Source organism: Arthrobacter sp. E1SS-5, assembly GCF_057073715.1.
This window is the reverse complement of record NZ_CP172703.1, coordinates 1757396-2213385: the sequence shown is the minus strand read 5'-3', so window position 1 is coordinate 2213385 and position 455990 is coordinate 1757396. Positions and strand designations below refer to the sequence as shown.

The window sequence follows — 455990 nt, the reverse complement described above, 5'->3', positions numbered from 1 at the left end:
GTCGGTGTAGTCCCAGCGGGTTTCGGCTCCACCTGCAGCGCGTTGCCGGGTGACCTGGGCGTAGGCCTGCACCACCCTGGCGCTCATCATGGTGGCGTTGGCGGAAGGTGCGGAAGGAGCGTGTATTCCGTATTCGGTTTCCGCTCCCATGACGCGCATGGCCCCGCCGGCGGGGAGGCCCTCCCCGCCGACGGTTCCCTGTGCACCCGTCATAGATACTGTCCTGTGGTCGGCATGGTCTCGATGGACTTGCCCGGCTCCTGGCCGGCCTTGCCCTGGACGATGGTGCGGATGTAGGTGATCCGTTCGCCCTTCTTCCCGGAGATCCGTGCCCAGTCATCCGGATTGGTGGTGTTGGGCATGTCCTCGTGTTCGCGGAACTCGTCCACCACCGCGCGCAGCAGGTGCTCGATCCGGAGGCCCTTCTGGTGCGTGGTCAGCAGGTCCTTGATGGCGTACTTCTTGGCCCGGTCCACCACGTTCTGCACCACCGCGCCGGAGTTGAAGTCCTTGAAGTACAGCATCTCGGTGTCACCGTTGGCGTAGGTGACCTCCAGGAATTCGTTGGACTTGTCTGTGGAGTACATCGCTTCCACCGTGCGCTGGACCATGGCGTCAACGGTGGCCTGGATGTCCCCGTTGTGTTCGGCCAGGTCCGACTCGTGGAACGGCAGATCCGGTGTGATGTATTTGTTGAAGATGTCTGCAGCAGCTTCTGCATCGGGCCGCTGGATCTTGACCTTGACGTCCAACCGGCCGGGCCGGAGGATGGCGGGGTCGATCATATCTTCGCGGTTGGACGCGCCGATGACGATGACGTTGTCGAGGCGCTCCACGCCGTCGATCTCGCTGAGGAGCTGCGGCACGATGGTGGTCTCGACGTCGGACGAGATGCCGGTGCCGCGGGTGCGGAACAGTGAGTCCATCTCGTCGAAGAACACCACGACGGGGCTGCCGTCAGAGGCCTTTTCCCGGGCGCGGGAGAAGATCAGGCGGATGTGCCGCTCTGTTTCACCCACGTACTTGTCCAGGAGCTCAGGCCCCTTGATGTTGAGGAAGTAGCTCTTCAAGTCAACATTTCCGGACCGTTCCGCGGCGCGGGCGGCGAGCGAGTTGGCAACGGCCTTGGCGATCAGGGTCTTGCCGCAGCCGGGAGGACCGTACAGGAGGATGCCCTTGGGAGCCTTCAGACCGTGTTCCCGGTAGAGGTCCGGGTGCAGGAACGGCAGTTCTACGGCGTCGCGGATCTGTTCGATCTGCGGGCCAAGGCCGCCGATGTCCTCGTAGGTAATGTCCGGAACTTCCTCCAGGACCAGGTTCTCCACCTCGGAGCGCGGCACCTTTTCCAGGGCGTAGCCGGTCCGCGAGTCGACGGAGAGGGCATCGCCGACCCGGAGTTTCTCGGAGAGGAGGGCGCCGGAAAGCCGGACCACGCGTTCTTCATCCGCACGGCCAACCACCAGGGCCCGGTCGCGTCCCAGCATTTCCTTCAGGGTGGCAAGCTCACCGGCGCGCTCGTAGCCCAGTCCCGCCACGATCAGGAGAGCCTCGTTCAGGAGCACTTCCTGCCCCACTGCAAGCTGGTTGATGTTCACCAGCGGGCTGATGCCTACCCGCATCTTCCGCCCGGCGTTGAAGATATCCACCGATTCTTCAGTGGCGGCCTGGCCGCTGTTGCCCGGAGCGGGTTGCCGCCTCGGGTTGATCTGAAGGATGGTGCCGAAGCTGTAGGGCGGCTGCCCTTCCTGGTCCAGGGCGTTTTTCAGCCGGAGGATCTCCGCCTTCGCGGTCTCAAGCATGCTGACCAGCTTGGAGTTGTTCTGCGTGGCTGCTGCCAGCTGGCGGTCGATATGCCTGAGCTTGTCCCGAAGTATGTTGACCTGGCGGTCAGCAACCGAGAGGTCGTTGGCGGCAGACTGCTCTGCCGGTGTACGTCCGGAGTCCGTGTTTGGTGTCTCCATGATGTATCAGCCCCTTCCTGCGCTTCTCTTAAGACATTAGTCCCAAGATGGCGGGTAGGGATGGAGACTCCCGAAATGTGGACTAGTTCGTGACCTCGGGCGTGTCCACCACATTCGTCCCTGCGATGGCGTCACGGGCGGCCCGGCGGAGCTTCTTGTCCGATACGGCCCGCTCCCCCACGGCACCCGGGGTCCAGGCGTTGACGTCCTCTTCGTTGAACTCGGTCTTGGACGGGCGGCGCTTGACCGAAATGCCGGTGACGCCGTCTGCCAGCCGCCGTGTAACCAGCAGGAACCCGGTGTGGGCCACCATGCGGTGGTCGGGACGGACGGCGAGACCTTCAAGGTGCCAGCCGCGGACCATTGACTCCCAGGCGTCGGGTTCGGTGAAGCGGCCGTCCGCGCGGATGGCTTCCGCCGTGCGGGAGAGCTGGGTAACGGTGGCAACATAGTTGATCCACACGCCGCCGGGGGCAAGGACGGTAGCGACGGCATCGAGGCATTCCCAGGGGGCCAGCATGTCCAGGACCACGCGGTCCACGGAACCGGGTTCCTCGGCTTTGACCACTTCCTCCTGGAAATCACCAAGGGAGATCTGCCAGGCGGGGTGCGGGCCGCCGAAGATGGTCTCTACGTTTCCGCGGGCGATGTCCGCGAATTCCTGGCGCCGCTCGAAGGAGTGCAGGTAGCCGTTGTCGCCTACGGCGCGGAGCAGGGAAATGGAGAGGGCGCCGGAGCCGACGCCGGCTTCCACCACGCGTGCCCCCGGGAAGATGTCCGCCATGGTGACGATCTGGCCGGCGTCCTTGGGATAGACGACGGCGGCGCCACGCGGCATGGAGAGGACGAAGTCGGAGAGCAAGGGGCGGAGGGTCTGGTACTGCTGGCCCACGTTGTTCACCACTACGGACCCGTCAACCTTGCCAATAATTTCGTCATGGTTCAGGAACCCGCGGTGGGTGTGGAATGCGCCGCCGCGTTCCAGCGTGATGGTGTTCATGCGGCCCCGCTCATCAGTGAGCTGGACGCGTTCGCCTTCGCGGAAGGGCCCGCGGCGACGGGCAGCTCCCACCGGCTGCGAGCCGCTGGCGGCAGCACCGGGTTGCGCTGCTCCGTCGGCTTCGTTGACGGCAGTTTCGCTGCTCATGTTTTTCCTCGCTCCTGTAAACCTGTGGTGCCGTCGCCGGACAGTCCCCTTGGGACGTTGTGGTTCCAGCGGCGGCAATGCACGACCGGCAGGTAACTCTACCGGTTCTGGCCCTGCGGGTGCCTATCGTTGCGCGGGCGCTTGCCGGTGATGGCAGCAAGGACCGCCTCCTGGGTCATCAGCCCCGTGACCGTGCCGTTGTGGTCCACCACTGCATAGTGGCGTCCCTCAACCTGTGAAAGGAACTGGATCAGCTCCTGCCCTTTGGACCATTCGGGGACGTAGGCGCCGGCAGCCAGTGGAAATGAAACCGCCGTGATGGGGGTGGTATCGGCGGCAGCAGTCGGCACTGCTGCCAGTGCGTCCGGGTCCACTACGCCCTGGGGCCTGCCATCGGGCCCACAGACCACTACGAATTTTGTTCCTGCCGCCCCCAGGCGAAGGGCATCCCGCACGGTGCCGGTGGCAGGCATTCCGGTGGCAGGCGTCGACAGCGCCGCGGCACTGACCAGCGGGAGCCGGCCGCGCATCGTGCCTTGCTGGATGGACGCCGACGCCCCCATCCAGAGGAACCCGCCTACAAGGATGGTGATCATGAGGAGGCTGAAGTCCGGATTCTCTCCAGCGAGGAACGGACGAAGGAGGAACCAGTAGGCAATGGCCAGGACGATGATGCGCCCGCCCCATCCCGCCGCCACGGTTCCTTTCGCCTGGCTGCCGGTTGCCTTCCAGACAATGGACTCGACCAGCCGGCCGCCGTCGAGCGGCAGGCCCGGCAGGACATTGAAGACGCCGATCAGGAAGTTCGCCCACATGAAAATGTTGGTCAGGATTTCCGCGACACTTCCCATGCTGGCGGTGTTGAGGAGCACCCATGCTCCGCCCGCCAGTACGAAGTTGGCCGCGGGACCGGCCAGCGCCACAAGCACTGAGCGGCCAGGTGAGGATTTAAAGCTTTCGAACTGCGTGTGGCCGCCCCACAGGTTAAGGACGATCCTTTGCGTGGGCCAGCCGTAGATTTTCGCTGTGAGGGCATGCGCGAGTTCGTGGACGAGCACTGAGATCAGGAGCAGGACGGCGTACGCGAAGGCCACCACGTATGCGCTCATGCCCAGCATGGGGTTGTTCCTGGCCAACACGGGACCATAGACGATCACGGTGAACGCCGCGATCACGAACCACGAGTAGGCAAGGACAATAGGGACGCCGGCGATGCGTCCCAGCGGGATACCTTCGCGGCGTCCCGGGTTGGCGTCTTGGCCACCGCCCGGGTCAGCCACGTGCATCACCTGCTGAGGCCGCGGCCGCTCCGGTTGCGTCGGCCTGCAGCAGGAGGGCTTCCAGTTCGGCCAGGCTGCGGCCGGCGAGGGTGTCCCAGAGGACGTAGCTGCCGTCATCCGGCAGCGGCACAATGTGGGGCACGGCCACGGTGGCGACGCCGGAGGCCACGGCCGCGGCCACGCCCGGCACGGAGTCCTCGAGGGCGACGCAGTGGTGGATGCCGAGATGGGGGTCGTTCTCCTGCAACAGTTCCACGGCGGTCAGGTATGCCTCCGGGTGCGGCTTGCCCTGGCTCACGGTATCGCCGGTGACCAGCACTTCGAAGTAGGGCCGGGGAAGGCTGGCCACCACTTCGCGGGCCAGCGGGCCCTCGGACATGGTGACCAGGGCGCAGCGGACGCCGGCCAGGTGCAGTTCCTCAAGGAGCTCACGGGCACCCGGACGCCAGGGCACCTGCTGCTGGACGCTCCTGACCACCTGCGCGGTGAGGGTGTCGATGATTTCGCGGATTTCGAGCTCGACGCCGGCCTCCTGGAGCAGGCCCGCGGAAAAGGTCAGGGACTGGCCAACCAGCTGCATTGCCTGGTCGTGGCTCCATGTTCCGCCGTGGGCTTCCACCAGCGCATGTTCTGCGGCAATCCAGTATGGCTCGGTGTCCACAATGGTGCCGTCCATGTCCCAGAGGACGGCTTTGAGCGGTGAACCGGCGGCAGGAAATCGCATGAGGCCAGTCTACGGGGCGTGGCTGGACGGCGGCTGTGGGCTACGCCCTTGGCGAATATGAGGGAGGGCCGGTCCTGTTTGTACTGGTTCCCGTGGATTTGCGGCGCTTCATTCCATGCGCGACCCTGCACCTTGGACGTAGGGTGAAGAAATGAATAGCTTCGAGGGAGACACCGCCGAACAGGGTGCCGGACCCGAGCGGGAACGGTTCCTGCAGCCAGTGGCTGACGGACAGCGCGTAACGGTGATGCTTGCCGCCTTTGAAGGGTGGAATGATGCCGGTGAAGCGGCCAGCGATTCGCTGCGCTACCTGAACAAGTTGTGGGGCGGCAAGAAGGTGGCATCCATCGATGCCGACGAGTATTACGACTTTCAGTTCACGCGCCCCACGGTCCGCAGGAACGCGGCCGGCGAACGCAAGATTAAGTGGCCTTCCACCCGGATCTATAAAGCCACCGCGCCCAACTCCAACGTGGACGTCATCTTCGTGCAGGGCACGGAACCGTCCTATAAATGGCGCGCCTATACGGCAGAGCTGCTGGCCCATGCGGAGGCGCTGAATGTGGATTACGTCGTGCTGGTGGGCGCACTGCTGGCCGACGTCCCGCACAGCCGCCCCATTCCAGTGAGCACGTCCTCCGACGACGCCCCGCTCAGGGAGCGCATGAACCTGGAGGCCTCGCAGTATGAAGGCCCGGTTGGCATTGTGGGCGTCCTCTCCGAGGTGGCGCTCCTGGCGGGTATCCCCGCGGTGTCGTTGTGGGCTGCCGTGCCGCACTATGTGGCACAGGCTCCCTCCCCCAAGGCGCAGCTCGCCCTCCTGCACCGCATCGAGGAGTTGCTGCAGGTGCCCCTCGACACCCATGAACTGGCCGAGGAGGCCGACGCCTGGGAACGCGGCGTGGACGAGCTGGCTACCGAGGACCCGGAGATTGCCGCCTACGTCCGGCAGTTGGAGGAAGCGAAGGACACCGCTGACCTCCCGGAGGCCAGCGGCGAATCCATCGCCCGGGAATTCGAGCGATACCTGAAGCGGCGGGGCCAGGACCGGCCCTGATCGGAAATCAGAGAGGGGCTTGGGCGAGAGAATTCCCGCCCAAGCCCCTCTCTTTTGTGGTCCTCGGAATTGGAAGCGTCAGAGCCGGATGCCCAGGAGGGCCTCCACCGCGTCCTTGACCAGGGCGCTGTCAGCTGCGCTGGCGGCAGCACCGCCGTCGTTCGCTGACCGTGCCCAGCGTGAGATTGCGGCAACCGCAGCAGGCGCATTGAGGTCTGCTGCCAGCGCTGCACGCATTTCGGCCAGGAGTGGCCCGCCGGATTCTGCGGGAGCGTGGTCCAGGGCGGTCCGCCACGCCGCCAGGTCAGCCTTGGCGGCCGCGAAGCCTTCGTCCGTCCACGACCAGTCGGAGCGGTAGTGGTGCGCCAGGATGGCCAGGCGGATTGCAGCCGGGTCCTCTCCGGCAGCGCGGAGCTTGGAGACGAGCACCAGGTTGCCCTTGGACTTGCTCATCTTTTCGCCGTCGAGACCCACCATGCCTGCGTGGGCGTAGTGCCGGGCGAGGGGCACGCCGGCAAGCGAGTACGCGTGGCCGGCGCCCATCTCGTGGTGCGGGAAGATCAGGTCCGAGCCACCGCCCTGCACGGTGAAAGGCGACGGCAGGTACTTTTGGGCGATGACGGTACATTCGATGTGCCAGCCCGGCCTTCCGGCGCCCAGGCTTCCACCGGGCCAGCTGGGTTCGCCCGGCCGAGCCATGCGCCAGAGCAGCGGATCAAGGGCCTGCCGCTTGCCGGAGCGGCCCGGATCCCCGCCGCGCTCGGCAAACAGCTCCAGCATGGCGCTCTCGCCAAGGTGGGAAATGCAGCCCAGTACCCAGGCGTCAGGCGCGGTTGACTGCTTTCCGGCCGCTTCGACGTCGTAATACACATCCCCGTCGGGTTCACCGTTGCTGCCTGCCACCTGGTAGGCCAGCCCCATGCTGACCAGCCGTTCCACCTCGGGGACGATCAGGCCGATGGATTCCACCGCGCCAATGTAGTGGTCCGGCGCCAAGACGTTCAGCGCTTCCATGTCGGTCTGGAAGAGTTCCACCTGCTCCGCGGCGAGGTCGCGCCAGTCGACGCCGGTGGCGGTGGCGCGTTCCAGCAGGGGATCGTCCACGTCCGTCACGTTCTGGACGTAGGAAACCTCGCTGCCGGCATCGCGCCAGGCGCGGTTGAGCAGGTCAAAAGCGACGTAGCTGGCCGCATGTCCCATGTGGGTTGCGTCGTAGGGCGTGATGCCGCAGACATACATGGAGGGCCTGGCCTCCTGCTCAAGCGCCATTTCGCGGCCTGCCGCGGTGTCGAACAGCCGGATGGCGGGCATGTTTCCGGGCAGGGCAGGAACGGGGCGGGAAGTCCAGGATTTCACAAGCCCAAGCCTAGCCCTAGGCGCTGATGACGCCGAAACCGAGCAGGAGGTAGAGCGCCAGGCCCAGGAAGATCCGGTACCAGACGAAAAGGCGGTAGCTGCGGGTTGATACGAACTTCAGGAACCAGCCGATGATGACGTACCCCACCACCAGGGCGATCACGGTGGCAAGGGCGGTTTCCGGAAGGCCGAACGGGCCGGAAATGCCTTCCTTGGTGACCACCTTGTACAGCTGGTACAGCCCGCTGCCGAACACTGCGGGGATGGCCAGCAGGAATGAATACCGTGCCGCGGCTTCCCGCGTGTAGCCCATGAGCAGGCCTGCGGTAATGGTGCCGCCGGAGCGGGAGACACCGGGAATCAGTGCCAGGGCCTGGGCCAGGCCGTAGAGGATGCCGTGCTTGTACGTCAGGTGGGTCAGGTCCCGCTTCTGGGCGCCGGTGGCGTCGGCCACGGCAAGGAAAAGGCCGAAGACGATCAGCATGGTGGCCACGATCCACATGCTGCGGAGCACGGATTCGATCTGGTCCTGGAACAGCAGGCCCAGCACGATGATGGGCAGACTGCCCAGGATCACCAGCCAGCCCATCCGGGCGTCAGGATCCTGCCGCGGCACTTTGCCGGTGAGGGACCCGGCCCATGCCTTGACGATCCGGACGATGTCGCGCCAGAAAAAGATCAGTACGGCGGTCTCCGTACCGAGCTGGGTGATGGCCGTGAAGGCGGCCCCCGGGTCCTGCGCGTTGGGGAGGAACTCCCCCACGATCCGCAGGTGTGCGCTCGATGAAATCGGTAGAAATTCGGTCAGTCCCTGCACAAGGCCCAGCAGGGCCGCTTCAAACCAGTTCACGCTAAGACCCTACGGCATGGCACCGGTGCTTCTGCCCGTAAGCTTGCTGCTATGCAGCAGCGTTACGTCGGCAACAGTGGTTTGCGAGTTTCAGCCCTCTCCCTGGGCACCCGGTCCTGGGGCGGGGAAACTGACGACCAGGACGCTTCAGAGCTGCTGCGCACCTTCCTCGACGCCGGTGGCCGGCACGTGGACACCGCGGCTTCATATGCGGGCGGCGCCTCAGAGGCAGTCCTTGGTTCCCTGTTGGGTGACGTGGTGTCGCGCACCGAGGTTTCCATCTCCACCAAAGCAGGAATGACGACGCCGGATGGCCGGCGCGCGGTGGACACGTCGCGCACTGCGATGCTCACCGGATTGGACGCCAGCCTGGCCAGGCTGGGCACCGACTATGTGGACCTCTGGTTCGCCGAGGCGTGGGACGGCAACGTTCCCCTCGACGAGACGCTGGGGGCACTCGACTTCGCGGTCCGTTCCGGGCGGGCCAGGTATGCGGGGATCTCCAACTTCAAAGGCTGGCAGGCCGCGAAGGCCGCTGCCGTCAGCAGTGTCCCGCTGGTGGCGGTCCAGGCCGAGTACTCGTTCCTTAACCGGTCGGCAGAGGCTGAGCTGATGCCGGCCGCTGAGGACGCAGGGCTTGGCCTCATGGCTTGGGGGCCGCTGGGCCGTGGCGTCCTCACCGGGAAATACCGGGGCACCATCCCGGCCGGTTCCCGCGGCGCTTCGGTGAGCGAAGCCGCGTACGTGGAGCCGTACCTGGCGGAGAAGCCGTCACGGATCGTCGATGCGGTGTGCATGGCCGCCAACGGGCTGGGCCGGGCGCCCCAGGACGTGGCGCTGTCGTGGCTGCTGTCCCAGCATGGAGTCGCCACGGCCATCGTCGGCGCCCGCACGCCCGTGCAGTTGAAGGAAATCCTCGACGCCCAGCTGTCGCCGCTGCCCCCGCAGATCGCGCGGGCCCTCGAGGACGTTTCGGCAGCGTCCTAGCGCTGCTGGTATTCCGCCGGCGGCGCTATTCCTCGACGATCTCCAGGTCTTCGTCGTCGTCCACGTCGGCTTCCTCGTCCTCGTCATCCTCGTCGTCGAAGACCTGAAGCGGGGTCACTTCGTTGTAGGCCTCGTAGAGCGCGTCCTCGTAAACTTCGAAGGCATCGGCAACTGCGAAAAATGCTGCCTCGACTGAGGGGTCGCCGTCCCCGCGCCGGTTCGATGCTGCTATAAGGTGTTCTTCCAAAGCGGTGGTCAGGGACGAAAGCGCGACACGCGGATCGATGCTCATGACTTCACGTTAGCGGGAAAAGGACGAAAATGGAGAGCAAATGAAGGAACAATTTCTCACCAGCTCGGTCCAGCGGGAACGGGATTATTTGCGGCAGTACGAGTACCTCGTACTGACCGTCAGCCCTGATGATTCCCTGCCCGAGGCGCGGCGCCGGCTGGTTGAGCACTCCGAATACGGCAAGTGGGAACTGGAACGCAGCAAGCTCTACGTGGGCGGCGGCAGGCGCTTTTGGCTGCGGCGCCGGGTGATGCAGGTCCAGCGGACCGTCTAGCCGATGCGGGCCCAGCGGACCGTCTACTCTTCCAGGGGGCCCAGCCAGGCGTTGGCCACCGTATTGTGTGCCGATTCGTCATCGGAGGGGTGGAACATCCCGGCCAGGACGTCGCGGTAGAGCCGCTCCAGTTCCGAGCCCCTGAAGTAGCTTGAACCCCCGCTGACGCGGATGGCCAGGTCCACAACACGGCGCGCTGTCTCTGTGGCGTTGACTTTCAGGCCCACCAGTTTGGGGAACCATTGGGCCCCGTGGTCGGCCAAAGCGTCGACGTCGGCCGTCACGGACCGAAGCTGCGGGTACAGGTTGTCCATGGCCATGGCGGCGTCCGCCACCTTCCAGCGGATGTCCGGGTCCTGGGCGTAGCTGCGTCCACCATTCTTGAAGGACGTCCGGCGTTTCACTGTCTTCACGCCCACGGCCAGGGCACGTTCGCCCAGCCCCGTGTAGACAGCCGCCAGGAGGCTCTCAAAACAGGCGAAGATGGCGAAAATCAAGGGGTCGGCGTTGGGGCCGACGGGAAGTTTCCGGAAGATCCGGTCCGCTGGGACGGACACACCGTCCAGGACAGTGGTGGCGGACTGGCTGGCCCGCATGCCCAAAGTGTCCCAGTCGTCCAGGATCCGGTAGCCGGGGGTCTCGCGGCTGATGAAGCCGTGGACGAGTTCGCCCGCGCCGTTCCGGGCATCCGGGTCCTTTCCAAAGATGCCCAGGCGGGTCCAGGCAGGTGAGAGGCTGGTGAAGATCTTTGTCCCTGTGAACGAGTAGCCGCCGTCCTGTTCCGGCGTGGCGGTGGTCCGGGAGTCGAAGAGGACCGAGTCGTTGCCGGCCTCCGAGTTGCCGAACGCGAACACCTCCCCCTGGGCGGCTTCTTCCAGGACGAAGTCCAGCGAGTGGTCGCCCCGGGTGGCCAGGACGTGGGCGACGCCGGTCCAGACCAGGTGCATGTTGACGGCCAGCGCGGTGGCCGGAGCAGCCGTTGCCAGCCTGCGCTGGCACTGCGCCGCCGCTTCAAGCCCGAGCCCCTTGCCGCCGTCGGGCGCTGGCACGAAGAGCTTCAGGTACCCGGCCGCCGCCAGCTCCTGAAGGTCCTCGTGGAAGAAGGCGTTGTCGCGGTCATATGCGGCGGCGCGGCCGCGGATGCGCTCGAGGAGCTCATCCGGCAGCAGTTCCTCCGGGGTCATGGCTGGTTCCTCTCAGTAGTTGGTCAGCAAGGTGTTCAGCACGCGGGCACCGAACTTGAGGGAATCGGCCGGGACGCGCTCGTCCACACCGTGGAACATGCCGGTGAAGTCCAGCTCATCCGGAAGCATGAGGGGCGCGAAGCCGTAGCCGGTGATTCCCAGGCGGCTCAGTGACTTGTTGTCGGTGCCGCCGGAGAGCGTGTAGGGCAGCACCTTGGCGCCGGGATCCTCCTTGTGGAGCGCGTCGATCATGGAGTCCACCAGGTTGCCGGCGAAGGGGACCTCGAGCGAGACGTCGTTGTGGACGTAGCTGACGTCCACGCCGTTGCCGGCGAGTTCACGCACGATCTCGAGGACCTGCTGTTCCTGGCCGGGCAGCGTGCGGCAGTCGACCAATGCTTCGGCGGACTCGGGGATGACGTTGTGCTTGTAGCCGCCCTTGAGGAGGGTGGGGTTGGTGGTGTTCTGCAAGGTGGCGCCGACGAACCTGGCCACCGTACCGAGCTGGTTGAGCAGGAGGTCCGGATTGTCGGCGTCGAACTCCACGCCTGTAAGTTCGGTCACCCCGTCAAGGAACTGGCGTGTGGTGGGGGTGAGCTCGATGGGCCACTTGTATTCGCCGATCCGGGTGACGGCAGCGGCCAGGCGGGTGACCGCGTTGTCCGTGTTGATCTGGGAACCGTGGCCGGCCCTTCCGTGGGCAACCAGACGGAGCCAGGAGATGCCCTTCTCGGCTGTCTGCAGCAGGTACGTCCGCTGGCCACCGATAGTGGCTGAGAACCCGCCGACCTCGGAGATGGCCTCGGTGGCCCCCTCAAACAGTTCGGGGCGGTTGTCCACGGCATACCGGGCCCCGTACACGCCTCCGGCTTCCTCGTCGGCAAAGAACGCGAAGATGATGTCCCGCTTGGGCTTCCTGCCCTCCCTGGCGAAGCTCCGGAGGACCGAAAGGATCATGGCATCCATGTCCTTCATGTCGACGGCGCCGCGGCCCCAGATGAGCCCGTCCTTCAGTTCTGCGCCAAACGGGTCAACCGACCACTGGTCACGGAGTGCGGGGACAACATCCAGGTGGCCGTGGACCACCAGGGCGCTGGCCGACGGGTCCTCCCCTGCCAGCCTGGTCACAACGTTTGCCCTGCCGGGCGCGGACTCGAAGATCTCTGCGCTCAGGCCCACCTCCTCGATAAGCCCCGCGGCATACTCTGCTGCCGCCCGCTCCCCCGGCCCCGACCCGTCCCCGTAGTTGGAGGTGTCGATCCGGATGAGTTCCTGGCAGATCCGGACAACTTCATCCTCGGGCAGGACATCAGGCATTGAAGGCTCCTTGGTAGGGAATGACTGGGCGGCGTTGGGCTTGAATCGCTGTCCTCAGCCTACCCACTTGGCCCGATTCGTTGTTCTCCGAAAAGTCGTGTTAGAGTTTTTCTCGCTGCTTCGGAGAGGCGCGAAACGCTGAAAGGCGGGACGGCTTCTGCGAATTACCACCTGCGCGGGTGGCGGAATGGCAGACGCGCTAGCTTGAGGTGCTAGTCCTCGAAAGGGGGTGGGGGTTCAAGTCCCCCTCCGCGCACAAATGGGAAGCCCCGGAAGATCCTTGATTTTCCGGGGCTTCTTTCGTTTCCACAGCTGCACGGGCACTTTACCGACCTTCCCGGTACGCCGAACGATTGTGACTCCCTGCCGTCCGCGAACCGCGGCCAAGGACAAGGACCGCCACCGCCATGCCGACGACTGCACCGATCAGGGTTTCCAAGCCCCGCTCCGCAATCAGAATCCCTGGCTCGGTGGGATGGGCCAGCTCGGTCATGATCAGGATCAATGGCGTGAAAAACACCAATGCCAAGCCGTAGTGCCGGGTCATGAACAATTCCGTGGGGAACTGCAAAGCGGCAATCAGGACCACCAGCAGCACCGCACCAGGTTGCTGGGACAGGATCAGCGCGGTGACGCCGAGGCCGACGAAGGTTCCCAAAATGCGGTGGAGCCCGCGCCGTATACGGCCGGCAAAGTCGGCTCCGGCAAGCGGTACTGCCGCGGCAGCCATCGCCCAGTAGGCATGGCCGTCACCGGTGAGCTGGCCTGCTGCTCCCGCGCTGCCGACGGCGAGGACGTACGCCAGGGCATGGATTATGGCTACCCGCAGCCGCGCGCCTGTCAGCGATGGGGCTACCCTGCGTACGCCTGCCTCCCATGACGTCCGGCGCCAGACCCCGCCAGCCACGCCGACCGCTACCGAAAAGCCTGCAGAGGCGGCGGCGACAGCGACGACGACCGGAACCGGGGCAACGGGTGGAACGGACGCGCAGGCGCCCAGTGCGAAGATGCCGAAGAACGGCCCAACAGGTTTCAGGTTTGCCCGGTCTGCCGCCAATGAGCCGACGCCCGCTGCGAGTGATTCCACCAGGATCAGCACCCAGGATCCGGCTTGGGCTGCCGAGAGAACAGCACCGGCCGTGACCCCGGCGATCAGCAGTGCTGCGGCCGTCAGCTGGTGGTAGAGCCGCAGCTGGTGGCGCTCGTCCCGGCCGTACATTCCCGTGAAGGCGCCGAACACTGCGTAGATGGACAGGTCGGGGCGGCCGAGGACAAGCAGGGCCGCCAGGGGAACCGCAACGCTGACACCCACCCTGACGGCGGCAAGGTGGTCGTTAGTTGCCGGACGGACGGAGAGAAAGCCGATGGCCAGTTTGCCCCTACAGCCAGGAGATGTAGTAACCGCCCGGACTCCAGTGGATGACACCGCCTTGGTAGTTCTGGGCGACACTTCCATCATTGCCGGTTGAATATTCGTCGCTTGTCGGGTAGCCAAGGCGTCCGGATTCAAACCCTGTTGAGGCCCAGATGGATCGGGTGGCCCCAAAAGACGCGTGCGCTCCGGTTGCCGGTGACCAGATGATGGCCCCGCGTTGGTAGTTCTGGTAGACGCCGCCGTCGCGGAGCCCTGTTACTTCGTCTGTTACGGGATACCCCAGGACGCCGTTCTCGAAACCGGTCGCCGCCCATTCGCCGCGGATTGCTCCCACGGAGAGGTGTACTCCCGTTGCCGGTGACCAGATGATGGCCCCGCCCTGGTAGTTCTGGTAGACGCCGCCGTCACGGAGCCCGGAGACCTCATCCGTCAGCGGGTATCCCAGGCGGCCGTTCTCAAAGCCAGTGGCCGCCCAGAGTCCCCGGATCGCGCCCACCGAGATGTGTACTCCCGTTGCCGGGGACCAGATAATGGCCCCGCCCTGGTAGTTCTGGTAGACGCCGCCGTCACGGAGCCCGGAGACCTCATCCGTCACCGGGTATCCCAGGCGGCCGTTCTCAAAGCCCGTGGCCGCCCAGAGTCCCCGGATGGCGCCCTTGGAGACATGTGCTCCGGATGCAGGCGAGTAGAGGATGCATCCTTGCTCGAAACACTGGTATCCCCCGTTGTCCTTAAGGCCGTAAACCTCACCCGTGGTGGCCGCTCCGAGTGCGCCGTTCAGGGACGCTGCCTTGGCAGCTATCGGGGTCTGCGGGGCTGGAACGGCGACGGCGGCCGAAGCGTCGATGAGGCCGGCACCGCATCCTCCGGAGCAGGTTCCCGGGAGGGGACGGGCGGTGGCCTTGAGCTTTGCTTCGATTTGGGATGGCACCAGTGAGGGATCGGCGGCTTTCATTAGGGCGCCAACAGATGCCGCCATGGGCGTGGCCATTGACGTTCCCATCATGTACCCGTAGGTCTCGGCGCCCGGGCTGGTTGTTCCGGCATTCAGCGTGGAGAGAATCCCCGCATCGGTGTCGCCTCCCGGGGCCATGACGTCGACCGCGGGACCGAAGTTCGAGTACGACGCCTTGGAGCCGGACTTGTTGGTGGCGCCGATGGCGATGACGTTGTTGCAGTTCGCCGGCGCGTCGTTCGACGCTGCCTGGTTCTCGTTGCCTGCAGCCACGAAAACCGTGGAGCCCCGGTTCACGGCGCCATCAATGGCAGCCTGCATCGTGGCAGGGCATGCGGCAGTTCCGCCCACACTGAGGTTAATGGTTTTCGCCGGATTGGGGTTGTCGGGTACGCCGGTGACAGTTCCCCCGGAGGCCCAGGTAATGCCGTCGGAGACATCAGAGAGGTAACCGCCACAGGAACCGAGTGCGCGGACCGGCTCGATCTTCACGCCGGGAGCTGCGCCGCTGACTCCCTCGGCGTTATTGGCGACGGCGGCGATAATCCCGGCCACGTGAGTTCCGTGCCAGGATGAGTTGGCGGAGGAGCCGGAACCGCAGGCGCCTGCGGTCCGGAAGTCGCCCGGGTCGGAGGGATCAGGGTCCCTGCCGTCGCCGTCCCCTGAAGAAGCTGGATCCGCGATCATGTCGTAGCCCGCAATGACGTTGGCCTTGAGGTCGCTGTGCGCCGTGATGCCGGTGTCGACCACGGCGACGATCTGTCCCGTACCCGTGGTTTTATCCCAGACCGAGGGGACCCGGATGCCGACATTGGGATCGGACAGGGCCCACTGCTGGGCGTAGTAGGGGTCGTTGGGTGTGGCCGACGGGTACATGAGGATGTCAGGCTCCACTGAAGCGACATTCGCCCCCGCGGCAATGCTCTCCAGCATCCGCTGGGACTCGGCAGCGTTGAGCCGGCGGCTTGCTTTCACTACTTTTGCGTCCCCGGCCGTGGTCTTGACCTCCCGGACGTCGATGGAGGTATCACCGGCAGCCTTCGCATAGGTCTTGCCTCGTTCTACGGCGCTGCCCGCTGCTGAGGGCTTGAATTTGACGATGAACTGATCAGTGGGCAGCGCCGCGCCCGCAGAACTCCCCGGTGCGGAAGGACCAGGGGGCACCGCTGGGTTGTTTGCGGCGTTGGCAGTTGCTGCCGTGGCAGAGGCAACAATCGTGGTGGCGATCAACAGACCCATGGCGGTGTTGCCGATGCGGGCTTTTGTCATTCCAGTCTTCTTCGTGCGCATATCCACTCCTCTGGGCCTCCCAGTTCCACCAGCGAGCCTACTAACATCGCCCCGCCCGCGGGACCCCCTCATCATCCCCCAATGCATGTCGGTCAAACCCCCCAATGCACCCGGGTAGGGGTCAGGCCAGCCGGGCCCGTACGATCTCGCTGACGGCCTTGCCGTCGAAGCGTCCGCCGATCTTCGGGGTAACGGATTTCATGATGGACCCCATGGACCGCATCGTCAGCTCGGCGCCGTCCGCTTCCAGGCTGCCGATGACCTCGTCGACGATGGCTTCGGCTTCCTCACGGGTCAGTGCCTTTGGCAGGTAGGTCTCTATCACCTCAGCCTCGGCGATCTCCGCCTCCGCCCGGTCGGCGTGGCCCGCCGCGGAATAGGTGGCAGCGGTGTCCCTGCGCTTGGCAGCCTCCTTTTGCAGCAGCGCGGTGACCTGGAGGTCATCGAGGTCGATGGGTGTCTTTCCGGACTTTTCCCGCGTTTCGATCTCGCCCAGGACGTTCCGGACCGTGGTCAGGGCCACCTTGTTGCCGGCTTTCATATGGACGACGACGTCGCCCTTCAGCTTTTCCTTTAGTGACATGGTGATGTGCCTCATCTTCGTTAGCGGGGGAAATGGCTATGGCCAAGCCTATTCCGCCGCTCCATCGGCCGCTGCTGCTGGGCTTGCGGCCGCACCTTCCGCGGACAGCGGTTGCTCAGGTCCGTAGGCTAGTTTGGGAACCCAGTCGCCCGGTCCCCCGGGCCCGAAGGGAGCACCGAGTGGACAGCACGGTTGGCAAGTGGTTTCTGAACTGGGTCGAGCGTGGCAACCCCGCGTCTGATATCCAGGCGGGTGGCGCAGGAACTCCGGCATGGTCAGAAGGCAACCTGGTCCGCCCCCTGGTGCATGGAGCGGCCTACTTCTCCAGGCTGCAGGATGAGTTGCGAGGCCTCCAAGCGGGTGACAGGGTGTGGTTCACAGACTGGCGCGGCGACGCCGACGAGCAGATCGCAGCGGACGGGACCACGATTGGTGGGTTGCTGGCCGGACTGGCCAGGTCCGGAGTGGAAGTACGCGGCCTCGTCTGGAGATCCCACGGCGAGCGCATCTCTGCGCCCATCAGCGGCCGCTCCAACGAACTTCTCAGCCGGCAGATCAACGACGCCGGCGGGGAGGCCCTGTTGGATCAGCGGGTGCGGCTGTTCGGCTCGCACCACCAGAAACTGGTGGTCATCCGCCATCGCGACGACCCCTCCCGGGACGTCGCCTTCGTGGGGGGAATCGACCTTTCACACAGCCGCCGGGACGACGCCGGCCATGCCGGGGATCCGCAGGCGGTGAAGATGGATTCGAAGTACGGCCAGAGGCCCCCGTGGCATGACGCCGCCCTCGAACTGCGGGGCCCTGTAGTTGCCGATGTGCTGGCCGTGTTTGCTGAACGGTGGAACGACCCCCACCCGCTTGACCGGCACACGCCGTACCGGATGCTGTTGCAGCGCCTGGCCCGGATGCCGCGGCACCCCAAGCCACTTCCGGAGGCCGCTCCTCCCCCGCCCCCGGCCGGTCCGCATGCCGTACAGCTGCTGCGCACCTACGGCCTGAAGCACCCGCCCTTCCCGTTCGCCCCGGATGGCGAGCGCAGCATCGCGCGGGGCTATGCAAAGGCGTTCGGCCAGGCCCGCTCCCTCATCTACATCGAGGACCAGTATCTGTGGTCCCCCGAGGTGGCAAGCGGAATAGCAGCGGCTTTGGAGCGCAACCAGGAACTGAATGTGATCATCGTGGTGCCCAGGTACCCTGACTCCGACGGCTTCCTGGGCGGCCCGCCCCGGCGCTTGGGGCAATTGCGCGCCATCAGCATGCTCCGGAGGGCCGCACCGGACCGGGTGGGGGTGTTTGACCTGGAGAACTCCGAGGGGACGCCGATCTACGTCCATGCCAAGATCTGCATTATCGATGACACCTGGTTCACCTGCGGATCGGACAATTTCAACCGCCGGTCCTGGACCACCGACAGCGAGCTTACCTGCGCCGTGATGGACGCCTCTGCCGAAGGCCGGCAGGACGCCGGAGCACGCAGCCCAAAGCCCCGGCCTCTCGCCGCGGAGCTGCGGCGGCAGCTGTGGGCCGAACACCTCGCCCTGGACGAAGACGACCACCAACTCCAAATGGGTGGGGCGTTGCAGGTATGGAACCGCGCGGCCGATGCCCTGGACCGCTGGCACAGCACAGGCCGCCATGCGCCGCGGCCCCCTGGGCAGGTGCGCCGGCACGTCCCCGAACCCGTCCCGGCCCTCCACCGGCTTTGGGCCGAGCCGGTCTACCAGTTCATTGTTGACCCGGACGGCCGTCCCCGCGGACTACGCGGCACCACCCGTTTCTAATCCGGAAACTCCTAAGGACTTGAAAAATAGATCCTAAGCATGCTTATGATGTTGTCAGCCGATGCGAACGGCTGCCAACCACAGGAGGTAACACCATGGGACTGGGCGACAAAATTGAGAACGCTGCCGAAAAGGCCGGTGGCAAGGGCAAGGAAGCTGCGGGTAACGCCACTGGCGATGAGAGCCTGCGGGCCGAAGGCCAGGCGGACCAGGCAAAGGGCGGCCTGAAGCAGGCCGGCGAGAAGGTCAAGGACGCTTTCAAGGACTAACAAGCGACTCTTCAAAAGGGCGTACCCAGCGAACGGGGTGCGCCCTTTTGTCATGCCCCCGGGCCGGCACCGCAGCCACCCCTGCCTGCTGCCAGCGGGTCCCTAACCCCGGCTGGATTCCCCCAAGCTTGCCCGCGGGTGTTCCCGTGCCCTTGACACCGGAACCGCGTGGATCTTGGATCATTCTTAAGTCGTGCAGTGGGCGGTTCACTTATTGCATCCCCTGGTTCGGGATGGTTTTCAGGGAGCACACATGGATGCCGGGACCATACTCGGGTTCATTGCAGGGTACCTTGCAACCCTGGCAGGCGTATTTCTCCTCTATCTCCCGGTCATCGCACTGTTCGTAGCCCTGTTGGTTGCGGCCGGTGTCCTTCAACTGCTGTTGTTGCCCCTAATCATCCTGGTCCGCAGAATGCGGCACCGGACTTCTGACCAGGCCACGGACGGTTCCTGGATTCTGGGCCGCTAGACGCGAGACGCCAGGCAGCAGTGGGCGCGCCGCCAAACCGGGGACGTTAGCTGCTCAGCCTCTTCCCGCCCGCGCCTGTCCCGCCGTCGTCTCCTTCTGATTTCAGGTGCCCGGATGGGTGGGACCGGCTCCAGCGGGTACTTACCCAGTAGCAGTGCAGGCGATCCGGCAGTGGAGAGGCACATGAGCGAAGAACGACGGCGGGAACTCGGGGAGTCCGACGCCCCACTTGAGCATGACCTTCAGGAGTCGTTCGAACGGACGGTGGGCCAGGGGGCTGAGCGGCTGCATCGCACCATGCGGAACATCCTTGTCACCGGCGTGTTCGGTGGCTTTGAAGTGGGCCTCGGCATCATGGCATACCTGGCGGTGCTCCATGAAACGGGAAACCATCTGCTCGCGGGCCTGGCTTTCAGCATGGGGCTCATCGCCCTCCTGCTGGCACACAGTGAGCTGTTCACGGAGAACTTCCTGATGCCTGTTGCGGCCGTCGCTGCAAAGGAAGCGAGCTACACCCAACTGGCAAAACTGTGGGGAGGAACTCTCATATCAAACCTGCTGGGCGGTTGGATCTTCGTCTGGATCGTCATGGTGGCATTTCCCGAATGGTCAATGGTGGTCAGCGAGAGCGCCCACCATTTCGTTGATGCACCGTTCTCACTGCAGTCCATCGCCTTGGCAGTCCTGGGCGGAAGCACCATCACCCTCATGAGCAGGATGCAGCAAGGCACGGACAACGACGTGGCGCGCATTGTGGCCACCGTTATCGGCGGGTTCCTGCTGGCTGCGCTGCCGCTCTTCCATTCAATCCTCGACTCCCTGCTGATCTTCGCTGCGATCCACTCCGGCGCTGACATCAACTACGCGCAGTGGCTGGGCTGGTTCGGCTACACGCTGCTGTTCAACGTGCTCGGCGGCATCATCCTGGTAACCCTCCTGCGCCTGGTGCGGACAAAGGAACTTATCCAGAAACGCCGCGCGGAGGCACCTGCCGACCCCGATGCCGCCCGTAAACCCTGACCAGCAGCGGTAGCTTGGAACCCGTAGGAATTTTGCAACCGGACGTGGGAGAAGATGTGAAAGCAATCGTGTACGACGCAACGGGTCCGTCATCTGTCCTGAAGCTGCAGGACAAACCGTTAGCTGATCCAGGTGCGGGCGAAGTACGGGTCCGTCTGGTGGTGTCCGGGGTGAATCCCACCGACTGGAAGTCACGGTCCGGCAGCGGAAGCAACAAGCTGGCCGCCCCCAAGGTTCCCAACCAGGACGGAGCCGGCGTTGTCGACCAACTGGGGTCCGGGGTAGCCGGTTTCAACGTGGGGGACCGTGTGTGGCTCTGGGATGTCGCATGGGCCGGGAATGAAGGTACGGCGCAGGAATACGTCGTTGTGCCAGCTCATAAGGTGGTGGCATTACCAGACGCCGAATCCTTCGATACCGGTGCCTCGCTGGGAATCCCTGCGCTGACAGCACACCGCGCCCTGACCTCGAACGAAGACGGACCGGACAGGCTCTCCCCCGGAGCCCTGGCGGGCCGCAGCGTATTGGTCACCGGAGGTGCAGGGGCAGTGGGGCACGCGGCTATCCAACTGGCACGCTGGGCCGGGGCTGCCGTCATCACCACCGTCAGCGGAGACCATAAGGCTGAACTTGCCCGGCGTGCCGGCGCTGAAACGGTCGTTAACTACCGGACGGAGGACGTGGTCCAGGCCGTCAAGGCAGCGGCACCGGACGGTGTGGAGATCATCGTGGACGTCAACGCACCGGCCAACATCGAAACAGACCTGCAGGTCCTCAAACGTGGCGGCACCGTCTCCATATACGCAGCCAATCCCGGGGAATCGCTCAACGTACCCATCCGCGAAAGCATGACTAAGAACGTCCGCTACCAGTTCATCCTCACCTACACGGTGACGGACCGACAGAAAGAGCATGCTGTAGCGGCCGTCGCCGAGGCCCTGGCGGCGGGCGCCCTGCGGGTCGGCGACGACCACGGGCTGCCCCTGACGCGCTTCAGCCTGGAGCAGACGGCCGCAGCGCATGATGCTGTGGAACAGGGAGCCAACGGGAAGGTGCTCATCGACGTCGCACCTGCACCCTAATCCGCTTCGCCGGTTTCAGCGCGAGAGGCGGTCCCGGGCGGCGTGTTCAACCAGGACAGGTATGAACGCGCGGACCCTGCCGGTGTCCAAAAGGCTGTGCTCCTGCTGGACCACGTCCTCGATGTGTTCCCTGGGCAGGGCGGGAAACTTCACCGCAAGCCTGTCCACCACGTCGCCCAGCGCCCGCAACTCTTCGCTTACTCCCATCGGGAAAGTGTCAGCGTTTCAGGGAAGGCCGTCAAGACTTGACGCGCAAGGCTGCGGCAGGCAAGGGAAGCGACAAACAGTGTCCGTCGCACGTTCAGCAGCCCAACAGAGCAAAGCGTCCGACGGCGGGCGCCTGACCGGGCGCGGCCGGGCTACCGCGGGTGCTCCACGCCGATGCACCCGCGGTAGTACGCCGTCCTCAGTGCGGGTGCAGCCTGCGGCTCCGGGGGTGCCGGTTGCGCCCCTGGGGGTGGGAACCGGCAGCGACCGGCCGGTACTCAATCCGCCGCTTCTCCGTCCGAATGTCGCGCCGTTCCTGCCGCCGCGCTTTCCTTTCGGGGCGGTCAATGGCGGACAGGATCGTCAGCGTCACGGTAATCCACAAGAACGCCGTTCCCAACACCAAGGCGATTTCCAGCTCAGTGCTCATGCACCAATTTTAGGCCGCAGGGGCAGCACTCCAACCCTGCGGACCCACATCAACGGCCAGTAATTCCACAGCGTTTACAGAAGCCCCAGCCCCCTTACGGCAGCCATGACATCGGGCACCTGGACCGCCAGCAGGGCAGGATCGGGTTGGGCCGCGAACGTGTCCCCGCGCCGGAGTTCCGCGCGGGTGAGGACCACATGCGGCCCCGGAGGGGGGCCCCAGATTTCAGGCGGGGCCGGACCGAACAGCACCACCGAGGGTGTCCCGTACGCGGATGCCAGATGTGCGGCCCCGGTGTCGGCCGAGACCACCAGGCGTGCGGAGGCGATCGTGGCGGCGAACTCGCCAAGGCTCAACACCCCGGCAAGGACGGCGGTGCCCGGAAGACCTGCGAGACGGCACACTTCCTCCGCCCGTTCCCGTTCCGATGTCCCGCCGGTGAACACCACCTGGTGTCCCGCTCCTGCGAGCGCCGCGGCCACCGCCGCAAAGCGCTCCGCCGGCCACAGCCTGCTGCCGTAGGCAGCCCCCACGTGCAGGACGGTGGCGCCCGGGACCGGGCTGGGCATGTGCGGTGTGTTCAACTGCACGTCCAGCGGATCGGCTTCGATGCCATGCCACTCCACGAGCCTTACCCAGCGTTCGCGCTCGTGCAGCTCAGGCCGCCAAGGAGGGCCGTCCCGGTGCCCACTTCGGTGGCCAACGGTCTGCCGTGCCTTCAACGCCTCGATCCGCCCCTGGCTCTCCGGACCGCTGCCGTGCAGATTGACGGCCACGTCCACCACACCCGGTTCCATCGCCAGCGGCTCATCCAGGCCGTGCGTCGGGAGCAGCTCATAGCCGCCCACCAACCCCAGGGCTTCGGACAACCAGCCCTGGGCCGCATAGCGCAGCCGGTGTTCGGGGAAAGCGCGCCGGATTCCCTTCAAGGCCGGCACCGCGACCAGCAGGTCGCCCAGCTTCAAGGCCCGCAGGACCAGGAGCTCCGGCTTCCCATCGGCAGGAATCGTGTCGCTGGACTGCCGGGCCGTTTCGGCGCCGGTCATGCGTCCTGCCTGGCGAACTTGGTGGCGGTAAGGCTAAGGACGTCCCCGTACACTTCAGGCACCCCGATGCCGGCCACCACTGAGTCGTCGTGTTCACAGCGTGGTGCCGTCCAGCCGACCTGGGTGACATCAACGCCGCAGGTGGGGCAGGTGGTCACCCAGGAGGCGTGCACGCGGTGGAGGCTCCTGCCCAGGGCGCCGGCGTTGATCACGTTGCCCGCCCAGAAAATTCCCACCGTGGGCACGCCCAGCGCCTGCGCAAGGTGGCGGGGACCGCTGTCGTTCGCCACGACAGCATCAGCTTGGGCCAGCAGCGCCACCAGTCCCGCCATGTCGAGTGCCCCGGCTACGGAGCGCACGCCGGCTGACGCCGCCTGCACGGCAATTCCCTCCGCCAGGTCCTGCTCGCTGCTGTCCCCAACGATGACCACGCGGAACCCGTCAGCCGCGCAGGCGGCCGCCAGTTCGGCGAACTTCTCCGCCGGCCAACGACGGCGGGGGTCGGTGGCGCCGGGATGGATCACCACCAGCGGCTGGCCGGGCTCGCCGTCGGCAGCCTCCGGGGCTGCTCCCCCTACGATGGGTGCCAACCGGGCCTCAAGGTCAATGGGGAAGGCGCCGGCGAAGCCGGCCACCTCCAGGGCGCGCAGCGGTTCGTGCTGGTAATAGAGGTAGGGGATGGTGCGTTCCAGGCTGGCGGCATCTGCTGTCCTGGTGCCCACTGTGTGGCGCGCCCCCAAGCGCAGCAGGAATGGATTCGAATACCGTCCGCCGCCATGGACCTGGACGGCGAGGTCGAAGTTCCGGCTGTGCATCTGCGCAAAGAACCGCTCCAGCTCTTCCGGATCCTCTTCGCCGGGCCGGACTCCCTCGGCGAAGGGCAGGACCACCACTTCATCGACGGGGCTATCCAGTGCCGCGAGCAGCGCCTTGTGGATCGGCGTTCCCAGCAAGGTGATGGTCGCTGCCGGGTAGGCCGTCTTCAACGCCGCCATGGCCGGGATCGCGAAAATCAGGTCCCCGAGGCCGCCCCCACGCAGGACCACGATCCTGGACACTGCGTCGAACTTCTCCAGCACGGGACCGACACCCACGCCGACTTGTCCGGCACCGCCGAACTCTGCGGTGAGTTGCTCCAAAATCTGCCCCTTTCGTCACACGGAGGGAACAGCAACCGGCCGTCCCTCCATTGCCCATGCCACCGCGATACGGTTCCAAACCCGCGGCCGCTCCTATGAACCTTTACCCAATCGGCGTCGGATCTACGCTTCCTGTTGGGGAATACCGGCTCCATGCTGTACGTTTCATACCCGACAGCCCATCAAAGAAAAGAGAAGCACCCAAAGTGGCAACCGATTACGATGAACTGCGTTCCGACGTCAAGGAATCGCAGGACAACTCACTCGAGCAGCTCCAGTCAGCGAATGCTCCCGACGCCCGTAGCGTCGTGCAGGAGTTGGACGAAGCTGACGGGCTGGACGGCGCCGGGGTCCCTGGCGGCGAATTCGTCGCTGAGGAACTCGTAGTCCAGGTCATCCCGCAGGCTGAGGACGAGTTCACCTGCTACTCCTGCTTCCTGGTCCGCCACCGGTCCCAGATCGCCCGGCAGAAAGACGGCCACAGCTACTGCACCGAGTGCGAAGGCTAGGGTCAAAACCTTCCACCAGTGGCAAAACCACTACTTTTGCCCGAAAGGCACGCCGCACCAGGCGTGCCTTTCGGTTTTAAGCATTCACCCAGCCCGGCTTCGTAAAGTTGGGCACAAGACGTACGACGCCGGCACTCCCCCGCTTCGGCCCGGCAGCCAGGAGGCAACGGTGGACAGTCCCGCCAACATATGGAACGCGTTCATCGCGGCCTTCACCCAAACAGCGGCGCCTGCCGTCACATGGGTTGAGATGCTCCTGTCCCTGGCAGCCGCCGTTGCCCTGTCCATTCCGCGCCGCAGCTGGCGCTACTTCGGGCTCCTCGCCACCGCCACACACGAACTGGGCCACGCGTTTGCCGCCGTCACCTCCGGCCAGCGACTAACAGGAATCCGGCTCCGGCTTGATCATTCGGGGACCACCACCACGTACAGCCGGAGCAGGCTGGCGGCCGCGTGGTCGTGTTTCTGGGGCTACCCTGTGCCAGCCATGGTGGGTGCAGCTTTCGTATGGTGTGGGCTCAACGGTTGGGGCCCGGCAGCCATGGCCACCAGCGCGCTGGTCCTGGCCGCGTCACTGGTCTTCCTGCGCAACCTGGCAGGATTCGCCATCACCGCGGCAGCCATTGCCGGCGCCGCCGCCCTGGGGTTCCTTGCGCCTGTTTCCGTCGTTGGTCACGTGGCCGTCGTCCTCGGCCTGGCACTGCTGGTGGCCGGCGTCCGCGACCTGCTGAAACTTACCAACGTGCACCTCCGCCGCCGGGACCGGCTGTCCAGCTCCGATGCCTACCTCCTGTACCGCGCCACCTCGATCCCGTCCGGGATCTGGATAACCCTGTTCACGCTGATCGTTACCGGGGCATGGCTGGTGGCCTGGCAGCCAATTTCGATGATCCTGCTGAAAGGCGCCTAGATTCCCAAAGCGGCGCCTAGGCTGGTGGCATGAGCCAGGAAACGGAAAGCACCCACACAGCGGCCGGCGGCATCAACGGGCACAGCACCCGCGGAGCCTATGTGACCGGCGGAGCGGAATTCACCCGCGACACCAATTACATCGAAGACCGCATCACCAGGAACGCCGCTCCCGGCAGCAACGGCGAGCCGGGCTGGCCGGTAGAAGCCGGGCGATACCGCCTCATCGCCGCCAGGGCCTGCCCCTGGGCAAACCGCACGGTCATTGTGCGCAGGCTGCTGGGGCTGGAAGAGGCAATTTCACTGGGCCAGCCCGGCCCCACCCACGACGCCCGGTCCTGGACCTTCGACCTTGATCCCGGCGGCGTGGACCCGGTCCTTGGGATCGAACGCCTGCAGGAGGCATACTTCAAGCGTTTTCCCGGCTACCCCCGGGGCATCACCGTGCCCGCCGTCGTGGATGTAAACAGCGGCGAAGTTGTGACCAACAACTTCCCCCAAATCACCCTTGACTTCTCCACCGAGTGGACGGAGTTCCACCGGCCCGGCGCCCCGCAGCTCTACCCCGAGCACCTCCGCGACGAGATCGACCAGGTGAACAAGCGGGTCTTCACGGAGGTCAACAACGGCGTCTACCGCTGCGGGTTCGCCGGCTCGCAGGAGGCTTACGATTCAGCGTACGAGCGCCTGTGGACTGCGATGGACTGGCTTGAGGACCGCCTCTCGCGGCAGCGCTACCTGGTGGGCGACACTATCACCGAGGCGGATGTTCGGCTGTTCACCACGCTCGCCAGGTTCGATCCCGTGTACCACGGACACTTCAAGTGCAACCGGCAGAAGCTGAGCGAAATGCCCAACCTGTGGGGTTACGCGCGGGACCTGTTCCAAACGCCGGGTTTTGGGGACACGATCGACTTTGTGCAGATCAAGCGTCATTACTACATCGTGCATGAGGACATAAACCCCACCGGCATTGTTCCCGCGGGCCCTGACCTCGGCGGATGGCTGCACGACCATGGCCGCGAATCCCTGGGCGGGCGCCCCTTCGGTGACGGCACCCCTCCCGGGCCTGTCCGGCAGGGTGAGGAAGTGGCACCAGGACACGGCGCCGCCAAAGAGCGCTAGTCCCGCAAAGGAAACCGCTTTCCCTCTACACTGTCAGGCATGCAGACTTCTCTGGGTTTTGTGGCGCCGGGATACGAAAACGTCCTGGCCCTGTTCGAGTCCCTGCTCGCCGAGGATTCCCGTTACAGCGCGCAACTGGCTGCCTATCACCAGGGTGTGCCGGTAGTGCGCCTGACCGGCGGGCCCGACATGACCGCCGACACGCTGACCGGCGCGTATTCGTGTTCGAAAGGCGTTGCCGCCATGGTTATCGCCCTCCTTGTGCAGGATGGCGTTCTGGACCTGGACAAGACAGTGGCCCACTACTGGCCCGAGTTCGCGACCCATGGAAAGGACAGGCTGCTGGTCAGGGAGGCTCTGTCCCACCAGGCCGGGCTTCTGGGCGTTGACGGCGGCTTTGCCATCGAAGAGTTCACAACAGCCCGGGCCGCCGGCCGGCTCGCCGCCGCCGCTCCCGCTTGGGAGCCTGGCCGGCAGTTCGGCTACCACGCGCTCACCATTGGGATCCTGATGGAGGAGTTGTGCCGCCGGACCACAGGCGAGGCGCTGCAGGATGTTTATGAGCGGAGGATCCGCAAACCCCAGGAAGTGGATTTCTTCCTCGGCCTTCCCGAGGACCTGGACTCACGGTACCGGGACGTCCTCTACGAGGAGGAGCCTGGCCAACCGTGGGTGGACCCCCTCAGCCTTGAGGGCCTAAACAGCAACGCCCCGGTGAGCGGCATCATGGAACTGCCAAACATCCGGTCTGTGCGCGCCGCGGGCATGTCTGCCGCCGGCGGCGTGGGCTCTGCTGACGGACTGGCCCGGTTGTACGCCGCCGCTACGACCGGCGTCCAGGGCATTGAGCCGTTCCTCACAGCGGACACCATCACGGCAATGACGCGAGAGCAGGTGTGGGGACTGGACCGGTCCTCGGGGCTGGACAATGCCTTCGCCGTCGTCTTCATGAAACCGCATCCCTCGCGGAACTTTGGCAGCCACCGCGCCTTCGGCCACGAGGGCGCCAACGCGGCCCTCGGGTTCGCCGACCCGTCCTATGGCCTGAGCTTCGGGTATATCCCCCGGCGCGCGGAAGAGGGTCGTACTCCGGGCCGGGCCCACCGCCTGGCAGCTGAGGTAAGGCGCTCAACAGCAGGTTTGTCCTGACGCACCCCCGGCCCTACTGTTGTCCGGATGGGCAATACTCAGGCACGGCCGGATGCACGGTGGGCTCGGGGGACCCAATTTCTTAGACAATCGGTGGCGGGACTTTCTGCTGCCTTCGCGGCACAGCGACTGCAACTGGCGGGGAAGGCGGCCATAGCGGCGGGGCTTGCCTTCGCCATTGCGCCGCTCATGCCGGGCGCGGCATCGCACTACGCGTACTACGCGCCGCTGGGTGCACTGGTGGCGATGTACCACAACGTCGCCGGTTCGGTGAAGCAGGGGGCCCAGGCCTTGGCCGGGCTTGCGATGGGTATTGGCCTCGCTTTCGTCCTGGTGAGCATCAGCGAACCCTCACCACTGACGGTCGCCCTGTTCATGGGGGTGGGCGTGTTGCTGGGCGGGTTGCCGGGCATCGGGTCAGGCAGCGATTGGATTCCGACGGCGGCCCTGCTGGTTCTGCTGGTCGGCGGCAGTAATGCGGAAGATTTCTCGTACGGCTACCTGGTGCAGATGGCGGCAGGAGTGGCGGTAGGCATTGCAGTGAATTTCCTGATCTTCCCTCCGTTGCACCTCAACGCGGCTGCCTCAAGCCTGGCTGACCTGCGGCTCGCATTGGGCCGGCAGCTGACGGACATGGGCGCCGCCCTCAAGGAGAAATGGCCGCCGGAGCACGAGGACTGGTCGCGCAGGTCGGACGAACTGGCGGAAGCGGCACGCTCAGTGCGGCATCTGGTCAAGGAAGCGGACGCCAGCCGCCGCGCCAATCCACGCCGGAAACTGCACCCGCGCGACATCGACCGGGATTACCAGGACCTGAGAAACCTGGAACGGGTCACCTTCCATATCCAGGACATGACGGACGTGCTTTCCGACGTGATCTGGGAAGATGACGTGCCCTACGCCATCCCTTTGCAGGACAACGAACCTCTCGCAGACGCCATCACGGCCACCGGGGAACTGGTGTCCACGGACACCGAGGGTGACGCCCAGGAATGGAAGGACCGCTACGACGCTGCCGTTGCGGCGGTGGAGGCCTGCATGGCCGCCACCGCCGCCAGGCCCGCTTCGCAGGGAACGGTCCCTGCGTCAGAATCGGTCCTGCTCAGCCTTCACCGGATCCTGCGTGCGGTGCGGCCGAAGGACTAATGCCGGATGTCCCGCGCCACTGTCTACAGGGCAGCAACAGTGCCGGTGAAATGGCGCCGCCCGGAGCGCGGACTCCACGCCACAAAGTTGGAGTGTTTCCACGCGCCGGAGGCACTTTGTTCGCTGTCGATCTCCAGGGCCACCCGGGACGGCAGGAAGACTGGTGCTTCGAATTCAACGTCCCAGCTGAAGGAATCGCCCCGGGCCGGGCCCACATCTGCAAGGGCCCGCGACGCCAGGTACATGCCATGCGCGATCGAACGCCGCATTCCCAGTGCCTTGGCCGAGAGTACGCTCAGGTGGATGGGGTTGAAGTCCCCCGATACGGAGGCATAGGCGCGGCCGGCATCCACACCCAGGTGCCACAGGGCGGTTGGGTCCGGTGCCGTGAAGTCGGCCCTTGCCGGGACGGCAGTGGGTTTGTCGATCCCCGGCAGGAACACCCCCTTGGCCAGATAAGTGGACACCCCGCGCCAGTGCACCTCGGCAGAGCCGGCAGGCCGGACCTCCGCCACAACGTCCACCTGGGTGCCCGCGCGGTGTCCGCGCAGGTTTTCCACCCTGGCGGTCATGTCCAGAACGTCGGTGAAAACCAAAGGTGTCCTCTGCTCCACGCTGTTACGCAAATGGATCATGCCCAGCAGGGGAAGTGGAAAGTCGTCCCGGTTCATGACGCTCATGGCCAGGGGAAATGCGATGGCATGGATAAAACCGGCCGGCAGGACGTCGCTGGCCGTCTCACCGATCAGGTGCTGGTAGGCGGTGAGCTTTTCGACGTCTACAGCGACGCCCCTGACCTCGTGGCTTTCCGTCGGAAGGACCGAGGTGTCATGGTTTCCCAGGAGCCTGCGCCGTGCAGCCGTCGCGGCGGCGTTGACGTAGAGCTTGGACAGGGACGGCATCTCGGCCAGGACCACTGGTTGCTGGAGTGTCATGCCCCCACCAGGTTCTGCCCGCACACCCGCAGCACCTCCCCGTTGATGCCGCCTGCGGCGTCGCTGGCCAGGAATGCGATGGTTTCCGCAACGTCGGCGGGAAGGCCGCCCTGCTGGAGCGAGTTGAGCCGCCGTGCCACCTCTCGCACGGCGAACGGGATGCGGGCCGTCATCTCGGTTTCGATGAAGCCCGGGGCCACGGCATTGATGGTGCCGCCGCGCGACGCGAACAGCGGGGCGCTGGCCCGAACCATTCCCATCACTCCCCCCTTGGATGCGGCGTAGTTGGTCTGTCCCCTGTTCCCGGCGATGCCGCTGGTGGAGGCAACTGAAACGATACGCGGCGCAGGTCCGAGATGCGCGGATTGCAGCAGTGCCTCATTGATCCGGAGCTGGGCGGCGATGTTGATGTTGATGACGCTGTTCCACCGCGCGGGGTCCATGTTGGCCAGCAGCTTGTCCCGCGTGACACCCGCGTTATGCACCACGATGTCCAGGCGCCCGTGCCGCTGGACGGAATGGTCGAGGATCCGTTGCCCCGCTTCCGCGCCGGTGATGTCCAGCTGCAGGGCGGTGCCCCGCACCTCGTTGGCTACGGACGCCAACTGGTCCCCGGCAGCCGGGATGTCCACCAGGATAAGCGTGGCTCCGTCCCGGTGCATGGTCCGGGCAATCTGGGCTCCGATGCCGCGCGCGGCCCCGGTGACGACGGCAACTTTTCCTCCCAGCGGCCGTTCGGGGTCAGCGGGAAGCACGCCGTCCTCCGTTGAAACCGTGAGGAACTGGCCGTCCACGAATGCGGAGCGGGCGGAGAGGAAGAACCTGATCGCGCCAAGGGCGCTTGGGCTGGTGGACGTGGTGCCGTCTGCGAGGAGGATCCCATTTCCCGTTGCCCCGGCCCGCAGTTCCTTGGCAAGGGAGCGCAGGAAGCCATCCACCCCCTGCCGTGCCGCTGCCGCTTGGGGCGAGGACGCCTCCGCCGCGGGACGCGACAAGGTGATGATCCGGCCGCCGGCCCGCAGGTCGCGGAGCGAACCGGCCGCGGCCAGGACGGGCTTTTCCAGGTCGGCCGGGTGCTCCACCCCGTCCAGGACAAGGATGATGGCGCCCAGCTTTTCGGCTGGGACCGCGTGCCGCCTGACGTCAAGGTCCCAGGAAAGCAGTTCCGCGGCAAGCTTGTCCGCCCCTGCGGTATCCCCCACGACGACGACGGGGCCCGCCACCAGCGGCTGGCCCGGCTCATAGCGGCGCAGGACAGCGGGTTGCGGGAGGCCCAGCTTTTTTGCAAGGTTGCGGCCCGGGCCGCTGTTGACCAGTTGTGTGTATGTATCTGCCACGCCGCCCTCCTACAGGGATTCCAGGATCGCGACGACGCCCTGGCCGCCGGCTGCGCAGACGGACACCAGGCCGCGGGCGGGTCGGCCCGTGGAGGCCGCCTTGTCGTGCAGCATCTTGGCCAGGGTGCCGACGATGCGGCCGCCGGTTGCGGCGAACGGGTGGCCTGCCGCCAGTGAAGAGCCGTTGACGTTCAGGCGCGACCGGTCGATGCTCCCGAAGGCACCTTCCAGGCCCAGGCGGGTCCGGCCGAATTCCTCGTCCTCCCATGCCGCCAGGGTGCTGAGGACAGTGGCGGCAAAGGCTTCGTGGATTTCGAAGTAGTCAAAGTCCGCAAACGTCAGGTTTTGCCGGGCCAGCAGCCGCGGGACAGCGAACACGGGCGCCATCAGCAACCCGTCCTTGCCGTGCACAAAATCAACCGCAGCAGCCTCGGCGTCAATCACGGCTGCCAGCTTGGGCAGGTCACGGGCGTCTGCCCACTCGTCGGACGCCAATAGCACAGTGGAGGCGCCGTCCGTCAGCGGCGTGGAGTTGCCAGCCGTCATGGTGGCATCTGCACCGAGGTTGCGGCCAAATACCGGCTTCAGGCCAGCGAGCTTCTCCATCGAAGTGTCCGCGCGAAGGTTTGCGTCACGCGTCAGTCCGCGGTACGGGGTCATCAGGTCATCAAAGAACCCCGACTCGTATGCGGCGGCAAGGTTGTGGTGGCTGTTCAGGGCCAGCTCGTCCTGGGCTTCCCGGGAGATCTTCCACTGCGCGGTGGTAAGGGCCTGGTGCTCGCCCATGGTCAGCCCGGTCCTGGGCTCTGCCGTGCCCGGGGCCAGCGGCGCCAGATCCTTTGGCCGCAGCCGGCTCAGGATCTGCAGCCGCTGCGGAAGCGTCTTGGCCCGGTGGAGGTCCAGGATCACCTCGCGAAGCCCTTCGCTCACAACCACCGGTGCATCGGACGCCGAATCAACGCCGCCGGCGATGGCGGAATCGATCTGCCCCAGCTTGATCTTGTTCGCCAGTCCCACCACCGTTTCAAGGCCTGTGGCACAAGCCTGCTGGAGGTCGTACACGGGAGTCTCGGCGGAGAGTGCCGAACCCAGTACGGCTTCCCTGGTGAGGTTGAAGTCCTTGGAATGCTTGAGCACCGCGCCCGCTGCCACCTGGCCGATCCGCTCGTCCTGAAGTCCGAAGCGTGCAATCAGGCCGTCCAGGGCAGCGGTCAGCATGTCCTGGTTGGAAGACTTTGCATAGGCGCCGCCCGCACGGGCGAAGGGAATTCTGTTTCCGCCGACAATCACCGCCCTCCGGGTTGCAGGGACGGCGGCTGAAACTGATTTATCAGGCGCGGGGGTGGACTGTCCGTCTATGGACATGGAAGGCTCCTTGGGTCACATGCGGTTACCGATACCCAGCGTACCTGATACGCTGGGTATCGTGAACTTCCAGGACACAGCCCGCACTCCTGCCGCCGGGCTTGAGCAGACCGCAAACTCCGACGGGCGTTCCTCGCGTTGGCAAAGCCACCGGGAAGAACGCCGCAGGGAACTGATCAAGCAGGCCCGCCGTGCAGTGCATGCACTTGGCAGCGACGCTTCCATGGAGGACATCGCCACCGCCGCCGGAACCTCCAAGTCGGTCTTTTACCGTTACTTCGGGGATAAGGCGGGGCTGCAGCAGGCCGTGGGCGAAGTGGTCCTGAGCCAGATGCAGCACCGCATCCAGGAGGCTGCGCAAAGCGCCGTCACGCCCCGGGAAGGGCTGCTGGCGATGGTCTCGGCCTACCTGCAAATGGCGGACACCAGCCCCAACGTCTACGCGTTCGTCACCAGCTACGCTCCCGCCGACCAGGCCGGCCCTGCCCATCCTGCAGCCGCCGGCGGCCCGCTGGGGCACTTCTTCGACGCCATCGCGGACATGATCGCCAAGCCGATGCGCTCGCACCTCGGCGACGTCGGAGAAGCGGTCATCGGGTACTGGCCCAAAGCGGCCATCGGCCTGGTGCGCAACGCCGGCGAACAGTGGCTCAGCACCCCCGACTCCCCTGCCAAGCCCACCCAGGAGACCATGGCCCGCCAAATCACGGCGTGGCTGTGCGTTGGCATCGCCCCTGAACTCACCCCCGCTTCACCGACCACCAAGTTATCCGCCAAAGAAGGACTGTGACATGACTGATGTAGTGGAACGCCAAGCCCGCAGGGGCCTGCGCCCCGCGGCAAGCTCTGCAGCCACTCCGGACAAAAGCTCCACGCCCGCCGTCGACGTCGAGGCACTGGGCCGGCAGCTCCTGGGAAAGTGGGCCGACGTCCGCCTCCAGGCAAGGGACCTGGCCGCCAGGCCGGAGCTGCACAAAGTGGAGGGCCTGACCCACACGGACCACCGTGCGCGCGTCTTCGGCCAGCTCAAATACCTCGTGGACAACGAAGCCGTGCACCGCGCCTTCCCGTCTGACCTGGGCGGCTCCGACGACCACGGTGGAAACATCGCAGGGTTTGAGGAACTGGTGGTGGCCGACCCGTCGCTCCAGATCAAGGCCGGTGTCCAGTGGGGACTCTTCGGTTCGGCAGTGATGCATTTGGGAACGGCAGAACACCACGCCAAGTGGCTGCCGGGAATCATGAACCTTGAAATCCCTGGCTGCTTCGCCATGACGGAAACAGGGCACGGCTCGGATGTGGCCAGCATTGCCACCACCGCAACGTACGATCCCGACACCGAAGAGTTCGTCATCCATACCCCCTTCCGGGCAGCGTGGAAGGACTACATCGGCAACGCCGCCACTGACGGCGTGGGCGCAGTGGTCTTCGCCCAGCTGGTCACCCACGGCGTGAACCACGGCGTCCACGCCTTCTACGTGGACCTGCGGGACCCGCAGACCAAGGAGTTCCTGCCCGGCATCGGCGGCGAGGACGACGGCATCAAGGGCGGCCTGAACGGCATCGACAACGGCCGCCTGCACTTCACCAATGTCCGCATCCCCAGGTCCAACCTCCTGAACCGGTACGGCAACGTCGACGCGGACGGAACCTACACATCACCCATCGCCAGCCCCGGCCGGCGCTTCTTCACCATGCTGGGCACCCTGGTCCAGGGCCGGGTATCCCTGGACGGCGCCGCCGTCGCCGCCTCCAAGGTGGCCTTGAAGGCGGCCATCCAGTACGCCACCGAGCGCCGCCAGTTCAACGCTTCCTCCCACACGGAAGAGGAGGTCCTGCTCGACTACCAGCGGCACCAGCGGCGCCTGTTCACCCGTTTGGCCACCACCTACGCGGCCGCCTTTGCGCACGAACAGCTCCTGGAGAAGTTCGACGACGTCTTCTCCGGCGCCCACGACACCGACGCAGACCGCCAGGACCTGGAGACCCTGGCGGCAGCGCTGAAGCCGTTGAGCACCTGGCACGCGCTGGACACCCTGCAGGAATGCCGTGAGGCCTGCGGCGGCGCAGGGTTCCTGATCGAGAACCGCTTCGCCTCACTGCGCGCGGACCTGGACGTGTACGCCACGTTCGAGGGCGACAACACGGTCCTGCTCCAGCTGGTGGCCAAGCGCCTGCTGGCCGACTACGCCAAGGAATTCCGCAACGTGGACTTCGGCGTCCTGGCCCGCTACGTGGTGAACCAGGCAGCCGGCGTCGCAGTCCACCGCACCGGCCTGCGCCAGGTGGCCCAGTTCGTGGCGGACTCCGGATCGGTCCAGAAGGCCGCCAACGCACTGCGGGACGAGGAAAGCCAGCGCGCACTCCTCACGGATCGGGTGCAGACCATGGTGGCCGAGGCAGGAGCCGCCCTCAAGGGCAGCAAGCGCCTCCCGCAGGAGAAGGGCGCCGCCCTGTTCAACCGGCACCAGAACGAACTCATCGATGCCGCCCAGGCCCACGCGGAGCTGCTGCAGTGGGAGGCCTTCACGGAAGGCCTGCACCAGGTTGCGGACCCGGGAACCAGGACGGTACTGACCTGGCTGCGCGACCTGTTCGGCCTGTCGCTGATCGAGAAGAACCTGTCCTGGTACCTCATGAACGGCCGCCTCTCCATGCAGCGGGCCCGCACGGTGGGCGGATACATCAACCGGCTGCTGGAGAAGATCCGCCCGCATGCGCTGGACCTGGTGGACGCCTTTGGATACGGCGAGGACCACGTCCGTGCAGCCATCGCCACCGGTGCCGAAAAGATGCGCCAGGACGAAGCCCGTACGCATTTCCGGAATGAACGTGCCAGTGGACAGGCCCCGGTGGATGAGAAGGTGCTGATCGCCAGGACCGCCGCGGCGGGCCGCAAGGGCTAACCAGCCAAACTGCGGCGCCGTCGTACGTTGTGCTTGCGGGACGATCAGCCGGCGGCCGGCAGCACGGAGCGGTACACCTCAAGGGTGGTCTCGGTGATGGACTCCCAGGAGAAGTGCTTTTCTGCCCGCTCCCGGCCGGCCTGTCCCATCGCACGGGCGCGGTCGGGATCGGACACTACTTCGGTCAGTGCGTCGGCAAACTCGCTGACGAACTTTTCCGGATCCAGGGGTGTCCCCGTGCCATCCGTGACCTGCTCCAGGTCCACCAGCAGGCCGGTGCGACCATGCTCCACGACCTCGGGGATTCCGCCGGTGGCGCTGGCCACCACTGCCGCGCCACAGGCCATGGCTTCGAGGTTGACGATGCCCAGCGGCTCGTAGATGGACGGGCAGGCAAACGCAGTGGCGTGGCTGAGCACCTGGATGAGCTCATGGCGCGGCAGCATCCGCTCGATCAGCACCACGCCCGTGCGCTGCTTCTGCAGGTCCTCGATCAGGGCCGCTGTCTCCGCTGCGAGTTCCGGGGTGTCCGCCGCGCCGAGGCAGAGGACAAGCTGGACGTCCGCCGGCAGCTTCGCCGCCGCCCGCAGGAGGTAGGGGACGCCCTTCTGGCGTGTGTTTCTTCCCACAAAGACGACACTCGGCTTGGCGGGGTCGATGCCCAGGGCGCGGACGGCGTCGTCGTTTTCGTCACGCCTCCACAGCTCCACATCGATGCCGTTGTGGACCACGCGGACCTTTGCAGGGTCAACGTTGGGGTAGCTGCGCAGGATGTCCTGGCGCATGCCCTCGGACACCGCGATGATCGCGGCCGCAGCTTCGTACGCAGTCTTCTCCACCCATGAGGAAAGGGCGTAACCGCCGCCGAGCTGTTCAGCCTTCCAAGGCCGGAGCGGCTCCAGGCTGTGGGCGCTGAGAACGTGCGGAATTCCGTGTAGAAGGGAGGCCAGATGGCCTGCCATGTTGGCGTACCAGGTGTGCGAATGGACCAGGTCCGCGCCTTGCACGTCCGGCACAATGCGCAGGTCCACACCGAGGGTCTGGACCGCCGCGTTCGCTCCGCCAAGGTCCTCCGGGACCTGGTAGGACGTTACCGTCGCGCCATGGTAATCGGCATCACGGGGAGCGCCGAAAGCACGAACCTGCAGGTCAACGTGCTTACTAAGCACCCTGCTCAATTCGGCTACGTGTACCCCGGCGCCGCCGTAGATCTCCGGCGGGAACTCTTTAGTCACAATGTCTATTCGCACAAGACCCAAGGTAGTCGTTCACGGATAACTGTTCTAGTGTGAAGGAGTCCGGGCATACCGGACTGTCTTGGGAGTTACGAAGGCGTACAGGAGCGACCATCATGCCGTTAACAAAAAAAGTCCTGGCCATTGTCCTCGCAGGCGGCGAGGGAAACAGGCTTATGCCACTGACGGCAGACCGGGCCAAGCCCGCCGTGCCTTTCGCCGGCAGCTACCGCCTCATCGACTTCGCGCTGTCAAACCTGGTGAATTCCCGCTACCTGCAGATCGTGGTGCTGACCCAGTACAAGTCGCATAGCCTTGACCGGCACATCTCCGAGACCTGGCGGATGTCCACCCAGCTCGGCAACTACATCGCTTCCGTCCCGGCGCAGCAGCGCGTGGGCAAGAGCTGGTTCCTGGGCAGCGCCAATGCCATCTACCAGTCCCTGAACCTCATTCACGACGCCAACCCGGACATCGTGGTGGTGGTGGGTGCGGACCACGTCTACCGGATGGACTTCGCCCAGATGGTTGCCCAGCACGTAAACAGCGGCGCCAAGGCCACGGTGGCCGCGGTCCGGCAGCCGCTGCACATGGCCAACCAGTTCGGCGTCATCGAAACGGACCAGAACGATCCCCAGAAGATCGCAGCGTTCGTGGAAAAACCCGCGAGCACCCCCGGTCTTGCCGCGGACCCCTCCCAGTTCCTGGCCTCCATGGGCAACTACGTCTTTGACGCCGACGCCTTGGTGGCCGCGCTGCACGTGGACGCTGAGCGACTGGACACCAAGCACGACATGGGCGGTGACATCATCCCCTACTTCGTCAACCGCGGCGAGGCCGGCGTTTACGACTTCACGCTCAACGAGATCCCCGGCTCCACTGAGCGCGACCGCACCTACTGGCGCGACGTAGGCACCATCGACTCCTTCTACGACGCCCACATGGACCTCATCTCCCCGCTGCCGGTCTTCAACCTCTACAACTCCGAGTGGCCCATTTACACCCGGCAAACCACTTCGCCGCCGGCCAAGTTCGTCCGCGGCAAGAACAACACCGTGGGAACCGCTCTGGACTCCATCGTGGCCAACGGTGTGGTGATTTCCGGCGGCGTGGTGGAAGGCTCGGTGCTGTCCAACGACGTCTACGTGGCCACCAGCGGCCGCGTGATCGATTCGGTCCTGATGGACAAGGTGCAGGTGGGTGAAGGGGCAGTGATCAACCGCGCCATCCTGGACAAGAACGTCAAGGTGCCCGCAGGTGCTGCCATCGGGCTTGACCCGGACCTGGACCGGGCGCGGGGGTTCAAGGTCACCGAATCCGGCATCACGGTCCTGTCCAAGGGCCAGGAGGTCCCGGAGCCCGGCGAGGAAGAACGGAAGCTTGCCGCGCAGCATGTCAGCGTCCTGCCCAGCGCCATCCGGGCCGCTGCGGAGCAGTATCCGGACATGCGCGAGGCCGCGGACAAGGTTGCCGGCACGCATGCTGCCGCGGCCGCGGAGGCCGCACCGGCCGGCAGGCTTTCCTGACGCCCGCATCGCCGCCGCTTTCCCCGCAGCAAGCCAGCAGGCCGGGGCACCACTGATGGTGCCCCGGCCTGCTGCGCACGCGGTAAAATTGACCCAATGAGCTCCCCCGACCTGACCCCTGAGGACATCCAGGCCTGCCTCAAGGTCCTGAACACCATTCACGCCTACGACGAGGAGCACCCGGACTATCTCGCGGTACGCCGTGCGACGGGAAAGATGTTCAAAGCGGTCAAGCGCCACCGCAGGGTCACCAAGCGCGATTTGATTGCCGAGGCTGACAGGGCAGTCATCGCCCAGACCGCCACCGCAGCGCCGGACCGGATCGACGACGAGACCCGCGGCAACAAGCTGGAACCGTCCGCCACCGGCAAGATCGCGGGCCACCTCATCAGGTCCCGCCCCTGCTACATCTGCAAACAGCACTACACCCAGGTGGACGCGTTCTACCACCAGCTGTGCCCGGAGTGCGCCGCCTTCAGCCACAGCAAGCGTGACGCCCGGACCGACCTCACCGGGCGTCGGGCCCTGCTCACCGGAGGCCGGGCCAAGATCGGGATGTACATAGCCCTGCGCCTGCTGCGCGATGGGGCGCACACCACCATCACCACCCGGTTCCCCAAGGACGCGGCCCGCCGCTTCGCCGCCATGGAGGACAGCGGCGAGTGGCTCCACCGGCTCCGGATCGTGGGCATCGACCTGCGCGATCCTGCCCAGGTCATGGCCCTCACCGATTCCCTCAACGAAGCCGGCCCGCTGGACATCATCATCAACAACGCCGCCCAGACCGTGCGCCGGTCCGGCAATGCCTACAAGCCCCTGGTCGATGCCGAGGACGAGCCACTCCCGGCGGCGCTGGAGCACGCCAACGGCGGCCCTGAGCTGCTGACCTTCGGCCACGCCCATGACAAGCACCCGCTGGCGATTGCCGGCAGCGTCACGGAACATCCCGTCCTGGCCGGCGACGCCGTCACTTCACTGGCGCTGTCCACCGGGTCCGCGTCGCTGGAACGGATCGCCTCGGGGACAGCCATCGACGCCGGCGGTCTGGTTCCCGACCTGGCCACCATCAACAGCTGGACGCAGGTGGTGGACGAGGTGGATCCGCTCGAAATGCTCGAGGTGCAGCTCTGCAACGTCACCGCGCCGTTCCTCTTGGTCAGCCGCCTCCGCGACGCCATGAGGCGCTCCACCGCGCGGCGGAAGTACATCGTGAACGTCTCTGCCATGGAAGGCCAGTTTTCCAGGGCCTACAAGGGGCCGGGGCATCCGCACACCAACATGGCCAAGGCTGCCCTGAACATGATGACCCGCACCAGCGCGCAGGAAATGCTGGACACGGACGGCATCCTGATGACGGCCGTAGACACGGGGTGGATCACCGACGAACGTCCGCACTTCACCAAGGTCCGGCTGATGGAGGAAGGCTTCCATGCTCCCCTGGACCTGGTGGACGGCGCGGCCCGCGTCTACGATCCCATCGTCATGGGTGAAAAGGGCGAGGACCAGTACGGCGTCTTCCTGAAGGATTACAAGCCCAGCCCCTGGTGATGGGCGTATGCTCACGGCATGAGCAACGAGTCATCTACCCAAGTGCAGAACCTCGAACACCACGAATGCTGGGCCATGCTGCGGACGGTGTCCGTGGGAAGGCTGGCCGTGCTGGCGGACGGGCGTCCGGATATCTTCCCGGTGAACTACACAGTGGACGGCGGCACACTGGTCTTCCGCACCGCCCAGGGAACCAAGCTGGCCGCAGCCACCGGCGGTGAGGCCGCCGTTGCCGTCGAGGCGGACGGGGTGGATCCCGACACGGGCCTGGCGTGGAGCGTGGTGGTCAAGGGCACCGCTGCGCTGGTCAAAAGCACTGAGGAAGTGCTGGAAACTTCCCGCCTGTACCTCTTTCCCTGGCAGGCCGGCCGGAAGGATGCCTTTGTGCGCATCACCCCGGACTCGGTCACGGGCCGCCGCTTCAAGGTCACTGATCCGATGACCTGGTGGACCCAGATCAACGGCTCCGCAAAGGCGTCGCAGGAATAGACCGACAGCGGCCAACAAGAAATGTACGACGACGGGTTCCCCGGCCGGGAAGGCCGGGGAACCGGCCGTGTCAGGCCAGTTGGGTGATTTCGACGCTCACCTTGAGGGCGGACCCGCCTCCCCCTGACAGGATGCCCTTCAGCGGGGGCACGTCCCGGTAGTCGCGGCCCCTGGCCACCGTGACGTGGAAGTCGCCGGCGGGTTTGTGGTTGGTGGGGTCCCAGCTGCGCCAGTCCCCGTCCCACCATTCAAGCCAGGCGTGCGACTGCCCGGCAACGGTCTCCCCGATCCCGGCGCTGGAGCGCGGGTGCAGGTAGCCGGAGACGTAGCGCGCGGGAATTCCGCAGCTGCGCAGGGCACCGATGGCCAGGTGGGCGAGGTCCTGGCACACGCCCTTGCGCTGGCCCCAGGCTTCCTCGGCGTTGGTGGTGACGGCGGTGGAGCCGGACATGTAGGTCATCTCGCCGCGCATCCAGGTAAAGACGGCCATGGCTGCTTCGTGCGGATTCTTCCCGGCCACCACATCGGGGATGATGCCCAGCACTTCGTCGCCGGGGCCGCTCAGCCGGGACTGCGGCAGCCAGTCGCTGAAGGCGTCGAGCGTCTCCGGAGACTTGAGGTCCTCCCAGCCCACGATGTCGGCTTCGGCCGGGATCTTCTCCGCCCGGTGCACCTCGACGGTGATGTTGGAGACCACCTCGAGGCTTTCGTGCGGCATCTGCATGTCGAAGGCTGTGACCCTGGTCCCCCAGTAGTCCCGGTACGTGCTGACCGCCGCCTGCGACGGAGCCACCTTCACTACCGATTCCAGGACCACCTGCTGCGAGTCGGTCAGCGGTGTCATGCGGGCCTCGTTGTAGGACAGCGTCACCCGCTTGTTGTACTTGTAGGCCGTCCTGTGGACGATGCTCAACCGGGTCATGACACTTCTCCCACCCAGGCAAGTTCATCCGCCTGATTGAAGTACTTACGGGAAATGGCGTCCGAGGCCTGGGACACTGCCTTCTGGACCCGCTCCATGTGTTCGGGCAGCTCGGACATGAGGTCGTCCGTCCGGTGGAACTCCAGGAAGGTCCGGGCCTGCCCCACGATGCGGCGGGCGTCGTTGATGAAACCCACGCGCTGCGCGGACGGGTCAAGCTTGGCCAGGCACTCGTCGGCGTCCCGCAGCGCATAGACGATGGACCGCGGAAACAGCCGGTCCAGGAGCAGGAATTCGGCGGCGTGCTGGTCGCCGAATGCCGCACGGCGGGTGCGGAGGAAGGATTCGTAGGCGCCGGCGCAGCGGAGCATGTTGACCCAAGACATGCCGGCAGAGAGCACGTCGCGGGTGGAGAGCATCCGCGCCGTCATGTCCGCGCGTTCCAGGGAGCGGCCCAGGACCAGGAAGAGCCAGCTTTCGTCATGGCTCACCGTGGTATCGGCAAGGCCGCTGACCATGGCGGTCCGCTCCAGGGTCCAGTTGCAGAACCGGTACGTGCCCACCACGTCCTTGCGGTGCTGGCTCAGCCCGTAGTAGGTGGTGTTCAGGCTCTCCCACAGCGCAGAGGACACGGTCTCCCGGGCCCGGCGCGCGTTTTCGCGGGCAGCACCAAGGGAGCCGGCGATGGAGGTGGCACTGGTCTTGTCGTAGGCCAGGGCGTGGAGCAGTTCCGGCAGGCCGAAATCCTCGCTCTGCGGCCGGGCTCCCATGACGGCCAGGAGTTCCTGCGCAACGCTCTTCCGCTCCTCCATGGGAAGGTGGTTCAGGCGTTCCAGGTGGACGTCAAGGATGCGGGCGGTACCATCCGCCCGCTCCACGTAGCGGCCGATCCAAAAAAGGGACTCGGCAATTCGGCTAAGCATTCGCGGCTACCTCCTGCGCGCCCGGAACGTTGAAAAAGAAGTGCCCGACGGCGGGAATGTGGTCAGGTGCCCCGCTCACTGCTGCTGCTCCGACTGGCGGTCGCGCCAGTTGCTCTCCACCGGCCAGACGGAGACCCGCTCGCGGACGGTGACGGACTGCCGGGGCACGGTTTCCACCGGCATCTGGGGTGAGTCGGCAAGGACCCACGTGTCCTTGGATCCGCCGCCCTGGCTGGAGTTCACGATCAGGGAGCCCTCCTTCAGGGCCACGCGGGTGAGGCCGCCCGGGAGCACCCAGACGTTGTCGCCGTCGTTCACGGCGAAGGGCCGCAGGTCCACGTGCCGGGGGCCGAACTTGTCTCCGCCCAGGGTGGGAACCGTGGAGAGTTGCAGGACCGGCTGGGCGATCCAGCCGCGGGGGTCGGCGATGATCCGCTGGCGAAGGGCGTCCAGTTCGTCGTTGGAGGCGTCGGGGCCGATGACCAGGCCCTTGCCGCCGGAGCCGTCCACGGGCTTGACCACCAGTTCCGCGAGGTTGTCCAAGGTGTACTCCCGGGCTTCCTTCTCCTCAAGGCGGTAGGTGTCCACGTTGGCGATGATGGGCTCCTCGCTCAGGTAGTAGCGGATCAGGTCAGGCACGTAACTGTAAACCAGTTTGTCGTCGGCAACGCCATTGCCCACGGCATTGGCGATGGTGACGCCGCCGGCACGGGCGGCATTGACCAGTCCGGGGCAGCCGAGCATGGAGTCCGAGCGGAACTGCAGCGGATCCAGGAAGTCGTCGTCGATCCGCTTGTAGATCACGTCCACCCGCTGCTCGCCGGCGGTGGTCCGCATGTACACGCGGTTTCCCCGGCAGATGAGGTCACGGCCCTCCACGAGCTCCACGCCCATAAGGCCAGCCAGGAGGGTGTGCTCAAAGTAGGCGCTGTTGAATACGCCGGGGGTCAGGACGACGACGGTGGGATCGTCAACACCGGCCGGTGCGGTTTTGCGCAGGGCTGAGAGCAGCCGGCGGGGGTATTCCTCCACGGGCCGGATAAGCTGCTGGCCAAAGGCTTCCGGCAGGCCCTTCGCCATGGCGCGCCGGTTCTCCAGCACGTAGCTGACGCCGGAGGGCACCCGGACGTTGTCCTCAAGGACCCGGAAGGTGCCGGCAGCGTCGCGTACAACGTCGATGCCGGAGATATGCACCCGGACCCCGCCCGCCGGCTCGAAACCGTGGACCTGCCGGTGGAAGTGCGCGCTGGTGGTCACCAACTGGCGCGGGATCACGCCGTCGGACACCACCGTCATCTTGTCGTAGACATCGTTCAGGAAGGCTTCCAGGGCGCGCACCCGCTGCGCGACGCCGCGTTCCAGGACATCCCACTCGGCGGCCGGGATGACCCGCGGCACGATATCGAGCGGAAAGGGGCGTTCCTCACCCGCGTAGTCGAAGGTGACACCGCGGTCCAGGAAGGTGCGGGCCATGGAGTCCGCGCGTGCGCTGACGTCCGCCAGGGACAGCTTCCGGAGTGCCTCCGCCACCTGCCCGTACGAGTCCCTGGCCTGTTGTCCGGGGGCGAACATCTCGTCGTAGGCTCCGGTGCGGCCAGCGGCCTCGGAGTAATCCTGGAATAGGTCTGACATGTCCAATAGCCAACCATCTTTTTGTTTCGAATTCATTTACAGCCATCCATTGTGGCGTGTTGACACCAACGGCCCGGTTCGTACTTTACTGGCCTCTTCGGGCACAGTAGGTAAATGCCAGTCAGCAGAAGCCTTCCCGAGCCGGGCCATGGCCGGTTCCGGCCTGTCCTTGCGCCGCTGGCGCCCGGCCTGCTGACCGCGGCAGCCGCCGTCGCCGCGGCGTTCCTGGTGCATGGACTGCTGCCTGCACTCCCCGCGATGACCCTGGCCGTGGTGTTGGGGGTGCTCGCCGCCAATCTTCCCGGCGCCGCCGGATGGACCGAAGGGCGCGCACGTGCCGGGCTGGACTTCGCGGGCAAGCACTTGATGCGTGCCGGCATCGTCCTCCTGGGCCTGAAGGTCAGCGTCATGGACGTCCTGGGCTTGGGGTGGCTGTCGCTGCTTCTGATCGTGGCGGTGGTGGCGGCCAGTTTCGCCGGGACGTACGCCATCTCGCGCCTCTTCCGCCTCCCGAAGGTGACCTCGCTCCTGGTGGCCACCGGGTTCTCCATCTGCGGAGCCTCCGCCATTGGCGCCATGGCCGCAGTCCGCCGCATCCGGCACCCCGAAACCGTCCTGCCCGTGGCACTGGTGACCCTCTGCGGAACGCTCGCCATCGGTGTCCTGCCCCTCGTCGCCCATCCGTTGGGACTGACGGCAGCCGTGTTCGGCGCGTGGACCGGCGCGTCCGTGCACGACGTGGGCCAGGTGGTGGCCACGGCGCAAACCGCCGGGACTGCGGCGCTGGCGATCGCCGTCGTCGTCAAACTCACGCGGGTGCTGCTGCTGGCGCCTGTTGCTGCCATGGCGGGTGCGCACCATCGGAGGGGCGCCCGGTCCGTTGGCGCCGCTGACGGCAGCATGGCGAAGATGCCGCCGGTGGTGCCGCTGTTCGTGCTGGGTTTCGTGGCCATGGTGGCGCTGCGCTCCACCGGCTGGCTGCCCCAAGGCTGGCTCGAGGCCGGGGCCACGCTGCAGGACATCGTGCTGGGAGCGGCCCTGTTCGGACTGGGCTCGGCAGTGCGGATCCGCAGCCTCCTGCACACCGGCGGCCGGGCCCTTCTGGCCGCACTGGCATCGTGGTTCCTGATTGCCGCGCTGGGTCTGGGGGCGGCGTTCCTCATCGCCGGCTGAGCTTGCCCGGACACCGTGATTAGATAGCCGGGTGTCAAATGAGAATCTGCAGCGCAGCGAAGCCGCCGAACGTTCAGCCTTGATCAGCACCACCAGCTACGACGTCTCCCTTGATGTGCGGCAGGCAGCTGATCCGGCAGTCGCCGGCTACACCAGCCGCAGCGTCATCACTTTCACTGCAGAGGCCGGCTCCAGCACGTTCCTGGACTTCATCGGCAGCAGCGTGCACAGCGTGTTGCTTAACGGCAGAAGCCTGCAGGTGGAGGACGTGGTGGACGGCGCACGGATCCGGCTGGAGAACCTGCGGGCCGAGAACCAGGTGACGGTCACCGGGACAGCCCTGTACAGCCGCTCGGGCGAGGGCATGCACCGGTTTGTGGACCCCGCCGATGGCCAGTGCTACCTGTACACCCAGTACGAGCCCGCCGACGCCCGCCGGGTGTTCGCAAACTTTGAACAGCCCGACCTTAAAGCCACCTACACGTTCCACGTCATGGCCCCGGCGGATTGGCAGGTGGCTTCCAACGGTGCCGAGGTGAACCGCACCCTGCTCACCAGCGATCCGGCCAACGCCTGCTGGGACTTCGCCACCACCCTGCCGATGTCCACCTACATCACCACCGTCCTGGCCGGCCCGTATTTCAAGGCCGAGGACCGCTGGCAGGCAACGCTCGACGACGGCACACGCCTGGACGTCCCGCTGGCCCTTTACTGCCGCGCGTCCATGGCCGAATCCTTCGACACGGACAACCTCTTCGACCTCACGAAGAAGGGGCTGGACTTCTTCAACCGGCTCTTCGACTACCCGTACCCCTGGGGCAAGTACGACCAGGCCTTCGTCCCCGAATACAACCTCGGCGCCATGGAGAACCCCGGCCTGGTCACCTTCACCGAGAGCTACGTCTTCACCTCCCGCGCCACCGACGCCCAGTACCAGGGACGGGCCAACACCCTGCTGCACGAGATGGCCCACATGTGGTTCGGGGACCTGGTGACCATGCAATGGTGGGACGATCTGTGGCTCAAGGAATCGTTCGCGGACTACATGGGGACGCTGGGCGTTGACCGGGCCACCGACTGGGAAACCGCGTGGGTGAACTTCGCCAACAAACGCAAGGCCTGGGCCTACGTGCAGGACCAGCTGCCCACCACCCACCCCATCGTGGCGGACATCCCGGACCTCGAAGCGGCCAAGCAAAACTTCGACGGCATCACCTACGCCAAGGGCGCCTCGGTCCTCAAGCAACTGGTGGCCTATGTGGGTTTTGACGCCTTCATCGCCGGCTCCCGGGAGTACTTCCGGAAGCACGCCTACGGAAACACCTCGCTGGCAGACCTGCTGGCCGCACTGGATGCCGCCTCCGGGCGCGAGCTGTCCGGCTGGGCCCGGCAGTGGCTGCAGACCTCGGGGATTTCCACGCTGTCTTTGGACTTCAGTTCGGAAGGTGCGGCAGAAGGCACAACAACGGACGACGACGGCCTGCTGGGCGCGGTAACGATCGTCCAGGAAGCAACGGACCCGGTCACGGGACGGGAGGAGTTGCGGCCGCACCGCCTACGTGTGGGTTCCTACGACTTCGACGCCGAGGGCGCCCTGGTGCGGACCGGCAGCATCGAAACGGATGTGGCCGGCGCCCGAACAGACCTCCCCCAGCTCGCCGGCCAGCCGAGGCCTGCGCTCCTCCTGCTCAACGATGACGACCTCACCTATGCCAAGGTGCGGCTGGACCGGGCCTCCGAGGCAACGGTCCGCGCATCGCTGGACAGGATTTCCGATCCCATGACCCGCGCCCTTTGCTGGACGTCGCTCTGGAACTCCGCCAGGGACGGCGAAAGCCCCGCATCGCTGTACGTGGAGGCCGTGGCCGCCTTCGGCCCGGCCGAAACCGGCATCGGAGTCCTGCTGAACGTCCTCGACAACGCGATCACCGCCGTCGAACGTTACACGCCTCTGGACAGCAGGGATGAGGTGCGTTCCGCCTTCCTGGCAGCGGCCGCTGCCGAACTGGACCGGGCCATGCCGGGCTCGGACCAGCAGCTGGCCTGGGCCCGCACCCTTGCCACCCTGAGCCGGCATGACGCGAGCCTGCTCCCCCGCCTCCGCGGCCTGCTCGACGGCAGTGCTCCCGTGGAAGGCCTGGCGGTGGACGCCGAGCTCCGCTGGCATCTGTGGCACGCCCTCGCCGCCAATGGGCAGGCCGGCGCGGAGGAACTGGACGCCGAACTGGCCCGCGACACCACGGCGTCGGGCCGGGCAGGACATGCCACCGCCATGGCATCCCGGCCGGACCCTGCTGTTAAAGCAGCGGCCTGGGGTGCGGCAGTCGAAGGCACCGGGCTCTCAAACCAGCTCCTCACGGCAACCATCAACGGCTTCACCACCGCCCCGGCGGCGCTGCTGGAGCCTTACGTAGAGCCCTACTTCGATTGCCTGAGCACCGTATGGGACAAACGCAGCATCGAGATCGCCAGCCGGATCGTCCGCGGCCTTTACCCCGCGGCGCAGGACCTGGCAGCGGGTACCCGTCCCAAAGAGCATTCAGTGGTACGGCGGACCGACGAATGGCTGGCCGCCAACCCGGACGCCCCGCATGCCCTGCGCCGGATCATCGTGGAGCAGCGCAGCCACCTGCTGCGCGCACTCACCGCGCAGGCCGCCGTCGTGGCCCACCACCCATCGATTGCTCCGTAGCTGCCGTTTTCGGGCGCCAAAACGGCAGCTACCCAGCAATGGATAGAGCTAGGGGACGCGGTGGAGCCATTCCTGCGTGCCGAACTTTGCTGCCACCCGTTCCTCTGCGGCTGCCAGTTCGTGTCCCGCCAGCTGTGACGGTGTTGCTCCGTACCGCTCGCTGAACACCTGGGTCATGGCTTCAATGATGGCCGTGCGGGCCAGGCCGGTCTGGCGCCGTAGCGGGTCCACGCGCTTCTTGGCGCTGCGCGTGCCCTTGTCGGAGAGCTTCTCCTTGCCGATGCGCAGGACTTCCACCATTTTGTTGGCGTCGATGTCATAGCTCATGGTGACGTGGTGCAGCATGCCCCCATTGGCCAACCGCTTCTGCGCGGCGCCGCCGATCTTGCCCTGGTCCGTGGCGATGTCATTCAACGGAATGTAGAAGGCGTTGATGCCGAGCTTCTCCAGTGCGGCCATGACCCAGGCGTCAAGGAACGGGTAGGAGTCGGCGAAGCTCAGCCCGTCCACCAGGGTTTGGGGCAGGTAGAGCGAATAGGTGATGCAGTTGCCGGCCTCCATGAACATGGCGCCACCGCCGCTGATCCGCCGGACCACGTTGATGCCATGTTTGGCGACGCCCTCGGGGTCCACCTCGTTCTGCACTGACTGGAAGCTGCCGATCACCACCGACGGCTCCTGCCAGTCCCAGAACCGGAGGGTGGGGGTGCGCTCCCCCGCGCCAACGGCCTCCGTGAGCACCTCGTCCAGGGCCACGTTGATTTCGGTGGGAAGTACCGTGGGTGCGATGATGTTCCAGTCGTGGTCTCCCCACGAAGTGGCCTTGGCCAGGGCGCGGCGCACGGTCACGGCCACTGCATCGGCAGAGAAGCCGAAGAGGACAGCTCCAACCGGTAGTGCGGCGGTGACGGCGGCCGCGAGGTCCTTGGCAGGCGTGGTGTCCGGGAGCCCGGTCAGCGCGCGGTTGATGTCGTCAAGGGCCTCGTCGGGTTCCAGGAAAAAGTCGCCGCTGACGGAGACGTCCGCCAGGGCCCCATCCACCACCGCCAGGTCCACCACCACCAGCTTGCCGCCGGGGACCTTGTACTCCCCGTGCAGGCGCTGGTTGCTGGCGGCATCATGGGCGGGGAAACGTGACTCGGTCATGCTTCCCATCCTGCCCCAGAAAACAGGCGCACGGTTAACGCAGGAGGCCCGCACCGTGTCCGGTGCGGGCCTCCTGTGCAAGCTTGGGCGAAGGAATTACTTCTTGCCGCCGAAGCCCTTGAAGCGAGCGTTGAAGCGCTCGACGCGGCCTGCAGAGTCCATGATGCGCTGCTTGCCCGTGTAGAACGGGTGGGACTCGGAAGAGATTTCGACGTCGATGACCGGGTAGGTGTTCCCGTCTTCCCACTCGATGGTCTTGGAGGAAGACACGGTGGAGCGGGTCAGGAACTTGGTGCCGGAGGCCAGGTCGTTGAAGACAACAGCTTCGTACTTCGGGTGGGTATCAGACTTCATAATTGGACCTTTGTTCGCGCAGCTGGATTTTGCCAGCTGCCAGGTATGAATGGGATGGCTGGGCTCTGTTGCATCAGCCGAAGCCGAAAAAGCAGGACAACCAGCTATCAATCATAGCCGATGCCGGTGGGGCTGACGAACCACGCCCCAGACGCTAGGCCCGTGGGCGAAGCTCCCAGAAGGCCACGGCGGAGGCGGCAGCAACATTGAGGGAATCCACGCCGTTGCGCATGGGGATCTTGACGGCAAGGTCGACGGTGGCAAGCGTCTCCGGGCTCATGCCTGCCCCTTCCGTGCCAAGCACCAGCGCGAGCTTGTCCAGGTTGCGGGATGCGACGGCGTCGACGTCCTCCGCGTCCGGCGTCAGCTCCAGTGCCGCGACGGCGAAGCCGTGGTCCTTGAGCACCTGCAGGTCCCCTGGCCAGTTGTGCAGGCGTGCCCAGGGAACCTGGAACACGGTGCCCATGCTGACCCTGACGCTGCGGCGGTAGAGCGGGTCGCCGCACCGCGGGGAAACGAGCACGGCGTCGATATCCAGGGCAGCCGCTGAGCGGAAGATCGCTCCCACGTTGGTGTGGTCCACGATGTCCTCCAGCACCGCCACCCGGCGTGCCCCGGCCAGAAGCTCCGGCAGCGGCACCGGGGCGGGGCGCTGCATCGCCGCCATGGCTCCGCGGTGGAGGTGGAAGCCGGTGATTTCCTCGAGCAGGGCAGCCGAGCCGATGAACGCCGGAACGTCGGGGTACGCCGTGAAGATGTCGTCGAGGTCCGCCATCCACTTTTCGGCGAGGAAGAACGATCTTGGCTGGTGCCCGGCGGCCAGCGCCCGGCGCAGCACCCGGGACGATTCGGCGATGTACATGCCCTCGGCCGGTTCGCGGAGCTTCCGCAGGTGCACGTCGGTCAGGGTGGTGTAGTCGCTGACCCGGGGGTCGTCGGCGGATGCGAGGTAGTGGAAAGTCACCGGGTGATTATTGCAGCAGGTTGGCGATCATGACGGTCAGGGCCACGATGCCCAGGCTGAAGATCACGGCACGCAGGACGCGGGGCGACAGCTTGCGGCCCACTTTTGCGCCCGTGAGGCCGCCGATGGTGGAACTGACAGCGATGAGCAGCACCACCAGCCAGTTGACCCGGTCGAAGGCGAACAGCAGGTAGGAGATGGCGGCCACCATGTTCACGCCGAGGACCAGGAAGTTCTTCATGGCGTTGGCGTTCTGGATGGTGCCCTTGAGGAACACGCCCAGGATGCCCACCAGCAGGATCCCCTGCGCTGCCACGAAGTAGCCGCCGTACACACCGGCCAGGTACACCAGCACCACCAGGAGGATCCCGTGGCGTTTATCCTTGGCGGCCTGCTCCGGATCGGCCTCGCGCCTGCGGACCCAGTCCTGCAGCCGCGGCTGGAACACGACCATCAGCATGGCCAGGACCAGCAGGACCGGGGCCACGTAGTGGAAGACCTTTTCGGGCAGGTGAAGCAGCAGATATGCCCCCGTGATGCCGCCCAGCACAGACGCCGGCAGCAGGCGCATGACCTGCCGTCCGCGGCCGGCCAGTTCCCGCCGGTACCCGAAGGCCCCGGCGCCCGTGCCGAAGACCAAACCCATCGCGTTGCTCATGGAGGCAGTCACCGGGGCCACGCCCAGGGCGATGAGCACCGGGAAGGTGACCAGGGTGCCGGAGCCCACCACCGCGTTGATGGTGCCGGCCCAGAGCCCGGCGATGAACACAATGATGCTGCTGAAGAATTCCAAGGTAGCTGCGCAGGCCTGTTCTAGCGGCGTGCTGTAGCGGTGTAGCGTCCCGCGTTCTCGGTCACCGCAAGCGGGAGCCCGAAGGTGGTGCTGAGGTGTTCTTCGGTCAGGACCTCGGTGATGGGTCCGGCAGCCACCACTCCCCCGTCGCGCAGCAGCATGGCGTGGGTGAATCCCGGCGGGACTTCCTCGAGGTGGTGCGTTACCAGGACCATGGCCGGAGCGGTCTCGTCCCGGGCCAGCTCGGCGAGTTTGTGGACCAGCTCTTCGCGGCCGCCCAGGTCCAGTCCGGCGCCCGGTTCGTCAAGGAGGAGCAGTTCCGGGTCGGTCATAAGGGCGCGGGCGATCTGGACGCGCTTGCGTTCGCCTTCGGACAGGGTGGCGAAGGTCCTGTTCAGCAGCGGGCCCATGCCCCAGTCGTTCAGCAGCCGGAAGGCGCGCCGTTCGTCGTCGCGCTCGTAGCCCTCCCGCCAGCGGCCGGTGACGCCGTAGGCGGCGGTGACCACCACGTTCAGGACGTTTTCGTGTTCGGGAATCTGGGTGGCGAGGGCTGCGGAGGAGAGCCCGATGCGCGGCCGGAGTTCGAAGACGTCGACGCGGCCCAGGATTTCGTCGAGGATGCCGGCCGTGCCGCTGCTCGGGTGGAGCCGGGCCGCCGCGATCTGGAGGAGGGTGGTCTTGCCGGCGCCGTTGGGGCCAAGGATGACCCACCGTTCGCCCTCGTTGACCTGCCAGTCAACCTTGTCCAGAAGGGTCTTCTTACCTCGGACAACGCTGACGGAGTCCAGTTCCAGAACATCACTCATAGGAGTAGACACTAGGACAAAACGGAAGATGACTGATAACCGGTGTGAAGGGTGCCTAACGGCCCTGCGGCAGCGGCCCGCAATGAATTCAAGCCACCCGTTCGCCGCTGGCTAAGATTGCAGGCATGACTCCGAACGTGACTGCGGTCAGCTATGGCCTGAATATAACCTCCGCCGGGCTGGAGCAGCTGCGTTCCATCCTTGCCTCCCAGGGCGCCGAGGTGCTCGCCGAAACGGCGTCCGGCGACGACCGCTATCAGGTCCAGGTCCTTGAGCTGGCCCTTCCCGACGCGACCGCTGCGGGGCTTTCTGCCCTGCGCGGAGCCGTGGCCGAGGCGGCAACGAAGGGTTTTGACACTGCCATCGTGCCAGCCGCCCTCCGCACCGCTGCGCGCAAGCTGCTGATCATGGACGTGGACTCCACCCTGATCCAGCAGGAGGTCATCGAGCTCCTGGCCGCCTACGCAGGCAAGCGGGAAGAGGTTGCAGCCGTAACCGAAGCTGCGATGCGGGGTGAACTGGACTTCGCCCAAAGCCTCCACGCCCGCGTGGCCGTCCTCGCGGGGCTGCCGGCCGACGTCGTCCATTCCGTCCGCCATGAAGTGAAGCTCAGCGAAGGCGCCGACCAGCTGGTGGCCGCATTCAAGGCCGCGGGCCACACCGTTGCCGTGGTGTCCGGCGGATTCAACCAGATCCTGGAACCGATCGCCGCCGACCTGGGCCTGGACTACTGGCAGGCTAACGAACTGGAAATCGTGGACGGCGCGCTGACCGGCAAGGTGCTCGGCGCGGTGGTGGACAGGGCCGCCAAGGAAAAGTACCTGCGGGAGTGGGCTGCCGCCGAAGGCATTGCTCTTGAGCACACTGTGGCCGTGGGCGACGGCGCGAACGACCTGGACATGCTCGGCGCCGCCGGGATCGGGGTGGCCTTCAACGCCAAGCCTGCCGTCCGCGCCGTGGCTGACGCCGCCCTAAACATGCCATACCTGGACGCCGTCCGCCACGTCGCCGGGGTTTGAGTCCCCTCTTACCAGCGGGAAGGCCCCGCCCACCGGATTAACCAGTGGCCGGGGCCTTCTGCAAACTGCTGCTAGCTGGAAGTTTCCGCGCTCTTGCCGAAGTAATCCGCTCCGCCGGCGTATTCGGTGTGGCCGGACTCGACGTCGGCCGTTGCCATCCCCGCCACAACCTGGGCGAACTCTTCCACGGAGTACAGCTTGCCAGCTTCCGCGCGGCGGGCCTCGATGGCGCCCGGCGTGGAGCGGTCCAGGAGCGTGGCGGTGACCGTGCCTTCGATCATGTCGCCGGACACCACCACCAGTGAGATGCCCTTCTCCGCCAGGTTCGGAATCAGTTCACGCAGGGCGTCCTCGCCGGCGCGCTTGCTGCGGGCCACCGGCTCGTAGGCCGGCATGGTGGGGACGGTGTTGATGAAGTGGGCCTGGTGGCTGGTCACGAAGACCACCCGCGAGCCTTCCTTCATCAGGGGCACTGCGGCGTTGAGCATGTTGATCTGTGCGTCGCGGTTCAGCTTGAGCGCATAGTCCTCGCCCATTCCGGTTTCCATGCCGCCGGAGGCGTTCAGGACCAGGATGTCCAGGGACCCGAAGTTCTCCATGGCGGCGCTGGCGAGGGCCTGCACGCCTTCCTGGGTGGTGAGGTCCGCGCCCACGGCGACGGCGCGGCCACCCGCGGCTTCGATCCCCTGCACCACTTTGTTGGCGCGGGGCGCCTTCTGGCGGTAATTGACCACGACGGCGGCGCCCTCCGAGGCGAGGATCCTGGCTACGTCAGCGCCAATGCCGCGCGATGATCCGGTGACGATCGCGGTCTTGTTGTCCAGCAGTCCCATACAAGCTTCCTTTGTTCGAAACATCTAAATCGTTGTGGCCTGCAGTCCATCATGCCAGCGGCGGTGGCCGGCATCCCTTGTCCAACTTCGACAAAGAAGGACCCGCAGGCTAGTTCCTGCGGCGCCTACCCTGCCGTGACGGAGACCGGCAGGGTCAGTGGCCCATGCCCAGGCCGCCGTCAACCGGAATAACAGCGCCGGAGATGTAGGCGGCTTCGTCGCTGGCGATCCAGCGGACAACGTTGGCCACCTCTGCGGCCTCGGCGAAGCGGCCGGCCGGGATGCTGGCCAGGTAGTCCTTCTGGGTGGCCTCAGGCAGTTCGGCGGTCATGTCGGTGTTGATGAAGCCGGGCGCCACCACGTTGGCGGTGATGCCGCGGGAGCCGAGTTCGCGGGTAAGGGACCGGGCGATGCCTACCAAGCCGGCTTTGGAGGCGGAGTAGTTGATCTGGCCCGGCGCGCCGTAGAGGCCGGAAACCGAGGAGATCAGGACCACACGGCCCTTCCGGAGCCGGATCATGCCCTTGGAGGCGCGCTTGATCACCCGGAAGGCTCCGGTCAGGTTGGTGTCGATGACAGACGTGAAGTCGTCCTCGCTCATGCGCAGGAGCAGGGTGTCCTTGGTGATGCCGGCGTTGGCCACCAGGACTTCCACGGGACCGTGAGCCGCTTCCACTTCCTTGAAGGCAGCATCCACCGAGGCCTCGTCGGTGACGTCCGCCTTGACGCCGAGGATTCCCTCCGGAAGCTGCGTTTCACTGCGGTAGGTCACGGCAACTTTGTCGCCGTTGGCCAGGAACGCCTGCGCGATGGCCAGGCCGATACCGCGGTTGCCGCCGGTCACCAGGACGCTGCGGGGTGCGGACGCTGTTTCTGTCATAGGGGTGCTCCGGAATTCTGCGGCAGGCTGCGCCGCGGTTGCGGGGTGTGGTTTGGGCTGCCTCCGATCTTAGCGGCAGGGCCGCGGCGGGTTTGGGCAGCACTGCCGATGGTGCGAGAATTAAGGGAAGCCTTTGGAGCGTGATCATCCACCGTGACCCTTGAAAACCATGCGGGACGTTTCGCGCCCGGAGAACCGGACCGGTTCTCCGGCGACGCCGAGGTCCACAGCATTACGGACGCCGCGGCCGCACATTCGGAAGATATGCGCCAGCGGATGATCAAGTACGCCCTGGCCATGGGAATCCGCATGGTCTGCCTAATCCTGATTTTCGTGGTGGACGGGTGGTTAAAAATCATTGCCGTGGCGGGAGCAGTTTTCCTGCCTTGGATTGCGGTGGTCATCGCCAATGGCAGCGACAAGGCTGAGACGCCCAGCGACCTGTTGCTGGACTCGGCCCCGTTGGCCGAGCTTGAAAGCCCGCCTCCCCCGGCCGCCGAAGACCAACCGGAAAGCGCCGTGCTCCAGGGCGAGCTGGTGAAGGACGATGACCAGGAACGCGGAGAGCAGGGGCAAGCCAAATGAGCATTTTCGATTTTGCAGCAGGATCGGACGTCGCGTCTGAGACCGCCATGTGTTCCCGGAAAGCGTGCAGGGCGCAGGCGTCCTGGCAGCTTCTCTGGAACAACCCCAAAATCCATACACCCGAGCGGCGCAAGACCTGGTTGGCCTGCGCCGACCACCGGGAATGGCTCGAGGACTACCTGCAGACGCGCGGGCTCTGGAAGGAAACCCTCCCCCTTGCCGGGGACGGCGGATCGCTGGAGCAGGACATCTAGATGTACCGTTTCCTCTTTTCCAGCAAGTGGCTGGGCTATCTCCTGCTGGCCGCCATCTTTGCCACCGCCTGTGTTTTCCTGGGCCGCTGGCAGATGGACCGGCGCGCGGAGACCCTCGCCGAAATCAACCGTGTGGTCAGCAATTACTCGGCCACGCCCATCCCCTTCGCCCAGGCACGGGACCAGTTCAACCAGCTGGACCCGGCCAAGGAGTGGACCCAGGTTGAGTTGAAGGGTACCTACGACGCCGCCGGGCAGCGGATTGTGCGCAACCGGCCCCTCAACGGCCAGCCCGGCTACGAGGTAGTGGTCCCCTTCCGCCTCACCACTGGTGAGACAGTTGTCATCGACCGGGGTTGGTTGCCCATCGGCAACAAGAATCCGGGCAGCCCCGATGCGGTGCCTGCCCCTCCCCCAGGTGAGGTGACCGCCGTCGTGCGTTTGAAGCATGGTGAGCCGGAGCTTCAGCGCGGCGCCCCCGAAGGCCAGCTCGCTTCCATTGACCTCCCCACCTATGCCGCGCAGTTGGGCTCCCCACTGCTCACCGGCGCCTACGGCCAGCTCGCCTCGGAAACGCCGCCGGCAGCCGAGATGCCCGTTGCCTTCCCCAAGCCGTCCACGGACGAGGGCACCCACCTGTCGTACTCCCTGCAGTGGTTCGCCTTCGGTGTCCTGATGTTTGTGGGCTTCGGCTACGCGGCGCGGCAGCAGGCGCGGAACGCCGCGATCGATGCCGAGGACGAGGAGTTGCGTGACAATGAGGCCGTGCACGCAGCGGTGACCCCCCGCCGTCGGCCGGCTCCTCCGCGCAAGCGCAAGAAGGCCACCGCCGAGGAAGAAGAAGACGCCCTCCTGGACGCGCAAGGCTACTGAGGCATGGAGTACGACGGCGGCCCGGTCGCCTTGGTGCGTTCCGCTTTGGTGGCGGCGGGGCTCGGCGACACTGTGCGATCCTTTTCAGCCGGCGTCCCCACTGCAGCCGCGGCAGCTGCGGCCCTGGAATGTGACGTTGCCGCGATCACCAACAGCCTGATCTTCGAGCTCAGCGGTGAACCGCTGCTGATCCTGGCCAGCGGGGCCGCCCGCGTGGATACAGCGCTCGTCGCGGCGCAACTCGGGACGGGCAAGATCCGCCGCGCCTCTCCGTCCTTCGTGCTGGAACACACGGGCCAGGAGGTAGGCGGGGTTGCGCCCGTGGGCCACCCGAAGAAGATCAGGACCCTCCTGGACGAATCCCTGCAGGCCTATGCGGTGCTGTGGGCAGGAGCAGGGGACCACAACTCCATGTTCAGCATCACGTACACCCAGCTCCGGAGCATTACCGGGGCGCTGGAGCTGCAGGTCCGCTAAGCCAGCGTGATCAGGTCCAGGTAGTCCTCGTTCCAGAGGTCCTCAACCCCGTCGGGAAGCATGACAACCCGTTCCGGGTTAAGGGCCTCGACCGCGCCTTCGTCGTGGCTGACCAGAACGACGGCGCCGGTGTAGTTGCGCAGCGCGCCCAGGATTTCGGCGCGGCTGGCTGGGTCGAGGTTGTTGGTGGGTTCGTCGAGGAGCAGGACGTTGGCGCTGGAGGCAACGATGGTGGCCAAGGCCAGGCGGGTCTTCTCGCCACCTGACAGCACGCCGGCAGGCTTGTCCACATCGTCACCGGAGAACAGGAAGGAGCCCAGGATGCCGCGGACCTCGGCGTCCTTCATGTCCGGTGCGGCGGAACGCATGTTCTCCAGGACGGTCCGGTGATGGTCCAGGGTCTCGTGTTCCTGGGCGTAGTAGCCCACCTTGAGCCCGTGGCCGGGGATGACTTCGCCGGTATCGGGGGCGTCCACTCCGGCGAGCATGCGCAGCAGGGTGGTCTTGCCGGCACCGTTGAGCCCCAGGATGACAACCTTGGAACCGCGGTCGATGGCCAGGTCCACGTCGGTGAAGATCTCCAGGGACCCGTAGGACTTGCTGAGGCCGTCCGCGGTAAGCGGGGTCTTGCCGCAGGGTGCGGGGTCCGGGAACCGGAGGGCTGCCACCCGGTCCTGCTCGCGGACCGCTTCGAGTCCGCTCAGCAGGCGCTCGGCGCGCTTGGCCATATTCTGGGCGGCCACTGCTTTGGTGGCCTTGGCCCGCATCTTGTTCGCCTGGTCCATGAGGACCTGCGCCTTCTTCTCGGCGTTGGCCCGTTCCCGCTTCCGGGCCCGCTCGTCGGTCTCCCGCTGCAGGAGGTAGCGCTTCCAGTCCATGTTGTAGAAGTCGATCTGGGCGCGGTTGGCGTCCAGCAGGAACACCTTGTTGACGGTGGCTTCGAGCAGGTCGGTGTCGTGGCTGATGACGATCAGGCCGCCCTGGTGGTTTTTGAGGAAGTCACGCAGCCACGCGATGGAGTCGGCATCGAGGTGGTTGGTGGGTTCGTCGAGGAGCATGGTCTCGGCGTCCGAGTAGAGGATGCGTGCCAGTTCGACGCGGCGCCGCTGGCCACCTGACAGGGTTTTGAGCGGCTGGTTCAGCAGCCGGTCCGGGAGCGCCAGGTTGGAACAGATTGATGCAGCCTCGGCTTCGGCTGCGTACCCACCGGCTGCGAGGAATTCGGATTCCAGCCGGTCGTACCGTCCCATGGCCTTCCGCTGCACCTCGGCGTCCTCGCTGGCCATTTCGTCGTGCGCCTTCCGAAGCTTGCCGACCACGACGTCCAGGCCACGGGCGGACAGGATGCGGTCCCGTGCCAGCTGCTCCATGTCCGGGGTACGGGGGTCCTGGGGCAGGTAGCCAATCTCGCCGCTGCGGGTCACCTTGCCTGCGGCAGGCAGGCCTTCGCCTGCGAGGACGCGGGTCAGCGTGGTCTTGCCGGCTCCGTTGCGGCCCACCAGGCCGATCTTGTCACCCTTGTCGATACGGAAGCTCACCTGGTCCATCAGGAGCCGGGCACCGGCACGCAGTTCAAGATCCTGGACAGTAATCACAGCAGGTAAGGCCTTTCACAACAGGGAACGCCACGGTCCGCACACGGAGTGCCAGGGGACGCTGGGGCAGAGCGGCCGTCAGAACGGCACAGTCCAGTCTACCGTCCGGGAGGCGGCGCACTTTCCATGCTGCACGTGCGGGGGTCGGGACGGATGCCGTGGGCTTAACTGGCCACGGCAACCAGGCCCTTCAAGGAGAATGAAAACATGGACTCCGACCGGCTGCTGCAAATCCGCCGTATCTATGCGCAGCCTGCCGCCCTGGAACTGCCGCGCGGCCGGGAGATCGTGGCACGATGGCCCGAAGCCGACGTCGTGCCGGTGGAAAACCATTGGAACATTCCAGGCCTTCACGGTGACGAAACCAACGTGCCGCGCTGGTCACGGATCAAAACGGAGGCGCTGGTCCTTGGGGTCAAGAAGTCCCTGACCGTCAAGCCGAACGGCAGGTCGGCGGACTTCATTGCCCCGTCCACGGCCAACGGGTGCGCCATGGCCTGCGCCTACTGCTATGTTCCGCGGCACAAGGGCTACAGCAACCCGGTCACGGTGTTCGCCAACATCGACCAGATCGCCGCGGCGCTGGAACGGCACGCCACACGCCAGGGACTCAAGCTCGAACCCAACCAGTGCGACCCCGAGCTGTGGGTCTACGACATCGGCGAAAACAGCGACTGTTCGGTGGATGCCATGATCAGCGACAACGTGGAGGACCTTGTCACGCTCTTTCGCGAACTGCCCAATGCCAAGCTGTCCTTCGCCACCAAGTTCGTCAACCGGCAAATGCTTAGCTGGAACCATGGTGGCCACACCCGGATCCGCTTCTCGCTGATGCCGGCGGACCTGGCGAAGTCGGTGGATGTCCGGACATCACCGGTGGCGGAACGGCTGGCTGCGATCAACGAGTTCGTCGACGCCGGGTACGAGGTGCACGTGAACTTCTCCCCCGTCATCATCACCGACACCTGGCTGGCCGATTGGGAGCAGCTGCTCCGCCAGCTCGACGCGACGCTGACCCCGGCAGCCAAGGCGCAGCTGGCGGCCGAGGTCATTTTCCTCACCCATAACGAGCAACTGCACGAAGTGAACCTGGGCTGGCACCCGCAGGCCGAGAACGTCCTGTGGCGTCCCGACCTCCAGGAAGCCAAGGTCTCGTCGAACGGTTTCAGCAATGTCCGGTACCGGGCGCGCACCAAGGCAGGCTACGTCCAGCAGCTGACAGCGCTGATCGACAGGATCGCACCGTACTGCCGGATCCGCTACGCGTTTTAGGCATTGTGCTCGTGTAGGCGGCGCCGGCCCGCAGGGTCAGCCCTTGTGGTCTTGCGGGTGGTGTCCGTCATTTGCAGCCGGAGCGTTGGCCTCGCTGTGGCCGTCCTTTGCCTTGCCAAAAGGCAGGACTTTCAGGAGCGGGCCGATCACCGCCAGGACCACCAGGCCCCAGATGAGTCCGAGGACTGCTGAACACAGGGTGTTGACGAGCCAGGCCAAGAGACCGCCGACAACCGCAACGCCGGCCACCGGGTGCTCGAGGGCGTGGACCAGGTCATACGGTGCATGCCAGCCCAGGTCGTGGGCGCCCTGCAGCATGATGTGGCCGCCCACCCAGAGCATGGCTATGGTTCCAACGAACGTAATCGCACCGAGCACGGCCGGCATTCCCCGTACCAGCAGCTCACCAAAACGCTTGGCACGGGCGGAATCCTTGCCGGTCAGGTGGATTCCAATGTCGTCCATCTTCACGATCAGCCCGACGGCGCCGTACACGAGCACGGTAATGGCGAATGCCACCAGGACCAGGATGAACGCCCGGATCCAGATGGACTCCGCTGCCACCTCATTCATGGAGATGACCATGATCTCGCAGGACAGGATGAAGTCGGTGGTGATGGCACCCTTGACCACCTTTGCCTCGGCTTCCGGCCCCCGTTCTACGGCCGGCGCTTCCCCGGCCTCATGGTGGCCGCCGCGGAGCTTGTGCCAGACCTTCTCCGCGCCCTCGTAGCAGAGGTAGGTGCCGCCCAGCATGAGGATGAAGGGGATTACTCCCGGGGTGAAGGCGCTGATCAGCAGCAGCGCCGGGAGAATGATCAGGAGTTTGTTCCGGATGGAGCCCCAGAAGATCTTCTTGATCATTGGCAGCTCGCGGGACGGGTCGGCCCCGGAGACGTACTGGGGGGTGACGGCGGCGTCGTCAATTACGACGCCGGCGGCCTTGGTCCCGGCCTTGGCGGCACCGGCTGCCACGTCGTCCACCGAGGCTGCCGCGATGCGGGCCAGGGCGGCGACGTCATCCAGCAGGGCGACGAGCCCGCCGCTCACAGGTTGCCCCCGACTGGGTGCGGGACGGACGGTTGGGGATGGGTGGGTGGGTGCGTGATGGGCATGTTCGGAGTATATGGCAGCACGGCGCGGGCCCCCTTACCCGTTGTGCGCCGGGGTGATTAGTCTCTGGTGGACTTGTTGAGTTCCTGGGCGAGCATCACAATAATGCCGCTCGGGCCACGGACGTACGTCAGCTTGTACACGTCTCCGTAAGTGGCAACGCCGCGCAGCGGGTGGCATCCATGCTTTGCGGCGATCTCGAGGGCGGCATCGATGTCATCGACCGAAAAGGCAACGCGGTGCATCCCGATCTCGTTCGGCAGCGTAGGGCCTGTCTCGATGGCACCTGGATGAATGTACTCGAAGAACTCCAGCTGACCCTTGCCGTCCGGGGTCTGGAGCACGGCAATTTTGGCGTGGTTGCCGTCGAGGCCTACAGCTGTGTCCGCCCATTCCCCACTGACCGTGTCACGACCCAGTACCGTCAGCCCGAGGTCGGTGAAAAACGCAATGGCCTCTTCCAGGTCGCGAACGGCGATGCCTACGTTCTCGAGTTTGATCGGCATGTGCCCCACGTTACCAATACAGGAACGCCGGGTCACTGGAGGAAGTAGTTCCGGAGAACGGCGCGCCCAGGAAAAGATCGGGAACGGGTCACCCGTTCCGGTGCAGCGTGAAGTGTTGTGCTGAGAGTGAAAGCCGGTGCGTTGGGACGTGATGGCTGGGAGGCTCCCAGCATGAGAATTCTTGTGCTTGGGGGAACGGCGTGGCTTGGATACACGGTGGCTAAGACTGCCGTGGAGTCTGGGCACGAGGTCACATGTCTGGCTCGGGGTGAAGGGGTCCCGGACGGAGTCACCTCTGTTCGCGCTGATCGTGACGATGACAATGCTTTGGCCGCCGTTTCAGTGGATCCGTGGGATGCCGTCATCGATGTCGCGCGGCAACCGTTCCACGTTCGTCGTGCGGTTCGGGACCTTCGTGATGTCGCAGAGCGGTACATCTTTGTCTCCTCGGTCAACGTCTACGCCTCGCAGGAAGATACGGGCGCCGATGAGGACGCAACGCGTTTGCCTCCACTCGAGGCCGGCCGGATGAGTGCCCCGGATGACTACGGATCGGCGAAAGTGGCCTGCGAAAATGCTGTCCTTGAGGCTTTCGGCCCCGAGCGAAGCGTCGTAGCCCGTGTTGGACTCATCGGTGGTCCCGGAGACCCTTCGGGACGAACCACCTACTGGGTTCGCCGGTTCGCGGAGCCTTCTAATGATGCCGGTGAAGTCCTCGTGCAGAATACCCCGGAGCTTTCGACCGCACTGATCGATGTTCGGGATCTCGCGGCCTGGCTCGTGCACCTCGCTGAAAAGAAGGCCAGTGGGATCTTCAACGCCGGTGGCGACCCCGTCCCGTTGCAGGAGCACATCGAAACTGCCCGGTTGGTGGCACACCATGCAGGCCCTGTAGTCCAGGCACCTGAACAATGGCTGCTGGAACAAGGTATAAACCAGTGGTCGGGTGAACGGTCCCTGCCGTTGTGGTTGGCAGACCGTGAGTGGTATGGCCTGAATGCCCGCTCGAACAGGCGAGCCGTCGAAGCTGGCCTCGCGCTGCGTCCTCTTCACGACACGCTCGCCGATATCCTCACAAGCGAGCTTCCACTGTCCTCAGCAGACAAGCTCGGTTCCGGCCTCACGGACGCAGAAGAGCTTTATCTGCTCGACAAGCTCAGCCGCCAGACCGCTACCAACAACTCAAACCTCTTGTAGCCGTCCGCACGAACCCCACAACAGCATCTGTTGGTCGTTCCCTCAGGGCTGCAATCGTCGGGCGAGTCGGGGCGCGCCGGAGCCAGGCGTGAGCATAAGCGGGTTGGTTCTCACCACATGACCCAGACTGGAACGGAAGAATGACGAACAGCTTGGGGGCGAAGATAACGTGACGGCCATCGGTATCCACCAACAAAGAACCAGCGACTGGGCCGGGGTGGCCCAGGCATATTCGCAGAGTTTTTCGCACCTGTGCGCGGGGGCGCTCGTGCCGTTGCTCGATGCAGCAGAAGCCAGTCTGGGCGGGTTGGCGGGTCGCCGTCTTGCCGATGTCGGCTGCGGAACCGGAAATCTCACGGCCCTTGCCATAAGCCGCGGTGCAAACGTGACGGGCATCGATCCGGACGCTGAGATGCTTGCCCTGGCCGGTGCAGCGGCACCTGGGGCAGAGCTTCTCTTGGGCGGAATACCGGACCTGCCCTTAATGCCGGACACATTTGATGCAGTCCTGGCCAATTTTGTCGTCAATCACGTGGGCGCTCCCCGGGCGGCCGTGGCTGACCTCAAGCGGATCTGTCGACCCCAGGGAGTCGTCGCTGTGACGATCTGGCCCTCTGAACTCTCTGCCATCAATAAGCTCTGGTTAGACGTCGTGGAAGCCAGCGGCGCTACCGCACCCGGCCGGCAACGACTCCCGGCCGATAAAGACTTCGACCGCACGGAGCAGGGATTGAATGACCTGCTGGTCGGCACCGGTCTGGACGCCGTGCACACGACCACTCTTGCCTGGGACTTCACCATCGATCCTGATGATCTATGGGCCGGCCCGGCAGGCGGCGTAGGAGGGATCGGCAAAATCGTCACCAGCCAAACACCGTCGATGCAGTCCGCGATGAAGCATGAATACCTACGCCTCGTCTCGCCCATGATCAAAGATGGAAAAGCAGTGCTTCCAGCCGTTGCTCTGCTCGGAACTGGGTTGGCTCCATAACCGCGGGCAACCAGGACCTCAGCGATGCAAGCACCGGGTGCTCGTGGGGCACGAGGCTAACTCATTGGATTCCATGTAGCCGGCAGCCGCGGCGGACCTCCTTCGGCTGCCACTTGGAACTGTCTCTACCCATGGTCCCGGCGAGGCGCCGGTCCTTCCATCACGACCCTGTCACATTGCTGCGCATGTCGGAGCTGCGGACCTTGTCCCGGCGTCTCCTCCTCAGCCCGGTGGCGATGATGATGAGACCAAGCGTTGTGAAGATCGCAGTCAGGATCAGGCCCACCCCGCCGAGGAACTCGCTTTCGCTTTCGTAGCCGAGCACGATTACTTGGTTTGGGTCTTGTTCGCGGTATGCGACGGTGACCTGCTCGCCCACGGATGGGTGCTGCTCATGATCCACCGCTGCATCGGCGTATCGGGTCACTCCGTCGGCCGCCACGTACTCCACCGTGATGTCCCGGTTCGATGCCTTCCTGGCGTCACTAAAGTAGGTGATGGTTCCGGAGACTTGGACGCCGGTGCGGGCAAGCTCTTCGTCGGCGTCCACCTGCTGATAGCTGGTCACCATCAGGGCAGGCCCCACCAGCATCAGCACGGCGGCGAGCAACACATTCCCCACGCGTTGTAGGAGCGACTTGGGCTTTTTGTTCATGGTTCCGGGACTTGTCACGGCGCCCATTCTTCCCGACAGCGGCCGAATCCTCGTTGCGGCTCCCCGGAAACGACTACAGCGACGGCACCGCGCCGGTTTTTAGCCGTAAAATCACCCGGAGATCAACATATTGGGGGACGCGTGCTCTTGACCAGCGAGCAGTCATGCCGAAAACAGGGCAGCCGGGATTGCTGCTGGCGACCCGGGCTTGCGCTCGCTGAGGCTCTGGCATGAATTACGACCAGCAGCAGTTTCCACCTCAACCGCACCGGGCTACGCTGGCTCATCCTGGCAAGGCCCAGCACCAGCAACATCCCTACTACGGGCCCCCGCAGCCAGGGTGGCAGGGACCACCGCCACAGAAAAGGAAGACTAAAACAGCCTGGATCGTGGGCGGTATCGCTGTGGTGGTGGTCCTGGCGTGCCTTCTTGGATTCACGGCATGTACAGCACTCGTTCAGAGCATCAACGGCGGTGGCGGCTCCCAGGCCGAGAAAGCCGCCGCGATGATGGCCCGGGCAGACAAGGTCCCGCAGAAAGACTGGGTCGAGGTCTATCGCGAGAACCCTAAGGTTGATCCGGGCTGTCTCTCCATCGACACCTCCTGCCTGCGGCTGAGCGCCGCGTGGACCGTGAACCACAAGGTCAGTCTTGACGAAGTAGCAAGCAGGTTCGGCATGAAATCCAAAGAGGCCGGCCCGGTATCGGGGCGGTACATGGGCTGCGTCAAGAGGGAGTTCGACGGCACCGGCGAAGAATCGCTCTGCATCGATGAGACTGAGGATGGCCTGGACACCTACCAAGTCACCATCCAGATGCGACGCGACTAGGCCCTGCACACAGGTCAGCCACGCCGTCCAGTATTTCAGTGGGCCACTCCCATTAGGCCGGCTCAACACGGTATGCCGGCTGCACAGGATGTAGACCCTGGCGACCGTGTCCGCAGCGCTTCTAGACGCGGCTGCCTTGGAGTCGCTTGATGGCTGCCCGCTCGACCATTGCGGGGATCATCGTCCGCACCGGACCCGAGTTGAAGGCTGAATACTCTTCGCAGACTGCGTCCTCAATATCAGCCCTGGAGCGTCCCGGGAATTTACAGGCAAGGGTGTTGATTACCGACACCACAGCGTGCTGTTCTTCATTGCACTCCATCGTTCACCTCATCATCGAGCCTCTGCCGCAGCTTGAATGATAAGCATGCTTGTTATTGTTGCTTGGAGTCAAGCAAAGAGTTCTGCCTGCCCTCCCGGTCCAAGACCTGGAACGGGAAGAACTGCAGCAGCACTAAAGGTCCGCGGCTCAGTACTTGTAGAAGCCCTCCCCCGAGGCGACGCCCAGCTTGCCCTGGTCGATGTAGTGCTCCTTCAGGTGCCGGGCGAACGCCTGCGAACCGGCATCCGGCGAGGCCGAAGCGATGTTGTACGCCGTGGTGAGGCCGACGACGTCGTAGATCTGGAACGGTCCGCTCGGCGCCCCCGTCGCGATGCGCCAGGTCTTGTCAATGGTGTGCGGGTCGGCGACGCCCTGCAGCAGCAGGCCGGCGGCCGCGTTCAGCAGCGGAACCAGCAGCGAGTTCAGGACGTAGCCGGCCTTCTCCTTCCTGATTTCGATCGGTTCCAGTCCGCTGTTCCGGGCAAAGCCGACGACAGCGGCATACACCGCCGGATCGGTTTCGGCGGTGCCCATGACCTCGGCGATGTTCTGCGCCCAGATGTTGTTGGCGTAATGGAGCGCAAGGAAGCGGTCCGGGCGTCCGGTGAAGTCTTTGAGGTCACTGGGCAGCAGGGTGGAGGAGTTGGTGGCGAAGATGGTTTTGGCGGGCGCCCGCTCCGCGAGCTCGCGGTAGACGTCGCGTTTGAGTTCCAGCAGTTCGGGAACGGCTTCGATCACAAGGTCCGCGTCGACGACGGCGTCCCCGAGGTCTGCGGTGAGGCGGAGGTTTGCCAGGGCTGCTTCGGTCTTGCCCTCGGAGGCGCCGGCTACCTGTGCCCGGTAGATGCCGGCGAGGCGGGTGAAACGGTCCCGCGCCTTGGCAAGGGCGTCCTCGTCGACGTCGTAGGCGGTGACCACGAAACCGTGGAATGCGGCCTGGAAGGCGATCTGGGAGCCGAGCACTCCGGTGCCGAGCACCGTGAGCGTCTTGATGGAGGGCATAAGAGTTTCCTTTCGGCGCGGGCCTAGCGGCCGCCGGGGTTGTCGGACCCGTAAATACTGCGGATCCAGATGGTTGACAGGACGTCCAGGGCTCCGGACTCCGCGATGGCGGGACTTTCCCGGTTGAGTACAGCAGTAATGACCCGTTCGTTCATCAGGTTCAGGCTCACCGCAAGATCGTGCGCGTCGATGCCGCCCGGCGCCGCCCCGCGGGCCTGCTCGGCACGAATGACGTCGCTTGAGAAGTCGACCCAGGACTGCATCGATCTGGACCACAGCCCGCGGACCTCGTCATTGCGGGCGCGCGCTGCGATAGCCGCGGTCGACACGCCGCGGTGGGAGACGAACACCTCAACAAACATTCCGATGGAACGGGTCCAGGCGCCCGCCGGGTCGCTCTCGAAATCGCGCGAAAGGTGGCCTACCCGGTGCTCGACCTCGGTGATGACCCTGTCCAGCAGAGCCAGCAGCACGGCATCTTTCGAGGGGAAATAGAAGTAGAACGTGGGACGCGAAATGCCGGCACCCCGGGCCAGGTCCTCGATGGAGACGTCATCGAAGGCACGGCTGGCCAGGAGGGTCTCCGCGGTTACCAGGATCGCGTCCTGCCGCTCATCGCCGGAAACCCTCGCGCTGCGTCTTCCTCTTTGATCCATGCGCCCATCCTAGCCCCGGTTCTCAACACAGTGTTGACTACCTCAACATTAAGTCGATAACTTGGCGGCATGAGCGAACACGTAGATGTGTTGATTGTCGGCGCTGGGCTGAGCGGCGTGGGTTTCGCCAGCCGGCTGAAGCGCGAGGTACCCGGAAAAACCTTCGCTGTCCTGGAGTCGCGGAACGCCGTCGGGGGGACCTGGGACCTGTTCCGGTACCCCGGGATCCGGTCCGACAGCGACATGTACACGCTCGGCTACTCCTTCCGGCCCTGGGCCGGCGCCAAGGCGATCGCGGACGGCGAGTCAATCCGCGAGTACATCAAGGCAACGGTCGCCGACGAGGGCCTGGAGCCGCGGATCCGGCTGAACACCCGGGTCATTTCCGCCGCATGGTCAAGCGAAACCGCCCTGTGGACCGTGACGGCGGTCCACACCTCCGGCGGCGAGTTCCGGTCCAGCGTCACCGCCTCCTCCCCCGAACCGGTCACCTTCACCTGCTCGTTCCTGTCCGTCTGTTCCGGCTACTACCGCTATGACGAGGGCTTCACCCCGGCCATTGACGGGGCCGACACCTTTGCCGGAACGATCGTCCACCCGCAGCACTGGCCGGCCGACCTCGACTACGACGGGAAGCAGGTGGTGGTCATCGGCAGCGGCGCCACGGCCGTGACGCTGGTGCCGTCCATGGCAAAGTCGGCGGCCAAGGTAACGATGCTGCAGCGCTCCCCCACCTACATCGCTCCCGTGCCCGCGCGGGACCACCTGGCCGACCGCCTCCGGGGCAAGCTGCCCGCGCAACTGGCATACGACGTCGTACGCTTCAAGAACATCCTCTTCTCCATGTTCACCTACCAGCTCAGCCGGCGGCGGCCCGAGACGATGAAGGCGATCCTGCGGAAGTCGGCAGTAGCCAAACTGCCGGCGGGCTTCCCGGTGGACACGCACCTGGCCCCGACCTACCAGCCATGGGACCAGCGGGTCTGCGCGATCCCCAACGGGGACCTGTACCGGGCCATCAGCGCCGGCACTGCCGAGATCGTGACCGACACGATCTCCCGGATCACCCCGGACGGGATTGACTTGGCCTCCGGCACGTCGCTGCCCGCCGACGTCATTGTCACGGCCACGGGATTGAATTTGCTGGTGATCGGCGGCATGAAGCTTTCCGTCGACGGCGAGCCCGTGGACGTCGGCAGAACCCTCACCTACAAGGGCATGATGCTGGAGGGGGTCCCGAACTTCGCCCTTACCATCGGCTACACCAACGCGTCCTGGACCTTGAAGGCGGACCTGGTCGCCGGCTACATCTGCAGGCTGATCAAGCAGCTCGACCGGCGGAACCTCCAGTGGGTGGTACCCGTGGCGCCCGCCGACGTCGTCAACGGCACGCTGTCTTCGCTGATCGACCTGAAGGCCGGCTACATTTTCCGCGGCGCCGATCAGTTGCCCCGGCAGGGCACAGGCTCGCCGTGGCGGCTGCACCAGAACTACTTCCGCGACTTCGCCCTGCTCCGGGCCGGCAGGCTGACCGACCACGTCCGGTTCGGCCGGCGCGGGCAACCGGTGCGGGAAACCGTCCGGCAAACCGCAGCCCCGGCACGGGATCCCCTCGCCCTGCCGGGAACGGGCCATGTCACCGATGCGGGGACGCGCCTGCGCTACCGGAAGACCGGCAGCGGGGAACCGGTCCTGTTGCTGCACGGCATTGGCCAGAGCCTCGAGGACTGGAACGAACAGCACGAGCGGCTCTCGGACCGCCACACGGTCTACAGCGTCGACCTTCCCGGCTTCGCGTACTCCGAACGGCTCCCCGGCACGACTACGCTCGCAAAGCTGGCCGGAATCCTGCCGGCCTTCCTTGACGCCGTCGGGGTTTCCGGGCCGCTGCCCGTGATGGGCAACTCGCTCGGCGGTGCCGTGGCCATGAAGCTGGCTGCCGACCATCCGGACCGCGTCTCCGCACTCGTGCTGGCCAACAGCGCCGGATTCGGCAAGGAAGTGGCACTGGTCCTTCGCCTCCTTGCGGTCCGCCCGCTCGCGGCTCTGCTCCTGCGGCCCGACGAGAAAGCATCACGCCGGACCGTCCAGTCGCTCTTCTATGACAAAACGCTGGTCACGGACGACCGCATCGGCCACGCGCTCGCCCTGTCGCAGCGGGAGGCGCACCGCCGGACGCTGGTCGACGTCGCCCGCGACCTGGGAACGATCTCCGGTGTCCGGGCCGAGTGGCGCACCGCTCTGATCGGGGCGCTCGCCAAGTCCGCCGTTCCGACGCTGGTGGTGTGGGGCGACCACGACCACGTCCTGCCGTTCACCCACCTTGAGGCGGCCGCCGAGGCGCTGCCCCGCGCCGAGTCGCACGTCTTCGCCAAGACCGGGCACATGCCGCAGATCGAACGGCCCGACGAGTTCGCGGCCGTAGTCGAGGACTTCCTCACGAGGGTCTCCGCAGACCGTCAGGCGGCAAGCATCTAAGGGCGATTCTCGACGTCGGCAAGGACAGTCAGCCCCGCGCCGCAGACATTAGGGGTTCCATTATGAGTTCCCACCGCCCTACTGGACTACATGGAGATGGGCGAGGGCCCTGCCCGCAATCTCGCAAAGATCAATGAAGTAGGCGGCATCGTCTAGATCGCAGGCCTCCCGCTGCCGTCTCCAATCCTCGGTGGTTACGCTATGACAAATGACATTCCGGCTGCCCTTGATTCTTTTCAAGCGTTTGAAGAACCGAGAGACGGAGTGGGAGACAATCCCTTCAAATTGGGTTGCTCTCCCACGGTCCCCGCAGCGCTCAATGAGATTGAAAAGTCATGGAGGGGGCGCGTGCCGTTGGAGCTGCGCCAGTTGCGGCTGCACCATCCCTGGCGGACTTCCCTGGTCGGGTACCGCGTAGCTCTTGGGAACAAGTACTGAGGATCGTCGAGCGAGGCGGACTGTAGCAACCCTGAATGAGTCCTGGACTCCTCGTCTTTACTAAATCCATTCGATAGCAATAGAGGTTCCTCTGGGTTAGCTTGGATAAGTGCCCCGTATCCTGCGTGCGCCAGAACTGTCGCTCCTCGTCCTCGCCGCATCTTCTCTGACCGCCTGCTACACGCCGTCGTGTGCCACTCTATTGGAACCGAACGTCCTTACGATTGACTTCTCCGCGGTAGGGCGCCCCGCTGTCGACCTGGAATTCGAATTTGACTGTCCAGGTGAGAGAGCGAGTGCTTTGAGAACTCTGCAGGGGCTCGTCTCGACGCTGCTACCCAAAATGCAGTCGAGGTGTGGCCTGGGATCAGTAATGTCCATGTGGTTGTGTATGAAAAGGGCGGGCAGTCCCCAATTTTTGAGAAGAACCTTGAGCCGGTCCCGTGGGATCCCCCCACCAAGCCCAACAGTTGCCCGGTACCGGGCAAAGCGGTGCTGAAGCTTTAGGGCGTCCGGCTGATGATTCCCTGGCGAGCGGGGAAGCGGCATAAACGCGTTCTTCCAGCTCTACGTACCCCGCCCGGAAATGGATTCATTCCTGCGATCGGTGGTCGAGCACCTTCCAGCGTCCCTCTGAGACGACCTCGACTGTGGCGCCGTTCACCGTGATGGCACTCTGATCGTCGAGGGCGTAGGCCGGTCCGCCGATACCGGCCAACCAGTGCTCGGCCTCGGCAAGGGTGTTCTCGGGGAAGACGTCCAAGTGAGGGAAGATCGAGAAGTCCACCAACCCGAGGGTGCGGTCGTCCGGTGCAGACGGCCACCCCACGAACGCGGAGCCGATTCGCGGGGTCATCACCATGCTGCCCCCACTGACCCCCACCCAGACGGTGTCGACCAGCGAAGGGAGAAGGTCGACCAAGCCTGACTCCCGCATCCAGTGGTATAGGTATGTGGCCTCGCCACCGGCGACCAGCAGCACGTCGGCCTCCTGGACCCAAGGCACCCAGCGCTCCGCGCCGATCGTGGAGAGCGCAGTCAACTCGAGAACGCCGAGCGACTTCCACCCCAGGGAGGTCATGCCGCCCCATGCGCGCCCGTGCAGGAAGTCAGGTACCTGGACCGGCCACTGCCGGGGGTAGCCCCACTGCGCCGTCGGGACGCAGAGCGCAACGGCGTCGTCGATCGGCTTCCCCAGCAATTCGACCAGCGCATGGCTGATGCTCGGGTTGGTGATGCCTCCGGAAGTGAGAAGAAGCTTCACGATATGCCGGCCCTCAGCGCGTCCACTCTCAGAAGCTGTGTCATTCAGCAAGTATGGCCTTAGTGTGCGCTGAGGCAAAGGAGAAGAGCGCCCGCAAGACAGTCCCCACCCGCCGCAGTCCAGACTCCTTGGTGGCGAATAAAGACCGCAACGTGCCGAAGCTCTTGCAGCGGCTGGGGTGGATCCCGCGGGACATCGCGGACGAGCTCACGCGCAAAGGGGTTGCCCTCGACCTTGGTGGCAGCGTCTATAACCCCAACGATCCGGTGGGGAAGCTGGTGCTCAATGTCCTGGGCATGATTGCCGAGTTCGAATCCGACCTGATCCGCGCCAGGACGCGTGAGGGAATGGCGGTGGCAAAAGCCCGGGGCCGGCTGCGGGGGAAACCTCCAAAGCTTTCAAAAGCCCAAGAAGCACACGTTGTCAGTGTCTACCAAGGCGGGGCGCACACCACCGCTGAGATTGCCGAGCTATTCGGCGTTGCCCGCTCAACGGTGTAGAACATTCAGCCGCTTCCCACCCGAGTTGTGCCCACCCCCAAAGCAGCAACCCTCCGCGTTAGTGGAACCCCTACAAAATGGACCCCGCCCAAGATCTGTAGCGTCGGCTGTACATTAGATTCCGCTTGTACAACCCCGACAGGACCGCCATGAGCAGCATCACCACCAAGACCACTCCTCCGACGGACCGTCGCCGTTGGAACGGCACAGACCTGGGACTCATCGCCGTTTTCGCTGCCTTGGTCGCCGCCGCAGCCTTGGTGCCGGGCCTGGCCCTGAACGGCTTCGGCGTCCCCATCACCTTCCAGACCCTGGCGGTGATGCTCACCGGACTGGTGCTTGGCCCCACCCGCGGGTTTGCCGCCGTCGGGCTCTACACGCTTCTGGGCCTGGCCGGCCTGCCCATCTTCAGCCAGGGGCGCAGCGGCCTGGCCATCCTCGCCGGCCCCTCCGCCGGGTACATCATCGCGTTCCCCATCGCCGCCTTCGTCGTGGGATGGCTGGCCACCCTGGTGATCCGGCGCACCACCAAGTCGCGCGCCCTGTGGTTCTTCCTCGCCGCGACAGCCACGAGCATCGTCTTCGTGCACACGCTGGGCTTCATCGGCATCGCGATGAACTCCAAGGCCACACTGGAGCAGGCCTTCCTGAGCGACCTCGTCTTCTACCCCGGCGACATCATCAAGAACGTCCTGGCGGCCGCCATCGCCGTCGCCCTTCATCGGGCCTTCCCGGACGTCCTGGTGCGCCGCGTGCGGCGCCGTACCCAGCCCGCCGAGAGCGCCTAGGCCCCTATGCCCGCTGTGACATTCGCCCAGGTGTCCGTCGCCGTCGAACGGGAGGACTCCCCGCACCCTAAGGTGCTCCTTCACCCGGTGAACCTCCGGCTGGTGGAAGCGCGCATAGGCATCATCGGTGCCAACGGCTCCGGCAAATCCACTTTGCTGCGCCTGGTCAACGGGCTCATCCAGCCCACCACAGGCACAGTAGCGGTCGACGGCGACGATACAGTCCGTGCCGTCCGGAAAGTCCGGCGCAACGTGGGGTTCGTGTTCACCGATCCACTGTCCCAGCTGGTCATGCCCACGGGCAGGGAGGACGTGGAGCTGTCCCTGCGCCGGTCCATCCGGAACGCGGCCGAACGCCGCAGCCAGGCAGAAGCCGCACTGCAAAGACTGGGCCTGCTGCACCTGGCTGACCAAAGCATCTACGAACTGTCCGGCGGCGAACGCCAGCTCATGGCGCTCGCCGCCGTGCTCGCCGTCGACCCTAAAGTGCTGGTCCTCGACGAGCCCTCCACCCTCCTGGACCTGCGCAACCGCGAACTGCTGCGCAGGACGCTGGCGGGCCTGGACCAGCAGATCATCCTGTCCACGCACGACCTCGAACTGGCCCTGGACATGGACCGGGTCCTGGTGATCGAGGACGGACGCGTGGCCTTCGACGGCGCCCCTGCAGATGCAGTGACTGCCTACCGTTCCTGGTGCATGCAGGGGCTCAACACGGGGCGGGACGTCCAGTGAGGGGACACGGCTTCCTCCTGGCCAACTATGTGCCCGGCGATTCCCTCCTGCACCGGGCGCCGCTGGCATTGAAGTTCCTCCTGGTCGCGGCCTGCGGCCTGGTTTCCTTCGTCATCGTTGACTGGCGCATCTCCGCAGCCGTACTCGCCGCGCTTTGCGCCCTCTTCCTGCTTTCCGACGCCGGAGTGAAAAGGCTCTGGAAGGCCATCCGGCCGCTTGCCCCCGTGCTGTTGGTGATTGCGCTCTTCCAGTGGTGGCAACTCGGTGGCGCCACGGCGGCGAGGATCGTGCTGAACATCCTGCTCTGCGTGGTGGCCGCGTCTCTGCTCACCGCCACCACCCCCATTCAGCGGCTCCTTGACGGCGTGGTCCGGGCTGCACGTCCCTTCACGAGGTTCGGCGCGGATCCGGAGCGCTTTGCCCTGACAATCGGCATCATGCTCCGCAGCATCCCGTTCATTGCCGGCACCTTCGCCGATGTCCGTGACTCCGCCAAGGCCCGCGGCCTGGAGCGCAATCCGCGTGCTTTGGTCCTGCCGGTCTTCATCACCTCAGTGGCTTATGCGCGGCAAACGGGTGAAGCACTCGCCGCCCGAGGCCTGGGCGAGGCCGAGGACTGAAGCCGGCATCTAGAGGCGCCGATATTCCAGCAGCGCGGCAGTGCCCATGCCACCCGCCATGCTGATCATGGCCAGCGCCAGGGCTCGCGGTGTTCCTGCCCGCCGGGCCTGTGCCAGCAGCCGGGTCACCAGCACAGCCCCCGAAGCACCATAGGCGTGCCCCAGCGCCAGCGCCCCGCCATCCAGGTTGGCCCGGTCCGGGTCGATCCCCAGCTCGTCCAGGCACGCGAGGGTCTGCGATGCAAAGGCCTCGTTGAACTCCACGAGGCCTACCTCATCAGCCGCTACACCGGCCTCCGCAAGCAGTCCACGGGCAGCCGGCGCAGCACCGATGCCCAGCAGTTGCGGGTGGACGCCTGCGGTTGCGGAACCCCGGACCAGCAGCGCGTCGCGTACCCCTAGTAGGCGTGCGCGCTCCAGGGAAGTGATGACGACGGCGGAGGCAGCGTCGGCGTCAAAGCAGGAGTTCCCGGCGGTGACAGTTCCTCCGGGCACGAAGGCGGCCGGAAACCGTCCCATGATGACGGGGGTAAGGCCCCGGCGTGGCCCACCATCGCCCGAAACTGTGCCTCCTGCCGTGGCCAGCGGCACTATCTCGTCGGCAAAGCGGCCCTCTTGGATTGCCGCCAGGGCTTTCCGGTGGCTGGCCAGCGCGAAGGCGTCCTGCCGCCCCCGGCCAATGCCGAATTCCTGCGCTACCGTTTCCGCCGCCACGCCCATGTCCGGATCGCCAAAGCTCTCCGGCACAAACTGGGCGCGCCGGTAAAACTCCTCGCCGCCGTCGTCCGTCCTGTGGGCGCGCAGGGGTGCGGTGCTGGTGCTTTCCACTCCCCCAGCGAGATAGACCGGGCTGCCGCCCGCTGCCACCATCCGACCGGCGAGGACAATGGCGTCCAGGCCCGAACCGCATTGCCGGTCGACTGTAATCCCGGGAACACCAACCGGTAGTCCTGCCTCCAGAAGGGCCAGCCGGGCCACATTGCCGCCACCGCCCACGGCGTTTCCGATGACAACGTCGGTGACGGAGGCGGGATCGAGTGCAACCTCCAAGACCAGTTCCCTTAGGACCGGCGCCAGGAGCTCATGGGCGCGCAGGCTCCGCAACGCACCGTTCACCGGGCACACCGGCGTCCGGCGGGCGGCGATGATGACGGGTTGGCGCTCCGGCGGCAGCAGGTCAGCCGGCAAGGGGACGCGCCCTTGGGTCCCGGGAATTGATCCACTCCAGCAGCAGGCTCCTGCTGACCTTGCCCCTGTCCATGGTGGGAAGTTCCGGCAGGACGTAGTACTGCAGGGGACGCTTATGCCGGGACAGGAGGTCCTCCAGGCCGGCCCTGAGCTGGGTAGCGGTGATCCCGCCGTGGGACGGAACCACGCCGGCCACCACCCGCTGGCCGCGCAGATCGTCCTGCATACCGGCGGCAAGGGCTGCCGCCACACCAGGGACTGCGGCCAGGGCGAGTTCCACTTCGTGGGGGTACACGTTCCGGCCGGCGGTGAGGATCATGTCCGCGCGGCGGCCCAGGATGTGCAGTTCCCCGTCCTCGAGATACCCCTGGTCCCCCACGGTGTACCAGCTTCCGAAGGACCGCAACGCCTGGCCGTCGTCGCCCCACAGGTAGCCGTTGCTGACCATGCCGCTGCGGACGCAGATGTTGCCGTACCCGCCGTCCGGGACCTGACTACCGCCGTCATCGAGGATCCGGACCTCGACGCCGGGAAAGGGCCGGCCAATACCGGTGCCGCCGTGGTCGGCAGCCTGGCCGGCAGCCAGGCCGAGGCCGGATACGAAGCTCAGCTCGGAGGCGCCGTAGTACTCGTAGATCGTCGCATTCGGGGCCCAGCGCCGGGCAGCTTCGAGGGTGCGTGCGTCGAGTTTGGAGCCGGCGCAAATGATGGTCCGGATTCCCGAAGCGTCAACGCATCCCGTCATGCCTCGTTCACTGAGCATCCGCAGCATGGTGGGGACCAGGACAAGCCGGGTGACGCGGTCGTGCGTGATGGCGGCGTGGACGTCGCCGACGTCGAACGCTACCAGCGTCTGGAACTCGGAACCGGCGTAGAGGCACTCAGCCAGGGCATACAGGTTGAGGCTGGCCGCCAGCGGCCCCGGTGCAAGGGTGACATCACCCTGGCGAAGGCCGAAGAACTCGATCGAGGCATCGAAGGACTGCTGCCAGGACTGCCGGGATCGGGTGAAGGCCTTGGGCACGGACGTGGTCCCGGACGTGAGGCCGATCAGGAAGGCGGACTCCGGCGGACCATCCACGAGCCTGTCGTCGGGGGACACCGGGGCTGCGACACTGTGTGCCTCCACATGCCGGGCAATGTCCTCCTGCAGGAGCGCGGGCCAGTCCGGGTCAAGGACGGCGCACTGCCGGCTGCCGGCTACAGCAGCGGCGAATTTGGCCGCGAAATCCACGGAGTTCGGTTCACAGAGGGTGGTCACCGACTTCGCCTCCGAAACCAGCCCGGCGGCCGCATCCCGGAGCCCGGCCCAGTCGAGTCGCCGCCCGGCGACAACGACGGCGGTGTCGTGCGGCCGTTGCTCTGCCCAGCGCTGGATCTTGTTCAGGAATGGCACGGACCAACTTTACCGGCCGGCACGGATTGAGGACCGGGCCCGCGGGTATTGTGACGATATGAGTTTCAATGACAACGCGCAGCTTGATCCCAGCCAGGTCCAGGACCGAAGGGGCATGGGCACGGGTGTGAAGGTCGGCGGCGGAATCGGCGGCGGCCTGGTCCTGCTTGTTGCGCTCCTCCTGGGCATCAACCCGAACATGCTCGGCGGCCTGACTGACGGCGGCACCGCCGGGCAGTCCCAGGGCACGGCGCCGGCCTGCAAAACCGGAGCGGACGCGGATGCGCGGCTGGACTGCCGGATCACCGGCACCGTGAACAGCCTGAACGCGTTCTGGCCCGGCTACCTCAAGCAGTACAAGGTGCAGTACCCGCAGCCCGAGGCAGTGATCTTCAGCGGCAGCACCAACACCGGCTGCGGGCCCGCCACCTCAGAGGTGGGTCCCTTCTACTGCCCCACGGACACCACCGCCTACTTCGATCCCGGATTCTTCCAGGAACTCGTGGACCGGTTCGGTTCCTCCGGCGGCCCCCTGGCCCAGGAGTACGTGGTGGCCCACGAGTTCGGCCACCACGTTCAGAACCTGCTCGGTGACCTGAAGCGGGCGCAGCAGGATCCGCAGGGGCCGGAGTCCGGCTCGGTCCGCACCGAACTGCAGGCCGACTGCTACGCAGGCCTCTGGGCCAAGTACGCCTCCACCACCAAGGACCCCGCCACCGGCCAGCCCTACCTGGAACCCCTCACCCAGCAGGACGTGAACGACGCCTTGTCCGCGGCCGCATCGGTGGGCGATGACCGGATCCAGAAGGCAGCCACCGGCCGCGTCTCCCCCGAAGGCTGGACCCACGGCTCCAGCGAGGAACGCCAGCGCTGGTTCACGCGCGGCTACCAGTCCGGCGACATCCAGCAATGCGACACGTTCTCCGCCGCCACCCTCTAACCCCGTAGACTGCTCCGTAACGGCCCTTTTGAAGGGTCAAAACGGCAGTTACATGGGCCCACGCCCGCAGGGTTCCCTGGCCGAGCGAAGCGAGGTTAGGGCGCGGGTGGGGAGCAATCGATGAAGCAACGACGACGGCCGGCCACCTTCGCGGAGAAGGTGACCGGCCGTCGTCGTACTTATTCAGATGTTAAAGCCGAGGGCCCGCATCTGGTCCTTGCCGTCGTCGGTGATCCGTTCGGGACCCCATGGCGGCATCCATACCCAGTTCAGGCGCCAGTCGTCAACGACGCCGTCCAGGGCCTGGCCCACCTGCTCCTCGAGCACATCGGTGAGCGGGCAGGCGGCGGTGGTCAGCGTCATGTCGATCAGGAGCGCACCGTCGTCGTCGGAGTACTTCAGGCCGTACAGTAGGCCCAGGTCCACGACGTTGACGCCAAGCTCGGGGTCGATGACGTCCTTGAGCGCCTCTTCGACGTCCTCCAGGGCCGTGCGGCCCGGCGTGATTTCGGTCATGACAATGAGTCCTTACTAGGCCTGTACTGCGGCCTCAGCCGCGATGGTGGCTGAGCCGGCGCCCTTGGCGTAGCGGTCGTAGCCTTCTTCCTCAAGGCGGTCGGCCAGTTCAGGGCCGCCCTCCTCGACAACCTGGCCGTCCACGAACACGTGCACGAATTCAGGCTTGATGTAGCGCAGGATGCGCGTGTAGTGGGTGATGAGCAGCGTGCCCATGTTGCCCTCAGCGTGGGCGCGGTTGACGCCCTCGGACACGATCTTCAGCGCATCGACGTCCAGGCCGGAGTCGGTCTCGTCCAGGACGGCGAACTTGGGCTTGAAGAGTTCCAGCTGGAGGATCTCCACGCGCTTCTTTTCACCGCCGGAGAAGCCTTCGTTGACGTTGCGCTGGGCGAAGTCGGCGTCGATGCGCAGCTTCTCCATGGCATCCTTGACGTCCTTGGTCCAGGTACGCAGCTTGGGCGCTTCGCCGTCGATGGCGGTCTTGGCGGTGCGCAGGAAGTTGGTCATGGTGACGCCGGGAACCTCAACGGGGTACTGCATGGCGAGGAAGACGCCGGCGCGGGCGCGCTCGTCAACGCTCATGGCCAGCACGTCTTCGCCGTCCAGCGTGATGCTGCCGCTGGTCACGGTGTAGCGGGGGTGGCCCGCGATGGTGGAGGCCAGGGTGGACTTGCCGGAGCCGTTCGGGCCCATGATGGCGTGGGTTTCGCCGGTCCTGATGGTCAGGCTGACGCCCTTCAGGATCTCCTTGGTGCCCTGTTCCGTCTCAATGCTGACGTGCAGGTCCTTGATCTCAAGAGTTGACATGCTCTTCTTTCTTTTTCGCTCGTAAGTCTGGTGCTGCGGGCGCCCAGTTAGTTGTTTACTGCTGCGCCGTTCAAAACGTTGGTGACGTCCACGTAGACATCGTCCCCGTCGAGTTCGACGGCGAACACCGGGACAGGATCGTAGGCGGGGAGCTGCAGCGGCTGGCCGCTGCGCAGGTCGAACTGGGAGCCGTGGCCCCAGCACTCGATGGCGCACCCTTCCACGTCGCCCTCGGACAGGGAAATGTCCGCATGCGAGCAGGTGTCGCCGATGGCGTGGATCTCCCCCATCGAGTCCCGCACCACGGCCACGGGATAGCCGTCGATCAGGATCCGCAGTGCCTGCTTGACCTGGATGTCATTGGCGTTGCAGACCAGTTCGCCCTTGGGTGTGCCGCTCATACGTTCCTGCCCGTTCCTAGTTGTCGGTTGCCGCGAGTTCGCGCTCAACAGCCTCGGTCAGGCGCTCTTCGAGGGCCGGGACCTTGATCTGCTGGATGATCTCGTTGAGGAAGCCGCGGACCACCAGGCGGCGGGCAACATCCTCGGGAATGCCGCGGGCCATCAGGTAGAACAGGTGCTCGTCATCGAACCGGCCGGTGGCGCTGGCGTGGCCGGCACCCTCGATCAGGCCGGTCTCGATCTCGAGGTTGGGCACGGAGTCCGCGCGGCAGCCGTCGGTGAGGACCAGGTTCTGGTTCTTCTCATAGGAGTCGGTGCCTTCGGCCTGCTTCTGGATCAGCACGTCACCCACCCAGACCGTGTGCGCACCCTTGCCCTGCAGCGCGCCCTTGTACAGGACGTTGGACTTGCAGTTGGCCACGTTGTGGTCCACGAAGGAACGGTGCTCCAGGTGCTGGCCGGCGTCGGCGAAGTAGAGGCCCAGGAGCTCGGCCTCGGCGCCTTCACCGGCGAAGCGGACGTTGGAGTTCAGGCGGACGATCTTGCCGCCCAGGGTTACGGCGATGTGCTTGTAAACGGCGTCCTTGGCAACCTCGGCGTCGTGCTGGGCCAGGTGCTTGGCGTCGTCTTCCCACAGCTGCACGGAAACCACGGTCAGCTGGGCACCCTCGCGGACCAGGACCTCAACGTTGCCGTTGTGGTCGGCGATGCCGCCGTGCTCAAGGATCACCACGCCGCGGCTGTTGGCCCCGGCCTCGATCACCACGTGGGAGTTGCTGCGGCGGCCCGCGCCGTTGCCGGTCAGGAGAACGCGTACGGGAGCGTCCAGCTCGGCATTGGCCGGGATGGAAATCAGCTGGGCGCCGCCCGCATTGGCGGAAGCGACGACGGCGGCACGGTCGGCGGGGACCAGGGTGGCACCACGGGGGGACTCGCCTGCGCCAAGGGTACGCTGCACGACGTCGGCGGGTGCCTCGACGGAAACGTCCAGGACGCCGTCTTCCGACGGAGCGTCGGAGAGCAGGTTGGCCAGTTCACGCACCGGCGTGAAGCGCCACTCCTCTTCCCGGCCGTTCGGCACGGCGAAGTCGGCCACGTCGTGGCTGGTGAGTCGCTCGGCACGGGAGGCCATGACCTGGGTGCCGTGGCTGTGGTGGCGGTCAACCTTGGAGGCGACGAGGTGTTCGCCTTCCTCGGTGAAACCTGCGATCGACGGTGCGCCGATGCGCGCCTTTTCGGTAGTTGCTTCGGCAGTCATTAACCGACGGATCCTTCCATCTGGAGTTCGATGAGGCGGTTCAGCTCAAGGGCGTATTCCATGGGCAGTTCGCGGGCGATCGGCTCGATGAAGCCGCGCACGATCATGGCCATGGCCTCGTCCTCGGGCATGCCGCGGGACATGAGGTAGAAGAGCTGCTCCTCGCTGACGCGGGAAACGGTGGCCTCGTGTCCCAGCTGCACATCGTCCTCGCGGATGTCGATGTACGGGTAGGTGTCCGAACGGGAGATGGTGTCCACCAGGAGGGCATCACAGCGCACCGTGTTGGCCGAGTGCTTGGCGCCTTCGCGGACCTGGACCAGGCCGCGGTAGGCGGCACGGCCGCCGCCGCGGGCAACGGACTTGGAGATGATGGAGCTCTTGGTGTTCGGCGCGATGTGCACCATCTTGGAGCCGGTGTCCTGGTGCTGTCCCTCGCCGGCGAAGGCGATGGACAGGGTCTCGCCCTTGGCGTGCTCACCCACCAGGTAGACGGCCGGGTACTTCATGGTGACCTTGGAACCGATGTTGCCGTCAACCCATTCCATGGTGCCGCCGGCTTCGCAGACAGCGCGCTTGGTCACCAGGTTGTACACGTTGTTGGACCAGTTCTGGATGGTGGTGTAGCGGACGCGGGCGCCCTTCTTCACGATGATCTCCACGACGGCGGAGTGCAGCGAGTCCGAGGTGTAGATCGGAGCCGTGCAGCCTTCGATGTAGTGGACGTAGGAGTCCTCGTCGGCGATGATCAGGGTGCGCTCGAACTGGCCCATGTTTTCCGTGTTGATGCGGAAGTAGGCCTGCAGCGGGATGTCCACGTGGACGCCCTTTGGCACGTACACGAAGGATCCGCCGGACCACACCGCGGTGTTCAGCGACGCGAACTTGTTGTCGCCCACCGGAATCACGGTGCCGAAGTACTCCTGGAAGATCTCCGGGTGTTCCTTCAGGGCAGTGTCGGTATCCAGGAAGATGACGCCCTGGGCCTCGAGATCCTCGCGGATCTGGTGGTAAACCACCTCGGACTCATACTGGGCGGCAACGCCGGAAACCAGGCGGCTGCGCTCGGCTTCCGGGATGCCCAGCTTCTCGTAGGTGTTGCGGATGTCTTCCGGGAGGTCTTCCCAGCTGGCAGCCTGCTTCTCGGTGGAACGGACAAAGTACTTGATGTTGTCGAAGTCGATGCCGGAGAGGTCTGCACCCCAGGTGGGCATGGGCTTGCGGTCGAAGTACTTCAGGCCCTTGAGGCGGAGGTCCAGCATCCATTCCGGCTCGCTCTTCTTGGCCGAAATGTCCCGGACTACCTCTTCATCGAGACCACGCCGTGCATTGGCGCCAACGTCGTTCTTGTCGGCCCAGCCGTACTCGTAGTTGCCGATGCCGTGGAGCTCGGGATTCTTTTCCAGAATCTCCGAGATCACAGTGTTTTCGGCTACTGCTTTCTCTGATAGTTGGTCCGTCATCACGGCCTTTCTTGCTGATGGTTGATTACTTCGTCCAGGCCGGCGGGGGCTGCCGCCGGCGCGGGGGCCGGTTTGGCAGACAGCCTGCCTGTAGGTATATGGGTGGTGCAGACGTGGCCGCCCCGCGCCAAGGTGGAAAGCCGGCGTACGTCCACTCCCACCAGCCTTGAGAAGACTTCGGTTTCGACGTCGCAGAATACCGGGAACCGGGCCGCGAGCTGCTGGATGGGGCAATGGCCCTGGCAGAGCTGCACGCTGGACAACGCCGCGGGCAGCGGCGCCTTGGCCTCGATGGTCGCGGCGGAAGCCACGAAGTTGTCCCGGCTCAGTGCGGTTGAAAGCGCGGTGGCACGGTCGCGGATGTCCGGCCCGGCCTGTTCGATTTCGGGCGCGTACCGGCGCTCCATGTCCGCAAACCGTTCCTCGGCGAAGGCCCGCACCGCATCCGGACCGGCAACCTTCTGCAACTCGTGAAGCGCCAGCGCGGCGATGTCCAGGTAGTCGTTGCCCAGGCTTGACTGGCCCTGGGAACTGAGGACGTAGCGGCGCGCGGGGCGCCCGGCACCTGCACCGGGCTTGGCAACCCGCTTGACTTCAATGACGCCGGCCCGCGAGAGGTGGTCAAGATGGCGCCGGACTGCCGCCGGGGTGAAGCCCAGCATGTCTCCCAGTTCGGCGGCGCTGACCGGTCCGTGTTCCAGGACGGCAGCGAGGACCCGATCCCGGGTGCGCTCGTCCGCATCAGCCACAGGACTGGATGCGGCACGACCGGGCCCGGCTACGGGCACAGCGGTGGTGTTGGTCATGGAATACACAACACAATCATGTCGTAATTTAGTCCCGGGCTCCAGTAAGGGCAGGCTGACCTGGGGGTTTTGAACCGATTATGACTGGGCAAGAATTTCCCGCACCCCTGCCCGGCCCCCGCGCCCGGTTGGCGGGACAGCGCTAAATACTACATCCCGTAGAATACTGTGGTGCGATCCCCCCAGTCCCCCGTCCTGTCCATCCATGGGCTCATCAAGGACGTCGGCCCCTTGTCCAGTTTGGACGGCAAGATGCTTCGGGTTGTCAGCGGCGTTTCCCTCGTTGCGGAGCGCGGACAGGTAACTGCCCTGCTCGGCGCCAACGGTGCCGGGAAGACAACAACCCTCGAATGCGCCCAGGGCCTGCAGAAGCGTACCGGCGGCAGCATCTCGCTGCTGGGCCAGGACCCTGCGACGGCCGGCGCTGAGCTTCGCTCCCGCGTAGGTGTGATGCTCCAGGACGGCGGCCTCCCGCCGTCGGCCCGGCCCCTGCCGCTCTTGCGGCATATCGCCGGGCTGTACGCCCACCCCTGGCCGCTGGAGGACCTGGTGGGCCGGCTGGGCATCGATACCTTCAGCCGCACCAGCGTCCGCAGGTTGTCCGGGGGCCAGAAGCAGCGGCTGGCGCTTGCCGCCGCCCTGATTGGACGGCCCGAAGTCCTGTTCCTTGACGAGCCCAGCGCAGGCCTGGACCCGCAGTCCCGGCAGCTCGTGTTTGACCTGATCGCGGAACTGCGTGACGGCGGGATGGGAATCATCCTGACCACACACCTCATGGATGACGCCCAGCGCCTGGCGGACTACGTCTACATCATCGACGGCGGACGGAACGTTGCCGAAGGGACCGTCCAGGAACTGCTGCAGCGCAGCCCGGTCACGGAACACGGCGCAGACCACGTCCGGACGCTCGCGTTCGAAGCCCCGGCCGGACTGGACCTGGCCGCTGTGCTCCCGGATGACGTGGAATTCTCCGAAGCGCGGGCCGGCAGCTACACGGTGACCGGCGCGCTCACGCCGCGCCACCTGTCTGCGCTGGCGCAGTGGTGGGAAGCGAAGGGCATCATGCCGGCATCACTGAGCCTTGAGGCGCGTAGCCTTGAAGACGTCTTTTTGGATATATCGGGAAAGGACATCCGATGAGCGGGGCAGCATTGCAGGAGACGCAGCAGCCGGCGTCCCTGGCGCGCCGCGTCCTGCTGCAGGGTAAGTACGAGGCACTGACCATGCTGCGGAACGGCGAACAGCTGATCCTGGCGATCGTGCTCCCGCTGCTGGCACTCGTCGGCCTGACCGTGACACCCTTCCTGGACGGCATGGGCTCCAGCCGCATCAACGTGGCCGTCCCGGGGATTCTGGCTTTGTGCGCCATGTCCACCGCCTTCACCGGGCAGGGCATCGCCACCGGTTTCGACCGCCGCTACGGCGTGCTCCGCTTCCTGTCCACCACGCCGCTGGGCCGGGGCGGCCTGATTGCCGGCAAGGTCCTTTCGGTCCTGGCCGTCCTGTGCATCCAGGTAGTGGTGGTCGGCCTTGTCGCGCTGGCCCTGGGGTGGCAGCCGACGGCGGCCGGCTGGCTTCCGGGACTGGCCCTGCTGGCGCTGGGCGCGGCGGCGTTCACCGCCCTGGGGCTGCTGGTGGCCGGGACCGTCCGTCCTGAGGCAACGCTGGCCATCACCAACCTGCTGTGGATCCTGCTGGGAGCCATGGGCGGCATCGTGATCCCTGCCGAGAGGCTGCCTGCCGCGGCGCAGGCAGTGGTGCATTTCCTGCCGTCCGGCGCTTTGGGCGAATCGATGCGCGCCGCCTTCCTGGGCGGGGCCGTGAACGGCGGCGCCGCCCTCATCCTGCTGCTCTGGACGGTTCTCGCCGGGGCTGCAGCCATCCGTTGGTTCAAGTGGAATTGAGATAATCGTGACCACGGCTTCACGCCTTCCCCAGTTCGCCGGCCGCCTGGCCTCGCGGCTCCCCCGCACCGTGGACGTCCGTATCCGCCGGCTCGCCGTAGCGTCCCTGATCGGCCAGACGCTCCTGGTGGTCACCGGCGGCGCAGTCCGGTTGACCGCATCGGGCCTGGGCTGCCCCACGTGGCCGCGCTGTACCTCGGACTCGATCGTGAACACCCCCGAGATGGGCATCCACGGCTTCATCGAGTTCGGCAACCGACTGCTGACGTTCGTGCTGGCCGCCGTGGCCGCCCTCATGCTGGTGTACCTGTGGAACCTGCGGAAGGAACGCAAGGACCTCTTCCTGCTGGCCCTCGGGCTGCTCGCCAGCATCCCCGCTCAAGCGGTGATTGGCGGCGTCACGGTCCTCACCAACCTCAACCCGTGGGTGGTGGGCCTGCACTTCCTGGTGTCGATGGCCCTGGTGGTGTTCGCCACCCTGTTAGTGAACCGCGCCTTCGGCCGTACCGGCCGCTTCCTTGCCGCCCGGCCCGCCGCACTGCCTTCCGTGCTGCGTCCGGTGACAGCCGCCGTCGCCCTTTTTTCCGCCGTCGCCGTGATGCTCGGCGTGGTGGTCACGGGGGCCGGGCCGCACGCCGGTGACGCCAACGCTCCCCGCAACGACCTGGACTGGGACCTGTTCTCGCACATCCACGCCGTACCGGCCTACCTGGTCACCGCAGGTACCGTCGTGGCCCTGGTGCTGGTCTCCAGGCGCCGCATCACCGGCAAGTTCCGCACCGCTGTCCTGATGCTCCTGGGCGTCACCATCCTCCAGGCCATCATCGGCTTCACGCAGTACTACAACGGCATCCCGGCGCTGCTGGTTGCCGCCCACATGCTGGGCGCGGCACTGCTGATGGCCGCATCCACCAACGCCTGGGACATCGCCCACTCCAGCGCGGTGGAAACGCGTACCGCGGTGAAATAAGGGGCCTCTATCCTGCCAGGCGCCCCGGCCCCGTTGGGACCGGGGCGCCTGCCCTTTAACCGTGCTGCGCGTGCTACCGGTCGGCCAAAGCCCTCCCCTGCAGCCCGGCGCCAAACCCGGCTTCCAGGTCCTCGATGCCGTCGGCACTGATGCGCAGGACCTTCGCCGTGGCAATGTCGTAGAACAGGCCCAGGGCCTGCACCTTTCCGGCCGCCAGCGCCGGTCCGGCCACGGGATGGTGTTCGAGTTTGGCCAGCTGCACAGCCACGTTGACCATGGCCAGCTGGTCCACGGTGCTGTAGCCGTCGGCCGCAGCCTGCCTGCCCACCGGATGCCCGGCAAGGAGTTCCGCGTAGCTGGGGCGGGCGTGGTCCAGCCAGCCAGCGAATTCCGGGCCGAGCGAGCTGTTGTCGCCGCCCTCAGCCTCTGCCATTACTGCCTTCATGGCACCGCAGTTGGAATGCCCGCAAATGACCAGGGACTGCACGCCAAGGCCGTTGACGGCGAAGGACAGGGTGGCGTCGATCGAGGCTTCCTGGCCCGCGCTGCTGCACATCACGTTGCCGACGTTCCGCAGGGTGAGCAGGTCCCCCGGACCGCTGCTGGTGATCAGGTTTGGGTTGACGCGGGAATCCACGCAGGCCACGAACAAGCTGTCCGGGTTTTGCGCGTCCGTCAGGTCATGAACCAGCGGACGCACCTGATGGGCGAAGCGGCGGTGGTATTTGTTGATGCCCAGCAGCAGCGGCACCGTGCGCGGCGGCAGGGGCAGTTCGGTGGCTTCCTCGCGCCGTGGAGCCCGGCTGGAAGCATCCCGGAACACGGTGTTCCCATGCTCTTCAAGGATCACCGTGGCGCCCGTGGCCTGGTGCTGGCGCTGCCAGGCCAGCAGGGCCTCACGGAACGAATGGTCCACATAGTCGGCATTCAGCTCCACCACCACATCAGCGCCGGCGGGAACGGACTGGAGTACCCCGCTAAGCTTCGGCAGCGCGAAGAAGCTGCACGAGCCGCCGACGGTCACACGCCAGGGCGACGGCGGGGCCGATGGTCGGTGGGCGCGGATGGGGGCGCGCAGTACACGCCACAGGACATTGGCGGCCGCGAGGGCCAGGCCGATCATCACTCCTTCGAGCAGGTTCAGGAACACCACGCACACCAGGGTCACGGCGTAAATGGCCAGGTCCCCGGTCCGGTGGCTGGTGCGGATGTCGGCCAGCTTGATGAGCCGGGCGCCGATCACCACCAGCAAACCGGCCAGGACCGCCAGGGGGATCAGCTGGATCAGCCCGGCAAAGAGGGCCGAAAACGCGAGGACCCAGACGCCATGCAGGATTGCGGACATGCGGGTGGTGGCGCCCGCCTCCACGTTGGTGGCGCTGCGGACAATAACGCCTGTTACGGGCAGTCCGCCGAGGGAGCCCGAGACGATGTTCGCGGCGCCCTGGCCGATGAGCTCCCGGTTGAGGTTGGTCCGGGGGCCGGTCTGCATTTTGTCCACGGCCACGGCGGACAGGAGGGATTCGATGCTGGCGATCAGGGCCATGGTGAGGATGGCAAAGGCAAAGGCGCGCCAGTTCCCGTCAGGAAGCTGCGGAAGCGCGATGGCATCGAGAATGGATCCGTCCAGGGAGATCCGCTCAACGCCTGGGGCAAACGCCACGGCCAGTGCGGTGCCCGCCGCGACCGCGGCGAGGGGGCCGGGCACCCGCTGCACAGCGGGCGGCAGGAACTTCCAGCACAGGAGGATTGCCACAACGGCCAAACCCAGCAGGGCAGCATGCAGTTCAAGGTTGGTGATGGCTGCGGGCAGGGCTGCGAGGTTTTCCAGTGCAGATCCGGCGGCCCGGGACCCGAGCAGCACGTGAAGCTGCTGCAGGATGATGGTGACGCCGATGCCTGCGAGCATGGCCTTGACCACTACCGGCGAGACGGCAAGGGCGGCGCGTCCCACGCGGCTGATTCCCAGGAGGAGCTGCACGACGCCGGCCGCGGCCGTGATGGCGCAGGTCACCTGCCAGCCGAATTCCTGGACCAGGCCGGCCACGACGACGGTCAGTCCCGCTGCGGGTCCGCTTACCTGCAGCGGTGAACCGCCAAGGCTTCCGGCGACGATTCCGCCAACGGCGGCGGCGATGAGTCCGGCCATGATGGGCGCTCCCGACGCGGCCGCAATGCCGAGGGAGAGCGGGAGGGCCACCAGGAACACCACCAGGGATGCCGGCACGTCGGCCCCAAGGTGGCGAAAGACCAGGGGTTGGCGGAAGGAGAACCGACCGCGGTTTTCCCTCCCTGCTGGCGGGCTGTGGCTGGGGGCGGGCACGGCGGACGGACGGGCTTCCATGGAGTTTCCTTTGCTTCAGGGGAAGGGTCCGCTCCACCGTAAGCAGGAACTTGGTTTTAATGACAGAAAAGGTGATCGATATGACAAATATGTCATGTCGTTGACCGGGGCAACAAATTTGCCGCCCGGACGCCCGGTCCGGGCAGGGACGCTCAACCGCCGGAGCGGAGGGAAGTGGGGCCGGCCATCTTCAGGGGCGGCGGCAGGTGTGGCCCGCCCGCTTAAACGAAACAGCGACCTCCGCGTGAAGCGGAAGCCGCTGCCCTTTCGGCCCAAATGGCGAACCCGGACTAGCCGATGATGGCATGCCCGATGAAGGGGTCCACCGCCAGGGCGATGAACAGCAGGGTCAGGTAGCTGATGGAGCCGTGGAAAACCTTCATGGCGCGCTTGTCCGGGATATCCTCGCGCTGCGCACGGCCGTACAGGGCGTGGGACTCATAGAGGAACCAGGCTCCTGCCAGGACGGCGGTAAGGGTGTAGACCCACCCGGCGCCGCCCGCCGGGATCATCAGCAGCGAGCAGGCCACCATGGCCCAGGCGTACAGGACCACCTGGACGGACACCACCTTGGCGCCGGCGATGGCGCCGAGCATGGGGACGTTGGCGTTCCGGTAGTCCTCGCCGTAGCGCATGGACAGGGGCCAGTAGTGCGGCGGGGTCCACAGGAAGATCACCATGAACAGGATGATGGCGGGCCACTCCACGGAATTGGTGACGGCGGCCCAGGCAATCAGCACGGGAAAGCAGCCCGCGGCGCCGCCCCACACAATATTCTGCGCGGTGCGGCGCTTAAGGATCATGGTGTAGATGACCACGTAGAAGAAGATGGCCCCCAGCCCCAGCCACGCCGACAGTGGGTTGGCGCCGAACCAGAGGATGGCGATGGCGGCTGCGCCAAGCAGCCATGAGAACACCAGCGCCTCACGCGGGGTGACCTCACCGGTGACCAGCGGCCGGTTTTCCGTGCGGTGCATCAGTTTGTCAATGTCACGGTCGATGTAGCAGTTGAAGGCTCCGGCACTGCCGGCCGCAAAAGCTCCGCCCACCAGGGTGGCGAGGATCAGCCCGATGGACGGAAAGCCGCGCTCCGCGTAGATCATGGTGGGCAGCGTGCTGACCAGGAGCAGCTCGATCACCCGCGGCTTGGTGAGGGCGAGATACGCCTTGGCCTTACGGGCAAACCCGGTGCCCGAGGCCCGGGATGCTTTCAGCGGCGTATCTGTTGTGCTCACGGTGGCAGTCACCCGTTCTGTGTGGCAGTTTGAGGCTGGCAGTGCAGCTCCGGTCGTGCGGCCCGGGCCCGGGCACGGCACTAAGGAAGGAAATGCATCAGGTGCGTGCAACAGCCGGGGAACCCCGGACGGCGATAGAGATGCGCGCCCGGCGTTGGCCTCCGAATATCATACCGCGCCGAGGGCCGTGTCCCCGCCCCGCGATATGCACATTTGATCGCTCACGCGCCCATTCGAGCAGATTAACTCACGGCGTCGTGACGGTGATTCACAAAAGGGGAAATTGCGTCCACAACGTGAGATTTGGCCCGCCCGGAGTATGGATAAGAGCTAAGCTGTCACAAGATCAGCACGCAGCAAGAAAGCGGTGGAATACGCATTCCCGCTGCTGTCCGTGACTGAATGCAAGGATCAACGTTTCGATGGCGGACGGCTGGTACACACCGCAGCGGGCGCCACACAAGCGCCCTCAACCGGATCCGGTGTACGGCCGCCGCCAGCACAGAGAGGGGCCCGGTTTTCGTGCCACATTTGGAAGAGCAAGAACTGTCATGGACCAGCTTGGACCAGAAGGCGGTGGACACCATCCGCGTCCTGGCCGCCGACGCCGTGGAGAAGGTGGGCAACGGACACCCGGGAACCGCCATGAGCCTGGCTCCAGCCGCCTACCTTCTCTTCCAGAAGCTGATGCGCCATGATCCGCGCGATCCGCAGTGGCTGGGCCGCGACCGGTTCGTCCTGTCCCCCGGCCACACGTCGCTGACCCTTTACATCCAGCTGTTCCTCTCCGGCTACGGGCTGGAACTGAAGGACCTGGAGGCACTGCGCACGTGGGGCTCACTGACCCCCGGCCACCCGGAGTACAAGCACACAGCCGGCGTTGAGATCACCACCGGCCCGCTGGGCCAGGGCCTGGCATCCTCGGTCGGCTTTGCGTACTCCCAGCGCCGCCAGCGCGGCCTGTTCGACGCCGACGCTCCCGCCGGCCAGTCGCCGTTCGACCACACCATCTGGGTCATCGCCTCCGACGGCGACCTGCAGGAAGGCGTCACCGCCGAAGCCTCGTCGCTGGCCGGACACCAGGAACTCGGCAACCTCGTGGTCATCTACGACGAGAACCACATCTCCATCGAAGACAACACCGACATCGCCTTCACCGAGGATGTGCTCAAGCGTTACGAAGCCTACGGCTGGCACACCCAGCGCGTGGACTGGACCCGCACGGGCGAATACAAGGAAGACGTCCAGGAGCTTTACAGCGCCCTGCTGGCGGCCAAGGCCGAAACTTCAAAGCCGTCCATCATCTCGCTGCGCACCATCATCGGCTACCCGGCACCCAAGAAGCAGAACACCGGAAAGATCCACGGCTCCGCCCTCGGCGGCGACGAGGTTGCCGCGCTGAAGGAAGTCCTCGGCTTCGACCCCGCCAAGTCCTTCCAGGTGGACCAGGAAGTCCTGGACCACGCCCGCCAGGTGGTGGAACGCGGCGCCGCAGAGCGCAAGGAATGGGAAGAGTCCTTCACCGCATGGCAGGAAGCCAACCCGGAAGGCGCCGGCCTCCTGCAGCGCCTCGAGGCCCAGGAACTGCCCGCCGGCGTCGACGCAGCCCTCCCGGTCTTCCCGGCCGGCAAGGACGTGTCCACCCGCGCGGCATCGGGCAAGGTCCTGAACGCACTCGGCCCGGTCCTGCCCGAACTGTGGGGCGGTTCGGCCGACCTTGCGGAGTCCAACAACACCACCATCGAGGACTCGCCGTCCTTCGTCCCTGCCTCCAAGCAGACGGATGCATGGTCCGGCAACCCTTACGGCCGCGTCCTGCACTTCGGCATCCGTGAGCACGCTGCCGCCTCGATCGTGAACGGCATCACCCTGGCCGGCAACACCCGCGCGTTCTCCGGCACCTTCCTGATCTTCTCCGATTACCAGCGGCCCGCCATCCGCCTCGGCGCCCTGATGGGTGTACCGTCCCTGTACGTCTGGACCCACGACTCCATTGGCCTGGGCGAGGACGGCCCCACCCACCAGCCGGTTGAGCAGCTCGCCTCACTGCGCGCCATCGTGGGCCTGGACGTTGTCCGCCCCGGCGACGCCAACGAGGTGGCGGCAGCATGGAAGACCATGCTGGAAAACCACGCCAACCCGGCAGGCATCGTCCTGACCCGCCAGAACATTCCCACCTGGGAACGCGGCGAGGGCGACGCCGACGGCGACACCTTCGCGTCAACGGCGGGCGTGGCAAAGGGCGGCTACGTCCTGGCTGAGTCATCCAAGGACGGCGCCACCGTACCGGCCGACGTCATCCTGATTGCCACCGGTTCCGAGGTCCAGCTGGCCGTCCAGGCCCGCGAAGCACTGCAGGCCGAAGGCATCGCAGCGCGGGTCGTGTCCATGCCGTGTGTTGAATGGTTCAAGAAGCAGGACGCCGCCTACCGCGAATCCGTCCTGCCGGCCGCCGTCAAGGCACGTGTTTCGGTTGAAGCAGGACTGGCCCTGGGCTGGCGCGAATTCGTCGGCGACGCCGGCCGTTCCGTCAGCCTTGAGCACTACGGCGCTTCCGCCGACTACAAGCGGCTGTTCCAGGAGTTCGGCATCACGGCAGAAGCAGTTGCCGCCGCCGCCAAGGACTCCCTCGCCGCCACCCAGGCCTAAACCCAAATTTCAGGAGATACAGCAATGACTACTCCCACCCAGCAGCTCTCCGACGCCGGAGTTTCCATCTGGCTCGACGACCTTTCCCGCGGACGCCTGGAAACGGGCACCCTCCGCAAGCTCATCGAGGAGAAGAACGTGGTTGGTGTGACCACCAACCCGTCGATCTTCCACGCCGCCATCACGTCCGGCACTGACTACGACCAGATCATTGCCGGCAAGGCGGCAGAAGGTGCCAGCGTGGAGGACACGATCTTCGAGATCACCACCACCGATGTCGCCGATGCCTGCGACCTGTTCGCCCCCGTTGCGGCCGCCACCAAGGGCGTGGACGGGCGCGTTTCCATCGAAGTGGACCCGCGCCTCGCCTGGGACACCGCAGGGACCATCGCCGAGGCCAAGCACCTCTCCCAGCGCGTCAACAAGGACAACGTCCACATCAAGATCCCGGCAACCATCGAGGGCCTCGAAGCCATCACGGCAACCCTGGCCGAGGGCATCAGCGTCAACGTGACCCTGATCTTCTCCCTGGAGCGCTACCGTGCGGTCATCAACGCCTTCCAGTCCGGACTGGAGCAGGCCAAGGAAAAGGGCCACGACCTGTCCAGGATCCACTCCGTCGCCTCGTTCTTTGTCTCCCGCGTGGACACCGAAATCGACAAGCGCCTGGACAAGATCGGCACCGACGAAGCCAAGGCCCTGAAGGGCAAGGCCGGCCTGGCAAACGCCCGCCTGGCCTACCAGGTCTATGAGGAGCTGTTCGCCACCGAGCGCTGGGCCCTGCTGGCCGATGCCGGTGCACTCCCCCAGCGCCCGCTGTGGGCTTCCACCGGTGTCAAGGACCCGGCCTACCCGGACACCCTGTACGTCACCGAACTGGTGGCGCCCGGCGTCGTCAACACCATGCCGGAGAAGACCCTGGACGCCACCTACGACCACGGCGTGGTCACCGGCGATACCGTCAAGGGCACCTACGATGACGCCAACGCCACGCTCGACGCCCTGGAAAAGCTTGGCGTGTCCTACAACGAGGTCGTCGCACTCCTCGAAACCGAGGGCCTGGACAAGTTCGTGGCCAGCTGGAAAGAACTGCTGGCCGACGTCGAAGGCGCCCTCGCCTCTGCACGGAAGGCTTCCTAACACCCATGAGCACTCTCAGCTACGACGCCACCGGCGCTGCCCAGCAGGCGCTTGAGCAGCACATTCCCGCCCTGGTCGAGGAGCGGATTGCCACCCGGATTTTTGCCAAGGACCACACCCTGTGGGGTCCCGACGCGGAGTCCGAGTCGGCAATCCGCCTCGGATGGGTGGAGGCAGCCACAGTCTCCCAGCCCCTGGTCAAGGACATCCTGGAACTCCGTGATGCCCTGCGTGCCGAAGGAGTCAACCGGATCGTGCTTTGCGGCATGGGCGGATCCTCCCTGGCCCCTGAGGTGATCGCGGGCACAGCCGGCGTCGAGCTGACAGTGCTGGACAGCACTGACCCGGACCAGGTCAGGGCCGCCCTCGCGGACCGGCTGGCCCAGACCGCCATCGTGGTCTCGTCCAAGTCCGGTTCAACCCTGGAGACCGATTCCCAGCGGCGCATCTTCGAGCAGGCCTTCACCGAGGCCGGCGTGGACGCCAAGAGCCGGATCATCATCGTCACGGATCCTGGCTCCCCGCTGGACAAGGCCTCCCGGGAGGCTGGCTACCGGGCCGTCTTCAACGCAGACCCCAACGTTGGCGGCCGCTACTCCGCCCTGACCGCTTTCGGCCTGGTCCCCTCCGGCCTGGCCGGCGTGGACATCCAGGCCTTCCTGGACGAGGCCGAGGAAGCTTGCGAAATCCTCAACGATGACGCACCCGAGAACATCGGGCTGGCCTTGGGCACCGCCCTGGGCGGAACCAATCCGCTGCGGAACAAGATCGTCATCGCCGAAGACGGCTCCGGAATCGTTGGCTTCGCCGACTGGGCCGAACAGCTCATCGCCGAATCAACCGGCAAACTGGGCACTGGCATCCTTCCGGTGGTTGCAGGTCCGCAGGCCCCCGAGGTCACGTCCGGCGCGTCCGACGTCCTGGTGGTCCGGCTGGTAGCAGCGGACGCCGACGTCGAACTCGGCGAAAACCAGGTGGCCATCGCCGGCGGCCTCGCCACCCAGATGATGGTGTGGGAGTTCGCCACCGCCGTGGCCGGCCGCCTGCTCGGCATCAACCCCTTCGACCAGCCCGACGTCGAGGCCGCCAAGGTGGCTGCGCGCGGACTGCTGGACGCCCAGCCGGAACCCACTCCGGCCGCGTTTGTTGACGGCGCCATCGAGGTGCGGGGCGGTGACTGGCTAGGCGACGCGGCGACGGCAGAAGGTGCCGTCAAGGCTCTGCTGGGCACGCTCGCCTCCGACAGCTACCTGAGCGTCCAGGCCTACTTTGACAGGCTGGCGTTCGCGGGGCTCGAGGGCATCCGTGACGAACTGGCGGCCGTCACCGGCCGCCCGGTGACCTTCGGCTGGGGCCCGCGGTTCCTGCACTCCACCGGCCAGTTCCACAAGGGTGGTCCGGCCATCGGCGTCTTCCTCCAGGTCACCGCCGCTCCCACCGAGGATTTGGGGATCCCGGACCGCCCGTTCACCTTCGGCGAGCTGATCGCCGCACAGGCCGCAGGCGACGCCCAGGTCCTGGGTGAACACGGCCGTCCCGTGCTGCGCCTCCACCTCACTGACCGTGCCGCCGGCGTGGCCCAGCTGCAGGACGTCGTCGCTGCACTGTCCACCCGCGCATCCGCAACCGAAAGCTAAGGCGCAAAAGCAACATGCCAGAAACTGAATACGGCCGGAAGGGCGCGGGCCGCGCGCGTAATCCGTTGCGTGATCCGCGTGACCGTCGTTTGAACCGGATCGCCGGTCCGTCGTCGCTTGTGTTGTTTGGGGTGACCGGGGACCTTGCGCGGAAGAAATTGATGCCGGCTGTGTATGACTTGGCCAACCGAGGGTTGTTGCCGCCGAGTTTCGCGTTGGTGGGTTTCGCCCGCCGGGAGTGGGACAAGGAGGATTTCGCCGCTGAGGTGAAAGCCTCCGTACAGGCCCATGCCCGGACGCCGTTTGATGAGGCGGTCTGGAACCAGTTGTCCGAGGGCATCCGGTTTGTCCAGGGCGAGTTCGACGACGACGCAGCGTTTGAGCGGCTTGGCGAGACCATCAAGGAACTCGACGATGTCCGCGGCACCCGCGGGAATCACGCGTTCTATCTGTCGATCCCGCCCAAGGCGTTCGAACAGGTCTGCCGGCAGCTGTCCAAGCACGGCCTGGCGCAGGCCGAAGGGGATAAATGGCGGCGCGTGGTGATCGAGAAGCCGTTCGGACACGACCTGGAATCGGCGCGGAAGCTGAACGACATTGTCGAATCGGTGTTTCCGCCGGATGCGGTGTTCCGGATTGACCACTACCTGGGCAAGGAAACGGTTCAGAACATCCTGGCGCTGCGTTTCGCGAACCAGCTGTTCGAGCCGCTCTGGAACGCCAACTACGTGGACCATGTCCAGATCACCATGGCCGAGGACATCGGCACCGGCGGCCGGGCAGGGTACTACGACGGCGTCGGCGCGGCCCGGGACGTGATCCAGAACCACCTGCTGCAGCTGCTGGCGCTGACGGCGATGGAAGAACCGATCTCGTTCAACGCCGATGACCTGCGCGCGGAAAAGGAAAAGGTCCTCGCCGCGGTCAAACTCCCCGAAGACCTCTCCACCCATTCGGCCCGTGGGCAATTCAGCGGTGGCTGGCAGGGCGGCGAGCAAGTCCTGGGCTACCTGGAGGAGGAAGGCATCCCCGCGGACTCCACCACGGAAACCTACGCGGCGGTCCGGGTGGACATCCACACCCGCCGCTGGTCCGGGGTGCCGTTCTACCTGCGCGCGGGCAAGCGTTTGGGCCGGCGGGTGACGGAGATCGCGGTGGTGTTCAAACGCGCCCCCAACCTGCTCTTCCGGGACCACGGCGAGGATGACTTTGGGCAGAACGCGGTGGTGATCCGGGTCCAGCCTGACGAAGGTGTGACTATCCGGTTCGGCTCCAAGGTCCCCGGCACCCAGATGGAAGTCCGCGACGTGACCATGGACTTCGGCTACGGGCACTCGTTCACCGAATCCAGTCCTGAGGCCTACGAACGCTTGATCCTGGATGTGTTGCTGGGTGAGCCGCCGTTGTTCCCGCGGCATGAGGAAGTGGAGCTGTCCTGGAAGATCCTTGACCCGTTCGAGGAATACTGGGCGTCGCTGGACGAACAGCCCGAACCCTACGCCCCCGGTTCCTGGGGCCCCGCCAGCGCTGATGAGCTGCTGGCCCGTGACGGACGAACCTGGAGAAGGCCATGATCGTAAACCTGCCCGATACCACCACGTCCAAGGTCTCCAAGAAACTCATGGCCCTGCGTGAGCAGGGCGGCGTGATCGCCCTGGGGCGGGTCCTGACCCTCGTGGTGGTCACCAAGTCCGGGCTGGAGGAAGAAGCGATCGAGGCCGCGAACGACGCCTCCCGCGAACATCCCTGCCGGATCATCGTGCTCGCCGACGCCGGGAAGGACGCCAGGGACCGGCTGGACGCGCAGATCCGCGTCGGCGGGGACGCCGGGGCCTCGGAAGTGATCGTGCTGCGCGGCTACGGTCAGCTCGCGCACGAATCCGAGTCCCTGGTCGCCGCGCTGCTGCTTCCGGACGCCCCGATCGTGGCCTGGTGGCCGCACGGCGCGCCCGAGAACGCCTGCGAAACCTCCATCGGTGCCATCGCGCACCGAAGGATCACCGACTCCGCGAACGAACCCGACCCCCAGGCCGCGCTCGAACGCATCCACCGCACCTATAAGGCCGGCGACACCGACCTCGCCTGGACGCGCCTCACCAACTGGCGCATCCAACTCGCTGCAGCCCTTGATGAAGTGGATTCCTCCCCGGTGACGGCCGTCGCCGTCGAGGGCGCCTCGGACTCACCCTCCACGATCCTGCTGGCGGCCTGGCTCACCCTGACCCTGGATGCCCCCGTGACCATTGTGGCGGACCCGGCCGGAACCGGGATCCGGCGCGTCCGGCTCACCCGACCGGGCGGCGATGTCCAGCTCTTCCGGCCGGGACTGTCCGTGGCGGAACTGACCCAGCCGGGCCAGCCGGCCCAGCGGATCTCGCTCCCGCGACGCAGCCTCCGTGACTGCCTTGCCGAAGAACTCCGCCGCCTGGACCCGGATGAAGTGTTTGGTGAAGTGATTACTATTGGACTGCCACGTACCAATCTAAGGAGCGTCCGACCCAGTGAGCGTTGACCCACGAGTAAGCATCCATCCTGATTCGTCCGTCCTTATGGCCGCCATCGCTGCACGCCTGATTACCAAGCTCGTCGATGTGCAGGACAAGTACGGCGAAGCCACCGTGGTGCTCACCGGGGGAACCGTGGGGATCGGCACGCTGAAGGCCGTTGCGGACTCACCGGCGGCGCCCGCCGTCGACTGGTCCAAGGTCAACTTCTGGTGGGGTGACGAGCGCTTTGTTGGCTCTGCAGATCCGGACCGCAACACCAAGCAGGCGTTCGATGCGTTGCTCTCCCACATTCCGGTAGACCCGGAGCGCATCCATTCGCCCGGCTCCGCTGACGATTTCGACACTCCCGAGGAGGCCGCGGATGATTACGCCCGGCAACTGAGGGAAGCGGCAGCGGCCGAGCATGCGGCGGACATGTCCGACGACCGGCCGGAGGAACCGTCATCGCTCCCCCGGCTTGACGTGGTGCTGCTTGGTGTAGGCCCCGATGCCCATATCGCATCGCTGTTTCCGGAGCAGGCCGGGATCCGGGAAAAGGACCGCACGGTGGTGGGCGTCCGGAACTCCCCCAAGCCGCCGCCGCTGCGGATCTCCCTGACCCTTCCCGCCATCAATACGGCGGCCGAGGTGTGGATGGTGGTAGCCGGCGAAGACAAGGCAGGGGCAGTAGGTCTTGCCTTGGCCGGAGCCAACCCTGTGCAGGTGCCGGCCTCAGGCCCCCGCGGCACCTCCCGCACCCTGTGGCTGATTGACGAGAACGCAGCCTCACGTGTCCCGCAGCAGCTGGTCCGGAAGGACGCCGCGGGCGCGTAGCTTTTCCAGTGCTCCGGCCAGGACATCTTCGGCGTCCTGGCCGGAGCGCCGCTCTTTAACGTATTCCAAGTGGGTCTTGTAGCCGTCGTCGAAGGGGTCGTCCGGCGCCGGTGCCTGGCTGTTACGGGTGGCCGTGCCGCCGCAGCGCCTGCAGTCCCACGTCACGGGAATCTGATCCTCAGGCATCTTCAGGAACACGGGCTGGGTTTCGTGGCCCTTGGCGCACCAGTAGGACACCCTGATGCGCGGCAAAGGCTGGGACGACGTGTCATCATTCGATTGCAGCGTCGAGCCGGAACCTGCTATCACACCGGCGCGGGTGCCCCGGAAGCCTGATGCTGGGTGGACCATTGCAACTCCTGCCTCATGTCCGCGTTCAGCGACAAAAAAACTGTGGCTGACGGATTTCGTCAGCCACAGTCTAGTTGGCAGTCCCGGCGGCCGGCAGGGCCGAAAGGACCTTGTGTCGTTGCTCAGCGCCTAGGAGTCGCCGCCGCTGAACCGCATGATCAGGCCAAGTGCGATGATCACTACGCCCCAGGTGACGCCCAGGATGATAGTGAAGCGGTTCAGGTTCCGTTCTGCCACACCTGAAGAGCTGAGTCCCGAGCTCATGCCGCCGCCGAACATATCGGACAAGCCGCCGCCGCGTCCCTTGTGCAGGAGGATCAGCAGCGTCAGCAGGAGGCTGGTGATGCCCAGGAGGATCTGCAGAATGACATGAAGAACGTCCACGACGGCCTTTCAGAAGTTGGATTTGCGGGAGTGTGCGCTGGCTGCGGGTTAGTCCGCGACCAGGTGGCTCTCGAACCTGACAATATTAGCAAACTCCGCCGGGTCAAGGCTGGCGCCGCCCACCAGGAGGCCGTCCACGTCGCGCTCCTGCAGTATGGCAGCGGCGTTGTTGGCCTTGACCGAGCCGCCGTAGAGGAGGCGGGTCTTGGCGGCCACGTCGGCACCGAAGAGGCTTTCGAGTTCCGCCCGGATGGCGGCACACATTTCCTGCGCGTCCTCCGGCCCGGCCACCTCGCCCGTGCCGATGGCCCAGACCGGCTCGTACGCTACCACCAGTTCGGCGGCCTGTTCGTTGGTCAGTCCGGCCACTCCGGCCCGAAGCTGCTGCAGGGTGTGGTCAACGTGGGTTCCCGCCTGGCGGATCTCCAGGCCTTCACCGACGCAGAGAACGGGGATGACACCGTGCTTGAAGGCCGCCTTGACCTTGGCATTGAGGACGTCGTCGGATTCGTTGTGGATGGTGCGGCGTTCGCTGTGGCCCACCAGGACGTACGTGCAGCCGAGCTTGTTCAGGAACTGGCCCGAAATGTCGCCGGTGTAGGCACCGGAATCGAACTGCGAGAGGTCCTGGCCGCCATAGGCGACCTGCAGGTCGTCGCCCTGGACCAGGGTCTGCACGCCGCGGAGGTCGGTGAACGGCGGGAAGACTGCCACCTCAACGCGGCTGTAGTCGTGCTTGGCGTCAGAGAGGGTCCATGCCAGCTTCTGCAGGAGGGTGATGCCCTGCACGTGGTCCATGTTCATTTTCCAGTTGCCCGCGATGAAGGGCTTGCGGTCGAAAGCGCCGTTCGTTGACGAAGTCACGTGATCTCCAAAAGGTTCTTGATATGTATGCGGCCGGCAGGCTGCCGCGGGCAACCTGCCGGCCGGAGGACTGCGGGGCCGTACTACCGGTCCAGCACGCTGAGGCCCGGGAGCTCCTTGCCTTCAAGGTATTCCAGGCTGGCGCCGCCGCCGGTGGAAATGTGCCCGAACTGGTCGTCTGCGAACCCCAGGGTGCGTACTGCTGCAGCGGAGTCGCCGCCGCCCACCACGGTGAAGCCCCCGGTCTCGGTCAGGGCCTGGGCAATGGCGCGCGTGCCCGCCGAGAATGCCTCGAACTCGAAGACGCCCATGGGGCCGTTCCAGAAGACAGTGCGCGCGCCCTTGATCTGCTCAGCAAAGGCGGCTGCGGTATCAGGTCCGATGTCCAGGCCGATGCCCTGGGCACCGAAGCTGCTGCCTTCTATGGCGTCGGCGGCCACCGTTTCGTGGGCGGCATCGGCGGCAAACTTCTCCGCCACGACGACGTCCGTGGGAACCACGAACACGGTCCCCGCGTCCGCAGCCCGCTTCAGGTAGTCCTGGACCACCGGAATCTGGTCCTCCTCGAGCAGGCTCGAGGCGACCTTGTGGCCTTGGGCTGCCAGGAAGGTGAACAGCATGCCGCCGCCCACCAGGATGGTGTCAGCCTTGCCAATCAGGTTGGCGATGACCGCGAGCTTGTCCGAGACCTTCGAGCCGCCGAGCACCACGACGTAAGGGCGCTGGGTGTCGGTGGTCAGCTTCCGGAGGACCTCCACCTCGGTGTGCACCAGGTCGCCCTGGTACGACGGCAGCCGGGTGGCGACGTCGTAGACGCTGGCGTGCTTGCGGTGGACGGCGCCGAAGGCATCATCCACGTAAGCGCCGTTGCTGCCGGTCAGGGCCACCAGCTCGTCGGCGAAGGCGCCGCGTTCGGCGTCGTCCTTGCTGGTTTCGCGGGCGTCGAAGCGGACGTTCTCGAGGACCAGTACTTCGCCGTCCTGCAGGGACGCCGCAGCCGCCTTGGCGGCATCGCCGACGGTGTCGGCTGCAAGGGTCACCTTGAAGCCGGCCAGTTCGGCGAGCCGGTCCACTGCGGGCCGCAGGGAGTACTTGTCCTCAGGAGCGCCCTTGGGGCGTCCGAGGTGGGCTGTTACCAGCACGCGGGCACCGGCGTCCGTGAGCTTTGCCAGCACTGGCAGTGAGGCCTTGATGCGGCCGTCGTCAGTGACTGTAGAGCCGTCGAGCGGCACATTCAGGTCACTTCGAACCAGAATGTACCGCCCGCGGACACCTTCAGCGATCAGTTCGTTGAGGGTGTGAGATGTCATGTGTCTAACCCTAGCCCAGCTTGGATGCCACAAGCTCCGTGAGGTCGACGAGGCGGTTGGAGTAGCCCCATTCGTTGTCATACCAGGAAACAACCTTGACCTGGTTGCCGATGACCTTGGTCAGGCCGGAGTCGAAGATGGAGGATGCGGGGTCGCCCACGATGTCGGAGGAGACGATGGGCTCGTCCGTGTAGGTCAGGAAGCCCTGGAGCTCTTCGGACTCGGCGGCGCGCTTGAGGGCGGCGTTGACTTCCTCAACGGTGGTCTCGCGGGACACGGTGACGGTGAGGTCGGTGGCGGAGCCGGTGGGCACGGGGACGCGGATGGCGTAGCCGTCAAGCTTGCCCTTGAGCTCCGGCAGCACCAGGCCGATGGCCTTGGCGGCACCGGTGGAGGTGGGAACCATGTTGATGGCGGCAGCGCGGGCCCGGCGCAGGTCCTTGTGCGGTCCGTCCTGGAGGTTCTGGTCGGCGGTGTAGGCGTGGACGGTGGTCATGAGGCCACGCTCGATGCCGAATTCGTCGTTGACCACCTTGGCCAGCGGACCCAGGCAGTTGGTGGTGCACGATGCGTTGGAAATGATGTTGTGCTTGGCGTTGTCGTAGAGGTTGTGGTTGACACCCATCACGATGGTGATGTCCTCGTCCGAGGCCGGAGCGGAGATCAGGACCTTCTTGGCGCCGGCGGCGATGTGCTTCTGCGCGTCGGCTGCCTTGGTGAAGAAGCCGGTGGATTCGATGACGATGTCCACGCCCAGTTCGCCCCAGGGGAGGTTGGCGGGGTCGCGCTCGGCCAGGACCTTGACCACATTGCCGTTGACGACGATGTTGCCGTCCTTGACCTCGATGGTTTCCTTCAGGCGGCCGCCCACCGAGTCGTACTTGAACAGGTGCGCCAGGGCTTCGGGGCTGGTGAGGTCGTTGACTGCAACGATCTCCAGGTCCGCGCCTTGGGCAAGCGCTGCGCGGAAGTAGTTGCGGCCGATACGGCCAAAGCCGTTGATACCAATACGGGTCGTCACTTTTACAGTCTCCTTGGTGCTTTGAGAAGCACTACTAGTTGAGCGGGCGTTGAAGCCAACTAACAGATCCCGCACGCCATTGGGCAGAGATGATTTACACGGAGGGCGACCAGCCTCATTGCTGAAGGCTAACCGCCTTCCGTGACCCATCTTACGTTTAACTGGGTCCGCCCCCGCAAGTGCGGGGGCGGACAGTGCACATCCCGGCCGCTTTAAGTCAGAATGTGAAGTTTGTTACAGCGATGTATAACGCGCGTCACTACGGGAGGGTGATGAGTCCCGTGGCGTTGGCGCGTGCTGCCTCGAAGCGCTGGGCAACATCTGCCCAGTTCACGATGTTCCAGAACGCCTTGACGTAGTCGGCCTTGACGTTGACGTAGTCCAGGTAGAAGGCGTGCTCCCACATGTCCAGCATCAGCAGCGGGATGGTTCCCAGTGCGGTGTTGCCCTGCTGGTCGTAGAGCTGCTCGATGACCAGGTTTCCGCCGATGGGCTCGTACGCCAGGAAGCCCCAGCCCGATCCCTGCAGGCCAAGGGCGGCGGCGGAGAACTGGGCGCGGAAGGCATCAAAGGAGCCGAACGCGTCATCGATTGCGGCAGCCAGCTCACCTTCGGGCTTGTCGCCGCCGTCCGGGGACAGGTTCTTCCAGAACACCGAGTGGTTGATGTGGCCGCCGGTGTGGAACGCGAGGTCCTTGGAGAGCCGGTTGATGTTGGCGAAGTCGCCCTTTTCACGTGCCTCGGCCAACTGGGCCAGGGCGTTGTTGGCGCCTGCCACGTAGGTGGCGTGGTGCTTGCTGTGGTGCAGCTCCATGATCCGCGCGGAGATGTGCGGTTCAAGGGCGGCGTAGTCGTAGCTGAGTTCCGGCAATACGTACTCGGTCACAAAATCCTCCAATATCGTGGACCCGAAGGTCCGGTTTGGTAACGCTCGGATTGTGCATCCGGGCAGCTGGTGCCCGGAATTCTCTTTGATTCTATGGGGCGCTTACTCGTCCAGCATTTCGGGCGTCACATTGGCGTCCGTCCCGGGAACGCCCAGGTCGAGCGCACGTTTGTCCGCCATGGCCAGCAGGCGGCGGATCCTTCCGGCGATGGCGTCCTTGGTCATGACGGGGTCGGCCAGCCGGCCCAGCTCGTCAAGGCTTGCCTGCTTGTGGGCCACCCGCAGTTCGCCCGCGTATTTCAGGTGGTCCGGGACGTCGTCGCCCAGGATTTCCAGCGCCCGTTCCACGCGTGCGCCGGCGGCCACGGCGGCCTGGGCGGAGCGTCTCAGGTTGGCGTCATCGAAGTTCGCAAGCCGGTTGGCGGTGGCCCTAACCTCCTTGCGCATGCGGCGTTCCTCCCACACCATCAGCGCGTCATGCGCGCCCATGCGCGTCAGGAGCGCGGCGATGGTGTCCCCGTCCCGGATGACTACGCGGTCCACTCCCCTGACCTCCCGCGCTTTGGCCTGGATGTCCAGCCGACGGGCGGCGCCCACCAGGGCAAGGGCGGATTCGGGTCCCGGGCAGGTGACCTCCAGCGACGACGAGCGGCCCGGTTCGGTGAGCGAGCCGTGGGCCAGGAAGGCGCCGCGCCACACGGCCTCGGCGTCCGCCGCTGAACCATTGACGACGGCGGATGGCAGCCCGCGCACGGGTCGGCCGCGTCCGTCCAGGAGGCCGGTTTGCCGGGCCAGCGCCTCGCCGTCGCGCACCACGCGGACCACGTAGCGGCTGGCGCGGCGGAGTCCGCCGGCGGAGACCACGATGATCTCGCTCTGGTGTCCGTAGACTTCCGCGATGGCGGCACGGAGCCGGCGGGCAGTGGATGCCAGGTCCACTTCCGCCTCGATGACGATCCTGCCGGAGATGATGTGCAGTCCCCCGGCGAACCGGAGCATTGCGGAGACTTCAGCCTTGCGCACTGATGACTTCTTGATGTCCAGACGGGACAGTTCTTCCTTGACTGATGCTGTCAGTGCCATGGCACCTTCCTAACTGTTCCCAAAAATGTCCTGGTACGCCGTGGCCAGCCGAAGCGGCTCGTGGACGGGCCGGCGTCCCGACGCCCCTACTTTACCCAAGACAACTTCCGCTCCGAGCATGCCGGCAGCCTTCTCGAACTCCTGCCGGTCCGGCACCGACGCCGGATCGGCCAGGACCACGTCCACGCTGAACTCCGGGGCGTAGCGCCGGAGGACGTGGAGGTGGTCGGCCGCGGTCATACCGCTGGTTTCCTTGGTGTCCGTGGCGAGGTTCATGGTCAGGCAGCGTTTGGCGGGGGTGCTGCACAATGCCTGCCGCATCTCCGGCAGGAGCAGGTGCGGCAGGACCGACGTGTACCAGGAGCCGGGGCCCAGGACCACCCAGTCCGCCAGTTCGATGGCCGTCAGGGCGTCAGTGCACGCCGGGGCTGCCTTGGGCAGGAGCCGCACTTCCTCCAGCGAGCCGGCCACGGCACAACGCGCCTGGCCGCGGATGGTCTGGAGGGTGGTGCCACCGTCCGGGGCGGCCACGCGCACATCGCCTTCGATGGTGAGCGGAACGGTTGACATGGGCAGGACCTGCCCACGGGCGCCGAGCAGGGCCCCGGCCCACTTGAGTCCTGCCACGGCGTCTCCCAGCAGTTCCCAGAGCGTCACGATCAGCAGGTTGCCCATGGCGTGCTCGTCCAGGGAGCCGCCGGGGCCTTTCCCGGCGCGGAACCGGTGCTGCATGACATCGCGCCAGGTCCGTCCCCAGTCTGTGTCGTCGCAGAGCGCGGACAGTGCCATGCGGAGGTCTCCCGGCGGAAGGACGCCGTACTCCTCGCGCAGACGCCCGGAAGAACCGCCGTCGTCCGCTACCGTGACTACCGCGGTGAGCTCGGAGGTGAGCAGCCGCAGTGCCGAGAGCGAGGCCGCCAGGCCGTGGCCGCCGCCCAGGGCCACCACGTTGGGACCCTTGTCCTGCTGGCCCGAGCCCTTACCAGCGGCCGGCGGCACCAGGGGCAGGGCTCCGGTGAACAGGGCCATTACTCGCGGCCCAGATCCCGGTGCGCGGTGGTCACCGTGACCCGCGGGTACTGCGCGAGTTTCTTGGAAAGTTCCACGGCTACTGCAACCGAGCGGTGCTTGCCGCCGGTGCAGCCCACCGCGATGGTGGCGTAGTGCTTGTTTTCCCTGCGGTACCCCTCCAGGACGGGTTCCAGGGCCAGGACATAGCGGTCCACGAAGTTCTTGACGCCTTCGGCCTCCAGCACGTAGTCGCTGACGTCCTTGTCCAGGCCTGTCTGCGGGCGGAGCTGGGGCACCCAGTGCGGGTTGGGGATGAACCGGACGTCGGCCACGTAGTTGGCGTCCACCGGCAGGCCGTACTTGAAGCCGAAGCTCATGACGTTGAGCCGCAGGGCCACGGGGCCGGTTTCGCTGAAAAGCTCCGTAATGGCGGTGGCCAGGCCGTGGACGTTGTAGTTGGAAGTATCAAGGACGACGTCGGAGCTGTCGCGCAGTTCCTGCAGCAGCTCACGTTCGGCAGCAATACCGTCAAGGATGCGCCCGCCGCCCTGCAGCGGGTGCGGACGGCGCCCCTGTTCAAACCGCCGGACCAGGACGTTGTCGCTTGCGTCAAGGAACAGGACCCGGAAGGTGACCCCGCTGGCCGCAAGTGCGTGCAGGGCCGAACGGATATCGGCGAAGAGGCCTTTGCTGCGGACGTCGATGACCACTGCCAGCCGGGGAATGGACTGCGGTGCGTGCGAGACGAGTTCCGCGAGCGTTCCCAGCATCTGCGGCGGCAGGTTTTCCACGACATACCAGCCGTGGTCCTCCAGGGCGTCGGCGGCCGTGCTTCGTCCGGCGCCGGACATTCCGGTGACCACCAGCAGCTCCGCTTCGACCGGTTTGACGGGTTCCATACCGTCGTGCCCGGCCCCGGATTCCGCCGTCGTGTCTGCCATGAAGCCTGCCCCGTTTCCTCGTTGTCCCCATGGGCGGCAATGGCGCTGCCCCGTCCTTTACCCTAGCTAAGATTCAATGATTTCGCCGGTGGTCATGTTGACCGCCGGCACTGTGACCGCTTCGGGCCCGTCGGCAGCGAAGTGGTTCACGATGGCATTGGCCAGTGCGGGGCCAATGCCTTTTGCCTGGGCGAGCTCTTCCGCGGTGGCAGCCTTCACGCCCTTGACCGAGCCGAAGTGCGCCAGCAGGGCCTTGCGCTTGGAGGCGCCCAGCCCGGGAACGGCGTCCAGCGCCGAAACGGTCATGGCCTTGCCGCGCTTTTGGCGGTGGAACGTGATGGCGAACCGGTGCGCCTCGTCACGGATCCGCTGCAGCAGGTAAAGCCCCTGGGACGTGCGGGGCAGGATGACCGGGAAGTCGCTGTCCGGCAGCCATACTTCCTCCAGGCGCTTGGCCAGGCCAACGACGTACACATCATCGATACCCAGGTCCTTCAGGGCGCGGGACGCGGCGTTCACCTGGGGCTGGCCGCCGTCCACAACCACCAGGTTGGGCGGGTAGGCGAACTTGGCCTTGGGCGCCGGGGTGGTGGTGTCCAGGGCGGCTGCTTCGGTTTCGGTTGCCTGGCCATCCTCGAGCCGGCCGTCCGCTGCCACTACGTCCGGTTCCAGAGCGTCCGCCGCCAGGACAGACTCATCCACCTCCGCGGACTTGTCCTGCAGGTAGTGGCGGAAACGGCGGGTCAGGACATCGTGCATGGCCGCGGTGTCATCAGACGCCGCGGGACCCGTAATGGAGAACTTGCGGTAGTCGGACTTCTTGGGGAGTCCGTCCTCCACCACCACCATGGAGGCCACCACGTTGGTGCCCTGTACGTGGGAAACGTCGAAGCACTCGATCCGCAGCAGTGGAACGGGCAGGTCCAGCGCTTCCTGGAGTTCCTGGAGGGCCTGCGACCTGACGGTGATGTCCCCCGCGCGCCGGGTCTTGTGGAGCCTCAGCGCGTGCTCGGCGTTCTCGCGCACCGTGGACATCAGCGCCGCCTTGTCCCCGCGCTGGGGTACCCGGATGTCTACCTTGGCGCCGCGGATGCCGGCCAGCCACTTCGCCAGGTCCTCAGTATTGCTGGGCGCCACGGGCACCAGGACTTCGCGCGGAAGCCGGCCGTGGGTATCGCCGTCCTCGCCGTAAACCTGCTGGAGCAGGTGCTCCACCAAATCAGGGGTGCTGAAGTCCTCCACCTTCTCCACCACCCAGCCGCGCTGGCCACGGATCCTGCCACCGCGGACGTGGAACACCTGGACGGCGGCTTCGAGTTCGTCTTCGTGCAGGGCGAAGACGTCGGCGTCGGTGTCCTCTGACAGGACCACCGCGTTCCGTTCGAAGACCTTGCGCAGCGCGGTGATGTCGTCCCGCAGCCTGGCGGCGTGCTCATAGTCGAGCTTCGCCACGGCGTCGCCCATTTGCTTCTCAAGCTTGTTGATGAACCTGGTGGCCTCACCGCCCATGAAGGCGCAGAAGTCGTCGGCCAGTGCCCGGTGGTCCTGTGGCGAGATCCGGCCCACGCAGGGTGCTGAGCACTTGTCGATGTATCCCAGCAGGCACGGCCGCCCGCTGGCCTCGGCCCGCTTGAAGACGCCGGCGCTGCAGCTCCGGACGGGGAAGACGCGGAGCAGGGTGTCCATGGTTTCCCGGATGGCCCCGGCTGTGTAGGGTCCGAAGTAGCGGGTCCCCTTCCGTTTGTCTCCGCGCATCACCTGCACCCGGGGGTACTTCTCGCTCATGGTTACGGCGAGGTAGGGATAGGTCTTGTCATCCCGGAACACCACATTGAACCGTGGCTTGAATTCCTTGATCCAGGTGTATTCCAGCTGCAGCGACTCCAGCTCGCTGCCCACTACGGTCCACTCGACACTGCTGGCCGCATGGACCATCGCGTAGGTTTTGGGCAGCAGCCCGGCCGGGTTGGCGAAATAGGAGTTCAGCCGGGACCGGAGGCTCTTGGCTTTGCCCACATAAATGACCCGGCCGTGCGGATCACGGAACCGGTAGACGCCCGGGTTGGTGGGGATTTCACCGGTTTTGGGGCGGTAACTTGCTGGATTTGCCACCTATCAAGTCTACTGAGTCGCGCCGGGTCTCCTTGCCAGCCGGGCTATTCGGTGGACTTGCTCTGGTTGTAGCTGGCAGAGCGTTCCTGGCCGCTGAGTTCGGCGATGGCGTCCATGATCCGGTCCGTAACCTCACGGCGGGCGGGAAGGGAGTGGTCCGGTCCCGTCTTGTCGAAGTACAGCGGCTCCCCCACCTTCATGGTGAAGTGCTGGGGCCGGACGCCTTTTTCGCCGGCGCGCTGAAGCTGCTCGGTTCCGATGAGGCCCACGGGAATCACGGGCGCCCCCGTGGTGAGCGCCAGCCAGCCCACCCCGGTGCGCCCCCGGTAGAGGATGCCGTCACGGGAGCGGGTGCCTTCCGGGTAGATGCCGATGCCGCGCCCTGCTTCCAGGATGTCCAACAGGGTCTTGAGGGCCTGCACGCTGGCTGCCTGTTCCCCGCGCTCCACCGGGATGGACCCCACGGATTCGAAGAAGGCCTTCATGACCCTGCCCTTGATGCCGCCGGTGGTGAAGTATTCGGCCTTGGCGAAGAAGGCGACGGGACGGGGCATCAGCGCCTGTACGATCACGCTGTCGAAAAAGGACAGGTGGTTGGGTGCCACGATGAAGGGACCGTCGGAAGGGACGTTTTCGAGTCCGACGACGGTGGGCCGGCAGGTGCCGGCGATCAGGTTGCGGGTGGTCCAGCGGACGGCATCAAACATTTCCATCGTTGCTCACCCCGCTCATGGCTGCAGTGTGGATTGACTGGAGCCGCTCAATGACGGCAACGAGTTCGTCGCCGGTGTTGACGACCGCCACGGAGCCGGCTTCCTCCAGCTCGCCATCCGGCGCGAAGCCCCAGACAACCCCGATGCAGTCAAGTCCATTGGCGATCGCTCCGGAGACGTCCTGGGCACGGTCCCCCACCATTATGGCGTGCCGGGTGTCCAGGTCACGCAGGGCGGCCGCGATGATCTGCGTCTTGCCCAGCGGGACGCCTTCCACCAACGTTTCGTCGTCCGCGGAGCCGTGGATGCCGTGGAAGAATCCGTCGATGCCGTGGTGCGCCAGGACCTTGTGGGCAAGCCGCTGCGGTTTCTGGGTGGCGACGGCCACGGGGCGTCCGGCCTCTGCGAATGATTCGAGGATTTCGCGGATGCCCGGGTACAGCCGGCTCTGGGCGATGCCCGTGGCGACGTAGTACTCCCGGTAGCGGCGGACCACCTCTTCCAGGCGGTCCGCCGGAACCTTTGCCACGTTGAGCAGTGAATCGCTCAGCTTGGGGCCGATCATCGAGTCAAGCAGGTCCTGGCCGGGAACGGGGAGCCCCAGCCCGCGGAGGGCCGACGCAATCCCCCCGGTTATTCCACCGGCCGGGTCGACAAGAGTGCCGTCCAGGTCAAAGATCACGGGCACTGTTGTTGAAGTCACCGGGTTAGTTTCTCACGACAGCAGGAGTGCCTGAAACTCGCATTCCCGGCGAGGAATACTTCTGTTGTAATTCCTTCGCTCAGCCCAGAATTTCGGCCAGGAACTTCCCGGTGTGGCTGGCGCTGGACTTCGCCACCTGTTCCGGCGTTCCAGCGGCAACAATCTGTCCGCCGCCCGAACCGCCGTCAGGCCCGAGGTCAACCAGCCAGTCCGCGCTCTTGATGACATCAAGGTTGTGCTCGATGGTGATCACGGTATTGCCCTTGTCCACCAGGCCCTGCAGGACCATGAGGAGCTTGCGGATGTCTTCGAAGTGCAGGCCGGTGGTGGGCTCGTCCAGGACATAGATGCTGCGTCCGTTGGAGCGCTTTTGCAGTTCCGCCGCGAGCTTGACCCTTTGCGCTTCGCCGCCGGAAAGGGTGGTGGCGGGCTGGCCCAGCCGCACGTAGCCCAGTCCTACGTCCACCAGGGTGTTCAGGTGCCGCGCGATGGGTGAGAACGCCGCAAAGAATTCGGCGGCCTCTTCGATGGGCATGTTGAGCACATCCGCGATGGTTTTGCCCTTGTAGTGCACTTCCAGGGTCTCCCGGTTGTAGCGGGCCCCATGGCACACCTCGCAGGGGACGTAGACGTCAGGCAGGAAGTTCATCTCGATCTTCAGGGTGCCGTCACCCGAGCACGCCTCGCAGCGGCCGCCCTTGACGTTGAAGGAGAAGCGGCCGGGAAGGTAGCCGCGCACCTTGGCTTCGGTGGTTTCCGCGAAAAGCTTGCGGATGTTGTCGAAGACGCCGGTGTACGTGGCCGGGTTGGACCGCGGGGTCCGGCCGATGGGGCTCTGGTCGACGTGCACCACCTTGTCCAGGTGCTCCAGGCCCTGGACCGTCTTGTGCCGTCCGGCTACCTGCTTGGCGCCGTTGAGCTTGTTGGCCAGGACTTTGTAGAGGATCTCATTCACGAGGGTCGACTTGCCCGAACCGCTCACGCCGGTGACCGCGGTGAAGAGGCCCAGGGGGAAGGCGGCATCGACGTTCACCAGGTTGTTCTCGCGCGCGCCCACGACCTTGATCTCGCGTTTCTTGTCATACTTGCGGCGCTTCTTGGGTACCTCGATGGCCTTGCGGCCGGACAGGTAGTCACCGGTCAGCGATTCCCTGTTGTCCAGCAGTTCCTTGTAGGTGCCGGAGTGGACCACCTGGCCGCCGTGCTCACCCGCTCCCGGTCCGATGTCCACGATCCAGTCGGCCACGTGGATGGTGTCTTCGTCGTGCTCCACGACGATCAGGGTGTTCCCCATGTCGCGGAGCCGGGTGAGGGTTTCGATCAGTCGGCGGTTGTCGCGCTGGTGCAGGCCGATGGAGGGTTCGTCGAGGACATAGAGGACCCCCACCAGGCCGGACCCGATCTGGGTTGCCAGCCGGATGCGCTGGGCTTCGCCGCCGGAAAGGGTGGCCGAGGGCCGCTCCAGGTTGAGGTACTCCAGCCCGACGTCCAGGAGGAAGGTCAACCGGGCCTGGATTTCCTTGAGGACCTGGTGGGCGATCTGGGCTTCGCGTCCGGTCAGCACAAGGTTGTTCAGGAAATCTGCGCATTCCCGCATGGGGAGGGCCGCAACCTCGGCGATGGACTTGCCGTTGATGAGGACGGACAGTGATGCCGGGTTGAGGCGGGCACCGTTGCACGCAGGGCAGGGAACCTGCCGCATGTACTCTTCGTAGCGGTCGCGCGCCCAGTCGGAGTCGGTCTCGCCGTGCTTGCGGTGGACGTACTGGATGGCACCTTCGAACCCGGTGCTGTACTTGCGTTCACGGCCAAAGCGGTTGCGGTACTGCACCACTACCTTGTGGTCCTTGCCGTGCAGGACGATCTGGCGCACGTCCTTGCCCAGCTTTTCCCATGGCGTGGTCATGGAGAAGCCGACTTCCTTGGCCAGGCCCTCCAGGAGCCGGTTCCAGTACTCCGTGGTAGCAGTTCCCATGGACCAAGGTGCGATGGCGCCCTCGGACAGGGACAGTTCCGGGTTGGGAACGATGAGTTCCTCATCCACCTCCAGCCGCGTGCCGATGCCACTGCAGGCCGCGCAGGCGCCGAAGGGATTGTTGAAGGAGAAGGAGCGGGGCTCAATCTCGTCGATGGCGAGCGGGTGCTCGTTGGGGCAGGCGAGGTTTTCCGAGAACGCCCGGATCCGCTCCGGAGCATCCGCATCAACGTCAACGAACTCCGCCAGCACGCGGCCCTCCGCCAGTCCCAGGGCGGTCTCGATGGAATCAGTCAGCCGCTGGCTGATCCCTTCCTTGACCACCAGGCGGTCCACCACCACCTCGATGGTGTGCTTGAACTGCTTGCCGAGCTTGGGCGGATCGCTCAGCTGGACGAGGTTGCCGTCCACGCGTGCCCGCGAGTAGCCCTTGGCGCTGAGGTCCTTGAAGAGGTCAACGAACTCACCCTTGCGTCCGCGCACCACGGGGGCCAGAACCTGGAACCGCGTGCCGTCGTCGAGTTCAAGGAGCTGGTCGACAATCTGCTGCGGGGTCTGCTTGGATACGGGTTCGCCACAAACCGGGCAGTGCGGCCGGCCGACGCGCGCCCAGAGCAGGCGCATGTAGTCGTAGATCTCGGTGATGGTGCCCACCGTGGAGCGCGGGTTCTTGCTGGTGGACTTCTGGTCGATGGAAACCGCCGGGGAGAGTCCCTCGATGAAATCGACGTCGGGCTTGTCCACCTGGCCCAGGAACTGGCGTGCGTAAGCGGAGAGCGATTCGACGTAGCGCCGCTGGCCCTCGGCAAAGATGGTGTCGAACGCCAGGGATGACTTGCCGGACCCGGAGAGTCCGGTGAAGACGATCATGGCATCGCGCGGCAGGTCAAGGTCCACGTTGCGGAGGTTGTGCTCCCGCGCACCCTTCACCACAAGGCGGGAGAGGTCCGGGCGTTCCAGGGCGGCCGCCGAGGGTGCGGCGAGGGAAGCGGAGGGGGCAGGGGTTTCTTCAGCTAAGGCTTTAGGCACCCCATAATGCTAATCGAAAACTTTTTCGAACACTGACCGTTCCGCCCTCAGGGAACATCGTAGGCCGCGGCCAGCAGCTTCACCGCTTCGGCGAAGCTGGCACCCTGGGATTTTGCGACGGCGGCATACGCGGCCGCGGCGTCGGAGAGTCCTCCCAGCCGCTCATCCCGGGCACAAACCACGGTGCCGTTGCGCCCACGGGTGGCGACCACGCCGGCCGCCTCCAGCTCCTTGTAGGCCCTGGCCACGGTATGCGGGGCGACGTCCAGTTGTTCCGCGAGGGCCCGCACCGCGGGGAGCCTGGTGCCGGGCGCCAGTGCACCGCTGTCCGCCAGGTGGATGACCTGCAGCCGAAGCTGCTCGAAGAGCGCTACGCTGCTGGCCTGGTTGGGCCGCCATGACCCCGGGAAGTCGGCAGCAGCCTTCACAGGCCACCCTCCAGGACGCCGGCCTTGCCGTCGCGTTCTGCAAACTGGGCGTAGTACAGCCTGGCGTAGTAGCTGTTGGCGGCAAGGAGGCTTCCATGCGTTCCCTGCTCGACGATGCGTCCGTGGTCCATGACGAGAATTAGATCAGCGTTACGGATGGTGGACAAACGGTGGGCGATCACGAAGCTTGTCCGCCCGTGGCGCAGCCGCTGCATCGCCTGGCGGATGAGCAGCTCAGTCCTGGAGTCCACCGAACTGGTTGCTTCGTCCAGGACGAGTACGGAGCGTTCGGCAAGCTGCGCCCTGGCGATGGTCAGGAGCTGCCGCTGGCCCTGGCTGAGCGGATCCCCTCCGTTTTCCAGGACGGTGTCGTAGCCGTGCGGCAGGGACCTGATGAAGCGGTCGGCGTGGGTGGCTTCCGCGGCAGCGACAATGGCCGCATCCGGGGCGTCGGGCCGGCCGTAGGCAATGTTGTCGCGGATGGTGCCGGCGAAGAGCCAGGAGTCCTGCAGCACCACGCCAAACCGGGCACGGAGGTGGTCCCGGGGGATGTCCGCGATGTTTATTTGGCCCATGGTGATCCGGCCGGAGGTGGGCTCCAGGAACCGCATCAGCAGGTTCACCACCGTGCTCTTGCCCGCACCGGTGTGTCCGACGATTGCCACCGACTGCCCCGGTTCCACCGTGAAGGTGAGGTTGCGGACCGCGGGGACGGAGCCAGGGTAGCCGAACGTGACGTCCTGGAAAGCGATGGGGCCTCCCGCCGGGGCCACGGAAGGCCGCCCATCCTGCTCCTGCAGGTGTGGCTCCTGCGGATCCTCACGCGCATCCAAAAGCACGAAAACCCTGCCCGCGGACGCCGCGCAGGACTGCATGACGTTGAGGAGCCCCCCGATCTGGCCTACCGGCTGGGTGAACAACCGGCTGAACTGGATGAAGGCCTGGATGCCCCCAATGGTCATGGCTCCCGCAATGACCTGCAGGGCTCCCACGACTGCAACCGCTACGTAATTGAGGTTGGACATCAGCACCATCAGCGGCTGGACCACCCCCGCCGAGTACTGGGCCTTGGCAGCTGCCCGTGCCAGCCGCCCGTTGCTGCGGCTGAAAATTTCCACCGCATGTCCCTGCCGGCCGAAAGCTTTAATGACCTCGTGCCCGCTGACGAATTCCTCCACGTGGGCGTTGAGTTCGCCGGTCTCCTTCCACTGCACGGCGAAATGCTCCTGGGACCTCCTGGCCACCAGGAATGTAATCCAGGTGGAGATGGGAACGGTGGCAATGGCAATGGCTGCGAGCAACGGCGAGATCCACAGCATCATGGCCAGCGAACCGAACAGCATCAGCACCGACACGATCAGCTGGGTCAGGACCTGGTTGAGGGCCTGCGCGATGTTGTCGATGTCGTTGGTGGCCCGGCTCAGGACATCACCCCGTGAGCGTTCCCGGAAGTAGGTGGAGGGAAGACGGTGAAGTTTGTCCTCGACCGAGGCGCGCAGGCCGTACATGAGCCCTTGCACGGCGCGGGCTGTCAGTGCGCCCTGCACCCAATTAAAGAGGGAGGCGAAGACGTACATAGTGGCCACAGCGGCCAACAGGATTCCCAGGCGCTGGTCCAGGGTGCCTTGGAAGATGCCCTCCACCACCACGTCGGTGGCATCACCCAGGTACTTTGGGGCGGCAACGTTGAGGCCGGCGAACGCGCAGGTAGCCGCCACCGCCCCCAGCATGTGCAGCCGGAAGGGGCGCAGCAGGCCGAGGAGCCTGCCGGCGGTCGGCCAGAACCCCTGCTTCGCTTCCCCGCCTTCCTCCGCAGCCGTCACAGCGTGCCGTCCAACGCGAGCTGGGACTCGGCAATTTCGCGGTAGGTGGCTGAGGTTTCCAGCAGCTCCTGGTGCGTCCCCTGCGCAACGAGCCCACCGTCGTCGAGCACCAATATGAGCTCCGCGTCCTCCACGGCGGAAATCCGCTCTGCAACCAGGATGGTTGTTGCCGCGGCGAGCTGCTGGTCCAGGGCATGCCGCAGCCTGGTGTCCGTGTCGTAGTCCAGCGCCGAAAAGCTGTCATCAAAGAGATAGAGGGGCGCTTTGCGCAGCAGGGCCCTGGCAATGCACAGCCTTTGCCGCTGCCCGCCCGACAGGCTGGCGCCGCCCTGGCCAACAGGGGTGGCAAGCCCCAGCGGGAGGTCACGCATGAAACGCATGGTCTGTGCCGCCTCCAGGGTGGCCCAGAGTTCTTCGTCCGTTGCGTCCGGGGCGCCCATCCGCAGGTTGTCGGCAATGGTCCCCGTGAACAGGTGGGAGTGCTGGGGCACGATCGCCATGGCGGCGCGGAGCTGGTCAAGGGGCAGGTTCCGAATGTCCTGGCCGGCCAGCATGATCCGCCCCTCCGTGGGGTCAAGGAACCGCGGAACCAGGTTCAGCAGGGTGGTCTTGCCGCTGCCCGTGGAGCCGACGATTGCGGTGGTGGTACCGGGGGCGGCGGTAAAACTGATGCCGGCAAGAACAGGGGCTTCTGCACCCGGATAGGAAAAGCCAACGCTCTGGAACGTCAGCGCCGCCGGCCGGTCCGGGTCCAAATGGGGGTGCTTCAAAGGGGCGTGGTCCAGGCGGGCGTGCGGCTGCGCTGCACTGCTGACGGACGGCTCGGTGCCGAGGACCGCCTGGATCCGTTCGGCGCAGACGGCGGCGCGGGGTGCCGTCATGAGGACGTACATCGACATCATGATCGCGAGCAGGATCTGCATGATGTAGGCGATGAACGCCGTAAGCGCCCCGAGGTTCATCAGTCCGGCCTGGATGCGGTGGCCGCCGAACCAAACAACCGCGACCGAACTGATGTTGACCACCAGCATGATCATCGGCAGCATCCCGGCCACCAGGAGCGCCGACTGCAGGTTGTTGGCCGTCAGGCCCGCGTTGGTCGCCGCGAACCGCCGCACTTCGTGGCCCTGCCGGACAAAGGCGCGGATGACATCAACGCCAATGATCTGCTCGCGGAGAATGCCGCCGGACCGGTCCAGCAGGTCCTGGCCCTCCCGGTAGAGCGGGATCAGCCGGCGGACGATCAGGTACATGATCAGCAGGAGCAGGGGCACGATGACGATCACCACCGCCGAGAGCGCCACGTCCTGCTGCACGGCAAGTACGATCCCTCCGATGCCCATGGCCGGGCCGGCAAAAAGCATGGTGAAGACCAGCACGGCAAATGCCTGGACCTGCTGGACATCGTTCGTTGCGCGGGTGGTCAGGCTTTGGGTTCCGAACAGGGCCACATCCTGCGAGGACAGCGACTGGATCCTGGTGAACATCTGCGCCCGCAGGCGGTGCCCGATCTTCATGGCCACCACGGCGCCGAGGTAGCCCGCGGCGATGGCCGAGGCGGCCTGCACCACGGCGATAACGGCCATGAGCACCCCGAGCCGCGAGATTACCTCAGGCCTTCCGGCGACGATGCCGTCGTCGATGATGGCCGCGTTCACCGTGGGCAGCAGCAGGTTCGCCGCCGCCTGGACCAGCTGGAGGAAGACGATGGCTCCGACCTGACCGTATTGGCCCACAAGCTGCCGCTTCATGAGTCCGACCAGCAAAATACCCCCTGTAGGTGCGTTTGGCCGAAGAGGGGGCCAGCGGCTTGACCCCTAAACCACAGACGCCATTGTAAGCCACATCACTTTTCACCGCTGTCACGCCATGTGACGGTTTTGAAAACTATCAGCCGGCATCCTTGCGGCCCACTGCGAAGATCCGGCGGAACGGGAAGACCGTGCCGTGGACGCCCTGGGGATAGGCGTCCCGCAGCGCGGCGCCGTACTCGGATTCGAAGCGCTTGGCGTCATCCTCGTTAAGGGCGGCCATCACTGGCCGGAGCGCCGTTCCCCTGACCCACTCCAGCACCGCGTCCTGGCCATGCAGCACCTGCTGGTAGCTGGTTTCCCACGCGTCCGCCGCGAAGCCGGCGTCGAGCAGGATGCCCAGGTAGTCTCCGGGCTCCCCCACCGTTTCCCCGCCCCGCAGCACCCCGTCCAGCTTGGACGCCCACCGGTCCGATGCCGCGAGTTCCCGCATCAGGGCGTGCGACGGGGCGTTGAAGTTCCCCGGGACCTGCATGGCAAACCAGGCGCCGGGCCGGAGGGCATCGAGCCACTTCCGCATCAGGTCCTGGTGGCCCGGGACCCACTGCAGGGCGGCGTTGCTCACCACGACGTCCGTCCCGTGAGCGGGCATCCAGTCGGCAATGTCCGTCTGCTCGAATGCCAAGGCGGGAATCTTCGCCGCCAGCGGGGCAGCCTTTGCCAGCATCTCCGCGGACGAATCCAGGCCGACCACCCGGGCGCCCGGCCAGCGTTCCGCGAGTGTTGCCGTGAGGTTCCCGGGCCCGCAGCCAAGGTCCACCACCTGCGCCGGGCCCTCCGCATGGATCCGCGCCGTAAGGTCGAAGAACGGCCTGTTGCGATAGTCGCCAAACTCGACGTACTTTGCGGGATCCCATTTCATGAATATCTCCAGGTTCTGACGCGCACACGGGCAAGCCGTAGCCTAACCCGGCAGCACCGCCCTGCCGGTATGCCACGTGGCACTAAGGTTGAACTCGATGAAACTCGTTGACCAGCTGAGCGATCTGTCCACCCCAGACCAAGCCGCCGCCGTCGACCCCGACGCCCTTTACACCCGGTTTGTGGAGTGGACGGAAAGCCGCGGGCTGTCCCTGTACCCGGCGCAGGACGAGGCCATCATGGAGCTCGCAACCGGCGCCAACGTCATCCTGGCGACGCCCACCGGGTCCGGGAAGTCGCTGGTGGCCATCGCGGCGCACTTCCAGGCGATGGCCCACGGCCGGCGCAGCTACTACACGGCGCCCATCAAGGCCCTGGTATCGGAGAAGTTTTTTGCACTGTGCGACATTTTCGGCGCAGAGAACGTAGGCATGATCACCGGCGACTCCGGGGTCAACCAGGAGGCGCCCATCATCTGCTGCACGGCGGAGATCCTGGCCAACATCGCGCTGCGGGAAGGCCCGGCGGCGGAACTGGGCGCAGTGATCATGGATGAGTTCCACTTCTACTCCGACCCGCAGCGCGGCTGGGCCTGGCAGGTCCCCCTCCTGGAGCTTCCGCAGGCGCAGTTCCTGCTTATGTCCGCAACCCTGGGCGACGTCACCCGGTTCGAGGAGGGGCTGACCGCGTTGACCGGGCGTTCCACCACCACGGTGAGCTCGGCGGAGCGGCCCATCCCGCTTCACTACTACTACCACCAGACTCCCGTCCACGAGACCCTGGAGGAGCTGCTGTCCACCAGGCAGGTGCCTGTCTACGTGGTGCACTTCAGCCAGCTCGAAGCGATTGACCGCGCCCAGAACCTGATGAGCATCAACGTGTGCACCAGGGAGGAAAAGGACAAGATTGCGGAGCTGATCGCCAACTTCCGGTTTGCGGCAGGGTTCGGGAAGACGCTCAACAGGCTGGTGCGCCACGGGATCGGCGTGCACCACGCCGGCATGCTGCCAAAGTACCGCCGGTTGGTGGAGCAGCTGGCACAGGCGGGACTGCTGAAGGTGATTTGCGGTACGGACACGCTGGGCGTGGGCATCAACGTGCCCATCCGGACGGTGCTGCTCACGGCCTTGAGCAAGTACGACGGCGTCCGAACCCGGCTGCTTAACTCACGCGAGTTCCACCAGATTGCGGGGCGGGCCGGCCGCGCTGGCTACGACACCGCCGGGACGGTGGTGGTGCAGGCGCCCGAGCACGTGATCGAGAACGTCAAGGCGATGGCCAAGGCCACCGCCAAGTTCGGCGACGACCAGAAGAAGCTCCGCCAGGTGGTGAAGAAGAAACCGCCGGAGGGTTTCGTGTCCTGGGGCGAACCGACCTTCAACCGGCTGGTCGAGTCTGTCCCGGACCCGTTGACATCGAGTTTCACGGTGACGCACGCCATGCTGATGAACCTGATGGAGCGGCCCGGCGACCCGTTCGCGGCGGCCCGGCGGCTGCTCACCGAGAACCACGAGCCGCGCCCCAACCAGCTGCGGCTGATGAAGAAGGCGCTGGGCATTTACCGGGAACTGCTGGCCGCCGAGGTCATCGAGCGGATTCCGCCGGAGGAACAGGGCCCCGACGGCCGGACTGTCCGGCTGACCGTCCACCTGCAGCCCAACTTCGCCCTGAACCAGCCGCTCTCCCCCTTCGCACTTGCCGCACTTGACCTGCTCGACCCGGAGTCGCCGTCGTACGCCCTGGACGTGGTGTCCGTGATCGAGGCGACCCTGGAGAAACCGCGCCAGATCCTGTCGGCGCAGCAGAAGAAGGCCCGCGGTGAAGCGGTGGCGGCCATGAAGGCGGACGGGATCGACTACGACCAGCGGATGGCCATGCTGGACGAGGTGACCTACCCGCAGCCGCTGGCAGACATCCTGGCCGAGGCTTTCGAGGTGTACCGGAAGGCCGCCCCATGGGTGGGCGACTTCGAACTCGCGCCCAAGTCCGTGGTCCGGGACATGTACGAGCGCGCCATGAACTTCGGCGAATTCGTCCAGTTTTACGGGCTGGCGAGGTCCGAAGGCATCGTGCTGCGGTACCTCGCCGACGCCTTCAAGGCACTGCGCCAGACCGTCCCGCAGGACGCCCTCCGGGAGGACCTGGCGGACCTCATCGCCTGGCTCGGCGAACTGGTCCGGCAGGTGGACTCCAGCCTCTTGGACGAGTGGGAGGAACTCACGTCCGGGAAGGCCCCGACGCCGCACGATGCTCCCCCGCCCCCGCCGCCGTCGCTTACCTCCAACATCCGCGCTTTCCGGGTCATGGTGCGCAACGAAATGTTCCGCCGGGTTGAACTGTTCGCCGACGAGGACTCCACGGCATTGGGAGAGCTCGACGGCGGCTCCGGCTGGGGTGCCGAACGCTGGGAAGATGCGCTGGACGACTACTTCGACGAACACGACGACATCGGGACGGGTCCCGATGCCCGCGGCCCCGGCCTACTGATCATCACCGAGGAACCGGGGACCTGGAAGGTTCGCCAGATCTTCGACGATCCGGCGGGCAACCACGACTGGGGGATCTCGGCGGAGGTGGACCTGGCGGAGTCCGATGCGACCGGAACGGCCATGGTCAGGGTGACGGAGGTAAACCGCCTCTGACGCGGGCCGTCTGCGCTCTTTCGGGCTGTCCACGGTCCTGCGGTGGCCGTGCCGGTGCCGGCGGTAAGCTCGAACCATGAGTGTAATCCGCCCCGCAACCCAGCATGACGTCCCCGCCATTCTCCGCATGATCCACGAACTGGCTCATTACGAAAAGGAACCCGACGCCGTCCGGAACACGCCCGAATTGCTGGACCAGGCGCTCTTTGGCGACAACCCGCGCGTGTTCGCGGCCATGGCCGAAGATGATGCGGGGGACGTTCAGGGCTTCGCACTGTGGTTCCTGAACTACTCCACCTGGGAGGGCGTGCACGGGATTTACCTGGAGGACCTTTACGTTCGCCCGGAAGCCCGCGGGGAAGGTCACGGAAAGGCCCTGCTGCAGCACCTCGCCGCGATCGCCGTCGAGAACGGCTACGCCCGGGTGGAATGGAGCGTGCTGGACTGGAATGAGCCCTCCATCAACTTCTACCGCCGCCTCGGGGCCCGCCCGATGGACGGCTGGTCCACCTTCCGGCTCACCGGCGACGCGCTGGATTCGTTCGGCCACGCAGCCTCCCTTCCTGCTCCTGCCCGTGGTTGACGTGCAGCGCGGCCCTGCCGCAGCGGTCCGTCACGAGGTAAGGGCCAGGCACGAGTTCCGCGGCATGCGCACGGTGGAGCACTGCTTCACGGTCCCGCTGGACCACTCGGAGCCGTTGGGCGAGTCCATCACGGTTTTTGCCCGCGAGTATGTTTCCGCGGCACACAGCGAAGAGGCGGCCAGCGCGCTGCCGTGGCTTCTGTTCCTGCAGGGCGGACCCGGCGGACGCGGGAACAGGTGGGGTTCGCTGGGTGGCTGGAGCAAGGCCGCGGCGCAGGACTTCCGCATCCTGATGTTGGACCAGCGCGGCACCGGACTCTCCACTCCCCTTGACCGCACCACCCTGCCCGGACGCGGCTCCGCTGCCGCGCAGGCCGCGTACCTGGAACATTTCAGGGCAGACTCGATCGTGGCAGACGCGGAGCTGATCCGTGCGGCCCTTGGCTCCGGCCCCTGGACCATCTACGGCCAAAGCTACGGGGGCTTTTGCGCCCTGACGTACCTGTCCTTTGCGCCGGAGGGGCTGCGTGAAGTGCTCATCACCGGCGGCCTTGCACCGCTCACCGGCGGCGCGGACGACGTGTACCGCGCCACCTACCAGCGCGTGGCGGCACGGAACGAGGAATACTTCGGCTGGTATCCGGAGGACCGGGAGACGGTGGAGCGGATTGCCCGCCACCTGCGCTCAACAACCGAGTTTATGCCCGACGGAGTGCCCCTTACCGTGGAACGGTTCCAGATGGCGGGGGCATTCCTGGGCGGGAACACCCGGGTGGACAGCCTCCACTACCTGCTGGAGGACGCCTTCGTGCAGACGACGGGCGGGCCAAGGATTTCGGACGCCTTCCTGGAGCAGCTCCAGGGCGTCGTTTCCCGCCGTTCCAACCCGCTGTATGCCCTGATGCACGAGTCCATTTACGGCCAGGGGCAAGCCACTAATTGGTCCGCCTGGCGGATGCTCGCCGAGAACCCCTGGTTCAGGCCGGATGCCGAGCCTCTGCTGCTGACCGGCGAAATGGTGTACCCGTGGTACTTCGAGCAGGATCCGGCCCTAGCGCCCTTGCAGGAGGTCGCGGAGCTGCTGGCCTGCAAGCAGGATTGGCCACCGCTCTACGATTCCCGGGTGCTTGCCGCCAACACCGTACCCGTGGCGGCTGCGGTGTACTCGGACGACATCTACGTGGACCGGGACCTCTCCTTGCGCACCGCGGCAGCAGTGCAGGGCCTGCAGGTCTGGGAGACCGCCGACTTCCATCATGACGGGATTGCCGACGACGGTGAGAGGATCTTCGCCCGCCTTTTGGGAATGGCCCGCTCAGGCGGGCGCTGACTGCCGGTGCGACGTCCGGGTGACCACCGCGGCGGCCAGGACAGCTGCACCGATGGTTCCGCCCAGGAGATTCAGGCCCAGGTAGCCGGCGTAGCCCAGGACCAGTCCTGACAACGCGCCGCCCAGCGCCCCCGCGGCGCCCATCAGCATGTCGGAGACGCCCTGCACCGCCACCTTGGCGTCCCGCCCGACGCTGTCAGCCAGCAGCGTGGACCCCGAGATGGTGGCCGCAGACCAGCCCACGCCCAGCAGGACCAGTCCGACGGCTACGGCAGTGGTTGAGGACTGCCCGAATCCGGCAATCGCGACGGCGGCCACCAGCACCGTGAAGCCGATCATGATGGTCTCGATCCGGCCCGCCCTGTCCGTCAGCCAGCCCATGACCGGGGAAAGCGCGAACATCCCGGCAATATGCAGCGAAACGGTGAAGCCGATGATGACCAGCACGTCCCCTTCGGCATGTCCGGTATGCGGACCGGGCCCTTCCACGAGGTGCTGAAGGTGCAGCGGAGTCATGGACATTACGCCCACCATCACGGCATGCGCGGCGACGATCCCGGTCACGGCCAGCAGCGCCGTCCGCGAACTGCGGATGGCCCGCAGCCCACGGCCAAGGGAGCCTCCGACGGCCGGTGGCCCGGCGGGGACGCCCTGCCCGGAGACATCGGACCCAGGGCCGCCGATGCCCGGGACGTCCAGCACCGGGGCCGGCGGTTCCTTGGTCAGCGAGGGGTCCGTGACAACGTTGTTGTTGGCGGCGGCAAGTTCGCGTGCCAACAGCAGCGGGTCGGGTCGGAGGCCGGCGAACACGAGCACGGTGGCAGTCAGGAGCCCGGCCGCAGAGATCACGAAGGGTCCTGCGATGGGCGGCAGGCCCAGTGCGGTGCCCACGGCCGTACCGGGCTGGATGAGATTGGGCCCGGCAACGGCGCCGACGGTGACCGCCCAGACCACCGTGGACAGCGCCCGGCCGCGGTGCTCGGCGGCAGCGAGATCGACGGCGGCGAACCTGGCCTGCAGGCTCGCGGCAGTTCCCACTCCGATGCCTGCCGCGCCCAGGACCAGCAGGATGAAGGAACCGGATATCACTGCCAGGACCATAAGCACCGCGCCTGCCAGGGCGGCGGAGAGTCCCGCCACCTGCCCAGCGCGGCGGCCGCGCCGTTCGGCCACGGACGCCAGGGGCAGCGCCGCAGCTGCGGCCCCGAGGGTCATTACGGTGGCAACGGATCCAGCCCAAGCGCTGGACCCCGAGAGTTCCACGGCCAGGATGGAACCGATGGACACGGTTGATCCCGTCCCGAGTCCACCGAACACCTGGGCCGCGCTCAAGAGCACAACGGTGCGCCGCTGCACCTGGCGCACGCCCTGATCCTTCACGAGTGTGCGGGCCATATTCCGAGCATAGACCTGTGGCGGAGTGCCCTACAGGGGGTTCGGGTCGCTGTTCCCACCAAGGTTTAAAACGGGTAGTCCCGGCCGCGCAGGCGGCCGGGACTACCGTGATTTCATCGTGCGGCGCGGCCTATTCGGCGTCGCTGTGGCTCTTCCGGACGTCTTCTTCAAGCCGGGGATCAACTTCGGCAACCTGCGCTTTGGAGCTGAGCAGGCTCGCGGCCACGGCAATAATGATGGTGCCGACAATGACGGCAAGCGATACGAAGGTGGGGATCTCCGGCGCCCACTCGATGTGGTGCCCACCGTTGATGAACGGCAGTTCGTTGACGTGCATGGCGTGCAGGACCAGCTTCACGCCGATGAATGCGAGGATGACGGACAACGCGTGCTTGAGGTAGATCAGCCGGTTCATCAGGCCGCCCAGCAGGAAGTACAGCTGCCGCAGTCCCATCAACGCAAAGAGGTTGGCGGTAAAGACGATGAAGGGGCTCTGGGTCAGGCCGAAGATTGCCGGGATGGAGTCCACGGCGAAAAGCAGGTCCGTCAGGCCGATCGTGATGAAGACGATCACCATGGGGGTGAAGACCTTCTTTCCGTTGACGACCGTCCGCAACTTGCCGCCGTCGAACTTCTCCGACATGGGGATGACCTTGCGGATCTTGGCAATCAGCGGGTTCTCGCGGTCTTCTTCCTCTTCACCCTCGTCCTGGGCCTGCTTCCACGCCGTCCAGAGCAGGAAGGCACCGAAGATGTAGAACACCCAGCTGAACTGGTTGATGACCACGGCGCCCAGCAGAATGAAGATGCCGCGCAGGATGAGCGCAATGATGATGCCCACCATCAACACTTCCTGCTGGTATTTCCGGGGGACGGAGAACCTGGCCATGATGATGATGAAGACGAACAGGTTGTCGATGCTGAGGCTGTACTCCGTGACCCAGCCGGCGACGAACTGGCTGCCGAATTCAGGGCCGGTGAAAGCGAACATGGCGCCGGCAAAGGCCAAGGCCAGCGTGACGTAGAAGGCCACCCACAGTCCGGCCTCCTTCATGGAGGGTTCGTGCGGCCGCCGCACCACCAGGAGGAGATCGATCAGGAGAATCAGGCCGAGGACGGCAAATGAGCCAACCTCGAACCATACGGGCAAGTCGAGCACAGGGAAGCCTTTCGCAGGGTACACAAAATGGTGTAAGTCTCTCCGGCCTGCCTGTGCACTTGGTGCTGATGCGGCGGCCCGCTACGCCCGGCAGGGCAACTGTGCCCTGCGTGTTGACGATCGTAGCGCTTGGGATACTCCCCTACGTGCCTTTAACTGTACCCCAGCGCGTATCCACCCAATGTCCCGGGCAAGCCCCCCCATGGCCTCGGATAACGGTTTCCAAAAAACTATTGACCCGCCCTGCGGCGCTTGTAATAATCGTCCGCAGTGAGAAAGCGTTTTCTCACTTCGACCTAGTATTCGTCCACAAAGTCAAGGTTGGTCAATGAAGACTCCGCTTCGCACTGGCATGGCGGCCAAGGCCCTCGCCACCGCCGCCGCCGTGGCCCTGCTGGCTACCGGCTGCTCCTCCGCCTCCTCATCCAGCGACAGCGGCGGCAACGTCACCGTCCGATTCACGTGGTGGGGCAACGACCTGCGGAACAAAGAGACGCAGCAGGTTATCGACGCTTTCCAGGCCTCGCATCCCAACATCAAGATCCAGGCCGAGCCCGGCGTCTGGAGCAGCTATTGGGACAAACTCGCCACCACCACTGCCGCCAATGATTCCCCCGACGTAATCCAGATGGACCAGGCCTACATCGCTGAATACGGTGGCCGCGGAGCACTGCTGGACCTGTCGAAGCAGGGCAACATCGACACCTCTAAGATTGACCAGGATGCCTTGAAGTCCGGCCAGGTGGATGGCAAGCAGTACGGCCTAAGCACGGGCCAGAACGCCAAGGCCGTGATGATCAACACCAAGATGTTCCAGGACTACGGGGTGCCCATCCCGGACGACAAGACCTGGACCTGGGACGACTACACCAAAACCGCCGCCCAGATCGCTGCCGCGGCATCCAAGGCCGGCCAGACCAACTACGGCAGTTCCTACTCACTGACCGACTCCGACCTCAATACCTGGGCCATGCAGCACGGCGAGTCGCTGTACTCTGCGGACGGCGGTCTCGGCTTCAAGGAAGGCACCGCCACGTCCTTCTTCGAAAACGTGCTGAACCTGCGCAACAAGGGAGCAGCTGCTCCTGCCAACATCGCCACGGAGGACATCAGCGCCCCGGTTGAACAAACCCTTTTTGCCACCGGCAAGACCGCCATGTCGTGGTGGTGGACCAACCAGGTCAATGCGCTCCAGTCCGCACTAAAGAGCGAGGTGAAGATCCTGCGGGCGCCCAGCTCCACCGGCAGCGCCAAGGACAACGGCATGTCCTACAAGCCGTCCATGTTCTGGTCCGTTTCCTCGCGCAGCAAGCATCCGAAGGAAGCCTCGGAGGTAGTCAACTACCTGCTCAACAACCTGGACGCGGCCAAGACCATCCTGACGGAGCGCGGCTTCCCCACCAACTCCGAGGTCCAGACAGCGATCGACCCGCAGTTGACGCCCGCAGACAAGGCAGCCGCGGCGTTCCTCAAGGACATCAAGCCGGATCTGAAGGATGTTCCTCCCGTACCTCCCACCGGGTCTTCCGGGGTGCAGGCACTGATCCAGCGATACAGCAGCGATGTCCTGTTCGACCGCAGGTCACCTTCGGACGCGGCCAAGGGCCTCATGCAGGAAGCAAAGGACATGATCGACTCGGCCAGGAAGAAGTAGGGCCCCGGGCTCAAACAGCGGGAACGGCGGGCATCCCCTGGTGGGGTGCCCGCCGTTCCCGGTGCAGCAGTAGCCAGGAAACCGCGCCGCTGCTGTAAGTCAACTCCGGGCCTAGGCGTGGCCTGCGGCCTGCATCTGGCGCAGCTCCTTCTTCAGTTCGCTGACCTCGTCGCGGATCCGGGCGGCCACCTCAAACTGCAGGTCGGCAGCGGCTCCGTGCATTTGTTCGGTCATCTGCGCGATCAGACCCACCAGGTCCTCGGCCGGAGCGGCGGCCAGGCCGTCCGCCCGGACGATGGCCGCACCCTTCTTTGCCCCCTTGGCATCAGGCTTGGTTGCGCCGGTGATCCCGCGCTTGCCCTTGCCGTAGTTGAAGCTGTTCAACAGCGCATCGGTGTCGGCGTCTTCCTTGGCCAGTTGGTCGGTGATGTCGGCAATCTTCTTCCGCAGCGGCTGCGGGTCCACGCCGTGTTCCTTGTTGTAGGCCACCTGTATGGCCCGCCGCCGGTTGGTCTCATCGATGGCGTTGGCCATGGAATCGGTGATGCGGTCCGCGTACATGTGCACCTCGCCGGAGACGTTACGGGCGGCACGCCCGATGGTCTGGATGAGCGACGTGGATGACCGCAGGAAGCCTTCCTTGTCCGCATCCAGGATGCTGACCAGGGATACCTCGGGAAGGTCGAGTCCCTCACGGAGCAGGTTGATGCCCACCAGGACGTCAAAGGACCCCATTCGAAGTTCACGCAGAAGCTCCACGCGCCGCAAGGTATCCACGTCCGAGTGCAGGTATTCGACCTTGACGCCGTGGCCCAGCAGGTAGTCCGTGAGGTCCTCCGCCATGCGTTTGGTCAGGGTGGTCACCAGGACCCGCTCATCCTTTTCCACCCGCGTCTTGATTTCACCGAGCAGGTCATCGATCTGGCCCTTGGTGGGCTTGACCACCACCTCCGGATCGACGAGGCCGGTGGGCCGGATGATCTGTTGGACGAACCCGTCCGCCTTGCCCAACTCGTATTTGCCGGGTGTGGCCGAAAGGTAGACTGTCTGGCCCACCCGTTCCAGGAACTCGTCCCACTTCAGCGGCCGGTTGTCCATGGCCGACGGCAGCCGGAACCCGAAGTCCACCAGGTTCCGCTTCCGCGACATGTCGCCTTCGTACATGGCCCCGATCTGGGGAATGGTCACGTGGGACTCATCCACCACCAGCAGGAAGTCGTCCGGGAAGTAATCGAGCAGGCAGTGGGGGGCGGTGCCTGGCCCGCGCCCGTCAATATGGGACGAATAGTTCTCGATGCCGTTGCAGAAGCCCATCTGCTGCATCATTTCAAGATCGTACGTGGTGCGCATGCGCAGGCGCTGTGCTTCCACGAGCTTGTTCTGGCTTTCCAGCACCTTCAGCCGGTCGGCCAGTTCATCCTCGATCCGCTTGGTGGCGCGCGCCATCCGCTCCGGCCCGGCCACGTAGTGCGACGCCGGGAACACGTACATCTCCTCTTCGTCGCGGATAACCTCGCCCGTGAGCGGGTGGAGGGTGTGGATGTTCTCGATCTCGTCGCCAAAGAACTCGATCCGGATGGCCAGTTCCTCATACATGGGAATGATTTCCACGGTGTCGCCGCGGACCCGGAACGTTCCCCTGTGGAAGTCCATGTCGTTGCGGGAGTACTGCATGGAGACGAACTTGCGGAGGAGGTCGTCCCGGTTCATTTCGGCGCCCTTGCGCAGGGTGACCATTCCGGCGATGTATTCCTCCGGGGTACCCAGGCCGTAAATGCAGGAAACCGTGGCCACCACAACCACATCCCGGCGGGTCAGCAGCGCATTGGTGGCCGAGTGCCGCAGCCGTTCGACTTCCTCGTTGATGGACGAGTCCTTCTCGATGAAGGTGTCCGTCTGGGCCACGTAGGCCTCGGGCTGGTAGTAGTCATAGTAGGAGACGAAGTATTCCACCGCGTTGTTGGGCAGGAGTTCGCGGAACTCGTTGGCCAGCTGCGCGGCAAGTGTTTTGTTCTGCACCATCACCAGGGTGGGGCGCTGCACCTGTTCGATCAGCCATGCAGTGGTGGCGCTCTTACCGGTACCCGTGGCGCCCAGCAGCACCACGTCCTTCTCGCCGTTGTTGATGCGCTCCGTCAGCTCCGCGATGGCGGCCGGCTGATCGCCCGCAGGCTGGAATTCGCTGATGACTTCGAAGGGCGCTACAACACGGTTGACTTCCTGCGCAAGGCTCATGGATCTAATTTACAACCGGGCACTGACACTGGACCGCCACGTCCGTTACCGGCGAACAACCTCCCGTGTGCGGCCCGGCGTCAGGACACGTACGACGGCGGTTCCCACCCGGTTGCCTCAGCCCACGCCGACATCCGCGGCCAGGCTTCGTCCGTGAACCAGGGTTCCTTGGCGTCGGCGTATGCCCTGGTGGTGGGCGAACCGGCGTGCCGTTCTGCAAGGTCCGCCTTGTGGCCGGCGTAGAGCTTCAGCGCGGCGGGGTCGTTCCGCAACCAGTCCCGGAACATCAGGGCATAACGCCAGCCTGCCGAACCGGCCGCACGGACATGCACATTGACGGCACGGCATGGGTCAGCGTTGGCGTGGAACCGCTTCAACCATGCCGACCGGTCAGGATCGCCGGGCTTCGGTGTATCGGCCTCCACTCCCCGGACGGCCGGGAAGCCGGCCGCGGCAAGGAGCGGGGCAAGTCTTTCCGCCGCTTCGAGGTCCGGCACCGCCACCTGCAGGTCGATGACGTCCTTGGCGGCCAGGCCGGGCACAGAGGTGGATCCGATGTGGTCCACCGCCAGGATGACGTCCGGCGCGGCCGCAGCAATCCTCGCTGCAATCCTGCCTGCCTCCTGCGCCCACTCCGCGCGGTGTGGCTCCAAAACCGCTCCCCCGCGCCGCGGCGCGCGTTGCCCTTGTGCAAGGTTCTGGGCGAACGGCAGCAGGCGCCCGTCCCACAACCGGTCCACCTGGTCCAGCAATTGCTGCACTGTCCCCGAGTTGTCCAGGACGACGTCGGCGGCAGCCAGGCGATCCTGTCGCGTGGCCTGCGCAGCCATGCGGGACAGCGCCGCCTCCGCGGTCATCCCCCGCAACTCCTGCATGCGGTGCAGCCGCACATCGTCGGGGGCGTCCACCACTACCACCAGGTGGAAGGCGGCGCCCTGCCCGGTCTCCACCAGCAGGGGGATGTCCTGGACCACCACCGCGTCAGCGGCGGCGGCCGCCGTGATGGCCGCCGCACGGGCACGCACCAGGGGATGGACGATGCCGTTCAGCGTTGCCAGCCGTTCCGGGTTGCCGAACACCGCCTCGCCGAGCCGGGGCCGGTTGAGCCGTCCCTCGCCGTCGAGCATCCCTGCGCCAAATTCTGCGACGATGCGCTCCAGCCCCTCGGTCCCGGGCTCTACCACCTCACGGGCCAGGGCATCCGCGTCCACCAACACTGCGCCGCGTTCCAACAGCCGCGCAGCCACCACCGATTTCCCAGAGGCAATTCCGCCTGTCAATCCGATCTTCAGCACCCTCCCACCCTAGAGCACGCTTTCCGGACCGCCGAGGGGCCCGCCTGCCCCGCTGTCACGTAAGTCTCCCCGCGCGGGTTATGATCCCCTGGAGCATCAGGAAGCGCTGCCATGGGCCGTTAGCCCCAATGTGCTTCTCTACTAGACTGAAGCGGTGTTGAACCCGGCGGACCCACCACAGGAGACGGACAGCCGGGCCACGACCTACACCACCCTGGCAGCGGGGCAGGACTACCGGCACGAGCTCGAGGTCAAGCGTTCCAGATTCATCACCGTGCTCCGCCGGGCAGGCACCGAGGACGAAGCCCGCGACCTGGTGGCAGGCCTGCGCCGCGAGTTCCATGATGCCCGCCACCACTGCTCTGCGTTTGTCATTGGCCCCGACCGGACTGTCCAGCGGTCCAGCGACGACGGCGAACCCGCGGGTACCGCCGGCATCCCCATGCTCGAAGCCCTCCTGAAGAGGGAAACCGCTCCCGGGGTGACTGACCTCAGCGACGTCAGCGCCGTAGTCGTACGCTACTTTGGCGGGGTCCTGCTCGGGGCAGGAGGGCTGGTGCGGGCGTACTCTGAATCAGTATCGGCGTCCCTGGACCTTGCACCGCTGGTCAGGCGCAGCCGGCGGCGCATCTGTTCCACCGCCGTGCCGCACGCCGCAGCAGGGCGGCTCGAAAATGACCTGCGGGCCGCCGGCATGGTCATGGCGGACACCACCTACCAGGACCGGCACACCGTACTGCGAATTGCCGTCTCCGATGACGCTGACGCCATCGCCGCCGCCTCCGACCGCATCCTGCAGCTCACGGCAGGGTCCGCCACGCTGACTCCCGACGGAACGGAATGGGTGGATGAACCCCTCGACTGACGTGACCCTCGTGGACGTTGACCGGGCAGTGGCGGACCAACTGCTCGAGCTGGCCAAGCGTGACGCCTCCCCCGATGAGGTGGCGCCACCGCTGGGCGGTCCCGGCTGGAACCTGGAACGGACCGCCTGGTTCTTCAGCTACCACCATGCTGCGGCCGCCGGCCTGGACGGCCCTGCGGCGGAAAAGTCCTGGGCCGTCTTCAGCGGCGGCCACGTTGCCGGTTCCGTGCGCCTCAAGCGCGACCCTGACGCCGGCATCCCGTCGGCGGAATCCGGCATCTGGCTTGGCCGCAGCTTCCGGTCCCGGGGTGTCGGCAGCGCCGCCCTGGACCTGGTGCTGGCGGAGGCCCGCCGGGCGGGCCTGAAACGCGTCACTGCGCGCACCCTCTTGGGGAACCAGGGCGCCCAGCGGCTGCTGGCGGCCGCCGGGGCGGAACTGACGCATGATGACGGTACTGTCCTGGCCGTCGTCGAGCTCTAGCGCCGGCAGGCCGGAAGGACCGGCAATACCTTGCGGGGTAACTGGCGCAGGTCCGGCAACCGCGCAGCACCTTAAAGCAACAGACCCCCTGCCTTGTGGGCAGGGGGTCTGTTGCTGTCAGCCCGGAGTACGGGCCGGCGGCAATTAGTTGCCGGTCAGCTTCTCACGCAGGGCAGCAAGTGCCTCGTCCGAAGCCAGGGTGCCGGCACCGGAATCGGTGGCAGCAGGCTCGGAGGAGTAGCTGGTGGCGCCGGAATCGCTGTCACCGGACGTTGCAGCTGCAGCGTCGTCGGCAGCGTGCTGGGCAACCTGCTTCTTGTGTGCTTCCCAACGGGCCTGGGCGTCAGCGTACTGCTGTTCCCAAGCTGCGCGCTGGTTCTCGTAGCCCTCGAGCCATTCGTTGGACTCGGGGTCGAAGCCCTCGGGGTACTTGTAGTTGCCCTCTTCGTCGTACTCTGCGGCCATGCCGTACAGGGCGGGATCGAATTCGGTGCTGTCGGCGTCGACGCCCTCGTTGGCCTGCTTGAGGGACAGCGAGATGCGGCGGCGTTCCAGGTCGATGTCGATGACCTTGACGAACAGTTCGTCGCCAACGGAGACAACCTGCTCGGCCAGTTCGACGTGGCGCACGGCGAGCTCGGAGATGTGGACCAGGCCTTCGATGCCGTCTTCGACGCGTACGAACGCACCGAACGGAACCAGCTTGGTGACCTTACCCGGAACAACCTGGCCCAGGGCGTGGGTGCGGGCGAAGGTCTGCCACGGATCTTCCTGCGTAGCCTTGAGCGACAGGGAGACACGCTCGCGGTCCAGGTCGACCTCGAGGACCTCGACGGTGACTTCCTGGCCAACTTCGACAACCTCGGACGGGTGGTCGATGTGCTTCCAGGACAGCTCGGAAACGTGGACCAGGCCGTCTACGCCGCCCAGGTCCACGAAGGCACCGAAGTTGACGATGGAGGAAACGACGCCGGGACGGACCTGGCCCTTTTCCAGCTTGTTGAGGAAGGTGGAGCGGACCTCGGACTGGGTCTGCTCGAGCCATGCACGGCGGGACAGGACCACGTTGTTGCGGTTCTTGTCCAGTTCGATGATCTTGGCTTCGATCTGCTGGCCGATGTACGGAGCCAGGTCGCGCACGCGGCGCATCTCGACCAGGGATGCGGGCAGGAAGCCGCGCAGGCCGATGTCGAGGATAAGACCACCCTTGACAACCTCGATGACGGTACCGGTGACGACACCGTCTTCTTCCTTGACCTTCTCGATGTCGCCCCAAGCACGCTCGTACTGAGCACGCTTCTTGGAGAGGATCAGACGGCCTTCTTTGTCTTCCTTGGTGAGCACCAGGGCTTCGACCTGATCGCCGACGGAGACAACGTCCCCGGGGTCAACGTCGTGCTTGATGGACAGCTCGCGGGAGGGGATGACACCTTCGGTCTTGTAACCGATGTCGAGCAGGACTTCATCGCGGTCGACCTTGACGACGGTACCTTCGACGAGATCTCCGTCGTTGAAGTACTTGATGGTGGCGTCGACAGCTGCGAGGAAGTCCTCAGCGGTACCGATGTCGTTGATGGCGACCTGCGGGGTACCGGGCTTCTCGGTGGAGGTGATGGTCATGTAGTAGGGGCTCCGTTGTGGATAGTTAGTCGGTCAGGCAAAACCGGCGCGCCCGCGTCATGGAACGCAGGCGCGATTCGCGGTGAATCCGAACGGATCCTCCGGGTCATCCTGATTTGTGGATTGCTTTTCAATGCCGCCCCTGGGGAGCAGCAAGTGCGTGCACGTGGTACACGCCCGTTTATTCTAGTCGCTGCCGGCAACGCGGGTCAAAGCGGGAGCGGGGCAGTGTGCGGCCGCTTAGAAGTGTGTCAGGCAGTGCGTGGGCCGCTCCACCGCGAACATCTGTTGCGCTTTGAAGGCTGCCCCCGGTGTCGCCTCGCTCACCGCACCTGCCGCCCTCAGCGTGACGGGGCTGATCCCGCCGAGGTAGATGGAGGACAGCGCCGAGACGTCCAGCGCCAGGTCGACTTTCCCCGCTGATACGCGTTCGACGGCGGCCTGGCCGCCTTGGACGTCGAGGGCAAAGGTTCCAGCGGTGAGGCCCAGCGGGTCCGTCACTTCAAGGACCAGACGTCCGTCCGCAGGATAGTGCCGGGCGGCCAGCGCCTGCGGTACGTCGAGGATGCGGAGCCAGAGCATGTCGCGGCTGTCCGACGCGTCAATGCAGCGCGGGTCCGCCAGCGCCCAGGCCAGGGGATCATCCACCGGAGCCTCGTTCCAGGACACCCGTTCCACGAGGTCGATGGCGGCAAGGTATTGCCACAGCTCCAGGTAGGCGTGGTCCGTTGCGGCAACAAGGTCCACCACCTCCACCGTGGCGGGCGTGGTGTCCCAGCCGGCGAACTTGTAGGAGACGTAGCCGTCAATGCCGCCGTCCGCAGCGTAGTGCAGCGCCGCCTTGATCGCCGGGTCCTCCTTGCCATCACGGCCCAGCGTCCCCGATGCCAGGAGCCGGTACCACTCCTGGCGCCCGAGTGAGCCGGGGGTGTGCCGATGCACGCGGTCGAAGACTGTGGGGGCAACGTCGAGCAGGACTTTGGGATCCGCAACCTCCACGCTCCCGGTGGCCCGGTGCCGCAGGTTGAACCGTGCCGTGGTGTCCACTTTGACAGTCCGCTCCAGGCTGGCCACGCCATACCCGAACCGCCCATAGATGCTTCCCTCGGAGGCGGTAAGGGCGGCCACCGCAATCCCGTCATCCTTGGCTGCCTGCAGGTCCCCGGTCATCATGCGGCGCAGCAGGCCGCGCCGGCGGTGCGAGGTCCGCACGGTGACCGCCGTGACCATCTGGGCTTCGAGCATCCTGCCAAAACCGATGTTGAGGGTTTTCCGCAACGTCCCGAAAGTGGCCACGGGCACCTCGGCCGGGAGCGAGTGCTGCGCCGGCGTTCCGGTCTGGTAGGCACCGGTAAAAATCCTGCCATCGGCCTCGTAGGTGGCCATTGACTGCGCCACGTGCTCGGGGGTGCGGGTGGCATCGTGGAAGCCGAAACCTACCGCCCTCCCCCAGGTCTCAGCTTCGGCGTACCCGTCCTTGCCTTTGGATACAGCAGGAAAGCGCCGGATTTCATAGTTTCCGCTCAGATCACCCATTTAGCCGAGCCTAGCCAATGAATCCGGCGCCTGACCAGCAAAAACGCTGAGGCATATCCGCAGCGCCCGCGGCGGACCTAGTGGCCGGCGTCGTACCAGCTGGGTCCCACGCCGATCTGGACCTCCAGGGGGACGCTGAGGTCTGCCGCAGCAGCCATCTGCTCGGTCACCAGCTTCTCCACGGCAGCCCGCTCCCCCGCAGCCACCTCAAGGACCAGCTCGTCGTGGACCTGGAGCAGCATGCGGGACTTCAGGCCCTGGGCCTGCAGTTCGGCGTGGACTCCCAGCATGGCGCGTTTGATGATGTCTGCGGCGGAGCCCTGGATGGGGCTGTTCAGTGCGATGCGTTCAGCGTTCTCACGCAATTGCCGGTCGGTGCTGGTGAGGTCCGGCAGGTAGCGGCGGCGCCCCTCGATGGTGGCCGTGTACCCATCCACCCTGGCCTGGTCCACCACGCCGCGAAGGTAGTCGCGGACGGCGCCGAAGCGGTCGAAGTAGTCCTTCATGAGGGTACGGGCCTCATCAACGGAAATTTCGAGCTGCTTGGACAGGCCGAAGGAGGTCAACCCGTAGGCAAGGCCATACGACATGGCCTTGACCTTGGAGCGCATGGCGCTGGTGACCTGGTCCGTGGGGACGTGGAAGATGTTGGAGCCGACGAACCGGTGCAGGTCCTCGCCGTCCTTGTACGCCTGGATCAGCCCCGCGTCTCCGGAGAGGTGGGCCATGATGCGCATCTCGATCTGGGAGTAGTCGGCGGAAAGGAGGCATTCATAGCCGTCGCTGACGACGAAGATGCCGCGGACCCGCCGGCCTTCCTCACTGCGGATGGGGATGTTCTGCAGGTTGGGGTTGTTGGATGAGATCCGGCCCGTGGCGGCAACGTTTTGCGCATAGGTGGTGTGGATGCGGCCGTCCTCCGCGACGGACTTCTTCAGCGACTCGATCATCTGCCGCAGCTTGGCGGCCTCGCGGTGCGCCATGAGCTGGACCAGGAACTCGTGCCCGGTTTTTTCCAGGAGGTTCTTGAGCGAGGCGGCGTCCGTGGTGTAGCCGGACTTGATCTTCTTGGTCTTGGGCAGCTGCAGCTCTTCGAACAGCACGGTCTGCAACTGCTTGGGCGAGCCGAGGTTGACCTCGTGGCCGATGGCTGCGAACGCCTGTTCCTGGGCCTGGTCGATCACCCTGGCGAGGTCGGCAAGCTGGTCGTCCATCTTGTCCATGTCGATGGCGATGCCCGCGAGCTCCATGTCCGCAAGCACCCGGCTGACCGGCAGCTCAAGGGTGGACAGCAGTTCCTCTGCCTTGCGGCTCTTGAGTTCGTCCTCGAAGTAGCGGCTCAGGGCCAGCACGACGGCGCCGGCCTGGACCAGGGAGTCGGCGGCGGCGTTGTCGTCGCCGTCGAAGGACAGCTCCAGCTGCCCGGCCTTGGCAGTGGCCGCGGGAATCCCCACATTGAGGTGGTGCTGGGCGAGCTCGGCGAGCTCGTAGGTGCGGCGGTCGGGCTGGATGAGGTAGCCGGAAATGGCGGTGTCGTCCACCACGCCCTCCAACTCCAGGCCGCGGGCCGTCAACGCCTTGAGCGCGGCCTTGAAACCGTGCATGACCTTGGGCGCTTCAGGATCGCGCAGCCAGGCGGCCAGTACGTTCTCGGTCTCCGCGTCCAGGCTGGAGAGGTCCACGTAAGCTGCGGCGTCGCCGCCGACGATGGCCACCGCAGCGGCGTCTTCACCGATCCGGCCCGGGACGAGGTCGACGGCGAGTGCGGACCGCTGGCCCGTGCCGGCAGCCAGGAAGGCGCCCAGTTCAGCGGCACCGGCGGGGACGGTGTAGTCCGGGGTGTCGATGCTTTCGCGTTCGGCGGCGGGGGTGTCGGCGTCGCCGTAAAGGGCGAACAGGCGGCCGCGGATGGCCTTGAACTCGAGCTGGTCGAAGAGGTCCTCGATGGCTGCCTGGTCCGGGCGCGGCTCGTGGAGGTCCTCCAGCGTGACGGGGAGGTTGAGATCGGTATGCAGCTGGTTCAGGCGGCGGTTGCGTTTGACGTTTTCGACGTTCTCCCGGAGCGAGTCCCCGACTTTTCCGCCGATGGAGTCGAGGTGTTCCAGGACGCCTTCCAGGCCGCCGTACTGGTTGATCCATTTGGCCGCTGTCTTCGGCCCGACGCCAGGGACGCCCGGGAGGTTGTCCGCGGTCTCCCCCACCAGGGCGGCGAGGTCGGAGTAGCGGGACGGGGGAACGAAATACTTTGCTTCGATGGCTGCGGCGTCCATCCTGGGGATGTCGCTGACACCCTTCTTGGGGTACAGCACAAAAACGTTGTCCGTGACGAGCTGGAAGGCATCCCGGTCGCCCGAAACGAGCAGCACCTCAAAGCCGGCTTTTTCACCCATGGTGGCGAGCGTGGCCAGGATGTCGTCCGCCTCGTAGCCGGGCATCTTGATGGTCTTGATGCCCCAGGCCTCCATGACCTGGGCGATGAGGTCGATCTGGCCGCTCATTTCGCGGGGGGTTTCGTTCCGTCCGCCCTTGTACTCGCTGTACTCGGTCTTCCGGTGGGTCGATTCGTCGGAGACGTCGAAGGCCACCGCGATGTGGGTGGGCTGCTGCTCCTTGATGAGGTTGATCAGCATGGACGTGAAGCCGTGGATGGCGTTGGTGTGCTGGCCGTTGGAGGTGGAGAACTTGTCCGCCGGCAGGGCGAAGAACGCACGGAACGCCATGGAATGGCCGTCCAGCACCAGCAGGCGCGGCTGGTCCGTAATGGGAATGACAGGAGCTTCCGTAGCTGAAACAGACCCTCCGGCGGCGGGTGCGGCGCTCTTTACGGCAGCCTTTGGGGCGGCGGAGCGGGGCTGCGCGGCAGCCCCCTCATCGATGGCCTGGGACGGAAAAGGAGCCGGTTTGGTTGTTTCACTCACAGGTGCCAGCCTAGTTGCCATGACAGACAATTTCACGCCGGGCGCATTCGCCGAAGAGCTGGCAGCTGCCGGAATTCCCGACCACATGCACGGCTGGCTGGGCAGGTTCGGCGTCGGCGCCCTGGTGGTGAAGATGGGGATCCATTTCCTGGAAATGAGCCCGGAACGCACTGTTGCCACCATGCCCGTGGAAGGCAACACCCAGGTGGCCGGGATCCTGCACGGCGGGGCCCACGTGGTGCTCGCGGAAACCCTGGGCTCCTTCGCAGCGGGCATGCATGCCGGTCTGGACCGCCACGCGGTGGGCATCGAAGTCAGCGCCACGCATCACCGGTCCATCGCCGGTGGCCTGGTGACCGGCACCTGCAGCGCCATCCATCTGGGGCGCACCCTGACCACGCACGAGGTGGTCATGACCGACGCCCAGGGACGCCGCCTTTCAACGGCCCGGATCACGAACATGCTCCGGGACAACGCCGGCTGAGCCAGGCCAGCCCCAGGGCTTGGCTCAGGCCTGCGGGCGGGATGCCGCGGGAAGCAGGTAGCGCAGCTCGACGATCCCCCTGCCCAAGGTGCGGGAAGCAGCCAACTCAAGTGCCGGCGTCGGGCCCTGCATCGGCAGCAGCCGCTTCCCTGCACCCAGGACCACTGGAATGACGGAGAGGATGATCTCATCCAGCAGTCCGGCGTCGGAAAACTGGGCCGCGAGGTTGCCGCCACCCACCACCCAAATGTTCCTGTCCCCGGCGTCGCGCCGGAAGTCCGCGATGAATTCCTGGACGTCCCCGCGGACAAAAGTGATGTCTGCCCCGTCCGGGGCACGGTATTCGTGGTGGGTGAACACGTAGGTGGGCGTGCCGGTGTAGGGCCACTTGCCCGGCTCGTGCGCCATCAACCACGCGAACGTTTCCCCGCCCATGACAATGCAGCCCACCCCGGACATGAAGTCGTTGTAGCTGTCCGCTCCGCCTTCGAAACCGTCGAACTGCAACAGCCAGCCCAGGTCGTCGGTGGTGGTGGCGATGAAGCCGTCAAGGGAGGCTGCAACAAAGTACTGGATGCGTGGCATGGGCCCAGCCTAGCGAGCCGTGGCAGACCCGCCAATCAGCAGGCCCAACCAACCGTCCAGCAGGGCTGCGTGAAGAGGGGCGCTACTTCGTGAAGTACGGGATGATCAGGTACAGCCCGAAGAGGACTGCCACGCCGCACAACCCGAAGCATACGTAGGCGACGGAGCGCTTGACGCCGGGAGACGCCTGCTGGGCGTCAGCGGCAATGGCCGTAAACCGGACCCCAAGCGAGTAGAGGGTCACCACAATGGCCGCGGACACGAGGGTGGCGCCGGCAACGGTCAGGAGTTCCAACCACTTCATCGTTAGGTCTCCTTGCGGTTGTTTGCTGTTGCTCTTGCTTCTGCCTTGGCCTTTGCGTCCGCCTTGGCTTTCGCCTTGGCTTCGGCCCGCGCCTTCTTCTTTGCAAAGCGGACGGCCTGGCCGGCTTCCTCCACCTCGACGGCGTTCTGGTGGCTCACGGAGGACTTGCGTGAGTAGAAGAACATGAACAGGACGGCCGCGCTGCCTGCCACGGCGGCGATGAGGACGCCCACGGCGCCGGTCTTCACCAGGAGGGCGGTCAGGGCGCCGACGACGCCCGCGGCCGGGAGGGTGAACAGCCATCCCAGCGCGATCTTGCCCACCATGTTCCAGCGGACCGTGGTCCCGCGGCGGCCCATTCCGGAACCGATCACTGACCCTGAGGCCACTTGCGTGGTGGAAAGGGCGAAGCCGAGGTGCGAGGATGCCAGGATCGCCGACGCGGTGCTGGTCTCGGCGGCGAAACCCTGGGCTGGCTTGACCTCCGTCAGGCCCGAACCCATGGTGCGGATGATGCGCCAGCCGCCGGCGTAGGTGCCGATGGCGATGGCCATGGCGCAAGCTGCGATCACCCAGAGCTGGGGGCCGGAGCCGGGGGCCTGGGTTCCGGCGGCGATCAGGACCAGGGTGATGATGCCCATGGTCTTCTGGGCGTCATTGGTGCCGTGGGCCAGGGCCACCAGGCTGGAGGTAAAGACCTGCCCGGTGCGGAAGCCGCCGCGCTTCTGGGTGAGCTTGGTGCCCGTCTCGGGGTCGTGGCGGGAAGTCAGCGCGTAGGCCAGGCGCGTGCAGACATAGGCGGCAAGGCCGGCAATGACCGGGGCGAAAACAGCCGGAAGGATGACCTTCTGGAGCAGGGTTTCAAGGTTGACGGAGCTGAATCCCGCCCCGACGACCGCTGCGCCGATAAGGCCGCCGAACAGCGCGTGGGACGAGCTGGACGGCAGGCCTTTGAGCCAGGTGATCATGTTCCACAGGACGGCTCCCATCAGCCCGGCGAAGATGATGTCCGGGGTGATCTGGACGCCGCCGGATCCCTCCCTGATGATGCCGCCGGAGATCGTCTTGGCGACCTCGGTGGAAAGGAATGCGCCCACGAGGTTCAGCACCGCTGCCAGGGCTACGGCTGTCTTGGGCTTGATGGCACCTGTCGCGATGGGCGTTGCCATGGCGTTGGCGGTGTCGTGGAAGCCGTTCGTGAAGTCGAAAAATAGTGCCAGTGCGATGACCAGCGCCACCATGAAGGTGATATCCACCTGTTGCCCAATCTGCAGAGACGACGTTCAGCAGTTTCACTTACCAGGCTGCCTTGCACAGCATAGTTCACCAGCTGTTTGCATGGAATGACTTGCGGCGCTGGCACAACCGGCGGGAAACCCTATCGATCGTACGCGTCCCGGGCATGAGGTCAAAACACGGGTTGGGGCCGGAAAGACCGGAGCCGCTCCAGTTCCGGAGGCGTTATTCCGCGCCGGCGATGAGGCGGGACGTGCACCCGGAGGGACTCAGCCCTGGTGGAACTGGGGCGGCCGCGGCCCGGCATCCAGCTCCGGCGCGATTTTCTCTTCGAGGGCCGCCACGGTGGCGTCGGGCAGGACGATGAGGCCGTCCAGCTCACGACGCGCCCGCTTGTACGCGGCCTGCCGTTCGGCTGGAGTGGCAGCGTCGTTCTCGGCGATCATCAGCAGTTTCCGTGCGGTGGCCAGCCGTTCGCGTTCCGGACCACTGAACTTGCTGTCCCTGACGCGCCGGGCCTCGCGCTCGGCCACGTCAAGCGCCACCGCGAAGTTGTTGACCGCCTGCCGGTACGCATCAAGGGCGGCCGCGGACCGAGGGTCTTCGGCGGAGGCGGGCCGTTGGCCGTCCGCTTCCCGCTTGGCGCGAAGGAAGGCAACGGTGAGGGGTTCGCGGACGTCGGTCATCATGGGGAAATCGATAAGCTTGCCCACGTCCAGCTCGTAGTCGAGCCACCGCCGGTTGGTGGCGTCATGGGTATCCATCAGCGCCTGCACCTCGGCCACGGACGCTTTTTCAGCCTCCAGCGCCTGGTTCCTGAGCCTGTACAGTTCAACCCGGCGCCGGTGCCGGCGCTCGCCTGCCTGCCGCCAGCCGCTGGCCCAGCGGCCGGCGAACGCCATCAGTGGAAACACCATCCACCATTTGTCGGACAAGAACTCCATGACGGGCCTCACCCCTTAATCCTCGCAGTCCGGGGGCGCGGCCTCAAGAAGCATGGCAGGATCGGGCAGCCGGCCGGAAAGCGCACCGAGGTCAGGGGGCCGGAGTTACCTGGGCGGCATTGACGTTGACCAGCCAGGAGACCCCGAACCGGTCGGTGCACATGCCAAAGACATCGCCCCACGGAGCCCTTTCCATGGGAACAGTAACTGTTCCTCCGTCGCCGCAGAGCTTCTGGTAGTAGCCGCGAAGCTCAACCTCGTCGTCTCCGCTGAGCGAAATGGATATGGAGGAGCCAGGGTGGTACTGCATGCTGTTGGGAGTATCGGCGCCCATGAGCACCAGGCCCTGGGTGGTGACCAGCATGGCGTGCATGATTTTCTGCGCTTCCGCGGGATCGTCGCTGGCCTGGAAGTCGCCAAAGGTGCTGAGCGACAGTTCGCCGCCGAACACGGACTGGTAGAAGTTCATCGCCTCGCGGGCGTTGTCGCGGAAGCTCAGGTAGGGGTTAAGGACTGTCGGCATGGCAGGGTCTCCTTCTCAGGGGCCGGAACCGCATCGGCCGGAACTGGGGCAGACAACATCCTGCCCCATCCGGTGCCCCGCGAAGGAATGCTTCCCTGGTGATACCTGGGTTCACGGTACGAAGCGGTAGCCCGCGCCGGCTTCGGTCAGCAGGTGGCGGGGGTTTCCGGGATCGTCCTCCAGCTTCCTTCTCAACTGGGCCATGTACACGCGGAGGTAGTTGGCTTCCTTGCCGTAGGACGGGCCCCAGACATCGGCCAGCAACTGCTGCTGCGAGATGAGCCGGGACGGGTTGCGGACAAGGATCTCCAGGATGTTCCACTCCGTGGGGGTAAGCCTCACCGGCTGCCCGGAACGCAGGACCTGCCTTGCCAGGAGATCAACGGTAAAGCCGGCAGAGCTGACCAAAGGGTGTGTTTCTGCCTGGGGCACCCTCCGCAGCAGGGCACGCAGCCGCGCCAGCAGCTCATCCAGGCCGAAGGGCTTGGTGATGTAGTCGTCGGCGCCGGCATCCAGGGCGCCCACCTTGTCCGGTGAGCCATGGCGGGCGGACAGGACCAGGACGGGCGCAGCGCTCCACCGGCGCAGGTTCCGCAGGACCTCAGTCCCGTCCATGTCGGGCAGGCCCAGATCCAGGACCAGCAGGTCCGGCGCCAGCCGGGAGGCCGCCGCGAGGGCGGAAGCGCCGTCCCCGGCCGTCTCCACGGCGTAGCCGTGCGCGGCAAGCGTGATCCGGAGTGCCTTCAACAGGTGCGGATCGTCGTCAATGACCAGCACCCTCGCCTTGGCCTGGCCACTGCCGGGAGTGCCGGCGTCGTTCGCCCTCATGGCCGCACCCCGGCGCCTGCGTGGGCAGCGTCGGTGCTGCCACCGGCGGGGACGCCTGCCGGTACGCCGGTTGAGAGAGGCAGGCGGATCACCATGGTCAGACCGCCGCCCGGGGTTTCCCTGGCGGTGAGCGTTCCCCGCATCGACTGGACGAAGCCCTGCGCCACCGAAAGTCCCAGCCCAATCCCCGTGGATGGGGAGGTGTCGTCGAGCCGCTGGAACGGACGGAACATCTCCACCACCTTCCGGGCCGGAACGCCGGGACCGTGGTCAATGATCTGCAACTCCCCGCAGGGATGGCCGTCCAGGACACTGCCGCCGGCACCGCCCGTCACCACCACAGCCGTCCCGGCGGCATACTTCAGCGCGTTCTCCAGGATGTTGGCCACCGCCCTCTCCAGCAGGCCGGGATCGGCATCCACCGGGGGCATATTGGCGGGCAATGCGACCCGCACCGCTCCTTGGGGCAGGCCCCGCAGCGCGGCCTCAACAGCCCCGGACCAGCGCACCGGGGCCAGCAGGGGTTCCACCGATTGCGCGGTGATCCGCGACATGTCCAGGAGGTTGGCCACCAGCAGGTCCAGCCGGTCCGTGCAGGCATCGATGGTCTCCAGCAGGTCATGCTGCTCCGCCGGGGTGTAGGAGACGCCGTTCTGCAGGAGCCCGCCGGCAGCCACCTTGATACCGGCCAGGGGCGTGCGGAGGTCGTGCGACACTGCCCGGAGGATGGCCGTGCGCATGGCGTTCCCCTCGGCGAGGCGCAGCATTTCGGTCCGGGTGGCTGCCAGCTGGCTGCGCTCGAGCTGGGCTTTGACGTGCACCGCGAACGCGGCCAGCAGCCTGCGCCCGGACGGCGGAACTTCCCGGCCCAGCAGCACCAGCGTGGTCTCCTCATCCACCTGCTCAACGGTGGTTCCAGGAGCCCCCGTGCCAAGGGGCCCGTCAAGCGCCCCTCCCAGCTGGCCCACTGCATTCCCGGCCGCGGCAAGAACCTGCCAGCCGCCCCGCCCCAGGTCCGCTCCGGCGTCGTGCTTCATCGCGGTCTCCACCGCATCACCGCTTCCTGCGGACCCGTCGCCTGCACCGGGCCGGGCCAGGACAGCGGCGCCCGTAACGCCGAAAACGCTCACCGCCTCCGCCAAAAGCACCGTCAGGTTGTCCTCGTCGCGGGATGCCGCAAGGGCCAGGTCGGCCAGGGTGGCGGCCTCAGCCCGCGCCGTGGCAGCCTCCTTTGACCGCCGGGCAGAGCGGTCCACCACCCCTGCCACCGCGACGGCCACGCCGGCGAACACGGCCAGCGACAGGATGTCCTGCGGATCGTGGATGGCAAGGTCCCGCAGCGGCGGCGTGGAAAAGTAATTGACCAGCACGCTGCTCCAGAATGCTCCCGCCACGGCCGGCCAGAGGCCCCCCACCAGGGCGATGGCCACCGCGCCTGCCAACTGGAGCAGTGCCGCCGTGGCCACACTGTGGTCAAAGACTCCCAGGAGCAGTTGCAGCCCGGCCGGAAGCGCGGCGGCGAGCGCAAACCCAATCATCACCCTGCGCCGCCCCAGTGCGGTCCGCTGCCCGGCGCCTCTGGACAGGGTCGGCCTGGACACCGCCGGCCGCGACACCACCTGGACATCGATGTCCCCGGCGCCGCGCACCACCTGGGCTTCAACGCTCCCGCCGGATAGCACTGCAAACCGGTGACGGCTCTGTCCCACCAGGATGTGCGTGGCATTGTGAGCGCGGGCGTACTCGAGCAGGGCTGCGGCGACGTCGCCGGATGAAAGTGCGTGATAGCTGCCGCCCATCCCGGCCACAAGCCGCCGCTGGGACTCCAGCGCGTGCGGCGATTCACCCTGCGCGCGGGACGGTGTCCGGACGTGGACTGCAAGGATGTCACCACCGCCTGCCCGCTCGAGGAGCTTGGCGGCGCGGTGCACCAGGAGGTCTCCGTCGCCGCTGCCGTTGAGGCCTATGACGATGCGTTCCCTAGCCATGACGCACATTCTCCCACCATTGGGTGCCGCGGATGCGTGCCGCCGCCGCGCCCGCCGCCGGCGGAGGATGGGTGCGCACCGGCCCGCGGGAACGTAGGCTCGGGGCATGGCCCGTTTCTTTGATGTCCACCCCCACGACCCCCAGCCCCGCGCCATTGCGCAGGCAGTGAAGATTATCCGCGACGGCGGCCTGATCGCCTACCCCACCGACTCCTGCTACGCCCTGGGCGCGCAGATGGGCAACCGGGAGGCCCTGGACCGGATCAGGAGCATCCGGCACCTGGACGACAAGCACCACTTCACGCTGGTCTGCCGGGACTTCGCCCAGCTGGGGCAGTTCGTGAACATCAGCAATGACGTGTTCCGCAGCATCAAGGCCGTCACGCCCGGCAGCTACACGTTCATCCTGCCTGCCACCAAGGAGGTCCCCAAGCGGCTGCTGCACCCAAAGAAGAAGACGGTGGGGGTGCGCATCCCGGACAACAGGGTGGTGCAGGCGCTGCTGGCCGAACTGGGCGAGCCGCTGCTCTCCAGCACGTTGCTGCTGCCCGATGAGGAGGAACCGCTGACCGTGGGCTGGGAGATCAAGGAGCGGCTGGACCACCAGGTGGATGCCGTGATTGATGCCGGGGACTGCGGCGCCGAGCCCACCACCGTGGTGGACTTCTCCAGCGGGGTGGCCGAGGTTGTCCGGCGCGGCATGGGAGATCCGTCCCGGTTCGAATAACCGGCCCGGGAGTGCCGCAGGGAACCGTCGACGGGCGCTTTGCCGGCGGCCGCCGTCGTGAAGTACGACGGCGGCCGCCGTGTTTGTGCGCAAGGGCCCCGTTACGTGGTGTGCGGCCTAGTCCTGCTTACGTGCCCGGCTGGGCTGGACCCGCGGCGGTTCGCCCGGCATCTTGGGGTAGTCCGGCGGGAACGGCATCTCGCCCAGGCCGGCCTTGCAGTCGCGGTCCCACCATTCCAGCAGGGTGTCGATGGTGCCGGGGCTGGCACTGAAGTCCGCCCAGGGATCCCCCACCGTCTTCAGCCGGCCGGGCACGGTGAGGATGGTGAAGTTCTTTGGATCGGCGCTCTCCAGTTCGTCCCAGGTGATGGGGCAGGACACCGGGGCGTGCGGAAGCGCCCGCGGGCTGTAGGCGCCGGCGATGGTGCGGTCGCGGTTGGCCTGGTTGAAGTCCAGGAACACGCGCCGGCCCCGCTCTTCCTTCCACCAGGCGGTGGTCACTTTGTCCGGGATGCGCCGCTCAACTTCCCGGGCAGCGGCGATGACCGCGTGCCGGACGTCCAGGAACTCGCGGGTCGGTTCAATGGGGGCGTAGACGTGGAGTCCGCGGTTGCCGGAGGTTTTGATGAAGCAGGTGAGCCCGGCCTCGGCCAGCACCTTCTTCAGCACCAGGGCGGCGGGGACGGCGTCGTCGAAGTCGGTGCCGGGCTGCGGGTCGAGGTCGATGCGCAGCTGGTCCGGGTTGTCCGTGTTTTCGGCGCGCGAAGGCCACGGGTGGAACACCACGGTGTTCATCTGGACGGCCCAGACTGCGGCCGCAGGCTCGTCCAACACCAGCTGGGGGTGGGACCGGGCACTGGGGTAGACGACTTTGACGGAGCGGATGAAGTCCGGCGTGCCCTTGGGCGGGTTCTTGGAGAAGAACATCTCGCCGTCGATGTTGCCCGAATACCGCTGGAGTGAGATGGGCCGGTCCCCGTTGGCGGCGATGAACGCCTCCCCCACATCGCAGATGTAGTTCACCAGATCCAGCTTGGTGAGGCCCAGGTCCGGCCAGAGGACCCGGCTGGGGCTGGAAATCCGCATCCCGCGCTCGCCGTTGGGACCTGGGACAGTGATGGTGGTCTGTTCACTCGCCATGGGGACAACGTACACCCCGCAACCGCCCGGGACCGGCACATCCGGCAGGCCTCCGGCATGATTGACCCATGCCAGCAACCGATCAGCAGTTCGCCCTTGCCGCAGGTGAAGCCCCCTTTTCCGCCGTCTATGCCCGGCCCGACAACCCAACCGCCACCGTCGTGGTGGCGCACGGGGCAGGCGCGGGCATGGAACACCCGTTCCTCCGCGGCTTCAGCGATGCCCTGAACACCCTGGGTCTGGCCACCTTGCGCTTCAACTTCCCCTACCGGGAGGCTGGGCGGAAGTTTCCCGACCGTGCTCCGTTGGCTATCGCCGCCTGGCGTGCCGCCATGGCTGCCGCCCGCGCCCAAAGCGACGCCCATGGTGACGGCGGCCCGCTGTGGGCGGCGGGCAAGTCGTTCGGGGGAAGGATGGCCTCCATGGCCGTTGCCGAAGGCATGGAAGCTGCAGGCCTGGTGTACTTGGGCTACCCGCTGCATGCTCCCGGCAAGCCGGAGAAACTCCGGGACGAACACCTGTACGGGCTGGCTCTGCCCATGCTGTTCCTGCAGGGCACACGGGACACCTTTGCCACACCGGACATCCTGGCCGACGTCGTGTCCCGGATCGGGCCCAATGCCGTCCTGCAGTGGGTGGAAGGCGGCGACCATTCGTTCGCGGTGGCAGGCAAGAAGCGCCCTGCCGACGAGGTGGGGGCATCCCTGGCCGCCCCCGTCGCCGACTTCATTGCCAGGCACTCCTGAGCGTCCCTGGCTTGCAGCTATCTAGGCTGTTTGGTTCGGGCGGTAGCGGGCGCCGACCAGGGGTCCTCCGGCCAGGGGTGCTTAGGGTAGCGGCCGCGCATTTCCGCCCGCACCTGGCTGTACGGTCCCGACCAGAATGAAGTGAGGTCATCGGTGACGGCGAGCGGCCGGCGGGCCGGCGACAGCAGGTGGAACAGCACAGGGACGCGGCCTCCCAGCAGCCTCGGGGACTCTGTCAGGCCAAAGCACTCCTGCAGTTTCACCGCCACCACGGGCGCAGCAGCGCCATCACCGGGCTCCGGGTAGTCAATCCGGATCCTGGAGCCGCTCGGCACCTCAAGGGCTTCCGGCGCAAGCTCGTCCAGCCGGGCGGCTTCGGGCCACGGCAGCAGGCGGCGCAGTGGCTGGGCCAGGTCAAGGGAACTGACCGGCTTGCCGGCAGCGAGCTCTTCCAGCTCCGGCCCCAGCCAGTCTTCCAGCCGCGCCAGCAGCGCAGCGTCCGAGGCATCCGGCCAAGGTTCTCCCAACCCCCGGTGCAGAAAGGCGAGCCGGCGCCGGAAGGCGGACGCCGCCGTCGACCATTCCAGCGCCGTGAGCCCCCGGGACTGCAGCGCCGCCGCCACGGCCTTCCTGCCCTGCTCGGCCGTCGGCCGGACGGGCGTGGCGGACAGCACGATGGCGCCCAGCCGCCTGGTCCTGCGTGCGCTCACCCGGCCGCCGGAGAATTCCGCATCCACGGTGTCGGCCAACAGCTGCGAAGCTGCCCATTCGGCCACCTGGGCCGGGAGCGGTGCAGCGGCGCGGATTACGGCGCCGGTGCCGGCAGTGTCCCGGCCTTCCGCCCGCGACACTTCCGCAACGGCCAGCCATTCCTGCCCCGACAGGCTGCTGCCAACGGGCAGGCCTGCCCGGGTGCCGGAGGTCAGCAAGTACTGCCCGGCACAACCGCTGCCGGGCACGCGCCGGGCCACCCGGTCCGGATAGGCGAGGGCGACGACGGCGCCCACAGCTTCCCCGCCGGTGGCAGGTATGGCGGGGCCCGCCACGGCAGCGGTCTTTTGCCGCCGGGCCAGCCCGGCCAGGCGTTTGGCCTCCTCTGCCCAGCGGCGACCGGCCGGGCCCGGGTCGGCACGGAGCTGGGACACGAGGCGGGGCAGGTCTGCGCCCGGGGCACGGTGGTCCCCGGAGAGCGCGGCCACCACCTCCGCGGCGAGCTGCGGGCCACGGGAGGCACCGCCGTCGAGCAATGCCCGGGCCAGCCGGGGATCGGCGGGTATGCCGGCAAGCGCGCGTCCGGCCTTCGTCACATGGCCGTCGTCGGACACGGCGCCCAGCTCGCGGAGCACCTCGATGGCGTCCTCCATCGCGAGCCGTGGCGGCGCGTCCGGCAGGGCGAGCCCCTTTCCGCCCGGCGCTCCCCAGCAGGCGAGGGTGAGGGCGGCGCCGGTCAGGTCTGCCACATTGATTTCCGGCGTCACGTGGGCGGGGGCCGCCCCGTACGCCTGCTGCGAGTAGCAGCGGACCACGGTTCCCGGCCCTTGCCGGGCGGCACGGCCGGCACGTTGGTCGGCGGATGCGCGGGAGCAGGAAACCGTCACCAGTCCGCTCATGCCCCGGCCCGAATCGCGCCGCGGTTCACGCGCCAGCCCGGAGTCGATGACCAGCCGGACGCCGGGCACCGTAAGGGAGGACTCAGCAAGATCGGTGGAGACGATGATGCGCGGCGGATCCCCGGGACCCCGCCCCGACACCGCCCTGTCCTGCTCCGCTGCGCCCACCTGGCCGTGGAGTTCGAGGACCTCCACGGTGCGGCCAGTCCGGGTACGGAGCAGTTCAGCGACGCGCGAGACTTCCCTGGCACCAGGAAGGAACACAAGGGCGTCAATTGACTGGCCAGCGGCAAGGGCGCGGGTGTGGGCGTCCGCCGCTGCCCCGGCCACATGGTCCAGGAAGGAACGGCTCACTCCCCTGGCGTCCAGCCGCGCGGCCGGCGCCGGGAGCCACTGGACCTCCAAGGGATGGTTCACGGATGGACAGTCGACGACGGGTGCCGGCCCGGCGCCGTCGGGATCCCCCAGCAGGGCGGCGAACCTTGGCGCGTCCAGCGTTGCGGACATGGCGACGACGGCCAGGTCGCCCCGCAGCGCCCGGACCTCCGCGAGCATGCCCACCAGGAGGTCCGTCTCCAGCCCGCGTTCGTGAACCTCGTCCAGGACGACGGCGGCGGTCCCGTCAAGCGCGGGATCGGCCAGCAGGCGGTGAAGCAGGATGCCCGGGGTGACAAATTCGACCCGGGTGCCGGGGCCCGCGTTGCGTTCCCCGCGGACGGTGTAGCCCACGCGGCTGTCCTTCCCGCAGGCGTCCGGTCCCCTTCCGTCCAGCACCGTGAGGCGGCGGGCAGCGGCCCGGGCGGCAACGCGCCTCGGCTGGGTGACGACGATGCGCCCGTGGCGGCCGTACAGATTCGCCAGCAGCGGCGGGACGAGCGTGGTCTTGCCTGTTCCGGGCGGCGCCTGAACTACGGCGGCGCCCGGCGAACCGGCGCTTTGCAATGCGCTTCGCAACGCGGGAAGGGAACCTTCGAAGGCGAGCCCGGCGCCGATGGCCGCAAGGTCGAAAACGTCGGCGGACGGGGAGCCCTCAGGTGGAGTCATCCGTCCATTCTGCCCTGACGGCGTGGGCCCCGCCGTTGTGGTCAGGGCTTCCCCTGCGCCTTGCCTTTGTTTCTGTCCTTGGCTTCCTTGGCGGTGTCCGAACGCTGGTCACCGGGGACGGCCGCCGGGGCAGGGGCAGGGGCCACGGCAGGCACCCGGTCTACGGGAGCGGGGACGGATTCGCTTTGGGCGGTGTCGGCGAGTTGGTTGGTGCCGGGACGGGCAGGAGCCGCTGTGCCGGGTTCCGGCGCGGCAGGTGCTGCGGCGGCGGCTACTTTTGTGGCAATGTCCGACTTCACGGCCGAGAGTGCGGTCTCGATGCCGCGGTACCGTGCAGCGGAGAGGCGGCCTGCTGCCGCCGCATCGCCCAGGTCCTTCTCGAGTGCCTGAAGGGCGGCCAGTGCCCCGTCCATCCTGTTCTCTGCCGCCGCCTGGCTGATGCTCAAGACGCGGATCTGGAAACCCCGCAGGACGGTCTCGTCGGCGTCTGCGGAGCGGATGCCCGCCGCTCCAACCACCAGCGCGGCGCCAACCAGGGTGCAGCACAGGACGATCAGGGCATGGGTCCTCCGACGGCGCAGGGGTACGCGACGCGCCGCGGCTGCCTCAGCGGCTTGTCCAGATGCGGCGGCCGGTTCCGCCTTAGGCTGCATGCCTGCCCCGCATCGGCATGGGAGCGGTGGACCGGATGGGCAGCACGGTGACGGTTGCCGGGTCAGCTTCGGGGGGCAGCGCGACGATCTTATCCGCGCGGGAAGCGGCCCGGGCCAGGAGAATCCGGGAACCCGCCCGCAGCATGGTGGTGATCAACAGGCCGATGCCCACTCCGAGGAGCACATGTCCGGCAAGATAGTGCTGGGCGGCTCCGGGGCCACCCTCCGCGGCGACCGCCGCACCGCCAACGGTCAGCATCAGTGACAGGGCCGTACCGAAAATTGCGCCCATGGCTCCTGCTCCCATCCCATTTAATCAGCAAGCTTACTAGTAATGCTCAGTAAGCTTACTACTGGATGGGCCTGAAGCAAGAGTGCAGACCGCCGGCGTTCCCGGGTGCGGGATGGAAGCCCTTCCGCCAATGGGGTGGCAGGACCCCTCAGCGCCCCGCTTCGAGCAATCCCTCCGCCGGTGCAAGCCCGGAGTACCGGCCCCTGAAGAACAGCAGTGGTTCCGCGTCGTGCCGCGCGTGAAGATGGCGCACCGCAGCCACCACGATGGTGTGGTCACCGCCGTCGTACTCCGCGTGAAGCTCGCAGTCGATCCAGGCGAGCGCATCATCGAGCACGGGATTTCCCAGCGGCGACGACGTGTGGCTGACTCCTGCGAACCTGTCTGCTCCCGGGCGGGCGAACTGCCCGGCGAGGTGCTGGTGCTCCGCCGGAAGGATATTCACGGTGAAGGAACCGGCCTTCCGCAGCACGGGCCACGTGGTTGAGGTGCGCGCCGGGCTGAACGTGACCAGGGCCGGATCCAGCGACAGGGACGCAAAGGACTGGCAGGTGAAACCGGCGGGTCCGTCCGGGGTGGAACCGGTGATTACAGTCAGGCCGCTGGCGAAGGTTCCGAAAATATCGCGAAGCCGGCGCGGAGCAAGATTTGAAGTGACTGTCATGGAAGAGGCCTCTCGTCAGGGTCGTAACCTCACCCAACCATCCCCAAAAAGACCCGTTCAAGCCGCCTGACATGAACGGACACGGGCCGAAACCCGGCGTCACCCCTGCACATCCGGCGTCATCCGTTAAGTATCCCGGGGCGCCCGCCGCGTCCTTAAATGACGCACCACAGCGCGGCTTTCACCGCCATTAGCGTCAGCTAACCGCGCTGGTCCAAAGCCGTCAGCAGCCGGCGGACCGATCCGCCCAGGTTCCAGTCCGTTGCCAGCTGCTCGAGTTCAGCGCGCCGCCCACCGGTCACCGGTTGCAGCAGGGCGCCGGCCTCATCCAGGGTGGGCAGCTCCAGGTTGCGCACCAGGCGGACGACGGCGGGGGCTGCTTCCAGGTACGCGGCGGCGGCTGTGAGCTTGGCCTGGACAGGTGCGGACACCCCGCCGTCGGGCTCTTCCGCCGCTGCCAACAGCCGTTCCAAGGTGCCGTGCTTCAGCAGCAGGGAGGCCGCCGTCTTCTCACCGATTCCCGCCACACCGGGCAGGCCGTCGGAAGCGTCCCCGCGCAAGGTGGCATAGTCGGCGTACTGCTGGGGCAGGACCTTGTACTTGGCCACCACACTTTCCTCGGTGATGACTTCGAGGTTCTTCATGCCGCGGGCGGTGTAGATGACCCGGACTCCGCGCTCGTCGTCACAGACCTGGAAGAGGTCCCGGTCGCCCGTAACGACGTCTACGGGAAAGGCAGCCTGGCTCGCGTAGGTGCCCACGACGTCGTCGGCCTCATGCTGTGCCGCGCCCACGATGGCAATGCCGGCAAGCTCCAGCACCCGGCGGATCATGGGCAGCTGCGCTTCGAGACCCTCCGGTACCACCTCGACGTCGGTGCCGTCCGGTACGGCCCGGGCCACGCGGTGGGCCTTGTAGGTGGGAAGCAGGTCCACCCGCCACTGGGGCCGCCAATCATCGTCCCAGCAGGCCACCAGATGGGTAGCGTGGTAGTCGGTGGTGAGGCGGGCAATCATGTCCAGCAGTCCACGAACGGCGTTGACCGGCGTTCCGTCCGGATGGCGGATGGTGTCCGGCAGGCCGTAGAAGGCACGGAAGTACAGGGAGGCAGTGTCGAGCAGCATGAGGCGCTGGGGCATACCTTGATCCTGACACGGAATGGCTCCGTACGGCAGCAGGCGGACCGGCGGCCGGAGCGGCTGTCGATTCGATATCAGCGGGGCAGTTGCGTTGACCCCGGAAGAGGTATGGGCAAGGATAACGGAATACGCTTTCCCGCCGATAACAGGAGTGCCATGTCCCCGGACCCGATCACAATCAATGACAACGGCGCATGGTGCTGGTTCCAGGACGAGCGGGCCGTGGTCGACACGAAAGCCAACACCCTGCTGGTGGGCTCGGTGGCTGCCCCGGAAGGCTCCGGCGGCGAAAGCCGGGGCGGCAACATCGAAATTGCAGTCCTGGACCTGGCCACAGGCCAGAGCACGGTACATGTCCTGCACCGGAAGCTGGAGCCTGACGACCATGACGCCCCTGCTTTGCTGATCAGGCCGGACGGCCGCTACCTGGCCATGTACGCCAAGCACAAGACAGACAACTTTTCCCGCTGGCGGATCTCCACGCGGCCCCACGACGCCTCCGAATGGGGGCCTGAACAGTGCTTCGACTGGACGGAACTGGCCGACGGGCGCGGGGCCACCTACTCCAACCTGCACCGCCTGGACTCCGAGTCCCGCGTGTACAACTTTGTCCGGGCCATCAACGATGACCCCACCCTGATGGTGTCCGAGGACGACGGCACCACTTGGCGTTTCGGCGGAAAGCTCTTTACCCGGCCGAAGGTGGGCTATGTCAACGGCTACACCCGCTACTTCGGCAACGGCACCGACCGCATCGACCTCATCACCACGGACCACCACCCCCGCGACTTCAACAACAGCATCTATCACGGCTACGTCCGGGACAACGCGCTGCACGACTCCCAGGGACGGGTGGTTTCCAAACCCCTGATCGGGTCGGCCGGCATCAACCAGAGCTCCCTCACCACGGTCTTCCAGGCAGGCGCCGAACTCGACGGGGACATCCTCACCCACGGCTGGACTGTCGACCTCCGCGGCGAGGGTCCGCAGCTGGCCGCGATCATCAGCTGCCGGGCGAACGACGTCAACGGTGCCCTGGAGCGGGAACAGGTGCTCGACGTCGACGATCACCGCCTGCTCTACGCGCGCTTCGATGGGACGCGCTGGCAGCTGCACCATCTCGCGGCCGCCGGCCCGGCCCTGCTCCCCCACGAACAGGACTACACCGGGCTGGGTGCGGTGGACCCTTACGACCTGGACCGGGTGTACATCTCCGCTCCGGTCGATCCCCGGACCGGTGACACCACCGCCCACTACGAGATCTACGCCGGCCGGACCCGGGACGGCGGCGGTACGTGGGAGTGGGAGGCAGTGACAGCCAACTCCCGGGTGGACAACCTTCGTCCAATAGTGCCGCCCGGAGACGCTGCGGTGCATGCGGTGTGCTGGTTCCGCGGGACCATGCGCTCCTCGCAGGCCTACGAAACTGAAATCGTGGTGCTTTCCCGCTGACCTGCGCCAAGGGCGCTACGCCTGTCCCCTCCATTGCGGCACGTCGATCACGCGCGGGATGTACTCGAGCAGCTGGAGGCGTCCGTCAAAGGTCCTGCTGTCCACCATCTCCAGGGCAACGTCAGGGTAACCGTCATAGATCCGTTCGCTTCCGGTCCGGCCGGTGATCAGGGGGAAGACCACCAGGCGGAAGCGGTCCACCAGGCCGGCTGCCACCAGGGACCGGCAAAGGCTGAGGCTGCCCAGGGTACTCAAGGGCCCCGTATGGGCCTGCTTCATCCGCCTGACGGCCTCAACGGCGTCACCGGCCACCAGTTCGGAGTTCGGCCACTGAAGAGGCGCCGTTAGGCTGGCGGAAAAGACCACCTTGGGAACGGCAGCGAGGCCCGTCAGCGAAGCGCTCTCGTCCTCGGAGTAGCCTGTACCCCCGGCCGCTGCATCCTCCGACATCCCGGACATGAGGCGGTAGGTGTTGGCTCCCATCAGGTAGGTGCGCTCCGTACGTGCCTCCTGCTGGAGCCAGGCCAGGTATTCCGGACCCTCCAGGCCCCACCAGCCCGGCCAGCCCTCGCCGGAGGCACAGCCGTCCAGCGTGATAATCAGGTCCACCATCAGCTCGCCCATGGCTGATCAGAACCAGTCGCCGTCGGCGTAGGCGCTGCGGACGTGGGCGCGGAGGTACTCGCCCACTACTGCGGCGCCCAGATCGCCCACCTCGGGCGCCACCACGCGGCCCTCCACGCGCCGCGCCATGCGCTGGATGAACCGTTCCAGGCCGGGGTCGTTTCCCAGGCGGAAAAAGGTGGTCTGAGCCCCCATGCGGCCCAGCCGGTCCAGTTCCCCGATGGTGGCGCGGATGGTCTCGGCATCCGGCGGCCAGTTGAACCAGGAGTCCCCGTCGGGCAGGAGGTGCGCTGTGGGTTCGCCGTCCGTGACCACCAGCAGGACGGGCTGCATGGACGGGTGCTGGCGGAAGAAGCGGCCCGCCAGCAGCAGGCCGTGGTGCAGGTTGGTTCCCTGTTCGCGCAGGGCCGGCAGGGCCGTCAGTTCCCCGATGTCCATGGACTGCGCGTAGCGGCCGAACGTGATCAGCTGCAGCCGGTCACCGCGGAAGCGGGTGGACACCAGGTGGTGCAGCGCGAGCGCCGTCCGCTTCATGGGAACCCACCGCCCCTCGGCTGCCATGGAGAAGGACACGTCCACCAGCAGGGCAACGGCGGCCTGGGTCCGGGCCTCCGTCTCCGCTACTTCGATGTCGTCCACCGCGAGCCGCAGTCCACGGGCCGGGTCGCCGCCGTCGGCCATGGTCCGTCGGATGGCGTTGGTCATGGTGCGGGTGACGTCCCAGGGCTCGGCGTCGCCGAACTCCCACTGCCGGCTGGAACCGGTCAGTTCACCCGCGGCCCCTGCCATCCTGGTGTCCCGGCTGCCCTGCCGCCCGGACAGCTGCCTGGCAGCGTCGCGCAGCAGCGACTTGCCCAGCCGGCGCATGGCCTGCGGGGACAGCCGAAGGTCACCGTCCGCTCCGCGCCGCAGGTAGCCGCCGTCCTGCATCGCCCGCTCAATCTCCGCCAGGGTACGTGCGCTCACAGCGGCGTTTTCCCCCAGCTGCCGGGCGAGGGCGTCCAGGTCCAGGTCATCGAGCCGGGAGCCGTTATAGCTCTGGGACAGCTGCTCCGACAGTTCGTCCAGTTCCGCGATGTCCTGGAGCACCCCCGTGCCGTCGCCCAGTCCCAGGCCTTCCTGCCCTTCGAAGCGTTCCGATCCCGTCCAGTCCTCGCCCGGGCGCAGTGCCTGCAGGGTGGCGTCGAGTTCGCTGAGCTGGGCCATGAGTTCGGGTGAGCCGAAGGCCTGGGCGGAGAGCCGCATCAGCTCATCACGCTGGTCCGGGGACATGGACTGCAGGAGCCGCTGGGCAGCGGCGGCGCGCTGTGCGAGGGCATCCACCAGTTCCTCCACCGACTGCGGGTTCTCCGGGAAGTACTGGCCGTGTTTGGCCATGAACTCCTGGAAGTCTGCGTCCGTGTCCTCGCCGCGCCGGTGCTTGTCCAGCAGCTCGTTGAGGTCCCGGAGCATGGCGCTCACGGCCTGGCGGTCTTCATCGGTGGCGCTCTCCAGCGCCTGTTTCATCCCGGCGAACCGCTGTTCAAGGACTTCCCGGCCCAGCAGGTCCTTGATTTGTTCGTAAGCCTCACGTGCTGCACCGGATTGCCAATCGTAGGAGGCCAGCTCGTTGACGGCGGCAGCCGTGGAGGGCGGCAGGTTCTGCAGCTGCATCTCCCGGAAGGCACGGTCGGTGTTGTCCATCATGGCGTCCCGGGCCAGCTGCTTGCGTTCTTCCAGCACGGCAGTATCCAGGAGTTTCTTCACTTCGTCCAGGGTGCCGTCCAGCCGGTGCCGGCTGAGCAGGTCGCGCCGCCGCTGCTGGACGCGCCGGGCAAGGTCGTCCAGCCCGTCGCGGTTCCGGCCGCCCCGGCGCAGGAACTCCTGCAGGGCGTGGCGCGGCGAGTAGCCTGCCATGACGTCCTCGGCGACGGCGTCGAGGGCCTCGGCCAGGTCCACCGGCGGGGCGAGCGGGTCCGGGCCGCCGGTGTACCGGCCGTACTTGGCGTGCCGTTTGTGGATGGCCATGGTGCCTCCTGGGCTTAGCCGTAGATGGTTTCCTCGTCGTCGGACTCCTTGGAGATCCGCCGGCCCAGGTACAGGCCTTCCAAGGCGAGTTCGACGGCGGCGGCCCGCTGGCCGTCGTTCACCGCACCGAGGCGCCGGCCAATTTCCTCGTAGAGGCCGGAGCCGTTCAGCGACGGGAGGTTGCCAAGGAACTCCCGGGCTGTGACTTGCTCGCCAGTGCTGACAGTCCGGTGGCCATCGAGGGCGGCCACGAGCGGGCCCATGTCCAAGCCCTGGAAGTGGGCCCTGACTGCTTCGGCGGTGGCGGTGCGCAGCAGGTGGTCAAGGACGCCCTGTTCGCGCCCTTCCTCACCCGATTCGAACTCGATCTTGCCGGTCAGAACCTCCACGGCGGGTTCCAGGTCGATGATCCGGGCCACGGCCTGGTCCTCACCCCGGAGGCTGGCCCGCCGCAGGGCCGCGGCCGCGATGGTTTCCGCCCCGGCAATGGCGAACCGGGCGGAAACCCCGGATGTCTGGTTGATCGCCGGCGACTGCCGCAGCGCCCTGGTGTAGCGGGCCAGGATCTCCAGGATGAATGGCGGGACATCCGCCACTAGCCGGCCCTCCTGCCTAATGACAGAGACCTCGTCTTCCAGTTCGATCGGGTAGTGCGTCCGAATTTCCGCGCCAAAGCGGTCCTTCAGCGGCGTGATGATCCGGCCGCGGTTGGTGTAGTCCTCCGGGTTGGCGGATGCGACCACCAGCACGTCCAGCGGCAGGCGCAGCACATAGCCGCGGATCTGGATGTCCCGCTCCTCCATGACGTTGAGCATGGCCACCTGGATGCGTTCGGCAAGGTCCGGCAGTTCGTTGATGGCGATGATGCCGCGGTTGGAGCGCGGGATGAGGCCGTAGTGGATGGTTTCGGGGTCGCCCAGGCGCCGGCCTTCGGCCACGCGCATGGGGTCCACATCGCCGATGAGGTCTGCCACCGATGTGTCCGGCGTTGCCAGTTTCTCGACGTAGCGCTCCGAACGGTGCCGCCAGGCAACCCGCAGCCGGTCCCCTTCGGTGACGGCACGGGTACGGGACTGTTCGGTAATCGGTTCGAACGGATGCTCGTTGAGCTCCGAATCCTCAATCACGGGGGACCATTCATCCAGCAGCCCGGCCAGGGTCCGGAGCAGGCGGGTCTTGCCCTGGCCGCGCTCGCCCAGCAGGACAATGTCATGGCCTGCAATCAGCGCCCGCTCAAGCTGCGGAATAACCGTCCTGCTGAAGCCGTACAGGCCCGGCCACGGGTCACGCCCCTCCGCCAGGGCGGCGAGGAGATTGTCGCGGATCTCGTGGCGAAGGTCCTTGAGGACGTAGCCTGCCGCACGGAGTTCACCAACAGTGTAGATATCGGGGCGATCAGTCACCTCTCTACCGTAAGCCCGGCCCTGCGGCTAATCGAGAGATTCCTCCAGATTCCCCGGGGCCGGCCGTAACGCTTGCCGCTCCCCGCGCCTCGCAAGCTCGGCACGGGGTCCCCTCGCGGCTACGCTTAGACGCAATGACACAGAGCACCTTGATCCTTTTAGTCCGCCACGGCCAGACGCCCACCACTGGTACGGTCCTGCCCGGCCGCGCCCCGGGGCTGCACCTTTCCGAGCGCGGCCGCGCGCAGGCCGACGCCGTGGCTGAACGCCTTTCCGGCCTGCCCGTGCACGCCATCTATTCCTCGCCGCTGGAACGGGCACGGGAGACGGCCGAGCCGTCAGCTGCCCGTGCCGGGCTCACCGTCAGCGAAGATGCCGGGCTCCTGGAGTGCGACTTTGGCGACTGGACCGGTGCGGCGCTCGCCGGCCTGACCGGCCTGCCGGAGTGGCAAACCGTCCAGCACAACCCGTCCGCTTTCCGCTTTCCCAACGGCGAGGGATTTTCCGGAATGCAGGCCCGGATCGTCGGCACGCTGGATGCCCTCCGGGCTGCCCACCCGGGTGCCGTCGTCGTCTGTTTCTCCCACGCCGACCCCATCAAGGCTGCCGTGGCCCACGCGCTGGGCACCCATCTGGACCTCTTCCAGCGGATCATGATCAGCCCGGCGTCGGTCTCGGCAATCTCCTACACCGACGGCCAGGCACCCGCCGTACTCACGGTGAATTCGACGTCGGAGCCCCTTAGCGGACTGAGGGCGCCGTGACGAAGCGTGCATCCGCATGGAGCCCGTGGTGCCTGAACGTGAACTGACCCTCCTCACGGAGGGCCGCGTGGAACTGCTCGGCCGCATCATGAGCGGCAGCAACGCCACCTTCCTCGCGGAGCTTTCGTGCGGGGATGACTCCGCCTGGGCAGTCTACAAACCAGTTGCCGGCGAGCGTCCGCTCGCGGATTTCGAGGCCGGCCTGCACCGCCGGGAACGCGCCGCGTACCTGCTCAGCGAAGCACTGGGGTGGGGAATCGTCCCACCCACAGTGGTCCGGACGGACGCACCGCTGGGGGTGGGATCGTTGCAGTGGTTCATCGACGGCGACCTCGGGGAGCACTACTTCACCCTGTACGAAGACTCCCCCGAAACGCACGGCGCACTGGCGAGGATCGCCCTGTTCGACTACGTGGCGAACAATACGGACCGGAAAAGCGGGCATGTGCTGCGCGGCGCCGACGGCCATATCTGGGGCATCGACCATGGCCTGTGCTTCTCGGCCGCGTTCAAACTCCGGACGGTGATCTGGGACTTCGCCGGCGACCCCATTCCCGAGGCCCTGCTCGATGACATCAGCCCCCTGGCCACCGCGGTGCCGGCGGATTTGGCCGAGCTGCTCAACGACGCCGAGGTGGCCGCTCTCCAGCGCCGGGTCCAGCGCATGCTGCAGGAAGGAGTCCTCCCCGTGGACCGCACGGGCATGCGCTACCCCTGGCCTTTGGTCTAGGTGGGCAGTCCAGGCACTTTTGTCCCGGGCCTTTTGGTCCTGTCCGTGGGCCTAGGCTGCAGGCTTGCGCGGGTCCTGGCGCCCTTCCAGTGCCGCTGCAGCCGCCGGGGCTGCCTGCTCAAGGTAGGCGCCGATGTGGTCCAGCAGGTAGTGCTGCCCCTGAACGGTCGGATGGTCGCCGTCCGGGCCAATGAGATCGTCAAAATCGTCGCTGATCCACCCTTCGGCGATGGGGTCCACGAACTCCCCGCCGGCCTGCAGGGCAGCGGACTTGAGCTGGTCGCTGATGTCCACCAGCCCGGGATCCGGGGTTGTGGTGTACGACGGCGGGCCCACCACGATGATCCTGGCCTCTGGGGCCAGGGTCTCCGCCCGGTCCATGGCGGCCAGGGCGGCGCTGCCTAAATCGGCCGGGGGGTAGCCAAGGTCATTCTCAGATCCGAAGAAGACCACGATCCCCGTGTCCGGGGTGACGAAATCTTCAACCTGGCTGCCGAAGGTTCCGTTGTAGTCGCCCAGGCTGAGATAGCCGCTTCCGTCCTCGGCGGCGTTGACGACTTCCAGGCCGGCCACCTCCGGATCCTTCCGCATCAGCGCAGGCCAGGCCTGCTGCGGAGAGGTACCGTGGCCGGTGCTCAGCGAGTCCCCCACCACCACCACGCGGACCGGAGGCACCGCCGTGGCGGATGGCTGGGTCTGGGCGGCGCTTCCGGATGTGATGGCCAGGAGAAGGGCAAGACCACCCGCTGCCAGAAGGCGCCCGGGATGCGCGTTGTGGTGCATGGGTTCTGCCTCCTCCCTCGAAATGCGTAGCGGCAGCTGACTCGCTGCCGCTGATCTGTTGATTGTCCGTGTCCCATCGTAGGCAATTGTGGGTTCACTGTAGGGCGAAGGTGACCAGAATCAACAGGATGCACAGCGACTGCACAGGAAGCCTTAGGGCATTAGGTACCCCGCCGGCCTCCGTTGGGGGCAGGCGTGCACAAGGCCGTCCCGCGCTTGAGCAGCTACCCTTGACCCGTGCAGCAGCAAACTACCTCGAACCCCGCAGCCGGCCTGTCCGTGCAGGCGCCCGGCGTCTACTTCGCTGAAGGGCCGGCTGCCAACTGGATCGTGGTCCGGGACGGGACGGGATTCATCCTGATCGACAGCGGTTACCCCGCTGACCGCCACCACGTACTCGCCTCACTGCGCCACCTGGGCCTGGACCCTGCCGACGCCCTTGCGTTGCTGGTCACGCACGGCCACGTGGACCACACCGGCTCGGCCGCGTACTTCGCCGAGGAGTTTGGAACCCCCGTGCTGTGCGCCCCCGGGGAACTGGCCCATGTGCGCGGAACGGAAAAGCACCAGGTCAGCCTTGCCCAGGTACTGCGCCGTGCATGGCGGCCCCGCGTCCTGCGCTGGATGCTGCACGCCATCAAGGCCGGGGCGCTGGCGGCCAAGCCTGTTTCCGGGGCACAGGCATGGGACGCGGCCTCTCTTCGGGCCCTGCCCGGCAGGCCCGAAGCCGTCGACCTGCCCGGCCATACCCCAGGCAACGCGGCACTCCTCCTTCCAGCGGCCGGCGTCATCGCCGTCGGTGATTCGTTTGTCACTGGCCACCCGATCAGCCGGAGCGGCGGGCCGCAGATGCTGCACAGGATGTATCACTCAGACCCTGCAGAGGCACTGGCCGTCCTGCGGAAACTGGAGGGAGTGGACGCGTCGGTAATCCTCCCCGGCCACGGGCCTGCAGTGCGCCTCCCGTTGGGCGCGGCCCTGGCCGCCGTACGCGGCCGGACGCCTGGGGCCCCGTAATCCTGGCTGGACCGGAAAGGCTCGGTCTAGAACCGTCCGTAGCGTGCCCGTGCCATGGAATACACGCCGTAGCAGATGAGTCCGGCGGCGATGGCGGCGAGAAGGAACACACCGTAAGGCTGTGAGCCGAGGGCCTTCAGGCCGCCGTCGAGGCCCGAGGATTTGGACGGGTCGGCTGTGGCTGCCGCCACGACAATCAGGACACCGACGGCGGCAAGCACCACCCCCTTGGCCGCATAGCCCACTGTTCCAAGCCACTCAACAGCCGTGCGGGCGCTTCCCGGATCCTGAAGGTCCTTCATGAACTTCCGGGAAACACCCCGATAGGCATAAAAGACGCCGGCCCCGACGATCGCCAGCCCCACGACGATGACAAACACCACCCCGGCGGGCGCTCCCATCAGCTTTGCTGTGAAGTCGCTGGCCGACTGGCTGGAGTTTTTGCTGCCACCGGCGGCGAAGACGGCAAAGGTGAAGGCCAGGAAACCAAACACCACGGCCTTGCCCACGGCGGTGGCCGCCTCTTTCACCTTCTTCTTGGACTCAGTCTCGCTGCGGGCACCATAAAAGGCTTCGCTGAGCATCCACAAGGCAAGTGCGCCGCAGGCCACGGCGCCGGCCCACAGCAGGATGCCGCCACCGGGCTTGGATGCCAAGGTTCCAATCGCCCCCGACTGGTCGGCCTCGCCGCCCCGGCCCTGGACCAGCTGCAGGGCAATGACGCCTATCAGGATATGGACCAGGCCAATGAAGACAAATCCTGCCCGGGCCAACATGCGGACCGCCGGGCTGCGGCTCGCGGATGCGGCCTCCGATACTGCCCTGTTAGCTCCCTGCGACGCGTTGCCCATGGCCGGCCTTTCCCAAATATGTAGTTAATCTCTTCTTCCCCGGCCAGCTTCCCCCGGCCTGCCAGCGTCGCGGAATGCTTCAGTGTAAATCCGTCCGCGCCGGCCCAACAGGTCCTGAAATTCCGGCCATCTCCGGATCGGCACTACAGTCGAAGCGGTGTACGCCAAACAGAACTCCGACGAACTGACCCTACCCTCCATTGCGGCCGGCCACGCCGAAGACGGGTTTGTCCGGGTTCGTGGCGCCCGGGAAAACAACCTGCGGAACGTCAGCGTGGACGTGCCGCGGGATGCGATCGTGGCGTTCACCGGCGTATCCGGCTCCGGCAAGTCGTCCCTCGCGTTCGGCACCATCTACGCCGAAGCGCAGCGCCGGTTCTTCGAATCAGTGGCGCCCTACGCCCGCCGGCTCATCCAGCAGGGGCACAACCCCAAGGTGGAACAGGTCACCGGGCTGCCGCCCGCCGTCGCGCTCCAGCAGCGCCGCGGCACTGCCACCTCCCGGTCCACCGTTGGAACCGTCACCACCCTGTCCAATTCGCTGCGTATGCTCTTCTCCCGCGCAGGCGCCTACCCTGACGGGGCCCCTTCGCTGGACTCGGACGCCTTCTCCCCCAACACCGCGGCCGGCGCATGCCCGGAGTGCCACGGACTGGGTACTGCCCACACCGTCAGTGAAGCCTCACTGGTTCCAGACCCGTCCCTCAGCATCCGCGACGGCGCCATCGCGGCCTGGCCCGGCGCCTGGCAGGGCAAGAACCTCCGCGACATCCTGACCCACCTGGGCTACGACGTGGACACACCCTGGCACCAGCTGCCCCGGAAGCAGCGCGACTGGATCCTGTTCACCGAAGAACAACCCGTGGTGGAAGTGACGCCGCAGCGGGACCGCGTGGCCAAGCCCTACAAAGGCAGGTTCTGGAGCGCCAAGAGCTACGTCATGCACACCCTGCTGGATTCCAAGAGCCCTGCCATGCGGGAGAAGGTGCTGCGGTTCATGGTGACGGGACCCTGCCCCCGCTGCGGCGGGACGGGCCTCCGGCCAGAAGCCCTGGCGGTGACCTTTGCCGGCCACACCATTTCCGGGCTCAATGCCGTGCCCATGGCCGAACTGGCGGAGCTTATCCGCCCCACAACGGAGCTGGCTGCCGCGCGGACCGCGTCCCGAAAGCAGGCATCCGAGTCCAACGAAGTGGCAGTGGCCATCACCCGCGACCTCCTGCAGCGCATCAACGTGCTGCTGGAGCTTGGCCTGGGCTACCTGGCATTGGGCCGGTCCACGCCAACGCTTTCGCCAGGCGAAATGCAGCGACTCCGGATTGCCACGCAGCTGCGCTCCGGGCTCTTCGGCGTGATCTACGTGCTGGACGAACCGTCCGCAGGCCTGCATCCCGCGGACGCCGAACCCCTCCTGGCCGTGCTGGACCAGCTCAAATCATCCGGGAACTCGGTGTTCGTGGTGGAGCACAACATGGACCTGGTCCGCCACGCGGACTGGCTGGTGGATGTGGGGCCCCGTGCGGGCGAAGACGGCGGGAAGGTGCTGTACAGCGGCCCGGTGCAGGGCCTGGAAGCGGTGCCGGAGTCCGTGACGCGGCCCTTCCTCTTCCAGGAGGGACGGGTCAACAAGGCCCGGCAAGCGGCAACGGCCGACGGCGGCGCTGACGCCGGCAAGGGTGGGCCCCGGGAGGCCGCGGGCTGGCTTGAGCTGCGCGGTGTGAACCGCCACAACCTGCGCAACCTGGATGCGGCTTTTCCCCTCGGCGTGCTGACGGCGGTCACCGGTGTCTCCGGCTCCGGGAAGTCCACCCTGGTCAGCCAGGTCCTGGCGGGCGTGGCCGGCGCAGCACTGCGGACCGTGTCCGGGACCGGGCCCGCAGCCGATGAGCAGGAACCGGATCCGGGCGAAGACAACGGATCCGTGACCGTGGGCACCGTGACCGGCCTGGAGCGGATCGACCGCCTGGTCAAGGTGGACCAAAAACCCATCGGCCGCACCCCGCGCTCCAACCTGGCCACCTATACCGGACTGTTTGACGCCGTGCGCAAGGAGTTCGCTGCCACCGATGCTGCCAGGAGCCGGGGGTTCGGGGCCGGGCGTTTTTCGTTCAACGTGCCCGGCGGGCGCTGCGAAACCTGCCAGGGCGAAGGGTTCGTGGCCGTGGAACTGCTCTTCCTGCCCGGCAGCTACGGTCCGTGCCCGGACTGCCATGGCTCGCGCTACAACCCGGAAACCCTGGAGGTCACCTACCAGGGCAGGAACATCGCAGAGGTGCTGGGCATGACGGTGGATGCCGCCGCCGGCTTCCTGGCGGGCGTTCCCGCCGCCGCCCGTTCCCTGCAGACGCTGCAGGACGTGGGGCTGGGCTACCTCCGGCTGGGCCAGCCCGCCACCGAACTATCCGGCGGCGAGGCGCAACGGATCAAGCTGGCCACGGAACTGCAGCGCGCCCGGCGCGGGCACACGCTGTACCTGCTGGATGAGCCAACCACGGGACTGCACCCAGCGGATGTCCAACTCCTGATGGCCCAACTCAACCAGCTGGTGGACACCGGCAACACCGTGATCCTGGTGGAACATGAGATGGATGTGGTGGCCGCCGCCGACTGGGTAATGGACCTGGGGCCCGCCGGTGGCGACGCCGGCGGGCAGATCGTCGCCGCCGGCCGCCCTGCCGCCGTCGCGCGTTCTGCCACCAGCCGCACCGCACCCTACCTGGCCGCCGCACTCCAGGCCCGCTCCGCAGGCCAGAACCGCTAGCCGCCGGCAGCCCTTGCCCTCCTCCCCGCCGGCGCGTATCACTGAGGGATGCGTTTACAACGCGGCGCCCTTGCCAGAGACGTGCTTCGAGGCCGCGTGGCGGTAGTGACCGGCGCATCCCGCGGCCTCGGCTTTGCCATGGCGCGCGCACTGGGCCTGCACGGCGCAACGGTGGTGCTGGCGTCCAGGTCGGCCGACGGCGTTGCTGCCGCCGTCGGACGCCTGCAGGCCGAAGGCATCGCGGCGTCGGGGAGGCGCTGCGACACCGGAGAACCAGGGGACGTCGAGGCGCTGCGGGACGAGGCCCTTAACCGGGGAACGCTGGACATCTGGATCAACAATGCAGGCGTGTCCGGCGTGTTCGGGCCGACGGCCTCCACGCCCGTGGCCGACTTCACGCACGTGGTGCGAACGAACATCCTGGGGACCTTTCATGGGGCCCGCGTGGCCTTGCCGGTGTTCCTTGCCCAAGGCCACGGCGACCTGGTCAACCTGTACGGTCAGGGCGACCGCGGCCCCGTCGCCCTGCAGAACGCGTACGCGTCGAGCAAGCGGTGGGTCCGCCAGTTCACGGAGACGCTGCGGCTGGAAACCAAAGGCACCGGCGTCCGGGTGCACGGCATGAACCCAGGGCTGGTGCGGACCGACCTCCTGGGCCGGGTGACTTCCCAGCCCGGGTACCAGCATCGCCTGGGCGCCCTGCCGTTGGTCGTCGGGCTGTGGGGCCAGAGCGCCGACGAAGCTGCATGGCCCATCGTGGACCTGGTGACCTCCGACAGGGCGGAATTCCGGTTCCTGACCCGGCGGAGGCTGGTGACGCACGGACTGCACAACGTCCTGCGCGGCAGCCTGCGCCGGACGCACCAGATGCCCCTTGAGGTCACCGTCCTGGAAGCGCCGCAGCGGCCGCTTCCAATGGTGCGCCCCTCACACCGGGACAAGCCCTGACCAGCGTTGTCTACAGGTTTTTTCGCTGAGGGGACAGAAAGCCCTTGACCCGGCCCTGGAACTCGGTGGGATCCACTGCGGGCCCCGGTGCTGCCCGGCGGCCGGCGTCCGTCAGCAGGCCCAGACCCGCATTCACCGCTGCCTTTGAGGCCCGCAGGGAAGCCGCTGAAACTTCCTTCCAGTTGTCGAGGATCGCCTCCAGCGCCGCATCCGCGTCCTGGTCAGGGGCCACGGTGGTGACCAGGCCCGTGGACCAGGCCTGGTCAGCGGTCAGCATACGGCCGCCATAAAGAAGGTCCTTGGTTCGTGAGGGGCCTATCCGCAGCGCCATGCGGTTGGCAAAGGTGGCCGGTACCAGCAGGCCCAGGCGTGCCACAGGCATGCCAATGCGGGCTGACGGGGTGAGCAGCTGCAGGTCGCAGGCAAGGGCGAGCTGGCAGCCACCGCCGGCAGCCACTCCTTCCACAACAGCCACGGTGGGAACAGGCAAGTCCTCGAGCGCCTGCAGGGCGGCCTCAATCACGTCGAACGTCCGGCTGATCTCCGCGTCCGTCCGCCCCTCCCATTCGCGCACGTCAAAGCCGGCACAGAACACTCCTCCCCTGCCCCGCACCACCACGGCGCGCAGGGACGGCATGGCTGCCAGCCGGTGGACTGCGTTCCCCAGCTCCTGCCACTCGGCGCGCCCAAGGGCATTGAGCCGTTGCCCGCTGCCGAAGGAGAGCGTGGCGACAGATTCCACTTCTTCAACACCTATGGTGGCGGCCATACGTCGGCTTTCCTCCCCGCTGCACTTAATCCGGGCGCCGCGGGGTGCGCGGCGTGAAGCGGCCGGGCCACTGGGATGCCCGGATCCGCGGAAGGTCCTGGATGGGCCCCAGGGTGGCCCACTCATCACCGCCAAGCCTTGAGAGCGGATCAAGCCCGGTGACATCGGGGTGGCCGCTTCGGAGCACCCCGGTTGAGACCGATCCGTGCACCACCAGCCCGAACACCAGGACGCAGTCGCCCATCCGCAGCGTCTGGTGCAGGGAGCACTCCAGGACCGCCGGGGACTCCTTGACCCGGGGCGGCCGGACCACTGCGCTGGGCTCGCGGGTGAGCCCCGCGGCATCAAACTCACTTACGTCGGAACTGAAGTTCGTCCCGGTGGCATTGACCTCCTGGATCAGCGCCGCCGGAGCAAGGTTCACCACGAACTCCCCCGTCGCCTCGATGTTCCGCAGCGAGTCCTTTTCACCGACCGAGGTGAACTGGATGATCGGAGGGTCCACCGAGGCAACGGTGAAGAAGGAGTGGGGTGCCAGGTTGTCCACCCCCGCCGGGGACGTGCTCGAAACCCAGGCAATGGGACGTGGAACTACCACCGACGTCAGGAACTCGTAGAACTCCCGCGGACCCAGCTGTCCGGGGTCGAAGTCAGACCGCATCCGGCCTAGAGGTTCCTGGGCGCCGCGGCGGCAGCGGCGTCCTTGGCCAGCGCCCCCTTGGCCCTGGGCAGGAAGATCAGGGCCAGCATGGCGATGACGCAGCAGAGGATGATGTAGAGCGAGATCGACGTCGAGTTGCCGTAGTTCGCCAGCAGTGCCGCCGCGATCAGGGGCGCGGGGCCACCTGCGATCACGCTGGCCAGCTGGTATCCCAGCCCGGCGCCGGTGTAACGGATGTCGGTGTCGAAGCTTTCAGCAATCAGGGCAGCCTGCGGGCCGTACTGGATGTCGTGCAGGATCAGGCTGACCACGACGGCGACGCCCACCCACAGGGCGTCCCGGGTGTTCAACAGTCCAAAGTAGGGAAAGGCAAACAGCGCCGTGAGGACGATGCCGGTTCCGTAGACGCGGCGCCGGCCGAAACGGTCTGAAAGCCGCCCGAACAGTGGCACGCTGATCAGGCCCAGCGCCGCCGCAATCAGCGTGTCATCGAGGATGGAGTTGCTGTCCAGCTTCAGCTGCTTGGTGGCGTACGTGATAACGAAGGTGATGAACAGGTAGAACGGTGCCTGTTCCGACGTGCGCACCAGGGCGGAGAGGAGGATTTCCTTGGGCTGCCTCCGGATCACCTCGATGATCGGGGCCCTGACCACCTTGTTGGACTGCCGGACGGCATCGAACTCGGGGCTTTCAATGACGCGCAGGCGAACGAACAGGCCCACACCAATCAGGATGATGCTCAGAATGAAGGGGATCCGCCAGCCGTAGGCCACAAATCCCTCGGTGCCGGTGGCGGCAGTTGTCAGCCGGACAACGCCGGTGGACAGGACCAGCCCCAGCGGCACCCCGATCTGCGGCCAGGAGGCGGACAGGCCGCGGCGGGCCTGGTCGCCCCATTCCATGCTCAACAGCACCGAACCGCCCCACTCGCCGCCCACGCCGATGCCTTGGATGATGCGCAGCAGTACCAGCAGGACCGGCGCGGCAACGCCGATGCTTTCGTACGTCGGGAGCAGGCCAATCAGCACGGTTCCAAAGGCCATGAGGAAAAGCGTGGCCATGAGCGTCGTCTTGCGTCCAATCCGGTCACCGAAGTGGCCGAAGATGGCCGCGCCGATGGGCCTGGCCACGAAGCCGACAAACTGCGTGCCGAAAGCGGCGAGCACACCGGCAAAGGCTACTTGGCCCGGAAAGAACAGCTGGGGAAACACCAGCGCGGCGGCAGTCCCATAAAGGAAAAAGTCGTACCACTCGATGGTTGTACCCACCACACTCGCCACGGTGGCGCGCCGTACGGCCTGCTCCCGGGTCACTCCTTGAATACTCATCATCACTCCATTGGTCAGATGTAGCAGGGCGCCGGCCTGGCTTCGAATATCGGATAAATCGGCTTCCGAAATTAGGCCGCTGGACCCGCAATGCGGTTCTCCAACCCATAGTGCGGGTCCTTGTTGCCTATGTCAACGATTATCTTGCCAGTGTGCGGCGCCATAGAATGACGACGCACACCCGGCAAAATCGAGTCGAGGCAAGGGATAAAGACGTTGGCGTCAGAGCGAAGCAGCGGATCCGCGCAGCCCCTCCTGGTGCTGCGCAAAGTCAGCGAGATTCTGAACTGCTTTTCCATTGAATTCCCGGAACCGACTCTCCAACAGATCGTCCGGGAGACGGGACTGCCGCCAAGTACATGCCAGCGGCTGGTGCAGAACATGGTGCGCGAAGGGTTCCTTGACCGCGACGGGGACCGCTACCGGATCGGACTGCGCCTGGTCCAGTGGGCCACCCCCGGAACCTTCGGCCTCGATGTGGTCCGGCTGGTCCATCCCTTCCTGCAGGAACTGCGTGACCGGACCGGAGAGACGGCTTGCCTGTACATGCGGGACGGCGCCTTCCGCACTGTGGTTGCAGTGGCCGAAACCCGTCACGTGGTGATGCGGCCCTTCCTCGTGGGGCAAGTCATGCCCATGCATGCCGGGGCTCCGGGAAAGATCTTCCTCGCCTTCGATCCCGAAGCCCGCCGTGCCCTCGAGGACACGGAGCTGACCAGCTATACCGCGGCGACGCCGGATACGTGGGAGAAACTCGACAGCCAGGTCAGCAACGCGAAAGCCGTGGGCTACTATGCGGCCTTTGGCGAGCGGAACTCGGACGTGGGCTCCATCAGCGCTCCAGTCTTCAACCACTCCGGGCGCCTCGCTGCGGTCCTGGGCGTCGGGTTTCCCACCCAGCGCGTTGGACCGGACGACGTCGGGCGGCTGGGTCCGGCGGTGGCGGACGCGGCCAGGGCGGCCAGCGAAGCCCTTGGCTACCTGGAGAAAAGCCTCCCCTCTTGACGTGGTCCGCCCCGGCGGCCCAGACCTGGCGACGGTAGCCGGGTGCCTCCGTCGTAAGCCTTTTTCCGTTGCCGCAGGCAAATATCAGCCCATCTCTGGACTCTTGGGCGGGGCCCAACCAGACTGTCTACAACAGCTGGCCTTGAACGTCGGAATTGAGGGCACTTCAACGCTGCGGTAAATGGACGGCTGCATTTGTTGGGGCTTTTCCCTGATGACACTTCAGGGCATTGAAAGGATCTGGTTATGCCGGACTTTGCGCCGTTCTTCCCGCTCATTTCCATTATTTTGGGGGTACTTTTTGCCATTGCCTTTATCTGGGTGGCCACAAAGCTGATGTGGAAAGTAGCCGAACCCAATGAGGCCCTCATAATCTCCGGGTTGACCCGCGGAACCCTGGAAACCCGGGAAGGAATGGACTTCAAGATTGTCACCGGCAAAGGTGCCCTGGTCCTGCCCGGCCTCCAGACAGTGCGGCCGCTGTCGCTGACATTGAATGAAACCGAGCTCAAGGTTTCCTGCGTTACTTCCCAGGGCATCCAGGTCGTTGTGGAGGGCGTGGTCATTTACAAGATTGGTGATGCCCCACCGTTTATCGCTAACGCGGCCCGTCGTTTCCTGGGCCAGCAGCCAAAAATGGAAAGCCAGGTATATAACGTCTTCGAGGGCCATCTGCGCTCCATCATCGGCAGCATGACCGTGGAAGAGATTATCCGCGAGCGGGACAAGCTCGCTTCCCAGGTGCGCAGCGCCAGTGGGGTGGAAATGGAAAAGCTGGGCCTGGTGGTGGACTCCCTGCAGATCAAGGACCTCCAGGACCCAACGGGCTACATCCAGAACATCGCCAAGCCGCATATCGCCCAGGTGAAGATGGAGGCCCGGATCGCGGAGGCCACCCGGAACCGGGAAGCGGCGGAGAAGGAGGCGGAGGCGGCAGCGTTGATTGCTGACGCGCAGAGCGCTTCCGCGATCAGGCAGTCCGTGGCGCAGGCCAACGCTGAGCGCGCCAGGGCGAACGCCTCCCAGGCCGGGCCGCTGGCCGAAGCGACGGCAAGGCAGCAGGTGGTGGTCCAGGAAACGGAGGTGGCCAAACTCGAGGCAGACCGGGAGGAACAGAAGCTCCAAACCATTGTCAGGAAGCCGGCCGATGCCAAGGCCTACGCCACTCGGACCGAAGCGGAGGGCAAGAAGGCCGCGGACATCAGCGCCGCGGAGGCACTGGCCCGCCGGACCGAGCTGGAAGCCCAGGCCAACGCCCGGCGGACGGAGCTGCTGGCCCAGGCGAACGCCACCGCAGCCGCCGCCACGGCGGGGGCCACCAAGGTCACCGGCGAAGCCGAAGCCTCCGCCACGAGGGCAAAGGGTGATGCCGCGGCCTCCGCGATCAAGGCCAAGGCACTCGCCGAGGCGGACGGCATCAAGGCGCGCGCCGAAGCGTTGGGCACGAACCAGGACGCAGTCATATCCCAGCAGCTTGCCGAGAACATGCCGGCCATCATTGCCGCGGCGGCCGAGCCTTTCTCCCACGTGGGCAACATGACCGTCCTGAACGGCGGAGAGGGCGTCAACCAGATGCTGGGCGGAATCCTGGCCCAGGCAGGGGACTACCTCCCCGCCCTCGCGTCCGCGCTGCGTAAGGGTGAAGACGCCAAGCGCCCGGCCAGGGCACAGGGCTCCTAGCGGGTTTGAGGATCACTGGATGCGCAAGAACGTTGACCGCAGCCTGACCGGAAAGATCGGCCGGGTGACCGGGCGGATCGGCCCTGGCACCATCGGCGAGGTCATGCTGCCCTACCTTGGCGGCATCATGGCCTTCCACGCCCACCCGTTCGACAAGGCCAGTGACTTCCCGGTGGGCGCTGAAGTGCTGGTGATCTACTTCGACCCGCCACAAACGGTGTATGTGGACGAACTGCCGGACGTGCTCAGGCATACAGAGTAAGCCCAAGCACTCCCCCGGCCTGTCCCGGGGGTGCTACCGGCCGCCCTCCATCTTGCGGCTGCGCTGCTCCTGGGCCATGGGCCCGTAGGGATAGACGCCGGTTGCAGGCTGGCTGGCCTGCGTAAGACGGGAGATTTCGTCTGCAGTGAGTTCCAGTCCGGCGGCGGCCAGGTTGTCGGCCAACTGCTCAGTGGTGCGGGCTCCCAGGATCACGGAGGTCACGGCAGGCCGGTCCGCCAGCCAAGCGAGCGCCACCTGCGAATGGCTGACGCCATGGGCTGAGGCAATGTCCGCAACGGCGTCCAGAACTGCCCAGGTACGCGGGTTCTCGTTGCGCGCCTTCCAGGCCTCCATCCCGCGTTCCGGGTTTTCGCCGAGCCGGGTTGCACCGGACGGGCGCTGGTCCCGCTTGTACTTGCCGGACAGCCAGCCCCCGCCCAGCGGCGACCAAGGCAGCAGGCCAACTCCGGCGTCGAGCGCGGCCGGAACAATTTCGAACTCGATGTCCCGGACCAGCAGGCTGTACTGCGGCTGCAGGCTCACGGGCGGGTTCCAGCCCTCGCTGCGGGACATGTGGACGGCCTTGGTGAGCTGCCAGCCCAGGAAGTTGGAAAAACCGTAGTAGGCAATCTTGCCGCTACCCACTGCGTCGTCCAGGAAACGGAGGGTCTCCTCCAGCGGGGTGATCGGGTCCCATGCGTGCATCTGGTAAAGGTCGATCTGTTCCACGCCCAGGCGGCGGAGGGAATTGTCCAAGGCGCGCGTCAGGCGCCGGCGGGACGTCCCGACGTCGTTCGGTGCCGTCCCCATGGGGAAGCGCCCCTTGGTGCCGACCACAGCGCTGTCCCTGGCTTCGGGCCGCTTGGCCAGCCACCGGCCAATAATTTCTTCCGACACTCCCGCGCTGTATACGTCCGCGGTGTCGATGAAGTTGCCGCCGGCCTCGAAGTAGCTGTCCAGGATGGCATGGGAGGTTTCCTCCGTCGCCTCTGCGCCAAAGGTCATGGTGCCCAGGGCGTAGTTGGTGACGATGGTGCCGCTGTTTCCTAAAGTCCGGTACTGCATGGGAGTCCTCGCGATCAGTTGGGGTTGGGCGGAAAGGTGCGGGCGGCCGCGTCCGTGGTGGTGGTGCGGATCCGGTACAGGCTGGTGGTTGCCGTGAGGTAGAGGTCCTGCCCGTCCGGACCGCCGAAGCACAGGTTGGACACCGTTTCCGGCACGGCGATGGTGTCCAGGAGTTCAAAGGACGGTGAATAGACGCGGACCGAGGGGCCGGCCGAGGTCCAGATCCTGCCTTCGACGTCCACCCTCAAGCCGTCTGCCGGATGGCCGTCCTCCAGCTCCAAAGTGCCGGTCCGGTCGCAACACTGGCCCTGGCCCACACTGTAGGTAGCGATTCGCAGGGGTACCCCATAACTGGAACCGGCGGTGTCCGCAACGTAAAGGACAGACTCGTCAGGCGAGAAAGCCAGTCCGTTGGGGTGCACCAGGTCCGTGATGACGGCAGTGAGCGTTCCGGTGGACGGCTCGAAGCGGAAGACGTTGCAGCCGCCGTACTCCTGCTCGCCCTCGTGGCCTTCCCTTGTTCCCGGCAGAATGCCGTACGGCGGGTCCGTAAACCAGATGCTGGAGTCGCCGGCCACCACCACGTCGTTGGGTGAGTTCAGCCGCCGGCCCTCGAAGGAATCCACCAGGGCTGTTACGGTCCCTTCGGTGTCCCGCTCCACCCGGCGCCGGCCGTGGCTGCACTGCACCACGCTGCCATCGGCGTCGAGGGTGCGGCCGTTGGTGTATTCAACGCCAACGGCATAATCCCGGGTGCCCCCGGTGGCGGGATCGAACTCAAGAATGCGGTCATTCGGAATGTCGCTCCACCGCACGGTCTGCGACGAGGGCACCCAGAGCGGTCCCTCGGCCCACACCGTGCCCGTGAAGAGGCACTCCAGCCCGCCGATGGTCAGTTCGCCAGCCAATGGAGCTCCTTTGCATTCGGATGCCTGCCGCCGCCGGAAAGCGGCGGCGCGGGCGGCGTCCCGGATCGGGAAGCCCACGAATCCTATAGGAAGGAACTTACCCTAGGCCTGGCCCTGGGTCTGCGGGACGCGCAGGCTGCCGTACCTTTCCATCCGGTGCCACCGCAGGTGGACTCCGGCCACGGCCGTGACTACTGCTTGGATGACCACGAGGTACATCAGCTGCCGGTAGACGAACTGCTGCAAAGGAAGCGTCCAAAGCGGTCCGAGCCGTTCCCGGTCCAGCCGGAACGCGTACGCCGCCATCAGGAATTGAACCACCAGGAAGACCAGCCACAAAGCCGCGATCCGCAGGGGGTCGAGGAAAACCAGGCCGTACAGGGCAAAGACGTCCACGATGGGCGCGAACAGCGGAAGCAGCACCTGGAGGACCAGCAGGTAGCCAAGCCCGCGGCGGCCCAGCTTTCCGGCTGCCCCGCCCTGCACGACGGCGCCCCGATGCTTCCACATCGCCTGCAAGGTGCCGTAGCACCAGCGGTACCGCTGCTTCCAGAGGGCGCCAAGCGTTGCGGGCGCCTCCGTCCAGGCCCTGGCGTCCTCCTGGTAGACCACGCGCCAGCCGTCGCGGCACAGTGCCATAGTCAGGTCGGTGTCCTCGGCCAGGGTATCGTCGCTGACGCCCCCCACGTTGCGGAGGGCTTCGAGGCGGAAGGCACCAATGGCGCCGGGGACAGTGGGCATGCACTCGGCGACGTCGAACAGCCTGCGGTCCAGGTTGAAGCCCACCACGTACTCGATGTGCTGCCAGGCACCCAGGATGCCACCCCGGTTGGCCACCTTGGTGTTGCCGGAGATGGCCCCCACGCGGGGATCGGCGAAGGGCTGGATCAGGGCACGCACCGTGTCCGGCTCGAAGACGGTGTCCCCGTCCACCATCACCACCAGATCGTGGCTGGCCGCCTGTATGCCGGCGTTCAGGGCGGACGGTTTGCCGCCGTTCTCCTTGCGGATGACGGTCACGCCGGGGAGGCCGAGGGCCTGAACGATGTCCGCGGTTCCATCGGTGGAACCGTCATCCACCACGATGACCTCAACCGGATGGGTGGAAGCAAGGATGGACCGGACGGCGGCTTCGATACCGGCGGCTTCGTTGTAGGCGGGGACAATCACTGTTGCCGGTTCGGTGACCGCCGGGCCCACCATCACGTCCACCCGTCGGCGGCCGCGGCCGGCTGAAGGTAGGCGGCGTGCGGCACGGCTGTGGCGCGCCGCGAAAAACATGACCAGGACGGCCCGGAGCAAGGTCACCACGCCGGCGGCAACGAGCCCCAGGGAGATGGCCCAGACTACGAAGTCGCTGAGGCGGATGCCCCATACCAGTGCAGATCCGCGCAGCTGTTCGATGCTTGAGGCGGGTCGCATGGTGTCAACGCCTACGGCGTCCCCTACCGTGGTGACGCGGTAGCCCTGTTCGGCGAAACGGGACAGTGTGGAGTCCAGCGCGGCGACGGTCTGTTCCCTGTCGCCGCCGCCATCGTGCATGAGGACCACCTGCCCCTGCGGGCCCGGCGGTGTCAGGTTGGCTTCGATCGCTTTGGTGCCCGGGGTTTGCCAGTCCTCGCTGTCCAGGCTGCTCAGCACGGTGAGGTAGCCTTCATCCGCCAGTCCATGCATCGCCGACCACATGCCGTTCGTTATGGCGCCGTTGCCGGCCGTGTAAGGCGGACGCAGCAGGGAGGCCGCCTGGCCCGTGACCCCCACAATCGCATCCTGTCCGCCCTGCACCTCCAGTTCGCGGCGCCACTCCGGGGCTGAGCCGAGGTCTGTATGGGTCAGCGTGTGGACACCCACTTCATGGCCTTCGGCCACAATGCGGCGCAGAAGGTCCGGATTGTCCACGGCGGCGGAGCCAACGACGAAGAAGGTGGCATGGACGTGGTGTTCCCGAAGGACGTCGAGGATTCGGGGGGTCCACACCGGGTCCGGCCCGTCGTCGAACGTCAGGGCAATGGTCCGGTCCGGCGGGCTCACGGTGGTGACGGCACCGCCTCCCGAATCCACCACGGGGCCGCCGTGCGCGAGCGTTGTGGGGACGGAGCCTGCTGCTTTGTCCGCCGGCAGGGAATCCCCCGGCGCTCCGCCCAGGTGATGGATGTATCCCTGCACTACGAGGGCGAGGCCCAGGGCCATCAGGGTGGCGAGAAGGACAAACCAATGCGCCTTGACATTGGCGGGGACGTTGCTCTTGGCGGGCCGGGAACCCTTATTCAGGCGGATCATCCTACTGGTGTGCAGGGGCTGTGGGCCGTGTGCTCTGGCCCGGGGCCGAGCCGCTCGCACCGGGGGCGGTGGTGCTGGCACCCGGCGCCGTTCCGCTAGAGCCCGGCGCCGTTCCAGGGGAGCCCGGGGTTGTTCCGCTGGAAGCCGGGGCAGTTGCACCGGAACCGGCGGCGGTCCCGGCCGCTGCCGGTGGGGCCGGAACCGGAGCAGCGGCGGGGGCAGGAGCGGCTGGCGCAGGGGGCACGACGGCGGGACCCGCTACCCGAGATACGGCAGTAACAGCAGAAGCAGGCAGCGGGACGTCCGCCGGGGACTGCTCAAAAACCGGAGTAGCCGGCCCGGTCAAGCCGGCCCGTGGATCCACAGGCGGCGGGCTTGCTGGAGTTTCGCGCGGCCCGGCAGCGGCCGGCAGCGGAAGGAAAGGCGCGGAAACCCCTGAACCGCCAAGAAATGCGGCCAGCACCAGGATGACGTAAGCCGCCACCAGCCCAACCACCCCCAGTCCGAGCAATTGGATCTGCCGCAGGCGCCGGCCCGAGGGATCAACAAAAACGGGTCCGCGGGCAGATTCGGGGCGCGGCTGATCGGAAGTCTTCTCAGGGGCTCTCATCGATCATCAACCTTAGGGGGCCCAAAATGCCTACCACAAAACCTACCCATCCGAGCCCGGTCCTGCAGGACGTGGTCTTCGGATAAACAGGACGTGGTCTTCGGATAAAATCGGCTGTCGGCGAGCCTCACTCGCCTTGAATCCCCCTTCAGGGCGGAGGTTGACAGCGTTGTTATAGAGGGGGAGCAATGAGGCACGCCGCGGTTAGGGGCCGCCGGGCGCAGGCCCGGAGCAGCCATGGGCCCAGACCGGACATCCAGGGCCTTCGCGCGCTGGCCGTGGGGATCGTGGTGATCTACCATCTGCGGCCGGAAGCCCTGCCGGGCGGCTTCGTAGGAGTCGACGTGTTCTTCGTCGTCTCGGGTTTCCTCATCATTGGCTCACTTGCAAGGGAAGCCGCGAAGAAGGCGTCCATCTCCGTCCTCGACTTCTACGCGCGGCGCATCCGAAGGCTGTTCCCGGCGTCGGCAGTTGTTTTGGCCGCAGTCCTGGCCGGCACTGTCCTGCTGCTTGCACCAAGCCGCTGGCAGAACATCTCCTTTGATGTCCTGTTCTCCCTGCTCCAGGTACAAAACTGGCACCAGGCACTTTCCGCCGTGTCCTATGCGGGGGCGACGCAGGAAGTCTCTCCCCTGCAGCATTTTTGGTCCCTCGCCGTCGAGGAGCAGTTCTACCTCGTCATCCCGTTCTTCTTCCTTGGCCTGATCGCCGCGGCCCAGGCTGCAGGGCAAAAAGCGGGCCGGTTCATCGTCCCGGCCCTGTCCATAACTGCCCTGGCGTCGTTCGCTTACAGCATTTACTTGAGCAACCAAGAGCACACCATGGCGTACTTTGCCACCACCACCAGAATCTGGGAACTCGCCGTCGGCGGCCTCGCGGCCCTTCTCCCGACCATGTTGAAGGGCTCCGCCCGCTTTTCAGCGCTCAGCGGGTGGCTGGGCGTCTCCGCCGTCGTCCTGCCTGCCTTCCTCTTCAGCACCGACATGGCGTTCCCTGGCAGCATCGCCGCCATTCCAGTGCTCGGCACCGCCATCCTGCTGCGTACGGGCACCCTGTCAACGGCCGTTCCCTGGTCCGCTTCAAGGGTCCTTGGCATCCGGCCCATGACGTTCGTCGGAGACGTGTCGTATTCCCTGTACCTGTGGCACTGGCCCGTCATCGTTTTCGCTGTGGCGCTGTTGGGCCGCACACCGCGCATCAGAGAGGCACTGATCCTTGCCGTCGTGAGCCTTGCCCTCGCCGCCGCCTCCTACCACCTTGTGGAGCAGCGCTTCCGGCACCACTCGGGGCCTGCCGGCTGGCGCGCGCACCGACAGGTCTATGCGGTGGCGCTTTGCGTGGCGATGGTGGTGTCTGTGGCAGCGTGGGCGTCCTGGCAGGTGATCGAATTCAAGCGCGCGCAGTTGTCCACCGAGCTGTCCGACCGCGATTACCCCGGCGCGCAGGCGTGGTCTGCCCGGCCCGCGCCGGTCCCTGCCGGCCTGCCCGTCCGCCCTGATCCCTCCGTTGCCATGCAGGACGTGCCTGCCACAAGCGCCGGGGCCTGCGGGGTGTACGACCCCGCCCTGGTGCCCGACACGGATTGCTGGTTCGGGTCAACTGCACAGCAAGGTGCCCCGGTTGTGGTGGTTGTCGGGGATTCCCATGCCGGCCAGTTTGTGGACCCGCTCATCGCCGTCTCACGGAAGATCCCGCTCAGGATCCACGCCATGGTGCGCAACGGCTGCCCGTTTGCGCTGACGCCGCCGCGGTCTGCCGCCACCGTGTACACCAACTGCTCCACCCAAAACGCTGTAACGGCGGAAAAGATCGCGGCAGCAAAGCCGGACCTTGTGCTGGTTGCGGGGATGGGCGAGACGGGGTATCGCAAGGCGCTTGGCTGGTCCTGGGGGCCCGATGGCCCGCTGCTGGATGGTTATGTCCAGTCACTGTCCCGCCTGCGCGCTGCCGGGCTGCGCGTCGCCGTCGTCGCGGACCTGCCATATCCCCAGGGCAACCCCGTGGAATGCGTTCAAAAGCACGCCGGCGGCGGCGCCTGTGACACGCCGGCTTCCGAGGCCCTTGCGGACGGTGGGGACGCGCTTGTGTCCGCAGCCGGGCGCATTGACGGGGTCCAAGTCGTGGACCTGTCGAAACTGTTTTGCCGGGACGGCACTTGCCCTGCCGTCATCGGCAATGTTTTGGTCTACCGGGACAACCACATGACGAATACTTTCGCGAAGTCACTGGGGCCGGAGCTGGCCGTCGCCCTGGGCCTGGGCTAGGGGCGCAAGGGAAGCGCGCCGCAGGGGGTTGGCCGCTGACCCCGGCGGTGGCTTGGCGCGGTGCGGAAGCAGTGTTCAAGCCCGGCTGGGTCCTTCGCCCCTATAGGCCGGGCTTGCCGAACGAAAGACTGGATGCATGCAGTCCGCCGTTACTTGGAGGTGGGTGTCATGTCGGAAACGAAGCTGGGTGGAACCGCCCGGACTTTGCCGCGGATTGCCTGGCCCGTGTTCCTTGTCGGCGCAATACTGCTGCTGTCCCTCGGGAACCCCGCAGTTTACGGTGTCGGCGTTCCCGTTGCCGCCCTGGTTTTGGCCCTCATTGTGCCCACCTCCCGGCCCCGCTGGGCCGGTCATCCTGACTGGCCTGACGTCGGCGCCGTAGCCGCGCTCTACGTGGGCGTCGTGGCCCTCTTTTGGCTGGCGTTCAGGGTCTTCACCCAGGGAAACACCCTGGGGCTGTTCCTGTCGTTCGCTGCCGGCATGCTCCTCGGTGTCCTCGGTCCCATCGCATACAACTCGTGGATCCGGCGGAGGTCCCTGGCCTCGTTGGGAATCAGCCGCAGAAACCTGGGCCAGGCGTTTGCCTTGGGACTCGTCCTCGCAGCGGTGCAGTTCGTCATCACCCTTTGGGGGTACCGGCTTCCGCGCCCCGTCGACTGGGTGCCCCTGGCGGCCCTCGCCATCACCGTCGGGTTCTTCGAGGCAGTTTTCTTCAGGGGCTTCGTCCAGGCGCGCCTGGAGGCCAGCTTCGGCCCGATCCCGGGTGTGGCCGGCGCCGCCGCTTTGTACGCCGCTTACCACGTCGGCTATGGCATGGCCTGGTCGGAGATGCTCTTCCTTTTCGGCCTGGGAGTGGTCTACGCTGTGGCGTTCAGTGTCGCCCGGAACCTCATCGTCCTCTGGCCCCTGCTGGTCCCCCTCGGCTCCTTTTACAACAACCTGCGGGGAGGGTCCATCCAAATGCCGTGGGAGGCCATCCTGGGGTTCGTGGACGTCCTGGGCCTGATGGTGGCCGCCGTATGGTTCGCCGCGAGGCATGAGCGGCGGCTCGGCCTGGGTGGAGTACGGGAGTCCAGGGCCTCCAAGGTGAAGCGCCATGGCGTACGACGGCGGGACTAATGACCCGGGGGCAGGCTTTGGTTAGGATCGAGGTTCTACGGTCAGTCAGGGAGGCCACCATGGACACCACCCAGTCCACGCAATACCCGCTGGACCCCTTTCCCCACTACGAACGCATGCGGGCGGCCGCCCCGGTTTTCCATGATGAGCAATCCGGGAGCTGGCACGTGTTCCGGTACGACGATGTCCAGCGGGTGTTGTCCGAGCATGCAACGTTTTCCTCACGGATGGGCGGCGGCGCGCCATCAGGTTCCGGCCAATTGTTCGCATCAAGCCTGATCACGGCTGATCCCCCGCGGCACCGGCAGCTGCGGTCCCTGGTCACCCAGGCTTTCACGCCCAAAGCAGTCGATGCCCTGGCCCCACGCATCTCCGCCCTCACGAACGAACTGGTGGATGGAATCATGGCGCGCGGCGGCAGCGCAGACCTGATCCAGGACTTGGCCTACCCGTTGCCGGTCATCGTGATCTCCGAATTGATGGGCATTCCGGCGCAGGACCGTGAGCGCTTCAAGCACTGGTCGGACACCATTGTCAGCCAAACACGCACCGGTCCGGGCAGCGGCAGCCAGGACACCACCACATCCGAGATGGTCGAGTACTTCCTGGACCTGATCGACCAGCGCAGGAGCCAGCCGGGTGAGGACCTGATCAGCAGCCTGCTGTCCGCCGAGATTGAAGGCCAGAAACTCTCGGTGCCTGAACTGCTGGGTTTCTGCGCTTTGCTGCTGGTCGCGGGCAACGAGACCACTACCAACCTGATCGGCAACGCCGTGCTGTGCCTTTCCGAATCGCCCGGCACCCTTGACCGTCTCCTGAAGGAGCCGGCCTTGTTGCCTCCCACCCTCGAAGAGGTTTTGCGCTTCCGCTCCCCTGTCCAGTCGATGTACCGGGTGAGCGTAGCGGAGACCGAGGTGGGCGGCGAACGCATCCCGGCCGGGGCACCGATCGTGGCGTGGATCGGCTCGGCCAACCGCGACGAGCGGCAGTTTGAGCGGGCGGCCGAGTTCGACGTCGACCGCAGCCCGAACCGGCATGTGGCGTTCGGCCACGGCATCCATTTTTGCCTGGGCGCACCACTGGCCCGGCTTGAGGCGAGGATCGCGCTGGAGGCGCTGCTCGCCCGCCTGCCCGGGCTGTCCGTGGCTTCCGGGGCCCACCTGGAGCGCATGGAAAGCACTATCGTCTACGGGCTGAAGGCACTCCCCATCACCTGGCAGGCCTGACCGCAGGGAGGCACTGGCAGTTATCGACTGCCAGTCGTGGATTATTCTGCGGTACCCGTTTTCGTGGCGTAGGCAGTGGCCTGCGCACCCACCTTGCGGATATAGGCGTCGGACTGGTTGTAGGCGTAGATGGCCTCCCGCCACCCCTGCGAGGTCGTTAGGTCCCGGCCGTGGCCGCATAGATACGTGGCCGCGCTGAGGGCTGCATCGTCGATATTGAACGGGTCCGCTGTTCCGTCCCCGTTCCCGTCCATTCCTGCAAGTCGCCAGGTGGAGGGAATGAATTGCATGGGACCCACCGCGTGGTCCCAGTTGGCGTCACCGTCCAGGGCACCGGCGTCGGTGTCGGGGATGGCGGCGAAACCTGACCCGTTGAGGCTCGGGCCCACGATCGGCCCGCTGGCCTGGCCCGACGCGTCCAGGCTGCCGCCACCATAGGTTCCGTGGCCTGATTCAACGAAGCCGATGGCGGCCAGCGTATTCCAGCCGATTCCGCAGCGCGGCGTGGAGTCATTGGCCGTGATGGCAGCAGCAACATAGGCCCGCAGGGCACGGGCAGGGATTCCGGTGCCCGTGGAAGCCGCGCGAAGCCATTCGGCGTCGGGACTGCGAGTCACGTTCACCGCGGTGCTCATGCCGCGAGCCCCGCTTCCAAGGGTCACTGCGGCCTGCGGCGGCGCTGAAAACGCCACCCGGCCTTCCGCCCCGGGCTGTCCCATGGCCCAAAACGAGAAAACCGCGCTGGCGCAAACCACGAACAGGCTGAAAACTATGAAGCGTCTTACACGGAGCACTGACTAATCAAACCACCCAATCCACGGGCCGAAAGCGTCACCGCGTGGGATCAATCATCGTCATGCCGGCGACATTCGCCGTGTCGAAACTTGGGAGCATCCCGGCGGCTTCCTGCAACCCGATGATGCGCTCGATGAGTTTCTGTGGTTCCAGCGCCCCCGTTGCGATGAGGGCGAGCATGCCGGGGTAATCCGCCGCTGCCATGCCGTGGCTGCCGAAGACATCCAGTTCCCAGGCGATGACACGGGCCATGGGCACGCGGGGATGGCCCTCCACCGGCGGGAGGAGCCCGATTTGGACATGCCGGCCGCGGCGGCGAAGGCTGAGGAGCGCGTCAGCACAGGTTTGCTCACTGCCCACGGCGTCGATGGAGACGTGGCTTCCACCAGTGATGGCCTGCACTTGGGAGGGGATGTCCGAACCGTCGGCCACCAGGATGTGATCGGCTCCGAGGGATGCCGCCACATCAAGGGCACCCGGGTTCCGGTCCACGGCAACCACCTTGCCGCCGAGCGCCTTCGCAATCATGACGGCGCTAAGGCCCACCCCGCCGGTTCCAACGATGGTGACCCACTCGCCGCGGGCAAGGCCTGCCCTGCCAGTGAGTGCACGGTATGCCGTGGCAAAACGGCAGCCCAGGCTTGCCGCCGCCTCGAAACTGACTCCCGCCGGAATTGCGACGAGGTTCGTGTCCGCAGCGTGAATGACCACTTGCTCGGCGAAGGAGCCCCAGTGGGTGAAACCCGGTTGCTGCTGTTCGGGGCAAACCTGCGCGTTACCCCCACGGCACCACTCGCAAGCTCCGCAGCCCTCGACGAAGGGCGCTGTCACCCTGTCGCCGACCACCCACCCGGTCACCCCTGCGCCCACGGCGGCAACGACGCCCGCGAACTCATGGCCCGGGACATGCGGCAGCACGATGTCGTCGTGGCCGGCCCAGGCGTGCCAGTCGCTGCGGCAGAGGCCGGTGGCGGCAACGGTCACCAGGACGCCGCCTGCCGGCACCTCGGGTACGGCTACCTGTTGGACAGCCAGAGGACCGGCGATCCTGTCCATGACGATTGCACGCATAAAACCCAGCCTAGAGGACGTTGACTGCAACAATGATGCCGATGATGATGGCCGCTACGAGCCCCAGCATCATGTAGAGCCCGGCCTTCATCGTGCTCGTCTGGACCGGCGCCCCCGTCTGTGGAAGGACGGCCTGCCAGGCCTTGATGGTTTCGAGCCCCTCGTAGTAGGAGAACATCATCAAGGCACTCCCCGCGATGCCGGCCACCCCGCCCACTCCCCCTGCGCCGCTCATGGCAGCCCCCGCGGTACCGGCACGGTTGAGGGCTGTGCGGTCCTTGAAGTCGTCGGAGGCCGCCTTCATCTCCGCCTTCTGCTCCGCCGAAGGGTCCGGCGACATTGACGCCCCGACGCCCAGCAGGTCATACGTGCGCCCCTGCACTGTGACCACCATCGTTCCCATGCTGGTGAACCGGAATGACGCCTGCTGCACAGGCAAAGAGAGCACACTCACGCCCGCGGCATCCACCATGCGGAACATCCCTGAAGAATCCATACTGACAATTACGGGCACCGTCTTGGCTCCATTGATCTTGCTCTTCCGCCAGTACAGCAGGGATTTCATCGGTGTAGCGGAAACGTGTGGTGGCATTGTCATGACCACAGCTTAGGCAGCCCCCGGCCCAACTGCCCGAAAGGGACACGGGGAGAACTCCCCCTGGCCATGATCGGTACCATCAGGCATGGGCAGGAAGAACTACCTGATCGAAGGCGGCTCTGGCACCGGCAAGACTGCAGTCTGCAATGAACTGCGGTGGCGGGGCTATCAGGCCATCAACGGCGACCGCGAACTCGCCTATCAAGGTGACCCGGAAACCGGCGAGCCGGTCGGGGGCATCACCGGAGTCGCCGTTCACCGGCACCACCTCTGGAGAGTGGACCAGGTCAGGGCGTTGGCCGCAGACCAGCGGGAAGCGGTGACCTTCTTCTGCGGCGGCTCGCGGAATCTCGCCAGGTTCATCGAACTCTTCGATGCTGTCTTCGTCCTCGAGGTGGACCCGGAAACGTTGAAGCGACGGCTTGACCAGCGCCCGGAGGACGAATGGGGAGGACGAAAAGAGGAGCGGGACCTGATTGAGCACCTGTACCAAACCCGGGAAGAAATCCCAGGTGGCGGCATCGCGATCGACGCCACCGCGCCGCTCGCACGCGTGGTGGACGACATCCTGCGGCGCGTCCAGTCAACCGGGCCGGCCTAGTCGTCTTTCCAGACCTGCTGCCTGACAGCCCGGTCAGCGCACCACTGTGCGGTGACCGGCATCAATCCGTTTGGTCCAGCCGCGCGAATCGAGGTGCTCCAGCAGTGGAACCGCAACCCGGCGTGTGGTGTCCAGCGCCTGTCGTGCCTGGCTGGTGGTGAAGGGCTGGGCCAGGCCGGCAAGCGTGCGCATCGCGAGTGCCGGCGCCGTGGGAAGCAGCACCACCCCATCGCGAAGCCGCAGCAACCGCCCAGTGCGTTCTGCGGCAGCCAGTTCCCGTGCGCCAAGGCCCAGGGCAGCCAGCTCGTCGGCTTCCGGCGCGTGGAACGCCGCCGCGCTGAGCCTGCGCTCCAACTGGACGATGGCCGGCTCGATGGGACCAAGATTGTCCTGGCTGCCCGGCAACCGGATGTGGCCACCCTCCTGCTCCAGCTCCGCCCCGCGGATCACGTGGGAAAGCAGCCTCTCCCCAGGCAACCGGAGCAGGTCCCGCGCCGCACCCATGGAAAGGCCCGGGGCCAGGGGGTCCTTCTCCTGCAGCGCCTCGACCGCAGCGCGCAGCCGGTGCTGCCAAGCCTCCAGGACCGGGGCATGCACCCACCAGTCACCGAAAACCCGCACACCCTGTGGGGCGTCCGTGTCGAGCCCGGGCAGCAGCCCAAGCTTGCGCAGATGATCCACCTGGACGGCTCCGCGGGCAGCCACTTCCCCCAGAATGTCTCCTGCGGGGTCCATGCCCGAAAGCCGTTCAGCCCAGTTTGCACCGTCACCGCGCCGCCGCAGCTCCGGTGGGTCGGCGTCGAGAATACGCGCCCCACCCAGGACCGAGCGGCTGCCGGGGTCGCGGAGCACCAGCCGGTCCCCGAGAACCAGGGGCAGGGGCCTGTCGAGGACCAGCCGGGCGTGGTCGGCCCCGAAGGGACGCAACCGCGCAGGCACGGACGCCGTACCAACATGCACCATGACCTGCTCTGGCACCTCGGTATAGGCCACCCCGGTAGTGCGGTGGATGCCTACGACGCCGGTGGTGGGCCAGGCGCCAGGGGTCACCAGTGCATCCCCGCGCCTGATGTCCGTTGCGGCAACGTCGCGCAGGTTCAACGCCACCCGGCTGACCGGCTCCACCGACGGGTATGAGGTGTCGCGGCTCTGCAGGCCGCGGACCGCCACCGGCCGGGACCCTGAGTGGCCGAGCAGTTCCAGCCTGTCACCCTGGGCGAGGGTGCCCGCTGCCAGTGTTCCGGTCACCACCGTTCCGGAACCGGTGATGGTGAACGACCGGTCCACCCACAACCGGACCCGGCCAGTGGTGGTGGGGGCAGGCACCTGGGCCAGGACGCCGTCGAGCGCTGCCCGCAACTCAGCCAGGCCGGTGCCGTCGATGGCCGACACAGCGATGGCTGGAGCATCCCGCAGCCCGGTCCCTGCCAGCTCCGTGCGGGTCCGCGACAGCACATCGGCCGCCCGCTGCCCGGATGCCCGGTCCGCGCGGCTGAGCACTACAACGCCGTGTTCAATTCCAAGCGCGGCGACCGCATCGCGATGATCGCTCGACTGGGCCTGCCAGCCCTCGTCCGCGGCCACGACGAAGCAGACCACCGGCGCCGGTCCAATGCCCGCAAGCATGTTGCCAAGGAAACGTTCATGGCCGGGGACATCAACGAAGGCAACGTCCTGGCCCGACGGCAACGTTGTCCACGCATAGCCGAGGTCGATCGTCAGCCCTCGGCGCCGCTCTTCCTCCCAGCGGTCCGGTTCCATGCCGGTGAGGGCGCGGACCAGGGTGCTTTTCCCGGAATCGACATGTCCGGCGGTGGCAACGACGTGCACGGTTCAGCCCGCCCTGCCTGCGTCTGCCACATCGAGGGTTGCCAATGCCTGGCGTACGGCGTCAAGAATCCGGTCGTCGTCGGCGGGCGGCACACAGCGCAGGTCGATCAGGCAGGCGCCGTCGTGGACGCGCGGCAGCACGGCAGGGTGGCCGGTACGGAGGCGTCCCGCAATTCCCTCGGGCAGCCGGAGCGCCCACCCCGGCAGCGGAAAGCCGGGGGCGCCCCCGCCGCCCACCCGGCCGTCATGGGCCTCCACAGGTACCCCGAGAGCTTCGGCCAGCCTGTCAGTACGGCGCCGCAATTCTTCGACGTCGGCGTGCAGCGCCTCGACCACCGGGGGCGGTCCACCGGCGACCGTCGCCTCCAGGGCAGCCAGGGCAAGCTTGTCCGCCCGGACCGCACGGGCCAGCGGGTGGCGGGCCAGCCTGCTGATGATCTCCTTGCGGCCCAGCAGCAAGCCCGCCTGGGGGCCGCCCAGCAGTTTGTCACCGCTGGCAATGACGACGTCGGCCCCGCCCGCCAGGGCGGAGGCAACATCCGGTTCATCCGGCAGGTAGGGGTCGGGAGCAAGCAGCCCACTGCCCAGGTCAGCCACGAGTGGTATTCCATGTGCCGCAGTCACCCGGCTCAGTTCGTCAATCGGGACTGCGGACGTGAAGCCTTCCACCCGGAAGTTGCTCGGGTGCACCTTGAGGACGCAGCCCGTGTCCGGTCCGAGGGCGCCCGCGTAGTCATGCAGGTGCGTCCGGTTGGTTGTGCCCACCTCGTGAAGCACTGCGCCCGTCGACTCCATCAAATCGGTCAGCCGAAAGCCTGCGCCGATCTCCACGAGTTCCCCCCGGCTCACCACCACCTCCCGGCCGGCTGCCAGGGCTGTGGTGGCCAGCACCAATGCTGCAGCGCCGTTGTTGACCACCAGGGCGTCCTCGGCGGCGGGGCAGGCGGCGAGCAGGGCAGCCCGGGCACCGGCACCGCGGCGGGAGCGGCTGCCGTCTGCCAGGTCCAGTTCCACGTCAACGTAGCCGCTGGCGGCGACAAGGGCTTCCACCGCGGCTGCGGAAAGGGGGGCACGGCCGAGGTTCGTGTGCACGATGACGCCGGTTGCGTTCAGCACCGGGCGGAGGGTTGTTGCTTTGTGTGAAGCAAGGGCGGCCAGCAGGGCAGGTTCCACCTGGCCGGGAGGCAGCTCACCGCGGCGGGCCTGCTCCTGGACCTTCCGGACGAGATCGCGGACGACGCGCTCATTCAGCCGCGTCCGGACCTCGCGGACGGCCGGCAGCGCCAGCAGGTCGTTCGTGCGGGGAATCAGCCGCCGGGGATCGACCTGGTCCACAGCCCTCCTCTTTTCGCGGCAGTCACGCCGGTAGTTTGGCGGTGGCGGACGGGAATCGAACCCGCCAGGCCGAGATGCTCAGCCTCACCGGTTTTGAAGACCGGGGGGCCCACCAGGACCCGGACGCCACCGCGCCTCAATATAGCAGGGTTAGCTGGAGGGGTACGCTTGGCGGGTGAATGAGGCCCAGACATCAGTCCAGCAAGTTGATGATGGTGTTGCCGGTGCGCTCCGGCTCACCGACTATGCCCACGGCGGGGGCTGCGCCTGCAAAATTCCGCCCGGTGAACTTGAGGACGCGGTCCGTGGCCTGATCGGCCAGCCGGGCGCGGAGGTGCTGGTCGGCCTGGACAGCGGCGACGACGCCGCGGCGGTCCTGGTCCGCGATGACCTGGCCGTCCTTACCACCGCTGACTTTTTTACTCCCGTGGTCAACGATGCTTTCGACTGGGGCAGGATTGCGGCCGCCAATGCCCTCTCGGACATCTACGCGATGGGCGGCAAGCCGGTCACGGCGATCAACCTCGTCGGATGGCCCCGCGGTGTCCTGCCGATGGAATTGATGACCGAAGTCCTTCGCGGGGGGCTGAGCGTGGCGTCCCAGGCGGGCTGCCCGGTGCTCGGCGGCCACTCAATTGACGATCCTGAGCCGAAGTACGGCATGGCCGTTACTGGCGTCGCCCACCCCGACCGACTGCTCCGCAACGACGCCGCCCAGCCCGGGCTGCCGATCACGCTCACCAAGCCGCTCGGCGTCGGACTTCTCAACAACCGGCACAAGCAGACCGGTGAGGTGTTCGCCGAGGCGGTGGAGACGATGGCGGCCCTCAACCGGGACGCAGCCGACGCCGCGGTTGCCGCCGGCATCCGGGCGGCCACCGACGTGACCGGTTTTGGCCTGCTGGGGCACCTTCACAAGATGGTCCGCGCTTCGGAAGTGGGCGCCGTGATCGATCTTAAGGCCGTCCCGCTGATCGAGGGCGCGCGGGCGGCCCTCCGCGACGGTTACGTCTCCGGCGGGACCCGGCGCAACCTCGATTGGGTGCGGCCCCACCTGGGCGCAGCCGCAGGTGTCACCGAAGACGACTTGCTGCTTCTGGCCGACGCCCAGACCTCAGGCGGCCTGCTGGTGATCGGAGAGCTGCCGGGTTACCCCGTGATCGGGCACACCACCGCTGGGCGGGGCATCGAGGTCCGTTGACCCCGACTGCCCGCTCAGCTGGCGGTGGTGATCGCGTCCCCGGTCACCCCGGCAGCACGGCGGGCAGCGAGCCGGTTCTTCTGCGGTTCGATGGTGTACCGCGGATCCCTGGCAGAGGCGAGTCCCGCTTCGAACACACCAAAGCGGGTCAAGGCGGAAGCGCCGAGCAACGCCAGTCCCGAAACTGCAGCCACCACACGGTTACGTCCGGCGAGCAATGTTCCCAGGCCGCCGGCCAACGCCAACCGCTCGCTCCACTTCAGCATGGTGCCCGCCTTGCCCTGGTGCAGGGGCTCCGCCGCCACCGGGTCCATCCGGCGCTCCATCACCTTCATGGCAGCGACGTCGCCCAGGACACCCAGCACGGCGAGTTTCCTGGCGGGGCCCGTCTCGTGGGTGGGTGTGGTGACCATGGCGAGGCCGGCAGAAGCGAGGCAGGCCGAGCTGACGAAGACGAATGGCAGTTCCTCGTGTGCAGCGTTCCACGTCGGAGTTGCGGTGTCGCCAAGCAGGACGGCCGTGTACGCCGCCAATGGCCCGGCAAAGACCGCTGCTTCGACGCCGGCCGTGCCTTCCACTGCGTACATGACTTTCCGCAACGGACCCAGCGGAAGCCGGCTTCCGGTCATCCGGTCAATTTCCGCCACCGCCGTCACTGCCGTGCCCGCGCTGAAGGCGCTGAGGATCCACGACCCGACACTCATCGGCGAGGTCACCTTGAAGGTCCGCAGCATGTGCAGGAAACGTTCCGGCCGGCCCAGGTCCTTCACTAGGGCAACGGCACCGGCGCTTACTGCCGTCAAGGCACCCAGCCGGGCGTTGCGGCGAAGGATTGGCCGGCCGGTCAGTTGCCCGCCAAGACCGAGGAGGGCCGATCCGCCCGCCACGCCACCCAAAAAGAGGTAGATGGCCACGTCGTCGCCCCATGGAGCCGGCTTGACCACCGGACGGCCGTAGTACGAGGTGAACTCGGGCTCCGGCACCATGGGCATTTCCCGTGAGCCGTCCCCATTGTCCCGGCGGCGGCCGGTGCCGCGCTTGCCGCCCTCCCGACGGCGGCGGGCAGGCTCTGATGGACGGAAGCTGTCGAACTCTGAGAGGGTCACGCCCGTCCTCCCAGGAAGGCCAGTGCAGCGGCCGCGGCCATACCCGCCACGGCCATGCCGGCCCGGCGGTACATCTTCGGCAAGTCTGCGGTGGGAACACGGGGGTCCGGCGGAAGCCCGTACACTTCGGGTTCGTCGAGCAGCAGGAAGACCGATCCGGTTCCACCCACGCCGTCGTTTTCGTTCGCACCGTAAAGCCTTGCTTCGGTCATGCCCTGCGCATGCAGGGTGGCCACCCGTTCCCGGGCTGTGTCCACCATGTCATCGTGGTCGCCGAACTTGATGGACGTCGTCGGGCATGCCTTGGCGCATGCCGGTGTCTGGTCATCAACCAGCCGGTCGTAGCACAGCGTGCACTTCTGGGCGATGCCCTCGTTGGGGACGGCGGGATGCTTGGCGTGCTGTTCTTCCCTGCTGCTGGCGACCTTGACCGTACCGTTGCTGCGCCGCTCGATCACGCCGAATGGGCACCCAGCCACGCAGGTTCCGCAGCCGTTGCAGACGTCGTCCTGGACCACGACAGTACCGAACTCGGTGCGGAACAACGCGCCGGTGGGACAGACGTCAAGGCAGCCGGCGTGCGTGCAGTGCTTGCAGACATCCGAGGACATCAGCCACCGGAAGTCAGCGGTGTCCGGCGGGGTGGTATCAGCGTCTGCCAGGTCCGTGACTGGCGTGGCCGCGGCGGGAGGACCAACGCGCGGCATGCCCAGGCTGACCAGGGCGCGGCCTGATTCCCGCGCTTCAACAATCCGTTCCTGGCCCTGTTCGATGAAGGCGACATGCCGCCACGTGCTGGCGCCCAGCGACCCGGTGTTGTCATAGGAAGACCCGAGCAATTCCAGGTTTCCGTCCTGCGGGTTGTGGTTCCACTCCTTGCAGGCAACTTCGCAGGCCTTGCAGCCAATGCAGATCGAGGTGTCGGTGAAGAACCCCTTGCGCGGATGATTGTGCTCCCAGTGGGCATCGGCGGTGGGATCGGTCGGTCCGGACAGCTGGCCCATCTAGTCCTCCGTCGTCGGGTTGGTGTCCGGAACGCCGCCGGCAGGCGGCGCTCCGGGCGGGGCAATGTGTGTTTCGGCTGAAGCGGTGGGGAGCAGGCTCATCAGTGCTCCCCACCCTCGGCGCTGCCCTTTTCATCCGGGCGGGGTTGGATGCCTTCCGCCGCGGGATCGGTAACGGCGCGGTTGCCGGTCTCGGTGGTCACGCCGGCCCGTTGCTGATACTCAGCAACCAAGGCAAGCAGTTCCTCCCCGCGGGGCCGACGGCCGGGCCGGATGTCGCAGGATGCCACCTTCGATTCCTGGATCTGGACATTGGGATCCAGCGTCACGCCCAGCAGATCGTTGGCGGCGTCGCCGCTGATGACGGCATTGCTGCCGACGCCCCAGTGGTAGGGCAGCCCAATCTGATGCACAGTGTGGCCCCCCACCTTGAGCGGTGCCATTCGGTCAGTGACCAACACCTTGGCCTCGATGGCGGAGCGCGCCGAAATGATCGTGGCCCAGCCGTAAGGTTCCAGACCCCGCTCTGCAGCCAGTTGAGGGGAGACCTCGCAGAACATCTCCGGTTGCAGCTCGGACAGGTACGGAAGCCAGCGGCTCATGCCGCCCGCCGTGTGGTGCTCGGTCAGCCGGTACGTGGTGAAGACGTACGGGTAGACGTCGGAGCCATTGATCCCCGCGCTGGGCGCACTCAGGTTGTCCTTGCGCGGAAACACCAGCCGTGCCGGGTTCTGCTGCTGCGGATACAGCGCATTGGCCACCGGTGATTCCTGTGCCTCGTAGTGCGTGGGCAGCGGTCCGTCCATAAGGCCCTTCGGCGCAAACAGCCAGCCCTTGCCGTCAGCCTGCATGATGAAGGGATCATCACCGCTGAGGGCGGCCGGACCACCGACCGAGGGGTCGGGGTGGCTGCCCGGAACGCGGTCAACCGGGAAGTCGGGCACGTCGTCTCCAACCCATTTGCCCTGTTCCTGGTCCCACCAGATGTATTTCTTCCGCTCGCTCCACGGCTTACCGTCGGGATCGGCCGAGGCGCGGTTGTAGAGAATCCGGCGGTTGGCCGGCCAGGCCCAGCCCCATTCCGACGCCGCCGGCCCCTGTTCCTGGCCCGGCTTGCGGTTCGCGGCATGGTTGAACCCGTCAGCGTAAACGCCGGTGTAGATCCAGCAGCCGCCAGACGTCGATCCGTCAGCCTGCATCTCCGTATAGGAGGACAGGGGCTTCCCGGCGTCCGGACCCGTCAGGTGACGGCCGTTGATCTCGGCGAGGACCGACTCAGCATCGGGATCACCGTGTTCATCCGTGGGATAGTCCCATGTCAGGTCGAGCAGCGGACGGTCGCGCTCGTCTTGGGAACCGGCCAGCTTCTCCCGGATCCGCTTGCCCAGTTCGAAGAAGAACTGCAGTTCGCTTTGGCAGTCCCCTGGCGGTGCAACCGCCTGGTGGCGCCACTGCAGCAGCCTTTGGGTCTGCGTGAAGGATCCGGCTTTCTCCACGTGGGTTGCCGCCGGCATGAAGAACACCTCGGTCTCGATGTCTTCGGTGCGCAGCTCTCCCGATTCGATCTCCGGACCGTCTTTCCACCAGGTAGCGGATTCGATGAGGTTCAAATCCCGAACCACAAGCCACTTCAGGTGCGACATGCCCAGCCGCTGCATCCGGCCATGGGCCGAACCGACCGCGGGGTTCTGTCCGAGGATAAAGTAGCCTTCCACCTCGTCCTCGAGCATGCCCATCACGGTTTCGTATGTGCCGTGGGCTCCGGTCAGCCTCGGAAGGTAGTCGTATGCCCAGTCGTTGTCCGCGGTGGCGGCCTCGCCCCACCATGCCTTCAGAAGGTTGATGGTGTAGGCATCGGCGTTGGCCCAGTAGCCTTTTTGCTGCTTCGACCCAATAACGGACAGATACTCTTCGAGGCTGTCGTGGCGGCCCGCGCTGGGCATTGGAAGGTACCCAGGCAGCAGGTTGAACAGCGTCGGGATGTCGGTGGAACCCTGGATGCTGGCATGTCCGCGCAGGGCCATGATTCCGCTGCCCGGGCGTCCCACGTTTCCAAGCAGAAGCTGAAGGATGGCCGCGCCGCGGATGAACTGCGTGCCCAGCGAATGCTGGGTCCAGCCGACGGCATAAGCGAAACAGGTGGTCCTGTCGCGCCCGGAGTTCTCCGTGATGGTGCGCGCCAGGTACTCGAAGTCGTCCACGCTGATGCCACACATGTCCTGCACCATCTCCGCCGTGTAACGGGCGTAGTGCCGCTTCACGATCTGGAAAACGGTGCGGGGGTCCTGGAGGGTATCGTCACGCTGGACTTCGGCGTGCTCCAAGGGCGGACCACCGCTGCCATACGAATGGCCCGTAGCGCGCGCCGTCCCATTGGCTCCGTGTTCGGACCCGGGCCCGGGCTCGTCGATGGCGCCGTCCTCACGTTCGGCGTATGCCCATGACGAGGTGTCGTAGGCACCCTTCTCCGGATCGAAGCCGGAGAACAGGCCGCCCAAATCCTCGGCATCGCGGTAATCGTCATGCACCAAGGTGGCAGCGTTCGTGTACGCGCTGACGTACTCCTTGAACCAGAGATCATTGCTGATGACGTAGTTAATGAGCGCGCCAAGAAGCACGACATCAGAGCCGGCCCGAATGGGGATGTGCTTATCCGAGACCGCCGAGGTGCGCGTGAAGCGGGGATCGACGTGGATAACCTTCGCTCCGCGCGCCTTCGCCTCCGCCACCCACTGATAGCCCACAGGGTGGCACTCGGCCATGTTGGAACCCTGGATGACGATGCAGTCGGCGTTGGCCATGTCCTGCAGTGATTGCGTTGCACCACCGCGTCCAAACGAGGCTCCCAAACTGGGAACCGTGGCGGAGTGTCATATGCGGGCCTGGTTCTCGGTCTGCACCGCCCCTGCAGCCGTGAAGAGCTTCTTGATGAGGTAGTTCTCTTCGTTGTCCAGGGTTGCGCCGCCCAGCGACGCGATGCCCATGGTGCGGCGCAGCAGCCGGCCTTGGTCGTCTTCCTGCTGCCAGGTCCTGCGGCGGGACTCGATGAAGCGGTCAGCCACCATATCGATGGCCTTTTCAAGGTCCAGGTGTTCCCACTCGGTGGAACGCGGCGCACGGTAGAGCACCTTGGTCTGCCGGCCCGGTGAGTTGACCAGCTGCTCGCTGGCAGAACCTTTGGGGCACAGCCGGCCGCGTGAAATGGGTGAGTCCGGATCGCCCTCGATCTGGACTACCTTCTCGTCCTTTACGTAAACGCGCTGTCCGCAGCCGACAGCGCAGTAGGGGCACACGCTCTGCACCACACGGTCAGCAGTGGCCGTGCGGGGAGCTATTGCCTTGGTCTTGGCCGATGTGACTGCTGGGCCACGACCCAGCAGGTCGCCCGTGCTCAGCTGACGGACGACCGGCCATTGAAGAAAACTTCGCGGTGCCATTTCTGGAGCTTACCCCGGACCACGGCCGGAGTAACAGGACAAGGTCGGGCGTGTCTCCCCCGAAGCATTCCACGAGAAGTTCCATTCAAGGGATCAAAGGAAGCCGGCCGGGAATGCAGCACGTGCCCTTTTCCTTATACGAACAGATCGGTTCGAATAAGGAGGGCATGGTGACAAAGCGCCGCACCCGATCGGTGGACAGGATCCTGGAGGCAGCAGCGGGACTGTTTTATGAGTCCGGCATCCGAGGTGTGGGTGTGGACGAGGTGGTCGCCGCATCCGGGGTCTCCAAGTCGACCCTGTACACCCACTTCCGGACTAAGGATGACCTCGTGGCCGCTTATCTGGCCCGCACGGATGTCACCTGGCTTGAACAGTTGCAGTCCGCGGCCCAACAGGCAGCCCAGCCCCGGGACCGGCTCGTGGCACTTTTTGACGCGCTGTCCGCAGCGTTCGACCGGCACGGATTCTTCGGTTGCCCCTTCGTCAGTGCCGGCGTGGAGGCAGCCTTGGACTCGGCGGCCAGACAAGCCACGCTGCTCCATGTCAAGCGCCGCCACGAGTGGCTCCTCGAGCTAAGCCGGGAGGCGAACGCCGCCGACCCGGAACACCTTGCCGGCCATCTTGGCCTGCTGATCGACGGGGCCCTGGCCACCGGCAGGCTGACCCAGTCGCGCTCAGTAGTCGACGCAGCCAAGTCGTCGGCCCGGGCAGCAGTCCGGTCCCACACCCCGCCACCCACCCGCCAAAAGGAACACCACAATGACATATGAAAAAACCCAAACCCTGGTCCTTCTCGACCATCCTGATATCAGCCAATCGCGGGTGAATCGTGCCCTCGCTGCCGCCTTGGAAGGGGCGCCCGATGTTGCCGTGCGTGACTTGCGGCGCCTGTATCCGGATGGCCGGATCGACGTCGCGGCCGAAAGGGCATCGGTGGAAGCGGTGGAGAACATTGTTCTGCAATACCCAACGCACTGGTACTCCCCGCCTGCAATTCTCAAGACCTGGCTCGATGAGGTGCTTGTCCGCGGCTGGGCCTACGGCACAGGTGGCCCGGGGGCGCTTGCGGGCAAAACGCTAAGGGTTGCCACCAGCACAGGGGGCACCACGGAGGCATACTCTCCAGGCGGCTTCCATGGCTGGGACTACAGCGACATTCTCATTCCCCTGCAGGCGACAGCCCGCCGGCTGGGCATGCAGTGGCTCAGCCCGTTCATCCTGCATGGAGTTCGTGACCTGACGGACCAACAATTGCACGGCCTGGCGCAGGACTACAGGAGCTTGGTGGAGTCAGGGTCCGTTCCCGCGCCCGCATTATGAATTCGCGCCCCAGGGGCTTGGATGCCCGTGACTTCCAAGCCCGTGGCGTGGATCTCCAGCGGCACGTCCGCCCGGCAACGCCGCGTCGGCGTCAGCTCGTCTTCCCGCTCGGAGCGATCGCGGCTATGGCGGCGTGCGGCCGCCGGCCGGGGTCGTGCCGGCTTTCCACGTCCCGGACCTCGAAGCCGGCGTCCCGCAGCATTGCACCCATTCCGTCTACAGACCAGTAGTACGCCGTGGTAACCGCGTGGTCGAAGGGCTCGCCGGACTCGCCCTCGAAGAAGCCCACAAGCAGGCGCCCCCGTGGTTGCAGGACACGCCGAAGCTCCACGATGACAGAGGGCAGTTCTGTGGGTGCGAAATGAATAAGGGAATACCAGGCCAGGACGCCGGCATGGTGGCCGTCGGGCAGGTCGAGGGCACGAAGCGACGCCACCCGGAAGGGCACGTCCGGAAAGCGGCTGCGGGCACTCCGGATGAATTCGGGGACGAGATCAACACCGGCGGCGTCCAGTCCCTTCCCCAGCAGAAAACGGGTCCAGTGCCCGGGGCCGCAGCCGGCGTCGAGCACTGGTCCGTTAAGTCCAGTCCCTCCAAGTCCCGTGGCCCACCGTTCGATACGACGGCGGTCCAGCTCGTCCATGTCCTCTACGGAGCCAAACAGGCTCTCGTACTCTGCAGCCCGGGCACCGTAAGCATGGAGCACTTCTTCATCGCGCACGCAGCGAGTCTAGAAAATGTTGCTGCTGAAATGGGCGCAGACACTCATGGTCACCCTGGCGATGTCTGCGGGACGGCTGATGAAGGTGAGTGGCCCGGCTGCTGCGCCCCTGCCGCCGGTCATCAAGCTGTTCGGCTAGGGTTGGCGGGTGCGCATTCGGGCCATCCTCTTCGATCTGGACAACACCTTGTTCGACCATCACACGTCTGCCCGTGCAGGCTTGCAGGGCTTCCTACGGCACCTTAACCGAAAGCCCAGTCGGGAGCTGGCACGTTCCTGGTTTGAAATCGAGCAGCGCAACTACGCCCGGTTCCTGGCAAAGGAGATCTCATTCCAGGAACAGCGCCGCGAGCGGCTCCGCCAGTTCCTCCCTTTAATCGGGACGGTTCCTCCCGCAACCGACACGCAGCTAGACGGAATTTTCGCTACCTACCTGCGGAACTATGAGCAGGCATGGGTCGCGTTTCAGGATTCGGCACCAACGTTGCGGGCCCTGTGTGCCGTTGGTCTGCGGGCCGCCGTCGTCACCAACGGCAACCAGGATCAACAAGTATCGAAGATCAGGAAGATCAAGTGCACCTCGACAGGAAAGGTACTGGACGAAACGGCTCGCTTCGCAGCCTTGCCGACTTGTTGACGATGTTGAGCTGAAGCGCCAAAACCCGCCCGAAGCGGCGTCCGGTCAGTAGTGAGCGAGGGCATCCCGGAGCATCCGGTGGCCTTGTTCCTCAAACTCATGGTCACCGATCTGAAACGCCCAGGCTGCGGTGGAGACAGCTTCGCGGAGCATGGTTATGTTCCAAAGTCTGCTTTCTCGTGGGTCCGAACCGTAGCCCTCGAAAAAGGCATCCTCCAGCTCGGGGCCCGACCGCCACTGCTGTGCGGCCAAGCGGCAGAAATCGCTGATGGACGGCCTGAACCCGAACCGGCCAAAGTCGATGATCCTGAGCTCGGTTCCGCTCATCAGCCAGTTGCGTGGTTGCCAGTCCCCGTGGGTTGGGACGGCCGTGACCGGCTCGGGCCGGTAGGCAGCTAGGATGCTTCGCGCTCTTTCTGCGGCAGTTTCTTCGATGTGGTGGGGCTTGTCCAACCACGCCATCGCCTTGGTGGTGGCTGCCTCCTCGTACTGCGGGTCGACATGTACCGCTTGAGCGTGGAACCCACGGAGGAGCTGGCCAGCCTGCAGGTAGGTGTCTAGGGCATATTCGGCCGCGCCTCCTTCCACCAGGGAACCGTCCAGGTACTCCGTCACCAACAGGTTCAGCATTCGGTTTGCCTTCACCAGGCTGGGCGCCCTGTTCTTGGAAGCCAAGGTGGCGGCGAAGGAGCCGTGTGCGTCTATTTCACGCCCGATGTGGTGGTTGGCGGGTCCGGCAGCCTTGACCACATACCTGCGCCCACGGTGCTCCACTTCCAGGACGACGGTGTCCACAACATTCCACGAAAGGTCACGCAGCAGACGAACGCCTGGAAAGAGGGTTTCTACAAAGCCGCCCTGTTCGGCACTGAGCCGGTTCCGGTGCCACGATGCCATCCCAGGAGACTACAGCGTCCGGGCCTTTTGTCTCCGGGTACACCCACGCATTGTCCTCACAGGACAACCAGGCGGACAGGATGGGGCAAGCGTGACTACTGGTTGTCCCCACCCACACATACCGTTGCGCTGGCGCAAATAACGCGGGACACTGGCCAGGGGGTATCCGTGGCTAAAGGGAGGCATGATGCGCGCGTTGGCCGTTACACCTGGAGAAAAGGACTCACTGCACCTCCGGGAGGTTCCAGACCCCCGGACCGGCGAGGGCCAGGTACTGGTGGAGGCATTGGCCGTGGGCCTGTGCGGAACCGACAGTGAGATCATCGCCGCAGACTACGGGGAAGCGCCCCCGGGGCAGGATTATCTGGTGCTGGGCCACGAAAACCTTGGCCGGGTCCTCGAAGCTCCCCCGGACTCCGGCTTGGCCAAAGGCGACCTGGTGGTGGGAATTGTCCGCCGGCCGGACCCCGAGCCATGCAAGGCGTGCGCCGCCGGGGAATGGGACATGTGCCTCAATGGCAAGTACACCGAGCACGGGATCAAGGGCCTGGACGGTTTCGCCCGGGAGCGCTGGCGGGCAGACTCCGACGCGGTGGTGAAACTGGACTCCAGCCTGCAGGATGTGGGCGTCCTGCTGGAACCCACCACGATCGTGGCCAAGGCCTGGGAGCAGATCAACCGGATCGGGCAGCGGGCATTTTTCGACCCCCACACCGCCGTCGTGACCGGCGCCGGCCCCGTTGGGCTGCTTGCAGCGCTGCTGGGAGTCCAGCAAGGCCTGGACGTACACGTCTTTGACATCGTCACCGACGGCCCCAAGCCGCAGCTTGTTCGCGACCTGGGGGCCACTTACCACGGCGAACCCCTGCCGGATTCCGGCATCAAACCCAACATCCTGGTTGAGTGCACCGGCGTCACCCCCGTGGTCCTGGACGCACTTAGATGCCGGGCGCAGGACGCCATCACCTGCCTGACAGGCGTTTCCGGAACAGGCAAACAGACCGGGGTGGACGTGGGCGCGCTCAACCGTGAGGAAGTGTTGATGAACGGCGTGGTTTTTGGCAGCGTCAACGCGAACCGCCGCCATTACGACGCCGGCGCCGAGGCCCTGGCGAAGGCAGACCCTGACTGGCTGCGCCGCCTCATCAGCCGCCGGGTGATATTGGAAAACTTCGCGGACGCCTTCAAACACCAGCCCGACGACGTCAAGGTGGTCCTGGACCTCGCGGCAGGAGCCGGCGAAGGGAACGAACAGTCATGAACCATCAGGACGGCCCTCAGGGAGCGGACAGCGGGCACCAGTTTCCATCAGGCCAGCAATACGTCATTGCCTTCGATCGCCAGAGCGCCACCCTGACCGAAGTCGGCGCTGCGTTGCGCGTATACCGCCAGGACGGCCGGGACCTGCTGGACGGGTACGGGCAGGAGGACATGTGCACGGGAGCGCGTGGACAGTCGCTGATCCCCTGGCCCAACCGGATCAAGGGTGGCGGCTACAACTGGGAAGGCAGGCACCTCCAGCTGGACCTGAGCGAACCGGACAAGGGAGGCGCAATCCACGGGCTGACGCGATGGCGGAACTGGACCGTCCAGGACCACACTGCCGACTCGATTTCCTTCTCCTATACGCTGCACGCCTGCCAAGGCTGGCCCTGGGTGCTCCACTGCCGCCTGGATTATCAGCTCGGCCAGGACGGCTTGACCGTCCGCACCACGGCGGAAAACCGCAGCCCCGGGCCATGCCCCTTCGGCACCGGGGCCCATCCATACCTCAGCACCGGCGTGGGCCGCCCCGGCGCCATTAACGCCGCCCTGCTCCAAGTACCCGGGCGTACCTTCCTGCCCGTGGATGAGCGCGGCATCCCCACCGGACATGAACGCGTGGACGGCACCGGGTACGACCTCAAGGAGACCCAGCAACTGGGAGGGCGGCACATCGATGTTGCCTACACCGACTTGGTCCGCGATGGGGACGGCCGGGCGCGGGTGAAGCTCCTGCGTCCGGACCAGTCCGGAGGAGTTGAGCTGTGGGTGGACGAGACCTATCCGTACCTGGAAATCTTCACCGGCGACACCCTCCCCCAGCCGGACCGCCGGCGCAGCGGACTGGGCGTCGAACCCATGACGTGCGCACCTGACGCCTTCAACTCCGGCGAGGGCCTTATCACCCTTGAGCCCGGGCAATCCCATACCGGCCAGTGGGGCATCAGACCGCTCTAGGAAAAGACCGCAAGGTAAAGCCACACGAGCGCATCGTCAACCATTGCGAAAGCGCAAGTATCGGAGTTCAATGAAAACATGGCTTCTGCTGCAAAAGAATCCGGTCACTTCACGTGCCGGGCTCCCAATGTAAAGCGGCCGTCGGAGGTGCCCTCGCCCCCGGCGGCGGCCGCAAAAGCTTCCAGCGCAGCAGCAAGCGCCGGACGGCGACCCGACGGCATCCTCGAAATGACCTCTCCAATCGCCTGCCGCCGGTGGTCCAGCACGGAACCCACCAGCGCAAATCCTTTCGCCGTCAGCTCGAGCCGGACGTACCGCCTGTCCGCCGGGTCCTCCCGCCGCTCCAGTAAGCCGGCAGCCACCAATCGGTCGCAGATGCGTGTGGCGTTGGAGGCATGCACACCCAGTTCGGCTGCGACACCGCCGAGATTTTGCGGCCCGCGGGTGTGGATCAGGACCAGGACCCGCAGCTGGGGGGTATTCACCACATCCTCCACCTCGGCAACAGATCGGGCCACCACCCGTAAGAGAGTATCGGCCGCACGCATCACCGCTTCAACTTCCCGACTCGAAGGTTCCTGGACTGATTCAGGTCCATCAGCTGCATCCATGGGCACCAGTTTCCTCTGATAGTTGCTTTCCCGCAAAGTTTGAAGGTTCCACAGGGCCGGTAGGGACATCCAGTCCAGGTTAGGAGAATCGTGAGAACACAACACGCAGAAGATCCTGTAGCGGCAACGGTCCATGGGATTGACCGGCTCATCAGGAATGTCCAGACGGGCCGGTTTGAGCGGTCCCTTTCAGCGCTGACGGCGGCGGGGGCCTTGGTCACCGCCGCGGAGATCTTCCTTGAGCATGACAAGGCGAGTTTCGGCAACAAGTGGATGTGGGCTCCCGTTGCCCTTGGCCCTTTGGGGGCGGCCGCGGGGGTGGCAGGGGTCTTCAGCCGGCGCATGGCCAAGACGGCGCTGCCGCTGGCCAGCGCAGCCATCGTCGCCAACGGGCTGCAGGGCACGTGGCTGCATCTGCAGGGCATCCGGCAAAAACCGGGAGGCCTGTCCAACCTGCGTTACAACCTGGAGATGGGCCCGCCACTGTTCGCACCTCTGCTGGTCACCATGGTGGGCGGCATGGGCCTGCTGGCCTCGGTCCTGAGGAGGGAACCGTGACAGGGCTCCCCCTGCAGAGGGACGACGGCGGCGGGCGCTACCCGGGCTTCAGCGCCCTCGCCCAGGCGCGGCACTGGGACCCGGTGACGGCCGCCGTCGTACAGTCCAGGATGGCACTGCCTCCCGACGTGCGCTTCTTCACCCCCGCGGAGGAAGCCGCAGCGGGCGCCCTTTTTGATCAGCTGCTGGACCAGCACGCGGAACCGCGGGTGCCGGTGGTGAACATGGTGGACGCGCGCCTGGCCGAGGAGGAAACCGACGGCTGGCACTACGACAACATGCCCCGGGACGGCGAGGCCTGGCGGGCCTCCCTGGCCGCACTCGACCAGGAGGCCCGGTCCCGGATGGACTGCACCTTCGCCCTGCTCAGTCTGGACGGTCAAGCGAAGCTGCTGCAGGACATCTGCGACCTGGACCGCGATCTCTGGCACGGGTTGCCGGCGGACCGTGTCTGGAGCCTGTGGACGCGGTATGCCTGCACCGCTTTCTACTCCCATCCCCTGGCCTGGGATGAGATCGGCTTCGCCGGCCCGGCCTACCCCCGTGGCTACAAGAACCTGGGCGTGGACCGGCTGGAACCGTTCGAGGTGCGCGATGTCCGGCCTGAAGCGGATCCCACGCATGGGGCTGACACATGAGCAGCCTGCGGGAACGCAACGAATCCGCCTGGCTGCTGCCAAAGGGCCCCGGCAGCAACCTGGGGCTGAGGGAAAACATGCGCCGGTACGGCGACGACGACGAGGTGGACATCGTCATTGTGGGCTGCGGCGCCGGTGGCGCTACGTTGCTCCAGCGTCTCGCGCGGGCCGGCTGGCGGGCCGTGGGCCTGGACGCGGGGCCGTTCTGGGAGCCCGAGCAGGACTGGGTCAGCGATGAGGCCGGCTCGCACCACCTGTACTGGACCGAACCGCGGGTGATCGCCGGAACAGACCCGGTGCCTCTGGGCTCCAATAATTCCGGCCGGGGCGTGGGCGGTTCGATGGTCCATTTCGCCGGCTACACCCCGCGTTTCCATCCCAGCGATTTCCACACGCTTAGCGCGGACGGAGTGGGGGCGGACTGGCCGCTGGAGTACGGCGAACTCCGGCCCTTTTATGAGGACATCGAGGCAGAGCTTCCCGTTTCCGGCGAACACTGGCCGTGGGGTGATCCCCACACCTACCCCCACCGGCCGCACCCGGTCTCCGGCAACGGGGAGCTCTTCCTGAGGGGCGCCAACGCTTGCGGAGTTACGGCAAAGGTGGGGCCGGTGGCCATTGCCAATGGCCGGTTCGGCAACCGTCCGCACTGCATCTACCGCGGCTTTTGCCTGCAGGGCTGCAAAGTCAACGCCAAGGCCTCACCGCTGATCACCCACGTCCCCGACGCCCTGGCGCACGGCGCCGAGATCCGGCCCGACTCCATGGCCACCAGAATCTGCCTGGACGAACGCACCGGCCTGGCATCCGGCGTCGAATACGTCCAGGGCGGCATTCAAAGGTTCCAGCGCGCCCGCCTGGTGGCCGTGGCAGGCTATTCGATCGAAACGCCCCGCCTGCTGCTGAACTCCACATCACCGCGCTTCCCGGACGGGATGTGCAACGACTTCGACCAGGTGGGCCGTTACCTGATGGTGCAGGGCGCACCCCAGACGGCCGGGCGGTTCCAGGCCGAAGTGCGGATGTGGAAGGCCCCTCCCCCGGAAGTCAGCACCGAGGACTTCTACGAAACAGACCCGTCAAAGCCCTACAAACGCGGCTTCTCCATCCAGTGTGTCTCCCCGCTCCCCATCACGTGGGCGGAGCATGTTGCAGCGCAGGGGCACTGGGGCGCGGCGCTCCGCCGGTACATGAGCGACTACCCGCATTGGGCCTGCCTGGGCGCGCTCTGCGAGTTCCTCCCGCTGGAAGGGAACCGTGTGACGCTGGCGGACGAAACGGACCGCCACGGCATCCCCGTGGCCCGCTTCAGCTACAGCCAGTGTGACAACGACCGGCAGCTGATGTCCGCAGCGCAGCAGGTCATGGAGCGGATCCTGACCGCGGCCGGAGCGGAGGAAGTCATCACCATCAACCGCTACGCGCACCTGGTGGGCGGCGCGCGGATGGCCGCCAGCGAGCAGGAAGGCGTGGTGGACCGGAACCTGCGCAGTTTCGCAGTACCCAACCTGCTGGTCACCGACGGCAGTGTCCTGCCCACCCAGGGCAGCGCGAACCCGGCCCTGACCATCATGGCGCTGGCGGCCCGCGCGGCCGGCGTCCTGGTCCAAGACGCCCGCAGGGGCGTTCCGATGAGCACGAAGGAAGACTGATCATGGCAACTACAGTGGCTGACTACCTGCTCTCCCGCCTGGGCGAGTGGGGCGTGGACAAGGTCTTCGGTTTCCCCGGAGACGGCATCAACGGCATCCTGGCCGCCTTCGGCAAGGCGGGCAACCAGCCGAAATTCATCCAGGCCCGGCACGAGGAGATGGCCGCGTTCGAAGCTGTGGGCTACGCCAAGTTCAGTGACCGCGCCGCCATCTGCATGGCCACCTCCGGTCCCGGCGCCATCCACCTCCTCAACGGGCTGTACGACGCCAAGCTGGACCATGTTCCAGTAGTGGCCATCGTGGGACAGACCGCACGCAGCGCCATGGGCGGGTCCTACCAGCAGGAGGTGGACCTGCTGACCCTGTTCAAGGACGTCGCCTCGGACTACGTCCAAATGGTCACCGTTCCGCAGCAACTGCCCAACGTCATCGACCGTGCCATCCGGATTGCAGAGGCGCAGCAGGCACCCACGGCCGTGATCATCCCAGCGGACGTCCAGGAACTCGAATACGCCGCCCCCACGCACGAATTCAAGATGGTGCCTTCCAGCGTCGGAATCCGCTGGCCGGACATCCAGCCGGACAGTGAGTCGATCAGGGGCGCCGCGCAACTCCTGAATGAGGGCTCCAAGGTAGCCATCCTGATCGGACAGGGTGCCCGCGGAGCGGCCGCCGAGGTCCGTGAAGTCGCCGAACTCCTGGGTGCCGGCGTGGCCAAGGCCCTGCTGGGCAAGGACTCGCTGCCCGACGACCTGCCCTTCGTCACGGGATCGATCGGCCTGCTGGGCACCCGCCCCAGCTACGAGATGATGCGCGACTGCGACACCCTGCTCACGGTCGGCTCCAGCTTCCCCTACACCCAGTTCCTGCCGGAGCCCGGCCAGGCCCGAGGCGTGCAAATCGACGTGGACCCGAAAATGATTGGGCTGAGGTACACCAACGAATTCAACATCGTGGCCGACGCCGGCACCGCCCTGCGTGCCCTCATCCCGCACCTTGAGCGCAAGCAGGACCGGTCCTGGCAGGAAGGCCTGGAGTCATCCATCAGCCGCTGGTGGGAAACCATGCATGATGAGGCCATGGTCAGCGCCGATCCGGTCAACCCCATGCTGCTGTTCGCGGAGCTCTCCACCCGGCTGCCGGCCAATGCCATGCTCAGCGCCGACTCCGGGTCGTCAGCCAACTGGTACGCCCGGCAGCTGAAGTTCCGGGGAGAGGTCCGCGGCTCACTGTCAGGCAACCTGGCCACCATGGGCCCCGGTGTTCCATACGCCATCGGCGCCAAATTCGCCCACCCCGGCCGCCCGGCCATCGCCTTCGCCGGTGACGGTGCCATGCAAATGAACGGACTCGCCGAGCTGATCACCATCAAGCACTACTGGCACGAATGGGACGACCCCCGCCTGGTGGTGGCCGTCCTGCACAACAACGACCTCAACCAGGTCACCTGGGAAATGCGGGCCATGGGCGGAGTGCCCGCCTTCCGCGAATCCCAGGCACTCCCGGACGTGGACTACGCCGGGTTCGCCGAAAGCCTGGGACTGCAGGGCATCCACGTGGACAATCCCGACGACGTCGGCCCGGCCTGGGAGAAGGCCCTCGCCGCTGACAGGCCCACGCTTTTGGACGTCCGCACCGACCCCGATATTCCGCCCATTCCACCGCACGCCACCCTGGAACAGGCACGGAAGACAGCCGAAGCCATGGTCAAGGGCGATGACAGCGCCTGGGGCGTGGTGAAGGAAGGCGTCAAGACCAAGATCCAGGAATTCCTGCCGCACAAGGAGGGCTGACCCGTGCCCCCAGCCGAGGCCCCCGTCACCTCCGTCCAGGCGGCGGCCTACAGGGTGCCCACTGACGCGCCCGAAGCGGACGGCACCTTCAGCTGGGACTCCACCACCATGGTGCTGGTCCAGGCCGCGGCGGGCGGGACCACGGGCATGGGATGGACGTACGCGCCGGCCGCCACAGCGGGCCTGGTGGAAGGGCTGCTCAGTCCCGCTGTCCACGGCATTGACGCCCTGGACGTGCCGGCCGCTGCGGCGGCAATGGCCCGGGCGGTGCGCAACCCCGGCAGCACCGGACTGGCGTCCTACGCCGTGTCCGCCGTCGACTGCGCCCTCTGGGACCTCAAGGCCCGCCTCCTGGACCTGCCGCTGCACAAACTCCTCGGCGCGGTCAGGAACGATGTGGCGGTCTACGGCAGCGGGGGGTTCACCACCTATTCGGAAGATCAGCTTCGGAGCCAACTGGAGGGCTGGGCCCAGGGACAGCACATTCCACGGGTGAAGATTAAGATCGGCCAGGACAATGGAACCAACGTACCCCGGGACCTGGAGCGCATCCGCCAGGCGCGTGCCGCCGTCGGCCCTGGCGTGGAACTGTTTGTCGACGCCAATGGCGCCTACACCGCCAAGCAGGCGATCCGCGTCATGCGTGCTATTGCTGCTGAGAACGTAACGTGGTTCGAGGAGCCCGTCTCCAGTGACCATCTTGCCGGGCTCCGGGTGGTGCGGGATGCCGTCGACGCTGACGTGGCGGCCGGCGAATACGGGACCGGCCTCCCCTACTTCCAGCGCCTGTGCGCCGCCGACGCCATCGACTGCCTCCAAGCGGACGTCAGCCGGTGCGGCGGGATCACCGAATGGCTCCGTATCGCGGCCGTCGCCGCAGCCCACGGCCTGGAAATCTCCGGCCACTGCGCACCCCACCTGAGCACCGCCGTCGCCGCCGCCACCCCCAACTTCCGCCACCTCGAATGGTTCCACGACCACGTCCGCATCGAAAACCTCTTCTTTGACGGAACCCTCGACCCCGACGGCGGGTCCCTGCAGCTTGGCGACAGACCCGGCAGCGGGCTGACGCTGCGCACCGTTGAAGCTGACGAATACCGGGTCCGCTGAGGCCAAAAAGGTAAAAAGCAGAAAGGCCAGCCATGTCTGATATCAGCGATTACGCGCTCCTGGGGGACCTGCACACGGCTGCTTTGATCAACAACAGCGGGTCTATCGACTGGATGTGCCTGCCGAACTTTGACTCCCCGGCCTGCTTCGCCGCCTTGCTGGACACCCCCGCGGCCGGGCGCTGGCTGCTTGCACCTGCGGGGGCAGGAAAGTGCACACGCAGGCGGTATCGCCCCGGCACGCTCGTCCTCGAAACCGAGTGGGAAACGTCCGATGGAAGCGTCAGGATCACAGACTTCATGCCTATCCGTGACGACGGCGCCGACGTAGTCCGTATTGTCGAAGGCCTTCGCGGCAGCGTGCAGATGTACGGGGAACTTTGCCTGCGCTTCGATTACGGCCATATCGTGCCGTGGGTGAGGCGCAGCAATCAACGCCTGACCGCCATCGCAGGCCCGGACGCCGCCTACCTCACTACCCCAGCCCCGCTCAAGGGCCAGGACATGCGCACCATCAGTGATTTCACGGTGCGGGTCGGTGAAAAGGTGCCCTTCGTACTCCGGTGGGTTCCCAGCAGCAAGCCGGCACCGCTGGACACCGATGCGGATAAGGCGCTGGAAACAACGGAGAACTTCTGGCGGAACTGGATCGGCCGCAGCAGGATGGAAGGAAAGTACAAGGATGCGGTTGAACGTTCGTTGATCACCCTCAAGGGGCTCATCTACTCCCCGACGGGTGGCATCGTCGCAGCCCCCACCACTTCCCTGCCGGAAGACCCGGGCGGATCCAGGAACTGGGATTACCGGTTCTGCTGGCTTCGTGATGCCACCTTGACCCTGCAGTCACTGCTTGCCGGCGGCTACACCGACGAGGCGGCGGCGTGGCGGGAATGGCTGCTGCGCGCCGTCGCCGGCGACCCCGCCGATCTACAGATCATGTACGGCATCGACGGCACCCGCCGCCTCCCGGAAACGGAACTGCCGTGGCTTGCAGGGTTCGAAGGTTCCAAACCGGTCAGGATTGGAAACGCCGCCGCTCCCCAACTGCAGCTCGATGTATGGGGTGAGGTCCTGGACGGGCTCTCCCTGACCCGCGCGGCCTTTCCGGACACTGCCGATGATTCCTGGGACATCCAGGTGGCCCTCATGGAATACCTCGAAGGAAACTGGGACAAACCCGACAACGGGCTCTGGGAAATGCGGGGTCCCCGCCGCCACAACACGCATTCGAAAGTCATGTGCTGGGTGGCGGCGGACCGCATGGTCAAGGGCATCCGCCACTCCGGGCTGCCAGGCCCGGAAGGGCGCTGGTCGGCGCTGCGCGACACCATCCATAAGGACGTCATGACCAACGGCTTCGACAGCGAGCGCAATACCTTTGTCCAGTCCTATGGAAGCAAGGAGTTGGACGCGAGCCTCCTTTTGATCCCCCGCGTGGGCTTCCTGCCCCACGACCATCCCCGGGTGGTCGGCACCGTGGAAGCTATCCAGCACCACCTCACCGAAGACGGCTTTGTCCTCCGCTACCGCCCACAGGCGAGCAACGATGGCCTGCCCGGGACGGAAGGGGTGTTCCTCGCCTGCTCGTTCTGGCTGGTCGACGCCCTGCTCGGGATCAACCGGCGCCGCGAGGCCGAGGAACTCTTTGAGCGCCTCCTCAGCCTCCGCAACGACGTTGGCCTGCTCAGCGAAGAATGGGACCCCAAGAACCACCGGCAACTAGGCAACACGCCCCAGGCCTTCAGCCACTTCCCCCTCATCCACTGCGCCCTGCAACTGCAGCACGGGCGCTCACGGCACAGCAATACTCCCCTGCACAGCCCGGAAGACCATCACCAGGATTAGGCGGGGAAGTGGACGCTTTCGGGGAGCAGGCAGAGTGATCGCCTCATAAGCAGTGGGGCATCATCGGGGCCGGGCTGCAAGGCAGGCCGGCCCAACGATGTACCTCGTGCAACTTCAGAGGGTATTCCTCCTGCGTGATTCTGCCTTGGCCTTTTCGGGTTGTCCCTCCCGGGACCGGCCGGCGGCCACCGGCCGGTCACCGCCGCGGCGCAGTGTCAGCATCACCAGGCCCGCTGCCAGCAGGCAACACGCCAGGAAGATGGAGGTGGCCAGGAAGCTGCCATGCGTCACATCCTGCAGGAAACCACCCACGTAGGGTCCGACGAATCCACCGAGGTTGCCTACCGCATTGATCAATCCCATGGCGGCACCGGCAACGGCCACCGGCATCGCACGGGATGCCGAAGCCCAGAAGGGACCGTCATAGGCCAGCGCACCTGCGACGGCGATGCTGATGAGGGTGACGGCAAGGATCGGCATGTTGTCGCCGGTCGCGACTGAAACCACCAACGCGACAGCTCCCACTGCCATGGACAGCAGCACGTGCGTGGAGTAGCGGCCCGAACGGTCGGCTGCTTTGGCGTTGTACCAGAGGCCGAACATTGCCAACACGTATGGAATCGCCGTAATCAGGCCCACTTCGAGGGAGGACCCGGAAGTAATCGTCTTGATGACATGGGGAAGCCAGATGTTGATGCCATAGAAGCCGATCTGGATGAGGAAATACACCAGGGTCAGTCGCCACACGACCGAGTTTGAGACAACCTGCCGCAGGCCGAGCTTCTCCTGCTGTGGATGGGCCGCTGCGTCAGCAGCGAGTCCCTTCTCGATGTATTCACGCTCCTGGACCGAGCACCACTTTGCTTCGCGCGGGTAGTCCGCGATGAGGGCCCACCACAGGGGGGCCGCAATGATGAACGGGAAAATGCCCTCGATGATGAACAGCCAACGCCAGTCCGAGAAAGAGAGGATCCACCCGGAGAGGGGCGCCGTAATGATGGACGCGATCGCGATGTTCATCATCCAGAACGCATAAGCCCGTGCCCGTTCAGCGGCGGGGAACCAGTGGCTGATCAGTACAAGGATCGCGGGCCAGATCCCGGCCTCGGCCACGCCAAGGAAAAAGCGCACCACTAGCAGTTGGGTGAAATTCTGGATGAACCCGGAAAGGACAGCCAGCACGCCCCAGATGAGCACCATGATGCCCACGAACTTCTTCGCACTCCAATGTTCGGCAAGATGCCCGCCTGGTATCTGCAGGACGAGGTAGCCGATGAAGAAGATGCCTGCGGCCAGGCCCTGCTGGGCGGCGTCAATGCCCAGGTCCTGATGGAGCCCGTTCAGGGCGAACCCGATGTTGGTCCGGTCCATGAACGAAATGATGTAGACGATGATGGCGACGGGGATCAACCGCTTCCATCGGGTATTACCAACTGCCGCTGCTGCCGTTACGTTCCGTGCCATAGGAAATGCTCCTTCGCGATATGGCTCATCAGACCGCGCCCCAGTACGCCTGTAGCTCTCCCGTGGAGCCGGCGTCGTCGGGCAATACCCCCTGCCGTGCACTGGCGTTCTCCCCCGGGGAACTTATGTTTTTATTTTTTCGCAACTATTGCATATTCGCAAGAACTTCCGCGGGGCGCATATTGCGGAGGTGGGCACTGAAGACAGGAAGCGGACGACGGCGGGTGGGCGCCCGCCGACGTCCGCTCCTTTTTGGGATTGCAGCGACGAAGTTTCCAGCCCGCGGGTGTTGGCCCAAGCCGCTGCACTGACGGCGGCACCCTCACACTGAAGTAGGTTGGGCTGCATGAAAAAGCTTCTGTGGGTGGCACTTTCGGTGATCGCGGTCATGTGCATCGCGGCTGTCCTGTTGCTGCTGTTCGGCGGTCTCCGGTGATGGCTGAGCCCGCCGCTGCCACCGGATGGAACCACTCCCTTAGGGCACCGTCCTGGGGGTCGAATAGAGTTTCGCTGATCTGAGCGCCTGAACGGACCCACGGCAACTGGGCTTCCGCAGTGTTTGCCAAGACTTTCCGCAGCATCACCACAAATCGGCGTTTCCCGCGATAGGGCCGGGGCAGACTTGTTCCGTCTCCCGGTATTACCCCCCGGCCCCAATCAAGGTATCCATGAAATTCTCTTCTTCACGCATGTCCGCGCTGACCCTCGGACTGCTGCTCACCGTGCCCTGCGGCCTCACTGCCGCCACCGCTTCCATCGCTGCGCCGGCCCCCGCCGTGGTCCCGGCAACAACCATTTCCGACTCGTTCACCAAGCAGACTTTCGACCTCATCAACGCCGAACGCGTGAAGGTCGGTTCGCGGCCCTTCGTCTGGAACCAGAAGATCGCCGACGTCTCCCAGGACTGGGCCAAGCAGCTGGGCGTCGCCACGATGGACCCCAACTTCGACTTCGCCACCATCCACCGCACGGACGCCGGCGGAAACGAGATCCCGGCCGGCGCCACCTGGTACCGCGAAAACATCGGGTTCAACTTCAGCCCTGCCCAACTCGTCGACTGGTGGATGAATTCCCCTGGCCACAAGGCCGCTATGCTCGATCCGCGCGGCACGGACGCCGGCATCGGCTACGTCGTCCCCACCAGCGGACCCTACGCCGGCTGGCACCTGATGGTCTCCAACATGGCGGCCTACCCCACCACAACGGCGCCCACGGCACCGTCACCTACCCCGACAACGCAGACCCCACTGGCGGTCAAAGCCGCAGCCATCAACGGTGCCCTGGGCCTGCCGGTGTCCCCCGAGGTCTATGGCCTCAAGGACGGTGGCTCGTACCGCAACTACCAGTACGGCGCCCTGATCTACTCCCCGGCCACCGGAGCCCATGTTTCGACAGGCGCCATCCGGAACCTGTGGGCCAGCTACGGATTCGAAAACGGCGTCCTGGGATATCCGGTCACAGACGAAGTCGGCGGCATCAGGGACGGCGGCGTCTACCAGAACTACCAGGGCGGAGCCGTCCTGTGGTCCCCCGCCACGGGGGCCCACATCTCCACCGGTGCCATCCGAAACGCCTGGGCCGCGACCGGTTTTGAAGCCGGCGCGCTCGGCTACCCCACTTCCGAGATCTACGCGGTCTACGGCGGGAGCGCCCAGAACTACCAGAACGGCGTGATCACCTACAGCGCCGCCACCGGTGCACGGGTTATCGCTGGTGAGATGCTGGCCCGGTACCGGGAAAACAGCTCCTACCTTGGCGTGGCAACCAGCGCCAAGACCGCCATCAGGGACGGCGGCTACTACCAGAACTTCCAGCGTGGCGCCCTGCTGTACTCCCCCGTCACCGGTACACAGATTTCAGTCGGCGGAGTCCGCACCATCTGGGCGGCCACCGGCTTTGAGAACGGCGTCCTCGGGTACCCGTCATCAGGCGAGATCCCCGCCAACGGCGGCGTCTACCAGACCTACCAGGGCGGCTTCATCACCTGGCTGCCCAACTCAGGCGGCTACTTCGTCTTCGGCGGCATCAGCAGCCTGTACCGGGGCGCCGGCGGGCCAACCGGGCCGCTTGGTTTTCCGACCAGCGGCGAATACCCGACAGGGCCCAATGGCAACGTGGCACAGAATTTCCAGAACGGCGTCATCCGCTGGGGTCCCGCCGGCACCGGCATCACCTACTAGGAACCTGCCAGCACAGCACCCCTTCCTGCCACCGCGGGGAGGGGTGCCGGCGTTCCCGCCTGGCTACCGGGCGGCCGCTGCGTAAAACTGTCCGTGACAGGTGGAACCGGCTATTAGGCTGTCCATAGGCATGCCCGAGGTGCCTGTTACTCTGACCGAAAGCAGTGTCCGTTGCAAAACCGCATCACCCTAATGGCCGCGCTGGCCGGCGTTGTCCTGACCGCATCAGCCTGCGCCCCCTCAAGCACGGCGCCCACGGCCCCCTCCACCAGCGCTCCGGCATCCGCGCCCACGTCCACGTCCGCCCCCACCTCCACCCCCGTGGGGTGGGGACTGAATCCCAAGGGTGCCGCGGACCGAATCAAAACCGCCGGACTGCAGGTACTCACCGCCGAAGGCGCTGCCGAACACTTCCACGCGCACCTCGACGTTTTTACCGACGGCAACCCCGTGACCGTCCCGGCCGACATCGGCTTCAGCTTCAACACGGCCGGCCAGCCCAACGGCATTTCCGCGCTCCACAGCCACGATGAAACCGGTGTCATCCACGTCGAGGCACCCAACGCCGGCGCCACCTACACCCTCGGGCAGTTCCTCACCGAATGGGGTGTCCTGGACGGCACCGACAAGACCTCTGGCACGCCGCACTCGAGTACCGACGGGTGGAACGTGGCGGTCAACGGCACCAAGCAGGACGGGAAAATCACCGACGTCGTCCTGAAAGCCCACGACGAAATTGTGCTGTTCCACGGCACAGCCCCGAATCCACTCCCTGCTTCGTTCACGTTTACCGGCGGCCTGTAAAACAAAAGCCCCGGACCACTTCACACAGTGGTCCGGGGCTACGCAGATCAACTTACCGCTCGATGGTGACGTTGAGGTCAAGGTGGATGTTCTCGCTGGCGAGACGGTCCTGGAAGTACTGGGTAAGGGTCGCGTCGGTGGCTGTGTGCGGGCCCTTCGGGACGGCCCCGCGGAATACGGCCTGGGTATTCGTCGAGCGGAGCACGTCCAGTGGCGTTGACCGAAGGTGTCCGTCAGTCAGGCGTTCGATGTCGGTGCGGAAGGTGCGCCGGTGGTCGTCGCGCACGGAGGCGCACATGGTGAAGGGAATGAATGCTACGGGCAAGAGGGTCCTTTCGAGCGAGGCGGCCAGCGGCCGGCAGCCTCACTGGGTACAAGGCAGGAAGAGCTCCTTCTATTCCTTCCAGCCGTAAGGGCGGAATCCCCTTGGCCTTTCCCCTCCCTTGAGAAGCAGGATCATGTGGTGGTAGAGGGGCACTAAGCCCCTAGCCCGGGCACGGGAGGGGACCTAGTCTTTATACCGCCCTACCACTGTCCATGCTGCGTCCTTGAAGGAGGCGACGGTGAGTCTGCTCGAGCAGGTCCAGGTTGGCATGTCGGTCATCGATGCCCAGGGCGAGGACCTGGGACGGGTGGAGTTCATTCGGGCCCCCGATCCGAAGGCGGCAGCCTTCGAGGAGCGGGTGGCCTCGATCCACGGGCTGATCAGTCTCGGGGTCGGCTCGATCGTAGGGGTCGAGCCGAAAGTACCGCCGGAGATGGCCCTCAAACTCTTCCGTCAGGGGTACTTCAAGGTTGAGGCTCCGCACTATTGGGCCGAGAACTACTACGCCGCCGCTGATGCGATCGCCCGCATCGAAGGCCGCACGGTCTACCTCTCACTGGACCGACAGGGCCTCGATGCCCAGCAGTGAGCAGCCCCGGAGTTGGTGCACCTTCGCGCGCTAGGGGGACGCCAATGGCATCCGAACCGGATTTTCCCTTAATTAGGCGGGAGTTACTGCCCGATGTAAGGGTGGAGTATGGATGCCGATGTGAATTTCTACTTCGACCCGGTCTGCCCGTTCGCCTGGATGACGAGCAAGTGGGTGCGGCAGGTGCAGGCGCAGCGCGACTATACCGTGGACTGGCGGTTTATCTCGTTGCGTCTGGTCAACTCCAACGTCGACTACGACGCACATTTCCCGCCTGAGTACGAAGCCGGACACATGGCCGGGCTCCGGCTCCTGCGGGTGGCCGCCCGGGCCCGCGCGGAGCATGGTCGCGGGTCGATCTCAGGGCTCTATGCCGCGTTCGGCAAACACATCTTCGAAACTGCCCCAGCCCCAGGGGACCGGCACAGCGAGGCTGAAGTCCGGGAGCGGCGTGGGACACGCGGATTCGTCGAGCCAATCCTTGCCGAGGCTGGCTTACCCCTGGCACTGGCGGAAGCTCTCGACGACGAGTCGTGGGACCGCGAAATCCGTCAGGAGACGGATGAAGCACTGGCGTTGACCGGCAAGGATGTGGGAACGCCCATCATTCACTTTGAGCCACCCGCCGGGGTAGCCTTCTTCGGGCCGGTGATCAGCCGACTGCCGGACCAGGACGCGGCCGCCGAGCTGTGGGACCATGTGGTGGGCCTCGCCCGCTTCCCGGGATTCTCCGAACTGAAACGCAGTCTGCGCGAACAGCCACAGCTTCCTGCCCTCGGATACACGCCCGGTATGGTCGGTAAGCAAGAGGACTGGCACGGCGGCAGCCGGCGGCAGAAAAAATAGGCGCCTGTAAGGATGGATTCATGAATACGGCAAGCACCCGCCATCACCAGGAGTCCGTCACAGTGCAGGCTTCGGCCACGACGCTGTACGACCTGGTCTCCGACATCAGCCGCACGGGCGAGTGGAGCCCGGTCTGCACTTCGTGCTGGTGGGACGACGAGGCCACTGCAGGACAGGTCGGGGCCTGGTTCACTGGGCGCAATGAGCTCCCGCACCGCACCTGGGAAACCCGATCGCAGGTGGTCGCTGCCGAGCGCGGCCGGGAATTCGCCTGGGTAGTGGGTGGCAGCTACGTCCGCTGGGGCTTTACCTTGACGCCGGCAGAAACCGGGACGACGCTGACCGAGTCGTGGCACTTTCTGCCAGCCGGGATCGCAATGTTCGAGGAAAAGTTCGGCGACAGAGCATCCACTGAGATCACCGAGCGAACGCAGCAGGCGCTGGACGGCATCCCGAAAACGCTCGCCACGATCAAGCGGATCGCCGAGCACATCGCGGCGAGGGACGCACTCGATCCTGAGCAGCCCCCTCAGGGCCTCACAGTGCCTCACGCCCGGGCTTTCCCTTCTAGGATTCTCCTGTCTGGTCCGGCGAAGACGAGGCCGGCGCCTGACAGCGCCAGCCTCCCCTACCCTCGCGATCTATTTGTTGACCTGGGGATTGACTTCCGCCTTGTCGATGGATCCGGTACCAGTGCCCCAGGCGTCGAGGATCTTCTTGTATGAGCCGTCCTTAATGAGCTTGTTCATCGCCTGGGCGACAGCGTCTGCCAGCGGCAGGTCATCCTTGGCAACGGCGATACCCACCGGGGAGGCACCGTATACGTCTCCCAGCGTCTGCAGCTTGCCGTCAGATTGGGCGATGGCGTACGCCGTCGTGATCGACCCTGCTGCCATTGACTCCACGCCACCGGTAACGAGGCGGGTGGCGACGTCGGTTTGGTTCTTCAATGACACGACTTCGATAGGGGGCTTTCCTGCCGCCACGCACTTGGCGCTGCGGCCGGAAATATCCGGGTCTTCCTGGAAGGTGCCTGTCTGGACGCTCACAGGCTTTCCGCACAGATCGTCAAGGTTGACGTTCTTTGGGTTGCCTTTTTGGGTCGCCCACTGGGTGCCGGCCTGGAAGTAGCTGACGAAGTTCGCCGCCTTGCTGCGTTCCTTGGTGATGAAGAAGGACGAGACGCCAAGATCGAATTTCGGGCCGAGGGCGGGAAGTATGCCATCGAACCCCGAGGTCTGTACCTCCACCTTCAGGCCCAGGGTTGCACCGATGGCTTTCGCGATGTCGATGTCGTAGCCCACCGCTGTCTGGCCGTCGGAGGCCGCAAGGAATTCCGCCGGGGCGTAGGTGGTATCCGACCCGACCACCAAGGTTCCCTTGCTCTTGATTTTGTCCGGCACCAGCGCTGCCAGGGCATCGTCCTTCGACACACTCGCCGGGTCGAAAGTTGCCGCGCCGGAAGGCTGGCTGGTGCCGCCTGCCTCGGAGGCGGAGGTACATCCCGTGAGCGCGATCAGGCCGGCGGCGACCAGGGCCGTGGCCTTAGTGGTCTTCAATTTCTTCATATCCATGGCTTAGCTACCTTTATCTCTGGGAACTGCGAAAACGGCGGACAGGTGGGAACCGGGTTACCGGGAGACCTTTACGGTCAACAGCCCCATGAAGCTGCCCCTAGGCTCCTTGGTTGATGCGACGGATGGCCACTTCCGCCAGCCACGAAGCTGCGTCAGGGAGCACGGCGTCATCAAAGAGTGCCAGCGGCGAGTGGTTGGATCCTGCAAGGGCAGGGTCCTGGTGGGCGCAGGCGCTCAGGAACAGGAAGGCGCTGGGCACCTCGTTGGCGATGAAGGAAAAATCCTCTGCCCCGGGCATCGGATTCGCCATGGCCCGGTAACGGTCTTCACCAAACAGATCCACAATGGTCCGACGGGCGAGGTCGTACTCATCGGGGGCGTTCACGGTAGCTGGGTACAGCTCCTGGTAGTCGACGGAGGCCTGCAGCCCGTGGGCGGCGGCAATCCCCTCGATCAGCCGGACGCTTCTTTCCTTGATGCTCGCCCGCGATGACGCGCTGAAACTGCGGACGGTGGCCTCAAACACCGCGTGGTCGGGAATAATGTTTTCCCGTGTCCCGCCAGCGATCTTCCCGACCGTAAGGACGACCGGATCGAACACGTCGAAGGCCCTTGTCACCATGGTTTGAAGTGCTGTCACCGCCTCGCACAGGGCCGGGATCGGATCGTTGGCCTGATGCGGCTGGGAGCCGTGTCCACCTGCCCCTGTGAAACGGACAGAAAGGTCATCGACGGCGGCCATGTGCGGGCCGGGGCGCCCGAACCAGGTGCCGGTCGGCTGGCTGGCAGAGAAGACGTGCAGGCCGAAAGCAGCATCCGCGCGCCGTCCCGCCGCCGTCAATACGCCTTCTTCAATCATGGGCCGGGCACCGCCGGGTCCTTCTTCGCCCGGCTGGAACATGAAGACGACGTCGCCGGCCAGTTCCGCCTTGAGCGCGTGCAGAATACGGACGGCGCCCAACAGCCCGGCCGTATGCATGTCGTGGCCACACGCATGCATTAGCCCCTCGTGAGTCGATTTATAGGCCAGATCGTTCTCTTCCGCGACCGGAAGGGCGTCCATATCGGCACGCAACAAGACGACGGGCTTGGGTCCATTGACCGGGCGGCCCTCTCCGCGCAAGACCGCTGTGATGGAGGAAAGCTTCTTTCCGGTGGTGATTTCGAGCCCAAGGCCGTCGAGCTCAGCCAGCACCCTTTTCTGGGTGAGTGGAAGGTCGTTGCCCAGTTCCGGAATACGGTGCAGCTCACGCCGAAAGCCGGACAGGTCGCCCGCAATCCGTGAGGCCATTTCCTGTGCGCGGGACGTTGATCGGGTTTCAGAGACGGTCAAAGCAACCAAACTTTCAAGGGTTCAGGGTCGTTTCGACGGCAATCCCGCGTTCCGGTGAGCGGAAACGGGAAAGCCGACGGGGGCTTTGTTAAATATGTGACACTTGGTGCATGCGGCCGCCAGAATTGAAAGAATCCGACATTGAGCAGCCCACTTTGCAGGATTCAGCCAACATGGATGAGCTGGACCTGGCTCTCGTGAATGCACTGCAACTGCGGCCGCGGGCAAGTTGGGTCGATCTTGCCCGGCCGCTGGGGAGCACCGCGACCACACTGGCACGTCGCTGGGACCGGTTGTCGTCCGCAGGCCTCGCCTGGGTAACTGCCTCTTTCGGCCGGGAATTCAGCCGCAGCCGGTGCATCGCCTACGTCATGATCCGCTCCGATCCGCGGGAACGATCCCATGTGGTGGAGGAACTGGCACGATGCCCGGAAGCGGCCACCATTGAGGTGGCCACGGGAGGCCACGACATCAACTGCGACGTGCTGACCCGCGACCTCAGGGAACTGGACCGCTTCCTCACAGGCAAGGTCTACGGGGTACGGGGCATCTCTGCCGTCTCCGTCCTGTTGACGACGTCGTTGTACCTGGAAGGCAGCCGGTGGAGGCTGCGGTCCCTGGACCAGGGGCAGCTTAGCGTGCTGGCAAAGGGCACGATGTCCCTCCCCCGGGGCCAGCACGCCATCGATCTTGACGGGTTGGATCGCTCTTTGCTGCAACACTTGGCTCACGATGGGCGGCTAAGCTGGGCCGAGCTGTCCGGGTTGACGGGAACAAGTACGGCGACCGCCAGACGCCGCCTGGGCAGGCTCATGTCCTCCGGGATTGTCGCATTCCGCTGTGAAATAGCCCACCCCCTGGCGGGATGGCCCATCCAGGCGTCGCTGTTGGCACAGGCGCCCGCCGCGGACCTGGACCGGATCTGCCAGGGCCTCGCCGCCTGGCCGGAGTGCCGCTTCGTTGCCGCTGTGACCGGCGCGGCCAACATCTACTCGACTTTCTGGGTGCGCGACCTCGGAGAGCTGCAACGGCTGGAGGCGAGGACGAGCAACAGCTTTCCATCGCTGACGGTGCTGGACAGGATGGTCGCGCTGAGCACGCCCAAGCGGATGGGGCATCTGAGCGATAGCGAGGGGCGGCGCGTCGGAACAGTTCCGATTTCTCCATGGTGACGTTCATCCGCAGGGCACGACCTACCCGCTGGGACGGTTAGCGGGTGATCATGTGTCCCTCGACGTCGAGGTAGTCCCGCCAGGACCGTTTGGGCGTCCAACCCAGCATTCGTTGGGCTTTTGCGCTGGAAATGCCCGAAGCATCTGTCCGATCAAGGCCACGTAATTCGATCTTGTCTCCGTAGTACCTGCTCAGGATCTCAGCGAAGTCATAGCCACCCACATTATCCGGGGAAGCAATGTAAAAGACCTCATGTCCGGGGAGGTCCGACTCGGCGGCCAACACGATGGCGTCGGCGAGGTCGTAGACGTCGACGTAGCTCCATAGATTGGGGCTGAGGACGGACGCATCCCGGACCTGGGGTCCGAGATTTGTCTCGTAGTTGCCTTCGAACTGCACCCAGCTGGGCCGAATCGAGATGCACTGGATGTCAGAGCGGGCGATTGCGGCGTCCATGAGCTGCTCGCCGAAGTGCTTGGAAAGAGCGTAGGGGTCCTGCGGGTGGATCGGGTGCTCCTCGTCAACAGGTGCGTACTCGGGGAGGAAATCGCGCTCGGGAAAGAAGAACCCGGGGACAGTCTCACTGGAGATGTAAACGAACCGCTTTACGCCGAATCGAATGGCGGCCTCAAGAACGTTGAAGGTCGCCATGAGATTGGTCTGGAATACGACGTGGGGCGGATGACCTGTGGGTTCCGGGATTGCCGCAACGTGCACCACCGCATCCACTCCGCGGACGACCGAGTAGGCTTCCCCAGCGTCGGTGAGATCGGCCATCATGTACTTCGGCGTGCCTTCGGGCTTGCGCTCGAAGCCGGGACGCGTGAGGTCGGTGGTGAGCACCTCATGCCCGGCATCGATCATTGCCTGGGTAGCGGCCCGACCGACCTTTCCATGGGCACCAGTGATGAGGACCTTCATGATGTCTCCTAGCGGTATCGCTGCGCTGACTCAAAGTGGGCACGTACCCGGAGGTTTCAGGCGGCGCGTCCCCGGCAACACTGAAAGACCCCAAAGGCACCCTTTTAGTTTTTACCTTGAACTATATGCAGGGGAATGAGTCAGGGTCAATGCCGCGGCACACCAGAAGCGGCCAGAACCCGGGCCGGCATTGGGAGGCGCCTGCCCGGGTTGCTGTCAAACTGGCCCGCTAGTTCTTTCCGAGGAAGATCGGGTTGGTGAGAGCTGCCATGGGGCCGAGCAGCAGCGTGGTGCCCATGTTGGTACCGTTGCTGGGCGTCCCGTCCGCCATCGGGTGACGCACCTCAACACGCACATACGCGGAGAGCTGCGCCGTGGTGATCCACTTGTGGCTGCCCTGGCCCGAGGCGGGGAGGATAACCTGTTGAGTCTGGCCCTCATCGGTGATGATCCGGAGCACCCCGTTCGGAACGCCGGAGACATCAACACTGACCGTAACCTGCGCATCGGGGGCGACGTCCAAACGCTCCCCGACACCAGCCTTGCGTCCGCCTGCGGAGACGGTGAGCTCCAGGGTGATGTCGGCCGATTCGGCGATCCAGCTGCGGCCGTTTCGAAGCCCGTCCAGCACCGCGTCATGGGAGAGCGCGGCGGCGTTGACGACGTTGTGCGGCAGGCCGATGACCTGGGGCGCGCTGTGGGCGTCGCTGTTGCCCATGGCCGGAACCCAGCGTGACCCCGTGCGCAGGGAATGGGCGAGCATGCCGTCCCAGGTATTGATCGCGTATTCGTCGTCCGCGGTCCACGGACCCGTCCACACTTCGACGGCGTCGGCGTCGTCATAGCCGAACTTCCAGCGGCACGCGACATACGGGCAGTAAGGGTGGGCCGGGACGACGAGGCCGCCGGAGGCGTGAATGTGCTGGGCCTCCTGTTCAAAGCCCTTGTCCCGGGCCCGGTAACGCCAGTCGATCCAGTCCCCCGGTTCAACGCCGAGAGCCAGGTAGTGGCCGTTGCGGGTGGTGACTTCCTCGCCTGTGAGAATGAGCAGGTCATCACCGGCCAGCGGACCCCAGACACCATGGGAGGCCGGTGTGTTGTGGTCCGTGCTGATCATAAAATCGAGCTTCGCCGCACGCGCTCCCGCTGCGACCTCGGCCGGGGTGCGCTTGCCGTCAGAGTAGATGGTGTGCAGGTGGGCATCGCCCCGATACCACCCGGCTCCCCGGCCGTTGACCTGCTTCGGAGGGTACTGCGGCTGGAACGGTTTTCCGTCGGGCCCGTAGTCGAGAGTTACGTTCACGGTGTAGTCCATGCCTTGCTCGGCCACCTGGTAGGGCCCCAGCGCGATGTTCCAGGTGCCCTTGCCGACAGGACCTGGAAGATAACCTGGCGTGGCCTCGGCGGCACTAATGAAGAATTCGGTACGGAATCCGCCGGACCAGCCGCGAAAACCCCTGCCCGCCAGGTCGGTGCCCTTCTCATCGAAGATGCCGATGTCGCAGGAATTGGAAAGCAGCCCCGGGGTGACCGAGGGCTTGCTGTAGCTATAGGAAACGCTGATCTTGTTGACGCCGGCAGGCACCTGCACCGGGAGGTACACAAAGTCAGCGGCGCCAGGATCCAAATGGCCGGTAATGGTCCGGGTCTTGCTGGTGCCCGTATCTGCGGCCGCAAACGACATCGGCGCCAACGTCACCGCAGCACCGGCCAGGGCCGCGGCCAGGAATCCGCGGCGGGAAGCAGACAAGGAAACACTTTCGCCCTCATGGGCTTTACATGGTGAAGTCACCGCTCGAGTCTCATCATGCGGACTTAACCCGCGGCGCCGGGACAATGAACGGAACCTGAACCGCAAGGATTAATTGGGACCCGGCTGGCACTTCCACCCGGCAAAAGTCCGAAGGGCGCGCTCAGCGAAGGGGTGTGCATGTTCCCTGGACCAGGAATCTGACCGTTAACTGCCGACAACCGGCACTCCCGTTTCGCCATGTCCCGTTCATCACGACGCAGCCCGCGGTTAATTACTCGGCAGTAACTATGGAGAGCACTTAAAGACCCCAACCTTAAATGAGGCCCCCATGGGAAAATCCATCGCCCGACGCGTGCTCACGACCGGCGCGACCCTTGTCCTGCTGGCTGGTGCCGTCGCGGGCACCACTGCCGCGCAGGCCGACGGCCGCAGCGAAATCCAGAATTACAGCGGGTCCGGGCATCACACCCCGGACACCGACCTGGCGGACGACTTCAATGCCGTTACCCGCAACACGGACTGGCAGCAGACTTCCAAGCTGAAACTGAATTTCCCCACTTTCCATACAGAGGGCATCGCCTACAGCCAGGACCACATCTTCCTCTCCGCGGTCCAGATCCTCGAGCCGACCACAAAGTTTCCCTCGCCCCAGGGCGGTTACGACCGAACCCCCGGCAAGGGCATCGGCCACCTGTTCGTCATGGACAAGGCAGGCAACCTGCAAAAGGACATCACCCTCGGCGAGGGCGACATGTACCACCCCGGGGGCATCGACTTCGACGGTACCAATGTGTGGGTTCCCGTCGCCCAGTACCGGCCTGACAGCAGCACAATCATCTACAAGGTTGACGCAGCCACCCTTGACGTCCGCAAGCAGTTCGAGGCCAAGGACCACTTTGGCGGCATAGTCTTCGACAAACAGACCGGCCACCTGGTCGGCAACACCTGGGGCTCGCGCCGATTCGCAGAGTGGGACCTCCAGGGCAAGGAACTGTCCACGTGGGAAAACCCCAACTACTTCATCGACTACCAGGACTGCCAATACGTGCCCAACGCCAAGATGCTCTGCGCCGGGGTTACCAACCTCCCGCAGACGCCGGCGGCCGGCGGCACCGCGGCCACCTATGAGCTTGGCGGCATGGCCATGATCGACCTCACGTCAAAAGAGGTTATCCGCGATGTGCCGTTCCAGAAGTGGTCAACTGCCGGGCACGTTGCCACCCGCAACCCGTTCAAGATGACCGCCGCCGGCAGCCACCTCACCATGAAGGTCGCACCCGATAACGGCGACGAAGGCAACGGCACCGAAATCCTCACCTACGAGGCCGACGTCACCCCCGCCAGGTAACACCCACGTGACTGGACGCTCCCGCGGTACCCCAAACTCCGAGGGAACACTTGCGGCCCCGGCCGGGCGAGGCTCGGGGACATTGCAGGTAGAGGTCACGACAACAAAGGAACCGACATGAATTTTTCCAGGCGCAACTTCTTTGGGGTGGCAGGTACAGCTGCCGCCGCCGTGGCCGGCGGGGGTACCCTCAACGCAGCGTCCGCCAGCACCCCGGCTTTGCCGGCCCCGGACGCGTCCGGCATCGACCACATCATTGTGGTCATGATGGAGAACCGCTCCTTTGACCACTTTTTGGGCTGGATGCCGGGTGCGGACGGGAAGCAGGGCGGTCTTGGCTATACCGACCGCTACGGCATCCCGCACTCCACACATCACCTGACGGACTTCCAGGGCTGCGGACACCCCGACCCGGACCACTCCTATGAAGGAGGCAGGATCCAGTACAACAACGGTAAAAATGACGGCTGGCTCCGCGCCGGGGAAAATGACGGGTTCGCCGTTGGGTACTACGACTCGACCGACCTGGATTTCTGGCGTCAGGCCGGTCCGGACTGGACCGTCTGCGACCGGTACTTCGCAGCGACCATGGCCGAGACCTATCCCAACCGCTTTTACCAGCACGCAGCGGCCACCGACCGCATCCACAACTCCACCGCCACCAGCACGCTTCCAACCATTTGGGACCGGCTCGGCGCAGCCGGCGTATCCGGCAAGTACTACTACGGGGACATCCCATTCACGGCACTCTGGGGCACGAAGTACCTGGGCATCTCGCACCCTTACGCCGACTTCCTTTCGGACGCCAGCGCCGGAACCCTGCCTTCCGTGTCCTTTGTCGACCCCCGGTTCACCGACGAGGGCTCCGGCACCTCCGGGGACGACCACCCCCACGCCGACATCCGCTCCGGGGAGACATTCCTGGCCGAGGTATACAACGCAGTCACTTCCGGTGCCGGGTGGGCCAACACGCTGTTGGTGGTCAACTACGACGAGTGGGGCGGCTTCTACGACCACGTAGCACCGACAAGCGCACCGGACACCGCACTGCGCGGCTTCCGCGTTCCCTCCCTGGTGGTCTCACCCCTCGCCCGGCGCCGCTATGTCGCCCACGACATCTACGACCACACCTCGGTCCTGAAGGCCATCGAATGGCGCTGGAACCTGGCGCCCCTCACTCCCCGGGACCAGACCGCGCGGAACATCGCTGAAGTCCTGGACTTCAGCGCGCCACCCGACCTCGCTGCTCCCACCTACCTCGTCCCGCCCTTCGTGGCCGGGCCGGCATGCACCCCGGGCGGTCCGCCGGAAGCCGAGGAATGGTCCGGACTCAGAGACAAAGCCCTCGCCGATGGATGGAAACTCCCGTGAACCCCAGCACACCCACACCTCGAGCATCATCCGCCGTCTTCGAACGATCCACGACGCGTCGCCGCGCTATACCACGCATTGCTTTCCTCGCACTGGCAATGCTCGCAGCAGCATGCCTCACGTACGGCATGCAAGTGTCCACAACGCGGTCCCCCGGCAGTGCCGCTGTCGCGGCGCCCGCTTCAAACCCGGGCTACCTGCCCGGAGCCAACCACGTCTTTGTGATCAACCTCGAAAACAAAGGCTACGACGAAACCTGGGGCCCGGCGTCGTCCGCTCCCTATCTCTCCCAGACCCTCCGCAGCCAGGGCGTCCTGCTCAATCAGTATTACGGCACAGCACACAACTCCCAGCCCAACTACGTCGCGCAGATTTCCGGACAGGGACCCAACGCCCAGATGCAGGCCGACTGCCAGACCTACTCACCGTTCGTGGGCACGGGCACAGCGGGCCCGGGACAGGCCGTTGGCGACGGCTGCGTCTTCCCGGCCAGCGTCCCCACCGTCGCAGGCCAGTTGAAGGATGCGGGCAAAACGTGGAAGGGCTACATGGAGGACATGGGTACGGCCTGCCGGCACCCTGCGCTGGGCGCAGTGGACGACACCCAGAAGGCAAGGGTAGGAGACCAGTATGCTGCGCGGCACAACCCGTTCGTTTACTTCGCCGGGATCACCGGGTCCCCTGACTGCGCAGCGAACGACGTCGACCTGACCGCCTTGAAGACGGACCTCGCCTCGGCTGACACCACACCAAATCTTTCGCTGATCACACCAAACCTGTGCCACGACGGGCACGACTCGCCCTGCGTCGACGGGCAGCCCGGCGGGCTCGCCAGCGCCGACGAATGGCTGAAACAGTGGGTGCCGGCCATCACCTCCTCCCCAGCGTTCAAAAAGGACGGGGTCCTGGTGATTACCTTCGACGAATCCGACGGTCCCCAATCGGATGCCAGTGCCTGCTGTGGTGAGGGCCCAGGCCCCAACGCGGCCCTGCCCGGCATCACCGGCATGGGCGGCGGACGGGTGGGCGCCCTGGTGTTGTCCCCGTTCACCAGGGGCGGCACATGGTCAACCACGCCCTATAACCACTACAGCCTGCTGGCCAGCATCGAGGACACGTTTGGCATGCCGTACCTTGGTTACGCCGGTGCCCCGGGGCTGAACCGGTTCGGACTCGACGTGTACAACGCTTCCAGCTAGGGCAGGAGCCCATCAACGGATGGGAACACTTTCAGCGAAACTGCTCCGTAGTCGTTGTCGTGCCGCCCGCGCATGAACGCCAGGGCGACCAGATAGACGATGTTGAGGACCAACGCCAGTCTGAGGACCAGGAACAGCGCATACACAAGCAGCAGGCCGCGCGCCCTAGATTCCGCCGCTCAGGGAATACGAATGCGTCAACGACGCCGCGTTCGGATCCTCGCTGCTGAGGGTGAGGGTGGCGGGGGTGCCGTCCGGGTAGGTTTTTACCCACCTGTTGGCCAGGCCTGCCGGGTCTGATCCATTGGCTACCCAGCCGGTCCGGGCTGCGTTCTCCCCGATGGCTTTGTACACGTCGGCAGGGCTGGCGGTGCTGGTGAAGGTGACGGTCACCCCGGCGCCGAAGGAGCCGCCGTAGCCGAAGCCAGGGGTTTCGTAATGGGCGGGCGTTTGCTGCCCGTAGGTTCTGGCCAGGCATGCCGGCAGGTTGACCAGGGCGGGGTCGGTCGCCAGCAGATTCAGCTTCCTGCCGACGGGGTCGCTGTCGCTGTGCGGTGTGCTGGTAGCGGACCCGGTGCTGTTGCCGCCGGTGACTGTCCCTGTCAGGGTGGGGCCGCACCCGGCCAGGAGGAAACAGGACAGGGCGGCCGCCGCAGCAGCCAGGAGCATCCCGTGCGCGGGCCTGCGCCGGACGGAATCAGTACGCAGCATGACCCCCCACAGTCTCCGGCCACGCTCCTATGCCCGGCAACATCCACATCGTGACAGGAGAGGCCCCGGGTGTCCAGAAAATCCGTCAACCCTTCGAGTACCCGCGAAAGCAGATGCGGGACAGCATTCTTATCCGGTGAGCTTAAGGCAGACGGTCCAGCCGCAGGAGTGCCTGCGGTGTATGCCAGAGGACATTCTTCATCCATCGGCTTCCGAGTCCCCAGCTTTCGAGTACCTGAATCTGGTGGCTGTAGGAGTAGGGAATCGAAGGAAAATCCGTCCCGAAGACGATTTTGTTGGATAGCCCGGCAAGGGTGTCGACATAGCCGGGCGGGATCGGGGCGACCTGTTCCATGTAGGAGGTGCCCACCATAGTGGTGTCGAGGTAGACGTGAGGATTGTTCGCGGAAAGCTCGGCGAACTCCCGGTACTCCGGCAGGCCTGCGTGGGCGATGATGAGCACCAGTTCGGGGTACCTCGTGATGAGTTCGCGGATGGGTTCAGGTCCGGTGTATTCGCCGGCGTGCGGACCATTACCGCAGTGGATGACGACCGGCGCACCCGAGTCCTCGATGAGCTCCCAGGCCGGTGCAAGCCGAGGGTCCAAGGGTGAGAATCCTCCCACCTGGATGTGTACCTTGAAGATCCGGGCGCCTTGCTTCAAGCTCTCCGCGACGACGGCCTCCACCCCTGGCTCTGGGTAGAACGTCGCGGAGTGGATGGCGTCAGCGTGGCTCGAGGCGAATGCCGCCGAGTAGTCATTGAGCCACTGCGCCATGCCGGGGCGGTGGGCATAATTCAGGGTGGTGAAAGCCTTCACTCCCATGTCCCTCAGTGTCCGCACCCGTTCCTCTTCAGATGCGCGATAGGTGATGGGCCATGCGGGAGCGCCGCTGTCCGCCACGCGGTCAAAGAACGCCCACACCTTTTCCAGTACCTGGGAAGGCATGAAATGCACATGCAGATCGATAATCCCAGGCAAGCCCAAGGAGTCGAGGTATGGACGGATCTCCATGTCTGACTGCGGTACCAGAGCCAAGCTGAACCTCCTGCGTTCCATATCCATCGGCGTCCGAGCGTCGTCAACCTCCAGGAGCCCGCTTGAGGAAGAGGGCTCCTGGACAGGGGGCAGACCGTTGCCCAGCCAAGCATATGTAAAGAGCTACCACTATCTTCCGCTCGCCGATGCCGGTGACGGCTTACGCCGCCACCGGCATCGCACCGTGGCAGGCCTCCACCGGTCATCGGGCTTTGTCACATTCGCCATACTTGGCTACGTCCGGCAGTGATCACCAGTCCCCGGATACCCGCATGTCCGTGCCGTACTGGATGTGCGCGTACTGTCTTGCAGGTTCAGGGTGGCCGTTGCGGTTGGTCCCGCGGTCGATTATCAGTTCAGCCCGCGGGGTTCGGTGTGCGGGTGTGGGAAGTGGATGCAGGTTGGCTTGTGGTCGATGCGGTATAGCACCATGTTGCCGCAGTGCCTACATGTCCAATCTTCGGGCTGGGTCATTTCGTTGGTCTCTCTCTTGGGTTGCGGTGGCACCAGCAGATGCACCAGTACGTCTCGTATGGTCCGGGTGGTCCGGGCTGGCGCGGAATGGTGTCCTGTTGGCTCATGCGTCCCGTTTGGCGGGGTGGCAATGGCACTGGCAGGTCACGCCCCGGTCCTTTGTGGGCCGGGTGTAGCTCCTGCCGTCAGAGTTACGGCGGTGAGTGAAGAAGGACTTAGCGCTGGCCAGGTGGCAGACGAACGACACTTCGGGAGGCGGGCTCCTTGTTGCCCCGCAAATCCTCGCCGTTCCTCGCGCTTGCAGCGGCAGACCGCAGGATGGTGTGGTCCCCGGGGATGCAGGCGCCATAAGTGCAGACGCAGCACGCACAGCAGGGGCATTCGATACCAAGGGTTCGATCCCATACCTGCTTTATGAGTAGGTCACCACCAAGCTTTAGCTCAGCAGGACTTGGTTCACTGTACGCCCATACTGGAGTGTAAGCGGCCATGAAAAACTGCCCATAGGCGGCCACGTAATTGCCCACTGATGGCCAGTAGAACTGCCCAGCGGTGGCCATGAGATCTGCCCACTTCCTCAACTGTTCCTGCCGCGTCTTAAGCGGCGGGGGCCTCTCCCCGGGATTTGATGACGGTGTCTAGTCGCACCAAATGTCGTCCCAGGAAGAGGCCCTGTATGAAGCATGACGGAGAAATCATGGAAATTCTTGCTGCCTATGATCTGACCGGATCGTTGCGCGCCACCGCGGAGCTCACGGGCTGCTCGCACCACACTGTAGCCAGGCACGTCGCCGCGCGGGACGCCGGCCGGCCAATTGCAGAACCGGCGCCCCGGCCCAGGGTCACGGACGCTTACCTGCCTAAGATCGAGGAATGGGTGGAGGCGTCCAAGGGCCGGATCCGCGCCGATAAGGCCCACGAGAAGCTGCTCGGTCTGGGTTACGGGGGGTCGGAGCGGTCTACGCGCCGGGCGATCGCGCAGGTCAAGGCCGCGTGGCGGCTCGGACACACCCGTGTGCACCGGCCGTGGATCACCGAGCCTGGGATGTGGCTGCAGTACGACTTCGGCGACGGGCCACGGATCGGCGGCGTAAAAACCATTCTGTTCGTTGCCTGGCTGGCGTTCTCAAGGTTCCGGATCGTGATCCCGTTGCGGGACCGGACCGCGCCGAGCGTGTTCGCCGCATTGGACCGGTGCTTCCGGATTCTGGGCGGGGCACCAACGTATGTGCTGACCGATAACGAGAAAACCGTGACAACGGCCCATGTCGCAGGGGTTCCGGTGCGGAACCAGCAGACCCTGGACTTCGCCCGGCACTACGGGGTCACCGTGCTGACCTGCCAGCCCGCGGACCCTGCAACGAAAGGCGGAGTCGAAGCGTCGGTGAAACTGGCCAAAGCCGACCTCGTGCCCACCGACACGAACCTGAGGCCCGGTTACGCTTCCTTTGCCGAGCTGGAGGCCGCCTGCGAGGCGTTCATGGACGAGGTCAACAACCGCGAACACCGGGCCACCCGACGTAAACCCGCAATGGTTTTGGCGGAGGAAGCGGCCCGGCTGCACCGGATCCCGGAGACCGCGCACACGGTCGCGTTCGGGCTGGCCCGTATAGTCCCGGAGAACACCCCGATGGTCTCCTTCGAGAACGCCCAGTACTCGGTGCCGTCGCATTTGCTCGGCGCGAAGGTGTTCGTCCGCTCCCACGGCACCGGCCCTGACGAACAGGTCATCATCGTCCACCACGGCCCGACCGGCCCGGTCGAAGTCGCCCGCCACGGCCGGGCAAGGCCCGGCAGTCCCGCGGTCATCGAGGAGCACTTCCCAGGGACCAGTACCAGAACCCCGGGCGACTACGCCGTGAAGGCACGCACCGCCGGTGAAGCCGAGTTCCTGGCCATCGGCGCCGGCGCCAAGACCTGGCTCGTGGAAGCCGCGGCTGCAGGAACAGGCCGGATGAACATGAAAATGGCCGAGGCCGTGACCCTGGCCAAGATCGCCGGGACCGAGTCCGTGGACCGTGCCCTGGGAGACGCCGCGCTGCACGGCCGGTTCGCCCACGGCGACCTGCCCTCCATCCTGAACGCGAACATCCGCCGCACCACCACCCACGCCGCTAACGAAACCAGGTCCCTCACCCAAGGCACCAGCGCCTGGGCAGGCCTCGGCGCCGAGCCGTCCAGCGCCCCCGCAAAGGAGCAGAGCCGATGAGCCCGGTCACCACCACGAACACCACCGCCCCGGCCCTGCCGGCCGAACTGGAAGCGCTGATGCGGCAACTGAAGATGCCCCACGCCCGGGCACTGGCACCGGAGCTGATCGCGACCGCACGAGCCCAGCGCTGGGAACCCACCGAGATCATCAAGGCACTGTTCACCGAGGAAGCAGCCGGCCGGGCCCGGTCCATGCTCGCCACCCGGCGCAAAGCAGCAGGCTTCCCGACCGGGAAGACCTTCGACGTCTGGGACCCCGCCGTCTCCTCGATCCCGGCGCCGACCCAGCAAGCCCTGCGCACCCTGGAATGGATCACCCGACGCGAGAACCTGGTCGTCTGCGGGCCCTCCGGCACCGGGAAAACGTTCTTCCTCGAAGCGCTCGGCCAGCAAGCCGTCGAAGCGGGGATGCGCGTTGCTTGGTTCAGGCTCGAGGACCTCGGCGCCCTGATCCGTGCGCATCGCACCGACGACAGCGTCACCCGGGCAGTGGCCAGGATCCTCCGCGCGGAACTCGTCGTGATCGATGACATCGGCCTTCTCCCGGTGGCCACCGACGCCGCCGAAGGACTCTACCGGGTCGTGGACGCCGCCTACGAGAAACGCTCCGTGGCCATCAGCTCGAACCTGCACCCCGCCGGCTTTGACGAGCTGATGCCCAAAACCCTGGCCACGGCAACCGTGGACCGTCTCCTGCACCACGCCCACGTCTGCCAAACCAGCGGTGACTCCATCCGACTCACTCAAGCTCTCGCCGGGAAAGGAGTCACCCAACTGAACTAACAAACCCTCGACGATGGCCAACCCCACCGACAACCCTCAGTGGGCAGATCTGTTGGCCATCACCGGGCAGCTTTACTGGCCACCAGCGGGCCGATTAACTGGCCGCCCGTGGGCAGAAACCAATGGCCATTGACACTGGAGCTGGTGGGGCTGGAATACGTAGATTCATCTTCTTCTGGCAGAATCTTCCAGCCAACTGCACCTCCGAAGGTTGCACTCGTAATGTCGAGTCCAGCCTTCGGAGGTGCACTGTTGGGAGGGATTTTTGCGGGAAGCTTTCTACCGGACAGGCGGAGGGTTCTTCTCCTCCTGTTTTAGACCAGCAGCGGAACCCTGGTGGATGTATCCGCGGGTTTGGCTAGTCCAAAGTGCTCCCGGAGGGTTCGTCCCGCGTACTCGCGCCGAAAGAGCCCGCGGTCCTGCAGGATGGGTACAACCTGGTCCACGAAGATGTCCAGCCCGGAGGGCAGCACGGGCGGCATGATGTTGAAACCGTCCGCGGCGCCGGCGTGGAACCATTCCTGTATTGCCTCGGCCACTTGGTCCGGGGTGCCAGCGATGGTTCGGTGCCCGCGGCCGCCACCCAGCCGTCCGATGAGCTGACGAACGGTAAGGCGTTCCCGCCGGGCGAGGTTGACGATCAGCGTGGACCTGCTTTTGGCGCCCTCAATCTGGTCTTCGGACGGTAGATCGGCCGGCAATTGTTCGTCCAGCTTCAGTGATTCTGCCGGAACACGCAGTACGCCGGCGAGCTGCCTGCGGGCGTATTCGGGCAGGATGAGATCGTCGAGTTCCTGCTCGAGCCGCCGCGCTTCCTGTTCCGTCGAGGCAATAACCGGAACGATGCCGGGCAGGATCTTGATGGCCTCCGGGTCCCTGCCGGCTGTTGCTGTACGTTGCTTCAGGTCCGAGTAGAAGGTTTGGGCGTCGGCAAGAGTCTGGTGCGCGGTGAAGACCGCTTCGGCGTAGCGGGCCGCGAAATCCTTGCCGTTCTCCGAAGAACCGGCCTGCACGATCACGGGGTGTCCCTGCAGGGAACGCGGGACGTCCAGGGCCCCCTCTACTTGGAAGTGCTTGCCGTGGTGGTTCGGTTGGTGCACGCGGGTGTTGTCCGCCCAGACCCCAGCCGTCTTGTCGGCCACGATGGCGTCATCGTCCCAGCTGTTCCAGAGCTTCTTTGCGACGTCGAGGAACTCAGCCGCCCGTTCATATCGTTCCGCATGGGCTGGCTGACCGCTCAGGGAGAAGTTCTTCGCGGCCGCGTCCCCGGCGGTGGTGACGACATTCCATCCGGCCCTGCCGCCGCTGATTTGGTCTAACGAAGCGAAGCGGCGGGCCAGGTTGTAGGGCTCGTTGTACGTGGTTGATGCGGTGGCGATGAGTCCGATCCGTTCGGTGACGGCCGCTATGGCGGCCAGCAGGACGGTGGGTTCCAGGCTCCCGTAGGGCCGTTGCGTGACGTCGCCATGCAGGACCGGGGAGTCTGCAAAGAAGATGGAGTCCAGTTTCCCGCGTTCGGCCGTCCGCGCCAGTTGCTGGAAATGGGCCACATCGGTCCCTGCACGGGTGTTGCTTTCCGGCAGCCGCCATGACGCCTCATGATGGCCGGTGCTCATCAGGAAAGCGTTCAGGTGCAGCCGCCTCTGCCCGGCGGTCATCGCTGCGCCCCTGCCGACACGGACCCGTCCACGACGACGGTCTCGGAGTAGGAGGACGAGTCGCCCTTGATGGCGGTGCTGTGGCGGCCATCCACCCCGACCGGGATGTCCCCCGCGACGGTTACCCGATTCAGTTTGCGTGGCTGTCCATCGTAGTTGTCCGGGGCGTAGTGCTGGGTGATGCGGTTGTCGAAGAGGACCAGCTGGTTCGGTTCCCAGTTCACCCGGACTACGTTTTCAGGGCGGGTGATGTAGGCCTGCAGGAGCCGGAGGATGTCTTTGGACTCGGTGTTGGACAGCCCCACGATCCGCAGCCGTTGGGCAAATCCGCCGATGAACAGGCCCCGCTCCCCCGTCAGCGGGTGGACCCGGACCACCGGGTGGGCGGTTTCGAAGTGGATGCGGGTAAATTCCTTGCGTCGTTCCTCGGCATTTGCGTGTTCGAGGTTCTTGGGTACGGAGTAGTCGTAGTCATTGGTGTGGATCGCCCAGAGCGTGTCCGCGAAGCTGCGGAGTTCATCCGGGAGGTCCTGATAGGCGCCGGCCGAGGACGCAATGAGAGTTTCCCCGCCGTAGGCAGGCAGGGTGATGCTGCGGAGGGTGGAGGCCTGGGGCGGGTTGAGCACGAACGTGACGTCAGTGTGCCAGTTGTTGGCGCTGCCGTTTTCGCTGTCCACCGGAAGCACCGCCGGTTTGCCGTCGACCGAGGCGACGGTGGGGTGGGCATTAGTGAGTGGGCCGAAGCGGCTGGCAAAGCGGACCTGTGCCTCGTCGTCGAGCACGTTTGCTTCCCGGAAGACGAGGGCCTTGTGTTCGTTCAGAGCTTCGCGGATCTGGGAGATCGTGGCGTCGCTGAGATCCGCGCTGAGATCCAGCCCCCGGATCTCAGCGCCGATGCGGGCGCCCAGTTTGGTGAACTCAAGCCTGGTTTCAGTGATGACGGACATGATGGTTCCTTCCATTACAGTTCGGTACGTTTGCGGTTCAGTTATGGTTCGGGGCGATGGTGCCTGCGGGGTTTTTTAGCCATTCCCGGGGCCGACGGCGGTGCGCCAGCGGGAGAAGTGGCGTTCGACGCCGACCAGCAGATAGTTCACTGCCAATCCGAGTAGTGACACGGTCAGGATGCCGGCGTACATGTCGGGGATGAGGAAGCTGCTTTGTGCGTTGACGATCAGGTAGCCCAGGCCAGCCTTTGCCCCGACCATCTCGGCGGCGATGAGGACAAGGATCGATGAGGTGCCGGCCATTCGGATGCCGGTAAAGATGGTGGGTACCGCGGAGGGAAGAATGACTTTCTGGAAGAGCGTGAAGTTCGACAGCCCCAGGGAGCGGGCCGCCCTGATCAACAAGGGGTCCACGGTCCTTACACCGGCAATGGTGTTCAGGAGCACCGGGAAGAACGCAGCGTAGGCCACGATGCTGATCTTTGAGGTTTCGCCGATCCCGAGCAGCAGCGTAAACACGGGGAGCAGAGCCAGCGCGGCGGTATTCCGGAAGACTTCCAGCAGAGGGTTCAGAAACCGGTCAAGGGCTCCGTACCAGGCGACAAGCAGTCCCAGTACGACGGCGGAAACCACGGCGATGCCGAATCCGGACGCGGAGCGGGTAAGGCTGGCTCCGAGGTGGTTTTGCAGTTGGCCTTTGGCGATCAGTGCGCCAAGGGCGGCGAGGACTTCGTGCAGTGGCGGCAGGAAGACCCGGGTGGAGGCCGGAGCGAGGTAGAGGGGTCCGAGTTCCCACAGAAGCAGGAACAGCAGGACCGCACCGGTCCTCCACAGGGCACGGCCCCCGTTCAGCCCCACGCGCTTGACCTGGGAAAGACCCTTGGCGGGGGCGTGGCTTCTATGGGGAGCCCCGCCGTCGGCTGTTTGCGTAGTAGCCGGTGTCTGAGTGGTGGGGTGAGTGTCTGTAGTCAGGGTTGGGGCGCTCATCAGGCTGCCTTTCCGCTGGTGGCTTGCGGGGCTTCATCGGGTGCTGTGCCGTCGGGGAGGATCTTGGCGTGACCGGCCTGCTGGGCCTTGAGGACTTCGTCGTGCAGGAGCTGCCAGACTTTGTGTCGGTGTTCAACGAACGCCGCGTCGGACCGGACATCGCCACCCCCGGTCCTGTCTCCAAGGTTGATCGGGACGATCTCCTTGAGGCGGCCCGGCCGCGAGCTGAGCACAGCGACGCGCTGGCCCAGGTAGACCGCCTCGTCAATGCCGTGGGTGATGAAGATGATGGTCTTCCCGGTAGTCCGCCAGATCCGCAGCAGCTCCTCCTGCAACTGTTCGCGTGTCTGGGCATCCAGGGCAGCGAAAGGCTCGTCCATCAACAGGACGTCCGGCTCATAGGCGAGGCTTCTGGCGATTGCCACGCGCTGCTTCATTCCGCCGGAGAGTTCGTGGGGGTAACGGTCCTCAAAACCGGCCAGGCCCACAAGGTCAAGATAGCTCCGGGCTTTTTCTGTGCGTTCCCTGCGACTGAGCCGTTTACCGTCCGGTCCTGTGCCTTCCAGCCCGAAGGAGACGTTGGCCGCGGCCGTGCGCCAGGGAAACAGTGCGTATTGCTGGAAGACGACGGCCCGATCCTTGCCAGGCCCGGTGACCTCTGTGCCGTCCAGCAGCACCTTTCCGGTGTCTGGCCGGGTGAGTCCGGCCAGGAGGTCCAGGAGAGTGGTTTTCCCGGACCCGCTGGGGCCAACCAGGGTGAGGAATTCCCCGGCGGCGACATCAAGGGTGATCCCGTCCAGGGCGGTGAGTGTTGATCCGAGCGGGGCCTCCTTGGTGGGCCTGACGGTGAAGGTTTTCCCGACGTTCTGGAGGCTGATTTTGGGTGCGGAAGTCTGCGTCATGATGAGGCCTTTAGCAATCCGTTGTATTCGTTGGTGTAGTACTTGGACGGGGTGATGTCACCGGTGACGATGCCGGTGTCCTTCAGCCACTCGGACCAGCGGCTGAAGTCCTGGTCGGTAATGGCTCCCTTGGCCGGTACTCCTACGCTCTTCCAGTACTTCAAGGCCGCGGTGCTTTCATTACGCTGGCGCTTCTCGATGATGCTGGTGAAGCGGGCGATTACCTCGTCACGGGGTGTGGTGCGCTCCCATTCGATGGCTTTGGCGACGCCGGTGGTAAAGATCTTCGTGGTCTCGGGGTTTCGCTGGATGAAGTCTTTACGCAGGACGTACTGGCCACCCGCGAACGTTCCGAACAGCTGGTAATCGTTGAACAGGGAACGAAGGCCGCCCTTGGCGACGGCGTTGTCCTGCAGGACGCCGCCAAGGACTCCGACGTCCACCTGGCCGCGGCGGATGGCTTCCTCCGTGTCGTTGGGGGGAACCACGACGAGCTGCACCTGTTCAATTTCGTCCTGGCTCAGGCCGTTCTTTTTCAGGTAGCTGTTCAGGACGGCGTCGGAGTGTGCACCCAGGGTGTTGACGGCCACCTTCTTGCCGAGGAGATCCCGCGGGGTGCGGATAGGACTGTCGTCCTTGACGTAGAAGCCGTTGAACGTCTTCTCGTCTTCCCCGTAGTAGTTAATGACGGCCGTTACAGGGGCGCCTGCCTCGATGAGCTTGACCACCGCGCCGGAGAACGCGCCGCCGAAATCGGTGGCGCCAGTGGCGGCCGATTGGATGCTGGCCGGGCCGCTGATGGTGTTTCCCACCCAGTTCAGCTTCACATTCCCGAAGTAGCCAAGGTCCTCGGCTAGCTCGGGAAGGCTGACGCTGTTGGCCGAGCCTTCGTAGCGCAGTTCCGTGACCTCGGGGGCTCCGGAACCGCCCTGCGCGGTCGCTTGGCCTCCGCAGCCGGTCAGTACCAAGGAGACGGTGGACATAGACGCGGCCACGCCAAGGACGGAGAAGGTTCTTCGGGAGAGGGACGTGTTTTTCATTAAGGGACTTCCTGAGCGTCTGGGGTGGATTGTGCGGGCTGGGCTTGCCCGGTCGGCTGGTGTGTCCACCATGGAAGCAGAGATGAATCCAGCGCAGAAGGGCGGTATTCATGCGGGGAAACCGGGAGTAACCGGCCCCTCATATGGCGTCGCACAGGGCAAAGTCGACACACAACGCCTCGCTGCGGAAAGTAGCGCAATCCAGGGCAAGGCAGCGCAACCTCGCGACATCTACCCACCGGTACGCCGTCGTTCAGCGTCTCCATGAGACACGCAACCAGCCGCGATACGCGCTGGCTTCTGATGTTTTCCCAGTCAGTTGTGGTCAGGCCAGCATGGAGGGCCGGCCTGGCGACTATGCGCGCGGCGGCCATCACTAACGGCAGGCCAAAAAGTTTCTTTAAAAGTCCAGGCCTTGTTACGACACTTGCCTGGGAATCACGTCCGCCTCAGGTGTCGGGTGCTCCACGAGAAGCACGTTGCGGAAGATTCCAGCAGGAGCGGCGAATGCCTGCGAGAACGGGACAGTCGGATCGCCCGTGTCGCCATGCGGACGCCCGCCCACAAGGGGCTGTTCTTCACATAGCGTGGGGGCAGGGGTTGCAGCTGCGCCCGGGACTGCAAGGCGGAGGACGAACATGGATTACATAAAGCTCGGCAACACGGGCATGGACATCTCGCCCCTGGCACTGGGATGCATGACCTATGGGGATCCCGCGCGGGGCCCCCATCCGTGGACGCTGCCTGAAAGTGAGAGCCGGCCGCTGATCCGCCAGGCCGTGGATGCCGGCATCAATTTCTTCGACACCGCGAACGTCTACTCCAACGGCTCCAGCGAGGAGATCGTGGGCAGGGCGCTGGCCGAGTTCACCCGTCGCGAGGAAATCGTGATTGCCACTAAGGTCCACGGCGTGATGCGACCCGGCCCGAACGGAAGGGGACTCTCGCGCAAGGCCATCTTCGCGGAGCTCGACGCCAGCCTGACCCGGTTGGGGACGGACTATGTGGATCTGTACCAGATTCACCGTTGGGATCCGGCCACCCCCATCGAGGAAACGCTTGAAGCCCTGCACGACGTCGTCAAGTCCGGCAGAGTCCGCTACATCGGAGCCTCATCGATGGCCGCATGGCAATTCAGCAAGGCTCTGTACCTGCAGCAGATCAATGGGTGGACCCGCTTTGTGACAATGCAGGACCACTACAACCTCGTATACCGGGAGGAGGAACGGGAAATGTTCCCCCTCTGCGCCGACCAAAAGATCGGAGTCCTGCCCTGGAGTCCGCTGGCCCGCGGCAAACTTACCCGGGACTGGGACGAGAAAACCAACCGTTCGGAAAAGGACGAGTTCGGTAAGACGCTCTACAGCGCCGAGAGCAGCGACCGGGCAGTCGCCGACGCCGTACGCGTTATTGCCGAACGCCGGGGGGTGCCGCGCGCCCAAGTGGCCCTGGCTTGGGTCCGCTCCAACAGTGTGGTCAGCGCGCCTATCGTCGGCGCGAGCAAGCCACAACATCTCCACGACGCTGTGGCCTCTCTCGAGCTAACGCTCACAGCGGAGGAAAAGTCAGAACTTGAAAATCCGTACGTTCCGCACGAAATCGCGGGATATTGATCTCACGGTAAAGGAACGCGCCTCGCCGCGGCTCCCCACGAACCGCGAGCCCTGGTTGCCTGGAAACCGCGGGAACCACGTGGACACCTGCGCGGATGGCTTACCGGGGTCGCTGCGGGCTGCCTCATGGATGCCGAATCGACCCCAGCCGTGATCGTCCAGCGTGTCGTGATCGTCCCTGGATACGCAGGAGGCGTGAACAGAACGTCGCCCGGCAGGTCCACCGACCATTGACCGCCAGCCAGGAACGTCCGGCTTTCATAGACCGGGCGCTGAGCCTGCTGGCCGTCTTCTCGGACCGGCGGCGCGCGCTGACCCTCTCGGAACTCGCCCGGCATGCGGGCATGCCCGCACCCACTGCCCTGCGCCTGATCGCGCGGCTGGTGGCCTGGGGCGCGTTGGAAAGGCTCGACGACGGCAGGTACGTCGTGGGGGTCCGCCTATGGGAGGTTGCATCCCTGTCGCCGCGCGGACACGGGGTGCGGGAGATCGCCCTCCCCTACCTTGAGGACCTGTTCGAGGTCACCCGGCACCACGTCCTGCTGGCGGTGCGGGACAACGAGGAGGCGGTGCTGATCGAGCGGCTGTCGGCCAGGGACGCCACCGAGGTTGCGTACCGCGTGGGCGGCCGGGCGCCGCTGCGGTCAACGGCCATCGGCCTGGTGCTGCTGGCCGGCGCGGACCAGCAGTTCCAGGAGACCATCCTGAAGCGGCCGCCGGAGAACGAGCCCGGTGTCTCCGAGACGCCTGAAGGGCAGCTGCGGCGGACGCTCTCCGACGTACGGCGCACCGGCACCGCCATGATCCGCCGCAGCCTGCCGTCCCGGACCGTATCGGTGGCCTCCCCGATCTTCGACGCGCAGGGGGCCGTAGTGGCGTCGCTGTCCATCGTGGTTCCGGACGGATCCACTCCCCCGAATGTCCTGGCTCCGGCAGTGCGTGCCGCCGCCCGGGCCGTGTCCAGGAACCTGGGCTTCCAGGCGCAGGCCAGCGCGGGTATTCGGACGCACTTCCAGGGGTAGGCCCCGCCGGTCAGGACGCCGACCGCGTGTCGAACGCCGCCGCGGATTCGCGCAGGAGACGTGCAACGGTGTCCACGGGCGTGCTGGAACGCCGGCGCCCGTCGAACCGCCGCAGGACGATCCGCCGTGTCCCCAGCCCCGGAACGTCCAGGATGTCCACCCCTTCATGTGCCACTCCGGCCAGGGCCAGGGTGGGCAGGATGGCAACCCCTTCGCCGGCAGCCACCAGGGCGAGTGCCGTCAGGGTCTCCTGGTACTGGTGGGCCGTCTCCATGTTGGCGCCTGTCGAATGGCGCAGCCGCCCCAGGACAGCGGAGTTGGCGGCTGCAGAATCCACCCCGAGCCAGGGAAGCGGCAGCCGGCCGAGGTCCACGCTTTCAGTGCTAAGCAGTGCTCCGGTGGGCACCGCCAACCTCCACGGTTCATCCAGCAGTGGTTCCTCGGTCATTCCTGCCCCTAGTGAATGCTGGCCGGCGGTGGTTGAGTCATGTTCCACCACCACGGCGTCGAGTTGGCGTTGCCGGAGCAGCCGCATCAGCGCGGGAAAATCATCCTCCACGATGCGGATCTGGAGCTGCGGATACTGGCTCCGCCACGCGGGCAGCCGGGGAATCACCACGGTGCGGATAAAGCTGGTGAAGCCGCCCAGCCGCACCACACCCGAGATGTTGGCTCCGCTCTCCATCCGGGTCCGGGCGACGCTGAGGGCGCGTTCAATCTCTTCGCCGGCTTCTGCCATGGCAAGGCCTGCGGGAGTCAGCACTGAGCCCTTTGGAGTGCGGACCATCAGCGCATGCCCGGTTTCCCGCTCCAGCTTGGTGATTTGCTGGGACACCGCGGAGGGCGTCAGGCGCAGTTCATCGGCGGCCGCGAGCACGCCGCCCGTCCGGGCAACAGCAAGAAGAACGAGCAGGCGGCGCGGGTCCATATCCATGTTAAGTAGTTCTAAACCAGGGCTGCAGAAGAATGCAATTGAACTACATCTCCTTTGGCCCCCAGAATTGCGGTTAGGTAACGACTTGGGAAGGGGCATGATGGAACTGGTTTGGGAAATAGCCGGCTGGGCGGGCGCAGCGATGATTCTGAGCGCCTTCCTGTCGGTGTCCATGGGGTGGCTGAAGGCAGGGAGGGCCTTCCAGACCGCGAACCTGGTGGGCGCCTGCGCTTTCATCCTGAACGGGGCCTTTCACGAGGCATGGCCGTCAGTTGCCTCGAACGTCGCCTGGTTCCTGATTTCCGCCATATCACTCCTCCGTATGCGTGGTGCGGCCGGCAGTCCGGCAGCGCGGGAGGAACCGGCAGTGCAGCTTCCCGGAGTGCCGGATACGGGCCAGTTCGCCGCCATCGAAGCACCGCGGACTGCCTGCACTGCCCCGGCCGAGACCGGGGCAGGCGCCGTCGCGGCGTAGCGTTCAGTCCTCACCGCGATAGGAAAGCCTGCGCACCAGGACCTCACCGTCCGCAGCGAAGACGCCGAAGGCCCGGCCGGTGAAGCCTTTGGCGGTCTCGAAAGCCCAGTGCCTCCCATCGGGTTTGGTGAGCAGAACGTCGTCCATGGCACCATCGGCAGGGCGCGCCAGGAGGCGGATCCTGTCGCCGCCCACGGCACCGGCGCTGAAATCCGACGGCGGTGGGCAGGCAACGATGGCGAGTTCAACGTCTCCGGACGGAATGGTTGTTTCCCAGGTGCGGTCAAAGCCTGCGACGATGGCCCGTGCCGTGATCCTGACGCATCCGCCGTCCTGGCGGGCTTCCATGCCGAACCAGTTGTCCTCGGCGTTTCGGACGGCGACCCCGCCCGCACCGGCGGTGACGTCGAGCACCGCCCTGAATTCCATCCCGGGGTGGCGCTGGCGTTGGGCCAGGAAACACGGCCGGGGCGAGCCCATGGTGCTGCCTTCACCCCGGAGCAGGAGCCCCTTGGAGGTGGGACCGGAGAACTCTGCCGGCACCCTGCGCACCCCGATCCATTGCGGGTCCTCCAGCCCGGTTCCGTTGCCGAAGTCATACTCACGTCCCTCCGGCCGGGCACCTGCCACCCGGGGAAGCCGCGCGTGCGGCCAGCCGTCCTCCCACTCCACTGCGGTCAGGAATGTTTCACGGCCCAAGGGTGAGAATGACTTTGCCAGCCCCAGCGGGCGGACACCCAGCAGGACCATGGCCGTTCCGCCGTCGGGCAGTTCAACGAGGTCTGCGTGCCCGGTGTTCTGGACGGCCGAACCGGTTCCCGCCGCCGTAAGGACAGGATTGTGCGGCGCGGATTCGAACGGGCCATCCGGGCGCCGCGAGCGGGCCACCGTCACGGCATGGCCGCGGTCCGTTCGGCCCTCCGCCGCCACCAGGTACCACCAGTCACCGCGCCGGTAGAGGTGCGGCCCCTCGGGAGGATACAACCCGCTGCCGGACCACAGTGCCCGCGGCTGTTCGAGGGCTTCCCCGGTCTCGAGGTCCACCCGCACCTGCTGGATCGCGTCATGGTGCCGGGCAAACGTCACGTACGCGGTCCCGTCCGCATCCCAGGCGAGGTCGGGGTCGATGCCGTCCACCGCGCCGATGACGGTGCCGTCACTCCATGGCCCGGCGGGATCGGTGGCCGTGAACACCACACAGCCCCGGCCGCCAAGGAACACCGAGACGATCAGGTAGAACACGCCGTTCCGGTAGCGGAGGGTCGGCGCCCAGACGCCTCCCGGCGTGGGGACGTTGGCAATCCCTACCTGTTCCTCCCGCGTGGCCACGCGGCCCACCAGCTCCCAGCGCTCCAGGTCCGTGCTGTGGTAGACCGGCAGGCCCGGCAGGTATTCGAAGGAGGACGTGACCAAGTAGTAGCCGTCCGGGGTGCTGACGATACTCGGGTCAGGGTTGAAGCCCGGAAGGATGGGGTTGGAGTTCATCCTGCCATCGTGCCGTGCAGGCGCGCCCCGGTCAGGCAGGCCCCGGTTCCAATCGTTGGAAGGCGTTCTCCGGTGCCCCGGCCCTAGTAGTGCGCGAATCAAGCTTTGTACAGTCGTCAAAGCAAAAACGCCTCTGACGACGGGAAACACTGTGCCCGAGGTGGGACTCAAACTACATTCCAACTCTTGAAACCGCTGGGAACTCCCGACAACACGCGGAATCGTGACCAGTCCAAAGGATGTCTGGCCCAGTACGAGACGAAAACTGGGAACAATGTCCACACTTCAACAGAGCAAGTCCCGAGCATCTTCAAGAACCATCCCGATCCGTGCTGACGTTGCTCTTGAGTATCTCCCGGGAGACTTCTGTGTAAGGCGTTCGTCTGCCTCGCCGGCGCACCATGCATGCATTGCCGAAGCAGACAGAGTCCCAGCAATGGGTTTACATGGCGGGGTGGGCAGACGATCGGCGGCACCCAACCGGACGCCGCCGTCGTCGTCTTTAAGCTTCCGCTGCCCTACACGGCGGTGTATCCGCCGTCGGCATTGATGACGGATCCGGTCAGCGCCGACGAACTGTCGCCCGCGAGAAAGAGAACCACGTTGGCGATCTCCTCGGGCCGAAGCAGCCGCCCGATGGGTTGTTTGGAAATCATCTGCGAGCGTGTTTCTTCCGGTAACTGGGCCAGCAACGGCGTGTCCACGTAGCCAGGTGACACGGCGTTGAACCGAATACCTTCCTTTGCGTACGTCAGCGCTGCCGAGCGGGTGAAGTTGACGACGGCTGCCTTTGCTGCGGAGTAGGCATTACTGTTTGCTTGCCCCACGTGGGCCAGAATCGATGCCATGTTATCACTGAGGCCGTCCGCGGTTTTGTGCCTCGGCGCCGACCCTCGAGGATGGTGGCCACGGCCCACTTGTTGCAGAGCGCCACGCCGGTGAGGTTGACGTCCAGGACACGCTGCCACTTGGACAGGTCCAGTTCGTGAACGGGGGCCTTCACCTCGGGTATGCCGGCGTTGGCCACCAGGACGTCCAGGCTTCCGTAGGTAGCGGCCGCCGTTTCCATCAGGGCGCGGACCGACTCTTCGTCGGTCATGTCCGTAGGGACAAACTGTGCCTGCCCGCCCCCGGCCGCGATCTTCGCAGCCACACCGGCAGTCGCCTCGCCGATGTCACCGATGGTCACCGCGTAGCCCGCCTCCCCCAGCTTCAGGGCTATGGCTTCGCCGATCCCGGAGCCTCCCCCGGTAACCACCGCGGATCCAGCGTTATGCACGGTCCACCAGTTCGGAAATCCGGCCGCGCGCGGCGGCGAGCTTGGCAATATCCCGGCCGGCACGGTACCCGAAGACCAAGGCGGGGCCGATGTGGGAGCCGTAGCCCGGGTACCCGCCGCCGAATACGCTCACCGCCGCCGAGCCGACGGCGATCAGCCCCGGAATGGCGGCGCCTTCCTCGGTTTCCACCTCGGAGGACCCATTGACGCCAATGCCGGCGAAGGTGCCCAGATCGCCCATCTGGATCTTGGCCGCGTAGTACGGCCCCTTGCCCACGATTGCCAGGTTGGGGTTGGGCTTGTGGTCCATGTCGCCGCGGAAGTTGTTGTACAGGGTGGAGCCTCGGCCGAATGCCGGGTCCTCGCCGCGTTCGGCAGCCGGGTTGAACTCAGCCACGGTGGCCTTGAGCCCATCGGCGTCGATGCCAAGCTTGCCGGCGAGCTCTTCCAGCGTGGCGGCTTTGACCAGGTAGCCGGTCCTGTAGAAGTAGCCGCGGGGCATGGGCCAGGGCTTGGCATAGCCGATGCCGTACTTGTGCATGGTCCTGGCATCGCCGATGACGTAACCGAAGGTCTTGTCCTCGTCTTGGTTGTGCCCGATCATGGCGCCGCCGAAGTCGTGGTAGCTGAGGGCCTCGTTGCCGAATCGTTTGCCGTGGCGGTCCACAGCGATCAGCCCTGGCAGCCCGATGGCCCGGAGGTGCGGGAAGAGCCGCTCCTTGCCGTTGAGGTATTTGAAGACCGTGACAGGCGCCCAGGAGCCCACGCTGAACACCGAGTTGTCGATATATCCGCCGGCGCTGAGCGCCAGGGTGGCGGCGTCGCCGTCGTGGCCCACGGTGGGAGTGAAGTGGTCGTCCCCGTCGGCGTCGTGCGGGAAGTACTTCCGGCGCAGTTCCTTGTTGCCTGAGAATCCGCCGGCAGCCAAGATGACCCCCAGCTTCGCGGTCACGGTGGCGGCATGCTGGCCACCTATGACCGCCCCGGTGACGGTCCCGGCGTCGTCCCGTGTCAGCGAAAGCGCCGGCGAGGAATTCCAGAGCCGGACGCCCAGGTCATCGGCACTTTTAACCATGCGCGTCATCAGCGCATTGCCGTTGGACCGGAGCACCGGCCGCTTGTACCGGGCGGCGTCGAACCAGGTCCGGAGCAGCTTCTTGGCCACGTATACGAAGGACCTGACCGACTGGTTGACGTGGAAGAACTCGTTGATATCGGGGCCCACCTGCGGCATGTAGCCGAACACCGTGTAGGAGCTCATGTACGGCTGCATCAGGAGGCGCTTGTCACCGAGTACGCGCGCGTCAACGTCCTGCGGCAGGATGGCCCGGCCGGAGAGCCTGGCCCCGGGCAAGTCCATCTTGTAGTCCGGGGATTTCTCCGGGTACGTGAACTTCACATCGGTCTCGTTCTCGAAGAAGTCGAGGGCCTCGGGCACAGTGTCCAGGAAGCTGCGGACGCCAACCTCGTTGAAGGTGTCCGGCGCGAGGTTCTTCAAGTACGTTTCCGCTTCCTCGCGGCTGTCCCCCTGCTCCACGCCCTGCTTGTTGCCGGGAGCCCAGGCCCAGCCGGCCGAGATCGCGGTGGTTCCGCCGAAGTACTGCTCCTTCTCGGCAACAATCACGGTCAGTCCCTGCGATGCGGCTTTCAACGCTGCGGCCATCCCGGCCACACCGGACCCGATCACCAGGACATCACACACAACACTCTTACTCATGGTTCTTGCTCCGTTCAGTGGCTGCGCCTCGGTGCGGCAGCCGGGTGGAATGCCAGCCCCCAGTAGAACGGGGATGGGGAACCACCACAGCCGCCATTACCATTGATCGGGAATCCCAAGGAGGATCAGTGGCCAATTCCGCGTCCGGCGAGTCGATGATCGCCCGCTTCGTCAGGGTGGTGAGCGCGTTCGATGACCGCCACCAGACCATGACCGTCGCCGAACTGGCCCGCAGGACCGGGCTCCCGGTCACCACCACGTACCGGCTGGTCAACGAACTGCTGCACGAGCGCCTCCTGGAGCGCGAGCCGGGCGGCGCCGTCCACATCGGAACAAAAATGTGGGAACTGGCATCCCGCGGCTCCAAAATGGTGGGGCTGCGCGAGGCGGCGCTGCCGTTTATGGAGGACGTCCAGTCCGTGGTCCAGCACGCCACCACCCTGGGCATCCTGGATTCGGACGAGATCCTCTACATCGAACGCATCGGCACCCACGCAACTGTGGTGGACATTTCCAAAATCGCCGGCCGGCTCCCGCTGCACGCCACGTCGTCGGGACTGGTCCTGCTGGCCCACTCCCCCGCCGCCTACCAGGACAAAATCCTCGCGAGGCCGCTGTACAAATACACCGACACCACCCTCACGGAGCCGATGGTGCTGCGGCGCCACCTGGCCGATATCCGGCACCGGGGCTTCGCCGCCATGCCCGGCGTGATTGTTCCCGAGACCACTGGCATTGCCGTGCCGGTGTTCGGACCGGACAACACGGCAGTGGCAGCCCTAAGCGTCATCGTGCCGCGGACCGAGGAGAACGACTCCGCCCGGGTGCCGGTGCTCATGGCCGGAGCCCGCGGGGTTTCGCGCGCCCTGGGCTGGCGGGGCGAGCTCAAAGGAACTGTCCGCCGAAGCCAATGAAGCGACTGATTACCGTTCATCGGTAATCCTGTGGTTCCGCTCACAGCACTCCTGCCACGGTAGCTAAGGCGCAGCGACGAGGCTGCGGATTGACGAGGAGCGGAACATGAACATCACGCACGGACGGGTCGCCGGCAAGACGGCGGTCATCACCGGCGGCCGGGGGGACCTTGGCAGCGCCACGGCAGCGCTGTTTGCGGAACACGGCGCCCGGGTTGCCAGCCTGGACATGGCAGGGGCACCGGCCGTTGCCGCCCATGAAAACGTCCGGGAGTACGACGTTGACGTCACCAGTGAGGACAGCGTTGCCGAGGCGATCCGCCGCGTCACCGAAGAAATCGGCGCACCGGACATCCTGGTCAATGCGGCCGGCATCATCGGGCCCGCCGGTCCGTCCCACACCGCCTCCGGTACGGACTTCGACACCATCTTCAACGTCAACGTCAAGGGCGTCTGGCTGATGACCAAGCATGTGGTCCCCGGCATGATCGAGAAGGGCGCCGGCAGCATCATCAACTTCTCCTCCATCCACGGACTCACCGGAGGCAGCAGTGTGCCCCTTTACCACGCCACAAAAGGTGCCGTCCGGCTGCTCAGCAAGTCCGATGCCGCCGCCTACGGAGCCCACGGCATCAGGGTCAACTCCATCCACCCCGGCTCCATGAACACGCGGATGAGCCGGCGCTCCGCGGAACAGTCCACGGTTGGTCCGGAGGCGTACTACAAGCAACTGCTCGGCTCCAACCCGCTGCCCCGGCAGGGGGAACCGGAGGAAATCGCCTACGGCGTCCTGTACCTGGCCTCTGACGAATCCCGCTTTACCACCGGTTCGGAACTGGTGATCGACGGCGGTTACACCGCGGTCTGAGCCGCCCACCCTTGCCGCACCGCCTCCAAACGCGCAGCGGTACTGAACATCTCTCGAAAGGCATCACCATGAAATTCGTCAGTGGAACCGCAGCGGAAACGTACGACGTCGTCGTCGTGGGTTCCGGCGCCGGCGCCCTCACCGCGGGGGCCACCGCAGCCCGGGCCGGCAAATCTGTCATCGTTCTTGAGAAGAGCGACCTGCTGGGCGGCACCTCCGCCGTGTCCGGCGGCATGCTGTGGGTGGCGGACAACCACCACGCCCGCGAGGCAGGCATCGCCGACTCGAAAGCCGCAGCGGCCCGGTATGTGCGTGCGGTGGCACGGGGCCGCGGCCGCGGGGAACTGCTGGATGCGGCGTTGAACTACGGGGACCAGATGCTGCAGTTCGTAGAGGACGAGTGCGGCGTGCGCTTCATATTCCTGGACAACTTTCCGGATTACCGACAGGATCTGCCCGGCGCGCTCGACGGCGGACGCACCATCGAACCAGAGCTCTTCAACAGCGGGGATGCCCTGGGTTCCCTCACCGCACATGTCCGCACGGACGGCCGCGCTCCGTTCACCATGCAGGAGTACGAGGCCTGGGGCGCCTTCACCAAGTTCCCCTGGGTGGAGCTGGACCAGCGCCAGAAAGACGGTTTTGTGGCGAAGGGCCAGGCGCTGGTGTCTATGCTGCTGGCCAGCCTGGTCCGGAGCGGTGCGGCCCTGGCCACGGGCGCCCGCGGGCACCGGCTGGTGACCGACGGCGGCCGGGTGACCGGCGTGGAGCTCGAAACCGGCGAGATCATCCGGGCCAACGACGGCGTGGTGCTGGCCACCGGAGGCTTCGAATGGGACAAGGCCCTGGCCGATTCGATGCTGGCCTCACGGCTGTACACCATGTGCTCGCCGCCTTCCAACACCGGTGACGGCCTGCGGATGTCCCAGCGTATCGGCGGGCAGACCCGCGGCACCCGCGAGGCCTGGTGGGCACCCATGTCGGTGACCGGCGATACCCGGGACGGGCAGCCGATCGGCACCCTCCTCCGGTTCGAACGCCAGGGCCCGGGATCCATCATGGTGAACCGGCACGGCCGCCGCTTCGCCAACGAATCCCAGAACTACAACGACCTGGCCCGGTGCCTGCAGTCGTGGGACTCCGCCGCGAACCAGACCCTCAACACCCCCGCCCATGTGATCGTGGACCACGCCTACATGGAGCGCTACGGCATCCTGGCCCACCGCGCCGGCCAGCCCACGCCGGCCTACCTGACCGAGGCGGCCACAGTGGAAGAGCTCGCCATGAAGATCAACGTTCCCGTCCGGAACCTCGTGGAGACTGTGGCCCGGTTCAACGGCTTCGCCGCCCGGGGCGAGGATCCGGACTTCGGCCGCGGCGAGAGCGCCTACGACAAATACTGGGGAGACGCGGACAACGCCTACCCCAACCCGTCCCTGGCTCCGCTGCAGACCGGACCGTTCTACGCCATGGAGGTGGTCAACGGCGCGTTCGGTACCAACGGCGGCATCGCCACCGACGGGCTGGCCCGCGTGCTCGACGTCGATAACCGCCCCATCGAGGGCCTGTTCGCCGCCGGCAACACCACCGAAAGCGCCTACGCGGCCGGTTACCCCGGCGCAGGCGCCACCCTGGGGCCCATCATGACTATGGGTTACCTCGCCGGGCGGACCATCGCGGGCCAGGATCCCGAGTACGTCCCGGGCTCATTGGCTGGCGGCAACCACGCAGCGGAACTGGTAGGTGCCTGAGATGATCCGCCACACTGTCCTGTTCAAGTTCAAGCCGGACTTCCCACCGGAGGACAAGCAGACCTGGATCGCCGGACTCAACCGGCTGCGCGGCAACATCCCGGGCATGCTCAATCTGGCACACGGTCCGGATGTGCTCAGTACCGAGCGGTCCTTCGATTACGCCATCGTGGCGGACTTCGAAACCGTCGAGGACATCGCCGTGTACAACACGCACCCTCTCCACGAGCCGCTGAAGGCGTACTCGTTCCCCAACAGCCTGCACATCCTCTCGGTGGACTTCCACCTCGAGGATCCCCAGCCGGCTTCCGCCAAGACACCGTTGTCTTAAGGAGATTCACCATGCACATATCACCCGACACACGTACCGCCCCGCCGAAGACGCCGCGGAAGGCGGCCCTGGCATCCTTCCTGGGCAGCACGCTGGAGTATTACGACTTCTTCATCTACGGAACCGCGGCCGCCCTGGTGTTCCCGCACCTGTTCTTCCCGTCCGACGACCCCGCCGTCGGCCTGATCGGCGCACTGGCCACCTTCGGCGTCGCGTACGTGGCACGGCCGGTGGGCGGGCTGGTCATGGGCCATTTCGGCGACAAGCTGGGCCGCAAGAGGATCCTGCTGCTCACCCTGGGCATTATGGGCCTGGCCTCGCTGGGCATAGGCTGCCTGCCAACCTACGATCAGGTGGGGGTCTGGGCCCCCATCCTGTTGGTAGCAGGACGCCTGGCCCAGGGTTTCTCCGCCGGGGCTGAGTCCGCGGGCGCCTCCACCCTCACGCTGGAGCACTCCCCGGACGGAAAACGTGCCTTCTTCACCAGCTTCGTGATGATGGGCTACGCCTCCGGCATGGTCCTGGCCACCCTGGTGTTCATTCCGGTGAGTGCCCTGCCGCAGGACGCCATGATGAGCTGGGGCTGGCGCGTCCCGTTCTGGCTCTCCATCGTGGTCCTCGCCGTGGCCTACTGGGTGCGGACGCACCTCGACGAGACCCCCGTCTTCGAGGAAGCGCAGGAGCAGGAACAGGTCGCACCCATGCCCGTCAAGGAGGTCCTGAAGTTCCAGGCACCGGACGTGCTGCGCGTGGCGGGCATGTCCATCATGGTGGTCATGCAGACGGTGTTTACGGTCTTCGGGCTGGCCTACGCCACTTCCACGGCGGGCTTCGACCGGTCCTCCATCCTGACGGTCAACGCCGTCGCGATCGGGCTGTCCATGCTGGTGATGCCATTGGCTGCGACGCTCGCGGACCGGATCGGACGCCGTCCGCTGCTGCTGGCCGCCGCGATCGGATGTTCCGCAACGATTTTTGTGTACTTCCTGGCGTTGTCCTCGGGCAACATCGTGCTGGTGTTCCTGGCCGCGTTCCTGAACATGACAGTGCTGTACTCGGCGTACAACGCTGTCTGGCCGGCCTATGTGGCCGAGCAGTTCGCCACTCCCGTGCGCTACACGGGCATGGCGCTGGGCAACCAGCTGGGCCTGGTGCTGGCCGGGTTCGCTCCTATGATCGCCAGCATGCTGCTGATGCCGGGCTTGACGGGCTGGATGCCCGTGACTGTTTTTGCGACGGTCTGCATGCTCATTGCCGGCGTCTGTGTCTTTTACTCACGCGAGACGTACCGAACGCCCATTGAAAGCCTGGGCGCACCGTATCTCGAGGGCACTGCCTTGCGCCGGGGACAGCATGCCGCCGCCAAGGTGGAGGCGGGACTGGACAGCCCTGTCCGCTAGGCACCCACACCGCACAGCACTGTGCCCCCGTCGCCTTCGTGGCGACGGGGGCACTTGTCATGTGGGCCTATTCCTCTGGGGCCAGGGTGACGGTCATCCCGTCCAGCCGGTCCTCAAACGCGACCTGGCAGGACAACCGTGAGCAGTCCTCCCTGAACCCTTCGGCGTCCACCAGCAGCTCGGCCTCGTCCTCGCTCCGTTCACCCAGGCTGGTGACGATGTCGCCGTCCAGGAAGACGTGGCATGTGGCGCAGGAGGCTGTGCCGCCGCAGGACGCCAGCACGGGGAGGTCGTTGTCCCGCAGGGCCTCCATCAGGCTTTGCTTCGGCTCCCACTGCACGGCGTGCTGCTGGCCTTCGCGGTCCACTACGGTCAGGGTGTTGGTGCTCATCAGGTGCTCTTTTCTGGGAAGTTGGGGGGGTGTCAGGCAGGTACTGCGGCGGGCTCGCGGGTGGCGGAGCGCGGATCGTCGCCGGTGGCGCTGTCCTCGAGTTTCACGGCCGGGTCCGCCACCAGGGCGGGGTCCAGCGGCCGGCCGGCGGGGATGAGCTTCTTGGCCGGGCGGAAATCGGCCAGTCCGCCCACGGTGTCCACGGCGGCCAGCCGGCCCTCGCGGAGGTACACCACGGAGAATTTCCCGGTGGCGGGATCCCCGCGGACTATGACTTCGTCGTCCGGGTGCATCACGCCGGCGGTTTGCAGCCGGACACCGTGCTGGACGGTCCAGAACCACGGGACCTCCGCGGTCCGGGGCTGGCTGCCGAGGATGTCGCTGACCAGGGCCTCCGCCTGGGCGTTGGCGTTCTGGATGGATTCCAGCCGTTGGCTGGCGCCGCTAAACGGGCTGGTGAACCGGGTGACGTCCCCGGCGGCGTAGATGCCCGGGATGTTGGTCCGGCAGTGTTCGTCCACCAGGACGCCGTCCCGGCAGGCCACCCCCGCGGCTTCAGCGAGCTCCTGGTTGGGCAGCACACCGATGCCGGCCACCACCACATCGGCCTCGAAGTGCCGCCCGTCTGACGTCACGACGCGTTCCACACGGCTCTCGCCGTGCAGTTCGGTCACGGCGGCGCCGAATTTCAGGTTGACGCCCCGGTCCCGGTGGAGGCCCTCGAAGAAGGCGGACACGGGTGCGGAGGTCACCCGCTTCATCACGCGGTCCTGGAACTCCAGCACCGTGACGGAGCAGCCGTTCTTGACGGCGGCCGCGGCCACTTCCATGCCGATGAAACCGGCACCGATGATCACCACGTTCGCGCCGGGAACCAGCGCGCGCTGGATGGCCAGCCCGTCCTGGTAGGTCCGGAGGGCAAGCACCCCATCAAGCTGCGCACCTGGCACGGGAAGCTCGCGGGCACGTGAGCCGGTGGCGAGCACCAGCCCGTGGAACGGGAGCCGGCTGCCATCTGCCAGGATCACTGCCCGGGCGGCGGGGTCGATCGATTCGACGGTATGCCCCGTGATGCGCTCTATCCCCCTGGCCTGGTAATAGTCCTCCTTGCGGAGGAGGGCTGTTTTGTCTCCGGCACCGGGCGTAAGCAGTTCCTTGGACAGCGGGGGCCGCTCGTAGGGCATTCCGTGTTGGGCATCGATGAGGACGATCCGGCCGTCCCAGCCGCCGGTCCGCAGGCCTACTGCCACGGCAACGCCGGCGTGTCCGCTGCCGACAATAACCATAGGGTCTGTGGTTTTCTCAGTCATTGTGTTCCTCCAGGAAGACGTGCATGCGGTGGGGGCCCGCGTTGGTGAGGTTGTTGCCGCGAACCCACTCGATCGGGTGGGCTGGGTCCAGCGTGACCGAGGCCAGGCGCTGGGCCAGCACGTCGGCGGTAATGGTGGTTTCGAGGTGGGCCAGGGGCTGGCCCAGGCAACTGTGCACGCCGTGGCCGAAGCCCAGGGATTTGCTGTTGTCGTGGTCCATGTCGAAGGTGTCGCCGTCGTCGAAGAGGTCCCGGCTGGCGGATGCGTTGAGCAGGCGAACGATGCTGCCGGCGGGGATGGCCACTCCGGCCACTTCCACGGCTTCGGTGGTGATGCGGCTGGCGCGGTGGACGGCGCCGCTGTGCCGGGCCAGTTCCTCGGCGAACTGTGTGGCGTCGGCAGGGGTCTCGCGGATGCGGGTGAGCAGGCCGGGCTGTTCGGCAAAGATGCGGAAGGCATTGGCCAGCAGGATGGTGGTGGTGTCGTGTCCGGCGATGAAGACGAACGAACACAGTTCCTTGGCTTCCTGTTCTGTGAGGATGCCTTCGTCCTTCCACATGCGGGCGATGTGCCCGCCCATGGATGGGCTTTCCTCCGCGTAGAGGCGCTCCAGGGTGTCTTTCAGGTAGGCCCAGAAGTCGTGGGCGCTTTCCTTGTCGGTTCCCGTGCCCGGGGCGTTCCGGGCGAGCCGTCCGAAGGAGGAGAACGTCTCATCGGACCAGAACTTCATCTTCTCGTAGTCCTGGGCGGGGACGTCCAGCAAGGCGGAGATGGTGGCCATGCTGAGCTGGATGGCGTACTCCTCCACCACTTCGCCGCGGCCCTTGGCGAGGAGATCGTCGAGCAGCGCGTTGGCCGTTTCCCGTATTCGGTCCTCAAACAGTTTGATGGCCTTGGGTGTGAAAGCGGTGGCCACAACCTTGCGCAGACGGTTATGGTTCGGCGCATCGAAAAGCGTCAGGAAGGTCATCGGCGGCGGCGAGACCACTTCCGAAGAGAAAATCTTCGGGGCCCGGAAGGCTTTGCGGACATCCTCGTAGCGGGAAATGAAGTAGACATCTGAGACCGGTGACCAGCACCGGAGCACGGGCGCGTTCTGGCGCATCCACGTGTAGTGGGCATAGGGGTCCTCCTGGGAGCCGTCGTCAACAACCTTGAACGGCTCCAGGCCGCTGGGCCACTGCAGTTCGTGGGAGTAGGGCAGGCTGCCTTCCTCGCTGCGTGGAAGGTGCGTGTCGAGCGTCGTTGCTGCGAGCATCGTGGTCCTCTCATGTGGGGCTTCGTCACCGCTGGCCGGGCAGCGGTGATCGGGGCCGGGATACAGGTGAGGCGGGACCGGTCTGGCGCCTGTCAGTGCACCGCGAACAGGGCAACCGTCAGGGCAACCGTCCGGCAGTCCGCCGGCCCACGTCTCGTTTCCACTGTGAGGCGCACCGCGCGGGAAAGGTCGACGGCGTCCATTCAACGGACGCACTGTTTCGAATTTTTTTGGCCACGCTCTCAGCCGTCGCTGCCCAACGAAGGCCGGCGAACCGGAGCGAGCGTCCGGGAAATTCCGCGGGCCGCCGTCATGAGAGCAGGAACGATGACCTGAACGTCGCCCTCATCCCGCGGCACGATGGCGCTGAGCGCCGCCACAACGGAGCGTTCGGGTCCGAAGACAGGAACGGCGATGCCCAGCCATTCGGAGACCCCGATTCCCGGCAAGGCAACGAATCCCTGCTGCCTAACCTCGGCAAGATGCCGCCGGATGAGTCCGGGATCTGTTGGCGTTTCGTCGGTAAGCTTTGTCAGCCGCCCGGCGAGGAAGCTCTCCTGGAAGGCGGGCGAGGAATGGGCCAGCATCACAAGGCCGGGTGAACAGGCATTCAGCGGCAGACGGTCCGTGATCCGCGCAGCGTCCAGAATGGAATCCCGTGCTGACATGCGCTCGACGTAGAGGGCTGACCCTTGGTCCAGAACTGCCAGTGTGGTGTGCTGGCGGACCACGGAGAGAACATCGTCCATAAACGGCAGTGCGGCTTCGCGGACATCCATCGCCGATTGGGACCGAGTGGCAATTTCCCACATGCGCAACCCGATCTGCAGTTCACCGGAATCGGAGCGGCGGATCAGGCCGTAGCCAATGAGTCCCTCAACGAGCCGATGCGCCGTGGATCGGGGCAGGCTGGTGCGGGCGGCAAGGCGCGACATCGTCATGGTCTGCCGGTCGCGGTCAAATGCCTCGAGGACACGGACCACCCGGCCGATCACCGAATCTCCACTGCGAGAATTGGCCACGCCATTGCCCTTTCCACGGACAGATTGGGACCCTGCCAGCCTTGGCAAACTGGCCGCGGGCCTTCAACTATACGTAGACCGCGTGGCCCTACCAATAATGGGGACTGCAAACCGGTGCTGCCAATCACGGGTAGCAGCGAAAACGTCTACGCCTGATTGTTGGCTTCGTCAAGGGGCCGGCCCCCGGAGCGGCCTTAGATGAACCGCTTCCCGGTCCGACTTATGAGCACTCGGTGACGGTCATGTCGTTGCCACTCCCCCGGCACATGAATAGGTGTAGGCCGCCAACGGCCCCATCCAACAAAACCGGAACGAGGAACCCCAAAAACCAGCCACAGGCTCTATACACACGTCGAAGCACAATTCGCCCTGACCTGCGGAAACACTGTGCCCGAGGTGGGACTCGAACTACATTCCGGGCCTTGGGCACTGAGGGAGCCCCCGAAAACATGCGGAATCCGGGGCAGTCCGAAGGCTGTTTGGCCCAGTACGAGAAGAAAAGTGTGGACATTGTCCACGCCCGCTTTGGGGGCGCAGGAGGACTACCGGGGCACCAGATGCCTGGAAATCTCGCCGGCAGAGTCCAGCAAGTCAATAGTGCCCGCGGCGACTCCGACGACAAGATCGAAGCCTTCATCCGTAGTGAAGCCATGCCGGTAACCGTTGATCCACAGCAGCAGCACCATGAGCGTCCATGCCGTCCGTTTGTTGCCATCAACGAGTGGATTGAACCGGGCGACCGACTCCAACAAGGCTGCGGCCTTCACCGCGAGTTCCGGATAGGCTTCCGCGCCCATGACAGTGGTAGCCGGCCTGGCCAATGCCGAGGCCAGCAATCCGACGTCGCGGATATGGAAGCCGTACCGATCAACTACCTGAAGTGCATCCTCAATGTCCAGGTACGCTGTCACGCTTCTTCAAGGCGCTTCAGCAGATCAGCGTCATGACTCGTGACAAAATCAAGCCCCTCGCTGATTTCACGTCGGCGCGCATGGCGCTGCAGAACCAACTCTGCCCCCTGCAACAGAAGCGCAGACTTGGACGTATGTTCCTCGGCAGCCAACTTCTCCAGCCGCCGATCGAGGTCTTCAGGGACACGAAGATTCATTGCCATGCCTTTATGGTACCAAAACGGTACCCCTGACGACTGATGGACCGGACATGGATACCCCGGCCGCGCAGTAGGGCCACGGTGTATTCAGGACGTCGATCAGTGGCGGCCCAGCGGATCGACCCGCCACAAGGACGATGACGCCTTCCTCGGCGTACTCCAGAAGTCTTTTCATTGCCCGGCCGCTCGACCGCCGCCTTGCTAGCGGAAGTCACAACGGCGAAGACATCGCGTTTCTGCACATCCTCGTGGACGCCGGCATTGTCGCCGGTCCGATGGACGTGGAATTTGAAGTCCTGGTCGGTGGTCCGGCTGGGCCAGCCGAGCCCTCCCACGAGGACCCAGCCTCCGCCTAGGAGGACATGTGGAAGGATCTCGATCTCTCTGTCGCAAGGAACAGCGCGCCGCCATGGTCCGGGCGAAGCGGAGTTCCTTGAGCTCGGCACGATGGAGAAGCCGACGCTCTACCGCTTCCGGGTTTACGCCACTGGCCTGGACCAGATGACGGACCTGGTCGCCACGGTGGTGGTCGAGCGGCATCTGGTGCAGGCCTTGGAAGCTCGGTAGGCCAGTGCGCCGGCGCCGGTGCACCAGCTTATTACTCAATTCTCCCTGACCGCGCTCAAAGTGCGCTGGCTCCGGATGACCGCACCCGATATGGAGAGGGGTGGCAGCCCGTTCAAGCCAGGCCGCACGCAGCGCACAGCGACCTATTGACACTCACGGAGTAACGCGGGTAACTTAGATCACGCGCTCGAGGTAACGCGAGTTACCTCACCAATACCACGATAGAGCCACAAACTATGTGGCCAAAGTCCAGTTCAACGAAGAAAACTTCTGGAGCATCCCGTGGCGGACAACGCCTCCCTAACTTGCCCCCGACCTATTCGGGCATCGCTGCCCCAACAGCTGCTGCCACGGGTGGGGAAGCCCCGGCCTCCCTCGTAGACGTGAGTCTTGAAGAATAAGCACTTCGGGAGCCCATCCGCCGCTCCTTAGAGCAGGACAGCCGACCACTGCCATCCGGCAGGTGATCGGCTGTCCGCTACTAAAGCGCTCTTCGGTCTGACCGCGAAATCAACGTCGAAGAGCAAACCCCAACCCACCCTTCACCTTGCTAAGGAAGACAGGAAGAGATAACCAATCATGACACAAACCAGATTCTTTCTTCAGGTCCGCCCAGGCGTTCGCCCAACGCGATGAACCCGAGAGCACCCGACTCCTGCAATCGCAGCCTGTTCAATTGTCACGGTGCTCCCTAGACGACAACCCACGCCTCCTCCACAGGTCCTCGAACCTCACTCACGGCCATGAAAAGAGAACAATGAACAGCGTCACCTCCACCCTTGAGGCCTACAGGCCTGCCATGCACTTCGCCGCCAAAGATACGTGGCTCAACGATCCCAATGGGCTTGTCTTCCACGAGGGCACCTACCACCTCTACTACCAGAACAATCCCTTCGGAAACGTTCACAGCAACATGTCCTGGGGTCACGCCACCTCCACGGACCTCGTCAACTGGAAGGAACAACCTGTGGCGATCCCCTGCGATGACGCCGAGGAAATCTTCTCCGGCAGCATCGTGGTGGACACTCACAACACCAGCGGGTTTGGCGCGGACGGGAACGCTCCCCTGGTGGCCATCTACACCAGCGCGTACAAACCGGGCTCCCTCCATCAAGGCACACAGGCACAGTCTGTCGCGTGGAGCACCGACGGCGGCTACACCTGGACCAAGTACGCCGCCAACCCGGTTCTCACCCGGAACTCGCCGGAATTCCGGGACCCCAAAGTCTTCCGCTACAACGGCCCGGCGGGCAGCTACTGGGTAATGGTGGCAGTGGAAGCCCATGACTTCACTGTCCTGCTTTACCGCTCTGACGACCTTAAGAACTGGGAATACCTCAGCACCTTCGGCCCCGCAAACGGCACAGGCGGGATCTGGGAATGCCCGGATCTCTTTGAGCTGCCCCTTGACGGCGACGTCGCAGCCATGAAATGGGTGCTGACAGTGAACATGAACCCCGGAGGGCCGAATGGCGGGTCGGCTGGGCAGTACTTCGTCGGAGAGTTCGACGGCGTCACGTTCCGTTCCGAGACAACCCTCACCGAGGGCATGCAGGACCCAGAGCGCGTACCCGACTACCAGTGGCTGGACTGGGGCCGGGACTACTACGCCGCGGTATCGTTCAGCAACGTTCCGGACGGGCGGCGGCTGATGATCGGCTGGATGAACAACTGGCAGTATGCCAACCACATCCCCACTTCTCCGTGGCGCAGCCCCATGAGCCTGGTCCGGGACGTATCCCTCGTTACCGTGAACCGGCAACCCCGGCTCCTACAGCACCCCGTGCCGGAACTAAGGGCGGCTTCGACACCCGGTCCGGTGCAGCAGCTGACCGTAGACGGCCATGTACCGGTTGAGGGCGGTGCGGCGGTACAGCTTATTGACATCACCTTTTCCCCTGGTGACGCGGAGGAACTCGGCCTTGTGGTCAAAGGGTCAGCCGACGGGACGGTCGGGACACGGATCGGGATCCGACCGGGCAGCGGGGACCTAATTGTCGACCGCACCCACTCCGGTGACACCGGCTTCCACGAAGCATTTCCCTCCATCAGCCGCGCCCCAATTGCCGTCCGCGAGGATGGCAACTACACCCTGCAGATCTTTGTCGACCATTGCTCGGTGGAAGTATTCGCGAGCGATGGGCTCGTCTCCGTGACCGAACTGATCTTCCCGGATCCAGCTCATACATCTCTCACCCTCTACTCCACTGGCGGTACAGCCGACGCTGTGCTCCAACTCGCCAACTTCGGAAAGGACGATGCCTAATGGAATACCGCAAACTGGGATCCTCCGGCATGTATATCAGCGAAATCGCCTACGGAAACTGGGTCACCCACGGTGAGCAGATCGATCAGGCCGCTGCCACACAATGCGTCAAGCAGGCACTGGAATTAGGCATCACCACCTTCGACACTGCCGACGCCTATGCCGGAACCCGGGCCGAGGAAGCGTTGGGTGAGGCGCTCAAAGGAACACGGCGTGAAAGCGTGGAGATCTTTACCAAGGCCTACTTCCCTACCGGGGATGGCCGGAACGACCGCGGCTTGTCCCGCAAGCACGTCATGGAGTCCATCAACGCATCGCTGCGCCGGCTGCAGACTGACTACGTCGACCTCTACCAGGCGCACAGGTACGACTACGAGACCCCGCTGGAAGAGACAATGCAGGCCTTTGCCGATATTGTCCGGGCGGGGAAAGCACACTATATCGGGGTGTCAGAGTGGACGACGGACGAGATACGTTCCGGCGTTGCCCTTGCCAAGGACCTTGGGGTCCAGCTCATTTCCAACCAGCCGCAGTATTCCATGCTGTGGCGCGTCATCGAACAGGAGATCGTTCCCCTGAGCGAAGAACTGGGCATTGGCCAGATCTGCTGGTCCCCTCTCGCCCAGGGAGTCCTCACCGGCAAGTACACCCCGGGCGCTGCGGCCCCGCAAGGCTCCCGCTTCCGCGGCGACAACGGCGAGCTGAAAAATGACCACCGCTTTCTCAACGAGGACATCCTCACCCGCGTCCAGAAATTGAAGCCTCTGGCCGAAGAGGCCCGACTGTCCATGGCAGCCTTCGCGGTCGCATGGGTACTGCAGAACCCGAACGTCTCGGCAGCCATCGTGGGAGCATCCCGACCCGAGCAACTCGTGGACAACGTCCAGGCCGCAGGCGTCAAACTGGACCCGGAACTGCTCCTGAGGATCGATGAAACCCTCGGTCCCGTCGTCGAAAAAGACCCAGGGAAGGTCGAGTCCTTCAAAACTCGGCCCTGACCAGCGAACGTCCGGGCCGGAAGACGGCTGGGTTGTCCGCGCCCACCAGCGGCTCATGGTCGGGGCTGCCGCCCCAGCGCCCCGGACAAAGAGCCAGAAGCCCATGGGGCCACTGAAGAAATGTGTTGACACGCGTTAGTAACGCGAGTAACCTAGATCACAGCCCGAGGTAACGCGAGTTACTGGGATTAGAACGAACACCTTACATTTGCATCAGTACTGGCAACCCCCGCTCAATGAAGACCTCTGGAGCATTCAATGGCGAAGACCACCTCCCCCAACAAAGCCGGCATCACCCGGCAACGTGGCGTCACCATGAATGACGTAGCCAAGCATGCCGGAGTGTCCCGCACGGCTGTTTCATTCGTGCTGAACAACCGCGAAGACGCCAGCATCTCGGAGGAGACCCGGACCCGCATCGCTGACGCGGTTCAGGCTTTGGGCTACCGTCCAAATGCCGGGGCGAGGGCGCTGGCATCCCAACGCAGTGATTGGTACGGGATCGTCACGGAGATTGTCACCGCACCCTTCGCCGTGGACATCATCAAAGGTGCCCAGGACCAGGCCTGGATTGACCGCCGGTTCCTCCTGATCGCCCCATCAGACCAGGGCGACGCGGCCGGCCGCAACCAGGGAATGGAGGATGCCGCTGTCGAGAAGCTGTTGGAGCAGCGGGTGGAAGGCCTGCTGTACGCCGCAACGCACCACCGCGGTGTACATGTGCCCCGCAGCGCGCACGAAGTGCCCACGGTGCTCGTCAACTGTTTCGACCTGGACGGTCAACTGCCCTCGATCATCCCCGACGAAAGGGCCGGAGGACGGGTCGCCGTCGAACGCCTCCTCCGCGCCGGCCACACGAAAATCGGTGTAATCAACCTGGACCCGACCATCCCTGCAGCTGTTGGACGTTTGCAGGGCGTCCGGGAGACCCTGGCCGACGCAGGCCTGGAGCTTGACCCAGAGCTGGTGGTAGCCGGGTATGCGACGGCAGACGGCGGTTACGACGCTGCCTGCCAAATCCTTGACCGGTACCCGGCCAAGGACAGGCCAACAGCCCTTTTTTGCCTCAACGACCGCATGGCCATGGGCGCTTACGACGCCATCAAGGAACGTGGCCTGGCCATCCCCGGTGACATCGCCGTGATCGGCTTCGACAACCAGGAACTCATCGCGGCCTACCTCAGGCCCAAACTGACCACGGTTGCGTTGCCGTTCGAAAAGATGGGCGCTCTGGGAGTCCAGACGCTCGCCGCCCTTACAGCAGGACAGCCGATCTCTGCCGACCAGCAGCTGGTCGACTGTCCGCTGTTAGAACGCTCTTCGGTCTGACCGCGAAATCAACGTCGAAGAGCAAACCCCCCACCCACCCTTCACCTTGCTGATGAAGACAGGAAGAGAAAACCAATCATGACACAAACCAGGTTCCTCAGGTCCGCCCGCATTGCCGCGGCCGGACTGGCCGTAGGCGCGATGCTGCTGACCGGCTGCTCGGCAACCGGCAACAAGTCCGGCGGCGCCGACGCCGCGGCAAACGCCAGCGCGTTCCTCACCATCCCCCGCGAGGACATGAGCACCTTCGACCGCAACTTCAACCCCTTCGCCCCCACAGTGAACCCAATGGTTCAGCAGGCAATCTACGAACCCCTGTTCGTCTACAACCCGGCAAAAGGCAACACCGTCCCTTGGCTGGGCGCCTCCTGGGACGCTGCCAAAGACGGCAAGTCAATCACCTTCACCCTGCGCGACGGCGTGAAGTGGTCCGATGGCCAGCCCTTCGTCGCCGAGGACGTGGCCTATACCTTCGAGCTGCAGAAGAAGCTCAAGGGCGGCTTCGAGTACCTCGATTCCGTCACTCCCTCCGGTGCTGACAAGGTGACGTTCACCTTCAACAAACCCTGGTCTCCCGCCCTGTATGAGATCGGTCAGGTTCCCATCCTCCCCAAGCACATCTGGTCATCCATCGCCGACCCTGCGAAGGACAGCAACGCTAACCCCGTCGGAACCGGCCCCTACACCCAGGTGGACAGCTTCCAGTCTCAGTCCTTCGTGCTGAAGATGAACCCGAACTACTGGCAGCCTGAAAAGCAGAAGATCGCCGGTATCAAGATGCTGGCCATGTCCGGAAACGATGCCGCCAACCTGGCAACCGTCAACGGTGATGTGGACTGGTCCACCCAGTTCATCCCCAACATCGAGAAGACCTTCATCGCCAAGGACAAGGACCACCGCCACTTCTGGTTCCCGCCGACGGGCGCGATGATTAACTGGCAGTTGAACACCACTAAGGCACCATTCGACGACGTGAATGTCCGCAAGGCACTGAGCATGGCGGTGGACCGCGACCAGGTCACAAAGATCGGCATGAGCGGATACGCCGCGCAGGCTGACTGCACAGGCCTCTCCGGCAACTACGCGGGCTGGAAGAACGCCGACGTTGCAAACAACTGCACGTGGACCAAACTGAATGTCGACGAAGCGAACAAGATGCTCGACGCGGCCGGCTACCCCAAAGGCGCCGACGGCAAACGCACCCTCAAGGACGGCAAGCCCTTCGAGTTCAAAATCTCCGTGGGCGCCAGCTCCTCCGACTGGCTCTCCGTAGCCAATGTGATTTCCCAGGACCTCCAGGCCATCGGCGTGACCGCTAAGGTGGACTCCCCCGACTGGGCCTCCGTCGTCTCCGGTTACGAGCAGGGAACGTTCGACACCGGCATCGTCTGGAGTGCGAACGACCCCAGCCCGTTCAAGTATTTCAACTCCACTATGGGCAGTTCCACCGTCAAGCCGGTGGGCGTCAAGGCCACGGAGAACTACCACCGTTTCGGCGACCCGAAAGCTGATGATCTCCTGAAGCAGTTCGCCGCCGCCGGAGATGAAGCCGCGCAGAAGCAGGTCGCGAACCAGCTTCAGGTGGAATATAATGCGGTGGCCCCAACGGTTCCCCTGTTCTCGGGCCCTGAATGGGGCGACTACACAGACGTTCACTTCACGGGATGGCCCACGCAGGACAACCCCTACGCAACGCTCTCGGACCGCTCCCCCACCACCGTCCTGGTCCTGACCACCCTGGAACCGCGCAAGTAGCCTGCCACAGTTCTCGACCGGTGGCTTCCGCTGCCGTTTTCCGGTTGCCACCGGTCGAGTGCCTTTTCAATTGCCCCGCCCGGGACCACATCGTCCTGGACCCGCGCCCTCTCCCGAACGGAGCACACCGTGCGCTTTATCCTGCGCCGCCTGGGTTTCTACCTCATTGCCTTCTGGGCCTCCATTACCCTGAACTTCCTTCTCCCGCGTTTCATGCCGGGAGACCCTGTCTCACGCATGTTCGCCCGTACCCAGGGCAAGATGCAACCCGAACAGATCGATGCCCTGCGCAAGATGCTCGGCGTGGATACCCGGCCGCTCTGGGAGCAGTACGTCGATTACATGCACAACGTCCTGACCGGTCAGATGGGCGTCTCCATCTCACGGTTCCCCACCCCTGTCACCGAGGTCATCTCGGCCCAGATCGGCTGGACCCTCCTGCTCGGCGGGACTGCGCTGGTGATTGCCGCCGTCGTGGGCAACCTGCTGGGCATCCTGGCAGCATGGCGCCGGGGCGGTGCCATCGACTCGGCCCTGCCTCCCGTGCTCGTCTTCATCGGTTCCTTCCCCTACTTCTGGCTCGCGATGGGCGCCCTGTACTTGTTCGGCGTCGTTCTGGGCTGGTTCCCTATCCGCCACGCATTCACCGACGGCCTGGAGCCGGCGTTCACCACCGAGTTCCTCGGAGACGTCGCCGCCCACCTCGTGCTCCCGGCGCTGACCATCGTGCTGGTCTCCATCGGTGGCTGGATGCTTGGGATGCGGAACACCATGATCGCCACCAACTCCGAGGACTACATCACCATGGCCGAAGCCAAGGGCCTCCGTCCGGCCCGCATCATGCTCCGGTACGCCGCCCGGAACGCGATGCTTCCGTCCGTCACCAGCTTCGGCATGGGCCTGGGCTTTGTCGTGGGCGGCGCCCTTCTCACCGAGGTGGTGTTCGCCTATCCCGGCGTCGGTTACCAGCTCCTCAACGCCGTACAGGGCCTTGACTACCCGCTCATGCAGGGCCTGTTCCTGACCATCACCGCCGCCGTGCTGCTGGCGAACTTCCTGGTGGACATCCTCTACGTCCGCCTCGACCCCCGCGTGCGCAGCAACTGAGCATTGCGTACCCAGTAACCAAGGGACCTACCATGACCAGCGTTATCCTCCAGCAGCCGACCGAAGCAAAAGCTGCCCGCAAGACCAACCGCGGCTTCATCCACGGACTCGTCACCAACAAGAAGGCCATGACCGGCATGGCCATCATGCTCGTCTTCATCGTCCTGGCGCTGGCCGCGCCGGTACTGTTCCCCGGTGACCCCTCCCGGATCACCGGTATGGCCTCACTGGAGCCGGACGGTGAATACCTGCTCGGAACGACCGCGAAGGGCCAGGACGTGCTCGCCCTGACCATCTACGGCGCCCGAAGTTCCCTTCTGGTGGGCCTTACCGTGGGGTTCGCGTCCACATTCATCGGGATCCTTGTCGGGCTGGCATCGGCCTATTTCGGGAAAATCATCGACGAAGCACTGTCGCTGCTGACCAACGTCTTCCTTCTCCTTCCCGGGCTACCGCTGCTCGTCATTCTGGCCGCCTTCCTGCCACCGGGGCTGGGCACCGTGATTCTGGTCCTCACCGTTACGGGATGGGCGGGATCAGCGCGTGTTCTCCGCTCACAGGCCCTGTCCATCCGCTCCAAGGATTTTGTCGCTGCCGCCGTCGTGTCCGGTGAGCGCGCCGGCAGGATCATGTTCCGCGAAATCCTGCCAAACATGGCATCGGTCGTGATGGGAACACTGCTTGCCTGCGTTATCTACGGCATCGGCGCCCAGGCCGGCCTCGAATTCCTTGGGCTGGGTGACGTCAGCACCGTCTCCTGGGGCAACAACCTCTTCTGGGCCGGAAACGAAGGTGCCCTGCTCACCGGAAGCTGGTGGGTCTTCATCCCCTCCGGCCTTTGCATCGCGCTGGTGGCGTTCGCCCTGGCGCTCGTCAACTACGCCGTTGACGAAGTAACCAACCCGCGGCTGCGGAAGGTCCGCAAACCCGCCTCCACCGAAAGGAGCGCGGCAAAGTGACCGTCTCCCAAACCTCCTTCGGCTCGCACGAACCGGTCCTCGACGTCAAGAACCTCACCGTCAAGTACATCGGCGACACCCGCTCGACCACAGCCGTGGACAACGTCTCCTTCAGCATCGGCGCCGGCGAAGTGTTCGGCCTGGCCGGCGAATCCGGTTGCGGAAAATCAACCATCGCCAACTCGATCATGCGGCTGCTCAAGGACCCGGCCAGGATCGCCGCCGGCAGCATCTCGTTCGGGGGTAAGGATGTGCTGGGCATGAGCCAGGACGAGCTGCGCCGTTTCCGCTGGCAGGACGTCGCCATGGTGTTCCAGTCCGCCATGAACTCGCTGAATCCGGTGCTCACCATCGGGGAACAGATGGCAGACATCTTCACCACCCACGCCGGCTACTCGCGTAAGGAATCCCTTCGGCGCGCAGCAGAGCTGCTGGAGCTCGTAAGAATCGACCCGGTCCGTCTCAAGTCGTACCCTCATCAACTCTCCGGCGGAATGCGGCAACGCGCCGTCATCGCCATGGCCGTGGCACTGAAGCCATCACTCCTGATTCTGGACGAGCCCACCACCGCCCTGGACGTGGTGGTGCAGCAGGAAATCATGGCCCAAATCAAAGACCTCCAGCGCGAACTGGGCTTCTCCGTCCTGTTCATCACTCACGACATGTCCCTGATGGTGGAGCTCTCCCACCGCATGGCCGTCATGTACGGCGGCCGGATCGTGGAAACCGCCAAAGCCCACGACATCTACACCGCCCCGGGGCACCCGTACACCCAGGCGCTCATGGGCGCGTTCCCGCCACTCACCGGCCCCCGGATCCCACTTAAGGGCCTGCCCGACGGCGTGAAGTTCCGGAACATCCCGGACCTCGCCGAAGTTGCGCCCGGCCACTTCGTGGCCCCGTTTGATGCCGACGCCGAAGCCGCCGTTTTTGAAGGAGCAGCACAATGAGCCACGCCGTCCACTCACCCGCAAGGCCAGATGCTTCGACCCAGACCCCGACCCTTGAGGTACGTGGACTCGGTAAGTCATTCCACATAGGCGGCCTGTTCTCCAGCCAGGCAGTCCGGGCGCTGCACCGAGTCGACCTGACCATTGGCCATGGAGAAATCGTGGCGCTGGTCGGGGAATCCGGCTCAGGCAAAAGCACCCTGGCCCGCTGTGTCGCCCGGCTCGAGAAGCCCAGCGAAGGTGCCATCCTGCTCGACGGCGTCGACGTTCTCAAGCGTGACCGTTTCCAGGCCTCACGGGCGTTCCGGTCACAGTTGCAGATGGTCTTCCAGGACCCCTTCGGTTCGCTGAACCCGGCTCACCGGGTTGAGCACTTCCTCCGACGGTCCCTCACAATCCACGGCAAAGGTGGTAGGGGCCAAGGTTCCGAAGAGCAGACGAGGCGCCGGCTCGAAGAGCTCATGACCACCGTCGGGCTTCAGACCGACATGCTCAACTCCTACCCCCACGAACTCTCCGGCGGACAACGTCAACGCGTCGCAATCGCACGTGCCCTCGCCGTCGAACCTGAAGTTATCCTCGCCGACGAACCAACGTCCATGCTGGACGTATCGGTCCGCATCGGCGTGCTGAACCTGATGCGGAAACTGCGCGATGAGCAGGGCATTTCCATGCTCTACATCACCCACGACCTCGCCTCCGCCCGGTACCTCGCGGACCGGACGGCCGTCATGTTCGCCGGCGAAATCGTTGAAGAGGGCGAATCACTGGACCTGCTGGCCAACCCAGCTCACCCCTACACCCAATTGCTGGTCTCAGCCGTCCCGGACCCAGCCAGGGCCGGGTCCTACGACCCAGTTCACCGCGCCAACCTTCGGCAGGCCGTCATGGCCTCCACCACCTGCGCCTTCGAAAGCGACCCCGACCAGCGCTGCTCATCCGAGGAGCCCGTACGGCACCGGGTGGGCGACCCCATCAACCGCCACTGGGTCCGCTGCCACCTCTACCGCCCACGCGCCGGCGCCGGCGGCCATGCATTGGCGACAGAACCCCTACCGGAACCAAAACCTGCAAACTGAAATTCCTGTTCCAAGAACGGACCAACCCGTCCCGTCTGTCCCGGCAGCCCCACATCAAATTCAAACCCAAAAACTGGCACCGCCCTGCTCTACCCAAAGACATCAACATCCTCCCAGCAGCAGCGAGGCTGCCCACCGAAAGGTAACAGATGCACAAGCTACCCATCGTCCCCCGGCGTGCCCTCCTGACCGGAAGCGGAGCCGTTGCCCTTAGCGGATCCCTCGCACTTTCAACGGCATTGGCCGAGCCAGCGACAGCAGCGCCGCCAAACGCTTCCGACACCGCGCCAGCCCAGCTGCCCTCAAAAGGACCAACCCGCATGCGCCCCACCTATCACTTCAGCGTCCCCGACAACTGGAAGAACGACCCTCAGCGGCCCATCTACATCGACGGCGAATACCACTACTACTACCTCTACAACGCCGACTACCTGCAGGGCGGTGCAGGCACATCGTGGCGCCGCGCGACCACCACCGACCACGTCTCCTTCAGAGATCGCGGCGTCGCGATTCCCAAGTTCAGCAACGACAACGGCGACTGCTGGTCAGGCTGCCTTGTCATCGACGAACAAAACACCGCAGGCTACGGTGAGAACGCTGTCATAGCCCTCGTAACGCAGGCACCCCAGGGCCGGCAGGCACAATACCTCTGGTACTCGACGGACCGTGGGCGCTCGTTCCAACCCGGTGGCACGGCGCCGGTACTTCCGAACCCAGGCGTGCAGGACTTCCGCGACCCGAAAGTCATCTGGGACGCTGACCGCGGGCAGTGGTTCATGGTCAACGCCGAAGGGCAGAAGCTCGGCTTCTACACATCTCCCAATCTGCGTTCCTGGCAGCGGGTCGGCGAATTCGTCCGCACGGACCTGGGGATGCTTGAGTGCCCGGACCTTTTCCGCATGACCGCCGACGACGGCACTTCGCACTGGATCCTGGGCACCAGCGCCAACGGCAAAGGCCGCGGCCTGCCGGCAACATACGCCTACTGGACAGGGGCCTTCAACGGCTCCACGTTTGCGCCCGACCATGCCGAGCCGGAATGGCTGGACTATGGCTATGACTTCTACGGAGCAGTGACCTACCCCCATCACGACTCCTCCGGTGCGGAGGATGCCACCCTGCGCAGGGCGCTTGGATGGGCGAACTTCTGGGACTACCCCCACAACACTCCGACCCTGGCGACCGACGCGTACAACGGCGATGACATGATCGTGCGCGACATCCGCCTCAAGAAGGGAGACGGAAGCTACCACCTCGTCTCAACCCCCACCGCCGGGTTGGCCAACCTCGTCAAGCGCACCCACCGTCTTGGGGACGTCAAGGTGACAGGAACCCATGACCTCGATATCAGTTCACTGGCCTATGACCTGACCTGCGAGCTGGTATGGGACCCGGCCGCCCCTCCGGCCAACATCGGCCTTGAGATCTGCCGTGCAGCCGGCGGCGGCCGGCACGTCGCCGCCGGTGCGTTCCTCCGCGGCCCCTTCGCCTACGTCAACCGGCGACCCACCATCAACCCGACCGGCGGGGAAAGCCAGACGCCCATCGATCCCGCGGCAGGGCGTCTCACACTTCGCCTCCTGGTGGACCGCACCAGCGTTGAAATGTTCGTCGGAGACGGACGGGTGGTGCACTCACACCGTGTGTTCCCCCTGGACGGTGACAACAACATCCGGCTCTACGCCAACGAAGGAACGGCCACCTTCGGCAACCTCACGGTCAACGAGATCAACGAGATCAACGCTGCGACTTAGCGCCAACCGAGACGGTTCCGGCAGGTCATTCCACCGCTGCGGCCACCCGGCTGCGGGATGACCTGCCGCTCCCCTACCAACACTGCCCGAGAGACAAACATGGAATACCTCAACCCAGCCCGCCCAGACGCCCAACAGCCTCTTGACGCCGTTGTTGTCGGCGAAGCGCTGATCGATGTTGTCACCACCCCAAACCGCAAGATGGAATACCCCGGCGGATCGCCCGCCAACGTCGCCTACGGCCTCGGGCTCCTGGGCGTCACCACGGGCCTGCTCACGGCCATCGCATCCGATGCCCGGGGAACATCCATAGAGAACCACCTCCACAGGGCGGGAGTTACTCTTCTGCCCGGATCAAAATCCCTCGCCCGCACGGCGACAGCCACCGCAACCGTTGGACCCGACGGATCAGCCGAATACGACTTCGACATCCACTGGGACCTGCCAACAGCAACGCCTGCCTACTTCCCCAAAGTCCTGCACACCGGTTCCATAGCCACCTTCCTGCACCCCGGGGCAGGCGCCGTCAAAACCCTGCTCGAACAAGCCCACAAGCATTGCACCATCACCTACGACCCCAACATCAGGCCAGCCCTGCTTGGCAGCCACGCCGCGGCGAAGGCAACCTTCGAAGACATCGCCGCACTGACCGACGTCGTCAAACTCAGCGACGAGGACGCCCACTGGCTGTACCCCGCGAAAACACTGGAAGAAACCGCTGAGCACATCCTCCGGCTGGGCGCCGGGCTGGCAGTGATAACCAAAGGTGCCGCCGGCTCCCAATTCACCTCCCCGTCCGCCAGCATCACCGTTCCCGCAGTCAAAGCGAGGGTGGCAGACACCATCGGCGCCGGCGACTCCTACATGGCAGCACTCATCCTGGGCCTCCTCACCCGCGCCACCGAGGGCTTCGCCCCCACCGTCATGGAGCAGCTGGGACGCACCGCAGCAGCCGCAGCGGCCATCACCGTGCAGCGCGCCGGGGCGAACCCGCCGACCCTGGACGAACTGACATCTGCGGTGGAGGCACCTGCCTCCCCACCACGAGTCTTCGCATGGGATCAGGCATAAACAAAACAACCCTGCGGGCAACAAAAGTAAAGGACCGCGTTTACCCTGTTAGGAGGAGCCGACAATGACGTCTGAAGAGACACCGGGGCAGCAAGCCCCTTCACATTCGCTGCGGTCCAGCAGCAGGTTTGCACAACTCACCCGCGTTCCATGCTGGGCCTGACAGGGACCGCGGTCGCAGGGCCGACCGTGGGCGCGTGGCCCGGCTTACCGCCGCTGACATTCCAGGCCGTGGCAGCAAGGGCCTTACACACCGCCATCCTGGGGACGGCAGCGAATGCTGCGGCCCGCCAAGGCTTGATCCAGCCCTTCATCGCCCCGCATCCCGATATCCCAGTGCAGCTGCAGGCGATTCAGGGTGCGGACTGGAAGGACTTCTTTTCCAAGGTCCTGACCATGGTTGCTGCCGGAACGCCGTCGGCTGATCCCGGGAAGGGGTCTGTCCGACACCCTGCTGGCCCTGATCCTGCCAGCCATTCCCACGCACCCTGCGCGAAGGCCTCACGGCCGGCGCCAGCAAATAGCGCAGCTCTCGTAAAAATACAGTCACTCGAATGCCATGGAGGGGGGTGGACTGCCCACCACCTTAGCGAAGAATGAAAGAGAGCGGCGCTCAGCCGGTGCCGACAGTACCGTGTACCGCTGTCCCTCGTCCGGCCCCCGCCGCTGAGCCTGCCTTGAGCTGCTGGGCAAGCGATGCCACAAGGTCCTCCAGCGGCTGGGTGATGTCGCCCCTGACATGCCGTTCGTCCGGCTCGAGTTCCTCCAGCGCGGCAAACTGGGATGCCAGCAGCGCCGGGGGCATGAACTCGTGGGCCCGCGCTTCCATCCTCGCCCCTACGGTGGCTGCGTCGCCGGCCAGATGGATGAAGACAACGTCCGGTGCATAGCTGCGTAGCAAGTCCCGGTAACGTCGTTTCAAGGCTGAGCAGGCGACGATAGGCGGAACTCCTGTGCCGCCGTCGGCCTTTCCTGCAAGCAGCTCCCCCAGCCGGCCCAGCCACGGCTCCCGGTCGGCGTCCGTAAGCGCAATCCCGTCGCCCATCTTTTGCTTGTTGGCGGCTGGGTGGAAGTCATCCCCGTCGAAGAACGGCCTGCCCAGGCGCTGGCCCAGCAGCGTGCCGACCGTGGACTTTCCGCAGCCGGATACGCCCATCACCACCAATGGAGGCAGGTTGTCACTCACTGGACCTCCCTGGCTTCACCGAAGCTGAGGAGCACTTTGCCGGAGCTGGTGGAGTCCTTCGCCACTTCGAACGCGTGCAGGGCCTCGGCCAGCGGGAAGTCGTGGGTGATGACGGGGCTGATGTGGAGGGAGCCGTCCGCGAGGGCGGCGATCACCTCGTCGATCTCGTCGTTAAACCGGAACGAGCCCTTGAGGTCCAGCTCGCGGGTGATGGCCAGCGAGATGGGCACCGGCTGCATGCCCGTGGGAAGCAGTCCAACCATCACAACAGTGCCGCCGCGCACCGCGCCCTGAATGGCGGAGGCCAGGCCGTGGTGGCTGCCGGAAGATTCGATCACGACGTCGGCCTCAACTGCGGCGATCGCCGCAGTGTCCGCGGCGTTGATTACCTGGTCCGCGCCGACGGCCTTGGCGATCTCCAGCGGCTTGGGGTGCAGGTCGACGGCGGTGATCCGGGCGGCGCCCGCCCGCTTGAGGACGGCGACGGCCAGGGCGCCGATGGGACCGGAACCGATGACCAGCGCAGTTTTTCCGCGGACGTCGCCGGCGCGGGAGACTGCGTGCCAGGCCACTGAAGCCGGCTCGATCAGGGCGGCAGTGCGCAGCTCCAAGCCTTCCGGCAGGGCGCGCAGCATCCTGACCGGCAGGTTCACATACCTGCTGAAGGCACCGTCGGTGTGGGGGTAGCGGGCCGCGCTGCCCAGATAGGTGCAGCCCGGCGAAAGGTTGGGCCGGTCCGCTGGGTATTTTGCCTCACCAGGACCGGGCGTTGCGGGATGGACGGCGACGGCGGTCCCGGCGTCCGGGCCCGCACCGTTCGCTGCCGCACGCACCACCACGCCCGATATTTCGTGGCCCAGGACCAGAGGGGCCTTCAGGATCGACTCCCCGGCGGCGCCGTGCAGCCAGTAGTGCAGGTCCGAGCCGCAGATACCGCCGTACAGGACTTCCACAACCGCTTCATCAGGTGCCGGCTGAAGCAGCGGGACCTCGTCGATGCGCAGGTCGCCGGCAGCATGGGCCACCAGGGCAGGACCCGAAGCGGGAAGGGACTCAGTATTCAGGGACATCAGACCACCACCGTCATTCCGCCGTCGATAAAGATTGTCTGGCCGTTCACGAAGTCCGAGCCGCTGGAGGCCAGCCACACCACCGGACCGGCAAGGTCCTGCGGAGTGCCCCAGCGGTTGGCCGGGGTACGGCCCAGGATCCATGAGTTGAACTGCTCATCATCCACCAGGTTCTGCGTCATTTCGGTGTGGATGTACCCGGGCGCGATGCCGTTGATCTGGAGCCCGGAGGCGGCCCATTCGGCCGTCATGGCGCGGGTAAGGTTCCGCAGGCCGCCCTTGGCCGCCACGTACGGGGCAATCGTGGGACGGGCCAGGTCCGTCTGGACCGAGCAGATGTTGATGATCTTGCCGCGGCCGCGCGGGATCATTCGCCGGGCAGCTTCGCGGCCCACCAAGAACGCGCTCGTGAGGTCGGTGGAGAGGACGCGTTCCCAGTCGGCCACGTCCAGGTCCAGCATAGGCACGCGGTGCTGGACGCCGGCGTTGTTCACCAGGATGTCCAGCGGGCCCACGTTCTCCTCGACCCAGGCGATGCTGCGGGCAGCGGCGTCGCCGTCGGTGACGTCGAAGGCGACGCTGGCGATGCGCCCGGGCAGGAAGTCGGCGGCAAGTGCTGCCTCAGCTTCCTTGAGCCGCTCGGGGTTGACGCCGTTCAGCACTACCGTGGCGCCGGCGTCGGCCAGTGCACGGGCCAGGGACGAGCCAATACCCCGGCTGGAGCCGGTGACAAGGGCGACGCGGCCGGTCAGGTCGAAGAGCGGGCTCATGCAAACGGTCCGTCCTGAACGAGGTTTTTTGGGGTTTCGCCGGCGGCGAGTGCCTCGAGCTGTGTTTTGAGCAGTTTGAGGATGCGTGGCTCAAAGGCTGAGGCGTTGCCGCCCACGTGCGGGGTGATCAGTGCGTTCTCCGTGGACCACAAGGGGTGGCCGGCGGGCAGTGGTTCGGGATCTACGACGTCGAGTGCACAATTAAGGCGGCCGGACACGACTTCCGCGGTGAGCGCCTCGGTTTCAATCACAGGTCCTCTGCCCACGTTCACCACCAGGGCGCCGTCGGGCAGGGCTGCCAGGACTTCCCGGCCTACCAGGTGATGGGTGTTCTCGTTCAGAGGCAGGACGGAGACCAGGATGTCGTGGTCAGCGGCCAATGCCACCAGCTCATCGGGGCCGTGGACCTGGCCGTGCTCGTCCATGCGGGCGGAGCTGCCCACCCGGGTGATGGTCACTTCGAAGGGCTCCAGGCGGCGGGCCAGCTCTTTCCCGATTCCGCCGATCCCCAGCAGCAGGACCTTCCGGTCAGCCAGGGACTGCCGGCGCTGCGGTTTCCAGCTTTCAATCTGCTGGTCCCTCACGGCCTGGTCGATGCCCCGCAGCTTGGCCAGGATGAGCCCAACGGCCAGTTCAGCGGTGGCAGCTGCATGGACACCCGAGGCGTTTGCCACTGCGGCGCCCGGACCAGCCGCCTCGCAAACGCCGTCGTACCCCGTTGACTGCGTCTGCACGAACCTAAGGTCCGCCACCTGGCCCAGGGAAGCGAGCACCGCCCCGGCGTTCAGGTACGGCAGAATGACACCATCGATGGCGCCTAGGTCCTCCCCCGGTGCTTCCTTCATGTCCCAGACCACCCCGCGGAGGCCGCCGGGAAGCGGCGAAAGGTCGGCCAGGAGCTGGCGGTCGGGAAAGCTGACGGTGTGCACGTGCTGCATCGGTGGAGCCTATCGATTGTTGGTGGGTGGCTGCAGGGGGCGGAACATTGCTGCTGGGCTAGTCTTCAACCCGGCGGTCGAAGACCAGGCCGCCCGGGACCTGGAAGGTGGGCATGAGTTCAAGCATGCCAACATTCACGTGCCGCGGGGTTTCGATGGCGTAATCCAGGGCGTTGACAATGTCATCGGTGGTCAGTGACTCGTAGCCTTCGTAGTACGTCTCCCAAGCCTCTTTCATAGCCTCGGGGCTGCCGCCCATGTTCCGGCCGAAAATCTCGGTCTCCACGCGGCCCGGGCAGATTTCGGTGACGCGGATGCGCTTGCCCACGGTGTCGTTGCGGAGCTGTCGGGAGGTCTGGTGCACGGCGGCCTTGGTCGCGTGGTAGACCGTGTGGCCATAGAAGTTGTAGGTAGCGGCGATGGAGCTGATGTTGACGATGTGGCCGAGGTCCCGCTCGACCATTCCGGGCAGCACCAGGCGGGTGAGCTGCAGCAGTCCGCGGAGGTTCACGTCCACCAGTTCGTCGACGTCTTGCTCCGAGGAGTCCAGGATGTTGCCGGGGCGGGAGACGCCAGCGCAGTTAATCAGCACGTCCACCTTGAGGCCGCTTACGACGGCGGTCAGCGCGGCGGTGTCGGTCAGGTCCACCACGTGCGGGACTGCTCCCGTGCGGTCAGCCAGTTCGGCAAGGCGTTCCTCGTTGCGGGCCACGGCATGGACGGTGAGGCCGCGCTTGGTGAGGCGTTCGGCGATGGCGGCGCCCATGCCGGTGGATGCTCCGGTGACGAGGGCGGTGGTGTAGTCAGAAAAGGACATTGGTTCTCCAAAGGTGGGGAATGGTGGGTGGCCTTGGTCCGGCACGGGACCGGACCTCTGGACTGATGGTCGGGGGTGGTCAGGCTCCTGACGCTGGGCTGAGTTGATGCCAGCGCTCACCGGCGCCGATGCCGAGCAGTCCGAAGACGGTTTGGATGGTGCTGCGGAGCCTGTCCAGTTCAAGGCACGCCGCCCGATGTGTTGCCGTTGCTTCAGCCACGGTTGTCTTTCGAAAGGTGACGTTGTGTCCCGGTCTGGCCTGAGCCAGGAGGTCCAGGGAGCGGCTGGTGACCACGGCGAGGACCGGGTAGCCCGCTGTGACACCGCGTCCGCGGTGCAGGACCAGCAGCTCTTCCCGGGACGGCACCTCGATGGCCCCGACCGGAACGCCGCGGGAGAGCACTTCCGACGTGAGCTGGCGCTCGGGAAGGGCGCCACCGAGCCGGAGCCCGATGTGGTTGCTGCGGGGGCTCACGGTGTACTGCGTAGTGAACAGCAAGTCCGCTGTGTCCCCGAATTCCGCCACGTCCGGCCCGTCGGTGACGTCGATGACAGGGCTGGTGGTGAAGGCGGGTTTGGTGAGGCCAAGACGGAACAGCGGCAGCCCGAAGTGTGGCTGGGTGATGGGGGCCGTCGTCGTGCGCGTTTCCAGACGGAAGCCCTCCACGAGTTTCAGTCCGAAACCGACGACAGTGTCCGGCGCGCAGCTGCCCAGCAGCCGGGGGACGGTGAAGGATCCATGGACGGCGATGTAGGCGCGCAGTCCGGTCCGGATCCCCCGCACCGCCACGACCTCGCCTGCCCGGACGGACACCGGCTCCCACTGCGGGCACTCGCGGCCACCGACGGTGAGGTCAAGGGTCGCACCGGTGACCGCGATCAGGAGGTCTGTAGTGGCGCGCATCCTAAAGTCCAGGGCGGTCAGTTCCAGCAGCGGCTGGTTCTCTTCGTTGCCGGCGAGGATGTTTGCGGCCTTGGCGGAAAACTGGTCCAGGGCACCGTTGACAGGTAGGCCAAAGGCGGGCCCCTGTGTCCGGCCAAGATCGGTGACTACGGAGTGGCCAGGCTGCAGGATGACGAGTGAACCGGTCATGGCCGCGCCTCCAGGAACTGCCCGGCGAAGTTTCCAAAGTCGTCTGCGGGGATCCGGTAGAAACGCAGCTCGTCGCCGGGGACGTAGGGCACCAGCGGTTCACGGGATACGTCCAGGACAGACAGGGGGGTCTGCCCAATGACGCACCAGCCGCCAGGTGCAACGGCCGGGGCAATCACTGCCTGGCGTCCGGCGACGGACACGGCACCGGCGGGGACCGATAACCGGGGGTCTTTCAGCCGGGGCACCGGGACGGGGAAGTCCGGCCCGTCCATCATCGGAGATCCTGCCGGCGCGCCCAGGCAGCGGATGACATAGGTCTTTTCCGTGTGGCGCGCGATGATGTCCCCAACGTCCAGGCCCTGGTGCTCCGCCACGCGTTCAAGGTCGGGCCCGAATTCGCCGCCGTACACGACCGGCACCTCGAACCGGCGGGGCTCGCGCAAAACGGTTCCGGTGAAGTCCAGCTGGCGCATGCCCAGCAGGACGAACGCCCGGACCTGACGTGGAGAAGTGAGGTACGGATCGAATTCGACCAGGACCGAATCGTAGGTGGGAACGGCGCCATGGAGGCCTTCGACGCCGGCCGTTGCCAGCCAGGCAGCCAGGGAGTGGACGGTTGCCCAGTCGGCTTCCGGGTCGCCTGATTGGGCCACCACGCGCAGGGCCGCATCGCCGGACTCGTAGATCTCCAAAGCTTTCCGGGGCGTTGTTGCTGAGACGGTCATGGTCAGGAAACCTCTTGCTTCGCGTCGAGGACTTGGGCCACCGGGGCGATGGTGACGCCTGCGGCGACCAGCTCGCTGCGTATCAGGCGGGCCAGTTCGACGGCGCCGGGGCTGTCCCCGTGCAGCAGTACCGTGTCCGCCTGGATGGGCAGGTCGCTGCCGGACGCGGTTTCAATAAGGCCTTCGCAGACCATCCGGACGGTGCGCTGCACAATGACGGCGGGGTCATGGATGACGGCGCCGGGCTGGCTGCGCGGCACCAGCGTACCGTCCTTCTGGTAAGCCCGGTCGGCGATGCCAACAATGGCCACCCGAAGTCCGCGATCCGTCGCCGCATTAGCCAGTTCCCCGTCCTGGGCAAGTACGATCAGGCCAGGGTTGACGCGGACGGCAGCGTCGGCGACGGCCTGGGCGTAGTCAGCCCTGGTTGCCACGAGGTTGCCCAGGCGGCCATGAGGTGCCAGATGGGAGACGGAGCCGCCGTGATAGGCGGCGAACGCGGTCAAGGCCCCCAGTTGGTAGATGACGTCGTTGCGGACTTCGTCAGCCGTGAGGTCCATGGCCCGGCGGCCGAAGCCACGCAGGTCCGGAAAGCTTGGGTGTGCTCCGATACCAACGCCCTTGCGGACACATTCGGCCACCGTGGCATTCATGATGTCGGGGTCGCCTGCATGAAAGCCGCAGGCGATGTTTGCGCTGGACACGATGTCCAGGAGGGCCTTGTCGTCACCAATCGAGTAGGCACCAAAGCCTTCACCAAGATCCGCGACAAGATCGACTGCAGGCATTTCGGGCCTTCCTCTGCTGGGTGTTCGGGCATAAATGAGTGTGGCACCGGGATTTCGACCACACAAAGACATAATCCATGTCACGGGATAGGGGACGGTTATGACCCCGCCAGCGTGAATCACGCCGACCCAAAGAATGTATTGGAGCTTGTTTCAGAAGTTTGAATATCACGCAACCAGACAACCCTGCCCCGCTTTATGCAGGAAATAAATGCTGTCATTGGAAACGGCTATGCCCGCCGCAGGGATAGAATGTTCTAGTCACTGATAAGTCATCTGCAATTAACCTATGCCCGAGACTCGGATCACACAAAGACGTAATGCCTGTCCCGCCATAGCGCCAACGTATGACCCCCACGTACTGTGCCGTCCCCGCCGGAAAGAGGAGCGCTATGGACACCCGTAAGCTGGCGTACTTCGTCAAGATCGTCGACTCAGGAAGCATCACCAAAGCGGCGGCCGCACTCCATGTGGCACAGCCCGCCCTGAGCCAGCAGGTGTCTGCCCTCGAGACCGACCTCAAGCAAAGGCTCCTTATCCGCAGCAAGCAGGGCGTCGAGCCCACCGCGGCGGGCCACACCCTCTACCGGCACGCCCAGACCATACTGCGCCTGGTGGAGCAGGCCAGGAATGACGTCGCAGCCTCCGGTGCCGCCCCCTCCGGCCGCGTCTCCATCGCAATCGCACCGTACAGCATGGCGTCCAGCCTCACCCCGCGGATCATCAGTGAGGTGGCACGGCGCTACCCCGATATTGTCCTCCACGTGACCGAAATCTACGGCGGGGTGCTGAGTGAGGCCATCAAGAACGGGCGCCTGGACATGGCGCTCATCTACGAGCCCGGCCCCATCCGCGGGGTACAGTTCACCACCTTGATCGTGGAGGACCTGTACCTGATCGTGAACACTCGCCGGGAATTGCCGGTCTCGGCGGACGCGGAGTCCATCACCCTGGAAGAAGTGTCGACGCTGGGCCTTTTCCTGCCGGAGCAGATCCATACGCTGCGCCAGGTGGTGCAGGCAGGCATCGAAAACAAGGGCCTGAAGCTGAAGCTGGTAGGCGAGGTGGAATCCGTGCCCTCCCTCACCCGGCTGCTGCGCACGGACCTCGGGGCGACTATCCTGCCCAAGTCCGCGGCGGATGCCCTGTTCCATGAGGAGGACTTCCGCGTCCTGCGGATCATCGAGCCCGCACTGCAGTGCAAGATCGCGCTGTGCACGCCCGACCACGAGCCCTTGTCCGAGGCCGGTTCAGCGGTCCTGCTCGTCCTCAAGGAAATGCTCCAGGAAATACTCCGCAGCAAATACCCTCCACTGCCGGCCAAATGACCGGCGGCACCATAAGGCCGGCTTATCAGGGCACTCTTGTTTCGTCTTATTCAGCCCCCACCGACAGTCCTAGGATAAATGCCATAAAGGGTCGCTGAATAACAGCGCTTCCTCGCAAATAAATTCCTTGGAGCCCAGCCATGAAAAAGATCACCAGCCTTCAATACCGGAAAACTTCGGAAAGAAGAATCCAGCTCAAAGCGGGCACCGGGTCGCACTGCCCCACCAACGGCTTCTGGCGGCCCGAGGACGGCCCCGCCGCAGAGCCGGTGTTCGTCTTCGAGGGAAGCATGATGCCGCCGGGCAAGAGCGGCGCCACCATGTGGTACCTGGACGATTCCCAAGTGGGTCCCCCCGCGTACCTCCTGCCCGGCATGAACTGAGCAGGCCTCCGGCCCGAAGAAGCCGCAAGAGGCAAGGCCCGGAGTTCCGAAAGGAACCCGGGCCTCTTGGTTTTAACCGTCGAATGCTGGGTAGCTGCCGTTATGAGGAGGCATAACGGCAGCTACCCGGCAACGGACGGAGCTACAGCGCAGGCTCCAGCTCCGCATCCTCAACGAGCAGCCCCTTGGCCTTCAGCACGTCGGTGAGCTTGCACAGCTCAATGGTGGTGCCGCCTTCCTTGTAGCGGCGGATGAGGTCGTCCTCGGCGTCCACGCGTGCCTGGGACAGTCCGATGACTTCCTCGATCTCGTCCTTGCGGACCACCACCACGCCGTCGGCGTCGCCCAACAGGACGTCGCCCGGGTGGACGATCTCATCGCCGAAAACCAACGGGTGGTTGATGGGGCCAATGGTTTCCTTGACCGTTCCCTTGATGCAGACACTTCCGGAGAAGACCGGCAGGCCAAGTTCGATCAGGTCCTTGGTGTCTCGGACGCCCGAGTCTGTGACCATGCCGGCCACGCCCTTCGCCTTCATGGCATTGCCCAGCACGTCGCCGAACGTTCCGGCCTCCTCGTACTCTCCGGCTGCAACCAGGACAACGTCACCCTTTTGGGCATAGTGGATGGCCACCTGGAGCATCAGGTTGTCGCGCGGCGCGCAGACAACGGTGACGGCCGGGCCGCAGAAGGACATGCTGCGGTCGATGGGCTTGATCTTCGAGCTCAGGGCGCCTTTACGGCCCTGCGCCTCGTGGACTGTGGCGGAGGAGAACTTGGAGAGCCGCTGGATGGCATCTTCAGAGGGCCGGTCGAATTTTGTCTTGACATGGATCATGGCATTGCTCCTGTAGGTGAAGGTTGGGTGTGATCAGGCCAAAGCCCGGACGGCTTTTTCGATGGCAGCGATGGATTCTTCGATCACGGGCAGCCCGGTGGCGTAGGAGATCCGGAAGTAGGGGCTCAGGCCGTACGCCGAGCCCTGGATAACTGCTACGGAAGCCGCCTCGAGCAGGTAGATGGTGAAGTCCTCGTCGTTGGCAATCTGCTTGCCCTCCGGCGTCGTCTTTCCAATCGCACCACCGCAGTTGACGTAGGCGTAGAAGGCGCCGTCCGGCGTCGCGCAGTGCAAACCTTCGACGGCGTTGAGGCCGGCAACTGCCCTGTCCCGCCGCTCCCGGTACACCTCCATGCTGTCGCGCACGAATGTCTGGTCCCCGGTGAGTGCCGCGTCGGCGGCAGCCTGGCTGACGGACGACGGGCAGGAGGACATTTGGGACTGCAGTTTGTTGATGGCGGCCACCAGGGGCGCCGGACCACCCGCGTATCCCAGCCGCCATCCTGTCATGGCGTACGCTTTGGAGACTCCGTTGGTGACCAGCACGCGGTTCTTGAGTTCGGGTGCCACCGCCACCAGGCTGGTAATGGGTTCGGCGCCGAAGTGGATTTCGTCGTAGATCTCGTCGGTGAGGACGTAGACGGAGGGGTGATCCTTAAGGACGGCGGCCAGGCCGGCCAGCTCTTCGCGTGAGTAGACGGCACCGGTGGGGTTGGAGGGCGTATTGAGGATGACCCACTTGGTGTTGTCGGTGAGCGCGTTGGCCAGGGCTGCGGGGGTGAGCTTGAAGCCGGTCTCCTCGCCACAGGGAACGATCACGGGGGTGCCCTCGTTGGCCAGCACCATGTCAGGGTAGGACACCCAGTAAGGGGCAGGGATCACCACCTCGTCCCCGGCATCGAGGGTGGCCATAAAGGCAGTGAAAATGACCTGCTTTCCGCCGCCGCCGATGGTGATCTCGCCTGGCGTGTACTGCTGTCCGGTCTTGCGTTCCAGCGTCTGCAGGATGGCCTTCTGGAGTTCGGGAGTGCCCGTGACGGACGTGTACTTGGTTTCGCCGCGGCCGATGGCTGCAATGGCGGCGTCCTTGATGTGCTGCGGGGTATCGAAGTCCGGCTCACCAACGGTCAGGTCCAGGATCCGCCGGCCCTCAGCCTTGAGCTCCCTCACCCGGGCCGCCGCGGCCACGCTCGGCGAAGATTTGATACGGGTTACACGTGAGGCAGGCACGAATTCAGGCATGTTCTCTTCCAGGGTTCCAGGACGATGAGTGGGATTCATTCGAGCCTAGGGAAGAAGGGACCGCCTTGGATAAGACCTAAAGTGCGTGGACGGATAAGAAGCCCTTATGACGGAGCAGCCACAGCATCCCCCTATAGCACCACGTACTTTCAGTATTGCCCGACCGGCTTTGGCGCGGCGTAACGTGCAGGGTGGACAACGGCGCCGCAAGGAGGAGTACGACGGCGGCCCGCGCGTTGTGCAACGTCCGCCAGGCATCGGGCGCGCCTTTGGCAGGCCGCGAACGGCTGCAACACCTGCGTACGGACACGGAACGGCTATGGATCAAGGAGCAGAGGTGGCCGGAAGCCAGGTATATGAACGGACGCATCCGCTTGCAGTACGTAACGGGACAGGCAACGGTGCGCCGCGCGCTTACCGGTACCGGGGCGCACCAAAGCGGGATCCGGCCGCAGCCCGGGCCCAGGAAATCCTGGCCACGCTGGCCCAACTGCGGACGACCATCGCACTCCGGTCCAGCAGGGTGCGTGCCCTCACCACCGAGCTGGGTGACTGCATTGCCCAGGCCCTGTGTGATGGCGTGAAGGTGGCCGCCCTCGCACAGGCCGCCGGCCTGCCTGGCGCCAGTATCCGGTCTGCCGCGGTGGCACGCGGCGAGCTGTACCCGTCAGGCCAAACCCGAAGCGGGCACCTTGACCTCATTGCAGGGACGGCCGCGGAATTGGCGGCAGCCGCGGGCGCCCGGAGGAGCGCGGAAGAACAACGTAGGCAGATACTGGCCCTGGCCAGGAAATCGCGGCTCCTCGACGACTACCAACTCGCCGGAGCAAGCGGACTGAAGTCCGACGAGATCCGAAAAGTGACCAGGGGCGTCGCTTAGGTGGGGCCTAACCACGTTGACCTTTCCGGCCTGATCCGCTGCCAGCGGTCTTCCGCCCGAGGATAAAGGACTCGTGTTTCGGCCAGCCTAAGCCCAGTGGGTTACGAATCACGAGGCACACTCGTGCAGCAGTCCCAAGGGCCCGCAAGAGTCAGCCAGTTGGCAGCGGATCGCCACCGAATTCCTCGGTCAGCACCTCTGATGCCCTCAAAAGTACCTGCCAGGGGCGAGGCGCCGTCCGAGCGCAAGCCGCCGTCGTCGCCACAGAATTGCGCGGCTGGCCACTGACTGTGACTCGAGTTGCACCCTCTGAGCCTCAGCAGTGCTCGCCCGCCATTAGCCGCCAACGCTGAGAACTAAGGGATGGCGGGACAGCTCCAAGGCCTCCCGTTCCACCTCGAGCTTCCTGCTGTCCAAGGTCTGCGTTCTTCGATTCCATGCCATAACGAATCGCTATGTAGGTACATAAAAGCGGACTTTGTGTGACCCACACCGCAAACGTTAACTTGATGTCTGGGGCCGGTCCGCAAAGCCGTAAACACGGTTTGCGAGAGAGCTCACAGCAGGATCAACCGGATATTTCACTCGAGATCTCTTTCCGAGAGCCCAGGTGCAGCGGCAGCCGGTGTCCACCCATCACCAATGGAGACGAAATGACAGAAACCACACTTCCCAGGAAGACCCCGGTCAGGGCCGCAGTCGCGGCCTGGATCGGCACGACGTTGGAGTACTACGACTTCGCGGTGTATGGCACCTCGTCGGCGTTGGTTCTGAACGTGCTCTTCTTTTCACCCGAGCTGCCCCAGGGCATCAGCGTGCTGCTCGCCATGATCACCTTCGCGGTCGGCTACGCGGTACGACCCCTCGGCTCCCTCATCCTGGGACCGATGGGCGACCGCCGCGGACGCAAATTCGTCATGATGATCACACTGTTCGGCATCGGCGGCTGCACCTTCCTGATCGGCTGCCTGCCCACGTACGCCCAAATCGGTCCCCTGGCGCCCATCCTGCTCGTGCTAATCCGCGTCATCCAAGGACTGTGCCTTTCCGGCGAACAGCCCAGCGCCATCACCATGAGCCTGGAGCATGCTTCCGAAGGCCGACGCGGTTTCCTCGCCAGCTTCACCACGTTGGGCTCCTCCTCCGGAACCCTGCTCACCCTGCTGGTCTTCATCCCGATCGCCGCTATGCCCTCGGACCAGTTGCTGAGCTGGGGCTGGCGGCTGCCGTTCTGGGCCTCCGCCATCGTCGTCGTCGCCGCGTACCTGATCCGCCGCCACGTCCAGGAGCCGCCCGAGTTCGCAAAGCTCCAGGCCGCCGAGGCGAACGTCGCCCCCCTCAGGCACCTTCTGCGCTTCCACTGGCGCGCGGTGCTGCGAATCGTCTTCTGTGCACTCATCGCGGGCACAAGCTATATGATGCAAACCTTCTCGGTGGCATTCGGGACCGCCGGCTACAAGCTGGATAAGCCAACCATGCTCCTGACCACCACAGTCTCGGCCGTGATCGCCCTCGGAATCACACCCCTGGCAGGATTCCTCGTAGACAAAATCGGCCGCAAAACGATGTTCCTCATCGCAACCGGCGGCGTAGGCATCACCATGGTGCCCTACCTGTGGTCCATCACGACCGGCAACTGGTCCCTGATCTTCCTGTTCGGCATCATCAACTACTCCCTCTTCTACTCAATGGTGAACGCGTCCTGGCCATCGTTCTTCGCAGAGATGTTCCCCGGCCGGCTGCGCGTCTCCGGACTCGCCCTCGGTACCCAGGTCGGCTTCGCCATCTCGGGCGTCATCGGCCCCGTACTTTCGACAGCACTCGCTGGCCCTGACCTAAAGGATTGGGTCGGCCCGTCCCTGGTCGCACTCGGGTTCATGGTCCTGGCAGGAATCTCAGCCCTCACCGCCAAGGAAACCAAAAAGTACACGCTCAAGGAACTCGACGAGGTGCAGCAGAGCGAGCGAGAAACGGCCGCCCTTGCTGCCGCAACCGCGGCTCCGAGCAGGGCAGCGCGAGGTCTTCCTGCCTAGCCTGGCAAAGCTAACTAGATTGAAGCCCCGGCCAACACCCATGTTGGCCGGGGCTTCGTCAATGTACGGCCCTGTCGCCACCCAGTAAAGCAGACGTAAGCGTGGATAGTGTCCACACTTTTTTTGGTAGGACAAACACCGGTTTACCGCTCTCGCGGATGGTCCTCGGACTGTCTGCCAGGGGCATCCTGTAGGGAGATCTGCGACGTCATGTTGTTCCCACTCCCCCGGCTCATGAATAGGTGTAGGCCACCGCCGGCCTACACCTAGAAAACCGGAATGAGGAGCCACAAGAACCCAGTCACAGCAGGCGGAGCGCCCAGCAGCCAGGACACTGAGCCCGCCACCCCACACACCTGAATAGGCTTCGCGGCGGCCGGGCCATCGCCCGCACTCCTAGCGTCAGAGGCGCCTCAGCGCAAGCTTTGTACACACGTTAAAGCAAAAAACCCTCTGACGAGGGAAAACGTCGTGCCCGAGGTGGGACTCGAACTACATTCCAGCCCTTGCAAACACCGGGAACCGGCGGAAACATGCGGAATCCGAGCCAGTTCGAAGGCTTTCTGGCCCAGTACGAGGCGAAATCTGTGGACATTGTCCACACCCCCTTTCGGGGCGCTGGGCGACTACTACCGGGGCACCAAATGCCTGGAAATCTCGGCGGCAGTGTCCAGCAAGTCGATACTGCCCGCGGCGACACCGATGACGAGGTCGAAGCCTTCATCCGTGGTGAAGTCATGCCGGTAACCGTTGATCCACAGCAGCAGCACCATAAGCGTCCATGCCGTCCGTTTGTTCCCATCAATGAGTGGATGGAACCGGGCAACCGACTCCAACAACGCTGCCGCCTTCACCGCGAGTTCCGGATAAGCCTCCGCGCCCATGACAGTCGTAGCCGGCCTGGCCAAGGCCGAGGCCAACAACCCGACATCACGGATATGGAAGCCGTACCGATCAACTACCTGAAGTGCATCCTCAATGTCCAGGTATGCTGTCACGCGTCTTCAAGGCGCTTCAGCAGATCAGCGTCATGACTCATAACAAAATCAAGACCGGCGCTGATTTCACGTCGGCGTGCGTGGCGCTGCAGAACCAACTCGGCTCCCTGCAACAGAAGCGCGGACTTGGACGTATGTTCCTCGGCAGCCAACTTCTCCAGCCGCCGATCGAGGTCCTCAGGGACACGAAGATTCATAGCCATCCCCCGATGGTACCAAAACGGTACCCACCTCGCTGCTAGACGCCATGTCTGGTAGACAGACTTTGGACCTCAGTGGCCGGTACGGATCGGACCTCGCTTGGAGGCGTCGTGCCTCAGAAAACCCTCTCGGGCATCAATCTAAGACAAAACACGGTGAATATGTCAACGTAATTCAAGACCACCGAGACGGTCTGATTCAGGTCCACCAGGCCGTAGACCGCTGCCCTGGAAATTTTGCCGCACCACGTGGGCGGCTAGATTCTCATTGGTGTGCGAGATGTCTTTCGAGTTGTGTCCGGAGGGTCGTGCGAGCACGGTGGTATCGGCTGCGGACGGTCCCTTCCTTCATCCCGATAATCCGGCTTACTTCGACTAGCGAGAACCCCTCCCAGTGGACCAAACCAATGATGTCCTGATCGATCGCGTCGAGTGTCCCGATAGCGCAGTGAAGGGAGTCGTGTTCGTTGGCCTCGGAGAAACCGGGACGTGGGGTTGCTGACAAAATGCTTCGCAGCTTGTCGGAGATGGCCCGTTGGCGGAGCACACGCCGCCGATGGTGCATGAGCACATTGCGGCCAATGCCGAACATCCAGGGCCTGACTTCTGCGTCGTCCACCGGAAGGGATGATGCCCGCCGCCAGAGGACCAACAGTGTTTCTGCGAGCAGGTCCGCTGCATCGTGTGGCTGCTCCACGCGCCGGGCGAAGTATGCGAGCAGTGCGGGAGCATGCGCTCTGGTGGCGTTCTCGACACGCGTGGCGCGATTCTCAGTGCCCATGTTCACTCTGCTTCAGGAGCGCAGGTCATGCCCCAGGCATCGACAGCGCGTTCGGCGCTCTGCCCGCTCTCGCTGAGCCAGTGGATCCCCGGGAAGGTCTCGTTGGCGAAGCGCTGGAGTTCGGAAGTAAGGCCCTCGCTGACGCGTGTTTCCCCGTCTGGATCATCGGCACGATTGCCAGCTGCGTCGTAAAGGCGCTGGCCCAGCCCGGACCAGTCGTGAGCGTGGATCGCGGAATCGAGCTTCACAATGTCTCCTGGGCTGGGGTTTCGCAGCTCAACCCATGCTCTGCATGTCTCCTCATGGCCTGTGCCAGTCAACCAATTCACGGGGATCGGCTCGGTATTGCGGACGTTTTCAAGCGGCATGCTGACACCTCCCCAGTGAGACATCATCACGATTGCCGTGGCCGCACCCGCGGTCAACGCCACTCCAGCGCTCACAACTACGGGAAGTACCCATCGCGGTCGCAGAGACCGCCCCTTTCTGACGCGGCTCGGCACGGCCACGGCGGCGATGCGCCGGGCTTCGAGCTCGGCCGTCTGCGGCAAAGGCTCCGCCATCGATGAGAGCTGGTAATCGAGGTCTGTCGTATCCATCACGCCTCCTAGGTGTTTTACCTACTCATTCCCAGCCCGCGCCGAATCGTTGCAAAGTCGCTGAATTTGTCAAAGGACATGAGAAATCAGGAACGGATCGACCGCAGGTTCCAGGTAGAACCATACGGTTGTAGCGGAAGGAAGGCTAAGCGCGTTGGGCGATGGTGTGGGCGAGTCGGTAGGAGTCTGTGCCGGTTTCGATGATGGTTCCGTTGAATGTGAGGCGGTCCACGATCGCGGCGCACAGGCGTGGGTCGGTGAAGGTCTTCGTCCAGCCGGAGAATGACTCGTTGGAGGCGATGGCGATTGAGTTCTTTTCTTCCCGTTCGGTGAGGACCTGAAAGAGTAGTTCGGCGCCGCGCCGGTCCAGTTCCATATAGCCCAGTTCGTCGATGCAGAGCAGGTCGACGCGACCGTAGCGGGCGATGGTTTTGGCCAGCATTTTCTCATCGGCGGCTTCGACGAGTTCGTTCACTAGCCGGGTGGCGAGGGTGTATTTGACCCGGTAGCCCTTCTCCGCGGCCGCGGTGCCGAGACCGATGAGCAGGTGGGATTTACCGGTCCCTGAATCTCCGATGAGGCATAGGGGCGCGCCTTTACGGATCCAATCGCCCCCTGCGAGGGTGTGGATGGTTGCGGGGTTGATGTTCTGGTTCGAGTCGAAATCAAAGTCTCCGAGCCATTTGTCCCTGGGGAAGTTTGCGGCTTTGACGCGGCGAATCGAGGAGCGCCGGTCACGGTCGTCGCACTCGGCCAGCAGCAGCTCGGCCAGGAAACCTTGGTAGGACAGTTGTTCTTTCCCTGCGACGCTGAGTGCTTCTTCGAGGACCGCCCGGACGGTGGGCAGACGCAAGCGGCGGCAGGCCTGGTCCACGGCGGCAACCGCGGCCTGTTCGGTCAGGCCCCGGCGGCGGCGCAAGGTCGGCGTGATCGTGGTGGGCGGTGCGGTGGGGCTCATGAGATGTTCTCCTTCGAATCTCGTCCTGCGGAATTCCCAGTGCGTTTGGCCAGCAGCTCGTCGTATGCGCCAATCGACGGAATGGGGCGCCTGTCGGGTGGAAGTCCCGCGATGACTGCTGCCGGGTCCATGAGCCGGCGCTGGGTCAGGCTGACAACTCGTTGCACATTCACTTCAGCAAGAGCACCCGGATGACGGTCTGATTCGGACCCACCCCAGCTAGAGGCCGCTGCGTGTCTGCGTGCCTCCACGGCGACAACATCGGCACTGACAGCTCCCACCCCCAGCGCCGCGGTGATCCCCGCCTGGACGTCTCCGGCGTCCATGGACCGGTGAAGGAGAAGGACGTCAATGAGTTCCCGGGTTCCGTCGGCGTCCCCATTGACGCGACGGGAGGCCGCCCAAAAGGCCTCGTGGGCGCTGGTGAACGTCCCGGATTGCCGCGCCCGGGCCAACGCGGTGGAGCCGGGCAGGGCCCCGGGTTTGGTTTTGAGAACCTCGAGATAGTGGTCCAGTTGAACTGATTGCCCGGACCTGGCTGCCACACGCTGATGCCGAGCCACCACAGCGCGGCCGTCGAACACCACGACTTCAGATGCCCGCAAAGACACCCGCACTTTCCGGCCGATGAACCGCGCCGGAACGGAATACTTCACCATCCGCACCGTGATCAACGAAGATCTGTCCACAGTCGGGTTGAGCACCAGGCCTGGGTCAAACTCCTCCGCCGGCAAAGGTGCCAGGGATGGCTGTTCGCTGGCGAAGTCCTGACCAATCGTGTGGATTCTGTCCATGATCCGCCGGTGCTCGTCCTCGGCTTCCCAGGCCCGGATGCGGTCGTTGAGTTCTTTCAGCGACTCAACTACCGGCATCGGGGAGAGCCGGTTCCGGCGGAACCAACCCACTTCGCCCTCCACCCCGCCCTTTTCGTGCGCCCCGCCGATGCCGGGCTGGCAGTAGAAAGCATCAAAGCCGTAAAACGACCGGAACAACACCCACCGGTCGTTCTCCTGCCGCTGCCTGCCTTGCCCGAACACCACAGCGGTGACCGCGCTGGTGAGATTGTCGTAGCGGATGTGCCTGACCGGCACGCCCCCGATCTCATTGAATGCCTCAACATGGCCTTCCAAAAAAGCTTCCTGCGCCTGCGTCGGGTAGACCCGGTGGATGGCCTTGCCGGAATGGGAGAGACGGAAGACAAACATGTGGCACTTCGTCTTCACACCATTGAGCACCACCCAGAGCTCACCGAAATCCACCTCAGCCTCAGCGCCTGGCTCGTGTTCCTGCGGCACAAACACCTCGACCCGGCGGCCCGCTTCCACATCGATCTGCGCCCGGCGCACCCGCACGTAGTCACGCACCGTCGAATACGACAATTCCTCCGCTCCGTGCTCTTCAATCAACCGAGCCAAGACCCTCCGCGCGGTATGGCGCTGCTTCCTCGGCGCGGTCGTGTCCGCAGTCAGCATGGCGTCGATGGCAGGTTTGAACGGATCCAGCCTCGGAAATGACCTCACCGGTGTCTTTCTCGTCGGCGGGACAGGATCCGACAAAGCCTGCCGGACGGTATCTCTGCCAACCTGGTACTGCTTTGCCAGCCCGCGGATCGACATGCCCTCCACGCGGGCGTCTCGGCGGATCCTGGCAAACAGCTCCATGCGCAACCTCATCCGGAACCTCCAAAAGCTCGCTTTCAACAGATGAAAGCAACACTGAGGTGGTCCTGACTCAAACCGTCACAAGCAACCGGCGAGTCGTAGGTGGTCCTGATTCAAACCGTCACACCGGTACTGAATCAAACTGCCATAGTCACTCGATGCTGCCGTTAACTCCAGCATGAGAACCGAGGGCGCAATCCCCTTGGATGGAGAGGTCAAGGACTTCATCCAGGGAAGCCAGGGCTGGTACCTCACCGATACTGGGCTCTACTGCCCCGAAATCCTCTACCACCTGCCAACAGCGCATTTCCATCCAAAACCGACGCGATCCATGGTCAGGATGCCAACAGCGACCTTGACTGAAGACCCGCCGTTGGAGGTCCCTGAAGGAGTCAAAAGCGAGACTGATTGGGCCTATGTGTACCAGCTCGCGAAGGACAGATTTTCCTTCAGACACGGTCCGTCCTTTTAACCAGGAAAAGAGCCCCTGCACACATCAGTGTGCAGGGGCTCTTTTCTGCTTGGTGCCGCCTAACGGCCGCGTGTGCGGTTCTTGCTTTGTGCCTGGGTCTTGGTTGCGGAGGGTGCCCGCGTTGTTCCGGCCTTCGCGCCTTTGCCGGCTGCGGCGTGGGTGATGGGGTATTTCTGGATTTTCTCGCCCTGCATGCGGGCCCTGACGGCTTGCTCGGGCACACCGGCTGTGACCAGCTGCTCTTCGAGGGCTGCCCGGTGTTCAGCGGTGCCATAGGCGGCCGCCGCACGGTCGGAGGCGGTGTGGCCGGCGCTTTCGTGGGCGGCGTCGTGGGCCGCGCGTCACCCTTGGCCTGGTCTGCCCGGGCGTATTCGGTCACGGCCACGGCTTTGTATCCTTCGGCGCTTCTATGGCAAAGTCTCAATTCGCATTACGAAAAGGGGCGAATCCTAGATTCTCCGTTTGCGAAGTTTTTTAGTGGATGTCCGCACTATTTGGTATATGAAGAAGCAAGCTATCAGGGCCATAATTGCTAGAAACCAAGGCCGAAGATCTAGCGGAACTAGGTAAAAGTCACTACACAAGGTTTCACCTGAAACCGTAACAGAGTTGCAACTGCGGCTAGCAACGCTGAGGCAAAAATAGGTGATGGATGCGAGCAAGACCAATAATCCACCCCATGACCACCACTCAGACCAGGGCCAAGACGGTGAGCGTACAGTTCCGTTTCTACTAGCCACACATGCAGTGTAAACCTCTTAGCCCCGAAAGTCCTTGCCTACTCACAAATTCCCTGCTAGCTTGACCACACGCCTACGGAGGTAAAAGCTCGCATCCAGTGTGAGTATGCCCATAGGTATGAAACATTGGGGGATGTTGTTTTGAAACTACATAGAATCGTCTCTGTTCTGTGCACTTCGGCTCTACTGGGCTTATTGACTGCCGTTCCAAGTACGGCCATTTCAAAACCATTTGCATGTGAAGATCGACGTGACAACGAAGTCGCAGCGGAAGTTATGGATGAAGAATCCATACCCAGCGGACCCGGCCGCGCCTGCGCACTCGCGGGAAACACAGTACGGCTCAAGAGCGGGCAATTGGTCACGATTCCAAAAGCTGGAACCGGCTACAGCATGCATGGCTTGGTCGAAGAGGGTTGTCCCGAGCTGCCTGAGATCACAGCTCAAATGTCAGAGACAGGTGAGCTAGCCGTTGTCGAACGTTTTTCAAACGGCTCATCACGTGCAATTGGAAACTTAGCAACAGCCCAAGCAATAGATGCTAAGTACACCTCAGGAATCAGCTCATTGAGTAGCACTAAGTGCTCTTACAGCAATATCAACGTAGAGCCGCATAACTGGAACACGACAACATACGGCTTCTGGCTGACTGAAAGTTCATCATGGCCAGCGCCAGTTTTCACTGACCTGATTGAGTGGAATCTGACTCCCGCTCCCGGAGTTTGGACAAATCGAACGAACAATTGCGGCCTGTCCTACCCAAACAACAAGCTGACGACACAGTACAACGGTCGGACCGCTGGCAACGCAAACATTAACCACGATGGTTCATGCAATTTTTTCACCGACCTGCGAAGTACGTTGACATTCAAACAAATAACTAACCCCGGCACGCTTGCATGGACCTGCATCTGGTGGGATTTGGGCGGAAAACTAATCGAAGCAGACATGATTTTTGATACAGAGGCTACCTGGGCCTGGTATGACAATGGGAGCCTGTATTGTCCCGCTGGATCCAACTGGTATACCTTCCAGGGGGTGGCCGTCCATGAAATGGGACACGCTGTTGGCCTTCGCCACGCCGGACAAGAACAGGAAACGGCACAAGTCATGCGGCCCCAGGTCTCCCCCTGTACGACGACTGACTCCTCATTGGGCGCGGGGGACCTCGCTTCGCTGCATGCGCATTATCACTACTGATAACGTCCGGAGGCACCTCGGATCGCACGGCAGCTGAGGTTTCAAGTGGTAGCTGTTTAGGTGCAAGCGTGACGATTAGGGCAGCCTGCTGGGCGATACAGACATTCAGACGGCAAACCCTCCTGCTGGGCGGCTCAAGACCATGCGGCAAACTGAACGAGGCTTTGCCAGCCATATATGACTCGGGTAAAAGCCCACGAAGAGGCCCTGCACACTATCGGTGTGCAGGGCCTTCGTTGTCTGGTGATGTTTAGCGACCTTGGGTGCGGTTCTTGCTTTGTGCCTGGGTTTTGGTTGCGGAGGGTGCCCGCGTTTTCCCGGCCTGAGCGCCCTTTCCCGCTGCGGCGTGGGTGATGGGGTATTTCTGGATTTTCTCGCCCTGCATGCGGGCCCTGACGGATTGCTCGGGCACACCGGCTGTGACCAGCTGCTCTTCGAGGGCTGCCCGGTGTTCAGCGCTGCCATAGGCGGCCGCCGCACGGTCGGAGGCAGTGTGGCCGGCGCTTTCGTGGGCGGCGGCGTCGTGGCCCGCTGTCTGGGCTTTCACGTCGGATTCAACAGCATCCGGGTCCCTGTGAAGGAACTCTTCCCGGTACCACTCTTCTTCCAGGGCTGTCGGCCCGGTCCGCTGCTCCCGCGCCGCGTCCTCCTTCGCCTGGTCTGCCGGGCGTATTCGGCCACGGCCACTGCTTTGTATCCTTCGGCGTCCTTGTGTGCCTCGGCGGGCCCTGCCGTGTTCGCCTGGGCAGCTGCCTGCTCGGGGTTGCGGCCCTGGCGTGTCAGGAAGTCCTGACGGCGCTGTTCGGCCTCGCGTTCCCGTGCCTCGGCGCGGGACGATTCGCGTTCGTCGTAGCGTTTCTGCGCTGCCAAATACTCGGGACCGAAAGACCGAACCTCCGGTGAACCGGCTGCCAGCCAGTCCCTCACCAGCTGAACTTTGGCCTCAGGACTGTTTGCCTGGGCTTGGCCCACTATATGGTCCTGGTAGTCCGGGCTTTGGGTCGTGATGGCCCACCGTTCCGCTGCTGCCTGAACGGCTTCCGGCGCCTGGGCCGTGGACCGCTCTACCGGTGCCAGCGCCATCCAGGATTCCACCGATGCCTCCCGGTCGTGGGCGGCGTCAATGCGCTGCTGGTCCTGCACAACCTCGGTGATATCGAAGCCAAAACGTTGCTGCAACTGGGTGCGGATATTTTCCTCGGCCGCTGCGGCCGCGGGGTCGTGATCCTTCCATGCTGTGGCGATGCGGTAGGCATCAACGATGTCTGCCTGCCCGGCTGATTCCCACCACTGGTTACCGGCCGTCGGTGCCAGGGCCGTTACAGCTGCGAGCCGTTCGGAGTCGAACGCCAGCCGGGCCATGGAGCCGCGCCGGCTGTTGTCGGCACGTGCTTGTTCGGAGTGTTGTTTCCACGTTCGTGCAGCTGCCGAACCGATCTGCGCGGCCATGGCCAGCGCGTGCTGAAAGTTCTGTTCCACAAAATCATCAACGCCGTCAGATTCGCTCAACGTCATCCCCTGCCTTTCTGTTGATCCCTGCTCTGTTGTGTTTTCTGTTCCGGTCCGTGTGTCGCTGCCCTGGACGGGCTGGGCGTGGGTGTCTTTCCCTGTGCGGGCCGTGGCCCGGTGGTGATGATCTTCTCTGCCTGGAGTCGTGCCCTGATGGTCTGCTCCGGCAACCCGGCCGCGCGCAATTGTTCTTCGAGAACTTCCAGCCGGGGCCGTGGCTTCTGCACCGTGGCAGCGGCCTCGCCCTGGGACGTTCCCATGGGCCGTTCAAGGAGGGCCACCGACGTGTCAGCTGCGCCCTTCATGGGTGCCTTGCCGCCAACGTGCGGGCGGATCGGGTTCCCGTCCACGGACAGGTATGCGCGCTGGACGTGCGTCAGCTTTTCCCTGACCTCGCGGGAGAGCCGGTCTGTAGCGTGTCCGTAGTCGTGTGCCTTGAAGGCCTTCCCCAGCTGCGTTCCGAAATCACTCCATGCAGCCAGGACTGCTGATGCCCCCGCCCGCTTGGACATTCCGATGGCTTGGTGGGTTGCGATCTCGGCGATGACTTCCCGTGTGGGAACGACGGCGCGCCTGGGTTCCTCGGCCAGCTGCGCGTGGCGGGCGAAAAGGTCTGCCGCCTCGGCAAGGTTCCGGGCGGCCGCGTCGCCTTCTGCCCCTGCTGCAACACTCCATGCCGAAAGCACCCCTGCACCTTGCCGGGCGATCTGAGCGAAGCGTGCCGGGTCAGTTCCCGGCACGTCCCGGAATAGTGCAGCAACGTCCTTCATTTCGCGGAAGAACTCGTTCACTACCTCAGCTGAAATCACGTCGGCTCCAGCTGGCACGGCGGTGGCGAACGCACGGTTCTTCTGTGCTGCTTTCCACTCCGGCACGGCTGCCGACGGATCAGTGGCGGGCCATTGCTGGCGCAAGGCCGGCAACGACAGATCTTTGGCCAGGGTTCCCCCGCCGTACCAGATAGGACGCTCCCCCGACTGGGGACGGAATGCCACGGAATACCCGGCAACAGCTGATGTGCTGCCTTTGGCGAAGTAGGGCCGGACCAGCAACCCTGAGCCACGGAGCCGCTGCACGTACTCGGCTTCCGTGCGCGCACCTGCACCTGCGCCGCGCAGTCGGCGTGCCAGTTCAATGCGTGGCTGTTCAATGGTCTTCTGAGCGCTGATCAGATGTTCACGGGCAGTCTTGTCCAGCATTGCCCAGGGCACCATGGAATGGTCTGCTTTGGCCTGCCGCGTGTAGGAAGCTTCAGCGCGCCGGCGGCCCAGTGATTCCAGTTCGCCGGGCTTGGTTCCCTTGGTCTTGAGGCCCTGTCCCAGGACACGCAGGCCCATGTCCTTTTCGATGACACGGGCGGCCTTCTGGGACTTGAACTTGCTCTTGTAATCGCTCCACCAGGTACCGTCTTCACGGATCATGGAGATAGCAAGGTGGACGTGGTCATTGCCTTTCTTGCTCAGTCCATGCCGGATTGAAACCCACCGGCACGCGGCCTTACCGTCGGACCCGTCCAGGCCCATCTCCGCGACGTACTTGCGTGAGACGGTTTCCCAAAACTCGTCGTCCCGGCTGCCGCTCTCTCCCAGCTGTTCCGGGTCCAGGGAAAGCGACACGTGCAGCACGTGGGAACGGTCATTCCCATCCGGCCGGAATGCCTTCTTTGCAAAGTCCATTTCACGGCCAAGCTCGCGGCTGTTCTCAGCGTCGAGCTCCTGCCCGTCGAGCACGGAAACGATGTGCTCGGATGCGCAAACCACGTGCATGTTCGTGTGCTCGTTGGCCCGTCCAGGACCGGCAAGGTACTGGATCAGTCCGAACATGCGCCAGCATAACGTTGACCCAAGCCCACAGGATGTTCATCGAACGTGGAAATGCGGTCCACCATCCCTAGTTCATCTGAGTAACCAGGGAAACGCCCCTCGCCCACAGGTGCACGGCAAAAGCAATTTCCTCCGGGCTTTTCCCGCACACAAGTGGACGACGGGACCCATGTGACCGGCTGCACACAACCACCACGGCACCTGCCGCCAACACCTCACCAGGGTAAGCGGTGGTTGTGCACAGCCTCCATTCAGGGCGGGCAGGAAAAGACCGGACAACTCTCCCATAGTCCAAGCCCAACCATCGCCGTCGTGCCTGTGTGGGGGTGGGGTCTATTTCAGCCGGGACGACACAAATCTAGTGCGTGTGGCCGGGACCGGTAGGCACAGGAACGTTCCGAACGTTGCCGGGTATTAGGGCGCGCGGGGGCTCCCAGCGAGCTACTGGCGGGGATTACCACAGTCGGGGACGGCGTCCATCACCAGCGTCATGTTAAACACGAAGGGCCGGCTTGTATGAAGTGGTCCCCGAAAGTTGGACTCGTAAATGTGCGAGTTCCACTTTAGCGGCTAGCGTCGGCTCTTCCTGGAAGTCCCCGTCCCACTCGGACGGGGACTTCTTCGTTAAGCTCTTGCCGTTTAGGATCCTCCACCGGACGGTGGCCTACTTCGAATCTCAGCCCGGATTGGCTTGGTATCAGTTTGGTTCCAGTAAGAAAGCAGCTGGGAATTCCGCTGGAGGCGGGATTATGCTTCGGCAATGGGGAACCTGGAAGAACGGAAAGTCCCGCCGCGCTGGATGAATTGGTTATGGCTGGTTGCGGCGATCCCGCTTGGGTCGGGTGTCGCATGGATAGTCAGAAACTTCAGCCCGATAGCTCCCGATGCGTTGGCCGTGCCTGTAGCCTGCGTCGTGGTCTTTACTATGGCGATAGCCGTTTCGTCTCGCAACAGCGACAAAAGGTTGAACGGCAACGAGCCCTCCCGCCCCTCAGGGTCGCGGCTCGAGTAAATCGCTAGAGGGCCTATCCGCTTGGTACCGAGTGCGCTCGCTAGAGGATCCTTCACCGGACGCCGCACCGTCGCAATCGGTAAAGTCGACTGCTGGCATCATGACACTGAGAACACTTCAAGCGCCTTCGGCCAAAGGACTACATAACGTTCTTCATCTACCGGCCTGTATGCCGCCCGTACGCTGGCCCATCGCTTGTCAGTGCTCAGCGATGTCCTCGCGTGATCAAAGGCTTCCAGTGGTCGGTCGGTTTCAATGAAGATGTTCATCTCGCCGGCGCCAAAGTCGTGCCCGTCTACGACGCCGCATTCATCCCGAAGATCAGACTGAAGCAGATCCTCCATCGAGATAAGCGCATCAAAGTCATTCTCAGATGTTGCTGGCCACTGCAAAACCAAGATGTATTTCCGGAATCCCTGTTCGTTGGACATCGCACCATGCTGAGCATTCGCCATGTCTGGAGTCTTTCACCTCTTGTCTTGACATTGGTAGCTGCCGGGCGTCGACCGCGCACCTGCCTTTGAGTCGTCCCATAGGGATGGCTGCCAGTGGACCTATGCGGCGAGCAACTGAGCACGATACTGTACCGGGCTCAAACCCTTGAGCTTCGTGGAAATTCTTTCGGTGTTGTACCAATGCATGTACTCGTGCAGTGCAGTTTCTAGCGCTTCGATGCTGAGGAACCGGACACGGTGGAAGAGCTCTTCCTTGAGGTGTCCGAAGAAGTTCTCCATGACGGCATTGTCGTAGCAGTTGGCTTTGCGGGACATCGATTGGATGGCGCCCGCATTCTGCAGGAGCAGGCGCCAGGAGGTGTGCTGATACTGGAATCCCTGGTCGGAGTGCACGAGGGGTTTCTGTCCGTTTTCCAGCGTGGCCAAGGCGCCGCGCAGAGAGGTATTGGCCAACTCCAGGTTGGGCGAAGTGCCGATTGTGTAGGAGATGATCTGGCGGTCAAACAGATCCATGATCGGTGAGAGGTATAGCTTCCTGTCACCGACGCTGAACTCGGTCACATCGGTGACCCATTTCTGGTTTGGGGTATCCGCCTCAAACTGCCGCTTCAGCAGGTTTGGGGCCACAACGCCTTGCTCGCCTTGGTAGGAGTTGTACCGCTTCCTGCTCCGGACCTTACAGTCCAGACGCAGGGAACGCATCAGCTTCAGGACGCTCTTCTTGGCGACCCTCCACCCTTGCTTGCCCAGCTCAATGTGGATCCGGCGGTGCCCATACCGGCCATGGTTCTTTGTGAAAATCTCCCTGATAACAGCCTTCAGGGATGCCCGCGGATCGGGGCCATTGAGTCGGGACTGGTGGTAGAAGAACGTGGACCGCGCTAACCCGGCTACGTCCAGGAGAACTTCCAACCGGTGCTCAGCCTTGAGGGCGATGACAGCGCGAACCTTTAGCGCCGTTCCCCGTCCCTCAAGGCGTTTACTTTTCCCAGGAAGGCCACCTCTGCGCGCAGGCGTTCGTTCTCGCGGCGCAGCCTCTCCAGCTCTGGTTCCGGCTGCGCGGAAACCTCTGGGTTCTTCCTTGGCCGCCCTTTTGGTTTCGGGCGCAGGCCTTCCTCGCCTTGAGCCCTATATTGCCCTGCCCACACTGTGATCAGGTGCGGCGACGACAGCTCAAGCTCCTTGGCTAGAGCTACCCTGTTCTCGCCGGAAATATAGCGCTGCACAGCATTGAGCTTGAACTCGAACGAGTACAGCCGCTTCACTGGTTTGGTCACAAGAGCAGTATCTCCGCGAACGCGCCACCTGTCGTATAGGCGGAGGACTGCTTTCGTACCTACTCCAAGCTTTGTTGCGACAGCTCTGGTACCCCAACCGCGTTCAAACAGAGCCACTGCGGCCCCGCGCTGCTCTACAGACAACGAACTGCCCTTAACCATGAAACTGCTCCCCGAGAGTCAGAACTGAATTTTCAGTCCAACTTTCGGGGAGCAGTTCATGTAAGCCGGCCCTTCGTGTCCTTCGGCAAAAAAGGAAATCTGTGGCTTCAGCCTAGCTGAAGATACGTACCTGGTCACAACTGGAAGTGTTCGTGGGATGTTGGGGAAGTCGCGGCACCGTCTCGCGGAAATGGGCGGGGGCGTTGATGGCGGTCCGTCGCTGGTGGGTGGCTGCTGAGGTTCGCCCTGGGCGGCGGACCGCCCGACCTACAGGAGGTTCCTGGACCTGCCCGTGGTGAGCGGTCGGGGCCTTGCCGGGCGGTGGGGGTTCCGCCCGGCAAGGGGCTCTTTATGCTGCTTCGTCCTCGGCGGGTTTCCCGCTGTCGATAATCATTTGCTCTGTCTCACTTGCGGTGTATCCCCAGAGGACCAACTGGTTCAGGTAGTCCCGGTGGCTTTGCGACGGGGACCGCCAGGAGTCCTTGGCAAGCGTCTTTTCATACCCTGCGCACAACAGTGCGATCAAAGAGAACTCCGGCCGGGCCGTGGACGCGGCGACGTGATCCCGCAGCGGGTTCCATCCCCACCGGTCCGACTCGTCGGACTTCGCTCCAACCATCTCAGCGGCCACCTCCCCGTCATAGCCGCTGACCGTTTCCGGGTGGTGTGTGAGCGCGTACGCGGTGAAGTGCTGCCAGCCCTTCGGCGCTTGCTTCTTCGCCAACAGGTTCCGGACAAACTCACGCCTTACGATGGTGGCCGACTCGGCCGCTCTGTTATTGGCGATCAGGGTTTTCCGGTCGGCCTTCTGTTCCTCGGTCATCGGGCCTTTCTGGATGCTGCTGCCGCCGTCGTAGCGTTCGTACTTCGGGACGAAACCCGTGTCCTTCCAGCCTGCGATAACTGAGTGGGTCCGGTGCTGGCCACGGTAGTCCGTGGTAATCAGGACGGCGTTCGCGTCCTCCTCGCTGGCCGGTTCCCCGTCCTCCCTTTTGGCGGCGGTGACGTAGAGGTTCTCGTCGTCGGAGTAGTGTCCGGCGTCCTCCACGATCGTCCTACCCTGGGCTTCGAGTTCGGCGACCAGCGCGGCGAGGGCTGCAGCGCTTTCGCGCTGATCCCGCAACCGCTGGGCGACGTGGAGCAGCTGGCCGGGGTCGTCCATGAGAACTGATTCAAGGTCGGCCGTCGCGGCCTCGTCCTGTTCAAACTCGGCCATGATCAGAGCCGTCTCGATGCTCCATCCCCGGTCCAGGGCGGCGGTCCCGGCCTCGGATGCCTTGGCCTTCAACGCACCCTCGACGGCAGCCTTTTTCCGGCCGGTCCTCTTGGCGATCGATGCCGCCGAAACACCGATCAGGGACAGCTGGTGGTAGGCGTCTGCCTCGTCCGCTTCGGTCAGTTCGGCGCGCTGGATGTTCTCCACGACCTGCGTCACGATCCGTTCGGCCTCTTCCGGGGACTCGATGATCATCACCGGGATTTCAGGGCGCTGGGCTTCGACGGCGGCGCGGGTGCGGCGCTGTCCCATCAGCACATGCACCGTGCCGTCGTCCTTGCGGTGCGCGATCACGGGCTCCATCACACCGTGTTCTTTGACGCTGGCAATGAAGTCAGCGGTCAGGGCGGCGTCCTTGCGGACGTTCACATCCACAGTCAAAGTCGTGGGGTCGAGCATTTCCAGTGTGGGTATTGCGTTCATGGTGTTCTTCCATTCTTTGCCGAAATGGTGGGCGAGTGGGGCGGCTTAGGTGACCGGCCAGCTCCCCTCTCCCCCGACGCTTCTATGTCTGTCAAGCGGGTGAAAAGGGGTGCTGGCGTGGACCGGGCTGTCGCCTGGGGCGGTTTTGCTGACCGGCCAGCTTCCCCTCTCCCCCCTTGTTGTTTTGGCTGCTGGCGAAGCTCGCGGAGCTGTGGCCGACGGAGACCTGTCTACCAGCAGGGCAAGGGGCGGGAAATTCCCGGAGGAAATCAGCGACGAAGGAGCGCCGCAGGGACATTTCCTGCACCGCAGGCCCCGACGAAGGAGGGGCTATACCGGCCGGAGCGGACACGTACAATCCGTCAGGACAGCAGCCAAAACTCTTTCAACAACCAGGGCCAGGGACGGCGGAGCCCTGCGGAGCCGGCACTGGCCCCAACAGCCGGCCGCGCCAGCGGACGCCCATCAACTGGTTGAAGCGCAGCGCAAACCAGTGCGAGCCCAGCGAGCATTCATCGACTCAACCCGTGGTTCGCCGTGTGAGGATGGTGTCGTGCCAGCCAGTGACCCTATCCCTTACGCCTTCCGAGCCAGCGCCTACTTTCGCACCTCAAGGTGGTTTCGCCGTCAGGTCCGGGCTTCCGCTATGACGTCCTGTGGCCGGATGGTCATGTCGACCGGGACATCGACCTGGTCAAGGTGATGTACAGGCGAGCTCCATCTGACTTTGAAGTGACCAAGCGAGTCATGATGGCTGAGACCCCTGAGGTAGGCACCGGCCCCTGGATTGCGTACGCTTACGGCAGCCTGGTTGAGGGACCTGCCTGAGCGCCTGCCGCGCTTGTTGTTGCGTAGGGTGAGGGCATGAGTGATCCGGTCGCGCGTCCCGGCCGTCCTCTCCGCGCGCTCCGGATCCTGACTGGGGTGTTCACGGTTGCCGCGCTCGGATCGCTGGTATTAGTAGCCCTGGACCTGATCGTCGGCCGTCCAGCTGCGGGCGATGCCTTTATCGCTTTCCTCAACAGTCTTGCGGGCGCTGCGTTATGGCGGCTTTGTTCTGCAACGCGGCGGACGTGACGCACCGCGCAAGCCCCCGACGAAGGAGGGGCTCGATGGCCGGCGCGGACACGTACGATGCGTCAGGACAGCAACCACGACGTCGTAGACAGAACAGGGCCAGGGACAGCGGAGCCCTGCGGAGCCGGCACTGGCCTCGCCGCCGGCCGCGCCCAGCGGACGCCCGATTCCTGTGTTAAGAGGGCTGAGGCCGGCCCCGTGGGGCCGGCCTCAGTTTTTCCCTCAGCAAAAGGAAACCGGTGCTGCAGCGCCTTCGCTGCATGAAGTTACGGGTCCAGCGGGTTTTTCTCCCAGGAGATGTCGACGATGGGGGCGCCTGGCTGGGGCATGGTCAGCATCGAGAGCTCGAGGATGTCCTGGGCGTGGGTGGCGTCGGCGGGTGCGGCGTCGTCGTCCGTGACGATGTACTCGTGGCTCATGTGCGGCCCCCAGGCTCATAGTGGACGGTGTTCCTTGTCCACTGTAGCCCGGCGTCCGGCCGTTGCCCGTTTGTGGGGCTGCGCCCGCGGCAGCGTGATCGGCGGCCGGAGGAGCGCATGCGGGGGAGGCCGCCACCGCACCCAAGGGGCCGGACCGGTTTCCCGGCCCAGCCCCTGCCCCTTCTAGCGGTGCCGCTTGTAGGCGGTGTCCTGGTTTTTGGCGACGGGGGCGATGGTTCCCCGGCTGACCAGCTGGTCCATCAGTTCGGCGAGCCGGTAGCCCGGTGTGTCAGTCAGGGCGCGCTTGAAGTGGTCCCCGGCTACTGACGACTGGCCTTTGAGGTATGCCAGCCAGCCGATCAGGGTCAGCAGGGGCGCGCGGTAGCCTTCCGGCGCGGCGTCGATGAGGTCACGGGCGGTTTCCTGTGCCCGGTCCACGCGGTCCCAGTCCGGGGTGATCCCCTCCCCCACGAGCAGGTTGCCGCTTCCCTCGGCGTCTGGCAGCTCCGGGTCGATCACGTTGCAGAACAACGTGTCGCGCAGGTCCGGGCGCTGGAAGCAGGCCAGCAACTCTATGGCCGTCTGCGCGTCCATCCATCCGTCCCGGGTCAGGGCCTCGGCCCACAGTTCCCGGCCCGGGGCCAGGTCCGCGCCGAGCACTCCCGGGAGCGCGTGACGGATCTGCTCCTCCCTGTCTTCCGGGCCAGCGAACGACGGATAGGTGGTGCCGGGCGTCTTTTGGTAGCTGCTTCCTCGGAACACCAGTTCCGCGTTCAGTTGCCCGTCAGTGATGGATTCGAGCGGTTCGGGCGGGCAGCACCCGGCGTCGCTGTCGCACAGCAGATTCTGCCAGTGCGACGGGGTGACCAGCCACGCGTCCTGCAGTGGAGTCCCTGCGTTGTCTAGCGCGTCGATGACGGCCTCGACGTGGTCGTGGAAGGGGCGGGGCTGCCCGGGTCCGGGGGTGCTGGCCGTGTAGATTGCCAGCAGCACCGCCGTGGCCTGCGTGTCCAGCGCGAGGTATTCCGTCATGGAGGTGGCGAAACCGGCGGGTTCCGCGGCCGCGGGGGCGTCGACGCGCAGTGTCGCGCCGAGCGTCTTGCCCCGCATGGTCAGGAACACAAAGGATTCACGCGGTACGAACCCGAGGGAGTGCGGGATGAAACCGAGGATGTCGGCGGGGGTGGAGATGCAGATTGCGTCAGTCATGTTCAAAGTCCTTTGCTGAGGATGATGGTGGGTGGGGCGGCTTTGGTGACCGGCCAGCTTCCCCTCTCCCCCCTTGTTGTTTTGGCTGCTGGCGAAGCTTGCGGAGCTGTGGCCGACGGAGGCCTGTCTACCCGCAGGGCAAGGGGCGGGAAATTCCCGGAGGAAATCAGCGACGAAGGAGCGCCGCAGGGACATTTCCTGCACCGCAGGCCCCGGAGGAACGGAGGGGCTAGACAGGCCGGAGCGGACACGTACAATCCGTCAGGACAGCAGCCAAAACTCTTTCAACAACCAGGGCCAGGGGCGGCGGAGCCCTGCGGAGCCGGCACTGGCCCCAACAGCCGGCCGCGCCAGCGGACGCCCGTTTCCTGGTGAGTCCAGCGAACCTTCCCTCAGCACCCCGGGCTTGCTTTCGGCACCTCGACCTTCGGCGGCCGCGCACTCGTGGTCGTCGGCGCAGTGTGTGCGAAATGGCGGTCCGCCGCCGCCAACCCATAGCGCAAGCCGGCCACGACGGCGGACCGCCCGCGGTGACCGCCCCAGCAACGGGACGGCCACCTCAAGGGCTCAGCCTGCGAGGAGTTCGGCCAGTTCGGCCGCGTCGGAGACCAGCACCGCCCCGCCTTCCTTCAGGAGCCGGTGGCATCCTGCCGAGTTGGCGCTGTGCACGCTCCCGGGGACGGCCGCGACATGCCGGGCAATGGTTTCGGCGTGGTGGGCGGTATTCAGCGCCCCCGAGCGCCAGCGGGCTTCCACGACACAAGTCACACCGGCCAGCGCGGCGATGATGCGGTTCCTCTGGAGGAAGCGGTACCGGGTCGGGGCGGATCCTGGGGGCAGTTCGGAAAGGGTCAGGCCGTTGGCGCGGATTGCGGCCGCGAGATCAGCGTTACCGGACGGATAGTCACGATCAAGGCCTCCGGCCACCACCGCGAGGGTCGCCGGGCCCTCTCCCTGGCTTCCGGCCATTGCGGCACGGTGGGCGTGTGCGTCGACGCCGTATGCAAGCCCTGAAATCACGCAGATTCCACGTTGGGCCAACCCGTAGGCCATGTCGCCTGTCACGGAGGCGCCGTAACTGGTGGAGTCACGGGACCCGGTCAGGGCCACACACCGGGACGGTGCGGGGATGCCGTTGTCGATGTTGCCCCGGTACCAGAGCCCGTACGGGGCGTCGGGCAGGTCGTCCAGGCCTTCGGGCCAGTGCTCATCCCCGGGGATGAGGAACCCGCCGCCCAGGCGTTCGATGGTGGCCAAGTCCCTTTCCGGGGCCAGGTCCGGGACCCGGGGTGCCCAGCGTTTCAACGCGTCGGCCAGTTTCCTCGGTGTGTTACGTCCGGGAGGGTGTGGGCGGGTTGGGCGCCGGTGGCAAGCCGCAGTGCGGCGTACGCGCCGAGCCTGCCCACAAGGGCGCGGCCGATTCGGTCGCCGGGTTCGAAGGGGCGGGTCAGGGCGGCGCGGGCAGTGCGATCGTTCATGGTTTCTCTCGTCCTTTTGCTGAGGATCCGGTGGGCGGGGCGGCTTGGGTGACCGGCCAGCTTCCCCTCTCCCCCGGGCGTTTTTTGCCTGCTGGCGGAGCAGCGCGGAGCTGTGCCCGACGGAGCCGGGGCAACCCGAAGGGCAAGCAGCCGATGGCTTGTGGGAGGAAATCAGCGAAGCGCCGACACAAGGCATCGGCTGCGCAGCCGTCCGCAGGACGGTTGAGCCGGTGGAGCGGGCACGTACGATCCGCAGGACAGCAGCAAAAAACCAGAAGGACGCTTTACAGCCCGAGCGAAGCGAGGACCGTGCAGTAGATCCGGGCGCTGGCTAAGCGAGGCCGGAAACCGAAGTCTGCAGGAGCGCGTCGTTTCCGGGCTACGTCGTGGTGCCGCCGCGGGCAGCGCTTGCTTGCTGGTGGCGGTAGAGCGTTGCGCGGCTCCAGCCAACCAGACGGGCGGCGTCCTCGGCGGTGCGCCCCTTGGCGCGGGCGATCGCGAGTTTGTCCGCGATGACGGCGGGGTCGGACGGAGGCCGGCCAAACCGTGTGCCGTTCTGGCGTGCAACGGCGATGCCGGCATGGACCCGCTCCACGATGAGCTCGCGCTCATACTCGGCAAGTGTTGCGAGCATGTTCAGCATCAGCCGGCCGGTCGAGGTGGCCGGGTCGATGCCATCGGATATGGACCGGACCTGGACACCGCGGCCGCGTAGCAGCGCCACAGTATTCAAGACGTCAATCAGCGACCGGCCAAGGCGGTCGACCCGCCAGACAACAACGGTGTCGCCTTCTTCGGCGTACTCAAGGAGCCTTTTCATTCCGGGCCGTTCAATCGCCGTCTTGCTGCCCGAGGTCACATCGGCGAAGACGTCGCGTTTCTGCACACCTGCGGCGACCAATGCATCCAGCTGCAGCTGGGCGTCCTGGCTGGAAGTACTAACCCGGGTGTAACCCAATTGCCTCACAAGACGATTCTGACTCGAAAAGCCCTCGATGCACCTGCAGCGAGACGATTCACTGCAAGACGCCTTTACGAGACGCCAAGGACCCAGTCATTCCCGCCCCGCTCGCGCGGCCGTCGTTCTCCCTTCTGAGGCCCTGGTCAATGTCTTGGAAAACTGTTCCTTTTCGAGACAAAAAGGTTTGACAGGCCACACCCTTAGGTCTTTGGCCCTCGCCCTCCAGAAAGAGGGCAGCACCGGCGAAACCTAGTACAGGTGTAAGACATTCTTAATGACCCATAACGTAATTCCAATAACAAAGAATATGATGATAAGAATTCCTACCCATCCAACACTCGGCCTACCTCGTGCCACGTCAAGCCCACCTGCCTAAGGAATCATGGTTATGCGAATAAAAAGAAGGTTTAGAGAATTGTTTATTTAGAGCGGTTCTGAAGTTATGAGAACAACTATATTTTCCGCCTGGTCATCATCTTCCAGATTGAGGCCGGCTTCAAAAAGGTGACGCGCGATCATTAAATGTTGTTGACTACCGCGTATACCACCAGCCCCAAGCCCATTGCTAGCCAAGCACCTCCCACTGCGCGTATAATCGCCAGCTTTCGTCTCTTATACGCCCTAGAATCGGGCTCCGGTATCAGCTGCACCCTCGTCTTTTCGGCAAGACGCGCCATCGGGGCAGACAGCACTAGCAGTACAATGCCTATCCCCAGAGCAGCTATACCTGCGATAAGTAAAGATGACATAGACCGCTCCTAATTTAGTTTGTAGTAGTCAGTAAAGTTGAGGGAACACCCGCCTCCCCATCCGCCGCCAGCCCCAACGTATGCGTCGGGTGCGTTGATATCCAAACCTAATCCACCAAATATTCCTCCGCCCCAAAGACCAGAACATTCAACTGATCCCACTCCGGAACCACCTAGCCCTCCGATAGGGCTGACTGCCACACCTGCGCTCAATTCAGCCCTTGCCCCGATACCCGTGGTGTGGCCTAAAAAGATACCGTCATTCCCCCAGTTCAAGGAGAATCCTTGGCACCCAATCAGGCATACCGTTACAGGAAAGCTGACGTACCATAATCCACTGACGTCAGCGTTGGCGATTGGATTCGCTGCTGCATAGAGGTAGCGGTTGGACTCTTGACCCGAAGGGTCAGGTTGGGTGAAGCGGCCGCGTGCGGAGTTGTAGTAGCGGGCGCCGAATTTGATGCGGTTACTGGTGGTGTCTTTATAACCGCCGGCGTAGCCCCAGGGGTTGCCGTCGGCTTGGGTACCGGTGGTGCTGCTGGCTTGGCCCCAGGAGTCATAGCCGTAAGTCGCGGCTTTGGCCTGAGCGCCGTCGGTGAGAAGTATGACGGAGCCGAGCGCGTCGGTGGTGTAGTAGTAGCTGGCCCCGGCACCGTCGCGCATGCTCACGAGATTGCCGTCCGGGTCCCTGACAAACGAGGTTGTTCCGCTTGTCTTAGTTTGCTGTGCGACGCCGAGGGTGCCATTGAGGAAGCTGGTGGATCCTGCGGTGAGGCGTTCGTCGTTGCGGGTCCCGGCGTAGGTGTAGTTCGTCACCGTTGAGCCGCTGGTGTTGGTGATGAATTGGTTGAAGACGTTGTAGGCCTGCGTGGTGCCGGTGGACCCGGCAAGTGTGGTGTTGCCATTCGCGTCGTACCCGTACATGACCGCCCCGGCCGGTGGCGCGGCGCAGGTGCCTGGCGTGGTGGCGTGCCAGCAGAGCTGGTCGGCTGCGTTGAAGGTCGTGTAGACGGTGGGGGTCCCGGTTTTGGCCTCGGTGAGCCGGTTGCTGTTCGCGTCGTACGTCCAGGAATCCGTGACCGTGCCGGAAACGGCGGAGGTGAGCCGGTTGAGTTTGTCGTAGTTGTAGGTGGTAAGCGTGCCGCCCTGGGTGGTCATAGTTTTGCGCTGCGCGCCGTCCTTGGCCCCGTTGAGGGTGTAGGTGTAGGCCCGCTTGGCCAAGACCGTATTTCCGGTGTCGGTCGCGGTGATCGCCGCGATCTTGCCGGCCCCGTCGTACGTGGTGGTGTTCTTGACCCCGTTCGGGTATTTGGTCGCGATGCGCCGGTTGGCGTTGTCGTAGTCGAAGCCGGTGCATTTGGTGCTGTTCGGGAACACGAGCGTGGCCGGGCAGGACCCGCCGGGCTCTGCCAGGGCGGCCAGCCGGTTGGCCGCGTCGTAGCGGTAGGTCACGGTCCCGAGCGGGTCAACGTAGGTCAGGATGTTGGATGCCCCGTCGTAGGTGACGGAGGTGGTGACTCCACCGATGGTCTTGCTCGTGGGCCGGTTCTGGGCGTCCCAGGTGTAGGTGGTGGTCCCCGCGGCATCAACGCGGGTGGTGAGGTTCCCAGCATTGTCGTAGGTGTAGGCGACGCAGGACGCGGCCACGCAGGTCGCGGCGTACCGGATCTGGGTGATCCGGTCGTTGTTGTCGTAGGTGTAGGTCGCGGTCTGGTTCTTCCCGTCCTTGGCTGTTGCGACCCGGCCCGCGGCGTCATAGGTGTACGTCGTTGGCCCGAGTGGGGCCGGCGGGGTCACCGTGGTGACGTTCCCGGCAGCATCGTAGGCGTAGGTGGTGGCGTTGCCGTTGCCGTCGGTGGACCGGCACAGCGACCCGGGCTTGGCACCGCAGGCCGTGCCGGCGGCGTCGCCCTGGTAGTAGCGGCGGGGTGTGCCGCCCAGGTTGTCCGGGGTCAGGATCGCCGAGGGGTTCTTGGTGTTCGGGTCGTACTGGATGGTGCTTGTGTTGCCCTCACTGGTGGTGGAGGTGTCCGGTCGGTAGTTCAGTAGCGGGTCCCCGACTGCGGTGGGGTAGGTGAAGGACACGTCCCCGGCGGTTCCCGTGGAACCGGCCAAGGGTGAGGTGATCTTCGTCAGCGAGTTGCCCGCGTTGTACGCCGCGGTCGTGTTCTGGCCCAATCCGTTGGTGCTGGTAATCCGGTTGTCGTGGCCGTCGAAAGTGGCCGAGGTGTTGTTGCCGTTCGGGTCCGTGGTTGTCAGGACCCGGGTCTTGCTCGCGTCCAAGGTGTAGGTGGTCTGCTTGCTGTTCGGGTCGGCCAGGTAGGAGACGCTGCCGTCCGCGTTGTGCGTCAGCGTCCAGGTGGCGGCCGCGCTGGAGCCTTGGCCGTAGGTGATGGTGTTCACCCACCCGTCCGCGGCGTATACGAGACCGGTGGTGTTGGTGCGGCCGTCGGTGTAAGAGCTGAGTTTGCCGTTGGTGAAGGTGAAGGTGGTGACCGCGCCGGTGGCTTCGGCGATTTTGGACATCCGTCCTTCGCCGCCGCCGTATTCGATGTTGACGGTGCGGTTCAGTGAGTTGTCGGTGATCGCGGAGGGCTGGTTCAGGTTTCGGGTGTCGTTGTAGACGTAGGAGATGGTGCGGCCCTGGGTGTCCGTGGTCTGCGTCAGTCGGCCGTTGCCGTAGGTGTAGGTCACGGTGTTCGGGTTGGTGGTGTTGGCATCGACGGAGCGAACCAGGGCGAAGTTGGTCCCATCGTCCTGGTAGACGTTGGTGATTCCGGTGTCGTTGAACCGCAGCCAGTACTCGCCGGCGGAGATCTTGGTCAGGGAGGCGTTCAGTTCCGGCGCCATGGTGTACACGCCGGCGCTGTTGGTGAAGGTGTACCAGCCGCCGTCCGGGGCGGTGTAGATCATGTTCCCGGTCGGAGGGTCAAACCGAAGGGCTGTTTCCAGCCTGCCCATCGAAAGTGTCGGTCGGTGGTCGTACTTGGTGTTGTACCGCCAGGCGACGTTGATGTCCTGCCCGATCCCGCGGATGTTGAACAGCCGGCCGGTGAGCACGGCGTTGCCGTTGGTCGGGTTGAGGGCGACTTCGGCGGAGTCGGTCAGGGTGTGCGGGATCATCGAGGCCTTGCCCCGGGATCCCGATTCCGCGCCACTTACCGTTACCGGCGGGAGCAGGTTCGCGTTGCTGAACCAGCCCTGGGAATCGATGACGACATGCACCGCATTGGCGCCGGTGTTCTTGACCTTAACGGTGCCCGTGGTGGCGCTGGGCCTGACGACGATGACGTTCGACGCGGAGTCGGTCGTGTAGTTCACCGAACTGAGGTTTGTTTCACCGCTGGCAAGACGGGGTTCGGCTTCGTCAGCGGGCCATAGGGTCAGAAAACCCGACCCGCCCAGCGGGAGCGGGGTGACGTTCATCATCACGCCGGCCACGTTGGCCGACGGCGCCGGGAGACCGCCCACACTACCGATCTGGACCTCGACTGTGCTGTTCGCCGGGATCGGGGTGTTTGAGACACGTGAGTCGTACAGGCGCGACTCGACAGTGGTGAACGAGCTCGTGGAGACTTGCCCGTCGAAGTAGCCCTGAATGTCGATCAGAACGTTGAAACCTGTCGCATAGGAGGGATCGTGCTTGATGTCGACCACGCCTTCAGCGTTCAGGTTCAGCACCGCGCCAACGGCGGTGGTGTCGGCCCCGCGAAAGTTCAGCGATGTGCCGGAGCCGTTGGGGTTTGTCGCGAACCCTCCCCCGGGCAACGTGGCAAACGCCAGCTGGGCGGGATCGTTGTTATTGATGACGGTGATGTTCGCGAAAACGGCGGTCGCAGTGTCCGGGACACCGCCCTTCCCCTTCAAATTCAGGCTCTTGATCCCCGATCCCGACCATGCTCCCGCCGGGTATCCGGTGCCAAGCTGGGTGTCAATCACCCGTGAGGTCGGGACAGAGACGAAACCTCCGGGGGCGAGCGTATCGCCGGACGTGAAGTAGCCCTGGACGTCAACGAGGAACTGTTGCGATGTGGTGGAGTACAGTGCGAGCTTGCCGTCGGAACCGACGGCAATGATGGCCGAGTTGGAGATCGTGTCACTGACTCCTGAGTACAACGTGGTGGTTTCAAGATTTCGCGCTGTGTTGGGCTCCAGGACTGCGGCGTTAGGAGAGGTTCCGTTGATGACGGTAAGACTGACCAAGACAGCATCAACTCCTGTACTTGGTACGCCGCCTTGACCAAGGACCTGGAATGGGTACCAGGTGCTGGGAGTCAACGGTCCGGTGACTCCGCCCAATCCGGTCCGGCTATCCATAATCCTTGCTTGGACCGGAACGAACACCCCAGCCTGCACCTGAGGAGTCGTTTGCATCGGGGCCAGTGCCGGCGCCTGGACAGAGGACGGAACAATGGGAACCGAACCGACGTTTTCAGGGACGGCAAAAGCCGGTGCGCTGAGCCCGGCGATTGCGATACTAAGCACGGCAACAGCCGTCAGAAACCCTCTGATAGCAAGGAAACCGGCTGAGACTGGCCGAAAAATGGCAGAACGAATCGAGCGCTGAACAGTAGACATCCCCCAAGAACTTTCTACGAACAGATCCGCGGCAATCCCCAGTTATTACCGAAAGCCCGAACCCCCAACGAGTGGTGCCCCGACGCTAGACCTCTGCCTATCGGCCAGCAACTGTCTTGATCAAAACCTTGGACAAAACTGCGGAAGGTCCCGCCAAGGTTCAGCGGACCGTACACAGCTTCCGCTCGGACATGTTGTCCTGGCTCTTCGCTATGCTTGGAAGTTCGAACGTCCCCGTGGTCACGGCATGATCAAACTGGATATTGTGCGTCTTGTGATCCTGTTCCCGGTCACGGGCACTCCCCAAGGCTCGAAATGGGGACGGTCCCACGGTGGCGTACAGGGTGTTAAGTTGGCGGTAGAGAGTCCGGGCGATGTAGCGCTTCAGGGATCTACGGATCTCCCGGTAGCTTCGGCCCTCTTGAGTACGTTTGGCGACGTAGTTACGTGTTCCGGGATCGTGAACCATTCGGGTCATCGTGATGGTGTGCAAAGCTCTGTTGAGGCGCCTATCACCGCCCCGATTGAGCCTGTGCCGGACGGTGTTACCGCTCGAGGCGGGCAAGGGATTCACCCCTGCCAGTGAGGCAAAGGCAGCTTCGCTGCGAACCCTTCCTGGATGCGACCATGCCGTCAGGACAGTAGCGATTGTGACAGCCCCAGCGCCTACCATCTCCAACAGCGGCGCTGCGGGGCTTTGCTGGATCAGCTCTGTCATGCGCTTCTGGTTCGCCGCCAGCTGAGTAGTCGCTTCGAGAACGCGGCGCGACAACCTAATTGCTTCTTCGCGCGCAGTCGACAATTCGATCGGCTCCTGCCGTTCCCGCCATCTGGTGATCGTGGCGATCTGGGCGGGAACCAGTGCTCTACGGGCGTCGATTCCCAGATCGTGTGCCCGAAGCAACGCCACGAGCGCATTGACATTCATTGTTCGGTCCCGGGTCAATTGATCACGTGCAGCACTTAGGATCCGCAGTGCGGCGCGGGTACCTTCGTCACGGCGCGGAGCCCGGAGCTCGGACTCCTCTAACCCAAGGACAGCGGTTCCAATAGCGGCCGCGTCCAGCGGGTCGGATTTGCCGAGCCCTCGGCGTTGCCTGGCATTCATCCGTGGAGCTTCGGCGACGTCGTAGCCAGCGTCGCTTACTGCCCTGGCCAGGCGCGCCCCATAAGTACCGACACCCTCAATCGCCCAGAGACAGCCCATATCTCCGTCTGTCCTTCGGCCCACCCAGGCGAGGGCGCGGGAAATCCCTGCCGGGGTGGTTGGGAATTGCTCGCACGCAACTTGTCGCTTGGTGCTGGCCTCAATGACGGCGTACGTGTGGGTGCGGGCGTGACAGTCCACGCCGATGACGAACGGGCGGGTCTGAGCAACGATAGCCAACGCTGCAACCCTCCTTCCTGGTAAACGGGCAAGAACGGCCGCACGACGGCCAGCATTGAACCTGGGAAAAAGTCACTTCGAGGCAAAACTGTGATGAGCCACAACCGCCAAAGGCTGGGCAAGCTTCTAATCAAGCCACCGACGTGGGTCAGGCCAACGCCGGCCGCTCCACCCAGCGCGGACAAGTCGGGGGAAACGCACCCACAAGGGGCAAATTGTTTTTCGAGTCACGCGCCAGGCAGAACGACCGGCACCAACACTGCCAGCCAGTCCCAGACCAACCACGTCAAGACTCACAGTTGTTTTTGGCTGCTGGCGAAGCTTGCGGAGCTGTGCACGTGCAGGCCCGTCTACCCGCAGGGCAAGACCCGGAAAATCTTCGGAGGAAATAAGCGACGAAGGAGCGCCGGAGAAGACTTTCCGGGCCGCAGGCCCCGGAGGAACGGAGGGGCTAGAGGGGCCGGAACGGGCACGTACAATCCGAAGGACAGCAGCCAAAAACGGTAATACTGGAACAGTCCTTGAGCCGGCGTGACCCAGCCAAAAACTGACGTACCAGGCGGCACTGTCTTCCCGACGATCTGTCCGCCGGCGCAAGGTCCGTTAAAAGGGGTGTCGAGCCAGGCGGACATGACCTCATAGGAGCCTGATACGACCAGTCCCATTACCGTTTTGTCTGCCCACCTGGCCCGCGCCCGATCAATCAGCATTCGACGCGACTGAGGGGCAATTTCCATCTTGGCAAGCAAACCAACAAAAGTCATCGCGGGCATCGACACCCACGCCGACACACACCACGTGGCCGTCATCAACGAACACGGCAAACCCCTCGCGGACAAGGAATTCCTGGCCGTGGGGTCCGGATACCGGAAAATCATCGACTTCATCACCAGCTACGGCACAGTCACCGCCGTCGGTGTCGAAGGCACAGGGTCCTACGGCGCCGAGCTCGCCCGAACCCTCCGGAGTAAAGGGCTGACCGTGCTGGAGGTAAACCGCCCGAACCGGGCCGCCCGCAGACTCAACGGAAAGTCCGATCCCCTGGATGCCTACCAGGCCGCCAAGTCCGTGCTCGAGGGACGGACGAGGGCGATTCCGAAGGCCAAAGACGGCCCCGTGGAATGCCTGCGGATCGTACGTTCCGGACGCGCGTCAGCCATCAAGGCCCGGACTGCGGCCATCAACCAGATCAAGGCGCTCCTCGTATCGTCCCCGGACAAGATCCGGGCTAAATTCCGGGCAATGCCTACCTCCGCTCTGATTATTGCCTTGCAGCGCACCCGACCTTCCGGGCACATGGCTGACCCCGAGTACGTCGCTCTTCTGACGCTCAAGGCATTGGCAGCCCGCTGCCAAGCCTTGGGAGTAGAAATTGAAGCTGCCGACGCGGCGCTCAAGGAAATCCTCGACAGCTATGCCCCGCTGCTTTGCGATCTCCCGGGAGTCGGGACCGAGGTAGCCAGCCAGCTGTTGATCACCGTCGGGGACAACCCGGAGCGCTTGGGGAACGAAGCCCAGTTCGCTTCACTTGTCGGGGTCGCCCCGGTACCAGCCTCGTCCGGCAAAACAACCCGACATCGGCTCAGTAGAGGCGGCGACCGCAACGCCAATAACGCCTTGCACCAGGTAGTGCTGGTCCGCATGGGCTCGTGCCAGCGGACCAAGGATTACGTGGCTAAACGTACGTCCGCGGGCAAGGGCAAACGCGAAATCATGCGCTGCCTCAAACGCTATGCAGCCAGGGAAATCTACCGCCAAATCACCAACCCGCGGCCGGCACCTGACAACTCCGACCTCCGCCACATGCGGACAGAACTCGGGCTCACCATCACGACCGTAGCTGGGGAACTTGGTCAATGGGTTTCCATCATTTCTCGTCTGGAACGCGGGCACATCCGCAACGACACCCTCGCCGCGGACTACCGGCAATGGCTGACCAACCAGCGTAAAGGAGGGGGTACCGAACGGAGCCTTAGATCCAGCCAGAGCGTAGCCTTATAGGACGTCAAACAGTGGCGGTCCCACGGTCTTTCATGATGCCTTTCCAGCAAAGACAACACACGGCCCAACTGCATCCAGAAGGTCGAGATGGAAAGATACGATCCTCGCCCCGCAGCCCTGCACCTCCTGGAAAAAGGTGAGCTCTCTATGGAGGACCTCTGGCTTCAGTACAAATCGCGAGGAGGAAACGCTGGCGTCCTGGAACTGGACGCTTTCGTTCATGACATCCCCCTCCTCCAAGGGCTAGAGGTAGAAGTTCTGAGAGTGACACTGGAAGAACTGGCTAAATGAGACCGGGGATGGGACCCCTAAACGTGTCAAAACCTATGCCCATGAGGGGTCTTTAGGCCGTACGAAAAATCTCCTGGTCCTGCCAAACTTCCCTCCATGGCGTTCTTCCTCACATACGTGACGGACAAAGGGTCGGGCTGTTTTGCGGTTGAAGCCACGGGTATCAGCGACGCCCTCACCAAGGCCAAGAACGCTATCCACGGTTTGGGCTGCACCAGCGCGACCTTACGCCAAACCACCGAATCCCACCCGTCCTTTGGCGGGGGATACGTCGTGGCAGCCTACACAACAGCCATGGGCTGGAAAACCAAGGACTGACGACCCCGGAGTAGCATCCGCCCACCCTCTGCAGCCGCTCCCCAGTGGCCCCTTATCCGGCAGCATCCGGCAACGTCGACTTCCACGAGATCCACTGCCAAAATCGAGCGACAACAGCCGCATAAGAGGGCGATTTGACCACTATAGGAGCATCGTCGTAGACACACAAGGGCCAGGGGGTCCGGAGCTCTGCGACGGCGCGCCCTGGACCCAACAGCCGGCCGCGCCAGCGGACGCCCATCAACTGGTTGAAGCGCAGCGAAAACCAGGGCGAGCCCCGGTTCGCCCGCGCGCTCGGCGTCGGTCCTGTCCACAGTTGGGGGCAATGCGGGTTATCCACGGCTGGATTTTTGGGAGCCACGAGGAAGCTCCCTTCGGCAGTAGCAGCGGTGGATAACGCAGATGAAATTGTCCCCGGCCGTGGGCAGCGACCCCTCCCTTGGTAGCCGGTCAACAATCCTGCATCACATGCAACTTCGCCCGGAAATCCTGCTTTGTCAGGGTCAGCGAGTACGCTTAGGGAATCGAACAAATATTCGAATAAAAGGTGTGTTGTGAGCGTCATTGTCGGTCCCCGCGTGATAGATGCGGGCGCGTCTCTGTTGTCGGTGCTGGTCTCCCCGGTGCCGGTCGCGGCAGGGTTCCCCTCGCCGGCGCAGGACTACTTCGACGGCCGGATCGACCTGAATGCGCACCTGATTAAGGACGTCACTAGCACCTACGTGGTGCGGGTGTCCGGGGAGTCGATGCACGGGGCCGGGATCAGCGACGGGGATGAGCTGATCGTTGACCGGGCGCTGGAGCCGCGTGACGGGTCCGTGGTCGTCGCTGTCCTGGATGGGGAGCTGACGATCAAGCGGCTGAGGATCACACCGAAGGGAGTGATCCTGCAGGCGGAGAACCCTGAGTACCCGGACATTGAAGTGCCGGCCCTGTCTGATCTGACGATATGGGGCACGGCCTTCCGGTGTTTGCATCATGTCTAAGCCGGCCCTGATGCGGCACATGCCGCAGATCGCTCACGTGGACGTCAACTGCTTCTACGCCTCGGCGGAGCGTGCGTTCAACCCTTCCCTGGAAGGCAAGCCCGTGATCGTGCTGTCCAAAAATGACGGCTGCGCTGTCACCCGCTCCCCCGAAGCCAAGGCCCTGGGTATCGGCATGGGCGATCCCTGGTTCAAGCTGGCTCCTAGGGCCAAGGAATGGGGCCTGGTCGCGCTGTCCAGCAACTACGAGCTGTATGGCGATATCAGTTCCCGTGTGATGGAGCTGCTGGGACGGTACTCGGCCTGGCTGGAGGTTTACAGCATCGATGAGGCCTTCCTCGGCGTCAAAGGTACCCCTGCAGAGCTCCTGGCGCTGGGCCGGTCGATGAAAGCGGCTGTCCGGCGCAACGTCGGCGTGCCGGTCTGCGTCGGGATCGCACCGACGAAGACGCTGGCGAAGCTGGCCAACAAGTGGGCGAAGAACAACAAGGCCTTCGGCGGGGTATGCCACTGGGACTCTGTCCCCGCCCCGGAGCGCGAGGCGCTGCTGGGTCGGCTGTCCGTCGAGGAAGTGTGGGGCGTCGCCGGACGGCTGACCAGGCGGCTGAACACCATGGGGATCTTCACCATCGCCGATCTGGTCCGGGCCGATCCGGTGGCGATCAGGGACAAGTTCAATGTCGTCGTGATGCGTACCGTCCTGGAACTGCAGGGAACCCCCTGCATCCCCATGGAAGAGGAACGGATCGGGCGGGACCAGCTGATCTTCTCCCGGTCGTTCGCCAAGCCCATCACCACCGCAGCCGGGATCCGCCAGGTCATGAGCGTGTACGGGCAGCAGGCCTCTGCGCGGCTGGCCAAACACGGGCTGCAGGCCAAAGTCCTGACCGCGTTTGCCGGAACCTCGCACTTCAACCCCAAGGACACGTCATACCCATCAGTGTGCGTGCCGTTGCCTATGCCCACCGCCGACCCGGTGATCCTGACCAAAGCCAGCCACGCCCTCCTGCCCCGCATTGTCGAGGGCGTCAGGTACGCCAGGGCCGGGATCATGGTCACCGACCTGCGCCCCAGCGGCAACCAGGCACCCCTGTCCCTGTTCGAAAACCCCCACGAGGAACGGCACATCGGAACCCTGCTGGAGGGCGTCACCCGCCGGTACGGCCGCGGGTCCATCGGCCTGGGCCACGGAGGAATCCGGGGCGGGCCCGACTGGACCATGAAACGCGACATGCTCTCCCCCCGATACACCACCCACTGGGATGAACTCCCCCTCGTCAAAGCCGCCTAACCAGCCCCTCTGCACCACCCAGGAAGACAACAAGTACATGACCATCACCCCAGAAGCCCCTACCCTCAACGCCCCTGTGGACGTCCGGTTTACCAAGGCCGGCACCCCCCTGGCCGTCCGCTATGACGGACGGATCTGGGCCGTCACCGAAGAACCTGTCCACTGGTTCACCAGAGACTCATGGTGGGAGACCCGCCGCAGCGTCCCCGTGGGCGTCGGAAACGTCGTCGACATCGAACACTGGCGTGTTCAAGTTCGCTTGGGCGGGTCGGACTCGCAGCTGCGGACCTTCGACCTGCGCAGGGAACCCCTCGCTGCACAGTGGCTACTGGAGGCCATCACTGACATCTGAACCAGCTCCTGCGTAGCGTAAGGGCCATGGATATCAGGGCCGGGTTGCCGGCAGGGCTTATCCCTCCCGTGAAAGTTGCACTGGCCCGCGCCGTGGACAAGATGCCACGTGGTGACACATCACACGGGACCTGGCTGTTTGAACCCAAGTGGGACGGGTACAGATGTGTTGCAGTCCGGGAGGAGCGCGGGGCGACATTGTGGTCCCGGCAAGGAAAGGAACTGACAGGGTACTTCCCCGAACTCTGCTCAGCGGTCGCTGCGGTCGTTCCCCCGGGATGCGTGATCGACGGCGAAGCCGTGATCTGGAGCCAAGGCCGGCTGAACTTCACCGCCCTCCAGCAGCGCCTGGGCGCCGGACCCAAAACCCTGCCCGGGCTGGTAGCAGCAGCGCCGGCCAATTACGTTGCGTTCGATGTGCTGGCCGTCGCCGGTCATGACGCCCGTGACCTTCCTTTATCTCAGCGGCGGGCGCTCCTCGAAGAACTGGCCAACGGTTGGGAACCGCCGCTGTCCCTCTCCCCCACCACCACGGACCGCATTGTTGCAGAGCAGTGGTTTGAAGATCTGCCCCATACCGGGGTCGAAGGGCTGGTCATCAAAGGCATGAATCAGCCGTACACGCCCGGCGTCCGTTCCTGGTTGAAGTGGAAGGACAGAGAAACCGTGGAAGTTATTTGCGGCGCGGTGATCGGGCCGATCACCCAACCTTCCGAGGTCGTCGCCGGTCTGGTCCTGGACGGCGAGCTGCGGATCGTGGGCCGGTCCACGCCACTGAAGGCTAGGGAGGGCAGGGAGCTGGCAAGGTGGCTTCACCCGCCAAACGGCGACCATCCCTGGCCGGCCATTGTGAAAGGTACGACCCTGGACAGGTTCAACAGGGACAAGGAACCCGTGGCCCTGACCCTTGTGGAACCTATGGTAGTTGAGGTCTCCGCCGACACCGCCTGGTCCGGCAGATCCTTCCGTCACCCATTACGGCTACTCAGAGCCCGGCCCGAGCTGGCGCCTGACGATGTCACGCTGCCGGACCGGCTTCACGTGGGTTAGCGATCCGTGCGGATCACGATGAGGTTCTGGCCCTCTTCCAAGAGAGCGTAGAGATTTTCCCGCGCTTCCTCATAGGTGTTGCCTTCGGCCTCGATGTGGATGTAACTGCCGTCCGGGTTGGTAACAGTGCCCATAAGTATCACCGCACGAGTCTATTTCGCTGCAGGTTCGGCAGCCTCGATGAGCTCCGGCCCGTTGTTGCGCACGCTATTGACCCGGGGGCGGTGCGCATCACAACTACGCCTTGGCCTTTTTCTTCTTCTTTTCCGGCCAGGGGCCGAGCTTTTCCTTGTTGCTCGTGACCTCTCCCCCGCGGGTGGAGTCGGCGAGGTCGCCCACCTTATGCACCTTCAGTGAGTTGGTGGAGCCGGCCTTTCCGGGAGGCGACCCCGCGGCGATGACCACCAGGTCACCGTCCTGCACCAGGCCCATCTCTTCAAGGCTGCGGTCAACCTGCGCGGTCATGGCGTCCGTATGGTCCACCATCTGCACCAGCACCGGCTGGATGCCCCAAGTGAGGGCCATCTGGTTCCACACCTGCTCCACCGGGGTGAAAGCGAAGACCGGCTTGATGGGCCGCAGGCGGGACAGACGGCGCGCGGAATCACCGGACTGGGTAAACGCACAAATGTACTTCGCGTCCAGCTGGTCGGCAATTTCGACGGCGGCACGGGTGACGGCGCCGCCACCGGTCCGCGGCTTGGTCCCCAGCGGGGGGACGCGCTCCAGGCCATGGACCTCGGTGGACTCGATGATCCGGGCCATGGTCTTCACGGTCTCGATGGGGTACTTCCCCACGCTTGTCTCACCGGAGAGCATGACAGCGTCGGCACCGTCGAGCACGGCGTTCGCGCAGTCCGAAGCTTCTGCACGGGTGGGGCGCGGGTTGTCGATCATAGACTCGAGGACCTGCGTGGCCACGATGACCGGCTTGGCCCAGCGGCGCGCCAGTTCCACTGCGCGCTTCTGGACGATCGGCACTTCCTCCAGCGGCAGTTCCACGCCCAGGTCGCCACGGGCCACCATAATGGCGTCGAACGCGTCGATAATCTCAGGCAGCTGCTCCACGGCCTGCGGCTTCTCGATCTTGGCGATGACCGGCACGCGGCGGCCTTCCTCATCCATAATCTCGTGCACGCGGCTGATGTCCGATGCGTCGCGGACAAACGACAGCGCGACTAGGTCAACACCGCGGCGGATTGCCCAGCGCAGATCGTCCTCATCCTTTTCGCTCAGCGCGGGCACGTTGACGGCCACGCCGGGGAGGTTGATGCCCTTGTTGTTGGACACCATGCCGCCCACGGTGACCTCGGCGACGACCTTGACGTCGTCGACCTCGGTGGCGCGCAGGGCCACCTTGCCGTCGTCGATCAGCAGGGCATCGCCCACCTTGACGTCCTCGGTGAGGCTCTTCAGGGTGGTGGAGCAGATTTCCTGGGTACCGGGAACGTCCTCGGTGGTGATGGTGAAGATGTCACCCACGGCCAGGGCGTGCGGGCCGTCAACGAAACGGCCCAGGCGGATCTTGGGGCCCTGCAGGTCGGCCATGATCGCCACGGCTTTGCCCAGCTCTTCTGCGGCCTTGCGGACGTTCTCGTAGGTGTTGTCATGCACGGTGTAGTCACCGTGGCTCATGTTCATGCGGGCGACGTCAACGCCGGATTCCAGCACCGCGAGCGTGTTTTCGTAGCTGGCAATTGCCGGGCCGAACGTAGCCACAATTTTTGCGCGTCTCATATACCTACCCTTGGTTCTCTTGGGGATTCGATGTTGAGCTTGGGGGTCTGCGGCGCTTCTAGTCCCCGTTGGGTGGCCCCGTAAGGGGATCGGCGTGCAGGAGGGTTACCACGAAAAAGCACCCGCCCGTGTGACCCTCGGGCGGGTGCTTTGGTCTCCCGCTACGTATAGGTCAGCTGCAGGAGGCTTGCTCCGATGTCTTTGCCGATTTTTTGCAGCAACGCGGCGGAAAGTTGGGGATCTTTGGATGAGTCCCGATCCGTATATTCGGCCAGAGTGTAGACATTGGTCAGATTCATGTCTGACCACCGCTCTTTAGGGAGGAGGGAGCGGCCGGCGACCGCGAAAACTGGGCGGTTGCCGGATCGCCGGGCCACCGCTGCAGGCAGTTTTCCGGCGAGAGTTTGCTCGTCGATGCTGCCTTCGCCGGTGATGACGACTTCGCAGTTGTCCTTGCGGGTGTTGAAGTCCAGCAGGTCGAGGAAGTAGTCGGCTCCGGAAACCTGCTTCGCTCCCAGCAGCAGGCAGGCATAGCCGATTCCACCGGCGCTGCCCGCGCCTTCGTTTGCTGCGAGCGAATCCGCGCCGGATACTCCTGCTTCCGCCATCCTGGCGACGAAGTGGCCCAGGCTCTCGTCGAGGAATGCCACATCCTCTGCTGTAGCGCCTTTTTGGGGACCGAAAACAGCAGGTGCTCCGTTGGGGCCGCGCAGGGGGTTGTGGACGTCGCTGGCGACGATGAGTTCTGTACCGGCCAGCTCCGGGAGTTCGGTTCGCCTCACGGATACTATCTGCCCCAAAGCTGTTCCGCTGCCGTGAAATTGCCGTCCTGCAGCGTCGTGGAAGCTGTAGCCGAGGGCAGTGAGCATCCCCATTCCACCGTCAGTGCTGGCGCTGCCGCCCAGGGCGAGGACGATCCTGTCGGGGTTAAGACTGAGGGCGAACAGGACGGCGTCACCGAATCCACGGCTGGAGGATTGCAGTGCTTCGAGCTTCCCCTGAGGGAGCTGTGCGAGTCCGCAGGTATTGGCGACTTCTACAACTGCAGTTGTCCCGTCGTAGGCGATGCTGGTCTGAACGGGGTCTCCGGTAGGGCCAGCGACGGTGCAGCTGCGGCGGGTGAAGCCGGCGGCGACAGCGGCGTCGACGCTGCCGTCGCCGCCGTCGGCCAGGGGTAGGAGTTCGCACTGGACCGCTCCGGTTGTTCCGGCTTCATCAGCGGCGGAGCGAAGCCCTGCGGCCAGGGCCTGTGCGACCTCGTTGGCGGTGAGGCTGCCTTTGAACTTGTCGGGGGCGATGAGGGTCCGCAGGGTTTTCGGGGCGGTAGTGCTGGTCATGTCACACGTTTTTCGAGTAGGCGGGGCTGAGGTCGGTGGACTGTCCAAGGTCAGCGTCGGCGGCGTGCTTGGGTGCTGCATCCACCGAAGCGTGCTGCTTGGGTGAGTGGTGGCCGTATTCGACAAGGTCCTCATCGATATCGGCAACTTCATCGACATGGACGGGATCTTCGCCGCGCACGGGTTCGAGAACTTCGCCAGCGAATACGCGCCGGACGCGGTCGGCGTCGAGGGTGCGGTCCCACCAGGCGATGAACAGCGTGGCGACGGCGTTGCCGGTGAAGTTGACCAGCGCGCGGCATTCGGACATGAACTTGTCGATGCCGAAGATGAGCATGATCCCTGCGGCTGGGATGGTGCCGATGGTGGCAAGGGTGGCTGTCAGGGCGATGAAGCCGCCGCCTGCGACGCCGGCTGCGCCCTTGGAGGTCAGGAGCATGACGGCGAGCAGACCCAGCTGCTGGCCGATGCTCAGGTGGGTGTTGGTGGCCTGGGCGATGTACAGGGCGGCCAGGGACAGGTAGATGGCAGCGCCGTCAAGGTTGAAGCTGTAGCCGGTGGGTACGACGAGCCCGACGGTTTCCTTCTTCACGCCGGCGTTTTCGAGCTTACGCATCAGGCCGGGCAGGGCAGGTTCGGCCGTGGAGGTGCCCAGGATAAGCATGTATTCCTCTTTGAGGTGCCGGATCATGCTGAAGATGTTCAGCTTCAGGAACGCCATGACCGAGCCGAGGACCACCACGACGAACAGGATGGACGTGGCGTAGAAAAGGGCGATGAGTCCGCCCATGCTGGTCAGGGAGGAGACGCCGTACTTGCCTACCGCGAAGGCCATGGCCCCGAATGCACCCAGGGGTGCTGCTTTCATGATGAAGCCCAGGATCTTGAACATGACCCCGGTGAGGCGCTGCACGCCGTCAAGGACCGGGGCGCCGACCTTGCCCATCGCGTTCAGTGCGATGCCAAAGACAACGGCGATGAAGATGATCTGCAGGATGTCACCCACCACGAACGGCTGGACGATGCTGGTGGGGATGATGTTGGTGATGAATTGCCACCATTCCTGGTGGGCTCCGGCGTCGATCAGTTTGGCAGCCGAGTCGGAGGTCTTGATGCTGCCAGGGTCCGCGTTGACGCCTTCGCCGAGGCGGAAGACATTGATGGCCACCAGGCCGAAGGCCAGGGCGCAAATGGTGCCGATCTGGAAGTAGGTCAGGGCCTTGAGCCCGGTCATGCCCACCTTCTTCAGGTCCGCGACGCTGGCGATGCCGCCCACGATCGTGAGGAACACGATGGGGCCGATCAGCATCTTCATCGCGTTCACGAAGGTGGTGCCGATCGGCTCCATGGCAATGCCGGTGGCCGGCGCCAGCCAGCCGACGAGGATACCGATGACGATCGCGGTCAGTACCCAGAAGTAGAGCTGGCGGTACCAGCGGGGTTTGGTGGCCGGATTCGCTTTGCCGGCGGTCGTGATGTGGTCCATGATTCCTACCTCATTGTGGAATGTCGCTGGAGGATGTTCTGAAAGAAAGGTGGTGCGGGGCGGGCAGCGGTATGGCTTCACTACCCGCCCCGTGCTTGACGCCGGCAACCGCGACGGCGGCGCCGGGGCTGCTGCTGCTTGCTTAGACGGCTGCCGGGGCGAGCGTGAGGGCCTTGATGATGGCTTCGGTGACGTCCTCGGTGTTGGCGTCGCCTCCCACGTCGCGGGTCAGGTGACCGGCGCCGGTGGCTGCTTCAATGGCGGCTTCGACGCGGCGGGCTTCCTCGTGCAGGCCGAAGTGGTCCAGCATCAGGGCAGCGGAGGCGATGGCACCGATCGGGTTGCTGATGCCCTGGCCTGCGATGTCCGGGGCGGATCCGTGGACCGGTTCGAACATGGACGGGAAGCGGCGCTCCGGGTTCAGGTTGGCGCTGGCGGCCAGGCCGAGGCTGCCGGCGAGGGCGGAGCCGAGGTCGGAGAGGATGTCGGCGTTCAGGTTGGAGGCCACGACGACGGAGAGGTCCTCGGGCTTGAGGATGAACTTGGCGCTCATGGCATCCACCAGGACGCTTTCGGTCTGCACGTCCGGGTAGTCCAGGGCGACGCGGTTGAAGACTTCGTCCCACAGGACCATGCCGTACTGCTGGGCGTTGGACTTGGTGACCGAGGAGACCTTCTTGACCGTGCGCGTGCGGGCCAGGTCGAAGGCGAAGCGCATGATGCGTTCGCAGCCCTTTTCGGTGAACAATGCGGTCTGCAGGGCGACCTCGTTGCCAGGGCCGCGGCCGCTGAGGTTCCGGCCGCCAAGGCCGGCGTATTCGCCTTCGCTGTTTTCGCGGACCACAACCCAGTCGAGTTCGGTGTTGTCGGCCTTGCGTAGCGGGGACTGCACGCCGGGGAGGAACTTGACGGGGCGGATGTTGGCCCACTGGTCGAAGTTCTGGGTGATGTTCAGGCGCAGGCCCCAGAGGCTGATGTGGTCCGGGACGTTTTCCCAGCCAACGGCGCCGAAGTAGATGGCGTCGAAGTCCTTCAGGGCGTCCAGACCCTTGGGGTCCATCATCTGGCCCGTCTTGGCGTAGTACTCCGAGCCCCAGGGGAACTCGGTCCAGTCGAACGCGAACTTGCCGTTGGAGTTTTCGGCCAGGGCGTCCAGGACGCGGCGGCCTGCTGCGACAACTTCCTTGCCCACGCCGTCGGCGGGGATTGAAGCGATGTTGAACTTCTGGGTGTTGCTCATGGTGCTGTGTCTCCTCGTTGAGTGGGGTGTTTCCCTGTTATGGGGGTCACACCGTTCCTTCCTCATCAAGTAGACGTGCGGTAGCCCACATGCGTCCAAGACTAAGATTGAATGCGCTAAATAGGATCAGCCTATGGCTGCTCGTGAGGACGCACTTCTGGTCGGCTCGCGTGGAGCTCGGCAATTTGGAGAAATGCCTTTGCAGCCGGGGTAAGGTCCTGTTTACGGCTCAGAATTGCCACATCGAGGTCGGACACCGGCTCGATGAGAAGAGTGCGCAGCCCGGACCGATGCGCCAGCGGGGCCCAGGACGACGGCATGACGGCGTGTCCGACGCCGGCGAGGACCAGCGGCAGGATGGAAGTCCGGTGCGCCACCTCAACCACGATCTCTAAATCCACGCCGCGGGCCAGGGCATCGTCCACCATCCAGCGCATCAGAGAACCGCGCTGGCTCGCAATGAGCCGGTGGCCGGCCAGATCTTCCCGTGGAATCGCTGTTCCGGGCCGGAAAGTATCCGTGTGGGGGTTCACAATGAGGATCAGTGGCTGCCGTTCCAGTTCCAGCACCTGGACCCCGGGTACGCGTATAGGGTTGGGCGAGCCTGCCAGCCCGATCTCCGTGCTGCCGCTTCGCACAGATTCGATGACTTCCTCAGGAGTGAAGGCCGCAACCACGTTCAACCGAACCGATGGGTGCGAGCGGGTGAATCCGGCGATCATCGAAGTCAGAGGCTCAATCCCTGGAGAGGGCATCGTGATGATGTCCAGCTGGCCGCTGCGGACACCTCGCAGAGCCTGCACCGCGGACTGGGCGGCGTCGAGGTCCCTCATAACCAGCCGCGCAGGACCAACCAGTTCCTGACCGGCTTCGCTGAGGACAGCGCGGCGGCCGATCCGATGGAAGAGCGGGACGCCCAGATCTTTTTCAAGGCTGGCAATGGTCTGGGACAACGAAGGCTGCGCTATCAGCAGATGCTCTGCAGCCCGATTGAAGCCGTCATGATCCACAACGGCCAGGAAATACTTCAGCTTTCGCGTATCCACAGATTTGTCCTTTAAGGGAATCGAACACCAGCTTGCTCACCGACCGCAGCAGAGTTGATAGCCCATGCCTATCAACCATATTGATCCTTAGTCTTGGACGCACCCTCAGACGAGCCGGTCTAATTGGGAAACGACGGAGCACTTAGTCGAGTAGCCGCTTCGAGCTGTAGGCACTATCAAAGGCCACCATCATGTCTATCTCACATCTCCCAATGTTCCACGCAAGCATGTCCAACTACCTCCGCAAAGAGGTGAAAAGCTGGAGCCACCTGGCACCAGGTGACTCCGTTGTGCTGCTGACCTCGGACCGCTCAAACCCCCGAAGCTCCGGACTCGTCGACGAAATCTCCGATGACGGCCACTTCCTATGGCTGATTCAGGAAAACGGCGCCGGGCGGCGCCTCTTCCACCGGGCCGACGGGTACACAACACTTCTTGATTCCGACAGTCCCGTCCGGTCTTCCAACTCCTAGGGCCGCTTACTGCAGCCAGCAGGTACGGCCAACCGGGGCACCAACGGCCCGCACTCCCCCGCCTCCCACATCGCTAGACCGCTCATCCGCTCCTGGGCGACCTCCGGCAGTTGGCCGTGAACCGACCGTTGTCCGGGCCCCAGGGAAGGAATGGGGCAGGTTCATCATCGGCCCATCAGACGATCATGAGTTGTGAGCATCAGCTCGGCAACGTGCGTTGCCTCCCGGATGACGTATCGAGCCGCTTCCGTTGTCACCCCAGTGGGAAGCGTTCTGCCGTGGCCTGTACCTTGAAGGTTTCTCAGCTCATTGATCGCTATGACTGTCTTCTTAGCGGACCTATAGATTTCGCGGATTTGTCTTGTGCCTTCCGATGACTCACCGACGACTGCTGGCAGCAAAGACAATCGTTCGAATGAAAGATCAATCAGCCCGGGGAACGGGATACGGGGGTCAGGATATAAACCGCCTTCCTCGAGAACGAACTTGGCGATTGCCTCGATCAATTCCTTTGCTCCGCCGAGCAAAGCTGCTGGATCATCTATGTTTCTCCGCAACCGTTCTAGCTGCTCGTTCAAAGCGGGGCGTCCCCCAGTCTCTAAGTCGATCTTCCCCTGCTGCTGCAGTCGCCCATCGGCAGACAACCCCCAGCCAGCGTGCTCCAGTGCCGAACGTAGGCCTTCTACTCGTTGCGTGTCCTCAGGGGAGTTGAAGCTACCGTGGAGTCGAAGCGCATCGAGTAGCTCTTCAGTGAGCTTTCGGGCGGTGGCTACTTTGCGTGCCCCAACCCGCGAAACGGAGATTACGCGCTGCTGCTTGTTCGGAGTTTGCGTTGCCGGGTTGAAGGGGTCGTGTTCCGATAAACCGGTGGCCGTAAAAGCTTGTGTAAGTGCTGAATGTGAAGGTCCATCACCTCTGAAGAAGAACTGGCCAATGGCTGCGGCTATCTCGCCGTTCAAGGGTGCACTCATAGTCCAATTGTCTCTGAGGGAGTAGATGCATAAGCCGTCAAGCTTCCCGCTTGCCTTCCGCGCCCCCGGTGCCTTCAATGCAAACGCTAGCGCCACCAATGAATCTCAACAAACGATCCTTTGTCAGGACCGCAGTGCGCGCCTTGCTGTCACGTCTCCAAACGCCCTCTTTCCAATGATTCCGGTGAACATGGTCCGTCTCAGCAATGTGTCTCACATGCATTATTCTCAACAAAAGGAAAAGTTACCTTTGATGAGCAAGGGGTTGTCTTGGGAAGTATCGGATATTGTCAGTTTCCGAAGTCGTCTGCACGAATTTCCAAAGTCGTCTGCACAGCCCGGGTGACTAAGTCAACCTTTTTGACCCCAGCATGACGGTTATTTCTGGCCCCACTGAGGAACTTTGGTTGTCCTGTTCCCGCGGGTACCCTGCGGTGATGGATCCTTCATGTACCACTGCATAGACTGAGGCGCCGTCCTGTACTTCCCGCCCACGACGCGCTGGCGTAGCGTGAGGGCATGGTGGAGCAGACACGGTGCCATCCACTCGGACTGGTTCCTTTGATCCTGCTGCTGGCCGGATGCACCGGCGGCGGCACTCCGGCGCCGGACGCTCCGAGCGTCTCCCCGCCTTCGTCGTCCACGGCCCCAACCTCCGTCAAGGCACTGCCTCCGCCTGCCGGGCACTACGAGGCGGGATGCCTGCAGGGCCAGACCGACGCTGCGGGGTTCAGCCCATCCGGGGAAAGGCTCTTCAACGTCGATCCGCTGTTCATCAGGGACAACTTCTCCCAGACCAGCGATGGCACAACGCAGCTCATGAATGGCGTTCAATGGATGAAGAATCCGTACTGGCTGCGTGCCGGGCAAACGGTCACCGTCACCGTGGCGTCGGAGCAGCAAAAGACCGTGGGACTCGTGGCCGAGTACGGGGCGACGGAAGGCAACACGTCCGTGACCTTCACTGCGTGCCCGCCAGAGAAGACCCCGTACACCTGGTGGCCCGGCGGCTTTCTGGTCCACGGAACGGAGACCAGGTGCATCAGGCTGAGCGTGGAGGTGGCGGGGGCCGAGGGGGCCAGAAGGCCTGTCATCCCCGTGGGTTCCGCGCCGTGCCCCACGTCCTGGTGAGGTCTGAAGGATTCCGTCAACTATCGCGCCTGTGCTATTGCAAGTGCGGCAAGGTCGCGGGTAACGCGCTGGACTTCGTGCTCCCGGCGTGCCGAACGCTGGTTTTGTTGTACTAGGCGAGCTCTAGCTAAAGGTTTGTTTGGTGGGGTGGGAACAGGGATCCGTCCCCGCGGGGGAACCTCGCTGGAAGCTTCCTCGTTCCCCGGCATACTTGAACTCATACGCCCCCCTTGACGTCGCTTCCGGAAAGGCTCTCGGCCTTGCCCTTAGCAATCAGACTAGAAAGTCAGCGGCGACGACTGAAGCGACCCGCCCGTCAGTGAGGACCTTCTTGTTCCAATCTTGAGTCTGGCCACTCCACATCCCTGTACGTCATACCAACTGTGACGACGTACGGAATGCCCCCCGAGAGACTTTCAGTAGCCCGCGGAAGACAGCCGCCTGCATCGACGAAGATGTCCCGTTACTCTCAGCCTTGGGGGTAGCTGGAGTAGCGGGACGTTTCACCATAACAGAGCGCACTCTCGGATGACTGGGACACGCTCCGAGCAACTGCGCCCAAGTGGTTACGATGTTTGAGAAACGGGGATGTCGCAGCTACTGAGTGCCCGATGCTCAACGCGGCGCTGACCGTCCGGGCGCCTGCTGTTCTCTAGCCCTGGAGGAACGATCATCCGGAGACAAGGAGGAGACCGCTTTTGGGGATCCCTCGCCCACCAGCCGCAGTCCTACCCGACACGGCCGACACGAGACTGCTAATTGAGCTGACAAGCCACGCGAATGACCTCTCTGAAGCCGCGCAGGCCCTGGATTGCGCACTGACCTCAGGAGAGGACTCAGCGCTGTGGATGCCGCTGACCTCCCATGCTGTCACGGCCTATATCCGTCCCTTCATAGACTCCAACGTCCGAACCCGCCTGGACAAGATGTCAATGGTCCCACCCATTCCCGCGCACCTCCAAGCAGTGCATGACCTCATTCGGAACTACCGCAACACCACGGTCGCGCACTCACAATCGACACTGGTGATGCCATTGCCGGTAGCGATTCTCGATGACCAGGGAAAAGGCGTCGATGTCATGGGTGTTTCTCTCACCCACCAGATGCCGTTGGCCCTGGCTGAGGGTCTCAGCGACCTTATCGGAACCGTGGAAGACATCGTCGAGGAGGCAACGCAGCCGGTGCTTGACCGGTTGCGGACCTGGCTCAAGGGGCAAGACGCCACCGCTATCGGCAGCTGGCAGCTACCGGTGATCAACGAAGCCCTCGACGCGGATTTCACCTCTGCTCATCGAAGAAAACGGACCCCCCAGTTCACGATGTATTGGCGCACTTGGGAGCAGGAACGCCCGTAATGGCACTTCTTCGGAGCTAGGCCGGTCACTCGTCGTGGAAGCGCCAGCCTCCGTCCTTTGTGAAGGTCGCGATAGCTGAACCCTGACCGAAGGCGGGTTTGGGGTCAGGTGAGAAGAGCAAAGCTGCACTAATGCACTCCAGACCCCGCAACGCGTTTTTTGCCTTGGCCAGGGCGTGAACGAAGTCCAGGCCGTCCACCGTGAAGCAGCCCGCACTCACGTCCGTTAGGTATTCGAGGAAGTACGGCATACCGAAAGCCTGACTGCTCGGCCCGTTCCCAGCTATGGTCCAAAGACCCGGCTTGTTGAACCAAGATTCCAGGGTGGGATCTAGACCTCAGGTGCAGTACGAAACCTTCCTCCACGGGAAGACGCTCTTCTTGGGTCCGACGGTGCCCCGCCCACCGTTAGACGGCAGCTTTGGAGGCTGGGGCCCATAAACAGCTCGTCGCCGGACCGGGAAACGCGGCCCCTAATCAGCAGATTAGGGAGCTGTAATGCTCCTTGGGAAAGACAGAGGATCCTAGGCTGGACAACAAGGTTACATTTGGTTTTCCCGGGGACAGGTTCTGGGTCAAGTTGTGGCCGGCGTCGAGAGGTCCTGAGGAGAGATATCTCTGGAGACTCAGCGGCCACCCCCAGCCGGCGCCGGCCACCTCCATGGCGCCGGGCGGCCTTGACCAAGCGCAAGAGCCATCAGTTAAACCGAGTCCGGCGACGCGCAGCACTGGGTGCGGTGCAGAATCCGTGGCACGGCCACTTATTGCGTTGCTTTTCGGTCCCGGATCCTTGTCCCTCCTCTAAACAGCTACAGTGTTGCCGGAGGCAGCGTGGCTTCAGGACCTTCTGCCATCAGTTTCTGCTGTGTGAAGGGAAGGAGGATAGCCGTGGAGTTCGCTCGCGTCGTGGGTTTCCTTTCAGACGCCCTGCAGGACCGGCCCGGCAGCGTACGAGGCCTCAGCCCCGATGAGCTGTATGGTCTCTACATCAGCTGGTGCCTTATGAACGATACGATAATCGAGCCTCCAGAAGCCCTGTGGGACGGCTTGAGAGCGTGGGGCATCGACCCTGCGAGTAACCACCTGGCCATGAAAGGCCCTGTAGCCGTGGACTACATCATCGCCAGCGCCCCCAGCATCCTTTAAGCGGCTGTGGTGCTTAACGGCCCAGGACCTCGTCTACGACCCAGGAAAGAATAAGAGCGTCATGCCTGCCCGGATCTAAAAGACCATATAGGTAGGCTTCGAACTCAACAGAATCAGCATCCCCACCCTTGGCAAAGTACTTCACCCAAAGGTCCGCGACACTGACAGCGCTGCACTCAACCAACGCCAAGGCAGCAAAACGTGGGTCTTTCATGACGGCTCTCCAGTACTACCGCCTCAACGCCCGGGGCGGCCAGATCATCACGCCCTGGCCCCACTGTAGGAGTCAATACCAGTCTGGAACAATCCCTCTCGACCGTCACCCCCTGCAACCCTAAAAATCACAGAGACTTGGCCCCGCCCCGTGCTGCAAAATCCGGTTGATTTGCGAGGTCATAGAGGATCTCCCGGCGATGAACGCAGGCTAAAAGACCCAGCCAGTAAAGGAAGCCCCGCGCCCCTCCAAGGGCAGGCATTCATTCGGTCATCAGGTTTGCTCGGAACAGGGGGTGGAGCCGGCGATGGCTGGGGAGGCATTCGTGGTCTCAGCCGAATGCCCTCACCGCCAGCTCCTGCCATGACCATACGGACTCTGCCTGGTTCCTTCCCGCGTAATCGGTACGCGTTTCCCAGCAACAAGGTACTCGGGTCCCTGCCTCAGTCCTTCACATCGATGATGGGTTGACCAACCTAAACCTTGGCCAGCGCCTGGGCGCCCGCCGCTCACTACAACGTTGACGATCCATTCTCGAAAACGAAGGATTTCAAGAACGCATCGAATTGAGAATCGCGGGCCGGCTCGCTTTATCGCAGTCACGCGACGCCCTGGCGCGGAAAACTGGCTCGATGATGAAATCCCGACAGCCCCGCGTCGGTTCTCACAAATAGTTCTCAAAACGGTACAGTCGATCTAAGACCCCGAACCGAGTTTTGAGAAGAGAAAGCCCCTAATGGCCGCACACCGCATCGGCTACGCCCGGGTCTCCACTCGGGACCAAAACCTAGACCTGCAGGTCGAAGCCCTGAATGAGGCCGGATGCGACAAGATCTACAAAGACACCATCAGCGGCACCAAGTCCCAACGCCCCGGTCTCGACCAGGCGCTGGACAACCTGCGCGACGGTGACACTCTGGTGGTGTGGAAGCTGGACCGTTTGGGCCGGAGCGTGAAAGACCTCCTGGACTTCGCCGGCGGACTGAGCGACCGCGGCGTCGGATTCATCAGCCTCACTGACGCCATCGACACCACAACGGTCTCCGGACGCTTCTTTTTCAACGTCATGGCTTCCCTGGCCCAGATGGAACGGGAACTCATGGTCGAACGCACGCAGGCCGGCCTGCAGGCCGCCCGCCAACAAGGACGGGTCGGCGGCCGCAAACGCATCATGACGGATGCCAAGATCCGCTCAGCCCGCAAACTCCTCAAACAAGGAACACCGCCACGGGAGGTCGCCGACACCCTGGGAGTCTCCGTACCCACCCTCTACCGATGGGTCCCGGCAACCGGAGAACCCCAGGCGCCAAAGAAGTAGTTCCGGCAGCTTGGTGCAGAGGACTATTGAGCAAAATGCAGTCTTGTGCAGGGCACTTCTGACATTTCAATGTCCATACTCGTCTGCACAACCCCGGAATTCCGCGGGCGCTTGTGCAGCCGACTTGTGAAAACGACAATGCCCGGGTCAGCACCGCAGATCAGAACGCGGCCCTGCAGCACGCGGCGTTAGAAGCCGCGGGCTGCCACCCGATCTTCACTGACCACGGCGTCAGTGGGACCACCAGGAGGCGGCCAGAGCTAGAGAAGATGCTCGAACATCTCCGGGACGGTGACGAGGTCGTCGTATGGAAGCTCGACCGTCTGGGGCGCAACACCCGAAACCTGCTGGCCCTTATCGACGACTTAGAGCGCAGGGGCGTACATTTCCGCAGCATCACGGAAGGCATCAGCACAACAGGACCAATGGGTAGGGCCATGCTCACCGTTATGTCTGCGTTCGCCCAGCTTGAGCGTGACCAGCTCATTGAGCGAACCAGGGCGGGGATGGTTTCGGCGGCGGCAAACGGTCGGAAGGCGGGGCGCCGGGAAATTACGGCGTCCCACCCTAAGGTCAAGCGCACCGGCCAGCTGAAGGCTCAGGGTCTCGCGCCGGACGATATCGGAAAGATTATCGGCGCCAGCCGGGCTACGGTGTACCGCTATCTACGCATGGAAAGCAACGACGGGACCTGATCAGCTGAAACCGCGTGAGCAGTGCACGGATCCGTATTTACCTTCAGGGCTAGTCTCATTGGCATGAGTCAGACCCTCTGCTGATATAAGAAAGACATGGATCTGGCGGACGATGCGACAAACAAAGTTTTGACCCTTTTTGCTGCCGGTGGCGCCGCCGTAGTGGCACTCTTGGCCCTTGTAGTGAGCGTTATAGCCCTGGTGAGGACTTGGCACCGGCCGCGGCCGGAGCTTGTACTCAGGCCTACGTGGAGGGAAGCTCCGCGGGCAGAAGGCCCATACTTCGCCTACTACTTCGACATTGCCAATGTCGGAAGCGGCCCGGCTATGAACGTTGAGCTGACCGTTGAAGCTCCATCTCTGAGCCTGTCTAGCAACCCTCGCGTCAAGACGGCAACCAAGGGAGACCACCTTATAGATCAGGACGAACTGAGCGGACGACAAGAGATACTTGCAAGCGGTGGCAAGATGCGAATACCCGTCTGGTTTTACGACCGGCAGCAGTCCGGAATCAACCCCAAGAACGAACGCGTCAGGTTCCTTACAGAGGGCGTGAAAATCAAAGCCGAGTACAGCTTTCCTCCCAAGTTACTGAAACGCCGAGCGAAAGAATTTGATCTCGATGCCGAAGTTCATCGGGTACCGGTGGGTTAGGGCCAATTCGAAGGTCTTGGCTCCTGTTGCATCAGCCACGTATGGGTTAGTACGTCGAGAGAATGAATGAGTAGATGGGTTTATGAGCAGCACTCCCCCGAAGCCCCGCACGTCAGATGACACTCCGGGTAGACGAAACCTGTCAGCCTACTTCCAATCTTGGTCTCCGCGAGAAGTGATTCTTCTCGCCGTTGCTTGTCTCGGAGTACTCGCGGCCATCGCCTTTGGCATTGCCTGGGGCACACACTTGGTGCCGCTGGAAACGGTCTGGGGACCAGTAGCGTCCTGGGTAAATGTAGGAGTGACTGCGCTCGGTTTCATCGTCGCCGGCCTTACCTTCTATCTCAGGTTTCGAGAAGTTGCTCAGAACGATGACCAGAAAAAGGGCGAAAAAGAAAAGGAAGACCTGAATAATACCTACGAGCTCCACCAACTGACGGCCATTGAAGCCCAGCGCATGCAGGAAGAGGCTTCTATGGTGAAGCTGGAGCTATGGCCTACCGTGGCTGGCCCTTCGGATCTCCCCGGTTGGGAGCGGAAATATAAAGTGCAACTCCTCGTTACAAACCCGACAGGCAAGCGGCTGAGTGACATCATTCTCCGACTTCCCCTGGTTACCACACATTATGGGGAATATTCCGAGACTTCCCTCACCTTGGGAGAGTCAGCTGAGAGCAGGTTCTCCTCAGGGCTCCTTGATCCTTGGTTTGCCGGAAATCTGACAAAAGGCTATGGTCAACGCCCCGACATGACCGGGCCGATGGGCGCATATGAAGCGTTGAATGGCAAAGCTGCTCTGTCGTTTCGAATCGGCGGCGCCCGTTGGAATTTGGTGTTTGACGCGACTGGTCAGCAGCGCCCTACCTTGGCTCTGGACTAATTCCAGGCCGCATTAGGCTTGCCCTGATTATTGATTGCCACGAGAACAGCATCAACCAGTCCCAAAGCATTTTGCGCGAGAAGATTTAGCGCCCGTAGTCAGAGTCCTGCTGTCGGTGCTGTTTTACCGTCCGCTGTTGAGTTGCTGTGGCGGTACCTGCTACAGTCGCCGTGGTGGACTGCTCGGGGAAAGACGCCTTTATCAGGCGGTGCATCCTTTCCAGTCGGGGGTCGATTTCGGCGGGAGGCTCAGCCTGCGGTTGTTCCTCCGGTTTTGCTGCGTCGGCCATGAGTTGGTCGATGCGGGCGGAGTTAGCTTGGGCAGCTTTGAGCGCGTTGGCGTGCTTGAACGGCTCCGCCAGTGCTTTTTCTGCCTGTTCGACTCGAGATAGAGCTTCTTGGCGACGTGACTCCACCTCCGCGGCGAGCCGTGGCAGGGAGGCAACTCTGTTTTCGAGTTGTCGGATGGCGCCGATGTCAGCGGAGAGCAGGCTCCTGCGGGCGACCTGGGTTGTTGCCCTAGGTACGCCTTCGATGCGCACTTCTACGGTGGCGTGGTCGAGGTCCCGGGCGGGGACGAGTTTTGCGCGGAGTTCGTGGCCGCCAAGGGTGGCGATGGTTCCGAGTTCGTCGTACCCGTAGAGATTCATGAGGCGGTGACCGTGTTTGCCGGCCCATGCCCGGAGAGCTTCGGCCGCATCGCCGCGGTTTTCGACGGCCTTCCCGTCGATGGTGGCCTTGAAAGCATCGGCGGTGGTGTCAATGGTCCGAGCTGCTGCTGCTTGGATCAGGCCCTCATCACCCCGACATTCCTGTTCGGGGAGATACCGCTTGGTGGGTGGGTCTTCGCCGTGCTCGCCCTCGTTGTGGCCAGACCCCTGGCACTGCTGGTGTCTTTCATCGGCGCCAAACTTAGCCTCGGGGAACAGGTCACGGCGATGTGGTTCGGACCCAAAGGCTTTGCCTCAGTTGTCTACGGCCTGATCATCCTCGAATCGGGCATTGCCTTGGCCGACCAGATCTACCACCTGGTCGCCTTGGTCATCGTCCTTTCCATTCTCTCCCACTCCTCCACCGACGTGGTCATCGCGCGCCGGTTCGCCCGCAATCAAGAGCCAACGCCAGCTGCCGCCAGGGGTTGACGGAAGCGGCCGCATGGTCTTAAGCCGCGCCGAAGAGGGCTCTGTGCGACAACGTCGATCCCCCGCTCCGACGTCTCTTCTGCACGCCAAGGATTGGGAGAACCAGTCCCGGCCTCCAAGTGAGAAGACTGGCATTTCCCGCCAAGCCAAATTGGGCGGCGATACCCAGTTACTGTGCTTCCTGCGGGGACTGCGCCGGCCTAGATGCACTGCCCAGGCAGGTTGATTAAGCGGCTGATGGGCGGGTGGCCTCCGATTGCGGTGTGGGGCCTGTGGTGATTGTAGTGGTGCAGCCATGCCGGGAGGGCGTTTCTGCGGGCTGATTCGGTGGCGTAGAAGCGTTTGAATGCCCATCCGTCGGCGAGGGTTCGGTGGAAGCGTTCGATCTTTCCGTTGGTCTGGGGGCGGTAGGGCCGGGTCTTCTTTGCCCTGATGTCCAGCTCGCGGCAGGCGTCGCGCCAGAGATGTGATTTGTAGGCCGCCCCGTTGTCGGAGAGGACCCGTTTGACGGTGACGCCGCGGGCAGCGAACCAGGATACAGCTCTTTGCAGGACCGCTACTGCGGTGGCCGCTGTTTCGTCGCTGTGGATCTCTGCGTAGGCGACCCTGGAGTGGTCGTCGATGACCGTGTGGACATAGGCGGTCCCGATCAGCGGCTCGCGGTTTCTGCTGCGCGGCTTGTCCGGGGTTCCTGCCCGGTTCCGGCCTCCTTGCTGCCGGCCGACGTAACGCCAGCCGCCGCCGTCGGGGATATTGCCGAGCTTCTTCACATCGACATGGATCATCGCTCCGGGAGTCTCGTGTTCGTAGCGGCGGATGACTTCTCCGGTGCGCTTGTCCACGTGATGAAGGCGGTTCAGTCGGCACCGGACCAAGACCGCGTGCACCGTCGAGGCCGGCATGGCCAGTTTCGCTCCGATCGCGACCGGGCCCAGCCGCTGCTTCCAGCGCAGGTGCACAACTTTGCGCACCAGCTGCTGCGGCGTCCGGTTCGCCACCCTGTAAGGGCGGGAGGACCTGTCAGCCATACCTGCCTCACCCATCGCGGCGTAACGGGCCGCCCACCGTTTCGCGGTCGGCCAGGAGCAGTTGAACTGCTCGGCAGCCCGGGATACCGGCCAGCCATGGTCCACGACCAGACGCGCGACGCGTAAACGTTGGCGTGGAGTCAAAGCGGCATTAGCGTGGGACATGAGGACCTCCTGGTCGCTGCAGCGGTTGTCTAAGCAACTCCACTGTGCAACCGGAGGTCCTCACCTTTGGCTCAACGACTCCAGCGAGTCATCACATTCACCGAACCAACGTCCCTGGGCAGTACACCTAGAAAGCTGAGCGTCAGCACCTTGGGGGCATAGGCAACGGCCCAGATTTCAGCATCAAATGTTCCCAGTTAACTGTTGTTCCTATGCATGCTTTGCGGTTCAATGGACATATGGGTGTCACCACGCGGTGCTTTGGATCCCATCCCGATGGCACGTTAAAGCGATCTCCGGAGGTCCTGCGGTTGCGCGCGTTGAGCCGGGCCGGAGCTGGAGATGTCAGCCCCATGTAGACATTGCAACCATGTCGGCTACCCGCCGAGCCGGACTGTCTTGTCCCGGATGGTCGGCGGGGCGCCGACAGGGGGAAACTCCGCTCCTGGCGGGGCAGAGACCTTACGGAAGGATGTAGCGGAATGCGCTCTGAATCGTCAGTAACTGGAATTTCGATCCCTCCCCGGCCAGGGAGACCCCCGGCTGCCGGAAAGGAATTGGGCAAGGCGAGAGGTGACCCGCCCGGCACCACCAGGGCAGGCACGATGTGGGCGGTGACGCTGGGGGCCCTGCTGATGTTGAGTCTGCTGATTGTCTTCATCCTCCAGAACCAGGATCTCGTCCGGGTGCAGTATCTGGGATTGTCAGGATCCTTGCCGCTTGGCGTCGGGCTCGTAATAGCTGCTCTCACAGGAGGGCTGATGGTAGCGGTCGTGGGCGCGGTACGGATAGCCCAGCTGCGCAGAGCCGGCTCTCAGGGTCACCCCAGGACCACCGTCCCGGGGCCTCCCCGACGAAGCCTTAGCCGCCTCCTGAACCATGGACAGCAACACACATGATGGCTGGAGCCGGAGCGGCGAAGGAAGGGCCGGATGCGAACTGTTGGTAGGGAAGGAATTGCGATGCGGGTGAAGAAGGTAATTCGCAGCTTTATCAGTGCCGTGCTGGTGCTTCTTGGGGCTCTGGCGCTGAGCGGGTGCTACAACGCTGAAGCTGATAACTATAAATCCGTAGCCCCCGGTTCCAACCTTGATCTGCAAGGACTCGAGTTACGGAGTATCTCGATTGTCTCCGCCGCAGAGAACCAGCCAGGCCGTCTCCTGGGAACGGTTTTTAACACCACAGCCGAAGATATCGGACTGATAATCAGGGACAAAGACGACACGGTGCAGGTGACAGTCCCGGCCAAGGGGAAGATCGGATTCGACACAGCAGAACACATCCTTCAAAGCACGCAGGATCCACCAGGGGCACGCACCAACCTCACCATCGAAGCCAAAGGCGACAGCAAAGTCACGGACGTTCCCGTGCTCGATGGCACTCTGTCGCAATACGCCCCGTACGTGCCTAAGTAGGACGCCCCTGACGGGCGGCAGCCCCTATCCCCTACTGTCCCGTTCACACACCATTTGTCTCGCTCAATTGCGGCCTTGGCATTCAAGAGGAGCCGCGGAGGGGGCCGAAGGAGGAGAAATACGTGAAATCACTAAGACTTTACGCGGCGGCAGGGACAACCGCGGCAGCGCTTACCCTGACAGGCTGCACCGGCACTCCCGGGCCGGCGCCCGGTTCCGCAACAGCATCACCGGCCCAACCATCTCCTGCGGCATCCGAAGCTGCTGCAGCAGGCCTACCCGCAGTCCCAGGTGTCGTGAAGGACGTTGAACCGTCTGTCGTCACCATACGCACAGACATCGGCCTGGGTAGCGGTGTCATCTACCACAGCGACGGATCCATTGTCACCGACGCCCACGTCGTTGAAGACCAGCAAAAGCAACCTTTCAAAAGCGTCCAGGTCCAGTTCGCAGACGGCTCACAATCTCAAGGCACCGTGGTGGGCGTTGACGACGTCACGGACGTCGCCGTGCTCAAGGTTGACCGGACGGGCCTCCCCGCCGCCCGCTTCGCCACGTCGGACCCCGAAGTGGGCTCAATGACAGTCGTCATAGGAAGCCCCCTGGGCTTGGAGGAAACGGTCACCGCCGGAATCGTGTCCAGCCTTCACCGGAACATGCCGCCGTCCAAGGAGTCTCCACACGGAGCCATCGACCTCCTGCAAACGGACGCCCCTATTTCCCCTGGCAACTCCGGCGGAGCCGTGGCTGACTCCACAGGGCAGGTCATCGGGCTCTCCGAGGCGTACCTGCCGCCAAGCTCCGGAGCGGTGGCCATCGGCTTCGTGACACCGTCGCCGACTGTCACGAACGTCGCCGACCAGCTGCTGGCCAGTGGTTCGGTCAAACACGCCGCCCTTGGCGTGGTCCCGACGGACATCACGCCGCAACTCGCCCAGCGGTTCGCACTGGCTGCGACGGCTGGAGCTCTGGTTGTCAGCGTGTCCCAGGGGAGCCCGGCGGAAAAGGCAGGCATGAAGGCCGGGGATATCATCACCAAATTCGCCGGTGCAAAGGTCGGAAATGTAACGGACCTGCTCGTGGCTCTCAGGAAGCAGGACCCAGGCCAGCAGGTCGAGGTTGACGTGCAGCGCGGATCGGCCTCGCAAACCCTGCGGGTCACCCTCGGAAACCTCGCCGACCAATCTTGAAGCCCTTCGCCGCTGCCAGCTTTCACAGGACCTATAAACCCAAACCTAGCGCGAGCCCCGGAATGGCCCCCAGATAGGGGCCGGAACCAAGGAGAAGCATATGGACACATCACCTCGAGTTGTTGTCGTCACCGGAGCCAGCGGCGGGATCGGCCGCGCTTCGGCTATCGCCTTCGCCAAGCAAGGCGATGCCGTCGCCCTGCTTGCCCGCGGCGAGGCCGGGCTTGCAGCGGCCGCGGCCGACGTCGAATCTTTTGGAGGCACCGCTTTGGCTATCCCAGTCGACGTGTGTGACGCCCAAGCGGTGGATGCCGCAGCCGAGCGGGTGGAGCGGGAACTCGGGCCAATTGATGTCTGGGTCAACGTCGCCTTCACGTCGGTCTTTGCACGTTTCGGTGACATCCAACCGGATGAATTCAAACGCGTTACGGAGGTTGCGTACCTGGGCTATGTCTATGGGACCATGTCGGCGCTCAGACGGATGAAGCCCAGGAGCCGAGGGACGATCGTTCAGGTGGGCTCCGCCTTGGCCTACCGCGGGATCCCGTTACAGTCAGCGTACTGCGGCGCCAAGCACGCCATCCAAGGGTTCAACGAGTCCCTCAGGACCGAACTGCTGCACGAGCGCAGCGGCGTCAAAACCACCATGGTCCAGATGCCAGCGGTTAACACCCCGCAATTCTCGTGGGTCCTATCCCGCCTTCCGCACCAGGCACAGCCCGTACCCCCGATCTACCAGCCGGAAGTAGCGGCACAGGGCGTGGTCTACGCCGCAGCCCAACCCCGGCGACGTGAATACTGGGTGGGCGGCAGCACGGCCGCGACCCTAATCGCAAACGCCCTGGCGCCCGGACTCCTGGACCGGTACCTGGCCAAAACGGGGTTCAAGGCACAACAAACCCGGGACCGCCGGGACAATGACCAACCGGCCAACCTCTGGAAGCCAGCCGATACAACCAAGGATTTCGGCACCCACGGAATCTTTGACAGCAGGTCCATTTCACGCAGCTACCAGCTCATCGCATCCCATCACCACGGCCTCACGGCCGCCGCCACCGGTGCCCTCCTCGCAAGCGCCGCAGCAGTTGGTGTCCTCCTCCGAAAGGCAGCGCAGTGAAGGTGACGGAAGCGGTCCGCGCGGCGTATGGAGCAGCAGCTCTCATCGCTCCGGGAGCCGTAGAGCAGATGCTGACCGGCCAGGCGCTGGACGAACGGGCCCGCATCGTGATGCGCATCCTCGGTGCACGCCATCTGCTGCAGGCCGCTGTGACAGCCCGAGGCGGCAAGCCACTCCATCTTCTCGGCGGCGGGGTAGACATACTCCACGCCCTCACCGCCGTAGGCCTAGCCGTCTTGGATGAACGACGGCGGCCGGTCGCTACCGTAAACGCCGCTATCGCTCTGACCTTTGCGGCAGCCGAATTAGCGCGATCCCGCGAGGGCCACTGACGCCTGTCGCAACCACAGCCAGCAACAAGCGGAAAGGAATCTAATGGAAAAACACCAAAAGCCCCCCATGGACCCGGACACGTCGGAAGCCACTAAAACCCAACTGGACCTCGCCAAGGCCCAGGGCGAAGCCTTCGGCAAGGCCCTGGAGTACATGGTGGAGGAGGTGGCGCACACCGGTGGGAAGCAACAGGCCGGCGAGTACATGGTCGGGTACGCGATCGAGGACGCCGAAGGGATGTATCACTACCGGGACGGACAGATCTCCTGGCAAAACCCGAAGAACGAAAACCTCCACGTCGAGATCGCTGTCTGCGACGCGGCGGACGGGCGTTTCATCCCAAACCTCAAGGTAACGGCAGCCCTCATTACCCCTGGCGGGCAGAAGTTGGGCCCGTATGAACAGGAACTGGTCTGGCATCCAATGCTCTACCACTACGCCCGCAACTGGAATGTTCCAGAGGACGGGGAGTACAGCCTCTTGGTCCACATCGAACCACCCACGTTCATGCGGCACGACGAGGTCAATGGTCGGAGGTTCACAGCACCGGTCGACGCGGAGTTCACAGGCGTGAAAGTCACCCGCGGCAGCGAGCCGGTCAACCCGCCTTCGGACTGATGAACCCGACAAATCTGTGTTCAACCCGTAGAAAGCGGGCGCCGCCGGCCCCCACGAACGGCCCGCTGCGCGAGTTTCCCCTTCCGCCACTCAGATGCCCTCGCAGTGTGCAGAACCAGTGGCGTCGTCATCGACGTCCCCAGCGCCCCGTAAGTAACGAGGACCATCATTGAAAACGGGTTCAATCAAGAACAAAAAACCTCATCCACATTCAAGTGCAGCACAAGCTAAAGAGGAGAAGAACATGTCCATCAGCCCCGAACACGCTTCACCAGTTGATCCGGACGACTCCAGGGCCGACCACACCCCCATCGATCATCAGCACAGCCATGAACACGGCCCCGGGTGCGGCCACGAAACAGTCGAGCACGATGGTCATGTGGACTACCTGCATGACGGGCACAAGCACGCAGCCCATGGCGACCACTACGACGAGCACTAAGTTTCACCGGCTAACGGAGCTCTGAACTCGGGGACATTGATTCCAAGGTGACGGATACAAGACGGCGTCGATGGCAGGCACCCTTCAGCGAAGTGGAAGGACGGCCGCGTCGCCGACCTTCTGGACGTCCACGAACCATCCCGGCGAGGAGTATGGGAGTTGTTCCGGTCTCCCCCGCTAGAGTTCCCCTTGCATTCGTCCCCTGGAACGATCGTTTCGCCTCCCCCTGCCTGTCCATAGGCAGAACAGATCGAAACCCAGTTCTTGTGGCTCCAGGTCCACCTGGCTCTGGAGCGGCATGCCTCCCCACTTGTAATAGTCACACGCTACTGTAAGCATGCTGATGATCTGGATTTGGGGGCTGGTTATGAAGGGAAACGCATGTCTGCCTACCTGAACCTGGCGATCACCTTCGCGGTTGCGCTTGTGGGGGTGGGTGGCCTGTACGCGCTGCATCAGTTGACGGCTGTGGCGAGGAATCCCTTGGTCAGCAAGCCCTACACCAGCGGCTGGATCCCTGAACAGCACGCCCTCTCGCGGTATCACGCCCGCTACTACCCGGTGACGCTGGTCTTCCTGGCGTTCGACGTTGAGATGCTTTTCATGTACCCGTGGGCAGTTGTGGTGCCCCGGATCGGCGCGTCGGCTGTCATAGAGATGTTTGTGTTCCTGGGTGTTTTGATGGCCGGCGTGGTGTGGGCATGGCGCGAAGGAGCTTTCAAGTGGGCCTGAGGCACGTGCTGGCCCGGGCTGCGGTGAGGCGCTGCCACGTGTTTGTGGTCGAGGCCTTCGCCGGCTCCCATTCCAGGATGGCGGTGGAAGGCCACATCGCCGGCAGAGGCTGGGTGGAGGCGCTTTCACCTGGCGACGCGGACATCCTCTGCATCTGCGGAGAGGTTCCGGATGACCAGACGGACGCGGTGGACCGCCTCTGGGAGCAGCTGCCGGGGCCCAGGAGCAGGACAGTGATCACCGGACCTGAACATGCCGGGATTGCGCTGGATGGCTGCGTCGGGGAGCTGCTGGACGTGGAAGCACAGGTGCGGCTCGAAGCGGAACGCACGGCTCCTGAACCGAAAGAAGACGACGGTGGAGGGAAGCACGACGGCGGCGGGGATCCCCACACGGACATGGATTACGAAGGCATGAATCGCAGAGGAAAGGACGACGGCGACAGTGACGCGGAGATGAACCCGGACCATAGCGGCATGGACCACGAGGGTATGGACCATAGCGGCATGAGCCACGGCGGCATGAGTCACGAGGGCATGGACCACGGCGGCATGGAGATGCCGATGCCGGGCGGGATCGGCCTGGCGGGCGAGGGAAAGGACCGCGACGGTCTTGACCTGGATGCCCTGAAGGTGCCGCTGGGCCCGTATCTTCCGTTCTGGCCTGCCGGATTGGTTTTGCGCTGCGAGTTGCAGGGGGATGTCGTTTTCGCTGCCGACGCCGAGTACGCGTTCGACCAGCGCACTGGGATTCTCGTTGGCGGCCCGTCTGCGACGGAGCGTGCGGCCTTGGTGCGGCAGTCGGATCTCGCGTCACGGCTCCTGCACCTGGCCGGCGCCGCACGGGAAGCAGCGAAGGTACGACGGGTTCGGGATGCTGCCCTGGATGGTGGCGCGTTGGACGAGTGCAGGCGGTCGCTTGCGGCATCCAGTGCACGGCTGGGCCGGGACTGGCTATTGCGGCGGACGCTGCAGGGAGTCGGCCGGATCCCGCAGGACGGGGAACCCGGTGGAACGGATGCCTGGGACCGGCTCCTGGCCATGCTGGAAGGCACTGCGACCGGCACTGCGCCGGGAGGCAATGTCCCTCTGAACGTCCTGCCTGACCTGGTCCGGGGCCTTGAGTTGTCCGTGGTGCGGCTTGTAGTTGCAAGCCTCGACCTTTCGCCCCAACCGGTACCGGCAGTGGAAGGACCGGCGCGATGACGCCGGGCGTGGTTCAGCAACTTCCTGCCTGGGGGCCGCTGGCAGCCCTGGCGGCGCTGGCCGTGGTGGCCTTCTCCGGGGCGATGGTCAACGGCGTACTGGCCGCACGCTCCAGTGGGCGCCGCGGCGGCGGTTTCGCTCCAATTGCGGAGGCTGCCCGGCTGCTCCGGCAGCGAAGGCGGACCACCGTGGCAGCCGACGAGCTGCTGCGCAGGGTGGGCGTGGCCGGGTTGACGGTGGCCGCGGCGCTGAAGGTGGCCGTGCTGCCCGCAGGCGCCTGGGTGGTGTCCGACCTCGCCGTCGGGCTTGTCTGGTTCAATGCGATGGACGTCCTGGTGTGGGCCTTCGTGTGGCTGGCCGGCTGGGGGCAGAACAGCGTGTTTCCGTTGGTGGGCGCTTACCGGTTCCTTGCCTTGGCCTTGGCCTATGAACTGCCGTTGATGTTTGCGTTGACTGCTCCTGCCGTGGCGGCGGGCAGCCTGCGGATAGGTGACATCGTGGCCGCGCAGGAGGACCTGTGGTTCGTGGTGTGGATGCCGGCCGCCTTCGTGGTGTTCCTGGCCACGGTGCTGGCATTTTCCCTCCAGCGGCCCTTCACCGCCCCCATGTCCGCAGACATCACAGGCGGCGTAACGGCAGAGCTTTCCGGTGTGGACCGTTTCCTTGTCCTGACCGGCCGTTACTCACTGTTGTCGGCAGGTGCCGGCTACGCCGTGGCATTGTTCCTGGGCGGCGGCTCCGGCCCGTTGCTGCCGGACTGGCTCTGGTTCTTTGGCAAGACCGTTGTCCTGCTGTGGCTGCTCGTGGCCCTGCGCCGCCGTATCCCGGAACTGCGGCCGGAGCAACTCATGGCCCCGGCCTGGGTGGTGGGGCTGCCCCTTGTCCTCCTGCAGGTCCTCCTTGTCGCCGTCATCACCATTAACGGAAGGACCAGCTGATGCCCGAGGCAGTTCTCTTTGCCGTCCTTGCCGCAATCGCCCTTGCTGCCGGCGTGGCGGTGTTCCGCACTGATTCAATGGCGCGCGCCAGTTACGCGTTGGCAGTGTCCTTTGTGGCCGTCGGCTTGATGCTGCTGCAGTTCAGGCTGGAGTACATCGGCGTGATCACCGTCCTGATGATGGTCATGGAGATGGCGGTCATGGCCATCTTCATGATCATGTTCATGGGCATGAACCCGGCGCTGATGCCCATGGACATGGTGCACAGCAAAAAGCTGTCAGCCGGGGCGGCCATTGGGCTGTTCCTGCTGCTGACTGCGGGGATTTTGCTCGCCGACTGGCCGGAGGGCAGAAGCAATGCAGGTGGGGAACTGACCAGGTCCCTGGGCGAAGCCATCATGGAACCAAAAATGCTCGTGATGCTCGTCATCAGCCCGGTCCTGTTCGCCACACTGGTGTCGGCGCTGGTCCTGGCAAACCCGCGTGGGAGGTACAGCGCCTACCCGCTGCTCCCCCTGGAGGATGCGGACGACGGCGGGCACGGGATGGACCACGGCGCCGGACACACTGGGGAACACGCTGATGGGCATGGGCAGCACCATGGGGGCGGTGGGCACCAATGACACTTCAACTGGCGTTAATCGCGGCGGCCGCCCTGTTCTGCGTGGGACTTTATGGCGCGCTGTCGCAGCAGGTGGTGGTGATGGTCATGATGGGCCTGGAGCTTATGCTGAACGGCGTCATCCTGGCAGCAGCCGCGTTCTGGTGGTTCCTCGCACCGGCACCCGATGGCCAGGTGCTGCTACTGGTGGTGATCGCCGCCATGACGGTGGAAATGGCCATGGGCTTCGCCGTTGCGATCCTGCTGCACCGCTCCCGGCAGACCGACATGACCGAGATGGCATCGGACCTGTCCGGATGAGCTGGCTGCTGATCCTGCTCATCGGCCTTCCGGCAGCCGCCGGAACAGCGCTTGCCCTCGTCGGGGCCAAGGCGGACCGTACGGCGGCGGCGCTCTCCGTCGTCGTCTCTGCCCTGGTGCTGGGCACCGCCTCCGCAGCCGCGGCCCTGCGCCCTTCCCTGGCCGCGCCCTTCCTGGCGGGAAGCGAGTTCGGCCTGAGCGTTGACGCCCTCAGCGCGCTGCTGCTCACGGTCGTTGCGGGGGTGGCCTTCCTGGTCCTGGTTTATGCCGCCGCGTCCGGCGTCGGCGCCCCGGCCCGGTTCCACGGCCTCATGCTGCTTTTCATCGCGTCGGTGCTGGTCACCGTGACTGCCACTACGCTGTCCGCGCTGCTCTTCGCATGGGAGATCATGGGAGCGGCTTCCTACGCCCTTATCGGGTTCCACTGGAGGGAGTCACGGCGCGTGTCCTCCGGGTTGACGGCCTTTGTGGCCACCCGCAGCGCGGACCTTGGACTGTACCTCGCGGCGGGAGCGGCGATGGCCGCCGGCGCATGGTCAGGGGATGCCATGTCCCTGGCCGGCCTGGACAGCCTTCCCGGGCCCTGGCGGGACGTTGCTGCCGCCGGGATACTGGTGGCCGCGGTTGGCAAGGCGGCGCAGCTGCCGTTCAGCTTCTGGCTCTCCCGGGCCATGGACGGACCCAGTGCGGTCAGCGCCCTGCTGCATTCGGCCGCGATGGTGGCCATGGGCGGATATCTGCTCCTGCGGGTCCAGCCCCTCCTCGCAGCCACAGGGTGGGCTGCGGACACGGCGGCGTGGGCGGGTGCGGCCACCGCCGTGGTCCTGGGCTTCATCGCGATCGGCCAGCAGGACCTCAAGCAACTGCTGGCGGCGTCGACGGCGGCGCAGCTCGGGTTTGTGGTGATGGCCGCCGGAGTGGGTGATGCCGCGGGCGGTGCCGCGCACCTGATGGCGCACGCGGCAACGAAGAGCTCGCTGTTCCTGGCGGCGGGCGCCTGGTTGGCGGCACTCGGCACCAAGAAACTGGCCGACCTTCGCGGGGCCGGGCGCCGCTGGCCCCTGCTGGGCGGCGCGTTCACCGTCGCGGTGCTCAGCCTCGCCGGGATTCCTCCGTTGGCGCTGTGGGCCACCAAGGACAACATCCTCACCGCAGCGCGCGAACACTCGTTTCCCCTGTATATTGCCGGGCTGGCAGGCGCTGTTCTCGCCGCCGCGTACGCCGCCAAGGCCGTGGCACTGATCTGGAAACCGGTGCTCCCGGAAACTGCGTCCGGCTACGACGCAGAGGAGACGGGCAGCCGTACTGTCACCCCGTGGCAGCTCGTCCCGATAGGAGTCCTCGCCGCCGGCGCCGCTTTCTCCGGTGTCCTGGTGCTGGGCACAACAGGTGACATTGTCCGAGGCGTCCTGGGCAGCAGGGCCCAGTCCTCCCTGCCCGAACTCGTCGTGTCAGGGGTGCTCGCCGCGGCGGTCCTGGTTCCGGTGTGGGTACTTGGCGGCAAACTTCCACCACTGCCAGGGGCGCTGGCCTGGCTTCACATGGAACGTGCCGCCCACATCGTCTTAGTACGCCCGGTACTTGCGGCCGCCCGCTCGCTGGCACGGTTCGATGATGCCGTCCTCTCCCGCGGCGTGGAGCATGCCGCCGAAAAAGTCCTGCAGGGCGCAGGAAGCCTTAATCGCGCTGACGGGGCGCTGGATCGCGGCACCGATGCTGCAGCCGCTGCCACCTCCCGCCTGGCCGGCCGCTCCGCCATCACGGAACAGACCATCGACGGCGCGGTGAGTGGGCTTGCCCGCAGCGCCCGTCGCGCAGGTGCAGCCGCCCGCCGGCCCCAGACCGGCCAACTGCACCACTACTACGTCCAGGCTGCCGCAGTGATTGTGGTGGCCGCCGTCCTTCTGATCGTCGTGAGGTAACTTTGCTCAGTCTCGCCATCCTCTTCCCCCTGGCCGCGGCGGCGGCAGTCCTGATGTCCGCCGGACGCGGAGTCATGGCCCGCGCCCTCTTCCTGGGAGCGACCGCCGTCGAGGTGGTGCTCACCGCGATCCTGTGGGCCGGGTACCGGACTCCGGGACCGGACGGACTGGCCTATGAGGAACGCCTTCGCTGGATCCCGAATGTGGGAAGCAGCTACCACGTGGGGGTGGACGGACTGTCGCTGCCCCTGATCGGCCTCACCGCCGTCATCTTCCTTGCCTGCGCCGTGTACGACTGGGGCGCCAGGGACCGGCCGGCCCCCAGGGCAGCACTGTTCCTGTTCCTCGAAGCCACCAGCGTGGGACTGTTCGCCGCCCAGGACCTCATCCTGTTCTTCCTGTTCTTCGATCTGTCCATCGTTGGCATGTATTTCGTGATCGCCGGATGGGGCCACGGGGACAAGGCACGGTCGGCCCTGAAGTTCTTCCTCTACACGTTCCTGGGCTCGCTGGCGCTGTTGTTGGGCTTCATCGGGCTTTACCTCGGCGGCGCGCCGCACACGTTCGATATTCCGGAACTGCTCCGGACCCAGCCGCTGCGTGACAACCCGGCCGGCCTGTGGGTGCTTGGCGCCGTCGTTGTCGGCCTGGCCATCAAGACCCCCACCGTCCCGTTCCACACCTGGCTGCCCCCGGCACATACCGATGCGCCCGCCACCGGCTCAGCCGTCCTTGCCGGTGTGCTGCTGAAAATGGGCACCTACGGCTTCGTCCGGATCGCGATGCCGCTGCTTCCCGACGCCTGGCGGGCGTGGGTCCCTGCCCTGGTGGCTGTGGGCGTGGTGTCGGTTCTGTACGGGGCACTCGTGGCCCTGGCCCAGAGCGACCTGAAACGCATGATCGCCTACACCTCCGTCAACCACATGGGCTACATCGTCCTCGCCCTGGCCGCAGCCGGTGCCGGCGGCAGCCCCGCAGCCCGGGAAACAGCAGTCACCGGCGCCATCACGCAAATGGTCAGCCACGGCCTCATCACCGGCGCCCTCTTCCTGCTGGCCGGAGTTCTGCACAGCCGGGCCGGCACCTACGACATGGGCGCCTTCGGCGGCCTCGCCTCCCCCGCACCCCGTTTCGCGGCGTTCTTCGCCGTGGCGGCCTTCGCCTCGCTCGGCCTGCCCGGCTTCAGCGGCTTCATCGCCGAATTCCAGATCTTCGCCGGCAGCATCGGCGCCGTCCCCCTGACCGCCCTCGCACTTCCCGGCATCCTCATCACAGCCGCGCTCTTCCTGCGCGCACTCCAGCGCGTGTTCACCGGGGAACCACGGGGAAAGTCCCCCGGACTGGCTGACCTTCGCCCTGCCGAAGCCTGGTCCACAGGCGGCCTGCTGGTGCTCTCTGTGCTGATCGGCCTCATCCCGGCGCCCTTGCTGGACACCATCAGCCCGGCCTCGGCGTCGCTGGTCAGCCTGCTGGGAGGGTAGGCGTTAGTGGAATCCATGAATCCCGGCGCTGATGCCCTCGCGCTGCTTCCGGAAATCCTGATGCTGACCGGTGCCATCACCGCTCTGCTGACCGGATCATTCGTTCCCCGGGAACGGCAATGGATCAGCCGGATCATTGCACTGGGCGCACTGGCAGCAAGCGCAACCGCGGCTGCTGCCGCCGTTGCTGGAACGGCCACGTCCGCCTACTCCGGTAGCTACACGATCGACGCCGGCACCGGCGCCGGGCGGCTGGTGGTGGCGGTATCGGCACTGTTGGTCATCGTGCTAGGCACAAATGAACTCCGCGCGACCGACCGCGAAAGCGAAACTTACACCCTGATCCTGCTGGCTTGCCTCGGCGCGACCGTGCTTACAGGTGCGGCCGACCTCCTGGTGCTCATCGCGGGTTTCCTCCTTGCCAGCATCCCGCTGTATGCCCTGATCGGCATCGGAAGAACCAAGAATGGCGCCGAGGCCGCGCTCAAGACCTACCTGCAGGGCGCATTCTTCGGCATCCTGCTCATGCTCGGCGTCGCCGTGCTCTATGCCGCCGCCGGAACCACGTCCTACGCCGGCCTCCGGTCGGGGCTCGAACATGCCGCAGGGGCGATAACCGGTGTGGGGCTGGTGGGCGTCCTGGCCGGGCTGATGTTCAAGGCAGGAGCCGTTCCCGCCCACTTCTGGGTTCCGGATGCCGCCGAAGGGGCCGGAACCGCGGCTGCCGCCTTCGCCACCACGGTCCCTAAAATTGGCGGGATCCTGGCCGCCTACCGTTTGCTGGGGCAGATGCCCGGCACCGTAGCGTGGCCGCTGCTGGTCGCCCTGCTCGCCGCCGTGACCATGACACTGGGAAACCTGGCAGCGTTCGGCCAGAAGAACCCGCGGCGCCTGCTGGGCTGGTCCACGGTCAGCCAGGCCGGATACCTGCTCATGCCCCTCGCCGTGGCAGGTGCTGTCCCGCTGGCGTTGCCCTCCGTGCTGGTCTACCTGGCCGGTTACGCAGCCAGCAACCTCACAGCATTCGCCATCATCGGAGCCTACCCGGACCGCGCCGAACTCCGCGGCTACGAAGGGCTATCGACCGCCCGGCCGTGGCACGCCGTGGCACTTGTCGTGGCCCTCCTCAGCCTGGTCGGGACCCCACCCACCGGAGTCTTCCTGGGGAAGCTGGCGGTCTTTACTGCAGCGTGGGATGGCGGCTTCTGGTGGCTCGCCGCCCTCGCAGCACTCAACACCGTCGCCAGCCTCTTCTACTACCTCCGCTGGCTCGCCCCCGCCTTCCGAACCGCCTCACCGGAGACCCCCGGAGCAGGAGACTTCACCCCCCGGGCTTGGCCCGCGCGGGCAGCCACGAGCGGAGCGTTCCTGACCCTGGCTGTGGGCATCGGCGGCGGCCTCGTCTGGGCCACCCTAGGCTGACCCCTCCAAGCATCGCTGGCCACGAGGACCGGGCACCTGCCTGTAGACCTACTGGTCCCGCACAGGTTTTCGATGACCTGCCGGATTCAGGAATGCACACTCGGTTCGCTACCGGAGCCTCTGCTCGCCGGCCAATCCTCGCCCGCGGGGGTTACGAGCCGTTACCCTGCCGCCCGGAAGACCAAGACCGGGCAAGGTGCGTGATGGGCCACTTGATTAGTGACCGACCCGAGCAGCAGCCCTGCGAAACCTCCGTGACCGCGGGATCCAACAACAAGCAGGTCGGCGTCTTTTGCTGCGTCAAGCAAGGCCCTTGCTGGCAGGTCGCGGACAAGCACCGCCGAAATCTCCAGCCCTTGGCTGTCGACCGTCTCCAGCGCTTCAGACTGCATGCGCTGAAAGTAGTGAAGGGCGTCATTTGGTCCGGCGTCTTCAACACTGGAGGGCACCGGGGGATAGTGCCAGGCCGTGACCGCCCTGACCGCTCCTTGCCTCAAGCGGGCTTCCTCCACCGCCCATTTCAGGGCACCAAAAGACAATTCAGAACCATCGAGGCCCACAACGATGAGAAATGCACTGGCACCCATTTTCATCCTCACATCCCCGGAGGTTCCGCCACCGTACGCAGGGCCATCTTTTGCCGGGCCCGCTGGATGGTCAAGGGACGTAAGCCCTTCTTTACTTCAGTGGCCGGCGTAGTGCGTCCGGGTTCCCAAGATTTCGGCAATATGGTCTACCACAGTACTGATCCATTCCAATCAGGGCGTTCTTCTTCCACTTTCACCGATAGCGCCCCTCCACCCCACAGGAGGATTTAACAAAAACTGCTCGCACCGATTCACCTGGCTTCGCTGCATCGTGGAGCGGGACAAGGAGAAACGAAAACGCTATGGCAACCGATTACGACGAAGTTCGTTCCGAGGTAAAGGAATCTCAAGAGAAGTCCCTTGAGGCACTCCGCGCCGCCAACACTCCCGACGCCCGCAGCGTGGTCACGGAACTGGAAGAAGCCGAATCGGTCGACGGCGTGGACCTTCCCGGCGACATCATCGCTGAGGAACTTGTCGTCGAAGTAGTGCCCCAAAAGGAAGACGAATTCACCTGCTCCTCCTGCTTCCTGGTCCGGCATCGCTCCCAGCTCGCAGAAGAAAAGGACGGCCACCCCTACTGCAGCGAGTGCGAAGGATAGCGCTGGGGCCTTACGCGCAGATCATGGCGGTCAGCAAAGCGCTATTAACCATGGCGCCGACAAGCCCTCGACAGCATCCGGAAACATAACGGTAGGGGAACGATCCACCCAGTCCAACTCCACGCCCTGCAAAGGGCTGCCCTCCGCTGCTAGCGTGCATTCATGGCCCCAGTCATATGATGCCGCCGGTTATGACTAGGGGTTCAGCGTCTCGCCGGACGGCGAGACTATTAAGGATGAAGGTGCATGGCAACAGGAACGGTCAGATGGTTCAGCGCCGAAAAGGACGTGGGCTTCATCATTCCTGATGACGGTACGGAGGACGTCTTTGCCCACTTCTCGGCCGTACTTGCCACTGGACAACCGGTGCTTTACAAGAACCTGAAAGTACAGTTTGACGTCAGAAAAGGACCGGGCGGGCCTGTGGCGGAAAATATTCGCGTGCTCTGACTCGCCGGTGTTGCCCTTGAGCACAACAGAAGGGACCTTCGCATGACCGCGGACTCCGAATCCTCGAACAAGAAGAAGTTGTCACTGACAGGATCAGTGGCCCTCGGAACAGGGGTGATGATCGGGGCAGGCATTTTTGCCCTTGTAGGTCAAGTGGCGCAACTTGCCGGCAGTTGGGTGCCCTGGGCCTTTTTTGCCGGTGCCGTAGTGGTGGCTTTCAGCTCCTACTCGTACATTCGCTACTCTGCCGCCAACCCGTCGTCGGGCGGAATCGCCATGCTGCTCAAAGCCGCCTACGGGCCCGGGGTGGTGGCGGGAACCTTCTCGCTTTTCATGTATGTATCAATGATCCTGGCCGAATCCCTGCTGGGCAGGACGTTCGCTACATACCTGTTGCGCCCCTTTGGTTTGCAGGGGTCCCCAGTCTGGGTGGCGGTGCTGGCCGTGGCGGCGATCGCCGGCGCAGCCCTGGTCAACCTCGTTGGCAACCGATGGGTGGAGGGTTCCGCAACAGTGACAGCCGGAATCAAGATTGCAGGCATCGCGATCCTGGCGGCGGCCGGCATCATCGCGGCCGGAGCCGGCTCCCTGGGCCGGTTGCTCACCGCCGGGGAACGCACTCCCCCCGAGCAGGGATGGGTGGGCTTCCTGGCTGGAGTTACCTTGTGCATCCTCGCCTACAAAGGCTTCACCACCATCACCAACCAAGGCGCTGACCTCCGCGATCCCAAGCGCAACATCGGCCGTTCCATCATCATCGCCATCGGCCTGTGCACTTTGCTCTACCTGCTGATCACCGCAGCGGTAACGGGAAGCCTCTCGGTAAGCGAAATAACAAAAGCCCGGGACTACGCGCTGGCCGAGGCCGCGGTGCCAACGTTCGGCTCCTGGGGGGTAACCCTCACCGTCGTGATCGCCGTCGTCGCCACTCTCTCCGGGCTGATTGCCAGCCTGTTCTCGGTCTCAAAGCTCTACGACATGCTCCGGGACATGGGGCAGGCTCCCGGACTGCCGGGGAAGGAAGGACACCAATCCCTCTACATCACAGCCGGGCTGGCCATGATCCTGGCCGCATCCTTTGACCTCTCCCAAGTCGCCTCCCTTGGCGCAATTCTCTACCTCGCGATGGACATTGCCGTCCACGCCGGTGTCATCTTCCACCTCGCGGACGGCATCCGGGCCAAAACCTGGGTTCCCTGGACGGCCATCGTTCTCGACGCCACCGTGCTGCTGGCCTTCGTATTCGTCAAGGTCCAGTCCGACCCGCTCACTGTCGCCACTACAGGAGCCGTGGCTGCAGCAATCACTGCCGCCCAATGGATTGCGGTCAGGCGCCGGAGCCACCAGGACCAGCCCCACAGGAAATCGCCAGCCCGGGAAACCCGCTAGCAGACGCTCCGGGCGTCATTGCATCTTGGGACGGTGTGCTTTTCTTCCTGTCGCCCACGGCCTTGGTGACATAACGGTAGAGGAACGATCCCGGCCGGACAACGAGAATCACCCACCGACTGCCGACGCCACTGCTAGCGTGAACCCATGCCGTCGAACATATGATGCGCCTTGTTATGGCTTTGCGGCAGCGCGATCCCGGAACCAGCACGGTTCCGCAAGGCAAGTAGCCAGCCATTGTGGCCGCAGGGGTGCAGACACGAAAGGGAAGGAAGATTCCTGTTGCTGAGGTCAAGGATGTTCCTGGGAAAACTGTTTCTCTTCACCGTTGTCAGCGCACTGGCCGGGGTCCTGGTGACCGCACTGGCGCTTCCCTTCGCGGCAGCCGGCGCCTCGGCGGCTGGATTTTCGAACAGGCTGCTCAGCAGCTTTCCCGATGAACTGGAGATCGGCAGGCAGGCCCAGGCCAGCACGGTCCTGGCCAGCGACGGGTCCCTGATAACCACCTTCTTCAGCCAGAACCGGGACAGCGTGCCGCTGGACAGCATGGCGCAGTCCATGCAGGACGCCATCATCGCGATAGAAGATGCCCGCTTCTACGACCATGGCGGCACTGACCCGGTGGGCATCCTCCGGGCCCTCGCCGCCACCGCCGGTGGTGCGCGCCAAGGCGCCTCGACAATCACGCAGCAATACGTCAACAACGTCATCATCCAATCGCACATCACCGCAGGACATCCCGACGACGTGAGACTGGGGCCCGAAAAAACCCTGCGCGACAAGCTCAGGGAAATGAAACTAGCGGTCTCGCTCGAAAAGACCCACACCAAGGACCAGATCCTTCAGGGCTACTTGAACATCATCTATTTCGGCAACAATGCCTACGGCATCGAGGCGGCCGCCAAGTACTACTTCGGGGTCCACGCGAAGGACTTGAACCTGCACCAGGCGGCCACACTGGCCGGAATCATCAACAATCCGTCCTTCTACGACCCGGTGACCCAGCCCAACCACGCGCTCGCACGGCGGAACCTGGTTCTGGACAAGATGCTCGAGCAGGGACGGATCACCGCCGCGGCCCACTCCAAAAGCGTGGAGAGCCCCATCGGCCTTGACCTCCACCCCACACGGCAAGGCTGCGTGGCAGCCCGGACCGCGCCATACTTCTGCGACTACGTCCAAAGGCTCATCCTGAACAACCCCGCCTACGGGGCCGACGAAAACGCGCGCCGCGCCCTCCTGTACAGCGGCGGCCTGACCATCCGGACCACCCTCGATCCTGCCTTGCAACAAAAAGCCCAGGCCCTTGTCAGTGCCACCATGTCAGCCGGTGACCCCCTGCAGCGGGGAACGGCGCTGGTCAGCATTCAGCCCGGCACCGGAAAAGTCCTGGCCATGGCACAGAACACGCACTACGATCCGGCCCCTGCCCCGGGAAATTACATGGGCAACTTCGCCCTCCCCGCAAACGACAAGAACGGCAACTCCCTGAACGGAGCCGGCGGCTTCCAGGTGGGCTCCACCATCAAGCCCTTTATCTTCGCCCAGTGGCTCAACGCCGGGAAATCAATGAACACCATCCTCAACGGCGCAGCGCGAAAGTACCCGACCGGATACCCCTGGAAGAACAGCTGCGGCACTACATCGGGGGCGTACGACCCCGCTGCCGGCACCCACCTGCTCCCCAACGACGATCCAAACCATTACTACAAAATGAGCGTCCTGCAGGGCCTGTACCAATCCATCAACACCATCACGTTCCAGTCCGCCAGCCAGCTCGATCTCTGCAATGTCCAGAAAATGACCACAGCGGCCGGCATCAGGAACGGGCACACCAACGCTCCGTACGATTTCTCCAAAATCTCCAACCTCATCGGCTCCGTTGACGTCGCGCCGCTGACCATGGCCAACGCCTACGCCACATTCGCCAGCGGCGGCACCTACTGCAGCCCCACAGCACTCACCGGCATCACTGACAGCCGCGGCAACCAGCTCCCCGTCCCCTCAGCCGACTGCCACCGCACGATCAAACCCGCAGTGGCAGCCGGGGTCACGTACGCGCTCAAGAACGTCCTGATCAAAGGATCGGGATACAAACTGCCGGTCGACAAGACCAGCTACGACATCTTCGCCAAGACCGGGACAACCGACGGGAACATCAACACCTGGACGGTTGGTGCCACCGCGGGTGTCGCAACCGCCTCCTGGTTCGGCAGCTACAAAGGCACCGGACCGCAATGGATAAACCAGGACATCACCATCAACGGCCGCTACTACAGCGTCGTCAACGGTGCGGACCTCGCCGGCATGCAGTGGGCACGCTTCATGAACCAGGCAGCCCCGAAGTTCAGCACTGACAACTTCCCGCCCCCACCAGCATCCATGCTCAGAACGCCGCAGAAACAGTCGCCGAACAACTCCCGAGACAACACGGCATACGGAACCCGCACGGACGGCATACGGCCTACTACGCGCCCCTCGGCCGGTCGTTAAGTCCTACCAGACCAGCAGCAGTAGCTTGTTCTCACTTTTCCTGCGCGGCTTCAACTCCCGCGAGGCCCGGACCATTGCGGCAGTCTTGGGTGTACTACCGCCCGGGAAGCACTCTCCTACTGACGGAACGTGCGGAGAGACTGCGAGAAGTTCGGTTTATCCAGGCACTAGGGCATAAATGCTAAACGTTAACTATTGCTGCACGGCATATGTTGGAGTTCAATGGAGATATGGCTTGTTGGACTTTCCGAAGGCCCGCTTCACCACTGGATTCCTGTGGTGAAGCGGCCGTCGGAAGTGCCGAGACTGGCCGTGGCCAACCAATAACTGGTCGATTTTCCCCGAATGCATCGCTGGCCTGCCGCGTATTCCCGGAGTTCCGGCGCGCGGGTAGCGGCCGCGGTCACAGCGCGGGCAGCATTGCAGGGGTGAACCCGATCCGGCAGCCAGGCCGCCAAGGTGACTTTGCCAAGACCACTGCGAGGTGGTTCCTTACGGGGATCGTTGCAGAAGCTACTTCGCCGGCCTGTAGACGCTGCGATAACGCATCCCCCGATGTGCAAGAAACCTCCCGTGGCAGGTTAGGAGAATTGTGAGAACACAACACGCAGAAGATCCTGTAGCGGCAACGGTCCATGGGATCGACCGGTTCATCAGGAACGTGCAGACTGGCCGGTTTGAGCGGTCCCTTTCGGCCCTGACCGCGGCCGGGGCCCTGGTCACCGCCGCGGAGATCTTCCTTGAGCATGACAAAGCGAGTTTCGGCAACAAATGGATGTGGGCCCCGGTCGCTCTTGGCCCGTTGGGGGCTGCTGCGGGGGTGGCCGGGGTCTTCAGCCGGCGCATGGCCAAGACGGCGCTTCCGCTGGCCAGCGCCGCGATCGTAGCCAACGGCCTGCAGGGCACGTGGCTGCATTTGCAGGGTATCCGGCAGAAGCCGGGTGGCCTGTCCAACCTGCGTTACAACCTGGAGATGGGGCCGCCGCTGTTCGCGCCGCTGCTGGTCACCATGGTGGGCGGCATGGGTGTGCTGGCCTCGGTGCTGAGGAGGGAACCGTGACCGGGCTCCCCCTGCAGAGGGACGACGGCGGCGGGCGCTACCCGGGCTTCAGCACCCTTGCCCAGGCGCGGCATTGGGACCCGGTAACGGCCGCCGTCGTACAGTCCAGGATGGCACTGCCTCCGGACGTGCGCTTCTTCACCCCCGCGGAGGAAGCCGCAGCGCGCGCCCTTTTTGATCAGCTGCTGGACCAGCACGCGGAACCGCGGGTGCCGGTGGTGAACATGGTGGACGCGCGCCTGGCCGAGGAGGAAACCGACGGCTGGCACTACGACAACATGCCCCGGGACGGCGAGGCCTGGCGGGCCTCCCTGGCCGCACTCGACCAGGAGGCCCGGTCCCGGATGGACTGCACCTTCGCCCTGCTCAGTCTGGACGGTCAAGCGAAGCTGCTGCAGGACATCTGCGACCTGGACCGCGATCTCTGGCACGGGTTGCCGGCGGACCGTGTCTGGAGCCTGTGGACGCGGTATGCCTGCACCGCTTTCTACTCCCATCCCCTGGCCTGGGATGAGATCGGCTTCGCCGGCCCGGCCTACCCCCGTGGCTACAAGAACCTGGGCGTGGACCGGCTGGAACCGTTCGAGGTGCGCGATGTCCGGCCTGAAGCGGATCCCACGCATGGGGCTGACACATGAGCAGCCTGCGGGAACGCAACGAATCCGCCTGGCTGCTGCCAAAGGGCCCCGGCAGCAACCTGGGGCTGAGGGAAAACATGCGCCGGTACGGCGACGACGACGAGGTGGACATCGTCATTGTGGGCTGCGGCGCCGGTGGCGCTACGTTGCTCCAGCGTCTCGCGCGGGCCGGCTGGCGGGCCGTGGGCCTGGACGCGGGGCCGTTCTGGGAGCCCGAGCAGGACTGGGTCAGCGATGAGGCCGGCTCGCACCACCTGTACTGGACCGAACCGCGGGTGATCGCCGGAACAGACCCGGTGCCTCTGGGTTCCAATAATTCCGGCCGGGGCGTGGGCGGTTCGATGGTCCATTTCGCCGGCTACACGCCGCGTTTCCATCCCAGCGACTTCCACACCCTCAGCGCGGACGGTGTGGGGGCGGACTGGCCGCTGGAGTACGGCGAACTCCGGCCCTTCTATGAGGAGATAGAGGCCGAACTGCCGGTTTCCGGCGAACACTGGCCGTGGGGTGATCCGCACAGCTACCCTCACCGGCCGCACCCGGTCTCCGGCAACGGGGAGCTGTTCCTGAGGGGGGCCGATGCTTGCGGCGTGACGGCGAAGGTGGGGCCGGTGGCCATTGCCAATGGCCGGTTCGGCAACCGTCCGCACTGCATCTACCGCGGCTTTTGCCTGCAGGGCTGCAAAGTCAACGCCAAGGCCTCACCGCTGATCACCCACGTCCCCGACGCCCTGGCGCACGGCGCCGAGATCCGGCCCGACTCCATGGCCACCAGAATCTGCCTGGACGAACGCACCGGCCTGGCATCCGGCGTCGAATACGTCCAGGGCGGCATTCAAAGGTTCCAGCGCGCCCGCCTGGTGGCCGTGGCAGGCTATTCGATCGAAACGCCCCGCCTGCTGCTGAACTCCACATCACCGCGCTTCCCGGACGGGATGTGCAACGACTTCGACCAGGTGGGCCGTTACCTGATGGTGCAGGGCGCACCCCAGACGGCCGGGCGGTTCCAGGCCGAAGTGCGGATGTGGAAGGCCCCTCCCCCGGAAGTCAGCACCGAGGACTTCTACGAAACAGACCCGTCAAAGCCCTACAAACGCGGCTTCTCCATCCAGTGTGTCTCCCCGCTCCCCATCACGTGGGCGGAGCATGTTGCAGCGCAGGGGCACTGGGGCGCGGCGCTCCGCCGGTACATGAGCGACTACCCGCATTGGGCCTGCCTGGGCGCGCTCTGCGAGTTCCTCCCGCTGGAAGGGAACCGTGTGACGCTGGCGGACGAAACGGACCGCCACGGCATCCCCGTGGCCCGCTTCAGCTACAGCCAGTGTGACAACGACCGGCAGCTGATGTCCGCAGCGCAGCAGGTCATGGAGCGGATCCTGACCGCGGCCGGAGCGGAGGAAGTCATCACCATCAACCGCTACGCGCACCTGGTGGGCGGCGCGCGGATGGCCGCCAGCGAGCAGGAAGGCGTGGTGGACCGGAACCTGCGCAGTTTCGCAGTACCCAACCTGCTGGTCACCGACGGCAGTGTCCTGCCCACCCAGGGCAGCGCGAACCCGGCCCTGACCATCATGGCGCTGGCGGCCCGCGCGGCCGGCGTCCTGGTCCAAGACGCCCGCAGGGGCGTTCCGATGAGCACGAAGGAAGACTGATCATGGCAACTACAGTGGCTGACTACCTGCTCTCCCGCCTGGGCGAGTGGGGCGTGGACAAGGTCTTCGGTTTCCCCGGAGACGGCATCAACGGCATCCTGGCCGCCTTCGGCAAGGCGGGCAACCAGCCGAAATTCATCCAGGCCCGGCACGAGGAGATGGCCGCGTTCGAAGCTGTGGGCTACGCCAAGTTCAGTGACCGCGCCGCCATCTGCATGGCCACCTCCGGTCCCGGCGCCATCCACCTCCTCAACGGGCTGTACGACGCCAAGCTGGACCATGTTCCAGTAGTGGCCATCGTGGGACAGACCGCACGCAGCGCCATGGGCGGGTCCTACCAGCAGGAGGTGGACCTGCTGACCCTGTTCAAGGACGTCGCCTCGGACTACGTCCAAATGGTCACCGTTCCGCAGCAACTGCCCAACGTCATCGACCGTGCCATCCGGATTGCAGAGGCGCAGCAGGCACCCACGGCCGTGATCATCCCAGCGGACGTCCAGGAACTCGAATACGCCGCCCCCACGCACGAATTCAAGATGGTGCCTTCCAGCGTCGGAATCCGCTGGCCGGACATCCAGCCGGACAGTGAGTCGATCAGGGGCGCCGCGCAACTCCTGAATGAGGGCTCCAAGGTAGCCATCCTGATCGGACAGGGTGCCCGCGGAGCGGCCGCCGAGGTCCGTGAAGTCGCCGAACTCCTGGGTGCCGGCGTGGCCAAGGCCCTGCTGGGCAAGGACTCGCTGCCCGACGACCTGCCCTTCGTCACGGGATCGATCGGCCTGCTGGGCACCCGCCCCAGCTACGAGATGATGCGCGACTGCGACACCCTGCTCACGGTCGGCTCCAGCTTCCCCTACACCCAGTTCCTGCCGGAGCCCGGCCAGGCCCGAGGCGTGCAAATCGACGTGGACCCGAAAATGATTGGGCTGAGGTACACCAACGAATTCAACATCGTGGCCGACGCCGGCACCGCCCTGCGTGCCCTCATCCCGCACCTTGAGCGCAAGCAGGACCGGTCCTGGCAGGAAGGCCTGGAGTCATCCATCAGCCGCTGGTGGGAAACCATGCATGATGAGGCCATGGTCAGCGCCGATCCGGTCAACCCCATGCTGCTGTTCGCGGAGCTCTCCACCCGGCTGCCGGCCAATGCCATGCTCAGCGCCGACTCCGGGTCGTCAGCCAACTGGTACGCCCGGCAGCTGAAGTTCCGGGGAGAGGTCCGCGGCTCACTGTCAGGCAACCTGGCCACCATGGGCCCCGGTGTTCCATACGCCATCGGCGCCAAATTCGCCCACCCCGGCCGCCCGGCCATCGCCTTCGCCGGTGACGGTGCCATGCAAATGAACGGACTCGCCGAGCTGATCACCATCAAGCACTACTGGCACGAATGGGACGACCCCCGCCTGGTGGTGGCCGTCCTGCACAACAACGACCTCAACCAGGTCACCTGGGAAATGCGGGCCATGGGCGGAGTGCCCGCCTTCCGCGAATCCCAGGCACTCCCGGACGTGGACTACGCCGGGTTCGCCGAAAGCCTGGGACTGCAGGGCATCCACGTGGACAATCCCGACGACGTCGGCCCGGCCTGGGAGAAGGCCCTCGCCGCTGACAGGCCCACGCTTTTGGACGTCCGCACCGACCCCGATATTCCGCCCATTCCACCGCACGCCACCCTGGAACAGGCACGGAAGACAGCCGAAGCCATGGTCAAGGGCGATGACAGCGCCTGGGGCGTGGTGAAGGAAGGCGTCAAGACCAAGATCCAGGAATTCCTGCCGCACAAGGAGGGCTGACCCGTGCCCCCAGCCGAGGCCCCCGTCACCTCCGTCCAGGCGGCGGCCTACAGGGTGCCCACTGACGCGCCCGAAGCGGACGGCACCTTCAGCTGGGACTCCACCACCATGGTGCTGGTCCAGGCCGCGGCGGGCGGGACCACGGGCATGGGATGGACGTACGCGCCGGCCGCCACAGCGGGCCTGGTGGAAGGGCTGCTCAGTCCCGCTGTCCACGGCATTGACGCCCTGGACGTGCCGGCCGCTGCGGGGGCAATGGCCCGGGCGGTGCGCAACCCCGGCAGCACCGGACTGGCGTCCTACGCCGTGTCCGCCGTCGACTGCGCCCTCTGGGACCTCAAGGCCCGCCTCCTGGACCTGCCGCTGCACAAACTCCTCGGCGCGGTCAGGAACGATGTGGCGGTCTACGGTAGCGGGGGGTTCACCAGCTATTCGGAAGATCAGCTTCGGAGCCAACTGGAGGGCTGGGCCCAGGGACAGCACATTCCACGGGTGAAGATTAAGATCGGCCAGGACAATGGAACCAAGGTGCCCAGGGACCTGGAGCGCATCCGCCAGGCGCGTGCCGCCGTCGGCCCTGGCGTGGAACTGTTTGTCGACGCCAATGGCGCCTACACCGCCAAGCAGGCGATCCGCGTCATGCGTGCTATTGCTGCTGAGAACGTAACGTGGTTCGAGGAGCCCGTCTCCAGTGACCATCTTGCCGGGCTCCGGGTGGTGCGGGATGCCGTCGACGCTGACGTGGCGGCCGGCGAATACGGGACCGGCCTCCCCTACTTCCAGCGCCTGTGCGCCGCCGACGCCATCGACTGCCTCCAAGCGGACGTCAGCCGGTGCGGCGGGATCACCGAATGGCTCCGTATCGCGGCCGTCGCCGCAGCCCACGGCCTGGAAATCTCCGGCCACTGCGCACCCCACCTGAGCACCGCCGTCGCCGCCGCCACCCCCAACTTCCGCCACCTCGAATGGTTCCACGACCACGTCCGCATCGAAAACCTCTTCTTCGAGGGCACCTTGGATCCGCAAGGCGGATGGGTACGGCCAGGAGATGGACCGGGCAACGGATTAGCTTTCCGCGCCGCTGATGCGGACCGGTACCGGGTGTGAGTGATGGCCAGTTGCAGCATGACGACAAGAGAAATGGGAACGCAGTGAACAGAAGGATTACCAGCATCGTTCGTACGACGGCAGGGGGTTCCTGATGCCGATGTGGCTGCAGGCCTGGATGTGGGGCACGATCGCCGGCGGTGCACTGGTGGTCGGGTGCGCCCTGGCATGGAAGTGGAAGATCCCCTCGAAAATCGTCTCTTCTGTCATGTCTTTCGGCGCCGGCGTGCTGATCTCTGCCCTCGCCTTTGAACTGGTGGAAGAAGCAGTCAACGGCGGCGGCCTGTGGCCCACCATCGGAGGCTTCGCCACCGGCGCCATGGTCTACGTCTCCGCCAACGCGCTCCTTGCCCTCAAAGGCGCCAAGCACCGCAAACGCTCCAACGGAAAGCAGCCCTCAGAGCAGCAGAAACCCGGCAGCGGGACCGCCATCGCCATCGGGGCCCTGCTGGACGGGATCCCGGAATCAGTGGTCCTCGGCGTGGGACTGGTCACTGCCGGCGCGGTCAGCCCGGCCATGCTGGCCGCCGTCTTCATCTCCAACGTCCCCGAAGGCCTTTCCAGCACGGCCGGTATGAAAAGAGCCGGCCGCAGCGCCAAATACGTCTTCGGAGTCTGGGTCGGTATCGCCGTCCTGTCCGGTATCGCGGCGTTGGTCGGCTTCCTGCTTCTGCAGGGCGCACCGAGCCAGGTCGTCGCCTTTATCACCGCCGTGGCCGCCGGCGCCATCCTGGCCATGCTGGCCGACACCATGATCCCCGAAGCCTTCGAAGAACACCATCTGCTCACCGGCCTCATCGCCGCCGCCGGATTCCTCGCCGCCTTCACGGTGGACCAGGTAGGCGGCTGAGCCGTGAGCCGAGGCCGACTACGACCGAAAGGTTCTCCATGACAACCCATCCCGGTACCAACGACCCTGCAGACGCTGAACCCCTGCCCACCGACCCCACCGGACAGGACCCAACAGCCAAGGACCCAATGGCCGATGAGAAGCTGCACCTCCAGCTGGCCATCTTCGACGTCACACGACAGGCACAGGGCAGGGCACTGGACGATATCCAGGACATGCTGCGTTCGGCCTTCGCCGCCCATGGCGTCCAGCCCCCGCCGGACACCTGGCTGGAATCGGTCGCGTCCTCGGCCTTCTACGGCGAGCCATACATCATCGACTACCCAACAGCACTGGCAGCAGACAATGTGGCACCTGCCCCAAACTCGGAAGTCCGGGAGCGGCTCGCTCACCGACGGGAGCTCCGGGAGGAAAAACTGCCACCCGGGATTTTTCCGGCCCCGTCCGAATGGGCGCTGTCCCCGGGTGAGGTCACCACGACCGGGACGGGCGCGCACCGGGTCCGCTTACCTGAAAAGCCCCGCTGGTCCCGTCCAGTCCTGATTGCAGCTGCCTTCCTCGGGGCCCTGGCCGTGGCCCTTCTGGCAGGCCGCACCTCTGCCTCCCGCTCTTTGCAACCGTCCCAGCTCATCGAGGGTGCCGACAGGAAGGGAAACGATGCCTGAGATCAGTGATTTTGCACTTGTCGGGGACCTGCACACGGCAGCGTTGATCAGTACCAGCGGATCGATTGACTGGCTGTGCCTGCCGAACTTCGACTCCCCTGCCTGCTTTGCGGCCCTGCTGGACACACCCGATGCCGGCCGATGGCTCCTGGCACCGGCAGGCGCGCCTAAATGCACACGGAGGCGGTACCGCCCGGGCACCCTGATCCTCGAAACCGACTGGGAGACCGCCGACGGCAGCGTCAGGGTCACCGACTTCATGCCCATCCGCGATGACGCCGCGGACATGGTCCGCATTGTCGAAGGGCTCAGCGGCAGCGTGCAGATGTACGGCGAACTCTGCCTGCGCTTCGACTACGGGCACATCGTGCCCTGGGTGAGGCGCGCAGACCACGGCCTCACCGCGATCGCCGGCCCCGACGCTGCCTACCTCACCACGGAAGCGCCGCTGAAAGGCCGCGACATGCGCACGGTCAGCGAATTCACCGTGCGGGCCGGCGAAAAAGTACCCTTCGTTCTCCGTTGGCTGCCCAGCAGCAGTCCCACGCCGCCGAAGACCGACGCCTCCGAGGCGCTGCAAACCACGGAGGACTTCTGGCGGGAATGGACGGGCCGCAGCAGGATGGAAGGAAAGTACAAGGACGCCGTCGAACGCTCACTGATCACCCTCAAAGGGCTCATCTACTCGCCCACGGGCGGGATCGTGGCCGCCCCCACCACTTCCCTGCCGGAGGACCCGGGAGGTGCCAGGAACTGGGATTACCGCTTCTGCTGGCTGCGGGATGCGACCCTGACGCTGCAGTCACTGCTCGCCGCCGGCTACGTCGACGAAGCGGCCGCCTGGCGTGAGTGGCTGCTGCGGGCAGTGGCCGGGGACCCATCCCAGCTCCAAATCATGTACGGGATCGACGGCACCCGCCGCCTGCCCGAAATTGAACTGCCATGGCTGTCCGGATTCGAATGTTCCAAACCTGTCAGGACAGGGAACGCTGCGGCACCACAGCTGCAGTTGGACGTGTGGGGAGAGGTTCTGGACGGGCTATCCCTCACCCGCGCCGCCTCCCGTGACGGCAGCAGTGATGATTCCTGGGACATCCAGGTTGCGCTCATGGAATTCCTTGAAGGCGCCTGGGACAAGCCCGACAACGGGCTCTGGGAAATGCGTGGCCCCCGCCGTCACAACACCCACTCCAAAGTCATGGCGTGGGTCGCTGCTGACCGCATGGTCAAAGGAATCCAGCAATATGGCCTGCCCGGCCCCGAAAAGCGGTGGTCCGCCCTGCGGGCGACCATCCACAAAGACGTCATGACCCATGGCTACGACAGCGAACGCAGCACATTCGTCCAGTCCTACGGAAGCAAAGAGCTGGACGCCAGCCTCCTGCTAATCCCCCGCGTAGGATTCCTGCCCCACGACCACCCCCGCGTCATCGGAACCGTCGACGCCATCCAAGAGCACCTAACCGAAGACGGCTTCGTCCTGCGCTACCACCCCCAAGCCAGCAACGATGGGTTACCAGGAACCGAAGGCGTCTTCCTCGCCTGCTCCTTCTGGCTCGTCGATGCGCTGCTGGGAATAGGCCGCCGGCAGGAGGCCGAAGCACTCTTCGAACGCCTCCTCGACCTGAGGAACGACGTCGGTCTGCTCAGCGAAGAATGGGACCCCAAAAACCAGCGGCAACTGGGCAACACCCCGCAGGCCTTCAGCCACTTCCCCCTCATCCACTGCGCCCTGCAACTCCAACACGGCCGCTCAAGGCACAGCGACACGCCTCTACCCAGTCCCGAAGCCGCTAACTTGAGCCAGACCGGACGCGGAAACGGACGCTCTTGATGAGACCGGATGCAGTGGTTGTGGGCGCAGGGCCGAACGGACTGGCAGCTGCCGTGACGATGGCACGCGCCGGGCTGAAAGTTCAGGTGATCGAGGCAGCAGGCAAGATCGGGGGCGGAACAAGGACCTCGGAACTCACGCTGCCGGGGTTCCGGCACGATGTTTGCTCTGCTGTCCACCCCATGGCATTGGCGAGTCCGTTCTTTCAGGCCTTTGACCTGGAGGACCGGATTGACCTGATCGTGCCCGACATCTCTTATGCGCATGCAGTGGATGCCGCCAGGGCCGGAATCGCGTACCGCAGTCTCGGACGGACTGCCGAGGGCTTGGGCCGTGACGGGGAAGAATACCGCCGGCTCTTCCAGCCGCTCGTTGAACGTGCCGACGGCGTCACCGATCTCACCATGCACCAGCTGCTTCGCATCCCACGGCACCCGGTTGCTGCCATCCTCTATGCTGCGCGGACGGTAGAACAGGGTGGTCCGTGGTGGAATACGCGCTTCCGTGAGGACACCGCACCGGCAATGATCACGGGCGTCGGCAGCCACTGCATCGGCCCCCTGCCAGGCCTGGCTACCAGCGGCACGGGAATGCTTCTTGTCGCGCACGCCCACGCCCGTGGCTGGCCGGTACCGGTCGGCGGATCCCAATCAATCGCCAACGCCATGGCAGATGACCTCCTGGAACATGGCGGTGACATTGTCCTCAACATCCCTGTCACTGGACTGGAGGAGTTCCGCGGCGCCTCCGGGCCGAAGGCCATCCTGCTGGACCTTTCTGCAGCGGGACTGGCGGAAGTAGCGGGAGCCGAGCTGCCGACCGGCTACCTGCGCAAGCTTGCCTCGTTCCGGTACGGCAACGCCGTCAGCAAGGTCGATTTCGCGCTCTCCGGCCCGGTGCCTTGGGCCAACCCTGACCTGATGAACGCACCCACCGTCCATCTGGGCGGGACCAGGGCTGAGATATCCCGGGCAGAAGCCGAGGTCGCCGCCGGGCGGCATCCTCAGCAGCCGTTTGTTCTGGCCTCCCAGCCTTCAACCCTGGACAGCAGCCGGGCGCCGGCCGGACAGCACGTGCTGTGGACCTACACCCACGTCCCTGCCGGTTCGACAGCGGACATGACTGAAGCCATCACCCGGAGGATCGAAGAGTTCGCGCCGAACTTCCGGGACACGGTCCTCGCCACCCACTCGATCACCGCTGAGCAGTACAGCAAATACAACCCCAACTACGTCGGAGGTGACTTCTCTGCCGGGGCCCTTACACCGCTGCAGCTGCTCAAACGCCCGGTGATCTCCCCGGACGCCTGGCAGACACCGGCAAAAGGTGTCTACCTCTGTTCATCCTCGACACCGCCCGGCCCCTCCGTCCACGGGCTATGCGGGTGGTACGCAGCCCGTTCTGCCCTTAAAAATGAATTCGGTCTGCCCGCACCTGATCTCGCTCCTAAAAAATCCAGGGGAAGCACCCAGAGCCCGGCGGACTCATATAAACCCGTGGGCGGAACCTCCACCGTGGATCAGGTCTAAACCAGAACCCGGCCCTTGGTCCCCGAACGCATGTGCTGGACGCGACATATGGCGGGAGATAAAATATGTATCTGATTAAGTTACCTCGCTGGTCGGAGGTACATGAGCTGGGCAGGGTGCCATGAATAAGGATACGGCGCAGGCGCGAGAACGTGAAGCGCTGGAGCAGACGCTGACAACATCGCGTGCCCTGCTGGGCATCGTTGCCCGCTCCTTGGCGGGAATCCCCGATTCGGTGTCCCTCCCCCAGTTCCGGGTCCTGGTGCTCCTGGCCTCTCGAGGCCCTGCGAGGATGGGTGACTTGGCACAACTGCTCGGAGTCCACCAGTCGAGTTTCAGCAGGACCGCCGACCGGATGGAGGCGGCCGGCCTGATCATCCGGGAGCAAAGCCCCGGAAGCCGCAGGGAGGTGCTGGTGTCTCCGACAAAAGATGGGCTTCGGGTTGTTGAAGAAGTTACAGAGGCCCGGCGTCGCGACATCGCAGCTGTCCTGACCCGTCTGACGCCGTCCGACCAGGATAGAGTGGCGGCCGCCTTCACGCTGTTCGCCGAGGCTGCGGGAGAGCCTACTGCCGCTGAGAACCTGGTGCTGGGGATGTAGTCCGGCTTCGACTTCCGGCACGCGCCGGGACGGTGAGGAGGGAGTGGACAATGTGGGATGACCTGTCGGTGACGCCCATGCAGGGTGTGTTGGTCATTCTGTCCACCGCCGGGATTTACCTGGCCTTCGTAGCCTTAGTCCGGTTGCTCGGGCAGCGGGCTTTGGCACGGATGTCCAGTTCTGATCTCGCCACGGTCGTAGCCCTGGGTGCTGTGTTGGGGCGCGCCGCGCTGGGCTACACCCCCACCCTCAGCGCTGGCTTGCTTGCTTTGGCAACCTTGTTCGCTATGCAGGCGCTGGCAGGGCAGCTCCAGCGATGGAACCGTTCCTCGAGCCTGCTGAACAACCCGCCCATCCTCCTCATGTCAGGCAGCGAAGTTCTGCGCTCAAATCTGAAGCGAACACACCTTGTGGAAGAGGAGCTGTGGCCAAAGCTGCGCCTCGCCGGAATCAGGAACCGGAGCGAGGTCGCCTGCGTGATCCTGGAGCCCACAGGTGAGATCAGCGTGATCAAACGCGGCGCACCGCTGGAGCACGAACTCCTCGCCAATGTCCGCGGGGTGGAGCGCCTTGACACTGTCCTCTTTGAGACCGGCACCACTCCTTTTGACTCCGGAAACGGCAAGGGGCAGGAAAGTCAATGAAAGGGCTGCCGCAACAGTCCCAGGGCAACTTGGACAAGACAGCAAGAAAGAGGGTCAGGAGTAGGGCCTGCACCGCTTGGGCGGATGCCTCCATCTATGAGGACGAGGAAGCTGACCTAACGAAGCGCGTCGGAACGCCCTCTACCGAAGTCTTGGCCTCTTACCGGCTCACCCTTCACCCAGACGACCCGGACCGGACTGGATGCTGCGTGAGAACGCTGCAAAGGAACTGTCACCCACTCTAGAAGGAACAAAACTGATGGAAGCAACGGCGCTACACCCGCACATTCAAGTCCGCCCCGAAAGGATGGGAGGCATCATGAGGCCCATGAAAAACCGTGACACTTCCGCAAGCGATCCAGACGTACGAAGGATGCTGGTCTCCCACAGGCACTGCGGTGAGCTCATGCACGAGATACCGGCCGTGGACGAATCAGCTCCGCAGGCCAATCCGGACGGTCCTGTAGTTACTTACCAATGCGAATGCGGCTTTGCTTTTGAGCAACGAGAGAACCAGCCGGGGCCAAAGGAACAGCCGTGAAAGTCATTGTGGTGGGAGCAGGCATCGCAGGCTTGGTCGCCGCACGGCAATTCGGGCTGGCCGGCTGGGATGTCCTCGTGCTCGAAAAATCATCCACGCCCCGCCCTGAGGGCTACATGATGGACTTCTTCGGCGCAGGGGTGGAAGCAGCCGAACAAATCGGCCTCTACCCGCGCCTCGCAGCCGTCGGATACAAGATCGACGCAGCTGACTACGTTGACCTGAAAGGACGCCCTACCTGCAGCATCAGCTACGAACGGTTCTCCCGACTGGCAGGCGGCAAGGTCCTTAGCCTGCTTAGGCCAGACATGGAGCAGGCGGCACGGGAAGCGCTGCTCCAAGACGTTCCCAGTGGCAGGATCCAACTCCGCTACGGGGCACAGGTGACCGGCGCGGGAACCGACGACCAAGGCGCGTACGTCCGGGTCCAGAGAACTCCTCCAGAGACCATCGCTGCCGACCTCCTCATCGGCGCCGACGGCGTCCACTCAGAGATTCGGGCACAACTGTTCGGTCCTGAAAAACAGTACCTTCGGCCGCTGGGAATGCGTGCGGCAGCCTTCATCGTCCACGACGCGGAACTGAACGCAGCCTTCGGAAACCGTTTTGTGCTCACCGATACGATCGATCGTATGGCCGGCCTATACGGCCTTCGAGGAGACTCGGTTGCTGCTTTCCTGGTCTACCGTGACGCAGGCGCTACTGGTGCCAGCAGCGATGGCAGCTTGCCCCGCATTCGTGACCGGCTCCGCATTGAATTTGCCGACACAGGTGAAGCAGTGCAGCGCGTTCTCCAGTTGTGCCCTGACGATCCCTACGATGACCTCGTCGCCCAGATTGTCATGCCGACATGGCACAAAGGACGCGTCGTTCTCATCGGAGATTCCAGTGGCGCCGTGTCACTGTTGGCAGGGCAAGGCGGATCTCTGGCAGTCGCCGGTGCCACACTCCTGGCAAACATGCTTACCACAGCCTCAGCTGAAGACATTGCATCTTCTCTTGAGCGCTTCGAGCAGCGATGGAAGCCCACGGTGGAGGCCGCACAAATTTCAGGGCGACGAACAGCTGCTTCATTCCTTCCCGCCAGCCGCTTCCGGCGCCTCCTGCGACGTTGGATCATCCGGGCAACGCAGTTACCAGGAATCGACAGAGTCATCGCCCGTCAGATCCTGCGGACCGTTGCAAAATAGCCGGCGCTTACGCCTCACCCAACGTGCCGGGAAAATTCTCCTACCCAAGGTGGTCCAGGTCCTGATCCTCAGGAAGACCGCGCACCCCCGTAAGGCTGTGCCGTTGCCGAGTTTGCTCTTGGGAATGACGCTGAGGGTTCCGTTTGTTTCAAGGACGACCGCCGCGATGTCGGACAGGTCGCCGGAACCAGTACCTCGGACCACCTGGAGAACCTCAGATTCGGTCAGCCTGTTCCGCCGCAGCTCCGCATGTTGAAGCTGCCCGGAAATCACCAGGGCCGCGGGTCCCGATGTGACAGCTGCTCTGGTTCCCGGCATGTGCATTGAGGCCCAGGCCACGATGAATTGGAGGCCTACGAGGAGCACCAGGGCCGCCATGCCTTCGAGGAAGGAGACGTCCGAGCTGAGGAGGATCGTCGCAAGGGTGGACCCTATGGCGACGGTAACGACGAAATCGAAGGCATTCAGCTGTCCAAGGGTTCTCTTACCCGAAACCCGCAGTGCCAGCACTAGAGCCACATATGAAACGGTGCCAACTATCAGGACACGAAGGACATCTGCCCAAGTATCGAACCACATACGTCAGTACTCCTTTGCTAATAGAAACGTCCCGCCGACAGCAGCCATAAGAAGCGCCGAAAACAGTAGGCTTATGGTTCCTGCCACAGGCGGCAGTGGTGCAGGTCCCACCGGGCCAGACTGGACCTGGCCATCTGTGAAAGGAACATCATGACAAACGTACCCCCAGCGTGGAGGCAGCAGTGGCGCTGAATGGGCGGGGCGCGTACTGGCTTGATGAGGTAAGGGCCCGCCTGTGGCCGCTTCCGGCGTTTGCCGTTGCCTTGGCGGTAGGGCTGGGTATCGGCTTGCCGGCAATCGACTCCGCTGCCGATCGTCATTTGCCGGACAGCGTGTCGGTGATCCTGTTCAGCGGCGGTCCTGACGCGGCAAGGGCCGTCCTGCAGGCGATCTCCGGCTCGCTCATCACGGTCACATCGCTCACGTTCTCACTGACTGTCGTCACGCTGCAGCTGGCCAGCAGCCAATTTTCCCCCCGCTTGTTGCGCACTTTCGCTTCCGATCGCTTCGTCCACGGGACACTCGCCCTTTTTCTGGCTTCGTTTGCCTTTGCTCTAACAGTCCTGCGCAGTGTGCGGGACGGTGCGAACGGAAACACGGCGTTCGTCCCCGAAATTTCGGTCACTGTCGCATTCGTAATGGCCATCGCCAGCGTTGTTGGCCTGGTGCTCTTCCTGGCACACCTCACCAGGGAAATCCGGGTGGAAACCATGATGCGCCGAGTCCACGCCGAAACCGAGGAAACCATCGACCGCGTCTTTCCCAAGGACCGCCCCACTAAGGGAGTCAATCCCGGCGCCCCACCCGACAGCCTCCCCATCAAATCCAGGTCCTCGGGCTTCCTGACATCAGTTAACGAAGACGCGCTCCTCCAACTGGCGAAGGATTGCCATGCAGTCCTCAGAATCGATCAGGGACCGGGCGGCTCACTGGTCGACGGCGTTCCATTCGCTACAGCCTGGCCTGTAGAACCTGGTGCGACTTTCACCTCAGAGACGTCAGAGAAGCTGGAGCACGGGACCAACGCCGCCGTTACCACCGACTTTGAGCGCACCAACACCCAGGATGTCGCCTACGGATTCCGGCAGCTGGTCGACGTCGCGGTCCGGGCGCTGTCACCGGGCATCAACGACCCCACCACGGCAGTGCACGTCATGGGGCACCTCTCCGCACTCCTGTGCCGGCTTGCCGCCAGAGACCCCGGACCCAAACACCTCACCGACGATGACGGACGCATCCGGCTGGTGCTGACCCTTCCCACGCTCCGGGTACTGCTGGACCTGGCGATGAACCAGCCCCGGCACTACGGTGCCACAGACCCGGCGGTAGCAAACCGCCTCCTTGAACTCCTTGATGAGCTCACCTGGTGCGACCCCTATGGCCGGAACCGGGAAGCGATCCTTGATCACTTGGACCGGCTGCGCATAGCGATCAGCGCAGCCGACTACTCAAGCACAGAACGGCGAAGCATGCTGACTCGGGCCGACGCCATACAATCCCGGCAGGCCGCTCCCGGCACCTGCTGACCGCTCATGCTCTATCAGGGAAGAGGACTCAAACGATGGCAGCAGGGCACGAACCAGCGCGGGGACAGAACTCAGGCCACCACCATTGGATGGGGGTACAACGGGTTGTCAGCCTGAGAGTGCAACGCAGGCTCTACATCATCGCGTTGCTCCTGGCCATGATCGGGACGGCCCTTTTTGCCCTCACCATGGCCAGCGTCGTTCAGGACACATGGCTCGCCGGGGCGGACGAGCCTGTACGTAACTGGCTGCTGACCCTCCGCACCCCGGTATTCACCACCGTGATGGCTCCTATTGCCTTTATTTTCGGACCTGTCGCCATGCCCATTGTTGTCCTCGTCGTCACCCTTACCTGGGCGCTCACCGCCCGAAATGCCTGGCGGCCCCTGATGCTGGCTGGCGCGATGCTGGCCGGCGTCGTCATCTCCCAGATCATCCTGCCGATCGTGCAACGGCCGCGCCCACCGGCTCAGGCCATGTTGCTCGGCCCGGACGGCAGCTACTCCTTTCCCTCCGGCCACGTCCTCGGCGCCTGCGATTTCCTGCTGGTCACCGCGTTCCTGGTCCTGTCACGGCGGAAAACATCCCTCCTCACGGCCGCGATTTGCATTGTCGCTGTCCTCGGGATCAGCCTTGTCACACTCAGCAGGCTTTACCTTGGCTACCACTGGCTCACTGACGCCATCGCATCCATGTCCCTATCGCTCGTGATACTCGGAAGCGCCATCGCGCTCGACACCCGGCATACGACCCACACTCCCGGGTCCAAACCGATGGCACCCACGCGAGAAGGAACGGAGCAGCATAGCTTCAGGTACGGTCACGTGGTACAGCGCCGAAAAGGGCTTCGGGTTTATCTCTCCCGACGACGGCAATAAGGACATCTTCGCCGATCACTCAGCCATCGTCGGCCGCGGCTGCCGGACACTCGCAGAGGCCCAAAAGATCAGCCTCGAAGTGGAACACGGGGCCAAGGGTCTGCAGCACAAAACATCCAGGTCGCCAGACGCCACGAGGGGAATCGAAGCGAATGTGACGCACTCCTCCCCTGTCTGCGCCGATTCTGCGCAGGGAACCCTGGCAGCGAGTTTAGGCCTCAACGCCCACGAGGACGACACTCAGGGTTGCGGAGTTGTCCCTGGGATTCCGCCAGGCCTGCCTGGTGCCGTGCTGCACCACGACGTCGTTCTCGTCCAAACTCACTTCCCCGGTGTCCGTCTCAAGTACAACGTGCCCCTTGGCAACCCAAACATAATCGACCGTTTGAGTGCGGTGAAAGCCCGGAGCATCCGGCTCCATGCGTTCGGCGAAACCTACCGCGCGCTCGGCGAACTCTTGGCCGACGAGAACCGGATCGTACTCGGCAGAGAAGAACACCGAGTCTGGCGGCAGCGTCAGCATTGCGTGTGCTGGAAGGAGTAAGCTCTGGGTTGGTCATAATTGGGGTTCACGCCGGACTTTACGTCTTCTCCAATAACGACGACTCGCTTTGGAGTACACCCCAACCTGACGTCAGGGCAGCGGCGAAAAGCGCGTCAGAATAGGGTCCGCAAAGCCGTGCCCGCACGTGCCCAATTTGTGGGCGGACGCGTAGTGATTGTGCAACAGCCTGAAATTGTCCAGAGGCGAACAGGACGATTGCGAATCCGAGCTGCACGGGCTCCCTCCGTCTGAAGCCTTGCCTGGCTTAGAATACGCGGCAATACTGCCACAAGCTGTGGCAGAATTCAGTCGTCCGCCTCATCCTTTACAAGCCCAACAGGGATACCGGTGCCACCCTCAATCAAGCGGATATAAGTGTGGACAATGTCCACACCCTCGTTGAGTGGACAAACACACGGTGCGCGGCTTTTCGAACGGTTCCCGCAGCCTAAATAGGGAAGTCATGCGTCGGCTTCGCTGTGGTCATGTCGTTCCCGCTCCCCCGGCACATGAATAGGTGTAGGCCACCAACGGCCCACCCGACAAAACCGGAACGAGGAACTGTATAACCGCAGCTCAGCAGGCGGAGGACCCACCAGCCAGGGACTTGAACCCGCCACCCCACACACCTGAACAGACTACCGCGGCGGCCAGGCCACAGCCTGCAACCAACCCGTCAGAGCGACGAAAATCAAGCTTTGTACACACGTCAAAGCAAAATCGCCTCTGACGAGGGAAAATGCTGTGCCCGAGGTGGGACTCGAACTACATTCGAGCCCTTGCAAAAAGTGGGAACCCGCGAAAACATGCGGAATTCGGGGCAGTTCGAAGGCTGTTTGGCCCAGTACGAGGCGAAATCTGTGGACATTGTCCGCACCCCCTTTCGGGGCGCTGGGCGACTACTACCGGGGCACCAAATGCCTGGAAATCTCGGCGGCAGAGTCCAGCAAGTCGATACTGCCCGCGGCGACACCGACGACGAGGTCGAACCCTTCATCCGTACTGAAGTCATGCCGGAAACCATTGATCCACAACAGCAGCACCATGAGCGTCCACGCCGTCCGTTTGTTGCCATCAACGAGTGGGTGGAACCGTGCGACCGACTCCAACAATGCTGCCGCCTTCACCGCGAGTTCCGGATAAGCTTCCGCGCCCATGACAGTCGTAGCCGGCCTGGCCAACGCCGAGGCCAACAACCCAACATCACGGATATGGAAGCCGTACAGATCAACTACCTGAAGTGCATCCTCAATGTCCAGGTACGCTGTCACGCGTCCTCAAGGCGCTTAAGCAACTCAGCGTCATGACTAGTCACAAAATCAAGGCCCTCGCTAATTTCACGCCGGCGCGCGTGGCGCTGCAGAACCAACTCTGCGCCCTGCAACAGAAGCGCGGACTTGGACGTATGTTCCTCAGCAGCCAACTTCTCCAGCCGCCGATCGAGGTCTTCAGGAACGCGGAGATTCATAGCCATGCCTTCATGGTACCAAACCGGTACCCGACCTCAGCTGGGCTGCTCGCCCTGCTATTTGGACCTGACCCACCCGAGCAGGGTCGCGGTGTCTTAGAAGGCTCTGTTGTTTTCCAAGCGCTACGCTGCTGACACCAAAAGTGTGTTTCCTTCGGGCCTCGTTCTAACACCTCAGACCGACGCCCGCTCACTTGTCTCATAACCATGGATAAGTACCAGATTTTGGCTGCGAAGTTATGGGACATAGTTACGAGAATCGCCGTTGCCATCGCGCGTCCAACATTCTGCAGGAAATCTGGGACTGTGCAGGTCAGGCGACTGTTAGCCCATTGAGGCGTCTCGTTTCCCAAGCGATACGAGACGGGGCAGGTCGCACATGAGGCTACCAGGCCGGGCCTACGGGAACACGTGAGAAGGACCTAGCCACGCGATGACCAGTCGAACCAGCCGCGCATTGGCCGACAGGCTTGTGGGGCGGCGAGGCAAGTCGGGTCCAGCAATCTGTGTAGACGTAATATCAGTCCACTGCTGGCTGGTCGCGATGGCGAAAGAGGTTCGGCAGAACATGAACGAGGACATGAAGCACGGCCGGGGAAAGAAGCCCTGGTTTCCATCAGTGACAGGCGCCATCGGCGGACTTGTTCCTGGAGTTCTGGCACTGTCCAACCGAGTTTCCTCACCATTCTGGATCTCGTTCAACATCGTTGTAATCGTGCTGGCGCTTGGATACGCCGCCGCCAACACCATTGGGCTGGCCGTCGTCAAGTACCTCAATTCTTCAAACGCTGATGCCTACGATCGCTAAGGCGCCTAAATCTAGAAGCCGCCTCCTTCGACGCTTGGCTAAAGGGGTAGCCGTTCCTTGGAGCGACCGCGACCGGACGCTCTTCTCCTTTGCCTCAGCGCACACTAAGGCCATACTTGCTGAATGGCACAGCTTCTGGGATTGGACCCGCTGAGGGCTGGCGTATCGTGAAGCTTCTTCTCACTTCTGGAGGCATCACCAACCCGAGCATCAGCCATGCGCTGGTCGAATTGCTGGGGAAGCCGATCGACGACTCCGTTGCGCTCTGCATCCCGACGGCGCAGTGGGGCTACCCCCGGCAGTGGCCGGTCCAGGTACCGGACTTCCTGCACGGGCGCGCATGGGGCGGCATGACCTCCCTGAGGTGGAAGTCGCTCGGCGTTCTCGAGTTGACTGCGCTCCCCACGATCGGCGCGGAGCGCTGGGTGCCCTGGGTCCAGGAGGCCGACGTGCTGCTGGTCGCCGGTGGCGAGGCCACATACCTATACCACTGGATGCGGGAGTCAGGCTTGGCCGACCTCCTCCCTTCGCTGGTCGACACCGTCTGGGTAGGGGTCAGTGGCGGCAGCATGGTGATGACCCCGCGAATCGGCTCCGCGTTCGTGGAGTGGCCGTCTGCACCGGACGACCGCACCCTCGGGTTGGTGGACTTCTCGATCTTCCCGCACTTGGACGTCTTCCCCGAGAACACCCTTGCCGAGGCCGAGCACTGGGCGGCCGGTATCGGTCGGAGCGGCCTACGCCCTCGACGATCAGAGTGCCATCACGGTGAACGGCGCTACAGTCGAGGTCGTCTCAGAGGGACGCTGGACGATGCTCGACCGCCGATCGCAGTAATGGATCTCTTAAGGCAGGTCCCGAAGACGGCTTCGCCTGAGGACAGCAAGGCTTGGCCCGCTTCGTCCGTCTAGGGTGTCCTGTCACGGTCTTGGAGAAGGCGACGGGTAGGAGGGTATACCGCCCTAGACCCTGCTGCCATGAAAACGCCGACCTTTGTTTCGCCGTCACTAAGGAACACGGCGATCTCGCGTGGGGGGCGTGGAGTGCTGAAATTCTTAGCCGCGTCCTCCGGGCTGGTGGGCATAGGCCCGCCGTAGAGGTCCGTGGCGTACACGTAACCGTTTGCTCCGTTGGTGGCCGTTACGTCGATCAGATCCGGGACTCCGTTTTCGGGGCTTTCCATGCCGTAAGTTTCGCCCTTGGCGTTGACCCCGAGGTCGGTCCGTTCCTGCTTCACGTATTTGGCAGTGAGCTGCCATTGGCTCCCGGGTTCTGTTGTGATCGTGACGCTGTTCTGTCCTGGTTCAAGAGAGATCGTGTAGCGGCAGGAATTCAGGCGTGTGTCAGCTTCGAGTTCGGTGTAGCTGCAGCTGGCACCATTGGGAAACTGAAAGGAACCGGGAGTTAGTGCGGTTAGGGCCAGTTCGATGTCAGTGGTGCCTGCCGGTGGATCGCCGAGTTCCACTGCCGCGGTTCCTGTGTAGGTCTTCGTGACGGGTGAAGCCATTGGCGTTACGTCCTGCCCGCCGGGAATCTGAAAGACCCCGGACGCGGCTGCGCCGATGCCGCCGAGCAGGCATGCGCCGGCCACCGCCCCGCCACCGAGCCAAAATCGGGTGTGCTGCGGGGCACGTACCGCGGCTGCTTGGTGAACTTGGGCGACAAGTTCCGCCCTTAGTGCGTTGCTGAACTGGTCATCGACGTGGAGCTGGTTCATGACCGTTCTCCTTCCAAGACTGAAGTTGGCTGGCTGCGGACGGCAGGAGCGCCCGAACTGGTGCTGCCAATGAGGGCAGCTTTCATTTGTTGTTTTGCCCGATGCATGCGCGTCTTGGCGGCCCCGGGAGTCATGTTCAAAACGGCTGCTGCGGCAGCGAGTGGGTAGTCTCCAAAGACGACCAGACTCACTAAGTGCAGGTCTTTAGCGCTAAGCATTCCAAGAGCCTGGGCGAGGTCCTGGTGGAGGCTCTCTTGGTGACTGGCAAAAAGGTCACCTTCCAAGGGCTGCGAAGATGCTTCTGCGCGGGGCAGGGAGTCCAGGAGCTTCCTGTGGCGGAGGGTGGCTCGCCCGTTATTGCGGGCCATGTTCGTCGTCGTGACCAGCAACCAGGGAAGGATGGACCCATCCACGACACGGACTTTGGCGCGCCGCCGCCACAGCTCAGAAAAGGCGGCCGCCATGACGTCTTCAGCGTCGTGATGGTTCCCCGCGAGCCGGTAAGCATGGCGGAAGACCCGGTCACGATGCCTGTCATACAACACACCGAACGCTTCGCCGTCACCCCGCAGGCTGCGGGACCAAAGGCTGTCCTCGTCACTTTCAAGGTTCCCCATGCCCTGTATTGTCCGGGATAGCCAAAAAGGTTACACAGAACCAGAAAATCAAAGAGAATTTCTTGAGGGTCGGCTAGAGGGGTAGCCGGGGGCGCCTTGAGTGACCAGGTCTGTTCCTGCTTGGGGACGTACAAGCCGGTCCGGCGCGGGGAGTGTGGACATTGTCCACACTCCCCGCGTTCAGTTCAGGACCCGTTAAACGGTAGTGACCCGGCGTCCTGCGGTAACCGCTGCGGACCTTGGCCAGCTCCGCGAAGCCGCGAGATATCCAGGTCCCCACACCAAGTCTTCAGAACTGAAACTTCGGGAGGCTTAGGCGCGCCCCTTGAGGATCAGGTTCCAGTACATGAACGGCAGGCCGTAGCGCTTGAGCAGCCACATGTCGCTGCGTTCCTTGGTGGTGTCGATGAAAGGGATGCTGGGGGCTGGCTGGAGGGTGTAGTCGAATTCAGCCAGCAGCATCTTTCCTCGCGCCGTGGTCAGCGGGCATGAAGCGTATCCGGAGTATTGAGCCGATGGCGGTGATCCCTTCATGGCTGCCAGCAGGTTCTTCACTAGAACTGGGGCCTGCTTGCGGATTGCGGCTCCGGTCTTCGAGTTCGGGGTTGACCCGGCGTCGCCCAGGGCGAAGATCTCCGGGTAGCGCTTGTGCTGCATAGTGTGCTTGTCCACGTCTACGTAGCCGGCGGGGTTAGCCGGATCGGCCAGCGCCGTGCGCTTGAGCCAGTCCGGGGCGGACTGCGGCGGCACAACATGGAGCAGGTCGTAGTGCAGTGATTCCTGGGCACCTGCCGCGTTGTCCGTGATCACCACCGTTCCGGCGTCGGCGTCGACTTCGGTCATTTCACTGTTGAAGCGGACTTCGATGCCATACTTGTCGACCACCCGTTCAAGTTCATCGGCGAAGACCTTGACTCCGAACATGCCCGGTGTCGGTAAAACCATGACCACCCGGATGTCCCCCAGCACCCCCTGTTCGCGCCAGTAGTCGGCCGCCAGATAAGCAATTTTCTGCGGGGCCCCGGCACACTTTATGGGACCGGAGGGCTGGGTGAATACGGCCGTCCCGGACTTCAGGTTGCGGATCATGTCCCAGGTCTTGGGCGCCAGCTCATATCGATAATTGCTGGACGCCGTCGGAGACTCCATAGCTGCGGCCATGCCCGGGACCTTGTCCCAGTCCAACTGAATACCGGGACAGACCACCAGATAGTCGTACGTGACGGAACCACCAGAGGAGAGGGCGACACTGCGGCGTTCAGGGTCAATGTCCGCCGCGGCGTCCTTGATCCAGGCAACCCCCTCAGGCATGACGGACGCCTGAGGACGGACCGTTTCCTCCTGACCGGCGACGCCTCCGCCGACCAGGGTCCACAGCGGTTGGTAATAGTGCTGCTCGCTCGGCTCGATCAGACCGATATCGGTCCGACCAGCATTGCGGAGTCGGGCGGCAACACTCAGCCCCGCGTTGCCGCCGCCGATGATCACGATCTCGTGGTGCATAGACATTGATGAGGCTCCTCTCCGGCAATCGAGCGTCACTTAAGCGCCCACGCCGGACGTATGGGTTTGTGCCCGGACAGAACGACCTGCGTAGCCGGCAGCGGGCGCATCTTCGCTCCGCTACCGGCTAGGCCGACTCCGGTCCGAACCTGTGATGCTTACCACTATATACCCCTGGGGGTATCGCGGCTACTTCGGCCGGTGTTTCACGCACCACCGGATGCCAAGAGCGTTGGCTGACCGGCGAAGCCGGCTGTCTTTTCCGGCAACTATAGCGTTCGGGATGGAGCCTCAGGGGGAAGATCTGGTGCCGGGCCCCGGTAACGGACCGGCCTGTATATCACCACGTTGGAGCAGAGCCGGTCGACGGCGTGGCGCTGGCTTCTTCCCCGATGGCCCGGCGAAGCCGCCGCTCAACAGGGAGCATTACCTGCACAAAGAGCGCTTTTGGACCCGCAGCGTTCCACCTGCACGTCTGGCCCTGCAGGTCCTCGAGCAGAACGGGCAGGGAGCCGCATCCCGGAATAGCGCGATGTGGTGAATCTTCCAGCAAACGGATGGGTCACAATCCGGGTTGCATTCGCGGACTTCCGCGGGCGCTCCACATACCACTGCCGCACCCTGGACCATGAGGACCTCGGCATGATGGGCGCCATCGAAATGCGGTACGGACTCCCCGGACCGGGGCAACATGCCGCTCCTCCAACGCCGGCGTGTTGATAGTTGGTGCGGTGTGGGCGTGGCGTGAAGTGCCGGCCGGCCATACCCACTGGAGCTTCTGAACCTGAGTTCCTAACTGGCCGGTTTCAGGGCTGTACGCCAGGCCGCCGCGGCGCGGACGGCGCTGAATGTCCAGGTTGCTGTGCCGCTAGCGCCGGCCGTGGCCTGCACCATGTCAGCGTGCTCGGCGGTCTGGCCGCCGGCGGCTTCCCACCGTTCCGTCCAGCCCGAGGGCGGGGTGAATACGGGCGAGGCGCAGTCGCAGGCGATGGCACCGATCAGCATGGCCCCGTTGGTTGCGGTGGTGACACCCCCTACCGTGAGACTCGTCTTCGTCCAACTGGTATCCACAGCCGTCACCACACTGGCGTCCAGAGGCTTGGCGTTGTCCACACCCCGGTAGGCGGTAATTCCGCCACCCCATTTCACCGCCTTGCTAAACGTCCACGTGAAGCTGGCAGGGTCACCGGAAACCACCACGTGGTAATAGCTGAAAAGGCGCGAGCCGGAGCCGACGGAGAGGCCTGAAACAATGGCTGTCCACCCGCCCGGAGGAGTCACTGTGGCATTCAGGTCACCGGCAATCGACGCGACCAGGACGTCCCCGGCCGCAACGCCTGCGGGGACAGACAGACTAGACGTTCCGGTCGCTGTCCCTGAATAGGTGGTGCTGGAGTTCACTACGCTGATTCCGCCGGTCGCGGGAGGCGGTGTGGTGCCGGCTGTGACCGTGATCGTGGCATTGGCGGATGTTGACCCGCCGCTGTTGGTGGCGGTCAGTTTGGCGGTGTAAGTGCCTGCCGCTGCGTAGCTATGGGTGGGGTTCTGCGCGGTGGAGGTCCCCCCGTCGCCAAAGTCCCAGGCCCAGGACGTGGGCGTTCCGGTGGAGGTATCAGTAAACGACACGTTCAACGGGGCCGTTCCCGATGTGGGAGTTGCCGTGAACGAGGCTTTGGGCGGGGCCGGCGCCGGGGATCCCGTTCCCAGAGGGCGGTCAGAGTACCAATAGCGCTTGGCCGAATTATCGCTGGCCAGAATCACAATCCCCGTGGAGCTGTTGACGCTTTGCTTTGTGGTGGTGACGTCATTCATCTTGGAGGCCGACGCGCTTTGGATCACCGGCGTTCCCCTGCCCGAACCGAAAACAGGGTTGTCCATGGACGCCGTCTTTTCGTAGATCGCGCCCGGTATTCCTGACCACTGGCAACCGCTCACAGACGTTGGCGGAGCGGTCTGGAAAGCATGGACCAGGTTGTTCTGGGTATCGAGAAGGATCTGCGGACGGGAGACGCAGTCCCCTGCGACGGAGATGGTGGACTGGGTAAAAGCGCCCGTCCCCGGCTTGAACACCAGCAGCACCAACTGCGGCAACGTCTTGTCCGAGGAGTAATCGTTCAGGCTGGTCTTGACCGCTGCGAAAACGCGCCCTGAAGTGTCTGTCTGAAGGGTCTTAAGGTTCAAGTGGTCATCGGACTGGCCCTTGCCCCGCATTGCCGGTTGCAGCTTCCAATCCGAATCCGGTGCCTTCCCGTCGGCGTGGGTGGCCCACCAGACCGTGTTGGCGGTGTGATCGCTCCACATGACGCCGATTTGGCTCCTGCCAAACGCCACCACCGCCGAAATGTCATCCGGCGCCGGATGAGGACTGGCTACCGGAAGTACGAACGGCGCCTTCCAAGTAGCGCCACCGTTGGCGGAGTAGTTCATGTAAACGGTGTTGGTGTACCCCGAGGTGGAACTGCCCGCCACTTGCGTCCAGGTAACCCAAATCCCGCCAAGCGAGTCCTTGTCGAGGGTCATCGATTCGCTTGAGTTGTTCGTAATGACGGTCGGAAATCCTGAATCCAGGACATATTTTCCGCCCGTGTAGCTGTACCGGTAAAGCTTGGCGGGCTGGCCAGACAAGGACGGCTTCGGAGTTCCATCCCCGGTCACCGTAACCACGTGGGAGGCGATGTAAAGCGTGTTCCCGTCCCACAGCACATCCGCGAGCGTGCTCGCCCGGGTATCGTTCACGATGCCCGTGTTGACCCACGTCTTGGAGGGACGGTCCAGCCGGTAGATGCTCCAGCCCACCCCGGTAGTCCACATATCAGCCCACCAGGACCCGTCGTTGAACCACAATTTGCTCTGCGGCTTGTCCGACGTGGGAGGGTTTGAGACTCCCGAATAGGCGATGCTCTGGGTGCCGTAGACCGGGTCTGCGACGGCGCGGCCAGGCGCCCCCAAGCTGAAGCCAGCCAGGACCAGTAACAGGACCAGGGCTTGGATGAGGCGGGCTTTGTGGAGATGGCTTTTCATGGCGTGGCTCCTGGGACGGGACGACAAGAGGTAGGGGCGGCTACCCGTTTGTCCCAGAATCAACGGGGCCCAACACCCTTTCGCGTAAGCCTAAAAGCGGATCCCACCTCCGACAATGCAATCCCCCTACGCAAAAATTAGGGGCTCTCCAAAACCCCTATACCTAACGCGCTGGTCGACCGCCGTACCCCCTACTCAAAGCCGCTCGTCGGGGGCTGAGAGCCTCGACGTGAGGACCAAACACCCATCTATATGCCGGCGGGCGTTAAGGATTCATTAAGAGCCCCGTTTTTCCAGGTCAGGACCGCATCCCTGTCTGTTAGGTTCGGCGAAGTTGCGTTCTGCACGCGCTGGGACATGGATGCGTTCGGCCACGCGGCGGTGCGCTGCCTACATTCCCGCCTTAGGTAACAGAGGAGATCAGCGGATGAGCCCTGAGAGAACAGCCCTCCGCGGTCTAACCCGGAATGGCCGGATCCCTGCCCGATTCTGCCAGGAGCCGCGAGGCACCGGCCCCGTGCTGCTCCACCCCGTGCGGCTCGTGCCGCTGGCGTTCCTCGTCGTGATCCTGCTCGGCGCCGGACTGCTGGCGCTGCCGGCCGCACACACCAGCGCGCAGCCGGAACCATTCCTGACCGCCCTGTTTACGTCCGTCTCGGCCGTGTGCGTGACCGGTCTGGCGACCGTGGACACCGCAACCTTCTGGACACCGTTCGGGCAGGGCGTGATCCTTGCGCTCATCCAAGTCGGCGGGTTTGGAATCATGACCCTGGCGACCCTGCTGGCTTTGCTCGTGCGGAAGACCATCGGCCTGCGGGGCCAACTCGTCGCACAGTCCGAAACCCACACCCTGAACTTCGGGGACGTCCGCTCAGTCCTGTTCCAGGTAGCCCGGATTATGGCCGGGTTCGAAGCGGCAACCGCCGCCGTCCTTAGTGTCCGCTTCTGGCTCGCCTACGACAACAACCCAGGAACGGCGCTCTGGCACGGGATCTTCCACGCGGTCTCCGCGTTCAACAACGCCGGCTTTGCCCTATACAGCGACAGCCTCATCGGCTTCGCCGCCGACCCGTGGATCATCATCCCCATTTGCGCCGCAATTATCGCCGGTGGCTTGGGTTTCCCCGTGCTCATCGCCCTGCTCAGGGGCGGCAGCAGGATGAAAGACTGGACCGTCCACCTGCGCCTGACCGTCTTCGGTTCACTGATTCTCCTGGCAGCCGGTGCCGTTCTCTTCGCCGCCTTCGAGTGGGAGAGGGAACAAACCCTCGGCCCCATGTCACTGCCCGGTAAACTCCTGGCCACCCTCGCCGGCACGGTCTTCCCCCGCACCGCGGGGTTTAACAGCATCGACTATGGGGCGGCATCTCCCGAAACCTTGATGGTCACCAACATCCTGATGTTCATCGGCGGCGGCAGCGCCGGAACCGCCGGCGGCATCAAAGTCACCACGTTCATGGTGCTCTTCTACGCGATCTGGAACGAAGTCCGCGGCCGCGACCACGTCACCATCGCCCACCGCTCCATCAGCTCGTCCTCCCAGCGGCAGGCACTCTCCGTCGCGCTCCTAGGCGTAGCGGCGGTGATCACCAGCACCATGCTCCTGCTCATCTTCACCGACCACCCGCTGGACAAAGTCCTCTTTGAAGCGATCTCCGCCTTCGCCACTGTCGGCCTCAGCACCGGAATCACCCCCGTCCTGCCAGCGGACGCGCAATGGGTCCTCATGGTGCTCATGTTCACCGGACGCATCGGAACCATCACCGTCGCCTCCGCCCTCGCCCTCTCATCCCGACCCCGGCTCTACCAACTCCCCGAAGAACGCCCCGTCATCGGGTAACCCCGGCAGGCCAACTCCCCGAGCATCGCCAACCACCAACACATGAGCCCCCTACAGCGCCGGGATGCCGCTACTCCCCGGCCGTGGCCAGACCGAACGGCCTACCGACTAGATTCGTCTTATCGCGCCAGCGTGAACCAAACTCCGAGGGGAAGACCCGCTTGGAAGCGAGAACGGAGGTGTCGTGGCCACTGCGTTGCTTTTATCATTCGCGGTCCTGTTGCTCATCGGAGTGCTCATCTCTGAACGGGCCCACAGGACTGTGCTGTCCACCGCTGTGCTCTTTCTCGTAGGAGGTTTCCTCCTGGGCCCCGGAGCCCTAGGATTCATATCAGTCACCCCCAAGGACCCGATCGTAAGCGGCCTCGCAGAGCTGGCGCTGTTCTCGGTCCTCTTCACCGACGGGATGCGCGTCGGGTTCCGGGACCTCGGCGTTGCCTGGAGGCTGCCCGGCCGCGCCCTATTGTTTGGGCTGCCACTGACCCTGGCCCTGACTGCAGTGTTCGGGCACTATCTCGTAGGGCTCCCCTGGCTGGAATCCTTCCTGCTCGGAGCCATCCTCGCCCCCACCGACCCGGTCTTCGCCGCGGCGATTGTCGGGAGGGAAGAAGTCCCCGCCCGGCTTAGGCATCTGCTCAACGTCGAATCCGGCGTCAACGATGGTTTGGCGCTGCCCATCGTGCTGGTCCTCCTCGCCGCGGCGGGCGGCAGCAATACGCACAGCGAGCAACTCCTGCTGGAAATCGTCCTCGGCATCGCCGTGGGCATCCTCGTTCCTGCCATCGTGCTCGGACTCGAACGGCTGCCCTTCCTGCAGGCCATCCGGTCGATGCAGCCCCTGCTCGCGGTGTCCATCGGGCTGCTGGTCCTGGCGATCTGCCAGGCAACCCACGCCAACCTCTTCCTGGGAGCCTTCGCGGCAGGCATCACCGTTGACACGCTCGGCAAGGGGCTACGGCACGACTTCGAACAGTTCGGGGAACTCGTCACCGAGCTGCTCAAGCTCGCAGCCATCATGGTGTTCGGCGCCCTCATCACCCCGACCTTCCTGTTCGGCGAAATCCCTTTCGCCGGCTGGGTCTTCGCCCTGCTCGCCCTCCTCATCGCGAGGCCCCTTGCACTGCTGGTGTCCTTCATCGGCGCCAAACTGAGTTTCGGCGAACAGGTCACCGCGATGTGGTTCGGCCCAAAAGGCTTCGCCTCGGTCGTCTACGGGCTGATCATCCTCGAATCAGGCATCGCCCTGGCAGACCAGATCTACCACCTGGTCGCCCTCGTCATCGTCCTGTCCATCCTTGCGCACTCCTCCACCGACGTGGTTATTGCCCGCAGGTTCGGCCGCAGCAAGGAGCGGAATCCAGCAAGCTCGAAAGGCTGACGCACATGCGAAGGTGCGAGCGTCCGTGGTACAGCTCTGGAGGGGCAGGTGGGTCTTGAATTGAACGGAGCTACCTTTGGGTTTCTGCCTCAACGAGATATTTGGGCAGGGGAATCTATGTCTTTTCCCGCTCCTGTAACCGCGGCGCCGTCCGAATAACGACAGGACTGCTGCCAGGGCGGCGAGCACTGCCAGGAGTGCGGCAGCCAGTTGGAAACCGAGTTCTGACCCTCCTGGCACGCCTGCAGTGTCTGTAAGGGCCGGGGCGAGCGAATACGCTGCCGCACCCAAGGCGACTCCGAGTGATGTTCCGACTCCCCTGGTCATGTTCAACACACCGCTGACCATGCCCGCCTGGTGGTCATGTCCTGCTGCTGCTACTGCCGCGTTGTTCGCTGGAGTGAAGAGGCCAAGTCCAACTCCCAGGATGGCCAGGGCGCCGGCAGTGATCCACAGACCGCCTGCGGTGGGCAGTACCAGGATGGCCAGTCCAGCAGCGGCCAACACCATTCCGGCCGTGGTTGGAAGCCGGGCCCCATGCCGGTCTGCCACGAAGCCCCCGACGGGCGCTACGAGACCCAGAGCCACCGGAAGTACCGTCAGCAGCAAGCCTGCCTGGGCGGGGGGCAGGGAATACTCCGATTCCAGGTGCAGGGGCGTGACGAACAAGACCCCGAACAAAACGAGATAACTCAGCAGACCAGTAGTGATACCCCGGCTGAAGGTCCCGGCGTTGAACAAGGACAAATCGACCAAGGGATGCCGCGCCTTGCGTTCCCGCAGGACGAAGACGACGAAAAGAACGGCTGACAGTGCCAGCAGGCCTAGGACCGGGAGGTTACCGAAACCGGAACGGGACGCTTCGGACAACGACAGAAGGAGGGCACCGACCGCGGGCATCAGAGCCACCAGCCCTGCCCAGTCCAACGGTACCCGGGCGGCCTTGACGCGTGTGCGCGGCAGCAGGAACCAGCCCAGGACCATGCCGATGATGCCTGCGGGGATGTTGACGAAGAAAACCCACCGCCAGCCGCCAAGGCCAATAAGAAGACCACCTACCGACGGGCCCATGGCCAGGCCAATCGCCTGTGCGGCCCCCTGGAGGCCGATGGCTTTGCCGAGTTTACCGGCGGGCATGCTGGTCCGGATCAGCGCCACACTGTTCGCCTGCAGCATGCTCGCCCCCACGGCCTGAACCGCCCGGGCCACCAGGAGCCAGATAATGTCCGGCGCCAGCGCGCAGCCCAGGGACGCAAGGGTAAATAAAGCGAAGCCGTAGGTGTACAGGAGCTTTCGCCCCACCATGTCAGCCAGCCGGCCAACCGCCGAGATGCTCCCCACCAACACCAAAAGATAAATCAACGCCACCCATTCCACCTGCGCGAGGGATGCGTTCATATCCGTTCTGATGCTCGGCACAGCCAACGTCACAATGCTGGCATCCAACTGGCCCATGAATGCGCCGATACACACCGTGGCAACAACCAGCCAAGGGGCACCTGGACGCCGCCGGACCCATTCCGGTCGAGCCGGTTCCCGCAACAGCCTGGCCCACCCGCGGACGGCAACTGCACTGGAGGCGGCCCCACCCGAGCCATGTTGTTCGGTCACAGAACTATTCTAGGTAGGAACTACCGCGATAAGCTAACGACATGAACACGTCGGATTTCGCCACCTCCCCCACAGCAACGTCGCTGAACGAATCCCCGAGGGCGGATGCGTGGTCTCTGACAGGGGTGATAACCCGCCTCCGCCGGGTTCTGCGCTCCAGTGTCCGGCAGGATTTCCCGTGGGAGTCGCTGCCCATGGCCCAGGTCGAGGTCCTTCAGCGACTGGCCGATGAGCCGGGCATAGGCATCCGCGACCTCGCAGACCGGCAAAGGCTGGCAACGAACACAGTCAGCAGCCTCGTGCAACAGATGGTGACCTCCGGCTTGGTGGACCGCACCCCCCGCCCAGGAGATCGCAGGGCCGTGACGCTCAACTTGACCAGCGCCGGAACGGAAGTCCTTTCGGCCTGGCAGGCAGCAAACCACCGACGTCTGGGTCAAGCCCTGCAACAACTCCCTCAAGCAGAGCAGCAGGCCATCGAAGACGCCATCCCTGCCCTGGCCGCCCTCGCCGCATTGCTGGAAATCGAGGACGAGCTGCAGGACCAGACCCCCACCCAGCAAAACCAGACGCAGTCATGACCGGCTCTCCGTTGCCGCGCCGGGCGGGCGAGTACTTGCCCGTCCTCCTCCTCGACGCGTCAGCGGTAACCATCCTTCTGATCCTTACACTGACCCAATCCGACAATTCCTGGTGGTGGGTTCTGACCGCGCTTTGGTCCGCCGTGGGCATCCGCCGCGCACGCAATGAACTCCAGACCCGACGCACCTTCCGAACAGGACCCCCATGACCGGCAGTGAGACATTCATCCCGTCCCCAACAGTCAGCGCCTTTCACCTTGGCCCGCTGACCATCCACTTCTATGCGCTCTGCATCATGGCCGGCATAGTATTTGCCGTCTGGCTGACGTCCCGGCGCTGGCACGCCCGGGGTGGACAGGCCGGCCAGGTTGTGGACATTTGTTTCTGGGCGGTCCCCGCCGGAATCATCGGCGGGCGCGTCTACCACGTCCTCACCGACCCGGAGCTTTACTTCCAGCCAGGCAGGAATCCCTGGAACGCCTTTGCTATCTGGGATGGCGGCCTAGGGATTTGGGGGGCAGTTGCCCTGGGCATCGTCGGGGCCTGGGTTGGCTGCCGCAGAAACAACGTGTCGTTGGTGGCGTTCATGGACGCTGCGGCACCTGGACTGGTTTTCGCCCAGGCCCTGGGCCGGTGGGGAAACTGGTTCAACAACGAACTGTACGGGGATCCGACCACGCTGCCGTGGAAGCTTCAAATCCATCAGATGGACCCCGCCACCGGAACCGCCATCGTGGACCCTTCAGGTGCCCCAGTCGTCATCGGGTTTTTCCAGCCGACCTTCCTCTACGAATCGATCTGGTGCGTGGCGGTTGGAGCGATCTTGCTCTATCTGGACCGGCGCTTCACTCTGGGCGCAGGCAGCGTGTTTGCACTTTATGTAGCCGGCTACACTGCGGGACGCTTCGCCTTTGAATTGATGCGCTCTGACTATGCCAACCTGATTCTGGGCCTGCGGGTAAATACCTGGGTAGCAGGGTTGATATTCCTCGCCGGTTCTGCTGCATTTGCCCTACTGTTCCGGGGCAGACGCTCCATGGCCGTGCAGCCCCGGCTCTCAGGGGCACCAAGGGCGCTTTCCCGGAATGGCCGTCCCTAGCCTTCTCGAGGCACCGATCCGGCCGTGATCCCCGCCGGCCCTGCCGACGGGCCCTTGGCCTCTGGGCAACCCGCCTGCGGAGCGATGGGGTCAACCCGTGGGGCCGCAGGCGTCGCCTGGTTTCTCGACGCGGAGGGAAGATCTAGCGAATGCTGCAAGGACTGACATCGGAGGATGCTGCGAGGCTGCTGGCCAAAACGGGCCCGAACGAGGTCCCGGAGCAGCGGGAAGGATGGGCCAGGCGGCTGGCAGCGAAGTTTTGGGCGCCGGTGCCGTGGATGCTGGAGGCCACCGCACTGCTTGAGTTCTCCCTTGGACGGTGGGCTGATGCGTCCCTGGTTGCCGCGGTCCTGGTGCTGAATGCGATGATCGGACTGGTCCAGGAGGGCAGGGCGCAGGAGGCGCTGGCGCTGCTGCGTTCGCGTTTGCAGGTTACGGCCCGGGTCCTCCGGGACGGGGTGTGGCGTCTGGTTCCCGCGGCGGGCCTGGTCCCGGGAGACGTTGTCCACGTACGGTTGGGCGATTTCGTCCCCGCGGACCTGGAAGTGATCGACGGCGATGTGCTGGCCGACCAGTCAAGCCTGACTGGGGAGTCCGCGCCGGTCGAACGGACCGCGGCTTCAACCCTCTACTCGGGAACGGTCATCGTCAGGGGCGAAGCAACATCCCGGGTCCTGAGAACAGGAACCGCCACCTACTTCGGTAAAACAGCGCAGCTTGTAGGTACGTCAGCGCCCAAAGAGCACCTCGGAGGCCTGGTGCTGCGCATGGTGCGCGTCTTTATCGCCGTCGACCTTGTCATCGCCGTAGCGGGCACGGCCTATCTGGCGTGGGCCGGCGCGGGCGTGGAGACCGTGCTGTCCCTCGCCGTGGTCCTGCTGCTGGCGTCGGTCCCGGTGGCCCTGCCTGCCGCCTTTGCCTTGGCGGGCGCGCTTGGTGCCCGGCGCCTTGCCCGGGACGGCATCCTCACCACCCGCCTTTCCGTACTGCAGGATGCAGCCGCAATGGAAGTGCTGTGCGTCGACAAGACCGGAACACTGACCCTCAACCAACTCGCCGTCGCATCCGTTACGGGGACGGCAGGCACGGATCCCGGCGAAACCTTGAGGCTGGCCGCCGCTGCCTCCGACGCCGCCACCCAGGATCCGATCGATGTGGCAATCCTGGCCAAGGCGGAGCCGCCAGGGGAGCCCGGCTGGAACCGGACCGGGTTTACCCCCTTTGAGCCCGCAACCAAACGCTCCCAGGCAACCTGGACAGATGGCCAAGGCTCCTTCTTTGAAGTCACCAAGGGCGCCCCCGCCGTCATAACCGCACTGACCGGGTTTGACGACCCCGCAGCAATCTCCCGCATGGCTGCCGAAGGTGCACGGGTCCTGGCCGTGGCAGTGCGGAAGGAAGGTGGACCCTGGACCCATAGCGGGCTGGTGGGATTGGCGGACGCACCCCGCCCCGAAGCTGCCCAGATCCTCAAGGAACTCGCCGGCATGGGTGTCCGCACCATCATGATCACCGGCGACAGCGCCCAAACCGCCACTGCTGTGGCCCGGAAAATCGGCATGCAGGGCACCGTCATCACCCCGGGGCATTTGAAACTTTCTCCCGCCGGCCTCGCCGGGGTCGCCGCCGTCGCCCAGGTCCTCCCCGAACACAAGCACCACCTCGTAAAGGCCCTCCAGCAGGCAGGAAAAATTGTCGGGATGACGGGCGACGGCGTCAACGACGCTCCCGCGCTGAAACAGGCTGAGGTGGGCATCGCCGTCGAGGGGGCCACCGACGTGGCTAAGGCCGCCGCCGGGGCCGTCCTGGCCCGTGGAGGTCTTGGCGACATCGCCGCCCTCGTTGAGGAAAGCCGCCGGATCCACCAGCGGTCGCTCACGTACGCCCTGAACGTCAGCGTCAAGAAAATCGAGGTCCCGCTGCTGCTGGCGCTGGGAGTCTTCGCATGGAAGACGTTCGTCTTCACACCCCTGCTGATGGCCCTGCTCCTGCTGGCCAACGATGTGGTCAGCATGGCAGCCACCAGCGACCGGGCCCAACCCTCCGCACGACCGGACACATGGCAGGCGGGAAGGATCATTGCCGGCGCCGTTGCCGTGGCCATCCCCATGCTCGCCGCGTCAACTGCCGTCCTGATCCTCGCCCACGGCCCCTGGCTGCACGCGGGCATCGAGGAACTGCGAACAGTTGTTTTCCTAACACTCGTCTTCAGCAGCCAACTAACGATCTACATCGTCCGGACAGGGGCCCCGGCATGGCGAGATCCGCCGTCGAAGTGGCTGCTGGCGGCCACAGCCCTGGGCGTCCTGGCCGCCGCCACCCTCGCACTCACCGGCACCCTGATGCCCCCGGTGCCGCCAAACGTGCTGGCCGGGGTAGCGGTCATCGGCTTGGCCGGAGCCCTCATCGCAGATGCGATCAAAGTGCCGGTATTCCGACGGTTGGGAATCCACAGCAGCCAGGCGGGCTGAACCTTCCTCAGCCTGGTGGCGCGCTCAAGTCCAACGGGTTGCAGGCCCCGGGGGCAGATTGCTTGAATGCTTCGACCCGGACCACGTGCTCTTCAAGGAGCCCGTGACGCGCATCCGGCTGCTCAAGCAGCACAGGCTGGTGATGCGCCCGCGCCCAGTGCCGCGCGTCCGGTCCCAGCACGTCATCGATCCAAACCACCGAATCCCAGTCCGCCTCGCCCGCTGCCGTCATGCGGGCAAGCCACCTGATAACGGAATGCAGTTTTGGCATTGGTTCATATTCGTCCGCTCTACGGAACACCATGGTGACCCTGCCCGGGGCAGGATCAAGGTTGAGCTGTGGTTCAAGCAGAGCCAGGATCTCCGCGGGCCATGTGGTCACCCACGCGATGTTCCCGCTGCGGGACAAACGCCGTACCAGCGCCCGCTTTTCGCTGGACAGGCTGGCCGTCGGTTGGCCGCTCCGGGCGGACAGCGTCGGATTGAGTACGCCGTCCACGTCCAGCAATATTATTGGCTTCAACTGCGTCCCCGTTCGCTGCGAGTGGGAAACTGAACTGATTTCTAAGTGCCGGCAGTTTCGCCCGGGGGTGGATGCCCCTGCGCTCCGCCGGAGACTATGCCGCAAAGCAATATCGCCAAGGAGGCTGCCTACGCAGCTTCGCGGCGTCTACTCTTCCGCGCCGGCGTTGCCGGGTGTCAGAGCCGGGCGTAAGCCCAGCCGTCCCATTGGCGCTGGGCCAGGTGGGCGATTGCCGCAGGCACGGTTGCCACTCCCGCAGCAAGGTCACCAGCTTCCAGGCCTGCTGACCGGAGGCTGTTGCCGCAGGCGAGGAGTTGCAGGTCCAGCTTCAGCGCGTCGTTGATGGCTTCGGCGGAGAGGGCGCCTGCTGCGAGGAGCTTGACGCCGGGGCCCTGGATCACTACTTCGATAGCGGTGGCAGCGCCGAGGGCGGCGCGGGCGTTGGCGGCGCTGCGCAGGATGCCGGCGAGGGCGTCCTGCTCAAGTGGGCCGGCAGCATGGATGAGCAGGCCGCGTTCGCCGCCGTTTCCGGCTTGGCCGTCGATCACCGCCATCAGCTACTGTTCCCCGCCCAGGCTGGCAAGGGCCTTGCGCAGGCGTGTTCCGGCGTCATCCGCCACTTCTTTGACGGAAGCTGCGCTGCTGAGCTGCACCATGGTCTGCGGGTCGATCGCCTCCACCGTGGTCGCTTCGGCAGAGCTGTTGCGGCGGACCACGACATTGCAGGGCAGCAGGGCACCCATTTCCGGTTCGGCGGCGAGGGCACGGCTGGCAAGGGCCGGATTGCAGGCACCAAGGATGACATAATCCCCGACGGCGTCCGCGGCCTCAGCGCCAAGCTTGGCTTCGAAAGTGGACCGGACGTTGATTTCCGTCAGGATTCCGAACCCCTGCGCGGCAAGGGCTTCGCGGGTGCGTTCCACGGCTTCTGCCCAGGGAAGCGAAACGGTGGTGGCCAGGGTGTAGGTCATGATGCTCCTTGAGGTTGTTGCCGGTGGACTGACGGGAGGTGGGCTTAGGCCAGGGAGAGGAAAAGCTTCTCCAGGTCCTTCCGGTCCATGGTTTCGTCTTTTTGGACGATGCACTGCTCCAGCCCGGTGGCGATGATGGCGAAGCCGGCCCGGTCGAGGGCCTTGGATACGGCAGCCAGCTGGGTGACGACATCCTTGCAGTCGCGGCCTTCCTCGAGCATCCGGGTGACGGCGGCGAGCTGGCCCTGGGCACGCTTGAGGCGGTTGATCACGGGCGTGAGTTCGGTGGGGTTCAGTTCCATTAGGGGTCTCCATTGATAAGGGGCTTGGCCTTAACTGTATACCCCCGCGGGTTTTTTGACTACCCCCGGGGGTATCTGCAATACTCGGTGGGGTATCCACCCGACCCCTTCCGAGAGGCCACTTATGACTTCCCCTTCCAAAGCCACCGCCGTCACCGCACTCGCCCCCGAAGCACTCCAGTCCTGGATCAAGGAGCACCAGGACCTCGTGGTGATCGACGTTCGCTCTGCCGCAGAGTTCGAGTCCATGCACATCCGCGGCTCCTACAACGTTCCGCTGCCCCTGCTCTCCGAGCACACCGATGAACTCGCTGCCCGGCTGGGCAGCCGCGTTGTCCTGGTCTGCCAGTCCGGCGTCCGCGCCGAGCAGGCCCGCCAGCGCATGGCCAGCGTTGGCCTGGACACCGCCTACGTCCTCACCGGCGGGGTTCCCGGCTTCGCTGCTGCCGGCGGCGACGTGGTCAAGGGCAAGGACCGCTGGGACCTGGAACGGCAGGTCCGCCTGGCCGCCGGCTCCCTGGTGATGCTCGGCCTGGCCGGCGGCAAGTTCGTCTCCCCCAAGGTCCGCATGCTGGCAGGTGCCATCGGCACCGGGCTGACCTTCTCGGCCGCGACCAACACCTGCGCCATGGGCAAGGCCCTGTCCGCGATGCCGTGGAACAAGGCCGCCAAGGAACCCACCCGCGAAAGCGCCATCCTGCAGCTTCCCGTGCAGACGGCTGAAAAGGGCGCTGCGGCATGATCGCGGCCCTGGGACTGGGGCTCGTCGTCGGCGTCGTACTGGGCGTAGTGGGCGGCGGCGGGTCAATCATCGCCGTTCCGGCGCTGGTGTACGGCGTGGGCATGAGCCCCGCCCAGGCCATCCCCACCTCGCTGCTGGTGGTGGGCATCTCCTCGCTGGCGGCCCTGCTCCCCCGCCTCCGGGAGGGCCTGAACTGGCCCGTGATCGCCCTGGTGGGTGCCGCCGGCATCCCGGCGGCCTGGGCCGGGGCGGCAGTGGGCAAGCTGCTGGATCCCAACATCCTGATGCTCGCATTCGCCGTGATCATGGTGGTCGCGGGCATCCGGATGCTCAAGAAGCCCCGGGAAACCGAGGGATCCTGCAGCGTTGGACCAAACCGGGCCTTCCGGTCCTGCGCCCCGAAGGCCGTAGGCGTCGGACTGCTGGTCGGGTTCCTGACCGGACTGCTCGGCGTGGGCGGCGGCTTCCTGATCACCCCCGCGCTCACCATCTTCCTGGGCCTGCGAATGAAGCAGGCCGTGGGAACCTCCCTGGCGATCATCGTCATCAACTCGGCCGCCGGGTTCAGCGCCCACGCGGCCGGCTACACCATCGACTGGGCCACCACCCTGGCATTCGCGGTACCGGCCATCCTGGGTTCCGTATTCGCCGCCCGGCTGGCCCGCCGCCTGCACGACAAGCACATCCGGATCTCATTCGCGGTACTCATCTTCGCCGTCGCGGCATGGGTCACCGCCGGCACGGTCACCGCCTGACCCTTACCAACAGGAGAACACCCATGGCTGAAATCACCATCACCGAGACCGACCAGCGCCGCTCCACGGCGCGCATCCTGGATGTCCGCGAGGACTTTGAAGTCGCCGAGGGCATGATCCCCGGCGCCCTGCACATCCCGATGGGCCAGCTGCAGGCCCGCCTGGGCGAGCTCGACCCGGCCGTCCCCGTAATCGCCGTCTGCCGCAGCGGCAACCGCAGCGCCGCCGTGGCCGATGCCCTCAACGGCGTCGGCTACAAGGCAGACACCATGGCCGGCGGCATGACCGCCTGGACCCGCGCCGGACTCCCCACCACCTAGGCCCCGCACCACAGGGCAACCAACCAACTTCGCCCGAAAGGACACGACAGACCATGGCAACCATCGACATCACCCAGCAATCCTTCGCCCAGACCCTGGAGGACAACAACATTGTCTTCGTCGACTTCTGGGCGGCCTGGTGCGGCCCCTGCCGCATGTTCGCCCCCACCTACGGCGCCGCCGCAGAACGGCACCCGGACATCACCTTCGCCAAGGTGGACACCGAGGCCGAACAGGCACTGGCCGCCGCGGCAAACATCACCTCGATCCCCACACTGATGGCCTTCAAGGACAAGACCCTCATCTTCTCCCAGCCCGGAGCCCTCAACGCCACCGGCCTCGAGGAAGTCATCCAGGCCGTCAAGAACGTGGACATGGACCAGCTCCGGGCCGAAGCCGGACACCAGCACGCCTAAGTCCATGCCGGACCAGCGAACGTTCCGCAGCATCACGGCGGACGAACTCGCCGCGGTATGGCCCCGGGCCACGCTGGTGGACGTCCGGAGCCGGGAGGAGCACGCCACCGCGCACGTCCCGGACAGCCTGAACATCCCCCTGGACGAGCTGGCCTCCCGGCTCAACGACCTGCCAAACAGCACGATCCACCTGATGTGCGGGTCAGGGAAACGCAGCAGCCAGGCCGCACGGTTCCTCACCGACCGCGGGTACACCGCGGTCAACGTGGCCGGCGGGATCACCGAGTGGTACCGGGCAGGCCACCCGGTCAGCTACCAACAAGCCCACGAAGATCCACCCGGCCGAGGCCCGGGCACCGCGCCGGAATGCCTCCGCACGTTCTTTCATCGACTGTTCCACCGGACATAGCACCCAGGCCGCAGTCCACTTGCGAGATACCCCCGGGGGTATCTATACTGGATGCAGAACAACCCCCAATCCCCTTTCAAACCGAAGGAGAGCACCACATGCTTATCGAGCGCATTTACGACGAAGACCTCGCCCAGGCCAGCTACCTGATCGGCTGCCAGGCCAAGGGCGAAGCGATCGTGGTGGACGGCCGCCGCGACATCGCCGTCTACCAGGACCTGGCCGCGAAGAACGGCATGAAGATCGTGGCCGTCACCGAGACCCACATCCACGCCGACTACCTCTCCGGCACCCGCGAACTGGCCGCCGCCACCGGCGCCAAGATCTACGTCTCCGGCGAGGGCGGCCCGGACTGGCAGTACGAGTTCGACGGCGAGCGGCTCTACGACGGCGACACCATCGCCCTGGGCAACATCAGCATCAAGGCAGTGCACACCCCGGGGCACACCCCCGAACACCTGTCCTTCCTGGTCACCGACGGCGCGTTCAGCGACAAGCCCGGCTACCTGCTCTCCGGGGACTTTGTCTTCTCCGGCGACCTGGGCCGCCCCGACCTGCTGGATGAAGCCGCCGGCGGCGTCGACACCCGCTTCGAGGGCGCCAAGCAGCTCTTCGCCAGCCTGCGCGACAAGTTCCTCACCCTGCCGGACTACGTCCAGGTGCACCCCGCCCACGGCGCCGGCAGCGCCTGCGGCAAGGCCCTGGGTGCCATCCCGTCCTCAACCGTCGGCTACGAACGCCTCTACGCCTGGTGGGGCCCCTACCTCGCCGCCAACGACGAGCAGGGCTTCATCAACGAACTCCTCGACGGCCAGCCCGACGCGCACGCCTACTTCGGCCGCATGAAGCGCGAAAACCGCGTCGGCCCGGACGTCATGGGCGAACGTGCACCGCTGCAGGAACTGGAAACCGCCGTCGTGGCTGAAGGCCTGGCAGAAGACACCCTGACCTTCATCGACACCCGCTCCAACAGCGAGGTGCACGAAGGCACCGTCGTCCGCTCCCTGAACGTCCCGGCCGGGAAGTCCGTTGCCAGCTACGGTGCCTGGGTGGTCAACCCGGAGACGGACAAGAACCCGCTGGTGCTCCTGGCCAAGGACCAGGAGCAGGCGCAGGACATGTGGGACCACCTGGTCCGCGTGGGCATCGACAACGTGGCAGGCTACCTGACCAGCATCGACGGGCTGCCCACCTTCACCCCCAAGCTGATCCAGCCCGAGGACCTCGAAGGTTTCGACGCCGACATGGTCCTGGACGTCCGCAACAAGACCGAGCACAAGGCCGGCCACATCCCGGGCTCCTACCAGCTCAGCGGCGGCCGCGTCATGTGGCACCTCGACGAGCTCCCGGCCGGCGGCACCATCGTCTCCTACTGCCAGTCCGGCGTGCGGAACTCCGTGGCCGCCAGCGCCCTGCGCCGCGCCGGGTACGACGTCGTCGAACTCGACGGCAGCTACGCCGCCTGGAACGCCTGGCACAACAGCGTCCCCGCCGTCTAACCAGCTCATTGCCGCCTGACCGCTGGGCGCGGCGTGCGGACGACTGCAGTATCAACAGATGCGGTGGTGCGGGACCTACCCGCACCACCGCATTCCTGTGCTTTGTATATGACCATCTAAGGAGATTTATATGTGCCGTGCAGTGACATGCAGCAAATGCGCCAAGGTCACGTGGGCCGGATGCGGGCAGCACGTGGACCAGGTCCTGAAGGGGATCCCTGCCTCGCAGCGATGCCCCGGCCATGAGAAGGAGAGCGGGTCCGGCAAGAGCTTCTTTGCCAGGCTCTTTGGGCGCTAGGCTTTCCGGGCCGCGGCCCTAGCACCGCGTTCATCGCCACCCGCGGGCCTGTTGAAGCCCCGCCCATCGAAAAGGATCATCATGCAGCCAGAAGGCGCACCAGCGGAGACCGTGGGAAGACGCGCTTCGGTCCCCGGCACCGGTGAACGAGTCGACGACCGCTTCCCGCGGCTGCAGCGTCGCGTAATTCCCGTTCTTGTCGGTGGCCAAATCCTTGGCGGGATCGGCATGGGTGCGACGTTGTCCCTGGGTTCCCTCCTGGCCGCGCAGCTCTCCGGCTCGAATGCCTGGTCCGGGATGGCTGCCACCATGAGCACCCTCGGCGCCGCGCTGGCAGCTGTGCCGTTGGCCCGCCTGGCGCAAAAACACGGGCGCCGTGTCTCGTTGTCGACTGGTGCTCTCATTTCAGGCGCTGGTGCCGTAATTGCCATCTTGTCTGCGGCAGTGGCCGTTTTCCCGCTGCTTTTGCTGGGTTTGATGTTGCTGGGCGCCGGTTCAGCAGTGAACCTGCAGGCCCGTTTTGCAGCAACTGATCTTTCGCATCCCGGCTCGCGTGGTCGCGACCTGTCCGTGGTGGTGTGGTCAACGACCATCGGTGCCGTCCTGGGTCCAAACCTCTTCGACCCGGGTGAGGCGGTGGGTGCCGCACTGGGCCTGCCCCCGCTGACAGGTGCGTTTGCCTTCTCTGTCGCTGCTCAACTCGCCGCTGCCGCCCTATACGCGGCTGCCCTGCGTCCTGATCCCCTCCTGGAAGCGCTGGCAACCAGGGCGCACGAAACCACGTCCTCAGGCCCGCAGGGAAGCATCAAGGTCCTGCGGAGTAACCCGAAGGCCCGGTATGCGGTAGCCGCCGTGGCACTCAGCCACGCAACCATGGTGGCGCTCATGTCCATGACCCCCGTGCACCTGCGCGACCACGGTGCGAGCCTGACTGTCGTCGGCCTGACGATCAGCCTCCACATTGCCGGGATGTATGCCCTGTCACCGGTCTTCGGCTGGATGTCGGACAAGGCAGGACGGCTGCCGACCATCCTGGCCGGGCAGGCCATGCTCGTTGCCTCGCTGGTGCTGGCGGGGGTGGCGGCAGACTCCCGAGGGGCCGTCACCGCGAGCCTGGTCCTCCTTGGCCTGGGTTGGTCAGCTTCGGTGGTGGCTGGGTCTGCGATGGTTGCCGAGTCCGCGCCCCAGCAGGACCGGCCAGCACTTCAGGGCATTTCAGATCTCAGCATGAACGCTTCCGGCGCTGTCGGCGGCGCCCTTGCCGGCCCCGTACTGTCCGCGGCAGGCTACTCAGGATTGGGTCTGGCATCCCTCGCGCTGGTCGCCGTCGTCATCTTCTGGACCGCGATGCAGCTCCGCCACAATCGCAACGAAAGGACCAGCAATGCCATTCAGTAGACCGGCCGCTAACAATGCCGGTAACGGCGCCGGTCCCGACGAAATCCAGGACCGGGCGCGGCGTCTACCGGGCGTGATCCTTCGGTGGTCGCCTAGACGGGTTGCCATTGCTGTTGCTGCTACTGCGGGATCCGCCGTTTTCCTCCTCATCGCCACCGGTTTGTTGGGCTGTTCCGGCAGCAGGCTGGATCAGCTACGTGTTCGTCATCGCCGGCTCTGTCCTCACCGGTCTCCTGGCCGGAAGTTACGTGGGGGCACCGATAGGGGCGGCAGCCACTGTATGTGATCTGCGCTGGCCGATCGCCGGCCTTCTCGGTTTAGTGTGGGCGAACACATACCAGGACAGCCAAACGCCAATCCAGATCGCAGCAGGCGTCCTCGCATTGGCGTTGATGACCTGGGCGCTCCGTGCGCGTCTGGACCTCGAGCGTCTTGCTTTGGCCACCGAGACCGGCGCGGCCGAACTCGAAGCCTGCACAGACTGCCGTCCGTTGTTCCCCACGAAGCCGCAGCAGCCGAACTAACACGTTCGGAACGGCAGTTGGATGAGGCTTGAGGTTTCGTCTCGGTGGAAGGACGACGCGGACGGCCGGAGGCAACTTCCCCGCGTCCGGGCTGGACCTGCACCTCGAAAAAGTCTCCCCGCCCACTCATATGAGTGGTGTCTTCCCGCCGTACCAGGCGCTCAGCCGAGGTGTGCCTGAAAGGCCTGGAGATGGGTCTTTGAGCCTGCCAGCAGGCGCTGAAGCACCGTGACAACAGCAGAGTCGGTGATCGACTGGAGTTGGTTGTTCAGATCCTCAACGTCCTGTTGTTCGATGGCCGCACCTGCCCTGTATGCCTCGGTGACACTTGCCGCGCCCTGCTGTACGTACCGGGTGTACATCTGCTGGATCCTTTGATCCTTGAAGACCCCGGGCTGGTCCACCCTCGGATCCGGAATTCCCTTCGCCCTAAGGAGCTGCAGCAGCTCCTGCTGGTGCATCACTTCGCTGGCCTCGATGTTGTCGAAGACTCCGCCGCCCCACAGTTGGCTGAACTTCTGGTACACGTCGTGTGCAAACTTCTCTTCCTCAATCAGGTACTGGAGCACGGCCGCTGTATCCGGGGACGCCGTTACAGTCGGTACGGCCGCTGACCCGGATGGAGACGATCCCGGCTCAGTGCTTCCCTTTGCCGATCCACTGGCGCTTGCCGAAGCCGTGGTGGACTGCGTCGTTGTCGTTCCGCCCGCGCCTCCACCGGAGGGGCCTGAAGTACACGCGGAAACCGAAAACGGCACGGCGAGGCACACAGTGGCTAGGAGGGCCTTGAATAATGACGCGCGCATCGATTCTCCTCACATGGTTTTGGTCGCGGCACAATGCGTCAAAAGAAGCGGCGGCCCTGGTCTGAACTGCTCCCTGAAAGGGGCGCTCAAGGCCGCCGCTTCCCCCGCCCATCTCTATTTAGGGGCGTCCGCCACCGCCGCCGCCACCTGCGGTAACGGTCAGAGTTTTCCACTGCAACCACGCCGGCACCGCACCCGAATTTTAGGCTGACACAGTAACCCCGGGAGTAGATCGACCACCCGCCGTCGACGTTGGCAGACCGGATATCAGCAATCGAATAACAGCCGGAGTCCCCATCAACCCCTTTCAGTGAATGACCACAACATAACGGTAGAAACGCCCAGCGAAAGTTAACAGGGGCATAAGTCCCCAGACCAACCGCCGCCACCCATGACATGGAGGGCAAATTCTTCACGAGCGGGGCCCCTCGGGAAGAAAGGCGCCATCAAGCCGGTCTGCCCGCAATTTGAACTCAAGCGTCCCGCTCCCCAGCTCTTACGTAACGTTTATTGGTGTTCTTAAACCACTCGTACGGAATACGAGTCCAACGAACGCGCGCTACGCCTACTGGCAAAATTGCCGCAGCGGTACAGGTCCAAAGCCAAGATGCCTAGTCGGTCTTTTCGTCGAAGCTGAAACCGCACGAGCAGCGGTAGGTGAGCGTGGCGCCGTTGTCGTTTCTCTCCCCTGGGCCAACCGGTGAGGCCTCCGTTGGGGAGACCACCTGCATCGCTTCCCCGCAGTGGATGTGGGTATCGAGCATGCGTTGCAGCTGCGGGTCGGCCGAAGCCATCCCCAACTCTTCCATCGATCGGCTCATCGCCCTGCATCCCCTTGGTGCTGCCCGGAGAACGGGGCTGTGCCGTTCGAAGCGACGGCTGGCGCTGGCACGGGATTCCATGAAGTGAACGTGTTGATCATTGAACTGTCTTTCCGGGTTCGCAGGCAAAGGTGTTTACGGAACAGCACCGCCTTTTACGTCCGGCCGACCCCGAGCTGAACCACGCTGAGAGAAGAAGGGGGAGGCTCGGTCGGGCCAGGGAGGAAGGGACACCTCATGACCGTCCCCTGACAACCCCACGCGGAGGAACTAAGTGCCTCCGCCCTTACTGGTGCCGGTTCGGACCGGGGAGCCTGCCGGCGTTCACAACAGGTCTTGCCCAGCCGCGTACCGTCCCAGAGAACGCTTCCGGCCTTTTCGGCAGGCAGGTCCGGAACAGACGCCGGCGGGGTGCCTGGCTGTGTCGATTCCGCTGAAGCGGTGGGAACGGTAGGGGCTGGGACGTCCAAGCCGGAAGATGCAGACGCTGCAGGCGGGTGGCCGGTAATTGCGTAGTGTGTGCCCTGCACATGGGAAGCGGCACCCGAGAGCAGAAAGATCACCAAGATCCACGCAAGAGTACTGGTCGGCCTTGTTACGGGACAGCACGGCAGGCCGCGAACTTCGCAGTGCAGCCTGCCGTGCAACCGTTCCCCATTGAACACCCTTAAGAGCCTAGCGCCACCCCGAATGGCGCAGGTCACATGCGCATCACGTTTCGGCCGCAGGTCGAAAGTCGATGGACAAAGCCGCTGCACCGTCCAGCAGCCGGCGCCGTTCAGGATTCGCGTACCGGGCCCCGGCTATTGCGCCGCGCATACGGTCCAGATGGTGGAAGGACCGCCTCCCGGTATCGGCCCTTTCCGTCGCAAAAGGCGACTTCGTGCAGGATCTCCAACAGGCGCCCCGCCACATCAAGGTCTCCAGCCCCGTAGTTCCTGACCTGGTTCACCGCAAGGTCGATCAGCGCCGGAAGCCCGGGAAGTAAAATCATGAGGCGGCTTTCATCCTTGATGGGCTCTGGGGCAGGCTCCCTGTCGACGAGCCTGCACAGCAGAGCCGAGAGGTGGCCGAGGACATGCACCGCCGTCGTTCGGTTGTTGACACCCGGTGACAAGGCCCGTGCCCCCACATCCACCAGCTGCCGGAACCCAAACCCCACATCCTCGACACTGGTACGCCCAAACCCGACGGTCACCGCCGCATCAATGTCCCGACACAACTTGTCCCGAGCGTCCGCACTAAGGCTGCATCCCGGATTCAGTGGCCAGGCGGTAGCAAATGGGACGCCCTCCACAAGGGAACTCCCGGGTTCTCTGTTCACACGGACAACGGCCCCGGAGTCCAGCGCCGCAGCCGGGGGGCGTCGTTGTCGAGTGAGGTAAGAAAACCGGAGGATGACGCCGTTACGGCGAAACTGCCCGGCTGCGCTGCGGGCAAAGCAGAGGCTATGGAGGGTCTCTCCTTGGGGGATACCCGTTCGATGGTGCCGCGGGCTTCTCTGGCAACCCGGCGCAGCATGGTTTCGGCCGGATCTCCCGGGCGAGGTGTTCCAGGAACTGCACCAGGCCCGCCACGCTGGCCATGGTAAGGGTAAACGCGACGGTCACCGAAACCTCGGGGCCAAAGGCAGTGCTGCCACCTGCCTAATAGCGGACACTGCGAAGGACCGTCAGCGCAAAGGCAAAGGCAAAGGCCGACAGGAACAGGGCAAGCGTTCCGTGGACAAAGCGCTCAGCGGTAAAAGTGCGCAGCAGCCGAGGCGAAAACTGGCTGCTCGCCAGCTGCAGCGTGACCACCGTGAGGAAAAAGTCAGGGAAGTCACCGTGATGAAGGATTTCGCGATGGACTGCAGGACCGCCCTGGCCGCTTCCGGTCCGCCGCTGAACAGGACAAACCCGCGCCCTCCGGCAACTGCCCGTCAATGTTCGAGTCCAGCACTGGCAAGGGGACCCGAGCGCTACTGCGGCGGCAACCGACAACCCCGGCAACGGCCACAACTGAATGGTAGCGTGTCCACCCAGTGGGCGGCCTGGCCGTTCAGCAACACTCCGCATCGTCAGGAAATGCCTTCGTCACGGAACTCACTCCTCCCCTGCCTCTGCTGTTCAGCCGGAGGACATTCCTGCCGTCACCGGCACCATCCATGCGTAACCCCCGAAATAAGGGTCGGCATACCCCATCCAGCCCCTACTTCTCCCCGGATTGCACCACCATGCTCCCGGGAGCTTGCCCTCTTTGCCCCGAGCCCAGCAGGTGCCAGGGCTGCTAAGAAGGTCTCCCCCCTCCCGGAGACCAACGTTGGCGATAACGAAACTTCAGAGTTACACGCCGCAAAGGGCGGTCAAATTTTTCGGGTATTCCCCTACGTCCCAGAGGAGAGCAAACTGCGAGTGCGCGGGTCCCCCGCGCATCGATCAAGAACAGGAGGGCGTTCCAATGGGCAGCTTAGAGTCCTTTAGCGGAATCGGCGTCTACGAGATGCAAAGCGCTGCGGCCAGGGAAGTCAGGCGCATCATGACTGAGGCTGGTGGCGACCGCCTCAAAGCCGACAAGGTGGTACTCACCAAGCTTTATGAGCTCAATTTCATCACCGAAAAGGAGTTGCCGGTGCTGAGCCACATTTGCGAGCTCGGCCATGCGGCGACCGCCGGGAAGCAGGATGCCGCCAAGGCGTATCAGGAAGTCAAGAAGGCGTATGAGGAACTGCTGGTCAAGGGCAGTGCAAGCCCGGTTGCACTTGCCTATGCTTCGGGTGCCGTCGGATCCTACGTGTTCGACGGCGGCGAGCCCGGCGGTTCAACGGTGGTCTATAAAAAGTCAGGCGGTAACTGGCAAGGCACCCTTGCCGGCGCCGGTGCAGTCATCGGGGGTTACTTTGGAGGTGCGGGGGGAGCTGCTGTGGGTGCCACTATTGGAGGCGTGGTCGGCAAGATCGTCGACGACTGCTGAACCGGAGAAGCGACAACGAGCGCATGAGGAGCGAGGCGACACCCTTTGACCTAAAACAGTAATAGTAAGTAGCCTTATTTAAGGGCGCGTTGTCCAGCAGTGGGCGCCGCGTTCCGTCTAGGCATCCCAGCGCCCACCTACTTGATGGACCTGGAAAAGTCAAGCTTTGTCAACACCACTCATGCTAACAGGCCCTTGACCTGCAGAAACACTGTGCCCGAGGTGGGACTCGAACCCACACACCTTTCGATACCGCATTTTGAGTGCGGCGCGTCTGCCAATTCCGCCACTCGGGCGCGGAATACGAGGAACGAAACTACGCCCACAGCTGACTGTGAGCAACGCGATCGCTTCACGTACGCGGAATTACTCTACATGCAGATAGGCTGAATTCCAGAATCGCGCCGCCGTCGCCGCAAACGAACCCCTGCAAGCCAAGTACAGCCGCGGTGGCACCTAAGATAGTGATGTCCCGCCGTACCTTTTCAAGGAGATCCCGTGACTGAACAGACGGAGTCCAAGCCCACGTCCCAGCCGGCGCGCCGCGTCATTGTGGCAGAGGATGAAACCCTTATCCGCCTCGACATCATCGAGATCCTGCGCGGTGAAGGCTACGACGTTGTGGGCGAGGCGGACAACGGCGAGAAGGCCGTCCAGCTCGCCGAGGAACTCAAGCCGGACCTGGTCCTCATGGACGTCAAGATGCCCGTCATGGACGGCATCTCGGCCGCCGAGAAGATCGTCAAGGCCCGCATCGCCCCCGTGGTGCTGCTGACCGCCTTCAGCCAGAAGGAACTGGTGGAACGCGCCCGCGACGCCGGCGCCATGGCCTACGTGGTCAAGCCCTTCACGCCCGCGGACCTCATCCCGGCACTGGAGATCGCCCTCTCCCGCCACGAGGAAATCAAGGCCCTGGAGAGCGAAGTTTCAGACCTACAGGAGCAGTTCGCCACCCGCAAGCTCGTGGAACGCGCCAAGAGCCTGCTGACCACCAAAATGGGACTGACGGAACCCGAAGCCTTCCGCTGGATCCAGAAGACCTCCATGGACCGCCGCCTCAGCATGCGCGAGGTCGCCGAAACCATCATCAACCAGGTCAACTAGCGCGCCGGCCGGGCCCGGAGAAATCACGACGACGGCCCGGCCACCAGCCAGGAACGCTCACCACAGCGACCGGCCACCAAAAAACGAAACAGCAAAAAGGACCCCCGCCGAAAGGCGGGGGTCCTTCGCTCTGTCTGAAGACTAGGCCTGGGCGGCCTGGTTCTTCTTCTTCTTTTCCGGCCAGGGGCCGAGCTTTTCGCGGTTGCTGCCGATCTCTCCCCCGCGGGTGGAGTCGGCGAGGTCGCCCACCTTGTGCACCTTCAGGGAGTTGGTGGAGCCGGCCTTTCCGGGAGGCGAACCGGCGGCGATGACCACCAGGTCGCCGTCCTCAACCAGGCCCATCTCCTCTAGGCTGCGGTCAACCTGGGCGGTCATCGCGTCCGTGTGGTCCACCATCTGGACCAGCACCGGCTGGATGCCCCAGGTCAGGGCCATCTGGTTCCAGACCTGCTCCACGGGGGTGAAGGCGAAGACCGGTTTGATGGGGCGCAGGCGGGACAGGCGGCGGGCCGAGTCACCGGACTGGGTGAACGCACAGATGTACTTGGCGTCCAGCTGGTCGGCGATTTCGACGGCGGCACGCGTGATGGCGCCGCCACGGGTCCGGGGCTTGGTTCCCAGCGGGGGGACGCGCTCCAGGCCGTGGACCTCGGTGGATTCGATGATCCGGGCCATGGTCTTGACCGTCTCGATGGGGTACTTGCCCACGCTGGTCTCGCCGGAGAGCATGACGGCGTCGGCACCGTCGAGCACGGCGTTGGCGCAGTCGGATGCCTCTGCACGGGTGGGACGCGGGTTGTCGATCATGGATTCGAGCACCTGGGTGGCCACGATGACCGGCTTGGCCCAGCGGCGTGCCAGTTCCACGGCGCGCTTCTGGACGATCGGCACTTCCTCCAGCGGCAGCTCCACGCCAAGGTCGCCACGGGCCACCATGATGGCATCGAAGGCGTCGATGATCTCGGGCAGCTGGTCAACGGCCTGCGGCTTTTCGATCTTGGCGATGACCGGCACGCGGCGGCCTTCCTCATCCATGATCTCGTGCACGCGGGTGATGTCGGCGGCATCACGCACAAAGGAGAGCGCCACCAGGTCGACACCGCGGCGGATTGCCCAGCGGAGGTCGTCCTCATCCTTTTCGCTCAGCGCGGGAACGTTGACGGCCACGCCGGGGAGGTTGATGCCCTTGTTGTTGGACACCATGCCGCCGACGGTCACCTCAGCAACCACCTTGACGTCGTCGACGGCGGTGGCGCGCATTGCCACCTTGCCGTCGTCGATCAGCAGGGTATCCCCCACCTTGACGTCCTCGGTGAGGCTCTTCAGGGTGGTGGAGCAGATTTCCTGGGTACCGGGAACGTCCTCGGTGGTGATGGTGAACGTGTCACCGACGGCCAGCGCGTGCGGACCGTCCACGAAGCGGCCCAGGCGGATCTTGGGGCCCTGGAGGTCGGCCATGATGGCCACGGCCTTGCCCAGGTCGGACGCTGCCTTGCGGACGTTTTCGTAGGTGTTGTCATGCACGGTGTAGTCACCGTGGCTCATGTTCATGCGGGCGACGTCAACGCCGGCTTCCAGCACCGCGAGGGTGTTTTCGTAGCTGGCAATTGCCGGGCCGAACGTAGCCACAATTTTTGCGCGTCTCATATACCTACCCTATTGGTCACTTGCATTGGTTAAGTTGTCGGCGAGGTGAACCCTCGGTGCAGCCCTAGAGGACGGCGATGGCGCGGTCCGTCGGTGCGACGGGCGCGGGAAGGATGGTGCTTCCCATGAGGTATTTGTCCACCGCGGCCGCGGCGGCGCGGCCCTCGGCGATGGCCCACACAATCAGGGACTGCCCGCGGCCGGCGTCACCGGCAACAAACACACCTTCGGTGTTGGTCATGTAGTAGCCGTCGCGGGCCACGTTGCCGCGGCCATCGAATTCGGCGTGTACCTGGTCGGTGATGCCGGCGGGTTCAGCGCCGGTGAAGCCGAGGGACAGGAACACCAGGTCCGCGGGGATGATCCGCTCGGTGCCGGCCTTGGGGAGGCGCTTGCCGTCAACGAACTCGGTCTCGGCCACCTTCACGCCGGTGAGCTTGCCGTTCTCGCCAACGAACTCGACGGTGGAGGCGAGGTAGGTGCGTTCGCCGCCTTCCTCGTGCGCGCTGGCCATCTCGAAGAGGGTGGGGAATGTCGGCCACGGCTGGTGGCTGGCACGCTCCGACGGCGGCTGCTTGCCGATGGCAAGGGTGGTCACCGACGCGGCGCCATGCCGGTGGGCAGTGCCCAGGCAGTCGGCACCGGTATCGCCGCCGCCCAGGATCACCACGTGCTTGCCGTGGGCGTTGATCTGGTTCTCGATGGTTTCCCCTGCCACCGCGCGGTTGGCGGGCACCAGGTAGTCCATGGCGAAGTGGACGCCGTCCAGGTCGCGGCCCGGGATAGGCAGGTCCCGCGGAACGGTGGCACCCGTGCACACCACGACGGCGTCGTAACGGCGGCGCAGCTGCTCCCAGGTCACGTCGGTGCCCACGGAGACGCCGGTCCGGAAGCGGGTGCCTTCGGCCTTCATCTGCTCGACGCGCCGGTCCACCTGCTCCTTTTCCATCTTGAAGTCGGGGATGCCGTAGCGCAGCAGGCCGCCGATCTTGTCGTCACGCTCGTAGACGGCAACGGTGTGGCCCACCCGGGTGAGCTGCTGGGCGACGGCCAGGCCGGCAGGGCCGGAGCCGACCACAGCGACGGTCTTGCCGGTGAGGCGCGTGGGCGGCAGCGGGCTGACCCAGCCGTTGTCCCAGGCCTCGTCGATGATCGAGACTTCCACCTGCTTGATGGTCACGGCGGGCTGGTTGATCCCCAGCACGCAGGACGCCTCGCAGGGCGCCGGGCAGAGCCGGCCGGTGAACTCGGGGAAGTTGTTCGTGGCGTGCAGCCGCTCGATTGCTTCCTCGCCCTTGTCCCGCCACATGAGGTCGTTCCACTCGGGAATGAGGTTCCCCAGGGGGCAGCCCTGGTGGCAGAACGGGATGCCGCAGTCCATGCAGCGCCCGGCCTGGGCCTTCAGCGTGCCCTTTTCCTGTGCCTCGTAGACCTCTTTCCAGTCCATGATGCGGACGGGAACGGGACGGCGCGGCTGGGTTTCACGCTGGCGTACTTTCAGAAATCCGCGTGGATCAGCCACCGGTAACCTCCAGGATTCGAGACCATACTTCTTCGCCGTCGGGGTCAAGGCCCTCTTCAATGGCGTCGAGGCGGGTTTGCAGCACGGCCGCATAGTCGCGCGGCAGCACCTTGGTGATGCGGGCAGCGGTGTCATCGAAGTTCTCGAGGAGGCGCGCCGCCAGCTGGGAGTCAGTTTCTTCCACGTGCTTGACCAGCAGGCCGTGGACAATGTCACGGTCCTCGGCGTCCAGCTCGCGCAGCTGCAGCTCACCGGATTCCAGTGCCTGCTTGTTGACGCGGGTGGTCCGCAGGTCCAGGACGTACGCGGTTCCGCCGGACATGCCGGCGCCGAAGTTGCGGCCGGTGCGTCCGATGATCAGCGTCTGGCCGCCGGTCATGTATTCACAGCCGTGATCGCCAATGCCCTCAACAACGGCGGTGGCACCGGAGTTGCGGACCAGGAAGCGTTCGCCCACCTGGCCGCGCAGGAACAGCTCGCCGCTGGTGGCGCCGTAACCGATCACGTTGCCGGCGATGACGTTGGTCTCCGCCTTGAACACGTTGGTGCGGTCCGGGCGGACGATGATCCGGCCGCCGGACAGGCCCTTGCCCACGTAGTCGTTCGAGTCACCGAACAGCCGCAGGGTGATGCCCGCGGGCAGGAAGGCGCCCAGGGACTGGCCGGCGGTGCCGTTCAGCGTGACGTCGATGGTGTCCGTGGCCAGGACGTCTGTACCAAAGGTCTTGGTGACGACGTGGCCCAGCATGGTGCCCACGGAACGGTCGGTGTTGATGACGTCCACGGTGATCTTCACCGGGCTGCGGTCCGTCAGCGCTTCGGTGGCCATGGTGATCAGGCGCTGGTCGAAGTGCTTGTCCAGCTCGTGGTTCTGGCCGGTCATGTTCCGCAGCGGCGCGTCGTCGTCGAACTCCAGGCCGTGCAGGATCGGGTCCAGGTCCAGGCCGTCGGCCTTCCAGTGGTCGATCGCGTCACGGGTGTCCAGGACCTCGGCGTGGCCGATGGCCTCCTCGAGGCTGCGGAAACCGAGCTCGGCGAGGATCTCGCGGACTTCCTCGGCAAGGAATTCGAAGAAGTTGACCACGAACTCCGGCTTGCCGCTGAAGCGTGCGCGCAGCTCCGGGTTTTGCGTGGCAACACCCACGGGGCAGGTGTCCAGGTGGCAGACGCGCATCATGATGCAGCCTTCCACCACCAGCGGTGCGGTGGCGAAGCCGAACTCCTCACCGCCCAGCAGGGCAGCGATCACAACGTCGCGGCCGGTCTTGAGCTGGCCGTCCACCTGCACCACCACGCGGTCGCGCAGGCCGTTGAGCATCAGCGTCTGCTGCGTCTCGGCCAGGCCGAGCTCCCACGGAACACCGGCGTGCTTGAGCGAGTTCAGCGGCGAGGCGCCGGTGCCGCCGTCATGTCCGGAGACAAGTACGACGTCGGCCTTCGCCTTGGTCACGCCGGACGCCACGGTGCCGATCCCGACTTCGGAGACCAGCTTTACGTGGACACGGGCCGAGGGGTTGGCGCGCTTGGCATCGTAGATGAGCTGCGCGAGGTCCTCGATGGAGTAGATGTCGTGGTGCGGGGGCGGGGAGATGAGTCCGACGCCGGGGGTCGAGTGCCGGGTCCGGGCCACCCACGGGTAGACCTTCTGGGCCATCAGCTGGCCGCCTTCACCGGGCTTGGCGCCCTGGGCCATCTTGATCTGGATGTCGTCGGCGTTGGTCAGGTAGAGGCTGGTCACGCCGAAACGGCCGGAGGCGATCTGCTTGACCGCGGAGCGGCGCTTCGGATCCAGCAGGCGCTCAACGTCCTCGCCACCTTCACCGGTGTTGGACTTGCCGCCCAGCTGGTTCATGGCGATGGCCAGCGTCTCGTGGGCCTCCTGCGAGATGGAACCGTAGCTCATCGCGCCGGTGGAGAACCGCTTGACGATGCTGGAGACCGGCTCAACTTCCTCAAGGGGAACGGAGGGACGCTCGTTCTTGAACTTGAGGAGGCCGCGCAGGGTCATCAGGTTGGTGGACTGGTCGTCCACGCCCTTGGTGTACGCCTTGAAGATGTCGTAGCGGCGCTCACGCGTGGCGTGCTGCAGCCGGAAGACGGTCTCCGGGTTGAACAGGTGGGGTTCACCGTCCCGGCGCCACTGGTACTCGCCGCCGCCCAGCAGGGGCCGGTGCGGCTGCTCGATGCCGCCGTCCGGGTAGGCCATCTGGTGGCGTGCGGAAACCTCGGCCGCGATGACGTCCAGGCCCACGCCGCCCAGCTGGGAATGCGTACCGGCGAAGAACTCGTCCACCAGTTCCTGGCCCAGCCCCAGCGCCTCGAAGGTCTGGGCGCCGGTGTAGGAGGCCACGGTGGAAATGCCCATCTTGGACATGATCTTCAGGACGCCCTTGCCCAGGCCCTTGATCAGGTTGTAGACGCCGTCCTGCGGGGTCACCCCGGTGACGTCGCCGGCGGCGATGAGCTGCTCCACGGATTCCATGGCCAGGTACGGGTTGACGGCGGAGGCGCCGTAGCCGATGAGCACGGCCACGTGGTGGGTTTCGCGGACGTCGCCGGCCTCAACCACCAGCGCGGTCTTGGTGCGGTTGGCGCTGCGCAGCAGGTGGTGGTGCACGGCGCTGACCAGCAGCAGCGACGGGATGGGTGCCCACTGGGCGTTGGAGTCACGGTCGGACAGCACCACGTACTGCACACCCCGGTTGATGGCGCCGGAAACCTGCTCGCAGATCTCAGTGAGCCGTGCACGCAGCGCGTTTTCGCCGCCTTCGGGGCGGTACAGGCCGCGGACCTTCATGGCCACGCGGTTGCCGTCGGCGTCCTCGATGTTGGCGATCTTGGCAAGCTGGTCGTTGTTGATCACCGGGAACGGCAGCTGGACCTGGGGCTGGCGGACCTGCTTGGTGTCCAGCAGGTTGCCGTTGGGTCCGATGGCACAGGTCAGCGAGGTGACCAGTTCTTCGCGGATGGCATCCAGCGGCGGGTTGGTCACCTGCGCGAAGGACTGCACAAAGTAGTCGAACAGCAGGCGCGGGCGCTTGGACAGCACGGCCACGGGCGTATCGGAGCCCATTGCGCCCAGCGGCTCGGCGCCGGTGCGGGCCATGGGGCCCAGCAGGATCTTCAATTCCTCGGTGGTGTAGCCAAAGGTGCGCTGGCGGATATTTACGGACGCGGCCGTGTGCACCACGTGCTCACGCTCGGGCAGGTCGTTGAGGTCGATCAGGTTGTCCTTGACCCACTCAGCCCACGGGTTGGCCGCGGCCACTTCGGCCTTGACCTCTTCGTCGTCGATGATGCGGCCGGCCTCGGTGTCCACCAGGAACATCTTGCCCGGGGAAACACGGCCCTTCTTGACCACCCTGGAGGGTTCGACGTCGATCACGCCCACCTCGGAGGCGAAGACGATCAGGCCGTCCTCGGTGATCCAGAAGCGGCCGGGGCGCAGGCCGTTGCGGTCCAGCGTGGCGCCGACCAGGTTGCCGTCCGTGAAGGAGACCGCAGCGGGACCATCCCAGGGTTCCATCAGGAGCGAGTGGTACTCATAGAAGGCGCGGCGGGCCGGATCCATGGTGGCGTGGTTTTCCCAGGCCTCCGGGATCATCATCATGATCGAGTGCGTGATGGGGCGGCCGGAGAGCCAGAGCAGTTCCGCTACCTCGTCGAAGGACGCGGAGTCGGAGGCACCGGGGGTGCAGATGGGGTACAGCTCTTCCGGCGAGTCACCCAGCAGCGGGTTGGCCAGCTGGGACTGGCGGGCACGCATCCAGTTCCGGTTGCCCTTGACGGTGTTGATTTCACCGTTGTGGGCGATAGTCCGGAACGGCTGCGCCAGCGGCCACGACGGGAAGGTGTTGGTGGAGAAGCGCGAGTGGACGATCGCCAGCTTGGTCTTGAACCGCTTGTCCGAGAGGTCCGGGTAGAACGGCTCCAGCTGGGCCGTGGTCAGCATGCCCTTGTAGACGATGGTCCGCGAGGACAGCGACGGGAAGTAGACGCCGAACTTGTTCTGGGCGCGCTTGCGGATCCGCCAAGCGCGGGAGTCCAGTTCGTTGCGGTCCAGTTCCTCGCCGTTGGCCGAAGCCAGGAAAGGCTGGGAGAAGTAAGGCATGCAGGCGCGGGCCATGGCGCCCACCAGGTCGGCGACAACAGGCACTTCGCGCCAGCCAAGGACCTTCAGGCCCTCGTCGGCGGCCAGGCCCTCGATGCCGGCCTTGGCGGCGTTGGCCTCCCGCTGCTCGGCCGGCAGGAATGCCGTGCCGGCGACGTACTGGCCGGGGGCGGGCAGCTCGAACTCGGTGACGGCCCGGAAGAACTCGTCCGGAATCTGCATGAGCAGGCCTGCGCCGTCGCCGGTGCCTTCGTCGGCGCCCACGGCGCCGCGGTGCTCCAGGTTGCGCAGTGCGGTCAGGGCGGCGTCGACGATGTCGTACCCGGGCTCGCCGCGCAGGGTGGCGATGATGGCCAGTCCGCAGGCGTCCTTCTCCTGCTCCGGGTTGTAAAGCCCGGCAGCCTCCGGCATGGCTGCGAAGCGCTTGAACGGCGACAGTGCAGTCTCAGGCTGATCCGGTTCGGACCAGCTGGGAGTGTTAAGAGTTTGGGTCATGGGAGACGTCCTTCCTCCTGATCGTGCGTATGGAAGGGACACCGTTGGCCCCACTCGTCGGCGCCGCTGCGGTGGGCACAACAAAGTGTTGATTACTGGAAATTGTAGGTCAGCGCCGCCTGCGGAACTAAAGGTTACGCAGGCCCCTGCCCAGGGCAGCGCCGGGTGCCATTTCTGATTTTCCGGACTGCCCCATGCCACGACATTGTGGTTTTGCGGGCCCTTCGAGCGGTGGCTCTGCTGCCCTCCCGGCCGGCGCCCTACTTGACGGTGCCTGCCTCCGATGCGGGTCCGGTGGCTGTGCTGCCGGCATGACCGGCAGTCGTGGCATCCGTTCCGGGCTTCGAGCCTTCCGATGCCGCCGCGGCCTCTTCCGTGGGGTCGGAAGCATGCCTGGAACCGCTGTGGTTATCAGGGAGATTACCACGCGAATCACTATCTGAGACAACGTTGTCCGTATCACGGACTTTGTGACTGGCGCCCGAATCCGTGGCGGCTTCCTCGGCCTTTTCCGGCTCGTGGCCCCGCAGGTAGACGGTGTCCGGATCCGGACGGCCCTTGAGGCCCAGCAGGATGAAGGCAATCAGTGCCGCGAGGAAGACGAAAATGCTGGTCCACACGTTGAGCCGGGTGGTGATGCCGAGGATGCTGATCTGCTCTGCGTCATCGATGCGCATGGCCTCGATCCAGACCCGGCCCAGGGTGTAGTACATGGCGTACAGCCAGAAGAGCCTGCTCCGGCGGAAGTGGAAGCGCCGGTCCAGGGCGAGCAGGATCAGCACGCCGGCCAGGTTCCACAGCGACTCGTAGAGGAAGGTGGGGTGGAACAGGGTGTCTGCGGGCATGCCTGCAGGAAAGTTGGGGTTGTTGGGGTCGATCTGCAGGCCCCAGGGCAGGGTGGTGGGCCCGCCGAAGAGTTCCTGGTTGAAGTAGTTGCCCCACCGGCCGATGGCCTGCGCCAGGAGCAATCCGGGTGCCGCTGCGTCAACGAAAGCGCTCAGCTTGACCCCGCTGCGCCGGCAGCCGATCCAGGCGCCAACGGCGCCAAGGACGACGGCGCCCCAGATTCCCAGCCCACCCCGCTGGATTTGCGGGATGAGGGAGAGGTCACCTGTGCCGTCGAAGCCGGGACCGAAGTAGGCGTCCGGCGATGAGACCACGTGGTAGAGCCGGCCGCCGATGATGCCAAAGGGGATGGCCCAGATGACGATGTCCCAGACACTGCCTTCAGGGGCGCCGCGCTTGGCCCACCGCACGGATGTCAGCCACAGGCCGACGATGATTCCGGCCAGGATGCACAGCGCATAGGCGTGGATCCGCAGGCTGCCCCAGGGCAGGGGGATGTCGAAGCCGGACCAGTCCGGGCTGGGGATGCTCGCCGGAACGAGAGCGGGGGCCACCGCGGCTGCCTGAAGGAGTGCCTGCATGCCTTAGGCCCCGCTTTCCTGCGTCGCCCCGTTGACCTTCGCCAGGCCGGTGCTGAGGTCCTTGGTGAGGGTGGCCACTGCGTCCACGCCGCCATCGCCCAGCGTCTTCACCAGGGCGGTGCCCACGATGACGCCTTCTGCGTAGGCGGCAATCTCACGTACCTGGTCGGCGTTGGACACGCCCAGGCCCACGCAGACGCGTTCCGCGCCGGCGCCGTGTGCTGCGGAGACAACATCCTTGGCGGCGCTGCTCACCGAGGTACGGGCGCCGGTGACGCCCATGATGGAGACGGCGTAGACGAAGCCGCGGCTCGCATCCACAGTGCGCTGCATGCGCTCCGGGGTGGAGGAAGGCGCCACGAGGAAGACCCGGTCCAGGCTGTACTTGTCCGAGGCTTCCATCCATTCGGCGGCCTCGTCGGGAATGAGGTCGGGAGTGATGAGTCCCGCTCCCCCGGCTTCGGCCAGCCGGCGCGAGAACTCGTCCACGCCCATGCGGACTACGGGGTTCCAGTAGGTCATGACCAGGACGGCGGCCTCTGTCTGGCTGGTGATGCCGGCAACGACGTCGAACACCTGGCTGACGTGGAAGCCCTTGGCAAGCGCCTCGGTGGTGGCGGCCTGGATGACCTGGCCGTCCATGACGGGATCCGAATACGGGATGCCGATTTCGATCAGGTCGGCGCCGTTTCGGGCCGCGGCGATGCCGGCGGCGATGGATTCCTCGACGCTGGGGTAACCGGCGGGCAGGTACGCGATGAGGGCTGCACGGCCCTGGGACCGTGCCCTGTCAATGGCCGCCGCGGCCTTGCTGGTGCCCGCTGCCTGGTTGGCCGTTCGTGCCGTGCCGTTGATCTCTGCGCTGCTCACAGCTGCTCCCCCTCTTTGCCGATTTCGGATTCGGCGGAATTCTTGTCCAGCAGGTCAAACCATTCGGCGGCGGTGGCCACGTCCTTGTCACCGCGCCCGGACAGGTTGACGATGACAATCTTCTCCCCCGCGGCGGCAGGGTCCTCGGCGGCGAGCCGCTGGCCCACCTTGATGGCCCCGGCCAGCGCGTGCGAGGACTCGATGGCGGGGATGATGCCCTCGGTGCGGCACAGGAGGCGGAAGGCCTCCATGGCTTCGCTGTCCGTGATGGGCTCGTAGCTGACCCGGCCGATGTCGGCCAGGTAGGAGTGCTCCGGGCCGACTCCCGGGTAGTCCAGGCCGGCGGAAATGGAGTGCGACTCGATGGTCTGCCCGTCGTCGTCCTGCATGAGGTAGGAGCGTGCGCCGTGCAGCACACCGGGCTTGCCCAGCGTGATGGTGGCGGCGTGCCGGCCGGTCTCCACGCCCTCGCCGCCGGCTTCAAAGCCGTAAATCTTCACGGAAGGATCGTCCAGGAAGCCGTGGAAGATGCCGATGGCGTTGGAACCGCCGCCGATGCAGGCGCAAACCGCGTCCGGAAGGCGTCCCTCCTGTTCCAGGATCTGGGCGCGGGCTTCGTCTCCGATGACCTCGTGGAAGTACCGCACCATGGCCGGAAAGGGGTGCGCACCCGCCGCGGTTCCCAGCAGGTAGTGGGTGTTGGCGACGTTGGCCACCCAGTCGCGGAGGGCATCGTTGATGGCGTCCTTGAGGGTCTGCGACCCGCTGGTGACCGGAATGACCTTGGCGCCGAGCAGTTCCATCCGGGCGACGTTCAGCGCCTGGCGGCGGCAGTCCTCAGCGCCCATGTACACCACGCATTCCATGCCCATCAGGGCGGCGGCCGTGGCACTGGCCACGCCGTGCTGGCCGGCACCGGTCTCAGCAATGATGCGGGTCTTGCCCATGCGCTTGGCGAGCAGGGCCTGGCCCAGGACGTTGTTGATCTTGTGTGAGCCGGTGTGGTTCAGGTCCTCGCGCTTCAGGAACACCCGCACTCCCCCGGCGTGCTGGGAAAACCTCTTGGCCTCCGTCAGCAGGGACGGACGGCCGGAGTAGTTCTTGTTCAGGTCCGCGATTTGGGCCCGGAACTCGGGATCGTCCTTGGCCTTGTTGAAAGTCTCTTCGAGTTCGTCCAGGGCGGCGATGAGGGACTCAGGCATCCATCGCCCGCCGTAGTTGCCGAAGTACGGCCCCGGGGCGTGGCGGAGGGATCCGGCCTGCAGGAATGCTTCCGCGGTGTTGTTGTCAGCGTTTCCTGAGGGTGCTTGAGCCATCAGTCCTGTCCTGTTCGTAGATAGCGGTCATAAGTCTTGTGGTCCGGCGCGGAGCCGGGGTGCGTCCCGCGGGGCCGGCCGGCGGCCCCGCAGGATCAGGTACGCAGTGGTGCCTCAGGCGCGGGCTGCGATGGCGGCGGCGCCCGCGGCAGTGAACTCAGCGATTCGTTCGCGCGGGGTGGCGTGGCTTACCAGCGCCTCGCCCACCAGTATCGCGTTGGCACCGCTGGCGGCGTAGTGAGTGACGTCTTCAGCGTCACGGACGCCGGATTCGGCGACCACGACGGCCTCGGCGGGGATCTTCCCCGCCAGTGAGGCAAAAACCGAACGGTCGACGTCGAGTGTCTTCAGGTTGCGCACGTTGACGCCGATGATGCGCGCTTTGGCCGCGACGGCACGCTCGATCTCTTCATCCGTGTGCGTCTCCACCAGCACGTTCATGCCAAGTTCATGGCTGAGGGCGCTGAATTCGGAGAGCTGGGCGTCCGAAAGGGCCGCCACGATCAGGAGGATGAGGTCGGCACCGTGGGCACGGGCTTCCCAGATCTGATACTCATCAAGCGTGAAATCCTTGCGCAGCAAGGGGGTGTCGACGGCGGCGCGCACGGCGTCGAGGTCGGCCAGCGACCCGTTGAAGCGGCGCTGCTCGGTGAGCACGCTGATCACGGAAGCACCGCCGTCGGCGTACTGCCGGGCGAGCGAGGCAGGATCCCCGATGCTGGCGAGATCGCCCTTGGAGGGGCTGCGGCGCTTGATTTCGGCAATGACCTTCAGCTGTTCCCGGGTTGGGGAGGTTCCGCCGAGGGCAGCCCAGGCGTCGCGGGCAGGTGCCGCGGCCCGGGCCAGATCCTTCAGCTCGGCCAGGGAAACGAGCCGCTTCCTGGCTTCCATATCCTCCCTGACACCGGCATTGATGTCATCGAGAACAGTCGCCATCAGTGCCCGGAGTTCTTCAGCTTGCTGCCTTCGACGCCGTAGCCTGCCTTGCGCATGACGTAACCGAGGATCAGGCCGATCACCATGACAACGGCGCCGCCGATGAAGATGGGGGTGCTGGCGATGACGAATGCGATGGCTGCGATGAGGGCGCCCACGAGCATGACGATGACGCAGGTCCAGGCGGCCGGGCTGTTGCCGTGGCCCAGTTCCTGGCTGTGGTCAATGGCGCCGGGGGCAACCGTGCGGGTGCCTGACTTGGAAACGGACGCAGGTGCTTTGCTCATGGAAAATCTCCTCAGGATGGATACTGCTTACATTCTGCCATTTTTTGGCTGCCGCCCGCGTACCGACGGGCTTCAACCCCCACGCCCGTACTGGCGGCCCCGGCCTTAGGTGGGGTCCTCGCCCCGGGAAAGCCGGTCCCAGCTGTCGATCTCGTCCACCGGGCCGGCCGGTGCAGCGCTCCCGGCGGGACCCGGGGCATCGTATTTGGTGCGCGTCTTCCAGTAGCGGGACGCGGGCAGGATCAACAGGGCTGCCAGGGCCAGCAGGCAGCCGGCGACGACGGCGAGCACGGGAAAGGCCGTGACCTCTACGTGCGCCTGGCTGCCGGAAACACCGGTGGCCCCCGCGATGGTTCCTTGCGCCGCCGCGAGCGGATCAGCCAGGACCATGGCCGCGGCGGTCGCCACCCCGGCTGAAGCAAGAAGGATGATGGCGGTGATGACCCAGCGGGCGATCCTGCCGGCAATGGTCGCTGCGAGACCGCCGGCCAGGGCTACCAGGGCCAGTGCCGTCACGGTAGTGGCAGCCTTGCTGCCTTGCACCTGGATCGCGTTTTGGGCTGCTGCCGCCTGGCCCACCTGGTTGGGGTCCAGGGTGGCGGTCATCCAGGTCTGCGTGGTGGTGCCAAAGGCGGCCAGGGCCAGGAGGGTGATCAGCAGCACCACGTTGGACTTGCGCGCCCACACCGGCACGGCACGGGACCTTGTGGACCTGCCCGGCGTATCTGCGTTGCCTGGCCTGCCCGGCTTATCGGCGTTGTCTGGGCGGCCGGCGGCGGCTGCGGAGCCGGGCATCAGGACTCCGTCCCGCCGGGGAGGGATTCCGGGGAGATGTTGTGCAGGGAGCCGGCCGTGTGCACTGCCCGCAGCGGCGCGGCGGCCTTGTTGACGGTTTCCAGGGCCTCGGTTGGGTTCACCGAGTCCGCCACAATGCCGCCGCCGGCCTGGACGTACGCGCGCCCTTCCCGGATCAGGGCGGACCGAATGGCGATGGCCATGTCCATGTCACCGGCGAAATCCAAATAGCCCACCACGCCGCCGTAGATGCCGCGGCGGTGCGGTTCCAGCTCGTCGAGCAACCGCAGGGCACGCGGCTTGGGCGCCCCGGAAAGGGTACCGGCCGGGAACGTGGCCTTCAGGACGTCGTACGCCTTGGCCTGCGGGGAGAGCCGGCCCACCACGGTGGACACCAGGTGCATGATGTGGCTGAAGCGTTCAACCTCCATGAACTGCGTGACGTCCACGGTTCCGGCAACGCAGACCTTGGAGAGGTCGTTGCGGGAGAGGTCCACCAGCATCAGGTGCTCGGCACGTTCCTTCTGGTCCGCCAGGAGTTCCTCGGCCAGCGCCTTGTCCGCTTCCACCGTCTTCCCGCGGGGGCGGGAGCCGGCGATGGGGTGGGTAATGACTTCCTCGCCCGTCACCGTCACCAATGCTTCCGGCGAGGACCCGACGATGGAGTACTCCCTGCCCTCGGCGTCGGCAAGGCTGAAGATGTACATGTACGGGCTGGGGTTGGTGTTGCGCAGCACGCGGTACACGTCCAGTGCGGGCGCCTTGCACTCCATCTCGAACCGGCGCGAGATCACCACCTGGAAGACTTCGCCGTCCACGATGGCTTCCTTGCCGCGGTCCAACGCCGCGAGGTATTCGGCTTCATCCCAGCGTTCCTGGACGCTGGAGGCGAAGTCCAGGGCTGCGGGTGCCAGCACGGACACGGGCTGTACCACTGGGGCGCTGATCCTGGCCAAGAGTTCCTTGACCCGGGCCACGGCGTCGTGCCAGGCCTCGTCCACCCGCTCCGAGCTGTTGTCGAAGTTGATGGCGTTGGCGATCAACAGGACGGTGCCGTCCACGTTGTCATGCACGGCCATGTCGGTGACCAGGTTCAGGGCCATTTCCGGCAGTTGCAGGTCGTCCTCGGGCGGGCTGACCAGCCGTTCCCAGTGCCGGACGGTTTCCCAGCCAAGGAAGCCCACCAGGCCGGAGGTGAAGGGCGGCAGTCCTTCGAAGCGGTCGGTGCGCAGGGCGTCGATGGTGTCGCGGATGGCGTCCACGGGGCTGCCGCTGACCGGCACGCCGGCCGGTGGCTCGCCCAGCCAGTGCGCCTGGCCGTCTTTGGTGGTCAGGGTGGCGCGGGACCTGGCGCCGATGAAGGAATAGCGGGACCAGGCTCCGCCCACCGCCGCCGATTCCATCAGGAAGGTGCCGGGCTGGCCCTGCGCCAGCTTCCGGTACAGGCCGATGGGGGTCTCGGCGTCGGCCAGGACCTTGAGCCTGACGGGGATGACGCGGCTGTGGCCGGCGAGTTCCCGGAATTCCTCAAGGCTTGGGCTGATGGTTCCAAGGTCCTGCATGGCTATGCTTGTCCGCCTGTTCGTCGAAAGGCCCGGCGTAGCCGGCACCTTGGGTGTGCTTGCTGGGGTGGCCGCAGCCGTAGTGGGGCGGGCCGGGGCAGCGTTATCCGCTTAGCCCGCCTGCCCTACCACCACGGCCAGGTCCCTGCCGTCAAAGCAGGTGCGGGTGCCCGTGTGGCAGGCGGCGCCTACCTGGTCGACGCGCACCAGCAGTGCGTCGCCGTCGCAGTCCATGGCCACGGATTTGACCCACTGGACGTGCCCCGAGGTATCGCCCTTGCGCCAGTACTCCTGGCGTGAGCGGGAGTAGAACGTCACCCGGCCGGTGGTCATGGTGCGGTGCAGGGCTTCATCGTCCATCCAGCCGAGCATCAGGACTTCGTTGGTGTCGTACTGCTGCACCACTGCTGCCACCAGGCCTGCGGCGTCGCGCTTGAGCGCGGCTGCCAGCTCTTCCGGAAGGGGGCTGGCCGGGTGTGTTTCAGCGGACGACGGCGACGCTTGGGACACGGCGGATCCTGCGGTTTGGACGGGGGTTGGCTGCTCAGACATCGGGTCAAGTCTAGTGCCTTCACGCACCCGCTCTCCTGTTGTGAACAACGGCACGCCACCGGCCACTGCAGTGCTGCCCAACTCCACAGCTCTCGTGCTAGTTTCACAAGTGATGCATTTCGTCGAACCGTCCCGAGAAGTCCTGGCCGAAACCCTGCTTGCGGCCGGCCCTGATGCGCCCACCCTGTGCAAGGGCTGGCGCACCAGGGACCTTGCCGCGCACCTGTACCTGCGCGAGCGGAAGGCCGCCGTTGGGCTGGGCCTGGTCATCAAGCGGCTGGCCAAGGCGTCGGACCAGGCAACCGCCAAGCTGGCTGCCAAGCTCACCGGTAACGAGGACTACGCCCGGCTGGTGAACACCTTCCGCGCGGGTCCGCCGGCGCTCTCCCCGATGAGCATCAAGGCGCTGGACGAAAGCGCCAACCTGATCGAGTACTTCGTCCACACCGAGGATGTCCGCCGGGCCGTGGACCGGTGGGCCCCCAGGGCCTTGGATGAGGCCTACTCCGACGCGCTGTGGGACGAACTGGTGAAGCGCGCTGCCATTCTGTACCGCGGCGTGGACCTTGGCATTGTGCTGGTCCGCCCGTCGGGTCCGCGCCACGTCGCCAAGCGCGCGCCTGTTTCCGTGGCAATTGTCGGCGAACCGGGCGAACTGCTGATGCACGCCCACGGCCGCACGCGCCACGCCCTGGTCACCTTCGAAGGCCAGCCCGACGCCGTCGCCCTCCTCCAGTCCGCGGAAGTAGGACTATAAAACACAAGGCCGGGTCACTCCGTGACCCGGCCTTGTGTTTCTGCGGCTGCTGTTACCGTACTTCGAAGCCCGCTTCGCGAATGGCGTCCTTGACCTGGTGCATCATGTTGTCCGGGCCCCAGTGGAAGATCGAGGCGGCCAGGACGGCGTCGGCCCCGGCTGCCACAGCGGGCGGGAAGTGGGCAGGTTCCCCCGCCCCGCCGGAGGCGATGATCGGAACCTTGACAGCGGCCCGGACCAGCTTGATCAGCTCGAGGTCGAAGCCATCCTTGGTGCCGTCGGCGTCGATCGAGTTCAGCAGGATCTCCCCCACCCCGCGCTCTGCGGCTTCCCTGGCCCACTCGATCGCGTCGATCCCGGTGCCGGTGCGCCCACCGTGGGTGGTCACTTCGAATCCCGACGGCGTGGGCTGGGACCCCGGGCGGGTGCGCCGGGCGTCGACGGACAGGACCAGCACCTGGGAACCGAAGTGCCGGGTGATTTCGTCGATGACGTCAGGCCGGGCCACCGCCGCGGTATTGATGGAGGCCTTGTCGGCGCCGTAGCGCAGGAGCTTGTCCACCTCGGCGACGCCGCGGACGCCGCCGCCCACGGTCAGCGGGATGAAGACTTCCTCGGCGGTGCGGCGGACCACGTCGAAGGTGGTCTCGCGGTTGCCGGAGGAGGCGGTGACGTCAAGGAACGTCAGTTCGTCGGCACCGGCGTTGTCGTAGCGGTGTGCGAGCTCAACGGGGTCGCCGGCGTCGCGGAGGCCCTCAAAGTTGACGCCCTTGACCACGCGCCCGGCGTCGACGTCGAGGCAGGGAATGACCCGTACTGCTACTGCCATGGGAACTCCTGGATATTCTGCGGGACTGTTGGGTGCCGGTTGTCAGATGCGGCAGGCGTGGATGCTGCTGACCAGGATGGCGCGGGCCCCGAGGTCGTACAGTTCGTCCATGATCCGGTTGGTTTCCTTCTTGGGCACCATGGACCGGACGGCCACCCAGTCGGAGTCGCGCAACGGCGAGACGGTGGGCGATTCGAGGCCGGGGGTCAGGCTGGCGGCCTTTTCCACGAGTTCCTTGCGGATGTCGTAATCCATCAGCACGTACTGGCGCGCCACCAGGACACCCTGGAGGCGGCGGATCAGGACTTCGATCTCCTTTGCGGTGCCGTTGGCGGCGCCGCCGCTGCCGGTGCGCCGGATGAGGACGGCCTCGGACTTGAGGATGGCGTCGCCGAAGATTTCCATTCCGGCGGCCTTGAGCGTGTTGCCGGTTTCCACGACGTCGGCGATGGCGTCGGCAACGCCGAGCCGGACTGATGACTCAACGGCGCCATCGAGGCGGACCACCTTGGCGTTGATGCCGCGCTCGGCAAGGTAGTTGCGCAGCAGGCCGTCGTAGCTGGTGGCAAGGCGCTTGCCTTCAAGCTCGGCGGCGGAGCTGAAGTCGCCTACCGGCCCGGCGAAGCGGAAGGTGGAGGCGGCGAATCCCAGCGGAAGCAGCTCTTCTGCTTCCACCTCGGCGTCCAGGAGCAGGTCGCGGCCGGTGATGCCGACGTCGAGCGTTCCCTGCCCCACGTATACTGCGATGTCGCGGGGACGGAGGAAGAAGAACTCGATGTCGTTGTCGGGGTCCACCATGACCAGCTCACGGCTGTCGCGCCGCTGGCGGTATCCGGCTTCGGAGAGCATGGCGGAGGCGGCTTCGGACAGGGAGCCTTTGTTGGGGACGGCTACTCGCAGCATGGGAAATTCTTTCTGGATTTGAAATGTCTAGGTGTTCAAGCAGTGCAGGCCACGGCAGGAACCGGCGGCAAAAGGCGCGCCGGACCGGTGGCTACAGATGCTTGTAGACGTCTTCCAGAGTCAGGCCTTTGGCGAGCATCAGAACCTGCAGGTGGTACAGCAGCTGGGAGATTTCCTCGGCCGCGGCTTCATCGGATTCATATTCGGCAGCCATCCATACTTCGGCTGCTTCCTCAACGACTTTTTTGCCGATGCCGTGAACACCGGACTCCAATTCAGCGACGGTGCGGGAGCCTTCCGGGCGGGTGGCTGCCTTCTCGCTGAGCTCAGCGAACAGCGTCTCGAAATTCTTCACGCCCTCCAGCCTACTTGCTGCGGCCGCAAGGGCGCTTCCCGGGCCCTTGCATGACGGGCGCGATGTGAGGGAATACACACCGCACCCGTCCGCTGGAGCGTTTAGTTGCGGTACTGCTTGAGGACGACGGCGGTGGCCAGTGCCGCGGTCACGGCTTCGTGGCCCTTGTCCTCCTTGGAGCCCGGCAGGCCGGCGCGGTCCAGGCCCTGCTGCTCGTTGTCGCATGTGAGCACGCCAAAGCCCACCGGCACTCCGGTGGAGACGCTGACGTCGGTGAGGCCCGACGTCGCGGCCTGGCAGACGTAGTCGAAGTGCGGGGTTCCGCCGCGGATTACGACGCCGAGGGCAACCACGGCGTCAAAGTGCGGTGCCAGCCGCGCGGCAGCCACCGGAAGCTCAAAGCTGCCGGGAACCCGCAGGACGGTGGGCTCGGCGATGCCGGCGTCCTTGGCTGCCCGGAGCGCGCCGTCCAGGAGCCCGTCCATGATCTGGGTGTGCCAGCTGGCTGCGATGATCGCCAGTTTCAGCTGCGAGGTTTCGGCCGGATTGAGGGTGCTGAGGTCAATGTCGGGGGCGCCGTGTCCGCTCATGGGTTCTTCTATTCCGTTCGTTCTTGGAGACGTCAGTCTTGTTCGTGGTCGTAGGGGGTTTCGGGGGCCGGCACGGAAACGGGAGCCACTTGGGTGTCCAGCAGCAGGCGGTGTTCCATGCGGTCCTTCTTGGTACGCAGGTACCGGATGTTCTGTTCACGGGACGGCACCTCGGTGGGCACCATTTCCACGACCTTCACCCCGGCCTTGGCCAGCCTGTTCTGCTTGTCGGGGTTGTTGCTCAACAGCCGTACCTCGTGCAGCCCCATCTCGGCGAGGATCTGGGCTGCGGCTTTGTAGCACCGGGCATCAACGGGCAGGCCCAGCTGCTCATTGGCTTCCACAGTGTCGAAGCCTGCTTCCTGCAGCGCGTAGGCCTTGATCTTGTTGGCCAGGCCGATGCCCCGGCCTTCCTGGCCCCGCAGGTAGAGCAGGGTGCCGCCGTTGTCCCGGATCAGTTCCAGTGCGAAGGCAAGCTGTTCACCGCAGTCGCACCGGTACGAACCGAAGACGTCGCCGGTCAGGCACTCGGAGTGCAGGCGCACCAGGGGAGCTTTTCCATCGGTGGGAGGGTTGGGGGAACTGACGGCCAGGTGCTCAACGCCGGTCACGAGGTCCGTCCATGCCTGGGCCACGAAGTCGCCAAAGGCAGTGGGAAGTTGGACGATGGGCCCTCCGCTGACGGGATGGGGCGCTTCACCGGACACCGCGTGGGGCTTCCGGTGACCGTCCTGGTGGCTGTCGTCGCTGGCTGCCGCTGCCGTCATGGCTTCTCCTTCTCTTCGCCCGGGACCGCCCGGGCATCCTCCTGCGGGACTCCCCCGGCCCCGGCTTCAAGATACGCCACGAGGTCCTCGATGGAGATCAGGGGGCACCCATGTTCAGCTGCGAACGAACGGAGCCCGTCCAGGCGCATCATTTCACCGTCGTCATACACCACTTCCGCGATCACCCCGACAGGCTCCAGGCCCGCCAGGCGGCACAGGTCCACTGCGGCCTCCGTATGGCCCTGGCGTTCCCGCACACCTCCGTCAACTGCCCGCAGCGGGAAAATATGCCCCGGACGGGTCACGGAGGCAGGAACCGCATATGGGTCCGCGAGGATGCGGGCGGTCAGGGCGCGGTCCGTCGCAGAGATGCCGGTGCTGACACCTGTGGCGGCGTCGCAGGACACGGTGTAGGCGGTGCCCTTCGCGTCCTCATTGACGGCCGTCATGGGAGGCAGGGCCAGGGCGTCGGCGCGGTCTCCGGTCAACGGCACGCAGATGACGCCGGAGCTGTACCGGATGGTCCAGCCCATCAGTGCCGGGGTGGCGTGCTGGGCGGCGAAGATGATGTCGCCCTCGTTCTCCCGGTCCTCGTTGTCGACAACCAGCACGGGCCGGCCGGCAGCCATGGCGCGCACGGCGTCGTCAATGGAGTCAAGTCCCCTGGCTGGTGTGCCCGGTGTGGCCGGTGCTGCGGCGGCCACGGGTGCGGCGGCGGTGCTGGATTCCAGGTCTACTGCGGCGTTCACCGTGCACCTCCCGCGATGGCTGCTTCCGTCCCGCCTGCCGCGCCGGTCCCAGATGCTGCAGTGCCACTGAAGGCAAGCAGGCGTTCGGTGTATTTGGCCAGCACATCCACTTCCAGGTTGACCCGGCTGCCGGTGGTCTTGGTGCCCAGCCCGGTTTCGGCCAGGGTGGTGGGAATCAGGCCCACTTCGAACCAGGGCTCCTGCTCGGCTGCCGGGCTGACTTCCGTTACCGTAAGGGAGACGCCGTCAATGGCGATGGAACCCTTTTCGGCGATGTAGCGGGCCAGGTTGGTGGGCACGCCAAAGCGCAGCCGTTCCCAGTTGCCCTGGGGTTCGCGTTCCAGCAGGACGCCTACACCGTCCACATGTCCCTGCACCACGTGCCCGTCCAGGCGGCCGCCCGCGGGGACGCAGCGCTCCAGATTAACGGTGTCCCCGGCGGCAAGCTCGCCGATGGTGCTGCGGACCAGGGTTTCGCCCATAACGTCCACGCTGAAGTCCTTGCCGTCAATTTCGGTCGCGGTGAGGCAGACTCCGTTGACGGCGATCGAGCCGCCCAGTGCCAGGCCCTCGGTGGAGCCGGGCGCGTGCAGGCGAAGGGTGGCGCTGGTGTCGCCGTCACGCTCCACGGACAGCACTTGCCCCTGCTCGGCAATAATTCCGGTGAACATCAGTAGCCTCCCTGGGCTTGCTCCGCGGTGGCGCGGGTTGGTTGGTGGTCGAGTGCAACTTTGCGCTGCGGTCTGAGGTGCAGTCGAAGGTCCCGGCCCAGCATGCGGACCGCGCCGCCGTCGGACAGGTCCCATTCCCACTGCTGGGCGTCGGGGAGGCTGGTGATGCCCAGCCCGTTCAACGAGGGGGTGCCGGATCCCAGCAGGGTTGGCGCCAGGTACACGATGAGTTCATCCACCAGGCCTGCTGCCAGGAAGGAGCTGAGGATGCTGGAGCCGCCCTCCACCATGACGTGCCGGGTGCCGGCGTCGTACAACATGGACAGCGCCTGCCGCGGGTCCCGGGTGGGAAGGTGCACGGCCAGGCCGTCGTCGCCGTGGATGGCGGCGTCCTCCGGAATCCCGCGGAGCCCCATGACGGCCCGGACTGGCTGCTTTGGCGCCGGGTTGCCCTCGGTGTCCCGGGCGGTCAGCCGGGGGTTGTCCACCAGTACGGTCTGGGTGCCCACCAGGATGGCGTCGATGCGGCTGCGGATCCCGTGGTTATCGGCCAGGGACTCTGCGCTGGAGATCCACTGGCTGGTGCCGTCTTCGGCAGCGATCCGCGCGTCCAGTGTCTGGGCGATGTGGAGGGTGACGAAGGGGCGCTTGGCAGCCACTGCCTCGAACCACTGGCGGTTCAGGTCCAGCGCCTCGTCTGCGCCAAGGCCGCTCCGGACCCGGACGCCGGCCGCACGCAGGGTTGCGGCGCCACCGGCAGCGGGGTCATGGGGGTCGTCCACCGCGTACACCACATCGTTGATCCCGGCGGCGATGATCGCCTCCGTGCACGGGCCGGTGCGGCCCACATGGTTGCAGGGCTCCAGCGTGACCACCATGGTGCAGCCGGACAGATCCAGGCCGACGGCGGCAGCCCGGGCAATGGCGTCGGCCTCGGCATGCGCGGTGCCGGCTCCGCGGTGGTAACCCGTGACGAGTTCCCGTCCGTCAGGACCGACGACGACGGCACCCACCAGGGGATTTGCACCGCGCGGTCCCTGCAGGGCTGCCTGGAGGGCATGTTCCATGGCCCGGGTTTCTTCCGCACTGAAGGCCGTGACCACCCCGGCGGCAGTTTGAAGTTCCACGGCGTCCGTCATGCGGTGGCCGTTGCTGGCTGCCTGGACGCGGAATGAGGGCACGCCATCGAAGCGGCAGGAGTTTCGGCGTTAAAGAGCCATCGCTGGGGGTTCATTCGTGTGTCGTTCCTTCCCTGTCGAACCGCGATGGCTCCGGGGATACGACAGCAGAACGCTGCGCAGCGCGATGGCTGCACAGATACAGCTGTACGTGCTTCTCTCATCCAGACTTTAACTGTCGGTACCGGAATTCCACCGGTTCAACCGTCCGCCGGAATTCTCCTGGAGAGAACACCGGCTCGCGGGTCGCGGACTGTCACCGCCGGTTCGGACTTACACCGACCCCGGAGCACGTATGTGTGTTGCTATTGTGCCACAACCGGAAGGGGCTCCCGGTTATTCCGTCGCCGCACGTAATGTGCGGGCACCCTTGGCACGCAGCAGGTCGATGGCCGCGGCGGGATCCTCAGCGCCGTAAACGGCGGAGCCTGCCACGAAGACATTGGCGCCCGCCTCAGCGGCGCGCTCAATGGTGTCCTCGGTGATGCCGCCGTCCACCTGGATGGCCACGGCCGCCCCTGATCCGTCCACGGCCGCGCGGGCCCTGCGGATCTTGGGCAGGGTGACATCCAGGAAGGCCTGCCCGCCGAAGCCTGGCTCCACGGTCATGATGAGCAGCATGTCCAACTCCGGCAGCATGTCCAGGTAGGGCTCCACGGGGGTTGCGGGGCGCAGGGCCATCCCCGCCTTGGCTCCCCTGCTCCTCAGCTCCCTGGCCAGCTTGATGGGTGCGATGGAGGCTTCGGCGTGGAATGTGACCGATGCCAGGCCCGCGTCAGCGAACCCCGGAGCCCAGCGGTCGGCATCGGCAATCATGAGGTGGGCGTCGAGCGGAACCGGGCTGACGGCCTGGATGCGCTGGACGACGGGAAGTCCGATGGTCAGGTTGGGGACGAAGTGGTTGTCCATGACGTCCACGTGCACGGCGTCGGCATTGCTGATCCGTCGAAGTTCGGCCTCAAGGTTGACGAAGTCGGCGGAGAGGATGCTCGGGTTGATGCAGCACTGCGTCAAGTGTGTGCCTTTCGGTCGGAGGTGCGGTGGTCCCACGGAGGGATGCTGGGGTGGTTGAAAGCTGCACGGGTGTTTCTCCCGTTCAGGCCTTCTTCTTGATCAGGGCCAGGAACATGGCGTCGGTGTGGTGAATGTGGGGCCAAAGCTGGGCTGTCATGTCGTGCCCCGCATCGAGGCTTCCGGTCAGGCTGACGGCGTCAAGGGCGGCGCCGGCGTCGAGGAGCTCAAGGTCATCACGCTTGCGCAGGACGTCCGCCACCACCGCAGTGGTCTCGGCCGGATGCGGGGAACAGGTCACATAGGCCACCACTCCCCCGGGACGGACTGCCGCAAGGGCGGAGGACAGCAGCTCGCGCTGCAGCGGGCCCAGGTCCGTGATGTCCTTGGGAGAACGCCGCCATCGGGACTCCGGCCTGCGCCGCAGTGCCCCCAGCCCGGTGCAGGGAACGTCAACCAGCACACGGCTATACCGTTCGGGCTGCTCAGCTCCCACTTCCCGGCCGTCCCCGGTGCGGACCTGCCAGCTCCCGTGCGGAACAGCGGACAGCGCCTGGCTGACGAGCTTTGCCCTGTGCGGCGCGGGTTCGTTCGCCAGCAGCGTGGCACCGCGCTGGTGCGCCAGGGCACCAAGGAGGGCAGCTTTTCCTCCCGGGCCGGCGCAGAGATCGAGCCATGCTTCTTCTGCAGTGGACGGAAGCGCTTCTTTGGTGGGCGCCGCGCCATCTTCGCCTGCATTCCCTGATGCCGCGCCGAGGTCCACGCCCGCAAGGGCCCTGGCCACCAACTGGGAACCAACGTCCTGCACCCGCGTGGTGCCCGCGCGCACGGATGCAAGGCGGCCCAGGTCCCCGCCACTGGAGAGAGCGGAACCTTCCACCAGCTCGCCGGGGGCAGCACCGTTTTCCAGGGCTTCGTCCAGGCTGCCCAAGCCGGGAAGGGCCACCAGGTTGACCACCGGGGCCGCGTTGTCCGCCTCCAGCAGGCTGTCGATTTCGGTGGCGGGCCGGCCGTGGGCCACAAGCGACTGGCGCATGGCCCGGACGATCCATTCGGGGTGGGCGAACCGGAGCGCGGCAATCTTCGTCTGGTCGGTTTCACCTTCCACCAGCAGGTCCAGCCACTCTTCAAGGGTCCGTGCGGACACTTTTCGCAGGACCGCGTTGATCAAGGCGGAGGGACCGGCGCCGATGACGGCGCGGGCCAGCCCGACGGTCTGGTCCAGCGCTGCGTGCGCCGGGACCCTCATGGCCAGCAGCTGGTGCGTGCCGATGCGGAGGGCGTCCAGGACGGCGGGATCCAGTTGGGACAGGGGCCGGTCCACGCACCGGGCCAGGATGGCGTCATAGGTGCCTTGGCCACGCAGGGCCCCGTAGCTCAGCTCGGTGGCAAACCCGGCATCCCGCTTGTCCAGGTGGTGGTGCCGGATCCGGGCGGGCAGCACCAGGTTGGCGTAGGCATCCTCCTCAGCCACGGCGCGGAGGACTTCGAAGGCCACCAGGCGGGCGGGGTCGGCACGCCTGGTCCGCTGCGACGGCGCCTGCTCCGTGAAGTTCCGTTTTGGCCCGCGGTTGCGTTCCCGCCCCTTGGCATTGCGCCTGCTGGTGTCCGGGGGCCCGCCCTTGCCACGGCCGCCAGCGGGTCCACCGCTGCTGCCATGGCCGTTCCGCCCGGCCCCGCCCCGTCCTCCGGTGCTGCCTTGTCCGCCTGTGTTGCCACCGGAGCTGCTCATTCGAACACCACACTTTCCAGAGAAGCCATGCCGCGTGCCCAGTCGGCTGCGGCCATCATCTTTTTCCCGGCGGGCTGGATCCGGGTGAGTTCCACGGCATGCGACCCTGTTCCCACCAACACGGTCTTCCCGTGGAGCGATACCGTGCCTGGGGGCAGGTCAGTGACATCCGGCCGGAGCCGCACAGGCTCGAGTTTGACCCGCTGACCGTCGAGCAGGGTCCAGGCGCCCGGCTCCGGGGTGACGCCGCGCGCCTGCCTGCTGATGGCCAGCGCGGGATGGGTCCAATTGAGGTGGCCGTCCTCCAGGGTCAGCTTCGGCGCAAGTGATACTTCCCCGGCCTGCGGCTGGGGGGAGGCTTTTCCAGCATCGATGGCCGACAATGTCTGTGCCAGCAGCACCGCACCGCTGTGGGACAGCCGCTCCAGCAGGTCACCTGCGGTGTCCTGCTGTTTGACGGCCTCCGTGAGGGTGCCGAAGACAGGCCCGGTGTCCAGGCCTTCCTCGAGTTGGAAGGTAACAGCACCGGTGACGTCATCACCGGCGATGACGGACCGCTGGACAGGGGCGGCCCCGCGCCAGGCGGGAAGCAGGGAGAAGTGAAGGTTCACCCAGCCGTGCCGCGGGATGCCCAAGGCTGCGGGCGGAACCAGGCCGCCATAAGCGACGATGGCGGCAACATCCGGCTGCACGGCGGAGATTTTGGCGATGGCCTCCGCGTCCAGGCGGGCGGCATGGATGACATCGATGCCCAGCTCAGCGGCCCGTTGCGCAACCGGCGACGGCGTCAGCACGCGTTTCCGGCCGATGGGCGCATCGGGACGGGTCAGGACGGCGACGACCTCGAACCCGGCGTTGACCAGCGCGTCCAGGGATGGGACTGCGACGGCGGGGGTTCCCGCGAAGAGGACCCTCACCCGGCTGCGCCGAAGCTGGAGCCGGGGGTGCTGTTTCCGCCGAAGCTGGACCCGCCGAAACTCGAGCCCACGCTTTTGGCGCGTTTGGCCGTGGTGCGTTCGGTCACGGCGTCGTAATTGGCATTGCGGATGGACCGCAACGCAGCCTTCCGGTCCTCGCCCTCAAGCCGGTCGGTGTAGAGGATGCCGTCCAGGTGGTCGTTCTCGTGCTGGAAGCAGCGTGCCAGCATCCCCTCCCCTTCGATGGAAACCGGATTTCCATGCATGTCCACGCCGGTGACCCGCGTGGACCGGTAGCGGCGGACCGGGAACCCGAGGCCCGGGATGGAGAGGCAGCCTTCCACGTGGTCCGGCTGGTAGTCCGCGCTGTTCTCCAGCACAGGGTTGATGATGTGCCCTTCGACGCCGTCGATGCGGTAGGTGAAGACGCGCTTGCTGACGCCGACCTGGGGCGCTGCAAGGCCGGCGCCGTCCACGTCCTCCATGGTCTCGGTCATGTCGGCGACCAGTTTGGCAAGCTCGGGTCCGAATTCCGTCACGGGATCGGCAACTGTGCGCAGCACAGGATCGCCGATGATGCGGATATTCAGAATAGCCATGCGCTGTTTGTCCTCACGGTTGGCGGCAATTGGAACTTATCCAGTTTAGGTGCAGCTGTGGCGGCTGCACGGAGCTAGGCGGTGCGGGCCTGGGCCAGCGGCGGCGGGGCGATGGGCAGCAGGGCCGTGCCGGCACTGATGGTGTCAGCGTTCAGTTCCCAGACCCGGCGCAGCGCGCAGAACTTCCACCAGTGGTGCTTGAGCACTTCGGGGTTGGCCCGGACGGGCCGGACTTCTGTCTCACCGATGGCAACGGCCAGCAGGACCGGGTTTTCCCCATACTTCCAGGGCTCCCAGGTTCCGGCCTCCGCATCCACCAGGCTTTCTTCCGCCTTCATCCCGGCTACCAGCTGCATGACCACTTTGTCATCCAGGGGCTTGACCAGCCCGTCCCGGGTGGTGCCCTTGGTCTTGTAGTCGATCAGGCAGATGCGTCCGTTGATACGCGCTACCAGGTCAAGGGTTCCGGCGTAGCCCACGGAGTCGTTCCACACCGTGATTTCGGGAGCGATGGGCTCCACCCGGAAGAGTTCCCACCATTCGTCGAAGCGGACCGCGAAGGCTTCCTCGCCGTTGGCGGCCAGGGCTTCGCGTGCCTCCTTCATGGCGTGCGGGCGCCCAAGCGCACGCAGTGCCACCTGCTCGCAGTAGTAATGGACACGGTCCCCCCGCCTGGCGGCATCGTCACGGTAGGTTTCTGCAGCCTTGGCAGCGCGGTTGATGGCCTGCTTGATCTTGGCCGGGCTCCCCAGGCAGTCCGAGAGCAGCGGGTCATTGGCCAGGCTGCTGGCACCCATGTATCCAAACCACCCGTCGAGGCCGTGCGGCTGCTGGCTGATCACGGTGGTGATGGAAGGCACGGCGAACTGCTCAGACGTTGACCGTGCGTACATCCGGCCGTATTCGGTGGCGTGGGCGAGAAGCGGATCAGTCATACAAAAGACTCTTTCACAGGGGGCCGACAAAAGCTCCAAGGGCCGGAGCTGCACACGAAAAAGGTCCGTCTCCGCTGCTGATGAGCGGAAACGGACCTCTGCGGTGGGCGATACTGGGTTCGAACCAGTGACCTCTTCGGTGTGAACGAAGCGCGCTACCACTGCGCCAATCGCCCCGATGCATTTGAATGCTAGCCCACCACTGCCCCATTTCAAAAATCGGCCCCGGCGCCCCGACGCACCCCCGTGCAGAAGTGCCTCCAGCAGCACGTCGGACCCGTAGCCCGGCCGCGGAAGCAGCCACCCGGCGTCGTAAATTACACGCCTGTAAGTCCCTGAACCCTTGGAATCACGCGGAAGCAGAGGCCATTCCACGTCAGGCGGCCGGAGCGATTTGGAGTTTCCCGGAACCTCCTATATTGTTTTTACTCGTTGGAACGCGAGGAAATGCCGGAAACGGCAAGGAATCAACCCTCCAAAATGCGGACGTAGCTCAGCTGGTAGAGCACCACCTTGCCAAGGTGGATGTCGCGAGTTCGAATCTCGTCGTCCGCTCGCAGGACACTGTCACAGCAAACATTCTTCGGAATCGACGCTAACACGGTGGGTTGGCCGAGAGGCGAGGCAGCGGCCTGCAAAGCCGTATACACGGGTTCGAATCCCGTACCCACCTCGGTGAAAACCATGGACTCCGGATTTTTCGGAGTCAATGGGCGATTGGCGCAGCGGTAGCGCGCTTCCCTGACACGGAAGAGGTCACTGGTTCGATCCCAGTATCGCCCACTGGCAAGGAAACTTGCCCGCAGTACCGCCGGTTTACCGGAACAACCTGCACGCGGACGTAGCTCAGCTGGTAGAGCACCACCTTGCCAAGGTGGATGTCGCGAGTTCGAATCTCGTCGTCCGCTCTCTTTTATCCCACTTACCGGGCTTCCGGTTCCGGGCGATTGGCGCAGCGGTAGCGCGCTTCCCTGACACGGAAGAGGTCACTGGTTCGATCCCAGTATCGCCCACCACGAAAAGCAGCTCTCCGGAGCTGCTTTTGTCGTTTCCCCGCATCCGCTCCGGGCGAACGAAATTCCCTTGGCACCCCTTCTCCGCCCCGATAGGATCGAATGCGCGAGGAGCGACCTGGCTCCGCGATAGAAGGGAGGTGCTCGTGGGTTTGATTGACGATCTAAAGGGCAAGGCTCAGGGTCTCATCCGCGGCAACGAGCAGGCCATCAAGGACGGCATCACCAAGGCCGGCGATTTCGTCGACACCAGGACCGGCGGCAAGTACGCGGGCCATGTCGACAAAATCCAGGATGGCGCTTCCAAGCTCATTGACAAGAACGGAACCCCGGGCCAGGCACCTGCCGCCGGGCAGGTTCCGCCGGCAGCTCCTGGAAATCCGGTTCCGCCGGTAGACAGGGCTCCGTAAAGGATTTGGCCAGGGCCTTGCCCCTGCACGTCAACGGGGCGCGGGTCCCGCCGGGAGGCGGCGCCCGCGCCTTTGGCGTTTAAGGGGCGCCCGCGCCTTTGGCGTCCAAGGACTGTCTGCCCGTGGCCCGGTTGAGGCTGTGCCAGCAATGCCCTGTAATTCCCGCTTCCCCGTACCCTCCCGGTAGCCTGCGGGTATGCCCAAGTCCTCCGCATCTTCCGCCACTCCCCCTGCCGCCCGGACCAGGTTTGATTCCCGGCCCGTCGTGGCGGGGATTGTCACTGCGCTGGTGGGCTTCACCTCGTCGTTCGCCGTCGTCCTGGCCGGGCTCAGGGCAGTGGGGGCCGATCCCGCCCAGGCAGCGTCCGGCCTGCTGGCACTGACGCTCGCCGTCGGTCTTGGCGTCCTTGTCCTCGCGTGGCGGTCCAAGGTCCCGGTAACGCTGGCCTGGTCCACGCCGGGCGCGGCGCTGCTTGCGGCGTCAGGAATGCCCGACGGCGGGTGGCCGGCCGCCGTCGGAGCCTTCGTTGCCGCCGGGCTGCTGCTCGCCCTGACCGGTTTGGTGCCGGCGCTCGGCAGGGTGATGGCGGCGATCCCCTCGTCCCTGGCCCAGGCGATGCTGGCCGGGGTCCTGCTGCAGCTCTGCCTGGCACCCTTCAAGGCCCTGGGCACAGTGCCTGTGTTTGTGGCACCGGTGATTCTCTGCTGGCTGGCGATGATGAAGTTTGCCCCGCGCTGGGCTGTGCCCGCCGCCTTGCTTATGGCCCTGGCTGTGATCGGTATTTCCCTGGCATCCGCCGGTACGCCCGTGGATCCCGGCGCCCTGATGCCCGCACCCGCGTGGACCACGCCAGCCTTCAGCCTGCAGGCCATGGCAGGGATCGCCCTCCCGTTGTTCGTGGTGACCATGGCCTCGCAGAATGTGCCCGGCGTGGCGGTGCTGCGTTCCTTCGGATATGGGACACCATGGCGGCCGGCCATGCTGGTCACGGGAGCGGGGACAGTTGCCGCGGCGCCATTCGGCGGCCATGCCATCAACCTTGCAGCGCTGAGCGCCGCCCTGGCAGCCGGCGAGGAAGCGGGCGCGGACCGAAGCAGGCGCTGGGTGGCCGGCTTTACGTCCGGGCTGGCCTACCTGATGCTGGCCGCCGTCTCCACCGCACTGGTCTCCATGGTGAACCGGGCACCGGCAGGGATGCTCGAAGCCGTGGCGGGTTTGGCCCTGCTGGGAACGCTGGCTTCGGCCGTGTCTGCCGCACTGGCGCGCCCGGAAGACCGTATCGCCCCCGCTGTCACCTTCCTGATGGCTGCTTCAGGGCTGTCCTTTGCAGGCATCGGCTCAGCCTTCTGGGCACTCCTGGCCGGCCTGCTGGTCCGGGGAGCACTGGTCAGGCGGGAGAAGCCGGGGCAAAGCGGCGGCGAACCGGAAACCCGTTAGGAAGGCTCGTGGTTCTGGCCTTCGCGGGCCAGGGCGGTGAGGCGGGAGACGGCGCGGAAGTACTTTTTCATGTACCCGCCGGTCATCATTTCCTCGGTGAACAGCTTGTCGAACGGAACGCCGCTGGCCAGGATGGGCACGTCCTTGTCGTAGAGCCGGTCCGCCAGCACCACGAAGCGCAGCGCCACGGCCTGCTCCGTGATGGTTTCCACGTTCCGCCACACCACGCCGTCGATGCCGTCGATCAACTGGCGGTAACGGCTGGGGTGCACGCCGGCGAGGTGGTGGATGAGCGTGGAGAATTCGTCCTGGGCCACAGTCTTGCCATCGAACTCCGCCTTCATGTGCGCGTTGAGCTCGCTGTTCCTCAGCGGGGCCGGCGCGGCGGGAAGGCCACGGTGCCGGAAGTCCTCGCCGTCGATGCGGATCACCTCGAACTGGTCTGCCAGGACCTGGATTTCGCGCTGGAAGTCCACAGCGGCGAACCGGCCGTCGCCCAGGGAGCCCGGCAGGGTGTTGGAGGTGGCGGCAAGCTTGACGCCGGCATCCGCCAATTCGCGCATGAGCCGGGACATCAGGACGGTGTCGCCCGGATCGTCCAGTTCGAATTCGTCAATGCAGACCAGCTGGTAGCTGCTCAAGGCGTCCACCGTCTTGCGGAAGGACAGTGCCCCCACCAGGTTGGTGTACTCCACGAAGGTACCGAACGCCTTGGGGCCCGGGGCTGCGTGCCACAGGGACGCCAGCAGGTGCGTCTTGCCCACGCCGAAGCCGCCATCCAGGTAGATGCCTGCCCTGGAATCGTCCTTCTTGCCGAACAGCTTCTTGAAAAGCCCGCCCCCGTTGCCTGACCCCACGCCGTCGGCAAATCCCTGGAGGGCGCGCACGGCGGCGGCCTGGCTGGGCTGCTTGGGGTCCGGGCGGTAGCTCGAAAAGGAAACCTCCCCAAACCGCGGCGATGGGTAGAAGCCCTTTAAGAGTTCGTCCACCGAAACTGCCGGAGTGCGGGCGGCAAGCTGTTCGATCTGTACCAAGGTGGTCCGTTCTGCTGGTGGTTGGTCCCCAGAAAGGATACCGGCAATGCGGGGCGTACCCCGGCGGGAGGCCGTCCAGCCGCCCCGCCACGTGATGAAGGCAACATTTCCCCCTATTAACGGAATACGGACAACCTCCCGGGCGCTGGCTAGGGTGGGAAGAGGTTCCAACGCATGTTCCGCGGTTTCCCGTGCTCTTACTGAAAGGCCAAGCCATGCCCTACCCGGTTGAACAGAATGAAAAGTTCGCAGCCTATGCCCACCCGGAGCGGCTCGTTTCCACCGAGTGGCTCGCAGCTGCCATCGAGAACGGCGCGGTGGCAAAGGGCGAGCTGATCATTGTGGAGTCCGACGAGGACGTGCTGCTCTACGAGACCGGCCACATCCCCGGCGCCGTCAAGATCGACTGGCACACCGACCTGAACGACGAAGTGTCGCGTGACTACATCGACGGCGCGGCATTCGCCGAACTGGCCGCAGCCAAGGGCATTTCCCGGGACAGCACCGTGGTCATCTACGGCGACAAGTCCAACTGGTGGGCCGCCTACGCCCTCTGGGTGTTCACGCTCTTCGGTCACCAGGACGTCCGGCTGCTCGACGGCGGCCGGGACAAGTGGGTTGCCGAAGGCCGCGAACTGATCAAGGACAAGCCAACACCTGCCCGCGGCGACTACCCGGTGGTCGAGCGCGACGACGCCCCCATCCGGGCCTTCAAGGATGACGTCCTGGCCCACCTGGGCAAGCCGCTCATCGACGTCCGCTCCCCCGAGGAATACACCGGTCAGCGCACCCACATGCCTGCCTATCCCGAAGAAGGCGCGCTGCGCGGCGGACACATCCCCACCGCAGCGTCCATCCCGTGGGCCCGCGCCGCTGCCGCCGACGGCACCTTCCGCAGCCGGGAGGAACTGGAGGCCATCTACCTGGGCGAGGCCGGCCTCACCGAGGGCGACGACGTGGTGGCCTACTGCCGCATCGGCGAACGTTCCAGCCACACGTGGTTCGCCCTTAAGTACCTCCTGGGCTTCGATTCCGTCCGGAACTACGACGGATCCTGGACCGAGTGGGGCAACGCCGTGCGCGTTCCAATCGTCAAAGGCGCCGAGCGCGGGTCCGTGCCCGTCGCCGTCGGAGCCTGACCCTCTGCTCCCCCGCGTAGAATTGGACCGATGACTACTCAAGCTTTGCCTTCCGCACTGGCGGCCATCGTGGATGATTTCCAGGCCCTGTCCGAGCCCGAGCGGCTGCAGCTGTTGCTGGAGTTTTCGGAGGGACTGCCGGAGCTCCCCGACCGGCTCAAGGACCACCCTGAGCTCCTTGAGCAGGTGGTGGAGTGCCAGTCGCCGCTGTTCCTCACCATCGAGACAGAGACCAACGACGCCGGTCCCGCCGGCGAAGTGCGCCTCTACTTCAAGGCGCCCGCCGAGGCCCCCACCACCCGGGGTTTCGCCGGTGTCCTGCACGAGGGCCTGGACGGTCTGTCCGCAGCAGAGATCCTGTCCGTGCCGGATGACATGCCGGAACTGCTGGGGCTTACCCGCGCCATCACCCCGCTGCGCATGCGCGGCATGACCGCGATGCTGGGCAGGATCAAGCGCAAGGTGGCGGCGGCGTCCGGGACGCAGGCCTGACGCGCATCCATGGCGCGTAAATACCCAGCCCAGGGAACCCCGGCAACAGCGGCACTGACCGCGGCCGGGGTTCCCTTTGTGCTGCACCCCTACACCCACGATCCCTCCGCCGCGAGCTACGGCGCCGAAGCTGCGGAGGCCTTGGGCATCGAACCGTCCCGCGTCTTCAAGACTTTGATGGTGGACGTCGAGGGCAGGCTCGCGGTGGGCATCGTCCCGGTGAGCGGGAGCCTGGACTTGAAGGCCATGGCCGCCGCCCTGGGTGCCAAGAAGGCCGCCATGGCCGATCCTGCCGCAGCCCAGCGGCGCACCGGATACGTCCTGGGTGGCATCTCCCCGCTGGGCCAGCGCCAGCCGTCCCCCACAGTATTGGATTCCAGCGCCCTGGCCCTGGACACCGTGCTGGTATCGGGCGGCAGGCGGGGCCTGGACATTGAGCTCGCCCCGGCCGACCTGGTCCGCCTGACCAACGCCGTCGCGGCGCCCATCGGCTCACTGACGGCCGGGTAAGCCTCCGCCGTTCGCAGATTTTTCAGGGCTGGTGGCACGACCGGTGAAGTTGTCCATGGTCTGGTTGACTCCCAGCACGTCCATAAGCCGGTCAAAGAGGCCGACCGGAAGGACGCGGAGGACCGGCAGCAGGTTCACGAGCGGCGGCAGGACCAGCTTTCGCCGGCCGGCCTCGATGGCGTCGAGGACCTTGGTTGCCACGTCTTCTTCCTGGAGGATCGGGAGGAGCATGGGCCAGCGGGTCTGGACGCCGTCGAACATTCCGGTATCGATGTAGTAGGGGCACACCACCAGGGTGTTGACGCCAAGCCGTGCGGCACGGACCTCGGCGCGCAGCGACTCGTTGAAGCCGTAGGCGGCGAACTTGCTGGCGGAGTAGTCGGTCTGGCGTGCGACGCCCACCAGACCGGCAGCGCTGGCGACAGTGACCACGGTTCCGTGGCGCCGGCTTGCCATCCCGGCGAGGAACGCACGCGTTACCCAGTACAGGGCCATGACGTTGACGTTCATGGTCCGTTCGATGGCCTCGTCCGTGGCATCAAGGAGCGGTTGCCCGCTGACCACCCCGGCGTTGTTGACCAGGACGTCCACGGGGCCGGCTGCGGCGGCGGCAGCAGCCACCGCTTCCCGGTCGGTGACGTCCACGGCCCGGGCCTCGGCTGACCCTCCTGCCGCCCTGATCTCGTCCCGCACCGCTGCACCGGCTTTTGCGTCCACGTCCCAGATGACCACCCGGCTTCCACGCCGCGCCGCTCCGAGGGCCATGCGGCGGCCCAACCCGCTTCCCCCTCCCGTGATCAACAGTGTTGCACCGGAAAGTCGGGTTCCTTTGGCCATGTCAGTTCTCCTGGTGTGGGTGGTACGGGTTATGGGTGGTACGGGCAGTGTCCTACCGGCTTCGGGGGAAGCGGCTCAGCAGGGTGACTGCACCCTTCATGATCCGTGCATACGTCCGGTTGGACATGCCGGGAGCGGGCGCCACCCGGAGCAGCCGCTGTACGGCTATCGTCTGCGGTTCGGTGTACTTCAGGATTCCTTCCCGCCCGTGGCGGCGCCCGGCACCGGAGTCCTTCATCCCGCCAATCGGCGCGTCATGGGAGGCCCACGTGGCAGCGTAGCCTTCATTGACGTTGACGGTGCCCGTCAAAAGCCTGCGGGCCACCTCTTCCCCGTGCCGGGCTGACCAGACGCTGCCGTTCAGCCCAAAGTCGGAATCATTGGCCAGTGCCACGGCTTCGTCGTCGTCCGCTGCCCGGTAGACGGCAACAACGGGCCCGAACGTCTCCTCCCGGGCCAGCAGCATGTCCGGGGTGACTCCTGCCAGGACGGTGGGTTCATAGAACAATGGCCCCAGGTCCGGCCTCCGCCGTCCGCCGGTGAGAATCTGCGCCCCTTTGGCAACTGCGTCCTGGACGTGGCGGTCCACCCGCTTCACCTGTGCCGCGCTGATGAGGGACCCCATGCCAAAGTCCCAGTCCGGTCCCGGACCCATCCGGATCCCCTTCACCTGGGCCGTGAAGGCTGCCAGGAAGCTGTCGTAAACGGCAGCGTGGACGTAGATCCGTTCAATGCTCACGCACAGCTGGCCGGAATTCGAAAAACACGCGTGCACCGCGCCGCTGGCGGCCTTGGCCACATCCGCATCGGCCAGCACCAGCATGGGGTTCTTGCCGCCGAGTTCGGCGGAGAAGCCGATCAGCCGCTCACCGCATTGCCTGGCCACGGTCTTGCCGGTCTGGGAGGATCCGGTGAACATCAGGAAGTCGACGCGCGCGATCAAGGCAGGGCCGATATCTGCGCCGGGCCCGGTGACGATCTGGAACAGGTCCGCGGGCAGGCCGGCCTCCCTCAGCAGTTTGAGCATCAGCAGGGCCGTGAAGGGCGTCTGGGAATCCGGCTTCAGCACGATCCCGTTTCCGGCCAAAAGGGCTGGCAGGGCGTCGGAGACTGCGAGCGTCAAGGGATAGTTCCACGGGCTGATGACCCCCACCACTCCCTTGGGAACGCGGTATTCGGTGGTGCGGGTCAGGACGGGGGCTGCGCCCTTCCGGCGGCGCGGCCCCAGGTACCGCTCGGCGTTGCGCTCGTAATAGTTTGCCGTCAGCACAACGTCCGCAAACTCCTCGAAGGCACTCAGCCGGGCCTTGCCGCTTTCTGCCTGCACCAGGTCCAGGATGTCCTGTTCCCGGTCCAGCAGCAGCTCGCGGAAGCGGCGGATCACCGCCCGGCGTTCAGCCACCGGGAGGCCGGCCCAACGCTGCTGGGCGATGCGGGCGCGGTCAACGGCGGCGCCAACGTCTTCCGTGGTGCAGACGGGCACCTCGCCCACCAGCGTGCCGTCAAAGGGGGCGTGGGAAGCCTGGGTTGGCCTGCCTGCCGGTGCCGTCACCAGTTGGGAAAGGTCCGCGGCCAGGAGACGTCCCCGGTCAACCAACGCCCCGGTCCCCTGTCTTTTCGCCATGTCATGCCCCCGTTGTAGTAGGGTGGGCCGCCGACCCCGGACCGGGCCTGGAACCGGGATTGAGGCGTGGCGCAAGCTGTTGCCGGAGCCAGGCCTTCACCAGCCGCTCCCAGCGTTCCGGATCCACGTTCCATTCCTTGGTGTGCCGCGCGTGGTTGAACGTTTCGAACGTGACCATCTCCGGGTTCCGTTCAGCCAGCAGGGCGGAGGGTCCGTAGGGTACGTACTCGTCGTCAACGCTGTGGATGATGAGCGTGGGAGTCCGCAGCTCGACGGCCCGGGACACCCAGTCCATGACTTTGAGGTCCACGGGGGCGGACAGGCCGGTGAGCCTGCGCCCCAGCGGATGCCCCAGCATCAGCTGCCCGTACCTGCCCACCAGGGACGGGATCCGGTTCAGCTGCGCGTGGTGGGCCAGGACCGTGACCCAGTCGATGACAGGGGCGTCGAGCACCATGGCCCTGATGAAGTGCCGATAGCGGGACAGGTCTGCGGTCTGCAGGCAGATGGCTCCTCCCATGGACCAGCCGAACAGGACTACTTCCTCGGCGCCATGGGCCAGCGCGTAGTCGATGGCTGCTTCAATGTCCTGCCACTCCGTGGAGCCCAGGCCGTACCGTCCGTCGTCGGCCGAGGGGGCCAGTCCGTCGTTCCGGTAGGACACCAGCAGGCTGGTCAGTCCCAGCTCCAGGGCCGGGCCCACCGCCCGGAGGGCTTCCTGCCGGGTGGCACCGCGGCCGTGCACCATGATGGCCCAGGTGCGGGCCGTTCCCTTGGCGCGCACCAGCCAGGCGGGCGCTTCGCCCCGCTCCACCGGAATCAGCACGTCTTCTGCCGGAATCCCGACGGCGGCCGGGTCCGGGTAGGTGGCCCCGCTCCACCATCCCCAGCGGGCAGTCGACAGGTCCCCGCTGTAGACGGCTTCGACCTCGCGCAGGACCGTCCGTTCCGCCGGCGAGTAGGAAATGATGCGGCCGAAACGTGCGTGGCCCTTTCCGCCGTCGAAAAAGAACCCGTAGACCCCGTCCACCGTGGTGTCATCGTCCGCAGCCAGGATCACCTGCAGCTTCTGCCCGTCCCGGATCACGGCCAGCACTTCCTTGTCCGCGGTACGTTGCCGGGCCGGCGTGATCACGCGGCGGGCAAAGTAGACGGCGAGCGCAGAGGACCCTGCGCCCAGCAGGCTTGCCACCGAGCCGCCGGCAATCGCCCCGCCGATGGCCCACTTTGCCCCGGGCGATACACCGCCGGAGTCCGGGGTGGGTGCATTCATTGCAGGGCGCGCTCGCCGGAAAGGTGCCATGGGACTATTCTTACCGGCGCGTCCGTCGATACCCGCATTCCGGGACGGGACCGGCACGTCGCCCTGCGGTGTGCCGCCAGCGCCGGCAGTGCGATGCAGGTGTCCCCTGCCGGCGCTAGGCTAAGGCCATGAGTGATCCCATCGTCATCCTGACCGAAGAACCACTGGGCGCCGAAGACCGCCTGAACATTGAACGGCTGGTGGATGGCGGGGACAGCCGCCTGCTGGTCCTGGTGCCGGCAAATACCGAACGGCACCTGCTGGTGGACTTCCTCGAAAACCTGTCCCTGCTGGACGTTGCCAAGGCCTTCCGTGAGCTCGCGGCACGCAACCCGGATGCCGCCGTCGAACGGGCCCGTGCGGACGAGACCCTCGCAGCATCGCTCGCCGCCCTGGAGGGGCTGGGTTCCGGGGTGGCCGGCCAGGTGGTGGACGGCAAGGCCGTGGACAGCCTGGTGGCGAAGGTCCGGGAAACCGGGGCGTCCCAGGCCGTGGTGATCACAAGGCCGCATGCCGTTGCCGATACCTTCCACACTGACTGGGCCAACAAGGCGCAGGACCAGCTGGGCGTGCCTGTGCTCCATCTGTACGCCGGTTCGGGATTTATCGGCGACTCCTAAGCGTTGGGAATGCTATGAGCATCTTTGGAAACAGCATCTTCGGCAACAAGGCAACTGACATGGTTGGTGGCGGCCAGGAAAGCACCACCCCGGGAAACACGGTGCAGAAAACCGACGCCCAGTGGCGGGAGGAGCTCACCCCGGAGGAGTACCACGTCCTCCGCCAGGCCGGTACGGAACGGCCTTACACCGGCGAGTACTGGGACAGCCACACCGAAGGCGTCTACCAGTGCCGGGCCTGTGGTGCCGAATTGTTCACCAGCAATGAGAAGTTCGACTCCCACTGCGGCTGGCCCTCCTTCTGGGCTCCGCTGGCCGAAGGGAACGTCCGCTACATCCACGACCGGACCCTGGGCATGGACCGGATCGAAGTGCGGTGCGCGTCCTGTGACTCCCACCTGGGACACGTCTTCGAGGGCGAGGGCTACGGCACGCCCACTGACCAGCGCTACTGCATCAACTCTGTCTCCCTCCGGCTGGTCGGCAAGGATGACGCAGAAGGCGGGCCCCAGGGCTAGGCCCTTCGTCCAGGGTCGAGTGCCTGACCCCGACCGGCACGCCCCAGCCCCCGCGCTGTTCCCACAGCCGGGGGCTGGTCTCGGTCCGGTCCAGCAGCCCCCGAGAATAAGTATTTCTTACTTCAAATCCCTTTGGGCATAAGGTCTGCTGATTGCTTGTTACGCTCGCCAAAGAGACGCAAGCACCCAGAAAGGCAGCCGATGATGACAGAGACCCTGACCAGCGCAGTTACCGGCATTTCCGCACAGAACCAGGACTGGCTCCGGCTGAAGACGGCCGCCACCGCACTGCAGGCCCTCCAAGTCAAGGATGGGTCCGTGCCGGACCCTGCCGACCGTCTGGAAGCAGCCCGGCACGTGGAAACCATCGTGGCGGCGATCAGGGCCCTGGCCCCCGCATTCCCGCACGACGCCGCTTACCTCGACGCTGCCTGCGCAGACTTCGAAGCCTGGTCCGCCGGTGGGTTCGCGGTTCCGGACTTCCTGTCCTCCCTGCTGGCGTTCCAGCCCCAGGAACTGCGCCATGACGGCCTCCAGCACCTGGTGGTCTTTCCCATGTACACCCAGAACGGCAGCAGCAGCCGGCTGGTGGAGGCGGTACTGGTTGAGGTGATCTGGCCGGAGTTCATTGCCGGGCTTGAGGCGGGCGAATACTCCAACAAGCTGTTCGTCCCCATCCGCTTCGTCGACTTCACCCCGGGCTACGACACCAACTCCGCCGTCCTCTTCCCCGAGACGGTGGCGGTCAGCCGGACCCCCACCTTCACCTGGGGCGCCATCTTTGCAGACCGCGAGGCCGCGAGGTTCCGCCGCGTCCTGAAGTCCGCTGCGGAAATCACTTCCCTGGAGCTGCCGGAAGGCGCCGCGGAACTCCTGGCGGACCAGGACCTCACTGAAGCCACGTTCGTGATGTGGGACCTGATCCACGACCGGACCCACATGCGCGGCGACCTGCCGTTCGACCCCTTCATGATCAAGCAGCGGATGCCCTACTTCCTGTACTCGCTGGAGGAACTGCGCTGCGACCTCACGGCCTTCCGCGAGTCGGTGCGGATCGAAAAGGACGACGACGCCGACCCCGAAGCCCGGCGGCACGCCAAGCTGGTGCAGTACGCCATCATCTTCGACCGCATCTTCCGCTTCGCCATCACCGGCAGCCGCGTCCGCAACTACGACGGCCTGGGCGGCCAGCTCCTTTTCGCCTGGCTGCACCAGCAGCATGTGCTGCACTGGACGGACACACGGCTTACCATCGACTGGGATGAGGTGGCCGACGCCGTCATCGCTTTGGGAGCCAGTATCGATGACCTGTACTGGCGTTCCATCGACCGGCCCAAGACCGCCCATTGGCTGGCGGCCTACCAGCTGGTCTCCGCCACCGTCACCCCGAACCCGGCCTCCGTGTGGGCCAAGGGCCCGGACGCGCTGCCGCTGGCGGGGACACCCCGGGGCCTCACGGACCAGGTCCTGGACGACGAATTCCCGCTGTCCATGTTCTACGAGGCACTGGAGAAGAAAATGCGTCCTGTGATTGAGTCCACCGCCGGCATCACCGGCCGCTCCGCACTGTGACCGGTACAGCCACAGGCGCCGTGGCTGGTTCCGCGCCGGTCCGCGTCCTGGTGACCGGCGGCAGCGGCGCCTCGGGCATCGCCGTGGCCCGCGCCCTCGCCTCCGCGGGGCACCGCGTGGCCATCGTAGGGTCCGACCAGGCCAGGATCGCGGCGGCGGCGGAGAAAGCGGGCGACGGCGTCACCCCCTTCACGTGTGACCTGGCGGTTTTGGACGAGGTCAGGAAGCTGCGCGACGAGATTACCGCGGCTTCCGGACCCGTAGACGCCGTGATCCACCTGGTGGGCGGCTGGCGCGGAGCCAAGGGGATCGCCGACCAGTCGGACGACGACTGGGATTTCCTGGAACGCGGCGCCGTCACTACGCTGCGGAACGTATCGCGCGTCTTCTTCGATGACATTGCGGCGTCCGCCTCCGGACGGTTCGCGATGGTGTCCTCCACGGCGCTGGACAAGCCCACCGCGGCAGTCGCCAGCTACGTGGCGGCGAAGGCTGCGGCCGAAGCGTGGACCATGGCCATGGCCGACGGCTTCCGCCGGGCATCGGAGGCCGGCGGCGGCAACGCTGCCGCCACGGTCCTGGTGGTCAAGGCGCTGGTGGACGACGAGCTCCGCCGCGCCCACCCGGAGCGGAAGTTTCCCGGGGCGACGGACGTGGCCGACCTTGCTGCCGCCGTCGTACGGCTTTTCGGCACGCCGTCCGCCGAACTCAACGCTGCCCGGCTAAGGCTGGCGGACTGACGGCCGCGGCTGTCCCTAAACTGAAAGCGTGAGCAACCCTATGACGACAACAGCAGAAACCGGCGCGGCACTGCGGCTGCACGATCCGAACGTGCGCGGCTTCGCCTCGGACAACTATTCCGGGGTCCACCCCGAGGTCCTGGCGGCGCTGGCCGCGGCCAACGAAGGGCATCAGGTCTCCTACGGCGAAGACGACTACACCGCCCGGCTGCAGGAGCTGATGGTTGAGCACTTCGGCCCCGGCATCGAATGCTTCCCGGTGTTCAACGGCACCGGTGCCAACGTCCTGTCCCTCCAGTCCCTCCTCCCCCGCTGGGGTGCGGTGGTCTGCGCCTCCACCGCCCACATCAACATGGACGAGAACGGGGCTCCGGAACGCATCGGCGGACTCAAGCTCCTGCACGTTCCCACCCCGGACGGCAAGCTGACCCCCGAACTGATCGACCGTGAGGCCTGGGGCTGGGGCGATGAACACCGCGCCCAGCCGCTGGCCGTGTCCATCACCCAGACCACTGAACTGGGCACCTGCTACACGCCGGAAGAAGTGCGCGCCATTGCCGACCACGCGCACGCCAAAGACATGAAGCTGCACATGGACGGCGCCAGGCTGGCCAACGCGGCAGCCCACTTGGGCGTGCCCCTTCGCGCCTTCACCCGGGACGCCGGGGTGGACATCCTGTCCTTCGGCGGCACCAAGAACGGACTGCTCTTCGGCGAAGTGGTAGTGGCACTGAACCCTGAAGCAGCCCACGGCCTGCTCTACCTGCGCAAGATGGACATGCAGCTCGCCTCCAAGATGCGCTTCATGTCCGCCCAGTTCATCGCACTGCTGGAAGGCGACCTCTGGCTGCGCTCGGCCAGGCACGCCAACGCCATGGCTGCCCGGCTCCGCGCCGCCGTCGACACGATCGACGGCGTGCGGCCCACCCAGAAGACCGAATCCAACGGCGTCTTCGCCATCCTGCCTCCCGGTGTGGCGGACAGGCTGCGCAACTCCTTCCGGTTCTACGACTGGGATGAAGCCACGGGGGAAGTCCGGTGGATGTGTTCCTTTGACACCACCGAGGAGGACGTTGATGCCTTTGCCGCCGCGATCCGCCATGAGCTCCGGGACTACCGGGACGCACAGGCGGGCTGACCGCCCGCTGACGGCGAGCCTTCCTGCCCCGCCCGGTCCCACACCGTAATCTGCCAAGGTGAACGCACTTGACCAGGTTCCCCCGGATTTTCTCCACGCCTTGGGAACCCTCAGGAAAGCCCGGTGCCGCAAGGAACTGCGGCTCGCGGAAATCCCTGCCCCTGCGCGCCTGGCACCCTTCGCCGTCGCGCTGGGCGCCGAGGTGATGGCGCCCGGCGCCGGTGCCCCTTCAGTGCCTATGCACGGGCCGGCGGCGCTGGCTTTCGCCGCCGCCTCTGGAACGGCGGGCCCGGCGGCCGACGAGGACGAAACCGAGCTTGCCACAGGGCGCTTCATCCTGCTGCATGACCCGGAGGGCTCGGCGGTGTGGGACGGGGAATTCCGCATCGTCACCTACATCCGGGCCGAGCTGGAACCGGAGATGGGCAACGACCAGATGCTGGGAACCGTGGCGTGGACCTGGCTGGTGGAGGCGCTGGAGAACCACAAGGCCGGCTACCGGGCAGCGGGCGGCACCGCCACCCGGGTCCTCTCCGAGAGCTTCGGTACCTTGGCGGAGCGCCCGGGATCGATCGACATCGAACTGCGGGCCTCCTGGACACCCGATTCCTCCGACGTCCAGGCCCATCTCGAGGCCTGGTCCGACATGGTGTGCACCTTCGCCGGCCTCCCGCCGCTGCCCGAAGGCGTCACCGCCCTCCCGCCCCGGCGCCGAAGCCAACAGAACGGTTATGGATCAGCCCGGTAAACTGGGGGCATCATGACCCTAAACACTCCGGAAAACACCACAGCCGGCGTCCCGGCTGCTGCTGCCGCACCCCACATCACCGTGGAGGGCTTTGACAGCCCCATCCCCGAAATCATCGACCTCGACGCTCCACGGGAGGGCGTCCCGCTGGTCATCGAAACGCAGTCCGGCCTGGAGCGCTGCGCAGCCGCCCTCGCTGCAGGGACCGGACCCGCGGGTGTGGACGCCGAGCGCGCTTCCGGCTTCCGCTACGGGCAACGCGCCTTCCTGGTGCAGATCCGGCGCGAGGGCGCCGGTACCTGGCTGATCGATCCGGAGCCGTTCGGGAACCTGGAGATCATCAACGACGCCCTGCGCGGCGTCGAATGGATCCTGCACGCTGCCAGCCAGGACCTGCCGTGCCTGTCGGAGCTGGGCATGTGGCCGGACAGGCTCTTCGACACCGAACTCGCCGCACGGCTTGCGGGGTTGCCCCGGGTGGGCCTGGCCGCGGTCATCGAGCAGCTGCTGGGGTTTGGGCTGGCCAAGGAGCACTCAGCGGCCGACTGGTCCACCCGCCCGCTGCCCGAGCCTTGGCTGCGCTACGCCGCACTTGACGTCGAAGTCCTGGCCGAGCTGCGCGAAGAACTCATCGAACTGCTGCAGGCCAACGGGAAGCTGGAGTACGCCGAGCAGGAATTCGCAGCTATCCTGGCGGCGGGCATCGCTCCCCCGCGCGTGGACCCGTGGCGCAAGACCTCCGGCCTGCACCAGATCCGGGACCGCCGCCAGCTCGCCGCGGTCCGCGAGCTCTGGCTGGAACGCGACTCACTGGCGCAAAAACGCGACGTGGCCCCGGGCAGGCTGCTTCCCGATTCCGCCCTTGTGGCAGCAGCGAAGGCCATGCCCGCCACCGTCCCGCAACTGCTCACCACCAAGGGGTTCCACGGCCGCGCCGCACAGCGCGAAGCCCCCCGCTGGCTGCGCTGCATCTCGGCGGCCCGCGCCCTGGAGGAACTGCCGCCGCTGCACCTGGCCACCAACGCTCCGCCGCCGCCCCGGGTCTGGGCCGACCGGGACCCGGAAGCCGCCGCCCGCCTGGCCACGGCGCGGCCGCTGCTGCAGGCGAAGGCGGAGGAGCTGAACCTGCCGCTGGAAAACCTGTTGACGCCGGATTACCTGCGGCGGGTGGCGTGGCGGCCGCCGGCGGAGGTTACGGAGGAGTCGATCTCCGCGGAGCTGCTGGAGCTCGGTGCCCGGCAGTGGCAGGTGGAACTTACCGCTCCCCTGATTGCCGGTGCGTTCCTGAACCCGCAGCCGCTGCCGCCCAAGGAGTCGAAGGCGTCTGCAGCAGCGGCTGGCCAGTAACCCGTACCATTCCAGCCCTTGCAGGCGAAGTTACTCACGAGTAACATCGATGTGACCCACGTCAGGCTGCTGCCGCCCTCCGGCATGCACCGGCGCGTTACGTCTCGATGAGGAGTTACACGTGAGCCAGCACGGAAGCGGCGCATCCCAGCGCACTGTCCGCGACGTCGTCTTTGTGGACGGCATCCGCACACCCTTCGGCAGGGCCGGCGAGAAAGGAATCTACGCCGGAACCCGGGCCGACGACCTGATCGTGAAATGCATCCGCGGCCTGCTGCGCCGCAACCCATCCCTGCCGCCGGAGCGGATCGACGAGGTGGCCATTGCCGCTACCACCCAGACGGGCGACCAGGGCCTCACCCTGGGCCGGACCGCCGCCCTGCTGGCAGGCCTCCCGCGTACCGTTCCCGGCTTCGCCATCGACCGCATGTGCGCCGGTGCCATGACTGCCGTCACGACGACGGCGGGCGGCATCGGTTTCGGCGCCTACGACGTTGTGATCGCCGGCGGCGTGGAGCACATGGGCCACCATCCGATGGGCTCCGGGGCCGACCCCAACCCACGGTTCATGTCCGAACGCCTGGTGGACCCGGCCGCACTGAACATGGGCAACACCGCAGAAAACCTGCACGACCGTTTCCCGGCCATCACCAAGCAGCGCACGGACGCGTATGCGGTGGCTTCCCAGGACAAGCTGGCGGCGGCCTACCAGGGCGGGCAGATCCAGCCGGACCTGGTGCCCGTCGCTGCCCGCAAGCCCGGCGAGGGCTGGACCGTCCACAGCAAGGATGAGCCGCCGCGGCCCGGCACCACCACGGCCGACCTCGCCGGCCTGCGCACCCCGTTCCGCGCCCACGGCCGGGTCACGGCCGGTAACGCGGCCGGCCTTAACGACGGCGCCACCGCCGCAGTCCTGGCGTCCTCCGACGCCGCCGCAGAACTGGGCTTGCCGGTGAAGATGCGGCTGGTCAGCTACGCCTACGCGGGCGTGGAGCCGGAGGTGATGGGCATCGGCCCCGTACCCGCCACCGAAAAGGCGCTGCAGAACGCCGGGCTGACCATCGACAACATCGGCCTATTCGAAATCAACGAGGCGTTCGCCGTCCAGGTCCTGAGCTTCCTGGACCACTACGGCATTGCCGACGACGACCCCCGGGTGAACCGGTACGGCGGCGCCATTGCCGTGGGCCATCCCCTCGCCTCCTCGGGCGTGCGGCTGATGATCCAACTGGCCCGGCAGTTCGAGGAAGACCCGACGGTGCGCTACGGGATCACCACCATGTGCGTGGGCCTGGGGATGGGCGGCACCGTGATCTGGGAAAACCCGCACCACCCCGACTACAGTGGAACCCCCTCCGGCGAGACCGCCGCTACCGTTTCCGCCGCCGCTACCGTTTCCGAAGGAGCCCTGGCATGAGCGCCGCAGATTTCCGCAAGTTGGCCGACCTCTTCCCCAACGAAACCGTGACCCACTCCTACGTGCAGGACATTGCCCTGCCGGGAACTGCCGGAAAACCGAGCCCGGGCACCTTCGCCCTGGTCACCCTGGACAACGACCTTGACCACACGAAGCCGACCACCCTGGGCCCCAACACCCTGGTGGAGCTGGGCACCGTGCTGGAAGGCCTGCGGGACCGCGCAGCCCGCGGCGAAATCGTGGGCGTCGGCGTGACCGGCAAGCCGCACTACCTGGTGGCCGGGGCGGATCTTTCCGCCGTGAAGTCCCTGGAGCAGCGCGAGCACGGGCTGTGGATGGCACAGCTGGGCCACGACGTCTACGCCACCCTGGCAGACCTGGGCGTCCCCAGCTTCGCCTTCATCAACGGAGCTGCCCTGGGCGGCGGCCTGGAGATCGCCCTTCAGTCCACCTACCGGACGGTGTCCACCGGCGCGGGCGCCCTGGCCCTGCCCGAAGGATTCCTGGGCCTGGTGCCCGGCTGGGGCGGCGTCTACATCCTCCCCCGCCTGGTGGGCCCGGAGAACGCGGTCAAGGTCATGATCGAAAACCCGCTCAGCAACAACCGGACCCTTTCAGGCACGCAGGCCTTCAAGCTGGGTATCGCCGATGCCCTCTTCGAACCTGCCGATTTCCTGGAACAGTCGCTCGCCTGGGCCGCGGGAGTTATCTCCGGCGACGTGGTCCCGGAGCGGCCCAACGCCGTCGACCCTTCCTCCCCTGATGCCGCGGCCCGCTGGACCGCGGCAGTTGACGCCGGCCGGAAGTTCGTCGAGGGCAAGATCTCCAACGCCTCCCCCGCCCCGGCCAAGGTCCTGGAACTCCTCGAGGCCAACCGGACCATGACGGCCGCGGAATCCGCCGCGCTGGAATGCGAAACCCTGGCGGAGCTCATGCAGACGGACGAGTTCCGCTCCACGGTCTACGCCTTCCTGGACCTGGTGCAGAAGCGTGCCAAGCGCCCGGCCGGCGCCCCCGACCGCAAGCTGGCCCGCCCCGTCACCAAGGTGGGCGTGGTGGGCGCCGGGCTGATGGCCGGCCAGCTGGCACTGGTCTTTGCCCGCCAGCTGAAGGTCCCGGTGGTCCTGACCGACATCGACCAGGCGCGCGTGGACAAGGGCGTTGCCTACGTCCATGCCGAGGTGGACAAGCTCCTGGCCAAGGGGCGCGTCAGCCAGGACGCAGCCAACCGCACCAAGGCCCTGGTGACGGGTTCGGTATCCAAGGAAGCGTTTGCCGACGCCGACTTCGTCATCGAGGCCGTGTTTGAGGAACTGCACATCAAGAAGCAGGTCTTCGCCGAACTCGAAGGGATCGTGTCGCCGGAGTGCATCCTGGCCACCAACACGTCCTCCCTCTCGGTCACGGAGATGGCCGCCGACCTGCAGCACCCCGAGCGGCTGGTGGGCTTCCACTTCTTCAACCCCGTGGCCGTCATGCCGCTGCTGGAGATCGTCCGGGCCCCGCGGACCGATGACGCCGTACTGGCCACCGCCTTCGAACTGGCCAAGGCCCTGAAGAAGACCGGCGTACTGGTCAAGGACGCCGCCGCCTTCGTGGTCAACCGCATCCTGCTCCGCCTCATGGGCGAGGTGACGGCCGCGTTTGATGAAGGCACCCCGGCAGAGGTGGCGGACACCGCCCTGCGTCCCATGGGCCTGCCCATGACGCCGTTCACACTGCTGGCCATGGTGGGCCTGCCGGTGGCGCAGCACGTCCAGGAATCGCTGCACGCAGCCTTCGGGGACCGCTTCCCGGTGTCCACCAACCTGAAGAAGCTCATCGACAACAACGTCAAGGCGTTGTGGGAGACCACGCCGAACGGCTCACGGGCTATCCCGGCCTCCACCCTGGAGCTGATGTCCTTCGGTACCAGCCCCTCCACCGGAGAGCAGGTGCTGCGCCGCGTCCAGGATGCCCTGGCCGAGGAAATCGGCCTGATGCTGGACGAGGGCGTCGTGGCAGGGCCCGAGGACATCGACCTCTGCATGATCCTGGGTGCGGGCTGGCCGATGTTCCTGGGCGGCATGACGCCGTACCTGGACCGCGTGGGCGCCTCGGAACGGGTCAACGGCAAGCGCTTCCTGGCCCCCGGCGTCGCCTCCGCAGTGCAGGGCTAAGCAACCACAGGCCGCCTGGCGCCACTACTGCCCAGGCGGCCCGGACGGTCAGGCCGGCACCAGCCGGCCACCGTCCAGTGCCAAAGTGCGGTGCGCCGCCGAGCGTGCGTAGCCCAGGTCGTGGGTGACCAGCACGACGGCGGCGCCCTCCGCCGCTGCCGACGTTACGGCGGCATCGAGCAGGGCCAGCCCGTCCCCGTCCAGCGCCACGGTGGGCTCATCCAGCGCCAGGACGGCGGGCCTGCGTGCCACGACGGTGGCCAGGGCCAGGAGGCGCTGGGCGGATGCCGGGAGCTCGGCGGGATGTTCTTCAGCTGCAGCCACCAGGCCCACCGCCTGCAGCGCCGCGGCGGCACGCTCCCTTGCCATGTCCGGGCCCACCAGGCGGTCAAGCCCGAAGCTGACCTCCCGGAGCACGGTCCGCTCAAACAACTGGTCACGTGGCTGCTGGAACAGCAGGCCCACCGAGGCCGCGGTCCTTCCCACCGGCGCCCCCGCGATGTCAACGCCGCCGACTGCCACGCTGCCCGCTGTAGGACGCAGCAGGCCGTTGAAGTGCCGCAGGAGGGTTGATTTGCCGGCGCCGTTGGGGCCCGTCACGGCCACGATCTCACCCGGATGGACTGCCAGGTCAACGTTGCGCAGTACCAGGCCGGGGTGGCCAGGCTCCTCCGCCTGGGCAGATTTCCTCTTTCGCTTGCCGCGGGCTGGTGCCTCCGGGTATCTGAAGCACACACCCCGGAGCTGCAGCGCAGGGGGCGCTGGTTCTACTCCGGCGGCTCGCGGCAGGGCGCGCGCTGCAGCCTGCACGGGAACAGGACGCCGGATCGCTGCCGGCAGGGCATCAGGGCTCCGCTCCAAACCGCCAGGCGGACCGCTGGCGATGACTGTGCCGTCCGACAGCACCACCCAGGTGCCGGCCTCCCGCAGCAGCGGATCCAGCGTCTGGCTGAGGATCACGACGGCGGTGCCGCGGTCCAGGAGGTCGCGCACCAGGGCGGCAAGATCCGCAGCTCCTGCCGCGTCCAGGGAGGCGAAGGGCTCGTCCATGACAAGTACCGGGGGGCCTGCGATGATCGCGCAGCCGATGGCCAGGCGGCGCAGCTGGCCACCGGAGAGCCGTGCCGGGTCCTGGTCCAGCTTGCTGCGCAGTCCCAGCAGCCCGGCGGTGTGCTGCACGGCCGCCACCATGGCTGCGCGCTCCATCCCGGCGTTTTCCAATCCGAACGCCAGTTCCTCGGCCACCGTCGACCGGACGGTGGACAGGACGGTGGCCGGGTCCTGCGGGACGAAGCCCACGTGGCGGCCCCACTCCGCCGGGTTGATCCGCGGATCCCCCGGGCCGCCGTCGAACTCCAACCGGGTGCCGGACAGCTCAAGGAACCCTGACAGGGTCCCGTGGCCGCCCGGTGGCAGCCAGCCTGCCAGGAGGCGGCCCAGGGTGGATTTGCCGCCTCCGGAAGCGCCCAGGATGGCTGTGAAGGACCCGGGCGGAAAGGAGACAACGACGTCCCGCAGTGCAGGGGCGCGCCCGTCGTGAAAAGTGAAATGCCGGATCCCGGCCGTAAGCACAGGCGCGGGTGCATCACTGGCACTACTGGCGCTCTCTGGGCTTCCTGCGATCATGCGCTCAGCCACCCGCGCCTGCCTGCACCACACGGAGCACCACCGCTGCCACGGCAAGCAGCACCAGAACCGCGCGTGCCGTCCGCTGAAGGCTGGAATCGGGAATTTCCCGGTAGCTGGTACGCGGGCCGGGACTGCTCAGTCCGCGCGCCTCCAAAGCGGCCGCCCGAGTGCCGGCATCCTCGATCAGGGACAGGACCAGGGGGACGGCCTGCAGCCGGAACGCGCCAACCCGGGACACCAGGCTGCGGGTGACCACCAGGCCGCGTGATTCCTGGGCCTGCCGGATCCGCTGTGCCCGTGCCGCGATGGCGGGCAGCAGGGTCAGGGTGGACGCCAGCACGAATGCGAACCTGCCCTGCACCCCGCGCGCGGACAACGCGGCTACCAGGTCAGGAACTCTGACGCTGAACGAGAACAGCAGCAGGGCCATGACGACGGCGGCCAGCTGCAGGATCCGCTGGCCCGCGAAGTCCAGGCCTTCTGCCGTGATGCGGGCAGGCCCCCACTCCGCCAGGACTGTGCGCCCTTCAGGGAAGAACAGTCCGTGCAGCACCAGCAGTGACAACCCAAACGGGACCAGGACGGCGGCGGCAGCCGGCAGCATGCGGCGGGCTGTGCCGCCCGTCAGGGACAGGCCAAGGCACGCGGCAACCACGGCGACCGACAGCTGCCAACTTGCAGCCGCCGTCGTGATGGCCGCCGTGCTGCCGGCAGCCACCAGCCAGGTCAGGGGATTAAGCCGCGTCCGCCTGGTCACGCTGCAGTCCTGACTGCCGGGGATACTGTCACAGGGTCCGGTCAGCCCTTGGGGGCTGAATCGTGGGCAGTGCCTTTGGCCGGGGCCTGGACCGTACCCTGGGCCGGGGCGTCCACGCGGGGCTCGGCTGCCGGGGTGTTGCCGGCCAGGACCCGGTGGCGCCGGATGAAGGGGAACTGCTGGCGTGCCCGGCGGGGCAGCGCGTAGACCAGGACGGCGACGATGGTGAACACGATCGCCTTATCCATGGGGTCGGAGATCAGCGCCTGCTTGGTGATGGCGGCCAGGAGGGTGTCGCCCATGGCCCGGAAGGCGCTGACGATGGCGCCCGTGGCGACGCCCGAGGTTCCGCCGAAGACGAAGGCGGCCACCGGCGCGGAGACAACGCCCGCGATAATCCCGGTGACGAAACCGGCAACCGGAGCCAGGTAAAAACGGCGGAACAGGCCGTAGCGCGCTGCCAGTCCCGCCAGGCAGCCGATCAGCGCGGCGCCGGCGGCGAACGGCAGCACCGTGGGGTTGAAGAAAGACCAGACGATGCTGCTGAGCGCACCGGTGGCTGCGCCGGCTGCCGGTCCGGCCAGCACGGCGATCAGCACCGTGCCAATGGCATCGAGGTAGAAGGGCACCAGGGTGCTGCCGACGAACTGACCCAGCACGATGTTCAGGACCAAAGCCACCGGGATCAGCACCAGCGTGGACGCCGGCAGGGTGGGCAGGACGGCGACGATCAGCAGGACCGCCCCCGCCAGGAAGCCGGTAAGGGCAATCAGGGCTGAGGCGCTGCCCGGGCCGCCGGTGATGTCGGCCGGCTGGTTGAGCACCAGGTAGATGTAGGTTGCGGCGATGGCCAGGGCGCCGAGGATCTCCAGCAGCCGGCGCCTGGCCGGGATGCGTTCCTGTGACGGGAGCGTCAAAGAGGGCGATGACATGGGGAATGTTCCTTTGGGATGCAGGCAGTGGCCCGGCAGTGCCGGGCCGGAGTGTCGCTGCCTATGTCACCTCGGCAGCGGCCGGCGGCAACTGCGCCGGGCCGGTCCGAAGCCCATTCTACCGGCCATTCCGCGGCCAAGTTCTTTTTATCCCACCCGCCGGGCCAACTTCCCGACGGCGGACACGAGCTCACCAAAGGCCTGCTGCGGGTTGTTGCCGGACACGACCCGGGCGTTGGGGGGCACGCCCCAGAGTCCGCGGAAGTCAGCCACGGTGGTTCCCACCAGGAGCGGGGAGTCGGTTTCGACGTCCACGGTGGCGGGCCGGGTGGTGTACTCGAGCGTGCCGGCGGCGACTCCGGCGGCGAAAAAGTCGTGGACGTGGGCCAGGTACCCCTGGTCGTAGTGCCGGTGGAATTCGAAATAGAAACGAAGGGCATCGGACAGGTGCCTGACCAGCGGGTTGTCTGAGGTGCTGCGCCGGCCCTCGGGATCCCCGGGAAGCACCAGTTCCGGGACGGTGGCACCCGCAGCCTTGGCCAGTGCCGTGACGTGGGCGGGGTGCAGCTCCATGCGTTCGGTGGTGTCCAGCGAGCAGACGATGGGCAGTTTCTCCTCCGGCCGTCCCCGGTACGCGGCGTAGACCTCCTTGGCGGCGTGGGGATCCACGTGCGTGTTCCATTCGGCCGTGGGCGTGGTGTTGCCCTGGTGGTAGAAGGCACCACCCATGATCACCACCTTGGCCAGGAGATCGGGAAGGTCCGGTTCCTTCCGCAGCGCCAGCGCGAAGTTGGTTAGCGGGGCCGTGATCAGAGCGGTGAGCTCCCCCGGCCGGGCCCTGGCGTGCTCGACCCAGAGGTCCACCGCGTCCCGCGGGCTGAGCCGGCCGGATGGTTCGGGCAGGACGGCATAGCCGATGCCCTGGGGTCCGTGGGTTTCCGGCGTGGTGAGCAGCGGAATGGACAACGGCTTGCGGGCACCGACTGCCACCTGCACCCCGGGCCGGCCGCACAGCTCCAGCAGCGCCAGGGTGTTGCGGGCCACGTGGTCCGCGTCCACGTTCCCCGGCGTCGCCGTCACCGCCACGAACTCGGTCTCCGGGAGGGCGGCAAGGTAGGCAAGCGCCAGGGCGTCGTCGATGCCGGTATCGACGTCCAGCAGGTAGGCGGGCACGGCTGCCTAGAAGAGTGCCACCTTGGGCACTGCGGGGAAGATCCCGTCCAGTTCAGCGAGGTCCTCGGGGGTGGGGACCCAGTTGGCCGCTTCAGCATTCTGCCTGACCTGCTCCGGCCTGGTGGCGCCAGCGATGACGCTGGCCACCGAAGGCTGGGCGGCGAGCCAGGAAAAGGCCACCTCAATCTCCGTCAGGCCGCGTTCCTTGGCGAAGGCGCTGAAGCTGCCCAACTGGTCCCAGTCCGCGTCGTTCACCAGGTTGGTGCGCGTGTGGCTGAGGCGCGACCCTTCAGGCGCGTGGCCCGGCGCGTACTTGCCGGTGAGCAGCCCGTTGGCCAGTGGGAAGTACGGCAGCACGCCCAGGCCGAACTCCTCGGCTGCCGGGGTCACTTCGAGTTCGGCACGCCGGTCCAGGAGGTTGTAGTGGTTCTGCGAGGAGATGAACCGCTCGGTGCCCAGTTCGCGGGCCACGTACTCCGCCTGGGCGATCTGCCAGCCGGATCGGTTGGAGTGCCCGATGTAGCGGACCTTGCCGCTGCGGACCAGGGTGTCCAGCGCCGCCAGGGTTTCGTCGATGGGGGTGAGAGGGTCCGGGGTGTGGAACTGGTACAGGTCGATCCAGTCGGTGCCCAGCCGGCGCAGCGAAGCCTCCACTGCCTGCATGATGTACCGCCGGGAGCCGCGGGCGCCGAAGTCCGGGCCGTTAGCGCCCTGGGCATCCATCCCGAACTTGGTGGCCAGGACCACGTCACCACGGCGGGCGCCGAGGGCCTTGCCGAGCATGGTCTCACTGAGGCCCGGTTCCCGGCCATAGGTGTCTGCGACGTCAAACAGGGTGATGCCGGCGTCGATCGCGGCATGGACGACGGCGTCAGTTGCGTCCTGCGACTCCGTGGCGGTGTTCGCCCGGCCCAGGTTGTTGCAGCCAAGTCCCACGGTGGAGACGGTGAGGCCTGATTTTCCGAGGCGGCGGTAACTGGTCAACGATGTCTCCTAAAGGCTGAAGCTGCCGGCGGGCTTGGCTGAGTGCTTGAGTTTGAAATGGTCCGGGTCTTTGTAGGGCGCAGCGCCGATGCTGAGCTTGGTGAAGTCCAGGTCCTCGCCGCGGATGCAGACCTTGATGGCGTTGACCGCCTTGTTCACGTCCGGGCACAGGCAGAAGATGTTGAGCTTGTAGTCGGTGAACTCTGAGCGCTCCACCGTGCCCAGGCCGCGCCATGCCAGGTGGCTGATCAGCGCGTCCTTGGCCTTCTGCTCCAGGTAACGGTCCCGGTCCGTGCCTTCCCTGGTCTTGAGGGCGAACTGGGCCACCACCCAGAACTGCTCCTCAGTGGGGATCTCTGCATAGCCGTCCTCAGCGCACTGCGCCGCAAAGGCGTCCAGGAGCCCATCGGCAGCGGCGGCATCGGGAACGTCGGTCTCCTCCGTCTTGCTCTGGTGCCCCACGGCGCCGAAATTCATCACGAACTGGGAGTAGTCCTCGTCGAACCAGGCTTCCCTGAACTGGAGGGCGCCTTCGTCGTCGCGCTTGTAGACCCTGACAATGCCGCTCATGTGTTGCGTCCTTTGGTAAACCAGTCGACGTCGGTGCCGTCGAAGGGCGCCTGCTGCGCCTTGACTGCATGGTAGAGATCGTCCGCGGCGGCCTGGATGTCCTGGATCAGCCGCTCCGGGTAGTGCATGGAGACGCTGTGCTCCGCGAATTCGTCCTGGTCGTCGATGAAGACGCCGCGGCCGGCCGTGCGGATGACGTCCAGGTCCATGTCGATCACATGGAACTCGGTCACCGCGGGCCGGATGTGCGTCCACTCGTGGCCGACAGCGAGGTCGATGTACACGCGCACGCCGCCGGGGTGGGCAGAGTCGTAGAACGTGGCCACCCAGTCACCCTGCCGCGGCACCAGCAGGACCGCGTCGGAGCGCGTGTAGAAGGCGGCGCCCGGGCGGGAACAGAACTCGTTGGTGCCCTGGAAAATCCACC

At 65.1% G+C, this 455990-nt stretch carries 417 protein-coding genes, 9 tRNA genes, 5 pseudogenes and 1 riboswitch (2 of these 432 running past the window's edge); of the genes and pseudogenes, 201 read left to right on the top strand and 230 right to left on the bottom strand.

What is annotated here, in order from left to right; translation table 11 throughout:
* The 5 genes from dop to ACIGJD_RS10205 form a co-directional block, all read right to left on the bottom strand.
* Positions 1 to 213, bottom strand: partial view of a depupylase/deamidase Dop gene (gene dop / locus ACIGJD_RS10225; protein WP_483686117.1) — the beginning only. The gene continues 1461 nt to the left of window position 1, outside the view; only the first 213 of its 1674 coding nucleotides appear in the window; the start codon lies at positions 211 to 213; its stop codon lies beyond the left edge, outside the window.
* Complete coding sequence (gene arc, locus ACIGJD_RS10220) at positions 210 to 1961, bottom strand: proteasome ATPase (RefSeq protein WP_483686116.1); 1752 nt, start codon at positions 1959 to 1961, stop codon at positions 210 to 212. The genes dop and arc overlap by 4 nt, the downstream gene beginning before the upstream one ends.
* Positions 1962 to 2043: 82 nt before the next feature.
* Positions 2044 to 3108, bottom strand: a complete 1065-nt coding sequence (locus ACIGJD_RS10215) for a tRNA (adenine-N1)-methyltransferase (protein ID WP_483686115.1) — start codon at positions 3106 to 3108, stop codon at positions 2044 to 2046.
* A 98-nt stretch (positions 3109 to 3206) separates the two neighbouring features.
* Positions 3207 to 4388 (bottom strand): site-2 protease family protein, encoded by a 1182-nt coding sequence (locus ACIGJD_RS10210; RefSeq protein ID WP_483686114.1) that lies wholly within the window; start codon positions 4386 to 4388, stop codon positions 3207 to 3209.
* Positions 4381 to 5064, bottom strand: a complete 684-nt coding sequence (locus ACIGJD_RS10205) for an HAD family hydrolase (protein ID WP_483689466.1) — start codon at positions 5062 to 5064, stop codon at positions 4381 to 4383. The genes ACIGJD_RS10210 and ACIGJD_RS10205 overlap by 8 nt, the downstream gene beginning before the upstream one ends.
* 199 nt (positions 5065 to 5263) lie before the next feature.
* Between ACIGJD_RS10205 and ACIGJD_RS10200 the strand changes: the two genes are divergently transcribed.
* Positions 5264 to 6169 (top strand): PAC2 family protein, encoded by a 906-nt coding sequence (locus ACIGJD_RS10200; protein ID WP_236798377.1) that lies wholly within the window; start codon positions 5264 to 5266, stop codon positions 6167 to 6169.
* A 78-nt stretch (positions 6170 to 6247) separates the two neighbouring features.
* On the opposite strand, the gene mshC is transcribed toward ACIGJD_RS10200, so the two are convergent.
* Positions 6248 to 7525, bottom strand: coding sequence for a cysteine--1-D-myo-inosityl 2-amino-2-deoxy-alpha-D-glucopyranoside ligase (mshC, locus tag ACIGJD_RS10195; protein WP_483686113.1), 1278 nt, complete (start codon positions 7523 to 7525; stop codon positions 6248 to 6250).
* 16 nt (positions 7526 to 7541) lie between these two features.
* Positions 7542 to 8375: an undecaprenyl-diphosphate phosphatase gene (locus ACIGJD_RS10190; RefSeq protein ID WP_483686112.1), complete on the bottom strand. Its 834-nt coding sequence runs from the start codon at positions 8373 to 8375 to the stop codon at positions 7542 to 7544.
* Between the two features lie 51 nt (positions 8376 to 8426).
* Between ACIGJD_RS10190 and ACIGJD_RS10185 the strand changes: the two genes are divergently transcribed.
* Positions 8427 to 9362 (top strand): aldo/keto reductase, encoded by a 936-nt coding sequence (locus ACIGJD_RS10185; RefSeq protein WP_483686111.1) that lies wholly within the window; start codon positions 8427 to 8429, stop codon positions 9360 to 9362.
* A 25-nt stretch (positions 9363 to 9387) separates the two neighbouring features.
* Here the strand turns inward: ACIGJD_RS10185 and ACIGJD_RS10180 are convergent, their stop codons facing one another.
* Positions 9388 to 9654 (bottom strand): hypothetical protein, encoded by a 267-nt coding sequence (locus ACIGJD_RS10180; protein ID WP_483686110.1) that lies wholly within the window; start codon positions 9652 to 9654, stop codon positions 9388 to 9390.
* A gap of 40 nt (positions 9655 to 9694) precedes the next feature.
* On the opposite strand from ACIGJD_RS10180, the gene ACIGJD_RS10175 reads away from it, so the two are divergent.
* Positions 9695 to 9928: a DUF5703 family protein gene (locus ACIGJD_RS10175; protein WP_018771130.1), complete on the top strand. Its 234-nt coding sequence runs from the start codon at positions 9695 to 9697 to the stop codon at positions 9926 to 9928.
* Between the two features lie 23 nt (positions 9929 to 9951).
* Here the strand turns inward: ACIGJD_RS10175 and ACIGJD_RS10170 are convergent, their stop codons facing one another.
* Positions 9952 to 11112, bottom strand: coding sequence for an acyl-CoA dehydrogenase family protein (locus tag ACIGJD_RS10170; RefSeq protein ID WP_483686109.1), 1161 nt, complete (start codon positions 11110 to 11112; stop codon positions 9952 to 9954).
* A 12-nt stretch (positions 11113 to 11124) separates the two neighbouring features.
* Positions 11125 to 12429: a M20/M25/M40 family metallo-hydrolase gene (locus ACIGJD_RS10165; RefSeq protein ID WP_483689405.1), complete on the bottom strand. Its 1305-nt coding sequence runs from the start codon at positions 12427 to 12429 to the stop codon at positions 11125 to 11127.
* A 173-nt stretch (positions 12430 to 12602) separates the two neighbouring features.
* Here ACIGJD_RS10165 and ACIGJD_RS10160 point away from each other — a divergent pair.
* Positions 12603 to 12685 (top strand) — tRNA-Leu (locus ACIGJD_RS10160).
* A gap of 69 nt (positions 12686 to 12754) precedes the next feature.
* On the opposite strand, the gene ACIGJD_RS10155 is transcribed toward ACIGJD_RS10160, so the two are convergent.
* The 3 genes from ACIGJD_RS10155 to ACIGJD_RS10145 all read right to left on the bottom strand — a co-directional run bounded on the left by ACIGJD_RS10155 (position 12755) and on the right by ACIGJD_RS10145 (position 16632).
* Entirely contained in the window at positions 12755 to 13741 is a 987-nt protein-coding gene (locus tag ACIGJD_RS10155) for an FUSC family protein (RefSeq protein ID WP_483689404.1), read from the bottom strand.
* A 67-nt stretch (positions 13742 to 13808) separates the two neighbouring features.
* Entirely contained in the window at positions 13809 to 16028 is a 2220-nt protein-coding gene (locus ACIGJD_RS10150; RefSeq protein WP_483689403.1) for a S8 family serine peptidase, read from the bottom strand.
* 142 nt (positions 16029 to 16170) lie between these two features.
* Positions 16171 to 16632 carry a GatB/YqeY domain-containing protein gene (locus ACIGJD_RS10145; protein ID WP_483689402.1) on the bottom strand — a complete coding sequence of 154 codons (462 nt, stop codon included), beginning with the start codon at positions 16630 to 16632 and terminating at the stop codon, positions 16171 to 16173.
* Between the two features lie 179 nt (positions 16633 to 16811).
* On the opposite strand from ACIGJD_RS10145, the gene ACIGJD_RS10140 reads away from it, so the two are divergent.
* The 5 genes from ACIGJD_RS10140 to ACIGJD_RS10120 all read left to right on the top strand — a co-directional run bounded on the left by ACIGJD_RS10140 (position 16812) and on the right by ACIGJD_RS10120 (position 21259).
* On the top strand, positions 16812 to 18416 hold the full coding sequence (locus tag ACIGJD_RS10140) for a phospholipase D family protein (protein WP_483689401.1): 1605 nt from the start codon (positions 16812 to 16814) through the stop codon (positions 18414 to 18416).
* A gap of 95 nt (positions 18417 to 18511) precedes the next feature.
* Positions 18512 to 18685, top strand: coding sequence for a CsbD family protein (locus ACIGJD_RS10135; protein WP_142133841.1), 174 nt, complete (start codon positions 18512 to 18514; stop codon positions 18683 to 18685).
* A 253-nt stretch (positions 18686 to 18938) separates the two neighbouring features.
* Complete coding sequence (locus tag ACIGJD_RS10130) at positions 18939 to 19157, top strand: hypothetical protein (RefSeq protein ID WP_483689400.1); 219 nt, start codon at positions 18939 to 18941, stop codon at positions 19155 to 19157.
* Between the two features lie 183 nt (positions 19158 to 19340).
* Positions 19341 to 20177 (top strand): formate/nitrite transporter family protein, encoded by an 837-nt coding sequence (locus ACIGJD_RS10125; RefSeq protein ID WP_483689399.1) that lies wholly within the window; start codon positions 19341 to 19343, stop codon positions 20175 to 20177.
* A 56-nt stretch (positions 20178 to 20233) separates the two neighbouring features.
* Positions 20234 to 21259 (top strand): NADPH:quinone reductase, encoded by a 1026-nt coding sequence (locus ACIGJD_RS10120; RefSeq protein WP_483689398.1) that lies wholly within the window; start codon positions 20234 to 20236, stop codon positions 21257 to 21259.
* Positions 21260 to 21274: 15 nt separating this feature from the next.
* On the opposite strand, the gene ACIGJD_RS10115 is transcribed toward ACIGJD_RS10120, so the two are convergent.
* From ACIGJD_RS10115 to ACIGJD_RS10100, 4 genes are all read right to left on the bottom strand, one after another.
* Positions 21275 to 21466 (bottom strand): three-helix bundle dimerization domain-containing protein, encoded by a 192-nt coding sequence (locus tag ACIGJD_RS10115; RefSeq protein ID WP_236802735.1) that lies wholly within the window; start codon positions 21464 to 21466, stop codon positions 21275 to 21277.
* Between the two features lie 199 nt (positions 21467 to 21665).
* Positions 21666 to 21896, bottom strand: coding sequence for a hypothetical protein (locus ACIGJD_RS10110; protein ID WP_142133846.1), 231 nt, complete (start codon positions 21894 to 21896; stop codon positions 21666 to 21668).
* Positions 21897 to 21970: 74 nt separating this feature from the next.
* Positions 21971 to 22942, bottom strand: coding sequence for a glycosyltransferase family 9 protein (locus tag ACIGJD_RS10105; protein ID WP_483689397.1), 972 nt, complete (start codon positions 22940 to 22942; stop codon positions 21971 to 21973).
* The gene (locus ACIGJD_RS10100; protein ID WP_483689396.1) at positions 22939 to 24081 is read right to left on the bottom strand and encodes a glycosyltransferase family 9 protein; all 1143 of its coding nucleotides are present in this window, start codon (positions 24079 to 24081) and stop codon (positions 22939 to 22941) included. The genes ACIGJD_RS10105 and ACIGJD_RS10100 overlap by 4 nt, the downstream gene beginning before the upstream one ends.
* Before the next feature lie 206 nt (positions 24082 to 24287).
* Between ACIGJD_RS10100 and ACIGJD_RS10095 the strand changes: the two genes are divergently transcribed.
* The 5 genes from ACIGJD_RS10095 to ACIGJD_RS10075 all read left to right on the top strand — a co-directional run bounded on the left by ACIGJD_RS10095 (position 24288) and on the right by ACIGJD_RS10075 (position 28919).
* Positions 24288 to 24590, top strand: coding sequence for a DUF4193 domain-containing protein (locus ACIGJD_RS10095; protein WP_018761323.1), 303 nt, complete (start codon positions 24288 to 24290; stop codon positions 24588 to 24590).
* Between the two features lie 169 nt (positions 24591 to 24759).
* Positions 24760 to 25500 carry a M50 family metallopeptidase gene (locus ACIGJD_RS10090; protein ID WP_483689395.1) on the top strand — a complete coding sequence of 247 codons (741 nt, stop codon included), beginning with the start codon at positions 24760 to 24762 and terminating at the stop codon, positions 25498 to 25500.
* Positions 25501 to 25529: 29 nt separating this feature from the next.
* Positions 25530 to 26624: a glutathione S-transferase family protein gene (locus tag ACIGJD_RS10085; RefSeq protein WP_483689394.1), complete on the top strand. Its 1095-nt coding sequence runs from the start codon at positions 25530 to 25532 to the stop codon at positions 26622 to 26624.
* Positions 26625 to 26663: 39 nt separating this feature from the next.
* Positions 26664 to 27773: a serine hydrolase domain-containing protein gene (locus tag ACIGJD_RS10080; protein WP_483689393.1), complete on the top strand. Its 1110-nt coding sequence runs from the start codon at positions 26664 to 26666 to the stop codon at positions 27771 to 27773.
* A 93-nt stretch (positions 27774 to 27866) separates the two neighbouring features.
* The gene (locus ACIGJD_RS10075; RefSeq protein ID WP_483689392.1) at positions 27867 to 28919 is read left to right on the top strand and encodes an FUSC family protein; all 1053 of its coding nucleotides are present in this window, start codon (positions 27867 to 27869) and stop codon (positions 28917 to 28919) included.
* 23 nt (positions 28920 to 28942) lie between these two features.
* On the opposite strand, the gene ACIGJD_RS10070 is transcribed toward ACIGJD_RS10075, so the two are convergent.
* The 3 genes from ACIGJD_RS10070 to ACIGJD_RS10060 are packed head-to-tail and all read right to left on the bottom strand — an operon-like array spanning position 28943 to position 32556.
* On the bottom strand, positions 28943 to 29854 hold the full coding sequence (locus tag ACIGJD_RS10070) for a MaoC family dehydratase (RefSeq protein WP_483689391.1): 912 nt from the start codon (positions 29852 to 29854) through the stop codon (positions 28943 to 28945).
* The gene (locus tag ACIGJD_RS10065; protein ID WP_483689390.1) at positions 29851 to 31191 is read right to left on the bottom strand and encodes a 3-oxoacyl-ACP reductase; all 1341 of its coding nucleotides are present in this window, start codon (positions 31189 to 31191) and stop codon (positions 29851 to 29853) included. The genes ACIGJD_RS10070 and ACIGJD_RS10065 overlap by 4 nt, the downstream gene beginning before the upstream one ends.
* Before the next feature lie 9 nt (positions 31192 to 31200).
* Entirely contained in the window at positions 31201 to 32556 is a 1356-nt protein-coding gene (locus ACIGJD_RS10060) for an acetyl-CoA C-acetyltransferase (RefSeq protein ID WP_483689389.1), read from the bottom strand.
* Positions 32557 to 32575: 19 nt separating this feature from the next.
* Between ACIGJD_RS10060 and ACIGJD_RS10055 the strand changes: the two genes are divergently transcribed.
* Together ACIGJD_RS10055 and ACIGJD_RS10050 are read left to right on the top strand one after the other, a co-directional pair.
* Complete coding sequence (locus ACIGJD_RS10055) at positions 32576 to 33346, top strand: TetR/AcrR family transcriptional regulator (RefSeq protein ID WP_483689388.1); 771 nt, start codon at positions 32576 to 32578, stop codon at positions 33344 to 33346.
* Position 33347: 1 nt separating this feature from the next.
* Positions 33348 to 35462, top strand: a complete 2115-nt coding sequence (locus ACIGJD_RS10050; RefSeq protein ID WP_483689387.1) for an acyl-CoA dehydrogenase family protein — start codon at positions 33348 to 33350, stop codon at positions 35460 to 35462.
* Positions 35463 to 35506: 44 nt separating this feature from the next.
* Here the strand turns inward: ACIGJD_RS10050 and glgA are convergent, their stop codons facing one another.
* Positions 35507 to 36712: a glycogen synthase gene (gene glgA / locus ACIGJD_RS10045; protein ID WP_483689386.1), complete on the bottom strand. Its 1206-nt coding sequence runs from the start codon at positions 36710 to 36712 to the stop codon at positions 35507 to 35509.
* 101 nt (positions 36713 to 36813) lie between these two features.
* On the opposite strand from glgA, the gene glgC reads away from it, so the two are divergent.
* From glgC to ACIGJD_RS10030, 3 genes are all read left to right on the top strand, one after another.
* Complete coding sequence (gene glgC, locus ACIGJD_RS10040; protein ID WP_483689385.1) at positions 36814 to 38223, top strand: glucose-1-phosphate adenylyltransferase; 1410 nt, start codon at positions 36814 to 36816, stop codon at positions 38221 to 38223.
* A 96-nt stretch (positions 38224 to 38319) separates the two neighbouring features.
* The gene (locus ACIGJD_RS10035; protein WP_483689384.1) at positions 38320 to 39771 is read left to right on the top strand and encodes an SDR family NAD(P)-dependent oxidoreductase; all 1452 of its coding nucleotides are present in this window, start codon (positions 38320 to 38322) and stop codon (positions 39769 to 39771) included.
* An 18-nt stretch (positions 39772 to 39789) separates the two neighbouring features.
* Positions 39790 to 40260: a pyridoxamine 5'-phosphate oxidase family protein gene (locus tag ACIGJD_RS10030; RefSeq protein WP_142133860.1), complete on the top strand. Its 471-nt coding sequence runs from the start codon at positions 39790 to 39792 to the stop codon at positions 40258 to 40260.
* Positions 40261 to 40330: 70 nt separating this feature from the next.
* Here the strand turns inward: ACIGJD_RS10030 and ACIGJD_RS10025 are convergent, their stop codons facing one another.
* The 3 genes from ACIGJD_RS10025 to ACIGJD_RS10015 all read right to left on the bottom strand — a co-directional run bounded on the left by ACIGJD_RS10025 (position 40331) and on the right by ACIGJD_RS10015 (position 43737).
* The gene (locus ACIGJD_RS10025) at positions 40331 to 41182 is read right to left on the bottom strand and encodes a transglutaminase family protein (protein WP_483689383.1); all 852 of its coding nucleotides are present in this window, start codon (positions 41180 to 41182) and stop codon (positions 40331 to 40333) included.
* Entirely contained in the window at positions 41179 to 42105 is a 927-nt protein-coding gene (locus tag ACIGJD_RS10020) for an alpha-E domain-containing protein (protein ID WP_142133862.1), read from the bottom strand. Before ACIGJD_RS10020 ends, ACIGJD_RS10025 begins: the two co-directional genes overlap by 4 nt.
* A gap of 75 nt (positions 42106 to 42180) precedes the next feature.
* Positions 42181 to 43737 (bottom strand): circularly permuted type 2 ATP-grasp protein, encoded by a 1557-nt coding sequence (locus tag ACIGJD_RS10015; protein WP_483689382.1) that lies wholly within the window; start codon positions 43735 to 43737, stop codon positions 42181 to 42183.
* 114 nt (positions 43738 to 43851) lie between these two features.
* On the opposite strand from ACIGJD_RS10015, the gene ACIGJD_RS10010 reads away from it, so the two are divergent.
* On the top strand, positions 43852 to 44910 hold the full coding sequence (locus ACIGJD_RS10010; protein WP_483689381.1) for a YeiH family protein: 1059 nt from the start codon (positions 43852 to 43854) through the stop codon (positions 44908 to 44910).
* A 31-nt stretch (positions 44911 to 44941) separates the two neighbouring features.
* On the top strand, positions 44942 to 47602 hold the full coding sequence (gene pepN, locus ACIGJD_RS10005; protein WP_483689380.1) for an aminopeptidase N: 2661 nt from the start codon (positions 44942 to 44944) through the stop codon (positions 47600 to 47602).
* Between the two features lie 48 nt (positions 47603 to 47650).
* Here pepN and lplAB read toward each other — a convergent pair whose 3' ends face one another.
* From lplAB to ACIGJD_RS09980, 5 genes are all read right to left on the bottom strand, one after another.
* Positions 47651 to 48748: a lipoate-protein ligase LplAB gene (lplAB, locus tag ACIGJD_RS10000; RefSeq protein WP_483689379.1), complete on the bottom strand. Its 1098-nt coding sequence runs from the start codon at positions 48746 to 48748 to the stop codon at positions 47651 to 47653.
* 96 nt (positions 48749 to 48844) lie between these two features.
* Positions 48845 to 49102 (bottom strand): type B 50S ribosomal protein L31, encoded by a 258-nt coding sequence (locus tag ACIGJD_RS09995; RefSeq protein WP_018761303.1) that lies wholly within the window; start codon positions 49100 to 49102, stop codon positions 48845 to 48847.
* Positions 49103 to 49256: 154 nt separating this feature from the next.
* Positions 49257 to 50066, bottom strand: coding sequence for a TrmH family RNA methyltransferase (locus ACIGJD_RS09990; RefSeq protein ID WP_483689378.1), 810 nt, complete (start codon positions 50064 to 50066; stop codon positions 49257 to 49259).
* Positions 50067 to 50073: 7 nt separating this feature from the next.
* Positions 50074 to 50859: a sulfite exporter TauE/SafE family protein gene (locus ACIGJD_RS09985; RefSeq protein WP_483689377.1), complete on the bottom strand. Its 786-nt coding sequence runs from the start codon at positions 50857 to 50859 to the stop codon at positions 50074 to 50076.
* Positions 50860 to 50879: 20 nt separating this feature from the next.
* Positions 50880 to 51665 (bottom strand): ABC transporter ATP-binding protein, encoded by a 786-nt coding sequence (locus tag ACIGJD_RS09980; protein WP_142133869.1) that lies wholly within the window; start codon positions 51663 to 51665, stop codon positions 50880 to 50882.
* Positions 51666 to 51790: 125 nt separating this feature from the next.
* On the opposite strand from ACIGJD_RS09980, the gene serB reads away from it, so the two are divergent.
* Positions 51791 to 52684, top strand: a complete 894-nt coding sequence (serB, locus tag ACIGJD_RS09975; protein WP_483689376.1) for a phosphoserine phosphatase SerB — start codon at positions 51791 to 51793, stop codon at positions 52682 to 52684.
* 71 nt (positions 52685 to 52755) lie between these two features.
* Here serB and ACIGJD_RS09970 read toward each other — a convergent pair whose 3' ends face one another.
* Both ACIGJD_RS09970 and ACIGJD_RS09965 read right to left on the bottom strand, forming a co-directional pair.
* Positions 52756 to 53517, bottom strand: a complete 762-nt coding sequence (locus ACIGJD_RS09970; protein WP_483689375.1) for an SDR family oxidoreductase — start codon at positions 53515 to 53517, stop codon at positions 52756 to 52758.
* A gap of 154 nt (positions 53518 to 53671) precedes the next feature.
* Entirely contained in the window at positions 53672 to 54397 is a 726-nt protein-coding gene (locus ACIGJD_RS09965) for a beta-ketoacyl-ACP reductase (RefSeq protein ID WP_141160471.1), read from the bottom strand.
* Between the two features lie 153 nt (positions 54398 to 54550).
* On the opposite strand from ACIGJD_RS09965, the gene ACIGJD_RS09960 reads away from it, so the two are divergent.
* The 4 genes from ACIGJD_RS09960 to ACIGJD_RS09945 are packed head-to-tail and all read left to right on the top strand — an operon-like array spanning position 54551 to position 56586.
* Positions 54551 to 54982 (top strand): DUF3099 domain-containing protein, encoded by a 432-nt coding sequence (locus ACIGJD_RS09960; protein ID WP_483689374.1) that lies wholly within the window; start codon positions 54551 to 54553, stop codon positions 54980 to 54982.
* Positions 54979 to 55236, top strand: coding sequence for a hypothetical protein (locus ACIGJD_RS09955; protein ID WP_142133874.1), 258 nt, complete (start codon positions 54979 to 54981; stop codon positions 55234 to 55236). Before ACIGJD_RS09960 ends, ACIGJD_RS09955 begins: the two co-directional genes overlap by 4 nt.
* Entirely contained in the window at positions 55237 to 56109 is an 873-nt protein-coding gene (locus ACIGJD_RS09950) for an SURF1 family cytochrome oxidase biogenesis protein (RefSeq protein ID WP_483689373.1), read from the top strand.
* Positions 56110 to 56112: 3 nt separating this feature from the next.
* Positions 56113 to 56586 (top strand): YbaK/EbsC family protein, encoded by a 474-nt coding sequence (locus ACIGJD_RS09945; protein WP_483689372.1) that lies wholly within the window; start codon positions 56113 to 56115, stop codon positions 56584 to 56586.
* On the opposite strand, the gene abc-f is transcribed toward ACIGJD_RS09945, so the two are convergent.
* Positions 56583 to 58181 (bottom strand): ribosomal protection-like ABC-F family protein, encoded by a 1599-nt coding sequence (gene abc-f / locus ACIGJD_RS09940; RefSeq protein WP_142133877.1) that lies wholly within the window; start codon positions 58179 to 58181, stop codon positions 56583 to 56585. The two genes, ACIGJD_RS09945 and abc-f, sit on opposite strands and share 4 nt — an antisense overlap.
* 207 nt (positions 58182 to 58388) lie before the next feature.
* Between abc-f and ACIGJD_RS09935 the strand changes: the two genes are divergently transcribed.
* On the top strand, positions 58389 to 59453 hold the full coding sequence (locus ACIGJD_RS09935; protein ID WP_483689371.1) for a spore photoproduct lyase family protein: 1065 nt from the start codon (positions 58389 to 58391) through the stop codon (positions 59451 to 59453).
* A gap of 36 nt (positions 59454 to 59489) precedes the next feature.
* Here the strand turns inward: ACIGJD_RS09935 and ACIGJD_RS09930 are convergent, their stop codons facing one another.
* The gene (locus tag ACIGJD_RS09930; protein WP_483689370.1) at positions 59490 to 60503 is read right to left on the bottom strand and encodes a DUF808 domain-containing protein; all 1014 of its coding nucleotides are present in this window, start codon (positions 60501 to 60503) and stop codon (positions 59490 to 59492) included.
* Positions 60504 to 60625: 122 nt separating this feature from the next.
* On the bottom strand, positions 60626 to 61072 hold the full coding sequence (locus ACIGJD_RS09925) for a VOC family protein (protein ID WP_483689369.1): 447 nt from the start codon (positions 61070 to 61072) through the stop codon (positions 60626 to 60628).
* Between the two features lie 171 nt (positions 61073 to 61243).
* On the opposite strand from ACIGJD_RS09925, the gene ACIGJD_RS09920 reads away from it, so the two are divergent.
* Together ACIGJD_RS09920 and ACIGJD_RS09915 are read left to right on the top strand one after the other, a co-directional pair.
* The gene (locus ACIGJD_RS09920) at positions 61244 to 62269 is read left to right on the top strand and encodes an NAD-dependent epimerase/dehydratase family protein (RefSeq protein ID WP_483689368.1); all 1026 of its coding nucleotides are present in this window, start codon (positions 61244 to 61246) and stop codon (positions 62267 to 62269) included.
* Positions 62270 to 62438: 169 nt separating this feature from the next.
* Positions 62439 to 63260 carry a class I SAM-dependent methyltransferase gene (locus ACIGJD_RS09915; protein WP_483689367.1) on the top strand — a complete coding sequence of 274 codons (822 nt, stop codon included), beginning with the start codon at positions 62439 to 62441 and terminating at the stop codon, positions 63258 to 63260.
* 160 nt (positions 63261 to 63420) lie between these two features.
* Here the strand turns inward: ACIGJD_RS09915 and ACIGJD_RS09910 are convergent, their stop codons facing one another.
* Entirely contained in the window at positions 63421 to 63933 is a 513-nt protein-coding gene (locus tag ACIGJD_RS09910; RefSeq protein WP_483689366.1) for a DUF3592 domain-containing protein, read from the bottom strand.
* Positions 63934 to 64145: 212 nt separating this feature from the next.
* Here ACIGJD_RS09910 and ACIGJD_RS09905 point away from each other — a divergent pair, with 212 nt between their 5' ends.
* Positions 64146 to 64745: a hypothetical protein gene (locus tag ACIGJD_RS09905; protein ID WP_483689365.1), complete on the top strand. Its 600-nt coding sequence runs from the start codon at positions 64146 to 64148 to the stop codon at positions 64743 to 64745.
* A gap of 121 nt (positions 64746 to 64866) precedes the next feature.
* Here the strand turns inward: ACIGJD_RS09905 and ACIGJD_RS09900 are convergent, their stop codons facing one another.
* The 3 genes from ACIGJD_RS09900 to ACIGJD_RS09890 form a co-directional block, all read right to left on the bottom strand.
* On the bottom strand, positions 64867 to 65067 hold the full coding sequence (locus ACIGJD_RS09900) for a three-helix bundle dimerization domain-containing protein (protein WP_483689364.1): 201 nt from the start codon (positions 65065 to 65067) through the stop codon (positions 64867 to 64869).
* Positions 65068 to 65214: 147 nt separating this feature from the next.
* Positions 65215 to 66069 (bottom strand): 3-hydroxyacyl-CoA dehydrogenase, encoded by an 855-nt coding sequence (locus ACIGJD_RS09895; protein WP_483689363.1) that lies wholly within the window; start codon positions 66067 to 66069, stop codon positions 65215 to 65217.
* Positions 66070 to 66092: 23 nt separating this feature from the next.
* Positions 66093 to 66725, bottom strand: coding sequence for a TetR/AcrR family transcriptional regulator (locus ACIGJD_RS09890; protein WP_483689362.1), 633 nt, complete (start codon positions 66723 to 66725; stop codon positions 66093 to 66095).
* Positions 66726 to 66794: 69 nt separating this feature from the next.
* Between ACIGJD_RS09890 and ACIGJD_RS09885 the strand changes: the two genes are divergently transcribed.
* A complete protein-coding gene (locus ACIGJD_RS09885; protein WP_483689361.1) occupies positions 66795 to 69203 on the top strand; it encodes an alpha/beta fold hydrolase in 2409 nt (802 codons plus the stop codon).
* Between the two features lie 1030 nt (positions 69204 to 70233).
* Here ACIGJD_RS09885 and ACIGJD_RS09880 read toward each other — a convergent pair.
* Complete coding sequence (locus ACIGJD_RS09880; protein ID WP_483689360.1) at positions 70234 to 70905, bottom strand: Type 1 glutamine amidotransferase-like domain-containing protein; 672 nt, start codon at positions 70903 to 70905, stop codon at positions 70234 to 70236.
* A gap of 152 nt (positions 70906 to 71057) precedes the next feature.
* Here ACIGJD_RS09880 and ACIGJD_RS09875 point away from each other — a divergent pair, with 152 nt between their 5' ends.
* From ACIGJD_RS09875 to ACIGJD_RS09860, 4 genes are all read left to right on the top strand, one after another.
* Positions 71058 to 71405 (top strand): recombinase family protein, encoded by a 348-nt coding sequence (locus tag ACIGJD_RS09875; protein WP_483689359.1) that lies wholly within the window; start codon positions 71058 to 71060, stop codon positions 71403 to 71405.
* A 149-nt stretch (positions 71406 to 71554) separates the two neighbouring features.
* On the top strand, positions 71555 to 72193 hold the full coding sequence (locus ACIGJD_RS09870) for a biotin transporter BioY (protein ID WP_483689358.1): 639 nt from the start codon (positions 71555 to 71557) through the stop codon (positions 72191 to 72193).
* A gap of 6 nt (positions 72194 to 72199) precedes the next feature.
* Positions 72200 to 72928, top strand: coding sequence for an energy-coupling factor ABC transporter ATP-binding protein (locus ACIGJD_RS09865; protein ID WP_483689357.1), 729 nt, complete (start codon positions 72200 to 72202; stop codon positions 72926 to 72928).
* Positions 72925 to 73548: an energy-coupling factor transporter transmembrane component T family protein gene (locus ACIGJD_RS09860; protein ID WP_483689356.1), complete on the top strand. Its 624-nt coding sequence runs from the start codon at positions 72925 to 72927 to the stop codon at positions 73546 to 73548. The genes ACIGJD_RS09865 and ACIGJD_RS09860 overlap by 4 nt, the downstream gene beginning before the upstream one ends.
* A 9-nt stretch (positions 73549 to 73557) precedes the next feature.
* Here ACIGJD_RS09860 and ACIGJD_RS09855 read toward each other — a convergent pair whose 3' ends face one another.
* Together ACIGJD_RS09855 and ACIGJD_RS09850 are read right to left on the bottom strand one after the other, a co-directional pair.
* Complete coding sequence (locus tag ACIGJD_RS09855) at positions 73558 to 74736, bottom strand: thiolase family protein (protein WP_483689355.1); 1179 nt, start codon at positions 74734 to 74736, stop codon at positions 73558 to 73560.
* Positions 74726 to 76132, bottom strand: a complete 1407-nt coding sequence (locus ACIGJD_RS09850; RefSeq protein ID WP_483689354.1) for a class I adenylate-forming enzyme family protein — start codon at positions 76130 to 76132, stop codon at positions 74726 to 74728. Before ACIGJD_RS09850 ends, ACIGJD_RS09855 begins: the two co-directional genes overlap by 11 nt.
* Before the next feature lie 58 nt (positions 76133 to 76190).
* On the opposite strand from ACIGJD_RS09850, the gene ypfJ reads away from it, so the two are divergent.
* Positions 76191 to 77072, top strand: a complete 882-nt coding sequence (gene ypfJ, locus ACIGJD_RS09845; RefSeq protein ID WP_142133894.1) for a KPN_02809 family neutral zinc metallopeptidase — start codon at positions 76191 to 76193, stop codon at positions 77070 to 77072.
* 183 nt (positions 77073 to 77255) lie between these two features.
* Here ypfJ and ACIGJD_RS09840 read toward each other — a convergent pair whose 3' ends face one another.
* From ACIGJD_RS09840 to ACIGJD_RS09815, 6 genes are read right to left on the bottom strand one after another with little or no spacing between them, the layout of a single operon-like run.
* The gene (locus tag ACIGJD_RS09840; protein WP_058267279.1) at positions 77256 to 77588 is read right to left on the bottom strand and encodes a metal-sulfur cluster assembly factor; all 333 of its coding nucleotides are present in this window, start codon (positions 77586 to 77588) and stop codon (positions 77256 to 77258) included.
* Between the two features lie 15 nt (positions 77589 to 77603).
* Entirely contained in the window at positions 77604 to 78398 is a 795-nt protein-coding gene (gene sufC / locus ACIGJD_RS09835) for a Fe-S cluster assembly ATPase SufC (protein ID WP_142133895.1), read from the bottom strand.
* A 47-nt stretch (positions 78399 to 78445) separates the two neighbouring features.
* Positions 78446 to 78799 (bottom strand): non-heme iron oxygenase ferredoxin subunit, encoded by a 354-nt coding sequence (locus tag ACIGJD_RS09830; RefSeq protein ID WP_483689353.1) that lies wholly within the window; start codon positions 78797 to 78799, stop codon positions 78446 to 78448.
* Between the two features lie 16 nt (positions 78800 to 78815).
* Positions 78816 to 80057 carry a Fe-S cluster assembly protein SufD gene (gene sufD / locus ACIGJD_RS09825; protein WP_483689352.1) on the bottom strand — a complete coding sequence of 414 codons (1242 nt, stop codon included), beginning with the start codon at positions 80055 to 80057 and terminating at the stop codon, positions 78816 to 78818.
* Positions 80057 to 81520: a Fe-S cluster assembly protein SufB gene (sufB, locus tag ACIGJD_RS09820; protein ID WP_058267275.1), complete on the bottom strand. Its 1464-nt coding sequence runs from the start codon at positions 81518 to 81520 to the stop codon at positions 80057 to 80059. Before sufB ends, sufD begins: the two co-directional genes overlap by 1 nt.
* Positions 81520 to 82326 (bottom strand): helix-turn-helix transcriptional regulator, encoded by an 807-nt coding sequence (locus tag ACIGJD_RS09815; RefSeq protein ID WP_483689351.1) that lies wholly within the window; start codon positions 82324 to 82326, stop codon positions 81520 to 81522. The genes sufB and ACIGJD_RS09815 overlap by 1 nt, the downstream gene beginning before the upstream one ends.
* Before the next feature lie 171 nt (positions 82327 to 82497).
* Between ACIGJD_RS09815 and ACIGJD_RS09810 the strand changes: the two genes are divergently transcribed.
* The 3 genes from ACIGJD_RS09810 to ACIGJD_RS09800 are packed head-to-tail and all read left to right on the top strand — an operon-like array spanning position 82498 to position 85200.
* Entirely contained in the window at positions 82498 to 83466 is a 969-nt protein-coding gene (locus ACIGJD_RS09810; protein WP_483689350.1) for an ABC transporter ATP-binding protein, read from the top strand.
* A complete protein-coding gene (locus ACIGJD_RS09805) occupies positions 83463 to 84230 on the top strand; it encodes an ABC transporter permease (protein ID WP_483689349.1) in 768 nt (255 codons plus the stop codon). The genes ACIGJD_RS09810 and ACIGJD_RS09805 overlap by 4 nt, the downstream gene beginning before the upstream one ends.
* A 7-nt stretch (positions 84231 to 84237) precedes the next feature.
* The gene (locus ACIGJD_RS09800; protein WP_483689348.1) at positions 84238 to 85200 is read left to right on the top strand and encodes a COX15/CtaA family protein; all 963 of its coding nucleotides are present in this window, start codon (positions 84238 to 84240) and stop codon (positions 85198 to 85200) included.
* 73 nt (positions 85201 to 85273) lie between these two features.
* Here ACIGJD_RS09800 and ACIGJD_RS09795 read toward each other — a convergent pair whose 3' ends face one another.
* Positions 85274 to 87544, bottom strand: a complete 2271-nt coding sequence (locus ACIGJD_RS09795) for a SulP family inorganic anion transporter (protein WP_483689347.1) — start codon at positions 87542 to 87544, stop codon at positions 85274 to 85276.
* A gap of 290 nt (positions 87545 to 87834) precedes the next feature.
* The gene (locus ACIGJD_RS09790) at positions 87835 to 88791 is read right to left on the bottom strand and encodes a heme o synthase (protein WP_286404024.1); all 957 of its coding nucleotides are present in this window, start codon (positions 88789 to 88791) and stop codon (positions 87835 to 87837) included.
* 519 nt (positions 88792 to 89310) lie between these two features.
* Here ACIGJD_RS09790 and tkt point away from each other — a divergent pair.
* The 6 genes from tkt to pgl are packed head-to-tail and all read left to right on the top strand — an operon-like array spanning position 89311 to position 97525.
* Entirely contained in the window at positions 89311 to 91428 is a 2118-nt protein-coding gene (gene tkt / locus ACIGJD_RS09785) for a transketolase (RefSeq protein ID WP_483689465.1), read from the top strand.
* A 24-nt stretch (positions 91429 to 91452) separates the two neighbouring features.
* Entirely contained in the window at positions 91453 to 92568 is a 1116-nt protein-coding gene (gene tal / locus ACIGJD_RS09780) for a transaldolase (protein ID WP_483689346.1), read from the top strand.
* 5 nt (positions 92569 to 92573) lie between these two features.
* A complete protein-coding gene (locus ACIGJD_RS09775) occupies positions 92574 to 94205 on the top strand; it encodes a glucose-6-phosphate isomerase (protein ID WP_483689345.1) in 1632 nt (543 codons plus the stop codon).
* A gap of 14 nt (positions 94206 to 94219) precedes the next feature.
* On the top strand, positions 94220 to 95779 hold the full coding sequence (gene zwf, locus ACIGJD_RS09770; protein WP_483689344.1) for a glucose-6-phosphate dehydrogenase: 1560 nt from the start codon (positions 94220 to 94222) through the stop codon (positions 95777 to 95779).
* Complete coding sequence (locus ACIGJD_RS09765; RefSeq protein ID WP_483689343.1) at positions 95776 to 96717, top strand: glucose-6-phosphate dehydrogenase assembly protein OpcA; 942 nt, start codon at positions 95776 to 95778, stop codon at positions 96715 to 96717. Before zwf ends, ACIGJD_RS09765 begins: the two co-directional genes overlap by 4 nt.
* A gap of 37 nt (positions 96718 to 96754) precedes the next feature.
* Complete coding sequence (gene pgl, locus ACIGJD_RS09760) at positions 96755 to 97525, top strand: 6-phosphogluconolactonase (RefSeq protein ID WP_483689464.1); 771 nt, start codon at positions 96755 to 96757, stop codon at positions 97523 to 97525.
* On the opposite strand, the gene ACIGJD_RS09755 is transcribed toward pgl, so the two are convergent.
* The 17 genes from ACIGJD_RS09755 to ACIGJD_RS09675 all read right to left on the bottom strand — a co-directional run bounded on the left by ACIGJD_RS09755 (position 97478) and on the right by ACIGJD_RS09675 (position 116832).
* On the bottom strand, positions 97478 to 97876 hold the full coding sequence (locus ACIGJD_RS09755) for an RNA polymerase-binding protein RbpA (protein WP_483689342.1): 399 nt from the start codon (positions 97874 to 97876) through the stop codon (positions 97478 to 97480). The two genes, pgl and ACIGJD_RS09755, sit on opposite strands and share 48 nt — an antisense overlap.
* Before the next feature lie 129 nt (positions 97877 to 98005).
* Entirely contained in the window at positions 98006 to 98260 is a 255-nt protein-coding gene (gene secG, locus ACIGJD_RS09750; protein WP_142133911.1) for a preprotein translocase subunit SecG, read from the bottom strand.
* Positions 98261 to 98308: 48 nt separating this feature from the next.
* Positions 98309 to 99124 (bottom strand): triose-phosphate isomerase, encoded by an 816-nt coding sequence (gene tpiA, locus ACIGJD_RS09745; RefSeq protein WP_483689341.1) that lies wholly within the window; start codon positions 99122 to 99124, stop codon positions 98309 to 98311.
* A gap of 83 nt (positions 99125 to 99207) precedes the next feature.
* The gene (locus ACIGJD_RS09740) at positions 99208 to 100434 is read right to left on the bottom strand and encodes a phosphoglycerate kinase (protein WP_483689340.1); all 1227 of its coding nucleotides are present in this window, start codon (positions 100432 to 100434) and stop codon (positions 99208 to 99210) included.
* A gap of 10 nt (positions 100435 to 100444) precedes the next feature.
* Complete coding sequence (gene gap, locus ACIGJD_RS09735) at positions 100445 to 101455, bottom strand: type I glyceraldehyde-3-phosphate dehydrogenase (RefSeq protein ID WP_142133914.1); 1011 nt, start codon at positions 101453 to 101455, stop codon at positions 100445 to 100447.
* Positions 101456 to 101714: 259 nt separating this feature from the next.
* Positions 101715 to 102341, bottom strand: coding sequence for a superoxide dismutase (locus ACIGJD_RS09730; protein WP_236802614.1), 627 nt, complete (start codon positions 102339 to 102341; stop codon positions 101715 to 101717).
* Positions 102342 to 102443: 102 nt separating this feature from the next.
* Entirely contained in the window at positions 102444 to 103424 is a 981-nt protein-coding gene (gene whiA, locus ACIGJD_RS09725) for a DNA-binding protein WhiA (RefSeq protein ID WP_142133916.1), read from the bottom strand.
* Between the two features lie 9 nt (positions 103425 to 103433).
* Positions 103434 to 104453 (bottom strand): gluconeogenesis factor YvcK family protein, encoded by a 1020-nt coding sequence (locus tag ACIGJD_RS09720; protein WP_483689339.1) that lies wholly within the window; start codon positions 104451 to 104453, stop codon positions 103434 to 103436.
* On the bottom strand, positions 104453 to 105376 hold the full coding sequence (gene rapZ, locus ACIGJD_RS09715) for an RNase adapter RapZ (RefSeq protein ID WP_142133918.1): 924 nt from the start codon (positions 105374 to 105376) through the stop codon (positions 104453 to 104455). Before rapZ ends, ACIGJD_RS09720 begins: the two co-directional genes overlap by 1 nt.
* 66 nt (positions 105377 to 105442) lie before the next feature.
* Complete coding sequence (gene uvrC / locus ACIGJD_RS09710) at positions 105443 to 107488, bottom strand: excinuclease ABC subunit UvrC (RefSeq protein WP_483689338.1); 2046 nt, start codon at positions 107486 to 107488, stop codon at positions 105443 to 105445.
* Positions 107489 to 107532: 44 nt separating this feature from the next.
* Positions 107533 to 108201 (bottom strand): lysophospholipid acyltransferase family protein, encoded by a 669-nt coding sequence (locus ACIGJD_RS09705; protein ID WP_483689337.1) that lies wholly within the window; start codon positions 108199 to 108201, stop codon positions 107533 to 107535.
* Positions 108188 to 108904, bottom strand: coding sequence for an HAD hydrolase-like protein (locus ACIGJD_RS09700; RefSeq protein WP_483689336.1), 717 nt, complete (start codon positions 108902 to 108904; stop codon positions 108188 to 108190). The genes ACIGJD_RS09705 and ACIGJD_RS09700 overlap by 14 nt, the downstream gene beginning before the upstream one ends.
* Before the next feature lie 79 nt (positions 108905 to 108983).
* Positions 108984 to 111908, bottom strand: coding sequence for an excinuclease ABC subunit UvrA (uvrA, locus tag ACIGJD_RS09695; protein ID WP_483689335.1), 2925 nt, complete (start codon positions 111906 to 111908; stop codon positions 108984 to 108986).
* A 47-nt stretch (positions 111909 to 111955) separates the two neighbouring features.
* The gene (locus ACIGJD_RS09690; protein WP_142133923.1) at positions 111956 to 112336 is read right to left on the bottom strand and encodes a GntR family transcriptional regulator; all 381 of its coding nucleotides are present in this window, start codon (positions 112334 to 112336) and stop codon (positions 111956 to 111958) included.
* Positions 112333 to 114159 (bottom strand): ABC transporter ATP-binding protein, encoded by a 1827-nt coding sequence (locus tag ACIGJD_RS09685; protein WP_483689334.1) that lies wholly within the window; start codon positions 114157 to 114159, stop codon positions 112333 to 112335. Before ACIGJD_RS09685 ends, ACIGJD_RS09690 begins: the two co-directional genes overlap by 4 nt.
* Entirely contained in the window at positions 114156 to 115910 is a 1755-nt protein-coding gene (locus ACIGJD_RS09680; protein ID WP_483689333.1) for an ABC transporter ATP-binding protein, read from the bottom strand. The genes ACIGJD_RS09685 and ACIGJD_RS09680 overlap by 4 nt, the downstream gene beginning before the upstream one ends.
* A 139-nt stretch (positions 115911 to 116049) precedes the next feature.
* Complete coding sequence (locus tag ACIGJD_RS09675) at positions 116050 to 116832, bottom strand: trans-aconitate 2-methyltransferase (protein WP_483689332.1); 783 nt, start codon at positions 116830 to 116832, stop codon at positions 116050 to 116052.
* Positions 116833 to 116929: 97 nt separating this feature from the next.
* On the opposite strand from ACIGJD_RS09675, the gene ACIGJD_RS09670 reads away from it, so the two are divergent.
* The 3 genes from ACIGJD_RS09670 (at position 116930) to ACIGJD_RS09660 (ending at position 121386) form a co-directional block, all read left to right on the top strand.
* Positions 116930 to 119473, top strand: a complete 2544-nt coding sequence (locus ACIGJD_RS09670) for a DEAD/DEAH box helicase (protein WP_483689331.1) — start codon at positions 116930 to 116932, stop codon at positions 119471 to 119473.
* A 76-nt stretch (positions 119474 to 119549) separates the two neighbouring features.
* Entirely contained in the window at positions 119550 to 120056 is a 507-nt protein-coding gene (locus ACIGJD_RS09665) for an N-acetyltransferase family protein (RefSeq protein WP_483689330.1), read from the top strand.
* Positions 120057 to 120120: 64 nt separating this feature from the next.
* The gene (locus tag ACIGJD_RS09660; protein ID WP_483689463.1) at positions 120121 to 121386 is read left to right on the top strand and encodes an alpha/beta fold hydrolase; all 1266 of its coding nucleotides are present in this window, start codon (positions 120121 to 120123) and stop codon (positions 121384 to 121386) included.
* Here ACIGJD_RS09660 and ACIGJD_RS09655 read toward each other — a convergent pair.
* Both ACIGJD_RS09655 and ACIGJD_RS09650 read right to left on the bottom strand, forming a co-directional pair.
* Positions 121372 to 122781: an MFS transporter gene (locus tag ACIGJD_RS09655; protein ID WP_483689329.1), complete on the bottom strand. Its 1410-nt coding sequence runs from the start codon at positions 122779 to 122781 to the stop codon at positions 121372 to 121374. The genes ACIGJD_RS09660 and ACIGJD_RS09655 overlap by 15 nt on opposite strands.
* Positions 122782 to 122911: 130 nt before the next feature.
* On the bottom strand, positions 122912 to 123940 hold the full coding sequence (locus ACIGJD_RS09650) for a TerC family protein (RefSeq protein WP_483689328.1): 1029 nt from the start codon (positions 123938 to 123940) through the stop codon (positions 122912 to 122914).
* Between the two features lie 328 nt (positions 123941 to 124268).
* Here ACIGJD_RS09650 and ACIGJD_RS09645 point away from each other — a divergent pair, with 328 nt between their 5' ends.
* Positions 124269 to 125594, top strand: a complete 1326-nt coding sequence (locus ACIGJD_RS09645) for an ABC transporter substrate-binding protein (protein ID WP_483689327.1) — start codon at positions 124269 to 124271, stop codon at positions 125592 to 125594.
* Positions 125595 to 125705: 111 nt separating this feature from the next.
* Here the strand turns inward: ACIGJD_RS09645 and uvrB are convergent, their stop codons facing one another.
* Both uvrB and coaE read right to left on the bottom strand, forming a co-directional pair.
* Complete coding sequence (gene uvrB, locus ACIGJD_RS09640; RefSeq protein WP_483689326.1) at positions 125706 to 127829, bottom strand: excinuclease ABC subunit UvrB; 2124 nt, start codon at positions 127827 to 127829, stop codon at positions 125706 to 125708.
* Between the two features lie 80 nt (positions 127830 to 127909).
* Positions 127910 to 129124 carry a dephospho-CoA kinase gene (gene coaE / locus ACIGJD_RS09635; RefSeq protein ID WP_483689325.1) on the bottom strand — a complete coding sequence of 405 codons (1215 nt, stop codon included), beginning with the start codon at positions 129122 to 129124 and terminating at the stop codon, positions 127910 to 127912.
* 154 nt (positions 129125 to 129278) lie between these two features.
* Here coaE and ACIGJD_RS09630 point away from each other — a divergent pair, with 154 nt between their 5' ends.
* Positions 129279 to 129989 (top strand): IMPACT family protein, encoded by a 711-nt coding sequence (locus tag ACIGJD_RS09630; RefSeq protein ID WP_483689324.1) that lies wholly within the window; start codon positions 129279 to 129281, stop codon positions 129987 to 129989.
* Positions 129973 to 130470: a GNAT family N-acetyltransferase gene (locus tag ACIGJD_RS09625; protein WP_483689323.1), complete on the top strand. Its 498-nt coding sequence runs from the start codon at positions 129973 to 129975 to the stop codon at positions 130468 to 130470. Before ACIGJD_RS09630 ends, ACIGJD_RS09625 begins: the two co-directional genes overlap by 17 nt.
* Before the next feature lie 144 nt (positions 130471 to 130614).
* Here the strand turns inward: ACIGJD_RS09625 and rpsA are convergent, their stop codons facing one another.
* The 3 genes from rpsA to polA form a co-directional block, all read right to left on the bottom strand.
* Entirely contained in the window at positions 130615 to 132090 is a 1476-nt protein-coding gene (gene rpsA / locus ACIGJD_RS09620; RefSeq protein ID WP_142133935.1) for a 30S ribosomal protein S1, read from the bottom strand.
* Between the two features lie 240 nt (positions 132091 to 132330).
* A complete protein-coding gene (locus ACIGJD_RS09615; RefSeq protein WP_483689322.1) occupies positions 132331 to 133626 on the bottom strand; it encodes a GNAT family N-acetyltransferase in 1296 nt (431 codons plus the stop codon).
* A gap of 77 nt (positions 133627 to 133703) precedes the next feature.
* Positions 133704 to 136346, bottom strand: a complete 2643-nt coding sequence (polA, locus tag ACIGJD_RS09610) for a DNA polymerase I (RefSeq protein WP_483689462.1) — start codon at positions 136344 to 136346, stop codon at positions 133704 to 133706.
* A gap of 217 nt (positions 136347 to 136563) precedes the next feature.
* Here polA and ACIGJD_RS09605 point away from each other — a divergent pair, with 217 nt between their 5' ends.
* Positions 136564 to 137028 carry a hotdog fold thioesterase gene (locus tag ACIGJD_RS09605; RefSeq protein ID WP_483689321.1) on the top strand — a complete coding sequence of 155 codons (465 nt, stop codon included), beginning with the start codon at positions 136564 to 136566 and terminating at the stop codon, positions 137026 to 137028.
* Positions 137029 to 137052: 24 nt separating this feature from the next.
* Here ACIGJD_RS09605 and ACIGJD_RS09600 read toward each other — a convergent pair whose 3' ends face one another.
* From ACIGJD_RS09600 to ACIGJD_RS09570, 7 genes are all read right to left on the bottom strand, one after another.
* On the bottom strand, positions 137053 to 137613 hold the full coding sequence (locus ACIGJD_RS09600) for a dihydrofolate reductase family protein (RefSeq protein ID WP_483689320.1): 561 nt from the start codon (positions 137611 to 137613) through the stop codon (positions 137053 to 137055).
* Positions 137614 to 137695: 82 nt separating this feature from the next.
* Positions 137696 to 137917 carry a hypothetical protein gene (locus ACIGJD_RS09595; RefSeq protein ID WP_483689319.1) on the bottom strand — a complete coding sequence of 74 codons (222 nt, stop codon included), beginning with the start codon at positions 137915 to 137917 and terminating at the stop codon, positions 137696 to 137698.
* A 2-nt stretch (positions 137918 to 137919) separates the two neighbouring features.
* The gene (locus ACIGJD_RS09590) at positions 137920 to 139173 is read right to left on the bottom strand and encodes an anion permease (RefSeq protein WP_483689318.1); all 1254 of its coding nucleotides are present in this window, start codon (positions 139171 to 139173) and stop codon (positions 137920 to 137922) included.
* A gap of 249 nt (positions 139174 to 139422) precedes the next feature.
* Positions 139423 to 140097, bottom strand: a complete 675-nt coding sequence (locus ACIGJD_RS09585) for a hypothetical protein (protein WP_483689317.1) — start codon at positions 140095 to 140097, stop codon at positions 139423 to 139425.
* A 91-nt stretch (positions 140098 to 140188) separates the two neighbouring features.
* Complete coding sequence (locus ACIGJD_RS09580; RefSeq protein ID WP_483689316.1) at positions 140189 to 140620, bottom strand: VOC family protein; 432 nt, start codon at positions 140618 to 140620, stop codon at positions 140189 to 140191.
* Between the two features lie 111 nt (positions 140621 to 140731).
* On the bottom strand, positions 140732 to 141448 hold the full coding sequence (locus tag ACIGJD_RS09575; protein WP_483689315.1) for a response regulator: 717 nt from the start codon (positions 141446 to 141448) through the stop codon (positions 140732 to 140734).
* Positions 141445 to 143436 carry a DUF4118 domain-containing protein gene (locus ACIGJD_RS09570; protein WP_483689314.1) on the bottom strand — a complete coding sequence of 664 codons (1992 nt, stop codon included), beginning with the start codon at positions 143434 to 143436 and terminating at the stop codon, positions 141445 to 141447. The genes ACIGJD_RS09575 and ACIGJD_RS09570 overlap by 4 nt, the downstream gene beginning before the upstream one ends.
* 106 nt (positions 143437 to 143542) lie before the next feature.
* Here ACIGJD_RS09570 and ACIGJD_RS09565 point away from each other — a divergent pair, with 106 nt between their 5' ends.
* Positions 143543 to 144163 carry an L-threonylcarbamoyladenylate synthase gene (locus tag ACIGJD_RS09565; RefSeq protein ID WP_142133947.1) on the top strand — a complete coding sequence of 207 codons (621 nt, stop codon included), beginning with the start codon at positions 143543 to 143545 and terminating at the stop codon, positions 144161 to 144163.
* A 117-nt stretch (positions 144164 to 144280) separates the two neighbouring features.
* Here ACIGJD_RS09565 and ligD read toward each other — a convergent pair whose 3' ends face one another.
* Complete coding sequence (gene ligD, locus ACIGJD_RS09560) at positions 144281 to 145303, bottom strand: non-homologous end-joining DNA ligase (RefSeq protein ID WP_483689313.1); 1023 nt, start codon at positions 145301 to 145303, stop codon at positions 144281 to 144283.
* 68 nt (positions 145304 to 145371) lie between these two features.
* On the opposite strand from ligD, the gene ACIGJD_RS09555 reads away from it, so the two are divergent.
* A complete protein-coding gene (locus ACIGJD_RS09555) occupies positions 145372 to 146049 on the top strand; it encodes an alpha/beta hydrolase family protein (RefSeq protein ID WP_483689312.1) in 678 nt (225 codons plus the stop codon).
* Positions 146050 to 146066: 17 nt separating this feature from the next.
* Here ACIGJD_RS09555 and hrpB read toward each other — a convergent pair whose 3' ends face one another.
* From hrpB to ACIGJD_RS09530, 5 genes are all read right to left on the bottom strand, one after another.
* Entirely contained in the window at positions 146067 to 148703 is a 2637-nt protein-coding gene (gene hrpB / locus ACIGJD_RS09550) for an ATP-dependent helicase HrpB (RefSeq protein WP_483689311.1), read from the bottom strand.
* Between the two features lie 41 nt (positions 148704 to 148744).
* Positions 148745 to 149356, bottom strand: a complete 612-nt coding sequence (locus ACIGJD_RS09545) for a hypothetical protein (RefSeq protein WP_483689310.1) — start codon at positions 149354 to 149356, stop codon at positions 148745 to 148747.
* Complete coding sequence (locus tag ACIGJD_RS09540) at positions 149346 to 149648, bottom strand: hypothetical protein (RefSeq protein ID WP_483689309.1); 303 nt, start codon at positions 149646 to 149648, stop codon at positions 149346 to 149348. The genes ACIGJD_RS09545 and ACIGJD_RS09540 overlap by 11 nt, the downstream gene beginning before the upstream one ends.
* Positions 149649 to 149796: 148 nt before the next feature.
* Positions 149797 to 150312, bottom strand: coding sequence for a flavin reductase family protein (locus ACIGJD_RS09535; protein ID WP_483689308.1), 516 nt, complete (start codon positions 150310 to 150312; stop codon positions 149797 to 149799).
* Positions 150313 to 150512: 200 nt separating this feature from the next.
* On the bottom strand, positions 150513 to 151451 hold the full coding sequence (locus tag ACIGJD_RS09530; RefSeq protein WP_483689307.1) for a 5'-3' exonuclease: 939 nt from the start codon (positions 151449 to 151451) through the stop codon (positions 150513 to 150515).
* A 156-nt stretch (positions 151452 to 151607) separates the two neighbouring features.
* On the opposite strand from ACIGJD_RS09530, the gene ACIGJD_RS09525 reads away from it, so the two are divergent.
* Complete coding sequence (locus ACIGJD_RS09525) at positions 151608 to 152903, top strand: BNR-4 repeat-containing protein (RefSeq protein WP_483689306.1); 1296 nt, start codon at positions 151608 to 151610, stop codon at positions 152901 to 152903.
* Positions 152904 to 152918: 15 nt separating this feature from the next.
* Here ACIGJD_RS09525 and ACIGJD_RS09520 read toward each other — a convergent pair whose 3' ends face one another.
* Genes ACIGJD_RS09520 through ACIGJD_RS09510 form a run of 3 tightly spaced genes read right to left on the bottom strand, consistent with a single transcriptional unit; the run spans position 152919 to position 156937 of the window.
* On the bottom strand, positions 152919 to 153527 hold the full coding sequence (locus tag ACIGJD_RS09520) for a dihydrofolate reductase family protein (RefSeq protein WP_483689305.1): 609 nt from the start codon (positions 153525 to 153527) through the stop codon (positions 152919 to 152921).
* Positions 153528 to 153533: 6 nt separating this feature from the next.
* Entirely contained in the window at positions 153534 to 155534 is a 2001-nt protein-coding gene (locus ACIGJD_RS09515; RefSeq protein WP_483689304.1) for a vWA domain-containing protein, read from the bottom strand.
* Between the two features lie 14 nt (positions 155535 to 155548).
* A complete protein-coding gene (locus ACIGJD_RS09510) occupies positions 155549 to 156937 on the bottom strand; it encodes a sigma 54-interacting transcriptional regulator (RefSeq protein ID WP_483689303.1) in 1389 nt (462 codons plus the stop codon).
* Positions 156938 to 157071: 134 nt separating this feature from the next.
* Between ACIGJD_RS09510 and ACIGJD_RS09505 the strand changes: the two genes are divergently transcribed.
* Together ACIGJD_RS09505 and ACIGJD_RS09500 are read left to right on the top strand one after the other, a co-directional pair.
* Positions 157072 to 157701, top strand: coding sequence for an MSMEG_4193 family putative phosphomutase (locus tag ACIGJD_RS09505; protein ID WP_483689302.1), 630 nt, complete (start codon positions 157072 to 157074; stop codon positions 157699 to 157701).
* A gap of 28 nt (positions 157702 to 157729) precedes the next feature.
* Complete coding sequence (locus ACIGJD_RS09500; protein ID WP_483689301.1) at positions 157730 to 158431, top strand: SCO1664 family protein; 702 nt, start codon at positions 157730 to 157732, stop codon at positions 158429 to 158431.
* Positions 158432 to 158482: 51 nt separating this feature from the next.
* On the opposite strand, the gene ACIGJD_RS09495 is transcribed toward ACIGJD_RS09500, so the two are convergent.
* Entirely contained in the window at positions 158483 to 159214 is a 732-nt protein-coding gene (locus ACIGJD_RS09495) for an SGNH/GDSL hydrolase family protein (protein WP_483689300.1), read from the bottom strand.
* A gap of 237 nt (positions 159215 to 159451) precedes the next feature.
* Between ACIGJD_RS09495 and ACIGJD_RS09490 the strand changes: the two genes are divergently transcribed.
* Positions 159452 to 160231 carry an MBL fold metallo-hydrolase gene (locus tag ACIGJD_RS09490; protein ID WP_483689299.1) on the top strand — a complete coding sequence of 260 codons (780 nt, stop codon included), beginning with the start codon at positions 159452 to 159454 and terminating at the stop codon, positions 160229 to 160231.
* 26 nt (positions 160232 to 160257) lie between these two features.
* On the opposite strand, the gene ACIGJD_RS09485 is transcribed toward ACIGJD_RS09490, so the two are convergent.
* The gene (locus tag ACIGJD_RS09485) at positions 160258 to 161082 is read right to left on the bottom strand and encodes a DUF1206 domain-containing protein (RefSeq protein WP_483689298.1); all 825 of its coding nucleotides are present in this window, start codon (positions 161080 to 161082) and stop codon (positions 160258 to 160260) included.
* 157 nt (positions 161083 to 161239) lie between these two features.
* Between ACIGJD_RS09485 and ACIGJD_RS09480 the strand changes: the two genes are divergently transcribed.
* Both ACIGJD_RS09480 and ACIGJD_RS09475 read left to right on the top strand, forming a co-directional pair.
* Positions 161240 to 163843 carry an excinuclease ABC subunit UvrA gene (locus ACIGJD_RS09480; RefSeq protein ID WP_483689297.1) on the top strand — a complete coding sequence of 868 codons (2604 nt, stop codon included), beginning with the start codon at positions 161240 to 161242 and terminating at the stop codon, positions 163841 to 163843.
* A gap of 105 nt (positions 163844 to 163948) precedes the next feature.
* Positions 163949 to 164791, top strand: a complete 843-nt coding sequence (locus tag ACIGJD_RS09475; protein ID WP_483689296.1) for an SDR family oxidoreductase — start codon at positions 163949 to 163951, stop codon at positions 164789 to 164791.
* A 10-nt stretch (positions 164792 to 164801) separates the two neighbouring features.
* Here ACIGJD_RS09475 and ACIGJD_RS09470 read toward each other — a convergent pair whose 3' ends face one another.
* The 3 genes from ACIGJD_RS09470 to ACIGJD_RS09460 are packed head-to-tail and all read right to left on the bottom strand — an operon-like array spanning position 164802 to position 167549.
* The gene (locus tag ACIGJD_RS09470) at positions 164802 to 165560 is read right to left on the bottom strand and encodes an enoyl-CoA hydratase/isomerase family protein (RefSeq protein ID WP_483689295.1); all 759 of its coding nucleotides are present in this window, start codon (positions 165558 to 165560) and stop codon (positions 164802 to 164804) included.
* A gap of 25 nt (positions 165561 to 165585) precedes the next feature.
* The gene (locus tag ACIGJD_RS09465) at positions 165586 to 166221 is read right to left on the bottom strand and encodes a flavin reductase family protein (RefSeq protein WP_483689294.1); all 636 of its coding nucleotides are present in this window, start codon (positions 166219 to 166221) and stop codon (positions 165586 to 165588) included.
* A 5-nt stretch (positions 166222 to 166226) separates the two neighbouring features.
* Positions 166227 to 167549 carry an MFS transporter gene (locus ACIGJD_RS09460; RefSeq protein WP_483689293.1) on the bottom strand — a complete coding sequence of 441 codons (1323 nt, stop codon included), beginning with the start codon at positions 167547 to 167549 and terminating at the stop codon, positions 166227 to 166229.
* 216 nt (positions 167550 to 167765) lie between these two features.
* On the opposite strand from ACIGJD_RS09460, the gene ACIGJD_RS09455 reads away from it, so the two are divergent.
* The 3 genes from ACIGJD_RS09455 to ACIGJD_RS09445 all read left to right on the top strand — a co-directional run bounded on the left by ACIGJD_RS09455 (position 167766) and on the right by ACIGJD_RS09445 (position 170496).
* Complete coding sequence (locus tag ACIGJD_RS09455) at positions 167766 to 168554, top strand: IclR family transcriptional regulator (RefSeq protein ID WP_483689292.1); 789 nt, start codon at positions 167766 to 167768, stop codon at positions 168552 to 168554.
* A gap of 246 nt (positions 168555 to 168800) precedes the next feature.
* On the top strand, positions 168801 to 170234 hold the full coding sequence (locus ACIGJD_RS09450; protein WP_483689291.1) for a flotillin family protein: 1434 nt from the start codon (positions 168801 to 168803) through the stop codon (positions 170232 to 170234).
* A 19-nt stretch (positions 170235 to 170253) separates the two neighbouring features.
* Positions 170254 to 170496, top strand: coding sequence for a hypothetical protein (locus tag ACIGJD_RS09445; RefSeq protein ID WP_483689290.1), 243 nt, complete (start codon positions 170254 to 170256; stop codon positions 170494 to 170496).
* Positions 170497 to 170529: 33 nt separating this feature from the next.
* Here the strand turns inward: ACIGJD_RS09445 and ACIGJD_RS09440 are convergent, their stop codons facing one another.
* The 3 genes from ACIGJD_RS09440 to ACIGJD_RS09430 form a co-directional block, all read right to left on the bottom strand.
* A complete protein-coding gene (locus tag ACIGJD_RS09440) occupies positions 170530 to 171561 on the bottom strand; it encodes an aldo/keto reductase (protein ID WP_483689289.1) in 1032 nt (343 codons plus the stop codon).
* 14 nt (positions 171562 to 171575) lie between these two features.
* Positions 171576 to 172469 carry an SMP-30/gluconolactonase/LRE family protein gene (locus ACIGJD_RS09435; RefSeq protein ID WP_483689288.1) on the bottom strand — a complete coding sequence of 298 codons (894 nt, stop codon included), beginning with the start codon at positions 172467 to 172469 and terminating at the stop codon, positions 171576 to 171578.
* Between the two features lie 102 nt (positions 172470 to 172571).
* A complete protein-coding gene (locus ACIGJD_RS09430) occupies positions 172572 to 174749 on the bottom strand; it encodes a bifunctional polysaccharide deacetylase/glycosyltransferase family 2 protein (RefSeq protein WP_483689287.1) in 2178 nt (725 codons plus the stop codon).
* Positions 174750 to 175547: 798 nt separating this feature from the next.
* Between ACIGJD_RS09430 and ACIGJD_RS09425 the strand changes: the two genes are divergently transcribed.
* The 3 genes from ACIGJD_RS09425 to ACIGJD_RS09415 all read left to right on the top strand — a co-directional run bounded on the left by ACIGJD_RS09425 (position 175548) and on the right by ACIGJD_RS09415 (position 179968).
* Positions 175548 to 177623: an acyltransferase family protein gene (locus ACIGJD_RS09425; RefSeq protein ID WP_483689286.1), complete on the top strand. Its 2076-nt coding sequence runs from the start codon at positions 175548 to 175550 to the stop codon at positions 177621 to 177623.
* Between the two features lie 168 nt (positions 177624 to 177791).
* Entirely contained in the window at positions 177792 to 178742 is a 951-nt protein-coding gene (locus tag ACIGJD_RS09420; protein ID WP_483689285.1) for a CPBP family glutamic-type intramembrane protease, read from the top strand.
* Positions 178743 to 178801: 59 nt separating this feature from the next.
* A complete protein-coding gene (locus ACIGJD_RS09415; RefSeq protein WP_483689284.1) occupies positions 178802 to 179968 on the top strand; it encodes a cytochrome P450 in 1167 nt (388 codons plus the stop codon).
* Between the two features lie 41 nt (positions 179969 to 180009).
* Here the strand turns inward: ACIGJD_RS09415 and ACIGJD_RS09410 are convergent, their stop codons facing one another.
* The 3 genes from ACIGJD_RS09410 to ACIGJD_RS09400 form a co-directional block, all read right to left on the bottom strand.
* Positions 180010 to 180603, bottom strand: coding sequence for a lytic transglycosylase domain-containing protein (locus tag ACIGJD_RS09410; protein ID WP_483689283.1), 594 nt, complete (start codon positions 180601 to 180603; stop codon positions 180010 to 180012).
* Positions 180604 to 180799: 196 nt separating this feature from the next.
* Positions 180800 to 181834, bottom strand: coding sequence for a zinc-binding dehydrogenase (locus ACIGJD_RS09405; RefSeq protein WP_483689282.1), 1035 nt, complete (start codon positions 181832 to 181834; stop codon positions 180800 to 180802).
* A 10-nt stretch (positions 181835 to 181844) separates the two neighbouring features.
* Positions 181845 to 182432, bottom strand: coding sequence for a hypothetical protein (locus tag ACIGJD_RS09400; RefSeq protein ID WP_483689281.1), 588 nt, complete (start codon positions 182430 to 182432; stop codon positions 181845 to 181847).
* Between the two features lie 85 nt (positions 182433 to 182517).
* On the opposite strand from ACIGJD_RS09400, the gene ACIGJD_RS09395 reads away from it, so the two are divergent.
* Positions 182518 to 183033 (top strand): DEAD/DEAH box helicase family protein, encoded by a 516-nt coding sequence (locus ACIGJD_RS09395; RefSeq protein WP_483689280.1) that lies wholly within the window; start codon positions 182518 to 182520, stop codon positions 183031 to 183033.
* 33 nt (positions 183034 to 183066) lie between these two features.
* On the opposite strand, the gene selB is transcribed toward ACIGJD_RS09395, so the two are convergent.
* From selB to ACIGJD_RS09380, 3 genes are all read right to left on the bottom strand, one after another.
* Positions 183067 to 184863: a selenocysteine-specific translation elongation factor gene (selB, locus tag ACIGJD_RS09390; RefSeq protein WP_483689279.1), complete on the bottom strand. Its 1797-nt coding sequence runs from the start codon at positions 184861 to 184863 to the stop codon at positions 183067 to 183069.
* A 3-nt stretch (positions 184864 to 184866) separates the two neighbouring features.
* Positions 184867 to 186198: an L-seryl-tRNA(Sec) selenium transferase gene (gene selA, locus ACIGJD_RS09385; RefSeq protein ID WP_483689278.1), complete on the bottom strand. Its 1332-nt coding sequence runs from the start codon at positions 186196 to 186198 to the stop codon at positions 184867 to 184869.
* A 36-nt stretch (positions 186199 to 186234) separates the two neighbouring features.
* Positions 186235 to 186329, bottom strand: a tRNA-Sec gene (locus ACIGJD_RS09380).
* 44 nt (positions 186330 to 186373) lie between these two features.
* Between ACIGJD_RS09380 and selD the strand changes: the two genes are divergently transcribed.
* Entirely contained in the window at positions 186374 to 187399 is a 1026-nt protein-coding gene (gene selD / locus ACIGJD_RS09375; RefSeq protein WP_483689277.1) for a selenide, water dikinase SelD, read from the top strand.
* Between the two features lie 14 nt (positions 187400 to 187413).
* Here selD and nrfD read toward each other — a convergent pair whose 3' ends face one another.
* From nrfD to fdh, 3 genes are all read right to left on the bottom strand, one after another.
* Positions 187414 to 188505 carry an NrfD/PsrC family molybdoenzyme membrane anchor subunit gene (gene nrfD / locus ACIGJD_RS09370; RefSeq protein WP_483689276.1) on the bottom strand — a complete coding sequence of 364 codons (1092 nt, stop codon included), beginning with the start codon at positions 188503 to 188505 and terminating at the stop codon, positions 187414 to 187416.
* Positions 188502 to 189509: a 4Fe-4S dicluster domain-containing protein gene (locus ACIGJD_RS09365; RefSeq protein ID WP_483689275.1), complete on the bottom strand. Its 1008-nt coding sequence runs from the start codon at positions 189507 to 189509 to the stop codon at positions 188502 to 188504. The genes nrfD and ACIGJD_RS09365 overlap by 4 nt, the downstream gene beginning before the upstream one ends.
* A gap of 101 nt (positions 189510 to 189610) precedes the next feature.
* Complete coding sequence (fdh, locus tag ACIGJD_RS09360; protein WP_483689274.1) at positions 189611 to 192946, bottom strand: formate dehydrogenase; 3336 nt, start codon at positions 192944 to 192946, stop codon at positions 189611 to 189613.
* A gap of 167 nt (positions 192947 to 193113) precedes the next feature.
* Here fdh and ACIGJD_RS09355 point away from each other — a divergent pair, with 167 nt between their 5' ends.
* Positions 193114 to 193719, top strand: coding sequence for a TetR/AcrR family transcriptional regulator (locus ACIGJD_RS09355; RefSeq protein WP_483689273.1), 606 nt, complete (start codon positions 193114 to 193116; stop codon positions 193717 to 193719).
* Positions 193709 to 194269 carry an NAD(P)H-dependent oxidoreductase gene (locus ACIGJD_RS09350; protein WP_483689272.1) on the top strand — a complete coding sequence of 187 codons (561 nt, stop codon included), beginning with the start codon at positions 193709 to 193711 and terminating at the stop codon, positions 194267 to 194269. The genes ACIGJD_RS09355 and ACIGJD_RS09350 overlap by 11 nt, the downstream gene beginning before the upstream one ends.
* A gap of 91 nt (positions 194270 to 194360) precedes the next feature.
* On the opposite strand, the gene ACIGJD_RS09345 is transcribed toward ACIGJD_RS09350, so the two are convergent.
* Complete coding sequence (locus ACIGJD_RS09345; protein ID WP_483689271.1) at positions 194361 to 194990, bottom strand: class I SAM-dependent methyltransferase; 630 nt, start codon at positions 194988 to 194990, stop codon at positions 194361 to 194363.
* 16 nt (positions 194991 to 195006) lie between these two features.
* On the opposite strand from ACIGJD_RS09345, the gene ACIGJD_RS09340 reads away from it, so the two are divergent.
* Positions 195007 to 195129: a hypothetical protein gene (locus ACIGJD_RS09340; RefSeq protein ID WP_483689270.1), complete on the top strand. Its 123-nt coding sequence runs from the start codon at positions 195007 to 195009 to the stop codon at positions 195127 to 195129.
* A gap of 9 nt (positions 195130 to 195138) precedes the next feature.
* On the top strand, positions 195139 to 195627 hold the full coding sequence (locus ACIGJD_RS09335; RefSeq protein ID WP_483689269.1) for an HAD family hydrolase: 489 nt from the start codon (positions 195139 to 195141) through the stop codon (positions 195625 to 195627).
* 45 nt (positions 195628 to 195672) lie between these two features.
* Here ACIGJD_RS09335 and ACIGJD_RS09330 read toward each other — a convergent pair whose 3' ends face one another.
* Complete coding sequence (locus ACIGJD_RS09330; RefSeq protein ID WP_483689268.1) at positions 195673 to 196524, bottom strand: phosphotransferase; 852 nt, start codon at positions 196522 to 196524, stop codon at positions 195673 to 195675.
* 184 nt (positions 196525 to 196708) lie between these two features.
* Here ACIGJD_RS09330 and ACIGJD_RS09325 point away from each other — a divergent pair, with 184 nt between their 5' ends.
* Together ACIGJD_RS09325 and ACIGJD_RS09320 are read left to right on the top strand one after the other, a co-directional pair.
* On the top strand, positions 196709 to 197785 hold the full coding sequence (locus ACIGJD_RS09325; protein WP_483689267.1) for a glucose 1-dehydrogenase: 1077 nt from the start codon (positions 196709 to 196711) through the stop codon (positions 197783 to 197785).
* Positions 197782 to 198744 (top strand): aldose 1-epimerase family protein, encoded by a 963-nt coding sequence (locus tag ACIGJD_RS09320; RefSeq protein ID WP_483689266.1) that lies wholly within the window; start codon positions 197782 to 197784, stop codon positions 198742 to 198744. Before ACIGJD_RS09325 ends, ACIGJD_RS09320 begins: the two co-directional genes overlap by 4 nt.
* A 104-nt stretch (positions 198745 to 198848) precedes the next feature.
* Here the strand turns inward: ACIGJD_RS09320 and ACIGJD_RS09315 are convergent, their stop codons facing one another.
* On the bottom strand, positions 198849 to 199355 hold the full coding sequence (locus ACIGJD_RS09315; RefSeq protein ID WP_483689265.1) for a MarR family winged helix-turn-helix transcriptional regulator: 507 nt from the start codon (positions 199353 to 199355) through the stop codon (positions 198849 to 198851).
* A 90-nt stretch (positions 199356 to 199445) separates the two neighbouring features.
* Between ACIGJD_RS09315 and ACIGJD_RS09310 the strand changes: the two genes are divergently transcribed.
* From ACIGJD_RS09310 to ACIGJD_RS09285, 6 genes are read left to right on the top strand one after another with little or no spacing between them, the layout of a single operon-like run.
* On the top strand, positions 199446 to 199913 hold the full coding sequence (locus ACIGJD_RS09310; protein ID WP_483689264.1) for a hypothetical protein: 468 nt from the start codon (positions 199446 to 199448) through the stop codon (positions 199911 to 199913).
* The gene (locus ACIGJD_RS09305; RefSeq protein ID WP_483689263.1) at positions 199910 to 200551 is read left to right on the top strand and encodes a gluconate 2-dehydrogenase subunit 3 family protein; all 642 of its coding nucleotides are present in this window, start codon (positions 199910 to 199912) and stop codon (positions 200549 to 200551) included. The genes ACIGJD_RS09310 and ACIGJD_RS09305 overlap by 4 nt, the downstream gene beginning before the upstream one ends.
* Positions 200548 to 202203 (top strand): GMC family oxidoreductase, encoded by a 1656-nt coding sequence (locus tag ACIGJD_RS09300; protein ID WP_483689262.1) that lies wholly within the window; start codon positions 200548 to 200550, stop codon positions 202201 to 202203. Before ACIGJD_RS09305 ends, ACIGJD_RS09300 begins: the two co-directional genes overlap by 4 nt.
* 2 nt (positions 202204 to 202205) lie before the next feature.
* Entirely contained in the window at positions 202206 to 203996 is a 1791-nt protein-coding gene (locus tag ACIGJD_RS09295) for a thiamine pyrophosphate-requiring protein (RefSeq protein ID WP_483689137.1), read from the top strand.
* A 3-nt stretch (positions 203997 to 203999) separates the two neighbouring features.
* The gene (locus ACIGJD_RS09290; RefSeq protein WP_483689261.1) at positions 204000 to 205106 is read left to right on the top strand and encodes an enolase C-terminal domain-like protein; all 1107 of its coding nucleotides are present in this window, start codon (positions 204000 to 204002) and stop codon (positions 205104 to 205106) included.
* Between the two features lie 32 nt (positions 205107 to 205138).
* Positions 205139 to 206950: a glycoside hydrolase family 15 protein gene (locus tag ACIGJD_RS09285; RefSeq protein WP_483689260.1), complete on the top strand. Its 1812-nt coding sequence runs from the start codon at positions 205139 to 205141 to the stop codon at positions 206948 to 206950.
* Positions 206951 to 207064: 114 nt separating this feature from the next.
* Here the strand turns inward: ACIGJD_RS09285 and ACIGJD_RS09280 are convergent, their stop codons facing one another.
* Positions 207065 to 208414 carry an MFS transporter gene (locus tag ACIGJD_RS09280; protein WP_483689259.1) on the bottom strand — a complete coding sequence of 450 codons (1350 nt, stop codon included), beginning with the start codon at positions 208412 to 208414 and terminating at the stop codon, positions 207065 to 207067.
* A gap of 668 nt (positions 208415 to 209082) precedes the next feature.
* Between ACIGJD_RS09280 and ACIGJD_RS09275 the strand changes: the two genes are divergently transcribed.
* Both ACIGJD_RS09275 and ACIGJD_RS09270 read left to right on the top strand, forming a co-directional pair.
* A complete protein-coding gene (locus ACIGJD_RS09275; protein ID WP_483689258.1) occupies positions 209083 to 210594 on the top strand; it encodes a CAP domain-containing protein in 1512 nt (503 codons plus the stop codon).
* A 171-nt stretch (positions 210595 to 210765) separates the two neighbouring features.
* Positions 210766 to 211398: a hypothetical protein gene (locus ACIGJD_RS09270; RefSeq protein ID WP_483689257.1), complete on the top strand. Its 633-nt coding sequence runs from the start codon at positions 210766 to 210768 to the stop codon at positions 211396 to 211398.
* Positions 211399 to 211450: 52 nt separating this feature from the next.
* Here the strand turns inward: ACIGJD_RS09270 and ACIGJD_RS09265 are convergent, their stop codons facing one another.
* On the bottom strand, positions 211451 to 211723 hold the full coding sequence (locus ACIGJD_RS09265; protein WP_483689256.1) for a hypothetical protein: 273 nt from the start codon (positions 211721 to 211723) through the stop codon (positions 211451 to 211453).
* Positions 211724 to 211961: 238 nt separating this feature from the next.
* Between ACIGJD_RS09265 and ACIGJD_RS09260 the strand changes: the two genes are divergently transcribed.
* From ACIGJD_RS09260 to ACIGJD_RS09250, 3 genes are all read left to right on the top strand, one after another.
* A complete protein-coding gene (locus ACIGJD_RS09260; protein ID WP_483689255.1) occupies positions 211962 to 212312 on the top strand; it encodes a hypothetical protein in 351 nt (116 codons plus the stop codon).
* A 108-nt stretch (positions 212313 to 212420) separates the two neighbouring features.
* The gene (locus ACIGJD_RS09255) at positions 212421 to 213158 is read left to right on the top strand and encodes a mycothiol-dependent nitroreductase Rv2466c family protein (RefSeq protein ID WP_483689254.1); all 738 of its coding nucleotides are present in this window, start codon (positions 212421 to 212423) and stop codon (positions 213156 to 213158) included.
* 20 nt (positions 213159 to 213178) lie between these two features.
* Positions 213179 to 213883 carry an SRPBCC family protein gene (locus ACIGJD_RS09250; RefSeq protein WP_483689253.1) on the top strand — a complete coding sequence of 235 codons (705 nt, stop codon included), beginning with the start codon at positions 213179 to 213181 and terminating at the stop codon, positions 213881 to 213883.
* Here the strand turns inward: ACIGJD_RS09250 and ACIGJD_RS09245 are convergent.
* Positions 213800 to 214732: an ABC transporter substrate-binding protein gene (locus ACIGJD_RS09245; RefSeq protein ID WP_483689252.1), complete on the bottom strand. Its 933-nt coding sequence runs from the start codon at positions 214730 to 214732 to the stop codon at positions 213800 to 213802. The genes ACIGJD_RS09250 and ACIGJD_RS09245 overlap by 84 nt on opposite strands.
* Positions 214733 to 214832: 100 nt before the next feature.
* A complete protein-coding gene (locus tag ACIGJD_RS09240) occupies positions 214833 to 216026 on the bottom strand; it encodes a M20 metallopeptidase family protein (protein WP_483689251.1) in 1194 nt (397 codons plus the stop codon).
* A 152-nt stretch (positions 216027 to 216178) separates the two neighbouring features.
* On the opposite strand from ACIGJD_RS09240, the gene ACIGJD_RS09235 reads away from it, so the two are divergent.
* A complete protein-coding gene (locus tag ACIGJD_RS09235) occupies positions 216179 to 217240 on the top strand; it encodes an Lrp/AsnC family transcriptional regulator (protein WP_483689250.1) in 1062 nt (353 codons plus the stop codon).
* Positions 217241 to 217277: 37 nt separating this feature from the next.
* Here the strand turns inward: ACIGJD_RS09235 and ACIGJD_RS09230 are convergent, their stop codons facing one another.
* The gene (locus ACIGJD_RS09230) at positions 217278 to 218162 is read right to left on the bottom strand and encodes an NAD-dependent epimerase/dehydratase family protein (protein WP_483689249.1); all 885 of its coding nucleotides are present in this window, start codon (positions 218160 to 218162) and stop codon (positions 217278 to 217280) included.
* A gap of 229 nt (positions 218163 to 218391) precedes the next feature.
* Positions 218392 to 219912 (bottom strand): CehA/McbA family metallohydrolase, encoded by a 1521-nt coding sequence (locus ACIGJD_RS09225; protein WP_483689248.1) that lies wholly within the window; start codon positions 219910 to 219912, stop codon positions 218392 to 218394.
* 331 nt (positions 219913 to 220243) lie between these two features.
* Between ACIGJD_RS09225 and ACIGJD_RS09220 the strand changes: the two genes are divergently transcribed.
* The 3 genes from ACIGJD_RS09220 (at position 220244) to ACIGJD_RS09210 (ending at position 223833) form a co-directional block, all read left to right on the top strand.
* Positions 220244 to 221263 (top strand): DUF6454 family protein, encoded by a 1020-nt coding sequence (locus tag ACIGJD_RS09220; RefSeq protein WP_483689247.1) that lies wholly within the window; start codon positions 220244 to 220246, stop codon positions 221261 to 221263.
* Between the two features lie 117 nt (positions 221264 to 221380).
* Positions 221381 to 222634: an alkaline phosphatase family protein gene (locus ACIGJD_RS09215; RefSeq protein ID WP_483689246.1), complete on the top strand. Its 1254-nt coding sequence runs from the start codon at positions 221381 to 221383 to the stop codon at positions 222632 to 222634.
* 128 nt (positions 222635 to 222762) lie between these two features.
* Positions 222763 to 223833: an alkaline phosphatase family protein gene (locus ACIGJD_RS09210; RefSeq protein WP_483689461.1), complete on the top strand. Its 1071-nt coding sequence runs from the start codon at positions 222763 to 222765 to the stop codon at positions 223831 to 223833.
* Here ACIGJD_RS09210 and ACIGJD_RS09205 read toward each other — a convergent pair.
* The 3 genes from ACIGJD_RS09205 to ACIGJD_RS09195 all read right to left on the bottom strand — a co-directional run bounded on the left by ACIGJD_RS09205 (position 223830) and on the right by ACIGJD_RS09195 (position 225493).
* Positions 223830 to 223979: a hypothetical protein gene (locus tag ACIGJD_RS09205; protein WP_483689245.1), complete on the bottom strand. Its 150-nt coding sequence runs from the start codon at positions 223977 to 223979 to the stop codon at positions 223830 to 223832. The genes ACIGJD_RS09210 and ACIGJD_RS09205 overlap by 4 nt on opposite strands.
* Positions 223980 to 223998: 19 nt before the next feature.
* On the bottom strand, positions 223999 to 224544 hold the full coding sequence (locus ACIGJD_RS09200; RefSeq protein WP_483689244.1) for a hypothetical protein: 546 nt from the start codon (positions 224542 to 224544) through the stop codon (positions 223999 to 224001).
* 142 nt (positions 224545 to 224686) lie between these two features.
* Positions 224687 to 225493 carry an amidohydrolase family protein gene (locus ACIGJD_RS09195; RefSeq protein ID WP_483689243.1) on the bottom strand — a complete coding sequence of 269 codons (807 nt, stop codon included), beginning with the start codon at positions 225491 to 225493 and terminating at the stop codon, positions 224687 to 224689.
* 1240 nt (positions 225494 to 226733) lie between these two features.
* Between ACIGJD_RS09195 and istA (ACIGJD_RS09190) the strand changes: the two genes are divergently transcribed.
* Positions 226734 to 228266 carry an IS21 family transposase gene (istA, locus tag ACIGJD_RS09190; protein WP_483687535.1) on the top strand — a complete coding sequence of 511 codons (1533 nt, stop codon included), beginning with the start codon at positions 226734 to 226736 and terminating at the stop codon, positions 228264 to 228266.
* Positions 228263 to 229051 carry an IS21-like element helper ATPase IstB gene (gene istB, locus ACIGJD_RS09185; RefSeq protein ID WP_223917531.1) on the top strand — a complete coding sequence of 263 codons (789 nt, stop codon included), beginning with the start codon at positions 228263 to 228265 and terminating at the stop codon, positions 229049 to 229051. Before istA (ACIGJD_RS09190) ends, istB (ACIGJD_RS09185) begins: the two co-directional genes overlap by 4 nt.
* 314 nt (positions 229052 to 229365) lie before the next feature.
* Here the strand turns inward: istB (ACIGJD_RS09185) and ACIGJD_RS09180 are convergent, their stop codons facing one another.
* The 5 genes from ACIGJD_RS09180 to ACIGJD_RS09160 all read right to left on the bottom strand — a co-directional run bounded on the left by ACIGJD_RS09180 (position 229366) and on the right by ACIGJD_RS09160 (position 234585).
* The gene (locus tag ACIGJD_RS09180; RefSeq protein WP_483689242.1) at positions 229366 to 230709 is read right to left on the bottom strand and encodes an LLM class flavin-dependent oxidoreductase; all 1344 of its coding nucleotides are present in this window, start codon (positions 230707 to 230709) and stop codon (positions 229366 to 229368) included.
* Positions 230706 to 231656 carry a TauD/TfdA dioxygenase family protein gene (locus tag ACIGJD_RS09175; protein WP_483689241.1) on the bottom strand — a complete coding sequence of 317 codons (951 nt, stop codon included), beginning with the start codon at positions 231654 to 231656 and terminating at the stop codon, positions 230706 to 230708. Before ACIGJD_RS09175 ends, ACIGJD_RS09180 begins: the two co-directional genes overlap by 4 nt.
* A 75-nt stretch (positions 231657 to 231731) precedes the next feature.
* Positions 231732 to 232643 carry an ABC transporter permease gene (locus ACIGJD_RS09170; RefSeq protein ID WP_483689240.1) on the bottom strand — a complete coding sequence of 304 codons (912 nt, stop codon included), beginning with the start codon at positions 232641 to 232643 and terminating at the stop codon, positions 231732 to 231734.
* On the bottom strand, positions 232643 to 233545 hold the full coding sequence (locus ACIGJD_RS09165) for an ABC transporter ATP-binding protein (RefSeq protein ID WP_483689239.1): 903 nt from the start codon (positions 233543 to 233545) through the stop codon (positions 232643 to 232645). Before ACIGJD_RS09165 ends, ACIGJD_RS09170 begins: the two co-directional genes overlap by 1 nt.
* A complete protein-coding gene (locus ACIGJD_RS09160; RefSeq protein ID WP_483689238.1) occupies positions 233542 to 234585 on the bottom strand; it encodes an ABC transporter substrate-binding protein in 1044 nt (347 codons plus the stop codon). Before ACIGJD_RS09160 ends, ACIGJD_RS09165 begins: the two co-directional genes overlap by 4 nt.
* Positions 234586 to 235223: 638 nt before the next feature.
* Here ACIGJD_RS09160 and ACIGJD_RS09155 point away from each other — a divergent pair.
* Both ACIGJD_RS09155 and ACIGJD_RS09150 read left to right on the top strand, forming a co-directional pair.
* Complete coding sequence (locus ACIGJD_RS09155; RefSeq protein WP_483689237.1) at positions 235224 to 236198, top strand: aldo/keto reductase; 975 nt, start codon at positions 235224 to 235226, stop codon at positions 236196 to 236198.
* 230 nt (positions 236199 to 236428) lie between these two features.
* The gene (locus tag ACIGJD_RS09150) at positions 236429 to 237220 is read left to right on the top strand and encodes an IclR family transcriptional regulator (RefSeq protein WP_483689236.1); all 792 of its coding nucleotides are present in this window, start codon (positions 236429 to 236431) and stop codon (positions 237218 to 237220) included.
* A gap of 10 nt (positions 237221 to 237230) precedes the next feature.
* Here ACIGJD_RS09150 and ACIGJD_RS09145 read toward each other — a convergent pair whose 3' ends face one another.
* Positions 237231 to 238154 carry a LysR family transcriptional regulator gene (locus ACIGJD_RS09145; RefSeq protein WP_483689235.1) on the bottom strand — a complete coding sequence of 308 codons (924 nt, stop codon included), beginning with the start codon at positions 238152 to 238154 and terminating at the stop codon, positions 237231 to 237233.
* A 100-nt stretch (positions 238155 to 238254) separates the two neighbouring features.
* On the opposite strand from ACIGJD_RS09145, the gene ACIGJD_RS09140 reads away from it, so the two are divergent.
* Positions 238255 to 238629 carry a CBU_0592 family membrane protein gene (locus ACIGJD_RS09140; RefSeq protein ID WP_483689460.1) on the top strand — a complete coding sequence of 125 codons (375 nt, stop codon included), beginning with the start codon at positions 238255 to 238257 and terminating at the stop codon, positions 238627 to 238629.
* A 3-nt stretch (positions 238630 to 238632) separates the two neighbouring features.
* Here ACIGJD_RS09140 and ACIGJD_RS09135 read toward each other — a convergent pair whose 3' ends face one another.
* The 4 genes from ACIGJD_RS09135 to chcC2 all read right to left on the bottom strand — a co-directional run bounded on the left by ACIGJD_RS09135 (position 238633) and on the right by chcC2 (position 243110).
* Entirely contained in the window at positions 238633 to 240114 is a 1482-nt protein-coding gene (locus ACIGJD_RS09135) for a glycoside hydrolase family 43 protein (RefSeq protein ID WP_483689234.1), read from the bottom strand.
* Between the two features lie 518 nt (positions 240115 to 240632).
* Complete coding sequence (locus ACIGJD_RS09130) at positions 240633 to 240962, bottom strand: SDR family NAD(P)-dependent oxidoreductase (protein WP_483689233.1); 330 nt, start codon at positions 240960 to 240962, stop codon at positions 240633 to 240635.
* Complete coding sequence (locus ACIGJD_RS09125) at positions 240866 to 241393, bottom strand: SDR family NAD(P)-dependent oxidoreductase (RefSeq protein WP_483689232.1); 528 nt, start codon at positions 241391 to 241393, stop codon at positions 240866 to 240868. The genes ACIGJD_RS09130 and ACIGJD_RS09125 overlap by 97 nt, the downstream gene beginning before the upstream one ends.
* The gene (gene chcC2, locus ACIGJD_RS09120; protein WP_483689231.1) at positions 241386 to 243110 is read right to left on the bottom strand and encodes a 4-oxocyclohex-2-ene-1-carboxylate 5-dehydrogenase; all 1725 of its coding nucleotides are present in this window, start codon (positions 243108 to 243110) and stop codon (positions 241386 to 241388) included. The genes ACIGJD_RS09125 and chcC2 overlap by 8 nt, the downstream gene beginning before the upstream one ends.
* 128 nt (positions 243111 to 243238) lie before the next feature.
* Here chcC2 and ACIGJD_RS09115 point away from each other — a divergent pair, with 128 nt between their 5' ends.
* From ACIGJD_RS09115 to ACIGJD_RS09095, 5 genes are all read left to right on the top strand, one after another.
* A complete protein-coding gene (locus ACIGJD_RS09115; protein ID WP_286403641.1) occupies positions 243239 to 244024 on the top strand; it encodes an IclR family transcriptional regulator in 786 nt (261 codons plus the stop codon).
* 106 nt (positions 244025 to 244130) lie between these two features.
* Positions 244131 to 244892, top strand: a complete 762-nt coding sequence (locus ACIGJD_RS09110; RefSeq protein ID WP_483689230.1) for an SDR family NAD(P)-dependent oxidoreductase — start codon at positions 244131 to 244133, stop codon at positions 244890 to 244892.
* A gap of 68 nt (positions 244893 to 244960) precedes the next feature.
* Positions 244961 to 246643 (top strand): 4-oxocyclohexanecarboxylate 2-dehydrogenase, encoded by a 1683-nt coding sequence (chcC1, locus tag ACIGJD_RS09105; RefSeq protein ID WP_483689229.1) that lies wholly within the window; start codon positions 244961 to 244963, stop codon positions 246641 to 246643.
* Position 246644: 1 nt separating this feature from the next.
* Positions 246645 to 246974, top strand: coding sequence for a Dabb family protein (locus ACIGJD_RS09100; protein WP_483689228.1), 330 nt, complete (start codon positions 246645 to 246647; stop codon positions 246972 to 246974).
* Between the two features lie 11 nt (positions 246975 to 246985).
* A complete protein-coding gene (locus tag ACIGJD_RS09095; RefSeq protein WP_483689227.1) occupies positions 246986 to 248374 on the top strand; it encodes an MFS transporter in 1389 nt (462 codons plus the stop codon).
* A 67-nt stretch (positions 248375 to 248441) separates the two neighbouring features.
* Here the strand turns inward: ACIGJD_RS09095 and ACIGJD_RS09090 are convergent, their stop codons facing one another.
* The 6 genes from ACIGJD_RS09090 to ACIGJD_RS09065 all read right to left on the bottom strand — a co-directional run bounded on the left by ACIGJD_RS09090 (position 248442) and on the right by ACIGJD_RS09065 (position 253469).
* Positions 248442 to 248765: a 2Fe-2S iron-sulfur cluster-binding protein gene (locus ACIGJD_RS09090; protein ID WP_483689226.1), complete on the bottom strand. Its 324-nt coding sequence runs from the start codon at positions 248763 to 248765 to the stop codon at positions 248442 to 248444.
* Positions 248766 to 248797: 32 nt separating this feature from the next.
* Entirely contained in the window at positions 248798 to 250075 is a 1278-nt protein-coding gene (locus tag ACIGJD_RS09085; RefSeq protein WP_483689225.1) for an NAD(P)/FAD-dependent oxidoreductase, read from the bottom strand.
* Complete coding sequence (locus ACIGJD_RS09080; protein WP_483689224.1) at positions 250068 to 251333, bottom strand: cytochrome P450; 1266 nt, start codon at positions 251331 to 251333, stop codon at positions 250068 to 250070. Before ACIGJD_RS09080 ends, ACIGJD_RS09085 begins: the two co-directional genes overlap by 8 nt.
* A gap of 242 nt (positions 251334 to 251575) precedes the next feature.
* Entirely contained in the window at positions 251576 to 252355 is a 780-nt protein-coding gene (locus ACIGJD_RS09075) for an IclR family transcriptional regulator (RefSeq protein WP_483689223.1), read from the bottom strand.
* 542 nt (positions 252356 to 252897) lie between these two features.
* On the bottom strand, positions 252898 to 253266 hold the full coding sequence (locus tag ACIGJD_RS09070) for a type II toxin-antitoxin system death-on-curing family toxin (protein WP_483689222.1): 369 nt from the start codon (positions 253264 to 253266) through the stop codon (positions 252898 to 252900).
* Positions 253263 to 253469, bottom strand: a complete 207-nt coding sequence (locus ACIGJD_RS09065; RefSeq protein ID WP_483689221.1) for a ribbon-helix-helix protein, CopG family — start codon at positions 253467 to 253469, stop codon at positions 253263 to 253265. The genes ACIGJD_RS09070 and ACIGJD_RS09065 overlap by 4 nt, the downstream gene beginning before the upstream one ends.
* A 1321-nt stretch (positions 253470 to 254790) precedes the next feature.
* Here ACIGJD_RS09065 and ACIGJD_RS09060 point away from each other — a divergent pair.
* The 10 genes from ACIGJD_RS09060 (at position 254791) to ACIGJD_RS09015 (ending at position 267301) form a co-directional block, all read left to right on the top strand.
* A complete protein-coding gene (locus tag ACIGJD_RS09060) occupies positions 254791 to 256299 on the top strand; it encodes a glycoside hydrolase family 32 protein (protein ID WP_483689220.1) in 1509 nt (502 codons plus the stop codon).
* Positions 256299 to 257297 (top strand): aldo/keto reductase family protein, encoded by a 999-nt coding sequence (locus tag ACIGJD_RS09055; RefSeq protein WP_483689219.1) that lies wholly within the window; start codon positions 256299 to 256301, stop codon positions 257295 to 257297. Before ACIGJD_RS09060 ends, ACIGJD_RS09055 begins: the two co-directional genes overlap by 1 nt.
* A gap of 258 nt (positions 257298 to 257555) precedes the next feature.
* Complete coding sequence (locus ACIGJD_RS09050) at positions 257556 to 258626, top strand: LacI family DNA-binding transcriptional regulator (protein ID WP_483689218.1); 1071 nt, start codon at positions 257556 to 257558, stop codon at positions 258624 to 258626.
* 78 nt (positions 258627 to 258704) lie between these two features.
* Positions 258705 to 260381 carry an ABC transporter substrate-binding protein gene (locus ACIGJD_RS09045; RefSeq protein WP_483689217.1) on the top strand — a complete coding sequence of 559 codons (1677 nt, stop codon included), beginning with the start codon at positions 258705 to 258707 and terminating at the stop codon, positions 260379 to 260381.
* A 129-nt stretch (positions 260382 to 260510) separates the two neighbouring features.
* Positions 260511 to 261488: an ABC transporter permease gene (locus ACIGJD_RS09040; RefSeq protein ID WP_483689216.1), complete on the top strand. Its 978-nt coding sequence runs from the start codon at positions 260511 to 260513 to the stop codon at positions 261486 to 261488.
* 32 nt (positions 261489 to 261520) lie between these two features.
* Positions 261521 to 262447: an ABC transporter permease gene (locus tag ACIGJD_RS09035; RefSeq protein WP_483689215.1), complete on the top strand. Its 927-nt coding sequence runs from the start codon at positions 261521 to 261523 to the stop codon at positions 262445 to 262447.
* On the top strand, positions 262444 to 263397 hold the full coding sequence (locus ACIGJD_RS09030; RefSeq protein ID WP_483689214.1) for an ABC transporter ATP-binding protein: 954 nt from the start codon (positions 262444 to 262446) through the stop codon (positions 263395 to 263397). The genes ACIGJD_RS09035 and ACIGJD_RS09030 overlap by 4 nt, the downstream gene beginning before the upstream one ends.
* Entirely contained in the window at positions 263394 to 264476 is a 1083-nt protein-coding gene (locus ACIGJD_RS09025; RefSeq protein WP_483689213.1) for an oligopeptide/dipeptide ABC transporter ATP-binding protein, read from the top strand. The genes ACIGJD_RS09030 and ACIGJD_RS09025 overlap by 4 nt, the downstream gene beginning before the upstream one ends.
* Positions 264477 to 264796: 320 nt before the next feature.
* On the top strand, positions 264797 to 266230 hold the full coding sequence (locus ACIGJD_RS09020) for a glycoside hydrolase family 32 protein (RefSeq protein ID WP_483689212.1): 1434 nt from the start codon (positions 264797 to 264799) through the stop codon (positions 266228 to 266230).
* Positions 266231 to 266329: 99 nt separating this feature from the next.
* Entirely contained in the window at positions 266330 to 267301 is a 972-nt protein-coding gene (locus tag ACIGJD_RS09015; protein ID WP_483689211.1) for a PfkB family carbohydrate kinase, read from the top strand.
* Positions 267302 to 267914: 613 nt separating this feature from the next.
* Here the strand turns inward: ACIGJD_RS09015 and ACIGJD_RS09010 are convergent.
* From ACIGJD_RS09010 to ACIGJD_RS08975, 8 genes are all read right to left on the bottom strand, one after another.
* Positions 267915 to 268487 carry a gluconokinase gene (locus tag ACIGJD_RS09010; RefSeq protein ID WP_483689210.1) on the bottom strand — a complete coding sequence of 191 codons (573 nt, stop codon included), beginning with the start codon at positions 268485 to 268487 and terminating at the stop codon, positions 267915 to 267917.
* A complete protein-coding gene (locus tag ACIGJD_RS09005) occupies positions 268484 to 269557 on the bottom strand; it encodes an L-idonate 5-dehydrogenase (RefSeq protein WP_483689209.1) in 1074 nt (357 codons plus the stop codon). The genes ACIGJD_RS09010 and ACIGJD_RS09005 overlap by 4 nt, the downstream gene beginning before the upstream one ends.
* Entirely contained in the window at positions 269557 to 270327 is a 771-nt protein-coding gene (locus ACIGJD_RS09000) for an SDR family oxidoreductase (protein WP_483689208.1), read from the bottom strand. The genes ACIGJD_RS09005 and ACIGJD_RS09000 overlap by 1 nt, the downstream gene beginning before the upstream one ends.
* Complete coding sequence (locus ACIGJD_RS08995; RefSeq protein ID WP_483689207.1) at positions 270324 to 271265, bottom strand: 2-hydroxyacid dehydrogenase; 942 nt, start codon at positions 271263 to 271265, stop codon at positions 270324 to 270326. Before ACIGJD_RS08995 ends, ACIGJD_RS09000 begins: the two co-directional genes overlap by 4 nt.
* Before the next feature lie 58 nt (positions 271266 to 271323).
* Entirely contained in the window at positions 271324 to 272082 is a 759-nt protein-coding gene (locus ACIGJD_RS08990) for an SDR family oxidoreductase (RefSeq protein ID WP_483689206.1), read from the bottom strand.
* 79 nt (positions 272083 to 272161) lie between these two features.
* On the bottom strand, positions 272162 to 273175 hold the full coding sequence (locus ACIGJD_RS08985; protein WP_483689205.1) for a 5-oxoprolinase subunit C family protein: 1014 nt from the start codon (positions 273173 to 273175) through the stop codon (positions 272162 to 272164).
* Positions 273172 to 273903 carry a 5-oxoprolinase subunit B family protein gene (locus ACIGJD_RS08980; protein WP_483689204.1) on the bottom strand — a complete coding sequence of 244 codons (732 nt, stop codon included), beginning with the start codon at positions 273901 to 273903 and terminating at the stop codon, positions 273172 to 273174. The genes ACIGJD_RS08985 and ACIGJD_RS08980 overlap by 4 nt, the downstream gene beginning before the upstream one ends.
* A gap of 2 nt (positions 273904 to 273905) precedes the next feature.
* Positions 273906 to 274691, bottom strand: coding sequence for a LamB/YcsF family protein (locus tag ACIGJD_RS08975; protein WP_483689203.1), 786 nt, complete (start codon positions 274689 to 274691; stop codon positions 273906 to 273908).
* Positions 274692 to 275083: 392 nt separating this feature from the next.
* Between ACIGJD_RS08975 and ACIGJD_RS08970 the strand changes: the two genes are divergently transcribed.
* Entirely contained in the window at positions 275084 to 276019 is a 936-nt protein-coding gene (locus tag ACIGJD_RS08970; protein WP_483689202.1) for a LysR substrate-binding domain-containing protein, read from the top strand.
* 140 nt (positions 276020 to 276159) lie between these two features.
* Complete coding sequence (locus ACIGJD_RS08965) at positions 276160 to 276402, top strand: hypothetical protein (protein WP_483689201.1); 243 nt, start codon at positions 276160 to 276162, stop codon at positions 276400 to 276402.
* A gap of 142 nt (positions 276403 to 276544) precedes the next feature.
* Here ACIGJD_RS08965 and ACIGJD_RS08960 read toward each other — a convergent pair whose 3' ends face one another.
* Positions 276545 to 277240, bottom strand: a complete 696-nt coding sequence (locus tag ACIGJD_RS08960) for a 4-carboxy-4-hydroxy-2-oxoadipate aldolase/oxaloacetate decarboxylase (protein WP_483689200.1) — start codon at positions 277238 to 277240, stop codon at positions 276545 to 276547.
* 33 nt (positions 277241 to 277273) lie between these two features.
* A complete protein-coding gene (locus ACIGJD_RS08955; protein WP_483689199.1) occupies positions 277274 to 278482 on the bottom strand; it encodes an aspartate transaminase in 1209 nt (402 codons plus the stop codon).
* A 319-nt stretch (positions 278483 to 278801) separates the two neighbouring features.
* Here ACIGJD_RS08955 and ACIGJD_RS08950 point away from each other — a divergent pair, with 319 nt between their 5' ends.
* Both ACIGJD_RS08950 and ACIGJD_RS08945 read left to right on the top strand, forming a co-directional pair.
* Positions 278802 to 279362 carry a hypothetical protein gene (locus ACIGJD_RS08950; RefSeq protein WP_483689198.1) on the top strand — a complete coding sequence of 187 codons (561 nt, stop codon included), beginning with the start codon at positions 278802 to 278804 and terminating at the stop codon, positions 279360 to 279362.
* Between the two features lie 653 nt (positions 279363 to 280015).
* Positions 280016 to 281395, top strand: coding sequence for an MFS transporter (locus ACIGJD_RS08945; RefSeq protein WP_483689197.1), 1380 nt, complete (start codon positions 280016 to 280018; stop codon positions 281393 to 281395).
* A 629-nt stretch (positions 281396 to 282024) separates the two neighbouring features.
* Here the strand turns inward: ACIGJD_RS08945 and ACIGJD_RS08940 are convergent.
* From ACIGJD_RS08940 to istA (ACIGJD_RS08915), 6 genes are all read right to left on the bottom strand, one after another.
* Positions 282025 to 282393 (bottom strand): type II toxin-antitoxin system death-on-curing family toxin, encoded by a 369-nt coding sequence (locus ACIGJD_RS08940; protein WP_483689196.1) that lies wholly within the window; start codon positions 282391 to 282393, stop codon positions 282025 to 282027.
* The gene (locus ACIGJD_RS08935) at positions 282390 to 282596 is read right to left on the bottom strand and encodes a ribbon-helix-helix protein, CopG family (RefSeq protein WP_229666519.1); all 207 of its coding nucleotides are present in this window, start codon (positions 282594 to 282596) and stop codon (positions 282390 to 282392) included. The genes ACIGJD_RS08940 and ACIGJD_RS08935 overlap by 4 nt, the downstream gene beginning before the upstream one ends.
* 262 nt (positions 282597 to 282858) lie before the next feature.
* Positions 282859 to 283374, bottom strand: a complete 516-nt coding sequence (locus tag ACIGJD_RS08930) for an RNA polymerase sigma factor (RefSeq protein WP_483689195.1) — start codon at positions 283372 to 283374, stop codon at positions 282859 to 282861.
* Between the two features lie 2 nt (positions 283375 to 283376).
* A complete protein-coding gene (locus tag ACIGJD_RS08925; RefSeq protein ID WP_483689194.1) occupies positions 283377 to 283622 on the bottom strand; it encodes a hypothetical protein in 246 nt (81 codons plus the stop codon).
* A gap of 496 nt (positions 283623 to 284118) precedes the next feature.
* The gene (gene istB, locus ACIGJD_RS08920; RefSeq protein WP_483689193.1) at positions 284119 to 284931 is read right to left on the bottom strand and encodes an IS21-like element helper ATPase IstB; all 813 of its coding nucleotides are present in this window, start codon (positions 284929 to 284931) and stop codon (positions 284119 to 284121) included.
* A complete protein-coding gene (gene istA / locus ACIGJD_RS08915; RefSeq protein ID WP_483689459.1) occupies positions 284928 to 286604 on the bottom strand; it encodes an IS21 family transposase in 1677 nt (558 codons plus the stop codon). The genes istB (ACIGJD_RS08920) and istA (ACIGJD_RS08915) overlap by 4 nt, the downstream gene beginning before the upstream one ends.
* Before the next feature lie 1395 nt (positions 286605 to 287999).
* On the opposite strand from istA (ACIGJD_RS08915), the gene ACIGJD_RS08910 reads away from it, so the two are divergent.
* Positions 288000 to 289004, top strand: a complete 1005-nt coding sequence (locus tag ACIGJD_RS08910; RefSeq protein ID WP_483689192.1) for a matrixin family metalloprotease — start codon at positions 288000 to 288002, stop codon at positions 289002 to 289004.
* Positions 289005 to 289254: 250 nt separating this feature from the next.
* Here ACIGJD_RS08910 and ACIGJD_RS08905 read toward each other — a convergent pair whose 3' ends face one another.
* The 8 genes and pseudogenes from ACIGJD_RS08905 to ACIGJD_RS08870 form a co-directional block, all read right to left on the bottom strand.
* Positions 289255 to 289551: a hypothetical protein gene (locus ACIGJD_RS08905; RefSeq protein ID WP_483689191.1), complete on the bottom strand. Its 297-nt coding sequence runs from the start codon at positions 289549 to 289551 to the stop codon at positions 289255 to 289257.
* Positions 289548 to 290519, bottom strand: a complete 972-nt coding sequence (locus ACIGJD_RS08900) for a hypothetical protein (protein WP_483689190.1) — start codon at positions 290517 to 290519, stop codon at positions 289548 to 289550. Before ACIGJD_RS08900 ends, ACIGJD_RS08905 begins: the two co-directional genes overlap by 4 nt.
* Entirely contained in the window at positions 290516 to 292336 is a 1821-nt protein-coding gene (locus ACIGJD_RS08895; RefSeq protein ID WP_483689189.1) for a relaxase/mobilization nuclease domain-containing protein, read from the bottom strand. Before ACIGJD_RS08895 ends, ACIGJD_RS08900 begins: the two co-directional genes overlap by 4 nt.
* A 1110-nt stretch (positions 292337 to 293446) precedes the next feature.
* Positions 293447 to 293803: a hypothetical protein gene (locus ACIGJD_RS08890; protein ID WP_483689188.1), complete on the bottom strand. Its 357-nt coding sequence runs from the start codon at positions 293801 to 293803 to the stop codon at positions 293447 to 293449.
* Positions 293804 to 293902: 99 nt separating this feature from the next.
* Positions 293903 to 294715, bottom strand: a complete 813-nt coding sequence (locus tag ACIGJD_RS08885; protein WP_483689187.1) for an IS3 family transposase — start codon at positions 294713 to 294715, stop codon at positions 293903 to 293905.
* 38 nt (positions 294716 to 294753) lie between these two features.
* Positions 294754 to 295080 (bottom strand): helix-turn-helix domain-containing protein, encoded by a 327-nt coding sequence (locus tag ACIGJD_RS08880; protein ID WP_483689458.1) that lies wholly within the window; start codon positions 295078 to 295080, stop codon positions 294754 to 294756.
* A gap of 60 nt (positions 295081 to 295140) precedes the next feature.
* Positions 295141 to 295242 (bottom strand): annotated as a pseudogene (locus ACIGJD_RS08875) (hypothetical protein); the annotation flags it as partial.
* A gap of 349 nt (positions 295243 to 295591) precedes the next feature.
* Positions 295592 to 296941 carry a ParB/RepB/Spo0J family partition protein gene (locus ACIGJD_RS08870; protein ID WP_483689186.1) on the bottom strand — a complete coding sequence of 450 codons (1350 nt, stop codon included), beginning with the start codon at positions 296939 to 296941 and terminating at the stop codon, positions 295592 to 295594.
* Positions 296942 to 297805: 864 nt separating this feature from the next.
* On the opposite strand from ACIGJD_RS08870, the gene ACIGJD_RS08865 reads away from it, so the two are divergent.
* The gene (locus tag ACIGJD_RS08865; protein WP_483689185.1) at positions 297806 to 298018 is read left to right on the top strand and encodes a hypothetical protein; all 213 of its coding nucleotides are present in this window, start codon (positions 297806 to 297808) and stop codon (positions 298016 to 298018) included.
* 266 nt (positions 298019 to 298284) lie between these two features.
* On the opposite strand, the gene ACIGJD_RS08860 is transcribed toward ACIGJD_RS08865, so the two are convergent.
* From ACIGJD_RS08860 to ACIGJD_RS08830, 7 genes and pseudogenes are all read right to left on the bottom strand, one after another.
* Positions 298285 to 298437: a hypothetical protein gene (locus ACIGJD_RS08860; RefSeq protein ID WP_483689184.1), complete on the bottom strand. Its 153-nt coding sequence runs from the start codon at positions 298435 to 298437 to the stop codon at positions 298285 to 298287.
* A 183-nt stretch (positions 298438 to 298620) separates the two neighbouring features.
* Positions 298621 to 299646 carry a DUF4192 domain-containing protein gene (locus ACIGJD_RS08855; protein ID WP_483689183.1) on the bottom strand — a complete coding sequence of 342 codons (1026 nt, stop codon included), beginning with the start codon at positions 299644 to 299646 and terminating at the stop codon, positions 298621 to 298623.
* A gap of 567 nt (positions 299647 to 300213) precedes the next feature.
* Positions 300214 to 300903 carry a DNA-processing protein DprA gene (dprA, locus tag ACIGJD_RS08850; RefSeq protein WP_483689182.1) on the bottom strand — a complete coding sequence of 230 codons (690 nt, stop codon included), beginning with the start codon at positions 300901 to 300903 and terminating at the stop codon, positions 300214 to 300216.
* A 44-nt stretch (positions 300904 to 300947) separates the two neighbouring features.
* The gene (locus ACIGJD_RS08845) at positions 300948 to 301124 is read right to left on the bottom strand and encodes a hypothetical protein (RefSeq protein WP_483689181.1); all 177 of its coding nucleotides are present in this window, start codon (positions 301122 to 301124) and stop codon (positions 300948 to 300950) included.
* Between the two features lie 379 nt (positions 301125 to 301503).
* Positions 301504 to 302091 (bottom strand): recombinase family protein, encoded by a 588-nt coding sequence (locus ACIGJD_RS08840; RefSeq protein WP_483689180.1) that lies wholly within the window; start codon positions 302089 to 302091, stop codon positions 301504 to 301506.
* 752 nt (positions 302092 to 302843) lie between these two features.
* A complete protein-coding gene (locus ACIGJD_RS08835) occupies positions 302844 to 307037 on the bottom strand; it encodes an RHS repeat domain-containing protein (RefSeq protein WP_483689179.1) in 4194 nt (1397 codons plus the stop codon).
* A gap of 715 nt (positions 307038 to 307752) precedes the next feature.
* Positions 307753 to 308799, bottom strand: a pseudogene (locus ACIGJD_RS08830) (IS110 family RNA-guided transposase); the annotation flags it as partial.
* A 798-nt stretch (positions 308800 to 309597) separates the two neighbouring features.
* Between ACIGJD_RS08830 and ACIGJD_RS08825 the strand changes: the two are divergent.
* The 6 genes from ACIGJD_RS08825 to ACIGJD_RS08800 all read left to right on the top strand — a co-directional run bounded on the left by ACIGJD_RS08825 (position 309598) and on the right by ACIGJD_RS08800 (position 315087).
* A complete protein-coding gene (locus ACIGJD_RS08825; RefSeq protein WP_483689178.1) occupies positions 309598 to 310800 on the top strand; it encodes an IS110 family RNA-guided transposase in 1203 nt (400 codons plus the stop codon).
* A 387-nt stretch (positions 310801 to 311187) separates the two neighbouring features.
* The gene (locus tag ACIGJD_RS08820; protein ID WP_483689177.1) at positions 311188 to 311409 is read left to right on the top strand and encodes a hypothetical protein; all 222 of its coding nucleotides are present in this window, start codon (positions 311188 to 311190) and stop codon (positions 311407 to 311409) included.
* 554 nt (positions 311410 to 311963) lie between these two features.
* Positions 311964 to 312395: a LexA family protein gene (locus ACIGJD_RS08815; RefSeq protein ID WP_483689176.1), complete on the top strand. Its 432-nt coding sequence runs from the start codon at positions 311964 to 311966 to the stop codon at positions 312393 to 312395.
* Positions 312388 to 313686 (top strand): Y-family DNA polymerase, encoded by a 1299-nt coding sequence (locus ACIGJD_RS08810; RefSeq protein WP_483689175.1) that lies wholly within the window; start codon positions 312388 to 312390, stop codon positions 313684 to 313686. Before ACIGJD_RS08815 ends, ACIGJD_RS08810 begins: the two co-directional genes overlap by 8 nt.
* Positions 313687 to 313723: 37 nt before the next feature.
* A complete protein-coding gene (locus ACIGJD_RS08805) occupies positions 313724 to 314038 on the top strand; it encodes a hypothetical protein (protein ID WP_483689174.1) in 315 nt (104 codons plus the stop codon).
* A gap of 26 nt (positions 314039 to 314064) precedes the next feature.
* Positions 314065 to 315087 carry an ATP-dependent DNA ligase gene (locus ACIGJD_RS08800; protein WP_483689173.1) on the top strand — a complete coding sequence of 341 codons (1023 nt, stop codon included), beginning with the start codon at positions 314065 to 314067 and terminating at the stop codon, positions 315085 to 315087.
* Here the strand turns inward: ACIGJD_RS08800 and ACIGJD_RS08795 are convergent.
* The 6 genes from ACIGJD_RS08795 to ACIGJD_RS08770 form a co-directional block, all read right to left on the bottom strand.
* Complete coding sequence (locus ACIGJD_RS08795) at positions 315084 to 315221, bottom strand: hypothetical protein (RefSeq protein WP_483689172.1); 138 nt, start codon at positions 315219 to 315221, stop codon at positions 315084 to 315086. The genes ACIGJD_RS08800 and ACIGJD_RS08795 overlap by 4 nt on opposite strands.
* A 103-nt stretch (positions 315222 to 315324) precedes the next feature.
* Positions 315325 to 316824, bottom strand: a complete 1500-nt coding sequence (gene pyk / locus ACIGJD_RS08790) for a pyruvate kinase (RefSeq protein WP_483689171.1) — start codon at positions 316822 to 316824, stop codon at positions 315325 to 315327.
* Positions 316825 to 316985: 161 nt separating this feature from the next.
* A complete protein-coding gene (locus tag ACIGJD_RS08785) occupies positions 316986 to 318161 on the bottom strand; it encodes a glycerate kinase (RefSeq protein WP_483689170.1) in 1176 nt (391 codons plus the stop codon).
* Between the two features lies 1 nt (position 318162).
* Positions 318163 to 319647 (bottom strand): C4-dicarboxylate transporter DctA, encoded by a 1485-nt coding sequence (gene dctA / locus ACIGJD_RS08780; protein ID WP_483689169.1) that lies wholly within the window; start codon positions 319645 to 319647, stop codon positions 318163 to 318165.
* A 142-nt stretch (positions 319648 to 319789) separates the two neighbouring features.
* Positions 319790 to 320887: a tartrate dehydrogenase gene (locus ACIGJD_RS08775; RefSeq protein ID WP_483689168.1), complete on the bottom strand. Its 1098-nt coding sequence runs from the start codon at positions 320885 to 320887 to the stop codon at positions 319790 to 319792.
* A gap of 131 nt (positions 320888 to 321018) precedes the next feature.
* The gene (locus tag ACIGJD_RS08770) at positions 321019 to 321933 is read right to left on the bottom strand and encodes a LysR family transcriptional regulator (RefSeq protein WP_483689167.1); all 915 of its coding nucleotides are present in this window, start codon (positions 321931 to 321933) and stop codon (positions 321019 to 321021) included.
* A gap of 191 nt (positions 321934 to 322124) precedes the next feature.
* On the opposite strand from ACIGJD_RS08770, the gene ACIGJD_RS08765 reads away from it, so the two are divergent.
* Positions 322125 to 322406, top strand: coding sequence for a hypothetical protein (locus tag ACIGJD_RS08765; protein ID WP_483689166.1), 282 nt, complete (start codon positions 322125 to 322127; stop codon positions 322404 to 322406).
* A 164-nt stretch (positions 322407 to 322570) separates the two neighbouring features.
* Here ACIGJD_RS08765 and ACIGJD_RS08760 read toward each other — a convergent pair whose 3' ends face one another.
* Positions 322571 to 323377: an abortive infection family protein gene (locus tag ACIGJD_RS08760; RefSeq protein ID WP_483689165.1), complete on the bottom strand. Its 807-nt coding sequence runs from the start codon at positions 323375 to 323377 to the stop codon at positions 322571 to 322573.
* Between the two features lie 519 nt (positions 323378 to 323896).
* Here ACIGJD_RS08760 and ACIGJD_RS08755 point away from each other — a divergent pair.
* Both ACIGJD_RS08755 and ACIGJD_RS08750 read left to right on the top strand, forming a co-directional pair.
* Positions 323897 to 324508, top strand: a complete 612-nt coding sequence (locus tag ACIGJD_RS08755; RefSeq protein ID WP_286404799.1) for a hypothetical protein — start codon at positions 323897 to 323899, stop codon at positions 324506 to 324508.
* Between the two features lie 848 nt (positions 324509 to 325356).
* Positions 325357 to 325863: a hypothetical protein gene (locus ACIGJD_RS08750; RefSeq protein WP_483689164.1), complete on the top strand. Its 507-nt coding sequence runs from the start codon at positions 325357 to 325359 to the stop codon at positions 325861 to 325863.
* A gap of 25 nt (positions 325864 to 325888) precedes the next feature.
* On the opposite strand, the gene ACIGJD_RS08745 is transcribed toward ACIGJD_RS08750, so the two are convergent.
* On the bottom strand, positions 325889 to 326113 hold the full coding sequence (locus ACIGJD_RS08745; RefSeq protein ID WP_286404796.1) for a hypothetical protein: 225 nt from the start codon (positions 326111 to 326113) through the stop codon (positions 325889 to 325891).
* Between the two features lie 751 nt (positions 326114 to 326864).
* Between ACIGJD_RS08745 and ACIGJD_RS08740 the strand changes: the two genes are divergently transcribed.
* The 5 genes from ACIGJD_RS08740 (at position 326865) to ACIGJD_RS08720 (ending at position 330769) form a co-directional block, all read left to right on the top strand.
* Positions 326865 to 327008: a hypothetical protein gene (locus ACIGJD_RS08740; protein ID WP_483689163.1), complete on the top strand. Its 144-nt coding sequence runs from the start codon at positions 326865 to 326867 to the stop codon at positions 327006 to 327008.
* Positions 327009 to 327958: 950 nt separating this feature from the next.
* Positions 327959 to 328540, top strand: a complete 582-nt coding sequence (locus tag ACIGJD_RS08735) for a recombinase family protein (protein ID WP_483689162.1) — start codon at positions 327959 to 327961, stop codon at positions 328538 to 328540.
* Positions 328541 to 328653: 113 nt separating this feature from the next.
* Positions 328654 to 329235 (top strand): recombinase family protein, encoded by a 582-nt coding sequence (locus ACIGJD_RS08730; RefSeq protein ID WP_483689161.1) that lies wholly within the window; start codon positions 328654 to 328656, stop codon positions 329233 to 329235.
* 96 nt (positions 329236 to 329331) lie between these two features.
* Positions 329332 to 329889, top strand: a complete 558-nt coding sequence (locus ACIGJD_RS08725) for a hypothetical protein (protein ID WP_483689160.1) — start codon at positions 329332 to 329334, stop codon at positions 329887 to 329889.
* A gap of 301 nt (positions 329890 to 330190) precedes the next feature.
* Positions 330191 to 330769 carry a hypothetical protein gene (locus tag ACIGJD_RS08720; RefSeq protein ID WP_483689159.1) on the top strand — a complete coding sequence of 193 codons (579 nt, stop codon included), beginning with the start codon at positions 330191 to 330193 and terminating at the stop codon, positions 330767 to 330769.
* Positions 330770 to 330854: 85 nt separating this feature from the next.
* Here ACIGJD_RS08720 and ACIGJD_RS08715 read toward each other — a convergent pair whose 3' ends face one another.
* Positions 330855 to 331418 (bottom strand): hypothetical protein, encoded by a 564-nt coding sequence (locus tag ACIGJD_RS08715; protein WP_483689158.1) that lies wholly within the window; start codon positions 331416 to 331418, stop codon positions 330855 to 330857.
* Between the two features lie 6 nt (positions 331419 to 331424).
* Here ACIGJD_RS08715 and ACIGJD_RS08710 point away from each other — a divergent pair, with 6 nt between their 5' ends.
* On the top strand, positions 331425 to 331910 hold the full coding sequence (locus ACIGJD_RS08710; protein WP_483689157.1) for a hypothetical protein: 486 nt from the start codon (positions 331425 to 331427) through the stop codon (positions 331908 to 331910).
* A gap of 200 nt (positions 331911 to 332110) precedes the next feature.
* On the opposite strand, the gene ACIGJD_RS08705 is transcribed toward ACIGJD_RS08710, so the two are convergent.
* On the bottom strand, positions 332111 to 333103 hold the full coding sequence (locus ACIGJD_RS08705; RefSeq protein WP_483689156.1) for an IS481 family transposase: 993 nt from the start codon (positions 333101 to 333103) through the stop codon (positions 332111 to 332113).
* 482 nt (positions 333104 to 333585) lie between these two features.
* On the opposite strand from ACIGJD_RS08705, the gene ACIGJD_RS08700 reads away from it, so the two are divergent.
* The 14 genes from ACIGJD_RS08700 to ACIGJD_RS08635 all read left to right on the top strand — a co-directional run bounded on the left by ACIGJD_RS08700 (position 333586) and on the right by ACIGJD_RS08635 (position 346840).
* Positions 333586 to 334002, top strand: a complete 417-nt coding sequence (locus ACIGJD_RS08700) for a LapA family protein (RefSeq protein ID WP_141160649.1) — start codon at positions 333586 to 333588, stop codon at positions 334000 to 334002.
* 33 nt (positions 334003 to 334035) lie between these two features.
* A complete protein-coding gene (locus tag ACIGJD_RS08695) occupies positions 334036 to 334518 on the top strand; it encodes a hypothetical protein (protein WP_483689155.1) in 483 nt (160 codons plus the stop codon).
* A gap of 296 nt (positions 334519 to 334814) precedes the next feature.
* Positions 334815 to 335708: a S1C family serine protease gene (locus ACIGJD_RS08690; RefSeq protein ID WP_483689154.1), complete on the top strand. Its 894-nt coding sequence runs from the start codon at positions 334815 to 334817 to the stop codon at positions 335706 to 335708.
* A 100-nt stretch (positions 335709 to 335808) separates the two neighbouring features.
* Positions 335809 to 336825 (top strand): SDR family oxidoreductase, encoded by a 1017-nt coding sequence (locus tag ACIGJD_RS08685; RefSeq protein WP_483689153.1) that lies wholly within the window; start codon positions 335809 to 335811, stop codon positions 336823 to 336825.
* A gap of 375 nt (positions 336826 to 337200) precedes the next feature.
* A complete protein-coding gene (locus tag ACIGJD_RS08680) occupies positions 337201 to 337776 on the top strand; it encodes an iron transporter (RefSeq protein ID WP_483689152.1) in 576 nt (191 codons plus the stop codon).
* 244 nt (positions 337777 to 338020) lie between these two features.
* Positions 338021 to 338218 carry a zinc transporter permease gene (locus ACIGJD_RS08675; protein WP_483689151.1) on the top strand — a complete coding sequence of 66 codons (198 nt, stop codon included), beginning with the start codon at positions 338021 to 338023 and terminating at the stop codon, positions 338216 to 338218.
* Between the two features lie 381 nt (positions 338219 to 338599).
* Positions 338600 to 338950: an NADH-quinone oxidoreductase subunit A gene (locus tag ACIGJD_RS08670; RefSeq protein ID WP_141160654.1), complete on the top strand. Its 351-nt coding sequence runs from the start codon at positions 338600 to 338602 to the stop codon at positions 338948 to 338950.
* Positions 338941 to 340155, top strand: coding sequence for a hypothetical protein (locus ACIGJD_RS08665; RefSeq protein WP_483689150.1), 1215 nt, complete (start codon positions 338941 to 338943; stop codon positions 340153 to 340155). Before ACIGJD_RS08670 ends, ACIGJD_RS08665 begins: the two co-directional genes overlap by 10 nt.
* Positions 340152 to 341093 carry a complex I subunit 1 family protein gene (locus ACIGJD_RS08660; RefSeq protein WP_483689149.1) on the top strand — a complete coding sequence of 314 codons (942 nt, stop codon included), beginning with the start codon at positions 340152 to 340154 and terminating at the stop codon, positions 341091 to 341093. The genes ACIGJD_RS08665 and ACIGJD_RS08660 overlap by 4 nt, the downstream gene beginning before the upstream one ends.
* Positions 341093 to 341716 carry an NADH-quinone oxidoreductase subunit J gene (locus ACIGJD_RS08655; protein ID WP_483689148.1) on the top strand — a complete coding sequence of 208 codons (624 nt, stop codon included), beginning with the start codon at positions 341093 to 341095 and terminating at the stop codon, positions 341714 to 341716. The genes ACIGJD_RS08660 and ACIGJD_RS08655 overlap by 1 nt, the downstream gene beginning before the upstream one ends.
* Positions 341713 to 342015: an NADH-quinone oxidoreductase subunit NuoK gene (locus tag ACIGJD_RS08650; RefSeq protein ID WP_483689147.1), complete on the top strand. Its 303-nt coding sequence runs from the start codon at positions 341713 to 341715 to the stop codon at positions 342013 to 342015. Before ACIGJD_RS08655 ends, ACIGJD_RS08650 begins: the two co-directional genes overlap by 4 nt.
* Complete coding sequence (locus ACIGJD_RS08645; RefSeq protein WP_483689146.1) at positions 342012 to 343937, top strand: proton-conducting transporter transmembrane domain-containing protein; 1926 nt, start codon at positions 342012 to 342014, stop codon at positions 343935 to 343937. The genes ACIGJD_RS08650 and ACIGJD_RS08645 overlap by 4 nt, the downstream gene beginning before the upstream one ends.
* Before the next feature lie 2 nt (positions 343938 to 343939).
* A complete protein-coding gene (locus ACIGJD_RS08640) occupies positions 343940 to 345418 on the top strand; it encodes a complex I subunit 4 family protein (protein WP_483689145.1) in 1479 nt (492 codons plus the stop codon).
* A gap of 15 nt (positions 345419 to 345433) precedes the next feature.
* Positions 345434 to 346840: an NADH-quinone oxidoreductase subunit N gene (locus ACIGJD_RS08635; RefSeq protein ID WP_141161596.1), complete on the top strand. Its 1407-nt coding sequence runs from the start codon at positions 345434 to 345436 to the stop codon at positions 346838 to 346840.
* A 161-nt stretch (positions 346841 to 347001) separates the two neighbouring features.
* On the opposite strand, the gene ACIGJD_RS08630 is transcribed toward ACIGJD_RS08635, so the two are convergent.
* Entirely contained in the window at positions 347002 to 347433 is a 432-nt protein-coding gene (locus tag ACIGJD_RS08630; protein ID WP_371706605.1) for a universal stress protein, read from the bottom strand.
* A gap of 296 nt (positions 347434 to 347729) precedes the next feature.
* Between ACIGJD_RS08630 and ACIGJD_RS08625 the strand changes: the two genes are divergently transcribed.
* The 16 genes from ACIGJD_RS08625 (at position 347730) to ACIGJD_RS08550 (ending at position 366465) form a co-directional block, all read left to right on the top strand.
* Positions 347730 to 348029, top strand: coding sequence for a DUF4193 domain-containing protein (locus ACIGJD_RS08625; RefSeq protein ID WP_483689144.1), 300 nt, complete (start codon positions 347730 to 347732; stop codon positions 348027 to 348029).
* 246 nt (positions 348030 to 348275) lie between these two features.
* The gene (locus ACIGJD_RS08620) at positions 348276 to 348479 is read left to right on the top strand and encodes a cold-shock protein (protein WP_483689143.1); all 204 of its coding nucleotides are present in this window, start codon (positions 348276 to 348278) and stop codon (positions 348477 to 348479) included.
* Between the two features lie 42 nt (positions 348480 to 348521).
* Positions 348522 to 349868 (top strand): APC family permease, encoded by a 1347-nt coding sequence (locus tag ACIGJD_RS08615; protein WP_483689142.1) that lies wholly within the window; start codon positions 348522 to 348524, stop codon positions 349866 to 349868.
* A 297-nt stretch (positions 349869 to 350165) separates the two neighbouring features.
* Positions 350166 to 352361 carry a transglycosylase domain-containing protein gene (locus ACIGJD_RS08610; RefSeq protein WP_483689141.1) on the top strand — a complete coding sequence of 732 codons (2196 nt, stop codon included), beginning with the start codon at positions 350166 to 350168 and terminating at the stop codon, positions 352359 to 352361.
* A gap of 592 nt (positions 352362 to 352953) precedes the next feature.
* Positions 352954 to 353421, top strand: coding sequence for a hypothetical protein (locus tag ACIGJD_RS08605; protein WP_483689140.1), 468 nt, complete (start codon positions 352954 to 352956; stop codon positions 353419 to 353421).
* Entirely contained in the window at positions 353418 to 354059 is a 642-nt protein-coding gene (locus ACIGJD_RS08600) for a gluconate 2-dehydrogenase subunit 3 family protein (protein ID WP_483689139.1), read from the top strand. Before ACIGJD_RS08605 ends, ACIGJD_RS08600 begins: the two co-directional genes overlap by 4 nt.
* Positions 354056 to 355711: a GMC family oxidoreductase gene (locus ACIGJD_RS08595; RefSeq protein ID WP_483689138.1), complete on the top strand. Its 1656-nt coding sequence runs from the start codon at positions 354056 to 354058 to the stop codon at positions 355709 to 355711. The genes ACIGJD_RS08600 and ACIGJD_RS08595 overlap by 4 nt, the downstream gene beginning before the upstream one ends.
* Positions 355712 to 355713: 2 nt before the next feature.
* Positions 355714 to 357504 carry a thiamine pyrophosphate-requiring protein gene (locus ACIGJD_RS08590; RefSeq protein ID WP_483689137.1) on the top strand — a complete coding sequence of 597 codons (1791 nt, stop codon included), beginning with the start codon at positions 355714 to 355716 and terminating at the stop codon, positions 357502 to 357504.
* 3 nt (positions 357505 to 357507) lie between these two features.
* On the top strand, positions 357508 to 358611 hold the full coding sequence (locus ACIGJD_RS08585) for an enolase C-terminal domain-like protein (RefSeq protein WP_483689136.1): 1104 nt from the start codon (positions 357508 to 357510) through the stop codon (positions 358609 to 358611).
* Between the two features lie 94 nt (positions 358612 to 358705).
* Positions 358706 to 359461, top strand: a complete 756-nt coding sequence (locus tag ACIGJD_RS08580; RefSeq protein WP_483689135.1) for a ZIP family metal transporter — start codon at positions 358706 to 358708, stop codon at positions 359459 to 359461.
* A gap of 38 nt (positions 359462 to 359499) precedes the next feature.
* On the top strand, positions 359500 to 360126 hold the full coding sequence (locus ACIGJD_RS08575; protein WP_483689134.1) for a hypothetical protein: 627 nt from the start codon (positions 359500 to 359502) through the stop codon (positions 360124 to 360126).
* Positions 360119 to 361960 carry a glycoside hydrolase family 15 protein gene (locus ACIGJD_RS08570; RefSeq protein WP_483689133.1) on the top strand — a complete coding sequence of 614 codons (1842 nt, stop codon included), beginning with the start codon at positions 360119 to 360121 and terminating at the stop codon, positions 361958 to 361960. The genes ACIGJD_RS08575 and ACIGJD_RS08570 overlap by 8 nt, the downstream gene beginning before the upstream one ends.
* Positions 361960 to 363489, top strand: a complete 1530-nt coding sequence (locus ACIGJD_RS08565) for a phytoene desaturase family protein (RefSeq protein ID WP_483689132.1) — start codon at positions 361960 to 361962, stop codon at positions 363487 to 363489. Before ACIGJD_RS08570 ends, ACIGJD_RS08565 begins: the two co-directional genes overlap by 1 nt.
* A 121-nt stretch (positions 363490 to 363610) precedes the next feature.
* Positions 363611 to 364090, top strand: a complete 480-nt coding sequence (locus tag ACIGJD_RS08560) for a MarR family winged helix-turn-helix transcriptional regulator (protein ID WP_483689131.1) — start codon at positions 363611 to 363613, stop codon at positions 364088 to 364090.
* A gap of 50 nt (positions 364091 to 364140) precedes the next feature.
* Complete coding sequence (locus tag ACIGJD_RS08555) at positions 364141 to 364734, top strand: DUF421 domain-containing protein (RefSeq protein WP_483689130.1); 594 nt, start codon at positions 364141 to 364143, stop codon at positions 364732 to 364734.
* 552 nt (positions 364735 to 365286) lie between these two features.
* Positions 365287 to 366465, top strand: coding sequence for an FAD-dependent monooxygenase (locus ACIGJD_RS08550; RefSeq protein ID WP_483689129.1), 1179 nt, complete (start codon positions 365287 to 365289; stop codon positions 366463 to 366465).
* Here ACIGJD_RS08550 and ACIGJD_RS08545 read toward each other — a convergent pair.
* The gene (locus ACIGJD_RS08545; RefSeq protein ID WP_483689128.1) at positions 366409 to 367044 is read right to left on the bottom strand and encodes a DUF421 domain-containing protein; all 636 of its coding nucleotides are present in this window, start codon (positions 367042 to 367044) and stop codon (positions 366409 to 366411) included. The two genes, ACIGJD_RS08550 and ACIGJD_RS08545, sit on opposite strands and share 57 nt — an antisense overlap.
* A gap of 182 nt (positions 367045 to 367226) precedes the next feature.
* Between ACIGJD_RS08545 and ACIGJD_RS08540 the strand changes: the two genes are divergently transcribed.
* From ACIGJD_RS08540 to ACIGJD_RS08530, 3 genes and pseudogenes are all read left to right on the top strand, one after another.
* The gene (locus tag ACIGJD_RS08540) at positions 367227 to 368570 is read left to right on the top strand and encodes a DUF2254 domain-containing protein (RefSeq protein ID WP_483689127.1); all 1344 of its coding nucleotides are present in this window, start codon (positions 367227 to 367229) and stop codon (positions 368568 to 368570) included.
* Positions 368571 to 368605: 35 nt separating this feature from the next.
* Entirely contained in the window at positions 368606 to 369448 is an 843-nt protein-coding gene (locus tag ACIGJD_RS08535; RefSeq protein WP_483689126.1) for a phosphatase PAP2 family protein, read from the top strand.
* Positions 369426 to 369494, top strand: a pseudogene (locus tag ACIGJD_RS08530) (hypothetical protein); the annotation flags it as partial. The gene ACIGJD_RS08535 and the pseudogene ACIGJD_RS08530, both read left to right, overlap by 23 nt.
* A 165-nt stretch (positions 369495 to 369659) precedes the next feature.
* Here the strand turns inward: ACIGJD_RS08530 and ACIGJD_RS08525 are convergent.
* The 3 genes from ACIGJD_RS08525 to ACIGJD_RS08515 form a co-directional block, all read right to left on the bottom strand.
* Complete coding sequence (locus ACIGJD_RS08525; RefSeq protein ID WP_483689125.1) at positions 369660 to 369971, bottom strand: cupin domain-containing protein; 312 nt, start codon at positions 369969 to 369971, stop codon at positions 369660 to 369662.
* A 923-nt stretch (positions 369972 to 370894) separates the two neighbouring features.
* A complete protein-coding gene (locus ACIGJD_RS08520) occupies positions 370895 to 371263 on the bottom strand; it encodes a type II toxin-antitoxin system death-on-curing family toxin (protein ID WP_483689124.1) in 369 nt (122 codons plus the stop codon).
* The gene (locus ACIGJD_RS08515; RefSeq protein WP_483689123.1) at positions 371260 to 371466 is read right to left on the bottom strand and encodes a ribbon-helix-helix protein, CopG family; all 207 of its coding nucleotides are present in this window, start codon (positions 371464 to 371466) and stop codon (positions 371260 to 371262) included. The genes ACIGJD_RS08520 and ACIGJD_RS08515 overlap by 4 nt, the downstream gene beginning before the upstream one ends.
* Positions 371467 to 371893: 427 nt before the next feature.
* On the opposite strand from ACIGJD_RS08515, the gene ACIGJD_RS08510 reads away from it, so the two are divergent.
* Positions 371894 to 372268, top strand: coding sequence for a hypothetical protein (locus ACIGJD_RS08510; RefSeq protein ID WP_483689122.1), 375 nt, complete (start codon positions 371894 to 371896; stop codon positions 372266 to 372268).
* Positions 372269 to 372435: 167 nt separating this feature from the next.
* Positions 372436 to 373105: pseudogene (locus tag ACIGJD_RS08505) on the top strand (Type 1 glutamine amidotransferase-like domain-containing protein).
* A gap of 70 nt (positions 373106 to 373175) precedes the next feature.
* On the opposite strand, the gene ACIGJD_RS08500 reads toward ACIGJD_RS08505, so the two are convergent.
* From ACIGJD_RS08500 to ACIGJD_RS08490, 3 genes are all read right to left on the bottom strand, one after another.
* Positions 373176 to 373985, bottom strand: coding sequence for a peptidase M56 family protein (locus ACIGJD_RS08500; RefSeq protein ID WP_483689121.1), 810 nt, complete (start codon positions 373983 to 373985; stop codon positions 373176 to 373178).
* Positions 373982 to 374602 (bottom strand): RNA polymerase sigma factor, encoded by a 621-nt coding sequence (locus ACIGJD_RS08495; protein ID WP_483689120.1) that lies wholly within the window; start codon positions 374600 to 374602, stop codon positions 373982 to 373984. The genes ACIGJD_RS08500 and ACIGJD_RS08495 overlap by 4 nt, the downstream gene beginning before the upstream one ends.
* Positions 374603 to 374914: 312 nt before the next feature.
* Positions 374915 to 376111, bottom strand: a complete 1197-nt coding sequence (locus ACIGJD_RS08490; RefSeq protein ID WP_483689119.1) for an NAD(P)/FAD-dependent oxidoreductase — start codon at positions 376109 to 376111, stop codon at positions 374915 to 374917.
* 528 nt (positions 376112 to 376639) lie between these two features.
* On the opposite strand from ACIGJD_RS08490, the gene ACIGJD_RS08485 reads away from it, so the two are divergent.
* A complete protein-coding gene (locus tag ACIGJD_RS08485) occupies positions 376640 to 376825 on the top strand; it encodes a multicopper oxidase domain-containing protein (protein ID WP_483689118.1) in 186 nt (61 codons plus the stop codon).
* A gap of 72 nt (positions 376826 to 376897) precedes the next feature.
* Here ACIGJD_RS08485 and ACIGJD_RS08480 read toward each other — a convergent pair whose 3' ends face one another.
* Positions 376898 to 379126 (bottom strand): PKD domain-containing protein, encoded by a 2229-nt coding sequence (locus ACIGJD_RS08480; protein WP_483689117.1) that lies wholly within the window; start codon positions 379124 to 379126, stop codon positions 376898 to 376900.
* Positions 379127 to 379643: 517 nt separating this feature from the next.
* Here ACIGJD_RS08480 and ACIGJD_RS08475 point away from each other — a divergent pair.
* Both ACIGJD_RS08475 and ACIGJD_RS08470 read left to right on the top strand, forming a co-directional pair.
* Positions 379644 to 380966, top strand: coding sequence for a TrkH family potassium uptake protein (locus ACIGJD_RS08475; protein ID WP_483689116.1), 1323 nt, complete (start codon positions 379644 to 379646; stop codon positions 380964 to 380966).
* 262 nt (positions 380967 to 381228) lie between these two features.
* Positions 381229 to 382344: a cation:proton antiporter gene (locus tag ACIGJD_RS08470; protein WP_483689115.1), complete on the top strand. Its 1116-nt coding sequence runs from the start codon at positions 381229 to 381231 to the stop codon at positions 382342 to 382344.
* Positions 382345 to 382485: 141 nt separating this feature from the next.
* On the opposite strand, the pseudogene ACIGJD_RS08465 reads toward ACIGJD_RS08470, so the two are convergent.
* Positions 382486 to 383799 (bottom strand): annotated as a pseudogene (locus ACIGJD_RS08465) (DHA2 family efflux MFS transporter permease subunit); the annotation flags it as partial.
* A gap of 197 nt (positions 383800 to 383996) precedes the next feature.
* On the opposite strand from ACIGJD_RS08465, the gene ACIGJD_RS08460 reads away from it, so the two are divergent.
* The 3 genes from ACIGJD_RS08460 to ACIGJD_RS08450 all read left to right on the top strand — a co-directional run bounded on the left by ACIGJD_RS08460 (position 383997) and on the right by ACIGJD_RS08450 (position 388106).
* On the top strand, positions 383997 to 384536 hold the full coding sequence (locus ACIGJD_RS08460) for a MarR family winged helix-turn-helix transcriptional regulator (protein ID WP_483689114.1): 540 nt from the start codon (positions 383997 to 383999) through the stop codon (positions 384534 to 384536).
* Between the two features lie 205 nt (positions 384537 to 384741).
* Positions 384742 to 385635: a prolipoprotein diacylglyceryl transferase gene (gene lgt, locus ACIGJD_RS08455; protein ID WP_483689113.1), complete on the top strand. Its 894-nt coding sequence runs from the start codon at positions 384742 to 384744 to the stop codon at positions 385633 to 385635.
* A 149-nt stretch (positions 385636 to 385784) separates the two neighbouring features.
* On the top strand, positions 385785 to 388106 hold the full coding sequence (locus ACIGJD_RS08450) for an HAD-IC family P-type ATPase (protein WP_483689112.1): 2322 nt from the start codon (positions 385785 to 385787) through the stop codon (positions 388104 to 388106).
* Between the two features lie 7 nt (positions 388107 to 388113).
* Here the strand turns inward: ACIGJD_RS08450 and ACIGJD_RS08445 are convergent, their stop codons facing one another.
* The 4 genes from ACIGJD_RS08445 to ACIGJD_RS08430 all read right to left on the bottom strand — a co-directional run bounded on the left by ACIGJD_RS08445 (position 388114) and on the right by ACIGJD_RS08430 (position 389902).
* Positions 388114 to 388605, bottom strand: a complete 492-nt coding sequence (locus tag ACIGJD_RS08445; protein WP_483689111.1) for an HAD domain-containing protein — start codon at positions 388603 to 388605, stop codon at positions 388114 to 388116.
* 200 nt (positions 388606 to 388805) lie between these two features.
* Positions 388806 to 389183: a DsrE family protein gene (locus ACIGJD_RS08440; protein WP_483689110.1), complete on the bottom strand. Its 378-nt coding sequence runs from the start codon at positions 389181 to 389183 to the stop codon at positions 388806 to 388808.
* Between the two features lie 3 nt (positions 389184 to 389186).
* Positions 389187 to 389600, bottom strand: a complete 414-nt coding sequence (locus ACIGJD_RS08435; protein WP_483687005.1) for a DUF302 domain-containing protein — start codon at positions 389598 to 389600, stop codon at positions 389187 to 389189.
* A gap of 44 nt (positions 389601 to 389644) precedes the next feature.
* On the bottom strand, positions 389645 to 389902 hold the full coding sequence (locus ACIGJD_RS08430; protein ID WP_043452296.1) for a metal-sensitive transcriptional regulator: 258 nt from the start codon (positions 389900 to 389902) through the stop codon (positions 389645 to 389647).
* Positions 389903 to 390026: 124 nt separating this feature from the next.
* On the opposite strand from ACIGJD_RS08430, the gene ACIGJD_RS08425 reads away from it, so the two are divergent.
* The 8 genes from ACIGJD_RS08425 to ACIGJD_RS08390 all read left to right on the top strand — a co-directional run bounded on the left by ACIGJD_RS08425 (position 390027) and on the right by ACIGJD_RS08390 (position 396263).
* Complete coding sequence (locus tag ACIGJD_RS08425; protein WP_483687007.1) at positions 390027 to 390644, top strand: rhodanese-like domain-containing protein; 618 nt, start codon at positions 390027 to 390029, stop codon at positions 390642 to 390644.
* A complete protein-coding gene (locus ACIGJD_RS08420; RefSeq protein WP_286398723.1) occupies positions 390641 to 391399 on the top strand; it encodes a sulfite exporter TauE/SafE family protein in 759 nt (252 codons plus the stop codon). The genes ACIGJD_RS08425 and ACIGJD_RS08420 overlap by 4 nt, the downstream gene beginning before the upstream one ends.
* Positions 391400 to 391422: 23 nt before the next feature.
* Entirely contained in the window at positions 391423 to 391719 is a 297-nt protein-coding gene (locus ACIGJD_RS08415) for a rhodanese-like domain-containing protein (RefSeq protein WP_286398729.1), read from the top strand.
* Positions 391720 to 391772: 53 nt separating this feature from the next.
* Positions 391773 to 392135 carry a thioredoxin gene (gene trxA, locus ACIGJD_RS08410; protein WP_483687008.1) on the top strand — a complete coding sequence of 121 codons (363 nt, stop codon included), beginning with the start codon at positions 391773 to 391775 and terminating at the stop codon, positions 392133 to 392135.
* Between the two features lie 4 nt (positions 392136 to 392139).
* Positions 392140 to 392544, top strand: coding sequence for a rhodanese-like domain-containing protein (locus ACIGJD_RS08405; protein WP_483689109.1), 405 nt, complete (start codon positions 392140 to 392142; stop codon positions 392542 to 392544).
* A 98-nt stretch (positions 392545 to 392642) separates the two neighbouring features.
* Complete coding sequence (locus ACIGJD_RS08400; protein WP_483689108.1) at positions 392643 to 394043, top strand: MBL fold metallo-hydrolase; 1401 nt, start codon at positions 392643 to 392645, stop codon at positions 394041 to 394043.
* 379 nt (positions 394044 to 394422) lie between these two features.
* Positions 394423 to 395739 carry an MFS transporter gene (locus tag ACIGJD_RS08395; RefSeq protein WP_483689107.1) on the top strand — a complete coding sequence of 439 codons (1317 nt, stop codon included), beginning with the start codon at positions 394423 to 394425 and terminating at the stop codon, positions 395737 to 395739.
* A gap of 197 nt (positions 395740 to 395936) precedes the next feature.
* Complete coding sequence (locus ACIGJD_RS08390) at positions 395937 to 396263, top strand: hypothetical protein (protein WP_483689106.1); 327 nt, start codon at positions 395937 to 395939, stop codon at positions 396261 to 396263.
* Positions 396264 to 396424: 161 nt separating this feature from the next.
* Here the strand turns inward: ACIGJD_RS08390 and ACIGJD_RS08385 are convergent, their stop codons facing one another.
* From ACIGJD_RS08385 to ACIGJD_RS08370, 4 genes are all read right to left on the bottom strand, one after another.
* Positions 396425 to 396832, bottom strand: a complete 408-nt coding sequence (locus ACIGJD_RS08385; RefSeq protein WP_483689105.1) for a DUF2202 domain-containing protein — start codon at positions 396830 to 396832, stop codon at positions 396425 to 396427.
* An 848-nt stretch (positions 396833 to 397680) separates the two neighbouring features.
* On the bottom strand, positions 397681 to 397890 hold the full coding sequence (locus ACIGJD_RS08380; protein ID WP_483689104.1) for a hypothetical protein: 210 nt from the start codon (positions 397888 to 397890) through the stop codon (positions 397681 to 397683).
* Between the two features lie 778 nt (positions 397891 to 398668).
* Positions 398669 to 399187 (bottom strand): DUF2254 family protein, encoded by a 519-nt coding sequence (locus tag ACIGJD_RS08375; protein WP_483689103.1) that lies wholly within the window; start codon positions 399185 to 399187, stop codon positions 398669 to 398671.
* A 349-nt stretch (positions 399188 to 399536) separates the two neighbouring features.
* On the bottom strand, positions 399537 to 399947 hold the full coding sequence (locus tag ACIGJD_RS08370; RefSeq protein WP_483689102.1) for a DUF2254 family protein: 411 nt from the start codon (positions 399945 to 399947) through the stop codon (positions 399537 to 399539).
* 382 nt (positions 399948 to 400329) lie between these two features.
* Between ACIGJD_RS08370 and ACIGJD_RS08365 the strand changes: the two genes are divergently transcribed.
* Positions 400330 to 400842 carry a hypothetical protein gene (locus ACIGJD_RS08365; protein ID WP_483689101.1) on the top strand — a complete coding sequence of 171 codons (513 nt, stop codon included), beginning with the start codon at positions 400330 to 400332 and terminating at the stop codon, positions 400840 to 400842.
* A 214-nt stretch (positions 400843 to 401056) separates the two neighbouring features.
* Here ACIGJD_RS08365 and ACIGJD_RS08360 read toward each other — a convergent pair.
* A tRNA-Leu gene (locus tag ACIGJD_RS08360) sits at positions 401057 to 401138 on the bottom strand.
* Positions 401139 to 401340: 202 nt separating this feature from the next.
* On the opposite strand from ACIGJD_RS08360, the gene ACIGJD_RS08355 reads away from it, so the two are divergent.
* Entirely contained in the window at positions 401341 to 401946 is a 606-nt protein-coding gene (locus tag ACIGJD_RS08355; protein ID WP_009358190.1) for an ANTAR domain-containing response regulator, read from the top strand.
* A gap of 141 nt (positions 401947 to 402087) precedes the next feature.
* On the opposite strand, the gene pyk (ACIGJD_RS08350) is transcribed toward ACIGJD_RS08355, so the two are convergent.
* The 11 genes from pyk (ACIGJD_RS08350) to hisI all read right to left on the bottom strand — a co-directional run bounded on the left by pyk (ACIGJD_RS08350) (position 402088) and on the right by hisI (position 417466).
* Positions 402088 to 403593, bottom strand: coding sequence for a pyruvate kinase (gene pyk / locus ACIGJD_RS08350; RefSeq protein ID WP_483689100.1), 1506 nt, complete (start codon positions 403591 to 403593; stop codon positions 402088 to 402090).
* 64 nt (positions 403594 to 403657) lie between these two features.
* A complete protein-coding gene (locus ACIGJD_RS08345) occupies positions 403658 to 405115 on the bottom strand; it encodes a glutamate synthase subunit beta (RefSeq protein WP_376979304.1) in 1458 nt (485 codons plus the stop codon).
* On the bottom strand, positions 405108 to 409721 hold the full coding sequence (gltB, locus tag ACIGJD_RS08340) for a glutamate synthase large subunit (RefSeq protein WP_483689099.1): 4614 nt from the start codon (positions 409719 to 409721) through the stop codon (positions 405108 to 405110). The genes ACIGJD_RS08345 and gltB overlap by 8 nt, the downstream gene beginning before the upstream one ends.
* A gap of 260 nt (positions 409722 to 409981) precedes the next feature.
* The gene (lgt, locus tag ACIGJD_RS08335; protein WP_483689098.1) at positions 409982 to 411148 is read right to left on the bottom strand and encodes a prolipoprotein diacylglyceryl transferase; all 1167 of its coding nucleotides are present in this window, start codon (positions 411146 to 411148) and stop codon (positions 409982 to 409984) included.
* 3 nt (positions 411149 to 411151) lie between these two features.
* Complete coding sequence (gene trpA, locus ACIGJD_RS08330; RefSeq protein ID WP_483689097.1) at positions 411152 to 412018, bottom strand: tryptophan synthase subunit alpha; 867 nt, start codon at positions 412016 to 412018, stop codon at positions 411152 to 411154.
* Positions 412015 to 413334: a tryptophan synthase subunit beta gene (gene trpB / locus ACIGJD_RS08325; RefSeq protein ID WP_483689096.1), complete on the bottom strand. Its 1320-nt coding sequence runs from the start codon at positions 413332 to 413334 to the stop codon at positions 412015 to 412017. Before trpB ends, trpA begins: the two co-directional genes overlap by 4 nt.
* A 114-nt stretch (positions 413335 to 413448) precedes the next feature.
* Entirely contained in the window at positions 413449 to 414270 is an 822-nt protein-coding gene (trpC, locus tag ACIGJD_RS08320) for an indole-3-glycerol phosphate synthase TrpC (RefSeq protein WP_483689095.1), read from the bottom strand.
* Entirely contained in the window at positions 414270 to 414557 is a 288-nt protein-coding gene (locus ACIGJD_RS08315; protein ID WP_056333411.1) for an HGxxPAAW family protein, read from the bottom strand. Before ACIGJD_RS08315 ends, trpC begins: the two co-directional genes overlap by 1 nt.
* Before the next feature lie 105 nt (positions 414558 to 414662).
* Positions 414663 to 415352, bottom strand: a complete 690-nt coding sequence (locus tag ACIGJD_RS08310; RefSeq protein WP_483689094.1) for a Trp biosynthesis-associated membrane protein — start codon at positions 415350 to 415352, stop codon at positions 414663 to 414665.
* Entirely contained in the window at positions 415352 to 416914 is a 1563-nt protein-coding gene (locus ACIGJD_RS08305; RefSeq protein ID WP_483689093.1) for an anthranilate synthase component I, read from the bottom strand. The genes ACIGJD_RS08310 and ACIGJD_RS08305 overlap by 1 nt, the downstream gene beginning before the upstream one ends.
* Positions 416915 to 417025: 111 nt before the next feature.
* The gene (hisI, locus tag ACIGJD_RS08300) at positions 417026 to 417466 is read right to left on the bottom strand and encodes a phosphoribosyl-AMP cyclohydrolase (RefSeq protein ID WP_483689092.1); all 441 of its coding nucleotides are present in this window, start codon (positions 417464 to 417466) and stop codon (positions 417026 to 417028) included.
* Between the two features lie 112 nt (positions 417467 to 417578).
* Here hisI and ACIGJD_RS08295 point away from each other — a divergent pair, with 112 nt between their 5' ends.
* A complete protein-coding gene (locus ACIGJD_RS08295) occupies positions 417579 to 418223 on the top strand; it encodes a TIGR03085 family metal-binding protein (RefSeq protein WP_142134146.1) in 645 nt (214 codons plus the stop codon).
* 52 nt (positions 418224 to 418275) lie between these two features.
* On the opposite strand, the gene hisF is transcribed toward ACIGJD_RS08295, so the two are convergent.
* From hisF to ACIGJD_RS08225, 14 genes are all read right to left on the bottom strand, one after another.
* Complete coding sequence (hisF, locus tag ACIGJD_RS08290; protein ID WP_483689091.1) at positions 418276 to 419052, bottom strand: imidazole glycerol phosphate synthase subunit HisF; 777 nt, start codon at positions 419050 to 419052, stop codon at positions 418276 to 418278.
* A 42-nt stretch (positions 419053 to 419094) separates the two neighbouring features.
* Entirely contained in the window at positions 419095 to 419955 is an 861-nt protein-coding gene (gene hisG, locus ACIGJD_RS08285) for an ATP phosphoribosyltransferase (protein ID WP_483689090.1), read from the bottom strand.
* Between the two features lie 91 nt (positions 419956 to 420046).
* Positions 420047 to 420310, bottom strand: coding sequence for a phosphoribosyl-ATP diphosphatase (locus tag ACIGJD_RS08280; RefSeq protein ID WP_009358176.1), 264 nt, complete (start codon positions 420308 to 420310; stop codon positions 420047 to 420049).
* 101 nt (positions 420311 to 420411) lie between these two features.
* Positions 420412 to 420900: a 6,7-dimethyl-8-ribityllumazine synthase gene (ribH, locus tag ACIGJD_RS08275; RefSeq protein WP_237430287.1), complete on the bottom strand. Its 489-nt coding sequence runs from the start codon at positions 420898 to 420900 to the stop codon at positions 420412 to 420414.
* 32 nt (positions 420901 to 420932) lie between these two features.
* Positions 420933 to 421667 (bottom strand): GTP cyclohydrolase II, encoded by a 735-nt coding sequence (gene ribA / locus ACIGJD_RS08270; protein ID WP_483689089.1) that lies wholly within the window; start codon positions 421665 to 421667, stop codon positions 420933 to 420935.
* Entirely contained in the window at positions 421664 to 422416 is a 753-nt protein-coding gene (gene ribB, locus ACIGJD_RS08265) for a 3,4-dihydroxy-2-butanone-4-phosphate synthase (RefSeq protein WP_483689088.1), read from the bottom strand. Before ribB ends, ribA begins: the two co-directional genes overlap by 4 nt.
* Positions 422413 to 423087 (bottom strand): riboflavin synthase, encoded by a 675-nt coding sequence (locus ACIGJD_RS08260; RefSeq protein ID WP_483689087.1) that lies wholly within the window; start codon positions 423085 to 423087, stop codon positions 422413 to 422415. Before ACIGJD_RS08260 ends, ribB begins: the two co-directional genes overlap by 4 nt.
* Positions 423087 to 424226: a bifunctional diaminohydroxyphosphoribosylaminopyrimidine deaminase/5-amino-6-(5-phosphoribosylamino)uracil reductase RibD gene (gene ribD / locus ACIGJD_RS08255; RefSeq protein ID WP_483689457.1), complete on the bottom strand. Its 1140-nt coding sequence runs from the start codon at positions 424224 to 424226 to the stop codon at positions 423087 to 423089. The genes ACIGJD_RS08260 and ribD overlap by 1 nt, the downstream gene beginning before the upstream one ends.
* A 186-nt stretch (positions 424227 to 424412) precedes the next feature.
* Positions 424413 to 424562: riboswitch (FMN riboswitch) on the bottom strand.
* 39 nt (positions 424563 to 424601) lie between these two features.
* The gene (gene rpe, locus ACIGJD_RS08250) at positions 424602 to 425279 is read right to left on the bottom strand and encodes a ribulose-phosphate 3-epimerase (protein ID WP_483689086.1); all 678 of its coding nucleotides are present in this window, start codon (positions 425277 to 425279) and stop codon (positions 424602 to 424604) included.
* Between the two features lie 82 nt (positions 425280 to 425361).
* Positions 425362 to 427008, bottom strand: a complete 1647-nt coding sequence (locus tag ACIGJD_RS08245) for an RsmB/NOP family class I SAM-dependent RNA methyltransferase (protein ID WP_483689085.1) — start codon at positions 427006 to 427008, stop codon at positions 425362 to 425364.
* Positions 427005 to 427925, bottom strand: a complete 921-nt coding sequence (gene fmt, locus ACIGJD_RS08240) for a methionyl-tRNA formyltransferase (protein WP_483689084.1) — start codon at positions 427923 to 427925, stop codon at positions 427005 to 427007. The genes ACIGJD_RS08245 and fmt overlap by 4 nt, the downstream gene beginning before the upstream one ends.
* Complete coding sequence (gene def, locus ACIGJD_RS08235; protein ID WP_483689083.1) at positions 427922 to 428524, bottom strand: peptide deformylase; 603 nt, start codon at positions 428522 to 428524, stop codon at positions 427922 to 427924. The genes fmt and def overlap by 4 nt, the downstream gene beginning before the upstream one ends.
* 74 nt (positions 428525 to 428598) lie before the next feature.
* Positions 428599 to 429459: a cytochrome gene (locus ACIGJD_RS08230; protein WP_483689082.1), complete on the bottom strand. Its 861-nt coding sequence runs from the start codon at positions 429457 to 429459 to the stop codon at positions 428599 to 428601.
* Between the two features lie 104 nt (positions 429460 to 429563).
* A tRNA-Val gene (locus tag ACIGJD_RS08225) sits at positions 429564 to 429635 on the bottom strand.
* Between the two features lie 306 nt (positions 429636 to 429941).
* On the opposite strand from ACIGJD_RS08225, the gene ACIGJD_RS08220 reads away from it, so the two are divergent.
* The 7 genes from ACIGJD_RS08220 (at position 429942) to ACIGJD_RS08190 (ending at position 432320) form a co-directional block, all read left to right on the top strand.
* Positions 429942 to 430014, top strand: a tRNA-Gly gene (locus ACIGJD_RS08220).
* Positions 430015 to 430061: 47 nt separating this feature from the next.
* Positions 430062 to 430132, top strand: a tRNA-Cys gene (locus ACIGJD_RS08215).
* A 38-nt stretch (positions 430133 to 430170) separates the two neighbouring features.
* A tRNA-Val gene (locus ACIGJD_RS08210) sits at positions 430171 to 430242 on the top strand.
* A gap of 52 nt (positions 430243 to 430294) precedes the next feature.
* A tRNA-Gly gene (locus tag ACIGJD_RS08205) sits at positions 430295 to 430367 on the top strand.
* Positions 430368 to 430400: 33 nt separating this feature from the next.
* A tRNA-Val gene (locus ACIGJD_RS08200) sits at positions 430401 to 430475 on the top strand.
* A 143-nt stretch (positions 430476 to 430618) separates the two neighbouring features.
* Positions 430619 to 430882 carry an antitoxin gene (locus ACIGJD_RS08195; protein WP_142134170.1) on the top strand — a complete coding sequence of 88 codons (264 nt, stop codon included), beginning with the start codon at positions 430619 to 430621 and terminating at the stop codon, positions 430880 to 430882.
* 196 nt (positions 430883 to 431078) lie between these two features.
* On the top strand, positions 431079 to 432320 hold the full coding sequence (locus ACIGJD_RS08190) for a benzoate/H(+) symporter BenE family transporter (RefSeq protein WP_483689081.1): 1242 nt from the start codon (positions 431079 to 431081) through the stop codon (positions 432318 to 432320).
* On the opposite strand, the gene zapE is transcribed toward ACIGJD_RS08190, so the two are convergent.
* Positions 432317 to 433354, bottom strand: coding sequence for a cell division protein ZapE (gene zapE / locus ACIGJD_RS08185; protein WP_483689080.1), 1038 nt, complete (start codon positions 433352 to 433354; stop codon positions 432317 to 432319). The two genes, ACIGJD_RS08190 and zapE, sit on opposite strands and share 4 nt — an antisense overlap.
* Before the next feature lie 215 nt (positions 433355 to 433569).
* Between zapE and ACIGJD_RS08180 the strand changes: the two genes are divergently transcribed.
* The 3 genes from ACIGJD_RS08180 to ybaK are packed head-to-tail and all read left to right on the top strand — an operon-like array spanning position 433570 to position 435495.
* Positions 433570 to 434493, top strand: a complete 924-nt coding sequence (locus ACIGJD_RS08180) for a sulfurtransferase (protein WP_483689079.1) — start codon at positions 433570 to 433572, stop codon at positions 434491 to 434493.
* A 30-nt stretch (positions 434494 to 434523) separates the two neighbouring features.
* Positions 434524 to 434985, top strand: a complete 462-nt coding sequence (locus ACIGJD_RS08175; RefSeq protein ID WP_483689078.1) for a SufE family protein — start codon at positions 434524 to 434526, stop codon at positions 434983 to 434985.
* A gap of 9 nt (positions 434986 to 434994) precedes the next feature.
* Complete coding sequence (ybaK, locus tag ACIGJD_RS08170) at positions 434995 to 435495, top strand: Cys-tRNA(Pro) deacylase (RefSeq protein ID WP_483689077.1); 501 nt, start codon at positions 434995 to 434997, stop codon at positions 435493 to 435495.
* Here the strand turns inward: ybaK and ACIGJD_RS08165 are convergent.
* The 3 genes from ACIGJD_RS08165 to ACIGJD_RS08155 are packed head-to-tail and all read right to left on the bottom strand — an operon-like array spanning position 435478 to position 439229.
* Positions 435478 to 436332 (bottom strand): SDR family oxidoreductase, encoded by an 855-nt coding sequence (locus ACIGJD_RS08165; RefSeq protein ID WP_483689076.1) that lies wholly within the window; start codon positions 436330 to 436332, stop codon positions 435478 to 435480. The two genes, ybaK and ACIGJD_RS08165, sit on opposite strands and share 18 nt — an antisense overlap.
* Before the next feature lie 52 nt (positions 436333 to 436384).
* Positions 436385 to 437956 (bottom strand): succinic semialdehyde dehydrogenase, encoded by a 1572-nt coding sequence (locus ACIGJD_RS08160; RefSeq protein WP_483689075.1) that lies wholly within the window; start codon positions 437954 to 437956, stop codon positions 436385 to 436387.
* A 1-nt stretch (position 437957) separates the two neighbouring features.
* On the bottom strand, positions 437958 to 439229 hold the full coding sequence (locus ACIGJD_RS08155; protein WP_483689074.1) for an alpha/beta hydrolase family protein: 1272 nt from the start codon (positions 439227 to 439229) through the stop codon (positions 437958 to 437960).
* A 158-nt stretch (positions 439230 to 439387) separates the two neighbouring features.
* Between ACIGJD_RS08155 and ACIGJD_RS08150 the strand changes: the two genes are divergently transcribed.
* The 9 genes from ACIGJD_RS08150 (at position 439388) to ACIGJD_RS08110 (ending at position 449518) form a co-directional block, all read left to right on the top strand.
* Complete coding sequence (locus ACIGJD_RS08150) at positions 439388 to 439879, top strand: hypothetical protein (RefSeq protein WP_483689073.1); 492 nt, start codon at positions 439388 to 439390, stop codon at positions 439877 to 439879.
* 59 nt (positions 439880 to 439938) lie between these two features.
* Complete coding sequence (msrB, locus tag ACIGJD_RS08145) at positions 439939 to 440397, top strand: peptide-methionine (R)-S-oxide reductase MsrB (RefSeq protein ID WP_483689456.1); 459 nt, start codon at positions 439939 to 439941, stop codon at positions 440395 to 440397.
* A gap of 204 nt (positions 440398 to 440601) precedes the next feature.
* Positions 440602 to 441969, top strand: a complete 1368-nt coding sequence (locus ACIGJD_RS08140) for a DUF6421 family protein (protein ID WP_483689455.1) — start codon at positions 440602 to 440604, stop codon at positions 441967 to 441969.
* Positions 441966 to 442709 carry an SDR family oxidoreductase gene (locus tag ACIGJD_RS08135; RefSeq protein WP_483689072.1) on the top strand — a complete coding sequence of 248 codons (744 nt, stop codon included), beginning with the start codon at positions 441966 to 441968 and terminating at the stop codon, positions 442707 to 442709. Before ACIGJD_RS08140 ends, ACIGJD_RS08135 begins: the two co-directional genes overlap by 4 nt.
* Positions 442710 to 442749: 40 nt before the next feature.
* Positions 442750 to 443847: a threonine aldolase family protein gene (locus ACIGJD_RS08130; protein ID WP_483689454.1), complete on the top strand. Its 1098-nt coding sequence runs from the start codon at positions 442750 to 442752 to the stop codon at positions 443845 to 443847.
* Positions 443848 to 443905: 58 nt separating this feature from the next.
* On the top strand, positions 443906 to 444595 hold the full coding sequence (locus tag ACIGJD_RS08125) for a DUF3000 domain-containing protein (RefSeq protein ID WP_483689071.1): 690 nt from the start codon (positions 443906 to 443908) through the stop codon (positions 444593 to 444595).
* 12 nt (positions 444596 to 444607) lie between these two features.
* Positions 444608 to 445942, top strand: a complete 1335-nt coding sequence (locus ACIGJD_RS08120) for an HRDC domain-containing protein (protein WP_483689070.1) — start codon at positions 444608 to 444610, stop codon at positions 445940 to 445942.
* A 121-nt stretch (positions 445943 to 446063) separates the two neighbouring features.
* The gene (locus ACIGJD_RS08115) at positions 446064 to 447359 is read left to right on the top strand and encodes a thiolase family protein (protein WP_483689069.1); all 1296 of its coding nucleotides are present in this window, start codon (positions 446064 to 446066) and stop codon (positions 447357 to 447359) included.
* Positions 447356 to 449518 (top strand): 3-hydroxyacyl-CoA dehydrogenase NAD-binding domain-containing protein, encoded by a 2163-nt coding sequence (locus ACIGJD_RS08110; RefSeq protein ID WP_483689068.1) that lies wholly within the window; start codon positions 447356 to 447358, stop codon positions 449516 to 449518. Before ACIGJD_RS08115 ends, ACIGJD_RS08110 begins: the two co-directional genes overlap by 4 nt.
* Before the next feature lie 48 nt (positions 449519 to 449566).
* On the opposite strand, the gene ACIGJD_RS08105 is transcribed toward ACIGJD_RS08110, so the two are convergent.
* From ACIGJD_RS08105 to ACIGJD_RS08075, 7 genes are all read right to left on the bottom strand, one after another.
* Positions 449567 to 451144, bottom strand: coding sequence for an ABC transporter ATP-binding protein (locus tag ACIGJD_RS08105; RefSeq protein ID WP_483689067.1), 1578 nt, complete (start codon positions 451142 to 451144; stop codon positions 449567 to 449569).
* A 4-nt stretch (positions 451145 to 451148) separates the two neighbouring features.
* Entirely contained in the window at positions 451149 to 451904 is a 756-nt protein-coding gene (locus ACIGJD_RS08100; protein ID WP_483689066.1) for an energy-coupling factor transporter transmembrane component T, read from the bottom strand.
* A 41-nt stretch (positions 451905 to 451945) separates the two neighbouring features.
* Complete coding sequence (locus tag ACIGJD_RS08095) at positions 451946 to 452836, bottom strand: ECF transporter S component (RefSeq protein ID WP_483689065.1); 891 nt, start codon at positions 452834 to 452836, stop codon at positions 451946 to 451948.
* Between the two features lie 147 nt (positions 452837 to 452983).
* Positions 452984 to 454009, bottom strand: a complete 1026-nt coding sequence (locus tag ACIGJD_RS08090; protein ID WP_483689064.1) for a nucleoside hydrolase — start codon at positions 454007 to 454009, stop codon at positions 452984 to 452986.
* 6 nt (positions 454010 to 454015) lie between these two features.
* Entirely contained in the window at positions 454016 to 454993 is a 978-nt protein-coding gene (locus tag ACIGJD_RS08085; RefSeq protein ID WP_483689063.1) for an aldo/keto reductase, read from the bottom strand.
* A 9-nt stretch (positions 454994 to 455002) separates the two neighbouring features.
* Positions 455003 to 455563 carry a hypothetical protein gene (locus ACIGJD_RS08080; RefSeq protein WP_483689062.1) on the bottom strand — a complete coding sequence of 187 codons (561 nt, stop codon included), beginning with the start codon at positions 455561 to 455563 and terminating at the stop codon, positions 455003 to 455005.
* Positions 455560 to 455990, bottom strand: the 3' portion of a protein-coding gene (locus tag ACIGJD_RS08075) for a DUF402 domain-containing protein (RefSeq protein ID WP_200830725.1). Its footprint extends 190 nt past the window's final position; 431 of the gene's 621 nt are visible here — the last part of the coding sequence; the start codon falls outside the window, past its right edge; it ends in the stop codon at positions 455560 to 455562. The genes ACIGJD_RS08080 and ACIGJD_RS08075 overlap by 4 nt, the downstream gene beginning before the upstream one ends.

What these genes read in the sequence shown, in the direction of transcription:
- arc (WP_483686116.1), bottom strand. Translation starts at nt 1,961, where the DNA reads ATGGAGACACCAAACACGGACTCCGGACGTACACCGGCAGAGCAGTCT.
- ACIGJD_RS10215 (WP_483686115.1), bottom strand. Translation starts at nt 3,108, where the DNA reads ATGAGCAGCGAAACTGCCGTCAACGAAGCCGACGGAGCAGCGCAACCC.
- ACIGJD_RS10205 (WP_483689466.1), bottom strand. Translation starts at nt 5,064, where the DNA reads ATGGACGGCACCATTGTGGACACCGAGCCATACTGGATTGCCGCAGAA.
- ACIGJD_RS10200 (WP_236798377.1), top strand. Translation starts at nt 5,264, where the DNA reads ATGAATAGCTTCGAGGGAGACACCGCCGAACAGGGTGCCGGACCCGAG.
- ACIGJD_RS10185 (WP_483686111.1), top strand. Translation starts at nt 8,427, where the DNA reads ATGCAGCAGCGTTACGTCGGCAACAGTGGTTTGCGAGTTTCAGCCCTC.
- ACIGJD_RS10180 (WP_483686110.1), bottom strand. Translation starts at nt 9,654, where the DNA reads ATGAGCATCGATCCGCGTGTCGCGCTTTCGTCCCTGACCACCGCTTTG.
- ACIGJD_RS10175 (WP_018771130.1), top strand. Translation starts at nt 9,695, where the DNA reads ATGAAGGAACAATTTCTCACCAGCTCGGTCCAGCGGGAACGGGATTAT.
- ACIGJD_RS10170 (WP_483686109.1), bottom strand. Translation starts at nt 11,112, where the DNA reads ATGACCCCGGAGGAACTGCTGCCGGATGAGCTCCTCGAGCGCATCCGC.
- ACIGJD_RS10165 (WP_483689405.1), bottom strand. Translation starts at nt 12,429, where the DNA reads ATGCCTGATGTCCTGCCCGAGGATGAAGTTGTCCGGATCTGCCAGGAA.
- ACIGJD_RS10150 (WP_483689403.1), bottom strand. Translation starts at nt 16,028, where the DNA reads ATGACAAAAGCCCGCATCGGCAACACCGCCATGGGTCTGTTGATCGCC.
- ACIGJD_RS10145 (WP_483689402.1), bottom strand. Translation starts at nt 16,632, where the DNA reads ATGTCACTAAAGGAAAAGCTGAAGGGCGACGTCGTCGTCCATATGAAA.
- ACIGJD_RS10135 (WP_142133841.1), top strand. Translation starts at nt 18,512, where the DNA reads ATGGGACTGGGCGACAAAATTGAGAACGCTGCCGAAAAGGCCGGTGGC.
- ACIGJD_RS10130 (WP_483689400.1), top strand. Translation starts at nt 18,939, where the DNA reads ATGGATGCCGGGACCATACTCGGGTTCATTGCAGGGTACCTTGCAACC.
- ACIGJD_RS10125 (WP_483689399.1), top strand. Translation starts at nt 19,341, where the DNA reads ATGAGCGAAGAACGACGGCGGGAACTCGGGGAGTCCGACGCCCCACTT.
- ACIGJD_RS10115 (WP_236802735.1), bottom strand. Translation starts at nt 21,466, where the DNA reads ATGGGAGTAAGCGAAGAGTTGCGGGCGCTGGGCGACGTGGTGGACAGG.
- ACIGJD_RS10110 (WP_142133846.1), bottom strand. Translation starts at nt 21,896, where the DNA reads ATGAGCACTGAGCTGGAAATCGCCTTGGTGTTGGGAACGGCGTTCTTG.
- ACIGJD_RS10105 (WP_483689397.1), bottom strand. Translation starts at nt 22,942, where the DNA reads ATGACCGGCGCCGAAACGGCCCGGCAGTCCAGCGACACGATTCCTGCC.
- ACIGJD_RS10085 (WP_483689394.1), top strand. Translation starts at nt 25,530, where the DNA reads ATGAGCCAGGAAACGGAAAGCACCCACACAGCGGCCGGCGGCATCAAC.
- ACIGJD_RS10080 (WP_483689393.1), top strand. Translation starts at nt 26,664, where the DNA reads ATGCAGACTTCTCTGGGTTTTGTGGCGCCGGGATACGAAAACGTCCTG.
- ACIGJD_RS10070 (WP_483689391.1), bottom strand. Translation starts at nt 29,854, where the DNA reads ATGACACTCCAGCAACCAGTGGTCCTGGCCGAGATGCCGTCCCTGTCC.
- ACIGJD_RS10060 (WP_483689389.1), bottom strand. Translation starts at nt 32,556, where the DNA reads ATGTCCATAGACGGACAGTCCACCCCCGCGCCTGATAAATCAGTTTCA.
- ACIGJD_RS10055 (WP_483689388.1), top strand. Translation starts at nt 32,576, where the DNA reads ATGCGGTTACCGATACCCAGCGTACCTGATACGCTGGGTATCGTGAAC.
- ACIGJD_RS10050 (WP_483689387.1), top strand. Translation starts at nt 33,348, where the DNA reads ATGACTGATGTAGTGGAACGCCAAGCCCGCAGGGGCCTGCGCCCCGCG.
- glgC (WP_483689385.1), top strand. Translation starts at nt 36,814, where the DNA reads ATGCCGTTAACAAAAAAAGTCCTGGCCATTGTCCTCGCAGGCGGCGAG.
- ACIGJD_RS10035 (WP_483689384.1), top strand. Translation starts at nt 38,320, where the DNA reads ATGAGCTCCCCCGACCTGACCCCTGAGGACATCCAGGCCTGCCTCAAG.
- ACIGJD_RS10030 (WP_142133860.1), top strand. Translation starts at nt 39,790, where the DNA reads ATGAGCAACGAGTCATCTACCCAAGTGCAGAACCTCGAACACCACGAA.
- ACIGJD_RS10025 (WP_483689383.1), bottom strand. Translation starts at nt 41,182, where the DNA reads ATGACCCGGTTGAGCATCGTCCACAGGACGGCCTACAAGTACAACAAG.
- ACIGJD_RS10020 (WP_142133862.1), bottom strand. Translation starts at nt 42,105, where the DNA reads ATGCTTAGCCGAATTGCCGAGTCCCTTTTTTGGATCGGCCGCTACGTG.
- ACIGJD_RS10015 (WP_483689382.1), bottom strand. Translation starts at nt 43,737, where the DNA reads ATGTCAGACCTATTCCAGGATTACTCCGAGGCCGCTGGCCGCACCGGA.
- ACIGJD_RS10010 (WP_483689381.1), top strand. Translation starts at nt 43,852, where the DNA reads ATGCCAGTCAGCAGAAGCCTTCCCGAGCCGGGCCATGGCCGGTTCCGG.
- lplAB (WP_483689379.1), bottom strand. Translation starts at nt 48,748, where the DNA reads ATGACCGAGTCACGTTTCCCCGCCCATGATGCCGCCAGCAACCAGCGC.
- ACIGJD_RS09995 (WP_018761303.1), bottom strand. Translation starts at nt 49,102, where the DNA reads ATGAAGTCTGATACCCACCCGAAGTACGAAGCTGTTGTCTTCAACGAC.
- ACIGJD_RS09980 (WP_142133869.1), bottom strand. Translation starts at nt 51,665, where the DNA reads ATGAGTGATGTTCTGGAACTGGACTCCGTCAGCGTTGTCCGAGGTAAG.
- serB (WP_483689376.1), top strand. Translation starts at nt 51,791, where the DNA reads ATGACTCCGAACGTGACTGCGGTCAGCTATGGCCTGAATATAACCTCC.
- ACIGJD_RS09970 (WP_483689375.1), bottom strand. Translation starts at nt 53,517, where the DNA reads ATGGGACTGCTGGACAACAAGACCGCGATCGTCACCGGATCATCGCGC.
- ACIGJD_RS09965 (WP_141160471.1), bottom strand. Translation starts at nt 54,397, where the DNA reads ATGACAGAAACAGCGTCCGCACCCCGCAGCGTCCTGGTGACCGGCGGC.
- ACIGJD_RS09955 (WP_142133874.1), top strand. Translation starts at nt 54,979, where the DNA reads ATGAGCATTTTCGATTTTGCAGCAGGATCGGACGTCGCGTCTGAGACC.
- ACIGJD_RS09950 (WP_483689373.1), top strand. Translation starts at nt 55,237, where the DNA reads ATGTACCGTTTCCTCTTTTCCAGCAAGTGGCTGGGCTATCTCCTGCTG.
- ACIGJD_RS09945 (WP_483689372.1), top strand. Translation starts at nt 56,113, where the DNA reads ATGGAGTACGACGGCGGCCCGGTCGCCTTGGTGCGTTCCGCTTTGGTG.
- ACIGJD_RS09935 (WP_483689371.1), top strand. Translation starts at nt 58,389, where the DNA reads ATGGACTCCGACCGGCTGCTGCAAATCCGCCGTATCTATGCGCAGCCT.
- ACIGJD_RS09925 (WP_483689369.1), bottom strand. Translation starts at nt 61,072, where the DNA reads ATGCCGATCAAACTCGAGAACGTAGGCATCGCCGTTCGCGACCTGGAA.
- ACIGJD_RS09920 (WP_483689368.1), top strand. Translation starts at nt 61,244, where the DNA reads ATGAGAATTCTTGTGCTTGGGGGAACGGCGTGGCTTGGATACACGGTG.
- ACIGJD_RS09905 (WP_483689365.1), top strand. Translation starts at nt 64,146, where the DNA reads ATGAATTACGACCAGCAGCAGTTTCCACCTCAACCGCACCGGGCTACG.
- ACIGJD_RS09900 (WP_483689364.1), bottom strand. Translation starts at nt 65,067, where the DNA reads ATGGAGTGCAATGAAGAACAGCACGCTGTGGTGTCGGTAATCAACACC.
- ACIGJD_RS09895 (WP_483689363.1), bottom strand. Translation starts at nt 66,069, where the DNA reads ATGCCCTCCATCAAGACGCTCACGGTGCTCGGCACCGGAGTGCTCGGC.
- ACIGJD_RS09890 (WP_483689362.1), bottom strand. Translation starts at nt 66,725, where the DNA reads ATGGATCAAAGAGGAAGACGCAGCGCGAGGGTTTCCGGCGATGAGCGG.
- ACIGJD_RS09885 (WP_483689361.1), top strand. Translation starts at nt 66,795, where the DNA reads ATGAGCGAACACGTAGATGTGTTGATTGTCGGCGCTGGGCTGAGCGGC.
- ACIGJD_RS09870 (WP_483689358.1), top strand. Translation starts at nt 71,555, where the DNA reads ATGAGCAGCATCACCACCAAGACCACTCCTCCGACGGACCGTCGCCGT.
- ACIGJD_RS09865 (WP_483689357.1), top strand. Translation starts at nt 72,200, where the DNA reads ATGCCCGCTGTGACATTCGCCCAGGTGTCCGTCGCCGTCGAACGGGAG.
- ypfJ (WP_142133894.1), top strand. Translation starts at nt 76,191, where the DNA reads ATGAGTTTCAATGACAACGCGCAGCTTGATCCCAGCCAGGTCCAGGAC.
- ACIGJD_RS09840 (WP_058267279.1), bottom strand. Translation starts at nt 77,588, where the DNA reads ATGACCGAAATCACGCCGGGCCGCACGGCCCTGGAGGACGTCGAAGAG.
- sufC (WP_142133895.1), bottom strand. Translation starts at nt 78,398, where the DNA reads ATGTCAACTCTTGAGATCAAGGACCTGCACGTCAGCATTGAGACGGAA.
- ACIGJD_RS09830 (WP_483689353.1), bottom strand. Translation starts at nt 78,799, where the DNA reads ATGAGCGGCACACCCAAGGGCGAACTGGTCTGCAACGCCAATGACATC.
- sufD (WP_483689352.1), bottom strand. Translation starts at nt 80,057, where the DNA reads ATGACTGCCGAAGCAACTACCGAAAAGGCGCGCATCGGCGCACCGTCG.
- sufB (WP_058267275.1), bottom strand. Translation starts at nt 81,520, where the DNA reads ATGACGGACCAACTATCAGAGAAAGCAGTAGCCGAAAACACTGTGATC.
- ACIGJD_RS09815 (WP_483689351.1), bottom strand. Translation starts at nt 82,326, where the DNA reads ATGACCAACACCACCGCTGTGCCCGTAGCCGGGCCCGGTCGTGCCGCA.
- ACIGJD_RS09805 (WP_483689349.1), top strand. Translation starts at nt 83,463, where the DNA reads ATGAGCGGGGCAGCATTGCAGGAGACGCAGCAGCCGGCGTCCCTGGCG.
- ACIGJD_RS09795 (WP_483689347.1), bottom strand. Translation starts at nt 87,544, where the DNA reads ATGGAAGCCCGTCCGTCCGCCGTGCCCGCCCCCAGCCACAGCCCGCCA.
- tal (WP_483689346.1), top strand. Translation starts at nt 91,453, where the DNA reads ATGACTACTCCCACCCAGCAGCTCTCCGACGCCGGAGTTTCCATCTGG.
- ACIGJD_RS09775 (WP_483689345.1), top strand. Translation starts at nt 92,574, where the DNA reads ATGAGCACTCTCAGCTACGACGCCACCGGCGCTGCCCAGCAGGCGCTT.
- zwf (WP_483689344.1), top strand. Translation starts at nt 94,220, where the DNA reads ATGCCAGAAACTGAATACGGCCGGAAGGGCGCGGGCCGCGCGCGTAAT.
- ACIGJD_RS09765 (WP_483689343.1), top strand. Translation starts at nt 95,776, where the DNA reads ATGATCGTAAACCTGCCCGATACCACCACGTCCAAGGTCTCCAAGAAA.
- pgl (WP_483689464.1), top strand. Translation starts at nt 96,755, where the DNA reads ATGGCCGCCATCGCTGCACGCCTGATTACCAAGCTCGTCGATGTGCAG.
- ACIGJD_RS09755 (WP_483689342.1), bottom strand. Translation starts at nt 97,876, where the DNA reads ATGGTCCACCCAGCATCAGGCTTCCGGGGCACCCGCGCCGGTGTGATA.
- ACIGJD_RS09740 (WP_483689340.1), bottom strand. Translation starts at nt 100,434, where the DNA reads ATGACATCTCACACCCTCAACGAACTGATCGCTGAAGGTGTCCGCGGG.
- whiA (WP_142133916.1), bottom strand. Translation starts at nt 103,424, where the DNA reads ATGGCACTGACAGCATCAGTCAAGGAAGAACTGTCCCGTCTGGACATC.
- ACIGJD_RS09720 (WP_483689339.1), bottom strand. Translation starts at nt 104,453, where the DNA reads ATGGCCCTGTTCACCGGAGCCCTGCCCCTGGTGCCGCCGGCCGCTGGT.
- rapZ (WP_142133918.1), bottom strand. Translation starts at nt 105,376, where the DNA reads ATGGCAGACACGACGGCGGAATCCGGGGCCGGGCACGACGGTATGGAA.
- ACIGJD_RS09705 (WP_483689337.1), bottom strand. Translation starts at nt 108,201, where the DNA reads ATGGAAATGTTTGATGCCGTCCGCTGGACCACCCGCAACCTGATCGCC.
- ACIGJD_RS09680 (WP_483689333.1), bottom strand. Translation starts at nt 115,910, where the DNA reads ATGAAGCGGCAGCTTGTGGGCCAATACGGTCAGGTCGGAGCCATCGTC.
- ACIGJD_RS09675 (WP_483689332.1), bottom strand. Translation starts at nt 116,832, where the DNA reads ATGAAATGGGATCCCGCAAAGTACGTCGAGTTTGGCGACTATCGCAAC.
- ACIGJD_RS09670 (WP_483689331.1), top strand. Translation starts at nt 116,930, where the DNA reads ATGAAACTCGTTGACCAGCTGAGCGATCTGTCCACCCCAGACCAAGCC.
- ACIGJD_RS09665 (WP_483689330.1), top strand. Translation starts at nt 119,550, where the DNA reads ATGAGTGTAATCCGCCCCGCAACCCAGCATGACGTCCCCGCCATTCTC.
- ACIGJD_RS09660 (WP_483689463.1), top strand. Translation starts at nt 120,121, where the DNA reads ATGCGCACGGTGGAGCACTGCTTCACGGTCCCGCTGGACCACTCGGAG.
- ACIGJD_RS09655 (WP_483689329.1), bottom strand. Translation starts at nt 122,781, where the DNA reads ATGGCCCGCACACTCGTGAAGGATCAGGGCGTGCGCCAGGTGCAGCGG.
- ACIGJD_RS09645 (WP_483689327.1), top strand. Translation starts at nt 124,269, where the DNA reads ATGAAGACTCCGCTTCGCACTGGCATGGCGGCCAAGGCCCTCGCCACC.
- uvrB (WP_483689326.1), bottom strand. Translation starts at nt 127,829, where the DNA reads ATGAGCCTTGCGCAGGAAGTCAACCGTGTTGTAGCGCCCTTCGAAGTC.
- ACIGJD_RS09625 (WP_483689323.1), top strand. Translation starts at nt 129,973, where the DNA reads ATGAACCCCTCGACTGACGTGACCCTCGTGGACGTTGACCGGGCAGTG.
- rpsA (WP_142133935.1), bottom strand. Translation starts at nt 132,090, where the DNA reads ATGACCATCACCTCCACCGAGAAGCCCGGTACCCCGCAGGTCGCCATC.
- ACIGJD_RS09615 (WP_483689322.1), bottom strand. Translation starts at nt 133,626, where the DNA reads ATGGGTGATCTGAGCGGAAACTATGAAATCCGGCGCTTTCCTGCTGTA.
- polA (WP_483689462.1), bottom strand. Translation starts at nt 136,346, where the DNA reads ATGGCGTTCCGTGCGTTCTTCGCCCTGCCGGCGGACAAGTTCTCCACC.
- ACIGJD_RS09605 (WP_483689321.1), top strand. Translation starts at nt 136,564, where the DNA reads ATGACAGACAATTTCACGCCGGGCGCATTCGCCGAAGAGCTGGCAGCT.
- ACIGJD_RS09600 (WP_483689320.1), bottom strand. Translation starts at nt 137,613, where the DNA reads ATGCCACGCATCCAGTACTTTGTTGCAGCCTCCCTTGACGGCTTCATC.
- ACIGJD_RS09595 (WP_483689319.1), bottom strand. Translation starts at nt 137,917, where the DNA reads ATGAAGTGGTTGGAACTCCTGACCGTTGCCGGCGCCACCCTCGTGTCC.
- ACIGJD_RS09585 (WP_483689317.1), bottom strand. Translation starts at nt 140,097, where the DNA reads ATGGAGTTCTTGTCCGACAAATGGTGGATGGTGTTTCCACTGATGGCG.
- ACIGJD_RS09580 (WP_483689316.1), bottom strand. Translation starts at nt 140,620, where the DNA reads ATGCCGACAGTCCTTAACCCCTACCTGAGCTTCCGCGACAACGCCCGC.
- ACIGJD_RS09575 (WP_483689315.1), bottom strand. Translation starts at nt 141,448, where the DNA reads ATGAGGGCGAACGACGCCGGCACTCCCGGCAGTGGCCAGGCCAAGGCG.
- ACIGJD_RS09570 (WP_483689314.1), bottom strand. Translation starts at nt 143,436, where the DNA reads ATGGCTAGGGAACGCATCGTCATAGGCCTCAACGGCAGCGGCGACGGA.
- ACIGJD_RS09565 (WP_142133947.1), top strand. Translation starts at nt 143,543, where the DNA reads ATGGCCCGTTTCTTTGATGTCCACCCCCACGACCCCCAGCCCCGCGCC.
- ligD (WP_483689313.1), bottom strand. Translation starts at nt 145,303, where the DNA reads ATGGCGAGTGAACAGACCACCATCACTGTCCCAGGTCCCAACGGCGAG.
- ACIGJD_RS09555 (WP_483689312.1), top strand. Translation starts at nt 145,372, where the DNA reads ATGCCAGCAACCGATCAGCAGTTCGCCCTTGCCGCAGGTGAAGCCCCC.
- hrpB (WP_483689311.1), bottom strand. Translation starts at nt 148,703, where the DNA reads ATGACTCCACCTGAGGGCTCCCCGTCCGCCGACGTTTTCGACCTTGCG.
- ACIGJD_RS09545 (WP_483689310.1), bottom strand. Translation starts at nt 149,356, where the DNA reads ATGCAGCCTAAGGCGGAACCGGCCGCCGCATCTGGACAAGCCGCTGAG.
- ACIGJD_RS09540 (WP_483689309.1), bottom strand. Translation starts at nt 149,648, where the DNA reads ATGGGCGCAATTTTCGGTACGGCCCTGTCACTGATGCTGACCGTTGGC.
- ACIGJD_RS09535 (WP_483689308.1), bottom strand. Translation starts at nt 150,312, where the DNA reads ATGACAGTCACTTCAAATCTTGCTCCGCGCCGGCTTCGCGATATTTTC.
- ACIGJD_RS09530 (WP_483689307.1), bottom strand. Translation starts at nt 151,451, where the DNA reads ATGCCCCAGCGCCTCATGCTGCTCGACACTGCCTCCCTGTACTTCCGT.
- ACIGJD_RS09525 (WP_483689306.1), top strand. Translation starts at nt 151,608, where the DNA reads ATGTCCCCGGACCCGATCACAATCAATGACAACGGCGCATGGTGCTGG.
- ACIGJD_RS09520 (WP_483689305.1), bottom strand. Translation starts at nt 153,527, where the DNA reads ATGGGCGAGCTGATGGTGGACCTGATTATCACGCTGGACGGCTGTGCC.
- ACIGJD_RS09515 (WP_483689304.1), bottom strand. Translation starts at nt 155,534, where the DNA reads ATGGCCATCCACAAACGGCACGCCAAGTACGGCCGGTACACCGGCGGC.
- ACIGJD_RS09505 (WP_483689302.1), top strand. Translation starts at nt 157,072, where the DNA reads ATGACACAGAGCACCTTGATCCTTTTAGTCCGCCACGGCCAGACGCCC.
- ACIGJD_RS09495 (WP_483689300.1), bottom strand. Translation starts at nt 159,214, where the DNA reads ATGCACCACAACGCGCATCCCGGGCGCCTTCTGGCAGCGGGTGGTCTT.
- ACIGJD_RS09485 (WP_483689298.1), bottom strand. Translation starts at nt 161,082, where the DNA reads ATGGGCAACGCGTCGCAGGGAGCTAACAGGGCAGTATCGGAGGCCGCA.
- ACIGJD_RS09470 (WP_483689295.1), bottom strand. Translation starts at nt 165,560, where the DNA reads ATGGCCGCCACCATAGGTGTTGAAGAAGTGGAATCTGTCGCCACGCTC.
- ACIGJD_RS09465 (WP_483689294.1), bottom strand. Translation starts at nt 166,221, where the DNA reads ATGCGGTCTGACTTCGACCCCGGACAGCTGGGTCCGCGGGAGTTCTAC.
- ACIGJD_RS09460 (WP_483689293.1), bottom strand. Translation starts at nt 167,549, where the DNA reads ATGAGTATTCAAGGAGTGACCCGGGAGCAGGCCGTACGGCGCGCCACC.
- ACIGJD_RS09450 (WP_483689291.1), top strand. Translation starts at nt 168,801, where the DNA reads ATGCCGGACTTTGCGCCGTTCTTCCCGCTCATTTCCATTATTTTGGGG.
- ACIGJD_RS09445 (WP_483689290.1), top strand. Translation starts at nt 170,254, where the DNA reads ATGCGCAAGAACGTTGACCGCAGCCTGACCGGAAAGATCGGCCGGGTG.
- ACIGJD_RS09440 (WP_483689289.1), bottom strand. Translation starts at nt 171,561, where the DNA reads ATGCAGTACCGGACTTTAGGAAACAGCGGCACCATCGTCACCAACTAC.
- ACIGJD_RS09430 (WP_483689287.1), bottom strand. Translation starts at nt 174,749, where the DNA reads ATGATCCGCCTGAATAAGGGTTCCCGGCCCGCCAAGAGCAACGTCCCC.
- ACIGJD_RS09425 (WP_483689286.1), top strand. Translation starts at nt 175,548, where the DNA reads ATGAGGCACGCCGCGGTTAGGGGCCGCCGGGCGCAGGCCCGGAGCAGC.
- ACIGJD_RS09420 (WP_483689285.1), top strand. Translation starts at nt 177,792, where the DNA reads ATGTCGGAAACGAAGCTGGGTGGAACCGCCCGGACTTTGCCGCGGATT.
- ACIGJD_RS09415 (WP_483689284.1), top strand. Translation starts at nt 178,802, where the DNA reads ATGGACACCACCCAGTCCACGCAATACCCGCTGGACCCCTTTCCCCAC.
- ACIGJD_RS09410 (WP_483689283.1), bottom strand. Translation starts at nt 180,603, where the DNA reads ATGAGCACCGCGGTGAACGTGACTCGCAGTCCCGACGCCGAATGGCTT.
- ACIGJD_RS09405 (WP_483689282.1), bottom strand. Translation starts at nt 181,834, where the DNA reads ATGCGTGCAATCGTCATGGACAGGATCGCCGGTCCTCTGGCTGTCCAA.
- ACIGJD_RS09400 (WP_483689281.1), bottom strand. Translation starts at nt 182,432, where the DNA reads ATGACAATGCCACCACACGTTTCCGCTACACCGATGAAATCCCTGCTG.
- ACIGJD_RS09395 (WP_483689280.1), top strand. Translation starts at nt 182,518, where the DNA reads ATGGGCAGGAAGAACTACCTGATCGAAGGCGGCTCTGGCACCGGCAAG.
- ACIGJD_RS09365 (WP_483689275.1), bottom strand. Translation starts at nt 189,509, where the DNA reads ATGGGCCAGCTGTCCGGACCGACCGATCCCACCGCCGATGCCCACTGG.
- ACIGJD_RS09355 (WP_483689273.1), top strand. Translation starts at nt 193,114, where the DNA reads ATGGTGACAAAGCGCCGCACCCGATCGGTGGACAGGATCCTGGAGGCA.
- ACIGJD_RS09350 (WP_483689272.1), top strand. Translation starts at nt 193,709, where the DNA reads ATGACATATGAAAAAACCCAAACCCTGGTCCTTCTCGACCATCCTGAT.
- ACIGJD_RS09340 (WP_483689270.1), top strand. Translation starts at nt 195,007, where the DNA reads ATGTTGCTGCTGAAATGGGCGCAGACACTCATGGTCACCCTGGCGATG.
- ACIGJD_RS09330 (WP_483689268.1), bottom strand. Translation starts at nt 196,524, where the DNA reads ATGGCATCGTGGCACCGGAACCGGCTCAGTGCCGAACAGGGCGGCTTT.
- ACIGJD_RS09325 (WP_483689267.1), top strand. Translation starts at nt 196,709, where the DNA reads ATGATGCGCGCGTTGGCCGTTACACCTGGAGAAAAGGACTCACTGCAC.
- ACIGJD_RS09320 (WP_483689266.1), top strand. Translation starts at nt 197,782, where the DNA reads ATGAACCATCAGGACGGCCCTCAGGGAGCGGACAGCGGGCACCAGTTT.
- ACIGJD_RS09315 (WP_483689265.1), bottom strand. Translation starts at nt 199,355, where the DNA reads ATGGATGCAGCTGATGGACCTGAATCAGTCCAGGAACCTTCGAGTCGG.
- ACIGJD_RS09300 (WP_483689262.1), top strand. Translation starts at nt 200,548, where the DNA reads ATGAGCAGCCTGCGGGAACGCAACGAATCCGCCTGGCTGCTGCCAAAG.
- ACIGJD_RS09295 (WP_483689137.1), top strand. Translation starts at nt 202,206, where the DNA reads ATGGCAACTACAGTGGCTGACTACCTGCTCTCCCGCCTGGGCGAGTGG.
- ACIGJD_RS09285 (WP_483689260.1), top strand. Translation starts at nt 205,139, where the DNA reads ATGTCTGATATCAGCGATTACGCGCTCCTGGGGGACCTGCACACGGCT.
- ACIGJD_RS09280 (WP_483689259.1), bottom strand. Translation starts at nt 208,414, where the DNA reads ATGGCACGGAACGTAACGGCAGCAGCGGCAGTTGGTAATACCCGATGG.
- ACIGJD_RS09275 (WP_483689258.1), top strand. Translation starts at nt 209,083, where the DNA reads ATGAAATTCTCTTCTTCACGCATGTCCGCGCTGACCCTCGGACTGCTG.
- ACIGJD_RS09255 (WP_483689254.1), top strand. Translation starts at nt 212,421, where the DNA reads ATGGATGCCGATGTGAATTTCTACTTCGACCCGGTCTGCCCGTTCGCC.
- ACIGJD_RS09250 (WP_483689253.1), top strand. Translation starts at nt 213,179, where the DNA reads ATGAATACGGCAAGCACCCGCCATCACCAGGAGTCCGTCACAGTGCAG.
- ACIGJD_RS09245 (WP_483689252.1), bottom strand. Translation starts at nt 214,732, where the DNA reads ATGGATATGAAGAAATTGAAGACCACTAAGGCCACGGCCCTGGTCGCC.
- ACIGJD_RS09240 (WP_483689251.1), bottom strand. Translation starts at nt 216,026, where the DNA reads ATGGCCTCACGGATTGCGGGCGACCTGTCCGGCTTTCGGCGTGAGCTG.
- ACIGJD_RS09235 (WP_483689250.1), top strand. Translation starts at nt 216,179, where the DNA reads ATGCGGCCGCCAGAATTGAAAGAATCCGACATTGAGCAGCCCACTTTG.
- ACIGJD_RS09230 (WP_483689249.1), bottom strand. Translation starts at nt 218,162, where the DNA reads ATGAAGGTCCTCATCACTGGTGCCCATGGAAAGGTCGGTCGGGCCGCT.
- ACIGJD_RS09220 (WP_483689247.1), top strand. Translation starts at nt 220,244, where the DNA reads ATGGGAAAATCCATCGCCCGACGCGTGCTCACGACCGGCGCGACCCTT.
- ACIGJD_RS09215 (WP_483689246.1), top strand. Translation starts at nt 221,381, where the DNA reads ATGAATTTTTCCAGGCGCAACTTCTTTGGGGTGGCAGGTACAGCTGCC.
- ACIGJD_RS09210 (WP_483689461.1), top strand. Translation starts at nt 222,763, where the DNA reads ATGCAAGTGTCCACAACGCGGTCCCCCGGCAGTGCCGCTGTCGCGGCG.
- ACIGJD_RS09200 (WP_483689244.1), bottom strand. Translation starts at nt 224,544, where the DNA reads ATGCTGCGTACTGATTCCGTCCGGCGCAGGCCCGCGCACGGGATGCTC.
- ACIGJD_RS09195 (WP_483689243.1), bottom strand. Translation starts at nt 225,493, where the DNA reads ATGCCTTCCCAGGTACTGGAAAAGGTGTGGGCGTTCTTTGACCGCGTG.
- istA (WP_483687535.1), top strand. Translation starts at nt 226,734, where the DNA reads ATGAAGCATGACGGAGAAATCATGGAAATTCTTGCTGCCTATGATCTG.
- istB (WP_223917531.1), top strand. Translation starts at nt 228,263, where the DNA reads ATGAGCCCGGTCACCACCACGAACACCACCGCCCCGGCCCTGCCGGCC.
- ACIGJD_RS09180 (WP_483689242.1), bottom strand. Translation starts at nt 230,709, where the DNA reads ATGACCGCCGGGCAGAGGCGGCTGCACCTGAACGCTTTCCTGATGAGC.
- ACIGJD_RS09175 (WP_483689241.1), bottom strand. Translation starts at nt 231,656, where the DNA reads ATGTCCGTCATCACTGAAACCAGGCTTGAGTTCACCAAACTGGGCGCC.
- ACIGJD_RS09170 (WP_483689240.1), bottom strand. Translation starts at nt 232,643, where the DNA reads ATGAGCGCCCCAACCCTGACTACAGACACTCACCCCACCACTCAGACA.
- ACIGJD_RS09165 (WP_483689239.1), bottom strand. Translation starts at nt 233,545, where the DNA reads ATGACGCAGACTTCCGCACCCAAAATCAGCCTCCAGAACGTCGGGAAA.
- ACIGJD_RS09160 (WP_483689238.1), bottom strand. Translation starts at nt 234,585, where the DNA reads ATGAAAAACACGTCCCTCTCCCGAAGAACCTTCTCCGTCCTTGGCGTG.
- ACIGJD_RS09155 (WP_483689237.1), top strand. Translation starts at nt 235,224, where the DNA reads ATGGATTACATAAAGCTCGGCAACACGGGCATGGACATCTCGCCCCTG.
- ACIGJD_RS09145 (WP_483689235.1), bottom strand. Translation starts at nt 238,154, where the DNA reads ATGGATATGGACCCGCGCCGCCTGCTCGTTCTTCTTGCTGTTGCCCGG.
- ACIGJD_RS09140 (WP_483689460.1), top strand. Translation starts at nt 238,255, where the DNA reads ATGGAACTGGTTTGGGAAATAGCCGGCTGGGCGGGCGCAGCGATGATT.
- ACIGJD_RS09135 (WP_483689234.1), bottom strand. Translation starts at nt 240,114, where the DNA reads ATGAACTCCAACCCCATCCTTCCGGGCTTCAACCCTGACCCGAGTATC.
- ACIGJD_RS09130 (WP_483689233.1), bottom strand. Translation starts at nt 240,962, where the DNA reads ATGGCATCGATTCTGGCCCACGTGGGGCAAGCAAACAGTAATGCCTAC.
- chcC2 (WP_483689231.1), bottom strand. Translation starts at nt 243,110, where the DNA reads ATGAGTAAGAGTGTTGTGTGTGATGTCCTGGTGATCGGGTCCGGTGTG.
- ACIGJD_RS09110 (WP_483689230.1), top strand. Translation starts at nt 244,131, where the DNA reads ATGAACATCACGCACGGACGGGTCGCCGGCAAGACGGCGGTCATCACC.
- chcC1 (WP_483689229.1), top strand. Translation starts at nt 244,961, where the DNA reads ATGAAATTCGTCAGTGGAACCGCAGCGGAAACGTACGACGTCGTCGTC.
- ACIGJD_RS09100 (WP_483689228.1), top strand. Translation starts at nt 246,645, where the DNA reads ATGATCCGCCACACTGTCCTGTTCAAGTTCAAGCCGGACTTCCCACCG.
- ACIGJD_RS09095 (WP_483689227.1), top strand. Translation starts at nt 246,986, where the DNA reads ATGCACATATCACCCGACACACGTACCGCCCCGCCGAAGACGCCGCGG.
- ACIGJD_RS09090 (WP_483689226.1), bottom strand. Translation starts at nt 248,765, where the DNA reads ATGAGCACCAACACCCTGACCGTAGTGGACCGCGAAGGCCAGCAGCAC.
- ACIGJD_RS09085 (WP_483689225.1), bottom strand. Translation starts at nt 250,075, where the DNA reads ATGACTGAGAAAACCACAGACCCTATGGTTATTGTCGGCAGCGGACAC.
- ACIGJD_RS09080 (WP_483689224.1), bottom strand. Translation starts at nt 251,333, where the DNA reads ATGCTCGCAGCAACGACGCTCGACACGCACCTTCCACGCAGCGAGGAA.
- ACIGJD_RS09065 (WP_483689221.1), bottom strand. Translation starts at nt 253,469, where the DNA reads ATGGCAATGAATCTTCGTGTCCCTGAAGACCTCGATCGGCGGCTGGAG.
- ACIGJD_RS09060 (WP_483689220.1), top strand. Translation starts at nt 254,791, where the DNA reads ATGAACAGCGTCACCTCCACCCTTGAGGCCTACAGGCCTGCCATGCAC.
- ACIGJD_RS09055 (WP_483689219.1), top strand. Translation starts at nt 256,299, where the DNA reads ATGGAATACCGCAAACTGGGATCCTCCGGCATGTATATCAGCGAAATC.
- ACIGJD_RS09050 (WP_483689218.1), top strand. Translation starts at nt 257,556, where the DNA reads ATGGCGAAGACCACCTCCCCCAACAAAGCCGGCATCACCCGGCAACGT.
- ACIGJD_RS09045 (WP_483689217.1), top strand. Translation starts at nt 258,705, where the DNA reads ATGACACAAACCAGGTTCCTCAGGTCCGCCCGCATTGCCGCGGCCGGA.
- ACIGJD_RS09035 (WP_483689215.1), top strand. Translation starts at nt 261,521, where the DNA reads ATGACCAGCGTTATCCTCCAGCAGCCGACCGAAGCAAAAGCTGCCCGC.
- ACIGJD_RS09025 (WP_483689213.1), top strand. Translation starts at nt 263,394, where the DNA reads ATGAGCCACGCCGTCCACTCACCCGCAAGGCCAGATGCTTCGACCCAG.
- ACIGJD_RS09020 (WP_483689212.1), top strand. Translation starts at nt 264,797, where the DNA reads ATGCGCCCCACCTATCACTTCAGCGTCCCCGACAACTGGAAGAACGAC.
- ACIGJD_RS09015 (WP_483689211.1), top strand. Translation starts at nt 266,330, where the DNA reads ATGGAATACCTCAACCCAGCCCGCCCAGACGCCCAACAGCCTCTTGAC.
- ACIGJD_RS09005 (WP_483689209.1), bottom strand. Translation starts at nt 269,557, where the DNA reads ATGTCCCTGAATACTGAGTCCCTTCCCGCTTCGGGTCCTGCCCTGGTG.
- ACIGJD_RS09000 (WP_483689208.1), bottom strand. Translation starts at nt 270,327, where the DNA reads ATGAGCCCGCTCTTCGACCTGACCGGCCGCGTCGCCCTTGTCACCGGC.
- ACIGJD_RS08995 (WP_483689207.1), bottom strand. Translation starts at nt 271,265, where the DNA reads ATGCAGCACGTGCACACCGTCAGCTTTCCCGACCGCCAGCTCCTGGCC.
- ACIGJD_RS08990 (WP_483689206.1), bottom strand. Translation starts at nt 272,082, where the DNA reads ATGTCCTTTTCTGACTACACCACCGCCCTCGTCACCGGAGCATCCACC.
- ACIGJD_RS08985 (WP_483689205.1), bottom strand. Translation starts at nt 273,175, where the DNA reads ATGACCGGTTCACTCGTCATCCTGCAGCCTGGCCACTCCGTAGTCACC.
- ACIGJD_RS08980 (WP_483689204.1), bottom strand. Translation starts at nt 273,903, where the DNA reads ATGACCGTCTCAGCAACAACGCCCCGGAAAGCTTTGGAGATCTACGAG.
- ACIGJD_RS08975 (WP_483689203.1), bottom strand. Translation starts at nt 274,691, where the DNA reads ATGCCTGCAGTCGATCTTGTCGCGGATCTTGGTGAAGGCTTTGGTGCC.
- ACIGJD_RS08970 (WP_483689202.1), top strand. Translation starts at nt 275,084, where the DNA reads ATGGACACCCGTAAGCTGGCGTACTTCGTCAAGATCGTCGACTCAGGA.
- ACIGJD_RS08965 (WP_483689201.1), top strand. Translation starts at nt 276,160, where the DNA reads ATGAAAAAGATCACCAGCCTTCAATACCGGAAAACTTCGGAAAGAAGA.
- ACIGJD_RS08960 (WP_483689200.1), bottom strand. Translation starts at nt 277,240, where the DNA reads ATGATCCATGTCAAGACAAAATTCGACCGGCCCTCTGAAGATGCCATC.
- ACIGJD_RS08955 (WP_483689199.1), bottom strand. Translation starts at nt 278,482, where the DNA reads ATGCCTGAATTCGTGCCTGCCTCACGTGTAACCCGTATCAAATCTTCG.
- ACIGJD_RS08950 (WP_483689198.1), top strand. Translation starts at nt 278,802, where the DNA reads ATGGATCAAGGAGCAGAGGTGGCCGGAAGCCAGGTATATGAACGGACG.
- ACIGJD_RS08945 (WP_483689197.1), top strand. Translation starts at nt 280,016, where the DNA reads ATGACAGAAACCACACTTCCCAGGAAGACCCCGGTCAGGGCCGCAGTC.
- ACIGJD_RS08935 (WP_229666519.1), bottom strand. Translation starts at nt 282,596, where the DNA reads ATGGCTATGAATCTTCGTGTCCCTGAGGACCTCGATCGGCGGCTGGAG.
- ACIGJD_RS08930 (WP_483689195.1), bottom strand. Translation starts at nt 283,374, where the DNA reads ATGGGCACTGAGAATCGCGCCACGCGTGTCGAGAACGCCACCAGAGCG.
- istB (WP_483689193.1), bottom strand. Translation starts at nt 284,931, where the DNA reads ATGAGCCCCACCGCACCGCCCACCACGATCACGCCGACCTTGCGCCGC.
- istA (WP_483689459.1), bottom strand. Translation starts at nt 286,604, where the DNA reads ATGAGGTTGCGCATGGAGCTGTTTGCCAGGATCCGCCGAGACGCCCGC.
- ACIGJD_RS08900 (WP_483689190.1), bottom strand. Translation starts at nt 290,519, where the DNA reads ATGACGTTGAGCGAATCTGACGGCGTTGATGATTTTGTGGAACAGAAC.
- ACIGJD_RS08895 (WP_483689189.1), bottom strand. Translation starts at nt 292,336, where the DNA reads ATGTTCGGACTGATCCAGTACCTTGCCGGTCCTGGACGGGCCAACGAG.
- ACIGJD_RS08890 (WP_483689188.1), bottom strand. Translation starts at nt 293,803, where the DNA reads ATGGCGAATGCTCAGCATGGTGCGATGTCCAACGAACAGGGATTCCGG.
- ACIGJD_RS08870 (WP_483689186.1), bottom strand. Translation starts at nt 296,941, where the DNA reads ATGAACGCAATACCCACACTGGAAATGCTCGACCCCACGACTTTGACT.
- ACIGJD_RS08865 (WP_483689185.1), top strand. Translation starts at nt 297,806, where the DNA reads ATGAGTGATCCGGTCGCGCGTCCCGGCCGTCCTCTCCGCGCGCTCCGG.
- ACIGJD_RS08860 (WP_483689184.1), bottom strand. Translation starts at nt 298,437, where the DNA reads ATGAGCCACGAGTACATCGTCACGGACGACGACGCCGCACCCGCCGAC.
- ACIGJD_RS08855 (WP_483689183.1), bottom strand. Translation starts at nt 299,646, where the DNA reads ATGACTGACGCAATCTGCATCTCCACCCCCGCCGACATCCTCGGTTTC.
- ACIGJD_RS08845 (WP_483689181.1), bottom strand. Translation starts at nt 301,124, where the DNA reads ATGAACGATCGCACTGCCCGCGCCGCCCTGACCCGCCCCTTCGAACCC.
- ACIGJD_RS08820 (WP_483689177.1), top strand. Translation starts at nt 311,188, where the DNA reads ATGGCGTTCTTCCTCACATACGTGACGGACAAAGGGTCGGGCTGTTTT.
- ACIGJD_RS08810 (WP_483689175.1), top strand. Translation starts at nt 312,388, where the DNA reads ATGTCTAAGCCGGCCCTGATGCGGCACATGCCGCAGATCGCTCACGTG.
- ACIGJD_RS08805 (WP_483689174.1), top strand. Translation starts at nt 313,724, where the DNA reads ATGACCATCACCCCAGAAGCCCCTACCCTCAACGCCCCTGTGGACGTC.
- ACIGJD_RS08800 (WP_483689173.1), top strand. Translation starts at nt 314,065, where the DNA reads ATGGATATCAGGGCCGGGTTGCCGGCAGGGCTTATCCCTCCCGTGAAA.
- ACIGJD_RS08795 (WP_483689172.1), bottom strand. Translation starts at nt 315,221, where the DNA reads ATGGGCACTGTTACCAACCCGGACGGCAGTTACATCCACATCGAGGCC.
- pyk (WP_483689171.1), bottom strand. Translation starts at nt 316,824, where the DNA reads ATGAGACGCGCAAAAATTGTGGCTACGTTCGGCCCGGCAATTGCCAGC.
- ACIGJD_RS08785 (WP_483689170.1), bottom strand. Translation starts at nt 318,161, where the DNA reads ATGACCAGCACTACCGCCCCGAAAACCCTGCGGACCCTCATCGCCCCC.
- dctA (WP_483689169.1), bottom strand. Translation starts at nt 319,647, where the DNA reads ATGGACCACATCACGACCGCCGGCAAAGCGAATCCGGCCACCAAACCC.
- ACIGJD_RS08775 (WP_483689168.1), bottom strand. Translation starts at nt 320,887, where the DNA reads ATGAGCAACACCCAGAAGTTCAACATCGCTTCAATCCCCGCCGACGGC.
- ACIGJD_RS08765 (WP_483689166.1), top strand. Translation starts at nt 322,125, where the DNA reads ATGTCTATCTCACATCTCCCAATGTTCCACGCAAGCATGTCCAACTAC.
- ACIGJD_RS08760 (WP_483689165.1), bottom strand. Translation starts at nt 323,377, where the DNA reads ATGAGTGCACCCTTGAACGGCGAGATAGCCGCAGCCATTGGCCAGTTC.
- ACIGJD_RS08755 (WP_286404799.1), top strand. Translation starts at nt 323,897, where the DNA reads ATGGTGGAGCAGACACGGTGCCATCCACTCGGACTGGTTCCTTTGATC.
- ACIGJD_RS08750 (WP_483689164.1), top strand. Translation starts at nt 325,357, where the DNA reads ATGCCGCTGACCTCCCATGCTGTCACGGCCTATATCCGTCCCTTCATA.
- ACIGJD_RS08745 (WP_286404796.1), bottom strand. Translation starts at nt 326,113, where the DNA reads ATGCCGTACTTCCTCGAATACCTAACGGACGTGAGTGCGGGCTGCTTC.
- ACIGJD_RS08740 (WP_483689163.1), top strand. Translation starts at nt 326,865, where the DNA reads ATGAACGATACGATAATCGAGCCTCCAGAAGCCCTGTGGGACGGCTTG.
- ACIGJD_RS08735 (WP_483689162.1), top strand. Translation starts at nt 327,959, where the DNA reads ATGGCCGCACACCGCATCGGCTACGCCCGGGTCTCCACTCGGGACCAA.
- ACIGJD_RS08725 (WP_483689160.1), top strand. Translation starts at nt 329,332, where the DNA reads ATGGATCTGGCGGACGATGCGACAAACAAAGTTTTGACCCTTTTTGCT.
- ACIGJD_RS08715 (WP_483689158.1), bottom strand. Translation starts at nt 331,418, where the DNA reads ATGAATCTCTACGGGTACGACGAACTCGGAACCATCGCCACCCTTGGC.
- ACIGJD_RS08705 (WP_483689156.1), bottom strand. Translation starts at nt 333,103, where the DNA reads ATGTCCCACGCTAATGCCGCTTTGACTCCACGCCAACGTTTACGCGTC.
- ACIGJD_RS08700 (WP_141160649.1), top strand. Translation starts at nt 333,586, where the DNA reads ATGCGCTCTGAATCGTCAGTAACTGGAATTTCGATCCCTCCCCGGCCA.
- ACIGJD_RS08695 (WP_483689155.1), top strand. Translation starts at nt 334,036, where the DNA reads ATGCGAACTGTTGGTAGGGAAGGAATTGCGATGCGGGTGAAGAAGGTA.
- ACIGJD_RS08685 (WP_483689153.1), top strand. Translation starts at nt 335,809, where the DNA reads ATGGACACATCACCTCGAGTTGTTGTCGTCACCGGAGCCAGCGGCGGG.
- ACIGJD_RS08680 (WP_483689152.1), top strand. Translation starts at nt 337,201, where the DNA reads ATGGAAAAACACCAAAAGCCCCCCATGGACCCGGACACGTCGGAAGCC.
- ACIGJD_RS08675 (WP_483689151.1), top strand. Translation starts at nt 338,021, where the DNA reads ATGTCCATCAGCCCCGAACACGCTTCACCAGTTGATCCGGACGACTCC.
- ACIGJD_RS08670 (WP_141160654.1), top strand. Translation starts at nt 338,600, where the DNA reads ATGTCTGCCTACCTGAACCTGGCGATCACCTTCGCGGTTGCGCTTGTG.
- ACIGJD_RS08660 (WP_483689149.1), top strand. Translation starts at nt 340,152, where the DNA reads ATGACGCCGGGCGTGGTTCAGCAACTTCCTGCCTGGGGGCCGCTGGCA.
- ACIGJD_RS08655 (WP_483689148.1), top strand. Translation starts at nt 341,093, where the DNA reads ATGCCCGAGGCAGTTCTCTTTGCCGTCCTTGCCGCAATCGCCCTTGCT.
- ACIGJD_RS08650 (WP_483689147.1), top strand. Translation starts at nt 341,713, where the DNA reads ATGACACTTCAACTGGCGTTAATCGCGGCGGCCGCCCTGTTCTGCGTG.
- ACIGJD_RS08645 (WP_483689146.1), top strand. Translation starts at nt 342,012, where the DNA reads ATGAGCTGGCTGCTGATCCTGCTCATCGGCCTTCCGGCAGCCGCCGGA.
- ACIGJD_RS08635 (WP_141161596.1), top strand. Translation starts at nt 345,434, where the DNA reads ATGAATCCCGGCGCTGATGCCCTCGCGCTGCTTCCGGAAATCCTGATG.
- ACIGJD_RS08630 (WP_371706605.1), bottom strand. Translation starts at nt 347,433, where the DNA reads ATGAAAATGGGTGCCAGTGCATTTCTCATCGTTGTGGGCCTCGATGGT.
- ACIGJD_RS08625 (WP_483689144.1), top strand. Translation starts at nt 347,730, where the DNA reads ATGGCAACCGATTACGACGAAGTTCGTTCCGAGGTAAAGGAATCTCAA.
- ACIGJD_RS08620 (WP_483689143.1), top strand. Translation starts at nt 348,276, where the DNA reads ATGGCAACAGGAACGGTCAGATGGTTCAGCGCCGAAAAGGACGTGGGC.
- ACIGJD_RS08615 (WP_483689142.1), top strand. Translation starts at nt 348,522, where the DNA reads ATGACCGCGGACTCCGAATCCTCGAACAAGAAGAAGTTGTCACTGACA.
- ACIGJD_RS08610 (WP_483689141.1), top strand. Translation starts at nt 350,166, where the DNA reads ATGTTCCTGGGAAAACTGTTTCTCTTCACCGTTGTCAGCGCACTGGCC.
- ACIGJD_RS08595 (WP_483689138.1), top strand. Translation starts at nt 354,056, where the DNA reads ATGAGCAGCCTGCGGGAACGCAACGAATCCGCCTGGCTGCTGCCAAAG.
- ACIGJD_RS08590 (WP_483689137.1), top strand. Translation starts at nt 355,714, where the DNA reads ATGGCAACTACAGTGGCTGACTACCTGCTCTCCCGCCTGGGCGAGTGG.
- ACIGJD_RS08580 (WP_483689135.1), top strand. Translation starts at nt 358,706, where the DNA reads ATGCCGATGTGGCTGCAGGCCTGGATGTGGGGCACGATCGCCGGCGGT.
- ACIGJD_RS08575 (WP_483689134.1), top strand. Translation starts at nt 359,500, where the DNA reads ATGACAACCCATCCCGGTACCAACGACCCTGCAGACGCTGAACCCCTG.
- ACIGJD_RS08570 (WP_483689133.1), top strand. Translation starts at nt 360,119, where the DNA reads ATGCCTGAGATCAGTGATTTTGCACTTGTCGGGGACCTGCACACGGCA.
- ACIGJD_RS08565 (WP_483689132.1), top strand. Translation starts at nt 361,960, where the DNA reads ATGAGACCGGATGCAGTGGTTGTGGGCGCAGGGCCGAACGGACTGGCA.
- ACIGJD_RS08560 (WP_483689131.1), top strand. Translation starts at nt 363,611, where the DNA reads ATGAATAAGGATACGGCGCAGGCGCGAGAACGTGAAGCGCTGGAGCAG.
- ACIGJD_RS08555 (WP_483689130.1), top strand. Translation starts at nt 364,141, where the DNA reads ATGTGGGATGACCTGTCGGTGACGCCCATGCAGGGTGTGTTGGTCATT.
- ACIGJD_RS08545 (WP_483689128.1), bottom strand. Translation starts at nt 367,044, where the DNA reads ATGTGGTTCGATACTTGGGCAGATGTCCTTCGTGTCCTGATAGTTGGC.
- ACIGJD_RS08535 (WP_483689126.1), top strand. Translation starts at nt 368,606, where the DNA reads ATGGCAGCAGGGCACGAACCAGCGCGGGGACAGAACTCAGGCCACCAC.
- ACIGJD_RS08525 (WP_483689125.1), bottom strand. Translation starts at nt 369,971, where the DNA reads ATGCTGACGCTGCCGCCAGACTCGGTGTTCTTCTCTGCCGAGTACGAT.
- ACIGJD_RS08515 (WP_483689123.1), bottom strand. Translation starts at nt 371,466, where the DNA reads ATGGCTATGAATCTCCGCGTTCCTGAAGACCTCGATCGGCGGCTGGAG.
- ACIGJD_RS08510 (WP_483689122.1), top strand. Translation starts at nt 371,894, where the DNA reads ATGACCAGTCGAACCAGCCGCGCATTGGCCGACAGGCTTGTGGGGCGG.
- ACIGJD_RS08500 (WP_483689121.1), bottom strand. Translation starts at nt 373,985, where the DNA reads ATGAACCAGCTCCACGTCGATGACCAGTTCAGCAACGCACTAAGGGCG.
- ACIGJD_RS08495 (WP_483689120.1), bottom strand. Translation starts at nt 374,602, where the DNA reads ATGGGGAACCTTGAAAGTGACGAGGACAGCCTTTGGTCCCGCAGCCTG.
- ACIGJD_RS08490 (WP_483689119.1), bottom strand. Translation starts at nt 376,111, where the DNA reads ATGTCTATGCACCACGAGATCGTGATCATCGGCGGCGGCAACGCGGGG.
- ACIGJD_RS08480 (WP_483689117.1), bottom strand. Translation starts at nt 379,126, where the DNA reads ATGAAAAGCCATCTCCACAAAGCCCGCCTCATCCAAGCCCTGGTCCTG.
- ACIGJD_RS08460 (WP_483689114.1), top strand. Translation starts at nt 383,997, where the DNA reads ATGAACACGTCGGATTTCGCCACCTCCCCCACAGCAACGTCGCTGAAC.
- lgt (WP_483689113.1), top strand. Translation starts at nt 384,742, where the DNA reads ATGACCGGCAGTGAGACATTCATCCCGTCCCCAACAGTCAGCGCCTTT.
- ACIGJD_RS08450 (WP_483689112.1), top strand. Translation starts at nt 385,785, where the DNA reads ATGCTGCAAGGACTGACATCGGAGGATGCTGCGAGGCTGCTGGCCAAA.
- ACIGJD_RS08440 (WP_483689110.1), bottom strand. Translation starts at nt 389,183, where the DNA reads ATGGCGGTGATCGACGGCCAAGCCGGAAACGGCGGCGAACGCGGCCTG.
- ACIGJD_RS08435 (WP_483687005.1), bottom strand. Translation starts at nt 389,600, where the DNA reads ATGACCTACACCCTGGCCACCACCGTTTCGCTTCCCTGGGCAGAAGCC.
- ACIGJD_RS08430 (WP_043452296.1), bottom strand. Translation starts at nt 389,902, where the DNA reads ATGGAACTGAACCCCACCGAACTCACGCCCGTGATCAACCGCCTCAAG.
- ACIGJD_RS08425 (WP_483687007.1), top strand. Translation starts at nt 390,027, where the DNA reads ATGACTTCCCCTTCCAAAGCCACCGCCGTCACCGCACTCGCCCCCGAA.
- ACIGJD_RS08420 (WP_286398723.1), top strand. Translation starts at nt 390,641, where the DNA reads ATGATCGCGGCCCTGGGACTGGGGCTCGTCGTCGGCGTCGTACTGGGC.
- ACIGJD_RS08415 (WP_286398729.1), top strand. Translation starts at nt 391,423, where the DNA reads ATGGCTGAAATCACCATCACCGAGACCGACCAGCGCCGCTCCACGGCG.
- trxA (WP_483687008.1), top strand. Translation starts at nt 391,773, where the DNA reads ATGGCAACCATCGACATCACCCAGCAATCCTTCGCCCAGACCCTGGAG.
- ACIGJD_RS08405 (WP_483689109.1), top strand. Translation starts at nt 392,140, where the DNA reads ATGCCGGACCAGCGAACGTTCCGCAGCATCACGGCGGACGAACTCGCC.
- ACIGJD_RS08400 (WP_483689108.1), top strand. Translation starts at nt 392,643, where the DNA reads ATGCTTATCGAGCGCATTTACGACGAAGACCTCGCCCAGGCCAGCTAC.
- ACIGJD_RS08395 (WP_483689107.1), top strand. Translation starts at nt 394,423, where the DNA reads ATGCAGCCAGAAGGCGCACCAGCGGAGACCGTGGGAAGACGCGCTTCG.
- ACIGJD_RS08380 (WP_483689104.1), bottom strand. Translation starts at nt 397,890, where the DNA reads ATGAGCCGATCGATGGAAGAGTTGGGGATGGCTTCGGCCGACCCGCAG.
- ACIGJD_RS08370 (WP_483689102.1), bottom strand. Translation starts at nt 399,947, where the DNA reads ATGCGGAGTGTTGCTGAACGGCCAGGCCGCCCACTGGGTGGACACGCT.
- ACIGJD_RS08365 (WP_483689101.1), top strand. Translation starts at nt 400,330, where the DNA reads ATGGGCAGCTTAGAGTCCTTTAGCGGAATCGGCGTCTACGAGATGCAA.
- pyk (WP_483689100.1), bottom strand. Translation starts at nt 403,593, where the DNA reads ATGAGACGCGCAAAAATTGTGGCTACGTTCGGCCCGGCAATTGCCAGC.
- gltB (WP_483689099.1), bottom strand. Translation starts at nt 409,721, where the DNA reads ATGACCCAAACTCTTAACACTCCCAGCTGGTCCGAACCGGATCAGCCT.
- lgt (WP_483689098.1), bottom strand. Translation starts at nt 411,148, where the DNA reads ATGCAGGCACTCCTTCAGGCAGCCGCGGTGGCCCCCGCTCTCGTTCCG.
- trpB (WP_483689096.1), bottom strand. Translation starts at nt 413,334, where the DNA reads ATGGCTCAAGCACCCTCAGGAAACGCTGACAACAACACCGCGGAAGCA.
- trpC (WP_483689095.1), bottom strand. Translation starts at nt 414,270, where the DNA reads ATGGCGACTGTTCTCGATGACATCAATGCCGGTGTCAGGGAGGATATG.
- ACIGJD_RS08315 (WP_056333411.1), bottom strand. Translation starts at nt 414,557, where the DNA reads ATGAGCAAAGCACCTGCGTCCGTTTCCAAGTCAGGCACCCGCACGGTT.
- ACIGJD_RS08310 (WP_483689094.1), bottom strand. Translation starts at nt 415,352, where the DNA reads ATGCCCGGCTCCGCAGCCGCCGCCGGCCGCCCAGACAACGCCGATAAG.
- ACIGJD_RS08305 (WP_483689093.1), bottom strand. Translation starts at nt 416,914, where the DNA reads ATGCAGGACCTTGGAACCATCAGCCCAAGCCTTGAGGAATTCCGGGAA.
- hisI (WP_483689092.1), bottom strand. Translation starts at nt 417,466, where the DNA reads ATGTCTGAGCAGCCAACCCCCGTCCAAACCGCAGGATCCGCCGTGTCC.
- ACIGJD_RS08295 (WP_142134146.1), top strand. Translation starts at nt 417,579, where the DNA reads ATGCATTTCGTCGAACCGTCCCGAGAAGTCCTGGCCGAAACCCTGCTT.
- hisF (WP_483689091.1), bottom strand. Translation starts at nt 419,052, where the DNA reads ATGGCAGTAGCAGTACGGGTCATTCCCTGCCTCGACGTCGACGCCGGG.
- hisG (WP_483689090.1), bottom strand. Translation starts at nt 419,955, where the DNA reads ATGCTGCGAGTAGCCGTCCCCAACAAAGGCTCCCTGTCCGAAGCCGCC.
- ribH (WP_237430287.1), bottom strand. Translation starts at nt 420,900, where the DNA reads ATGAGCGGACACGGCGCCCCCGACATTGACCTCAGCACCCTCAATCCG.
- ribA (WP_483689089.1), bottom strand. Translation starts at nt 421,667, where the DNA reads ATGACGGCAGCGGCAGCCAGCGACGACAGCCACCAGGACGGTCACCGG.
- ACIGJD_RS08260 (WP_483689087.1), bottom strand. Translation starts at nt 423,087, where the DNA reads ATGTTCACCGGAATTATTGCCGAGCAGGGGCAAGTGCTGTCCGTGGAG.
- ribD (WP_483689457.1), bottom strand. Translation starts at nt 424,226, where the DNA reads ATGACGGACGCCGTGGAACTTCAAACTGCCGCCGGGGTGGTCACGGCC.
- ACIGJD_RS08245 (WP_483689085.1), bottom strand. Translation starts at nt 427,008, where the DNA reads ATGAGCAGCTCCGGTGGCAACACAGGCGGACAAGGCAGCACCGGAGGA.
- def (WP_483689083.1), bottom strand. Translation starts at nt 428,524, where the DNA reads ATGGCTATTCTGAATATCCGCATCATCGGCGATCCTGTGCTGCGCACA.
- ACIGJD_RS08230 (WP_483689082.1), bottom strand. Translation starts at nt 429,459, where the DNA reads ATGACTGATCCGCTTCTCGCCCACGCCACCGAATACGGCCGGATGTAC.
- ACIGJD_RS08190 (WP_483689081.1), top strand. Translation starts at nt 431,079, where the DNA reads ATGCCCAAGTCCTCCGCATCTTCCGCCACTCCCCCTGCCGCCCGGACC.
- ACIGJD_RS08180 (WP_483689079.1), top strand. Translation starts at nt 433,570, where the DNA reads ATGCCCTACCCGGTTGAACAGAATGAAAAGTTCGCAGCCTATGCCCAC.
- ACIGJD_RS08175 (WP_483689078.1), top strand. Translation starts at nt 434,524, where the DNA reads ATGACTACTCAAGCTTTGCCTTCCGCACTGGCGGCCATCGTGGATGAT.
- ybaK (WP_483689077.1), top strand. Translation starts at nt 434,995, where the DNA reads ATGGCGCGTAAATACCCAGCCCAGGGAACCCCGGCAACAGCGGCACTG.
- ACIGJD_RS08165 (WP_483689076.1), bottom strand. Translation starts at nt 436,332, where the DNA reads ATGGCCAAAGGAACCCGACTTTCCGGTGCAACACTGTTGATCACGGGA.
- ACIGJD_RS08160 (WP_483689075.1), bottom strand. Translation starts at nt 437,956, where the DNA reads ATGGCGAAAAGACAGGGGACCGGGGCGTTGGTTGACCGGGGACGTCTC.
- ACIGJD_RS08155 (WP_483689074.1), bottom strand. Translation starts at nt 439,229, where the DNA reads ATGAATGCACCCACCCCGGACTCCGGCGGTGTATCGCCCGGGGCAAAG.
- ACIGJD_RS08150 (WP_483689073.1), top strand. Translation starts at nt 439,388, where the DNA reads ATGAGTGATCCCATCGTCATCCTGACCGAAGAACCACTGGGCGCCGAA.
- msrB (WP_483689456.1), top strand. Translation starts at nt 439,939, where the DNA reads ATGGTTGGTGGCGGCCAGGAAAGCACCACCCCGGGAAACACGGTGCAG.
- ACIGJD_RS08140 (WP_483689455.1), top strand. Translation starts at nt 440,602, where the DNA reads ATGACAGAGACCCTGACCAGCGCAGTTACCGGCATTTCCGCACAGAAC.
- ACIGJD_RS08130 (WP_483689454.1), top strand. Translation starts at nt 442,750, where the DNA reads ATGACGACAACAGCAGAAACCGGCGCGGCACTGCGGCTGCACGATCCG.
- ACIGJD_RS08120 (WP_483689070.1), top strand. Translation starts at nt 444,608, where the DNA reads ATGACCCTAAACACTCCGGAAAACACCACAGCCGGCGTCCCGGCTGCT.
- ACIGJD_RS08110 (WP_483689068.1), top strand. Translation starts at nt 447,356, where the DNA reads ATGAGCGCCGCAGATTTCCGCAAGTTGGCCGACCTCTTCCCCAACGAA.
- ACIGJD_RS08105 (WP_483689067.1), bottom strand. Translation starts at nt 451,144, where the DNA reads ATGATCGCAGGAAGCCCAGAGAGCGCCAGTAGTGCCAGTGATGCACCC.
- ACIGJD_RS08095 (WP_483689065.1), bottom strand. Translation starts at nt 452,836, where the DNA reads ATGTCATCGCCCTCTTTGACGCTCCCGTCACAGGAACGCATCCCGGCC.
- ACIGJD_RS08080 (WP_483689062.1), bottom strand. Translation starts at nt 455,563, where the DNA reads ATGAGCGGCATTGTCAGGGTCTACAAGCGCGACGACGAAGGCGCCCTC.